The following is a 461,373-nucleotide window of genomic DNA, read 5'->3' on the forward strand; positions in this document are numbered from 1 at the left end:
CAACGTCTGGGGAACGAATTTTCCGATGTGGTACGACGAGGACAGCCGTTTTCGATTTGTCGTCTCCTTGAAGTCGAACGCGCAGATCGGAGCTGCCAAGCCATAAAAATACCGGCCTGCGACCCGCGGCGGCCGCTGGCTTCTGGAGGATGTGCCGATGAACGACGAGTGCTGGCTGGAAATGGATATTTATTGGTTTCAAGGCAGCCTGCTTGAGCAGAAGGTAGCGGAGCTGTTCGATCGGCTGACGCCGCTGTGGCAGCGCGAGCCTGCCGCCCGCAAGGGGCTGGCTATGTGCGCGGGCTGGCTGCTCGATTCCGTTCTCTACTGGAACGGCAAGCTGGACGATGTCATCCGGTGCTGCCAGCCGCCTCTTTACGAAGAGTGGACGTACGGGCGGCTTAAGTCTCTGCTCGACTGTCTGAAGAGCGAGGCGCGTAAACGGAATATCCACAACTTCCACACGGTATTGATGGTGATGGGCGTTCCCGATCAGGTGTTGGATGAAGAAAATACGTGCGGGGGCTGGCTCGGACGAACCGATAGCCGCAGCGATCGGCATCACTATTCGATCCGCGGCAACTGGTTTCCGGAGCATCCGGAAATAACGGATACGCAATTTGGCGCTTTCGATTTTGGTTTGGCCGTGAATGTGCCTTCGAATGAGGAGGTATGCCGCCGGCCAAACCCGGTTTTCGGCGACTACTTCGCCGACAAGCTTTGCGATCTGGCCGCACATATCGGATTGGACGGTCTGGTGTTTCGGGACCGGATTTTTACGCCGGCTTATGTGCGAGGCAGTCGGCGACGCTACCGAGGGCCGGAGGAGACCGATTATTGGACGGGGACATGGATTCGCCTGTTTCAGGAGATCAAACTGCAGCAGCCGGCATTTCTGGTTATCGGATACGACTCGGGTACGTCCTCGATGGAGGAATGGAGGTCGCACGGCTTCGATCTTGAACGGACGGCGCTAAGCGGATGCCTGGACCTGTGGATCTCGCAGACATGGGCTTCGGCATGGCAGGATTACTGGCCGATGCACAGCATGGGGTATACGTTCCAACTGACGAATGTGTTGGTCGATATGGCGATGCTGGCCCATACCCCGTGCAAGCATCTGATACTAATCGAGACGTTCGACGCCTGGGAGCCGTGGGATACGATTCATGAATTTCCCTCCAAGTTAGCCTGGGAAATATGGGCGTACAGCCACGCTTCGGTGCTCAAGCCCGGCGGTGAAGTAAAGCGCTCCGACGGCTGCTACATCTCGTGGATGAACCATGGATTCGAGCTGCTGCCCGAGACATCCGTGTCTTATTTGCGGACGACGATGGAGCGGAGCGCAGCCGATCTGGCGCGTCAACCCGTTCCCGGCGGGCCAAGTCTTGTTTATCACCGGGCGGGCCTCGAGGCACTGCTCCGGCAGCCGGCCGAGTACAGCCGCGGCGAAGAGATGGACGACTGGACCGCCCTGCTGCTGAAGTACGGCATGCCCGTCCTATCCATCACGCGAAGCGAGTGGCTGGCCGATATCGAGGCGGATGCTTTCTTGTTCCCTGCGCCCGCCAGCATCGACGACAAGCTGTCTTCTGCGCTGCTGACCAAGCTGAACGAGGGTACGCCCGTCCTGTTCACCGGCCAGGCGGGATTGCTGCCGAAGCCGCTGCGCTCCGCGCTCGGCATCGCCATCGCGGAGCGGCCGACGCACGCCGAGCTGCCGTCCGCCGGTTTGGTCGAGCAGCCGTTGTCCGCCAAGGTCGGCACGGCCGGGCTAGTGTTGAACCAGCGCTATCGCACGCTGGCCGAGAGCGCCGACTGGGACAGTCTGATCCGCGCGCTGGACGGTCCGATTTTTGCGAAGCATCGTACGCTGCCGTGCTGGATCTGGGAAACGCCGGAATGGGGCACCTTGCGGGAGATGCATCTGACCCATTTGTCGATTCAAAGCCCGCAAACCTATCAGGCCGTCGCGTTCGCGATCGGGGAGCAGGGCTTCGGACCGGAGCGGATCGGGTGGGGCAACCGGGATTGGCAGAAACCGATCGCGTTCCTGTTCTGGAGATATCCCGAAGAAGGGGAGATCGGCGTTCTGGTAGGCAACCTCGAGACGGGCGTCGTTGGAAGCTCTCAATTCGGCGTCGAAGGCGAGCTGCGCTGCTATCGGCCGGACACATGGACTTGCGCCGCGAGCAAGCCGTTTTCCCCCGGCATCCTCGAGCTGGGGCAGGCGTCATGGCGGGTTGCGCTGGCGGGACATAAAGCGGGATATTTTAGCATGGCACGACATTAATCTTATTCGTGTCAGCATGTCTATTCATCACATCCTCATGGCAGATCGCCCCTGCGCGGGCGGCTGCCCATGCCAATGTATGCAATCGCCACGCCGGTCCGTCGCCGGGATCGGCTGCGTCACACAGCCCGCACCCCCGCGGCTCACGCAACACGCAATAATAGCGCAAAACTGCGCTATCCTCATCCCCGCTTCCGCCCCAGCCACCGCCGCCCGCCCGCTCGCCGAAGTCCCGACTGCGCCACTTGCGGCGGAGCGGCTGTACGCCTTGCAAGTTAAGAAGACTGGCTAAAGTGAGAGGCCATATCTTTAGCATATTGCTTGGTGGAATCCAGAATGTTCTGGCTTAGCGCGGGATCGTTGACCGAACGGGCTAACAGTATGGCGCCTACCATGGCACTTACGATAGCCATACTCACTTGTTTGTTTCCTCCGACCATCTCCGCTATAAATGTAAAAAATCGGTTGATCTCCAATGTAAAAGCGTCTCTGATCTCATCGGAGGAACGGGCGATTTCGCTGGACAAAGTCGGGAGGATGCAGCTGATTTCCATTTGATCCCGATGCGTTGCGCTCAGGTAATAATCAATGACGGTGGCCAACTTTACATGATCCTTCTTGCGATTCGTTGCACCCTGCAAGAGGTTGATCGTCTCTTCGATGGCTTTCCGGCACGCCTCGGCGACGAGCTGATCCTTATTGGCAAAATGTGCGTAAAACCCGCCATGCGTTAAGCCGGCACCTTTCATAATTTGAGGTACGCTAACTTCTTTGATTCCTTTTTGCCGGAATTCGTTCGTTGCATTTTGAACGATCTTTTCGCGGATGATTAATTTATGAGCTTTGGAATAGGGCATGTCATTCCCTCCTGTAGATGAGGATTTTTCGATGTATAGGAAGCGGTTAAAATATGATATCCATAATACAAGATTATAGCCGTCATTTTCAGAATAGCAACAAGAACGCCGTTTTTATAAGCCTGGTTGACTGAATCTAAATATGATGATAATAATATATTACGATCATCATATATAAAGGACCGGGAGGTGTTTGGCTATGACCGATCACATGCAAACAGATACTTTAGTCATTGGTTCAGGCCCGGGAGGTTATGCAGCGGCCGTTAGATCCGCACAGCTTGGCATGAAAACGATCGTGGTCGAACGCGGTCCAATCGGCGGCGTGTGTACGAATGTGGGATGCATTCCCTCCAAAGCGTTAATCGCCGAGGCTCACCGCTACGACACGCACAAGACATGGCGTCGTTCGGGTTCCGTAGATGCATTTTTGGAGGCCCAGGCTTTTAAAGAAGCCATCGTCAACAAGCAAGCGGGCGGCGTGAAGTACCTGCTGCAAACTGCCGGGGCAACGATTGTAGAAGGAGAGGCGCGTTTTATCGATCAACACACGGTCATGATCAAGCGACCGGGAACGGAGCTGTCGGTATCTTTCAAGGATGCGATACTCGCGACGGGTTCTCGTCCGATTGAGTTGCAAGCCTTGCCCTTCGGTAATCGCATTTTATCTTCGACGGAAGCATTGTCGCTGGCCAACGTTCCTGCAAGCCTGATTGTGATCGGGGGCGGATATATAGGAGTTGAGCTCGGACAGATGTATGCCAAGTTCGGCAGCAAAGTTACGATTTTGGAGGGGGGACCGCAAGTTTTGCCCGGGTTTGAGGCAGATCTGGTCGCCCCTGTAATCAAGCATATGAGCGCAGATGGGATCACGATCGTAACCGAAGCGACTGCGGTTAGCGCGCAGCAAGATACGGATGGCATCACCCTCCATTATGTCAAAAATGACATTTCCCATTCGATCAGAGCGGAATATGCATTAGTAACTGTCGGAAGACGGCCCAACACCGATGACAGCCTGGGACTGGCGCGTATCGGTTTATATCCAACGAGTAGAGGGCTGATTAACACCGACAAACAATGCAGAACGGATATTCCGAACATCTTCGCGATCGGGGACATTACCGGCGGTCCTGCGCTTGCGCATAAAGCGTCTTACGAAGCTAAGGTTGCAGCCGAAGCTATCGGGGGTCTGCCAACGGTCGTTGATTATAAGGCAATCCCGCTTGTCGTATTTTCCGAACCGGAGTTGTCCAGCGTCGGTATGAGCGAGACGGCCTGCAAAGAAAAAAAGATGCCGACGGTCGTCGGAAGATCTTCATTCGGCATAAACGGAAGAGCATTGGCACTTCAATCCGTAGAAGGATTCGTCAAAATCGTCGCTCATTCGGAAACGGGGATCATCTTAGGCGCGCAAATCGTGGGAGCAGAAGCCTCGACGCTCATCTCGGAGCTTGGTCTTGCAATCGAGATGGGGGCGACGGTTGAAGATTTGGCGTTGACCATCCATCCGCATCCTACATTGGGCGAGGTGATGATGGAAGCTGCGCAGAACGCTGCGACCAAAATGATGAAAAGCAAAATACAAACTGTCTAAATTGTCTATTCACAGAGAAAAGAGAGTGGAGACCATGAACAAAAAATCGCTTATTTATTTTATAATCGCGATCTTGCTGGTTGCAGGAGGATCGCTTCTTGCCGTGAAAGGAAAGGATGCGGTCGGCAGGGCGGAGAGCCGTAAACAAGCCGTACTTGAAGCCGTGCCCAATACCATCGCTAACGACACTAATCACTTTTATGCGGACTTTTATATACAGGAAAGCCAAATTCAGAAGATAAAAGCCGGCAAACGCGTGAAGGTTCATTTTCCATATATCGAGCGCTCGGATGAGGTTGAAGGCGTTGTCGCTTCGATTGCATCAGCCCCCCAATTTGCCGCCTTGCGTATGACGCGCGAGAAAGGGCAAGCCGATTTAAGCATGTACGCCGTAAGAATTACGATAGACGCAAATGCTGAACTCCTTCCGGGCATGACGGCCGAGGTGGACCTTGATGAGATCGCTGATTGAAGAGTGGCGGTTTGTGCGCAGCAGCAAGTATGTTGCGATGATATTTATTGCGCCTCTCCTTGCAGCCGTCTTCTTTGGATTCATGTTCTCCAAAAACCAGATCAACCAATCGCCGGTCGTCGTCATCGACCAGGATCATAGTGCTTATTCCCGGCAACTGACTGCCAAGATCAATGCCTCTCAGTATATGAAAGTAACGAATGTATTTCCAAACCGGATCGATCCGGAAACCTTGTTGGCCAATGAGAAGGCTGTAGCGGTCATTGTGCTGCCCGCGCAGCTGGAGCTTCGAAAGCTGCAGGGGATGTCGTCTAACATCGGCATATTAATGGATAATTCGATGCCTACTGGGCTAATGGGCGTTCGCACCGCTATCCAGGAGATTGTATCGACAGAAAATATGTCTCTTTCGATGACACGGCTCGCTAATCAAGGCGTTGCGCCAGATAAGGCGAGCGGGTTGATCGCTCCGCTATCTCTTCAACAGCGCATGCTCTTTAATCCGACTACAAACGCCATTTATACAATGGTAATTGGGTTTGTGAATATTGTTGTCTTAATGATGACAACCAGTGCGGCGGGTGCTGTAGTGCCGCGCCTTCGTAAAGAAGGCAAGCTGTTTGCGGGCGGAGCTTCGCCTTTGCAGCTATGGCTGCGAAGCGTACCTTATTCTATTCTCACAACCATCTCGTTGCTGCTGAGCTATGGATTATTAAAACAAGTAGGGAATCTGCGCTTTGAAGCGGAGCCTTATCTTTTCTTCATCCCATTATTGCTTTATTCCTTTGCTATATGTATGGTGGGTATGCTGCTCGGCTATTCTGCCCAAGATCCGTCCAAAGTCGGTTCAAGGATGAGCGTGATCGTCTACCCGTCGTTCCTGGTTACGGGCATTCAGTTAACGCCGCTTGCATTGCCGCTGTTCTTCCAGTATACGGCCTGGCCTTTGCCCATGAACTGGCTGAACCGCATCTTGCGGGGGATGGCGTACCGAGGCGGAGCGTTCACTGCCTATGGCTTGGAGTTAGGCGCGCTGCTAATCATTATTGGCGCTGCGTCATTGCTTATTGGATGGCTCATGTTAAAGGAGAAACGCAAGGCTGCTCCACATCAAAAGGAACAGAATACCGAACGATTGATTATGGAGGCCTTTTAAAAAGGAGCTGCTCTCTTCTGACTAGACCACTCCGACTGGAGAACGGCATACTGATATTCATCGACCCATTTTCCTTTTGACATGTAATTTTGCAGCAGGTGTCCTTCGCGCCTCATGCCCATACGTTCCAGAACGCGGATGGATTTTTCGTTTCGCACATCCGTAAAAGCAGTGGCCTTGTGTTTCCCCAATATTCGAAAAATATAATGAAGTATGGCCCCGAGCGCCTCGTGAATGTATCCTTTCCCTTGATGCTCCGGGGCCAGCGTGAAGCCGATTTCCACAATTCTGGGTTCATCAAGCCGGGTATGAAGCGCGCAATCCCCAATCAATCGATCCGAATCGGCCAATGCAATGGCGAATTGAAACCAGGTACCCGGTTGGTCCGGCGTATGATGAATTTGCTCGCCAACAAACGATTCCGCGTCTTCGTAAGTGTAATTTTCCCAGGATTGAAACCGGGCAACCGTGGGATTCGCTCGGTATCGATAAAAAGCCTCCGTATCCTGCAAGCCGAATTGACGGATAACAAGACGATCCGTAACCGCATATACCTGTTTTGATTGTTCCATACGTTCACCTCTTTTTGAAATGTACTGCAAGGACAGTATCCTTGGCCAGAAACGAAAGGATCTTGTCCGTAAGCTGAATCAGCGTATGCCCGGCTTTCGGATCAACGTGAACATCGGCGTGGGGCAGCAAATGCCTGAGACGTTCGGCTGACTTCGCAGCATGCAGCATGATATCCTTCTGGCCAACGAATAACGAGGCAGGCATCGTCAAACGCTTTAATTCATCGTCGGCAAACAAAGGAATTTTGCCGCGTCTATTGAAATTTTCTCCGATGAGCTTCTGATATTGCATCATTTTTTCGGATACGGGCTGATCGCCATTTACCATGCGGATCAATCTGTTCTTTCCTTTATCTCCTAGAAACAAAAGCGGCAGCGCTCTAAATAAGAAGGACAGCTTCTGCGGGCCAACGCCTGAAGGGCTGATCAATACGAGTTTATCGACTCGATCGGGATAGCTCACCGAAAATTTAAGCGCCATCCATGCGCCGAACGAAATACCGATAAGGGATGCTTTTTCTATGCCGAGGCCTTGAAAAAGGTCAAACAGCCATTCCGCATAAGCAGGGCCGTTTAGAGGATATTGCTGCTCCGCACTTCTGCCGGGCTCACCCGGAATATCGACGGCATAAACGCGATAAGAACGCGAATACGCAGCCGTATCGCCGATCCACATGGCGGCGTTCATGGCGGAGCCGTGAAGCAGAATTAGCGGCGGAGCTTTGACATCGCCACTGGCAATGATATGCGTATTTCCCAAACGCGTCTCAATGTTTATTTTCTCGTGGGGCACAGGCCAACGTTCGATCATTGCGTCATAAAATTGCAGAATTGCTCCTTGGCCTTTTTGGGATTTGAATGCCGACTTTGTTTTCATTTACTCATCCCCTCTTCAGCTCTTGTCGGATTTCCCGAACCCAATTCAACTCATGCCGATACGACGAGACGATATTGTCGTCGATTCGCTCCCACAAGTAGATTTCCCGAGTCGTTCGATTCGGAGCGAACAAGCCTCTGCGTTTTTTTTCTTGCAGTAAAAGGATTTGCATGTTGAGCTCGTTTTCGTATGCCAAGAGAAGGTTGTCCAATTCCTCAGGACTTAGCAGGTCGGCCCAAGCCAATTGGGTCAGGAAGCTCTTCTTCAATTCAGGCAGCTCGGGGGGAGTAAGCGCCCAGCTCTTCAACTCAGCCTCTCCCTTGTCGGTGATGGTATAGATTTTTTTGGACGGCGAGCTTTCTTGATGCTGAACCTCGTGCGTGACAAGGCCTTGTTCGAGGAGTTGAACTAGCGATTTGTAGATTTGATTATTGTTTCCCGACCAGTACATGACGGTCGATTCCTCGATAATTTTTTTGAGATCGTAGCCGGTTGATGGCTGGCAGCTTAAAATTCCCAGTATAGCTAATTTGATGGACATGGAATACACCTCGCCTCTTCAGCAACATATGTTAAGAGTAACATATGTTACTGAGGAAAGTCGAATGATATTTGATAGGCACTTGCGTGGCTGCGGGAGCCAGTCGCCACAAAACCCGACATTCATGAATGTCGGGTGAAAGTCGCGTTGTAATTGAGTTATTCAATCACCATAATAGAATACGAACAAATCTGTGACGCTGATAGGGGATCGATCTGATGATCATCAGGGAAGCAAGTATGACAGACTATCCACGATTGAGACAAATTTATTTGGACGCCCGACGTGAAAGTTTCCATTGGGCTCATGCTGATGAGATGACGCTTGATGATTTTGACCGGGATACATCGGAAGAACAAATTGTACTGGCGGAGGAGAACGCCCAAGTTCTCGGATTCGCCTCCTTATATGTGCCTAACCGCTTTATTCACAATTTGTTTGTCCACCCGACTGCTTCCGGCAAAGGTGTTGGCGGTCTGCTGCTCAAAAGCGCTGTGGCCGAGCTTGGAACACCAGTCACGTTAAAATGCGTCTCCGAGAATCATAAAGCGCTCCGTTTCTATAAGAATCGGGGCTGGAAAGCCGTCGTGGAGGAAGGAGAGCCTGGTGCTAAATATTGGGTTCTTGTTTATGAATGAACCAGGAAGAACCGAGAGATCAAGACTGCGGACGAGCCGTTCGCTCAATGGCATCGGAAATGACCAGGTACAGTTGATGCGGAATGTCGTGTCCCATGCCGTCAATCAGCATGAACTCGGCGCCCGGAATGGCAGAAGCCGTGTCCTCGCCGCACGCCGGGACGAACAAGGGATCGTCCGCGCCATGAATGACAAGAGTCGGTGCTTTTATGGTCGCCAGCCGCGGACGACGATCGCCGGAGACCGCTATCGCAGCGATTTGTCGTCCGACACTGCCTGGATCGTAGGCACGCCGGGCTTCCTCCAGAACAAGGGCCCGATAAGCGTCCTCTTCGAACGGATAACCCGTGCCGGCAATGCGTTTGGCAAAAGAGAGGCTGTGTGCCAAAAAGCCGGCTTCATCCTCAAAGGGGTTCGGCGCCGGTGTCGTCATCATCGCCATGACCTCGGGAGAAGCTTGCGGAAGGGCGGGATTACCGGAGCTGGACATGATGGAGGTGAGGGATAGAACCCGTTCAGGGTACTCGCTTGCCGCAATCTGGGCGATCATGCCTCCCATTGACCTGCCAACGATATGGGCCCGGTCGATGGAAAGGGCGTCGAGCAGTCCGATCGCGTCGTTTGCCATGTCATCGAGCGTGTAAGGAATGTCCGGTCGCTGTCCCGACATGAGCGCAGTCGCCAATGCGGCAAAATCCATCGTCCGATAGTGGCTAAAATGCGTTGAACAGCCTACGTCGCGATTGTCAAAGCGGATCACTCGGAACCCCCGCGCCGCCAATCCTTCGCAAAACGGAACCGTCCAGCGGATCATCTGGGTTCCAAGCCCGGCGATCAGGAGGATAGCCTCGTCAGTTTCATAACCGAAATGGTCATAGGCCAGCTCGACGCCGTTCACTTTCACAATGTTCATGGTCATATTCTCCTCTCCGGAAAGGCATGGGCGGATAATTTCTTGATATGATTTCGGATATCAGGCGCCCAATCTTCGATAAAGCGGTTAAAACGATCCCCATCACCGGCATACAGTGCGCGCAAAGCTTCTTCGTAATGAAGGAAGTCCCCGGCCATCGCTGTCATAAAGTTATAGGTTGCTTCTTGTGACTCTCGGATGGTACTCCGCTGTTCTCCTGAGCGGCGAGCTTCATCAATCAGCTTGCGTAAGGTTACCGACGCCCCGCCAGGTTGGCTCTTGAGCCATTCCCATTGCCGAGGCAATAACGTAACTTCGCCGGATACAACACCCAGCTTGGGGCGGCCGACCCGCCGTGTCGTCTGGGCATTCACTTCCGTATCGGATGAGCGGCTAAATTGTTCTTCCAATCGTTGAAGCACATCATCTATTTTCCCGCGAAAATCGACATCGATCGGCTTCCCCGTGGAATCGTCGAATATAAGCAGCTGTGTGCGTTCACTGTCACTTAGAGCAGCCTTCACTGTAGTAACGACGTGCTGCAACGAACCGCTGGCGACGATCCCCTCGCCCGAAAATGCTGTGCAGGTTAATTGTGTTAGGGCATGATTCATGCGGATCTCCTTTCTGCTCATCTGAATTATACCCGGGTAAAAATAAAAAATCAATCAGCGCATTTTGGATTGAAAAAATTCAATGAGCCTCTCCGACAACTTCTGCTGGGCCTTGCTGATAAATCGGTCTGTATAGTACGTCAGCTCCAGGTGGCGAATGGGCGCAGGCTCGGAGATGGGGATGGATACGATATCTGGCCAATCCACATGTTGTTGAAGCAAGTCTCTCGGCTGTATAGTGACGCCAACGCCGGCGGAAACTAATTGCAGCAAGGAGGAGGCCGAGTCCACCTCCATGACAGTCGGCAATTCAAAGCCTTGTTTTCTGCATGCTTCATCCACCAAATCCCGACCCAAATAGCCCTTCGGGTACATCACAAGCGAATGCTGCTTGAGCTCCTCCAGAGCGATCTCATCCCTCTTGGCCAGCTCACTTGCCGTATGGACAAACAAGTAGTAGGGCTCGCTTCCCAGATGGACTTGAACCAGTCTTTTATCGACGGGACTACGAAGTCCAATGCCTAAATCGACTTTATGAGCAAGCACCTCATCCCTTACAAAGATCGTCGAGAAAACTTGAAGCTGGGTGTCGGGATATTGGGTCTTGAATTCGACGAAGAGCGGAACTAACCGGAAATCGAGATCCGAAGGCAATACCGCTAGCCGAACTGTGCCTCGTTTCTCGGATATAAGTTCTTTAATCGCATTTTTCGCATCCGTTTCGGCTTGCAGCATTTTTATTCCGTATTGATGCAGCAGCTTGCCCGCCTCCGTTACGATCACTTTTTTGCCGATGCGATCGAAGAGCGGGATACCGAAATCTGCTTCAAGCAGGCGAATTTGCTGGCTTAACGTAGGCTGAGAAATGCCGAGAGCCTCGGCGGCCTTTGTAAAATGAAGATGCTCAAATACAGCCATAAAATACATTATATTTCGAGTATCCACATTTTTACCTTCTTTTCGATAGTATTTAACTATCATAATAATATTATTTATTGAATTGATCAATGATTGCCAGGGGTCTATACTCATCCTTACTTAGCAGCAGGGGGGATGAGCAGCGATGAAAAAACGATTTTATTTATTCGCTTTATGTATGGCGGCCCTGAATTTACGACCCATTATTACGTCGGCGGCCGTCTTGCTCGGTACGATCCAATCCCAGTTGGGGATGAACGCTTTGACAGCGAGTCTTCTTACCACATTGCCCGTTTTGTGCATGGGGATATTTTCTCCGGTCGCGACAGTTATAAGCCATCGGATCGGACTGGAACGTACCGTCTTTTTCTCGCTCATTCTCATTACTTTAGCAACGGTACTGCGGGGAAGCGACAGTTCTGTCCTGATGCTGCTCGTTACTGCTCTTGCAGGAGGAATCGGTATCAGCTTGGCCGGGCCGATGCTTTCCAGTTTTATTAAGAAGTATTTCCCGGAGAGACCTGACATCGTCAGCGTTTATTCGATATCGATGACGGTAGGCGCTGCATTGGCTTCGGGCTTCACCATTCCGATATACACGCGCAGCGGACATAACTTGCCATTCGCCTTGTCCTGCTGGGCCATTCCAGGTTTGCTCGCGCTTATGGCTTGGCTTGCCTTGGTTCGACGCAAGCATCATCCATCGAACGCAACCACGCGTCAGAGACTCCCGATCGCGAACAAAAAAGCGATTCAACTGACTGTTTTTTTCGGTTTAATGGCCAGCATGTTTTACTCGATTACAGCATGGATCTCGCCGATCGCCCGCAGCTTCGGATACAGCCCGGCAAGTTCCGCGATGTTTCTTACTATTTTCACCATGATCCAGATTCCGATTGCATGGATTGTTCCGCATGTCGTTAAACGTTCCGGAAAACCCAAATTGCTGCTTGTCTTATGCAGCTTGTCGGAGCTTATAGGCGTGGGCATGCTGCTGCTGCAGTTTCCGATGCTTCCGGCGGTCCTTTTTCTAGGGATCGGGGCGGGCGGATTGTTCCCACTGGCGCTGATGCTCCCGATTAGCGAGACCAGGACGGCGGAGGAAGCTGGGACTTGGTCGGCCATGTCGCAGATGGGCGGTTATGTGATGGGGGCTTGCGGTCCGCTTTTGATGGGCTGGATCTATGATCAGAGCGGTAGCTTCACATCTTCGATTTTCGCGATGCTCCTTATCGTTATGGCGATGATCGCCGTGCAGGTATGGATGACCGTGGGCAGCAAAGAAGCGGAAGGACGGGGGCGTCGGTGAAGCCTTTCGCCGCTGCCTCAAGATCATCGATTTCCTGTGCGGTCAGCGCGATTTCGGCGGCTTTACATCTTCTGCTAATCGTCAAACCGGGTGTTTATGAAGCTTGTTTTAATGACTGTTTCGGTCAAAGATATTGAAGTACACTACAAGTAGGAGCGATTCAAGTGTTACCTTTCGTGAACAGCGATCTCTCGAGAAGGAGAATAAAAATGGCAGAGATTCTTTTATTGCACCACGTCATGGGGCTGACAAAGGGAATTCACGCTTTCGCCGACAAGCTCAGAGCGGCGGGGCACACGGTTCATGTTCCTGACTTTTTCGACGGTCATTTGTTTGCCGCGATGGAGGATGGCATGGCGTATGTCAATAAGATCGGCTTCGAAGAGATCGCCGAGCGGGGGATAAGGGCGGCCCATGCGCTTCCGCGTGAGATCGTCTACGCGGGTTTTTCGCTCGGCGTGGTTGCAGCCCAGAAGCTCGCCCAGACTCGCGAAGGCGCTCGTGGTGCATTGCTGTTTCACGCTTGCGTTCCGCCCTCGGCGTTCGGATCTCCCTGGCCGGCGGGACTGCCGGCGCAGATTCACGGCATGGACGCAGATCCGTATTTGGTGGATGAGGGCGATATTGAGGCAGCGCGCGAGCTCGTGGCAACGGCCGATCTTGCCGAGCTTTTCCTGTACCCGGGGGATCAACATTTGTTCGCAGACAGCAGTTTGCCGTCCTTTAACGTAGACGCGACGACGCTGGCCTTGCAGCGTGTACTCGAATTCCTTGGGCATTTGGATGCTTAAGATAGAGGCAAATGAAGGAGCCGATGTGTGCTTGATCCAATTGACGAACCGCCAGGCACGGCAGTTTCTGCTATTGAAGCACGGACTATTAGGCGAATACCGTTTTATCGGAAAGCAGGGCGTATTGGATTTTGTGCGGCAAGCCGGCTGTATTCAATACGATCCCATCGATGTTTGCGGAAAAAACGCCGAGCTGGTGCTGCAGTCGCGAATCAACGGATTTACCAAGAATATGCTTGCCGAGCTCCTGTATCAAGAGCGATTGCTTGTCGATTATCCCGACAAAAATCTGGCCATTATCCCTGTCGAGGACTGGCCGTATTTTGAACGTTACAGGCAGGCCGCACGGCAGCATGCCGAGCGCTATCCCGACATGGAAGCGTTGATGGAGCAAGTTCGCGCACACATTCGATTTCACGGCCCGCTAAGTTCCGACGATCTTAAATTGGACGGGAATTTCGCTTGGCGATCGGCCATTCACTGGAGCAGCGGAAGCAATCCATCCCGGTCGGTGCTGGAGCAGATGTACTCGACGGGCGAATTGATTCTCCATCACAAAAAAGGAACGCGCAAATATTACGATATTGCCGGAAAGTACATAACGCCGGATCTGCTGAATGCGCCAGAGCCGCTGGAGGACGAGCTTGAGCATCATAAGTGGCGAGTACTGCGTCGAATCGGCGCCGTTGGCCTGTTATGGAATCGCGCATCCGATGCCTGGTTAAACATATGGGGATTAAAAGCGGAGCACCGCAACGAGGTTTTCCGTCAGCTTTTGCACGAAGCTCGCATTGTTGCCGTTGCCGTGGAACGAATGAAAGATACGCTTTATTGCCGAGCGGAAGACTTGCCGCTTCTTGAAGCCGTTCTGCAGAATCCAGCGCCGAAATGGCGCTGCGAGCTGATTGCCCCGCTAGATTCTTTCATGTGGGACAGAAAATTGATTAACGAATGGTTTGGATTCGATTATACCTGGGAGATTTACACGCCAGCAATCAAACGGAAATTCGGCTATTACGTATTGCCTCTCCTATACGGAGAAAGCTTCATCGGCCGGGCCGAAATCATCGCGGAGCGAAAAACCGGGACGCTTGTTGTCAAAAACATCTGGTACGAAAAAGACGTAAAGCCAACCAAGCAATTGCGAACAGCCTTGAACGAGTGCTTTCAACGTTTTGCGCTGTTTAACGAATGCGGGACGATTGCTGATTGAAAAGTGTTTATATCATTCAACATTATTTGTCCAAATAGCTCAAAAATGAGCTATTCTCGCATGCTCAGCCTTCAGTCGGCAGCCACCGGCTCGCGACCGATGCAAGAATAGCGCAGAAATGCGCTATTTTTGCATGCAAATACTTCAGTTGATCGCCACTGGCTCGCGTCATGCTCAGCATAGCGCAAATTTGCGCTATTCTCGCTTGCTTGAAGTTCAGTCGACCGCCCACTACTCGCTTCATGCCCGGAATAGCGCAGATATGCGCTATTCTCGCATGCATGGAAGTCACTTTTTACCAAAAGAAATTTACGCAGGAAGAAGCTCGTTGTACACACTTAAACGGTCCGTCATTGCCTGCTGCTGAAACGTCTAATCGCTTCCTCCGTCACAGGCGCGAAGAGGTTGATCAGGTTGCCGTCGGGATCGCGAAGCAGCGCGGCACGGTTCCCCCAAGGCATCGTAGTCGGCTCCTTAACCCAGTCGTCGACAAGCGGCTTCAAGCGCTCGTACTCGGCATCGACATCGTCGACGCGGAGCTCGATGATGACGGAGCGGTTGGCGGCCGCCGCTGCAGAGCCGGCGCCGAACAGCGGCACCGTCTGGGAGTGACCGATCGCCAACGTGCACGAGGGCATAACGAGCTCGGCAAAGACGGGTGCGGGGCGTTCGGCCGAAACCCCCGTCATTTTCTCGTAGAACGCCACAAGGCGATCCACGTCGTCGGTAATGATGCGTACAGAAGCAAAATTCATGAGCAATCATCCTTTCTTGAATGAAATACTTCGCATATATCTCCAAAGCGCTTTGCGTTTGCCTGTTCCGATCATACAAAAACGCCACTGACGACATTATGTCAGTGACGTTTTATGAACTCCATACCGGCCGTGCGTTGTTAGGGTACGATCGGGAGCGGAATATCGATCGCGAGCAGGCAGCCGACATCGCCGTTCGCGGATACGGCGAACGCGCCGCCGTGGCGGTCCACGCGCTCCTTCATCGCAGTCAGGCCGAAGCCGAACGGACCGGCTTCGTACGGTCGCCCGTCGCTCGCCAGACGGAAGCGGAGCTGAGCATCGGAGGCGCCCAATCGGAAGGCGAACGAGCGGCTTCCGCCATGACGAATTCCGTTCGTCAACCCCTCCTGCAGCGCGCGGTACAGCGTTGCGCCGAGCGCTTCGTCCAGCGCGGGCAGCGGCTCGATCGTGTAATCGATGGTAACGCCGGTCAGCTCTTCCGTCCGGCGAAGCAAACTATGCAGCGCAGGAAGCAGCGCTTCCTGCTCGTCGGCCGTCTTCAGCATGCGCACCGTGCGCCGGATCTCGTCGAGACCTTCCCGCACCGACTCGCGGGCGACATCCAGCTTGCCGGCAGCCCGCTGCGGGTCGCCGTCGAACAGCAGCTTCGCCGCTTCGATCTGGATCATCGCGGCCGTCAGCGTGTGGCCGACCTGGTCGTGCATGTCATGCGCGATCCGATTGCGCTCCTCCAGCACGGACACTTCCGCAAGCGCCTGCGCCGTCTCATGCACGGAGTCGATCAGCTGCCGGTTGGCATGCTCCAGCTCGGCCGTACGCTCCTTCACGAGCCGCTCGAGCGAACCCGTCAGCCGCGACAGCTGCAGGTGAACGCGCACGCGGGCAAGCATGTCGTCGAAGACGACGGGCTTCACCAGATAATCGTTGGCGCCTGCGTCGAATCCGGCCGCAATGTCGGCCGGACTGCCGGTGGCGGTCAGCAGCAGGATCGGCAGCGCCCCGGCGTCGTAAGACAGGCGCAGGGTCCGGCACAAGTCGTAGCCGTTCATGATCGGCATCATGACGTCGGCGATGACCATATCGGGCTTGCCGTTCGCGGCGATCCACACCAGCGCCTCCCGACCGTCGGCCGCCGGTACGGTTTGCATCCCTTGCAGCGACAGCAGATTGATCAGGACCTGGCGGTTAATGGCATCGTCGTCGACGATCAGCGCGACGGCTGCCGCCAGGTCGGCGTTCGGAGCGTTAGGGGACGGTACGGAAACCGGAGCGGGCGCAATCGGTTCGTCGTCAAGGGCGTCATGCGCCGATTCTGCTTCGGCGATCGCGACCGTTGCCGCTGTCTCGGCGATCGCGGCTATCGCAGCTGCCTTTGCAGCTTCGGCTGTCACTGTTTCTCCCGCCACAGCCGCCGCTACTGCTTCTTCCGCCGCCGCTGCCGCCTCGCCGCGCTCCGCGATCGGCAGCGTAAACGTGAACACGCTGCCCTTGCCGGGCTCGGAAACGCAGGAAAGCAAGCCCCCGTGGAGCTCGACGAGCTTCCGCGCTAGCGGCAGGCCGAGTCCGGCGCCGCGCAAGCCGGCTTCGCCCTGCTCGAACGGCTCGAACAGCCGCGGCAGCTCCTGCGGATCGATGCCGACGCCCGTGTCGGCGACCGATACGTGCAGCTCCCTGCCGACCGGCTTGGCCGTCACGCGAATGACGCCGGCATCGGTATACTTGATCGCATTGCCCATCAGGTTAAACAGCACCTGCTGAATGCGGTTCTCGTCGGCGAATACGAGCGGCGCATCGTCCGCAATGTCGACCGATACGCGCAGCCCCTTATCCCGGGCAAGCGGGGCCACGAGCGCGGCGACGACGCCGGTCAGCGGCGCCAGGGCTATCGGTTCGCGCTGCAGCCGCAGATCGCCGTGCTTGAGCTTGGAGATGTCGAGAATATCGTCGACCATGTGCGAGAGCCGCTTGCCGCTGACGGCGATCATCTGCAGCTGGTCGGCAATCGGCTCGCCGACAGGGCCGGCCGCGCCGCGCGCGAGCGTATCCGCGATGCCGATAATGCCGTTCAGCGGCGTACGCAGCTCGTGCGACGTGTTCGCGAGAAAGTCGTCCTTCAGCTTGTCGAGCTCCGTCAGCCGGGTGCTCTTGCGTTCTAGCTCTTCGGCGTGACGCTCGGCTTGCGCGTACACCGCCCGCACCCTTTCCCGCAGCACCATCCCCATGCAGAACAGCAGCACGAAGAAGGCGTGCATGAACCGGCTTTGCTCGAAAATAAGACGGTCCAGCCACCACCACCAGATGCCCGCGGCCGAGAGACAGTAGACGGCCAGCACGGGACCGAGCGCGGAGAAGCCGGCCAGGTACCAGAGCGATTCCGCGCTCCGCTGCCTGCGGTAATGGGCGACGGAATGCCCAAGCACAATCGCGATGATCGGAATCATGAGCAGGAAAAAAGCCGTGTTCGTCGCCGGGTAGGCAGGCGGAGCGAAGACGGCGGCGCCGACCGTGACGAGAAAAATCGGCGGCATGGCCTGCCACAGCCGACGAACGATTTTCCGGTAACCCGGACCGAAAACGGATTCGTAGAACAGAAGAAAGCACATGACGCCAAGCGGCACGAACGCATTCAAATAGTAGGGATACAGGTACGTATCCGCGAACAGCTGCAGAATGGGATACGCCCGACCGACGCACAGCGACGAGATGTAGAGGGCGAACAAGGCGAAATAAAGGTAGCTGCGGTCTCGGCGGGAAAAGAAAAAAACGAGCGCGCCCGCGCCGATCAACACAGAGACGAAGCCGAGCGCGATCAAATAAGCGTAATCTCCGAACAACGCGGCAAGCTGATCGGCATAGCTGCGAATATAAACGCCGCCTGCGCCTGCATATTCATTGTCTTTGTATACGCGGATATATAAGGTGCGATCGGCCGACGGGTCGAGCGGCAACGAGGCGCGCCCCAGGCTGGACCCGGGCACGATGCGGCGCTCGTACGGCTCGCGCATGCCGCGTTCCAGAATGACGGAGCCCCCCAGATAAACCTCGTAATGCAGCATCCCCTGCACGAACAAATTGGGGTCGCGCCACCGGTTGTCCGGGAGCTCGAGCGCATACCAGAAGTACCCGGTCGTCTTGCGGCCGCGGTATTCCTGCCATACGTCCTTGGCGCTGCGCCAAGGCGCTTCTTCAAGCCGGTCGCCCGGCAGGTCGCCGACGTATGCGCGGAGCTTGTCCTGCGCGCCGACGGAATAAACGTTGGCGTAAGAAGGCGTGACGCGGTGGTCGAGGACCGCGAACGGCACGAGCGGCACGATCGTGATCGCCAGCACGATCAGCATGACGATATACGGTTTGGTCTTCGACAACAACATGGAACTCTCCATTCCGGCTCGTGGGTATTCGGCTGCGCCGTAGCACCATCATCGCCGCTTCTTTCGGCGCGTGACCAGTGACGGCGGTCATTGTTGAAGTCATGATTTGCGTGCAGGCTTGCGGCGGTCTGTTCCCGGCGTCAATTCTCTCCCGACGTCGATCCGCGACCAGTCTTCGATCCGCTTCCGGCTCTCAATCCGCGTCCCGGCCTTCCGGCTCCTCTTCCCGCATGAGACCCTGCAGCAGCAGCAGCGCCTTGGCACGGTCGTTCGTGCCGATTTTCTGGTAGATGACGCTGACGTAATTTTTAACCGTTCCTTCGCTCATGAACAGAAATTCCGCCATTTCCCGGTTGCTGCGGCCCTCGAGCATGAGCAGGATGACCTTTTTCTCGCGGTCGGTAAAACGGATCATTTCCTGGCGAAGCCGCTTCGGATCGAGCACGTCGGCAGGCGCCTTCGACAGGAAGGCGAGCCGCGAAGCAAGCTTCGCGGCCACGGAGGCGGGCAGCATCAGCTGGCCCTTGACCGCGTCCCGGATGGACTCGACGATCTTGAGCGCGGGCAGGTCCTTCAGCATATAGCCGCAGGCGCCGTTCGCCAGCGCATCGACGATATACTCGTCCTCGGCGAAGGTCGTCAGGATCAGCACGGCGGTGTCGGGGTGCTCCCGCTTGATCGTTTTGGTGCTCTCGATGCCGTCCCGAAGGGGCATCCGAATATCCATCAGCACAAGGTCGGGGCGCAGCTCGCGGACAAGCTCGCAAGCCTGCTCGCCGTTCTCGGCCGCGCCGACCACTTGCATATCTTTTTGCAAATCGATGATCGTCTGCAGACCGTCCCGCATCAGCGTCTGATCGTCGGCGATGACTACGCGAATCATTAGAAAAGAACAACCTCCGCCTCCACGTTCGATGTTCCTATTATACCGCTGCGGGCCCAGATGCGGAGAGATTTTGACAAATTTCGTCATCATGACGCCGGTAACTGGTCATTCGTATCCCGAACCCTACAATTAAGCGTGGAGGAATAGAAGGCCGGAGGAGCAAGCGGCATTCTAGTTCATCGACGTTTGATAGCGCGGAGGGGAAAAAACAAAGATGAGACGCAAGATGAACATGCCGTTGCGAGACGAGACGGCGCGCCGCCTGATGCGCGAATTCGTCCTCTCGTTCGCGAAGGGCGGCCGTCTTCTCGGGGGATGGCGCCATCGAATCGCATTGACGGCCGTCGCGTGGATAGCTGCGGCGGCGATCGCGTCGACTGCGCATGCGGCGGACGAGCAGCCCAAGCTTACGGCAGTCTCGGTGCAGGTGACGGCCGGCGACGTTGGCGTCGTCTACCAGTCGTACGCGAACCGGTATGTCGTAGGACCGAACGGCTGGATGGAATGGAAGATTACGGTGAAAGAAAAGCTGGCAGGATTCACCGAAGGCGCGTTATACGATTTCGATAAAGAGAGCGCACTGAACTGGTGGGAGCACAAGATTGCAGTCATTAAGAAGCAGGAAGGCGACCATACGCTTGTGTTCCGTTTCGATCCGGGGACTTCCAGTCCGAGCGGGCCGCTCACGTTAGACCGCAAGCTGGCGCTCGACGGCCAATACGGCTCGGTCAAGTACTATGCCATCAATCCGGACAACGGACAGACGGTCATCAAGTCGACGACCGCCATCGACCTGTCGGGCGTCGGCGGCATGGCCGCGGTTCAGTTCAAGCGCGAATATCCGACGCTGACGATCACGCCGAATCCAAGCGATCTTCAGCGCGGCGGCCAGCCGCCAAGCGGCTTGTCCGTCGACCGGATCATCGTCGACGTGAAGGACGCCGTGCTCGATCCGCAAGACTTCGAGTTCAAGTACAGGCTGAGCGCCGGCATGTACAGCAAGTCGGTCGACTGGACGACGATGGCGGAGCGCAACTATATTCCGGTGCCGCCCGAAGCGCGCGGCAAGTCGGCGGATTTGGCGATCGAGGTGCGGGACCGCGGCGGCAACTGGAGGCCCTACACCCTCTTTTATCCCGGACCCGGCGGGTTCGTCGAATCCCGGGTCACGATGAATCCCTTCTATGTCATCGGCGGGGGCTCCGGCGATGCGGGGGGGCGATACCTCGGCATGCTGGGCGACGGCGGCTCCGATCCGATGATGCGAGCGGACGTCCTGCGCACGGCGGTCGCGGATTTCAAATTTTTGCGGCAAACGTACGAGATGCCGAGAAACGCGTATACCTGGCTCGCTGCGTTTGTGTACAGCACGGGGCAGAAGTCGGTGAACGGCTACAAGGGCTATGCCGACGTCGATCTGACGGCGAGCGGCTACTTGTGGAGTACCAGTTCCAACCTGCCGGTGGACAACCTGCCGGTCAAGCCATTCTCGGACACCTATCGCGCCGTCGAGACCAACCCGCTGAACGGGCGCCAGTATGAAGGATACTGGGCTGTCATGCCATCCACGGATACGGCGTCTCTGGGCGAAGGGACGTACTATTTGTACGTCAAAACCGTCGACGCCGTCACGGGCGGCTTCATGTGGCAGCAGGTGTATTACGACGCGGATCGCTTCCTGACCGACAAAAACGCGACCAATCCCACGCCGGTCAAGCTAATGAAGGATACGACGCCGCTTACGATCGACTTTGCGGACCAGCCGCTCGCCCGCGGCGATTACGTCATCGAAGCCGATGTCGCCGACAACACGGGACTGGGCGCCGTACAGTACATGGTCAGCGAATTCGACTTCTGCGCCCGCAGTCCGGGCGCATGCGAGTCGATGGGCGCCAAGTGGACGGACGTGCCCTTGGCCGCGGGCGGCAAGACGGCGCATGCGGGCATCGACACGACGCCGCTTTTCAGGGACGGCTCGGGCTTCAGGTCGAGCTTCCGTCTGTACGTCTACGTCAGGGGCGTCGAGCAGCGGCACAAGCAGCCGCCATACGACAAAGATCCGTTCGCGGCCGGCAACAAAGCCAATATCGTCGCTGCCGCATCCTCCTACTACGTGATCCGCGGCGACGACACGCTGGAATTGAAGGCGACCTACGTCGATCGGATCGATGCGCAGGGACGGCTGGCTTCGGCGCCGGAGCACAGACTGCGGCTCTATACGCATGCGGCGGGCTTGCTGGCGGCCGAAGGCGACGTGCGCTATCGGATCGAGAAGGCCGACGGCGCCGTCGTTCAGGATTGGAAGAACGTGCCGAGCGGACAGGAGATCGTGCTTAACGGCGCGGACGGCGAATATTTGCTGCGCGCGCAGGCGCTCGATGCGGAAGGAACGGCAGCAGGCGACCCGTACGCGCAGGCCTACGTAATCGGACCCGCGTCGTCCGCCACGACCGTATCGGCGAGCTTCAGCACGACGGAGATGACCAACCAGGACGTGATGCTGACGCTGACGACCGGCGTGCCGGCGAAAATCCTGAACTGGGACGGGGTCGACCCGAATGCCGCGGACACGTCGCATACGCTTGCGATCAAGGAAGCGACGCCGTTTGGCTCGCCGCTTTCGATTCAGATTCAGCCGGACGGCGGAGAGACGGAGACGATCCGGGTGTCCGTCGGTCAGATCGACAAGACCGGCTTTGGCCCTCTGGCCGGAGGCGGGGCGGTCATCTATTCGACCAGCCAGCCGACCGCGGGCGAAGTGACGGCCTATCTGTACGTGGGCAAGCGGGTCAAGCCGGGCGTCGGCGACGGCATCACTTATCGGAACGGCTGGCTGTCCTATACGTTCGCGTCGAACGGCGAGCACGTGTTTGAGGTCGAGGACCTGGCCGGAAGCGCGCTTCGAGGCTATGTGAACGAAGGCAACTGCAAGGCGGCCGTGACGTGGATCGACAGTACCGCGCCCGCCGTATCCGTCTCCTACAGCACGACGGCGCTGACCAATAAGCCGGTGACGGCGACCGTGCAGCTGCCGGGCGGATTCGCGGTGATCAACAACGGGGGAAGCGCGTCCTATACTTTTGCGGATAACGGCGAGTTCGTCTTTCTCGTCAAGGACGGCAACGGCGTCATCCGCGAGTATAAGGCTACCGTTGCCAATATCGACAAGGAACCGCCGGTACTTGCACTTAATGGACCGCTGACTTATCCGGTCTATCAGGGATTGCCGTTCTTGTTCGACGAGCCCGGCTTTACGGCCGTCGACAATCGGGACGGCGACGTATCCGCGAAGGTCGGCGTATCCAGCCAGGTCGACGTGTACAAAGGCGGCTACTACGAGATCGTCTATACCGTCTCCGACAGTGCGGGCAACACCGCGCGCGGGGTACGGGGCGTGTCGGTCATGGAAATGAACGGGATCAGCATGTTCGTGAACGGCATCCGTCTGCGCGGCGACGTCGCGGTGTCGCGAGGGACGCTGCGCTTCGACATCGCCGGCCAGGAAAGCGACGAGATGGTGTTCAAGTATCTTCCCGGCAAGCATGCGGCGGGCGCCTTCAAGCGCGGCGGCACGCCGATCGACGGCCGGACGCTTACGCTTAACGAAGCGGGCTGGTACACCTTTTACGTCCAGGACCGCGAACGGCGGACCTTCGTCGGACAGATCAATGTGCAGTAGGAAAAGGGAGAGAACGGGTCAATGCGCATGCGATTGATAAAAACGGCTGCCGCGGCAATCGCGGTCGCGGTGGCGGTCTCGGGCCTGGCGCCCGGGTGGGCGCTGGCGGCCGGACGGCCTCAGCTTTCGGACGATGTGCTCCGCATCAGCGTGAACGAGCAGAACGGGCGGATCGGCGTAGGAACGACCGGCGGCGATCCGGTTCGTGCCGGAGACGAGGATCAGCCGCTCGTCTACAATCCGGAGACGCCGGAGACGTCGTTTACGAGCTTCCGGATCGACGGCGAGGAAGCGATCTACGGACATGATTACGGCCCGGCATCCGCGCCGTACGGCTACTTCGTGCAAGTGCCCGCCGTCGAAGGCGACCGGATCGTGTCGGTGTGGCGATACAGGGGCGTCGACATCCGCCAGACGGTCGAGCTCGTGCCGCAGACCGACAAGACGCTGCCCGCGGGCAATGCCAAGCTGTCGTACCGGGTGGACAACAAGTCCGGCAAGAGCGTCAAGCTCGGGACGCGGATTCTGCTCGACGTCACGGCCGGAGACAACGACGGACCGCTGCTGATGGCGCCGGGCGAGTTGTCCCCGGTCATCGGCGAACGCGAATTCGGTCCCGCCGACGTGCCGCTGTACTGGCAGGCGATGGACGATATCGACGATCCGTCGGTCATCGCTTACGGCACCCTGTACGGCTTCGGCGAGAAGAAGCCGTCGCGCGTCATTTTCGGTCACTGGAACGGACTGTCGGCGACCAAATGGAAATACGACTGGAGCCAGTGGACCGATTATACGGCGGACGGGGGGCTGTACGGAACGGCGGACAGCGCGGTTGCCGTCTACTGGGACGAAGCCGCCCTGGCCGGCGGCGCGTCCGCTTCGTTCTCGACCTTGATCGGAATGGGCGAGATGAAGCAGCGGCAGACGCTGCTCGACAATATGGCGGTCACCGTCTCGGCGCCGCAGAAGGTGACGGCGGAGGCCGGCGGCCAGGCGTCGTTCGAGCTGTCCGCCGAGCTGGCCAACAACCTGCCCAAGTCGGTCGCCCAAAGCGACGTGCGCGTCGAGATCGTATATCCGGGCAGCGCTGCGTTGACCGGAGGCAGCCAGAGCGTTACTTATGTCCCGGAGGTGGCCAAGGGCGAGCGGCTTTCCTTCCGCTGGCGGTTCGTTGCGACCGGCGCCGACGCGGTCAACGTCTATGCCTTCAAGGTGCGCATCACGGTAGGCGATCCCGCCGCGCCCGGCGTGAAGATGCGGGAGGAGACGGCGCATATCGTCGTGCTGAACGACTTCCGGCAGCCGCCGGATATCCAGTTCACGGCCGTCGCGCCGAACCGCATGTACGAGAAGGAAACGTTCCGCAAGGCGGTTATCTACGGCAGCAACCTGAACTTTCTCAAGGACGCCCCGGACCGCTGGCACGTCTATATCCAGGCGGCCAGCGGCGTGCGGACAAACATTGAATCCAAGTACGTGACCGTCGACAGCGACAGTCAGCTGTCCGTGATGCTGCCGCAGCTGCAGCTCGGTTCTTACGGCATCGGCGTGGAGCACGATCTGAGCAAAGGCATGTACCGTCCCGACACGATCCGCATTACCGACGACATCTCGGTCATGAAGCGCGGGTACGGCACGCTCCTGATCACGAAGAAGGATCTGCTCAAAACGCGTACGGACATCGGCGGGCAGTATACGCAGCGGACGAACAAGATTTACTATGCCAAAGGCGGCGCGCTGCCTCCCGTCCCGGCGGGCGAGGAGGAAGTGCTCCGCATCCAGGGCAACATTCAGGATATGGGCGACGGCACGTATTCCGTCGTGCCCCAGCCGTCGCAGGCGGTAACGCTCGGCAACGTGCTGAAGCTGACCGTGTCCGAGTTCGAAGCGGACATGCCCGGCGAGATCGTCGTCAAGCCGGTCACGTACGAATACGAGGACAACGGTCTCGTCTACGACAGGGCGACGCAGGCGGTCGTCAGCGGCAACGACCAAAGCCGCATCTATCTGAAGCAACTCACCAATCTTCCGAATTCGCCGCTGATCTGGAAGAAGGCTTTTACCTTCAACGTCAACGATATGAAGATCAAAAATCCGAACGTGTTCGGATTCAGCGACGACGCCCAGGCGATCGTCGGACCGTACGTGCTCGGCATCAAGCAGGTGAAGGTCGTCTACGATCCGGACGCGAAGAAGTATGCGGCCGAATTCAAGGGCTCGCTCGACATTTTGTCGATCATGAAGACGCTGTACCGCTTTTTCGGGGCCAGCGACAACGCCGCGCTAAGCAAGCTGCTGTATGCGGAGGTGGCGGTCGATCAATTCCGCGTGTACGAGGACGGACAGATCAAGTTCGCGCTGGAAGCGGGCGTAGGACTGCCGCAGATGAAGATCGGGCCGTTCGTCACGATGGACAGCCTGAAGCCCAGCCAGACCGGCGGGGTCGAGGGACGGCTGCGCATCGATTCGATCCAGAATCTGTACAGCATATACGCCAAGCTGAGTCTGCCGAACCTGGAGTCCGTTCCGACCGGATCGGGCGGCAGCTTCAACCGCAGCTCGCGGATTCAGGGAAAGTTCGGCATCTTTACCGTGCCGACGCCGGAGGGCGGAGTCGTCGTGTTCCCGGACGAATTCATGGCCGAGTACGCGGATAACGCCGGGTTCATCAACATCCCGAACATTCCGCTTACGATCAATCAGCTCGGCGGGGAGATCAAGGGCCTGCATACGATCCGCGACAGCATCGCCAAGGGCATCTATCCCGATTTTGGCGGGAGCTTCTGGTTCGGCGTGACCGATACGGTCTCGCCCGTCCTGCTCGGCAAGCGGGCGCTGAGCGCCTCCAACGTCAAGCTGTCCATCGGGGCGCGGGAAGCCTCATTAAGCGGAACGGCGAACCTGTACTTCTTCCCGATCGCCGACATGACGGGCAAGATCATGTTCTATCCGGTGTCCGGGGCGCTGGTCGGCGGGCGCATCAGCCTGCTCGACGTCCTCGTCGGCCAGGCATCGGTCGAGCTCAGCTACAACAACGAGTCATCGCAATTTTATTTTGGCGGCTACGTCCGGGGCTCCGTACAGCTTCCCCCGTACTCGCCGATCTTCCCCGGGCTGAAGCTCGCGGACGCGTCCGCGGCGCTCAACACGAACTTCGTGCAGGCGTACGCCAAGGCGCTGGGCACGATCCCGGTCGGCGTGCGCTACACGTGGAGCACGCAGCAATTGCAATTTTTCAATCCGGATCAAAAAGGCTTCTCGGCGGTGTCGGCCCTGTCGGCGCTGTCGGCTGAAGGCGAGGCCGATCCCGAACGGCTGGCGATCGGCACCAATCTGAAGCAGCTTCCGGTCAAGAAGGCATCCGGCGCCGTGCGGTCGCTGGCCGCAAAGACGGTGACGACGTTCGAATCCGCCGGCGGCGAAGCGCTGCTCGTGCAAGCGAAGTACGCGAGAGGCAGCGACATCGAATTGACGCTCGCCGATCCGGACGGCGTCGAGATGCCGCTGGTCGAAGACGGCGACGGCGCGAACGTGTACCGGAGCGAATACACCGATCCGGACACGGGAGCCGTGCAGAGCTATATCGCGATTACGGTGCCCGCCGAGCGGAGCAAAGCCGGCACGTGGACGCTGACAAGCAGCATGCCGGCGACGTTCGAAGCGTTCGACGCCGCGCCGACGCCGGAGATCGGCACGATTCGTGCGGAGCAGGACGGCGGCCAGGCGGCGATCGATCTCGCGTTGACCCGGAAGCCTGCGGACGGGCGTACCAAGGTCGACCTGTATTTGCAAAGCGTCGATGCCGCGACGCCGTTCCTCTCGCGGATCGCTGCGGACGAGACGCTGGCGGACGAGGAAGCGACGATCCGTCCGGCGCTGCCGGACGGCATTGCGAGCGGCTCCTACAAGATTGTCGCGGTGCTGAAGCAGTACGACGCCGGCGGCGCGCTTTTGCAGAACAGCTTCCGCGATTCCGCGCCCTTCGCCGTCGCGAATCCGAAGGTGCCGACCGCGCCGGACAACGTAACGGCCAAGGCGATCGGCCGCGGCGCGCTGAAGGTCGAATGGGACGCGTCGGCAGGCGACCATGTGGCCGGTTACTATATCTTCACGGTGGACGGGGAAGGCAAGCCGGCGGACGGCTCCAACTGGACGTTCGTGCCCTATGAGGAAGGAACGGATCGTTATGCGGCGGAGATCCGGGGCTGGTCGCCCGAGACGTACCGCATCGTCGTGCAGGCGGTAAGCGAAGCGCCCGGCGGCACGGCGGACGATCCTTACGCCGGGTACCCGGCTGCGGACTGGGCATTCGTCGACGATCCGCTTAAGTTGGGGCAGTATACCGCCGCCTGGGCACCCATCGCGGGCATATCGGAGTATGTCGTCCGGCTCACGGCCGCGAACGGCGAGTCGTATGCGATTCCGTATTACGGCGAGCCCAACGCCGGCGACGAGAGCAACGGCGACTATTATCAGACGACGCTGTACGGACTGCCTGCGGGCCGATCGTTCAACGTTACGGTAAACGGTATGATCGAACGGGATCCGGGGGCCAAAGAAGTGCAGGCGGTCGACGCCGGCGCCGGCAAGAAGCGGATCAGCTGGGACAAGGTCGAAGCGGACGGCGTGCGTTCGTATACGATCTATGGAAAGCCGGCGGACGACAAAGCGCCTGTCGTGCTCTTCGAGTACCCGGTACCGTCCTCCGGTCAGCCGGAACGGTATGCGGACATCGAGGTCGACGGCTTCGCCGCAGGCGCGGATTACGATATCTCGGTTATCGCCAATGTGGCCGAAGAGCGGCCGGCGCGCTATTTCGGCGCGTGGTCGTCGCCTGTCGAGCTGAAGCTGCCGGTGCCCGATCCGCCCGTGTTCGACCTCAGGGTGCAGCCGGCGGATCCGGCCGGCGGCGTCGTGCGGATGGACCGGGATGCGGACGGCTTGCCGTATTTCCGCAGCAGCACGGGAGACGTGACGCTCGGCTTTACGAGCGACGAGGCGGTCCGGACGGAGGTTCGGGTGAACCCGTCCATGTACGATCCCTCCGCCGAGCCTGACGTGTACAAGGGTGCGGCGTGGACGACGAATGTCGTGCTGAAGGAAGGCACGAACGAGATCGAGGTCGTCGTTTACGACGACGACGGCGACGCCGAAGAGAAGACGTACCGGGTCGTCGTGAAGGAAAACGGTCCCATGCTGGCGGTGGACGATCCGGCGTTCCCGGACGGCCAGGTTGAGCTGACGGGCCAGACCGATATCGGCGCCGCCGTGACGGTGAACGGCTACCCGGCAGAGGTGGACGACGCGGGACGCTTCACTTACCGGCTTCCGCTGCCGGAAGAGCAGGCTTTCGACGTCGAGATCGTGGCATCCGATGCGTTCGGCCAGAATAACGCGTACGTCCAGCGGATCGTCAATCCGCAGGTCGGGCGCATCGAGAAGGTCGTCATCGGCATGCAGCGCGAGATGAGCTCGGCCTCCAGCCAGTCGCTTCGTCTATACGCCTACGACGGCGACGGCCATGCGGTCCGGCTGCCGAACGACGAGGTCGAATGGAGCGTTCTCTCGGGCGAGCAGTACGCGGAGATCGCCGGCAGCGAACTGAAGGGACTGCGGCAAGGACAGGCGGTCGTGTCGGCCAGCTATCGGGTGAACGAGCAGTATGCATGGACGGATTATGGCGTCTTCGACATCGATCAGCGCAGCCTTGTCGCGATGACCGATCTGGATGCGGTGACAGCCGATCTCGGCACGCTTGCCGTTGGTTACGCAGTGGATGAAGGGCCTACCGGCGTGACGAAAAGCGTCGCCCTGCCGGCCGCAAGCGCGAACGGGACGACGATCGAATGGTCGTCGGACGATCCGCAGGTCATCGACGCGGAGACGGGCAAGGTGAGCCGGCCGACGTTCGAAGCGGGCGATGCCGCCGTGACGCTGACGGCGACCGTCAGCAAGGGAATCGTCAAGCAAACGAAAACGTTTCTTGTCAATGTGTTGAAGCTGCCGGAGCCGGGCGGACATATGACCGATCTGCAAGCGGTCATGGCCGATCTCGGCGCGCTTGCCGTCGGCTATGCCGAGGGCGATGGACCGACCGGTACGACGAAGAACGTCTCGCTGCCGACCGCGAGCGCGAACGGCACGACGATCGTCTGGTCGTCCGACGCGCCGCAGATCATCGACGCGGCGACCGGACAGGTGAACCGGCCGGCGTTCGAAGCGGGCGATGCCGCCGTGACGCTGACGGCGACCGTCACGAAGGGCGTCGTCGAGCAAACGAAGACATTTCTTGTCAACGTGTTGAAGCTCGCGGAGGCGGGCGGCAATAACGGCGGCGAGATGACCGATCAGGAGGCGGTGACGGCCGATCTCGGGTCGCTTGCCATCGTATATGCGGGGGGCGACGGGCCGGCTAGCGTGACGAAGGACATCGTGCTGCCGACCGCGAGCGCGAACGGCACGACGATCGTCTGGTCGTCCGACAAGCCGCAGGTCGTCGAGGCGGCGACCGGGAAGGTGAACCGGCCCGCGTTCGAAGCGGGCGACGCCGCCGTGACGCTGACGGCGACCGTCACCAAGGGCATCGTCGAGCAAACAAGGACATTTTCCGTTAAAGTGTTGAAGCTTGCGGAATCGGGTGGCAATAACGGCGGCCAGATGACCGATCTGGAGGCGGTGACGGCCGACCTCGGTTCGCTTGGCATCCTGTATGCAGGGGGCGACGGGCCGGCCGGCGTAACGAAGGACGTCGTGCTGCCGACCGCAAGCGCGAACGGCACGACGATCGTCTGGTCGTCCGACAAGCCGCAGGTTATCGGCGCCGCGACCGGTAAGGTGACCCGTCCGGCGTTCGAAGCGGGCGATGTCTCCGTAACGCTGACGGCGACCGTAACCAAGGGCGCCGTCAAGAAGACGAAGGCGTTTGTCGTCAACGTATTGAAGCTCGCGGAGACGGGCGGCAATAACGGCGGCGAAATGACCGATCTGGAGGCAGTGACGGCCGATCTCGGTTCGCTTGTCGTCGGTTATGCGGGAGGCGACGGGCCGGACGGCGCGACAAAGAACGTCGTGCTGCCGTCCGCGGGCGCGAACGGCACGACGATCGTCTGGTCGTCGGACAAGCCGCAGATCGTCGACGCGGCGACCGGGAAGGTGAGTCGTCCGGCGTTCGAAGCGGGCGACGCCGCCGTAACGCTGACGGCGACCGTCGCGAAGGGCGCCGTGAAGAAGACGAAGACGTTTGTTGTCAACGTGTTGAAGCTCGCGGCGTCGGGCGGCAATAACGGCGGTACCGGCCAGCCTGCCCAGCCGGCCGAGGAAGCCGGCTGGCGCATCGATCCGGCCGTCGGAGGCACGATCTCCGGATCGGGCGCTTCGATTCGCTTCCCGGCAGGCGTCTTCCCCGCGGCGTTCCGCATCAATATCGCGGCGCTGCCGGAGGAGTCCGGCAGCCAGCTGCCCGATGCGTCGCGCCGCGTAAGCCGCGTGTACGACATCACGAAGTCGGCGTCAGGCATGTTTTTAAAGCCGGTCACGATCACGCTGCCGTTCGACAGCGTACGGCTGGACCCGAAGGCCGACACGGTCGCCGTCTATTGGCTCAACGAGGTGACCGGCGAGTGGGTGCCGTTAAACAACGCATCGATCGACAGGGAGCGCGGCACGGTCAGCGGCGAAACGATTCATTTTACCAAGTTTGCCGTACTGACTGCTCCGGGACAGCTTCCTTCCGGAGATCCGCTGCCCGCACTCGGCGATATATCGGGCCACTGGGCGGAGGCGAGCATTCTGAGCATGGTCGGCCAAGGCTATGTCAAAGGCTATCCGGACGGCACGTTCCGGCCGAACGCCAAGGTGACGCGGGCGGAGTTCGTACAGTTGATCGTCCGCGCTTTCGGGATAGCGGAAGCCGACGCGTCGGCAGGCGCCTTCCGCGATGCGGCGGATCATTGGGCGCGCGGCGCGATCGCCGCGGCCCGGGCGGCCGGCATCGTCGACGGCTATGAGAACGGCACTTTCCGGCCGAACGAAGCGATCACGCGCGAGCAGATGGCGGTCATGATGGCGCGGGCGCTGAAGCTTCGGCCGGCAGCGGCCGGCGGCAAGGGCACCGTCTTCGCCGATCGCGCGGACATCTCCGCTTGGGCGAAGGCATCGGTTCTGGCCGCGGCGGAGAACGGCTTGTTCGTGGGCGATCAGGCCGGCGCGTTCCGTCCGCATGCCTACGCGACGAGAGCCGAGACGGTCGAGGCGCTGAGGCGCGCTGTCGATCTGCGCCAATCATAACGATACACGCACTCGGACGGGCCCCCTCGCTGCCAAGCGGGGAGGCTCGTCGTTTCATACCCTTATCGTTTTAGAGGAGTTACCGCATGAAGCCGCTCAAGGAGCTTGTATTTGAGGATGAATCAGCGATCGTCACGATCAAACAATGGATTTATAAATCTGACAATCGCAATGGAGCGGTTCTTCTTCCCGCTCTCAAAGAACAAGGCGAAAAGGAGCTGTTTCGGCTCCAGGTAACGACGAAGTCGGCGCTTGGCGCGGTCGCCTACTCAACTGGCGGTATTTTACTTCAACACGGATGGCTGCGGGTTTTGGGCTCCGGTCATCCTCATTTAACGAGATCGGTTACATCATGGACGGACGATTGCAAGCTGGATAACGCTTTATTGGTGGCAGACGATGTAATCGGCGGTTTTTTTGCTTTAAACGGCGGATGCTTTGATGGAGGGGAAGGGGAGATTTTTTACCTTGCTCCCGACACGCTGGACTGGGAATGCCTGGGGATAAGGTATGCCGACTTTTTGAATTGGTGCTGTACGGGGGATTTATCGGGATTCTACGAACCTTGCCGATGGCGGCGCTGGGAGACTCTTATTCCTCGGCTGGACGGGAATCAAGGCATTTCTGTTTATCCTTATCTTTGGACAAGCGAAGCGAAGAAAAGAGGAGTCGAAAGGTGTTCGAAAAAAGCGGTGCCAATGGAGGAACTCTGGAGACTTGCGTTGTATTTTAGAGAGAGGTTAGACCGGGGATAGTGTTCGCAAATCGAGGAAATAAACAGCCTGCAGGCACAATCCTGCAGGCTGTTCGGCTATGGCATGCGTTCTATTCCTGTCGTTGTTATTCGGGGATGACGCCCAGCAGAATTCTTCCCCGTCCGTGTCTGGCTTCGCTTTTCTCCAGTGCTTTATCCGCTTGGCTTAATGGGAATATGGCATCTATTTCGGCTTTAATGGTACCTTCGGCAATTAACTCCGTTAAGCTTTCCAAGTCCTCGCGGGTAGGCCATTCGGTGTTGAATTTAGCTGTAACGCCATGCTTCCGGGCGTTCTCCTGGGATGGATCTTGCGTCAACGAGACGAAGATTCCGCCTTTTTTCAGAACGGACCAGGACCTCGCCTCCGTCTCCCCGCCAACCGAATCGACGACCAGATCTACTTCGCCGGCGACGTCTTCAAAATTTGTCGTCGTATAGTCGAAGACTTGATCCGCGCCCAACGTCTTGACAAAGTCCAGGTTAGAGGTTGAAGCCGTGGCGATGACGGTCGCTCCCTTCCACTTGGCCAGCTGTACGGCAAACTGTCCGACGCCGCCCGCAGCCGCATGCAGGAGAACGGTTTGACCGGCTTGGAGTTCGCCTTCGGTGAACAGCGCCTTCCAGGCCGCTTCGGCGCCTGCTTTAATCGTCGCCGCGTCTTCGAAGGCGAGGCGATCGGGCACTTTTACCAACTCCAGGGCTTTAGCGACGCCGTATTCCGCATAAGCGCCTCTGATCGTACCGAAAACGCGATCGCCGGGCGCGAACGCCGTTACGTCCGGTCCTGTCGCTTCAACCACCCCCGAAGCGTAAAAACCGGGGGTGTAGGGCATGGTTACCGGAAAAACCTGTTGAAGCCAGCCGTTGCGAATTTTGAAGTCGAGCGGAATGACTGCTGCATACACGATGCGAACGAGCGCTTCGTCAGCCGCAGGTTGGGGGCGATCGATCGTTTGTATTTTTGAAACATCCGGACCGCCATACGCATGAACCTGAATCGCTTGCATGGTCTTGTCAGACATTTTTATCTCTCCTTTGATATTCATCGTTTTGATTGATTCGAATCAACTTTCGAGTACGGCGGTAATCTTTTTGGCCAAAGCGACGAACTGCGCCTTTTCTTCATCGTTCAGATTTTCAATCGTGATCTCTTCCATCTTGCTCCAGGCCTCGTTGACTCTGGATTCGACTTCGCGACCTGCCTGGGTGAGCGATACGAGCGTCACTCGTTTGTCTTCCGCCGAGCGGCTGCAGGAGACGAGCCCCGCATCTTCCAGGCGCCGAACGGACTTCGCGATGGTCGAATGATCAAGGCGCAGCGATCTCGAGAGACTATTCTGCGATTGGCTGTCCCGCTGCCATAGCTGCATCAGTACGAGCTCCTGCCCGGGATATAAGCCTGCTTCCCGAAGCAGCTGTCCCGCAACGCGGTGATGGGAACGAGCCAGGCTGAAAATCGAAAAGCTAACGGGAAATCGGGTGACGGCACTGATTTCATTCTCAGCAGCTCCATCGTTGTCGCTGATTTTCAATTCGGTTATTCCTCCCTAATATGTGGTCGTCAACATATATCCTGAAACTAAGATAACATTCAGATATGTTGCCGTCAACATAAGTTCAAAATAAACCTTAGCAAGCTGTTCGTCTGAACATAATCTGTTAAAGTATGGTTATAAGCACCTTTCGATTGGGGGGAGAACGGCCGTGAGGTTAAACCATCTTAATCTAACCGTTAGCGACGTGAAAGCAACTGCGGAATTTTTGGTTCGTTACTTTGATTTGCAGATCGGAACGACCCGCGGAAGCGGCTTTGCCGTGCTGTTTGACGACAGCGGGTTCGTGCTTACGTTGATGAAAGGCAAGCAAGTCGCCTATCCCGAAACTTTTCATATCGGCTTTATTCAAGCCAGCGAGGAGCGGGTGAACGAGATCAACCAAAGGTTGAGAGAGGATGGATTTGACGTGAATCCCCCGGAACGCTCTCATGCTTGGACGTTCTACGTCAAAGCGCCTGGCGGATTCCTGGTCGAGGTTCTTCATTGATCGTCCATTTCCAAGTACCTGTTTTTAGTGAGTAAAGTCCCATTTCGATAAGAAATCCGTAAACAAGCCTCACACAAGCATGGGCCTCTTTTTGCGATAGGGGCTTTTTTTGTGCTGTAAATCATAAGGGAACATAGTGTGCGTTAGGTATAAAGACATGAAATCAAGTCGCCCTTCAAAATGGCGCTTGAAAATTAAAAATTATATGTTATATTAACTAACATAACTGTTTAAATTTCGATCATGCCTGTCAGCTTATCTGCTTCATCCAACAACATACACAATTGTTTTCTAGGGTTCCGCGGCTGCATGTACCGCCGGTCTGGTCCGAGAGAAGACGCACGGCACAGCGGCCGTGTCCACGGAGGGATAAAAGCCCGGGAGGATATGTTACATATCTTCCTGCGGCTTTTATTTTTTTGTTTTTTGAGACAGGAAAGGGGAGCTAAGGGATGAAACAAGAGGTTACGCTTCGCCAATCGCTGACGCTGGTTCAGGTCGTCGCGCTGGGCTTGGCCTGGATGACGCCGATGATTTACTTTTCCGTATTCGGCATCGCTTACGACGCGTCAAAAGGGATGATCACCGAGGCTTACTCGTTGTCGGTCGTGGCCATTTTTTTCACGGCATACAGCTACAGCGTCATGGCGAAAGTTTTCCCGGGCTCCGGCTCGTCTTACACGTACGTGAAAAAATCGATGCATCCGATTCCGGGGTTTACGGTCGGTTGGGCGATCCTGCTGGATTATCTGTTCTCGCCGATCATCGCCTGCCTCACGTTCGGCATCTACCTGCACGCCCAGTTCCCGGCCGTTCCGGCCTTTGTCTGGATCATTCTGCTCAACATCGTGCTGGCAGTCGTCAACATCGCGGGCATCCAGTTTTCCGCAAGTCTCAGCAAGCTGTTCGTCTTGTTCCAGATCATCTTCATCGCGCTGTTCTGCGCTTACTTGATCAAGGGCTTCCATGGCTTCGAGGGGGTCGCCCAGCCCTTCGCGAACCTTGATGTGGGCTTGCCGACGATTCTCGCGGGGGCCTCGATCATCTGCTTCTCCTTCCTTGGCTTCGATACGGTGTCGACGTTGGCGGAGGAGACGATTCAACCCAAGAAAACGATCCCCAGGGCGATTATGCTCATCATTCTGATCGCAAGCGTGCTCTACGTGGTCACTTCTTACCTCATTCAAATCTCGTATCCGCACCTGACGTTCGTCAACCTGGATTCGGCCGGCTTCGAGCTGATGAAAATGGCCGGCGGCGCGACGCTCGGCGCGATTTTCACCACCGTCCTGATCTTCGCGATCTTTACGCAAGGGCTGACGTCGGTGACGAGCGTCTCCCGGCTGCTGTACGTGCTCGGGCGCGATTCTATCCTGCCTAAAGGTTTCTTCGGCAAGCTTCATCCGAAGTACCGGACGCCGGTGAACAATATCGTGCTGGTCAGCATCGTCTCGCTGCTGGCGCTGGTGATCAGCCTCGATATGGCCGTGAAGTTCGTCAGTTTCGGCGCGTTGACCTCGTTTGCCTTTGTCAACCTATCTGTCATCGCAGAGTGCTATATCAAGCGCAGGCAGCGGTCTTTGAAGCAGACGTTCCAGTACTTGGTCTTCCCGCTGGCCGGCGCCTCGTTCATCGTGTGGCTGATCACGCTGCTCGACGCGAATGCGCTGACGCTCGGCTGCATCTGGCTCGCGGCCGGCTTGGCGTATTATCTGTTCCGCACCAGAAAGTCGCGCTCGTTCAGCGCTTCGGCGAACCTGTTCGATGGGGCGCCTGCCGCGATCAAAAGCGAATAAATATTTTTAATGTTATGTATATTGACATCGAACGACGATCGGACTTATACTAACCGCATGTTAGAGAACGTGACAATAGAATCCAGGTTCTTGCAAGCAGCACACCGTCAAGAACGAAAATGCAGTCTAGGGTTCCGTTGATGCATCTCGCATCAGGCCTGGTCCAAGAGACGGCGTAGGGAAGCGCGGCAACGCAGATCGAACGGATCGGCGCCGCGGACCTAAGACACGGAAGGATAAAAGCCTGGGAGATGACGCTCCCGGGCTTTTTGTCGTTCGGAAGACGCATCGCTAACCATTGAATCCATCGAATCCATCGGGAAAGAGAGTTGAACAGGATGTTAAACACCGTTATCGGCGCAGGGGGAAAATGGTCGGGCCGCATCGGGCGCGGCAAGCTGCTTCGCTTCACGGCACTCGAGGCGGGGGCGAACGTGTCGCTGATGCTGTTCCACGCGCACGATCTGACCGAGCGCTACAACATGCCGGATACGTTAAAGGCCCAATATACGGCGCATCTGACGACGGGGCACACGCTGATGAGCGACAACGGCCGGGTGCTCGCCGGCATCGTGCACGACGAGCTCGGCTGGCATGACCCGATCGGCGGCTATACGACAAGGTCGCTCACCGATGACCGATACGGCCGCACGACTTACCAGGACCTTCGCAACGACTGGCTGCGCAGCGGCCAGGAAAACTTCGCGGTCGAGCTGACGCGCCACGGACTGGGCATGCGGGACATGATGCCGGTCGTCAACCTGTTTTCCAAAGTGTACTGCGACGAGAACGGCGCGATGCATTACGTGCAGGACCACTGTCCGGCGGGATCGTCGGTGACGCTCCGCTCGGAGATGGATGTCATCCTGGCGCTGTCGAATACGCCGAACCCGCTTGATCGGCGCCAGTCGTACCCAGCCGTCCCCGTCAGGCTTGAAGTGACGCAAGCAGAGCCGGTTCGCGGGGACGACGTCTGCGTCAACCACCGCGACGAGAACCGCCGCGCTTACGAAAATACATGGGCCTATTATTCGCTTATCTAATCGAGCCAACGGGAGGGAAAAAAGATGGGTGCATATCACCGAGTCGAGAGTACGCGCAAGCCCGAGCAGGCCGTTTATGACGACATCATTTTGGCCGGAGACGGATGGATGCGCGATCTGGAGTCCGGTCAGGTGCTGCGGATCGTCGATCTGGAGGGCAACCAGGCCGCCGACACGCTTTTCTACGATGCGGACCGTCCGGAGGATCATTATGCGGCGGCTGCGACGATCGCCAGGCAGGGCAATATCTACCTAACGACGGGATCGGTCCTGGTAGCGGAGTCCGGGAAGGAACTGCTCACGATCGTCGCCGACACCTGCGGCAGGCACGATACGTTAGGGGGCTCCTGCTCCGCGCAGAGCAATACGGTCCGCTATGCGCACGAGAAGGAACACATGCATAATTGCCGCGACACTTTTATGCTCCAGCTTGCCAAGCGAGGCGGAGACTATGGCAAGCGGGATCTGGCGCCGAACATCAATTTTTTCATGAACGTGCCCGTCACGTCGCAAGGCGGCTTGAAGTTCGACGACGGCGTATCGTCGCCGGGGGCTTACGTGGAGCTGCAGTCCCACGGCCGGACGACGGTGCTGATCAGCAACTGCCCGCAGCTGAACAATCCGTGCAATGCCTACAATCCGACGCCGATCCGCATCCTGATCTGGAACGAATAGCGACAAGCGATCATCACGAGCCTTGAGGGGAAAAAGGAGAGGAACGCCATGTTCACCAAAGTACTGATCGCCAACCGGGGCGCGATCGCCGTCCGAATCGAGCGCACGCTGCGCAAGCTGGGAATCGCGTCCGTCGCCGTCTATACGACGGCCGATCAAGATAGCCTGCACGTCGATCTCGCCGACGAAGCGGTGCTGATCGGAGACGGTCCGGCCAAGGAAAGCTACCTGAACGCGGAGCTCATCCTTCGCATCGCGAAGGAGCGCGGCGTCGACGCGATCCATCCGGGCTACGGCTTCCTGAGCGAAAATGCGGACTTCGCCCGGGCTTGCGAGGAGAACGGCATCGTCTTCATCGGACCTTCCCCGGCGCAGATGGAAGCGTTCGGGCTCAAGCACTCGGCCCGCGAGCTCGCGTCGAAGGCGCAGGTGCCGCTTCTGCCGGGCACGCCGCTCATCACGGAGCCGGACGAAGCGATCGCGCATGCGGATGCGATCGGCTATCCCGTTATCCTGAAAAGCACCGCCGGCGGCGGCGGCATCGGCATGCGCGTATGCGCGGACGAAGAAGCGCTGCGCGACGCGTTCGACAGCGTGCGGCGCCTGGCGGAGACGAACTTCAAGAACGGCGGCGTGTTCCTGGAAAAGTATATCGCCAAGGCGCGCCATGTGGAGGTTCAAATCTTCGGCAACCGGTTCGGCGAAGTCGTCGCGCTCGGCGAGCGCGATTGCTCCGTGCAGCGCCGCAACCAGAAGGTCGTCGAAGAGAGTCCGGCGCCCGGCTTCCCGGCCGACGTCAGAGCCGAGATGCTCGCCAGCGCGCGGCGGCTGGCGGCCGAAGCCGGCTACCGGAGCGCGGGCACGGTCGAATTCCTGTACGATCCGGCCGGCCTTCGTTTTTATTTCCTCGAGGTCAACACGCGGCTTCAAGTCGAGCACGGCGTTACCGAAGAAGTGCTGGGCATCGATCTCGTCGAGTGGATGATCCGCGAGGCGGCCGACGAGCTGCGGGATTTGGAGACGCTGTTCGGGCAGCCTGCCGGACACAGCATTCAAGCGCGCGTCTACGCCGAAGACTGCCTGCAGCAGTTCCGTCCGAGCGCGGGACAGCTCGATCAGGTGCGTTTGTCCGAACATGCGCGCAATGAGACGTGGGTGCGCGACGGCATCACGGTCACGACGCTGTACGACCCGATGCTTGCCAAGGTCATCGTGCGCGGGACGGACCGCGCGGACGCGATCGCGAAGCTGAAGCGGGCGCTGTCGGAGACGCGCTTCTACGGCATCACGACGAACCTGCAGTACGTCGAGGCGCTGCTGGGCGAACCGGCTTTTGCCGACGGCGACGTGTTCACGCAGCTGCTCGGCGACTTCGCCCCGGGCGAGTCGGCGATCGAGGTGCTGGACGGCGGCGTGCAGACGACCGTGCAGGATTGGCCGGGCCGCGTGGGCTACTGGGATGTCGGCGTGCCGCCTTGCGGACCGATGGATCCGCTCGCCTTCCGCACGGGCAATGCGCTCCTCGGCAATTCCGAGGACGCAAGCGGCCTGGAGCTGACGCTGCGCGGCGGCGCTTATAAGTTCCGCGAAGCGATGTGGCTGTGCGTCGCCGGCGCGGACATGAAGCCGGCGCTGGACGACGCGCCGATCCCGATGTACGAGCCGGTGCGGGCGGAACGCGGCCAGGTACTGTCCTTCGGCGAAGCGGGCGAGGGCTTGCGCGCCTACCTGCTCGTCGCCGGCGGCTTCGATATGCCGCTGACGCTGGGCAGCGCGTCGACCTTCACGCTCGGCGGCTTCGGCGGGCACGGCGGCCGCGCGCTGCGGGCCGGCGACGTGCTGAACGTGCGCCGGGAAGGCAAGGCGCAACTGCCGCAAGGCAGGCTGCCCGAAGCGTACCGCCCCGCGATCGCGCGGGAATGGACGATCGGCGTTATCCCCGGTCCGCACTGCACGGAGGAATTCCTGAAGCCGGAATATTTGCAGCAGCTCGCGGCGACGCGCTTCGAGGTCCACTTCAACAGCTCCCGCACGGGCGTCCGGCTCGTCGGTCCGGCGCCGCTCTGGGCGCGCGAGGACGGGGGAGAGGCCGGATTGCATCCGTCCAACATTCACGACAACGCCTATGCGATCGGGACCCTCGACTTGACCGGCGACATGCCGATTCTGCTCGGTCCGGACGGACCGAGCCTCGGCGGCTTCGTCTGCCCGGTGACGACCGCGTCGGCGGAATTCTGGAAGCTCGGCCAGCTGCATGCCGGAGACGCCGTCCGCTTCCGGCTCGTCACGCTGGAGCAGGCGGAGGAGATGCGGCGCATTCAGGAAGCGCAGCTGCAGGCGATCGCGGAAGGCGGCCGCGAGGAGCTGCCGGTCGCGACATTGCCGGAAGAAGCTGTCGCCTTCGCGCCGGAATATCCGATCCTGCACAGCGCATCCGAAGGCCGGACCTTCAAGATCGCGATTCGCTGCAGCGGGGACGAGAACCTGCTGGTCGAATACGGCTCGCTCGAGCTCGATCTGCTGCTGCGCTTCCAGGTGCATGCGCTGATCGAAGCGATCCGGGCGGAGGACGACTTGCCTGTGCTCGATCTGACGCCGGGCGTCCGCTCCGTGCAGGTGCGCATCGATCCGAAGCGCACGACGGTTAGCCGAGTCGCCCGTCAGCTGCTCGAGCTGGACGCCGGGCTGCCGCCGCTCGCTTCGATTCAGGTGCCGTCCCGCATCGTCCGTCTGCCGCTGTCCTGGGACGATCCGGCGACGCAGCTCGCGATCGATCGCTACCAGCAGAACGTGCGCCCCGACGCCCCGTGGTGTCCGAGCAACCTGGAGTTCATCCGCAGGGTGAACGGACTCGCCGGCATCGACGACGTGCAGCGCATCGTGTTCGACGCCAGCTATCTCGTACTCGGTCTCGGCGACGTATACCTTGGCGCGCCGCTCGCCACGCCGCTCGATCCGCGGCACAGGCTGGTGACGACCAAGTACAATCCGGCCCGCACCTGGACGCCGGAAAACGCCGTCGGCATCGGCGGCGCCTACATGTGCGTCTACGGCATGGAGGGACCGGGCGGCTACCAGTTCGTCGGCCGCACGATCCAGATGTGGAACAAGCTGCGCACGACGGCCAGCTTCGTGTCCGGCAAGCCTTGGCTGCTCCGGTTTTTCGACCAGATCCAGTTCTATCCGGTCAGCGCCGAGGAGCTACTCGTCCTGCGGGAGGACTTCCTCCGCGGCCGCTTCGAGGCGGACATTACGGAGACGACGTTCGATCTGGGCGAGTATTTGGAGTTTCTTTCTTCTATAGAAGAGAGCGCCGGGCAGTTCCGCGCGCGGCAGCAGCAGGCGTTCCGCGAAGAACGCGAGGACTGGAATGCGCGGGGGCTGTCGGAATACGTGTCGGAGCAGGAGCCGAGCAAGGCCGCAAGCGACGACGAGCTGCCGGAGGCGGTGGACGCGGTCCGCTGCTCGATGCCGGGCAGCATGTGGAAGGTGCAGGTCGCGCCGGGAGAGCGGGTGCGCAAGGGCGACACGCTGTTCATCGTCGAATCGATGAAGATGGAGTTTTCCCAGAACGCGCCGTATGACGGCATCATTCATTCGGTTCACGTGAAGCCGGGGGATACGGTGCATGCCGGTCAGCTGGTCGTGGGCATCGCCAAGTCGGAGGAGAAGGAGCTGGCGGCCGTATGAGCGAGACAGCGTTCGAATTCGAGGAGCAGCTGACGGTGGAATGGTTAAAAAAGCAGTACGCGAGCGGCCGGCTGACGCCGCGCGACGTGGCGGCCGAGATCGTCCGGCGTGCCGAAGCGGATCGGGACATGAACATCTGGATCAGTCCGCCGACGCTGGCTGCGATCGAGCCCTACCTTGCGCGGCTCGACGAGCTGGATCCGAAGCAGGCGCCATTATGGGGCATTCCGTTCGCCGTCAAGGACAACATCGACGTGGCGAACGTGCCGACGACGGCCGGCTGCCCCGACTATGCGTATGTGCCGTCTGCGCATGCGACGGTCGTGCGGCGGTTGATCGAGTCGGGCGCGATTCCGGTCGGCAAGACGAACCTCGACCAGTTCGCCACCGGGCTGGTCGGCATGCGCAGCCCGTACGGCGAGGCGCGCAACGCGCTGCGTCCGGAGCTGATCAGCGGCGGCTCGAGCTCCGGCTCGGCGGTCGCGGTGGCCCGGGGCCAGGCGGCTTTTGCGCTGGGCACCGATACGGCCGGTTCTGGCCGCGTGCCCGCGGCGCTCAACGGGCTCGTCGGCTGGAAGCCGAGCGTCGGCGCCTGGCCGGTCGCGGGGATGGTGCCGGCCTGCGAGAGCCTGGACTGCATCACGGTTTTCGCGCATCGGCTGGACGAAGCCGACCTGGTCGACCGGACCGCTCGCGGCCTGGCGCCGGAAGATCCCTGGTCGAAGGACATTCCGCGCCGTACGGGCTCGGCGCGAAGTCTTCCTGCCAAGGTCTATCTCCCGAGCGAACAGCCGGCGTTCTACGGTCCGTTCGCAGAAGGCTATCGCCTCGCCTGGGAGCGCGCGAAGGCGCAGCTTGAGCGGCTCGGCATCGCGGTGGAATACGTGAACATGGCGTTGTTCGAAGAAGCCGCGGCGCTTCTGTACGAAGGGCCGTGGGTAGCCGAACGGTGGGCCGCGCTCGGCGAATTCGTCGAGACGCATCCGGGCAGCGCGTTCCCCGTAACGGAGCGGATCCTGCGGACGGGCGCCGATCCGGCGCACCATGCCGCCGGCTTGTTCAAGGCGCAGCATCGGCTGCAGGGCTTGAAGCGGCAGGCGCAGCAGCTGCTTGAGGGCGGCGCGCTCGTCATGCCGACGGCAGGCGGGACCTGGACGCGCGAGGAGGCGAGGCAGGATCCGATCGCGTCGAATCGCGCGATGGGCCTTTACACCAACCACTGCAATCTGCTCGATCTGTGCGCCATAGCCGTTCCGGCCGGGCTCGCAGGCGAAAAGCTGCCGTTCGGCATTACGCTGTTCGCCCTGTCCGGGCAAGAGGATCTGCTCGTCGGGCTTGCGGAACGCTATGGCCTCGCGCAAGGGCAGGCAAAGCCGGAATTCAAACCGGAAATGGAAACAGAAACGGAAACGCCGACGGAGCCAAAGGCCGAGCCGAATCCCGTGCCGAATCCCGAGCCAAAGCCCACGCCACAGGCCGAGTCGAATCCCGAGCCGAAAGCCGAGCCAAAGCCCACGCCCAAGGCCGAGCCGAATCCCGTGCCGAATCCCGAGCCGAATTCCGAGCCCGCGACGCTTGTCGCCGTCTGCGGCCTGCACATGCGAGGCTTCCCGCTGGAGGCGCAGATGAATGCGCACGGCGCGACGTTTATCCGCGAGGCGCATACGGCCGCCAAGTACAAGCTGGTTCGGCTGCACACGCAGCCGGCCAAGCCGGGCCTCTTGAAGCAAACCGTCGGCGGCGTCGCCATCGCGCTCGAGCTCTGGGCGATGCCGCTGGCCCGTTTCGGGTCCTTCGCCACGGCCATACCGGCGCCGCTCGGAATCGGCAAGGTGGAGTTGGCTGACGGAACGGAGGTACCCGGCTTCATCTGCGAGGGCTGGGCGGAGCGAGAGGCCGAGGATATTACCGCATTCGGGGGCTGGCGGGCGGCGATGGCGACACCCGCGACAGTCGAGTAGCTTCGACGCACCGACAGCAACGCGCCGACAGCAACGCACCGACAGCAACGCACCGACACAACATTAATTGCAGTCATAAAAAAACCTCCATAGGAGAGCGGCCGCTTATCCGGCGCTCTTTCCTATGGAGGTTTTTGGCATTTATTCGTATGGAACGGCATGCTGGCCGTTCGGATGGGAGCGATAGTTGTCAAAAGGCAGTTATTTTCGCGCGGCACTCGCAAGGTGAGCAAATTAGTTGCTAAAAGGATGTTAATACCCTGAATAATGGGCAGAAACGCCCTTCTCGAAGGAATTAAATGCCTTCTGACACTTATTTACGCTGGCGCGGATCGACGAGGGGAAATAGCTGCTTTTTGACAACTGTTCGATTGGCGGCGGCAGAATCACCGTACGTGCGGCGTTGCCGGTTCCACGTCGGCGGCAGATTCACCGTACGTGCGGCGTTGCCGGTTCCACATCGGCGGCAGATTCACCGTACGTGCGCCGTTGCCAGTTCCACGGCGGCGGCAGATTCACCGTACGTGCGCCGTTGCCTTTTCAGCGCCGGCGGCAGATTCACCGTACGTGCGCCGTTGCCAGTTCCACGTCGGCGGCAGATTCACCGTACGTTCGGCGTTGTCGGTTCCACGTCGGCGGCAGATTCACCTTACGTGCGGCGTTGCCGGTTCCACATCGGCGGCAGATTCACCGTACGTGCGGCGTTGCCGGTTCCACGTCGGCGGCAGAATCGTGACTTCATTTTAAATAGAAGAAACGATATTGGATCCGAGGCAAACGGCGCGGCCGGTATCCCGGTCTCGCCGCTTTTTGCGTTTTTTGCCCGCGTCTGTCACAAATTGTTGTCGGAATCCGCGCCCGATTGTGGTAGGATGGACTGGCCTTCAAATTGAGGCAAATACAGACACAGATAAAGATCGGGATTAGGAGATTGCAATCGTATGTCCACCAAGAATAACTCGCATGTCGTCAGACAAGCGCTTTTGCTCGGCCTGTTTTCGACGCTCGGTCCGTTTACGATCGATATGTACCTGCCGGCGTTTCCGCAAATCGTCGAACAGTTCGGCACCACCGCTTCGCTGGTGCAGCTCAGCCTCACCGCCTGCCTGCTCGGACTCGGCATCGGCCAGCTCGTCATGGGCTCGCTCAGCGACGTCCACGGCCGGCGCAATCCGCTGCTCGTCTCGATGGCCGTCTACGTCGTCGCCTCGCTGGGCTGCGCATTTTCGCCCCATATCGGCGTGCTGATCGCCTGTCGGTTCGTGCAGGGCTTTGCGGCATCGGCGGGCATCGTCATCTCCCGCGCGATCGCGCGCGACCTGTACGAAGGCCATGAGCTCACCCGGTTTTTCTCGCTACTGCTGCTGGTCGGCAATCTGGGACCGCTCGTGGCGCCGGTCGCCGGCAGCGGCATCCTGTCGTTTTCCTCCTGGGTCGGCGTGTTCGTCGCGCTGTCGCTGCTCGGCATCTACTTGTGGATCATGACCAAGTGGCGCCTGAAGGAGACGCTGCCGATGGAGCGGCGCAGTCCGAGCAACTTCAAGCAGCAGCTACGAAACTACGGCACGCTCCTGCGCGACCGCCAGTTCGTCGGCTACATGCTGGCGCAGGGCATCATGATCGCGGGCGTGTTCGCTTACGTCTCGGGAACGCCGTTCATTTACCAGAATATATACGGCGCTTCGCCGACCCTGTTCGCGCTGTTGTTCGGCTCGAACGGCATCAGCCTGATCATCGGCTCGCAGATCGTGGGACGGGCGTCGCATCGGATCTCCGAACGCGCCTTCCTGCTTTTCGGCCTGTGGATGGCCATGATTGCGAGCGTCGCCGTCCTGATCGTAGCTTACGTTCACGGTCCGTTGTTCACGCTCGTCATTCCGCTGTTCGTGTTCGTCGCGTCCATCGGCATGACGTCCACGGCGGCCTTCCCGCTCGCCATGGAGGGCCAGGCGAATATGGCGGGCAGCGCCGCCGCGCTTCTCGGCGTCATTCCGTTCCTGCTCGGCGCGGTCGTGTCGCCGCTCGTCGGCATTGCGGGCGAGGATACTGCCGTGCCGCTCGGCGTCATCATCCTGGCGACAAGCGCGGTCGCGATGCTCGCTTACTTGCTGCTGGTGAACCGAGGACAAGCAGCCGAGCAAGGTTGAGCTCCGAGAGGTCAGCCCGACAGGCTTCTTGGCGAATTAAAATTTTGGAGGTAATCGCATGTCCGTCAGCCCGAAGCTTCAGCAATTGTTAACCGACAATGGCGTCTCGTTTACGGCTCTGGATGTCTTTAACCAGGAATTCGATAAAGGACGAATGATGTCCCGTCGTTATGACGCCGATCAAGTGGACGCGTTTTTGGACAAGGTCGTGAAGGATTACGAGCGGTTGTACAAGCTGCTCGGCGACATGGAGGTCGAAGTCGAGGCGTTCCGCGAGTCGATCACGAACAAGGCGGAGATGTCGGTCGAGCATCTGCACGTCCGGTTGAGAAAGATCGAGCACTATTTGCAGAACAAGCGGTAAGAGAGAATCGTACAAAAATGAAATCGTCCCATAAGGTGCCGATCGTTCATAAAACTGCACATTGTTGAGTTGTTTTGCCCGATTGCCGCGCTTACCATGAGGCTACATTCCGATGAGGAAGGAAGTTTGTCATGGAAAACGCAAGCAAACAAGCTGAAGCGGCCTCAGAGATGCGGCAGCCCGGGGGGCTGAATGAGACAGCGCCCGCCTGGCCCGCCGAGCTGATGGCGAACGCCAATCTTCCGTTCCGCCCGGCGGACGCGCTCGTGACGACGCAGAACCCGCCCGACTTCGATTGGCCCTTCGTTCCCGGCGCCGACCGGTACCGGCTCGAGCTCGCGCGCAATGCCGCCATGGACGGCGGCGCAATCGAAGCCGCAGAGCCGGCGATCAACTTTTACAACTTTGCCCAAGCGCTAGATGAAGGCATCTGGTTTTGGCGCGTGCGGTTTCATACGCCCGAGGCCGGCTGGTCCGCCTGGAGCGAAGTTCGCAGATTCCGCATCGCGGAAGGAAGCGTAGCGTTCCCCGTGCCGCCGATCGACGAGCTGCTCGCGCGCATGGAGACCGGCCACCCGCGGGTCTGGACGAACCCGCGCGAGCTCGAGGCTTTTCGCGAGCGGCGGCTGCACGGGGTCGCAAAAACCGTTTTCGAAAACGTCCGCGAGTCGGTGCTCGCGCGTCTTGGCGATCCGCTGCCGCCGGACCCGACCTTTCCGTACATGGACAGATCCATCTCCAGCGTATCGCCGGAATGGGTCAAGGCGCTGCAGGACCTGCGCAAATACGCCGACACCGCGCTCGACCATTTGCTCCAGGCCGCCTTCGTCTATCTGATCACGGGAGACCGCGAGATCGGCGAGCACGCCAAGGCGCATCTGCTGAACTTTGCTTCCTGGGATCCGGAGGCCGCGACGCGGTTCGATATCAACGACCAGGTGCACCGCGCGGTCGCTTACCGATCCACGATCGCCTACGACTGGCTTTACGACCTGCTGTCTCCGGAGGAGCGGCAGGCCGTACAGGATATGGTCCGCACGCGCATCGCCGTGCTGATCGAGCATTATCTGGACCGCCAGCCGATCTATCAGTATCCGTTCGACTCCCACGGGTGGACGATCGCAGGCTATATCGGGCTGATGGGCACGATCATGCTGCACGACATTCCGGAAGCGGAGGCGTGGGTCCGCCGCGCCGTGCCCGCGTTTATTAATCTGCTCCCGCCTTGGGGCGGGGAGGACGGCTCCTGGTCGCAGGGCACCGGCTACTGGCAGTGGTCGTCCGGCTCCAATAAGGAGCTGATGGACGTGCTGCTGAGCGCGGGCGCCATAGACGCGTATGCCAAAGCCTTTTCGCGGCACGAGGGTCTGTACCCGATCTACATGTTCCCGCACGGCAGCCCGACCGGCGTATTCGGCAACGACAGCCACTACCTGCCGGATTGGCCCAGCATCAGCCTGCTGAACCGGCTGGCGCAGGTGTACGGCGATCCGCGCATGCAGTGGGCGGCGGAGGCGATCGGCGAGCGGACGGTATCGGGGCTGCAGGATTATTTCTACGGCGACGAAGGCATCGCGCCGAGGCCGCCGGCGGACCTGCCGAAGGCCAAGTGGTTCCCGACAACGGGCCTTGTCGCCATGCACAGCGATCTGGCCGATCCCGAGCGCATCTCGCTCTACTTCAAGTCCAGCCCATACGGCAGCTATAGCCACAGCCAGGCCGACCAGAACGGCTTTATTATCCATGCCTTCGGCGAGACGCTGGCGCTCAAGAGCGGGTATTACGATTATTACAACAGCGTGCATCACCGCGGCTACACCAAGCGGACGTATTCCGCGAACGCGATCACGTTTGACGGCCGGCAGGGCCAGCCGATCGACGACTTCGACGCCAAAGGCCGAATGCTCGGCTTCGCGACGCACCCTGCCTTCGACGCGGCGACGGGCGATGCAGTCGCGGCCTACAGGGGCGGCGAGCTTGCCCGCGCGCTCCGGCATATCGTCTACATAAAGCCTTCTGTGTTCGTCGTCATCGACGACTTGGCCGCATCGGATCCGGACGGCGTTTCCTTCGAGTGGAATTTGCACGCCGACGAGCGCCTGACGCTAGAATCCGACGGCGGCGGGGCGACCATCGAGAAGGACAAGGTCGGGCTGCAGGTACGTCTGCATGGCGCGGATTCGTTGGGCGGCAAAGCTTCGATCGAGAAGCGGTTCCTCGATCCCGATGGAAATGAGGCGACGCCGGTCGCATGGGCGGCCGGCAAGTCGCAGGTGCATGCGACGTTCGCGATGCCGAAGAAGGATGCCGCGGTGCTGGTCGCGTCGCTGGCGCCGTACCGGCTGGACGGCGGCGCGCCGGAGGCGATCGCGTCGACCGAGCGAGACGGGTACCTCCGGCTGTCGTTCGCGGGCGGCGCCGTGCTCTTCGTTCGTACGGCGGCAGAGGGTCCGGTCGACACCGGGGCCGACGGGTATCGCTTCGACGGCGCGGCTCTCGCGGCCTGCGGCGCCTCGTTGCTGCTCGTGCATGGCACGCGGGTCGAGCGCGACGGGGACGTCGTCTTCGAGAGCGACGTGCCGGCGACGGCCGCCTGGGGCGAGGGACGTCTGTCGGCGTCCGTCTCGGGCGACGCCGCGCTCTCGCTGGCGGTGCCGGGCGAGGCCATCCTTCGCGACGGCAGCACCGGACGCGAGGTACCGGCGGATGGCGATCCGGCTGCACGACTTGGAAGCCAAGGCGTGCACTGGACGGCGGCGTCCGGGCGGCTCTCGCTCCGGCTGGAGCAGGGCCAGCACGCCTTCCGGCTGGACGACGCGCCGCTGCCGGGACCGATCGCGCCCGTGACGCTGCCGACCGAGATCGACGGCGCGTCCGGCGAGACGGCGCTCGAGGCCTGGCGCGACGTCGACGGCGACCGCCTTGCCTGGGGCCGGCTCGTGCTCGAGGCCGGCGATTACGAGGTGCTTGAGGCGCCGGCAGGCTTTGCGTTTGCGCGGCACGGCCGCATCCGCAGCGGTTCGCTAGGCTCCCGCGAGCCCGTACTGCTCCGCGGCGAGCCCGGCCTGCTCAAGCTGCGGCGGATCGACGCCACGCATTCATCGCCATAACATTCGCACAACTGTCGCATCGACGATCCGGATCGGGCGACAGAAGCGCCGGGAAGCTTAGGGGCTCGACATCCCTAAGCTTCTTTTTATGACTTGTTCGCTAAAAAAAATAGTTGCAATAGCATTCTATATCGCATATGATGCAATTAGTTGCAATAGCATCCTATTTAAAGGGGAGATGGCGTTGAACGAGCAAGAGCTGAAGGCAGGCGAGGGCGCCGCCGAATCGCACGGACAGTATATTTCGGCCATTTATCGTCACATGCAGGTCGCAATCGCCGCCGAACTGGCGCCATACCGCATCGGGAGCGGCCAGTACATTTTTTTGATGGCGATCGCGTCCGGGCGGTCCGTTACCCAGAAGGCGCTGAGCGAGCGGCTGCTCGTGGACAAGACGACGACGGCGAAGGCCATTGCCAAGCTCGAAGCGGAAGGCTACGTGCGCAGGGAACCCGATCCCGCCGACCACCGGTATCAGCTGCTCGATCTGACGGAAGCGGGACGGCAGGTCGTGCCCAAGGTCAGGGAAGCGCTGGCCCGCGTGAAGGCGCGGACGCGGAAGGGGATTTCGGAAGAAGCCTACGATGAATTGCTGCAATCCCTGAAGATCGTGCTCCGCAATTTAACCGAACAGGAGGAGAGGCCCGAATGATCGCGACCCCATTTATCGCAGTGGACAACTGCAAGGACGAGATTCAGTACTATCAGAAGGTTTTCGGCGGCGAAATCGAGATTTTGCGGAAGCAGGGGGATACGGTGTTAAACGCGGACCTGCATGCGGCGGGCGCGACCCTGAAGTTTGCCGACACCCAGGCGGCGAAGCCGGCGCAGAAAGGCGACTATGTAAGGGTATTTCTCAATATCGAGACAGAGGATGCTTTTCGAGGCATCTACGACAAGTTGGGGGACGGCGGCACGGTCCATACGGCAATATACGAAGCGCCGTTCAACGGCCTGCTTGCGATCGTGAACGACCGGAACGGCGTGTGCTGGGTGCTGTCTTATTATCGCGATTGAATATCGTGCAAAGGGATCAACGAAGCGACCGCGAACAGCAGCTGCTCCGGGCCGAAAGGCTTGGCGGTGCCCACCGATAGATAGGTGTCGCCGCGCCGCAGGTACCAGTCGGCGGTGCCTGCGGTCTCGATCCAATAGGCCGGGCCGTCCTTCAGTACGATCTTCCTGACGCGAGTCGCGCCGGACTCAGGCCGTAGGTCGCGCTTGGACTGCCGGATGAAGAAGTGCGGGTAGCTGATGCTCAGAACGTCCTTGTCTTCGATGGAGATCCGCAGTCCGTAGTCGGTCGCGATCCCTTTGGCGGCCGCGTACGGCTCGGCGAGCCCGATGTCCCGAGCAGCGTCTTTGATGTCGTTAAGCTCCTGCTTCTCATAGGGAATGCTTACGAACGTATCTGAGGTGTATTCCTCCATCGTATATTCGGCGAACCGCGAGACACGCTCCGGCGAAAACCAATACAGACGCACCGAATCCTCGCTTCCGTCGGTCGCTTCGATCGCGAGCTCGGGGCTAATGGCGACAGATTCAGCCCCTAGCGCGGCGTTCAGGTCGCAGGTCTCGGCATGGCGGCCGTTCCAGCGATAGAGACGAGTCGACATCGGCAGCCCGCCGGTCGCCGCGATTTCCGGTTTCCCGTCAAAGTCCAGATCGACCTCTCGAACGAGGCCCTCTTCGATCGCCAGCAGCGGCTCGGGGACGCCATTTCTGATCCCTACGTATAGCGCGATCGTCGCGGATGCGCCTGTGCTGCCGGTCAGCTTCACCGTTTCGCCGTTTCCTCCGAACAAACCTGTCGCCTTCTCGACCGTTACGTTTTCCTTTTTATCATAGAGATAACCCGCGATCCGCCCCAGCCCGAACACGTCGCCGTCCATCGAAATGGCCGCATACAGCGACTCGGTATCGCCTTCCTTGGCGTACACGACGATCGATCGTCCATTTTCCCCGGGAACCGGATAGGTCCGGATCGTCCGCGTGCCGGTTGCCGGCCACTTGGCGAAGCGCTCTGCGGGCGGGGGCGGCGGTACCTGCTCCCAGCGCAGCGATGCGTGTTCGGGGTCCGCGTCGGGCGCGGGAGCGGGCGGTGTGGGGGGAGCCGTCGAAGCGGTCGACGCGCTTGGCGCGATTGAAGCGGGAGCCGCCGTCGGGACGGCTTCTTCAGTTGGCGCCTTCGTCGTATTCGTCGCCGTCGCCGCCACGGTCGCAGAGAAGCTCGCAGAGCCTGCCGGCTCCGGTGCCGCGCCGCAGCCCGCGAATGCGAGCGCAGTCGCCGCAGCTAACGCCAATGTCGCTATTTTCCGATCGATCGCCATTTCTCCCATCGCCTCCGCTCAGCTGTATATTAATTGGACGGTATGCCGGGACAAAAGGTTAACGGCGTTGAGATTTGAGGCCGGCAAGTTTTCAAAGACAGCAATTCGAAAGAAACGCGGGAAGCATGGTTATGATACCTTGGATGGGGAAGCTCAAATGAATGGGGACGGTGGCGCAGTATGGGAGCATTGAAGCCGTATATTCAGTCGGAAGACGCCAGAGCGCAGGCCGATTTTTACCTGCAGGCGCTGGGCGGCAAGCTGATGTCCGTGAGCACGCACGGCGAGCTGATGGGCGCGGAGAATGAATTCAAGGACAAGGTCATGCATATGTGCATCGCCGTTGCAGGGGAGAACTACGTATTTCTGGCGGATGCGATCGAGCCGGTCGGCTCCGGCTCGGCCGTCGCGCTGTCGATCGGCTACGCGGCGCAGGACGAAGCGCGCGAGGCTTTCGGCAAGTTAGCCGAGGGCGGTCAGATCAGGCATCCGATCGAGACGCAGCCTTTCGGCCTGTATTTTGGCGAGCTGACGGACAAGTTCGGCATCCGATGGATGATTACCGCAGGGTAGATAAACGGAAGGGTTTGACTATACGGCGAGGGAGCGGTGGGTGAATTGATTAACCGAGTAGGACAGATTATGGTGTACGTCGACGATCTGGACAAGGCGCGGAATTTCTGGACGGAAAAAGCGGGATTCCGCGTCGCGAACGAGGAAAACAACGGCGAGGGCATGCGGTGGATCGAGATCGCGCCGGCGGACGGGGCGGAGACGAACATCGTGCTGCACGACAGGGCTTTCGTCGCCAAAATGTCGCCCGAGCTCAACCTCGGCACGCCTTCCCTCATGTTTTTCACGAGCGAATTGGACAAGCTGTATGCCGACTACAAAAGCAAGGAAGTCAAGGTCGGAGACCTTGTCGAACTGCCCTTCGGCCGCGTGTTCAACTTCGCCGACGACGAGGACAACTACTTCGCCGTGATGGAGAAGAAGTAAGAGGAAACGATTGACTGCCTATGAATGCGGAGACCGCCTGACCGATGGGGCGGTTTTTGGCATTTGCGCGAGTATGACGGTAAAACGGAAACTTTGATCAATCAAGCCCTTGTTGCGCGATAGAGGGCCGGGCTCGGTATAAGTGAATGTCTTGAGGCGATTGCACTTTGCCGGGCTGCGCCGATAAGCGCAAAAAGGAGCTAACGCGGCCTTCAAGGCGCCTTGGCTGCTCCGATAAGCGCAAAAAGGAGCTATCGCAGCCTTTCAAGCCGCCTTGGCTGCGCCGATAAGCGCAAAAAGGAGCTATCGCAGCCTTTCTAGGCGCCTTGGCTGCGCCGATAAGTGCAAAAAGGAGCTATCGCGGCCTTTCTAGGCGCCTTGGCTGCGCCGATAAGCGCAAAAAGGAGCTATCGCAGCCTTTCAAGCCGCCTTGGCTGCGCCGATAAGCGCAAAAAGGAGCTATCGCAGCCTTCGAGGCGCCTTGGCTGCGCCGATAAGCGCAAAAAGGAGCTATCGCAGCCTTTCTAGGCGCCTTGGCTGCGCCGATAAGTGCAAAAAGGAGATATCGCAGCCTTTCTAGGCGCCTTGGCTGCGCCGATAAGCGCAAAAAGGAGCTATCGCAGCCTTCAAACCACTCGGTACATTACCGATACCACTGAAAACCGATACCACTGAAAATCAAACTTCTGCTGCTATTGGAGGGCGGCATCCCGCCACCGTTAGCCGGAAAAACCGGGCTGCCTTGTCGTCGCGGTCTGGGGCGGATCCTAGTTTGTCCCGAACACCCCCGCGATGATATGCTAGACATATATCTACTCAACAGAGGAGCGATAATACGATGTATCAATCGATCGAACAAGTCGTGAACGACTGGAACCAGGAAGCCGCGCTGACGCTTAAGGTATTTGAAGCGATGAACGACGCTTCGCTGAAGCAGGCCGTATCCGAGACGCGTCACAGAACGCTTGGCGATATCGCCTGGCATGTGGCCAGCGCGCCCGTCGGCATTCTCGGCAGCGCCGGGCTTCAGATCGCCGGACCGGATTTTAAGAAGCCCGTGCCTGCGAGCGCCGTGGAGATCGCGGACGCTTACCGCAGCATGAGCGTCGCCGTGGCCGACGCGATCAAGGCGCAGTGGACGGACGCGCGTCTGGCCGAGAGCTTGCTTCTGTTCGGCGCGATGAACATGACCTATACCGGCGTTGTCACCCTGGTGGTCCGCCATCAGATCCACCACCGCGGACAGATGACCATCCTCATGCGTCAGGCGGATGCCGTTCCTCCGGGCGTATACGGTCCGAACGAGGAAGAAGGCGCCGCGATCAAAGCCGCACGGGGCCAGTAAATAACGCAGCCGATCGAAATGACGGAGACCTCGCCGGAGGCTCCGTTTTTTACTGCCGTACGTTTGCCGATCGTGCGTATGAATGCAGCTTTGGTCAGTCTCTGCCACCTTTGCCAATGCGAGGGAGCGGGGCGATTCGGTTTTAACGAACACACGGCCATGTTACAATAAAGGGATGTGAAAGCGTTTATATACGCTACGTTCAGAACCGATCGCCGCATTCGAAAGGGGCGCACCACTTGCAGCAAAGCTGGTTTCGACGACTGCTGTTGTCCTACTTCCCCATTTTCCTGATCACCATCACGATCATCGTGTTTCTCTCATTTTTGATGGTCAACGAGATTTCCCGCAAAGAAACCGCCAAGGCGGATGCCGTCTCCACCCGATTCATTATGGAAAACCTGGAGCGGTCCGTTAACGATATCGAGATGAGCGTGCTCAAGGAAATGGAGACGAACGCAAGCTACTCCACGTATCTGAACCGGTCTTCCGAGGACGACCAGTCGCTGATCTATACGCTGGCGCCTCGCCTTCGCGCGCTTAACGAGAACAGTGAGCTGGTCCAATCCGTCTACCTTTACCGGGAAGCCGACAAGACGGTGCTGACGGAGAGGGGGCGGAGCGATTTGTCCCTTTTCCCGGACCGCGCCTTTATTCAGGAAGCGCTGCAAAAGCCGGCGTATCGCGGCTGGTCCAAGGTGCGCAGCCTGCAGGAGGTTGGCAGCACGACGCCGACGCGGGTCATCTCTATGTACAAGCACCTGCCGCTGCCGTTCGGCAGCCAGGGCTTGCTCGTCATCAACGTGAGCATGTATCCGCTTGAGCAGGTCGTAAACGCAATGACGAACGCCAGCATCTCGTTCATGATCATTAATGACGATTCGGGCAACCTAATTTATGAAGCGCACAAGGCCGAAGGCGTCCGCGGCTCCTCATCCGGCGGCAAGGTGCTGACGACGCTCCATTCGGACCGGCTGGGCTGGGCGTTCGAGAGCGGCATCCGTACGGGCCAGCTGTACGCGTGGGTATCGGTCATCTCCTACGTATGGATCGCGATCGGCATCCTCACGGTGCTGCTCGCCATCGTTTATATCGTGTACATTACGCGCAAAAACTATCGGCCGATCCAGTTGGTCATGAACCGCCTGCAGACGATCCAGCTGCGCAACGATGCGCCGCCGTCCAAAAAGGACGAGCTGGCGATGATCGACAACGCCTTGACCAGCCTGATCTCCCGGTCCATGGATTACGAGAAGCAGTATCACGAGAACCTGGTCCTGCAGCGCAGCCAGTTGTTCGTCGATCTGATCGGCGGTCAACAGCTCGGGGCGGACATTGACGAGAAAATGCGCAAGCTGAGCCCGCTGCCTCCCGTCTCGGAGACGGACCGCTACGCGGTCATGCTCGCCGAGATCGACGAGTATGCCGGCTTCCAGCGCGTATATTCGGTCAAGGATCAGAACGTGCTCAAGTTCGCGCTGATGAACGTATTCCAGGAGCTCGCCGCGGGCGAGAACCTGCACAGCTGGGCCGAGTGGATCGGCGGCGACCGCGTCGCCGTTCTGATCGCCCTTCCCGAAGGAGAAGCGGGCAAGACGACGGAGGATCTGCGGGCGATCGCGGATCAATGCCGCGACTGGGTCGAGGACAAGCTGCGCATCTCGCTCAGCTTCGGGATCGGGCTCGCCGTCGGACGGATTGCGGATGTCGAGCATTCGTTCCGCGCGGCAACCGAGGCGCTTCGTCACAAGCTGTCGCTCGGACAGGGCACGATTTTGTTCGGCGAAGAGATGTCGAGCGGCGATCTGAGTCCGGTGCTGCCGTACCTCGGGACGATTGCGGAGCTGGTCAAAGATTTCCGGCTGAACAACGAGGCGTGGCGGGACGGTCTGCAGGACATGTTCGAGCGCTTCCGCAAGGACAAGCTCAAGGACGACGGCATCCGCTCGCTGCTGCAGACGATGCTGCGGATGCTGGGGCACGAGCTGGACGCCTTCTCCGACGAGCTGCGATCCCGGTTTTCCGGAGACAAGGGAGAAGGCTGGCAGCGCATTTTGGACGAGGCCCGATCGCTTGAAGAGCTGGAGACCCGGATCGGCGAATTTTTGAGCGAGGCCTATCGCTCCTACGTCGTCGTCAGCAAGACGAATACGTACCGCGCGATGATAGGCGAAATGAAGAGTTATATCGAGGAGCATTTTTCCGATCCCGATCTTTCTCTTAAGCACTTGAGCGACCGCTTCCAGATCTCCGGGAAGTACGCGAGCTATTTGTTCAAAATGGAGTTCGATATGAAGTTCGTCGACTTTCTCGTGCATCTGCGGATGGAACGCGCGGAGAAGCTGCTGCTCGAGACGAAGCTGCCGATCCAGGATATCGCCCTGCAGATCGGATATGCGAACTCGATCACGTTCGGCCGCGTCTTCAAGCGGACCTACGGCGTCGCTCCCGGCGATTACCGCAAGCTGAAGCTGCGCTCGCCGTCGGAATAGCCGCGAACCCGCGGTGCGACAAGGAATAATGGCTGCAGTTCCGTTAAAGTTTAGTTCGGGAATTCGGTTTATTCCGTTCGATTTTGGCTACGAAATGGGTGCGATCGTCCGCTTTGGGGCGCACTCGTTTCGTTTTTTTAATTCGGAAGCGTCGGATCGACGCGATGCCGTATACGGAAACGAATGACGGTCCGGACGGTAAAAACGAGGCGGCAGGCGGGATGGCGCGGACGATCGGAATTCGGTTTAGTTCGGGAAAACCGTCGGGTATTCCATGAGCCTCGCCGAAAAATCGCCGTATTCTGGCCGCTGAGCGCTTCAGGGACAGCATCGGAATTTAGTTTATTGTCCCTTTGTCCGAAGTGAAGGCATACTGGGGACATCCCGATCGAAGCGCTTTCAAGTGGCGGAGCACGCAGCGTTAAACAGGCGGCTCCCAGGCGGCGGCGAAATGGGCGAACCTATTCATAAGATAAGGGGTTGTGACAATGGCACCAAAGATGACGAAGGCAGCAAGCCTGTCGCTGGCAGCCGTACTCGCAAGCATGAGCCTGCTGAGCGCATGTTCATCCAATTCCAATTCGAATTCGAACGCAGGAAACGCCGGCAGCGACGGAGGATCGGCTTCGGCCGGCACCGCATCCTCGCCTGCCGCTTCCGGCAAGCAAGTCACCCTCAAGGTCGAACTGTTCGACCGCGGCAACTCGCCTAGCCCATACACGATTACCGACAGCTACCTGACGAAGTACATCCAAGACAACTTCGGCACGCCTAACAATATTAAGATGGAGTTCGTGCCAGTGCCCCGCTCCGAAGAGATCAAGAAGCTGAACGTGCTGATGGCGAGCGGCAGCGACGTGCCGGATATCGTCTTCACCTACGACTCCGCGACCTTCAACCGGTACGCTCAGCAGGGGGGCCTGACCGATCTGTCGGACCTCCTAAACCAGTACGGCTCGAACTTGAAAACGTTCCTCGGGGACGATGCGCTCGCCTACGGCGTCTATGACGGCAAGCAGCTCGCGATTCCCGGCAAGCGTTCGATCCTCGGCAAGTATTCGTCGTTCATCCGCACGGACTGGCTGGACGCGCTCGGCATGAAGGCGCCGACGACAACGCAGGAGCTTTACGACACGCTGGTCGCGTTCAAACAGAAGGACCCGGGCAAGACGGGCGGCAAGGTGATCCCTTACGGCATGTCGATCGAGCCGGCGCAGTACGATCCGCTCATCTGGTCGTTCATTCAGCCGATGACGGACGAACAGCGCTTTACGCTGACGCAGAAGCTTGGCTCCAACGAGTATCCGACGCTGCTGCCGGGCTTCAAGGACGCGCTTCAGTTCTATAACAAGCTTTACAACGAAGGGCTGATCAGCAAGGACTTCGGTCTCGACAAGGACAAGAAGCAGATGACGCAGGACATCCAGAACGGCCTGGTCGGATTCCTGACCGAAGATTATCCGAACCTTTACTACGCGGACGGCACGTACGAGAATCTGCTCAAGACGGTGCCGACGGCGAAGCTCGATCCGATCGACGCGTTCACCAATTCCGAAGGCAAGCACGCGAAGCCGGCATACGCGCCGAACGGCATGTATATCATGATTCCCAAGTCGAGCGAGCATGCGGCCGAAGCGGTCAAGTATCTGGACTGGATGGCGCAGAAGGACAATATGCTCGCGCTGCAAAACGGCGTAGAAGGCGAGAACTACGAGATGAAGGACGGCATTCCGATCGTGAAGACGGACGCGCCGCAGGACATTATCGACCGCATCTACAACTATGGCGACATCGTCATCCTCGCGAACGGCAAATTCACGGGCGACGAAGAGAAAGACAAGCAAGCGTTCGCGGCAGGCTTCCCGCCGGCGTACCAGGAAAATCTCCGCAAAGCGCTGGACATCTCGGTCACCGATACGTTTGCGCCGCTCCTCATCGATCGTCCGATCGAGGCGGAAGCCAAGTACGGCACGGCGCTGCAGGATAAATACGAAGAGTTCATCGTCAAGGCCGCCACGGCCAAGCCGGCCAATTTCGAGAGCGCGTACGAATCCGCGCTGAAGGATTACATGCAGAGCGGCGGTCAAGCGATTCTCGACGAACGCACGAAGCTCTACCAAGAGAAGAAGTAAGTTTAAGTTTCAGGCACGAGACAAACAAGGGAGAAGCGGCGGCCCTGCAGGGCCGCCCTTAACTTCCAGCCTCAGGAGAGGAGACCGGCAATCATGAGAGGAACCGTTTACTTTCGCCGTTATTGGCAGCTATACGCTCTGCTAGTCCTGCCTCTCGCCTATTTCGTCATCTTCAAATACGGTCCCATGTGGGGCGTGCAGATCGCGTTCAAGGACTTTAACTTCTTTCAAGGCATCATGGGCAGCGAATGGATCGGACTGGATGCGTTCCGCGAGGTGTTCCATTCTCACGATTTCTTCAAAACGCTCCGCAATACGCTCATGCTGAACATCCTGGACCTGATCGTATCCTTTCCGGCGCCGCTGATCCTCGCGATCATGCTGTTCGAGGTCAAGTTCCAATGGTTCAAGCGGCTGTCCCAAACGATATTGTACATTCCCCACTTTATCTCCTGGGTTATCATAGGCGGCATCGTGTATCAGGTGTTCGGCACGCAATCCGGACTCGTCAACAACTTCCTCGCCTCGCTAGGCTTCGGCCCGGTGCCGTTCCTGTCGGACAAACATTATTGGCTGTTCACGTACCTTGCGACAGGCGTGTGGCAGAGCGCAGGCTGGGGCACGATTCTGTATTTGGCCGCCCTCACCGGCATCAACCGCGACTTGTTCGAAGCGGCCGAAGTGGACGGCGCCGGACGGCTCAAGCGGATCTGGCATATCACGCTGCCAGGCCTCAAGACGACGATCGCCACCCTGCTCATCATCAATCTCGGCAATATGATCGCGATCGGCTTCGACCGCCCGTTCGTCATCGGCAACAAGATGGTCATGGATTATTCCGACGTGCTCAGCACCTACGTGTACCGCACGGGCCTGGAGTCCGGTCAGTATACGCTGGCGACGGTCGTCGGGCTGTTCCAGGCGGTCGTCGGACTGGTATTCGTTCTCGGCGCCAACTACGCGTCCAAGAAGCTGACCGACGAAGGGATTCTATAAGCTATCTACCGAAAGGAGCGGGCTACCGTGACCGAGCGTACGTCCAACCGCATCTTCGATACCGTCAACGTCATTCTCCTTACGATTTTTGTCCTTATCTGCCTGGCGCCTTTCTTTCACATCGTCGCGATCTCACTCAGCTCCACCCGCGCAGTCGTATCGGGCGCCGTCACGCTGCTGCCGATCGATCTGGATCTAAAAGCGTACCGCAGCGTCTTGTCGGATATGTCGATGGTCCATTCGCTTGGCTTTACCGTCTTTCTGACCGCGCTGACTACCGTGTTTTGCATGATCATGACGGTCGCGGCCGCTTACCCCCTGACGCATACCAAGCTGAAGGGCCGCAAGGTGTTCATGTTCATTATCGTCGTCACGATGTTCTTCAGCGGCGGGATCATCCCGGAGTACATCCTGGTTCAGAATTTGCATCTGCTTAATACGGTGTGGGCGCTCGTTTTGCCGGGTTTGATTAGCCCATTTTATCTGATTATTCTGATTTCATTCTTTAATGGAATCCCGAACAGCCTGGTCGAGGCTGCCGAGATCGACGGCGCGACCCAGTTCGGCACCCTCTTTAAGATCATCCTCCCGCTCTCGCTGCCGGTCATCGCGACGCTCAGCCTGTTCTATGCCGTCGGTCGCTGGAACGGCTTCCAGGATTCGCTCCTCTATATCACCAAGACCGAACTCTATCCGCTGCAGCTGAAGCTGTACCAGCTGGTGCAAAACAGCATGATCTCGGACGTGACGCGGAATGAAGGGCCTGGCGTCCTCCACTCGACGCCCGAGAGCCTGAAGGCGGCGAGCGTCGTGTTCGCCACCGTGCCGATTCTGCTCGTCTATCCATGGCTGCAGCGTTACTTCGTCAGCGGCGTCATGCTGGGAGCGGTCAAGGGATGAGCGGCTTGGACAAGGCAGCGGACCTTGCAGGGGATAAAGCCGGCTACTCGTTCTCGACCTGCTGGAACATCAAGCGCCATACGCGCGGCAGCGAGATGATCGAGGAGATCCGCAGCCTCGGCTTCCGGCAGGTCGAGTTGAATTACAACGTCACCGAAGAACTCCTGGCAACGATCGAGCCGATGATCGAGCGCGGCGAGATCGGCGTGTCGAGCGTGCACAATACGTTCCCGCACGTGGCGGACCCGGATTATGGCACCGACTCGGTGCTGCTCGGCTTCGAAGATGCGGAGAGACGCGGACGGGCAATCGAGCTGCTCGTCCGGTCGGCTGAGTACGCGCATCGCTATGGGGCGAAAGCCGTCGTCGTCCACCCGGGCGAAGTGCCTTTCCCCTACGATATCAGCCGTAGTCTCCAGGAAATCTATCGGGAGCAAGGACCGGACGCGGAGGCGTACCGGATCCTGTGGGAAGAGATGCTGGAGCGGCGCCAAGCGCTGGCCGGCGGGTATCTCGCGCGCATCCGCGACAGTCTGGAGCAGGCGTCCGAGACGCTCGCCGCGAGAGGCTACGATCTGATCCTCGGCATCGAGACGCGCTCGCGCTGCAATCAGATCCCGACGCTCGCCGAAGCCAGATGGATCATCGATCAATTGAAGGGCTCGCCTGTGAAATTGTGGTTCGACATCGGGCACGGGATGATGATGGAGCGGATGGGGCTGTACGACAACGCAGCCGAGCTGCCGGGCTTGATCGACGACATCGGCGGGCTCCACATCCACGAGACGATCGGGCTGTCCGATCATTGGTGTCCGTACGTCCACAGCGGCGACGACGAGACGTTCGACCTGTACCTCGAGGCGATCGACCGCGTCCCGCTCAAGGTATACGAGCTTAAAGCGGCCTGCGAGCCCGAGGCGATTCACCGCAGTCATGCGATACTGCAGCAAAAGCTGTCGGCGCGAAAGAAAGCGTTCGATTCGGAGCCGGCAGCGAATGGAGGGATTCGAGCGTGAACAGGGCGTACCGGAACGTATTCGAGATTAACGACAAATGGGTGCTGGAGGGCATGGACCGCCAGGATCTGGATGAAAACAGCCGAAGCTACGGCGGCATCGTGAGCGCCGAGTACGGCCTGGCCTCGCCGAATCACTCCACAGGGACGCCGACGACGATGGCCATCTGGGCGGCTTCGCTATGCCAGCCTGGCTCGCCCTTTTACAGAGACGCGGAGCTCGCAGGCAGATTCGCCCTCGCCGCCCGCTATATGCTGGGCGCGCAGCACGAGGACGGCACGATCTCGCCGGGCTGGACCAACTTCCACTCGCCGCCGGATACGGCGTTCGTCGTCGTCGGCTACGCGCAGGTTTACCAGCTGCTTGCGCAGGACGACTGGGCGCCGCTCCGCGAGGCGGCTTCCGACGTTCGCCTGTTCCTCGAGCGGACGATCCCGGCGCTCGTTACGGGCGGCGTCCACACGCCGAATCACCGCTGGGTCGTCAGCGCTGCGCTCGGCTTTCTGCATGAGCTGTTCGGCACCCCGGAGACGGTGCGCCGGGCGGAGCAGTGGATTGCCGAGGGCATGGATATCACGCCGGACGGCGAATGGACCGAACGCAGCAACGGCATCTACAACGCCGTGAGCGACATCATGCTCGTCCACGCCGCCCGTCTGCTCGGAAAGCCCGAGCTGCTCGCGCCCGTCCGCGCCAATTTGCGCATGATGCTTTATCTCGTTCATCCGAACGGCGACGTCGTGACCGATTACTCCGGCCGCCAGGATTTCGGGCATAAGCACGACCTGTCCTCCTATTTTCTGCCCTACGCCATGATGGCGCGTCTCGACGGAGATGCCGAGTTCCAGGCGGCCGCCGACCTCGCCTACGGACAGCTGCGTCATCCGGGCAGCTGCCCGACGAACGCTGCGGTCCGGCTGCTGCTGGATCCGTCGCTGCAGGAGCAGGCGGTTCAGCCGGCCGCGCTGCCGACCGATTACCGCAAGCTGCTGCATGCGGACTTCCCGCGCCAGCAATACCTGGTGGCGATGGAAGGCGCGGGGCATAACGGCCGCATCTATCACAGCCGCCTGCACCCCGACTTCGGCGCAGCCGTCGCCCGGGTGCGCAACGGGGACGAGAGCGTCACGATCAGCGCGGAGACGCCTTCCTTCTTCGCGTTGCGGCACGGCGCCGCGCGGCTGCTCGGCGTTCAGGTAGCCACCTATTTCGCGCCGGGCTTCGTCCCGATGAACAGCCTGATCGAAGCGGAGGGCGGATACCGGCTTGCCGGCGAGCAGCTCAAAGGCTACTACGGCCCGGTGGCGGCCGGGCGCCTGCCGGCGACGGCGGGCGAAGCGACCAGCCCTTGGTACCTGCTGCCGCACCATTTGCGCGAGGAGACGCACGTACAGCGGCTTCGCGTCGAAGTCGACGTGCTGGAGACGGCCGACGGTTGGGAGCTCGTCATCCGTTCCGGCGAACCCGAGGACGCGATGGCGCAGATCTCCGTCATTCTGGCCGCGGACGGCGAGCTGACCGGCGGCGAGCTGGCGCCTGCGGGCGAGGGCAAGCAGTTCTGGAAGTCCGGCACGCTGCGGTACGAAGCGGGCGGGGGCGTGCTTGAACTGGAAGGCGGCGCCTTCGCGCACACGGCCGGGTTCGTGCGCGAGGCGAACCTGCCGACCGACTGCCAAACGCTGCTGCTGAACGTCGTCGCGCCGTTCGAGACGCGGATCCGCATCCGGACCGTGCCGCGCGCGGAGGGTTGACCGCGACTTGCGTGATTGCCACTTGCCTGATTGCCACTTGCTTGATTGGGATCTGCTTGATTGCGACTTGCCTTAACCCTTTAGCCATTTTGTCATTTTAAGCCTGGAGTGATCATCCATGACCGATTATATCGAACGGCGCGAGAGCATCGGCTACTGGCTGGGCGAGGATGCCGCCGGCATCCTCGGCGCGGTGGCCGGGCGCTACCTGGGCGCCAATCCCGAGATTCCCTTCGCGCTGCGCGCGTTCTCGGCGGACGGCATTCTCCAGACCGAAGAAGGCTATTACGACTTCGACATGGGCCGGCGGCTGCCGGACGCCAGGCACGGTGAGGTCGCTTATGCGTGCGGACTCGCATGGAGCGACGACGAGCGCTCGCTGGACGCGGGGATCATGCCCGCGAGCCCGGTCCGCTTTTACTTGAACGGTACGCTGCTGTACCGTTCCGGCGCGGTCGACGAGATGAAGCCGGACGCCAAGGCGATCGTCCCGCTCCTGCTGCGCAAGGGCTGGAATACGCTCCTGCTCGAAATGCGCAGGACGGAAGCGGGCTTCGGCTGCCGCTTCGGCGCGGAGGAAGGCAAGGTACGCATCCTGCAGGTGCTGGCGCCGTTCGCCGAGCGCCGCGAGACTGCGGGCTGGGCGTATTCCGAAGCGCTTCCGGCCGCCGCATATGGCGAAGGGCTCGGGTTCCCCGATTTCGGCGGCGAGGAAGCGGATACGGGCATCGCCTGGCTGCCGGCGCGCGAGTGGCCGGCGGAAGCGGCGGCCAGGCCGAACTTCGAGCGCATCTTCGGCGTGCCGGAAGGCGCGGCTGCGGGCTATGCCTGGAGCAAGCTGCCGCCGGCGGTGCGAGGCGTGAGCAGCATCTGGCGAGGCTGGGCGCACGGCCCGCTCACCGTCTGGCTCGACGGGCAGCCGGTCATCGAGCTGACCGGGGCTGGCGCATTCGAACACGATCTGCCGTTGGCGTTCAAGGACGGCCATGTGCTGGTCCGCGCGGAGACGGGCGAGCAAGGCTGGGGCTTTGAGCTCGCGGTGTCCGCGGCGGAGTCGGGCGCACCGGTGAGCTTCGAGCTGCCGGCGCCGGTTCACGGGGCGGACTTAGCTGGCGGCTGGCTTTACGCGGGACCGCTGCCGGCCGATCATCGCGAGGTGCCTGCTGCCGTGCAGTCGGTCAAGCGGCTGTTTAAGCTGGCCGACGGTGCGGCTGCAGCCGGGGCTGGTGCTTTTGCAGGCGCGAACGGCATGACCGGCTGGGCGCTGAACGGTCCGGGCCTCAGGCTGCGGCCGTATTACGAGAACGCAATGCTGAGCAACCGCTGGACGGCGGGCGCAGCGACCAACTTCGGCCGCTGGGACTACCCGCTCGGCGTGACGATGTACGGCCTGCTGCAGACGGCCCGCGAACTCGGACGTCCGGAGATCGCGGACTATGCCCGCGCCCATATCGACAGCTGCACCGATTGGTACGAATATTCCCTCTGGGACAAGGCCGCTTACGGCTTTCCTTCGATCAATCACCAGCTTGTGCTCGTGAAGATGCTGGACAACTGCGGCTCGTTCGGCTCGGCGATGCTCGAGGCGTATCCGTCCGAAGGCAACGCGGATTGCCTGGCGATCGCGAACGTCATCGCGGACTTTATCGCGAACCGGCTGGAGCGGCGAGACGACGGCGCGTATTACCGTCTATGCGTCGGCGAATACGCCGCCGATACGATGTGGGCGGACGACCTGTACATGAGCGCGCCTTTTCTGAGCCGTTATGCGGGCATTACCGGGGACCGGCGTTATCTGGACGACGCGGCGAGCCAGTTCTTGCATTACCGGCGCTACCTGTACATGGAAGACCGGGGCGTCATGAGCCATGTGTACGACTTCAAATACGGCAAGGCGACGCGCATTCCGTGGGGCAGAGGCAACGGCTGGACGCTGTTCTCGCTGTCGGAGCTGCTGGAGCGGCTGCCTTTGGCCCACGAGGACCGGCCGGCGCTGCTCGCGTTTTTCCGCGAGCTGTGCGCGGGGATCGCGGCGCAGCAGGGCGAGTCCGGCCTGTGGCGGCAGGTGCTGACCGATCCGGACGCGTACGAGGAGGCCTCCTGCACGGCGATGTTCGCCTACGCCTTCGCGCGCGGCGTCCGGTTCGGATGGCTGGACGATTCCATCCGCTTCTCGGAAGCCGCGCTGCGCGGCTGGCGGGGACTCGCTTCGAAGGCGATCGACCGCAACGGCAACGTGCACGGCGTTTGCAGCGGCTCGCGTTATTCGTTTACCGAGGACTACTACAAATACGATCTGCTCACCGTCGTCAACGACAACCATGGCACAGGCATTATGATGCTGGCGGGCGTGGAGATCTGCCGACTTGAAGCGTTCCTGCGCGAGCGGGATTCGTCCAAGACGCGGAGGGCCGTGCAGGCGCCGGGCGGCGTTTGATCGACAATCCCCGGACAGACCCCGGCAAAAGACGGCAAGAGACTGGCGAGCGGCCGAGAGGAGAGAGCGAATTGACCCTACGATTAACGATGGCCCAGGCGCTGCTGAAGTTTCTGGACAACCAATATATATCGGTAGACGGCGCAGAGACCAAGTTCGTGCAAGGCGTGATGGGCATCTTCGGCCACGGCAACGTGACCGGCATCGGCGAGGCGCTTGAGCGCAGCGCGGGCGAGCTTGTCTATGTGCAGGGCAAAAACGAGCAGGGCATGGTTCACGCAGCCGCCGCCTATGCGAAGCAGAAAAACCGCCGGCAGATCTGGGCGTGCACGTCGTCCATCGGCCCGGGCGCGCTGAACATGGTGACGGCCGCGGCGACAGCGACCGTCAACCGGATCCCGGTGCTGCTGCTGCCCGGCGACAACTTCGCCGGCCGTCAGCCCGATCCGGTGCTGCAGCAGCTGGAGGTGGCGTCCGACTACAACGTCTCCGCGGCGGACGCCTTCAAACCGGTCAGTCGCTATTGGGACCGGATCGCCCGGCCCGAGCAGCTCATGGCGGCGGCGCTCCAGGCGATGCGCGTGCTGACCGATCCCGCCGAGACGGGCGCGGTGACGCTGGCGCTGCCGCAGGACGTGCAGGCCGAAGCGTACGACTATCCGGACGCGTTTTTTGTGAAAAGGGTGCATGTCGTCGACCGCCGTCCGCCTTCGGCTGCCGCAGTAGAGCGGGCTGCGGCGCTGATCGCGGCCGCCAAGCGGCCGCTGATCATCGCTGGCGGAGGCGTGCTGTACGCGGACGCGACGGCCGAGCTGGCCGCGTTCGCAGAGCGCTTCGGCATCCCCGTGGCGGAGACGCAGGCGGGTAACAGCGCGCTGCCTTGGGATCACCCGCTCAACCTGGGCGCGATCGGCGTCACCGGCTCGCTGGCGGCCAACCGGGTCGCGGCCGATGCCGATCTCGTCATCGGCATCGGCACGCGGTACTCGGACTTCACGACCGCGTCGAAGCGGGCGTTCAGAGGCGAAGGCGTGAAGTTCGTGAACCTGAACGTGCAGGCCGCGGATGCGGCGAAGCTGGAAGGGACCGCGCTCGTCGCGGACGCGAAGGCGGGGCTGTCCGACTTGCAAGCTTCATTGGATGCGGCAGGCTACCGCAGCGCTTACGTCGAGAACGAGCTCGCGGCCTTGAAGGCAGAATGGGACCGCGAGGTCGACCGTCTCTTCGCGGCGCAACATCCGGACGGGCTGTCCCAGACGAGGGCGCTCGGCGTTATCCAGGACACGCTCGATCCGTCGTCGGTGGTCGTATGCGCGGCGGGCAGTCTGCCCGGGGACCTGCATCGCCTATGGCGTCCCGCGCAGCCCAAGACGTACCACATGGAATACGGCTTTTCCTGCATGGGCTACGAGGTGGCGGGCGCGTTCGGCGCCGCGCTGGCCGAGCCATCGCGCGAAGTGTACGCGTTCGTGGGCGACGGCAGCTACCTGATGATGCATTCGGAGCTGGTCACGAGCCTGCAGGAAGGCCGCAAGATTACGATCCTTCTTTTCGACAACCATGGCTTCCAATGCATTCACAACCTGCAGCGCGCGAACGGCAGCGACGGCTTCGGCAATGAATTCCGCTACCGCAGCGCCGATACGGGCCGTTTGACGGGCGCGACGCTCCCGATCGACTTCGCGGCGCATGCCCGCAGCCTTGGCGCGGTCGCATATACCGCGAGGACGCCCGAGGAACTGCGCGAAGCGCTGACGCGCGCCAAGCGGGAGACGACGACCACGCTGATCGAGATTCCGGTCGTGCCCGGCACGAACACGGACGGCTACGAATCCTGGTGGCGCGTCGAGGTGCCGGAGGTGTCCGTCTCGGCCAAGGTCGGCGCGGCGCAGCGGGAGATGGCCGCGAGGACCGCGGAAGCGAAGCCATACTAATAACGACGCCTTATTAATATAGAGGAAGAGGTGAGCCGCATGGCCGATCGGCCGTTCAAACTAGGCATCCACCCGATCAACTGGGTGGGCGAAGACGTGTCTGAGCACGGCGCGGACACGACGTTCGAGATCATCGTGGACGATATCGCATCCCTCGGCCTGACCGGGACGGAGATGGGACGCAAGTTTCCGAAGGATCCGGCCGTGCTGAAGCGGGAGCTCGATGCCCGCGGCATCCGGCTCGTCTCCCAATGGAAGTCCGTGCTGTTCTCCGATCCGGCTTACCTCGATCGGGAGCTCGAAGATTACCGCCGCCACGCGGCGTTTCTGGCCGAGTTCGGCAGCACGGTCATCAGCACGGCGGAGGTCGGAGGCTCCCTGCACTTCGATCCCCGGCGCTCCGCGAACGAGAAGACGGTGCTGCGGCTGGACGAAGCGGGCTGGGACAATCTCGCGAAGGGACTCAACGCGGCCGGAGAGATTGCGCGGAGCTTCGGCATGAAGCTGGCGTACCACCATCACGGCGGCACGGTCGTCGAGCGGCCGGAAGAGATCGACGAGCTGCTCCGCCGGACCGACCCTGCGCTTGTCCACCTGCTGTACGATACGGGTCACGCCTTTTACGGCGGTTCCGATCCGCTGGCGCTGCTGCGCAAGCATTACGACAGAGTCGCCTATATCCACCTGAAAGATATTCGGCCGAGGGTGCTCGCCGAAGCTCGGACGGAAGACGCCGACTTCGTCACCTGCATCCGCAAGGGCGTGTTTACTGTCCCCGGCGACGGCTGCATCGACTTCGAGCCGATCGTGCGCGAGCTGCGGGCGCGCGGCTACGACGGCTGGGCGATGCTGGAGGGCGAGCAGGACCCGACGCTCCACCAGCCCCGCGAATACGCGCACAGGGCGATCGTGTACCTCGACGCGATCCTGGACCGGGTTCAAGGGACTGCCGACACAAAGGAGGCTTAACAGCGATGGGGATCATCGAGTTTAACGCGGCGAAAAAGGTGGATTTCGCGGCCATCGGCCGCCTGTGCATCGACCTCAACGCCAACGAGATCAACCGGCCGATGGAGGAAACGATCACGTTCACCAAGTACGTAGGCGGCTCTCCGGCCAATATTTGCATCGGCATGTCTCGCCTCGGCCTCGCCACCGGCTTCATCGGCAAGGTAGCGAACGACCAGATGGGCCGTTTTATCACGCAGTATCTCGTCAAAGAAGGCATCAGCGCGTCGAGCGTGTCGATCGACCGCACGGGCGCGACGACGGGGCTTGCGTTCACCGAGATCAAGAGCCCGACCGATTGCAGCATCCTGATGTACCGCGACAACGCCGCCGATCTGCTGCTGGCGCCGGACGAAGTGAGCGAAGCGCTTGTCGCGGACGCCAAGATGCTGCTGATCTCCGGGACGGCGCTCGCGGCCAGCCCGTCGCGGGAAGCGGTGTTCCTCGCGCTCGACTACGCGAAGCGCCACGGCGCCGTCATCGCGTTCGATCTCGACTACCGGCCCTATACGTGGCGCTCGGAGCAAGAGACGGCCGTCTATTATAACCTCGCCGCAGAGAAATGCGATATCATCCTCGGCACGCGCGAGGAGTTCGACATGATGGAGCGCTTCGAACGCAATCCGGACCGCGACGACCGCGTCACGGCATCCAAGTGGTTCGCGTACAGCGCGCAGCTTGTCGTTATCAAGCATGGCAAGGAAGGCTCCGTCGCCTATACGAAGGACGGGGCCTCGCACACGGCCCGCAGCTTCCCGGCCAAGGTCGTCAATACTTTCGGCGCCGGCGACTCGTACGCGGCGGGCTTCCTGTATGGTCTGCTGCAGGGGTGGGAGGTCGAGCGCTGCATGGAATTCGGTAGCGCCGCGGCCTGCATCGTCATCTCCAGCCACAGCTGCTCGGACGCGATGCCGACGACAGGCGCCGTCCACGACTATATCGAGCGCTGCAACCGCGGCGAGATTACGGCAAACAGCTAATTTACTAGAACCTATCAGATGGACATAGGAAAGGGGCAATCACGCCATGACGAATCGGATCGACGCCGCGGTGGAGACGCTGAGCAACCGGATCGGAGGCAAGCAGGTGCCGTCCGCCTCCGGGAAGGTAGAGCCGGTGTACAATCCGGCCACCGAAGAGGTGATCGCTTACGTCCCGCTGTCGAGCAAAGCGGACGTGGACGCGGCTGTTCAAGCGGCCGCGGAAGCGGGACGCGCATGGGCGAAGACGGCGGTGCCGCGCCGCGCCCGGATCCTGTTCAAATACCAGCAGCTGCTCGTCGAACGCTGGGAAGAGCTGGCGAGGCTCATCACGCTTGAAAACGGCAAGAGCTATGCCGAAGCCTATGGCGAGGTGCAGCGCGGCATCGAATGCGTAGAGTTCGCCGCCGGCGCGCCTTCGCTCATGATGGGCAAGCAGCTGCCCGACATCGCCACGAATCTCGAATCGGGCATGTACCGCTACCCGGTCGGCGTGGCGGCGGGCATTACGCCGTTTAATTTCCCGATGATGGTGCCTTGCTGGATGTTCCCGCTCGCGATCGCCTGCGGCAACGCGTTCGTGCTCAAACCGTCCGAGCGCACGCCGCTCCTGGCGCAGCGTCTCGCCGAGCTGTTCGACGAAGCCGGGCTGCCGCCCGGCGTGCTGAACATCGTGCACGGCGCGCATGACGCGGTCAACGGCATCCTCGAGCATCCCGGCATCGCGGCCGTCTCGTTCGTCGGCTCGCAGCCGGTCGCCGAGTACGTGTACAAGACCGCTTCGGCGCACGGCAAGCGCGTCCAGGCGCTGGCCGGCGCCAAAAACCATAGCATCGTCATGCCGGACGCCGATCTCGATGCGGCGGTCACCCAGATCGTCGCCGCCGCCTTCGGCTCCGCGGGCGAGCGCTGCATGGCCTGCTCCGTCGTCGTGGCGGTCGGCGACATCGGCGACGCGCTGGTGGAGAAGCTGAAGCAGGCTGCAGACGCGATCTCAATTGGCAACGGCCTGGAGGAGGGCGTCTTCCTCGGCCCGGTTATCCGCGATTCGCACAAGGCCCGCACGCTTGGCTATATCGAAGCCGGCGAGCGGGAGGGCGCGAAGCTCGTGCGCGACGGACGCCGGGATGCGGCTTCGGATGGCAAGGGCTACTTCGTCGGGCCGACGATTTTCGACGACGTCGCCTGCGAGATGAAGATCTGGAAGGACGAGATTTTCGCGCCGGTGCTGTCCGTCATGCGCGCAGCTACGCTAAGCGAGGCGATCGAGATCGCCAACCGCTCCGAATTCGCGAACGGGGCCTGCCTGTTCACGGACAGCGGCAGCGCCGTGCGCCAATTCCGCGAGACGATCGACGCCGGCATGCTCGGCATCAATCTGGGCGTGCCCGCGCCGATGGCGTTTTTCCCGTTCTCGGGCTGGAAGAAGTCGTTCTACGGCGATCTCCACGCGAACGGCACGGACGGCGTCGAGTTCTATACGCGCAAAAAAATGGTGACGGCGCGGTGGTAAGCCGCTGCGCGACCGGAATTCGAGCCTGAGTCCGAGCCATATGCCTGGTTCAGAGCGCGAAGCTGCGAATGCAGCCTTCCGGACGACGACACCAAAACGGTCTTACGCGGAATCAACAGGGAGGAACCTACGTTGAGCAACAATTCGAAAACGATCGGAATCGGCGTCATCGGCGCCGGCCGGATCGGCAAGATCCATGCGGACAATCTGCTGCGCATGCCCGGCGTCACGGTCGCGGGGATCGCGGACCCGTTCGCGGGCCAGGCGCTCGAGGCTTGGGCCGCGGAGCGCGGAATCGCCCGGGTGACGTCCGACGCGGGCGAGCTTCTGACGGATTCCGCCATTGAAGCAGTCGTCATCTGTTCGCCGACCGACACCCACGTCCCGCTGATCGTGGCAGCCGCCGCGAACGGCAAGGCGATTTTCTGCGAAAAACCGATCAGCATGAGCGTCGAAGGCACGCGCGAAGCGCTGCGCGCAGTCGCTGCGGCGGGCGTCAGTTTGCAGATCGGCTTCAACCGGCGGTTCGACCATAACTTCCGGCGCGTGAAGGAGATCGTGGGCGAGGGACGCGTCGGCGAACCTCATCTGATCAAGATCACCTCCCGCGATCCGAGCCCGCCGCCGATCGAGTACGTCAAAGTTTCCGGCGGGCTGTTCATGGACATGGCGATCCACGACTTCGACATCGCCCGCTTCCTCTCGGGCAGCGAGGTGGAGGAAGTATTCGCGCAGGGCGCGGTGCTGGTCGATCCGTCCATCGGCGAGGCCGGCGATATCGACACGGCGATCACGACGCTGAAGTTCGCGAACGGCGCGCTGGGCGTTATCGACAACAGCCGCAAGGCCGTCTACGGCTACGATCAGCGGGTCGAGGTGTTCGGCTCGGGCGGCAGCGTGTCGATCGCCAACGACTACCCGAACACGGCGGTCGTGAGCGGAGCGGATGCCATTACGCGGGATAAGCCGCTGCACTTTTTCCTCGAGCGGTATACGGAAGCGTACCGTGACGAGATGCGGCAGTTCGTCGACAGCGTGCGTTCCGGTCGGCCCGTGCCGGTGAGCGGGCAAGACGGTCTGCAGGCGGAGCTGATTGCCCTGGCGGCGAAGCGTTCGCTCGAGACGGGACGCCCGGTCAAGCTTGCGGAGCTCGCCGAGGCCGCCGTCGATTCTGCTGCCGTTCCGGCTGTCTAGGCCTAGGAGAGGAGAAGAACGCATGGGGATGTCCGAATTGATCGTTCCTTCGCGCGCCGTCCCCGACGAGCGGGGCTGCGCGCTGTCCGTCACGCCGGAGAGCGCCGGATGGACATATGTCGGCTTCGAGGTGTTCCGGCTCGCGGCCGGGGACAAGCTCGGTCGGGAGACCGGCGGCCAAGAGGCGGCGCTTGTGCTGCTGTCCGGCCGCGCGGACGTGAGCGCCGGCGGACAGACGTGGCAGGACGTCGGCAAGCGCATGAGCGTATTCGAAAAGACGCCGCCTTACACCGTCTACGTGCCGTCGGGGAACCAGTGGGACCTGGAGGCGTTGACCGACGTTGAGCTGGCGGTGTGTCTGGCGCCCGGCCGCGGCAGCCATCCGGCGCGGCTGATCGCGCCGGACGATGTCGGCGTGGAGCACCGGGGGAGCGGCAGCATGTCGCGCCTCGTGCACAACATTCTTCCGGAGAGCGAACCGGCGGATAGCCTGCTCGTCGTCGAAGTGTTCACGCCTGCCGGACACTGGTCCAGCTATCCGCCGCACAAGCACGACCAAGACGACCTGCCGAACGAGTCGCTGCTCGAGGAAACCTATTACTTCCGCGTGGAGCCCGAGCAGGGCTTCGCGGTGCAGCGCGTCTACACCGACGACCGCTCGCTCGACGAGACGCTCGCGGTCAAAGACCGCGAAGCGGTCCTCGTGCCCCGCGGCTATCACCCCGTATCCGCGCCGCCGGGCTACGACGTCTATTACCTGAACGTCATGGCCGGCCCGACGCGTACGTGGCGTTTCCACAACGACCCCGACCACGCATGGCTGATGCGCTAACGCACATAAACACATTCAACTCCCAGACCGAAACCGCGCCGCCCCGGCGCGGTTTCTTTTTTTGCTGAAGCAGCATAAGTACCTCTCCCTCATGAGCATAATCGCAAACTGCGCCGGAGGGCGACAGGCTGGAGCGAGGCGATAAGTGTTAAAAAGCATTTAATTTCGTTCATTTTCAATATGCGGGTCCATTAAGTGTTAAAAAGCAGTTAATCTCTCTCGTTTTGCTCGGTTGCGGCGTTCTGGGAGCCATTAACTGCTCTTCAACACTTATTTCTGTATGAACGGGCAAGTCTTGCCGAAATAAATGCTTTTTAGCAGCTATCTCGGCGGGGGAGGGGGGGATTTGCCAGGAATCCGCGGAATCGGAGTTGGTATGCCAGGAATCCGCGGAATCGGAGTTGATTAGCCAAGCATCCGCGGGATCGGATTGCTGCGATCATCTCCTTGGTGACGGCCAGCTTCCTTTCCGCCAGTCCTGCCTCCAGCGCGTTATCCTTCATCAACGTCCTTTATCAAATCTCCGTCCTTTATCGAATCATCGTCCTTCATCGAATCTTCGTCCTTAGGCCATTTAGTATATTTTGTATCCTAACCTTTACACAGATTTGTTTTTTCGGACATACTGCTCGAACATTTCGGCTTTAAATTAATAGCTGTGGGATCGTTCCCATACAAAGGCATTTAAAAGAGGGAGTCCTGTCATGCTGATCGATATCCGAGCGAACGCGACCCCTGAAGATTCCCGTACGCATGTCCGCTTCCCTTTTAAGCTGGACGAGCCGGCGTGCGCGGTCGGCATTCATTTTGAATATTCGCCTAAATGTTTGGACGACGACAGCAGGGCGCGCGAATTGCTGGAACAGAGCTTTGAAAAATACGTCCTGCCCGAGCAGCTGGCACTCGCCAAGGAGAGGCTCGATCGGCATCTGCCGCTCAAAAATCTCATCACGTTATCGGTGGACGATCCGGCCGGCTACCGCGGCGCCTGCCATCGCCATGATCCGGTCCAGTCCTTATGGATCTCCGAGCACGACGCTTCCCCGGGCTTGATGAAGGGCAAGATCGCGGCGGGGGAATGGACGATCACGCTTAGCGTGCATGCCGTCGTCACCGAGCGCTGCGCCTACCGTCTGCAAGTATGGGCGGCGGACGAGGTAGAGAAGGGGGAGCAGCCATGAGATGGACAGCATGCGAGTTGCACGCCCATACGCTTCATAGTGACGGGAAAATGACGTTGCTGGAGCTCGCGTCGGCGGCGGCCAAGCTTGGCTTCGAGTGCGTGGCGCTCACCGATCACAATACGATGTCGGGCTTGGCGGACAAGGAAGCGGCGGAGCGGCAGGCGGGGATCGCGATATTGCCCGGCATGGAGTGGACGACGTTCCACGGACACATGGTCACCGTCGGCCTGGCGGAATACGTCGATTGGCGGGAAGCGAATACCGGCAATATCCACGATGGCGTGTCCGCCGTTCATGCGCGCGGAGGCGTCGCCGGGCTTGCGCATCCGTTCCGCATCGGAAGTCCGGCATGCACGGGCTGTTACTGGGAGTACGAGATGGAGGACTGGAACGACTTCGACTATATCGAAGCCTGGTCGGGCACGTTCGCGCCGATCAAGACGGACAATGCGCGCGCGTTCTCGCTGTGGACGGACAAGCTGAACGAGGGCTATCGCCTGGCGGCCACGTCCGGACGCGATTGGCACGACGCTGCGGAGACGGAAGAGCCGATCTCGGTCACCTATCTCCGCCTTGAAGACGAGTCGAGACCGATCGGCGAAGAGGCGGCAGAGGCGCTGCGCCGGGGCCGGGTGTCGGTAACGATCGGTCCGCTGGTCACGCTGGAGGCCCAGACGCCCGCCGCCTCCTACCGGATCGGAGATGTCATCCCGGTCGGCGAACGCACGGTGACCGCACGCATCGGCATTGATTTTTCCGTCCGCCAGGGACTGTGGACCCTTGCCGATCCCGCATGCCGCATACGCTTGTCCAGCAATAAGGGTGTGTTGGAGGAGAGCGCGGTTCAGGCAACGGAGGGAACGCAAGAGGCGCGCATAACCGTGCAAACGGAAGGCTTGTCGTGGATGCGGGCCGAATTGTGGGGGATCGTGCGCGGCGTGACCACGATGATCGCTTTTACCAACGCCATTTATTTCGATTAGGAGCAGACCGACGATGAACGATTTTCCACTGATCACCGCGCATACCGGATGCATGGGCACGCCCGACAATTCCGTCGAATCTGCCCGGGCGGGTCTGTCTCTCGGCGCGGACATTATCGAAGACGACATCCGGGTCACCCGCGACGGCGTCCTCGTGCTGAGTCATGACGATCGCATCGTGCTGGCCGACGGCCGGATCGCAAGCTTGTCCCGATTGACGCTTCAAGAGCTGAACGAAGGGTTGGCGGCGCCGATCGTCCGGCTCGAGACGGTCATCGATCTGCTGGTCGGCGGCGGCGGTCAAGCCAGAATGAATCTGGATCTCAAGACGGACGATTGCGTCGAGCCCGTCATGGCCCTCATACGGGAGCGGGACATTGCCGACCGGGTGCTGCTGACAGGCTGCGAATACGGCAGAGCCGTTCGGGCGAACGATCTGGACGGCGGTATCGCGAAGCTCCTGAACGTCGATATCGGCAGCTTCCGGACGTCCGTCTATGCCGAAGCCGCCAGGACGGCCTGCGAGGAAGCGCTGCAAGCCGGCTGCTTCGGCCTCAACGTTCCCTATCAGCTGGCGCTGCCGGAGCTGCTGGAACTCGCTTTCGATCGCGGACTGTCGGTATTCGTCTGGACCGTCGGCGAAGCGCGGGAGATGAGGAAGTACGCGGAGCTGGGCGTTCGGTCCATCACGACGCGGGATGTCGCGACGCTGCTGCGCGTAAAACAAGGCTGGCACGAAGAGGGGATAAGCGGGGATGACCTATAACATCAAGGAAATCGCTTCGCTGGCCGGCGTGTCCAAGTCGACGGCTTCCAGAGTCATATCCGGCAACGGGTATGCGAGTCCCGAAGCCAGGGCGCGCGTGCTCGAAGTCGTCGAGCAATTGCAGTACAAGCCGAACGCGGTGGCGAGGGCGATGGTCGCCAAGCGGACGAACAACATCGGCGTGATCGTGTTCCGAGAGCAACAGCCGATCGTCTCTCATCCGCTGTACGGCAAGCTGATCGACGCGATCCTCGAAGCGGCCGAAGGGCTGGGCTACTCGGTGCTGCTCAAGACCGACCGGGAGATGTCGGTTCGCTCGGCGGATCACATGCTGGAGCGGCGCGTCGACGGCCTCATTCTGATCAGCAGGCTGCGCAAAAACGTCGTCGATCACGTCAAAAAGTACAACCTTCCTTACCTGATGGTGAACGGCTCGACCGACGATCCGGACGTCATCCACCTCGTCAGCAACGACGAGGAGGGCGGTGCCAAGGCGGCCGCTTACTTGCATGGGCTTGGGCACCGGCGGTTTTTCGTCATCGCGGGACCCCAGGAGCATCGAAGCCACCATCTCCGGCTGGAGGGGTTCAAGCAAGGGCTGCAGCGGCTCGGCGTCCCGGCGTCGGACCTGACCGTCGTCCTGTCCCCGGAGTCGAACCTCGAGCAGGGTGCCCGGCTTATGGCGGAGCACTTCGAGACTTTCATCGGCGGCGGCTATACCGTGCTTTTCACCACGAACGACATGCTGGCGCTCGGCGCCATGAAGGTGCTGCTGCAGCGATCGGTCCGCGTCCCGGAACAAGCGGCGGTGATGGGCTTCGACGACATCGACTTCGCGGCGGCTTACTCGCCGGCGCTGACGACGGTCAAGGTAGACACGAACCGGATGGGGCACGACGCCGTCGCTTTGCTCGACCGTCTCATTCATCAAGAAGAGGTCCTGTCTAAAAAGAACGAATTCGCCAGCGAAATTCTGATTCGCGAGTCCACTTGAGAAAGGAGGAGCGAGCCTAGTGGGATGGTACTTTAAAGCCATCGGCAAACGAAGAATCATCGAGTTTATTTTACTGACGATTTTTGCCGTGTTTTTCGCGGGGCCCTTGCTGAATCTGGTAGTACTGGCCTTCAGCGGCCAATGGACGTACCCCGATCTGCTGCCCCATCAATGGTCCTTTAAATGGTGGAGGTTCGTGTTCGAACAGGACGACGTCGCGAAGTCGATCGGGCTGTCCTTCCTGATCGCGACGATCGTCACCGCGCTGTCCATCGTTCTCTGCATTCCGGCAGCCTACGCGTTCGCCCGTATTCGTTTCCCTTTCAAAAGAGTGTTTTTGTTTTCCTTCCTGCTGACGCACGCCTTTCCGAAAATGGGCCTCTACGTGTCGATCGCCGTGCTGTTCTACAAAGTGGGACTCATGAACACGATGCTCGGGGTCGTTCTCGTGCACATGATCAACGTCCTCATGTTCATGACCTGGATTCCGACCGCGGCCTTCCGCAACATTCAAGCCGCCCAGGAGGAATCGGCCCGGGACGTCGGCGCGACGCCGCTTCGTGTATTCCGGAGCATCACGCTGCCGATGGCGATGCCGGGCATCATGGTCGCCTCCGTATTCACGTTCCTCAACTCGCTCGACGAAGCGCAAGGGACGTTCCTGGTCGGCATTCCCGACATCAAGACGATGCCGATCATCATGTATTCGATCATATCGGACTTTCCGAGCAGCGCCGGCGCGGTATTTTCGATCATCCTGACGGCGCCGACCATCATTCTGCTCGTGGCCGCCCAGCGGCTCATCAGCGCGGACGTGATGGCCAGCGGATTCCAAGTGAAATAACGAGATGGAGGGGATCGACGAGATGAGCGTCCAACTGGCCGTCCGCGGCCTGACCAAACGCTACAAGACGGGCGAGGGCGTCACCGGCATTAACCTCGAAGTGAACAAAGGCGAGCTCGTGACGCTGCTCGGACCTTCCGGCTGCGGCAAAACGACCGTGCTCCGCGGCATCGGAGGATTCCTCGAGCCGGATGCGGGAGAGATCCTGATCGAGGGCAAGAGCGTAACCAAGCTGCCGCCGGAGAAGCGCCCGACCTCGATGGTGTTCCAAAGCTACAATTTATGGCCCCATATGTCCGTCTTCGATAACCTGGCGTTCGGACTCAAGATTCGCGGCATGCCCAAAGCCGACATCAAGAGCGCCGTCTCGGACGCGCTGCGGCTCGTGCGGCTGCCGGGCGCGGAGAAGAAATATCCGACGCAGCTGTCCGGCGGCCAGCAGCAGCGCGTCGCGCTCGCCCGGTCGCTGCTGCTGAAGCCGGCCGTGCTGCTCCTGGACGAGCCTTTCTCGGCGCTGGATGCCAAGCTGAGGCACGAGATGCGCGAAGAGCTTCGGGACATCCAGACGCAGACGGGCCTCACGATGGTGTTCGTCACCCACGACCAGGAAGAAGCGCTCTCCCTGTCCGACCGGATCATCGTGATGAATCACGGGCATATCGAGCAGATCGCGCCGCCGCAGCGCATATACAACGAGCCGGAGACGCTGTACGTCGCGCAATTTATCGGGAAAATGAACTTTTTGGAGGGGGTGGTGGACGGGGAGCGGATACGGGTCGGCGAGCTGTCTTGGCCGAACGCGAAGCGTCTCTCGGGGAAGGTAAAGGTGGCCGTCAGACCGGAAGACGTCGGCTTGACCGCGAGCTCGAATCATCAGGACGAACAGGGGCAAGCATTGCCGGGGAAAATCAAACAAATCATGATTCTCGGACACTACGCGGAAGTATCGGTCGACATGGGCCAGCACGGCACGCTCAAGGCCTTTCAATCCAAGGAAGCCATCGAGCGGCTGCGAACGGGAGAAAGCGTGCGCGTTTCCTTGGCTTCCATGATCGCTTATCCAAACGATTGACTCAATCTGAGGAGGATGATTATCCATGGTTCGTTTGAAAAAAAGCTTGACGGCGCTGTCTGCGCTGACGTTAACGGTTGCGGCATTATCGGCTTGCGGCGGCAAAAACGACGCGAATGCGAACTCCGCCGCCTCCGACTCGTCCTCTAACTCTCCATCCAGTTCTGCGTCCAGCTCTCCTTCCGCCCCTTCCTCGTCCGCAGAGCCCGTCCAATTTTCCTTCTATTTTACCGGCTCGCAAAACGTCAAAGACCTGTGGGACACGCTCATCCCGATGTTCGAAAAGCAGAACGACAAGGTCAAAGTCAAAGAAGTGTATATCCCGTCCGGCGCCGGCGCCGAGCCGACCTACGACCGGATCCTGGCGGCGAAGAAAGCGGGCAAAGGCTCGGGAGACATCGATCTGTACGAGGACGGCATTAACGTCGTGTCGCAAGGAACGAAGGACGACGTATGGGCGCCGCTCGACACGAGCGGCATTCCGAACCTCGCCAATATCGATCCGAAGACGATGGCCGACGTATCCAACATGGCGGTTCCTTACCGTTCCTCCGCCGTCGTGCTCGCCTATGACAGCTCCAAAGTGTCCGCTCCGCCGAAGACGTTAAGCGAGCTGCTGGACTGGATCAAGCAAAACCCGGGCAAATTTGCGTACAACGATCCGTCTACCGGCGGCTCCGGCAGCTCCTTCGTCACGACCGTGCTGTACGACGGTTTGCCGGAGGACGATATTCACGACAGCGATCCCGCCGTCATGGCCAAGTGGGACGCGGGCTTCAGCAAGCTCAAGGACCTGAACAAATTCGTGTACGGCAAAGGCATTTACCCGAAGAAAAACCAGGGCACGCTCGACCTGCTGGCGAACGGCGAAGTGGAGATCATCCCGGCCTGGTCCGATATGGTACTTCAGCAGCTCGGCGAGAAACTTCTGCCCGACACGGTGAAGATGCAGCAAATTACGCCGGGCTTCAACGGCGGCCCGACCTACCTGATGGTCAACAAGCTGTCGGACAAGCAGGACGCCGTCAATCAATTCCTGGACTTCGTGCTGTCCCCGGAGGCGCAAGAAGTGATCGTGACCAAGATGAACGGGTTCCCGGGCATCGAGCTCTCCAACATGTCCCAAGCGATGCAGGATAAGTTCAAAGGCGTATCGGAAGGCTTTCGGACGTTTAATATCGGAGATCTCGGCACGGAAATCAACAAACGCTGGCAGAGCGACGTAGCGGCACAATGAGGAAGGAAGTCAAACAAGCGATCGGGGGGCTGATCATGGTCAGCCCTTCCTTCGTTCTGCTGCTCGTCATCGTCGTCATTCCGATCGTTCAATCGTTCGTCACGAGTCTGAGCAACGGCGAAGGCGGGTACGATCTGAGCCGTTATCAATTTTTGTTCACCGACAAGGGGATGCGCGCGAACATCTTCTTCACCCTCAAGGTGACGGTCGTCTCTTGCGCGCTGGTGCTGCTCGTCAGCTATTCGCTCGCGCTGTATATGCGGTTCAGCTCGGGGAAGCTGGTCGACTGGATCCGCAAGACGTATATGATCCCGTTGTTCATTCCGGGCGTGATCGCCACGTACGGGCTGATGAACCTGCTGGGCAACCACGGCTGGCTGGCCCGGCTGCTGCTGCCGCTCGGCATCGCGCTGCCTCGTCTCATTTTCGACGAGAAAGGCATCGTCATCGCGAACATCTGGTTCAACATCCCGTTCGCCACGATGCTTCTGAGCTCTGCGCTGACGGGAATCCCCGCCTCGATCATCGAGAGCGCCCGCGACACGGGGGCAGGCAAGCTGCGCATTTTCCTGCGGTTCATTTTCCCCTTGTCCTACAAGACGTTCCTCGTCGCGCTGACCTTCGTATTCATGGGCGTCATCGGCTCCTTCACCGCGCCGTTCCTGCTCGGACCGAACGCGCCGCAAATGCTCGGCGTATCCATGCAGCAGGTATTCGGCGTCTTCCAGGAACGCGAGCAGGCGGCGGCCATGGCCTTCTTCACCTTTTTGCTCTGCTCGGTGCTGGGTTACTTCTACATTCGCTCGATGGCCGGCGAAGAAGTCGCGAACCGTTGAACTCCCCTTCGGGGGAGTTTTTACGATGTGGGTCCGTCGCTTCGCATCGCCTGCTTCGGGATCACGACCCGCATGCACGTTCCCCGGCCAATCTCGCTTTCGATCAGCAGTCCGTATTCGGCGCCGAACATGAGCTTGATTCGTTCGTCCACATTCTTCAAGCCGTAGCCGGCGGTAGGCTTGGTCAGCAATTCGCTCAGCGGGCGCGGTTCGATCCCGGGCCCGTTGTCGCCAACGCTGAATTCAATTGTGTCCTCGCCGACGCGCAGGCTGATTTCCAGCAAGCCTTTGCCGTCGGTCTTTTTGTTAATGCCGTGCTTGACCGCGTTTTCGACGAGCGGCTGCAGAATCAGATTGATGGCGCCATACTCGTAGCCACTCTCGTCCAAGTCGCAGACAACGTCGAAGCGGTGGCCGCTGGTCATGAGCACGATGTCCACGTAGGACTTCATGTTCTCGATCTCGTCGCGCACGGAGATCATATTATCCCCGCGATTAAGCGCCGTCCGGTAAAATTTGGATAGGCTCGTGACCATCCGGCTGAGCTCGAGGTCGTCGCTTTTCACGGCTTTCCAGTTGATGAAGCTGAGCGTGTTGTAAAGGAAATGCGGCGTAATCTGCGACTTCAAGGCGCTCAGCTCGGCTTCCTTCTGCTTGATCTTATTTTTGTAGCCTTCGTTGATCAGCTCGTTGATCCGCTGCAGCATATTGCCGAACCTTCGCGTCAGCTCGCCGATCTCGTCCATCGACGTGCTCTTGATTCTCAGCTCGAGCTCTCCTTCTTCGACGCGCCGCATCCAGTTGTTCAGCTTGTAAATCTGCCGGATCATCGATTTGGCGAACACCGCGATGATGACGATCAGGATGAGCAGGCAAAGTCCCGCGACGATAAGCGTAGCCCGGACGATGCTGCCCGAATGCTGGGCCAGGTTGCGATAGGGAACGAGGCAATACAGCAGCCAGTCGGTCGCGGCAACGGGCTGCTTGATCAGGATCATATCGGTTCCGCCGATTTTCAGATGGCCCTCGGGTCTATCGACGATGCCGGCGAGCGTGCGCGTCATCTGTTCGTCCATGGTCTGATTGGCGTAGACCGTCGCTCCCGAGGCATCCACGAGGAACACCCACTGGTCCTTCATCGCGTCGGGCAGACTTGCGAACAAATTGCGATTGTTGACGCGGATGTAGAGGACATTGTCGTCGCCGGCGCTTCCTGCCGCGCCGTCCGCATTGCTGGTCGGGCGCAGCTTCGGGAAGCGGCTCGCGAGGAACAGCTGGTTCGGGTCGTGGAACCACTGCGGCCGATTGCCGTTCCGCAGCGCCGCATACCACGGCATGTCTTCGATGCGTTCGATCCGATTGATGTAGTCGCCGTACTCGGGCATCTGATTCTCGGTGTAGATAGTGAGCTGCAGCGTGTCCTTGTTCAAGTTAAGCAGCATGTTCAAATACGGGTTCAGAAACTCCGTCAAGTCATCGTACAAATTGAACAGGTCCAGATAACGTTTGGACAGAATCTTTTGAATGATATCGTTGTAAAGCACCAGGCTGGCCATCGTTTCGTACCGGTCCATGTTGGCGCGGATGCTTTCCGCGAAGATGCCCGCGCTGCTGCGGAAGTCGCCCATCGCCTGGTCGTTCAGGAAATGCTTCGACTGATTATAGGAATACGTCCCGAGAAACAAAATGGGGATCAAGCTGATAAACAAGTAGGATAGCACTAGCTTCTGCCTGAACCTCAGCCGATTGATCGCATGCCGGATTGCGGCGATCATGCCCGGCCTTCCTCTCGGATTTGCGTGGGCGTTTTGCCGAAATAGTTTTTGAGCAGCGAGCAAAAATACGGATAGTTGGCATAGCCCACTTCGGCGCCGATCTCGACGATTTTGCGGTTGGTTTCTTGCAGCAGCTTTCTGGCCTTCTCCAGCCGGTGCATCGTCAAATACTTGATCAGGCTCACGCCGGTCTGCTTGGCGAACAAGTGGCTTAAGTAGCTCGGCGTCAGAAAGACGCGTTCGGCGATCGTGTCGACCGACAAGTCGGTATGATATTCCCGCTCGATGATCTGAATGACCTCGTCCACGACTTTATGATTCGCTTCCGGTGGGACCGCTTGATCCGATCGGGCGCCGCATTCTCTGAACAGGTCGAGCATCAACTGCCGCAGCTCCTTCAGCGCGGCCGTGCGGAAGATCGCTTCGAGCGTGTCCCGAAAGTAGTCCGAGTCTCCTTTTCGTTTCGTTTGAAGGAGGGGCCGGATAATTTCGGAGCAGATGTATTTGACGTAGATCACCGAGAAATGCCCGCCGTTCTTCAAATCGTCGAACAGCTTGACGAAGCGGACCTGCGCGACGTCCCACTCCTTGCGCGACAAGCACTGGGAAATATCCGCAATCGCCCGCTCCGCAATCGCTGACGATTGCAGCTGTGGCAGGGCGGATTCGGTGAACAAGACGAAGCCTTCTTCGTAGAAAAACTTGCTTTCGAGCATGGACTCCAACTTGCGATATTCGGCCCGCATCTGCGCGAAGTCATAGAACGATCCGCTGCATACGATGCTCAGCTCCTTGCCGTAATGCCCTTTGAACCAGCGCACCAAATCCCCGCACATCCGCTCCAGCGAACGCTCCGTCTCTCCGGCGCGCGCTTCCAGGAGAACGAGCGCCTGATACTCGTTCAAGACGATGACGGCACCTTCGCCGTTCAGCCGCTCGCCCAGAAGCGCTTCGAATCCGGCGTCGACCGTATCGAAAAACCGCAGGCGCGTATCCAGCATCAAGAAGCGGTACGAGCGATCCTCGGAAACGCCGGGGCCGGCGAACAAACGGTTCAACCGCAGCAGCTCGCCTTGGGCGTCTTCCCCGGACAAAGTCCCGTTTTCCCCTTCGCCCATGAGATCGGCAAGCAGCGTGCTCTTCTCCGACTGAATGCCGCGCCGGTATACCTGCTGCAGCCGGGATTGCCGTTCCGATTCCCGCTTTTCCTCCGCGCACAGCGCGATCGCTTTTTGAAGCGTCTCCATGAAGCTCTCGACTTCGACGGGCTTCAGCACGTATTGAACGGCCTTCAGGTCGATCGCTTGCTGCGCGTATTCGAATTGTCCGTAGGCGCTCAAGATGACGATTTTAACGTTCGGCTGCAGATCCCGCGCATGACGCGCCAGCTGGAGACCGTCCATCCCGGTCATCCGGATGTCGGTCAGCAGAATATCGACGTCATGCGCTTGCATATGCGCAAGCGCTTGTTCGCCGCTCTCCGCTTCGGCGATAGACAGATCCAGACCGAACTTGCGAATGAGATAGACGACGCCGTCGCGCTCGAAGGGCTCATCGTCGACGATCAGGATGCGGAACATGGCCAGCCTTCTTTCCGTTGCAGGTTAGCGTAAGCGCTTTAATCGATTATTGCTTACCTGAAGAAATGGCGTCAAGCGCTATGAGGCATCCTCGGCCAACAACGAAAAAAACTGAAATGAATCGAAGAAATGAGAACGATACAAAGACATTCCGGCTTGCTAAGATTACTCATGCAAGGCACAAACACAGGTGCAAGGCACAAGCACAGGGCGTTCGGCAAGCGCTGGAAAGGAAGCGAGCGATGCAGGCAACCGCAACGGAATCCGCCGTCCAGACCCGGTCGAGCGGTCGGGCGAAGGGACGGTTCAACAAGTTCAAGCAATATCGGATGTTGTTTTTAATGCTCGTCCCCGGCTTTATCTTCTTGCTGGTATTCAATTACGTGCCGATGTACGGGCTGGTGCTCGCCTTCAAGGATTTCCGCATAACCTCGGGCATTTTGGACAGTCCCTGGGTCGGCACGAAGTACTTTCACAAAGTGTTCGACGATCCGCACTTCTATGTCGTACTCAAAAATACGATTTTGATCAGCGTCTACAAGCTCATCTTCGGTTTCCCGGCGCCGATCGCGTTCGCGCTGCTGCTTAACGAGATGAGACGACCGCTTTTCCGCAAATGGGTGCAGACGGTATCGTACTTGCCGCATTTTATTTCCTGGATCGTGCTTGCGGGCATCTTCACGACGCTGTTCTCGCTCGACGGACCCGTCAATGCCCTTGTCAAGGCGTTCGGTCATGCGCCGGTCGTATTTATGGCCGACGAGCGTTACTTCAGAAGCATCCTGGTCGGCACTTCGGTTTTTCAAAGCTTCGGCTGGAGCTCGATTATTTTTCTGGCGGCGATCGCAGGGGTCGATCCGCAGCTTCACGAGGCGGCGATCATGGACGGGGCCGGCCGCTTCAGGCGCATGATTCAGATTACGCTGCCGATGCTGGCGCCCGTCATCTCCATCATGCTCATTCTCTCGATGGGAACGATTCTGGATGCCGGCTTCGATCAGATCTTTAATATGTACAACTCGCAGGTGTACGGCGTTGCCGACGTCATCGACACCTACGTGTACCGGCTGGGGCTCATTAATGCCGATTACAGCTATTCCACGGCGGTCGGCATGTTCAAATCGGTAGTGGCGTTAATCCTGCTGCTAAGCGTCAATCGTCTGGTCAAAGCCGTCGGAGGCAACGATCACACGCTTTGGTAGACCAACGTATGAGAAGAGGTGAGTAGATGGTTTACCGTAAAACGCGGCTCGGCATGGCTGCGGATCTATGCTTGTATGCGTCGATGACGCTGCTCATGCTGCTCACGCTTTATCCGTTTTGGACGCAGCTGGTTACCTCGTTGGAAACAGGCGCTTCCGTCTATTCGACCCGCCTGATGTTCGTTCCGGAGCATGTCTCATTCGAGGCTTATCGCCTGGCCTTTCACTTTACGCCGCTGTGGACGGGTTATCTCAATACGATCGTCAGAACCGTGCTTGGCGTGCTGTGCATGCTCGTCGTGACTTCCTTGACCGCCTATCCCTTGTCCAAGAAGGACTTGCCCTTCAATCGCGCCTTGACCGGCTTTCTGCTGCTGACGATGCTTTTTACCGGCGGCCTGATCCCGAATTACTTGTTGATTCGTGAGCTGCATCTGCTGAATTCGGTATGGGCGCTCGTGCTGCCCGGGACGCTAAGCGCTTTTAACGCGCTGGTCATGCGCAATTTCTTCCGTTCCATACCCGACAGCCTGGAGGAATCGGCGCGCGTGGACGGCGCGGGTTATTTGCGGATATACGTCTCGGTCATTCTGCCGCTGTCCGCGCCCGTGCTGGCGACGCTTGCTTTGTGGGTCGGCGTCGGTCACTGGAACGCGTGGTTCGACAGTCTGATTTATATGACCGACGGACACAAGCAGGTGCTTCAGGTCGTTCTGCGCAAGATTCTCATCGAAAACGATACGACGGATATGAACGCGATGATCCAGAAGATGAATACGCACAGCGAATATACGGACAGGCAGCTGCAGGCGGCGGTCGTCATGCTGTCGATCATACCGATGCTGGTCGTCTACCCGTTCGTGCAAAAGTATTTCGTCCAAGGGGTTATGGTAGGCGCTATAAAAGGCTGAGCCTTTTATATACAGATTCGAAAAACGACAATCGAGGGAGCGGTTCAGATGGATAAACAGAAGAAAAAAATCTCGTTGCTGCTGGGGGCGGTGCTGCTGGCGACGACGGTGACGGCATGCGGCAACGACAATGAGGGCAATGCCGCGGCATCGTCCGGCGCGTCTACGGCCTCGGCGTCTGCATCCGGCGAAAAAATGAAATTAATGGTTTGGAACTTCGACGCGGACAAGACGAATCTCGACGGGTATGCGATGAACGCGATTCGCGAGAAGTTCGGCGTCGATATCGGATTTTACAATTCGACGAACGACGCGGCGGCTATCAAGGAGAAGCTGCTGCTGCAGATCGCCTCGGGCGACATCCCGGATTGGTGGAAGGAAGTGCCGTTCGCCGACGCCGACAAGTTCGCCGATCAAGGGGCGGCGGCGGAGATTCCGATCGATATGCTGCAGCAGAACGCGCCGAAATATATGGCTTGGCTGGAGAAAAATCTGGGCGCCGATCCGATGCGGTTCGTCCGGCACGAGGACGGGAAGATCTATAATCTGCCGGTGCTGTGGACGCTCGCTTCCTCCTCCGAGATCATCGGCTATCGCCAGGACTGGCTGAAGAAGGTCGGCATCTCAAAGACGCCGGACACCGTCGAGGAGATGGAGGCGGCGCTCACCAAGTTCCGCAACGACGATCCGGACGGCAACGGGAAGAAGGACACCTACGGCATGACGGCCAGCGCCACGACGATCCAGACCATCTTCTCGTCCGTCTTCGGCGCGTACGGCGTATATCCGGGTGCCACCGTCGATGCGGACGGCAAGGCGGTGCGGGGCGAGATCGAGCCGGGCGCCAAGGAAGCGTTGACGACGTTGAACAAGTGGTTCAAGGCCGATTTGATCGATCCGGAATTTTTCGTCAACAAAGACTCCAATGTGGACGACAAAGTCATTTCCAGCAAAGTCGGCGTCGTGCAGCGGTCGTGGTGGGAATTCATCCAGCCCGAGGCGTTTTACGAGGGGAAATATTACGCCCAATTGCGCAAAAACGTGCCGGAGGCGGACTGGGCGCTGTCCAGCGGTCCGAAGGGACCGGGCGACAGCTTCGGCATCACGCAGGGCAATCCGATGCTCGGAACGGGCATCCAGTTCGGCAAGCAGCTCGAGAAGGATCCCGCAAAGATGGCTGCTTATCTGAAAATGTTCGACGCGACCTCCTTCGATCTCGACCTGTATACGAAAATCCACTACGGAGAAAAAGGCAAGACTTTCGAGATCAAGAGCGACGGCACCTACGCCTACATCCCGCCTTACGACACGGACGAGGCGCGCACGAAGTTCGGCATCGGCAACTATTATCACGCGCCGGCCAGCTTCAACGATTACGACTTCCAGGCGCCGTTCATGACGCGGGGCGACCTGATGCCGGTCAAGGAAGCGGCCGCGAGCAAAGGGATCGGCAAGTACGACTTCATGACGCCGCTGGCCAAGCCGGCTTACGACGAGTTCCAGGACGCGCTGACGCAGCTTACGATCAAGAGCTTTATCGACTTCATCACCGGCCGCAGGCCGATTAGCGAATTCGACAAGTATGTAGCGGATTGGAAAAAGGCCGGAGGCGACAAGGTGTTGGCCGAAGCGCAGGCGACTTTGGACCAGCTCAATAAGAAATAAGAGGGAGCGGATGTCCGTGTCGTCCAATCGAAAGAACGTTAACGCAGCGCGCGTCGAAATATCGGGCTTGCCCCGCAAGAAGGGCGCGCTGCAAGCCAGGGTCCTTCCGCCGGAGCGGGAATCCGACCGGCACGAGGGGCACGAGGGGCCATCCTACCGTTGGCTCACTTCGGATGCCAAGGACGGGATTTATACGCCCATAGCCGGCGCGTACTACGATGTTCTGCCGCTCTCCGCGGCCGCAGTCGGCCGATATGTCTGTTGCGAGGCTGCGCTTGTTAGCGGAGATGAGCGTCTCGTCTTGGCCAGCGACACGATCGGACCCATTGCCGATGCGGAAGGAAATCCGAATACGGATTGGCTGCATGACGCCCGATATGGCATCTCGCACCATTTACTGGCGGAGTTCATGAACCGGGTGGCGCCGAACGACGGCGAGAAATGGCAGGACGTGGAGAGCTGGAACGAGGTGATCGACGGCTTCGACGTCGATCGTTATGTGGAGCAGGTCGTAGAGAGCGGAGCCGGCTTTGTCATCCTGACCCTCGGCCAGAACAGCGGCTACTTGCTCTCGCCCAACGCAACCTACGATCGCATCGCCGGCCTGCAGCCCGGCGAACGCGCCTCGATACGCGATCTGCCGCTTGAGATCGCCGACGCCCTGGCGCCTCACGGCATTAAGCTGATCCTATATGTGCCGGCCAATCCGCCGAGCAAGGCGCATCTGGAAGAAGGGGATAACGCGATCAACCGGGCATTCGGTTATCCGGTGGAGGTCGCGCCCTCCCAGGAGACGCAGGCCAAGTGGCAGGCGGTCATCCGCGAATGGTCGGACCGGTACGGGGAAAAGCTGGCGGGCTGGTGGTTCGACGGCATGTGGTTCCAGGAGGCATACGACGATCTGGCGCAGCCATACAACTGGTACAGTCTGGCCGGCGCCGCAAAGTCGGGCAACCCGTCGCGCATCGTGGCCTTTAACGGCGGCATCTTCCGAGACCGGCTCGTCAATTCGCCGCTGGAGGACTATACGGCGGGAGAGACCAACGAGATCGGTCCATTGCCTCCGATCGGGCGCTGGGCGGACGAACGGGAAGGCGTTCAGTGGTTCCATTGGACGTTCCTGGGGCGGTTCGTCACGGATCTGGCGGGCTGGGGCAATACGGGACTGAACTGGCCGACCGGCGAGTTGGCGGATTGGGTCAAGTCCGCCATCGAACTGCAGGGGGTCATCGCGTTGGACGTTCACGTCAACCGGTTCGGCCGTCTCGATCCGCAGCAACTGGAGCAACTGCAAGCCATTAAGCAAGCTATCCGCTAAGGGGGGGTTCAAGCATGACGACGCGTCAAAGACCGTTTAGACGTTCTAATCGTACGTACTCGCTGGTTCTGGCTTTACTGGTTGTTCTGGCACTCATCCCGCCTCACCGCGCGCAGGCCCAGACGTACAATGCCAACACGGATTGGTTCATGCAGGGGAAATTCGGGCTGTTCGTTCAGTGGCTGTACGGCGGCGGGGATATTACGGGCGATTGGAACACGCTGGTCAACAACTTTGACGTCGATTATTTTGCGAAGCAAGTGAGCGAGACCGGGGCGAAGTACGTCATTTTTACGCTCGGGCAGAACAGCGGTTACTTCGCTTCGCCCAATGCGACTTATGACAGTCTTGTCGGGCGCACTGCTTCTACATCAAAGATGTCGACGCGGGATTTGCCGGAAGACCTGTACGACGCGCTGAATCCTTACGGCATCAAGCTGATGCTTTACTTGCCCGCCCGCTCGCCTTCGGACGACCCGGACGCGGTCGCGGCGCTCGGCGATCCGACGCCGATCTACGACCATCTGGCGCCGCAAGCCTTCCAGGCCAAGTGGGAGAGCGTCGTTCAGGAATGGTCGGACCGTTACGGCGCGAAGGTGGCGGGCTGGTGGTTCGACGGGACTTACAATAACGGCGCCATGTACGGCAAACCGGATATTTCGCAAGCCTATACGGATTACACCGCCGCGCACAACTTTCAGACCTTTGCAGCCGCCGCCAAGCACGGCAATGCCGATGCGATCGTCTCCTTCGATCCGGGTCTGTCGGTAGAAGCGCCGATGACCACGCATGCGGATTATATTACAGGCGAGCAAAACCTGCTCCAATACGTGCCTTCCCAATACAACGCGGCGCCTTATTCCAGATGGATCGGCGGGGTCCAGTGGAGCGAGACGGCCTATCAGGGCTACGATTGGGCGCGCAACGGCTTCAAGTATTCGACGCTGGATTTAACCAACTATTTTTCGACGGTGACCAATCAGAGCGGCGTCATCTCCATCGGACCGAACGTGAGCAAGGAAGGTCATATCAATTCTCCGCAATATGCGCAGCTGGTCAACATGCATAACGCGATCGCGGGCGTAGGGCCAGGCGTGACCGTTGTCGAAGACAACGACGCCGGCATCTCCTATTCCGGAACCTGGCTGACCAGCGTGCCGTCGGGGACGGGATATTCGGGGAACAACGGTCACTTTACGACGACCGCGGGCAGCTACTCGGAATATACGTTTAACGGCACCAACGTGGTCTGGTCCGGCGTCAAAGGTCCCGATCACGGCACGGCGGACGTGTATATCGACGGCGCGCTGGACAATTCGGTCGATTTGTACGCGGCCCATCGCTTCGTCAATACGGAGATTTACTCCAAGGTGGGTCTGACAAACGGCCCGCATACGATCAAGATCGTCGCTCGGAGCGACAAAAACAGCGCTTCGACGGGCACCTACGTAGAAGTGGATCGCTTCAATATTACGACGGGGACGCCGACGGTCATCGACGATACGGCCAGCGGGTTTACCTACGCCGGCACGTGGCTGACCAGCGTACCTTCGGGAACCGGTTATTGGAACAATACGGGCCATTTCTCGACGACAAGCGGAAGCTACGCGCAATATGTGTTTAACGGCGCCAGCATCGAATGGTACGGCGCCATCGGTCCGGATCACGGCAAAGCCGACGTGTATATCGACGGCACGCTCGATCAGACCGTCGATCTCTACAATGCCAACCGGTATATCGATGATCAAATTTACGTTAAACGCGGGCTCTCGAACGGGTCGCATACGATCCAGATCGTCGCACGCAGCGACAAGAACGCGGCTTCGACCGACTATTACGTGGAAGTCGATCGGCTGAACAGCTCGAAGGGCACGCCGATCGTCACCTGGGACGACAGCAACTCGCAGCTGGCTTATTCCGGTACGTGGAGCACAGGGATCTCGACCGGCACCGGCTATTATCGCGATACCGGCCATCACACGACGGCAGCCGGCGCGTATATGCAGGCCAGCTTCACGGGAACGAGCGTGGAATGGCGCGGCAAGACGGACGCCGACCACGGGATGGCCGACGTGTATATCGACGGCGTGCTGGACCAGACGGTCGATCTGTACAGCGAAGAACGCTTCACCGACGTGGCCGTCTACCGCAAGCAAGGCCTGACGACCGGCACGCATACGATCAAAGTGGTGGCCAAGAACAGTAAAAACGTGAGATCGACGAATTATTATGTAGAAGTGGATGCCTTGTCGTTCCAGTAGACAGAAGAAGCCAGTAATTACAGCCCTTGGCAGCTCCGAATGGAGCGACCAAGGGCTGTTTGCGGCGCGGTTGCTTCAAATCGGCGTGCAGGCGGGGGATGGGCGCGGTGACGATGCAGGGGCAGGTGGCGGTGTAGGTGCAGGGGGTGGGGAATGGCGCGGTGACGATGCAGGGGCAGGTGACGATGCAGGGGCAGGCGATAAAAGTGCAAGTGCGAGTAAAGTGCAAGTGCGAGTAAAGTGCAAGTGCGAGTAAAGTGCAAGTGCGAGTAAAGTGCAAGTGCGAGTAAAGTGCAAGTGCGAGTAAAGTGCAAGTGCGAGTAAAGTGCATGTGCGAGTAAAGTGCATGTGCGAGTAAAGTGCAGGTGTGAGTAAAGTGCGGGTGTGCAGGTTCAGGTACAGGTGACGGTGCAAGCGGAAGTCTGGCGGCAATACCTGCAAAAGTGCATCTATTTTCGCCCAAACGCCCCGGTATGCGTCCGATACCTGCAAAAATGCAGTTATTTCCGCTCGCTTGGCGCCAAACGAGCTCAGCCGGAGAAAATAACTGCACATTCGCAGGTATTTTCTCGGACTCCGTTTCCCTCCCATGATTAACTGCATATTTGGTTACTACTTAGGTCAACCGAAAGTAAAAGTGCCGCGGAGTGCGGCTGAAAGGGAGGAGAGTACAGGGAGTTGTTGCTTGAGAAGCGTGGAAATGAAGCCGCGTACGCGCGCAAAAACCTTTGCACCTTGCTCTGTGCGAAAGCAGCCTGAAACCTTATCTTTAACTTTCACCATGCGAATATCGCGTTCGGCTTGGTTATTGTCAAAGGGCGCCTTGGCATCATAAAGAAAGCGGAGAATGGCGTCCTTGTAACTCAGGAACCGCTGTCCCAAATTCGCCGCTTTGCTTTTCGTTTTTCGGCCTCTCGGGCCGGTTTTGGGGCGAACGGGGTCTTTAGACCATTCCAGTTCACCTTGTTTTAGAATTTCGTCGTACTGTTGCTGCATCTGCTGGATGTGTTCCTGTCTCAAAGGCTCACCTCGTTTTCGGTGGTCCGAAGCTGTCTTCCAGCTTTCCTGCAGCAACGTTTTCATCCGCGTCGACCAGGTATGCTTGTCATGCTCGCTTATCCCCTGGCATTCACGAAGCAGATGGGCGCAGCAGAGCGAGTGGGAGAAGGAGAATTCATCTTTAAAGTAAGCGCCGTAGCTGTCATGCATCACCGTTCCCGTGTAAGTAGACAAGATTTCTCCTGCTTTCATGCCCACACTTCCGCGGCTGGGATGAACGGTAAATAGCGTGTAATCGGCAGTGGAGGCAGTATGTAGCCAGTGCTCGTGATCTTGGACACGAAGGCCCGTTTCGTCGCAATGCAGATGGTCGCTTTTCAGCAGCGCCTCGCGCGCATGTTGCTCAGCCGGTGCTAGTCGGTGATGCATGACTTTAAGGTACGACAAGAGTGTGGCATCGCTCGGACGGTAACGGGTTAAATCGGCAAAGAGCTGCCCAATACGCGCAAGCGGAATCATTTGAAACGCGCTCAAATACGCAGTCCAGGCTGCAAACCCGTCGCCGTATTGTGTGGCAGCATTCACGCCCTCAGGAAATAGGGCGCGCTGCGTACACCTGCAATGCGGACAACGCTTTTTCTCTGAGCGATACTCGGTGACCACTACGCGTGGCGCAGGCAGGTCAAAAACCTGACGTCTCTCGTAGTCCAAAGGCGGCACGGCTTCGAGCGACGCCTGACAAGCGCCACAGACGGATAGGGTTTGATGAACGACGTGATCCGGCGCTTCAGAAAATAGCAGCGTATGTCCGTCATGGCCCTTTGGCGCTCCCTTTTTTCCGCCGGGTTGCCGCGAGTTGGTCGGTTTGCGGAAACCATCACTTGAAGGCGGTTTGCTGCTATTGCGGGAGTTTTGGCCAAGCTGACGTTCGAGGTCTTTGATTCGGTTTTCAAGCTTCTCAATTTTAGCGGTATACTGCTCGATTGTAGCGGTAAACTGATCGACCAGCGATGTAATGAACGCCTCGATGGTCTCAGGATCGCTATGGCTGATCTGCTTGATGAGTTTCTTATCTATCATTCGGTTACCCCGTTTCTGAACGTATAGGTATAATCTTTTACACCTATATCCAGAAAACTAAAAGGGTGGACCTAAGTAGTAACCATATTTGCATCTATCTTGCGCGGCCCGCCATCGCAACCCTAGCAAAAACGGCTTATTGCGGCTATTCTCCGTTGCCCGTCCCAACGCCACCCGCCCCAACGCTGCGGATCCCATCGCCGCCCGCCCCGACTGCCGCCGCTTCGCGAAGCTCCTGCACGTCCTGCATCGGCGGCCGTCCGTACAGGCGGGCGTACTCCCGGCTGAATTGAGACGGGCTCTCGTAGCCTACGCGAAAAGCCGCCTCGGCCGCCGGCAAGGCTTCCGACAGCATCAGGCGCTTCGCTTCCTGCAGACGCACCGTCTTCTGATATTGCAGCGGGCTCATGGCTGTGACGCGCTTGAAGTGCTTGTGGAACGCCGACACGCTCATGTTGACGGCGTCCGCCAGCTCTTCGACGCGAATCGGACGCTCGTATTGCCGGTTGATCAATCGGACAGACTGGGCGATGAGATGCGATTGGCTGCCGACCGTCGCGAACGAGCGAAGGAGCGGTCCTTGTTCACCTTGGAGCAGGCGGTACACCATCTCGCGGATGACGAGGGGAGCGAGCGCCGGGATGTCCTCCGGCGCATCGAGCAGCTCGATCAGCCGACAGGCGGCTTCGAGCAGGGCGGGGGACATGCGGCTCACGGTAATGCCGCGGACCGGCTCCGAAGAGACGAGCTCGGGACGCCGGATCTCGCCGGCGACGTCCAGAATGACATCGGCATCGAAGCACAGCTTCAGGCTTAAATAGGGAATCTCGGGCGAAGCCTCGACGATTTTGCCGAAGATCGGCAGCTCGACGGAAGTCACCAGGTAGGTCATCGGGTCGTAAGTATAGGTACCGTCCGCCACGGCAGCCGTTTTGGCGCCCTGCGCCACGATGCAGATCGAGGGCTTGTAGACGGACTCCAGCGGTTCGGACGTTCTAATAGCGTGCAGCAGCGTTAAATCCGGTATGGCAGTTCGATGCGTGCCGCTTCTCGGAGCATGGCGCAGAATGGCGTTCGCCAATCGCTGACTGGCCTGCTTCAGGCGCGAAGTTTCATTCATCGGTCGACGTCTCCTTCCCGCGCGCTTCACGTTTTTTTTATCATACCCGGTCCGAAGAGAAATAGGCAAGGATCGAATACATCTGTTCTACCCGGCGGCGGTCAACCTTTTCTATAATGAGTTCATCAGGTCGGACGCGGACAGCGGCGACCGTTCAACCAAAAGGAGAGATTCGATATGGAATTGCAGGGAAAAGTCGCGATCGTCACAGGGGCTTCGAGAGGAATCGGGCGGCAGATCGCCATCCAACTGGCAGGCTCCGGCGCGAAGGTGATCGTCAATTATGCTTCGAATCCGGGCAAGGCGGACGAAGTCGTAGCGACGATCAAGCAAGCCGGCGGCGAAGCGTTCGCCATCGGCGCCGACGTTAGCAAAGTAAGCGACGTCGAAGCGCTGTTCGAGCAGACGCTCGGGCAATACGGCCGCGTTGACATCGTCGTCAACAATGCCGGCATCATGGATAACGCGGCGATCGCGGAAGTGACGGAGGCGGCGTTCGACCGTCAATTCGCCATCAACGTAAAAGGAACATACTTCGCTTGCCAGCAAGCGATGAAGCATATGTCGCCGGGCGGATCGATCATCAACTTCTCGACCTCCGTAGCGGGCGCGATGCTGCCGACGTACAGCGTCTATGCGGCGACCAAGGGCGCCGTCGAGCAATTGACCCGCCAACTGGCCAAGGAATTCGGTCCCAAGGACATCACGATCAACTGCATCGCGCCGGGACAGGTGTCGACCGAACTGTTTCTCACCGGGAAGTCGGAAGAGCTGGTCGAATCGTTCCGTCGGATGAACGCCTTCGGACGCCTGGGAGAGCCGGAGGACATCGCGAACGCGGTGGAGCTGCTCGTGGGAGGCAAAGGCCGCTGGATCACCGGGCAAACCCTTCGCGTGAACGGCGGCTTCAATTGATTTTCCGGTAAAATTCGTTTACCCGCAGGCAAGCGTGAAGTATGCTTACAGCATAATCGCGTATTTTGTCGAACGAAGAGGCGGGGTCGGATGCACGAAAGATGGATGCCCGGAAGATGGATGGGGAAGCTGGCCCCGTTGTTGATCTTGTTGATGCTGGCAGCCGCTGCGGCATCGCTTCCGCAGCGCGCGTTCGCGGCGGGAGACGCCGGATCGCAGCAGCCGCAACCGAAAACGCAGTCGCAATCCCAGCCGCACGCGGCGGATGGCGCTTTGCAGATCGACGAGGCTGCCGAAGCCGGCGGGCAGAAGATCGCGCTTGACGGCGAGTGGGAATTTTACTGGAACAAGCTCCTCGAACCGCAGGACCTTCAATCAAGCCGCGTTCAGCCGTCCTACCGGACGGTTCCTTCCTCATGGGATACGCACGGATACGGCACCTACCGACTACAGCTGCGCGTGCCCGCATCCGACGTGGGCCAGGGCAAGGCGCTCTTCATCCGTTCCGTCGGCAGCGCTTACCGGCTCTGGATCGACGGCGCGGAGATGGAGGGGCTGGGCAAGGTGGGGACCGCGCTGGGCGAAGAGCGTCCGCAGGCGCATATCAACATGGTCTTTTTCCAGCCTCGCGACCGGACGGTGGAGATCGTCATGCAGGTGTCCAACTATTCGTTCCGCGAAGGCGGGATTAACCGGGACATCGTGTACGGCGATACGGCCGCGCTCATTCCGTTCGTCCTCAAGGAACTGCTGATCGATATTTGCGTCATCGGCGGCTTTCTGATGATCGGCGTTTATCATCTGATCCTCTTCGCCATGCGCAGGAGAGACCAAGCGACGCTGTGGGTCGGTCTGCTGGCGTTGGCCGTGTCGCTGCGGACGCTGTTTATCAACGGCTACGTGTCTACGCAGCTGCTCGGCATCGAGAGCTGGGAGCTGCTCGTCAAGCTCGAATATATGAGCGAGATCGGCGGCCTCGTCGCCTGCATCTTCCTGATGAAGCGGCTGTACCCGCAGGAGACCGGGCGATGGATGTTGAGAATCTCGCTCACCGTCACGCTCGCACTGGCGCTGTTCGTGGCGCTGACGCCGGCCCGCGTCTACACGGAGACGATGCTCCTTCAGACCGTCGTCAAGGCGGCCGTGCTGCTTTATTTTTTGTTTTATGTCGGCGTAAGGGCGTATCTGCGAAAAAGAGAAGGCGCGCTCATCCATCTCGTTGCGCTTGGCGTCATCGTCGCGGCATCGATGAACGACATGCTGTATTATCTGCGGCTGGCCGATACGCCGGAGCTGCTCGGCTACAGCGTCATTCCTTTTATTATGGCGCAGGCAATCATCGTATCGTACCGCTATACGCAGCTGTCGACGCGCAACAACGCGCTGCTGGCGGAGATGAACCGGCTGAACGCGGAGCTGGAACACAAGGTGGCGCTGCGTACACGCAGCCTTCGCGAGGCGAACGATACCCGGACGAAGATGCTGCTTAATATCGCGCACGATCTGGGCACGCCGCTTGTCGGCATACAGACGTATTTGCAATTAATGCTGCGGGGGAAAGCCGGGACGAATCGGGAGGTGCTGATGCAGCAACTGCTCGATCATACCGGGTATATGAAACGCCTGGTCGACGATCTGTTCGAGCTGTCCAAGCTGGAATCGGGCGGACAGGCATTCCAATTCGAGCCGGTCGTCATGGGACCCTGGCTGGAAGCGGCGTATCGCAAGCTCGAGTCCGATCTGCGTCACGCGGGTATGACGCTGCGCCGGGGCAAGTGGCACATGGCGGCGGAGAACGGCGAAGATGCGGTCGCCGCGATCGATCCGGGCCGCATCGCGCAGGCGCTGCAAAATTATATCGACAACGCGGTCAAGTTCAGCAGAGGCTTCGGCGAGGCGATCGAGCTCGAGGCATACGTCCGCCCGGATCCGACGCATTCGCGAGGCATCCTTGTCATCGCCGTTCGCGATTACGGCACGGGCATTCCGGAGGAGATGCGGCCGCATGTATTCCGCCGTTTTTTCACGCAGCGGGAAAACAATGAGGGCGGCAGCGGTCTGGGGCTGGCGATCGTAAAGGAAATCGTCGAGCGGCATGGTGGCGCGGTCGGCGTCGAGAGCAAGAGGGGGGCGGGAAGCACGTTCAGCATCGCGCTGCCGCTCTTGGCCGGCACTGAGGCGGAGCGCTCGCTTCAGGTACCCGAATCAAAGCCATGAATATATTCGTTCAACAGCCGGGCGGCATCGTACCGGCTGTTCGCGTTTAATTTGTCGTAAATGACGGTGAGTTTGTTCTTTACCGTGCCTTCGGTGAGGGAGAGCCTGACCGCGATTTCCTTGTTGGACAGCTTGAGCATCAGAAGCGAGATCATCTGCCGTTCCTTGTGCGTGAACAGGGTATCGTGCGTCATGAACCTGTCCATCATCTGTTGCTGCCGCGCGGACTGCGAATTGTTGACGGCGTAGCGGGCGACCTTGGCCGCGACCTCCGCCGGCAGGACGAACGCATCGTTAGCGGCATCGCGAATCGTCCGGATCAGCTTGTCGATATCGAGACTTTTGAGCAAGTACCCGTTCGCCCCGCTGGCCAAGCCTTCGAATATATATTCCTCTTCGTTAAACGTCGTCAAGATGATGATCTTCACCCGGTCGTCTTGCTTGCGAATCTCCTTGATGCAGGCAATCCCATCCATCTTGGGCATCTGCACGTCCATGAGGATGATGTCGGGCCGAAGCCGCTCCCAACTTTCAAGTGCCTCCAGGCCGTTCGCGGCAGTTCCTACGACGTTCAGATCCTCCTCGCTGTCGATGGCCAGCTGCAGGCCTCCCCGCATCAACGCATTGTCTTCCACGATCAGCACGTTCCATGTTTTTGTCATCACGATGTAGGTCCTTTCCGCTTCACGGGTTGCGCAGGAAGAAGTGACTAAACGTCATTGCTGCAGTGTCTTTCCGTTACTAGGCGTAGTCTATCGTATCTATTATACTTCATATCGTTTCATACAACTTGGTTAATTATGTCGAAAGCGGCGGCTGAGGCAAGCGCTTACCGTTGCGCCGCCAACCGATAGGGGGAGATTCGATTGAAAATGGTGTATATCAGAAAACGAGCCGCAATCGCGGGCGCGTTGGCATTGCTCATCGTTCTGATGACCTTCCGGATGCCGACAGCCCTGGCCGAATCCTGGAGCTTCATCGACGGCAACGGCACCACAGGACTCAACTTCGATACGACAAAAAGCGCATCGACGCCGAGGATGGTTGATCTTAACGGAACGCTATACTCCGTATGGTCGGAGTCGATCGGTTCTACCAGCCAGATCCGGGTCAAGAAATACGACGATGCGACGGGCACATGGGTCGTCGCGGACGGCGGCGCATCAATAAACCAAAACAGTGCCAAGAATGCGATCAATCCCTGGTTGACGGTATACAACAATGAGCTGTATGCCGCATGGGAAGAGCAGTACTCGCCTTATTGGCAGCTTCGCGTCAAGAAGCTGAGCGGCTCGTCCTGGGTATCCGTCGACGGCAACGGCGTGGAAGGCCTGAATATCGGCGCGAATTCCAATGCGAGAAACGCCAGACTGATCGGTTATAACAATGAGCTTTATGTGGTATGGGACGAAGCGGGCGGAGACGGCATTAATAAGCTCCGGGTCAAAAAGTACGGAGGCAGCGGCTCTTCATGGAGCATTGTCGACGGCGGCGCGGGTCTTAATTTTTCCGCTTCGCGGTCTGCCCAGAATGCCAAGCCGAAAGTGTGGAACGGCAAGCTATACGTGACATGGGGAGAATCCGACGGCGTCGCCACTCAGGTCCGGGTCAAGGCGTACAACGGTACGAGCTGGAGCTGGGCGGACGGAGGCGGGGTTCAAGGTTTAAATGTCGATAAGTCCCAGGGGGTCACAAATACGGGTCTCGAGGCCTACGGCGAAGGCGCAGGCGACTTGTATTTGGTATGGTCGGAGTCGGTCAATTATATCAGCAAGATCCGAATCAAGAAATATAACGGCACGTCCTGGACTTTCGCGGAGGGCGACGCGTCCGCTGAGGGCATTAACCAAAAGGCTAGCGATTCAGGCAGCTTGGCGTACCTCTACGCTTTCGACGGCAAGCTTTATGCGATATGGCAAGAAGGAAACACCGCCAAAATTCGCGTCAAAAGCTTTGACGGCACGTCTTGGACTTCGGTTGACGGCAACGGTGCGCAGGGGCTGAACAAGTCGTCGACAAGGGCTGCCCTGTTTGGCTACCTTGCCAGCCATTCAGAGGCATCGGGGAGCTCATTGTATGCCGCGTTTGTGGAGACGGACGGCACCGCCAATCAGGTGCGGGTCGTTAAGATGGGGCCGTCCAACGCGGCGCCGACGGCGAGCGCGGTGAGCATCGGCGGGACGCTGAAGGTCGGCAACATGTTGACCGGTACGTACACGTACGGGGATGCCGAGAGCGACGCGGAAGGCGCGACGACGTTCAAGTGGTATACGGCCAGCGACGCGGCGGGCACGGGCAAGACGGCGATCGCCGGCGCGACGACGTCGACGCTTGCGCTGACGAGCGCGGAGGCTGGCAAATATATCGTCTTCGAAGTGACGCCGGTCGCGGCAGCAGGTACGGCTTCCGGCACGCCGGTCTCGTACACGAGCGCGGCGGCGGTCGTCGACAACTCGGCGCCGACGGCGAGCGCGGTAAGCTTCGGCGGCACGCTCAAGGTCGGCAATACGCTGACCGGCGCGTACACGTACGGGGATGCGGAGAGCGACGCGGAAGGCGCGACGACGTTCAAGTGGTATACGGCCAGCGACGCGGCAGGCACGGGCAAGACGGCGATCGCCGGCGCGACGACGTCGACGCTTGCGCTGACGAGCGCGCAGGCCGGCAAATATATCGTCTTCGAAGTGACGCCGGTCGCGGCAGCAGGTACGGCTTCCGGCACGCCGGTCTCGTACACGAGCGCGGCGGCGGTCGTCGACAACGCGGCGCCGACGGCAAGCGCGGTGAGCTTCGGCGGCACGCTGAAGGTCGGCAACACGCTGACCGGCACGTACATTTATGCGGATGCCGAGAGCGATGCGGAAGGCGCAACGACGTTCAAGTGGTATACGGCCAGTGATGCGGCGGGCACGGGCAAGACGGCGATCGCCGGCGCGACGACGTCCACGCTGGCGCTGACGAGCGCGCAGGTCGGCAAATATATTATTTTCGAAGTGACGCCGGTCGCGGCGGCGGGTACGACATCCGGCACGCCGGTCACTTATACGAGTTCGTCTGCGGTCGTCGACAACGCGGCGCCGACGGCAAGCGCGGTAAGCTTCGGCGGCACGCTCAAGGTCGGCCATACGCTGACGGGAGCGTACACGTACGGGGATGCCGAGAGCGACGCGGAAGGCGAGACGACGTTCAAGTGGTATACGGCTAGCGACGCGGCGGGTACGGGCAAGACGGCCATCGCGGGCGAGTCGACGTCCACTTTGGCGCTGACAAGCGCGCAGGTCGGCAAGTATATTATTTTCGAAGTGACGCCGGTCGCGGCGGCGGGTACGACATCCGGCACGCCGGTCACGTTTACGAGCACTTCTGCGGTCGTTGCGAACGCAGCGCCGGTTGTGAGCAACGTCCATATCGCCGGCGGCATTAAATTAGGCCAGATTCTGACCGGTTCATATTCCTATACGGACTTGGAAGGCGATGCAGAAGGATTGCCCGTTTTCAAATGGTACACGGCTGACGATACCGGCGGCTCGAACAAGACGGTCATCGCCGGCGCGACCGGCATTACGCTGGAGCTCAAGGCGGCGCAATACGGCAAATACGTAAGCTTCGAGGTCACGCCTGCCGCGTCGGCCGGCACGACGCCGGGAACGCCTGTCGAGAGCGAAGCCCTCGGGCCGGTCGGCGTCAATAAGGGCGACGCCAACGGCGACGGCATCATCTCGCCCGCCGATGCGCTTTTGGTCACCAAGTACGTATCCGGCAAGGCGGCGCTGACCGACGAGCAGAAGCTCATGCTGGACATGGACGGCGACGGCGACGTCGACGCGAACGATGCCATGCTTATTCTAAACATTTATAACGGCAAGGGGGCGTAAGGATCGATGAATATTAAGTTCGTGACCGCGAAACGATCCGCCTATCGCCGACTGGCCGCGCTGGCAGTGGCTCTATGCTTAATTTTCGGCCTGCTGCCAGTCGCCCAGGCGGAACCGATGCAGCGTTTTAAAGCCGAGATTGCCGATGGCTCAGGCATCGGCGGCCAGTCGGTCGCCGTCTCGGTCTACCTCGAACCCGGACTCTTTGCCGATTACGACGATGCCTTTTGGGCTTACTCGCTGAATCTGACCTACGATACGGATGTGCTGACGCTGTCGGCTCCCGTAGTCGATGAAGCGGCTGCGCTGCAGTTCGAAGCGGATACGTCGACGGCGGGGACAGTCGATATCGAAGCGAATACGTTCGGCGATCTCGGCTTCGTCTTCGAGAGGCAGAAGGTCGCTACATTGTACTTTACGGTTAACAAGGACGCGGCGCCGGGCAGTACTGCCGTCTCTCTGACGTCCGCATCCTACACGATTGAAGCGGATCCGGTCGATATCGAGTCACTGACATCCGGTACGGTTAGCGTAATGAACGACGCGCCGACAGCAGGGAGTGTAGCAATCGACGGCACGCCGTCGGTCGGCCAGACGTTGACGGGCAAGTACGCCTATGCGGATCGGGAAGGCAATGCCGAAGGCGTCTCGACGTACCAATGGTACGCGGCGTCCGATGCAGCCGGCGCGGACAAGACCGCGATCGCAGGCGCGAATGCGACTACGCTGGAGACGACGGCAGCGCTGGCGGGCAAATATGTATTTTTTGAGGTGACGCCGGTCGCGACGGGCGGAGCGACTGTGGGTGCTGCTGCGCTTAGCGAGGCGGAGGGACCCGTTGAGGCAATCCGGGAGACGGCTGCAGTGACGATCGGTCAAGCATCCGGTCTGCCGGGAGCAACCGTCGAGGTGCCGGTAACGCTGACTGCAGCCTCGGCGGATGTCGGCTCGTACGGCATGAAGCTCGCGTTCGACCCGGCTGCGCTTGAGGTGACGGGCATTGCCGGACCCGGCGGCGAGCTGTTTGACAGCGGCTTTGACAATGAAGCGGGCTGGCTGAGAGCGGCATGGGCCGATATCGGCGGCGGCGACGGCGCGCTCAAAGCGGGAGACAAGTTGTTCACGGTGACGTTCAAGATCAAGACGGGCGCGGCATACGGCAGTTATGCGTTGAAGGTCGCCGACGAGGCGGATCTGCGGCAGTTCACGGTCACGGACGCCGAAGCTTACGAGACGGCCAAGACGCTGGCCGCGGGCAGCGTCGCGGTTTACGCGCCGTCGACGGCGCAGCCGGACAAGGAGATCATCACGGTCGACGTGAAGGATGGCGGCGCTACGAACGGCGGCGCGGTCGCCAAGGCGCAGATCGAGCGTACGAAAAAAGCGGACGGCACGAAGAGCGACAAGGTCGTGCTGACGGCGGACCAGGCGAAGCAGACGGTGGCGAGCATCGTGGCCGCAGGGTCGAAGATGGCGAACATCATCATTCCGGATACGAAAGACGAAGTATCCGACTTGAACGTGACCGTGCCGAAGGATGCGGGCCAGCTGATCCGGGACGCGAAAATCGGTCTCGGCATCGTGACCGACAACGTGAAGGTACAGATTCCGTCGGCGTCGCTGCAGGACTTCACGGACGAGCTGTACTTCCGGTTCGTGCCGATCAAGAGCGAGGCGGGCAAGCAAGAAGTCAAGGCGCGCGCCGAGCAGGATGCGGCCGTGAAGGCGGCGGCAGGTGAGCTTGGCGTCACGGTCGTGGGCCGTCCGATGATGATCGAGACGAATCTGCAGAACCGCGAAGTGACGCTGATCATGCCGCTCAAGGACGCGGCGCTCAGCGAGACGGAGCTGGCGAACCTGGGCATCTATGTCGAGCACAGCGATGGAACGAAGGAGCTGCTGCACGGCAAGCCCGTGGCGTACGAAGACGGCATGCGGGGCATGGAGTTCAAGATGAGCAAGTTCAGCACGTTCACGCTCGTGAAGACGGCGGGCGATGTGCACGAAGCTTATGTGCAAGGCTATGCGGACGGCACGTTCCGTCCGGAGCGGACGATCACGCGGGCGGAGATCGCGGCGATTCTGTCGCGTACGGTGAAGCTGCCGGCTGCGGCAGCCGACATCGCTTACGGCGACGTGGCGAGCGGCTACTGGGCAAAAAGCGCGATCTCGTCGGTGACGAAGATGGGACTGATGAAGGGCTACGCGGACGGCACGTTCGGCGCGGAGAAGCCGATCACGCGCGCCGAGCTGGCGAGCTTGGCGGCGAAACTGCTGGATGGCGCCGCGACGGGCGATGTAGCTGCCGGAGCAGGCTTCGCGGACACCGCCGGCACGTGGGCGGAAGCGGCGATCAAGCAGGTGCAAAGCGCCGGCATCATCAAGGGCTATGAAGACGGCAGCTTCCGTCCGAACAAGCCCGTGACGCGTGCCGAGGCGGTCGCGATCGTGAACAAGCTGCTCGGACGCGACGGTTCATCCGCGCAGGCGGCAGGCAAGACATGGAGAGACGTTCCCGGCACGCACTGGGCATACGGCGACATCCTCGAGGCGTCGGTAACGCATCGCTACACAACGAGTAGCGAAGGCTACGAGCAGTGGAGCATAAAATAGCAAAAAAAGGAAATCCTCGTCCACGAGGGTTTCCTTTTTTTTCCGCGGTCGCAATCGGTGCATCCCTTGACAAGGAATTGGCGGATATGGAAAGTGAGTTCGCTTGCAGATACCCCTATGACCGCCCTGTTACCCGGTTGATTTTTCATACCCTTAACGAATTCCCGGATTGCGCCTCGAAATAGCCGAAGACGACCTCGCGAAAATCGAGCGCTGCCTGCGACAGGTAACGGCTCTTATGCCACAGCAAAGCGATCTCCCGCGTCAATCCGGCATCCTCCAGATGAAGATACCGGACATTTTCCTGCGGGTACTTTGCCGTACTGGGCATGAAAGCCACGCCGATCTCAGCCTCGACAAGGGCGCTCAGCCTTGCGGGCTCGTTTCCCTCGTACACGTACCGGGGGACGAATCCGGCAGCCTCGCAGACGACATCCAGCAAATCGCGCGTGCCGTAGCCCTTTTTTACGCCGACAAACCATTCGTCCCTAAGCTCGCCCAGCGATACGCTGTCTCGATCCGCCAGCCGATGTCCCTTCGGAACCGCCAGCACGAAAGGATCGACGAACACGACCTGGCAGTGAATGTCCTCCTCCTCGACGGGAGGCGAAGTGATACAGAAGTCGACCTCTCCGCGACGAAGCAGCGCGATCATTTCTGTCAGGTTCGCCATTTGCGCATGAAAATGAACGGAAGGCCGCTTTTTCCGAAACTCTCTCAATATGCCGGGCAGCGTGCTCGCGGTCGTCATCGCCAATTTGAGCGTGCCTTCTTTTAATTCGGACAGATCGCCGAGCTCCTGCTTCCCTTGCTCCAATTCGAACAAAGCCCGTTCCGCGCGGCGCAGAAACCGGCTGCCGAACGCGTTCAACCGCAGCTGCCTCCCCGTTCGGTCGAACAGCGGCACGCCGAGGCTCTCCTCCAGGCGCTGAATCGTCTTGCTGAGCGACGATTGGGTCACGTGCAGGCTCCGCGCGGCCTCGGTCATATGCTCCAGGCGGGCAACCGCGATAAAATACTGCAGCTGTAGAAGCTCCATGCGATCCCTCGATTCATTCCCTATTGTCAATGATAGTATAGCTTAAAATGCGTTGGAGTAAATGGAAGGCGTTAAGTAAGATGGCTGTAGACGGTTTTTGAGGGGGAAGCAAAAATGGATGTCCGCAGCAGAAAGCTGTTGATCGCGGTCGGATTGGGCATTTTGTTAAATCCGTTAAATTCTTCGATGATCGCCGTGGCGATCCCGCGGCTGCAGCATGCTTACAAGCTCGATTACACGGCCGTTTCCTGGGTTGTCTTTTCTTTTTATTTGGCGAGCGCGATCGCTCAGCCCGTCATGGGCAAAGCCAGCGATCTGTTCGGCCGCAAAAAAATCTTTCTGGCGGGTCTCGTCGTATCCTTCGTCTCCTCCATGCTCGCCCCGCTGTCGCCGAGCTTCGGATGGTTGGTCGCGGCGCGCGTCGCGCAGTCGATCGGAACGAGCATGATGATCGCGGTGGGCATGGCGATCGTAAGAATTCACGTGACGGAAAAGCAGGCGACGGCACTGTCCGTCCTGTCGATGTTTCTGTCCGGAGCGGCGGCGATCGGTCCTTTTGCGGGGGGCGTCTTGCTGGATCGTTGGGACTGGCATGCGCTCTTTATCGTCAATATTCCGTTCGTGGCGGCGAGCTTTCTGTTGGCGCGGCATGCGATTCCCGAGGACGGTCCGGCGGCAGAGTCAGGTAAGCTGTCTATGCGAAAATGGGCGGCGAGGATCGATGCGATCGGGATCCTGCTTTTTACGGCTGGACTGCTGGGTTTGCTCGTAGGTTTGCTGTCGATCAAGTCATCCGGTCATGCTTCGTTCCGGAACGTCGCTATCGGGTCGATCGGGCTTGTGTCACTGGCCGTTTTTGCGAGGCACGAGTTGAGAACGCCGTCGCCGTTTATCCCGCTGCGCACCTTTGCCAAGTACCCGGCCATGACTTGGGTCAATGTGCAGTTCATGCTCGTCAACCTGCTCTTTTATGCGCTCTTCTTCGGTATTCCTTCTTATTTGCAAACGGTTCGTCATGTCGGCGAGTTCCACACGGGCCTTCTGATGCTGATTCTTGGCGTGTGCTCGCTCGTCGCTTCTCCGTTCGCTGGCAAATGGATTGACCGGTCGGGACCGAGGCCTGCACTGATTACGGCCGCTATGCTTATGTTGCTGGGCTCCCTGTGGCTTGTTATGCTGGGCGAATCTACGCCGGTAATCGGCGTGGGCCTGGCGTTGGCAGCGTTCGGGATCGGCAACGGGCTGAACGCCGTCGGCATGCAGGCGGCCTTGTTCAGAAGCTCGCCCAAAGAAATTGCCGGCGTTGCCTCCGGTCTCTTCCTTACATCGCGATACCTCGGGACGATACTCTCTTCGCTGCTGACGGGCATGATCATGGGCGGGACGTTCAGCTTTGCCGGATTTCGGCTGCTTGGCGTCTTCCTCGCGGCAATCGCGCTGGTGCTGGTCTTAATGAACTTGCGGCGCAGCGCGTCCGCGCCGGCGGCGGTCGTCCGGGATTAGCCGGTTAGTAGGCGGGGAAGAATGGTCGTCGGCGCGGCTGCTTCGCAGATGCACAATATATGTGCACGGTGACGCAGGCGGGCGAGAAAGTCGGCGCGGCTGCTTCGTAGATGCACAATATATGTGCACGGTGACGCAGGCGGGCGAGAAAGTCGGCGCGGCTGCTTCGTAGATGCACAATATATGTGCCCGGTGACGCAGGCGGGCGAGAAAGTCGGCGCGGCGACACCGCAGATGCACAATATATGTGCACGGTGACGCAGGCGGGCGAGAAAGTCGGCGCGGCTGCTTCGCAGATGCACAATATATGTGCACGGTGACGCAGGCGGGCGAGAAAGTCGGCGCGGCTGCTTCGTAGATGCACATTATATGTGCACGGTGACGCAGGTCAGCGAGAATATCGGCGCGACGACTTCGCAGATGCACAATATATGTGCATGGTGACGCAGGCGGGCGAGAAAGTCGGCGCGGCGACTCCGCAGATGCACAGTATATGTGCACGGTGACGCAGGCGGGCGAGAAAGTCGGCGCGGCGACACCGCAGATGCACAATATATGCACTAGCCTTGCATAAACCCTTACATCCAACCAGCTCAAGTTGTAAAATGTATGAAAAATACGAATGATGTATATTTTTACATTCGCGATTTTGCTCGACAATGCGAAAAGATTGAGCTCTACTTAGATGTAGACGTGAGTATCCATTTTCAGGAATTTATGTCTTCTTTCGCGGCTTCCGTTTTTTTGGATTCGGATTTCTTTCTTTAATCCATCCAACGCGGCTTTCAGGGGGCGAGTCGCGCGTAGTTGGTTTGCTCGCTCGCTGTCGTCCCCGAGAATGACGGCTTGCTTCACGGTTCATCTCTTCACATAGCTCAGTCCATGCCCGCATCAAGTATGCGTTTACAGCCTGCAGCACTTTCCAAGTTCGCTGACGCCAACCTTGCTCTTCTTGGAGCTTTAGGAGGAGCAAGCTGCAGATCAAGGCGAGAAACAACTGGTTCCAAATCCCCTGCACCTTGGTGCTGTACAGCTTCGTCAACTTCAGATGTTGCTTCATCCATTTGAAGTACAACTCGATCCACCAGCGACGGCGGTAAATATCCGCGATCTCCTCGGCCGTCAGATCGAAACGCGTGGTGGCCAGACGATAACGGCGCGCTTTGTCGTCGAGAAACTCAACCACCCGCAAAGCACCTTTCATACGCTTGGACCCGCGGCCGAGCCGAACGATGGCGTCTAGAAGGATCGGTGATGCATGAGGAACTTCCCTTTGTTCCAGCAGGGTTATGCTCATGTTATGGTTGATGCGCATCACGAAACGTACGTTGTCATGGACCCATTGGTCCATCGTCTCATACTTCACGTAGCCACGATCCATGACGTAGGTGAGATCGGGATCGGTGACCATCGATACGGCCACTTCCCGGTCGTCATAATTGCGCGTCGATGGAATCATATGATCCGGATAGACCTCGTCGGGCGAAGCCGCTACGATTCGCAGGTGCATTTTTACACTGCTGTCGAACACGGAAAGCTTGGCGAAATCGTGTACCGAGTAAGGAACGTGAATCGACGTCGAATCAATGATGCCGAGCTTCCCAATCTTCTTGGAAATACCGCTTTTAGGCTCGACCGGACACTGGCGCTCCACGACCAACTGCGCGAAAAGTGTCTCAAAGAATTCCGTCGGAATCTCATTAAACTTACGACTGAGTTGAGAAGCGCTAATTTGCTTTAAATCCAGCGCCTGCTGCAAATAAGGGTTGGCACGCACTTGCATGGAAATCGCGTCGTAAGAGGGCCATTTGGCCATAACCGCAATCGCGAGCAGCCCCATCGTCTTGGCGACAGTAAGCTTTTTAGCACCGTGGTCGAAAAAGGAACACTTATGATCCATATCAAATGGAAGCAAAGAAAACAATTGCGATATGACGGTATTTTGAGTTATGATATCCACGCTGATCTCCTAAGCTAAAGGGATGTGTGGATACACGTCGACCCCTTTAGATTAGGAGATTTTTCTATGTTTGTCCTTGAAGATAAGTAGAATACTTCAAAATATAGTAAGTTTAGTAGAGCAAAATATACATGTGAGGTTTAATGCAAGGCTAGTGCAATAAATGTGCACGGTGACGCAGGCGGGCGAGAAAGTCGGCGCGGCGACTCCGCAGATGCACAGTATATGTGCACGGTGACGCAGGTCAGCGAGAAAGTCGGCGCGGCGACTCCGCAGATGCACAATAAATGTGCACGGTGACGCAGGCGGGCGAGAAAGTCGACGCCGCTGCTTCGCAGATGCACCATATATGTGCACGGTGACGCAGGTCAGCGAGAAAGTCGGCGCGGCGACTCCGCAGATGCACAATAAATGTGCACGGTGACGCAGGCGGGCGAGAAAGTCGGCGCAGCGACGTTGATCCTCTTCATGTCGGGCTACGGCGTTACGGACGTCATTAATGCGGTATTCGACACCTATCGGACGGAGATCGGCATCCAGGTGCTGATCGCCCTGTTCAGCTCCGGTGCGGGTCAGCTCATCAAGGATGGGGCAAGTACAAGTTCGTGATCGAGAAGATCTTTACGATCATCAGCAAAAACGTAAAGAATTGATCGGCTGAACGAACGGAGAAAAAATCGGGATTTCGTTAAGTTAAAACCGTCTCTCACTTATGGTTGCCAAGCGCATCCGTTGGGGGGGGACGGTTTTTTAGTCGTTCTGGGAGGGGGGAGCGAGAATCGCCGGCGTCTTTACAAAGGTCCTAAGAAACTTAGTACTGCTTCTCATATAAGCTTCTCGGTACAATCGAAGAAATCCGTTATGTGGGGTGAGAAGTTGAAGCAATTCCTGTCACCGTTTTTAAAAAACACGCTCATTTCTTTGCTTGCCACTGCATCCTACAGCTTTTTTCTTTCAGTATTCGTTTTGATTGTTACATACAGTCCAGGTCGTCATGAAACCGGTGAAATTATTTTTAGCTTTATCTTGGGCTTCGTTTTAGGTTTGCCGTTTTACGGTGCAGGTTTCTTATTGGTTGGAATCGTGCTCTCTATACTGATCGAGATAACCATTATAAAAAGAAAAATGAACTTTACAAGGAAAAGCAAAATAATAATCTTACTGCTTGCTTATGGGATCGGCAGCAGCCTTCTATTAAATATAACTCGGGTATTCGTATTCAAGTCAGAGTGGGTCTGGTTTTCCTCAAACGACTTCATAATCGGGGATTATTATTTAATCTCATCGTGGATATACAATAAAATGTTTGATTAAAGGATGCATCCAGAAAATGATGGAGAGGCGATCAAGACGCAAAGAACGGGGCTGTGGGAACAGCCCCGTTTTTGTGCCTCTAAACGTGAGTGACGCTCACCCTACACCGTCGTGCCCACCGGCGCGACCGACTTGCGCACGATCAGCTTATTCGGCGTGATGATCTTGCGGCGCTCCTGCTTGGGGTTGTCGATGATCGACGCGAGCAGGCGCGCGGCTTCCCTGCCCATAAGCTCCTCTTCCTGGCTGATGCAGGTCGGAGGGACGCTCGACAGCGCCGACAGCTCATAATTGTCGAAGAAGACGACCGACAGCTGCTCGGGCACCTGGATGCCGATCTCGCGGGCCGCCTCGATCACCGTCAAACCGACAGCAGCGTTGATGGCGAAGACGGCCGTCATGTCCGCATTCTGACGCAGGAAGGCTTGAATCTCCTCCTTGATCCCCGGATCCGCCTCGCCGTCCTTCAGCACGACGTTGATCCGCTCGCCGTCGAAGTGATGCAGGCGAAGCCGATGCTCGACGGGGATCTGGTGTTCGGCCAGCGCCTTTTCGTATCCGACCAGGCGGTCCTCGATGCTGGTCGTCCCCTGATAGGGCGTCGAGATGAAGCCGATCCGGTTATGGCCGTTCTCGATCAGATGCGCGGTCGCTTTGTGGGCGCCGTCCACGTTGTCCGAGCAGACGCAGTTCGTCTCGATCCCGCGTAGATAGCGGTCCACCACGACGAGCGGGAATTCGTTCAGCGTGAGCCGCAGAATCTCCTCGCTATAGGACTCTCCATCGACCGGGAAAACGATAATGCCTTTTACGCCGAGCTGAATGACCTCGCGCAGCACTTCTTTTTCGGTCTCCTGGGAATCGTCTGTCTTGCAGAAAAGCAGCCGGTAATTCAGCTTGGTCAGCTCGCTCTCGATGCCGCTGAGCAGCTGGGCGGTAAATGTGTTGCCCAGTCTCGGCATCAGGTAGGCGACGAGCCGTTTTTCCTCCGTCCGCGCAGGCTCGCCCTCCTGATATAGCTTGGGCTCTCCGGCCAGGTCGCGCGAGACAAACGAGCCTTTGCCCTGAATCCGATAGATCAGGTTATCCTCGATTAATTGCGCGAGCGCGTTTTTTACCGTGATCCGGCTAACGTTGAACTGCTCCGCGAACTCGTTTTCGGAAGGCAGCCTGTCTCCGGGCTTCCACACCTTGTCCGATATTTGCTTAAATACGTAATCTCGTATTTGCGTATATAACGGGACGCGCTGCACGCCTTTATTCATCCTTAACACTCCTAACCTTTTCTATGACAAATATATAACTTAAAGCCAGGGTTGTACAGTTACATTCCTTAATTTACAGGTTGGCATGAACATGATAATATTTTATTACAAGCTTGTTATAAAGTATACAAGTTAATTCATAAAATGAGGAAGACGGGAGGGCAGGGAGATGGAGAAAGCGACGGTACACATCATTTCGCATTCTCACTGGGACCGCGAATGGTACATGTCCTTCGAAAAGTTCCGGATGCGGCTCGTGAAGCTGATCGACGATGTGCTGGACTTGCTGGAGGCGGAAAATAACGGTTTCGCTTTTTTTCATCTCGACGGGCATGTGCTGCTCGTCGACGATTATCTCGAGATCCGCCCCGAACAGGAGGCGCGCCTTCGATCCGTGGTCCGGCAAGGCAAGCTGAGCATCGGTCCCTGGTATGTCCTGCAGGACGCATTTCTGACGAGCGGCGAGGCGCAGATCCGCAACATGCAGCTCGGCCTGGCGCGCGCCGAGGAGCTTGGCGGCGCGACCGAGATCGGCTACTTTCCCGATACGTTCGGCAACATCTCCCAATCCGCGCAGCTGCTGCAGGGCTTCGGAATCGGGCGCGCCGTGTTCGGCCGCGGAATCAATGCCATCGCCGAGAATAACGGCGTCCGCAACACGGACAGCTCGGGCTACCCGTCGGAGCTGTGGTGGGCGTCGCCCGACGGTTCTCGGGTGCTGTCCGTATTTCTCGCGAATTGGTACCACAACGGCATGGAGCTGCCGACCGACCCGCTGCGTGCCGCGGAGCGGGGAAGGCAGGCGCTGGACAACGTTGAGCGGTTCGCCTCGACGCCGCATCTGCTGCTCATGAACGGATGCGATCATCAGCCGGTACAGTCCGACGTCGGTCAGGCCATTGCGGCTCTGAACGAGGGATTGCCGGCGTACCGGTTCGTTCACAGCCGGTTCCAGGACTATTTCGACAAGCTGGAAGCGTGCGAGCCTCCGAATGCGACGGTGGCCGGAGAATTGATCGGCGAGCGGACCGACGGTTGGACTACGCTGGTGAACACCGCCTCCTCGCGGATGTACCTGAAGCAGTGGAATACGCGCGTCCAGGGCGAATTGGAGCGGTGGGCTGAGCCCTTTTCCACAATCGCCGGTCTGCTGGGAAAGGAATACCCGGCCGCTTTCTTGAAGCAAGCCTGGAAGCTGCTCCTCCAGAATCATCCGCACGACAGCATCTGCGGCTGCAGCGTCGATCCGGTCCACGAGGAGATGGTGACGCGCTTCATGAAGAGCGCGCAGATCGCGGAGGCATTGAGCTTCGAGGCGATGACTTATATCGCGGACCGCACGGATACGACTGCGTTCGCGGCTCAACAATCAGGGCAGCCGGCGGACGTTTACGCCACGGATACAAAAGCTCCCGGGACGCAACTAACAGGGCAGTCGGCCGATGCGTACCCGTTCGTCGTATTCAATCCGCTCGGCTGGACGCGGGACGAATGGACGACGGTCGACATCGACGCCCACGAAGAGCTTGAGCCAGATCGGTTCGCGTTGTTGGACCGTGACCGCGCCGAAGTCGCGTGCGCATGGGAGGACCTTGGCTGGATCAGCGGGTTTACGCTGCCGGACGATCGTTTTCGGATACCGTGGCGGAAAAGAAGATATCGGTTGACCTTCCTCGCAAGCGGAATCCCGGGAACGGGGCATGCGTCCTTTGCATGGGTGCGACGGAAGGACGCAGGCAGCGCGCCAATCGGCGACGGCGATGAAGCCGCATGCATCGTGGAACCGGATTCGGCGATTTTGGAAAACGCTTACCTGCGAATCGCGGCGGACGCCGGCGGCAAGTTGACACTGGAGGACAAGGCAACCGGCCAAGTGTACCGCGATCTTCTGGCGCTCGAGGACAGCGGGGATATCGGTAACGAATACCTGTATCGCGCAGCAGAGGGAGCCGTCCCGATCGTTACCGGGGTGGACCCGGTCCGGCTGGTGGATCGTTCGACCGCCGGATGCGCGCGCCTTGCCGTCTTGCACCGGCTCGACCTGCCGGCGGAGCGGGAGGGGAGCGGTCGTACGGCGCGTACGGTCAGTCAGGAGATCGAGGTCGCCGTCAGCCTTAAAACCGGTGCCAAGTACGCTGAGATCGTCGTCAGCCTGGACAATGCGGCCAAGGACCACCGGCTGCGCGCGCTGTTTCCGAGCGACGCGGATACGGCGTTCGTCCGCGCGGCTGCGCCGTTCGACGTCGTGAAGCGGTCGATCGCGCCATGGGAAGGCTGGCGCAATCCGTCGCGCAACGAGCGGATGCAGTCGTTCGTCGACGTGTCCGACGGCGTGCGGGGCTTGGCGATCGTCACGGAGGGGCTGCCCGAGTACGAGGCGCTGCGCGACGGCCGCGGCACGATCGCGCTGACGCTGCTCCGCTGCGTGGGCGAGCTCGGCGACTGGAACTACTTTCCCACGCCGGGCGCGCAGTGTCTCGGACCTTACAGCTGCCGCTTCGCCATCGTGCCCCATGGCGGCGATTACAGGGAGGTCGTCGGTGTCGCCCAGTCGTTCAATGCGCCGCTGCGCGCGGTACCGACCGGCGTTCATGGCGGCCCGCTGCCGTCGGCTCTGTCTTGGGCGAGCGTCGAATCGCCCGGCGGCGCCGTCGTGACGACTGCGCTCAAGCGTGCGGAGGATGCCGGCGGCGCGGTGCTCCGGCTGGTCAATCTTGGTGAGTCGGAGGAGAGGGTCACGGTGAAGGGACGCTTGTTCGACGTTGGATCGGAAGTCAGCGAGCGGATGCTGAATGAGCGAGTCGCGGCTGACGCGGTGCCGGTCGAAGCGGGTCCGATCGCCTTCGCGCTTGCGCCGAAAAAGATACTGACGCTAGGCATTAAAGACGCGCCAGCAATGTTAAAATAACCCTTTACAACATGTTGTTCTAAAAGTATAATCTCAATATACAAGCAACATATAAGTTTATAACAATATAACAAGTTAGTTGGATGAAAGTGAAGAGATGCAGAATGGGATTGCAGAATGGGATTGCAGATTGGGGATTGCAGATTGCAGTTTGAGGGGGGCAGTTGAGGGGGGGCAGTTGAGGGGGGGCAGTTGGGAGTTGAAGTTTTAGTCTGAGGGTTGAGATTCAAAGCCGACAATTGAAAGCGCTTCATGATAGCGGTTACGAGAAATAAACAACGAGGTGAAACGGATGGACGCAGGCCGGCAGCGCGGCAAAACGAAGGCGATCGCCTTCGAGCTCAACAAAAACGCGTTCTTGTACTTAATGGCCGTGCCAGGCCTGGTCGTATTGTTCTTCTTTAACTATCTTCCGATGGCGGGCGTGCTGATCGCCTTCAAAAACTTCGACTTTGGCAAAGGCATCTTCGGCAGCGAATGGACGAAGCCAATCTTCAACAACTTCAACTTTCTGTTTACGTCGGATACGACCTTCCGGGCGACGCGCAATACCATTCTGCTGAACCTGCTGTTCATTGCGAGCAGCACGGTCGTCGCGGTTGGGCTGGCGCTTTTGCTCAACGAGGTGAGGAAGAAGACGTTCAAGAAGCTCGTTCAGTCGTTTACGCTGCTGCCCTTCTTCGTCTCCTGGATCGTCGTCAGCGTGTTCGCTTACAGCATCTTCGCGTTCGATCAAGGCATGCTTAACCAGCTGCTGCAGTGGTTCGGCCTTTCCAAGGTCAACTGGTACAACACGCCGCAGGCGTGGCCGATCATTCTGACGCTGATCATGGTCTGGAAAAGCGCGGGCTACAACTCGATCCTGTACATCGCGACCTTGTCCGGCGTCGACACCAGCTATTACGAGGCTGCGGAGATCGACGGGGCAACGCGTTTCCAGCAGATGCGCTACATTAGCCTGCCGATGCTGAAGCCGACCATCATCATCCTGACGCTGCTGGCGATCGGACGAATCATGAACGCGGACTTCGGCATGTTCTACGGCATCATCGGCGACAATCCGAACCTGTACGCGACGACCGACGTGCTGGACACCTTTATTTTCCGCAATCTGCGCGTCCTTGGCGATGTCGGCATGGCGTCCGCGGCCAGCTTCTATCAATCGGTCATCGCCTTTATTCTCGTGCTCGCCTGCAATCGCTGGGCCAACAAATATCAGAACGGCTCCGGTCTGTTCTAGGAGGGAAGCACATGACAAGCAAGTTGGGCGCCATTCGCTATTCGGATCTGGTCATTTATGCGATCGTACTCGCGTTCTCGCTTCTGTGCCTGCTGCCGTTTCTGATGGTCATCGGAGGCTCCTTTACGGACGAACTCGAGATTCAGGCGCACGGCTACCAGCTGATCCCGGGCCAATTCAGCCTGGAGGCCTATCACATCTTGTTCGTGCAGTGGAAGGTGCTGGTGAACGGCTACAAGATCTCGACCATCGTGACGGTTATCGGGACGGCGGCGAGCGTGATGATCTGCGCGATGCTGGCTTATCCCATGTCGCTCCGGCGGGTGAAGTACAGAAGGTTTCTGTCGGTGTACGCGATGCTGACGCTGCTGTTCAGCGGCGGCATGGTTCCGTGGTATATCGTCTGCGTCAACTACCTGCATCTCAAAGACAGCATCGCCGCGCTTATCATTCCGTATCTGTGCAGCGCGTTTAACGTTTTCTTGATCCGCAACTACTTCCAATCGCTGCCGGAGGAGCTGTCCGAATCGGCCAAGATCGACGGGGCGGGGGAAGCGACGATCTTCTTCAAGATCGTGATGCGGCTGTCGACGCCGGTCATCGCGACCGTATCGCTGTTCATCGCGCTGACCTACTGGAACGACTGGTACCTCGGCGTCATGCTCATCGACAGCAGCGACCTGCAGCCGCTGCAGCTTCTGCTGCGGTCCATCGTTTCCAACATCATGTTCCTCAAGACGTCGGACGCGGCGGCCCGGATGCTGTCGGGCAGTCTGGTTCCTTCCGAAGGCATTAAGCTCGCGACCTGCGTCTTAACGATCGGCCCGATGGTCTTTTTGTATCCGTTCGTCCAGCGTTATTTTGTCAAAGGCATCATGATCGGCGCAGTCAAAGGCTGACTACTCTGGGGGTCAAAGCCCTTATGTAGAATATAGATGAAGGAGATTACGACGATGAAAAAAAGAAACGTTCGTCTGACCGGCGCGGTCCTGTCCGCGCTTATGCTGGGGGGCTCGCTGGCGGCATGCGGCAACAACAATAACGACAATGCCGCATCCTCGTCCGCGCCGCCTCAAGGTTCCGGCACATCCGCATCCGCTTCCGCATCGGACACCCCCGCTTCCTCGCCCGCCGCGGAGAAGCTCGATCCGGTCACGCTCAAGATTTATTTCGCCGGAGACAAGAGACCCGCCACTGACGAGGTATGGAAAGCCGTCGAAGAAAAAGTGAAGGATACGCTGAACGCCAAATTCGAAATCAACTTCATCCCTTTTAACGACTATGCGACCAAGATCAAGCTGCTCGCGACGTCCGGCGACGACTACGACCTCAACTTCGACGCCGACTGGCTAGCCTATCCGCAGATGGTCAACAACTATCTGGACATCAAGGACCTGCTCCCGAAGTTCGCGCCACACTATTACGAGCAGCTGCAGTCGCGCAACATGGTCGACTCCATCACGTCCGGCGGCAAGATCACGGCGATGCCCTGGACGCAAATCACGAACGACCACGCCTTCGTCTCGGTCGACTTCAAGAAGTCGGGCCTGGAAGGCAAAGTCGCCCAACCGGAGAACGGCTCCATCAAGACGGTCGAGGAGCTGGACGCCTTTCTGCAGGAAGCCAAGAAAGCCGCGCCGAACAGCCACATTCTGGAGTGGGACGGCGGCCTGACCTACAGCAAGATTCTCTCGATGCTCGCGCCTAAATACAACTACGCGGATCCCGTCGACGGCCTGTACGGTCTCACCTACAAGCTGGATGATCCGGCGATGAAGCTGGTCCCGGTCGAGCAGACCGACTGGTACAAGGAAGCGGTCACCTGGGCCAAGAAATGGGCCGACGAGGGCATCATTCCAACCGACCTCATGATCAATCGCGACGCGCACGCGGGCGAATCCAGCAATCTGAAGGTCGTCGGGTTCAACTCGAACGAATACATCAACTTCAACGACTTCCTGGGCAAGCCGGAGAACTTCTACTCCGAGTTGTACCCTGAGGGCAACTATCTGCGACGGTCGCCGCTGGCGAACATGATGGCGATCAACAAAAACGCCAAAAACCCGGAACGAGCGCTCATGTTCATGGACATGATGGCCACCGACCAGAGCTTGTACGACATGGTGCTGTTCGGTATCGAAGGCAAGACGTATGTCAAAAACGGCGACACCTTCGTTTATCCGGAGGGCATGACGGCCGAGACCTCGAACTACATGGACTGGCAGGGACAATGGGGCTTCTGGCGCGACAACCTGGTGCGTCCGACCCAATCCAGAACGGCCGAAGGCTGGAAGGCGATCGCCGACTTCACGAACCAGCCGAACAGTCTCGTCTCCGGCCTCACGGGCTTCTTCCCGGTGACGGACGCGATCAAAAACGAGATCGCCAAGCGCACCGCGCTCACGACCGAAGCGGGCAAGCCGCTCATGTACGGCATTGTCAAAGACGCGGATAAAGCGCTCGCGGACTATATCGAAAAGCAGAAGAAGGCGGGTACGGACAAGATCGTAGCCGAGATCCAGAAGCAAGCGGACGCCTTCCTGGCCGCGAAAAAATAAGGCTTATCGCAATTCCACGTATCGGGCTGCCGGAGGCGGGCGCGTCTCCGGCAGCTGCTTGACCTATGCCTGTACCCTATTCGTAAAGGTGGTCAATGAAGTGGGAAAAATTCGAAGCGGCTGGAAGAAGTATGCGTGGAGCGCGGCGCTCTCGCTGGGCTTGGGAGCGTTTTGGTTCGCGGCAGGTCCGTCGGGCAGCGCTTATGCGGCCGGGGACGTGACCTATCAAGCCGAAAACGGCGTCATCGGCGGCACCGCGTCCGTCACGGCGGACAGCAACGCGTCGGCGGGCTACAAGGTCGGCAACCTGAACGACGTCGGCTCGTACGTGCAGCTGAATAATGTAAGCGTAGCCAACGCGGGCACTTACACCATTACGATTCGTTACTCCAACGGTTACCCGGATACCCGAACCAAGAGCCTGTACGTGAACGGCGTCGACGTTGCGACGGTGAGCTTCCCTGCGACCGGCAACTGGAACATTTACGCCACGGTTACGGCAAGCGTCTCGCTGAACGAAGGCAGCAACACGATCAAGATCCAGCGCGACAGCGCGGACAGTCCGGCCAGCGATATCGACAGCATTTACGTGCCGGGCGCGACGTCGGCCTGGACGATCGTGAACAATTACGGACCGTACTATTACATCAACTACTACTCCCCTGGGGGGACGATCGTTTACGACGGCGGGGCGACGGGCTATTACAACAACGACGTCCAATTCTCCGAGACGACGAACGATGCGATCGAGTTTACGTTCCACGGCACGGGCGTCCGCTGGATCGGCGCCAAGAACAACAACCACGGAAAGGCGAACGTATCTATCGACGGCGGGGTGCCGATCTCCGTCGATACGTATGGACCGGTCTGGGAAAAGCAGCTGATTCTGTACGAACAACGTGGCCTGCCGGAAGGCGTCCACACGCTGAGAGTCGCCGTCAGCGGCACCAAAAACGCGGCGTCCACGGGGAACGCGATCGATTGGGACGCCTTCGAGACGATCCAGTCGGGCACCAAGTACGAGGCCGAGAGCGGCACGGTCGGCGGCGGCGCTGCGACCGTCGCGGACACTTACGCGTCCGGCGGCTCCAAGGTCGGCACGCTGAACAGCGACGGCGCTTATGTGCAGTTCGGCAGCGTGAACACCCCGTCAACTACGGGCGCGGGCTACTACGACGTGACGATCCGCTACTCCAACGGCTACCCCGATACGCGTACCAAGAGTTTGTACGTCAACGGGACGAAGGTCATGGGCGTCGCTTTCCCCGCGACGGGCAATTGGAACATCTATAAGGAAGCCAAAGTCGCGGTCCATCTGAACGCAGGCTCGAACACGATCAAGATCCAGAAGGATAGCGCCGATGCGGGCGGCACCGACATCGACCGGATCTACGTGGCGACGACGCCGCGCAAGACGAAGGTCGTCACGCCGACCTACGCGACGGAGGACGTCGTCATCTCCGACTTCGACGTCACCGACTACGGCGCGGACAAGACCGGCGCGGCCGACGCGACCGCAGCCGTGCAGAAGGCGCTCGACGATTGCTTCGTCATGGGCGGCGGCACGGTATGGATGCCGTCGGGCACGTACAAGATCAGCTCCACGCTTAAGGTGTACTCGTTCTGCTCCATTCGCGGCGACTGGCGCGACCCGGACAGCGGCACGGGCAGCTACGGTACGGTCATCTCGGCGAACGTATCGAGCGATATCGGCGAGCTGATCCGTCTGCAAGGCACGAACGCCGGCGTCGTCGGACTCACGTTCTACTATCCGAACCAAAACCACTCGAACCCGATCGTCCCGATCAATCTGGGCTATGTCATCCGCGCCGACCAGGACGCGGCATCCGTTCACAATGTGACTTTCCTGAATGCTTATAAGGGAATTCTGGTCGGCGCGGTGCACGGCTTCGATACGTTCGAGAACATCAAAGGAACGGCCCTCAATGTGGGACTTGAGCTGCGCGAGACGGCGGCGGTCGATTCCACCCAGAAGATCACGTTCAGCAATGCCTACTGGGCGAACGCAGGCAGCACTTACAACGCTCCCGCCAAGAGCGTGATCGACACCTATACGCGCGCGAACGGAACGGCGTTCCTGTTCTCCGATAACGACGCGGCCCAGCATTACAAGCTGAAGGCTTCGGACTATAAATACGGGATCCGGGACGTGGACGGACCGCGCGACGGATCGTGGGCCTCGAACTTTGCGCTGCTGGACCTTCAGAATACCGATTATGCGCTGAAAATGGAGTCGGGCTTCCGCAAAAACGCCGTGCTGGGCAGTACGCTCTCCGGAAGCGTGAATTCGATCAACTTCAGCCGAATCAATACGTACGCGGAGCTATTCGCGTCGAACAACACGCTGACGGGCGCGACGACGGGCACGGGGCTCACTGTCACGTCGCCGACCCCGCCACCGCCGGCAGCCTATACCGAGGGCACGCCGAGCAAAACGACGAGCACGACGCTCTATGACGTGACCAAAGCGCCTTATTATGCGCCGTACGTCAAGGCATCGCGCGGCAATCTGCCGACCGTGGACGCCACGTCGGCCATCCAGGCCGCGCTGAACGCGGCCGGCACGGCGGGCGGCGGCATCGTGTACCTGCCGCCGGGCTGGTACAAGGTGAGCACGCACCTGACGGTGCCGGCGAACGTCGAGCTGCGCGGCGCGAGCTCCACCGCGATCGAAGCCCGGGCGACCGGCGAAGGCACGGCGCTGCTCGCCTACGAGGGCGAGGGCACGGCGACGCCGACGACGGACACCGCCTTCATCACGCTGAACGGCAACAAGTCGGGCCTTCGCGGTCTGCGCGTCTTTTATCCGAACAACCCGATGAACACGTCGACGAACATCAAGAAGTTCCCGTATACGGTGCGGATCAACAATGCGGACGACGTCTATGTCGTCAACGTCGAGTTCGAGAACGGCTCCTACGGCCTCGACATCACGAATGGCAGCGACCGTCACTTCGTCAAGCGGCTGTTCGGCTTCTGCGCCGAAAACTTCGTACGGGTCGGCACGAGCACGGAAGGGTGGATCGAGCAAATGCACGATCTCAACCCGACGTCCATGGACGGCGAGGCGGAGCGCTACGGCATCGCCGGATTCTTCAACAACTGGGCGGGCACCGACAACTTCTCGGCCATCCGCGACAGCTACATGTGGCTGCATACGCAGTGGATTATCGTCAACGGCGCTTCGAACGAACACTTGCTGAACATCGGCGGCTGCGGCGTCAAGAACGGCGTCGTCGTCAATTCCGGCACCGTCGAGATCTGGAACCTCGTGACCGACCAGCTGTCTAGGGACGACTATGCCGTCGTTGCGGCCAGCGGCTCGAGCGTTAAGGTCATGAACTCGGCGGTCGTGTTCGGCCAGAATACGACCGGCGCCGGCATCGCGGCGAGCTACAACCCGACGCGCCACCTGGAAGGCCAGCCTTAAGCGTCAAGCCTGCAGCGACTGCAGTCGACGCTAGCGTTCGCACCCGTCCGGATTTTTTAAGGCCGGGTGCGACTCTATTTTATTGAAGAGAGGAATCATGCCCGATGAACGATACCGTCCTGAACAAACGAACGCTCACGAACGCTCCCGCCAGTCCCTTCCTGCCCAAGCCGAAAAGCAACGCGCTTTTGTGGGGCGGCAGCGCCGGCTGGTCCGGCTGGACGCCGGCCGGCGGCTGGCGCCTGGCCGTACGAGCCGACGGCGATGACGCCGAGCCGGGGGCCGAGGTCTGGGAGAAGGTCGCCGGCGCTTCAGAGAGCCTGCGTTCGCCGACATTCACGATCGAGAGCGAGCAGCTCCGGCTGCGGATCGCCGGCTACGACGTTCTGAACCACGCATCCGCCGAAGGCGGCTGCTTCCTGCGGCTGGCGGAAAGCGGAGAGGTCGTTCAGGAAGCGGCGGCGCCGCTGAAGGACGCGTTCGCCGTCCGGGAATGGTTCGTCCGCCATCTGAAGGGCAAGCAGGTCTATCTGGAGGTCAAGGGCAGCAAGTCCTTCGCAGGCGAGGGACTCGCGCTCTCCCGGGTCGAGGAGGTCCGGCTTCACGGGACGGAAACGCAGGACGTCTACTACTGTCTGGAAGCGCCGGCTGCGAATTCGGGCATTTGGGGCCTAACCGACATCGACTACGAAGGAAACAAGACGGACAGGCACCTGTCCTCTTGTCTTGCGGGCGACGACGGCGTCGGCATCATCCAATCGCCCTCGTTTGTCATCGGCGCCCCGACGCTCCGCTTAAAACTGCGCGGCTACTATCAGCGCTACCAGGTCAACAAAAACCGGATCGAGCTCGTGGACGCCGCGACCGGGGACATCCTGCGCACCGTCTACCCGCCCAATACGAATCCGCCGGCCTGGAGCGAGACCGACGTGTCGGACCTGACGGGACGAACGACGTTCATCCGGGTCGTGGACTGCGACAACGGTCCGCATACGGCATGGATCGGCGTCGACGCGATCGACGCGGGCGAAGCGTTCCGGGTGGACTTCGGCGCGGAAGGCGGCGACGTCCTGGCCGGATGGCAGGTCGTCGCCGAGCCGCCGAGATATACGGAGCTGTACGGCGTGCCGTTCGTGGCGGGCGCGAGTACGCTGTTCGCGAGCCGCAAGCCGTATTCGCTGCCCGTTGGCATTGCCGCGAGGCACTTGCTCATCGCCGGGATGAAGGTAAGCGAGCGCAATAGCTATTCGCCGGAAGACAAGCAGGTAACGGTCGGGCAGAGCCTGGGCTCCTTGCGGGTGTGCTATAAGGACGGCGAGATCGGCGTGTACCCGATCGTCATCGGCGAGAGCGCTTGGTGGGGGGAGAAGTTCGTCAAGTACCCCGAACCGTTCGTCTCCTTTACCGAAGTCCGGCGCACGCTGCAGGAGTCGCTTCGCATCTACCCGGCGCAGCCGACGCCGACGCATCAGTACGTCGCTTCGATCAATCCCGCGGCCAAGCCGATCGCGCGGATCGAATACGCGCCGGAGCCCGGCTCGGGTCTCACGCCCGTCGTGACCGGCATCACCGTCGTCCCGCTTCGCGAGGGCGAATGTCCGGAGGGCGGTCTTCTCGCAAGAAGCACCGGCCTGTCGGCAGCGCTGACGGAGAGCATCGAGCGCCGTCCCCTTCGCCTCGCGGGCGTCGACGAGGAAGCTTCGCTCGCGCGCATTCGTCGGCTTCAGGACTATATGTACGTGACCGACGACAACTTCCCGAAGCGGTTTCCGCTGGATATCCCGATCGGCTACAAGGGACCGGAGGTTCGCTTCACAGGCGGCCGGGAAACCGACTTTTTCACCAATGCGTTCTATCACAACGTACTGGATATGGCGGCAAAGGTCGACGACAAAGGCGTGTATCACACCTCTTCGGCCGGCGCGCTCTCCTATGGATACGACGGCATCGGCGGCACCTTCTCGATGGACTTCAAGCTGTATCCGAACCAGGAGCATCCCGGCATGTACTACGACGAAGCCTGGTCGCGGGACATCGGCCGCACGCTCATGGAGATGATCGCCTTCGGCTTCGTGGACCAGGCGGTCGCCTGCGCGGACTGGTGCCTCAAGATGGCCCGCGTATGGGAGGAGGACGAGTCGCTCACGGTGAACGGCTATCGTCTGCCGCGCCACATTCACCGCATCCTGCAGTTCCCGCGCACCGAGATCGGCACCGGCTGCTTCGAGAACGACGGGCACGGACTGACGTCGCTCTTCATCTATCAACTGTGGAAGCGTCTGCCCGAGCGGGAAGCCTGGCTGCGCCCGAGATGGGAGGACGTCAAGGGGCTGGGCGACTGGATCATCTGGCAGTTCGAGCATCCCGAGGTGTCCAAGGCAACGGACGTGCTGTGGTCGGACAGCGAAGGTTCGGGCTACCCGATCTCGGTCGGGCACTCGATCTTCTGCGATCTGCCGTGCATCGAGGCGCTGCATGGCTTGGCGGAGATGGCCGCGTCCATCGGCGAATCCGAATCCGCCCGCGTCTGGGAAGAGACGGCGGTACGGCTGAAGCTCGCCAGCGAACGGTTCTATATCGTGGACGATGCGGAAAAGGGGCGGGTCTGGACCGACCAATACCGCGGCTTCGGCCGGGGCAGTCTGCTCGGCCCGCTGCTGCTGCCGACGGATACGAAGGGACTGTTTCCGGAAAATACGTATCCGGAGTGGTACGCGCTGAACGAGAAGGAATATGCCGTCAACAAGGAGCAGTTCGTCCCGTGGGCGATGGGCTACAACGCGGCCTTCACGACGCAGGCTTCCCTGCTGCTCGACCGCACGGCGGACGCGTCCGAATTCATGAAGCTGAACGCCAAGCTCATCTACGGTCCGGTCTACCGCCAGTACATCGTGCCCGAGATCGGCGGCGCCGTGAACAGGGCCAAGAAGATCTATTCGCGCTTCGGTGATCTGGGCAACGCAGTACAGCAGGCGGAGATTCTCAAGGCGCTCAAGATCATCATCGGCGTCGACGACAGCCGGCAGCCCGAGCTCGGCCTCATCTCGCGGCTCCCGCAGGGCTGGGACGGCGTGTGGGTCCGCGACTATCCGTTCCTGATCGAGGACGGGGCCCGCCGCTTGACGGCGAAGCTGGAATATTCGTTAAAGCTGGCGACGGACGGCGCGCAGATTCGCGTGCAGTCAAGCGACGAGCTGCCTGCGGTGAAGCTGCGCGTCGGGCCGTTCGAGCTGAAGCATCTGGACGCGGCACCTACGGTGCTCGCGGACGGCGAGCGGCTGGAGGCCGCGGTCGAGCGCAGCGGCGATGCCGCATGGGTGCGGTTCAACGTGCCGGCCGGCAAGCCAGGGTTTTCGGCCAGCGTTCAATTTTGAGCGGGGACGGTCGAGCAGGAAGGATCGCCGGGGAAATTTTCGGTCGGCCAATCGCCGGGAAGCTTCGAAGCAGGAGGAGCGCGTAAATGAAGTACGACTTGAAGGATCTCAAGTGGGAGCTCAAAGGCTTTTATCCCTACGTGCCGCTGCTGGCCAACAGCGTGGAGACCGGGGAAGCCATGAAGGGCGTGACGGCTTGGATGCCTGCCGTCGTCCCCGGCGGCGTACAGCACGATCTGTACAGAGCGGGCTACATTCAGCATCCGCACCGGGATCTGAACAGTCTGTCCTGCGAATGGGTGGAGCACCGGTGGTGGATGTACCGGACCTCCTTCCCGCGCCCGGCGTATCTGGGCCGCAAGGTCGAGCTCGTCTGCAAGGGATTGGACTACAAAGCCCATGTTTACTTGAACAATGTGCCGCTCGGCGAGCATGAAGGGATGTTCGTTCCGGCCGTCTTCGATATTACGGACATCGCGCTGGCACATGAGACCCTGGAGCTTCGCATCCTGTTCGAGCATGCGCCTCTGGAGCAGTCGCAGATCGGGCGGACGTCGCTGACGCATACCCAGAAGAGCCGGTTCGGGTACAAATGGGATTTTTCCGCGCGGCTCGTGTCGCTCGGCATTTGGGACGACGTGTACCTGCGCGTCCACGAAGAGCTGTCGCTCGGCGAAGCGCACATTCGCACGGATGTCTCGGAAGACGGCACTGGCGTCGTTGGCTTGAAGATGCGGGTCGAGGGTGCGGTGCAGGAGGCCGATACGCTGATGGGGGTTGCTTTGTCGGAGGATTATGCCGCGGAAGCGGTGCTGACCGATCCGGACGGCCGCGAGATCGGGACGCAGCGGATAGTCATCGGTCCGGACCGGGCGGAGGCCGACTTTTCTTTTCGCGTGGAACGGCCCCGGCTCTGGTATCCAAACGGGCACGGAGCGCAGCCGCTGTACGGGCTTGAAGTGCGCCTGCTGAACGGGGATGCGCTGCTGGATGCGCGCGCGTTCAAGCCCGGCATCCGCAAGCTCGGCTACATGCTTAACGAGGAGAGTCCCGCGTCCGCGCTGCCGTATACGTTCGTAATGAACGGCGAGAAGGTGTACGTCAAAGGCGTGAACTTGACGCCGCTCGATATGCTGTACGGCACCGTGACGCCCGAGCGCTACGAATGGACGGTGCTCCTCATGAAGCGCGCCGGCGTCAACATGGTTCGCGTGTGGGGCGGCGGCGTGATCGAGAAAAACGTGTTCTACGAGCTGTGCGACCGTCACGGCATCCTCGTCTGGCAGGAGTTCGTCCAGTCCGGCTCGGGGATGGACTCGGTGCCGCCAGAGGATCCGAAGTATCTCGCGCTGCTGGCCGATGCAGCCGAGGCCGCGATCAAGGACCGGCGCAACTACGTATCGCTGACGGTCTGGAGCGGCGGCAACGAGCTGAAGGAAGCCCCGAACCGGCCTTGCGGCTACGACAACGGCAATCTTGCGCAGCTCCAGGCGCTCGTTCGGGCGCACGATCCGGACCGGATGTTCCTCCCGACGTCCGCTTCCGGTCCGCAGGAAATGCTGTCGCTGGACGAGGGGCAGAACCATGACGTTCACGGCGGCTGGAAGTACAGGGGACATCCCGAGCATTACGAATTTTACGGGCAGTCGGACAGCTTGTTCCACAGCGAGTTCGGGGTCGACGGACTGTGCGCCGTGAAGAGCATGCGCAAGTTTTTGAGCCCGGCTCATGTCCGGGTGTCCGATATGGACGAGAGTCTCGTCTGGCGCCACCATGGCGATTGGTGGGACACGCGGGAGCGGGATGCCTGGTTTTTCGGCGAGCCGGCGGGCATCGACGCATTCATCCGCGGCAGCCAGTGGATCCAGGCGGAGGGCCTGCGGTTCATCGTCGAGGCCAACCGGCGCCGGCAGTTCCGCAACAGCGGCAGCATCGTCTGGCAGTTCAACGAGCCTTGGCCCAACGTCGGCTGCACGTCGCTGACGGACTATTACGGCGAATCCAAGATGGCGTACTACTGGATCGGGCAGGCGTTTGCCAGGGTGCATGTGTCTCTCGATTATCGCCGGCTCATCTATCCGGTGGGGGATACGTTTCAGGCGGAGCTGTTCGCGGAAAGTGGAAAGAGCGGATCGCGCGACGGCGACGAGGCGGAGGTCGAGGCGCTGACGACGGCGGGCAGACGGCTGTGGCACGGAAGATTTCGGGCGGAGCCCGGCGCCGCCATGCAGAAGGTAGGCGCGCTCGCGTTCGAGATCACGTCCGATTTCACGGCGCTGTTTGTCGTACGTCTTCGTTTGCTGCGAGAGGGACGGACGCTGCATGAGAACGTCTACTATTTTTCCACGCAGGCCGAGACATGCTACCGGCCGGCGCTAGGCCTTGGCGCGCACGGCTTCCGCTTCGAGGCGGAAGGCGAGTGGGAGGAAGCGGGCGAAGAATGGAAGACCGAGTCTCTCGAATTGTTCAAGCGGACGTACCTGCTCGCGAACGAAGGCGACGAAGCGATCCTTCACGCGCATGCAGAGGAACTGACGGACCGGTATTGGACGATGGCGGACGAAGGCTTCGTCACGCTTTTCCCCGGCGAACGGAAACGAGTGACGGTCTACTGCGCGAACCGGCGCCTCGGCGGGCTGGGCACGGAGGCCGATGAAAGCGACGGCGAGGAGCGAGCCGGGCTGCCGGAAATCCGGTTCACTCATTTTAATGAACAAGATTCGCAGGAAGAAAGGAAGATTTCCAAATGACCGACCTGGCTAAAATCCGGGAAACGCACGAGCGGGGCAAAGGCATCTTCAGGCTCGCCCCCGTATTCGTACCGCGCCGTTTCGCGCAGGCGGGCAAGCGGCTGCGGCTCCATCCCGACGACTATTACGCTTATGGGGCCGCACGCGGCTCCATTAAAGAAAGATGGTTTTCCTCGGTCATTCCCGCGATGAACGGGCCGCTGGCGAAGCCGGACGAGGGCATGAGCTACGTGGCTGCGAACGACGACGCGAGCGACAAATTTTTGTTCCGAGACGCGGTCGAAGCGCTCGGGCCCCAAGTCATCGGCGAGGCGCTGCATGCCAAGTACGGCACGTGGCCGATGTATTCCAAGTTTTTCGATTATGAGACGCCGCTGTTCCACCATCTGCACCTGGACGAAGCTTCCGCCCAGCTGGTCGGCCGGATGGGCAAGCCCGAAGCGTACTATTTTCCGCCGCAGCTCAACAATCATCCGGGCGTCTTCCCCGTCACGTACTTCGGGTACGACCCGGACACGACGATCGAGCAGGTGCGCGAGCGCCTGCTTCAATTCGAAGCGGGCGACAACCGGATCACCGAGCTGTCCCGGGCTTACCGGCTCGAGCTTGGCACCGGCTGGTATACGCCGCCGGGCGTCGTGCACGCGCCGGGCTCGTATCTGACGTACGAGCCGCAGTGGAACAGCGACGTCAATTCCGTCCACGAGAACGTCGTGTGGGGCGAGGTGTATCCGTACGAATTTCTGACGGAAAACTGCCCGGAGCCGAAAAAGCGCGATATCGACTACATCCTCGGGCTGATGGACTGGGAAAAAAACGTGGACCCGCATTACAAGAAAAACTACTTCCGCCCGCCGATCGCGTGCGCGCATTCGGACGAACGCCATACGGAGAAGTGGATCACGTACGGCAACGAATACTTCGGCGCCAAGGAGCTTACCGTGCAGCCGGGCCATACCGTCGTCGTGAAGGACCCCGCGGCTTATGGTACGATACTGGTGCAAGGCCACGGCACATTCGGCGTTCACGACGCCGAAGCCGCCGTCATGCTGCGGTTCGGGCAGATGAGCGGCGACGAGTTTTTCGTCGGCGAAGATGCGGCGCGGGAGGGCGTCACGATCGTCAATCGGAGCAAGTGGGAGCCGATGGTGTTCCTGAAGCACTTTGGACCGAACCATCCGGAGATGCCCTGATTCGGGCACCCGCGACATAAAGGAGAGTAAGACACGATGTCCCGACAAGCCTATGAACTGAAGAACGAGAAGATCCGCGAAGCGTTCGAGGTACTGAAGAAGAACGATCCCAAGCGGCTCGAGCGGCGCTTGAACCTGTCCTGGAGCAACTGGGGCTTCGGCATGGAATCGCTTGCGGACACGGCCGAGCGGCTGCAGCGGGCAGGCATCGGCTTCATCGAGCTGCACGGCAACCACTATGGTCCGGATCTCGGTTACCGCAAGGCGGAAACGCTGGACATTTTGAGCGCGCACGGCATCAAGGTCGCGGGCATTTGCGGCATGTTTTCCGCGGACAACGATCTGTCCAGCAACCGCGCCTTCCAGCGCCAGGCCGCCCTCGACTACCTGAAGCGGGAGATCCAGTTCGCGGCTGCGGTCGGCGGCTCCTACATCCTCGTCGTGCCGGGCGCTGTCGGCAGGCCGACGCCTTACGACGCGATGGAGCTTGCGCGCAGCGCCGAGACGCTCCGGCTCGTCGCCGACCTGTTCGTCTCGCACGGCGTAAAGGCGGCCATCGAGCCGATTCGCTCCGCCGAGACGAGCTACGTCCATACGATCGCCGACGCCGAAGCTTATATTCAGTCCGTTAATCATCCCGGCGTGCAGCATATTAATGCGGACGTCTACCATATGCAGTCCGAAGAGTCGCACATTGGCGAGGCGCTGCTGGCGGCCGGCGACCGGCTGCTTAATCTGCATATGGCCGACAGCAACCGCGGCGCGCTCGGCGACGGCTCGCTGGACGTGGATACCGTCATCATGGCGCTGTACCTGCTCGGCTTCAACCGCGACGGCCGCTACGTCACGCCGGAGCCGCTAGGTCCGGGCGGCGACCCGTACCCGGCGATGTACGGCAAGCCGGACAAGGCTCTGCTGGACCGCATGGTCCAGCAGACGGCCGCCTACTTCCGCGAGCGGGAGGAAGTGCTGTTGGGACGGTAGGCAGCCGTAGCTTGGAGCGCCGTTGCGCGGAAAAACCGTGCAACTCGGCCGGATCAGTCGCGTGAGAGCGCCGTTGTACGGAAAAGCCGTGTAACTCGGTCGGATCAGTCGCGTGAGAGCGGCGTTGTACGGAAAAACCGTGAAACTCGGTCGGATCAGTCGCGTGAGAGCGGCGTTGTACGGAAAAACCGTGCAACTCGGCCGGATCAGGCACGTGGGAGCGGCGTTGTACGGAAAAACCGTGTAACTCAACCCCTCTTTGGCCAAACAACCGGCGTGCGCCAGCGGGATATCTGCCAGCCTTAAAGAAAAGACCGGAAGCGGCGAGGGGCGTGAGTCCCTGCAGCCGTTTCCGGTCTCTTTTGGTTTTCCTCGCGATCAGCCTTTCGTCGTCGCGATCCGAATGACGTTCCAGGAAGCGCGGCCGAGTACGGCTTGCACGCGTCCGGCATCGATCTTGGATTCGCCGCCGGTGCGAGGGACGACCCGGTTCGGATTGTTGTTGGTGTTGGTGGCCCTCAGATCGTCGCTCTCCAGCACGATGTGCTCCAGCAGACGCGTTTCGCAGAAGCTGCGGACGTCGACATCGAGCGCCATCGATTCTTCCAGGTGACGGTTCACTGCAAAAATCGTCAGCAGGCCCTGTTCCTCGTCGAACACGCTGACCGATTCCAGGTAAGGAACGTCGGTGAAGTCTTTGGCGTCGTACTTCGGTGAATCGACGACCGATTGCAGAACCGTGCCTCTGCCGTAATTCGAAGCGTGAAGGAACGGATAGTACGTCGTCTGCAGCCAGAGCGAGCCGCCCGTCTCCGTCATGATCGGCGCGATCGTATTGATCAGCTGGGCGAGGCAGCCCATCTTCACCCGGTCGGCGTGCTTCAGCATCGTGATCAGGTAGCATCCGACAGCGAGCGCGTCTTCGAAGGTGTACGCGTCCTCGAACTCCGGCGGCGCGATCTGCCAGCGTTCGCTCGCGCGGCTTGTGCCGATCGAATGCCAGACGTTCCACTCGTCGAGCGACAGCATGATTTTTTTCTTGCTTCGCTTTTTCGCCTGGACGTAATCGGCAATCGAAGCTACGCCCCCGATGAACTGGTCGAGATCGAGCGAGCTGGCCAGGAAGTTGGCCGTGTCTCCCGCGTTATTGTTGTAATAGGCGTGCAGCGAAAGATAGTCGACCTGATCGTACGCGAGATCGAGGACGGTCGCTTCCCACTCGGCAAACGTCGGCATGCCTCTGGAGGAGCTGCCGCAGGCGACGAGCTCGATCGACGGATCGACCCAGCGCATCACTTTGCCCGTCTCGTTGGCAATACGTCCATACTCGACCGCGGTTTTCGCGCCGATCTGCCAGGGGCCGTCCATCTCGTTGCCCAGACACCACGTCTTGAAGCGATGGGGCTCGCGATAGCCGTGGGCGATGCGCAAGTCGCTGTAATAAGAGCCTGAAGGATGGTTGCAATATTCGACGAGATTTCTGGCGTCGTCGGGCCCTCGCGTGCCGAGGTTGACGGCCATCATCACTTCCGTGCCGGCCAGCTTGGCCCAATCCGCGAATTCGTTCGTACCGACGGCGTTCGTCTCGGTCGTCCACCAGGCGAGTTCGAGCTTGCGCTTGCGCTCCGACTTGGGGCCGACGCCGTCTTCCCAGTTGTAGCCGGACACGAAGTTGCCGCCCGGGTAGCGCACGATCGGAACCTGAAGCGCGCGGATCGCCTCCAGCGCGTCTCGGCGGAAGCCGTTCTCGTCCGCGGTCGGGTGCCCGGGCTCGTAGATGCCCCCGTAAACGGCGCGCCCCAGGTGCTCGATAAAGGAACCGTACATCCGGGGATCCACGACGGATACGGCGAAGTGCTTGTCGATCAGCATATGAGAGCGGATTGTCATGTGATTGACCTCCTTAAGGATTAAGGTAAAACTAAATTCAATAATCTTGAAAACCTATATTATTCGTAACATAATAGAAAATGACAGACAATCTTTTATTACAGAATTCACTTAAAACAAAATCCTGATCGGATGGTGAGCGCGTGCTGATCTCTACCGATTCAAAAGCGCTTCGCATCTACGAGGCACTGGCCAGCGAGGTGCGATTAAAGATCATCGATAAGCTGTACGAGCGGGAACGTCACGTGAAGGAGTTGGCGGAGGAGCTGTTCCTGAGCAACGCGGTCGTCAGCGGACACATTCGCAAGCTCGAAGAGGCCGGTATCGTCGGCAGCAGAATGAAGCGGATGGACGGTGGGACCTACAAGCTTTGTTACGTAAAAACGGAGTTCATGCAGATCAAACTGTCCCCGGATGCCCCGGCCTCATTGAACTGTCACGAGCTGTCGCTGCCGATTGGCCAGTATACCGATTACGAGGCTTGGCCGACCTGCGGCATCGCGACGACGGAGAAGGTCATCGGCCAGTTCGACAATCCGATCTGCTTCATGGATCCGGAGCGGGTGAACGCGGGCATCCTGTGGATGGCCAAGGGGTGGGTCGAGTACAAGCTGCCGAACTATTTGTACAAAGACCAGCGGCTGCGCGAGATCGAGATCTCGCTCGAGATCGGTTCGGAGGCGCCGCGCGTGAACGAGAATTGGCCCTCGGACATCCGCTTCGATCTGGGCGGAAAAACCGTAGGGGTATGGACGAGTCCCGGCGACTTCGGCGATCGGCGGGGACGGTTGACGCCGGAGTGGTGGCATTCGGACGTCAATCAATATGGTTTGATGAAGGTGCTTCGCATCAAGGAGAAGGGCACCTACGTCGACGGTCAGAAAATATCGGGCGTCGGCCTGCGCGATATCGAGACGGACGCGATGAACTGGACACTGCGGATCGCCGCGGAGGATACAGGGCGGGGCCGGGGCGGTCTCACGCTCTACGGCAAGGGCTTCGGCAACTACGATCAGGACATTGTCGTGCGGAGCTATTACGAGTAAGGGCGAGCGTTAACATTTGATGAGACCAGGCGGCGACGCCTCGGTCTTTTTTTGTGGTTTGGCCGGTTCGGAGCGGGGGGAGCGATACATTTGGCGGGTGGCACGGCGAGGACCAGATCGCGATGCAAAGGTGGGACAGACGTTACGGACCGTAGGGGCGTTATTTTAGCGCATGAAGCGAATATTGACGTACTTGCGGACTGTGGTTCTGTTATCTCTCCCGAATCGGGCGGGAAAGACCGGTTTTGAGCGAAATAGCGTCCGCAGTGTCCGGTGAGCCTCCGATGTCGTCAATGCGGGCGCAAATAGCGGATCCTGGGTCCGGTGGGCTGGGCAAATCCGTGCGACAGCGGGTTTTAAGTACATCAGTATGTCCAAGTGCGGAGCAGCAATCCCTCTTAAAAATAAGGAATCAAACTAAAAAATGACGCGCTTCTGGCGGCGGCCGGCGGCCCTTACAATGAAAAATGTAAGCGGCTAACAAGCTGCAAGATCATGAGGGGGAGTCAAATATGAAGTCATTGAAATCCCAAGTCGCCGGCGTCGCCGTAGCGTCGCTGTTCACCGTCGCGCTCGCCGCGTGCGGCAGCAATAACAATAATACGGCATCGCCTTCCGCCGCGAGCTCGTCCGCCGCCAGCCCGTCGGCGTCCGCATCCGCGGCGGCCAGTCCGTCCGCAAGTACGCCGAGCGCCGATCCGGTCACGCTCACCATGCTCGTCTCCGGCTCCAAGGCCGCCGACGGCGCCGACTTCGAGCTCGACACGCTGCCCAAGCTCGTCAAAGAAAAATTCCCGAACGTCACGCTCGAAGTCCAGAAGCTGCCCGACGAGCAGTATTACACGTCGGTCAAGACGAAGCTGGCGGCAGGCGAAGGCCCGGACATCTTCCTCGTCTTCCCGAACATGGCGAACATGGGCGCGATCGAGGTGGCGAAGGCCGGCTACGCGGCCGACCTGTCCGGCCTCAGCTTCTGGAACAACGTGAGCAAGGCCGCCATGAACGACATGAGCTACGAAGGCAAGCCGTACGCGGTCGCCAAGGGGATGGACATCCTCGGCACTTATTACAACAAGGATCTGTTCGCGAAGGCCGGCATCACGGAGGTGCCGAAGGATTGGGACAGCTTCCTGGCCGCATCCGAAAAGCTCAAGGCTTCCGGCGTTACGCCGATCGTCATGGGCGACAAGGACCCGTGGGTCGTGCAGTTCGGCATGTACCAGCTCGCCGCCAACACGGTCTACCCGTCCGATCCGGACTTCGACAAGAAGCTGCAAACCGGCGAGACGCAGTTGACCGACGCCAAGTGGGTCGAGACGGTCAACCAGTACAAGACGCTGTACGACAAAGGCTATGTGTCCAAAAACTCGCTCGGCATGGCCAGCGCGCAGGCGATGCAGCAGTTCGTCGACGGCAAGGCGGCCATGATCTTCACGGGCACTTGGGACCTGCCGGGCGTCACCGCCAAGGGCGCGGCCGACTTCGAGCGCGGCTTCTTCTCCCTCCCGGGCAACAAGGCGGGCGAGCCGGTATACGCATCCGCGGCAACGGCGGCAGGCTACGCGCTGAACGCCAAGTCCAAGCACCTCGACGTCGCCAAGCAAATTTTCGAATATCTGTACGACGGCCAATCGCCGCTCTTCCAGGCGTGGGTGGAGTCGAACCCGTCCATCAGCGTATTTAACGGCGTGACGCTCAAGAACGACATCTTCAAGGATGTGCTGACCGAGATTCAGAGCACGGGCCACGCGTTCTACTTCTCGAATCAAATGTGGCCGGCGGGCGTCAGCGACGTCATGCAGTCCAAGTTCGGCGAGATCATCGGGGGCAAGAAGACGACGGCCGAAGACGTCACCAAGGCGATGCAGGACAAGTACAAAGAACTTTATAAAGGCTGATCGCCAGCGAGATCAAGGGGGAGCGAGATTCCCCCTTGATGCAATTCACGCCGAAAGGAAAGAAGCATCATGAATAGTGCCGTGATGAAAAAAACGATGTTTTGGTTCGTGCTCCCGGCCCTCCTTTTTTACTGCTTGTTCTGGGTATTCCCGATCCTCAAGCTGTTCCAGTACAGCATCACCGACTACAACGGCTACGTCCAGAAGTTCAACTACGTCGGCGCGGGCAACTTCAAGACGCTGTTCCACGAGGAGATCCTCGGTTTGTCCGTCCGCAATACGCTCATTTACACGTTCGTCACCGTCATCCTGGGCAACATTGTCGCGCTTGCGATAGCGTTCCTGCTGAATGCGAATATTCGAGCTAAAGGTCTGTATCGTTCGGCATTTTACATTCCGACGCTGTTCAGCGCGATCGTCGTCGGCTTCATCTGGAGCTACGTGTACATGCCGGACGAAGGGCTGATTGCCTCTTTTCTCCATAAGATCGGATTGAACGGGATCGATACGAACTTCCTCGGCAGCTACGACAAGGCGCTTTACTCCATTATCGCGGTAGATATTTGGAAAAACATCGGCACGAGCACGATCATCTTCCTGGCGGGCCTGCAGACGGTACCGATGGATTTGATCGAAGCGGGGAAAATCGACGGCGCCGGACGCTGGAAGCTCGTGCGCTTTATCAAGATTCCGCTGCTCGCGACGTCCGTCACGATCAACGTCACGCTCAGCGTCATCAACGGGCTGAAGGCATTCGACTATCCGTTCGTCATGACCAACGGGGGCCCGGGCACGTCGACCAACACGCTGATCTACGCGATGTACAAAATGGCGTTCACCGACCAGCTGTTCGGCAAGGCGTCGGCGCTCGGCATCATCTCGTTCGCGCTCATCATCGTCATCACTGCCGCCTTCGTCTTCACGCTGAACAGAAGGGAGATATCCGCATGACCTCCGCGCCCGCCGTCAAGCGCTCGTTCACCCATATCGCGCTGCTCGCGCTCGTCTTTCTCAACCTGGTGCCGCTCATCATCGTGCTGTCCAGCTCGCTGCGGTCGCCGAAGAACATGACCGACCCGCTGAACTGGTTCAACGAATTCACGTTCGCGAGCTTCCGCTCGGCCTTCACGCGCATGCACTTCCCGACCGCGCTGTGGAACAGCGTCGTGCTGACCGGCGTCTCGGTCGTCTTCGTCGTCCTGCTGGCCGCGATGGCCGCCTACCCGATGGCGCGCATCCGCAGCCGGACGAGCAAGTTCCTGTACATCTTCTTCCTGTCCGGCCTCGTCGTGCCCGGCCAGATGGTGCTCATCCCGATCATTCAGATGATCAAATCATTCGGCATCCCGATGAACCAATACACGCCGATCCTCATGTTCATCACGTGCAGCCTGCCGTTTTCCACGTTTCTGTACACCGGCTTCATCCGCAGCGGTGTGCCCGAAGAACTGGAGGAGGCGGCCCATATCGACGGCGCGGGCATGTTCCGCAGATACTGGCAGATCGTGTTCCCGCTGCTGCTGCCCGTGACCGTCTCGGTCGTCATTACGCAAGGCGTTTGGATCTGGAACGACTACTTCTTCAACATGGTGTTTATCACGAAAACGTTGGCGGCGCCGCTTCCGGTCGCCATGCTCGGCTTCCTCGGCGACCAGCAGAACCCCGCGCAGTGGAACGTGCTGTTCGCGGCCTGCATTCTGTGCGCGCTGCCGCTGCTGCTCGCGTTCCTCGCGCTGCAGAAGTACTTCGTCGGCGGCATGACCGTCGGCGCGGTGAAGGGCTGAACGCGGCGGACCTTTGAGGGGCCGCCTCCTCCGGTTCGCTATGCCTGCGGCCGGATATCGGATATGATGAGAAGACTCCGGGCGGAGTCTTTTTGCCGTCTGTCACTTCCACAGAATGAAGGATTAGCCGATGATAATCGATTGGTGCCGAATGATGCCGCGCGCGGCGCGGGCAGCGCTGCTCTCCGCTTGGACGGCGACGGCGCTGACAGGCTGTGCGAACACGAAGGCGGATACGGCCGCAACGCCGCCGCTTCCCGAGACGGTCCCTGTCCTTTATATGACTGCCGGCAATCCGAGCTCGGGCAGCACGAGCGTCATCCGCGAGCTTGCGGCGGAATACGCCAAGACGCACCCGGACTTCAAGTTCCGGATCGAGAGCGTGCAGAACAACGATTTGTCGCAAAAAGTGCAGCTGCTCGCCGCAAGCAACGACCTGCCGGCCATGTTCAGCTACCAGTCCGGCGAGCCGCTCCTGGACCTGATTCGCAGCGGCGCCGTTCTTGAGCTGCAGGGCACGTTCGAGCAGCTCGGCATTGCCGGCCAGCTCAATCCGGTCGCCGTCGATTTGCTGAAGCGGATGACCGACGGCATGGGGCTGTACGCGCTGCCGCTGGAGCTTAATATCGAGGGCTTCTGGTACAACAAGACGCTGTTCGCCCGTTATCATCTGGATGAGCCGCGGACCTGGGACGATATGCTGCGGGCGGCCGACGTGTTCAAAAACGCGGGGATTCAGCCGTTTGCCGTCGCTGGGAAGGACAAGTGGCCGATCACCCGCCTGATCAACGCTTACGCCATCCGCAAGCTGGGCGCTGATGCAATGGAACGGGTTTACCGCGGCGAATTGAAACTGACCGACCCTGGTTTCGTCGAAGCCGCCGGAACCGTGAAGCAAATGGCGCAGGCAGGATACTTCGGGCAGGATCCCAATACGGTGGACATCGGCTCGGCCATGCGAGCGTTCACGCAGGGACGCGCCGCCATGATCTATACGGGCAGCTGGTCGATTCGCGACCTGAACAAAACCGTCGAAGGACGGATCCCGCCCGAAGCGATCGGCTTCTTCAGCATCCCGCTCGCGGCGGAAGGCTTGGGCGCGCTGGACGAATATCCGATGAATGCGGGACTCACCACGTCCTTCTCAAGCGAGGCATACGACGACGAGCTGGGCGATTTTATGAAGTATGCGTTCGCGCGGTATGGGCAGCGGTCGATGGACGAGCTGGGCCTGATTACGGGCTTCAAGGCCGATACGACCGGAGCTGGCGTGCCGCCCCTTACCCGTATGGTGCAAAGCAAGCTGGACGGCGCCGCGAGGACTGCGCTCTGGTTTGAGGCGCGCTTCGATACGCTTGCCCAGATGACGGCATGGAACGGCGCCCAGCTGCTGATTCAGGATCCAAGCTATACCCCGGCTTTCTATATGAGCGAGCTTCAGGCGGCGCTGGACGGCCATTCCGGCTGATCCGGCTTGCAGTTGCCGCGAGATGCATTCCGTTTCCCTGCGGCAAGGCGTATTCCGTCTCCCTTCGGGGAGGCGGAATTTTTTTGTCTTAAAAATGAGGACTAAAACCAAAATATGGCGCACTTATGACGCGCGAAGCAACCGCTTACAATGAAACATGACATCGGCGATCCTGCGCCGGCACGGGGGAGTGATGGAGGGCGGGCGAGGGGCCCGAATGCGGCGGGCAGGAGACGATCGATCCATAATTAGAGAAACGGCAGGTGTGCAAATGAACAAGACAATCGTCCGCACGGGCAAAAAAAGCGTATCCGCGCTGCTGGCCGGCGTGCTGTCGGCGGGACTTGCGCTCGGCGCGCATGCGCCGGCGGTTTCGGCGGCGGAGCCGGGAGGCGCCATCTCCTTTAAAACGCAGACGGGCGGCATATTCGACGGCATGCCGCTGTTCGACGGCAATCCGACCCATCTCGACGCCTTCGTTGACCAGTACTACGATTACATCGGGCTCGAAGGAGCGGCGCTGTACGCAACGGGCATCCGGGACAATTATACGTTCGTCATGGACGGCGCGGACAACAACGGTCACAAGGGAAAGACGGTTCCCGGCGGGCTCGCGGCGGCCGACAACGTGTACGGCGTATCCACGGACTTTCCCGCGCTCGTCGGTCTGGGCCAGACCTGGAACAAAGCGCTCGTCTCGCAGGTCGGCAAGGTCATGGGCAGCGAGAAAATCAGCCAGCTGAACGTCAAGCAAGGAACGGCCAACATCCATAACGGCTCCAACACGTCGCGTTCGATCGCCTTCACCGCGCTCTCCGACGTTCGCGTCAATCCGCTCAACGGCCGGACGCCCGAAGGCTATGGCGAAGATCCTTACCTGTCGGCGACGCTGATCGACAATATGGCTGCGGGCCTTGCCGGCACCGACCAGGAAGCGAGCCAGGACGGGTTCTGGCAGCGCGCGGTCGTCGGCACCAAGCACTTTTCCTTGTACAACGCGGAGTGGTTCCGCCAGACGTCGAGCACGAACGCCGGCGCGCGGGCCATCTACGAATATCAGATTCCGTCGGCGTTCAAGGGGCTGGAGTCGGGTTCGGTAGCCGGCGTCATGACGTCCTTCGGCCGTACGAACGGCGTTCCGAACATCATCTCGCCATACATGATTCTGGGCAGCCAGCTCGCCCGCTACGGGATGTACTCTTCGCCGGACTTTAACGGCGAGAATCATCTGTTCAACACGAGCTTCAGCAACGGGTTCGACACCCAATACACGCTCGATCGCAAGCACGCGCTCGCGCTGATGGTCCTGGCGCATTCGGAGTCCGTACGCGCTTCGGGCACGGACAAGACGGACGTCGTCACCCTGGCGAACGCGGTCAAGGAAGGCTTGTACGGCATCACGCTTCAGGACGTGGAGGAAGCCGGCCGTCCGATCGTGAACCAGCTCGCCCGCCTGGGCATTTTTAACGAAGTCGACGCCAGCGGCGTGCCGATCAACTATCCGTTCGCCGGCCAGGCGAAGGACGTGGCCGCTACGCTGACCAGCTTCAGTACGCCGGCGCATCAAGAGGTGGCATTGCAAGCCGCGCGCGAATCCGTCGTTCTGCTGAAGAACACGGACGAAGCGCTCCCGCTGGCCAAGAGCAAGAAGGCCGCCGTCGTCGGCGCTTACGCCGACATGCGGATGCGTCCGGGCTACGCCGCGGCGACGCCGACGACGCTCGCGAATGCCGGCAAAACGCCGCTGTATTCGATCCTGAATACGATCGGCGCGGACAACGTGAAGTTCTCGACCGGCAGCGCGGTCGTCGCGCTGAAGTCGGCCGCGAACGGCAATTATGTCACGGCAGGCACGGGCGCGGGCTCTCAATTGAACGCGAGCTTCCCAGGCGCGGCGAACGCGCTGACCGATGCGCAGCTGTTCGAATACTACGACTGGGGCCAGAACGCAGCCAGCTTGAAGTCCAAGGCCAACGGCCTTTGGGTGACGGCGCCTACGACGAACAGCGCGAGCGTGGGCAACACGGCCACCGCCAACCTGCTGCTGACCAATCCGGACTGGACGACGCTGGCCTCTACGGGCAACAACAGCACCGTGCCGGCCAAGCTCCGCTTCGAATCGAACGGCGGAAGCTCCGTATCGATCGTCTCGGGCGGCCTGGCGATTCAAACGGGCTTGTTCAGCGGACGCCTGCTGACGGCCGGCGCCGATGGCTCGGTGTCGACAGCCGCTTCGACGATCGGCACGATCGCGAACTTCAATGCGCGGGACAATAGCGCGAAGTTCGACAAGACGGTCGTGCAGGAAGCGGGCATGGGCGCCGATATCGCGGCGATGGCGAACACGCAGGACTACGCGCTCGTATTCGTCGGCGCGCATCCGAACAACAGCGGCGGCGAAGGCTCCGATCGCGCCGACCTGTACCTGGGCGCCGACGATTACAAAATCGCGCACAATGTCGCGGCGGCGTTCGCGGCCAAAAACAAGAAGACGGTCGTCGTGCTCCTCGCGAGCTCGCCGGTCATCATGGAAGAGATCCAGAAGGATCCGAACGTATCGGCCGTTATCACGCAGCCATACTCCGGCGAGTTCGACGCGCAAGGCCTGACGGACGTTCTGTTCGGCGACTACGCGCCGACCGGCCGCCTGTCGGCGACCTGGTACGCGGATATGTCCGCGCTGCCGGCGATCGACAAATATTCGATTCCGGAAGGCAATACGGCGATCTCGGGCGTCGACCAGCTCGATCCCCGTTTCGTGTCGGACATGTTTAACGCCGATCCGGTCGAAGCCAAGCTCACTTATATGTTTACGAATGCGCCGATTACTTACGAATTCGGCTATGGCCTTTCCTACGGCGACTTCACGTACAAGGAATTCACCGCGCCGAGCGCCGCGGTGGCGAATCAGAAGTTTAACGTGTCCGTCGAGCTTACCAACGAAGGCTCGATCACGACCTCCGAGGTCGTGCAGCTGTACGCGCGGAAAAACGGTTCCGCCTACGGCGAAGAAGTGCCCGCCAAGAAGCTGGTGGCCTATGACAAGGTCGAGCTGACCCAGGGCGAGCACAAGATCGTCACGCTCAGCGTCGATCCGAAGGACCTGGCGATCTGGGACGTCAACAAGGGCGATTATATCGTCGAAGACGGCGCTTATACGTTCATGATCGGACGTTCCTCCAAGGACATTCGGTCGACCAAGGACGTTACGATCTCCGGCGACTCGCTCGCGACGCTGGATGCCAAGACGGCATTTAACGTATTCGACCATGCGTACGATTCTTATGCGGTCGCGTACCGCGAAGCTTCGAAGGAGCGTACGGTCGAGAGTCTGCGCGACGACAAGATCGCGGGCGAATACTACGCGGTCATGTCCAAGGGTTCGGGATCCTGGGTCGCGCTGCCGAAGGCGGACTTCACGGGCGCCAAGAAAATCGAAGCGTACGTCGGCACGAACGGAGCGGGCGGCAATATTACGCTGCGCGCGGACTCGCCGACGGCCGAGCCGTTCGCGACGATCGCGGTGCCGGTCACGGGTAAGACGACCTATGTCATGCCGACGGCTGCCGATCAGACGGTTAACGAGCTGGGCTATACGAAAGTCGAGGCCGCCGTGGCAGCGGCGCCTGCGGGCGCGCATACCGTGTACGTCGTATTCGAAGCCGCCGATCTGCGCATCGACTCGCTGCAGGTGACGCAGACGGCCGTGAACATCGCGAAGCCGCTGGACGGCGCGGCGCTTCCAGCCGCGAAGCCGGGCGTGGCGTACGAGCAGACGCTGGCGCTCGAAGCGAGCGGCGGTACCGCGCCTTATGCGTGGAGCGTGACCGGACTGCCCGAAGGGCTGAGCTTCGACGCCGCGACGGGCAAGATCACGGGCACCGTTTCGGACGGCGCAGTAGATAACAGTCCGTATACGGTGACGATCTCGGCGACGGATGCGAACGACGAGACGGTATCGGTTACGAATACGCTGGCCATCGGCGACGTGCTGGGCATCGGCTCGCAGGAAGGCGGAGCTGTACCTGCGGCCAAGGTTGGCGCGGCCTACAGCGTGCAGCTGGCGGCTTATGGCGGCACGGAGCCTTACACCTGGACGGTGACGGGATTGCCGGAAGGCCTTGCGTTGGATGCGGCAGCACAGAAGATTAGCGGCGTTCCGGCTGCGGGCACGGATGTCGACAGCCCGTACGAGGTTGTCATTCGCGTGACGGATTCCGCCAATGTTTCCCGGGAAATGACGGCTTCTCTGACGGTCTCGCCGTCGGATCCGGTCGATCCGGGTACGGAGGAACTGGAGATTGTAGCGCCGGTTGCGGGAAGTGCGATCGTATCTGGCAATGAAGGCAGCGCGTACGATCAGTTGCTGACGCTGACGGCCACGGGCGGCACGGAGCCGTACGTATGGAGCATTAGCGGATTGCCGACGGGACTGACGTTCGATCCGGCGACCTTGCGGATCACGGGTACGCCGTCGAGCAGCGGTACATTCCCGTTGACGATCACGGCGACGGATGCGGAAGAACGCACGGCAACGGTGGCGGCAAGTCTCACGATCGCGCCGATCTATGTACCGCCATACGTCCCGCCGGTGACGACGCCGAACACGGGAACTGGAACGGAAACGCCTTCGGCAGACGGCACGCTAAAGGTATCGGACGCGATGTTGACGGTTGGCGACACGGGAGCGTCCGTGACGCTGCCAGCAGGCACGAAGACTGCGCAGCTGTCGGCGAGCCTGCTCGGCAAGGCGGAAGGCAAGAGCCTGGAGCTGAAGGCGGGCGACCTGTCGCTCACGCTTCCGGCAACCGTATTGAAGCAACTTGCGGCCGCAATTCCAGCGGATCGCCTTGGCGATGCGCAGGTGCAAGTATCGTTTAAGGCAGTTGACGCGACCGCGGCTGCGCAGGCAGTGGGCGGATCGACCGACGCGACGAACGTGCGCCTTGCAGGTGACGTTATCGAGTTCACGCTGACCGTCGTCGTTGGCGACGCGAACACGGCCGTGACGACGTTCGACGCGCCGATCACGCTGACGCTGAAGGCGCCTGGCGTCACAAATCCGAAGCTCGGCGGCATCTTCTATCTGACGGGCAACGGACAGCGCCAGTATGTCGACAGCAAGTACGTGGATGGCGCTTATGTGGCGCAACTCCAGCACTTTAGCAAGTACGCGGTACTTGAAGTGAACAAGAACTTCGCCGACGTTCCGGCTTCGCACTGGGCGATCGACGTGATCAAGGAACTGGCGGCCAAGCAAATCGTCGGCGGTACGAGCGAGACGACGTTCGAGCCGGGCCGCACGATCACGCGCGCCGAGTTCACGCAGCTGCTGGCAGGCGCGCTGAAGCTGACGGACGAAGGCACGCAGTCCTTCGCCGACGTATCGGCTGGCGTCTGGTACGCGAAGCCGATCGCGCTGGCGGCGGAAGCCGGCATCGTGACGGGCCGCGGCGACGGCAAGTTCGACCCGAGCGGCGCGATCACCCGCCAGGAGATGGCGACGATGATCGTGAAGGCGTACCGCTATCTGCACGGCAGCGCGGCAGCGGCCGGCGCAGGCGCGAGCTTCGCCGACGCGGACCGCATCGCGGCCTGGGCGGCGCCGTACGTGGCCGAAGCCTCGTCGCTCGGCCTGCTGTCGGGCCGGGGTGCAGGGCAGTTCGCGCCGCAAGGCGTGACGACCCGCGCCGAAGCCGCGCAGTCGGTGTACAATTTGCTGCAGAAGTAACAGTGAGAGCAAGAAACGCCAAGCCCGCGGGCTTGGCGTTTTTTCTGTGCAGCGGCGGGAGGTGTCGAGACATCGAGGGCATCAAGGGCATGAGGGCATTGGGAGCGTTTGGGACACCGATGGCACCGGTAGCGTCGGAGGAGATAGTGGTTAAAAGGCATCTATTTCCGCGTTATAATCGCAAAACGAGCAAATTAGTTGCTGAAAAGCAGTTAATGCCCTGAATTATGGGCGGAAACGCCCCCCTCGCAGGAATTAACTGCCTTCTGACACTTATTTACTTTGGCGCGGATCGATGGGGAAAATTAGTGGCCTTTCAGCAATTATCTGAACGGCGGTATTAGCCGATAGGCGGCGGGTGAGAAGCAAGGTGCGATGGTTGTACCAGCTAGGAAGCAGATGGTTTAACGCGACGGTCACGCCACAGCGAGGGATAACGGATTGCGAGTCGGCGCGGTTATGGGCGGCAAGCATCGTGCAAGTTCGCTGCAAGGAGCGCGAATACCGCGGGCTTGACCTTTCAACTGCGCAGTGGCGGGGGCCATAGTAGACGGCGGAGGTGTGAGACAATAGTGGTTAAAAGGCATCTATTTCCGCGTTGTAATCGCATAATGAGCAAATTAGTTGTTGAAAGGCAGTTAATGTCCTCCGAAGATGGGGAGAAACGCTACTTGCGCGGGAATTAACTGCCTTCTGACAACTATTTACTTGGGTGCGGGACCGTGAGCGGAAATAACTGCTTTTCAACAACTAATCGATGGGAATACGGGTGGACGGCCAACCGGCGTCGGCGGGTGGTTTGGCGAATCTGCGACGGGCGGCGAGTATGAATGGTCAACCAGCGGCGACAGGTGGCTGGGGAATCTACGACGGGCGGCTGGTACGAATGGGCCAACCAGCGTAGGCAGGTGGTTTGGCGAATCCAGGATAGCCCGGCTAATCCGCCTCCTAAAAAACGCGGAGTCTTCCCAAAAAATCCGTACCTTAATATTGCTGGCCCGATTGGTTAGAATGAAAGGAAACGGGTCGTGCCGCCGCACCGTCGTACGCTATTCGCTAAAAGCGCGGCATATCGGGCCGATCCCATGTTTGTTTCCGCTTACAACAAGCCCGCGACGCCCGTAAAGGATGCTTGCCATGATAACGAGACTCCGCCGCTTTTTGCTCAAGCTCAGGCCGCCGCGAATCCGCAGCCGATTTCTGGCTACCATGATCCTGGTGTCGCTGCCGCCGCTGTTCGTGCTGGGCTACGTCTCCCTGAACATTTCCAAGGACATGCTCGTGCAAAACCATATACAGGCCAACGCGGACCACCTCAAGACGTCCAGCGAGGTCGCCGATCTGCTCATGCGCAACATCATCAACATGAATCGCATTATCCTGTCCAACGACCAGCTCCGGCAGGAGCTGTATCGAAGCGGCGCTGCGAAGGCGGACGGGCAGGGCGTCATCGACGTCCGCACGGCCAACCTGCTGCAAAATATCGTCGTGTCGAACCTGTTCGACATCCAGAACATCGACTCGATCTGCCTGTTCGACCGCAACTTCCGGTCCGTCTGCTACGGACGCTCGGAGCAGGCGGGCAAGTACGGCTCCGAGGAAACGCGCGGCCTGATCGAACGCACGGACTGGTACGCGCAGGCCGAGCAGGCCAAGGGCAAGGAAGTGTTTTTCGGCTACAACGTGCTCGAGGAATCGCCCTACGGCAATGCGTTTTCCAGCGTCAAGCTGCTGCGCGATCCGAACCGGCTGAGCGGGGACAAGATCGGCCTGCTCGTCATTAACATCCGCAAGTCGATTTTCGAGCAGACGGTCAACGAGAGCGACGAGAGCGGGTTTCTTGTGCTCGATACGCGGGAGACGAATCCGGTCGTCGTCTACGACCTGCGTCCCGAGCTCACGGCCGGCGTCGGTATCGGCGGCAGCCTGGACGCGACGTTCGCGAACATGCGCAAGGCCGGCTACCTGTACAGCCAATACCGGAACGCGACGAGCGGCTGGATGTTCGTCCACTTCGTCGAGGCCAAGACGCTGCTTCAACAATCCCAGCGCATCACGCTGACGACGGGACTGCTGGCCGCGCTGATGGCCGGCATCGCGCTCGCGGTATCTTATTTTGTGTCGGGTACGATCACCAAGCCGCTGCTGCAGCTGAAAAAAATGATCGGCGACTGGGCCAAGGGCCATTCGGCCGCCGATGCGGGCGAGGCGTTTCTCGCGGACGAGGTCGGCGTCATCGGGCAGACGTTCCAGCGGGTAACGGCGGACTATCAGGTGCTGAGCGAGCGGCTGCTGCAGGCGCAGCTCAAGGAGCGGGAAGCGGAGCTGCGCTCGCTGCAGGCGCAGATCAAGCCGCATTTTTTATACAATACGCTCGATTCGATCTACTGGATGTCGATGCTCGAGGAGAAGCACGATATTGCCCAGATGGCGCTGTCGCTGTCCGAGAGCTTCAAGCTAAGCCTCAACAAAGGCAGGGAGACGATCCCGGTTTACAAGGAGCTCAAGCATATCGAGCACTACATGATCATTCAGAATCTGCGCTATGACAATCGTTTCAAGTACGAGCAAGAGGTCGATTCGGACATCATGAGCTACGAGATCATGAAGCTGATGCTGCAGCCGCTCGTCGAGAACGCCATCTATCACGGCCTCGAGCCCAAAGTCGGCGAAGGTACGGTGCGGTTGACCGGGAGAATGGACGGGGAATTCCTGTCGTTCACGGTGACCGACGACGGCGTCGGCATGGCGGATGTCCGGAAAACGGAGGAAGGTTACGGCATGCGCAACGTGCGGGAACGTCTGGAAATTTACTACGGGCCGACGAGCTCGTTTACGATCCGCAGCCGGCCGGGCGAAGGCACGTCGATCGAGCTGCGCTTTCCGCACAAGTTATACAAGGAGGAGTAGACATGCTGAAGGCGGTCGTGTTCGACGACGAATTCATCGTGCTGAAAGGGCTGGAGCGGCTCATCGACTGGCGCGAGCACGGCGTCGAGCTGGCGGGGACGGCCAAGGACGGGCTATCCGCGCTGGAGATGTTCAGGACGCTGCGGCCCGATATCGTCATGACCGACATTCGCATGCCGGGCATGGACGGGCTTCAGCTGATCGAACACATCCAGGAGGAAGCGCCGGATACGATGTGCATCGTGTTCAGCGGCTACAACGAGTTCGATTACGTCAAGCGCGCGATCAAGCTCGGCGTCGTCGACTACCTGGAGAAGCCGATCACGATCTCGAAGATCCGGGAAGGCATCGAGAAGGCGGTTGCGCGCATCGGAGAGCGAAGCGAGATGTCGAGCCTGAAACGGAGATGGCAGGAGGGGCTGCTGGAAAAGGCGACGCTCGATCTGCTCCTCTATGGAAGCGATGCCGAAGACGCATGGAGGGTGCAGTTCGGTCCGGAAGCGGAGGACGTACAGGGCGTCACGGTCGTCGCCAGCGCGGATTCGGCGTTCGAGCTGCCGGAGGGGCCTGGCTTTCGCGTCGTCCCGGTGCGGAACGGCGCCGAATATTTGCATGCCGTATTCCATCTGGGGGAGATCGGCAGCGATTGGACCGGCACCCTGCAGGCGTGGGATCGCACGGCAGTGGGCTCCGGGACGACGCACGCCGATGTCGGCGAAGCTGCCGCCGGCTACCGCGAGGCGCTCCGGGCGCTTCGCTACGGCAAATATCTCGAGGGTACCGGCTGGACCCGGTACGAAGACTTGGGCGACGGCCATTCGCCGGCGCCCGAATTGTCCGATCTGGAGGAAGGCATCCTCTTCGACCTGCGTCTCGGGGATAAGGACAGCCTGATGCTGAAGCTGGACGATTATCTGGCGTCGTTCAAGCAGGGAAAGGTCGATCCGGAGATCGCCGAGCTCGAGCTGCTCAAACTGCTGCTTCATGCGGTCGAAGCCGCCAAAGAAACGGGTGGCGACGCCTCCGAGCTCGATCGCGCAGGCGAGCCGCCGCAGCTCGCGCTGCGCAAGCTCGAAACGCGGTCGGCGCAGGCCGCCTGGCTGCGGGCGGAGATCGAGCGGATCGCGGACTGGATGCGCGGCGTGCGGCAGCGGACGAAGCATTCGGCGGTGGAAAAGGCGCTCGCCTACATGGAGCTCCATTACGGCAGAGACCTGACCCAGCAGGAGGTCGCGGCCCATGTCGAGATGAACGCCGCTTATTTCAGCCTGCTTTTCAAGGAACAGATGGGCCTCTCTTATATCAAATATTTGACCAAGCTGCGCATGGAAAAGGCGAAGACGCTATTGGAGGAAGGCATTCCGACCCAGGAAATCAGCGAGCGAGTGGGATATTATCATGCCCGTCACTTTGCCGAGGTGTTCAAAAAGCAGACCGGCATGACGCCCGGACAATACCGGTCTACCGGGAGAGGGCGATGATCGGCATGCGGCAAAAGGGACGGTGCGGCTTGTTCCGGCGGACGGCGCTCCGCCTCGCGCTTCCCGCGCTCTCCGTGCTGCTGGCGTCCTGCGGCGGCGCCCCGACGCCTACGCTCGTACCTGCGGACGATACGACGACGATTCTCTACCTTTCCTCCAACAAAGAAAACGAAGGCAGCTCCAGGATCATCAGCGAGCTTGCCAGGGAATATCAGAACGCGCATCCATCGGTCCGGTACAAGTTCGAGAATGTCTCGGAGAGCGACCTGAACCAGCGCGTGCAGCTGCTCGCGGCGAGCAACGATCTGCCCGTGCTGTTCAGCTATCAATCGGGCAAGCCGCTGCTCGATCTCATTGACAGCAACGCTGCGCTCGACCTGGAGCGGACGTTCGCGGCGCTCGGCATGGCAGACAGCCTTAACCCCGCGGCCGTCGAGCTGCTCAAGGCGTACGCGGAAGGGAAGGGGCTGTACGCGCTGCCGCTCGAGATGAACATCGAAGGCTTCTGGTATAACAAGGCGCTATTCGCAAAATACGGCCTGCAGGAGCCTCGAACCTGGGACGATATGCTGGCGGCGGCGGAAACGTTCAAGCGCGAGGGCATCCAGCCGTTCGCCGTGGCCGGCAAGGAGAAGTGGCCGATCACGCGGCTGATCAACGCCTACGCGATCCGCAAGCTCGGCGTCGGCGCGATGGAAAAGGTGGACAAAGGGGAACTGTCGCTCGCGGATCCTGGCTTCGTCGAGGCGGCGGACGTCGTGCAGCGGATGGGGCTCCAAGGATACTTCGGCTCTCGCGTGAACACGATCGACATGGGCACGTCGGTCAACCTTTTTCTGCAGGGCAAGGCCGCTATGTTCTATATGGGCAGCTGGCAGCTGCGTGCCTTTAACGACCGGACGCAGAACAAGATCGGGGCGGACAACGTCGGTTTTTTCAGCATCCCGCTCGTGCGGGACGGCTTGGGCTCGCTCGACGAATATCCGGTGAACGCCGGCCTGACCACTTCTTTCTCCAAATCCGCTTATACACCCGAGGTCGGCGACTGGATGAGGTTCGTGTTCGAGCGTTACGGGGACCGCGCCATGTCGGAGCTCGGCATGGTAACCGGATTTAACGTGAAGGACGTACCCGAGGACGCGCCGCCGCTCACGAGAATGGTGCAGAGCAAGATCGGCGAGGTGAAAAAGGGCGCGCTGTGGTTCGAGGCCCGCTTCAGCACCAAAGCGCAGCTGCTGGCCTGGGACAACGCGCAGCTGCTCGTCACGAGCGCGGGTTATTCGCCTAAGGAATATCTGGGCGAGCTGCAGCGGCAACTGGGGGCCGATCGCGCGGCGGAGGGACGGTAGGAGACGGATTGCGAGGGAGCGCGAAGGGATGGCGGATCGATGAACCGGCAGACCGGCGGACGGATGGACCCCAGGATCACCGGATCGCCGGATCGCCGAATCGCCGGTTCGCTGAAGCCGGCACATCGCGACGGAATCGGATCATTTTATGCGGGATTCGGTTCTATGGCGGAGATGGGCGGGTTTGCTAGAGTAAGAGACAGATGCGAAAAGAGAGAGGTGCTTAAGGATGGCGGATACGATAAAGATGCAAACCGGGCAGGTCGCGATCGTGCGCAACGAAGCGTTCGTCGGGAAGGCGGAGGCGCTGAAGCCCGTTTTGCTCGAAGAGGCGCTCAAGGCTGCGCGCATCGTCGAGGTCGTAGCGGACGCTCAGGCCATGCACGGCTGGCGGGCGCGTGAGGCGGCGCCTGCCGAAGCGTTGCAGGAGAGGGAATATAAAAAGGGAGACGCCGTCGTACTGGACTTCGGCGACCACCGGGTCGGCTACGTTTCTTTCGATGTCCGCCCGGTCGGCAGTCCGCCCGATGCGCCGCTGAAGCTGAGGCTGACTTTCGGTGAGATGCCGGTGGAGATGGCGGAGCCGTTCTCCTCGTACAACGGCTGGATTAGCAGCTCCTGGCTGCAGGAGGAAATCCTGCTCGTCGACGTGCTGCCGGCTCGGATCTCGCTGCCGCGAAGATACAGCTTCCGTTATCTGAAGCTGGAGGTGCTGGATACGTCCCAGAAATACCGCGTCGCATTTAGCGACGTGACGGTCCGTACCGTCACGTCGGCCGACACGTCCGCTGTGATCGAGCTGTCGCATCCCGATCCCGTAATCCGCGAGATCGACCGCGTGAGCGTCAAGACGCTGCAGGACTGCATGCAGGACGTGTTCGAGGACGGTCCCAAGCGGGACCGCAGGCTCTGGCTGGGCGATCTGAGGCTGCAGGCGCTGGCGAACTACGAGACGTTCCGGAGCGACGATCTGGTCAAACGCTGTCTTTACCTGTTCGCGGCCGTGCCTGACGAGTTGGGCCGGGTGACGGCGAACCTGTTCATCGAGCCTTCTCTGATCGCCGACGACACGTATCTGTACGACTACTCGCTTTTTTTCGCCGCAACTTTGCACGATTATGCGGAGGCCACGGGAGACGAGGAGACGATGCGCGAGCTGTGGCCGCTTGCGCGTCGACAGGTAGAGCTTGGCCTCGAGCGGCTGGATGAAACGGGCGTGGTGCGGGACGAGGAGTCCTGGTGGGCGTTCATCGACTGGCACGAGTCGCTCAACAAGCAGGCGCCTGCGCAGGGCGTGCTAATTTATACGCTGAAGCGCGCGATCGCCATGGCCGAGCGGCTGGGCTGCGAATCGGCGACCGAGCTGACGGCGCGGCTCGCCGAGGTCGAAGCCGCGACGCTGGCGCGGCTGTGGGACTCGGAGCTCGGCTTCTTCATAAGCGGCGCGGACCGGCAGGTGTCTTGGGCGTCGCAGGCCTGGCTGGCGCTGGCGGAGGTGCTGCCACCCGAGGACAACCAGGCGCTCATGCTGCGGCTGCTCGCCGAGTCGCCGGACATCGGCCCGACCACGCCGTACATGTACCATCATGTCGTCGAGGCGCTGCTCCTGACGGGCTGCCGTGACGAGGCGGTCGCGATGCTCAAGCAATACTGGGGCGGCATGCTCGAGGACGGCGCGGACACGTTCTGGGAGCTGTACGATCCGCAGGACAAGAGCTTCTCGCCATACGGCAGCCACCTCATAAACAGCTACTGTCACGCGTGGAGCTGCACGCCGACCTATCTGATACGCAAGTTCGGGCTGTAGGGTCGAAGAGCTTATTTTTAACGTTTGAACAGTATCCCCTGCGATCAGGACCGTGTTAAAAGCATCTATTTTACGTTTTAACAGTATCCCCTTTGATCAGGACCATCTTCAAAACCAGCGACTGAGCGTCCTTCCTGATCGAGGGGGATATCGTTAAAATGCAGCGAAGAAAGATTTGGGGAGTTCAGAATGTGCATGCGAAAATGAGAAAAAGCGCCGATCCCGCCGGGCATCGGTGCTTTTTTATGTCTGGGACCGTCTGTATGCGCTCGGCGTCCTGCCGAACCGCGATTTGAAATTTGCGGTAAAAGAAGCCGTGGCTCTCATACCGCACTGCCGCGCGATCTCTGCGGCGTCGAGCGCGGTCGTCTGCAGAGCTTGGCGGCCCGATTGAGGCGATAGGTTTGCACAAGCTCGCCGAACGTGCAGCCGGTATGGTGGTTCAGCTGGCGTCCGAGTTAATCGGGCGAGTAGCCGTACCGCGCCGCGCGCTCCCCGGTACCCGGCGTCTGCTCGGGATCGCGTTGCAATGTCCTCGCCGCGTACGCGCATCAGCTCCAGAAATAGCAGTGGCACTTAGTGATGCAGCATGCCCAGTGCGTATTTGTCCCGTTGTAATACTCGCGCAGCATGTTCACGATGATCGTCCGCAGACGGTCGCGCTCCGACGTGCGAAACACGATGAAGCGTTCATGCGTCCGGTGATCCGACAACTCGCGGCCGATGAACCGTTCCACAACACGCCGCCGCGCAGGCGCTGGCCGTAAAACGCGGATAGCGCTTCGTCGCCCGGCTCGACGGTTCGATGCGCCTCTTAGCCGCGCAGCAGCTCGTCGAGCTGGCGTTCATCCATCGTCAATGCTCCTTAAGATCGTTTCGCGTCTCCGTTACGCGATGCCGCCTCGCAAGTTTATGCTTCACACCTCTAAGTTCGCTTCCATTATGCGATATCATCGCACAACTTGCGCACGCGCGCCAGATTTCGCCGCCGTAATACGAAAGACGTGGCTTGTACTTCTTGAACAAGGAGCATAGGATAAAGTAGATTCCGCACGCAGCTGCAAGAGTTTGCAAAAATCCAATTTCACCGATAAGGACGTGAATAAAATGGCATTTCCCGTTGCTTTGCAACCGTTTACGATTCGTGACGAGCTCGATCGCGATTACTTCGGCGCCTTCGAGCGCGTCGCGCAGATCGGCTATGCCGCAGTCGAAGTCGGCCCGCCGCCCGCGGGAATCGAAGTCGCCGATATGAAAGCGCGGTTTGATCGGCTGGGCCTGAAGGTGATCGGCGCCCATGCCGGACTCGGGCAGCTGACGGACGGACTGGACGGGTTCGACGATTTCTTGAAGCTGTTCGACGCCAAGTACGCCATCCTGTCGCATCGCTTCGAAACGCGCGAGGCGGTGCTCGAGAGCGCCGCGCTTTTCAACCGGATCGGGGAAGCTTGCCGGGCGCGCGGGCTGCAATTTCTGTACCATAACCACGACTGGGAGTTCGTACGGTTCGGCGAAGAGACGGCGCTCGACCTGCTTCTCCGAGAGACTGATCCGGAGCTTGTGAAAATGGAGCTGGACGTCTATTGGGCTCAAAAGGGCGGCGTCGATCCGGCTGCGTATTTGCGCGGCCTTCGCGGGCGCTGTCCGCTGCTGCACGTCAAGGACATGGAGCCGGGCGAGGAGCGGTTCTTCGCGGAAGTGGGAGAGGGCATCCTCGACTTCGGCGATATTTTGAAGGCGGCCGAGGAAGCGGGAACCGAGTGGCTCGTGGTCGAGCAAGATCATTGCCGCAGGCCCGTCTTTGAATGCATCGAGACGAGCTACCGCAATCTGCAGCGGATGGGCGCCGTTCGTACTTGAGCTGGCTGGCCGGCCTGCTGGCAGCCATTGACGAGACGAAGGAAGCGAGAAGGAGGAGAAGACGAGATGTTTCCATTTAAAGCGGCGTTGAATGCATCGACGCTTTTTCCATTTGAGCTTGAGGTGCCGGAGCAGATTGCCGTCGCGGCCCGGGCGGGATATGAGGGCATCGAGCTGTGGGTGCCGCAGATCAAATCTTATCTTGCCGGCGGCGGAACGATCGCCGCGCTGAGATCGTGTCTGGAAGAGAGCGGCCTCGCGTTCCCGAACGCGATCGCCTTCTTTAGGTGGGCGGACGAGGTCGAGACCGAACGGGAAGCGGCCTTTGAGCAGGCGGAGCGAGAAATGCAGCTGCTGTCCGAGCTGGGCTGCGGCGCGGTGGCCGCGCCGCCGTTCGGTGAGGTCGGGCGCGTATCCGCGGATGAGCTGGCCGCGAGGTTCGCGCGCCTCGTCGAGCTGGGGCGAAGCATCGGCATCGAGCCGTACCTGGAGTTCTGGGGACGGGCGCCGAAGCTGTCGAGGCTGGACGAAGCCCGCGACATCCTCCGCCGGAGCGGCGTGTCGGATGGCAAGCTGCTGCTCGACCCGTTCCATATGTACACGGGCGGGAGCGCGATCGCGGAGCTTGGCGCGCTGACGGGCGCCGAGATCGGCATTTGCCACGCCAACGACTACCCGGCCTCGCCCGGCGTAGAATCGATCGGCGACGGGGACCGCGTGTTCCCGGGCGAGGGCATCGCGCCATTGCATGACGCAGCGAAAATTTTGCATCGGGTCGGGTACGACGGCTACTTGTCTCTGGAGCTGTTTGTCGCCGATTTCGGCGGGCTGACCGCCGACGAAGCGGCAAGCAAGGGGCTGCAAGCGATGAGGGAAGCGTTCGACGTCGAATCCGGAATGTGAGTGGATGGGGCTAGGAGTCCACTTGACAGAATTAACTGGTAATACCGTGTAACTCCCCGCGAACCCAGCCAACGTCGTCGAATTGGTTTCCAATTGGGGGAGAACTCGACGGTCCGTCCAGCATTCGCCGATGACACGTTAAGAGGCGGTCGATTGGACGTTAGCTGTTCGAGGATAACGGCGTTCAGGTGCCCGAGACCTGGGACGAGCTTTTACAGTCGGCCGAAGATCTCCATTAGGCGGGGGGTCAACCCTTTGCCGTGGCAGGCTCCCGGAAGTGGACGCTTACCCGGCTGATCAACGGGTACGTCGTGCGCAAATACGGCTTCGACGCCATGGCTCGTGTGAGCCGAGGCGAGCTCAGCCTGACCAATCCGGGATTTCTCGAGGCGGCGGATGTCGTCCGGCGCATGGCGCTGCAGGGCTACTTCGGCGAACACGTGAACACGGCCGATCTGGACGAAGCGATTGCGACATTCCTGCAGGGCCGGGCCGCGATCAACTGCTCGTATCGAGCGCGAACTAAACGCCGGACTGTACATGGCGGATCTGCAGGTGGCGCTGGACAAGCAATCACGGAGCGAGAGATAAGCGGGAAGGCGGCCGGATACCGGTCGCCTTTTGTTATGAAGCTCGTGCAGCTGGTTATTTTTACATCTTATTGAAACTTTTCATAAGGAGCGGTCGTCATGCATGATATGGAAAATCAATCATGGAAGGATGATACCGTGACAATCCCATTCGGCAGACCTGTTTTATTGTTTACGTTGGTATTCGTGCTCTTCGGCGCTTTTGTTCGACCGATATACGCGGACACGCCGCACTCGTCATACCAGGGGATGAACTGGACTTCCCCCGATACGACCGCTACCGTCAAGCCGAAATGGACTGTCGCGATCGATAGCCCCAAAGACTTAAACACAATTAATGCCGGCACGATTGCGTCCGGGGAAGGCAAAGTATTTGTCTTCCAGCATGGCCGCTTGCTCGCGCTAAATGCGAAGACAGGCAAGACGTTATGGGCTTACGGCTCTAAAATGATCTCTCCTATAGCTTACCGCGACGGGGTCGTATACGCGATTTCTGAAGAAGGGGTCTTACATGCGATCCAAGCCATAAACGGAAAGAAGAAATGGGCGACGGCCAGCCGAACGTCAGGAATCGCAAGGCTACTCGTCAACGGAGACAAAGTTTACGTTTACAACGGCCATATCCGCGCGTTTGATGCCAAATCCGGAACGTTACTGTGGACAGACCATTTTCCCAACGCATATAGTGACCAAGACATTCAGTTCGCTGCAGGGAAAGTACTGGTAAGTACTTCTTTTTCAGGCGCTTATACCTATCAGACGCTTCTCGCATTCAATGAGAGCAACGGTCAGCTTGCCTGGGAAGCACCAAACGCGAGCGCGCCGTTATATATACAGGGAAATCAAATCATAGTCCAGCGCACCTCAAACTTGCTGGATCAACTTGAGAAGACCACTTTAGACACGATCGACACGTTGTCCGGAAAGATTGTCAAAACGGTCGAATACGAGGAAAACGGCCAAGCCTGGATCGATTCCGGACATGTATATATTTTTGCAGCCGGGGTCGTCTATGCCTACCCGTTGAATGCGGTTCCCGATCAAGTAGCGAGGGATTCTTACCGGTCGGACAGCGCTTATAAAAATTTCTGGGCCGGGGGTCCGGACGCGGGCAGAATTTTATTTACCGACGGAGATCAAATAACGGGCTCAAAGCTTGTCAACAAGTCAGTCGTGTACTACGGATCCGCGGGTACTCAGGGTACTTCGATCGCCCGATTCGACACGTTCGGCAACGGCCTATACGTCGCTTACTCGGATGGGCGGCTGGAAGCTAAAGATTTGATTACGGCTAAGCGCGTATTTGTCATTCAAACCAAGGGGAGAGTCTTCGGTCCGACGCTGCGTGAAGACGGCATGATCATCGTCCAATCCCAAGGAAGCGTCAATGCCGTGTCCGAACCGGCACTTTTAAAGGCCAAGTAACAGTGATTATTCAGCGTATAGCAAGAAAATCATATCGTAAAAACCTAGTCGATGGGAAAGCACAAAAGATAAGCGACGACAAACCTTTTACCTTCACATCCTGGGCAACAAAGAAATCAGTGTTGAATGAAATGGGCATTGAATCCCCTCGTTGCCGAACGGAAGTAATGATAGAAACTCTGAAAACCCTGCGGAGTGGAGCTGATCCTATGATAAATTCAGCTGAAGAATTTGTTCGGCTTCGCGAGAGTGCAATCCAAAGTGAATATCTTAGAGCTGCTTGGGCTGAAGCCACCTTGGAAGTGTGGGTGGAGATTATTGAAAAGTATCCGGAAATGAAGTTTTTGGTAGCGCAGAATAAGACCATCCCCCTTGAAATTATGGAGATTCTTTCTGACGATCCTTCAGAACGCGTGAGGGGAATGATTGCTTCGAAGAACAGGCTACCGGAGCATCTTCAGATTAAAATGGCAAAAGACAGTCATCCATCGGTCAGAGAAAGAATCATTTACAACAAAAGGACGCAAGCAGTAGTTTTGCAGTTACTTGTTCATGATGAAGATGAGTCGATCCGGGAAAAAGCCAGAAATCGATTAGCTCAACTTTGAGCTTTCATATGCTATCGGAGAACGTTAGTTTCTTGTACAAAGCTAATAGAGCATGTGCTATACATCGTATTTTTAGCATGCGTCTCAATAGGCCCATTTTTATACTACCAGAAAAGGTGGCGGTACATTGAGCAATTTTACAATAACGTCGTTTGCCCCGTACTCATTAAACTACTTGGTCTATATACAAAATTCGTTTCTAAGTAGTAAAGGTGAACCAAATAAATTTCCATCGACTAAAAGGAATTGGGGACTTCTTGAGGAGCAGTATTTTTGTGATGTCTTTAAAGATGTATGGTCCGAGATGGTAGGAAGATTATCTCAGAACCATTTGTCCGATCATAATAGAATTATAGAAACGGAACGCGAATTATTTCAACGATTATTCAATCAAGAAGGGCAAGGAAGAAAAGGATTTGAAGAAAGCAAGAATTCGTTTTACGCTTGGTTTTCAAGCTTTGCTGGACAAATAACTATTGAGAGAGCATCCGATCACATGATGTATTACGACATAGATATTTACAATAAATTGTCAAGGGAAATGAACTTCAGCAGGATTTCTAACCCTGAACTTCTTATAAGCCTAATCTACGATGATTGCAGCTTGGGAAGCCGTGGAAGTTATTATTGGCATTCGGTTATCTCACTTCGAGATCTTTATATGGACGGAAAATCCTTAGTTCCCAAAATTGCAGATCAGTGGAACAATAATGTTGGAAGACAGTAAACGTTTTATTGCAGACTGAGCGGAGCGCAGTAATATGCGTTCTGGCCGGGTGCGTTTGCGCCGCAATTTTTCACCCATGTAGGCAGTTACGTTAAGTAGCATTTTGTGAAACAATGCAACCTACATATTTGACTTTACGTCTCCTATTAAAATGGAAAATCGAGGGAGTGTGCCCCGATTGAAAATCATTGTTTTGTTTGCATTTTTTTGTCTTGCGTTGCTGGTTGGCTGCGATAATGAAACACTCGAGCAGAATAATGTTAATCCTATTGCGTACATTAATTCGTTTGGTTGGCATGTTGAGGGTGAAATGGATAAAGTGATGCTTGAAACCAAAAACACTGATCCAAGCATCGCAGCTATTGTTAATTTGAAGCCGTATGTGAATGACGAAATTTATATTACAACCTACTTGCTGAGAGAAAAGCACAAAAGCGGAAAGAAACTATACGCTCATATTTACCAAGTAAATGAAAAAATTATTGGTGGTAACGGGCATATAGAGACTTGGGAGCCAGGCGTTTTCTCTTTGAGGGATAAGGAGAGGTTAACCAGCGAAGGAACAATCATTGAATAACGCAGCAACGCGCTTCAGGCCATTTAGCGATATCTCAAACGCGGATATTCCGGACCGAGCAGCCGCTATTCACGGAAAAAGGGGGCTGCAGCGTACAGGGAACGATGAATAATGAACGCTGAGTCCGCAGAAAAGAATAAAGGGGAGATTTCGGAAAAATAGCGGATCCTGGGTCCAAACAGAACCCTCCCATCCATCCTCGTGTGCTCGCCTCCAACCATGTTCCTTTTTCAACCCTTTACAGCCCCTGCGGTCATGACCGCGACGATCTTTTTATTGAAGAAAATGAACAGGACGAGCGGCGGAATGGAGATCAGGATGATATCGGCGAACAGCAGGTTCCACGACGTGTTGTGCAGGCTCGTGAAGTTGTAGAGCGTGAGCTGAATCGTAGCGTTGCGCGCGCCGGGGAAGAAGTAGAGCGGGTTTACGAAGTCATTGTAGATGCCGACGACGGATAGGACGACCACGGTGGAGGTAACCGGCGCAGGCGCGAGCTTCGCCGACACGGACCGCATCGCGGCCTGGGCGGCGCCGTACGTGGCCGAAGCCTCGTCGCTCGGCCTGCTATCCGGCCGGAGCGCGGGACAGTTCGCGCCGCAAGGCGTAACGACCCGCGCCGAAGCCGCGCAGTCGGTGTACAATTTGCTGCAAAAGTAACAGCATGCGCAAGTAACATCGTTAATGAACGCCAAGCCCGCGGACTTGGCGTTTTTTCTACGCAGAGGCGGAAGGTAGTGAGAGACGGCAGGGGCGGGACGTGGCATAGGCGGGGACTTGGAAGAGGCGGTGGAGCTGGAGGCAGAGGTAGAGGTAGAGGTAGAGGTAGAGGTAGAGGTAGAGGTAGAGGTAGAGGTAGAGGTAGAGGTAGAGGTAGAGGTAGAGGTAGAGGTAGAGGTAGAGGTAGAGGTAGAGGTAGAGGTAGAGGTAGAGGTGGAAGTGACGGAGTTGGCGTAGGCGATCGTAGGGAGACGATAGTTGTTAAAAGGCGGCTAATTCCGCGTTGTAATCGCAAAACGAGCAAATTAGTTGCTAGAAGGCAGTTAATTCCCTGAATTATGGGCGGAAACGCCCCTCTCGCAGGAATTAACTGCCTTCTGACACTTATTTACGCAGGCACGATTCGATGAGTGGAGATAAATGCTTTTGAGCAACTAATCGATCGGCGGCGGTATAAGCCCCCTCAGACGCGAGCCAGCTTGAGCAGCCAGGAGGAGGTGCGGTCCAGCGTCCGCGCATTCCGCGCGCTATTGCGGACGGAGATGTTCAGGAAGATCCGAACGGCGTCGCCGGTCCTGTTGTTGAAAAGCACCTTGTTCGGCGTCAAATCGCCAGCCCCGCCCCTGGCGGTAAACGTACCCGTCGAAGGCAACGCCTCGATTTTAAATACGAACGCATCGTTGGACAACAGGAAATTCAAGCTTTTCAGCACCAGCTTTTTTCCTTTTGGCACGTCGATCACGATCGTCTGCACGTCGATGCTCTTTCCGGCACCAAGCGAGATGGACGATTTTCCGCCGACGATTCCGTTTAATTGAAGCACGGCTGCACCTCCGGATGGAATATACGACAGCATATTCGATGCGCGATGGACAAGTTTGGACGTTTGTCCGAATCGGCGAGCGGAGCGGACGCATGCCGCGGCATCCGATGACAATTGGTCGCGCTTGCAGGCATGCAAGCGAACAATGTTCATGTCAGTATACTTGACGTCGGTCTGCGGCCTAGTATATTTGGATGTAATTCACACAGGGAGGTCATTCAAATGATCAGGTTGGTACATGCCAAACGCTCGACCTTGCTGATGCTTCTGACGATTGTCTTCTTCGTACTGCTGGCAAGCGGCTGCGGCGAATCGTCCAACGGGTCCCCGTCTTCGGCGAGCGCGTCCGCGAGCGTAGCGGCCGCCTCGGCGCCGGACGCTTCTCCCGCGGACGCGGAAGGCGGGAACAAAAAGCCGCGCGTCGCATTCGTGTATTTAGGCGTGGCGGGAGACGGCGGCTGGACGTACCAGCACGACGCCGGCGTCAAATACATGGAGCAAGAACTCGGCATCAAGGCGGACATCGTCGAGAACGTGCCGGATACCGCCGACTCGGAGCGGGTGTTCACGGAGCTCGCGCAAAATCACGACATTATTTTCGGAACGAGCTACGGCTATATGGACGCGATGTATAACGTGGCTCAAAAATACCCCGACGTCATCTTCATGCACTGCTCGGGCTACAAGACGCTGCCCAATATGGGGACCTACCTCGGCAGGGAATGGGAATCGAGCTACCTGGTCGGCATGGCCGCGGGCAAGATGACCAAAACCGGACATCTGGGCTATGTCGGCGCGTTTCCCATTCCCGAAGTAATCTACACGATCAACGCTTTTGCGCTTGGCGCGCAGAGCGTGAACCCCGACGCGAAGGTGGATGTGGTGTGGAGCAATACCTGGTTCGATCCGACGATCGAGCGCCAAGCGGCGGATAGCTTGCTGGACAAAGGCGTCGACGTGCTGGCCGCTTACCAGGACTCGCCTGCAAGCCTGCAGGCCGCGGCCGAGCGGGGCGCCTTCGGCGTAGGCAACGATTCGGACATGGGCAAATACGCGCCGGACCATTACATTTCGAATAACGTCTGGAACTGGGGCCCTTACTACGCGAAGGTTGTCCGCTCGGTCATGGAAGGCACGTGGAAAAGCGAGGCCTACATGGGCGACATGAAGGACGGCCTCGTCAATCTGGCGCCGCTGGGCGCCAAGGTGCCGCAGGACGTGAAGGATCTGGTCGAGAAGACGAAGGCCGGCATTTTGGACGGAAGCGTGCAGGTGTTCAAGGGGCCGATCTACGACCAGTCCGGCAAGCTGCGGGCCGAGAACGGAGCGACAATGACGCTGGAACAAATCCTGGCGCAAGATTGGCTCGCGAAAGGCGTTAACGGAACCGTATCGTAGAAGGAGGCGAATGAATTGCATCAACCGGATCCCGCTTTGACCAAGGAATGGCTGCCGGCGCTCTCGTCCGACCGGCTGGGCGCCGAGCCGCTATCGGTAGAACTGCTCGGCGTAAAGCTCGCGATCGTACGGTTGGGGGGCAAGGTGCGCGCCTTCCGCGACCTGTGCATTCACCGCGGCGTACCGCTCTCCATGGGACGCGTCGAGGGGGAGCGCCTGATCTGCGCTTATCACGGATGGTCGTACGACGGCTGCGGCGCATGCGTGCGAATTCCGGCCCAGGCGGCGAACAAAGCGATCCCGGAAAAAGCCAAGGCCCAGGTATTCGCGTGCGCCGAGCAATCCGGCTTGATCTGGGTCTGCCTGGGCGAGCCGTCCGGCGCCCCGCCGACGGCATCGCTCGGCGAATTCGACTCGCCCGCTTATCGCCGCGTGCATTGCGATCCTTATCTCTTGCAGGCGGCGGGGCCGCGGATCGTCGAGAACTTCCTGGACGTTTCCCATCTGATGTTCGTCCACGAGGGGCTGCTCGGCGATCCCGAGGCGGCGGAGATCGGGGAGCACCGGGTCCATCGGACGCCGGAAGGACTCGCGAGCGACGAGATCGCGGTGTACCAGCCCGACGGGGACGGCACCGGGCAAGGTCTCGTTAACCGGTACGTATACAAAGTGCTGGGACCGCTCACTGCTTGGCTGGAGAAACGCGATTCCGCCAACCCTGGCCACGTGTTCGGGCTGCTGCTGACGGTGACGCCGCATTCGGAGCGGCACAGCACGGCGTTTGCGGTCATCTACCGCAACTACGAACTGGACACGCCGGACGAAGTCTTCTCTTCCTTCCAGGACCGGCTGATCGAGCAGGATCGCGCGATTGTCGAGGCCCAGAAGCCCGAGCTGCTGCCGTTGGATCTGCAAGCGGAGCTGCACCTGGTGTCGGACCGCATCAGCATCGCGTACCGGCAGTGGCTGCGCGAGCTCGGCGTCTCCTTCGGTACGGCGTGACGCGCGCCTAGGCTTAGAACTGTCAGCTTCGGCTGCCGGTTCTTTTTCGTGCTTGCAACGGATCGTTGATCGGGCTTGCCGTCAGACCGCGGTTGACCCCGCCAGTTTAAACCGTTACGGTATAACGTAGAAGCATGACCTTATGCCGTTGGAGATGATCCCATGTTCTTGCGCAGTCTGACGGTGACCGGCGGGGCGGATCGCAAGGGTTACCCGTTCGACATACCGGCGATACGTGGGCTTGCGTCGCTGGCGTTCGAGTCCAACGTGACCTTTTTCGTCGGAGAAAACGGGTCGGGCAAGTCGACGCTTCTGGAAGCGATCGCCTACCAATGCGGATTTAACGAGGCGGGCGGCGGAAGGAACAATACGTACGAGGTCGACGCAGCCGGCTCGGTGCTCGGGGACGCGATCCGGCTGTCCTGGATGCCCAAGGTGACGAACGGCTTTTTTCTCCGCGCCGAAACGTTCTATCACTTCGCTTCGCATCTGGACACGTTGCCCGAGAGTCTGGGCGCCTACGGCGGACGGTCGCTGCACCGGCAGTCGCATGGCGAAGCGTTTTTGTCATTGTTCAAGCACAGGTTCGGCAAGAGAGCGATCTATTTGCTGGACGAGCCCGAGGCCGCGCTTTCTCCGGCCAGGCAGCTGGCGCTCATGCGCATCGTCAAGGATCTGGAGAAGGATGCGCAGTTTATCGTCGCGACACATTCGCCGATCCTGCTCGGCTATCCGGGGGCGCGCATCCTGAGCTTCGACGAGACGCCGATCCGGGAGATCCGGTACGAGGACACGCTGCACTATATCGTGACCAAGCGGTTTTTGGAAAATCGGCACAAAGTGCTGGACGAGCTGTTCGACGACGGGGAGGAAGATTGATAGGGAGAGGAGAGGCAGGGCATGTCGTACGAGGTTCATGACCAGCTTCGCATCACCGTATTGAACGTGACGAAGGTCCAGTACAAATCCAGGATCATTTTCGACTACGTCCAATCCTGTTATACCGTCTCTTATATTCAAAAGGGTGAGGTCATCACGACGCTCGAGGACAAGGAGTTCGTGGCGAAGACGGGCGATGTAATGATTCACCGGCCGCACAAGCCGTTTAACGTGATCTCCCAGACCGACGGCGTGCACTATCTGTTCAACGTCGATATCAAGGTCAAGGGGGAGCAAGATTTCTTTGACGTTTTCCCGCTCGGCAAGGTAGTCAAGGTGCGCGATCCCGGCCTGTACGAAAAAAAGTTCGACGAGCTTCGAAGCTTATGGCTGCAGGAGGACGACGACTTCCGCACCGTGCAAACCGGTTTTCTCGCCTTCTTCCTGCTGCACGAGATTCTGGAGAGCACGAAGCTCGGGGAGCGGCGGTCCTCGCGGGACCCGATCATCACCGACCGCTTCAACAACGCGCTCCATTATATCGAGAACGGGCTTGAAGAAGACATTTCCCGCGAAGAGCTCGCCCAGATCTATCATATGAACCCGGTCTATTTCAGCCGGGCGTTCCAGAAAATCTACGGAATCACGCCAATGAAGATGTTGAAGAAGATGCGGCTGCAAAAGGCCAGGCAGATGCTCGAAAATACGGAACATACGATCGATCATATCGCCCAGCAAAGCGGTCATTACGACGCGGCGCACTTCAGCCGGGCGTTCCAGAAGGCGTTCGGGCAATCGCCGACCGATTATCGCAAAAGTATCAAAATTACAAGAAGAAGCATCGTCCCTACATGGTTCGATTACCAAATATAAATTAACATAAACTTCAAGAACACCTGCTGTAAGCGTCCGCAAACGCTGAGAGCAAGGGAATCTTGAAGTTTTTTGTTCTGCGGATCCAACCAAATCAGAGGGGGATTATCGTTGAGAATGAAATGGAAGCACGCAGGATCGCTCGTGTCTGCAGCACTAATCGTACAAGTGATGACAGCTTGCTCGGGGTCCTCGAACAACGGGACGAGCAGCGACTCGGCAAGCTCGCCGTCCGCATCCGCCGGCGCGTCCGCCAGCCCTTCTTCCTCGTCCTCGGCCGCGGCGCCGTCCTCGCCGACCGGCGAAAAGGTCACGCTTCGGGTCATGGACTGGGCCGACAGCGAGAAGGCTTACCGCGAACAATTCATCAAAGACTTCGAAGCGAAATACCCGAACATCAAGATCGAATACACGCTGCTGACGGTCGACCAGTTTCAGAATACGATCCTGACCGCCATCAAATCGGGCGACGCGCCCGACCTGTTCCCGATCCCCGCGACGATGAAGCTGAGCACAGCGGTGAAGGAAGGCTGGTACCAGCCGCTCGACGCCTATCTCGACGATGCGTTCAAAAGCAGCTTCGTGGACGGTGCGTTCACCGAAGGCACGACGATGCTCGACGGCAAGATCTATTCGATCCCCGCGCTCGCCGGCGTGCCCAGCACGCTCGTCTTTTACAACAAAAAGCTGTTTCAGGAAGCCGGTCTTGATGCGAACAGCCCGCCCAAGACATATAGCGAATTCCGCGAAGCCGCGAAGAAGATCACGGCGGCCGGCAAAGGCAAGTATTACGGCATCATCGAAGGCGGCAAGCAGATCGGCCGCTGGAAGCTCGCAGCGACCGAATGGTCGGCGCTCGCCGGCAGCGGCTTCGCCTCCGAATCGCCGGTCAGCCTGAAGGACGGACTGGCCTCCTACGACTCCAAGGCGATGCTGGGCGTGTTCGACCTGTTCAAGGGATTGAAGCAGGACGGCAGTTACCACCCGAAGACGATGAGCCTCTCCGCACCGGAAGCCCGCGCCCTGTTCGCCGAAGGACAGGCCGGCTTCATCGTCCAGGGCGAATGGAATGTCGGCACCTGGACGAAAAACAATCCCGATCTCGACTTCGGGGTCATGGCGCCGCCCGTGCCGGACGAAGGACAGGCCGGTTATCTGCCGCGTTCGACCTATGCGCCTTGGATCGGCCTGTCTGCTTCCACCAAGCACCCGAAGGAAGCGGCGATCTATCTGAAGGAATACTTCAGCAAGGACTACCAATCGGTCCTCGTCCAGAACGGCGACCGATTCTCCATCCTGAAGGACGTGAACGAGTCGTCCGCGGAGATTCCGCAGTTCAAGCAGTACTACGAGATCGTGCAGCAGTACGCCCGTCTCGTGCCGAGCGTCGCTGTGCGCAACCCCGAAGCGTCGGCCGTCATGGCGAGCTTTAAGGACCCGAAGCCGGGCCTGGGCGATATCCTCCAGGGCGTCGTCGCCGGCTCGCTCAAGGATCCGGCCGCGCCGCTCAAGCAGCTGTCGGGCCAGATCGACAAGGCGCTGGATGCGGCGATCGACCAGGCCAAGGCAGGCGGCGCGAAGGTCGAGCGCAGCGACTTCGCCTTCTCCAGCTGGAGCCCGGATAAGGATTTTTCCGCAGAAGACTATCAAGCGCTGAAGTGAGGACCCCTCAGCCGATGTGGAGGACAACATGGGACGGACCGGAGAGACCAAGAAGTCGCGCCTGAAGGTTCAAGCCTGGTGCTGGCTGTTTCTAACGCCCACGCTGCTGTTATTCCTGGCTTTTCAAGCCTGGCCGATCGTGGCCGGCGTGTATTACGCCATGCTGGACTGGTCGGGTCTGACGTCGGACGCGACTTTCGTGGGAGCGGACAACTTCGTTAACGTGGCGAACGATTATTACTTCTGGAACGCGTTCAAGAACAGCTTCAAGTTCATGCTCGGCGTCGTGCCGCTTCACCTGATCGTCCCGCTTATTCTGGCCGTCATCTTGAACCGTCCGGGGCTTCGGGGCGCGAGCTTCTATCGCACCTTGATCTTTCTGCCCGTCGTCACGACGACGTCGATCGTCGGGATCATCATGGTGTTCATCTGGGGCAGCGACGGCGCGGTGAACGGCGCGCTGCGCGGCATCGGCCTGCTCGACGAGCCGATCGACTGGCTCGGCGATCCGAGCTGGTCGATGTTCACGGTCGTCATCGTGTCGGTATGGAAAAACCTCGGCATCAACATGGTGTACTGGCTGGCCGGGCTGCAGAGCATCCCGAAGGAGCTCTACGAGGCGGCGGAGATGGACGGCGCGCGCGGCTCCAAGTTATTTTTCCGCATCACCGTGCCGCTGCTTCTGCCCATCGGGGCGGTCATCCTGCTGCTGAACGTCGTCAACTCGCTCAAGGCGTTCGACCTGATCAAGACGATGACGAACGGCGGGCCGTTTTTCGCCACCGACGTCGTGTCGACTTACATTTACCGCTATGCGTTCTCCAGCGAGATGGGGCTGCCGCAGCTCGGATACGCCGCCGCCGCGGGCATCTTCTTCGCCGTCACCATCTGCGTGCTGGCCGTCGCGCAAAACGTGATCACCAAGCGGATAAAGGGGCGTTCCTCGCTATGAGACAGCTGAGAAAATCGCTATTTCACGTCTTCATGGTCGCGTTCTGCTTCGTCTGGATTTACCCGTTCTTGTGGATGCTGTCGGCCGCCTTCAAGACGGACGGCGAGTTTTTCTCGAATGGCCTTAAGCTGATTCCGGACCGCTTCAAGCTGGATAACTTCAAGCGCGCCTGGGAAGGGGCGAACTTCGACACCTACTTTCTGAACAGCGTCGTCATCTCCGCGAGCACGATCGTTCTGGTTCTCTTCGCGACGGCGACCTGCGGCTACATCATGGGCAGGCATTCGTTCCGCGGCAAAAAGATCGTGTTCGCGCTTCTCGTGGCCAGCATGTTCGTGCCGATGGAGTTCGCGATCATTCCGATCTTCGATCTGATTAAAAATCTCGGCCTTATGAACAATCTGTTCGGCGTGATCCTGGCGGAAGCGGGCGGCAATCACATCATTTTCATTCTGCTGTTCGCCACGTTCTTCCGCGAGATCCCGAACGAGCTGGAGGAAGCCGCCGTCGTGGACGGCAGCGGGTTTTTCCGGACGTTCGCGCAGATCATGCTGCCGCTGGCCAAGCCGGTCGTCGGGAGCGTGACGATCATGCAGTTCATCTGGTCGTGGAATTCGTTCATGCTGCCGCTCATCCTGACGCTCAGCAAGCCCGATCTGCGTCCGCTCGCCGTCGGTCTCTATGCGCTCCAGGGCGAGAACGTCGTAGACTGGACCGGCATCGCGGCGGGCGGCGCGATCGCGATCCTTCCAATCGTCGTCATCTTCCTGCTGCTCCAGCGCTTCTTCGTAGACGGGGTCGCCGGAGCGGTCAAAGGCTAAATCCAGCAAAGGCAGGTACCGCATAATGAGAATTTTGTATCTCGATCTGGACTCTCTTCGTCCCGATCACTTAGGCTGCTACGGCTATCATCGTGACACGTCGCCGAACATAGACGCGCTGGCCCGGGAAGGCGTGCGCTTCACGAATTACTACTGCTCGGACGCGCCGTGCCTGCCGTCGCGCTCGGCTCTGATGTCCGGCCGGTTCGGCATCCACAACGGCATCGTCGGACACGGCGGCACCGCTGCGGACATGCGGCGCGACGGTCCGGGCCGAGAATTCAACGACCGGCTGGCCATGGAGAGCCTTCCTGCCGTGCTGCGTCAGGCGGCTATGAAGACGGCGTCCATCAGCACGTTCTCCGAGCGGCACTCGGCGTGGACGTTCAACGCCGGCTTCAACGAAGTTTTTAACGTAGGCGCCAAGGGTCAGGAGTCGGCCGAGCAGGTGCTGCCGGTCGCGCTCAAGTGGCTGGAGGACAACGGGGCGGAGGACGACTGGTTCCTGCACCTGAACTTCTGGGATCCGCATACGCCGTATCGCGCGCCGGCGCACTACGGCAGCCCGTTCGCGGGCGATCCGTTGCCCGACTGGCTGACCGAGGACGTATTCGTGCGCCATCTGGCGAAGAAGGGCCAGCATAGCATCGACGATATGAACGCGCTCGCCAAGTCGCACTACTACCGGCATCCGCGGCACGGCAAGCCGATCGAGAAGCGGGAAGACCTGCGGGAGATCCTCGACAACTACGACGCCGCGATCCGCTACATGGACGAGCACGTCGGCAGGGTGCTGGCGAAGCTCGACAGCCTCGGCGTGCTGAAGGATACGGCTATTCTGATCAGCGCGGATCACGGGGAAAACATGGGCGAGCTCGGCATCTACTCCGAGCACGGGACCGCGGACCAAGCGACTTGCCGCATTCCGATGATCGTCCGCTGGCCGGGCGGCACGCGGGGCGCCGTCAACGAGGGGCTGCATTATCATCTGGACCTGGGACCGACGCTGGCCGGCCTCCTCGGCATCCCGGGCGCGCCGTCTTGGGACGGAGAGAGCTATGCGGACGCGGTGCTGCAGGGCGATTCCCCGGGGCGCGAGTTCCTCGTCGTCTCGCAGTGCGCGCACGTATGCCAGCGCAGCGTCCGTTTCGGGAACTGGCTGTACATCCGCACCTATCACGACGGCCATCACGGCTTCCCGCGGGAGATGCTGTTCGATCTTAAAAACGATCCGTTCGAGCAGCATGATCTTGCCGGAGAGCGCCGCGATATCTGCAAAGAGGCCGTGTATCTGCTGAACGAATGGCACGACGGCATGATGGCCTCGATGCCGCACGACACGGACCCGCTGTGGACGGTCATGCGCGAGGGCGGGCCGTATCATGCGAAGGATTATGCACGTTAACAATCGATTAGAGCCTCCCGGGCGATCGGGAGGCTCTTCGGTTCTGCCGGAACGCCGTATCACAATACCGGGCTGCCGGGATGGGATGAACGGCCGCTTCTTCAGCGAACAGGCAGGATAGAAGAGTCTCCTTAGCGGATATTGGTTTTGTTTTAGACCAAAACGCAGGGGATCCCGTGATGAACCTGAGGCGATGCAACGCCTTCAGCGCGCAACAGCTCTGACATGCTGCTTTATTTTTTGCTGCGCATCTTGGTTAATTCCACTTTCGCCGTTCGCATCCAGGGGTGAATAATAGATTTGCAAGCGATTGCAGACCTCGCGGGAGGAGGCGCACGGCAGCGTTAATTGGCAGCGGAAGGCGGCGGGGGCAAGGTATACTACTGCGGGAGGAAGGAACGAATAATGGGCGTGATTAACAGTCGGTCCATGGAGAAGAACGATCTCGGTTGTATTGGCTACGGTCTTGATCTTCGGCGGGGTCGGCGGCTGGATCGGACAAGAGCGGGCGCACGCGTCGCCTGCGCAAACGACGGTAGATCTGAACGGGGCATTCAACGAGGATGCCTTCAGCTTCGACGCGAACCGTGCGGACGGCAACTTCGACGGTTCGGGTTACACCTATGCGGCGGACAACCGCAAGGCGGCGTTCGTGTACGAGTGGACGAACTATCGCCTCGGCTCCTTCGCCGCCGGCAAGAATAATTCAGTCAAGGCGACCGGGCAGACGCTGACGATCCCTGCTGGCAAGTATGCCTCTATTCGCATACTGGGCGCTTCGACGAACGGGGACAAGACAGGCACGTTCAGAATCCGGTACAGCGACTCGACGTACGCCGACGTGAGCGTCACGATGAAGGATTGGAGCACGGCCTCGCCGTCCGGGCACGTCGTGCAGAAGACGCCCCATCGACACAATGGCTCCGGCGATGCGAATCTGACGAACTAGAGCGGAAAGGCGGTTGATATGCCCGGTTCCAGCACGACGGCGGGCACGCAGTTCGTTCAGTACGCGGCGGGCGGCGGCGACAACCAAAAGCTGATGCTCGTTCAAGTCGTTTAAAGATCGGCCGTCGATAGCCGACGTTATGAAGAGAGGCCCATCCGACAGGGACGCGGCCTCTTTTCGTTTTTTTTGTTCCATTTCCACGGCAACTCAGCACGGCTTGCGCAAGATTAAGCCCCACCGCCAGTCAAGGCCGCGGGCACGGCAGAATGCCTCGACCTCACCCATGTCGGGGATGCCGTCCTGCGAGCCGTGCCGCGTTACTTTAAGCGCGCTGACGATGGTAGCGAACCGGGCGGCGTCCGCCAAGCGCCGTCCCTTTGCCAATGCGTAAGCCAGCGCTCCTGCGAAGGTATCTCCCGCTCCGACCGTGTCGACGGCTTCGACGGGGACGGCCGGGATATGTTCATGGGCGCCGTCTTGATAAACCAGGGAGCCCCGGCGTCCCATTTTGACGATCGACTTGGCGATTCCGAACTGCCGGTGCAAATATAGGGCAGCTTCGACGGCCGTATCGACGCTGCGCACGTCAATCTGCGTCAGGATCTTCGTCTCCTGTTGGTTCGGGACGATGATATCCGCATAGGGCAGGGCGGCCAGGTCGATCCCGCCGGCAGGCGCAGGATCGAGGATCACGGTCGCGCCGTGCCGCTTCGCCGCGCGCATCGCATGAATCGTTACCGCCGCCGGAACTTCCATTTGCACGAGCAAAATCTTGCATCTGCCCATGTATTCACCGCAGGCGTCGATATCCTCGACCGACAGGCTGTCGTTGGCTCCCCGATGGACAATAATCGTATTTTCGCCGGAGGCATCGATCGTGATCTGCGCGGTTCCGCTTCGCGTCTCGCTTGTCTTTCGCGTGCAAGCCGTAAGAACGCCGTTGCCGCGCAGCCGATCGATCAACGCATGGCCGAACGCATCCTCGCCGACGCAGCCGATGAAGCAGGTTTCCATGCCCAGCTTCGCGACGGTTGTCGCCTGATTGGCGCCCTTGCCGCCGGGGGAGAAGCGCAGACCGGAGCCGAACACCGTCTCTCCGCGCTCGGGATATCGCTCCGTCGACAACACGATATCCATCATGACGCTTCCCGCTACGACGATTGTCATCGCTTCATCCCTCCGTTCCGAACGCTCTCGCTTGCCGAACGATCTGATTCACTTGGTCGACGGCTTGCGCAAGAGGCCGATCAGGCAGGAATAGGCTTGACGTACCGCATACGAGCATATCGGCGCCTTGACGGATGACTTCCGGGATGATGGCATGGCTAATGTTGCCGTCTACCTCGATCCTGATATCGCGATTGAGGCGGCTGAGCTTCGCCTTCAGATCGCCGATCTTGCCGAGCGTGCTCGGTATGAACCGTTGTCCGGCGAATCCGGGGTTGACCGTCATCATGCACACGTAATCGAGCGCATCTCCTACATAGTCCAACGCGCAGAGCGGGGTGGACGGATTCAGCGCCACGCCCGCTTTGGCGCCGGAGCCGCGGATCTGCTGCAGCGCCCGTTCCAAATGCACCTTGGATTCCGCGTGGACCGAGATCATGTCCGCTCCCGCTTCGGCGATCGCTCCGATGAACCGTTCGGGCTCGTCGATCATCAGATGCACGTCGAAGGGCTTGTCCGTATGCGGACGCAGCGCCCGGATGAGATCGGGGCCAAGCGCGATATTGGGCACGAAGCTGCCGTCCATAATATCGAAGTGATAGAAGTCGACGCCTGCGCGATCCAACTCCTGAACGTTCTCCGTCAAGCGGCCGAGATCGGCGCACATGACGGACGGTCCGATCGTAACCATTCGCATTCTCTCCTTATAGACCCGTATGATCTTTGCGCCTTGCGCAATAATCAAACTATATAAACGGAGAGCCGCGTACGGAATGAACATATCCATCGATCCGCTTGCACAAAACGTAGGGTATCCGGTGGCGATATCAGGGATTTGTTCCATATAAATAAGAGGTTTGTTCCATCTGCCCGATCCGCAAATCGATTAGAATAGGGTTACTACGGTCGAACATGAAAGAAGGTATACCGGATGGGCATCAAGAGGCTGTACGATAGAATCAAACCGAAGAGGCTGGGATCGAAGCTCTTCTTGTCGCTGCTGGTCGTGATCATCGCGCCGCTGACCGGCATGTACCTGTATTTGTTCAACCAGTTCGAGAAGGCGCTGCAGGACAAGATCGTCGCGCAAAGCGCCAAAGGTCTGGATCAAGCGCAGCAGTCGACCGAAGACCTCATGAGCCTGGTTTATAAAACGCTGGTGATGGTACAGAACGATACGACGATCCAAAACGTGCTGACGATGCCCGAGCGCTACACCGTGCTCGAGCGGGTGCACGATACCGAACAGGTGCTGAAAAACATCGACAACAGCATTTTTCTATTCAATTCGCAGATCGTGTATTACACGCTTCTTGATTTTCACGGTCATGTATACGCTTCCTATCAGCCGGAGGAGAGCCTGGACTACAACGCAATCAAGAAAAAGTACTGGGCGGAGCTCTTGAGCGTGGAGCGACCTTATAAATGGATCGCGAACGACGCCAATTATGTGTCGCGCAACATATCCGGCAGCGAGCATCTGCTGACCTTGAGCACGATCATGCGGAATTCCGGGAATACGCCGTTCGGTATGGCGAGGATCAGCATCGATTACGATATTTGGTTCAAATCGTTCATCCGCAGCGACAAGGAGCATCAATACTATATCGTCTCAGGAACGGGCGCGCTCGTATCGGCCTTCAACAGCGAGCTTGCGCTGGACCCGCAGGTGCTCGCCCGCTTTCGGGAGACGGCGGACAAGGGCGGGTTCTACTTCGACAAGCGCTCGGATTCGTTAATCAACTACCGCAGCATCCCCCAGCTGGATTGGTACTTCGTCGACGTTGTCCCCCGCAAAGTGCTGTTCCACGAGACCTCGCAGCTGCGCATCGAGTTTTTCGGCATCTTTCTAGCCTTTGTCGCGCTGTTCGTCGTCATGAACATGCTGATCTCGTACAAGTTCACCAAGCCCTTGACGGTGCTGGAGAAAAAAATGAGCGGCATCGCCAATCAGAACCTCAAAATCACGATTGACGAGAGCAAATATACAGGAGAAATTCTCCAGGTCATACGGTCGTTCAACAAAATGACGACGGATTTGAACGCGATGGTCAGACTGCTCAAAGACGAGCAAAAGCAGAAGGAATGGGTCCATTTTCAGATGCTTCTGTCGCAGATCAATCCCCACTTTTTGCTGAACACGCTGAATACGATCAAATGGCTCGCCATCCGACAGGGAGACAAGGACATCCCCGATATATGCGTGTCGCTCGGCAATATCCTGGAGACCAGTCTGCACGCGGAGACCGAATTAATCCATCTTAAGGATGAGATCAAGCTCATCGAAGATTATTTGCTCATCCATGAACTGCGGTACAATGACCAGCTCGACGTGGACTACGAATTCGGCTCCGCGATGGAGTATGCGCTCGTCCCGAAGCTGAGCATCCAGCCTTTGGTCGAGAACGCGATCATCCACGGAATCGTACCGCTTAAGGCCAAGGGCTATATTCTCATCCGCGTTTTCACCCAAAACAAGCTGCTGTATATCGATATCGAGGACAGCGGCGTAGGATTCCGGCAGCAGAGCAAGCAGCAGAAGGATCGCAGCCGCAAGGGCATCGGCCTGCAGAACCTGCGGGACAGGCTCCAGATTCTGTTCAAGGAGGACGGCAAGCTGGAGGTCATCCCGCTCGAGCAAGGGTCGCTGGTGCGCATGCAATTGCCATACCTGCTATCAAGACCTTATGAAAAGGGCTGACGACGATGTGGAAAGTACTGCTCGTGGAAGATGAATTGTTCGTAAGAGAGTCGATCAAGATGACCGTTAAATGGGAGGAGCATGGCTTCACCGTAGCGGGAGAAGCGAACGACGGCGAAGAGGCGCTGCAGATGCTGAAGTCCATGCCGTACGATCTGGTCATTACGGACATCAAGATGCCGATCATGGACGGGGTCGAATTGCTGAAGCAGGCGAGAGCGCTGGATATGAAATGCAAGTTCGTCATGCTGAGCTGCCTGAACGAATTCGAATACGTGCGGCAAGCGCTGGAATACGGGGCTTCGAACTACATTCTGAAGCTCTCCATGAGCATTTCCAGCTTGGTCGATTCGCTGTCGAAGATCAAGGGAGAGCTTGAGCAGCAGTCCCAATATGCCGATCAGAAGGTGAATTTGTTTTACGGGCAAATATGGCGCCGGATAACCGAACCGGAGCAGGACGAGCAGGAGCACGACGAGCAGGCGGAGAAGGAAAAGCCGCCGGCGGCGATCGCCGGGCTCCGGGAGCTGACGCTCACCCTGGCGACGGTCATCCGCGGCGGTGAGCGCTGGGCTGCCGGCGACCACAAGCGCGTATTGTCCTTCCTCGACTTCCGCTTCGCCGAGGCGGTGCATCAATATCATGGCTACGGACTGACGACCGTCTTCGTCTGGCACCGACCCGGATCGCAGCCCGTGGACGAAGCGGCGGCGCCGAGCGCCGGCTACGCGATCGTCTATGCGACGGACGTCCCTTATTCGCAGCTGGAGGCGCAGTGGAGAAGAATCATTCAGCAGTCGTGGCTCGCCTGGTACGAAGGCGCAGCGGGCGCCCTCTCCGCGGATCGGATCGAGCCGCGGGAGTCCGCGCCGTATTTTTCCTGGAGGAAAAAGAGAGAGCTCGTGTCCAGCTTCGAGAAGCTGGACGAACAAAAATGCGACGCGCTCATCGACGAGATCTGGCGGGAGATGCAAAGGAGCTGTCTGTCGCCGGTGCACGTGAAGAAGATCGCGGCGGACATCGATTATACGCTGTATTCGATGATTCAGAAGGGCGGCAGCCATCCGAGCGCGATCCATGACGCGCGCACGCACGAAGAGCTGAAGCAGGCGATCCGCTCGAGGCTGCGCCACTACCTGGATCAATACCAGCAGACGCGGCCGGCGATCCTAACGGATCACCCGGAGGTGAACAAAGTGATCGCGTATATCAACGATCGCTACGACACGGATATATCGGTCAAAAGCATGGCTGCGATGATCGCGATGGACGAGAACTACTTCAGCACGCTCTTCAAGGCGAAGACCAAGGAGAGCTTGATCGCTTATGTGCACCGGGTGCGAATGGATAAGGCGATGTTCTACCTGACGCAGACCGATCTGACGATCAACCAGATCTCGGAGCAGATAGGCTATCGCAATATCAACTATTTCAACCGCGTCTTTAAACGAATCACCGGGGCTACGCCTTCCCAATACCGGGAATGACGAGAGAGCTCCCGCAGATCCATGGATTTGTGCAACACGATCATAGGATATGTTCATTCCTGCCGGCCTCCGATCCTCGCTAAGATAGACACCGTAAGCTAAAAACAGATGGAGGTTCAGACGCAGATGAAGAGATTCGGCAAAGCATCCCTATCCCTCGCCCTTGCGGCGGCCGTCTTGTCCGCGTGTTCGGGAAACAACAACGACAGTCAGGGCTCCGGCAATACGGCAGGCTCGTCGGGAGCGTCGAAAGGTTCCTCGGGCGAAGTCGTCAACCTGACGTTCTGGGGCGGCGTTCCGGCGGAGTCCGGACCGCAGGAAATCGTGGATACCTGGAACAAGGAGCATCCGAATATCCAGGTGAATTACGTGCGCTACGTCAACGACGACAGCGGCAATCTGAAGCTGGATACGGCGCTGGTCTCCGGACAAAGCGTGGATATCTTCGCGAACTACACGAAGCCGCTGCTCGTGAAGCGCGTATCCGCCGGCTCGGCACTCGATCTGAGCGCCTTCAAGGACTACGATATCGACGACAAGATGGGCGCGGGCGCCAAAGAATGGGCGATCGAAGACAAGTACTTCGCCATGCCCACGAAGCGTAACATGCACTTCGTATGGCTGAACAAGGATGCGCTGGACGAGGCGGGCCTGCCCGTACCTACGGACTGGACGCTGGCGGACGTCGAGCGGTACGCCAAGGCGCTGAAGACGGACAGCCGGTGGGGCTACGCGGAGTTCCCGTTCTGGCGCGACATCGTGACGTTCGACGGCTCGCTCGCGGTGCAGGGCTACGTCAAGGCGGACGGCACGTCGAACTTGGGCGCCCCGGTCGTCGGGCAGGCGTTGCAGCTCGAATACGACATGATGCACACGTCCAAGGTAAGTCCGCCGGTCAGCCTGATCGAGTCGACCAAGATGAACATGAACGCGGAATTCCTGGGCGGCAAGCTGGCCATCTTCACCGCGGGCGAGTGGATCTTCCGCGACGCCAACAATACCAAGGATTACCCGCGCGAGTTCACGATCGCCTTCGCCCCGCTGCCGCGCGTGGCCGAGGGACAGGACGACTTCCGCTATCTGGGCGGCTTAGGCGACGCGATCTCCATCAATGCCCGGTCCGAACACCAAGAAGAGGCATGGGCGTTCCTGAAGTGGTACGCGGACGGCGGCATGCTGCCCCAAGCGTCGGGAGGCCGGATCCCGGCGTCCAAGGATGCGGACCAGAGCAAGGCGCTCGAGCTGCTGCTAGGCGATAACAAGGACAAGTACGACACGGAATCGCTGCAGCGCATCCTGGCTAACGAGCGTCCGACCTTCCAGGTCACGCTGCCTCAAGAGGTCATCGATATCCGGCGCGAAGAGTTCGACAAGTACTATATCAAGGCCCAGTCGCTGGAGCAGACGCTCGCCAACGTCGTCAAACGGCATAATGAATACCTAAAGAGGCAATAACGCGGAATTATAGGGGCCGGGAGCACGGGGATTGTGTTCCCGTTCCGTAGGGAGAGCTGAAACATGAAATTGAACTGGATGAGACGACAGCAGCTGATCGGGTATTTATTCATCGCTCCGAACATGATAGGCGTCGTACTATTCATTCTTATGCCCGCGCTGTTTTCAATCTTTCTCGCTTTTACGAATTGGGAGTTTCCGGCGCTTCATGCCGACTTCGTAGGGATCGCGAACTTCGAGCGCCTGCTTCAAGACGTCTCGTTCTATCATGCCTTGCAAAATACGTTGATCTTTCTCGGATCCGTCCCCATATCGGTCTGCCTGGCTTTTTTGGCCGCGCTCGTACTGAACAAAAGCGTATTTTTGAAAAACGCGCTGCGGACGATGTTCTTTCTGCCGTATATCACGACCGGCGTAGCGATCGCCTTCGTGTGGATGCTGATTTTCCAGCCGATCGACGGACCGATCAATCAGCTGCTCAAGGGAATGGGAATCGAGCATCCGCCGGAATGGCTGGCCTCTACTTCGTCCGCGATGTTCGCGTTCGACATCATCTGGATCTGGTTTTTGCTGGGCTACAATATCATTATTTATCTGGCGGCCCTTCAGGAGGTATCCGGCGAGCTGCTCGAGGCGTCCCGGATCGACGGAGCCCGCCGCTGGCATACAACGCGCTACATTTTATGGCCGCTGGTCAGTCCGACGACGCTCTTCCTGCTCATGACCGGCTTTATCGTGTCGATCAAGCAGATGGGCATTTTCCAGGCGATCACGAACGGCGGGCCCGGAGACAGCTCGACCGTGTTGTCCCTGCTCATCTACAAGACTGCTTTCCGCTACTACGACATGGGCTATGCCGCCGCCGTCTCCGTCTTTCTGCTGCTCGTCATCGTCGTCATTACGGCGATCCAATGGGCGGCGCAGCGCAAATGGGTTCACTATTCATGAAGGGAACGAACGTATGCCTACCGTGCGCAAGCTTTTAACTACCGTCGTCATGTTCGTTTTCGCGCTACTCATGATTTATCCGTTTTTGTGGATGATCAGCACATCTTTTAAGCAGCCCTTCGAGGTGTTCGAATATCCGTTCCAATGGATCTCCGACCATCCCACGCTTAAATATCACGAGAAGGTATGGACGGGCCCCGCCAGCTTTATCCACTATTATCTGAATTCTCTGAAAATATCGTCCATCAGCACGGTCGGAGCCGTGTTTCTGGCCGCGGTCGCCGCTTACGGTTTTTCGCGGATCGAATTCAAAGGCCGGGATACGCTTTTCCTGATCTATCTCGTCGCGATGATGATTCCGAACCAGATCATTTTCGTGCCGAAATTTATCCTGTTCAACGAGCTCGGCATCTACAACACGCATCTGGCCTTGATCCTGCCCGGCATATTTACCGTGCTTGGCGTGTTCATGCTCCGGCAGTTTTTCCTGGCGGTCCCGAAGGATATCTCGGAGTCGGCCATGCTTGACGGCGCTGGACACTTCGGCATCTTCCTGCGGATGATGCTCCCGATGGCGAAGCCGTCGCTCGCGACCTTGGCGATCATCGACTTCTCCTGGCACTGGAACGACTTCGAGAACGCGCTGGTCTTCCTGCTGGACGAGAAGCTGTACACGGTTCCGCTCGGTCTGCAGAACTTCGTCCTGGAAAACAGCGTGGACTACAACGGGATGATGGCGGCCGCGACGGCGGGGATGATCCCGATGATCGTCGTCTTCCTGCTCGGCCAGCGGTTCATCGTCGAAGGGCTGGCAAGCTCCGCCGTCAAAGGCTGATAGCGGCAAATTATAAATTCGCAAATTCGCGAGAGGGGAACATGCAATGAGATTCGAATCGATCAAATCGGACGTAACCGTAATCGGCGGAGGATTGTCCGGCGTATGTGCGGCCGTGGCGGCCGCGAGGAACGGCAAGTCCGTCGCATTGGTGCAGAACCGGCCGGTGCTGGGCGGCAACTCCAGCAGCGAGATCCGCGTGTGGGTCGTCGGCGCGACGGGACACGGCGTGAACCGGTATGCGCGGGAGACGGGCATCATGGGCGAGATGTTCCTCAAAAATCAATACGTCAATCCGGAAGGCAATCCGTATCTGTGGGACATGGTCGTGCTGGAGACGGTCCGTGCCGAGCCTAATATTAGGCTCTTCCTGAATACCGACGTGCACGAGATCGAAGCCAACGGTCCGGCGGACAGCCGCGAGATCGCGGCTGTGACGGGCTGGATGATGGGCTCCGAACGACGTATCCGGTTCGAAAGCCCCGTGTTCATGGATTGCACCGGCGACGGGCTGATCGGCTTCCTCGCGGGAGCGAAGTACCGGATCGGACGCGAGGCCCGTTCGGAATACGGGGAGAAGTGGGCGCCCGAAGAGGCGGACGGCCTCACGCTCGGCAGCACGCTGCTGTTTTACACCAAGGAAGCCGAACGCCCCGTCAAGTATATTCCCCCGAGCTTCGCCAAGGACATTACGAAAACGCCGATTCCGATGAAACGCGTGCTGAAGAGCGGCGATTCCGGCTGCCACTACTGGTGGATCGAGTGGGGCGGCGAGATCGATACGCTGCACGACAACGAACGGATCCGGGACGAACTGTGGTCGGTCATCTACGGCATCTGGGACTATATCAAAAACTCGGGCAACTTCGATGCGGAGCGCGCGACGCTGGAGTGGGTAGGCAGCGTGCCCGGCAAGCGGGAGTACCGGCGCTTCATCGGGGACTACGTCCTCACCCAGAACGATATCGAGGCCCAGACGACCTTCGACGACTGCGTCACCTTCGGGGGCTGGTCGATCGATCTGCATCACAAGGAAGGCATGTACGCCAATACGAACAAGTCGATGCATTATCAGAGCGACGGCATCTTCCAGGTGCCATACCGCACGATGTATTCGGTCAACGTGAACAACCTGCTGTTCGCCGGGCGGAATATCAGCGCGACGCACATCGCCTTCGGCGCCACCCGCGTCATGGGCACCTGCGCGACGATCGGCGAGGCGGCGGGAACCGCGGCCGCTTTGTGCGTCGAGCACGGGGTCACGCCGCGGGAGCTCTACCGCGATCATCTGAAGGAGCTTCAGCGTGCGTTGCTGTGGCAGGATGCCTCCGTCATCGGGCTTAAGCACGACGGCGCGGGAGATCTGGCCGCGCGCGCGAAGGCGACGGCATCGGGCCATGCGGAGACCATCCGCATCGAGTCGCCGGATGAGCCGTATCGGCTCGATTCGGACATCGGCATGCTGGTGCCGGCCGATCCCGGCATCGAGGGCATCGAGATCCTGCTCGACGCCGACCAAGCGACGACGTTGGAGGCGGAGCTCTGGACGACGGGACGGCCAGAGAACTACATCCCCGTCGAGCTCGTGGCGAAGGCGTCCGTGCCGGTGCATCCGGGTGAGCGTCAGTGGGTATCGATTCGCCTGCCTTGGCGTCCGGCCGAGACGCAGAATGCCTTCGTCGTCATCCGGGAGAACGCGGGCGTACGCCTGTATTTATCCCATAAGCCTTGGAGCGGCGTGCTGTCGTTCGTCCGGGAAAAGAGTCTGAACGCGGCGCGCGGACTGGAGGGGCTCGATCCGAACCAGCCGACCGTGCAGTGGAGCATGCGACGCTCGGTGCGCAAGCCCTTCTGCATGCGTCTGCTGGGGACGACGGGGGCTTATCTGCCTTCCAAGGCGACCGACGGCTATTTGAGACCGTACGGCGGTCCGCATATGTGGTCGGCCGACGCCGCCGGCGGGGAGGCTTGGCTGAGCCTCAAATGGGAGGAGCCGATCGAAGCCGGGGAAGTGCATCTGACGTTTAACGACGACGTGAACGAGGATCTGATCAATTTGCATCACCATCGGACGCCTTTCGAGGCGATCCCCGAGCTGGTGAAGCGATACCGGATCGAGATCCGGCGGGACGACCGGTGGGTCGTCGTCGCAGAGACGGACGACAACCGCCAGCGCAAGCGCGTGCATGCCTTCGCGCAGCCGCTTCGGACGGACGAGATGCGCATCGTATGCCTAGAGACCAACGGCCATTCGCAATTCGAGATCGCTGCGGTACAAATCCGATAGTTGGCAGAGGGGAGAGGCTGAGCAATGGACAACAAGACGATGAATGCGGCAGTCATGAAAGAAAAAGGCCGGATCGAGGTAGAGCGGATCGATCGGCCTTCGCCGGGTCCCGACGAAGCGCTGATTAAAGTCGCGTGCATCGGGATATGCGGTTCGGACATCCATTACTACGAGCACGGCCGTATCGGGCGATACGTCGTTGACGGTCCCTTGATCCTGGGGCACGAGGTTGCGGGGACGGTCGTCGAGATCGGCGAGCGTGTCGCCAACTTAAAGGTTGGCGACCGGGTGGCGATCGAGCCCGGCATCCCTTGCGGACGATGCGAATATTGCAAGGGCGGCAGGTACAATCTCTGCCCGGACGTGTTTTTTCTGGCGACGCCGCCCGACGACGGCGCTTGGGCGGACTACATCGCCATGCGCGCGGACGTGCTGTTCCCGCTGCCCGATTCGATGAGCTTCGAGGAAGGCGCGCTGCTCGAGCCGCTATCCGTGGGCTATCACGCGATGAACCGCGCAAACGTGAAGCCGAGCGACAGGCTATTCATCACGGGCCTCGGTCCGATCGGTCTGTTGGCCATCCAGGCGGCCAAGCTGTTCGGCGTCCGGGAGATTTACGCGAGCGACGTGGTCGCCTTCCGGCGGGAATACGCGCTGAAGCTGGGCGCGACTGCGGTCTTCGACCCGCTGTCCGATTCGATCGCGGCGGAGCTGGCCAATCGGACGGGCGGCGAGGGGGTCGACGTGATCGTCGAATCATCGGGCAACCACGGCTCCATCGCAAGTACGGTGAGCCTGGCGAAGCGGGGCGGCCGCATCGTGTTCGTCGGCTTGCCGCCCGAGAACGGGGTGTCGCTCAACGTCGACAAGATCATCGATTCGGAGCTGAACATTTACGGCGTATTCCGGTACGCGAACACCTACAAGGCGGCTATCCAGGCTTATGCGGGGAGCGGGCTCGACATCGCCGAAGTCATCACGCATTCATTCGGCTTGAAGGATATCAACGAAGCGCTGCACGCAGCCCGCACGCAGAAGGACAAGGCGATCAAGATCATGATTTATCCTGGAGCCGAACAGGAAGCGTGAATTCGCAGACGCGTTGTCGAATGAGCCGCCCCGGTAACCGGGCGGCTTTTCAATATTAGCCGCGGCACGGCATGCGCCATCATCGTTAAATTTAGCTACTGCGGTAATTTAAAAGGGAAGCACAACGACGCCGTTCACTCGGGAGGTAGTCACTTGATAAAACCTTCATCCTATTAATGACAACTTTTGTCGCCGGGTTCTTCCTAATGTTCATCGCCGTGCCGCTCGTCTGCATCGTCCAACCGCAAAGGGATAGCAGAATCCGGGCTGCCGAAAGGGGAAACTTGCGCTTTAAAAAGATTCGTCCGGACGATACGCAAAGCAACCATTATATCGTTTATACTTGGGGGAGCAGCGATTTCCCGCTAAACGACCTTGATATGCGAGGGCATTAAACCAGAATAGACCGTCCTTCAACCACGTCGACATCTTCGTCAGGCGCGCCCCGGATCTCCGGCATGAAAAGCTGAACGTGCACGTGATCGACTTCGACGCGCCGGAACGGTGGAAGCACTGTGGTGGAGGGCGATGTCTTGTTTTCGTGCCTTGGAACGACGCTCAAAGCGGCAGGGAGCAAAGAAGCGCAGTGGAAAATTGATTACGATACCAGTATCGATTTGCCAAGATCGCCAGCGACAACGGGGGGCGGCCGTTACGTATTGGTCTCTGCCGGCTTTGCTTCGCCGGATGCCCGCTTTTTCTATTCAAGGATGAAGGGCAAGTTGGAGGAAGCCGTTAAGGCGCTGCCGTTCGATAAGCTGACGATCTTCAATCCGCCCGTATTGATTCGGAAGAATAGCGATAGGGCGATGGAGGTGGCCGGCATGAAGGCGATCCGGTATCTGAATAAGCTCGGCGTGCTGCGCAGCCAGAAGCCGCTGCCGACGGAGACGCTGGCCCGCGCGATGGCGAATTCCGCCAAACGAACAGAAAACGGCGTCGTTGCGCTGGATGGGCAAGCGATCTGGGACGCCGCTGAATGCTACTAAAGCGGATTAAGGCCGTCATGAACGGCAAAACGAGTGAATGGAGAGGAAGGCTTTTATGAGAAAAATCAATTCGTTCGCGGAAGCGGAAAGCTTCGCAGGGGAAGGGATCGAGGCCATCCTGAATGCGTCGCTCGTGACCCCCGAAGCCGCGGGCATCGCATCCGCCGGCGATGATCGGGCGAAGGAGGCGTCCATTACCGCTTACGTCCGGGAAGGCCGGGAGACCTCGGCGCATTACGTGCTTGATTGCCGTTCCGCCGCGGGGCAGTCGTATTTGCTTTGCGTTCATGTAGGCAACGGCCCCTCGATACAGCATTTTAACGAGGACGATTGGCTTTCCTTTCAAGAAGCTTGCGAGGATGAAGAGATCGCCTTGGGTGGCAAGCCGGTGCTGGCCTATACCTTTAAAGGTTTGGTGAGGGTGCGATAATGACCGGATTCGCCATTTTGCTTGGGTTTAATTTGCTAGGATTGGTTGCGGAGCACGTACTGCATCTGCCGATTCCGGGCAATGTCATCGGCCTTATTCTGTTCACGGCCGCCTTGTTTCTGCGTATTGTCAAGCTGGAGTGGGTCGAGCGCTCCGCCGAGCTGCTGACGCGGCATATGATGCTGTTCTTCGTGCCGTATATCGTAGGTACGATCGCCTTCCTGCCAGTGCTGCGGGAGAACGGGCTCGCGATCGCCGTCAGTCTTGCGGGAAGCACCTTGATCGTCATGCTGGTCGCCGGGAGCGTCGCCGCCCGGGTCGGCCGCAAGGCGTCGCTGGCGCCCGAGTCCGAGCAGGGAAAGGCGAGTGCCGGCTTATGAACTTGCACGAGATCTATGCGCACCCGTTGTTCGGCGTGACGGTTACCGTCGGCGCTTACGTCATCGCCCTGAAGGTGCAGGGCAAGTGGAAGTCGATCCATCCGCTATTCGTCTGCTCGGGCGCGATCATCGCGCTGCTGCTTATGCTTGATATTCCCTATGACGACTATCGGGCCGGCGGCGATCTGATCACCTTTTTCCTGGGACCCGCGACCGTGGCGCTGGGCGTTCCGCTCTACAAGCAGCGGCACTTCCTGCGTCGATACTTCGCCGCGATCCTATCCGGGGTTACGATCGGATCGGTGAGCGGCATCGCCGGCGCCGGGCTGCTCGTCTGGCTGATGGGCGGGACGCGGGAGCTCATGGCGACCATGATGCCGAAGTCCGTCTCCAGCGCGATCTCGGTCGAGATCGCCCGCCAGGCCGGCGGCATTCCGGAGCTCGCCGCCGTGCTGACGGTCCTGACCGGGCTGCTCGGCAGCATGGTCGGCCCCGCGCTGCTGCGCCGGGCGGGCATCTCCGGCGATATGCCGATCGGCGTCGCCATCGGCACCTCCTCCCACGGCATCGGCACCGGCCGCGTGATCCGGGATTCCGAGCTGCAGGGCAGCGTCAGCGGCGTGTCCATGGCGCTGGCCGGCATCGTGACGTCGCTGCTGTTTATTCCGTTGTACGGAAGGTTCCATTAACGCGAGCGGCGAGAAATGCCGTGGCTGCGGGCGCCGCGGCATTTCTCGCCGCTCGGACGGCATCATCCTACGCCGCTAAACAGCCTTATCCCGGGGCCTTCAGACCGCCTCATCCCCGGACCGCGTATCGTTTGCATCCGCCCGGCGGCCCGTCAGCGTCAGCACGACCTTCGTCCCGCGTCCGGGCTCGCTCTCCAGCCGAACGCCGCAGGGCTCCCCGTACTTGAGCCACAGCCGGTTATGCACGTTGCGGACGCCGATATGCCCGCTCGCCTCCGCGTTCCTGCTCGCGAGCGACGCCGTCAAGAGCGCCAAGCGATCCGGCTCGATGCCGACGCCGTTGTCTTCGACGGCGATCTCGAGCCGGCCGTCCGCGTTTTCCGAGGCGCAGATGAGCAGGACGCCGCCTCGGCCGCGTGGCTCTAGCCCGTGTCCGAGGGCGTTCTCGACGATCGGCTGGACGATCATCCGCGGCACGGGGATGTCCTGCAGCTCCTCCGGGCAGACGAGCTTGAACGTCAGCCTGCCGGGGAACCGGCCCTGGTGGATCTTGACGCAGGCCTCCGCGATTTTCAGCTCGTCCGCCAGACTCACCTCGTCCTTGCCTTTGATGCTGTAGCGCAGCATCGAGCTGAGCGCCGTCGTCATCTCGAAGATGTCCTGGTTCCCCTTTACGATGGCGATGCCTTTGATCGAATCCAGCGTGTTGCTCAGGAAGTGAGGGTTGATCTGGCTCTGCAGGTAGGCGTATTCGGCCCTCTGTTTCTCCAGATCGACCTGGTACAGCTTCGACGTCGCGTCTACGAGCTGCCCGGTCAGGTCGTTGATGCGTCCCATCATCGTGTTGAATTCGCTCGAGATGACCTCGATCTCCGCATACCCCTTCAGGTCCACCTTGTCGTGGAGCACCTCCAGATTGCCGCCCTTCAGCCGCTTCATGAACCGCATAAGCCGGGTCAGCGGCCTTAAAATATTGACCATGAGCATTGCGTAAGGGATCGAGACGACCAGCAGCGTGACGGCGAGCAGCCAATAGCTGGTCTTGCGCAGCCGCTCGAGCTCCTTCATTAGGTTGTGGATCGGGACGGCCGTCACGATCTTGCCCGAGATCTCCGGCAGCGCGAACGTCTGGACGGCGTATTTCTTGCCGCCGATCTTCCGGACGGCCGCTTTGCCCGCTTCCGCCGCTTGGTTCTCATCGCCCTCGTCGCCGATCCCCATATTGTCGAGCATGCGCTCCCAATCGCCGCCGTTCGCGTAGATTACGCCTTTATCGTCCATCATGAAGAAGTTCGTGCCGGCCAGCCGAGGATAGCCTTCGAACGCCGAATGAATGGACTGGATGTCTAAGACGACCAGGATGTAACCGATCTTCTCGCCGTAGAACTGGGTGTCGCCCGAAGCGAAGATGTTCATGCCGAACAGCAGCTTGCCCTTGTCGAGCACCTTGTCCGGCGGGCTGTAGCCGCGGTAGTGCACGGTGCCGTCCCCGCCCGCCGTCGCCATCAGCTCCCGGATGCGCTGGGTTCTGCCCGCCAAGGACGTATAAGAGCCGGTGCGCCCGACCGCGACGATGTCGAGGATATCCTGGTTCGTATTGCGCGCGATGCTCATCAGGCTCTCGACCTTCTGCGACAGGTCGTACTGCTTGAGCTTGTCGGGCTCCAGCAGAAACTTCTGCAGGGTGGCGTCGTAGCCGAGGTTCATCATGAGCGCGGACACGTTGGCATAGTTGGCCGATACCCGCTGCTTGAGGATCGAGACGAGCTCCGTATTGTACTCGGTGTTCTGGCTGATGACCGTCGCGCTGGACTGCTGGTACACGCGTACGATGACGAAAGGGATGATGGCGACGATGAGCGCGCCGATCAGGAGCACCTGCGTCCGGATGGACAGCCTGCCGAATGCGTTCATGACCGCTCCCGGTATTGCGTCGGCGTCATTTTGCGGTATCGCTTGAAGATCCGGGTGAAGTAGAAATAATCGTGGAACCCGCACTTTTCCCCCACCTGATAGATGGACAGATCGGTATCCTCCAGCAGCTTGCAGGCGTATTCGATGCGCTGCCGCGAGATATGCTCCACGATCGTCTCGCCGACCTCGCGCTTGAACAACTGGCACAAATAATTCGGGCTCAAATAGAACTGCTCCGCCAGACTTTGGATCGAGAGCTCCTGGTTGAAGCGGTTGCGAATGTAGAGGACGATCTCCTTCACCTTTTTGTGGGAGATCCCGGCTTCCGCCGCTTCGACGCCTTCCTCGAACGAATCCAGCGTCATCGCCGTCAGGTCGTCCACCATCGCCTCCGCGGTGCCGTACCGGTAATAGAGCTGCTCGTAGCCTTCGAAAAAGCGACCGCTCGGCTTGGAGCCCTCCCGCGGGAACAGATACAGCACCGACGTATAGAGCACGTACGCTTCCTTGATCGTGAGGGCGCCGTCGCGGAATCCCGCCTTGGCCGAATCCATGGCCGCGATGAAGCCCAGCCGGTCCTTGCGCTCGAGCGTCTTGGCGATCTCCCGGAGCCGCTCTTCGATCGGGCGCTCGACGGCAGCGGCGGCCGCCGGGTAGACGCCGGGCCGGCCCGTGGCGAACATGCCGTAGGCCGCGAGCGAAGCGGCTTCGAGAGCGGCGTCCAGCTCCGCGACGTCCGAGAGGGACGGGCCGACGCCGACGCCGAATTCGACCGGCCGTCCGGCGCCGCCGATCCCCTGGAGGAAAGCCGCCTTTCGGCGCTCCTCCATTAAATAACCGTGCCGCCTGCTGCTCATGGGGAACGACAGGCAGACGATGCCCGGCACGGCGGGCGGCGTATGCCGGCCTTGCACCACGACGGGGACGAGTGGCGTCCCGACCGATACCGGCATGCCGCTCTTATCCAAGAGTCGGCTGATCCGATCCAGGTCGCCCGAGCAGATGGCTTCGTAGAGCGCGTACGAATGGGAGGTCGGCGCTTTCTTTTCGCTCGATTCGAGATGCTGCGCGATCCGCGAGAGCATCCCGTGAATCTCGTCGATCTCGAAGGGCTTCAGGCAGTAGCCGAAGGTGCCGTAGTTGATCGCCTTTTGCGCGTAGGCGAACTCCGCGTGTCCGCTAAGCACGACGAACAGCGTGTCCGGAGAGACGGCTTTGCCCCGCTGGATCAGCTCCAGGCCGTTCATCGCCGGCATCTTGATGTCGGTGAAGACCAGCGTCGGGCGCAGCGCCTCGATCAGCGCCAGCGCCGCCTGTCCGTCCTCGGCGTCCCCGATCACCTCGAAGCCGTACTTGGCCCAGTCCACCGCCGCTTTGATGCCCTCCACGATCCATGGTTCGTCGTCGGCGATTATCGCTGTATGCATGTTAGTCCTCCCGAATCGCTTTTTTGCTTTTTTGCTCGCTCCTGTTTAGGTTCATCCTATCGGCTCCCGCAGGGCGCGGGTATGGACGATCTTACGTTCGATATGTCCGATCCTCCGAACCTGCAGCACCCTGTGCCGTCACGTATGTAAAGTCCACATCTTCGGCGTGAATCCTCTATACTCGGCCGCTTTTGCGCTCCTTATAATTTAGCATATAAAACGCTTACTTGGCGCCAAAGACAACATGGAAGGCGGGGGAGAGGGTTGGCCGATCCGACGACGGCCCGGGCTCCGAGGCGGAGCTTGGGCAAGACGATATTGCAGTACAAGTACTTCTATCTCATGGTGCTGCCGATCCTGGTCTGGTACGCGCTCTTCAGCTACGGACCGATGTACGGCGTGACGCTGGCGTTCAAGACCTTTAACTACGGCAAGGGCATCCTGGGCAGTCCGTGGACGGGCTTGGACAATTTCAAGACGCTGCTGACCGATCCCGAGTTCCGCACGGCCTTTTTCAACACGATTGTCATCAGCGTCATGAAGCTGGTCATTCACTTTCCCATGCCGATCGTCCTGGCGATCGTGCTGTACGAATTTTCCCGCAACAAGGCCCGGCGGTTTTTCCAGACGATCCTCACGTTTCCGCACTTCATCTCCTGGGTCGTGCTCGCTGGCATCGTCATGAACATCCTGAGCAAGGACGGCATTTACAACCAAATCGCGATGCTGTTCGGGGCCGACCCGAGCTCGCCGCTCGTGGACGAGAGGGCGTTCAGGCCGATCCTGTACATCACCCACGTCTGGCGGGAGATCGGCTGGGATTCGATCATCTATCTGGCGGCGCTGGCGGGCATCAATCCCGAGCTGTTCGAGGCCGCGGAGGTGGACGGCGCCGGACGATTCCGCAGGCTGCTGAGCATCGCGTGGCCGGGCATCAAGAGCACCGTCTCCGTGCTGCTGATCCTTCACGTCGGGCAGATGCTGACGCAGGGAGCCAGCTTCGAGCAGATTTTTAACCTCTACAGCTCTCCGGTCTATTCCGTAGCGGACACGATCGACACGTACATCTACCGGACGTCCTTCACCGTCGGCGGAGACTTCGGCTATATGACCGCGGTCGGCGTCGTCAAGTCGGTCATCAGCCTCGTGCTGCTGTGGGCGGCCAATACGTTCGCCAAGCGGATGGGGGAGCAGGGGCTCTATTAACGAAGACAGCATAGGAGGATCGCCCATGAGCGCCAGCGCGGCCGCTGCGAAGAAAAAATGGAGTCCGTTCGATATCGGGGCGTTTATCGTCCTGGGGCTCCTAGCCGTCATTACTTTTTTTCCGTTCTACAACGTCCTGATCGTCTCGGTGGCCAAGTTCGAGGCGATCAGCAAGAGCGACTTCTACATTCTCCCGCTCTCGTTCGACCTGACCGCCTACAAGCTGCTGCTCGAGGACACGAAGTTCTGGACGTCGTTCCTGAACTCCGTTATCGTCACCGCCGCGGGCGTCGCGTTCAGCATGGCGATCTCCGTGGCGGGCGCGTATGCCTTGTCCAAGCGGGGCATGCCGGGGCGCAATGCGATGCTGAGCCTTATCCTGTTCACCATGTTTTTCAACGGCGGCCTGATTCCGTTTTACCTGATCGTCAAGGACCTCGGTCTCGTCAATAACCTGCTGGTCATGATCGTCCCGGCCGGACTCAATACGTTTTACCTGATTATCATGAAAAATTACTTCGGCGGTATCCCGGAGAGCCTGGAGGAATCGGCCAAGCTGGACGGGGCGAACGACCTGTACATTCTCTACAAGATCATCCTGCCGATCTCGGCGCCGTTCATGGCGACCTTCGCGCTCTTCTACGCGGTGGAGCGGTGGAACGAATGGTGGTACGCGCTCATCTTCATCAGCGACGCCTCGAAGGCCCCGCTGCAGATCTACCTGCGGGAAACGCTGATCACGTCCAACTCCATGCTGAGCCTGATGGCCCAAACGCTGGCGGAGCAGCGGCAGTCCGCCAAGGTGTACGCGCCGGCGCTGCAGATGGCCGCGATCGTCGTCTCCAGCCTGCCGATCATCGCCGTCTATCCGTTCCTGCAGAAGCACTTCGACAAGGGCATCATGGTCGGCTCCATCAAAGGATAGGACCAACAAAGGACAGGGATAAGAAATTTTTTAACCATATAAAAATTTTATCCTATAATCGTCAAAGGGAGGATTCATTCGCATGGTTAAAAAACTTACGGCAGTCGCGGCCGGTCTGGCGCTGTCCACGGCATTGCTCGCCGGCTGCGGAGGCAACGACAACAACGGCAACAATCAGGCCGCATCCCCCGCGGCATCGGGCTTCGCCGCGTCGCAAGGCGCTTCCGCCGCGGCGGACAATCCGTACAAGGATCCGATGGAGATCTCGGTCGCGTTCTGGGACGCGGACGCCGAGATCGCCAAGATCGCCAAGGACCCGATCGCGCAGGAAGTGCTCCAAAAATTCAATATTACGCTGAAGCCCGTCAACACGACATGGGACGACTACGCGCAAAAAATCCAGATGTGGGCGGCGTCGGACCAGCTGCCGGACATCTTCGCGATCGACGCGATCGGCACCCAGTATCAGCGCAAGTGGGTCGAGCAGGGCGTCGTCAAGGCGCTGCCGGACCTGGCCAAGTACCCGAACCTCGCCGAATACTTCGAGGCGCCGGACATCAAGGGACTGAGCGTGGACGGCAAATATTATACGGTGCCGCGGAGAATGTTCCCGAGCGTCGATTGGAGCGCGCTCGACCGCGTCGTGCTGTATCGCTGGGACTTGGCCCAAAAGGCCGGCATTACGAAGGAGCCTGAGACTTGGGACGAGTTCGAGGCGATGCTCGAAGCGATCACGAAGGCGGACCCGGAAGGCAAGCGCATCGCGGGCCTCACGACGACGCAGAACAAGCTGATCGGCGGCCTGTTCTGGCTGTACGGCAATCCCGTCGCCACGAGCGACGGCAGCGGCAGCGACTTCAAGTGGATCGAGGAGGACGGCAAGCTCGTGCCCGCGGTATTTTCCAAAAAGGCGCTGCCCGCGCTGCAGAACATGCGGGACATGTACGACAAGGGACTGATCGATCCGGACATCGCGCTCGCCAAGGGCTCCGATTCGTACGATAAATTCGTGTCCGGCAAGGCGGCGGCCCTGCTCAGCGGCGGCGGCTTCGTCAACTTCAACGGCGAGATCTACGAGAAGCGCTGGAAGACCGCATATCCGGATACGGACATCACGCAGAGCGTCAAGGTGCTGAAGCCGCTCGTCGGTCCCGACGGCGAGCGCGCGCACGCGGTCTTCAAGACGTATTGGTCGGAGAGCTACTTCAGCAGCAGGGTCGACGACAAGAAGATGGACCGCATCATGGCGCTGTACGACTATATCCTGTCGCCCGAAGGCAAGGACCTGCTGATCTACGGCAAAGAAGGCGTGGACTACAAGGTCGAAGGCGGCAAAAAGGTTATGATCGAAACGGCCTCGCTGAACGAAAAGTACCCGGCTCGCAATTTCCTGCGGCAGCTGGTCGCCTACGAGACGTCCGACAGCTACGACATGAACAATCCGCTCATCGCGAACGAGTCGATCCGCAAGGAAGCCGTCGATTATATCGATTGGGTGCTGAAAAACACGAAAGTGCCGGATTACGACATACGTTTGACCTATATGTCTACGCCGACCAAGGATAAGTTCTCCGTGCTCGATCAGGACGACCTGCTTAAGGTCATGCTGTCCAAGGAGCCGGTCGAGAAGGCCTGGAACGATATCCTGAAAAGCTACAAGGCGAAGGGCCTCGACAAGATGATCGAGGAAGTGAACGCGAAGGCGAAGGAAGAAGGCATTCAGTAACACCGTCTTTTATTCGCCGGGTCCTGCCGGACCCGGCACCCGATTTGAACAGCTTCCTGACAGCCGCTTGCGAGAGAGGGTCGTCCGGAAGCTGTTCGTCTTTAACGCGCACCGAATCCAAAGGAGGAATATTCATGAAAGCGCAATATTGGATGTACGGCCTCGTCATTCTTTTTGCTTGTCTCTTCGTGAACGGAACGGCGCATGCGGACAACAAGACGTATTACGTAGATGCGGCGGCGGGCAGCGACGGCAATACCGGACTGTCGCAGACGGCCGCCTGGAAGTCGCTGACCAAAGTAAACGCAACGACGTTCGGACCGGGTGACAAGATTCTGCTGAAGGCCGGGGGAACGTGGACCGGCACGCTGCAGCCGCAAGGCTCCGGGACCGCCAGCAGCCGGATCGTGATAGACCGGTACGGCACGGGCGCGGATCCGCGGATCGACGGCCAGGGCGCGAACGCGGTCATCCGGCTCTACAACCAGGAATATTGGAGCATCGGCCATCTCGAGATTACGAATCAGACCGCGACGCAGGGGACGACGGCCCGCAGCGGCGTGCTTGTCATCGGCGAAGACTATCAAGCGGGCGCCTCGAGCGATATCGTCAATGTCGCCGTGCTTCACGACATTCACCTGCACGACTTGTATATCCACGACGTCAACGGTCTGCACACAAAGACAGTGTACGGCAGCGCGGGCATCAACGTCGTCGTGCGGGCCAGGTCCGACGGCTCGCCGAACCGCGTCACCAAGTTCGATCAGGTGCTGATCGAGAACAACAAGGTCGAGCGCGTCACCCGCACCGGGATCATGATCAACTCCGAATGGTACGACCGCGACCAGCAGGGCGGGGTCCGCAACCCGAACCGGCCGTGGACGCCCGCGACCGGGGTGGTCATCCGGGGCAACGAAGTGCTTCACGTGAGCGGCGACGGCATCGTCCCGCACGTGTCGACGGGCGCGCTCGTCGAGCGCAACCGCGTCGACGGCTACAATGAGGCGCAGGTCGACTACAACGCCGGCATGTGGACGTACAACGGCGACTATACGGTCTTTCAGTACAACGAGGTGTCCGGCGGCAAGACGATTAAGGACGGCATGTCCTTCGACTTCGACAACGGCACGAAGGGACTCGTCTTCCAATACAATTACAGCCACGACAACGAGGGCGGCACGGTGCTCATCTGCCAGAACGAGACGGGCGGCTCGGTGACGGACGGCATCTTCCGTTACAATATCAGCCAGAACGACAAGTACCAGATGATCACGGTGTGCAGCGGGGCCAATTACGGCAATATGCAGTTTTACAACAACGTGTTCTACGTCGGATCCGGCATCGCGAATAATCTGCTGGTGAATCAAGGCGGCAACGGCGCCGCGACGTTCAAGAACAACATTTTCTACAATCTGGGCACGGGCGGCTATACGAAAAAAACAACCTGGACGTACGACAGCAACGTATTCTACGGCAACAATGTGCCGACGGCGAACGTTATTCCCGACGCCAACGCGATCACGTCCAATCCGCTGTTCGTCGGCCCGGGGAGCGGGACTGGGATCGATGCGCTGGACGGCTACAAGCTGCAGCCCGCCTCGCCGGCCATCGACCGCGGCATCGCCTTCGCGTCCAACGGAGGCAAGGACTTTTGGGGCAATGCGCTCTACGTTCAAAAGCCCGACCGCGGCGCGTTCGAGCATCCGGCGGTCGCGAACGCGGTGGCGGGTAAGACGCCGACCTCGGGCAGCTTCGTCAATAATGCCGCTTATGCGACGGACGGCGCGGCGGGGGACAAAAACTTGTACGCGGGACTGGATCAGGGATTGCAGTACCTGCAGATCGACCTGGGCGCGAGCTACGCCGTGAACCGCGTGAAGCTGTGGCGCTTCTACGACAACCGGATCTACCGGGACGTCATCGTTCAACTGTCGACGACGGCCGACTTCTCCTCGGGCGTGACGACGGTGTTTAACAACGACGCGAACAACAGCGCCGGCAAGGGCGCGGGCACGGACGCCGAGTATGCCGAGACGGCGGCGGGCAAGGAGATCGTCTTTAATCCCGTGACGGCAAGGTACGTGCGGATCTGGTCGAACGGCAGCAGCGTTAACGCGTGGAATCACTACGTGGAGACGCAGGTGTACGGCATTCCGCTCTAAGCGCGGGATTAAGAGGCATGATGCAAAAAAAAGCGGCAGTCCCGGACGCGTTTTAATCGTCTTGGGCTGCCGCTTTTTTGGTCCTGCGGTCGACTAAGGATCGCCGAGCGCGGACACCGATTCATCTACCAATTCGCCTGCCGCACGGGCAAGGGATCTTGGTCCCGGATCATGCGCTGCACGAGCAGCTCCATCATCCGGCGGCGGAGTTCGCGGCTGGCCGGGTCCTCGAACAGGTTGCGATTCTCGCCCGGATCTTCCTGCAGGTCGTACAGCTCGCCGTACGTCTCTCCGGCGAAGACGACGAGCTTATAGCGCGAAGTGCGCAGGCACTTGGTGCTAATGCCGCGGTCGTGGGCGTCATAGGCCGTCATGGCCGAGTCCCGGACGCCGGCCGAGCGCCCGCGGAGCGTCTCCATGAGCGATGCGCCCAGCAAGCCGGAGGCGCGTTCGAGCCCTGCGGCGTCGATCAGGGTCGGCACGATGTCGACGTGTTCCATCAGCGCGGATACGCGCTGTCCGGGAAGGATGCCCGGTCCGCGAACGATCATGGGGACGCGGTCGCGGAAACGAGGATCCTCCGGCTCGGAAGAGAAGCACGGTTTGCACTGCGGGCGAAAATGCATCTTTCCGATGCCGACCGTCCGATAGCCTGCCGCCTTCAGAAGGTCGGCCAGCGTGACTTCGTCTTCATTTAACGACAACCCGATATTCCACGCGCCGTGAACGTGCGGATACCGGCCGGTAAAGATCTACGCGCGGGAAGGCGTGCATACGGGGCTCGCGCAGTAGGCGCTCTCGACGACGGCGCCTTCGGCGGCCAGCGCGTCAAGCGACGGCGTGCGCACGGCCGGATTTTCGATTCCCAGCGCGTCCGCCCGCATCTGATCCGCGGTAATCAGCCAGATATGCGTCTTCTTTGCCATCCGATTTCCCTCCTCAGCGCGATCGCGCGATGCGGAATCCGCAGTTGCCGCCGGAGCTGTCCGGCGTGTTCGAGCTGCGCGCGGCGACGCGGTACCGGTTGCAGTAGGAACGGTGGCACAGATAAGAACCGCCCCGCATGGAGCGCTTGTCTGTCGGCTGGTCGAATCTTGGATTCGACGCGGCGGTAACCGCATGGTAGGCGGGCGTAAACCAATCCGCGCACCATTCCCACACGTTGCCCGCCATGTTGTAGAGGCCGTAGCCGTTGGGGGCGTACGCGTCGACGGGCGCGGTGCCCGCATAGCCGTCGCTCTCGCTGTTTTTCACCGGAAACTTGCCCTGCCAGATGTTGCAGCGGTGCTCCCCGCCTTCCTTCAGCAGATCCCCCCACGGATAAGTCTTGCGCGCAAGACCGCCTCTGGCGGCATACTCCCACTCGGCCTCGGTCGGCAGTCGTCCGCCGGCCCAGCTGCAGTAGGCGGCTGCGTCTTGCCAGGTGACGTGGACGACCGGATGGTCCATTCGTTCCCCGATGCCGGAGTCGGGCCCTTCGGGCTTGTCCCAGCGGGCGCCGTTCACGACGTACCACCAAGGCGTCGACTGCGGCACGTTGCTCACGCTTTGCCTGACGCTCTCGGAGACGAACAGATGAAAAACGTAGGACCAGCCGAAACGCTCCGCTTCGGTGACGTAGCCGGTAGCTGCCACGAACGCTTGGAATTGGGCATTGGAGACCGCATGGGCCGACAGGTAAAAGCCGTCCACCCGAACGTGACGCGGCGGGCCTTCGCCGTCTGCGGGAAATCCGTCGGCCGCGTCCGTACCCATGACGAACTCGCCGCCTGGGAGCAAAATCATTTGCGCATCAAGCTCGGGTCCCGGAGGCGTCCCGCGGCCAAGCGGGGCGATCGCTTCAGGCGGCGGCGCGACGGCTCCGGCCATGTCCGCTTGTACGGACGATCTGCGCGCGGCGCAGCAAGGGCTGACTTGCTCTTCCAATGTAGGTTCGCTCCATTCGGTAGGGGATTGAAGGATTCTCAAAAAAAGTCGGCTAGCCGTAAAGCGCGATGCCGACCAAGCCGGATAATAGGATGACGACGAACGGATGCTTGTGCAAATAGATGAGCGCGAACAGGGAGCCTACGAAAATAGCGAGCTGGCACCAAGTTTGCCAATCCGGCGTTGCCGTCAGCATGCCGGCATGCCGCGCGAACGATACGGCCGCATACGCAATCAGTCCGACGACGACGGCGCGCAGTCCGTAGAAGGCCGCCGCCACCCTGGGGTTATCGCGATATTTGAAAAAAAGCTTGCCCGCCGCCAGAATCAACGCAAACGAAGGCAGTACGACCGCCAGCGCCGCCATAGCCGCCCCAAGCCATCCGGCCTCTTGATAGCCGACCGCCACCGCGATGTTGGTGGCGATCGGACCGGGAGACATGCCCGCGACCGCTACGATGTCCGCGAGTTGTCCGGCAGCCATCCAGTGATGGCGGTTCAGGATCTCTTCCTGAATGAGCGGGATCATCGCGTACCCGCCTCCGAAGGAGACGAGCCCGACGAGGAAGAACATGGCGAACAGTTGGATCAGCATGTCTCAAACCTCATTTGCTCAAATTATATCATGTAATCGAAGACCGGCTCTTTTTCCTTGATCTTCGGGCCCTTGCCCGTCAACGCCCGGAATTGTACCAAGAGGATGCCTGCGGTTGCGCCCAGCGCGACGACCCATAGCGGATGGATGCCTGTAAAAAGCAGGAGCGCGGCCGCCGTGGCGAGCGCGCCGGATGCGAAGTCCACGATCGAAGATCGGGCGACTTTGATCGCCGCGAAGGCGATGAGCGCGGCGACCGTGGCACGTATAGCGGTAAAAGCCGCTTCGATTTTCGGATTGTCCTTGAATTGAACGTAAAAGATCGACAAGACGATCATGAGGGCGAAGGTAGGCAGACAGATGCCGAGCAGCGCCGCGATCGCGCCGGATACGCCGCCGATGCGATAGCCGATGAAGGCGGCCGAATTAGCCGCGACCGCGCCGGGCACCGTTCCCGATACCGCGAACAAATCGGCGATTTCCTCTTCGTGAAGCCACTGCTTTTTTTCGACGACCTCGCGTTCGATTGCCGGGATCAGCGCGTATCCGCCGCCGAACGTAAAAGGACTCATTTTCAAAAACACGAGGAAAAGCGAGAGATGGAGCTTTCTATTAGCGGTCATGGCTATGCCTCCCGTCTCCATCAGTATAACATCTTTATTCCAAAATGGAATTAAGTATTCAATATTAAGGCTATAATATCTTTTTATATGGAATAATAATTTTTACTTTAATTCATTTTGGCATTAAACCGACCGGAAGACCGTGGTATGGCTCGTGGTAGGGCGTTTCGATATAATAGAAGGAATAATGAGAGCCGAACGAACGAGTGAGGAAGTGCCCCGCCCATGAATCGCGCCAATCGAGTGCCCACGTCCAAGGAATTGATCTATCGCCATATCGCCGAGCAGGGCTTCGCTTCCAAGGCCGAGCTGTTGGATCGCTTCCGGATACCGAGCAGCACCCTTACGCGCACGCTTGAAGAGATGACCGCGGACCGGCTGATCCAAGCTTCGGGCCTTGGCCCGTCCAGCGGCGGCAGAAGGCCGATCGTGTACGAGACGAATCCGGCATTCGGTTACTTTTTCGGCCTGGAGATTTCCCGGTCCCATGCCTCGCTCGGCTTCTTCGACGTCCGCATGAACCCGATGTCGTTCACCCGCTGGCGCATGGACGAAGCGATGACGCCGGACAAGCTGATCGCGCATGCGGAGAAAACGATCAAGGCCATTTTGTTCGACCACAAGATCGAGCCAAGCCAGGTGAAGGGTTTCGGCATCGGCGCAGTCGGTCCGCTGGACCGCGAGCAAGGCGTCGTGCTTCGGCCGCTTCACTTCGCGGCGCCGGGCTGGCAGGACGTCCCGATCTGCCGAATGGCCGAGGAGGCGACCGGCTTCAATTCGCATCTCGAGAACGGCGCGAACGCGGCGCTCATGGGCGAGCGCTGGGCGCTGCGGCGTTCCAATCCTCAGCATATGCTGTACGTGCATGCCGGGATCGGGCTGCGGTCCGCGATGATGTCGAACGGCAGGATCGTTCACGGCTCGATCGATTTGGAAGGTGCCGTCGGACAGATGATTATCCAGGCGGACGGTACCCGGCTGCACGAGGGGGGCAACTTTGGCGCCCTGGAGGCGTACGCCTCCATTCAGGCGCTGGAAAAGCAGGCGCAAGCGCAGGCGAAGCTGGGGCGCGGAGGCTGGGCGGAGCAGCTGCGGCTCGCGCCGGAGCAGATCCGCTACGAAGACCTGCTGCAGGCGCTGAGGCAGGGGCATCCGGCCGCGCTCGAACTGTTCGACGGCGCGGCCGTGTATCTCGGCATCGGCCTCGCCAACATGATTAACATGTTCCACCCGGAGACCGTCATCCTGGGCGGATCGCTCATCTACTCGGATGAACGCTTTTACAAAACCGCCATCGAGACTGCCCGCCAGAACGTTTACTACTATCCGATGTACCAGCCGATCTTCACCAAAGGCGAGCTGCGCGAGGACGCGGTCGCCACCGGCGCCGCGCTCATGATGTGGAGAAGCATGGAGATTTAAAATGGCGCAACAAAAACCGCGAAGACGGCAGGAGCGTATACCCTGCGCGTATTTTGTCAGGAAAAAACGACGGTTCCTGAAATGAAAAAGGCCCGCTCCCCGGATATTCCGGAAAGCGGGTCTTCGCGCATCACGAAGGGTAGTGAATGAGCGTAATATAGGTAGTGACCTGGTCGGTGTTGTTCCGGTAGGCGTGCGGCTGGTCCGCGGGGAAGCGCACGGCGTTGCCCGCGCCGACCGCGTACGTCTCGCCGCCGACCTCGACGTCGAGCGAGCCGTCCGTCACGACGATATACTCCTCGACCTCTTCGTTGTGCGGCTCGGATTCGTGGCTGCAGCCCGGATCCATGCTGACCGCGTAGATCTCGAAGCCTTTGCGCTGGTCGTAGGGGAACATCGGGAACGAGCGGTAAGCGCCGTCTTCCTCCAGGAAAGGCTCGATCTCGCCAATGTCGACGACCGTGACTTCCGCTTTGGTCTCTTCAATGAGCGACGTAAACGAAATTTTTAAGCCGTTGACGATTTTCCACAGCACGGAGATCGTCGGATTGGAGTCGCCCCGTTCGATCTGGCCGATCATCGCCTTGCTGACGCCCGTCAGCTCGGCCACCTGATCCAGGCTGAGGCCGCGCGATTTGCGCACGGCTTGCAGGTTCTTGCCGACTTTCTTATGAATCGCGTCCATCGTATCCACCCAAGCCTCGTTATTTTCTCTCCATTATACCGGACGCTAGGCGGATATAAACCCCATAATAAATCCGTTGTACAATATATAATACAATTGTATAATATATTGTACATAGCGAGTTTAACTCGATGCGAGGGTGATGACAATGCGGGAGAAAACGATGCTCGGGCTGGTGAAAACGGAACGGGGGCCTGGTGCGGCACTTTTGGAGGTGCCGGTGCCCGTCCCGGGGCCGGAGGATATACTGGTCCGAGTGAAAGCGTCTTCCATCTGCGGCACGGATCTGCATATTTACAACTGGGACGCCTGGGCCGAGAGCGCCGTCGTGACGCCGAACGTCTTCGGGCACGAATTCGCGGGCGTCGTCGAAGCCGTCGGCGAGCGGGTGACCAACGTCAAGGTCGGAGACCGCGTGTCCGGCGAAGGACACATCGTGTGCGGCCACTGCAAGGCCTGCCGGACGGGGAACGGGCATGTATGCGCCAACACACGCAGCTTCGGCATCTCGGCGCCGGGCTGCTTCGCCAAGTATGCGGTGCTGCCCGCAGGCAACGTCATTCACAACCGTCCCGAGATGCCGTTCGAGCTGGCGTGCTTGCAGGATCCGCTGGGCAACGCCGTGCAGACGGTCCTCGCCGGCAACATCGTCGGCAGGTCCGTCGCCGTCATCGGCACAGGCGCCATCGGCTTGATGGCGATCGCGGTGGCGCGCGCATGCGGCGCCGGCAAGATCATCGCCGTCGACGTCCGCGCCAACCGCCTGGAGATGGCGAGACAGATGGGCGCCGACGCGCTCGTCAACAGCGCGCAGACGCCGATGGCCGAAGCGATTCGCGAGCTCACCGGCGGCGAAGGCGCCGAGGTCGTGCTCGAGATGTCGGGCCACCCGGCGGCCATCCGCGGCGGGTTCGAGGCGGCTGCGAACGCGGGCCGCATCTCGCTGCTCGGCATCCCGACGGACGACGTGCCGATCGACCTGGCGCGTCACCTGATTTTCAAAGGCATTAGCGTTCACGGCATTACCGGCCGCCGCATGTACGAGACATGGTACCAAATGAAAGGGCTGCTCGATTCGGGGGCGCTGCGGCTGGACGGACTGGTCACGCATACGTTCACGCTGGACCGCTACGAAGAGGCGTTCGAGCTGGTGAAGTCGGGCAATTGCGGCAAGGTCGTATTTACGCACAGTTAATCATAGAAACGAACGATAGGGAAGGAGTCGACAGATGACGATGGCAAACCTGGACTTTTTATCGAAGGAGCTCGAGCAGCTCCGGGCTGACGGCAGATACCGAAAATTGACGGAATGGGAGGGCGGATCGGGCAGCTGGATGACGCTCGGCGAACGCCGGGTGCTGCAGATGTCCTCCAACAACTACCTGGGCCTGACCGCGCATCCGGAGCTGAAGCGCGCAGCGATCGAAGCGATTGAAAAATACGGCGTCGGCAGCGGCTCCGTACGTACGATCGCCGGCACGCTCGACATTCACGGAGAGCTCGAGCGCGAGCTGGCCGCGTTCAAGGGCACGGAGGCGACGCTCGTTTTCCAATCCGGATTTACGACGAATCAGGGCATCCTCGGGTCGATCCTGGGTCCCGACGACGTCGTTATCAGCGACGAGCTCAACCATGCCAGCATCATCGACGGCATCCGGCTGACCAAGGCAAGCCGCAAGGTTTTCGCGCACAAAGACCTCGATCAGCTGGAGCAAGCGCTGAAGGAGAGCGCTTCCTACCGCGCGCGCGTAGTGGTCACCGACGGCGTGTTCAGCATGGACGGCGACATCGCGCCGCTGCCGGCCATCGTCGAGCTCGCCGAGCGGTACGATGCTATCGTATACGTCGACGACGCGCATGCAAGCGGCGTGCTTGGACGCAACGGCAAAGGCTCGACCGACCACTTCGACCTGCACGGCCGCGTGCACATCCAGGTCGGTACGCTGTCCAAGGCGATCGGCGTCTCGGGCGGATATATGGCGGGCTCCGCGCTGCTCAAGGATTACTTGATCCACAAAGCGCGCTCGTTTCTGTTCAGCACATCGCAGACGCCTGCCGTCGCGGCATCGTGCCTGGCGGCCGTTCGCGTGCTGGGGCGCAGTCCGGAGCTGATCGAGCGGCTGTGGAGCAACGCAAATTATTGCAGGGAGAAGCTGCGCGCGCTCGGCTTTGACTGCGGCATGAGCGAGACGCCGATCATCCCGATCATCGTCGGATCGCCGGCGGACACGATGCGCTTCTCCGACGCGCTGCTCGCCGAAGGCGTCTATGCGCAGGGCATCGTCTACCCGACCGTCGCGATGGACAAGGGTCGAGTCAGGCTGATCGTGACGGCTTCCCATACGCGGGAGGATCTGGATTTTGCCTTGGATGTGCTGGCCCGCACGGGAAGGATCGCCGGTCTGATCTGACCGGGAGGACGGATGCTATCAGGCGTGCGGATGCTATCAAGGCGTGCGGCTGCCGGCATTCCGCGATCATGCCGCGGTTCTCGGTCGAATAGGTTAGATCGTATCCATTCGATCGAAGGGGGGATGAGGTTGGAATATCGGAGATTGGGCGCTTCCGGACTCAAGGTAAGCGAGATCAGCCTGGGAAGCTGGCTCACCTACGGCGGCTACGTCGGCAAGGAAGCGGCGCGGCAAACCATACTTAAGGCGTACGAATCGGGCGTCAATTTTTTCGATACCGCCAACGTCTACATGCGCGGAGAAGCGGAACGCGCGGTCGGCGAGGCGCTGTCGCAGCTCCCGAGATCTACTTATGTGCTGGCTACGAAGGTGAGAGGTCCGATGGGCGATCTGCCCAACCAGCAGGGCTTGTCGCGCAAGCATATTATGGAGGCGTGCGATGCCTCGCTGAAGCGGCTCGGAACCGAATATATCGATCTTTATTACTGCCATTATCCCGATGCCGATACGCCGAAGGAAGAGACTTACCGGGCGATGGACGATTTAGTGAGGCAGGGCAAGGTGCTGTACGTGGGCTTCAGCAACATGTCGGCTTCGGACATCGCGCAGGCCGTCGGTATCGTCGAACGGCAAGGCCTGCATCCAGTCGTGGCTAACCAGCCTCTTTACAATATGTTCGCGCCGGGGATCGAGGATGAGATTATACCGCTCTGCGATCGCCACGGCATCGGGCAGGTCGTCTATTCTCCGCTTGCGCAAGGCGTATTGGCCGGACGTTTCGAGTCCGTTACCGATCTGTCGGGCTCCGCGCGTGCAGCCGACGCGAGCGGCGGCGAGGCCGTCCGGTCGTGGCTTAAGGAAGAATACGTCGTCCGCGCGCGGTTATTGCAGGAGATGGCCTCCGACTTCGGTCTGTCGCTGTCCCAGCTGGCGCTCGCCTGGACGCTTCGCCATCCGCAGGTGGCGAGCGCCATCGTCGGCGCCAGCAGGCCCGAGCAGATCGAAGAGAACGTCCGCGCCTCAGGCGTCCGGCTCGCCGGCGCGCAGTGGGCGGAGTTCGAATCCGCAGTGGGCCGAACGCCCGCTTCCGTATGACGAAAAAGCCCTTGTCGTTCCGGCTTCAGCCGGCGGACGAGGGCTTTTCGGCAATCGGATGCGTTCGCTTTCTTCGCGCTTTGCCTTTTACAATTGATATACTGGACATAGCGACTTAGCCAAAAACGAGGGACGTGCAGCGATTGAAGGAGAACAAATACGACGACCGCGGTTTTTTTGAAAATTACAGCCGGATGCCGAGATCCATCGGCGGTTTGGAGGCGGCAGGAGAGTGGACGGAGCTTCGTTCGATGCTGCCGGAGCTGGCGGGCAAGCGCGTGCTGGACCTCGGCTGTGGCTACGGCTGGCACTGCAGATACGCGCGCGAGCAGGGGGCGCGGTCCGTCATCGGCGTCGATCTGTCGGAAAAGATGCTGGCGCGGGCGCGAGAGATGACTGCCGATCCTGCAATTTCATATGTGCGCAGCGGTATCGAGGATTTTGAATTTACGGAAGGCGCGTTCGACGTCGTACTTAGCTCGCTTGCGCTCCACTATGTGGCGGAATTCGGCGGGATCTGCCGGGATGTGCATCGCAGCCTGTCGGCGGGTGGCGCCTTCGTGTTCACCGTCGAGCATCCGGCATATACGGCAGTTGAGGCACAGGATTGGCATTATGGTCCGGAAGGGGAAAAGCTGCACTGGCCGCTCGACCGCTACCACGAGGAAGGGCAGCGGCTGACGAGATTTCTGGGACATGACGTCGTCAAGTACCACCGGACCGTCGCCGGTTATCTGAATCCTCTGATCGAAGCGGGCTTCCGCGTGGATCGATTGTCCGAGCTCAAGCCGACGCCCGACTTGCTGGCGCAGCACCCGGCTTGGGCGGACGAGGTGCGACGCCCGATGTTCCTGCTGGTCGCGGCGACCGCGCCATCAGACGCTTAAGATTAAAGCGTAAGGTCATAGCGCTAGTTAACGCTATTTATGATAAAGGGTCGGGCGGCTGGCGCCTGCTTGACTAACCGGCCGGTCCCCGATGCGGACAGCGATGCCCTGCGAGTTGGCTTCGGCGCCATTTTCCGCGACTTCTTTCTCGCCAGGACTCAGCGCTTCCTTCACCGAGTGCGCGATCGTGTGCAGCACGTCGCCTACCTCGTGCGTCGTCTCGAGGAGCGGATCGACGGTATTGATGCGTCCCTTAACGTCCTTAACGGTACGGTTAACGGTATGAATTAATGCCGTCGCCTCGTGCGTGGCCTGGAGGGCGGATTTCTTCACGTCGACCAGCGTGCGGTTGGCTTCGTCAAGGGTCGCCATCGTCTTCTTCATCGTCTTGACGGCGTAGAGGACGAAGACGGACAGAGAGACGGAAGCCAGCGCCGCGCTTTTGCCTCGCATTTGTCACACCTCCCGGGATTCGTGGGGAATGACGAATTCCTTCACGGGTGTCTGCACGTCGCCATCCTTGGCGCTAATGTAGACGCGCATCTCGTCGGCAGGCTCGGGCGCGGCATCCGGCAGCGGAGGCTGCTCCAACGAGACGGCGGTAGAGCGCGGCTCTATGGCGCCGAAAGCCTGGAAAATGCTCTCCACATGCGACCGGTTCTCGGCCCCGGTCTTCACGATGACGAGCAGATGATCCTGCTCGACCAATGTCTTGTAAATCTCGGCCTCGCGGTCCGGAATGCCGAGTCCGACGAGTCCGCCGATGAGCGTGCCCGTGCTTCCACCGACGGCTGCGCCGGCGATGACGGTCGCGATCGGTCCGGCCGCGAGCAGCGGGCCGAGACCCGGAATGAACAGCAGACCGGCCGTAGCGAGGAGTCCTGCGGTTCCACCGAGAAAGGCGCCCGCTACGCCGCCCGTAACCATGCCTTCCGCGCTGTTCGTGCCGGTGACCGTATCCACGTGATGGACAGCTTCGCGTTTATGGCTGACGACGGAGATATCATCCTTGTTCCAGCCTGCCGCTTTCAACGCTTCGATCGCGCCAATGACGTCTTGTTCATTTCTAAACGTTCCAACGACTGGTGTAAGCATCGCAATCGCCTCCGTGCTGATTTTTTTTCGCTGGGCGCGCCAGCTGAATACTGATTCTTCACCACGTTGGAATTGGAAATAACAGGGTGGACAAGCAGTGGGCGAACTTTATTTTCGGAGGCTTGTCCGTTGGCGGGGTTGTCTCCATGGCTTCGGAGAGGTGGTGATTCGCCTGCATTAGAAAGTCGAAGAGTCGCGCCTCCAGCATGCGCCGGGACACCGTTACGCACTTGGGATAGCCCAATTTTGCGCTATACGTGGAAATTTCGATAGTGAGGAAGAGAGGACCGAAGTCTCGTGAGCGAGCATAGCCCAATATTGCGCTATACGTGGGCATCTCGATTGGATGGACGAGTGGGCCGAGGTCTAGCGATCGAGAATAGCTCAATTTTGCGCTATATGTGGGAATCTCGATTGGATAGACGAGTGGACCGAAGTCTCGCGATCGAGAATAGCCCAATTTTGCGCTATACGTGGGAATCTCGATTGGATGGACGAGTGGGCCGAGGTCTCGCGAGCGAGCATAGCCCAATATTGCGCTATACGTGGGCATCTCGATTGGATGGACGAGTGGACCGAGGTCTCGCGATCGAGAATAGCCCAATTTTAAATTTTGCGCTATACGTGGGCATCTCGATTGGATGGACGAGTGGACCGAGGTCTCGCGATCGAGAATAGCCCAATATTGAGCTATTCGTGGGAATCTCGATTGGGAGGACGAGTGGACCGAGGTCTCGCGATCGAGAATAGCCCAATTTTGAGCTATACGTGGGAATCTCGATTGGGTGGAAGAGTGGACCGAGGTCTTGCGATCGAGAATAGCCCAATATTGAGCTATTCGTGGGAATCTCGATTGGATGGGAGAGGTAGCCGAGGCCATGCGAGTGCGGCTGTCTCAAAGGTTATATCGGCTCGAGAAAGGCCCTCTTTTGCGTTTACAAAAAAAAGAAACCTTTCTTTGGTAAAATGGCGGTACCACCCGACCATATACCCAAAGAACGATTTCTTTTTACACGCTATGTGGCATGAAAACTAGCTTTCTTTCGGCTTCCGGCCGCGCCTGCTCGATTGCTTGGGCGCGCTCGGCCCGCTTGGCGCATCCTCGGGAGGAGCCTGAACCTCCATTTCGGTTGCCGCTTGCTTCCTCGCACCTCTCGGTCTGCCGGCAGTCTTCGGCGTTCCAGTCGTCGCTTTCGCGGCAGCCTGCGCCGGTTTTTCACCAGCAACAGCTTCTCCACCGCCATTTGCCTGCTGGTCAGCCGCCTTCCTGTGCGCCCTGGCAGGCTTGCCGTCGCCAGCTTCTCCACCGCCATCTGCCTGCTGGACATCCGCCTTCCTGCGCGTCCTGACCGGCTTGCCGTCGCCAGCTTCTCCATCGCCATTGGCCTGCGGGACAGCCGCCTTCCTGCGCCCCCTCGTCGGCTTGTTCTCCGCAGCCGCTTCGAGGCTGACATTCAAGGCATTGCCGGCCGCCGCCTTCCTGCGGCCTCTCGCCGGCTTGGCGGCAGCGTCCGCATCATCATCCGCCGGCTTGCCGTCGGCGGCCTCCTCGCGCACCTGCTTCCGCTCGCTATCGTCCCCGCCAACAGCAGGCTCGCTATCGTCCCCGCCAACAGCAGGCTCGCTATCCGAGCTGCCTTCGCCAGCCTTCGCAAGTGCTTCATCCGCCGCTTCTCCGGCATTCTGCGCCGCATCTTCGCGAACCTCCCCGGCTTCCCCGGTCTCATCCTCGTCCGCCGATTTTTGCCGTTCGTCCCCGGTGCGGTTCCTGGCTTCCTTGCGCTTGGCGGCTGCCAGCTTGGCACGCGTCTCCGCATCCAGGTCCAAATCTCCGAAACGCTCGATATCGATCTGCGGATAAGCGAGGTCCAGCGACTCGAACGCCTCCGTAATGATTTTCAGCACGCGATAATCGCGGTACCAGCGTTTGTCCGCCGGAACGATATACCACGGGTTGCGCTTCGTGCCGGTCGCTTCGAAGACGTCTTCGTAGGCGCGGACGTACTCGTCCCAATGCTTCCGTTCCTTGAGGTCGTTCGGATCGAATTTCCACAGCTTCTCGGGACGGGTCAACCGATCTTGCAGCTTCTCGAGCTGGAACTCCTTGGAGATATGAAGGAAAATCTTGATGACCAGCACGCCGCTGTCCGCGAGCAGCTTTTCGAAATTTTTAATATGTTCGAGACGGCGCTCCGTCTCTTTCTTGTCGATGATGCCGTGTACGCGGGTGATCAGCACTTCTTCGTAATAAGAGCGGTTGAAGGAGGCGATGTATCCCTTTTGCGGGATCAGCTTGTGGGTTCGCCACAGGAAATCGTGGGAGGCTTCCTCCGCGGTCGGCGTCTTGAAGCTCTCTGCGCGGTAGCCTTGCGGATTGAGCGCGGACAGTACCTTTTTCACCGTGCCGTCCTTGCCGCTGCAGTCCATCCCCTGAAACACGATCAGCACGCCGTTCGATCGGCTTGCATACAGCTTTTCCTGCGCTTCCTGCAGTCTGTCGCGAAGATCCTCGATCTCCGCTTCCACCTGTTCTTTGCTCTCGATATCGCCCGTATCGCGGGGATCGAAGTCCTTTAGGGAAACGTGACGCTTGCGATCAAGCCTGGTGCGGTCGGCCATGCGCTCTCCTCCGATTCTCGCTCTCGATTGTGGGTCTGACCGGGTGCTAGTATCTAAGATTATATCACTCCTCCGGGCAAAATTATAAACGTTGATCGCGCAGGCTTGGGCTGTGACAAACAGGAAGCGCGTGTTATGATTTGGCTAAAAACGGAACCTGGCGTCATCTGCCGCATATCCAAAATTTTTTTGATGGCGGTGTCGATTCGGCAATTTGGCGTTCGTCGTGTATATGAAAGCGAAAGAGTGGCGGTCGAAAAAGGCTGCGGTCCCTATTCCAAAGGAGGAACAAACATGCGATTCATGATGATCGTCAAAGGTACGACGGATTCGGAAGCGGGCGTCATGCCGAGCGAGGAACTGGTGGCGGCGATGCAGCGGTACAACGAGGAGCTAGCCAAGGCAGGCGTCCTGGTAGCGGCAGACGGGCTTCACCCTACCTCGGGGGGCATTCGAATTTCTTATCCCGAGCCGGGCGGCAAACCCAAGATTACGGACGGACCGTTCACCGAAGCGAAGGAGATTATCGCCGGGTTTACGATGATCGAGGTGAAGTCCAAGGAAGAAGCGGTCGAGTGGGCGCTGCGGATGCCGGATCCGCACGGGTACGGGCAAGGCCAGATCGAGCTTCGCCAGATCTTCGACATGACGGACTTGACGCAGGATCCGGAAATGCTGGCCAAGGAGCAGGCGCTGCGCGAGCGGCTTGAAGGGCCTCGCCGGACATGAGCGACCGGGCCGCGCATCGCGCGATCGACGCCGTCTGGCGCATCGAATCGGCCAAGCTGATCGCGCGCCTGGCGACGATGGTGCGCGATGTCGGCCTTGCGGAGGACCTGGCGCAGGACGCGCTCTTGATCGCGCTCGAACGGTGGCCGGAGACGGGCATTCCGGACAACCCGGGGGCGTGGCTCATGACGACGGCGAAGCGCCGGGCGATCGATTTGCTGCGGCGCAATAAGCTGCGCGACCGAAAATACGAGGAGTACGGCCGCGCCAGCCCGTTGTATACCGAGGACGATGTGGAAAAGGAGTCGGGCGAGATCGGAGACGAGCTGCTGCGCCTCATCTTCGCGACCTGTCATCCGTCGCTGTCGCAGGAAGCTCGGGTCGCGCTGACCTTGCGGCTATTGGGCGGTCTCACGACGGACGAGATCGCGCACGCGTATCTCGTCCCCGAGCCGACTGTCGCGCAGCGGATCGTCAGGGCGAAGAAGACGCTCGGGGCGGCGCGCGTAAAGCTGGATGTGCCTGAGGGAGCGGAGCTGGAGGAGCGCATCTCGTCGGTGCTCGAGGTCGTCTATCTCATGTACAACGAGGGATACTCGGCCACCGCGGGCGGGAGCTGGATCCGGGCGCCGCTCTGCCAGGAGGCGCTGCGTCTCGGCCGGATGCTGGCGGAGGTTGCGCCGCGGGAACCCGAGGTGCACGGCCTCGTCGCCCTGATGGAGATTCAGTCGTCGCGCTTCAAGACGCGCATAGGGCTGTCCGGCGAGCCGATCCTGCTCATGGACCAGAACCGCGCGTTGTGGGACCATCTTCTGATCCGCCGCGGACTGGCGGCGCTCGAGCGCGCGCGCAGCCTGGGACGACCGCTCGGACCATACGCGCTGCAGGCCGCGATCGCCGCCTGCCATGCGCAGGCGCCTACGCCCGGCGATACCGACTGGGCCAGGATCGCGGCGCTCTACGAAGCGCTCTCGCGGGCGGCGCCTTCGCCGGTCGTCGAGCTCAACCGCGCCGTCGCGATCGCCATGGCGTTCGGATCTGCGATCGGGCTGCAGATCGTAGACCGACTGGCGGACGAGCCTGCTTTAAAGGGCTACTACTTGCTGCCGAGCGTACGCGGGGATCTGCTCGCGAAGCTCGGACGCATGGAGGAGGCGCGTGCGGCTTTCGAGCGGGCTGCCTCCATGACGCAGAACTTGCCGGAGCAAGCGCTCATGCGCCGGCGCGCGGCAGAATGCGCGGAACGTCGTGGCGAAGACACGAACGGAGTACCGGGAGCGCGCGTTTGACGTTGATCGATTCGGGCGAAGAGTCGGCGAAAAAGAGAAGCGGGGAATGAAATTTGACGAAAAGCCACTTGAACCAGGCGGCCTATGCCGTATCCAAAGACGGAACGCGGATCGCTTACGATACGATCGGCCAAGGGCCGGCGGTAATTTTGGCCGGGGGCGCGTTCAGCTACAGGAAGTTTCCGGGCTTGCAGAAGCTGGCTCGCCTCCTCGCCTCGGACTTTACGGTCGTCAATTATGACAGGCGAGGCAGAGGGGACAGCGGGGATCAGAAAACATACGCGATTCAGCGGGAGATCGAAGATCTCGAGGCTGTCATCGGGGCACACGGAGGCGTTGCGCATGTATGGGGGCTATCCTCGGGCGCGGCATTGGCGCTTGCGGCTGCAGCGAGCGGCGTCGGCATCGCAAAGCTTGCGCTTTACGAGCCTCCGTATCTAGCAGGGGGAACGGGTCCGGTCTCGCCGGCGGAACAGCGGTCGCAGCTTGAACGGCTGATCTCCGAGGGGCGCCGGGACGAAGCGGTCAAGTACTTCTTGCGCTTGATGGGCGCACCTGGATTTGCGGTAACGATGATGCGGCTGATGCCTTTTTGGCCGCGGCTTCGGGCCGTCGCGCACACGCTCCCTTACGATGCGGCGATCATGGGCGATTATTCGCTGCCTGCGGCCCGGCTCGCTTCGATCGGTTCGCCGGTGCTGGCGGTCGGCGGCGCCAAGAGCCCGGCTGCGCTTCGGGAGGCGGTGCGGCAGGTCGGCCTGGCCGTGCCGCATGGCGAGTCCCGCCTGCTCCCGGGTCAAAATCACAATGTATCTATGGACGCGCTCGCGCCGGTGCTGAAGTCGTTTTTCCTCGCTTGAGTTCGCTTGAGCTTGATCGATACAAACAAGGAGGGATGCCGCATGCGATTCATGATCCTGATCAAGGCGAACGCGCGCTTCGAAGCCGGGATCGAGCCGGCGGACGACCGGGTCGCCGCGTTCGCGGCCTACAGCCGGGAGATGAAGAAGGCGGGCGTTCTGATCGAGTCTGCGACCCTGCTGCCGAGCGCCGAAGGGCTCCGGCTGGCCTATCCCGAGAAGGGCGGTCTGCCGGCGATGACGGCCGGGCCGTTCGACGGCTCGGAGGGGCAGGTCGCAGGCTACATGCTGCTTGAAGCCGAATCGGACCGGGAGGCATACGCATGGGCGGCAGGGATGCCCGATCCTTATGGATTCGGGGAGGGCGGGATCGAGCTGCGCCGGCTCCGGGAGACGGCCGGGCCGCCGGTCGCCGGCGGTTCGAGTCCGATCGAGGCCGACCTGCGCGATCAGCTTGGCGCCTTAAGAGGCTTGCAAGCATAACGCAAACTTTTGCATGAATAAACGCAGCTTAAAAGGAGCTAAAAACATGAACCCTGAGATCACGCAATTCATCGCCGACCTCAAAGAACCCTGGCAAGCCGAGCGCTGCCAGGCGCTGCGGGAGCTAACCTTGCAGGCGATTCCGGACGCGCTCGAGCGCATGCAGTACAAAAAGCCGCATTACTTAAAAAACGGCAAGTATGCCGCCGTCATCTCGACGTCCAAGGACGCGGTGAGCTACACTATTTTTAACGCCGAGGGCATCGCGTTTCCCGAAGGCGCCTGGAGCGGACCGCCCGAGCGCAAGACGATCAAGATCGGGAAGAAGCAGGAAGTCGACAAGGAAGAAGTGGCGGATTTGCTCAAGCAAGCTTCGGCTTCGCTGTAAACGGCGGCGGCTATTGATCGTTGACAGCTCTTCCATTTTTGGACATAATCGAATTAATGAATGAAACGGGGAAGCGCCCCGTCAGAGCCGAACACGAACCGTGTCGCTTTGACGGGGCTTTTCTGTCAGGAGGACATGATGGATAAAAAGAAACGACCGGAGGATCGGGTCGGCGAGCAGCAGGTTACCTACGACATTTATGCCGCGTTGCCGGACGACGGCCTGCGCTACGAAGTGCTGGACGGCTCGCTGGAGCTGATGTCGCCGGGACCGAACACCCCGCATCAGATTTTGAGTTTTAACTTACAATCGACGCTGGCCGGCAGTTGCAAACCCGAATATCTCATTTTATATGCGCCGCTTGATGTCATTCTCAGTCCTACGAACGTAGTACAGCCCGACCTGATCTTCATTCATCCGGAACGCGCCAACATTGTAACCAAGCGAGGCATCGAAGGGCCGCCGGACCTTGTCGTCGAGATTTTGTCGCCCGGCTCGCGTCATCGGGACCGGGTCCGCAAGCTGCGAATTTACGAACGGCATGGCGTGCCGGAGTATTGGATCCTGGATCCTGTCGCCCAGACCCTGGAGCAGCATTTGCTGTCGGGCGAGCGCTACGAATTGAACTGCGTTTACGAAGGCGAAGACACGGTAACATCGGACAGGCTGCCTTGCGTATCGTTTACGGTCGCCGGACTGTTCGACGATCCGACCCTGCAGCGTCTCCTGTCCTCGAACTGAGTCGCCGGGATTGCATACAGAAGAGAAGACAGCTCGCGGCCTGTTCGGCCCGGTCGAGCTGTCTTTTTTATAAAAGACTGATTTCGATTTTTTATAGATCGACATTCGATTTTACATTTCGGATATCAGCGGAAAATACAGGCTTAATAAAGCGAATCTAGTATATGTTTGTATACTACATTTAGGAGGGGAACTATGAAACTTCGAGAAAAGAAAGTATTCAAGGCTACGATGGCCGGTACGATCACGGCTGCCCTGCTGACCGTAAGTGCCGTCACCGCTCAAACGCAGGACCGCGCGGACGCCGCATCCCCTCGCACCCAGAATGTGATCCTTTTCGTAGGAGACGGCATGGGCACCGCACAGCGCGATGCCATCCGCCTGGCCACCGTCGGCGAGAAAGGCAAGCTGGCGATGGACGCTATGCCTTATGTCGGACTGATTCATACGAGCTCCACGGTGCCGGTCACCGACTCGGCTGCCTCGGCGACCGCCTATGCCAGCGGCGTTAAGACTTACAATGGCGCGATCGGCATGGACGCCAATAAAAAGTCGGTCAAGACGATCATGGAATACGCGAAGGATAAAGGCAAGTCGACAGGCGTGGTCACGACCAGCCAGGTCACCGACGCTACCGGCGCCGCATTTGGCGCTCACGTCGAGGACCGTTCCAAGCAGAGCGATATCGCGCTGCAATATTTGACCAAGAGCAAGCTCGACGTCATTCTTGGCGGCGGGGAGGACTTCTGGTACCCGGCGGGCAATCCGGGCAAGTTCCAGGACGAGCCGGCGGAAGATCCTTCGGAAAAGAGCAAGGGCACGCAAGGAAATCTGGTAGACAAAGCCAAGTCGCTTGGATACAGCTACGTTTCCACCAAAGCGGACCTGCAAAAGGCGAAGGGCGGCAAGCTGCTCGGCCTGTTCTCCAATGAAGAGATGTTCCAGCAGAAGCCGGAGGGCGAAGGCGATATTTACAACCCGGTCGTCTCTCTGCCCGAGATGACCAAAAAAGCGATCGATACGCTGTCCACCAACAAAAAAGGCTTCTTCCTGATGGTCGAAGAAGAAGGGACGGACGAGTTCGCGCACCAGAACAATGCCAAAATGACGATCAAGTCCGGCCAGCAGCTTGACCAGGCCGTCCAGGTCGCCAAGGACTTCGCCAAGAAGCATCCGGATACGCTCGTGCTTGTGCTCGCCGACCATGAGACCGGCGGCTTCTCGATCGAGGAAGTCAACGCGGACGACGAATCCGGCGACGGCATCTCCAAGGAAGACGGACCGTTCCAGATCGTAGGCTCCGACCACAACTTCGTCGTTGACTGGACGACCTCGGGCCACACGGCTGTCGATATTCCGCTCACGGCTATGGGCCGCAACGCCGAGCTGTTCAGCGGCATCTACGAGAACACCGAGGTATTCACGAAGCTCCTGCAGGCGCTGGGGATTAAGGGCAAGTAAGCTTTGTGTTTGCCGGCGCCGGCCGATTGAAATCGCGCCGAGAGACGCCTATCGGCGGCTGGTGCGACCTTGAGCTAGCCGAGATAGCGTCCGAAAGCGCCTATCGGTGGCTGGTGCGAGCGAGAGTGTGTCGAGATAGCGCCCGAAAGCGCCTATCGGCGGCAGGTGCGAGCGAGAGTGTGTCGAGATAGCGCCCGAAAGCGCCTATCGGCGGCTGGTGCGACCTTGAGCTAGCCGAGATAGCGCCCGAAAGCGCCTATCGGCGCCTGGTGCGAGCCGAGCGTGTGTCGAGATAGCGCCTGAAAGCGCCTATCGGCGGCGAGCGGTGCCCGTCTCGCTAGTGAAACTAAAAGAGACTCTGTCTCCCGGAACACTGGGAAACGGAGTCTCTTTAAAAATGCCAAAAAGTATAAAATAACAGGTTTGTTTCAAAAAAACGCTTGGCCCCGCCGCAGATCCGATTCTACATCGAAGAAGTCAGCCAGGGCGCTATTAATCATCGGCAGGCCTTGCTTTCTTCCTCGGGACCGATTCGCGGACATATAAGCGCGCTTGCGGGGTACCGGAGCTTGTCGAAGGTTGAGCGGAGAGAAAAACATGCATTTGTACATGTATTTTTTTCCGTTACGCTACACTTGAGCAAACACATGCAAATATGCAGGTAAATTCAAAGCGCAAGCCGGAAATCCGACTGGTGGAGGAAACTAAATGCACATTTGCATGTATCCTGTCCAAAAGGGTCGACATCGGCAAAATTAGATGTATATTTGCAGGCATTTCGGCGAGAGAGCGACGCGGGCGACGACAGGCGAAGTCGGTGGCCTCCTCGGCGAGTCGGCTGTAACGCAGCTCGCGGACCGGCCGCGCAAGCAGCGCCTTGTCGAGCAAGAAACGGTGCACTGCCCCGCTTTTTCGAGCAAAAATGCACTGCCCCGCCTTGTTTGCTAGACTGCAACCTAAGGCACGTTTTATACGCAAAGTGGACACGCTCCTATTCGGATGGAGGGTGTTTTTTATTTTTCCCAATAATATGTGATTCATTTATTCTGATATGGGGCGTGTTAATTAATTTTTATTTATTTTAATGCTGCTTATTGCAATATTAATGACGCATATATATAATTATGACACACAATAAAATTATAAGGCGGCATAATTACAAACCGCCGGGAGGAGAAGCAACATGTCGAATGCGACGAACGCCTTACAGGGAACCGCTCCGGCACTTGAACTGGGTATGGTCATCTGCAAGCACTGTCAGCAGCTCATGTATACGATTCCGACCAACGGTGTGAAAAAAATATACGGCGTGTGCGGGCAGGAAGGCTGCTTGGAGACGGTCGAGGCGAGCGAGGGCGAAGATTGATGAATGTGCAATCCTGGGTTTATTCCTTTGAAGAAGGCCATGCCGGCATGCGGACGCTACTGGGCGGGAAAGGCGCCAATCTGGCGGAGATGACGCGTGTGGGACTTCCGGTGCCTCCCGGCTTCACGATAACGACCGATGCGTGTCGGGCTTTTTTCCGGGCAGGCAATCGAATCTCGGGCGAACTGCAGCTGCAGATGAGGGAAGCCGTGACGCGGCTGGAGGAGAAGAAGGGTCAGCGGCTCGGCGATGCCGCCGACCCGCTGCTCGTCTCCGTCCGGTCGGGGTCGGTCGACTCGATGCCCGGGATGATGGATACGATCCTCAATCTGGGATTGAACGACGAGACCGTGAAGGGGCTGGCCGCGGGCACGGGCAACGCCCGCTTCGCCTACGATTGTTACAGGCGGCTGATCCAGATGTTCGGCCAGGTGGTGCTCGGCATCGAATCCATCCGCTTCGAGCGGCTGCTGCGCCGCTTGAAGCGGGAGCTTGGCGTCGAGCAGGATCAAGAGGTGTCGGCCGAAGGCTGGATGCAGTTGATCGGGGAGTACAAGGATTGTGTCAAGGCGTTCTCCGGCATCGACTTTCCCCAGGACGTGCACGAACAGCTGACGCTCGCGACCGAAGCCGTGTTCAAGTCCTGGCACAATCAGCGGGCGCAGGTCTACCGCAAGATCAACCGCATTCCCGACGAACAGGGCACGGCGGTTAACGTACAGAGCATGGTGTTCGGGAATAAAGGGGATGACTGCGGCACCGGCGTCGTGTTCACGCGCAATCCGTCTACCGGCGAGCGGGCGCTGTTCGGCGAGTACCTGACGAACGCGCAGGGCGAGGACGTCGTCGCCGGCGTGCGCACGCCGCAGTCGATCGCGACTTTGAAGGATGTCATGCCGCGGGTATACGACGAGCTGTCCGAGCTGTGCGGACGCCTGGAGCTGCATTACGCGGATATGCAGGACATCGAGTTCACGGTGGAGCGCGGCGAGCTCTACGTGCTGCAGACGCGGGGCGGCAAGCGCAACGCCCAGGCCGCGCTGCGGATCGCCGTGGATCTCGCGGCCGAAGGCGTCGTCTCGCGCGAGGAAGCGCTGATGCGGATCGAGGTGTCCCATCTGGAGCAGCTGCTGCACCGCGGTATCGACGAGCAAGCGGCGGGAGACGCGATCGCGTCCGGCCTGCCCGCGTCTCCGGGCGCGGCCGTCGGCATGGCCGTCTTCGACGCGGATACGGCCGCAACGTGGGCGCAGGCTGGCAAGCCCGTCATTCTCGTGCGGGCCGAGACGACGCCGGAGGATATCCACGGCGTGCTCGCCGCGGAGGGCGTGCTCACGAGCCGAGGCGGCATGACCAGCCATGCGGCGGTCGTGGCGAGAGGCATGGGCAAGCCGTGCGTGTGCGGCTGCGAGGAGATGCGGATCGATCCGACGCTGCGGGAGGCGACGGCAGGCGGAAGGACGATCGCGGAGGGAGATTGGCTGACGCTCGACGGCACCAGCGGCAGCGTCTACGCCGGTCAGATTCCGCTCAAGGAGGCGGCGGTTACGGACGAACTGCAGCAGGTGCTGAGCTGGGCGGATGACGTCCGCCGCCTGCGCGTTTACGCGAATGCGGATACGCCGGCGGACGCCGGGATCGCGCGTGGCTTCGGCGCGGAGGGCATCGGGCTGTGCCGGACGGAGCATATGTTTTTTGCGCCGGAACGGCTGACGGTCATGCAGGCGATGATCATGGCGGATTCGCGCGAAGAACGGCTGGCTGCGCTTGCGCTGCTGCTGCCGATGCAGCAGGCCGACTTTGAGGGGCTGTTCCGGGAGATGGACGGATTGCCCGTCACGATTCGGCTGCTCGACCCGCCGCTGCACGAGTTTTTGCCGAATGCGGGAGAGCTGCAGCAGAAGCTGCGGGCGGCCGGGACCGAGGAGGAGCAGGAGCAACTGAGGCGGATGATTCGCAAGGTTCAAGCCCTGCACGAAGCGAACCCGATGCTCGGACAGCGGGGCTGCCGGCTGGGCATCGTATACCCGGAAATCTACGATATGCAGGCCGAGGCCGTATTCCGGGCGGCTGCAGCCTGCATCGGCGGGGGAATTTCCGTACATCCGGAGATAATGATCCCGCTGGTCGGCGACGCAAGCGAGCTGAGCCTGCTGCGCGAACGGGTCGAACGTGCCGCGGATCGCGTGCTCGGCGAGGCGGGCAAGAGCGCTTGCGGCTTTAAGGTCGGCACGATGATCGAGGTGCCTCGCGCCGCGTTGACGGCCGATCGCATCGCGGCCCATGCGGACTTCTTCTCTTTCGGCACGAACGACTTGACGCAGATGACCTACGGCTACAGCAGGGACGACGCGGAGGGCGGCTTCATGGCGCATTATCTGGAGCAGAAGCTGCTCCCGCACAACCCGTTCCAGGTGCTGGACCCGGACGGCGTCGGGCAGTTGATCGAACTGGCTGCGACGAAGGGACGCTCGCGCAAGCCGGGCCTGAAAACGGGGATATGCGGCGAGCATGGCGGGGACAAGGATTCGATCGCGTTTTGCCATCGCGCGGGACTCGATTATGTCAGCTGCTCGCCGTACCGTATCCCGATGGCGCGGATCGCGGCCGCCCAGGCGGCGATCGAGAACGCGGTCGAAGACAAAAAGAGCCCGACCGTTCAGGCGATCTAATTATATATATTGAAGAGGGCAGGCAACCTGGCTGAAAAGAAGAGCCTTCGCGATCCGGCGCCGATGCGCGACAGGGGTGTGATCGGGACGCGGATCGGTTACAATGGGGGAAAAGAGTCGTCCAGCCTGGAGGTTGCCATGCTCGAACTATCAACGCGCCAGCTCGAGATCGTCGATCTGGTTCGCAAGCGCGCGCCGATCACCGGCGAGCAGATCGCGGAGGCGCTTGGCGTCACCCGTCCTTCCATACGGTCGGACCTCGGCTTGCTGGCGATGCTGGGCTACATCGACGCCAAGCCCAAGGTCGGCTACTTTCCGGCCGCGGCGTCCGGCGACGCGGGAGCAGCCGGGCAAAATGCCGTCCTGCAGATGCGCGTGAAGGAAGTGATGGGCGTACCCGTCGTCCTCCGCGAGACGGCGACCGTCGGCGATGCCGTCGTCTCGCTTTTCCTCGAAAACGTGGGCAGCCTGATCGTCGTGGACGCGGCGGGTTCGCTGAGCGGCATCGTATCCCGCAAGGACCTGCTGAAGGTTGCCGTCGGCAACTCGCATGCGGACGCCGTCATCCTGGGCATGGTGATGACCCGTTATCCCAACATCGTCACCGCAGCGCCGGAGGATACGATTCTCGACGCGATGCGCAAGATGATCCAGCACGAGGTGGACGGCCTTCCTGTCGTTCAAGCGCATCCGCACGGCGGGGCGCCGGCCGCGGAAGTCGTGGGCCGGATCACCAAGACGACCATCCTCAAGCTGATCTACGAGGCGGCGGTCTCCAGGGAGATTCCCTGAAGCAACGGCCGCTGCCGGGGCGGTCCATGCCGGAATGAATCGGCAAGAGCAAGAGGCGGTTTCGACGTCGCGAGCGCGGCGCGGACCGGCCTCTTTTTTTCGGCGTTATCAGCAATTTAGTTTGCAGCGGAATTTGTTGCAGAAACAGGCGGTCCTGATCGAAGGGGATATCGTTCAAACGTCGAAGACGATGCTTTTCGTAGACGATTACAGGGGCCGAAGCGAAGCGCCAGCTATTCTGAAATCGCGGATTGCGTGCGGTTATAATACGTGTTATATTCTCGGTGAGGTGCGACTATGACAGGCAAAAGCAAGACGCCGAATACCGGTAAGCGAACAACGAGTTTTGACGTGGCCAAAGCCGCGGGCGTGTCCCGAAGCCTTGTGTCCGCCGTCATCAACGGCACGCCGGGCATCGGCGTCGGTCCCGAGACAAGAGCGAAGGTGCTCAAGGCGATCAAGGATCTGAATTACCAGGTCGACGCGCAGGCGAGAGCGATGAAAACCGGGCTTAGCCGGTGCGTGGCCGCATTCGGCGACATGAAAAATCCGCTGTTCCTTCAGCTGCTCGAAGGCATGCAGAAGGCTTGCGCGGAACGCGGCTATCACGTGCTCATCAGCGGGCAGAGCGAGGACGACCAAGACCGGCTGGACATGCTCGATCTGTACCGCCAGCGCCGAATCGACGGCATCGTGACGCTCGACGATACGGATTACGAGAGCGCGGCGTGGATCGAGCGCGTCCGCGAGTCCGGGGTCCCGTACGTTTCCGTCGAGGGCTACGCGGGGACGGATGGCGTCGCTTCCGTGCTCGCGGACTATCGCGAGAGCATTCGCGAGGCGCTGGATTACATGGGCGGCACGGCGGCACGTTACCCTGTTTACCTCGAAGCCTACGAGGACCGGCCCGAGCGGAACTGGGCGGAACGCGACCGTAAGGCCGCATACGAATCCTGGTGCGGAGCGCGGGGCTGGACGCCCGTCGTTCATCGCTTTCACGTGGGCGACGAAGCGTGGCTCGGCCGGTATTTGGATGAGAGGGCTGCCGCCGAAAGGGGACTTCCTCCAATTTTGATTAATTGGTCGGTTGGCGCTGTCCCGCTATACAGAGCGGCTTGGAGGCGAGGCGTCCGCATCGGAGAAGAGCTCGTCCTCATGGCCGGAGACAACACGCGCAGGAGCAACGCGTACATGAGTCCATCCCTCGCTTCGGTGGAGATCCCTTATGCCAGCATGGGGGAAGAGGCGGTGCGCCTGCTGCTGGAGCCGTCGGAGGACGAGCGCGCTTCCAAGCGCTGGCTGCGGGCTTCAATTCGTCCGGGAGACAGCGTCCCACAGGGTTCAGGCGGTTAACCCCGCTTTTTTTCGTAGGATGATAACACGTGTCATAACCATTGGAGGAGGACTTCATTAATGTTTTGGATCGTGGAGAAGCTTCAGAAAAGAATCGAGGAATTGGCCTCGTACCGTTATCGTCATGCGCTGGCACTCGAAGAATGGGAGATGCGGGAGGACGAGGCGGGCGCCAATGGCGTGCACCGTCCGCCTGAGATGACGGGCGAGCTTCGGATGCGCAAGGGAGATCGCTGGGTGGGATACGACCGTTATGTCTGGCTGCGGCGTACGGTACGCGTACCTGAGGAATGGAAGGATAGCGAAGTCGTCGGTGTGTTCGACTTCGGCCTGACCGGGCCTGGCAACAACTCGGCGTTCGAGTCGTTGCTGTATTTGAACGGCCGTCCTTTTCAAGGCGTCGACACCAACCATCAGGAGGTCTTTCTTCCGGCGGAGCTCGCCGGCAGCGAGATCGAGCTCGTCTTCCGTCTGTGGTCGGGACTCGAAGGCGGCGGAGGGCCTCGCGATCAGGAGCATCAGTTCAAGCGCGCCGAGCTTGCCGTGCTGGACGCGGCCGCCGACGATCTGTACTTCACCGGGCGCGCGGCGCTTGAGACGGGCAAGATACTCGAAGAATCGAACCCGTCCAAGCATGACCTGCTGACCGCCGCGGACAGGGCCTTTAAGCTAGTCGACTGGTCGCGGCCGGGCTCGGAAGCGTTTTACGCCTCGGTGGGTCTGGCGGCGGATGCGCTTCGCACGGCCGTGTCCGAGCTCGAGAAAAGCCACCCGGTTACCGTACGCGCCATCGGGCACACCCATATCGACGTCGCCTGGCTTTGGCAGCTCAAGCATACGCGCGAGAAGTCGGCGCGTTCCTTTTCCACCGTGCTGAGGCTGATGGAGAAATATCCGGAGTACGTCTTCCTCCAGACGCAGCCCCAGCTGTATGCTTATCTGAAAAAGGACTATCCCGAGATCTACGAGCAAATTCGCGAGCGGGTCAAGGAAGGGCGCTGGGAGGCCGGCGGCGCCATGTGGCTCGAGGCGGACTGTAACCTGACGAGCGGCGAGTCGCTCGTGCGGCAGATTTTGCACGGCACGCGGTTTTTCCGCGACGAGTTCGGCGTCGAGTGCGACTATCTGTGGCTGCCCGACGTGTTCGGCTACAGCTGGGCGCTGCCTCAGATTTTACGCAAATCCGGCATCAAGACGTTTATGACGACCAAGATCAGCTGGAGCCAGTACAACCGGATGCCGCACGACACGTTCAAATGGCGGGGCATCGACGGTTCGGAAATATTGACGCACTTTATCACGACGCCGGAAGTCGCGGAAGCGAACGTCTGGTGGTATACCTACAACGGCCTGATCGAACCATTTTCCGTCAAGGGGATCTGGGACACGTACCGCGACAAGGATATAAACCGCGAGCTGCTGCTGTCGTACGGCTACGGGGACGGGGGCGGGGGCGTAAACCGGCATATGCTGGAAATGCGGCGGCGGCTAGACGAGATGCCCGGCTTGCCCAAGATCGTGCCCGGGCGTGCGGGAGACTTTTTCGACAAGCTTCACGAGACGGTGGACAGCACGGACCGGTATGTCCATACGTGGGACGGGGAGCTGTATCTGGAGTACCACCGCGGGACGTATACGAGTCAAGCCTACAATAAGAGAATGAACCGTAAGCTGGAACTGATGTACCGCGAAGCGGAATGGCTGCATTCATTAAGCGCGGCTGCGGGCGGCGATTGGGCGGCTTATCCGAAGGAGGACCTGCACGAGGGCTGGACGACGATCTTGCGCAACCAGTTCCACGATATCATCCCGGGCTCGTCCATCGGCGCGGTCTATGAAGATGCGAGGGCGGAGTATGCCGAAGCGGAGCGCTTGGGCAGGAAGGCGATCGAGGCTGCGACGGAGCGGTTGGCCGGGCAGTCGGACAGCGCTGTCGTCAGCGTGTATAATAGCGCCGCGTTCGATCGGACCGAGCTGATCGAGATTCCCGCGCAGACAGGCGCCGGCTCGAAGGGAGCCTGGCTGAACGAGGCCGGCTGGCCGCTTCGGTCGGAATACACCGGCAGCCAGTGGCTCGTGCTGGCGGAAAACGTGCCGGCGACGGGCGCGGCGACGCTGCGCTTCGATCCTTCCGCGGAGGGGCTTGCTGCGGTCAAGGCGTTCGAATGGGCGGAGGCGGACAGCGTACTTCGGACGCCTTATTATGAGCTGGCATTCGACGAGGCCGGCCGGCTGATCCGCCTGTACGACCGCGGTTTGTCGCGCGAGGTGCTGCCCCGTGGAGCGCGGGCCAACGAGCTGCAGGTATTCGAGGACAAGCCGAAAATGTTCGAAGCGTGGGACATCGACGTGTTCTATCAGGAAAAGCAGCGCGAACTGACGGATCTGCGCAAGCTCGAGCTCGTCGAATGCGGCGCGCTGCGCGCGGTTTTGCGATTGGAGTGGGCGTACGGGGCATCCGTCATCGAGCAGCGCCTTATCGTCTATGCGCACGATCGGCGGATCGACTTCGTCACGCGCGCGGACTGGCGGGAGCGCCAGCAGCTGCTCAAGGTCGCGTTCCCCGTAGAGATTCGCGCCACGGAGGCGACCTACGACATCCAATTCGGCAACGTGAAGCGACCGACGCATTGGAACACGAGCTGGGACCACGCCCGGTTCGAGACCGTCGGCCATCAGTGGGTCGACCTGTCCGAGCGCGGCTACGGCGTCAGCCTGCTGAACGATTGCAAGTACGGCCATGACATTAAAGACAACGTCATCCGCCTGTCGCTCATCAAATCCGCGATCGATCCCGATCCGAATGCCGACCAGGGAGAGCATCTGTTCACGTATTCGCTTTATCCGCACGCGGGGGATTGGGCTGCCGGCGGAACGGCGACGGCGGCCTGGGCGCTCAACAATCCGCTGCTGACGGTTCCGGGCGCGAGCGCGTTCGCGGGCAAGTCGTTGCTGCGCGCGGAAGGAGAGCATATCGCCTTCGACGCGATCAAAAAAGCAGAGGACGAGGACGCGCTGATCGTCCGTCTGCACGAATATGCGGGTGGGCGTGGCGTCGCGACGCTAACGCCGGGCTGCGAGATCGCCTCCTGGCAGGAGTGCGACCTGCTGGAGCGTCCGATCGGCGAGCTTCACGCCGGCGACGAGCCGCTGCAGTTCGCGCTGGCGCCATATGAGATCAAGACGTTTTTGATTCGGCTGCGGTAAAGTGCTTCGCGGTCGATAGGATCTATCGATCGATTCGGTCACGGATCCGCCTGCGAGGAGAGGCAATGGGCCTGGAGCGTTCGGGTTGATCGCAAGTCCTGCAACAGGAGAGGCGATGGGCCTGGAGCGCCCGAACCCGAATCTACAACCTTTCGTCGCGCAGGCGGGAGCTAACGATATCGACCGCAAAGACAGCGCTTCGGGGCGATCGTGCCTTCGAAGCGCTTTTTTGGCGTCTAACCATTGGCTTGTACATAATTCCAAGGCTGTAGTGGCATACCATATTTCGCAAGCCCGATTTGTCGGTATGTCGATTAACGGATATAATAGGATGGCTGCCGACGAATTAGGCTAATATTCGACAATATTTTCATTGAGAACCCCCTTGCAAATCCAAGTAACCCGATGTACTATTGATTAACTGTTACAAAAACAGATACAGAGATACAGTGGAGGGTGAAACTATGCTTAACCGCAATAAAAAACGCTTTACCGGCATCGTCGTCCTTGCGCTGCTCACCATGCTCGCAAGCGCGTGCTCCGGCAACAACAACGCGAACAACGCTTCTCCTAGCGCCTCGGGCACTGCGTCCGCCAGCGCCTCGGCATCCGGCTCGCAGCCGGCGGCGAGCGGCGAAGCCAATGACGGCGGCAGCCTGATCGTCGCAGTCGCATCCGACCCGGTCGTGCTGAACCCGAACTACGCGGGCGACCGCGTCAGCCTGACGATCGACCAAGCGCTCTACGCGCCGCTGTTTCAAGTGAACAACGGCAAGAAGACGTTCTACCTGGCAGACAGCCTCGATCTGTCCGAGGACAAGCTTACTTATACGCTGAAGCTGAAGAGCGGCCTCACTTGGCATGACGGCCAGCCGCTGACGGCGGACGACGTCGTGTTCACGATCGACAAGATCCTCGACGAGTCCCAGAACAGCTTCCTGCGCGGCAACTTCATCATCGGCGGGAAGCCGGTCCAGGCGGTGAAGGTCGACGACACGACGGTACAGCTCAAGCTGCCGCAAGTCGCGCCGGGCTTCGAAGCGACGCTCGTACAGGTGTCCCCGATTCCGAAGCACATCTTCGAGAACGAAGCCAACATCGAGAAGAGCGAAAAGAACAAACAACCCGTCGGTTCCGGCGCGTTTAAGTTCAAAGAGTACAAGACCGGAGAATACTTGACGCTCGAGCGCTTCGACGGCTACTTCGGCGGCAAGCCGCACCTTGATTCGATCACATACCGCATCGCGAAGGATACGAACGCCGCGAACCTCGCGCTTCAAAACGGCGAGCTTAACGTCAAGTACCTCGATCCGCAGGACGTCTCCACGATCGAAGCGACGGGCAACTTCGACATTCAAGCTTACAGCGAAGGCCGCCTGGCTTACATGATGTTCAACCACAACAGCGCGACGGGCGCCCTGAAGAAAAAGGAAGTCCGCGAAGCGATCGGTTATGCGCTGAACCGCGAAGAGCTGATCCAGGTCGCTTACGCTTCCGCCGATTACGCCGATCCGGCTCATTCGTTCCTGACGCCGGACGTGCTGTACCAGACGAACGACGTACCGACTTACGACAACGACGTCGCCAAGGCAAAGGAACTGCTGAAGACGGCCGGCGTGAGCAACCTGAAGCTGCGCTTCATCGTGACAAGCGGCAACAAGGTGCAGGAAGCGATCTCCCTGTACGTGCAGCAGAAGCTGAAGGACGTCGGCATCACCGTCGAGCTGAGCAGCATGGACGCCTCGGCGTTCGTCGCGAAGTTCACCGATCCGAAGGCTACGGACTTCGACCTGGTCGTCTCCGGCTACATCATGGGCTTCGATCCCGATGCGTACAGCATGCTGTTTACGTCCGAGGGTTCGTCCAACTACTCGCACTACAGCAATCCCGAGGTCGACGAACTGTTCAAGCAAGGCGCCGGCGAAGGCGATGCCGCCAAGCGCGAGGAGATCTACAAGAAAGCCCAGACGATCGTCGCGGAAGACGCGGCCATCTATCCGATCGCTTATACCAAGACGATCGTCGCCATCGACAAGCGTTACGGCGGTCTCGACCAAGCCGTGCTGAAGCCGGTTGTCATTTTCGAAGATCCGTCCAAGCTTTACCTCAAATAAGCGCTGTTGAATACCGGGCGTTCAAGAAAATAAGCTGGTTCGCCAGCTTATTTTTTTGTACGTCCATCCCGGGGAGCGTACCGAATGAGACAACTCTTAATTAGAAGGCTCTTGCAGACGATACCGCTGCTGATATTCGTCTCGATCGTCTGCTTCGCGATGATCAAGCTGGCGCCGGGCGATCCGGTGCTGTCGTTCGTCACGCCGAACATGCATGCCGAGGACATCGAGCGCATCCGACACAATCTCGGCTTGGACAAGCCGGCCTATATCCAGTACTTTTTGTGGATCAAGGAAGCGGTGACCGGCAATCTCGGCTACTCGCTCGTCAACCACCAGCCGGTCATGGATCAGATCCTGGACCGCTTGCCCGCCACGGCCGGGCTGATGGGCGCCGCGCTGGCGCTCGCCGTGCTGCTGGCGATCCCGCTCGGTCTGCTGGCCGGCGCGAATCGTGGCCGCTGGATCGACAAGCTCGTCAACCTGGTCGCCTACGTCGGAATCTCGGTTCCGCTGTTTTGGCTCGCCATTTTGCTGATTTATTACTTCTCCATCCATCTGCACTGGCTGCCGAGCATGGGTATGCGCACGATCGGCGTCAACACCGCCGCCGACGTGCTGAAGCACGGCATCATGCCCTGCGTCGTGCTGGCATTCAGCTTCCTGGCGGTCTACGTCCGGTACATCCGTTCCAGCACGATCGGACAGCTGCGCGAGGATTACGTGCAGATTCAATACGCGTACGGCTCGACCAAGCGCATCGTGCTGCTGCGCCACGTGTTGAAGCACGTGCTGCTGCCGATCATCACGCTGCTCGGCATGTCGATGGGCGAGCTGGTCGCGGGCGCCATCGTGACGGAAACGGTGTTCTCCTGGCCGGGCATCGGATCTCTCGGCATGACGGCGGTTCGGGGGATGGATTATCCCGTCATCATGGGCATTACGCTGTTCTCCTCCATCATGCTCATCCTGGGCAATCTGGCCGCGGATCTGCTGTACGGCGTAGCGGACCCGAGAATCAATTCGAAGAGGTGAACACATGAACCGGAGCAAATGGCGAAGCGTCGCGGAGGAGCTGCGGTCGAGCGCGTTCGGCATCGCAGGCATCGTTATTCTGATCTTATTCACGGTCGCGGCCGCGCTGGCCTTCCTGTCCCCGCACGATCCCAACGCGCTGAATGCCCTCGAGCGCCTGAAGCCTCCGAGCGGCGCGCATTGGTTCGGAACGGACGACTACGGGCGCGACTACTTTACGAGGGCGCTGTACGGGGGCCGCGTCTCGCTGACGGTCGGCTTCTCGTCAATGATCCTCGCGACGGGGATCGGCGTGGTCGTGGGCGTCGTGAGCGGCTACTTCGGCGGATGGATCGACAACCTGCTCATGCGGCTGGTCGAAGTCATCATGTCGATTCCGTCCTTTCTTATCCTGCTGCTGCTGAGCGTATTCCTGAAGCCCAGCGTCGGCAATCTGATCATCATCATCTCGCTCCTCATGTGGATGAACATCTCGCGGATCGTCCGGGCGGAGACGATGTCGCTCAAGGAGCGGGAGTACGTGCTGTATGCGCGTGCGTCGGGTCAAGGCACGTTCGGCATCGTCCGGAGACACATCCTGCCCAATCTGATGCCGGTCGTCATCGTCGGGGCGACGAACAACATCGCCTCCGCGATCATGATGGAGTCGTCGCTCAGCTTTCTCGGCTTCGGCGTCCAGGCGCCGAACGCGACATGGGGCAGCATGCTGAACAACGCCCAGGGCCTGATCGCGCAGGCGCCTTATCTGGCGTTGTTTCCGGGCTTGTTCATCCTCCTCACGGTGCTCAGCTTTAACGTGCTGGGAGACATTCTGCGCGTCGGCTTCGAGCCGAAGCTGGTGAAGCGGTAAAAGACTCAGATTCGCGCCGCTCAGCGGAAGCTGTGTCCGCTCGATACGGCAGCTGAGGTTCGATGCAGCGAAGAAGAGGGAAGGCAAGGCATCATCCAATGTTAAAGGAGGGAACGGGGCATGACGGAACGGCTGCTAGAAATGGAGGATCTCCGCGTGTCGTTCTACTCCCGGAGCGGGGAGAACCAGGCAGTGCGGGGCGTGAGCCTTCACGTCGACGCCGGCGAGACGGTCGGGATCGTCGGCGAGTCCGGCAGCGGCAAAAGCGTGACGGCGAAGGCGGCGCTCGGCCTGATCGGTCCGCCGGGCCGCGTGATCGGCGGCGACATCCGCTACCGCGGCGAGAGTCTGCTGGGCTGGTCGGACAGCCGCTGGCGCAAGCTTCGGGGCAATCGGATCGCGATGGTGTTCCAGGATCCGATGACGGCGCTCAATCCGGTGAAAAAGATCGGCGCGCAGATGGTCGAAGTCATCCGCAGGCATCGCGGACTCGGCAAAGAAGCTGCGAGACTGGAGGCGGCAGCCAAGCTGCGCGAGGTCGGCATCAGCGAGCCGGAGCGCCGGCTGGAGCAATATCCGCACGAGTTCAGCGGCGGCATGCGGCAGCGGGTCATGATCGCGATGGCGCTCTCGTGCGAGCCGGAGCTGCTGCTCGCCGACGAGCCGACGACGGCGCTCGACGTGACGATCCAGGCGCAAATCCTCGATCTGTTGAAGGATATCAAGGCGAAGTCGAACATGGGCATCGTGCTGATCACGCACGACCTCGGCGTCGTCGCCCAAGTGTGCACGCGGGTCGTCGTCATGTACGGCGGCATGGTCATGGAGGAAGGGACCGTGGAGGACATCTTCTACCGTCCGGGCCATCCGTACACGCAAGGGCTGCTGAAGTCGGTGCCCAAGCGCGGCGGCGGTACGCGCGAGCGGCTCGTGCCGATCGAAGGCACGCCGCCGGATTTGCTGGATCCGCCGCCTGGCTGTCCGTTCATCGAGCGCTGTCCGCACGCCTTCGCGAAGTGCGTGGAGCGGCCGCCGCTGTTCGAGCTGGGCGACGGACACCGGGCGTTGTGTTGGCTGCACGACGCGGAGCATGCCGCGGCGGGCGGCGATTCAAGCGGGAACAAGCCGAATGCGGGTGCGTCTGCAAGCAATGACAGTGCCGACGGCGCCCGCGGGGACGGTCTTGCGGAGAGCGGCGTCGGCGAGCACGCAGGGAGGGATTCGGATGGATAATACGGCCAAGACGCTGGTAGACGTCCGGGGTCTCAAAAAGCATTTTGCCAAAGAAAAGGATGTCTGGGGCAGAACGACGCAGGTGCTGAAGGCGGTCGACGGCGTGAGCTTCGGCATTCGCAAAGGCGAGACGTTCGGCCTCGTGGGCGAGTCGGGCAGCGGCAAGTCGACGGTCGGGCGCTGTTTGCTGCGGCTGTACGACTATACCGAAGGCGAAGTTTTGTACGACGGACAACCGCTGTCCGGACTGGACGACAAAGCGCTGAGGCCTTTTCGGCGGCGAATCCAAAGCATTTTCCAGGATCCGTACTCGTCGCTGAATCCCGGAATGAGCGTGCTCGAGCTGATCGGCGAGCCGATGGACATTCACGGCGTGCATGCCGGCGGCGCCAGCAAGGAAGCGGTCGCGGACCTGCTCGTCAAGGTGGGGCTTAAGCCGGAGCATCTAACCCGTTATCCGCACGAGTTCAGCGGCGGGCAGCGGCAGCGGCTGTCGATCGCAAGAGCGCTCTCGGTTCGGCCCGAGTTCGTCGTCTGCGACGAGCCGATCTCGGCGCTTGACGTGTCTGTGCAGGCGCAGGTCGTGAACATGCTCGAGGACCTGCAAGCCGAGTTCGGTCTGACGTATCTGTTCATCGCGCACGACCTGTCGATGGTCCGCCACATCTCCGACCGGATCGGCGTCATGTACGGCGGACGTCTCGTCGAAGTGGCGGACAGCGACGAGCTGTACGACAATCCGCTGCACCCTTACACGCAGGCGCTGCTGTCGGCGATCCCGGTGCCGGACCCGGGGGCCGCGGCCAAGCGGATCGCCTGGGACCGCACAGCGTGGACCGGCGAGGGAGCGCCGCTTCGCGAGGTAGGGCCGGGGCATTTCGCCGCAATTCCGTGAATCGCGGGGACGCCGGGCGCAGGCAGGCAACGGCCGCCGGCGCAAGCGAGGAAAGCGCGGCTGCAGCCCAAGATAAGCAAAGAATGCGAATCGTTATGTTAAAAGGAGCGGGTGAGCATGAGCACAACAAGTCAAGCGAAGCTGTCCCAGTGGGACGCTCTGTTGGTGGAGTCGCTGAAGTCGCGGGGATGGTCGAACGAGGAATTAATCGCGCGAGTCCGCTCCGGCGAGCTGCCGGTCGACGAGAGTCCGTTTCAGTTTAAATACGAGGCGCTCTCGGCGTTTGCTGCGGAAGAGCCCGAGACGTTCGAAGCGGCTGTTACGCACGGATACCAGATCAAGTACAACACGGTGCGGGGCATTCATAGCTGGATTCGCGTCGCGCTCGGCCTGCAGCCGGAGCTTCTGCTCGAAGCGGGGGCGGAGGCGGTCCGTGCCACGTTGAAGCCGAACGAGAAGGAGCGCCTGGCCTCCGTACTGTCTTTTGGCTGGCAGGTTCGCGAGGAAGAGGAGAAGTCGGCGGAGGCTTCCGGCGAAGGCCGCAGCGTCTACCTGATCGAACCGATTCAGAGATAATAACATTGACAGATTATCCAGCCCTGTCCATAATGGAGACAAGAATGAACGCGGGGAAGCGCCCCGTCAGAGCCGAACACGTCATGTGTCGCTTTGACGGGGCTTTTTTGCTAAAGGGAGGACGTTTGCCATGGATAAAAAAAAGGAATGGGAAGCCGCAATCCGAGAAAAGCGCGTGACGTACGATATTTACGCGGAGCTGCCGGAGGACGGACAGCGTTACGAGGTGCTGGACGGAGCGCTCGAACTGATGTCGGGTCCTTCGCTCGTGCATCAGATGCTGGGCGGCACATTGCATCTCATCGCGCAGAGTTGCAGTTCGGAGTATTTTATTCTGCTTGCGCCGCTAGATGTCATTTTAAGCCCTAGGAACGTCACGCAGCCGGACGTCATTTTCATTCATCGGGGCCGTACGGACATCATGACGATGCGCGGCATCGAAGGCGCGCCTGATCTCGTCGTGGAGGTGCTGTCGCCAGGTTCCAGACATAGGGACAAGGTGCGTAAGCTGGACATCTACGGGAAGCACGGTGTGCAGGAGTACTGGATTCTCGATCCGGTGGCCCGAACGCTGGAGCGTTATGAGCAGGAGGGCAGCCGTCTCACGCTGACCGAGCTGTTCGAGGGAGAGGATCGCGTCATTTCGGACAAGCTGCCGTGCATCTCGTTCGCCTTGAGCGAATTGTTCGCGGAGGAGCAGATCGGACGTTTGCTCGCGGGCGGCTGAAGCCGAGCGACACGCGTTTCTGGCCGGCATGGTCAGCTGAACAAGACGTTTGACATGCTCATTCATGCGCTTATATATTAAGGCGGTAAAGGAATAAAGCCGGCCAACGGCTCAGAGGAGAGATCGAGCGCGTGAGCATTCAATTCAAGTATTTTCCGGGAGGACGTAGCAAGGCGGTTACATTCAGCTTCGACGACGGCAGGACGCAGGACCGCAGGCTGGTCGATACGATGAACCGCTATGGCCTCAAGGGGACGTTTCACCTTAACTCAGGCAAGCTGGGCCAGAAAGAATACATCGATGCCGGCGAACTCTCCGGGTTGTACGCGGGGCACGAGGTGTCGGCGCATACGATCAGCCATCCGTTCCTGGACTTGTTCCCGACCGATGCGCTGGCCGGGGAAATCTGGGCGGACCGCCAGGCGCTCGAGCGCTTGACGGGGTACCCCGTTCGCGGCATGAGCTATCCGTTCGGCACGTACGACGACCGGGTCGTCGCGACGCTGCCCGCGTTCGGCATCGAATACGCCCGCACGACCAAGAGTCACGGCGGCTTCGAGCTGCCCGCGGATTTTCTGCGCTGGCATCCGACCTGTCACCACAAGCAGATGGTCGAACGTACGGAGGAGTTCCTGAGTCACCGCGACCGATTCGGCAGAATGACGCTGCTCTACATATGGGGTCACAGCTATGAGTTCGATTCGGACGACAACTGGCATCTCGTCGATGCCGTCGGCGAGCTGCTCGCCGGCGCGGATGACGTGTGGAAGGCGACGAACGCCGAGATCGTCGCCTACAAGCAGGCGCTCGACCGCTTGCGTTTTTCCGCGGATTGCACGATCGTGCACAATCCGTCCGCGCTCGAGGTATGGATCGCAGCCGACGGAGAGGCCGTCCCGGTCGGTCCGGGCGAGCTGAAGCGTTTGTAGGCGCAGTCACCCTGGTTTCTGCGCCCCGCGCGTATCCGCGGCAAAAAGCAGAGACCGCGAGGTCCCTGCTTTGCACCGGCAATCGCTCGTCACGCCGGATTCAGAATCCGGTCGTTCGAGTAGACGCATACCGCATAATAGACGAAGTACACGACGATGTACGCGCCCATCGACAGCAGGATCGGGATCGTGAAGTTCATGCCCACGAGTCCGGCAGTGAATACCTTCATGATCACATAGCCATGAGCGGTGCCAACCGCGAGCGGCAGGACGAAGACGAACAGCGTCTGCCAGGCGATCGTCCGCCGCAGCTCCCGGCGGCTGACGCCGAGCTTGCGCAGCACCGCGTACCGCCCTATGTCCGCGTGCGCTTCCGTCATTTGCTTGAAGTAGATCATGCTGCCCGTAGCCGCGAGGAAGACGAGCCCGAGGAAGCCGACGATGAATAGAAACAGCCCCGACTCTTCCTGCGTACGTTTGTATTCCTCGTAGAACGTGCTCAGGCGCGCCTCGTCGCGGCCGGCAGCCATCGCGCTTAGCCGGTCGGCGGTCGCGCCCGCCTTCTCTTGGCCTTCGACGCTATAGACCTCGAATACCGTAGGTGCTGCCGCCTTCGCGAGCTCGGCCCACGTCCCGTCGTCGACGACCACGAACAAGTCCGGGAACCGCCAGCTCAGCACGCGGCCTTCCAGCAAATCGACGAACGGCAGCGTCTGCTTTTCGTCTCCAATGCGAAGCTCGAGCGACTGGCCCTCATACTCCGCATACGTCTGATCGTCCAGCATCGGCCGGATCGCCGCCGCTTCCCCCGAGGCCAGACGGACCGTCTCATGCCGTCCGAGCGCTTCGGATGCCTCGTTATAGGCGCTGGCGGACAATACCGATACTGTCTTGCCCGGCTCTGCGTACGAATAGTAGTGAATCGGGATGTCGCGCAGGTTGGTCAAGTCCGCGTCCAATTCAACGACGGGAATCGATAGATGCGCGGCGACCGGGTGGTCCTTGTCCGCGTCGATGACGTTCCGAACGGCATCGTCGAACGCGGGACCGGCGGACGCATGCTCGTAGCTGAACGGACGGCTCTCGGCGGTGCTGCGCTCCGCGAAGTAGTATTGGATGTATACGATGCTGAAAATGCCGAGGGTGATGCCGCTCAGCAGCGCGATCATCGAAAAGGTGCGGACATGGCCGCGCACGCGGAACAGCAGCTGGGATACCCCGATCATGGCGGTGCCCCGGTAATAGCGGGCTTTGTTCCTGCGGCAGGCGGCGAGCAGCGCCGGCACGGCCGCGCGGAACAGCAGCCAGGTGCCGAGCAGGATGCAGACCAGGGCGATGCCCATATTCAGTGCGAACTGCTCCGTGGTATGTATCTCCTGAAGCGCCGCGATGTAGCCCGCCGCGATCAGCAGCGCGGCAGCGAGCGCAGCCACGACCGAGACGCGCGGCGCGGACTCTCCCTTTTTGTCCGCCCTGAACAGCTCGATCAGCGAGAACTTGTAGATGAGCCGATAGCTGTAGAGCGAGGTCGCCAGGACGATAAGCGCGAACACGGCGATCGTGTTCGCCGCCGCTTCGAGCGAGAGTCCGAAGCCGACGGACGTCGTCGCGTCCGTGCCAAGCAGCCGGACCAGAATCATGCCGAACAGCTTGGACAGCAGCGTGCCGAGGCCGATGCCAGCGGCCAACACGACGGCGCCCAGGATCAGATTTTCGTAGAGCAGCATTTGTCCGATCGTTTTGCGCCGAACGCCGAGCAGCGCGTACAGCCCGATTTCCTTTTTGCGGTTGCGCGTGAAGAAGGCGTTGGAGTAGCCGATGAATACGGCTGCGAACAAGGCCAGCACGACCGACGAGCCCATGAATACCGTGCGGAGGTTTTGCGAGGAAGCCATCCCGGCCTCGATGTCTTTGCTGTACTGAAGGCTGACGAACGTATAATAAATGACGACGCTGACCAGCATCGAGACAAAATAAATTGCGTAGTTCCGGGCGTTGCCTCTCATGTTTTTCTTGGCCAATTCCCATGGCGTCATGGCGAGCCTCTCCTTTCCGCGACCGGGCGGCGAATCATCCGACGACCGGCGCGCCGCTGCCGAGGACCGACAGCACGTCCATGATTTTTTTAAAAAATAGCGGCCGCGCCGTCTCGCCTCTGCCGACCTCGGTGAAGACACTGCCGTCCTTGATGAACAGCACGCGGGAGCAATAGCTGGCGGCGAACGGATCGTGCGTGACCATGAGGATGGTCGCGCGCTCGCGCATGTTCAGCTCCTGCAGGCACTCTAGCAGGTCCGTGGCGGACTTCGAATCGAGCGCGCCGGTAGGTTCGTCGGCCAGCACGAGGCTTGGCTTCGCCACGATCGCGCGGGAGGCGGCCGTGCGCTGCTTTTGCCCGCCGGAGATCTGGTACGGGTACTTGTCGAGAATGTCCCGGATGCCGAAGCGCTCGGCGATCTCAAGCGCGCGGCGCTCGAGCTCCCCGAGGTCGGCGCGCGCCAGCGCCAGCGGCAGGACGATGTTCTCCCGGACCGTCAACGTATCGAGCAAATTGAAGTCCTGGAAAATGAATCCGAGCCGGTCCCTGCGGAATGCCGACATGCGGGCCTCGTCCATATTCAGAATGCTGACGCCGTCGACCTCGATCTCGCCCGAGGTCGGTCTATCAATCGTCGACAGCAGGTTCAGCAGGGTCGACTTGCCCGAGCCGGACGGCCCCATGATGCCGACGAACTCGCCTTCCGCGACGGTCAGGTCGATATGCTGCAGCGCAGTGAACAGATTGCCTCTAGCGCCGTAAGTCTTTTGCACGTTTCTCGCTTCCACGATCGGTTTCATCTACTATTCCTCCATCCCGGCCTTCAAGCGTATCCGGCCTGCGATACTTATTGTACAGGATCCCTTATACGTTCAACCGAACAGCCGGGGCGCCCAACCTAACAAAATTGTCACATAGGGCGTGTTGCGCGGGGCCGGCGGGGATGGTATGAATGACTCATGCGAAAAGGCGAGCGGCCTGAGGAGGCATGGGTATGAGCATGAAAATCATGATCGTCGAGGACGATACCACGATCCGGGAGCTGATCGCGGAAGCGCTCGGCAAGTGGGGCTTCGAGACCTGTCTCGCGGAAGACTTCGGCCAGGTGCTGGCGGCATTCGTCCGGGAGTCGCCGCATCTGGTGCTGATGGACATCAACTTGCCCTCGTTCGACGGCTTCTACTGGTGCGGCCGAATCCGGGAGATATCGAAGGTGCCCATCCTTTTTCTCTCTTCTAGGGACACGCCGATGGACATGGTCATGTCCATGAACATGGGCGGAGACGACTTCGTGCAGAAGCCGTTTCATATGGACGTGCTCGTGGCGAAGATCCAGGCCCTGCTGAGGCGGACGTATACCTATCTCGATGCGCCCGCCAGCGTCATCGAGCATGACGGCGTCATGCTCGACCTCAAGGACGGGACGGTCGTGCGGGGCGACAGCCGGGCGGAGCTGACCAAGACCGAATTCGCGATCCTGAGCCTCCTCATGCGGAACAAGGGCGCTATCGTCAGCCGCACGAAGATCATGCGCGCGCTCTGGGAAGACGAGAGCTTCGTGGACGAGAACACGCTGACCGTCAACATCGGACGGCTGCGGCGGAAGCTGGCGGAGCTCGGCCGGGAGGATTTCATCGCGACGCGCAAAGGACAGGGGTACATCGTGCCATGACATTCGCCGATTATGCCAGAGACAAAGCGCCGTTTTTTGCGTTCGCGGCAGGCCTGACGGCATTCGTCGCCTTGATGATGTCGGTCAGCAGCGTCGATTCGGGCACCATTCTGTATACGGTTTCCGCCTGCGTCGTATTTACGATCGTATATGCGTGCGCGGGTTATATGTACCGGAGAGGGTTCTACCGGGAGATTGAGCTGAGTATGGACGCCAGGGACGTCAAGGTCGACCATCTGCCGAAGCCGCAGACGCGGGGGCAAGCCCGGCTGCTGGCCTTCGTCCGGCGTCGCCAGGACGAGCACGAGGAACGGCTGAGCAGTCTGCGGGCCGAGATTCGCGAGCATCAGGACTTCGTCATGTCCTGGATTCACGAGGTGAAGCTGCCGATCGCAGCCGTGCGGCTGCTCCTTGAGCGGGAAGAGGCGCTGTCCGAGCCGCTCGCGGACAAGCTGGAGGACGAGGTCGCCAAGATCGACAGCTACGTAGAGCAGGCGTTGTATTTTTCGCGCATCGATTCCTTTTCCAGAGACTACTTCATCGCCGAGCTGCCGCTGCAGACGGTCGTCAAGGCGAGCGTGCGCAAATACGCCAAGCTGTTCATCAACAAACGGATCGCCTTCGAGATTCAGGAGGGGGAGCTCCGCGCGCACAGCGACGGCAAGTGGCTTGCCTTTATCGTCGAGCAGATCATGGCGAACGCGCTGAAGTATACGCCGGAGCAGGGCCGGATCGCGGCGGGCTGGGAGGAGGACGCGGCGGAGAAGCGGCTGTGGATCGAAGATAACGGGATCGGGATTCCACCGGAAGAGCTGGGCCGCGTCTTCGACAAAGGCTTCACGGGGACGAACGGCCGAAGTCACGCCAAGTCCACGGGGCTTGGCCTCTACCTGGCGCGGCAGATGGCGCTCAAGCTCGGGCATCGGCTTTCCGTCCGTTCCGAGCCGGGCGCGGGCACGCGGCTTACGATTCATTTTCCGAAATTCAGATCGTACATGGATGTAGGTCGCCACTGAGACAAACTTGCCCTTGCGCAAGGACGCGAATAGGCGTTTACTAGGTGGAGGAAGTGCGAGGCATCTAGAGGAGGAGGATCGGCACCGTGAACCAACATACTGATATCGTCGCATTCGTCCGGCAGGGGGCGGAGGCGAGAGGCATTCGACTGTCCGAAGTCGCGTTTCCGGACGAGATCGTCCTGGCGCCGGGCGCGGCCGCGCGACTGCCGGTTTACCTGAAGGGAAAGGGCCATCGTCGCGTGCTGCTGGTCGGCGATCCGATCACGATGGCTGCGGCGAAAGGAGACGGGCTGGCCGAGGCGCTCCGCGGGCTGGGGATCGTCGCCGAGACGACGCTCGTGAAGCCGAACGCTGCGGGCGACGTCGTGGCGGACGAGGCATCGGTCGTGCAAACGCTGCTGGATATCCAAAAGCACGGAGCGGACGTCGCCGTAGCGATCGGCGCGGGCACGCTGCACGATATCGTACGGTACGCGGCATTTTCGGCGGGACTGCCCTTCGTCTCTGTGCCAACGGCGCCGTCCGTCGACGGCTTCACCTCGAAGGGTGCGCCGCTCCTCATTCGTGGCGACAAGATCACCGTGGCGGCGATCGGGCCGTCGGCGATCTTTGCCGATACGGACGTTTTGTCGCGGGCGCCTGCCTTGATGGTAGCGGCCGGGTTTGGAGACATGCTCGGCAAATACACGTCCCTGTTCGACTGGAAGGTCGGGCATGCAATCGGCGAAGAGGACTATGATTCGTATGTCGCAGCGCTCACGGCCGGCGCGCTCGCGGAATGCGTCGCGAACGTCGAAGCAATCGGCGAGCGGACGCCGGAGGGGATCGAGACGCTGATGCGCGCACTAATCGTGTCGGGCCTCGCGATGCTGATCTTCGGTCAGTCCCATTCCGCATCCGGCGCCGAGCACCATTTATCGCATTATTGGGAAATGGAGCTGCTGCGGACGGGGCGGCGGCAAGTGCTCCACGGAGCGAAGGTGGGAGCGGCATGCGCCGTCATTGCCGAGCATTACCGTCATTGGCTGGGCCTGGCCGCAGCGGATGACGCCTTTGAGGCTGCTGCTGCGCTAAACGCTCGGCTGGGCGACCGGCTGCCTGAGATTGCCGCTTGGCTCGGCGAGATCCCGACCGCATCGCGGATTCGCGAGCTGCTGCAGATCGCCGGCGGACCCGACTTGCCGGAGGCGCTCGGCATCGGTGCCGAGCTTGTCGCCCGTTCGCTTCGCGAAGCCGATGAGATCCGCCCGGGACGCAAGACGCTGCTGCGTTTCATCAACGGCAGATCATAAAAAGGCTCGTTCCAACGTCGCATACAGGCGTAGGAGCGGCCTTTTTTTCATGGATTGGCCTTCAATGCCCCGCGAACCGGCCGCCGCGCCGCGAGTAACGCTCACCGACGCAACTTTGCCCGCAAACCCGCTGCCGCTCTGCCCTCCAGTCTCCTCACTCCCCGAGGTATGTACGAACGTATTGCCGAGGCGATACCCCTTCCGCCTGCTTAAACGCTTTGCTGAACGCATACACGCTCCCGTACCCGACCTCCTCCGCGATCGAGGTCAGCGAACGCCGCCCGTAGATCATGAAGCCCTTCGCCTTCTCGATCCGCTGCCGGATCTGGTATTGCTGCGGCGACAACCCGAACTTTTCCTTAAACAACCGCGAGAAGTGGAACACGCTCAGGCAGGCCAGCTTGGACAGCTCCTCCAGACTGACCGTCCGGTTGTAATGCTCAATAATAAAGCTGACGGCTTGCTCCAGCGTTTTCTCGTGCAAGCTTAAGTGCGCCTTGTGCTGCGCTTCCAGCCCGGTCAGCAAGAGGTGAAGTACATGCAGAACGAGCGATTTTTGCAAGATGATAAACGCTTCGTCTCTCCGGTCTGAGGCGTGGATCAGCCTCATCAGCAGCCGAAGGATCTCTCCATGACCGCCGATGCGGATGATATCGGGCATGCCAAGTACGCTTCCCAGGTGATCGGGTCGGACGAGCCGAAGTTCGGCCTCTGAGCATTCCGCGCGCGTCTTGAAGTTGACGGGGACATCCGCGAACGATGCATCGTCCATGACGTCGAAGTGGATATGCGGCATCCAGCATTCGCCCGAAGAGCCGACAAATTCGTGCTCGACGCCAGGCTTCAGCAGCAGAATGTCGCCGGGGATGAGCGTGTGCATCCGATCCTCGATTCGCAGCCGCAGCTCGCCTTTTTCTAAATAGAGCAATTCGTAGTCGAAAATCATGCGCGGCTTGAGCTTCATGCCGACGGCGCGATGGTTCCAGGCACGGCGAACGTTGGGAGACATCTGTCTCAGCAGCTCGCGCACGGTGTCGGGTGAAGCAGTCATGATTTTTCCTCCTCGATTAAAAAGCAAGATCGGTTAAATAATCACAATCCGCAATAAGGAACATTTCCCGATGGTTTGCTAAAATCATTGCTGCAAGCGCATTCACATTTAGCAATCTTTATTATAATCCCGCACGTCGATCCAGGCTACGGCTTGCGCGTGTCGATTGAGAAGGAGCTGGCTGAATTGAGCGGATTTAACGGACTGAACCTGGGGTTGGGCAATCTGGCGAGGCTGTCGGACGCAAAGACGAGATCGATCAGCGCCGAGAACTTTACGGGCGGCAAAGGACAGGGGGCCATGGCGGCGGAAGGGACGGGCGCTAATTGCGCGCGCGAGCTCGGCGTCGGCTGGAAGGTGTCGCCTTCCGTAGAAATCGAGCCGAATGAGACCTTCGTCATGGGCGAGATCGAAGGGCCCGGGGCTATCCAGCATATTTGGATGACAAACGCGCCGCACCAGTGGCGCAACATGATTTTGCGCTTCTATTGGGACGGCGAGGCGTCGCCTTCGGTCGAGGTGCCGATGTGCGACTTTTTCTGCAATGGCTGGCAGGAGCGCGCGGACGTCAATTCGCTGCCGATCGCCGTCAATCCGGCGGGCGGCTTCAACAGCTACTGGCAGATGCCTTTTCGCCGATCCGCACGCATCACGATGGAGAACCGCAATCCGGAAAAGGCCGTGCTCTACTACCAAATCGACTATACGCTAACCGAGGTGCCGGAGGACGCGGCATACTTCCATGCGCAATGGCGGCGCAGCAGCCCGGTCGCATACCAGGACGTGCACACAATCCTGGACGGAGTCCGCGGTAAAGGCCACTACGTCGGCGTCTACTTGGCGTGGCAGGTGAACAACACGGGCTGGTGGGGCGAAGGCGAGATCAAGTTCTATATGGATGGGGACAAGGAGCACCCGACGATCTGCGGCACGGGGACCGAGGATTACTTCGGCGGCGCCTGGAATTGGGAGCAGCCGCAGGGGACATATCGGACGTATTCGACCGCGTACATGGGCATGCACCAGGTCATCAAGCCTGACGGATTGTACCGCAGCCAGCAGCGCTTCGGCATGTACAGGTGGCATGTGATGGATCCGATCCGCTTCGACAGCGACTTGCGGGTGACGATCCAGGACCTGGGCTGGCGCTCGGGCGGCCGGTATTTGCCGCAGCAGAGCGATATCGCGTCGACAGCGTTCTGGTACCAGTCCGAACCGCACGCGCCGCACCCGACGCTGCCGGACAACGATGCGCGGGAGGTCATCTAGCGGAATGCAGGAAGCGCGGGGGGGCGGGGAACGGAGGACGGATTGGTTCTATATTTTAAGCGCTGCCGGGCTCCGTTACGCGGGGACCCGCATGCAGACGATGAAATAGCGATGTGCCAACGTCTTTTTCGGGCGGAAGCGGTGGTTCGGCGCGAAATAGTAGCCTGCAGCGCGAATAACGATATGCGGTGCGTCTTATTCGAGCGAACCCAAAGAGCGGCACGCCGTCCAACCGGATCCGGAATCCGGCGGACGGCGTGCCGCTCTTGACGTTACAGCGCCGGCGCCGCTCCGCCGTCGATGTTGACAGAGGTGCCCGATACGTAAGAGGCCGCGCCGGATACGAGGAACGCAATCACACGCGCAGCCTCTTCGGTGTCGCCGATACGGCCGAGCGGGATGCCGTGCTTCGGATCGCGCGCGTACTGCTCCCACGGCACCTCCGGCGCTTCGCGCTGCCACTTGGCCTCGATCTGGCTGCTGCGGATGAGCCCGATGCAGACGGTGTTGACGCGGATGCCGTCGGCAGCCAGATCGCGGCTGAGCGCCTTTGTCAGCGCGAGACCCGCAGCGCGGCTGACCGAGGTCGGCAGCGAGGAAGGGCCCGGCGTCTTGGCGAAGGCGGCGGTGACGTTGACGATGGCGCCCGTACCGCTGCGCTTCAAATATGGCAGCGCAGACTGCGTGAAGCGGATGGCGCCGAACAGCTTCAGATCCAGATCGTCCCGCCAGACGGCGGGCTCGACCTTTTCGAATGGCGCCGCGTTCGACGTCCCCGCGTTGTTGACCAGAATATCGATGCCGCCGAAGCGCTCCGCCGCCTTGACGACCGTATATTCCACGTCGCTGTCGCTCGTTACGTCGGCGACGATCGCCAGCGGCTCATGCCCCGTTTTTTCCTTGATGAGCGCTTCCGCCTTTTCCAGCTCTTCCGCCCCGCGGGCGACGATGACGACGTTCGCGCCCTCCTCCGCCAGCAGCAGGGCCGTATGCAGCCCGATCCCCTTGCTCCCGCCCGTAATAATCGCGGTCTTGCCTCGCAGTCCCAAGTCCATAATCGTACCTCCTCGTTAGCTATGCACTTGCGCTTGTCCCGCGTTGCCGTCCGACTTCTGTTCGAGCGCCGTCCGCAGCACCTTTTCCACCTTGGACAAATGCAGCCCGATCCGCTCCGAAGCCCGTTCTGAGTCCCGCGTCTCGATTGCCTCGTAGATACCGCGATGCTCCTCCAGCAGCCTGGAAGCCTCGGCCTGCTCCTGATAAAACCACAGCTCCCGCGTCCGCCCGATCGTCTCGGACAGCCGCTGCGAGATCGAATCCATCAGTTGGTTCAGCACGGGATTGCCCGAGGCTGCCGCTATCGCTTGATGAAACGCGAGATCTGCGCGTTCCCCGCCCTCGGCATCGTCCTCCCGGAGCGCCCGCTCCATCCGCGCCAAAATCTCGCGCAGCCTCGCAAGGTCGTCCTCGCCCCGCTTTAATGCCGCCAACTCGGCCGTCCCGCGCTCGAGTATTTTGCGTACCTCCAAAATCTCCATCACCGCTTCCGCGCCTTGGGAGAGATCGAAGAGAGAGCCCGTCGCCTCGCCGGGAAGCGACTTGGCCACATACGTCCCGCCGCCGTGCCGCACGTCCAGCCAGCCCATCGCTTTAAGCGCGCTAATCGCCTCCCGGATGGTCGAGCGGCCAACGCCGTAGGCTTCGGCAAGCTTTTCGAGAGAAGGCAGCTTCTGTCCGGGCACGAGCTCTCCGCGTTCCAGCTGCTGACGAATATGGCGCGAGACGATTTCATGTCCTTTTTGCGTCTCGATCTTGGTCGGTCGCATGTCCAGCGCTCCTTGCGTGTTCGATATCGTCGGACGGCGCTTATGGCCGTTGATAAGTATTAGCATAAATGATTTACCGGAAAAAGTCTTGGCGAGAGAGAGAGCGGCCGCGAGGGCGCGGGAACGGGAGGAGGTTCAACAGCTGTCTGCAAGCGGTCTTGACTGCGTTGAAGACGCAGTCCGCGGGAGGCGCAAGGAAGAAGCCGCGGCAAATCGCCGCGGCTCCCGAAACCATTATGAATTCTTTTTTTCCTCGGCGGACTTATGGTTCGTAAACGTCTCCTCGACCGAATCGACCATTTCCTCCACCGCTTCGCTCACCATGTCCGTCGCCATCAAATCTTCGTTGCCCTGCGGCGTCGGGGACGAGGCTTCGGTATAGGATTCGACGTCTCCGTCTTTGCGAATCATGGGAATCCCTCCTTTGGCATCATATCTATGATTACCCAGACCAGGCGCCCCATACCCATCCGGACACTTGCCGCAGAAAAAGGGATTTACGAAAAGGGAACAAACCGTTACAATAAAAGTCATCAGATGACCTGAACAATTAGGGGTGAAACGTAACATGGCGGAAAAGGCGCTTGCGTCCAAACTGCGTGCCATTGTCGGCGATCGTTACTATAGAGAGGATATGGAGGCCCGCGTCGCGCATTCTTACGATGGAACGCCGATGCTGCAGGCGCTTCCCGACGGCGTCGTCTATCCGGCTTCGACCGCAGAAGTCGCTGCTGTCATGAAGGTTCTGGCCGAGCACCGCGTGCCGCTGGTCAGCAGGGGCTCCGGATCGAACCTGTGCGGCGGCACGGTTCCGCTGGAGGGCGGCATCGTTATGGTCATGCACCGGATGAACCGCATTCTCGAGGTCGATCTCGAAAATCTGACGGCGACCGTGCAGCCGGGTCTCATCACGGCCGAGTTCATCGCGCACATCGAGTCGCTCGGGCTGTTCTATCCGCCGGATCCGAGCAGCATGCGCATCTCGACGATCGGAGGCAACATCGCGGAGTGCTCGGGCGGCTTGCGGGGGCTCAAGTACGGCACGACCAAGGACTACGTCATCGGCCTTGAAGCCGTGCTCGCGAGCGGCGAGATCATCCGCACGGGCGGCAAGCTGATGAAGGACGTGGCCGGCTACGACCTGACCAAGCTGCTGGTCGGCTCTGAGGGCACGCTGGCGATCATCACCGAGGCGACGCTGAAGCTCGTCCCGCCGCCGCGCGCCAAGAAGACGATGCTGGCGATGTACCGCGACCTGTACGGCGCGGCGCGCACCGTCTCGCGCATTATCGAGGCGCGGATCATTCCGGCGACGCTCGAGTTCATGGACAATCCGACGATCCGCGTCGTCGACGACTTCGCGAAGCTCGGCCTGCCGCTCGACATGGAGGCGATCCTTCTCATCGAGCAGGACGGCGATCCCGAAGCGGTGGAGCGGGACATCGCACTGATCGAGGAGATCTGCATCGCGGAGCGCGCCGACAGGGTGCAGGTGGCAGCCGACCGCGAGGAGGCGGAGCGGCTGCTGACCGCAAGGCGGAGCGCGTTCACCGCGCTCGCGCGGCTGCGTCCGACGACGATTCTCGAGGACGCGACCGTGCCGCGCTCGAAGATCGCGGACATGGTGCTGCGCATCAATGAGATCGCGCGCAAGTACAATGTTACGATCGCCACGTTCGGCCACGCCGGCGACGGCAACCTGCACCCGACGGCGACGACGGACGCGCGCGACCACGACGAGGTGCACCGGGTCGAGCAGGCATTCGCCGAAATTTTCGAAGCGTCCATCGAGCTCGGCGGCACGATAACGGGCGAGCACGGCGTCGGCATCGTCAAGGCGCCATATCTCGAGTGGAAGGTCGGGTCCGCGGGCCTCGACATGATGAAGGGCATCAAGCAGGCGTTCGATCCGCACAGGCTGCTTAACCCCGGCAAGCTGTTCGCCAAGGAGACGAGAAAAAGGGTGGTGCTGCAGCATGAGTAGTCAGACCTTCGGCAAGCCCGACATCGAGCATTCGAACCCGCTCGCGCGCACGATGCTGAAGAAGCTCGATTACGACCAGCTTACCAACTGCATGCGCTGCGGCTTCTGCCTGCCGGCTTGTCCGACCTTCCGCGAGACGGGCGTCGAGCCCGAATCGCCTCGCGGCCGGATCGCGCTCATGAAGGCCGTCGTAGACGGCGTAATGGAGCCCGACCAGGCGTTCGAGGACCAGATGAACCACTGTCTCGGCTGCCGCGCGTGCGAGCCGGTCTGCCCGGCCGACGTCAAGTACGGCCAACTGATCGAGCAGACGCGCGACGCCATCGAGGACCATGCCAAGCACGGCGCGATCGTGAGCGGGACGCGCAAGCTGTTTTTCCGCGGCGTATTCCCGCACCAGAACCGGATGAAGCTGCTGGGCCGGTCGCTCCGGCTGTACCAGAAGTCCGGTCTGCAAAAGGTTGCGCGCGGCACGGGCATCATGAAGCTGTTCCCCGCCCATATGCGGGAGATGGAGCAGATCTTGCCGGAAGCGGCGTCCCAGGGCGTCGTCGAGCGGATCGGCGAGCGCTACCCGGCCAAGGGTCAGCGGATCGCGACGGTCGCCTTGTTCAGAGGCTGCATTATGGACGTCCTGTTCGCCGACACCAACGTCAACACGGTGAAGCTGCTGTCCGAAGCGGGGTTCGACGTGGTTATCCCCAAGACGCAGGGCTGCTGCGGCGCGCTTCACGCGCATAGCGGAGAGATGGATCAGGCACGTGAGCTGGCTCGCGTCAACGTCAAAGCGTTCAAGGATGCCGGCGTCGACTATATCGTCAGCAATGCGGGCGGCTGCGGCGCCCTGCTCGTCGAGTACGATCACCTGCTGCACGAGGACGAGTCCTGGGCGGAAGACGCAGCCTGGTTCGCGAAGCGGGTCGTCGACATTAGCACCATCTTGGTGGATAAGGGTCGCGTGCCTGCCTTTGCTGAAGAGGCGGCTGAAGGCGCGGTGCCGGAGGCAGTCGCGGAGACAGGAGCTGCGGCAACGATCACGTATCAGGATTCCTGTCACCTGCGCAATGTCATGAAGGGCTCCACCGCGCCGCGCAAGCTCATGAAGTCGGTAAAGGGCGCGCACTTCTGCGAAATGCGGGATTCCGATCGCTGCTGCGGATCTGCGGGCATCTACAATGTCACGCAGCCCGAGATGGCCGGCCAGATTCTCGAGCACAAGATGGAGCATGCCAACGCCACGGAGGCGCAGTACTTGCTGACGAGCAATCCCGGCTGCCTGCTGCAGATGAAGCTGGGCATCGACAAGCACGGCCGCGGCGGTGACATGAAGGCGATGCATATCGTGGATTACTTGTACGAGCGGATCGCACGTCCCGGCGACGAGGCGTAATTAAATTTCGACGAATCGAATGCGGCGCGTGCGCACGGGCGGTCGAGCCTATATAATGATAGTTAAACAGTCTAGGAGGTTCGCCCCTTGAGGAAGTATAACTTCATCCGCCCGGTGCTGCTCATCGTGACCGCGCTGCTCGTCAGAAGCCTGGTCACCAACGTCTGCTTGATGCTGGGCATGGAGCCCGATCCGGCCAGCAGCGTAGGCTTCATGGCCATGATCGTCGCCGCCTTCATTATTTTCTCCCGCATGAACAAGCGCCGCCGCAAGCCTTCGGACAAGTGAAGGCGATCCGACAAGCAAGCGTTTTTTTATCGAATAGATCCGTATAGGCTTAGAAAGGCTGTCCCGTCATGTCGCGGCATGATCAGGACGGTCTTTTTTGTCATTTTTGCCATTAAAGAAAAGTATAAAAATGCGCAAGACCAGGCCAATCGATGAGCCGGTAATTGCAAGGAGAGAAGAGTCGGTGCTTTCCATCCTGACGCGGGCGGCGGCGATTCGCGGACAAGCAGGCGCGCTAGCGGCGTGCGGCGCTTTTCGGATGTTTCGCGGGGCTAAAAACCTGCATTTATACATGTATTTTCTACCGACCAACGACACTTGATGAATACCTGCAAATATGCAGGTAAATTCAATGCTTAAGCCCGAAATCTGACTGATAGAGGAAAATACCTGCGTTTTTGCATGTATTCGTGTCAAAAGGATAGGCATCGGCGGAAATAGATGCATATTTGCAGGCATTGCGGCGAAAGAATGACGCGGGCCACGATACGTGGGCCACGAATATGCGGGCCACGAATATGCGGGCCACGATATGCGGGCCACGAATATGCGGGCCACGATATGCGGGCCACGATACTCGGGCTAAGAATATGCAGGTCCCGTTGTAACGGCTGTCGGATGGCCATTAATAGGCGTTTCGGATGTCCGTTAAACATAAAAGAGAAGTCAGGGTGTTCTACCCCTGCTTGATCTAAAAATGTTAAAAACGAAAAAAACATTTCTTTTTAATAATTTAATAGTAGCGACGCAGTGTTAATTATGATAAATTAATGTTACAAAATAACATTGTCTAATAGAGGAGATGCGGAAATGTCCAACAAGTATCGTTTGAACCGGATGTTCAGCGCCCAAGGAAAGTGTTTTGACGTCGCGATCGATCACGGCTTTTTTAACGAGCATACGTTTCTGGCGGGTATCGAGGAGATGGACGCCGCCGTCCGCACGATCGTCGAGGCAGGTCCCGACTGCGTGCAGCTCAGCACCGGTCAGGCGCGCCGCCTGCAGTCGGTTCCGGGCAAGAAGCCGGGTCTCGTCCTGCGCACGGATGCAGCCAACATTTATGGCAGCGTTCTGCCGCGCTTCCTGTTCAGCGAGCTGATCGCGAACGCGATCGAGGAGGCTGTTCGTCTGGACGCCGTCGCCGTGTGCGTCAACCTGCTGATGCTGCCGGAGCAGCCTGAGCTGCATCATCAGTGCGTGCGCAACGTGACCGCGCTGAAGGTCGAGTGCGAGCGCTACGGCATGCCGCTCATGGTCGAGCCGCTCGTCATGCTGCCAAACGAAGCGAAGGGCGGCTATATGGTCGACGGCGATCTGAAAAAGATTATGCCGCTCGTCCGTCAGGCGGTCGAGCTGGGCGCCGACGTCATTAAAGCAGATCCGTGCGACGACGTGTCGGAATATCACCGGGTCATCGAGATCGCTTCCGGCGTTCCGGTTCTCGTCCGCGGCGGCGGCCGCGCCAGCGACGAAGAGATCGTCGCCCGCACCGTCGAGCTGATGAACCAGGGCGCTGCCGGCATCGTCTACGGCCGCAACGTCATCCAGCATCCGAACCCGGCCGGCATGACGTCCGCGCTCATGGCGATCGTGCACCAAGGCGCGTCCGCGGACGAAGCGCTCTCGATTTTGAAGGGAGGCCAGGCCTAATGGCGAAGGACAAACGCATTATCCGCTTCGGCGTTATCGGCTGCGGCCTCATGGGCAAGGAGTTCGCCAGCGCCGCCGCCCGGTGGTGCCATCTGACGGACGTCGGCTTCGAGCCGCGTATCGTCGCGGTGTGCGACGCCAATCCGGCAGCGACGGAATGGTTCGTCGACAACGTGCCGAGCGTCGTCCATTCGTACAGCGATTATCATGAGCTGCTCGCCAATCCCGACGTAGACGCCGTCTACTGCGCCGTGCCTCATAATCTTCATCAGCAAATTTACGTCGATATCATCCGTTCCGGCAAGCATCTGCTCGGCGAGAAGCCGTTCGGCATCGACCGCGAAGCCAACGCCGCGGTTACCGAGGCGCTCGCCCAGCATCCCGAAGTCATCGTACGTTGCTCGTCGGAATTTCCGTTTTACCCTGGCGCGCAGCAGATCGTAAAATGGGTGAAAGAGGGCCGTTTCGGCCGGATCATCGAGGTGGAGGCGGGCTTCTGGCATTCGAGCGACCTCGATCCGACCAAGCCGATCAACTGGAAGCGCCGCATCGCCACCAACGGCGAATACGGCTGCATGGGCGACCTCGGCATGCACGTGCTGCATCTGCCGCTTCGCTTCGGCTGGAAGCCGAAGAGCGTACGCGCGCTGCTGTCGAAAATCGTGCCGGAGCGTCCGGACGGCAAGGGCGGCATGGTGCCGTGCGAAACGTGGGACAACGCTATTCTTGCTTGCGACGTCGAGACGGACGGCCAGCAGTTCCCGATGGTGCTGTCCACCAAGCGCATCGCGCCGGGACATGCCAACACCTGGTTTATCCGCATTCAGGGGACGGAATTCTCGGCCGAATTCACGACCAAAAATCCGAAGCAGGTCGCTTCGCTCCCCTACGAGCCCGGCGCCGCGCAAGCTTGGCACGTCGTCGACGCGCCTTACAAATCGGCCTACGGGACGATTACGGGCGGCATTTTTGAATTCGGATTTTCCGATTCGATCCTGCAAATGTGGGCGGCCTTCTGCGACGAACTGGTCAGCCGCGACGGGATGAGCCAGCCGTTCCGCTGCGCGACGCCCGAAGAGGCGTCCGCCAGCCATCGCGTCTTCACCGCAGCGCTCGAGTCGGAACGCACGGGCAACACGATCGCGATCGATTGGGAGGAATAAACGTGACCGACCGCGCAGCGGACATCGTCGTCGCCGGACATATCTGTCTGGATATCATACCGGCGCTGCCCTCGCATCCAGAAGGCTTAAGCCAGCTCCTGGCGCCGGGCAAGCTGGTCGAGATCGGACCGGCCAGTCTGTCGACGGGCGGCGCCGTGGCGAACACGGGGCTTGCCCTGCGGCGGCTCGGCTTCGGCGCGCGTCTCATGGGGAAGATCGGAGACGACGCCTTCGGGCGCTCGATCAAGGAATGCCTCGACGCCTACGGCGCAGGCGCGAGCGACGGCATGATCGTGTCGGCGGGCGAGAGCAGCTCCTACACGATCGTCATCAGCCCGCCGGGGATCGATCGCCTGTTCCTGCACGCGACGGGAACCAACGATACGTTCGCCGCCTCGGATGTATCTTCGGAAGCGCTTGCCGGCATTCGCTTGTTTCACTTCGGCTACCCGCCGCTCATGCGCGGGATGTACGAGAGGGGCGGCGAAGAGCTTGAACGCCTGCTAAAGTCGGCTAAAGCGGCCGGCGCGACGGTATCGCTCGACATGGCGAGGCCCGATCCGGCGTCAGACTCCGGGCGCGCGGACTGGCCCGCGATTCTTGCCAGGGCGCTGCCGCATGTCGACGTGTTCCTGCCGAGCCTGGAGGAGATTCTGTTCATGCTCCGGCCGGATACGTACGAGGAGCTGTCCGCTCGCAGCGGCGGCGAAGAGCTGCTCGGCCTGGCTGACGGCGCGCTGCTGTCTTCGCTTGGAGCGGAGCTGCTGGCCCTTGGCGTCGCGGTGGCCGGCATCAAGCTTGGCGAGCATGGGCTGTACGTCCGCACGACAGCGGATGCCGCGCGTTTTGCGGCGATGGGCGCCTGCGCGCCGGGGGCGGAAGCGATCGGCGATTGGCTGGGGCGGGAGCTCTTGGCGCCGTGCTTCGCGGTCGAAGTCGAAGGCACGACAGGCGCCGGCGACTGCACGATCGCGGGGCTGCTCGGCGGGCTCGCGAGCGGCTTGACGCTTGAGCGCTCGCTGCTTAGCGCCGTAGGCACGGGCGCTTGCAACGTCGAGCGCGCCGATGCCGTCAGCGGAATCCCGCGCTGGGAAGAGCTTCAGCGCCGCATCGACGCCGGCTGGCGCCAGCGGACGCCGGTCCTGGCGCTGCCGGGCTGGGCGCAGCTTGCGGAGAGCGGGCTGTGGAGCGGCGGGCGTTAGATGTGGCAGAAGGCGTGTAGAGTACGCGGACTCTGTTGGAAGATCAGGCGCAAAAGCGCTTATCGTGGGGTGACGTAGGCCTGATCTGGTCGAGATAAGTCCCAAATGCGCTTATCGGTGAGTGACGTGGGCCTGATCTGATCGAGATAAGGCGCAAAAGCGCTTATCGGCCGGCGCCTGCAGCCTGATTTGATCGAGATCAGGCGCAAAAGCGCTTATCGGCCTGCGCCTGCAGCCTAATCTGACCGAGTTAAGGTGTAAATGAGCGTATCGACTGAGAGATGCGCGGTTTCACCGCGCAACTGGCGCACGCAGCCCGCGGATTGCCCAAGTTACGCGATCTCACCCCACAACTGGCGCACGCAGCCTATTTCTAAATTCTGCAACCGTAATGTAAACAAACAAACATTCCAATGAGGAGCGATTCCGATGAGCATCAGACGCAGCGAGATTCGCGAGGCGCAGCGGCGCACCGACGAATTGTTTCGCGAGGCAGGCATCGTGCTGACGGAGGAGGAGCGCGGCGGCATCGAAGTGGCGGGCTTCGGCCTCGGCGAGCTGGAGACGGAAGGACTCGAGCTCGTTACTTACGTCAATACGGACCGTTATTGCGCCAAGGAGCTGGCGTTGTTCCCTTATCAGACTTGCCCGGAGCATCTGCACCCCGACATCGACGGCCAGACGGGCAAAATGGAGACGTTTCGCTGCCGCTGGGGTCTCGTCTACTTGTATGTAGAGGGCGAGCCGGTCTCTGACGTAAAGGCGCGTATCCCGGAGCGGAGCGCCGCACACTACACCGTTCGGCATGAGATCGTGCTGACTCCAGGCGAGCAGTATACGATACCGCCGAATACGAAGCACTGGTTCCAGGGCGGTCCGGAAGGCGCGATCGTGTCGGAGTTTTCCAGCACGAGCCGGGACGAGTTCGACATTTTTACCGATCCGGCCGTCGTCCGCATCCCGCCGATCGTCGAAGATTAAGAGAGAAGGCTTGCCGGCGAAAGAGTGACCGGGCGGTTAGCGTCGCTGCGAGAACAAGAGGAAGCGGAGGCGGTTGGATGAGGCTGTACGGCAAGGATTGGACGCGCCGCGAGCTCGAAGCGCGCGTCGGGCGCATGAGCCAGATCGGCGGTGTGCGGCGCATGACGCTGTCGGAAGGCAAGGAAGCGGGCGTCGAGCTGATCCGCGTGACGACCGGCGCGGGGTTGACGCTGGATATCGTGCCGTCCAAGGGATTGGACCTTTCGCGCGCGGAACTGTGGGGCGCGCCGCTGTCCTGGCAGTCCGCGGCAGGAGACGCGCATCCGGCCTATTACGACGCATCCGGCACGGGCTGGCTGCGGACAGCCTCGGGCGGCTTGCTCATGACGTGCGGCCTGACCCATGCCGGCTCGCCCTCGGAGACGCCCGGCGGACCGCAAGGTCTGCACGGCCGCGCGCATCATACGCCCGCTTCGCAGGTAGTCGCGCGCGAGGAGTGGGAAGGCGACGAGCTCGTCTGGAGCGTTGAGGGCACGATCGAGGAAAATGCGCTGTTCGGCGCGAATCTCAGGCTTCGTCGGCGAATCTCGGGCAAACTCGGCGTCAATGAGATTCATATCGAAGACCGCGTAGAGAACCTGGGCTTCGCCCCGTCGTCTCATATGATGCTGTACCACTTCAATTTCGGATTTCCGCTGCTGGACGAACGTGCCTCTATTATTTTGCCGCCCGCCGTCGCTTCGGAGCGAGGCGGCAAGGGGAACGTAGCCGATTGCACGCGCTGGGATCGGCCCGATCCGGCTGCCAGAGAACGCGTCTTCTATCACGAACTGCACGACCGCATAAACATGGCGGAAGCATGCGTGCACCAACCCGCTTTCCCAGCGGGACCCGGAGCAGCGGCCGTATCGGTCAAGCTGCGTTGGTCCGCGGACACGCTGCCCCGGCTCGTGCAGTGGCGCATGCCGGGCGCAGGTGCGCACGTGCTGGGCCTCGAACCGGCCAACTGCCGCGTCGAAGGCTACGAGGCGGAGGTCCGCGAAGGCGGGCCGGCCATGCTCGCGCCGGGTGCAGGGGTGACGCACAGGCTGGAGTTGAAAATAGCGGCGGAACAAGCGATGATAGAGAAATAACGAGCGGACGCGCACGGCGGACGGGAGGAGCGGCGGCAGATGATCCACAATCAGGCGGACTGGAACGCGAGGCAGCGCCAGATCCATGAACAGATCGCGCAGAGCGGGGAGGTCCGCATCTCGGAGCTGAGCGAGCGGTACGGCGTGACCGAGATGACGATCCGGCGGGATCTGGAGAAGCTTGAGGAGGGCGGGAGCGTCAGGCGCACGTTCGGCGGGGCGATCTACGTCTACCGGGACGTCGCGCTGCAGGATCGTACCGGCCTGTATATGGACGAAAAGGTGCGGATCGGCAGGCAAGCGGCTTCCCTGATCGCGCCCGGCGAGTCCGTGTTCCTGGACGGCGGTACGACGACGCTGCAGATCGCGCGGGCGCTGAGGGCCGGCCAGCAGATCACGGTCGTGACCAACGCGCTGAATATCGCGGCCGAGCTCGCGTCCAAGCAGATACCGACGATTATGACCGGCGGCATGCTGCTCGAATCCACGCATTCGCTTGTCGGCCCGATCGCCGCGCAGAGCTTGTCCGGCATGGCGTTCGACCGCGCTTTCCTCGGGGCGACGGGACTGAGCGAAGCGCACGGCTTCAGCAATTCCAATCTGTACGAGGCCGAGATCAAGCGGATCGCCGTCCGCCAGGCGCGGGAGACGACGGTCGTGCTCGATCGCACGAAGTTCGGCGCGCGGGTGCTCGTATCCTTCGCCGGGCTCGCGGACGTGAAGCGCATCGTCACCGACCTTCCGCCGGACGGGGAGCTCGCGCGTGCCTGCGCGGAGGCCGAGGTTCGGATCGAAGTGGCCGAGTAGGCCCCTTTTCTCACCCTCGTCCTCGCTCTGGCCGGCATTTTAGCAATCTAGAAGAAATAAGCGCCTTCGTGTCGTGGTAGAATAACGTTAAGGTCCGATTTGGACAAAAACGATACCATGAGGTGACGACGATGGCTTTTCAAATTTCACAAACCTTCCTCAACCTGCCGGTCAAGGATCTGAAGCGCTCCATCGCCTTTTTCGAGGCGCTCGGCTTCGCGTTCAACCCGCAATTCACCGATGAAAATGCCGCCTGTCTGATCCTCAGCGACACGGCGTACGCCATGCTGCTGACCGAGCCGTACTTCAAGACGTTCATCAAAAAGGACATCTCCGACGCGACGAAAACGACGGAGTTCATCATGGCCGTCTCCGTGAGCAGCAAGGAAGAAGTGCAGGAGCTTGTCCGCAAGGCGCTGGCGTCCGGCGGCTCGGTCTCGAACGATCCGCAGGATCACGGCTTCATGTATACCGAGAGCTTCCAGGATCCGGACGGCCATCTGTGGGAAGTCTTCCATATGGATCCGACGTACGTGCACGAAGGCTAAGAAGACGTATTGTAAGGAGGGTGTTCTACGTCCCGGCGGACGAAGGACATCCTCTTTTTCATGCGAAAAAAGCCCGCCGGGAACGGTTGGCCCGGGCGGACTTCGGACGCTGGCGCTTTAACCTTGCTGCTGCTGCTGCTGCTGTTGCTGCTGCTCCGTAGACACTTGCCACTCGACGCCGTACTTGTCCTGCAGCACGCCGAACAAGGCGCCCCAGAATTGCTGCTTGAGCGGGTCTTGGACATTGCCGCCGGCAGACAGCTTGTCGAACGCCGCATGGGCTTCTTCAGGGGTATCGAACAGCAGGCTCAGCGCCGTGCCGTTGCCCCGTACGATTTGCCGGCTCGGGCTGTCGGACATGAGGATCGTGATGCCGCCCGCCACCAGGTGCAGATGCATGATCTTCTCCTTCAGCGCTTCGGGCGTGCCCGGCACGTCGCCGAACGTCATGACGGACAGCAGCTCGCCGCCCAGCGCATCTACGTAGAACTGGGCTTGCGACCTCGCGTCTTCGGAAAAAATATAGGGAACCAATCTTGCCATGTTTATCCGCCTCCTGTTTTCATCATGCGTCTGCCGCTCCTCTTTTATTCTATCACCGCGCGCGCCGCCGATTTCTTTTCGATTGCTCTTTTGCGCGCTATGAGGGACAATGTTCCTGTTGTCCGTCGGACATGTGATCGCATCGTACGGAGGTTTAGGCACATTGATCAAGCGCGCTTCGAAAATAAGCATGAACGAAATATGGCTGCTGTCGATCGTATTCGGCGGCTTTCTGGTGTTCGGATTGTCGGAGAACGTTAAAGGTCCCGCCATCCCGCGGATGCAGCTGGACTTCGGCTTAAACGAGGGGCAGCTCGGCCTGATGCTCGCGCTCAACTCGCTCGGCTATCTGGTCGCCTGCAGCTTCACTTCTTTTCTCGCCGACAGAGTCGGCATCAAGGCAACCAGCATCGCGGCTTTCGTGTCGATGGCGGCGGGGGGCGTGCTGATCGGCATTTCGAACGGCTTTCAGGCGCTGACCGCCTCGTACTTCTTTATGTACATCGGCAACGGCATGCTGGAGATCGCGCTCGCCATCCTTGCTGCGCGTATCTTTGTCAAAAATACGGGCTTCTTGATGAACTTAGCGCACTTTTTCTACGGCTTGAGCTCGATCGTCGCGCCGATCGCGGCCGCTTCGATGATGGGCTGGAGGTTGCCTGGCGGCGATGCTGCCTTGGGATGGCGGGGCATGTATGTCATCGTGCTGATGTTGTCGCTGCTGCCGGTCATTCCGGCGCTCCTCGGACGACTTCCGGTCGAGCCGGCGCACGACGAGGCGGAGGAACGTATCTCCTACAGCAAGCTGATGCGAGATCCCGTCGCTTGGCTGATCGTGCTCGTGCTTACCTCGGGCGTCATCTCTGAGCTGTCGATCGGGAGCTGGCTGGCGAACTTTTTGGAAAAAGCATATGACTGGAGCCCGACCGACGCGTCCGGCATGCTGTCGGCCTTTTTCCTTTGCTTCACGCTCGCGCGGCTGCTGATCGGTCCGCTAACCGATCGTTTCGGCTACACGTTGTCCATCATGGTCCTGTCGCTGAGCTCAGGCATTTGCAGCATCGCGGCGTTGTTCGCGGGCGAGAGCGGCGCGATGCTGTTCGCCCTGGCCGGCGTCGGCATCGCGCCGATCTATCCGACCGTGATGGCGCTGCTCGCCAAACGTTATCCCCGTGGCACGGGAACGGCGATTACCTTTACCGTCACGCTCATGGGTATCGGCAGCGTGCTTGGCAATCTCGCGATCGGCGGCCTGATCGAAGGGGTGCGCAACCTGTATGCCGGCAGAGGGGAGCGCGCGAGCCAAGTGCTCGGCCTGCAGGCTGGCTATGGGTTCATTGGCGCGATGGCGCTGCTGTGCACCGCCGCTTGCCTCGTGCTTTATTTTTATTTGCGCAAAAGAGGGGAAAGGTATTAAGCCGCCATGGACCATATTAGTATCGGCATGCTCATGCTGGTCGTTGTCGGCGGTTTTGCGGCCGCCTTCGTCGACGCGGTCGTGGGCGGGGGCGGCCTGATCTCCTTGCCCGTGCTGCTGACGGCCGGCCTGCCGCCAGCGGCGGCGCTCGGCACCAACAAGCTGGCCGGCACGCTGTCTTCGCTCACGAGCACGCTGTCCTTTTTCGCCTCGGGTCATGTCGACGTCCGTGCCGTGCGGGGGTTAATTCCATTGTCCTTGCTTGGCGCCGCAGCCGGCACGCTGACGCTTCGGCATGTACCGTCCGGATTTCTGAAGCCGATGGTCGTCGTCATGCTGACGGTCATTGCCGTATACACACTGCTGCGCCGGGAATGGGGCGAGCGGGCTTCTTTTGTACGCTTCACCGCAAGCACCGCCTGGCTGACGGGGATCGCCGCTTTTGCGCTAGGCTTTTACGATGGCTTCTTCGGTCCCGGCACCGGCTCTTTCCTCATTTTCGCCTTTTTGCTGCTTGGCTGCGACTTCGTGAAGGCAGCCGGCAACGCCAAGGCGCTCAACTTTGCCAGCAACCTCGCGAGCCTCGCGACCTTCCTCGTTCTCGGCTCCGTCCACTATGCGGTCGGCCTGCTCATGGGCGCGGCGATGATCGCCGGCTCCTGGATCGGCTCGCGCTTCGCCATCCGCCGCGGCCGTGCATACATCAAACCGCTATTTCTCGTCGTATGCGCTTTGCTGATCGGCAAGCAGTTGCTGGATTTGCTGTAGGCGAAGCAGTTCTCTCCGAGCTTCAAGACGCTTTACGCCGCTGTGGCGCATGTTCCGCTGACCTCGTCCCTCGGGGCATGCAAGCATGCCCCTGGCCGATATCCCGTCTTTAACGGCTCGCCTTGCCCATCCCTTTCACTTCCGGACACAGCGTCCGCTATTTCTGTAATTCGCGCGAATGGCTCATGCTTGTAGACAGAGGATTCGCTATGCCTTTCATAACTACCGGGATTCGACTCGGCAAAGCCGATTAGCGGACTACCAGTCCGCTAAGCCGTCAACACACTACATATTTGAAAAATAGCGGTTCCTGTGTCCGCGGCTGACAATAACGACACGAGGCATCGCTATCCGGTGGGATCTTGGTTGGTTTTACGAAATAACGACGTAAGTCTCGCACAATAACGATGGACGAAATCATTATCCGAACGACATGCAGACTCACTCTACCCAACCCGGCAACCGCGACTCGCCTGGCAGCGTCAACGACAGCTCGCCTTCCGCCTGACCGCCGGATTCGCCTGAGGTCGTGCTTCGCCAGCCCAGGATTTCTTTTCCTGCATCGCTTAGACGTCCCGAGGACAGGAGGTTTGTCGTGAGATGGTCCGTGCTGGACCAGAAAAGGTAGCTGCCGTTCATTTCCGGGGCTGTGCCCCTTTGGTCCGTTACCTTCATCTCCCACAGCAGTTCGAGCGTATCCTTCTCTCCGACGGGAATATGCGCCTGCCACTTCACGATCCAGCCGTCCTCGGTCAGTTCGGCATAGGATGCTTGATCTCCGCTCACCACGATAAAACGGTCGGAACGGCCCTCGGGGAACAGGTAAGTGACGTTGTAGCCTTCGCGCTCGTGCGTGTAAGGCAGCAAATCTACGGCATAGTGAGTGAGCTCTGGCGAGAGCGACATTGTGCGGCGTCTGGCTTCAGCCAGGTCGCCGTCGCGAAGCATCGCAAGCTGCGATGCATCCAGCGGAGCGAGGATCCGCACATTCTCATCGTCCACGGACACCCGGTAGCCGAACTGCTCCGCCAGAAAACGGAGCGGGACATACACTCTGCCTTTTACGATATGTACGGGACTGTCCAGCTTAAGGCCGCCCATATGCGCCGGATTACCGCTTGCAACTGCGGTGCTGCTGCCAACGGTGAGCCGAACGCTCTCGTTCCATTTGCCGAACGTTGCCGTTTTATCCGCCGCGTTCCATGACAACCGCAGGGCGAGCGGTCCCGCGACGGCGCTAAGCGGTACCAGCGTTCTGCCTTTCTCGACGATGGGGGAATCGGTTGCCAAGACCAGTTTGCCCTTCACGTATATGTGAGCGGGGGCTGCGGCGATTGCGGCGTCGGCGGCAGACAGCGCACTTGCGACCAAGGCGATGCAGACAATCTGCTTCAACATGCGGACACGCTCCTCTCTGACCGTATAGACGACGGCCAAGGCGAATAGTTGCTGTCCCATGCAAACTGCTGCCTGAAGCAATGTAGGTCATGCCGTCAAATGCTTCATCACCATGTCTTCCATGTCGTCGAGTATTCTCCGATATTCATTATCGTCTCCATCGAGGAGGAAGCTCAGCGCCAAACCGTCCCGGACGGCCCAGAACAGATAGGCGGCCGAAGATTCGTCCAGATCGGCGCGGAATTCGCCGGCCTGCTTGCCGGACGTCAGGATCCGGTTCAGCAGATTCAGCGCCTTATTGAGGTATGCGCGGTTCGAGGCGATTAGTTCGGGACGGCGCGAGGCATAGGTCGTGAACTCCAGGTGAAACGTCAGCCATTTGCGAAGCTCGTCCAGCGGCTGCCGGCGGAAGCGCTCGAACATATGCCGGAGCATTGCCTTGGCGCTCGAGGTCTCGACATACAGCGTGTTGAGCGACTCGATCATATCGTCCATTCGGGCATGCGCCAACTGAATGTAAATCTCCTCTTTACTAGTGAAGTAACCGTAGAGCGTGCCTTTGCTGATGCGGAGATGACGCGCGATGTCGTCGGTCGTCGTCGCCTGAAATCCTTTGTCCAAGAAGCAGCGCAGCGCGCCGGCGAGAAGGGAGGCCCGCTTCTCTTCCTTGTACGCTTCCGTCACTTTGGGCGACATCGCGAACTCTCCTTTCCCAGTGCCGAAGGTGCTGTTTTACCGGGTTCTAAGCTATGGGTTGAATATACCGTGATGCGAAGGCATGCGCAATAGCTTGGGAAAATGATGGGGGCTGGGGCTTGGCAGCTCTATGGCAATGTGCTATTCTGATGCTGACCTACTCAAAGTTATGAACATGCGCGTGAAGCATACGCCGCTTACTCCCATAGGGAGCGAGCGGCTTTTTTGTGTTTTTAGACTTATAAGAAGGGGCAGGTTTATGGCTAAAAAAGAGAAACGCTACAGCGCGGGTCAGACGGCAAATTCTATCGTAACCGAGTTTGTCGAAGCGCAGAGGAAGACGGCGAAGGGACAGCGTCTGGAGATGCTGCAGCGGGATCTGAGCGGCACGATCAAACTGTTGACCGATCTTCTGCTGCCGGTGTTCGGGTCGCTCGAGGGGTTTCAACTGGAGTACGAGATCGTGGGGGCGAATGGCTTCAAAATATATGCGGACGTGTATTATGAACCGCTGGGGCTGGTGTTCGAGTGTGACGGTTATGTGGTGCACGCCGAGCTTATTACGAGGGACCGCTTTTCGCTTGAGCGAATGCGGATGCGGACGTTCACGCTTGGCGGCTATGCGTATTTCCCGTTTAGCTGGGACGAATTGGACAAGAAACCCGAGATGTGCAGACGAGCGGTGTATGAGGTGTTGGGCAAGCGCGGTCGAGGGGGCAGCGGATTGCAGAGATTGGACGTTTATGAGCGGGAGTTGCTCAGGGTAGCGGCTAATTCAAAAATGTTTACGCCTAAGCATGTTCGAGACTGGCTGGATATAAAGCATAGAAAAGCACGCGAGCTGATTCAGAGTATGAAGCAATCTCAACTTATTGTGCGTGTTGGGGGCAGCGAGCACAGGGACTATGGCTATGCGATCGGGGAGAAGGGGAAGGAATTGTTAAGTCGGCGTTAGCCCGAGCATTGTTGGACAAGATAGTGTCCAAAAGCGCTTATCGGCGGCGCGCGAGGGGTCTTGGGAGCGGAGTAGTGTCCAAAAGCGCTTATCGGCGGCGCGCGAGGGGTCTTGGGAGCGGAGATAGTGTCCAAAAGCGCTTATCGGCGGCGCGCGAGGGGTCTTGGGAGCGGAGATAGTGTCCAAAAGCGCTTATCGACGGCGCGCGAGGGGTCTTGGGAGCGGATAGTGTCCAAAAGCGCTTATCGGCGGCGCACGAGGGGTCCTGGGAGCGGAGATAGTGTCCAAAAGGCTTATCGGCACGGTTGGAGCGGTCGGAGCTAAGAGCTGGCCGAAAAAGCCATCCAACTGGAGCAGTTAGGGCTTTGTAAGCAGCAAGTTACTTGAAATAACCGGTTGCGGCCTGCTATGGTGAGGGAGTCGTATGGTTTTGCTGCGAGCAATAATGCGAGCGATAATTGGAAGAGAGGTTGATGACGGAATGAAGTTGATCGCGCTGGTAGGCAGTCTGCGCAGGGAGTCCGTGAATCTGAAGCTGGCGTTGACCCTGCAGGAGAGATACCGCGGCAAGTTTGAGCTGGATATCGCGAACATCGGCACGCTGCCGTTTTTCGATCAGGACGAGGAGGAGAATCCGCCGGAGTCGGTACGGAAGCTGAGCGGGCAGGTCGCCGCCGCGGACGGCGTGCTGATTCTGACGCCGGAGTACAACTGGTCGGTGCCGGGCGTGCTCAAGAACGCGCTGGACTGGCTGTCGCGCGGAGATAAGGTGCTGATCGGCAAGCCCGTGCTCGCAGCCGGCGCAAGTCCCGGCATGTACGGCACGCTGCGGGGCCAGCTTCATCTGCGAGAGATTCTATCAAGCCCGGGCATCCAGGCGGCGATGCTGCCTCCGGCCGGCAACGAGATCGCCGTCGCGCAGGCGCCGCAGAAATTCGGCGAAGGCGGCGCCCGCCTGACGGACGAGCGGACATTGACTCATATTGATGTCGTCGTCGATCGCTTTTTAGAGCTGATCAGACATCGTTGATTCGCCATGATTTTGCATAAGGCCCGAATGTCCGCAGCGGCGGCATCCGGGTCTCTTTCTTGTTTGGGATGGCCGGGCAGGGGGTAAAAGCGACTATCTTCTATGTTTTGCCGCCCCTTGAGGCGGTGCCGTCTGGCTGCAGCCGGCCATTCCATCAAGTTAAAGCGAAAGGGAGATCGACGCATGGGCAAAATTTTGATTGTCGGGGGCCAAATGGAAAACAAGGGCGCCCAGGCGATGACGTTCACCGTCGTAAACGAAATCAAGATGCGATATCCGGATAAAGAGCTCGTGCTCGTCTGTCCGGACGAGGACCGCAATTACGCGTTTCAACTGGTGAAGATGGGGAAAAAAATGAAGATCGAGCTGCTGGGCGGCGTGTACACGCTGATCGGTAAGCTGATCCCGAACGACGAGCGCGTCAGCGTCACCAAGGCACAGATGAAGGAAATCCTGAAAGAAACCGATCTCATCGTCGACATCAGCGGCTTCGCCCTCTCCTCGCAGTTCAGCATCCGCCATACGATCAATTATTTGGCGAATATTCGGCTCGCCCGGCAGAACAAGATCCCGATGGTGCTGCTGTCCCAGTCGTTCGGCCCGTTCGAGTACACCGGCATTTACAAATTCGTCATTCCGCCGATGATCAAAAAATACATTCGCTATCCGAAATACATCTACGCACGCGAGCAAGAAGGCGCCGATTTTCTCGGTAAATATACGTCCGGCAATCTGCGCAGATCCGTGGACATCGTGCTGCAGGGCTCGAACCCGTACAATCTGTCTCACCTGTTCCGCGACGGCAACTACATAAAAGGCGAGCCGCTTGCGATCAAGCCGAATGCGGTCGGCATCGTGCCGAATGTCAAGACGATGAAGTACGGCACGCGCCAATCGATGCTGGCGATGTACGAGCGCATGACGCAGCATCTGCTGGATCGCGGCAAAAACGTCTATCTGTTCCGCCACTCCACGGAGGATCTGATCATTTGCCAGGAGATCAAACGCAGATTCCCGCACGACGAACGCGTGGTGCTGCTGGAGGAGGAGTACGACTGCATCGCGATTCACGACGTGCTCGTGCAATTCGAATTTCTCGTCGCGTCCCGTTATCATTCGATCGTGCACGCGTACAAGAACGGCATACCGGTCGTGGCGCTCGGCTGGGCGACCAAATACCGCGAGCTGCTGGGGCGGTTCGGACAAGGCGATTATGTGTTCGACGTGCGTGACAGCGCGCATATCGAAGCCAACATGATCGCGAAGCTCGACGCCATGATCGATAATCGCGATGTCGAAGCCGTCAAGATCGACGATACGCTCAGAGATATTCACCGGGAAAGCATTTTTGCCGAAGCTTTTGCGTTGTAAGCGATAGGTAGAAGGTGTAGATTGGCGTAAAAAGCAGCAGGCCAGGACTATGAAAACATAGTTCTTGTACTGCTGCTTATCTTTCGTTACCTCATCTGTTCGGACCGTACTAAGCGATCGGCGTCCCGTTAGGCAGTTGAACCTCGGGCCGCAAGAGAACGACATCTCCCTTCTCGGGTACGCCGCCAAGCACCAGCACTTCCGATTTGAATCCGGCAATGCGCCGGGGAGGAAAGTTGACGATTGCGATCACTTGTTTGCCGACAACCTCCTCGGCCGCGTATCGCTTCGTAATTTGCGCGCTGGACGATTTAATTCCGATCTCCGGTCCGAAATCGATTCGAAGCTTGATCGCGGGAACCTTCGCCTCTCCAAAAAACGCGGCTTCCATAATCGTCCCCACACGAATATCCAGTGCCGCAAAATCATCGATCGATGCCAATTTTTCTGCCTCCCCATTGAAGCTTAGACCAACGCTCACGCTCTTTGAGCAGCAGGCGTGTAGAATACGTCGCTATGCATATGCCGAACGTCGCCCCAGTTGGCGGGATTCGTCGTATCCGGCATATGGCGTTCCATGATGGCTTGGTACAGGGCCGTTTTTTGTTCTAAGTGGGCGATGTGCCTCTTGGCTTCTTCAAGCCGCGCGCGCGCCGCTTCTTTATGCTCCGTCATGAGCGCCGCGCGCTGTGGGATCGTCGAGTCCCCTTCGAGGCACAGTTCGACGTACGTTTTAATGACCTCAATCGGCATCCCGGATTGCTTGAGGCATTTAATGCCATGCAGCCAATTGACAGCTTCTTCGTCGAACATCCGCGTGTTGTTTTTATCGCGCCGCACGCTCGGCACCAGCCCCTTGTCCGTGTAAAAACGCACGGCATGCTCGGTAAGTCCCGTTATATTGGCGGCTTCTTTGACCGTATGCATTCGCAATCCTCCCTTAAAAATAATTTTACGATACGGCTTGCCTTCGTGTAACACGAAGGCTTTAAGCTTACTGTAACGCAAATCGGCCGTCCGCGGAATACCGCGCAGCAGGGAGGACTCCCCGGCTACGCGCCGGTTGCCGTTACACATCTGAGCAATGGGAGGAAATACCATGCAAACCGTAACGTTAAACAACGGCATAAAAATGCCGATCATCGGCTTTGGCGTCTACCAGATTCCCGATGCGGAACAATGCGAAAACGCGGTGTACGAAGCGCTGATGACCGGTTACCGCTTGATCGATACCGCGGCCGGTTACGTGAACGAGGAAGCGGTCGGCCGCGCCATCAAGCGCAGCGGCGTGCCGCGCGAGGAACTGTTCGTCACGACCAAGCTCTGGATTCAGGATGCCGGCTACGAGAGCGCCAAGCTGGCGTTTGCGAAGTCGCTTAAGAAGCTTCAGCTCGACTATCTCGATCTGTATCTCATTCACCAGCCGTTCGGCGATTACTACGGGGCTTGGCGCGCGATGGAAGAACTCTATCGGGAAGGCAAGATCAGGGCGATCGGCGTCAGCAACTTCCTGCCCGACCGGCTGATGGATCTCATCGTGCACAACGAGATCGTTCCCGCCGTCAACCAGGTCGAGACGCATCCGTTTTACCAGCAGCATGCGAGCGGCGCGTTTATGAAAGAGCAGGGCGTGCAGCATCAGTCGTGGGCGCCGTTCGCCGAAGGACTGGGCGGCATGTTCGGCAACAAAACGCTGGCCTCGATCGCGGCCAAACACGGCAAGTCCGTCGCCCAGGTCGTGCTGCGCTGGCTCGTTCAGCGACAAGTCGTCGTCATTCCGAAGTCGGTGCGAAAAGAGCGGATCGTCGAAAACTTCGACATCTTCGATTTTGAACTGGACGCGGACGATCTCAAGCGAATTACCGCCCTCGATACGCGGGAGACGCTGTTCCTGTCCTATCACGACCCGAAGTTTGCCAAGATGCTGGGGACTTTGCGGATCGAGCTGTAAGCCTAAATCACCAGGCGTTTTTCGCCGAATGCCAAATGTTGAAGAAAGGACAGGCGGGATGCCTGTCCTTTCTAAAGTTGGCTACAGGCCTGTGAACTAACTCCAAGTCTGATCCAGCTTATCCGAATAAAATAATATGGCTTTCTTATAGCTTTGGATGCCTTCGTCCGTACTCGTTTCGGCTAGCTGCTTCAATAAAACGGCCATCGCATCCCTAAATTCACCCCGGTTGTACAGGACCATCGCGTGGAAGACTTGGTACTCTCGCCGATCGGGATATTCTTGAATGGCCTTCACAAAGAGCGATTGGGCTTCATCGTACATCCCCAAGGTTCTATAGGTACTTCCAAGCCCTAACAAGGCGCCTTTTCTTTCTTCCTCCGTTAAGCCAAGCTGTAGCGCTTTTTTGTAAAAAGGGACTGCCTCGCGTTCTATTCCGAGAGCGTCATGAATCCATGCGCATTGATACCAGACAGAGGCATCCGAAGGCCGTTCTTGCAGCAGTTCAAGGATGACCGAACGCGCTTCTTCCAATTTTCCGGATTCTCTTAATTGAATGGCGGCTGTTAATCGATCCATATTTAATCCTCGCGTTCTTCATGGTTTTTTAAATTGTACTATTTTTTCTGCGATTTTGTTTGGCGTGAGCCGGCAGTAAATGTAAAAGAACCGATCGGCCTATGCCGATCGGTTGTTTGCGCCTGGTATACAAGCGCCGCAAACGTTGATTATTTCAGCTCCAGCTCGACGACCGTCCCGCGCGCATCCGGTAGCGGGTAGGTGTAGTGCACCGGAGTCGCAAAGTTGAAGAAGGCGTCGGCTTCGAACAGCGCCGCATTCCAGGGGCGGGTTACCGGCAGCTCCGAGCCGTCCGCGAGCAGCCGCGCGCGCTTGATGCGACCGGCGAGCCCGGCCAGATTGATCGCGCCTACGCTCTCCTCGAAGACGTGTGCGTACAGGGTGTTCCCCTTTTGCGTATAGCGTCCCCAGTCGGGCTTGGGCAGCTCCGCCTGTCCGCAGCCGTAGATGCTGTCGCCGTTCAGCGCCATCCAGTCGCCTACCTCGGCCAGGATGTCCAGCGATTGCTTGGGGATGCGCCCGCGGGCATCGGGACCTACGTTGAGCAGCAGGTTGCCGTTTTTGCTGACGCATTCCACCAGCTTGCGGATGACGATGGCGGGGGACTTGTAGTTCGTATCCGACGCGACGTATCCCCAGTTGTTGTTCAGCGTCACGCAGGCTTCCCAAGGGATCGGCTGTCCGTCTTCGTCGGTAACGCCGGACGGCGGGATGATCTGCTCCGGCGATGCGAAGTCGCCCGCATATGCAAGCGGCGCCTTCGTGTAGATGCTGCCGCCTCCCTCGCCGCCTGCCTCCAGGCGGTTGTCGATCACGATGTGCGGCTGAAGCGCCCGCATCATGGCGATCAGCTCCGAGGCGCGCCATTTCTCGCCCTGCATGACGTCGTAGGAAAAGTCGAACCACATCAGGTCTAGCTTGCCGTAGTTCGTCAGCAGCTCGCGAACCTGCCCGTGCATATAGTCGAGGTAGCTGCCGAACGTCGATGGATCGCGCTTGTACGCTTCATTGTCGCGCATCGGGTGATAGAGATCGCCGTGCGCGGGGAAGTCTTCATGATGCCAGTCGATCAGTGAGTAATAGAGTCCGACCTTGAGCCCCTCCGCGCGGAACGCCTCCAGGAATTCCGCCACGAGATCTCGCCCGGCCTTCGTTTTCGTCGATTTGTAATCCGTCAGCTTGCTGTCGAACAGGCAGAAGCCGTCGTGATGCTTGGCCGTCAGCACCGCGTACTTCATGCCGGCTTGACGGGCGGCGCGCGCCCAGGCACGCGGATCGTAGTCTACGGGATCGAACTCGTCGAAATAAGCCTGGTATTCCTCCACCGAAGTGCGTTCCACGTTGCGGACCCATTCGCCCCGCGCCGGAATCGCGTACAGCCCCCAATGGATAAACATGCCGAACCGGTCCTGCAAAAACCAGCGCGTCCGCTCCTGGCGGTCCAGCCATTCCTGATTATGTGCCATCGTCGCGACTTCCTCCGTTATAATAGGGATAGGCTCTCTGCCTTGCCAGCCCAGTGTATCAGCATCGGGCGGAAGATGGGAGGGACGCGGTTAAGGCTTGCGGGTATCAAATTAACCTCGTTCGAGAACGCTGCCATTCTTATGTGAACGCGGGGGAAAAACGATGGGCGACGGAACGGCCGGGATCGGCGCGCTTGACGATATATTGCCTCAGCTCCGAATCGACGTGATCGAGGCGCATTATTCGCAATGCAGTCCCGTTTGGCGGGAGATCGATTACGTGCCTGCCCACAACAAGCTGTATTACATATGCGAAGGCGAGGGCTGGCTGCGCATCGGCGACAAGGAATTCCGCCCGGAGCCGGGGGAGCTGGTCGTGATGCCGGCCAACGTGCTTCAGTCGTTTTCGGCGATCGAAGGACGAAGGCCTTTTCTAAAATATTGGTGCCACTTCAACGCGGATATCGGAGATGCGGGATTGTTTTCGTGGCTTGACGTGCCGTACCGGATGACGGTGCACGCCGAACTGCGGGAGGAAGTCGGCCGCAAGTTCGAAGCGCTCGTCGCGTGCGCGGCCGAACGGGGGATCGGGGCAAGGCTGCGGGAAAAAGCGTATTTGCTGGAGCTGCTGGCACCGGTCGTAGAGCGGGCCGCGCTCAGCCGAGCCGGCGGAACCGCGCAGGATGCGGAGCGGATCATGCTGATCACGCGTTACGTCGAGACGCATCTGGCGGACGAGCTGACGCTGGAAGGTCTGGCCGATCACCTGCATTTGCACCCCAACTATCTGGTCAAATACTTCAACCGGCGCTTCGGCATGCCGCCGATCCGTTACGTGAACCGCAAGCGCATGGAGCGGGCCCGCCTGCTGCTCCGGACGACGGACCGCAGCATCAAGGAGATTGCCGCGGCAGTCGGGTATCCGGACACGAACCACTTCGCCAAGGCGTTCCGCCGCGAGACGAGCGCGAGCCCTTCGGCGTACCGGTCGGGGGGCGGGAGAACTGGCGAAGGTTAGGCGGCGGGATCGGGCTGTCGACGCACGCTGCACGAGCATTCGACCGAAGACTTGGTCGGCGCGGCCCGTTTATCAGTTATAAGGAAAGCTTCGGGTTTCAAAAGTTAAACGAAGCACTGCTTCGCGAAGCAGGCATCGCTCCGCGCTACGTCTGCCTGGTTAACGAGCCTCAAGATGTCAGAGCGTTCATGGTCCCATTTTTGCAGACGAGTCGTCCGAACTTTTCTAAATAATCGAGAAATCTTCTAAATATCCAGATCTTCGCTACTGTCCGCGGTCGCTTTTTGCGCCGCGGCTTTTTTTTATTTCCAAGCAGCAGATAAGCCGTTTGTCCTAGTCTGTTCAGGTTTTGTTGAGTGTTATTTTAGGTTTTGTTTATTCCTGTGTGATAGAATCGGCCTAGTTTATGCGGGCTTTCCTTGTTTATTGGGAGATGCTGTCGAATTATAGCTTTCTATCATACACGAGATATGCGTCTGAAGAGGAGGAACAAACGTGCGAAAGATAAACCGGCCGATCGCTTACATCCTGATTTTTCTGCTGATGACGACCTCCCTGCCTGAATGGTTCGGGAGCAACGGCAAAGCCTATGCCGCCGGCGGGGACATGATCGTAACGGCCGTCGGCACGGGAACGTCCGGCAGTTCGGGAGACGGAAGCCCGGCGACGGATGCGGAAGTGAATTTTGCTAAAAATGTCGCAATTGACGGCAGCGGCAATTTGTATATATCCGAATTTTTCGGATCCAGGGTTCGAAAGGTCGATCGATCGACCGGAATGATCTCCACGGTGGCCGGAGACGGGAATTTCGGGTTCGGGGGAGACGGGGGCTCGGCCGAGTATGCGAGCTTGTTTGCGCCAGAGGCAATCGCGTTTGACAGCGGCGGTAATCTGTATATCGCGGACTCGGGCAACCATCGGATTCGCAAAGTAGATACGGACGGGAATATCTCCACGGTAGCCGGCAACGGAAATGACGGGAACTCGGGCGACGGCGGCGCGGCGACGGATGCCGAGTTATCCGCTCCGGTCGGGCTTGCGATCGATGGCAACGATAATTTATATATCGCGGATTCGTCGAATAACCGGGTCCGGAAAGTAGATCGTCTGTCGGGAAAAATCTCTACGGTGGCGGGCAAGGGGACCTATGGCGTTTCCGGCTATTCGGGAGACGGGGGGGCGGCGACGGATGCCGAGTTATCCGGTCCGCTCGGATTGGCCATTGACAGCTACGGCAATCTGTATATCGCAGACTCGAACAATAACGTCATTCGAAAGGTCGATCTGTCGGGCAACATCAGTACGGTGGCCGGCGTAGCCGGAAATTCCGGATTTTCGCCGGACGGAAGTCCGGCGGAGACGTCCTCCTTGGGCGTCCCGGTAGGATTGGCATTCGACAGCGGCGGGAATCTGTATGTTGCGGTTTTTAACGACAGCAGGATTCGGAAGATCGATACGTCGGGGCGCCTCGCCACGATTGCGGGAAACGGCCAAAAGACGTATTCGGGAGACGGAGGATTGCCGACATCGGCTGCTTTGAATTCCGCTACGGGGGTAGCGGTCGACAGCAGCGGTACGGTGTACATTGCGGATGCGGGCAATAACCGGATTCGGAAGATTGTGCCATCCAACAATGCGAACCTGAGCGGGCTGTCGCTGTCCGGCGGAGGCGCCGGTTTGAGTCCGGCGTTTTCCGCGAGCACGACGAACTATACGGCTACCGTAGCGAACGCTGTCAGCAGCGTTAACTTGACGCCGACGGCGAGCGACAACTCCGCGACGGTGACCGTCGGCGGAACGCCGGTAACGAGCGGTTCGGCTTCCGGCGCGATCGGCTTGCATGTGGGCAGCAACCCGATTCCGGTCGTGGTCACGGCGAACGACGGCTCGACGAAGACTTATACCGTGACGGTGACGCGGGCGCCTGGCAAGATTATCACGGTAGCGGGCACCGGAACGGACGGCTATTCGGGGGATGGCGGCTTGGCGACGTTGGCCGAGCTGTCGGAGCCGAGCGCATTGGCGCTCGATCATCAAGGGAATCTGTATTTCGTGGACGACTTCAAAAGAGTCCGGAAAGTGGATAAAACGACGCTGAAGATTATCACGGTAGCGGGTACGGGGACGTCCGGCTATTCGGGCGACGGAGATCTGGCGACAGCGGCCCAGCTGAAATTGCCGGATGCCATCGTTTTCGACAGCCATGACAATATGTATATCGGAGATAACTACGGCGTCGTTCGAAAGGTGGATGCGTCGGGCTATATCAGCACAGTCGCGGGCAATATGTCCGGCATGGATCAGGGAGACGGCTTCCCGGCGACGTCGGCCCGGCTCCGCAGCGTGTTGGCGCTGGCTGTCGACAGCCACGATAATCTGTATATCGCGGATCAAGCCGACAACAAAATCCGGAAAGTGGATGCGTCGACGGGGATCATCAGCACGGCGGCGGGAGACGGCACGCAAGGCTTTTCGGGAGACGGCGACTTGGCCACGAACGCTCAGATCGCTCGTCCGGAAGGGATTGCGGTCGACAGCGACGATAATTTGTATATATCGGATTCGCTTAACAACCGTATTCGCAAAGTGAATGCATCAGGCTACATCAGCACTGTGGCCGGCGGCGGCATTGAGGGAGACGGGGCGCTCGCGACTTTGGCTTACCTGAGTTATCCGACGCAATTGTCCGTGGACGCCGGCGGCAATCTTTACATAGCGGACTCCGATGAAAGCCGGATTCGCCAAGTCGATACGTCGGGGTTCATCACCACCGTGGCGGGTACGGGGACGGCCGGCTATTCGGGAGAAGGCGGAGACGCGACGTCGGCCAAGCTGAATCAGCCGTATGGAACGGCTGTCGACAGCAGCGGCTATCTGTACATCGCGGATGGGGGCAATCATCGGATTCGGAGAGTGGGTCCCCCCTCCCATGATACGAATCTGAGCGGCTTGCACTTGTCTAGCGGCAGCCTGAGTCCGACCTTTACGACCGGTACGGCAAGCTACGCGGCAAGCGTAAGCAACGGCGTGAGCAGCATCACGGTCATGCCGACCGCGCGCGACAGCGGTGCGACAGTAACGGTCAACGGCACGCCTGTGGCGAGCGGCTCGGCTTCGAGCGCTATCAGCCTGAGCGTGGGAAGCAACGATCCGATCGAGATCGAGGTGACGGCACAGGACGGGACGACGATTCAAACGTATACGGTAACGGTGACGCGAGCGCCAAGCTTGAGCACGAATGCGAGCTTGAGCGGTTTGAGCTTGTCTAGCGGCAGCCTGAGTCCGGCGTTTGCACCGGGCACGACGAGCTACACGGCAAGCGTGGCGAACGGCGTGGACAGCATCACGATGACGCCGACGGCGAGCGACAGCGCAGCGACGGTGAAGGTTGACGGCACGCCTGTGGCGAGCGGCTCGGCTTCGAGCGCTATCAACCTGAGCGTGGGAAGCAACGATCCGATCGAGGTCGAGGTGACGGCACAGGACGGGACGACGATTCAAATGTATACGGTGACGGTGACGCGAGCGCCGAGCCTGAGTACGAATGCGAGCTTGAGCGGCTTGAGCTTGTCGAGCGTCAGCCTGAGTCCGGCATTTGCGCCGGGCACGACGAGCTACACGGCAAGCGTGGCGAACGGCGTGGACAGCATCACGGTGACGCCGACGGCGAGCGACAGCGGTGCGACAGTAACGGTCAACGGCACGCCTGTGGCGAGCGGCTCGGCATCCGGCGCAATCCCGTTGAGCGTGGGCGGCAACCCGATTGCGGTTAAGGTAACGGCAGAGGACGGAACGGCGACGAATACGTACGCCGTGACGGTAACCAGGGCAAGCACCAATGAAACGCCGCAAGCAGCCGTGGACACGCCGCCTCCAATCGACGACACGCCGTCCGCATCCCGGGGACCGATTCTCAATGAAAAAATCTCGAATGTGGCGAAGGTAAAAGAAACGCTGCTAGCTGCGCTAAATCAGGCCGCGCCCCAACCATTGGCGGATGTTCGGGCGGACAGCTGGAGCGCGCAAGCGATTCAAGTCGCTCAGCAGCTCGGCATTGTCCGGGGAAGATCGGACGGCGGCTTCCACGGGAGCGACCCGATTACGCGCGCAGAGTTCGTCGCGATGGTGGCGAACGCGCTGTACCTCGGCTCGGCGACAAGTGGTTCGGGCTCGATCTATTCCGATACGAAGGGCCACTGGGCTGAACCGGCCATCGATGCGCTGACGGCCGCCGGCGTTGTCGAAGGCGTAGGCAACGGCGCTTTTAAGCCGAACCAGCAGATTTCCCGTGCCGAAATATCGGCCATCCTGGCACGGCTGATGGTTCTCGATCAGACGACCGAAGAGATTAATTTCCCGGATACGACCTACAGCTGGGCCCGCGCGTATATCGAGCAAATGGCGGGCGCCGATATTGTCAAAGGCTTGGACGACGGCAAGTTCTATCCGGGCGCCGCCGCGACGCGAGAGCAGGCGGTAACGATGATTCTTCGGATGCTGACCGTGAGCCGCAACATCGATCTGAAGCTCATAGACTTATAGACAACCATTTAAAAACGGCTTTTTTGACAACGGCGCGCGTCTATAACCTTTTATAGATGCGCTTTTGTCACTTTTGCACATCATCGTCCTAGTTATTTTTTAGGAGGTTCCCATGAAACGATTGCAGCTTTATATGAGGACAAGTTTGGCTTCCAAGCTGGTATCGATGATTTTATCCATTGCAATCGTATTTACAATGCTCCCCGTCGCGGCATCCGCGGAGGATACGGTTGCCGCGGCCGACATCTCGATCGGGACGGCGGCCCCGTTTAACGGCGCGGCGATCGCCGATGGCGCGATTACGTTCGGCGGCGGAACGGTGACGTCCGTACAATGGTCCGCGAACGGCGGCGCCTATGCCGCAGCTGGCGGCTTCTTTGCGCAAAGCTCGAATTATCAGACGCGTTATGTGCTGACGGCGAATTCGAGTCATGTATTCGATCCTGCAGCAGGCGCTTATCAGCAGGGCGGGGCGCGAGACTTGACGGGGAGCATCGCCAACCTGGGCTCGGGGACGTTCACCGCAACCGTAAGTCAGGCGTTCACGCTGAACGATACGCTGACGATCACGGTCACATGGCCGAACGCAACGATTGAGCCGGCCGATATCTCGATCGGCACGGTCGCTCCTGTGACTGGCGCGGCAATCGAGGACGGCACAAATACGTTCGCTCATGCTACCGCCGTCGTCACCTGGTCCGCCAACGGCACCAGCTTCAATCCGGCGAGCGGCACGTTTGCGCCCGGCACGGATTATTTCACCAAGTACGAGATTACGGCAGACGCAGGGTACGCGTTCGACACCACCAGCCGTATTTACAACGACGGGGCGAAGTCTTTGGCGAGCCGCATCGCCAATCTCGGCACGAGCTTCCTGGCGGGAGCGAACGTTTCAACGAAGGGGCGCGCGGGCGACACCTTGACCGTCGTCGTGATGTGGAACACGACGGCGACGGCATCGGGGCAGACCATCATCGGGGCCGGCGACATTCAGATCGGCACCGCCGCTCCGGCACCTTCGGCGCTCGCGACGGACGGCACGAATGTATTCAATCATGCAACGGTCGATTATATAGAATGGAATCAGGAAAGTCCCTTTAAGTATCTGAACGCTGGCGAACCATTCGTTTCCGGGATGGTTTATAAGACATCGTACGTCCTCGTCCCGGCGAACGGCTACACCTTCGACACGCCTAATGTCTACAACAAGGGCCAAGCCAGAGACTTGTCGAGCCGGATTCCGAACCTTGGCACGGGCACGTTCAACGTAATCGGCACCGTCGATTATATGTATATTGATGTGACCTGGCCGCAAACCGGACTGATCGTCCCTTCCGATCTCTCGATCGGCACGGTTGCGCCCGTACCGAAAGCGAGCATGGCGGATGGCGCAAATACGTTCGGTCACGCCGCCGCCACGGTCAAGTGGTCCGCCGACAACGGCGCGACCTTCGATACGGCAAGCGGGACCTTCGCCTACGAAACGACCTATAAGACGCAATACGTCATCGCGGCATCATCCGGGTACTTTTTCGACACCGCCGCCGGCGCGTACGAGGCGGGCGGCGCAAAGGCATTGACGAGCCGCATCGCCAATCTCGGCTCGGGCGCCTATACCGCGGTCGTTTCCGGCGCATCGCACGACACGCTGACGATTACGGTTACTTGGCCGAAGACGGCCTCCGCGCCGCAGACGACCGTCGCCGCGCACGGGCTGTCGATCGGCACGGCTGCGCCGACAACGGGAGAAAATGTCGCGGACGGCACGAATACGTTCGCGCATGCAAGCGCAAGCGTGACATGGTCTGCCAATAATGGCGGGAGCTATGCGCCGGCAAGCGGCACGTTCGCGCCAGGAAGGGCTTATAAATCGAAGTACGTGCTTACTGCGGACGCGGGCTATATTTTCGACCCGACGGCGGGTGCTTACAATGGGATTGCCGTCGCGAATATAGGCGCCGGGACGTTCACGGCCGTCGTATCGACGACGAGCACGGCGAATGACACGCTGACGATTACGGTAACCTGGCCGGCGACGGCCTTCGCGGCGATCGCTGCGTCCGATCTCTCCATCGGGACAAGCGCGCCGGCGACAGGCGAGAATATCGCGGACGGCACGAATGCATTTGCGCATGCCACCGCCAATGTCAGCTGGTCGGCGAACGGCGGAATGAATTATTCGGCGGCCGGCGGCGTTTTCACTCCGAATACGGTCTATCGAACCAAGTATGTGTTGACTGCGGCGAGCGGCTATGAATTCAGCCCGGCGGCGAATGCCTATAACGCCATCGCCGTTGCGAACCTCGGCACGGGAGAATTCAGCGCCAATGTGTCGACGGTGGGGGCGGCGAACGATACATTGACGATCGTGGTGACCTGGCCGGTCACCGGTGCGGCCACGATCGCGGCTGCGGACCTCTCTATCGGCACGGCCGCGCCGGTGACGGGCGCTGCGCAGGCGAACGGGACGAATTCGTTTGCGCACGGCTCGGCGGTCGTGACCTGGTCGGGAGACGGCGGCGCAAATTACGCGGCTGCCGGCGGCACGTTCGCGCCGATCACGGGCTACAAGACGAAATACGTGATGACCGCTTCGGCGGGTTACATGTTTGATTCAACGGCGGGCGCCTACAACAAGAACGGCGCGAGAGATCTCGCGAGCCGAATCGCCAATCTTGGTACGGGCACGTTCGCCGCGACCGTGTCGACGACAGACGCCGCTAACGATACGTTGACGCTGGTCGTCTCGTGGCCGGCGACGAACGCCATCGCAATTGCACCTGCGGATATTGCGATCGGCACGACCGCGCCGGTGACGGGCGCCCCGCAAGCGAACGGCAGCAGCACTTTCCGGCATGCGACGGCGAGCGTAGCCTGGTCCGCGGATAACGGCGGAACCTATCAGCCGGCGAGCGGGTCGTTCGCGATCGGAACGAGCTACAAGACCAAGTATGTGCTTACCGCTGCATCGGGGTATCGATTCGATGGGACGGCAGGCGCTTACGATTCAATCGTCGTTGCCAATCTGGGCACGGGCACCTTTACCGCCCAGGCGACGACGACAAGCGTGTCGAACGATACGCTGACGATCGTCGTCTCCTGGCCAGCGACGGCGGTCGCCGATACGGTCAAGGTAGTCTCGGCCAACAGCAGCGACTTTCAAACGTATTCGGGCAGCACGCTGATTCCTGCAGAAGGATTGACCGTCGCCGCAGAAGACGATTACAGCATTACGCTGGTGAACCGTTCCATCGATACGACGGAAGCATCCGCGCCGCTGACCGCCGCCATGGTATACAATGTCGTTGCCGTCGACGCGCAAGGCAACAATGTGTTAAAAAGCTTTCAAGCGGTCTCGACCGGCGTTGCCGAGCATCATCCATGGAGCTTGAAATTGACCATCGTCAAAAATGCTTCTTCGGCGGCCAGAACGATTAAGGTGACCGTCGTGAGCGCGTCCGCTCAGCGAGTCGATATCCGCAACCTGATCGGCTTCGCGAGTCCGACGATCGAACACGTGGATCCGTCGGGCTTGCGAAAAACATTCCCTTATGAATACGGCAACTACTATTACTTCATTCAGGGCGATCAATTGTTGATGAAAACGTCGTCCAGCGGATTGATCCCGGCCGGCGTCCAGCTCGTAGGCAAGAATACGTCCAAAACGTCGCCCGTGACGAATACCTTGTTCGATACGACGAATTATCAGTTCCGCTATACCTTCACGATGCCGAACGAGCCCGTCTTCTTGTCGGTTACCTCTACGGACGGCAAAGCTGCGCATGACATCCTGGTGAAGTCTACGATTCCCGGCGCCGTATCGCCGTCGTTGTCCGGAGGTTCGACCTTCGTACAGGCGACCGGAGGGAAGCCGGCGACGGATCATTCGGGCGACATCGTCACCGTCGATCCGGGCAGCTATAATACCCGAATTTACAAGGTTAAGGGCATCGAAGTCAGATCCGAGCTGCTGAACGTGACATTGCCGGTTACGGCGAACGGCAACGGCACCTATTCGTTCGTGATGCCGTTTACCGACGCGATCGTCACCGTGCTCGTCGACCGGGTCGTGTCCAACCCGCTTGTCGTGGAGATTACGAACAACAGCAGCGCGCAGGTGATTCTGAATCTCGAGGATTATTATCCGGGCGATACGATCAACTTGCAGATTGCGAACACGGATCCGACGAGATATGTGACCAACGTCCAAGTCAAACGCTCGCTCGGTGCAAGTCTGCAACTGGTCAAGCAGGGGAAACCGGCCGATCCTTACGCTTCGAAAATGGAATTCAGCATGATGCCCTATCCGGCGAATGCGCAGCTGTCTGCGAGCGGGTCCTTGCATGTGATCGTCCAGTTTGCCGAGGTCACGATTCCTATCACGACGAACAGCGCCGCGCTGTTCTCGAATTATCCGGCCCAGGTGAACATGAACCAGGCGATTACGTTCTCCTTCGCGCCGCCGAACGATCCGAGCAATATCTACACGCCGGAGATCAAGCTGCGCGATGCGCTTAATCCGGACGTGACGTCCGTCTATACCTGTACCTTCGTGAGATCCGATCCCCAGGACCAGACGAAGAGCGTATATACATGCCCGGCCGTCACGAAAAGCCGCGTCGCTTCCGTCGAATTGTTGTACGATTCTGTGAACGTGGAAGGCACGACGGCCGGAGCGGCCAAGCTGCGGAATATCTCGTCCATCGCGCCTAACTCCAAGCTGGCGGGCGTCTTCAAATCCATCGTCGTGTACGGAACGAATATGGGCGGCAAAGGCCAGCTGTATATCGGCACGTCGCCTGATCCGACGGTGCCGGCTACCGTGACTGACGTGACGTCCAATTCATTGGTCATCCTCGTGCCTGCCAATATGCTGTCCAGCAGCATGGACGTTACGTATTACGTAGCCAGCAACGGCGTGCAGCGCTCCGTCACGATCGCATCGGCACAATCCTTGAGCCACACCAAGTTCGGCAATATGGCGATTGTATCCGACGCGCAATTCAAGCATTCGGTTCTAGTTGCGGAGAGCGAGAAGGAGCTGAATCAACAGCTCGGCAACCGCAAAGCGCTTATCACCATGAAGGGCAGCTTCACGGTGAATGCGAACGTGCCGGGCGAATATAACTTCGGCGGCACGACGATCGTCAACGGCGGGTTGACGACTTATCTGCCGACCGCGCAGAGTAAGCTTCGCGTTCGCGACGATGCCGACGGCAATGTCGCGATCACGATGGACGACGTCAACCTGGTAGCAGGCTCGTTCAGCATCCTGGCGACGTCGGACGGCTCGATCGAGCTTGAAAAAGGCATCGAGTACGTGGATGAATACGCGAAGGACCCGGAAGGAGACTGGCTGGACGACGGCAAGCAGAACGTTGAGCTTGCCATCCGCAATCAGAACAGGCTTACCGTGCTGGGCAGCGGGATGCAGGCAGGAATTACGGGGGCGACGCTGCTCGGCAACGCCGTCATGTTCGAAGGCAAGGTATACTTCGGCATGGCGCTGCCCGGCAGCAGCAACGTGGGCTTCGGTCTTACGATCGATCGCCTTCAATATGGGATGAACGGCCAGGGAAGCCTGGATTTCCAAGGGGTCAAGGCGGACGGTTCCTTTACCCCCGGGAACGACATGTCCAAGAAGCTGCTGGGCGGCTTCGGCATCGGCGCGACGGCCGAAGGCTCGATCGATACGTTCGAGCAAAAATACGGGGTTGCCTTCGACATCGACGCGAAGCTGGCGAACTTCGCGGCGAGCATGAGCTTAAAGAAAAACGGCGCGAACGGACAATTTATCCCCGACACGATCAAGATCGTCGTCGGCTTAACCAACGGCATTCCGGTTACGCCGATGGTGCCGATCGCGAAGCTGACGCGCATTGGAGGCGGGGTCTCGGGTCTGGCGGACACGATGACCGGCAATTACAAAGGCGTTGCTCCAATCATGATCACGATCAACGGCGATCTTGAAGTAGGCAGCCTCGTCGCGGGGGAGGGACTGCTCGAATTCAATGACGTAGAGCTTGCGATCGGACCTTCCGGAATCACGCTGTCCGGCAACCCGACGCTGCTCAAGATGGAGCTTTTCGACAAATTCCAGGCGGGAATCTACATCACGAACACGTCGGTATCGTATCAAATGAATATCGCCGCCAACATTTTGAAAAACTTCTCGGTCATTCTGGCGGGCGGCAATGCCAACCTGACCTATTACAGCAACAACGGCTTTAACTTGAACGGGCAATTGTACGGTCGCCTCCAGATTCCGAAGATTGATGTCGGCGTTTTCGACATCGGTCCGTATACGTTGGCGAACCAAACGGTCGGCTTGAGCAACTCCAATGCTTACGCGGCCTTCAGCATTCTCGGTTTCGGCCTCAAGGTGAACTACGCGTTCGGAAGCGGCTCTGTCAGCGTAGGGCGAAGGAGCATCGGCGCGGAATCGACCGGACAGACTTTCTACGATGAGGACGGCCATGCGGTGGGGCAGTTGAATGCCTTCTCCAACGTGAGCGTGGTCGCTTCAAGCGGTTCGGCCGGTTTGTTCAGAGGCGTTGCCCTTGCGCCGTCGATCGCGACGGATGAAGCGGGTACCGTCCATACGGTGACGTTCCCCGACGGCCTGACGGACGATTATGCCGTACTCGTCAACGCCGATCCCGAGGATATCGGCATCCTCGATCCGGAAGGCAATCCGTACGGTTTGACTTATGCGGGCACCCTGAGCGACGGCACGCCATTCTACGACGATCCGAATGCGAATGCCGCGATCGTGTCCGAGCATACGATCATGATTCGTCTTGGCGCGCAGACGGGCGATTGGACGATCTCGTCGAGCCAATCGTTCGACAGCTCCATTATTGCCATTGCGCCGGTGCCGAAGCTTGCGAGCGCAGCGTACGACGCAGGAACCGGGGCGGCAAGCTGGGATTTGACCGGACTCGATACAGACGCCGAGAACTATCGCGTCGAAGTCCGTTTGTCCGCGGACAATGGCGACAACCCGGCGGATACGGGCGCAGGCGTACTCATCCATGAGATCGATATAGATCCTGAGCAAGTGACGGACCGTGCAATTAGCGGCAGCTACGTATTTACGGCGGAAGACTTGCGTTACCTGCAAAGCGGTACGTATTATCCGAGAATTACGCTGGTCGGGACGCCGAACGCGGATACGTCCAGAACGATTCCGTATGCGAGCTTGAACGCGAAGCAGCCGATGAACGTCGTCAACCCGCTTGCGCCTGGCGCGATAAGCGCGGTCACGGGTTCGGCGGGCGGCGGCGGCACGATCCATGCGGCATGGAGCGGCGTCGCTGGCGCGGACGGTTATCTGGTGCGTCTTCTCGATGCGGACGGCAATGCGGTGATGTCGCCGATCTCTTATACGGACGAGCTTGACGGCGACGACAACCCGACGGGCAACCAGGTCGCGCACGCCGGCAGGCCGATCGAGTATCAGATCTCGGCGGACGATGCGGTGAACGGCGAGTTTAAACTTGATTTTGGCGGGATGGAATCCGGCAGCAGCTACAAGCTTGCGGTGACGCCGTTTGCCGTCGCGGATGAAGCGGGCTCGTCCTACATCTACGGCACTACGACGACGACGGACGTTGTCCAAGTGCCGCTGGTCAAGATGCCGGTCCTGCATGTGGCGTCGAGCCTCGGCGCGATCGCAAGCGATTCGGTGCTGGGCAATGTCCTTTCGGTGAACGGCGACTTCGAACTGAATGTTGCGACTGCTTATGTCAGCGCCGAAGACGGACAATCCCGGGATCTGGACGCTAAGTTCTCAGTCTGGCAGAGCGACGGGACGCTGGATGAAGCGACGAATTTGCCGAACTATACGCGCATCTACGCGAGCGACGATTATGAAAATCATATCGCGGTACCGGTCTCCGTTGACGGAGATGCGGGCTCGAGTTTGATTCGCATCGTAGCCGAGAACGATCAGGGCGACGTATCCGAGTACGGTCTGGCCGTGCACTACAGCAGTCTCCCGCCGGCCTTGTTCGTCAGTACGGAGCCGGATGGGTCGATTGCGGCCGACTCGGCGGGCAAATACGAGATTCACGGCAGCACCGTGCCGTATGCGACCGTAATGGACAGTCAGGGCAATCGCGTAACGGCAAACGAAGCGGGTCGCTTCAGCATTGCCGGTACGTTAGGCGCCGGCACGCAAGCTTATAGCACGATAACGGCAATCGACGCTTTGGGCAACGTTGCGCAGGATGACGTCACTGTCGTGAAGGCGAATCCGGGCACGGACCCAGGTACGGATCCAGGTACGGACTCAGGTACGGACCCAGGCACGGACCCAGGCACGGACCCGGGTACGAATCCAGGTACAGATCCAGGTACAGATCCAGGTACAGATCCAGGTACGAATCCAGGCACGGATCCGGGGACAGATCCGGGCACAGACCCTGGAACGGATACGGGAACGAATCCGGGAACGGATCCAGGGACTAATCCAGGCACTCAACCTGGTACCGACCCAGGTACCAATCCAGGAACGAACCCGAATACGCCGCAGACGGGCGGCGGCCAGACGGAGCCGGGGCAATCCGGAGGACAAACCGACGGCGGGACGGATAGCGGAACGCCTGCAGGCTCTTCATTTAGGGATGTGCACGCACAGACGCCTTGGGCCGAGGCGGCTATTGAGCGAGCGTACAAGCTGGGCATCGTATCAGGCAGATCGCCCGAAGCTTTCGCTCCGAAAAGCGATATGCGAAGAGATGAAGCGATCGTGATGCTCGCAAGAGCCAGGCACTTGCCCCTGGGCGTTCAGGCAGATCTGGACGCTGCAGCCGCCTACTTCGACGATTGGAACGGACTGGCCGAGTGGAGCAAGCCCTATATTGCTGCCGCTTTTGCCAACGGACTGGTGACCGGTACCGTTCGCAACGGCAAGCATTATATCAACGGTGACTCTCCCATTACGAGAGCGGAAGTTGCGGTAATGCTGCAAAATGCGTATCGGCTCGCTGCGGATGCGAGCAACCGCAAGTCATTCGGAGACGCGATTCCTTCATGGGCGGTAGATAGCGTAAACGCACTCGCGTCCCGGGGCGTAATCAACGGCTATCCCGATTCAACGTTCATGGCCGGATCCCATGCGACGCGTGCAGAGTTCGTGGTCATGCTCATGGGGCTGATCGACAAGCAATAAGCGAGCGGTATCCGATTTGGTTGTGTAATCCAGCTGTAAGGCCGCATGGAGCGAAACGCTCCATACGGCTTTTTTAAGACGATTAATGGACGATAGCGGGACGCTTGCTTGCGATGGAATAAGGATGTGGGACATCGTTATGTGACTGGAAAGGCGTGTTTGCGGTGGAATAAGGACGTGGGGCATCGTTATGCGACTAGAATGGCGTGTTTGCGGTGGAATAAGAATGTGGGACATCGTTATTTTGCCGGAGTGTTGTGCGGGGGGGGGGGGAGCGTTGCACGGCTTAATGCAAAAGAGGAACGTCAGGAGCTCGCTCCCGACGTTCCTCTTTTTAAATGCGCTTGACCACTTCGGCTCTTGCAGTCCGGCAAGCGCTGAGATGGCCTTCGAGACGGCCGATCAGGTCGTCGAGCCCGTCCCGCAGCGCCTCCGGGTCGACGGAGGTGGCCGCCTGCAATTCAGCCGCCAGTGTGTCCGGCGCAGGCAGCGCCGCGAGCAATTCGCGCAGCGTGGCCATCGTTCGCGCACCGGCTGCAGCTGCCGCCATTGCCGCTACGGCCGCAGCAGAATCGGTCTGACCGAGCGCCGCCGCTCCCGGCTGCGTCGCCGCAGCGGCTGCCGGCGACGTTGCGGCGACGGCATGCGCGGCCGCGCTCTCCGCACCGGCGGTCGCATGCGGCTGGGCGCCTTCGGCTCCAGCCGCGCCTTTGGCCTCCGCCTTTTTCCGCTGCGCCTCTTCGGGCTCCGCTTCCTCGCGCTCGGCCTCGGCCTCCGCTTTGCGACGCTCCGCGTCCGCGGCCGCGCGTGCGCGTTCTTTGCGGCTCGCCTCGTACGCGGACCAAGTGTCCAAGAGCCCTGGACCGTCCTTGTACAGCAGCTGGCTCTTCGTGCGCTCCGAGATCGACGCGTCTTTGAACAGCTTGGCGATCCGCTTTACGTCGATAACGGGCATCTCGTCCTTCGCCATCGTAAGCGCGAGAGGATCGCGGTATTCCATCGGCAGATCCTTGAGCGGGAGCAGCTGGTCCTCGGTCAACGTGCCCTTGCGGATGTCGGTGCCGCTGACGACGAGCTTCTTGACCGCGGGCCCGAACTTCAGCAGCTCGCACTTGTTCTTGATATAAGACTCCGGCTTGCCGAGCTTGGCAGCCAGAAACTTCACCGAACTAGCGAACTTGGGGTCGTTCAGCAGCTTGTCGAACGCCTCGCCTTCCTCGATCGGCGTGAAGCCTTCGCGCGTCAGATTCTCGGCAACTTGCTCGAGGTAGATCTCCGTCTCGTCCGTCGATTCCGACACGATGGCGGGGATCGTATCGCGGCCAAGCTTGGAGCAAGCGAGGTACCGGCGATTGCCGTAAATGATCTTGTAGCGTCCGCCTTCGGCCTTGCGCACCTTGATCGGGGACAGCAGGCCGATCTCGTCGATACTGTTCACCAGCTCCTGCAGCGATTCCTCGCCGAACCGGTAGCGGGGCTGATCCTTGTCTTCGTCGATCAGATTCATGGGCAATTCGATAATTTGCATGCGGCATAATCTCCTGTACGAATAATGGACGCCGCGCGGACGCCATCTGCTTATCTATCTATTATAGTACAGGTTGTATCGGATAGGAACGCACGCTCCCCATTGTCTTGACGATCAATTCCTTCCTGCGAAAAAAAGAAGCCGCGAACGCCGAAGCGTCGCAGCCTCTTTTCGAAACAATGCCTTTACGGTGCGGCGATGTGTTCGACGCCCTGCGCGTCAACCGTGAACGTATGGTTGGTCGCGGCTTCTTCAACTTCGCTGTATGCCCAGTGGGTAGCAGGCACGTCCGTGAAGGTGACTGCCGTCGCCCCGCTCAGCGGGCCGCGGTCGAACAGACGGTTCAGCACCTTGACGGCTTCCGCGCGCGTCAGCTTCTGATCCGGCTTGAACGTCTGGCCGGCGTAGCCGGTCATAATTCCCGCAGCCGAGACGGAAGAGATGGCGTCCGCAGCCCAGTGGTCGGCGGCTACGTCGCCATAGCCTGCGGTGCTTCCCGGAACCGGGGTGATCTGCGCAGCAGTAGGTCCCTTCTGGAGCCAACGCGCGGCGATCGTTGCCATCTGTGCCCGTGTCACGGCGCCTTCCGGATCGAACATATCCTCCGTAATGCCGCCCATAATGCCTGTTGCCTTGGCTTTCAGAATTTCGTTAATCGCCCAGTGTCCGGACCGCACGTCCGAGTCTGCCGCGGTGCCCGTCGTAACCGTTGTGTCCGGCAGGTTACGCGCGAGCATGGCGGCCATCTGGGCGCGGGTCACGGTTGCCTCCGGACGGAAGTCCGTGCCGAATCCGTTGATATAAGGCGTATGCACAGTCGGCGTTTGGGTGCCGTTCAAGCCGTCCATGTAGACGAGCGCAAAGGTACTGAATTTTTGAACGGTGAACTGAATGCCCGTCACATTGTTGACCGTGACGACCTTGCCTTGCAGCAGTTCCTTCGTGCCGTCGCTGTGCTCTGCATAGATGCCAAGGTGGTTCAAGATGCGGTTGCGTTCGGTCGAATCGGCAGGAAGTCCGCTCTTGAGCGGCAGGAAGAGCGTCGCTTCTCTGCTTTGGAGATTCGTTTCGATCTCCATCGGACGACCATAAATTTTAATAGACTCGTTCTTTACAAATTCCTGAACGGCCTTTTCCTGCTTGGCTCTTGTCTCGACCTGTACACGTCCTTCCTCGGTCTTGACCGGCACGAGTCGGAAATACAGATCCTGGCCGAAACCGGAGAGTGAAGCGACGGGTACGGTGATGACGCCGTCGCCGGTCGACAGCTCCAGGTTCATCTTCCCGTCGTTAAGCTGTGTCAAGGCTGCTTGCGGAATGTTCACCCTAACTTCCGATACCTTGTCTCCAGAGTCGGGGAGGACGATGCGGACCGTGGTGCCGTTTTGCGCCTTGGCTTTGTCCACGGCTTCCTTGGAGATGTCGGACGACAGCGTCACGGTGTCCGTTACCTTGCCGGACGCATCCGTCGTACGCGTCACCGGCGTGCGGGCCAGGCCGCTGCCGTTGCTGCCTTGTACGTCGACGTAAACCGTTTCCGTGGTGGTGCTGCTCGGCGGGCTGTACGGTACGTTAAAAGAGACGCTGGTCGTCGGGCTCGCCGCCCTCACGCCGCTCGCCTTGACGCGAACGAGGACGGTGACATAGTTGGAGAAGACCGGCGCATTTTCGGGATCATAGCTCTTCCAGGTCGTGCCGTTGTCGGTCGAGTACTCCATCGTCGCATCGGCGCCGACAAGCTTGTCCGCATTGTCGTCGGCCGTGACCGAAGGCGCGGCCGGCGTGAAGAACTGATCGAAGGTCGACTGGATGGCAGCAAGATCGGCATAGCCGCCTTCGGGGCGCTTGTTCAGCATCCAGTCGCTGAGTTCCGCCATTGTTTCGTCTTCCGGGTTCAGATTACCCAATTTTGAAAGGTCGAGCTCCCAAGCTTCGATATCGATTTTCGGGTAAGCTTGCTTGAAGCTCTCGTATGTCATCTGGACTTGCTGGAACAAAACCCCAAGCGAAGTAGACATCATTTCCGGCGTAGTCACGCTGTTAATGGCCACTTGTGGATAGGTCGCAAAGGAGCCCAGCAGGAAATAGATCAGGCTGCCGGTTCCTATGCCTTCGCCATTTCCAGTTTCTTCTTCGTTATCGACCGGTTGTTCGTTCACCGCAGTCGCGAGCGTAATATAGAGGGAGTATTTGTAAATATATTTTTCGACCGGCGTCAGCGCGGAATAGGCTTCGCTCATCTTGGCGATCATTTCGGCGCCTTCGTAATCAGAGAAAACCGTTCCGAACTCGGCGAACTTGGCGAACGCGTCGTCGACCGCTTTACCGATCGTCGGGAGGCTCTGGTCTTTCAGCAAGACAACCGGAATCGCGGCCAGATCCGAGACATACTGGATTTGGGCCAAGCTGCTGTACGAGAAGCGGTTGCTTGGGTTCGGACTGCCGCTTCCGCTGTCATTTCCGAAGAGGCTCATGAAGGTCGCGGCCCAGGAGCGCTTGGCTGTGTCGCTCCATCCATTGAAGCCCCCGGGCAGCCGCAGGCCGAGATCTTCGTCGATCAGCGCGGACAGCAAGCCCTCGACGTCATCGTTCTCGATGGCTTGGTTCACGGCGCGAAGCGTCAAGAAGTCGTCGATGACGGACTGAATGTCGGCGACGCTCGCATAGCCGGCTTCGGGGCGCCGATCGAGCATTTGTTGGGCTAGCGCCAACCAATTTCGTATCGTCGGCTCGTCGGCTTCCAGATCAGTTCCCAATACAGTTTGGGCTTTGCTGAGGTCAATACCGATATCTGCCAACGGAATATCCTCATACTCCTCTTTAAGGCCGGAGATGTTTTCCGCATAATATAGCAGCCCCATTAGAACTTCAAACATTTGTTCAGCGGTCTGCGGCTGGCTAAAGCTCGGCGCCTGACCCTCAGGATGGAAAACGATCATTGCAATAACGAGAGGGGTATTATTTCCCTGAACGGTGCTCATGACATATTGATTTTGAATAAAAGTGTCGAAGATTTGACGGTCGGCGGGAGACAGCGCGGCGATTTGGTCAATCGTTTCTTTGTACATGTCAATGTCCGGGGAATTCGGGAAGAGCGTTTTGAGGTCGGACGACAACGCGAGTAATTGCTTGATCTTCCCGCTAATGATGTCTATGCTGACGCCATCTCGCGAGGCATACAAAACGCCGATCATGTTCAGCATATATTGCACTTGCGCCAAGCTCTCATAACCGTTATCTTGCGAGGGTTGGATGAACCCTTTAAGAAACTGAGAGACATCCGTTTTGTCTTGCAAGGTCCAATCGGCGAAGCCAGCCGGCAGCGTAAGGTTGGCGTCCGGATCTGTAAGCGCTGACATTAATGCTTCGGCATCGTTGTCATTCAGCGCTTCGTTAATTTGCTCAAGCGGCGTAATTGTCTCTGCGCTTGCGCGACTTGAGAAACTCCATCCGCCCAGCAAAGGTTGAAGCAGGAGCAGGAAGGCGAGCAGCATCGCGACCATTCGCAAGGTTTTAAGTTTCATCTCTCAGTTCCCTTCTCTAGTTGGATTTTTTAATCTCATAAAACGTTAAACGCTAGAAAAAGTTGTTAAACATCTAAAATAGAACAACAATAGATGAGATTTTTCTCAAATTGACAAAACCGGGCAGCACAAAAAGAGTTCCGCCCGCAAGCAGAACCCTGAAATTTACGTTCACATTTTTTCCTTCGGCTTGCCCTTGCTTTGCATCTCGGCCAGCAGCGCGTCCAGCCTGTCGAGTCGCGCTTCCCACGACGTGCGGAACGCAGAGAGCCACTCGTCTATTTCCTGAAGCGGCTCCTGACGAAGCTTGTACATGCGCTTGTTGGCCGCAGGCTGCGACTCGACCAGCCCCGCGTCGCTCAGCACGCGCAGATGCTTGGACGCTTGGGGCTGTCCCATCGCCAGCCGTTCGGCGATATCGCCCACCGAGAGCGGCCCTTCCCGCAGCAGCTCCACCATGCCGAGGCGATGGGGCTCCGCAAGCGCGCCGAAAGTCGCCGTATTCATAAACGAAACCTCCTAAACCGCTGCTATTGCCGTGTTGTCCAAAACCGATCAACCGCGCTTCATCGTCGGCAGCACTTCTTGCTCAAGCGTGTCCAGCGTCATTGCGGTACCTTCGCTCATGCCCATCTTGAGCGTCGCATGAAGCGCTTCTTCCGTAGGGAGGCTGAAGCTCAAGGTGAGCGTCGTCCGTCCATTCCCCGCATCCGCAAAATCCACGGTAACCTCCTGCTTCGGAATGACGTCGGTCGGATTCGCCTGCTCGTCCGCGAAGGTGATGGCGTACGATACCCGCTCGACCGGTCGAATCTCCTCGTAGATTCCAAGCACCCACTGCGTTTGACCTTCGGGCGAGCGCATGCAGTAGTGCCATTTGCCGCCCGGCCTGAGGTCGATCCGGCATACTGGAATCGTATAAGGCTTGGGCGCCCACCACTTCGACAGCAGCTCGGGGTTCACGAACGCCTCGTACACCAGTTCCTTCGGCGCGTCGAATGCGCGCTCTATGACGAACGTCCGTCCCTCGATACGCGTAGCCGGTTGACTTGTCTCAGATTGAGTCATGAGTTTTACCTCCCGCAATTTGATGTCTTTAATATATCCAAATGGATATATACATGTCAAGATATATTCAGGACGTCTATGTTACCTTCAATCCGGACCTTATGACTCGGGTCTTGCGAAGTCATGACCGGCATGACAAAAGCGATGACGGCTGTTCACTAGTGGGATCGGTCGCTAAAACTTACGCTAGATCTTAGAAGCATAGAGAATACGGAGGTATCGTGATGAAGCTCATACGTATGGAACAGCTGCACTTGATGCTGAGAATGGTAGTCGTGCTGGCCCTGATGCTCGGCAGCGTACTGCCTGGGGGGATACCGCAGTCGGCGATGGCCGAGGACACGCCCGAGGAAACAACGTCACCGCCCGAGGATGTAAGAAATCTTGACTGGAGCCTGATCGATTACAATCGCGTGCAGCTGCAATGGGAGAAGCCTTTGCTGCCCGACGGCACGGGAGAAGACCCGAATATCGAGAAATACGAGATATACGAAGCGGGGTCCGATGCGGTGTTCGAAGAAACGCAGGATACGCATGTCGTCATCGGCGACTTGGCTCCCAAGCGAATTTACAACTTCATCGTCAAGGCCGTAAATGCGGAAGGCGAACGATCCTCGGGCGAAAGGACGTATCCGGGCACGTCTCCGCAATACTCGGCCGAATTGGCGTCGGCCTCCATCGGAGGCGACGACGACCGCATGCTGGCCTTAAGCGCGGATGGCTCAACGCTGCTGCTGGCAAGCGGCGCGGGCTCCTCAATCTATGAGTACAAGACGGCGACGGGCGTTCTGCGCGCGCTCCCCTTGACAGAAGACGGGGAACCGCTTAACGAATCCATCAACGGGCTGTCCGTCAGCGGAGACGGTTCTGCGATCGTTTTTGCCACGGCTTCCGATAATTTGAAAGGAATTCCGCAGCCGGGCGGAGATAAAACCGTTTACGCATACGATGTCCACACCGACAAACTGCAAGCCGTCAGCCAGCCGGGTGCGAGAAGTACCGATCCTTCGATCAGCGCTGACGGCAAGCGTATCGTCTACGTCGAAGATTCCCAGATCTATCTTTACGAGAAGCAGTCGAATACGCGTATTCTTGTGAGCGCCAATACGGAGTCGTTGCCGAGCGACGATTTCAACTACCGTCCCGTGATCAGCGCCGACGGCAAGTTTATCGCCTATTATTCGACCGCTTCAGATCTCGCTGGCGTTCCAGCGGATGGCCCGACGCAGTCCCTGATCGTATACGACGCAGAAGCGCATGCCGTAGACAGCTATTCGCAGGAGGCGAGCAGCTATAATCAGCTCGCGATCAGCGAAGACGGATCCAGAATTGCCTTTATAGCGCGTTACAGCGGCTTTGCGAAGCCCCATGTCTTCGATAGGATTACGGGAGAAACCAAATATCTCAACAACGATCGCCCCCAATCGGAAGATAAAAACAAATCGTATTCGGGCATCTCCATCAGCGGGGACGGACGTACGGTGGCGGCGGACCTTCTGCACCACGACAAGGCACCGGGCCAAGCGAGTGCCTTCGGCGAACGCTTCGATCTGGCCGAAAATCAGGACGGAGGAATCGTCGTCGCGAAGGCTTCGCAAACGTTCAATCCCGCGTACACGACCGCGCGCAATACGCTCGATCGCGATGGAAAGCGTCTGTACTTGCTGAACGTGTCAACGCTATACGTCGAGTGCAGCGAGGCGTGCGGCTCCGGCGGCCCAGGGGGCGGCGTCCAGACCTTGTCCTGGAGCGTGCCGGGCGACGCTTGGGCAGGCAATGAGCTGAGGCAGGGAACGACATTAAATCTGCAGGCAACCGGTCAGCCGAGCCTTGCGCTGGAGGCAATCGTCGACTACAGCATGCTGTCCGAGTCGGGGCCGCCCGAGAAGGAGCAGGCGCTCGTCCAGCTGACCGAGGATCCGCAAGCCGCGGGCGTCTACCGCGGACAGTGGCAGCCGCCTGCGGGAACGAGCGCCGTCGACAAGCTGTCCGCCAGGGAAAAGAACGCGGGAGATACGGTCTCCGCGCCGGGGACGCCTATTCGGATCGCGGGCACGCTTCGCGTAACGCTCTCCGGGACGGAAGCGCTGCCTGAAGCGATGACGCTGACGGCTACGCATGAGGGCAAAGCCCCCGTATCGACGGAGATTCGGCCGGGCGCGCAGACGTACGACCTCCCGCTCGCTACGGGAACGGCCTATGCCGTCAAGTTGTTGGCGAAGCCCGAGGAAGGAGAAGAGATTGTGCTCGCTTCGGCCTCCGGCGTCCAGGTGACGGGGGGCGCCGTGACGCCGCTTGCGCTAACGCCGACGCTTCCGGCCACGTTGCGGGTTAAGGTCGAGCTATTTGGCGAGCCTACGCAAGAACTTAAGGTCGTATTCAAGCAGGACGGCAGCGACGAGACGTTCGCCGAGGTCAAGCCGGACGAGAACGGGATCGCGATGCTCCCGGGAAGTCATACGGCGGGAGAAGCGTTCAAAGTATCGATCGCCGTTCCGGCCGGTTATGTCGCGGACGCGGAGCAGCGTATCGTGCTGCGGCTCGGTGCGAACGCAATGCGCCTCACCGTTAAAAAAGAAGACGCGGCCGTACAGGATCTCTTCATGATCTACGAGCGACTATTATCTGGAGGAACTTTCGAATCATTGCCGGTGCAGGACAGCGACGCGATGCTCGTCGTGCAATCGGACGCCGGCCAGCAATTGGCCGCAGACGTCAACTATTTATTCTGGGAAAACGGGAATGACGGAGAGCCGGTCAAGCGGACTGCGCGCATCACGCTCTCCGAACAGGAAGGAACCGGGAGATACGAGGGCAGCTTTCGGATCATTGCCGGCGTATCCAGAATCGAATCGGCTCGCGTCATCTACAACGGTCATGCCGTCGACCGGGACTATGCGATCGGGAAAAATGTCGCCGGCAGAATGATTTTCCGGATGCCTGAGCCTGCAAACCCGCTTGAAGGCTGGGAGTCCGCCGCTGCGGGAAGCTGGCTGAAAGTCGCCTACTTCAAGGACAGATACATGAATTATTCCGCGAACGCCATTCTCGGAGATGACTTGACGCTAACGTTCGACGTCCCGTTCCCGGGTATCGAATATGCTGCGACGCTGATGCCCAAGAACGGCTCGGCGCTCTCCATTCTGCAATTTACAGCCAAACAAACTGGTTATGGACGGAGCGACGTAATAGAGATTCCTGCAGCTTACCATGTCGCGCTGGCAGCCGATCTTCGCTTCGAAGACGGCGCGGAGGGTGGCGCGAAGTACTGGCTGACGGACCCGGCCGGCGCTGTCGTAAGCGAAGGAACCGCTTGGATCGGCCGGGACAGCACGCTTAGACTGCCGCTCAAGCTGTCCTCGGGCGGAACCTACCGGCTGAAGGTGTTGTCGAACGATCCCGCGTATCAACCTGCCGAGCAGCCGATCGTGATCGATCGCATTAACGTAAATGCGAGCGTGACCTTGCAACCGAAGCCGCTCGGGAAGCTAGAGGGCGTCGTAAAGGGCAAGGACGGCAAGGCAGCGGCAGACGCCCAGATCGTCGCCGAGCTGCTCGACGATGGCAAGAGCAAGCTTTTCTACACGAAGACGAATGCTTCCGGCTCTTACTCGCTGCAGCTGCCGCAAGGTCAGATTCTGATTCGAGCAATCGCGGGATCGTCCGTTCAGGGCTATCAGAGCCAGCAGGAAACGGTCCGGATAGCTGCGGGCCAGACAGCGCAAAAGGCGCTACAAATCCTGGATTATGCCGATGTGGGCGTGAAGCTGTACACGCTGCAGCCGGGCGGCACCTGGCAGGGGCCCATAGCGATCGACGCATTGGTCGCAGGCACCTACAAATTAGGATCCGATCGGATCATCCAGTCGCTGCAATCCCGCATGAACCTGCGTGCGCTGCCCGGTGAGACGGTCCAGATCTGTGCGGACGGCCGCGATCTAAGATTGTCGGCCGAGTGCAAGTCGGTCGTAATCGGCGAAGACGGCAAGGCCGAAGTCGAGCTCCGTCTTAAAAACGAATCCTCCAAAGCCGCGGTCCGACTGCTCGGCAAGGACGGACAGCCGCTAACCAGCGCCTTCGTCGAACTGTTCGACAGCGAAGGTGATTATATACCTAACATTAACTACAATCTTGCGCCAGACGAGGAGCGAGGCATCTTGGCGCTGCAGGGCTCGGGCAGCTATAAAGCGACCTTCTACGCGAACGGCGGCTTTGCGGAAATTTCGTTCAGCACCTCGCAAGGCGAGACGACCGACCTTGGGGTGGTAGCGCTGCAGCCTTACGGCGCGTTCGCGAGCGGCAAGGTCAAGCAGGCCGTGACCGTATCCGATACGAAGGTGGCGCCCGGCAGCACGACGACGCTGCGCGTTCTCTATCAGAATTACTATGCGCAGTCGTTCGCCGCCGAGGATGCGGAGATCGTCGTCGCGCTGCCGGCCGGCGCCGAGCCTGTCGAAGGTACGGCTGTCGTAGCCGGCAAGGCGGCTTCCTACAAGATGGACGGCCGGAATCTGATTTTGCCGGTGGGAACGGTCGCCGACGACAAGCAGCAAAGCGCGCAAATTAAACTTCGGTTCGATGAAGCGGTTGGCGACGCGCCAGCGCTCCAGGCTTCCATCCGTTACAAGGTGAAGGGCGAGCCAACGAGCGAGCTGCTGGGAATGGCCGTGCTGTCCAAGGTGCGTGTCTCGCTCAGGGCGCCGTCGCTGACGGTCAAGCGCCAGCTGTCGCTCGGCGGTTCGGCGCCGGCGGGCGCCTCCGTGACGATCTATGACGGCAGGGATCCGATCGGCACCGCAATGGCCAACAAAGACGGTTTATGGTGGGCTGACGCGACGCTGACCGGGAGCGACGGCGTCTATATGGAGCATAGACTAAGCGTTGAGGCCGTCGAAGGTGCAGGGGCGCGAGTCTCCGGCGAAGAAGCCGTCGTCGTCTACGATCCGAACGATCCAGGTCTGGTATCGATGACGATTTTGTCGAATCACAAGGAAGTAACCTTTAACGTTGAAGGCGGCGTCGCGGTATTTCCGCTCTCCGTCGTTACCAACGCGCCGATCGCCTACCGCCTGAATTTCAGGGATCCGGAGCGGGTGTACGACGTTCGCGTGCAGAACGGAGATACGCTGTCGCAGGCGGCGAAAGGGGCCGACGGCGTATACCGGGGCGTGATGCCCTTCTCGAAGAGCTTCGGTCAAGTGTGGATCGACTACCGGACGAAGGCAGATTCCGTCGAGCTGGCCGCCCGGCCGGCGATCGCCGAGGAAGAGCTGCGGAGCTCGCTGCCGGCGGCGCTAAGGGACTTCGCCATGCCGCAAGTGACCAATGCGGGAGAAGAGACGCCCGGCGGCGAGCGATTGCCGGAAGGCGCATTCGAAGCCGAGGTCGAGCTGGCGGAGGGCGTCACATCCACGATTCGAGGAACGTTCGAATCGGTCGCCTATACGGCAAGCGACAAGGATTTAGCGTGGCAGTCGAGCACCGGTCTTCCCGTTTACAGGTTCAAGGAAAGCCACAGCGAGACCAAGGACGGATCGCTGCAGACCTCTATCAGCTTTGTTATTCCGTCATCCGCTTCGGCTTCGGCCCGCGGCATTCAGGGCGCCTCGGTCGGCGGCATCGCGATCACGCTGAGCGGGCTGATCAAGTTCGGGGAAGCGGGTTTCAAGGGTTGGTCGGCGGCCAAAGCGGGGCAGGATACGCTGGCGAACTACCGGCGCGCCCAGGATCTGCTGAAGGCGGCCGAGGCAATATGCGAGCCCGAGGCCAGAGAATATTACACGGGATTCGCCAAAGAAGTGGTCTTCGAGGTTAACGCCCACTTTACGGTGTCCAACATGCTGAAGGTCGTCAAAAACTTCGGCAAGATCGATAAAGGACCCGGCGTGCTGTTCAGCGCCGCGAGCGAGTATGCTTCCATGACGTTCAAGGAAGTCGAAAACAACGATATGGACGAACTCGAAGAACATATTAAAAAGTATACGTGCAAGCTGAAGCCTTATCCGCCGACGGATCGCAAGGATCCGCCTGCGGCATCGCCCAAGTACATCTGGGATCCGAGCGGTTACGTGTACGAAGGCATGCCGTCCAATCGCGTAGAAGGAGCGACCGCTACGGTCATGGAGCTGGTCGGCGACGTATGGACTGTATGGGACAGCGAGTGGTACGGACAAGAGAATCCGCAGTCGACCGACCGGGAGGGCCGGTACGGATGGGACGTACCTGAGGGCAAGTGGAAGGTTCGCTACGAGAAGGATGGCTACGAGACGGCATACAGCGATGCGCTGGACGTACCGCCGCCGCAGCTCGAGGTCAACGTGCCGATCGTTTCCTATGCAGCCCCCGAGGTTCAAGCGGTGCATCCGGCCCCTGGCGGCGCGGGCGTGACCGTTTACTTTACCAAACCGGTGAACGTCGACACGCTCGAAGGCGCGTTCGCGCTGAAGGATTCGGGGGCTGCGAATATCGATGGAACGATCGAGGCCAAAGATATATATACGAGCAAAGACGGACTGTCGCTCGCAATGGCGGCGGAATTCGTTCCCGGGACCGCGCTTCGGATCGGGGAAGGCTATACCTTGACGGTGCGCGGCACGGTGCAGAGCTATGCGCGCGTCCCGATTGGCGAAGACTGGGAAGCGACATTTACGGTGGAAGCCTCGGACTCGACGCCGCCGGCGGATGTCTCGGCGCTCGCAGGCGGAATGACGGACGAAGGCGTCGTGCTGACATGGCGCGATCCGTCCGACAAGGATCTTGCAGCCGTGAACATTTACTGGAAAAAAGCTGCGGACGCAGCGTACGGCTACCCTGTCACGGTGTCCGCCGGAACGATGTGGGGAGCCGTGCCCGGATTGGACGCGTCTTCCGCCTATGAATTCAAGGCCGCTGCCGTTGACGAAGCGGGTAATGAAGCGCGCGGCGTTGCATTCAACTGGACGCCGCAGAGCGTTGCGGACTTAACGGCGCCCATGCCGATCTCCGAATTGGCGGCAAAGGCGCAAGGAGACAGTGCGATTCGCATGACTTGGACAGATTCGTCTTCCGTCGATCTGGCGAAGCTGCGTATCGAATGGCGAATCTCCGGTTCAGAAGACAAATACGCGACGGCCGAAGTGGAGAAGGGCAAGGGCGAGTTTACGGCCAATGGTCTGAAGCCGCTCACCGAATACGAGCTCCGCGTATTCGCGGTCGATGCTTCGGGGAATGAATCCAAGCCCGTCGGCGTGTCGGCCTCGACCGGCGCGTCCGGTCAGAGCGGGGGACCAAGCGGATCGGGAGGCGGCGGTCAGACGGATCCGAACGAGGAGACCGGCGATCTCGGAGAAGCCGGCGCGAGCCTGAGCTTCTTCGGCGGCAAGCTCAAGCTGCAGCTGCCGGGCAGCGGCGGTGCGGCCGGCGCAGCTAAAAAGGTGACGGTATCGAAGGCGCAGAATTCGCCGGCACCGGCGGACACCCATCTTCGGCTGCTGTCGGACGTCTATGCCTGGAAGCTTGAAGCGAGTAGCCAGTTGTCCGCCGTCGCCAAGCTGACGATCGCATACGATTCGGCGAAGCTGGATGGCGGCGATATTCGCAAGCTGGGGCTGTACCGTCAAGATGCTGCCGACAAGACGCGGTGGACCTATGTTGGCGGCGTCGTGGACGGCGCGGCCGGCACGGTGGAGGCGGAGTCGACGGAGCCCGGCGCCTATGCGGTGCTCGTCGCCGAGTATACGTTCGGCGATCTGGCCAATCACTGGAGTCGCGGCGATGTCGAGGTGCTGGCGGCGCGCGGGATCGTGACCGGGGATCCGGACGGCTCGTTCCGTCCGAACGGGAAGCTGACGCGGGCGGAGTTCGTGAAGCTGCTGCTGCCGCTATTCGCGGACGCAGAAGCAGACCGCGCATCCTCCGCACCGTTTACCGACGTGCCGCAAGAAGCCTGGTACGCCGAAGCCGTAGAGAAAGCGGCGGCGGCAGGCATTGTGCAGGGCGCGGACGGCAAGTTCAGGCCGACCGATCCGGTCACGCGCGAAGAGATGGCCGTAATGCTGTATCGGGCGCTCGGGATCGTCACGGACGATCTGGATCCCGAGAAGCTGCTGAGCGTATTTAATGACGGCGCTAAAGTGTCGGGCTGGGCGAGGATGCAGGTTGCCTATGCCGTCAAGGCAGGGCTGCTCAAGGGCAGCGGCGGCAGGCTGCATCCGGGCGCGACCGCCACCCGGGCCGAGGCGGCAACCGTGCTGCTCCGCGTCCTGGAAGCGCAAGGAAAGATCATGAAAAAAGAATAGAACGCCGGTTCTAATATGGAAATCGCTTCTCCGTCGCGCACATGACGAAGGAGCGATTTTTTTGGTTGCTATGACTCGGCTTTGCGAAGTCATGACCTGCATGACAAAAGCGATGACGGCTGTTCACTAGTGGAAACGACGACTAAAACTTACGCTAGAAATAGCCATTATTGAAAATAAGGAGAATGATCCGACATGATCGCAGCATCAGCTCAAAGAACGATACACAATCCGCAGATCGGTGACGTCGTTACCTTTCTGACGACGACCCAGGAATCGGGCGGCGCTTACGAGTGGGTAGAGGTCCGCCTTCAACCCGGAGGCGGCACGCCCTTGCACTACCATACGACGTTCGAGGAGGAGTTCGAAGCGCTGGACGGCAGGCTGTCGCTTGACTGCGACGGCAGGACGCTGCTGCTGACGCCTGGCCAGAAGGCAGTGGCGCCTCTGGGCTCGAAGCATCGCTTTTACAACCAGGAGAAGACAGAGATCGTGTTCCGCGTGAAGGTGCTTCCGGCTCGCAGCTTCGAGAAGTTTCTGCGCATGCAGTACGGTCTCGCCCGCGATGGCAGGACAGGCGCGAACAGCATGCCGAAGAGCATGCTTGAGCTGGCAGTAGTCATCCGCATGGGCGAGAGCTACCTGATCGGTCCGCCGGTCTGGCTGCAGAAGGGCATGTTCGGACTGCTGTACCGGATTGCGCGGTGGCGCGGCGTGGAGCGGAGGCTGCTTGCTCTCTATTGCACGGAGACGGCGGGAAAAGAAGGCGCCGGCGAGCGGTATGCCGGGATCTCCTGACGATCCGATTATCCGCGAGGAGAAGGTGAATGAATATCGATTGGATCATGCAGGGAGCCCCGGCCGCTATCGGCCGGGGCTCTTCGCACAAAAAAACGCGAAGCCCATTAGGACGATGCGCCCGGATTTGGTAAAATAAGCGGACAATCACGATTCCAAGGAGAACCTCATGAAACTCGGCTTCGATATCGACGACACGCTGATCAACCTGCGCGAGCACGCCTTTCATCTATACAACCGGAGGTTGGGCACGCAGGTCGATATCGCGCGCATGCGCGAGCTGAACTGCATCCCCATTCACGAGGCGTTCGGCCTGATCGCGGAAGAAGGCAAGCGGATGTGGGGCGAGCTGCGCGAGGAAATTTACTTCAGCGATTGCCCGGCTTATCCCGACGCGGTAGAAGCGCTGCAGACGCTGGACCGGCAGGGGCACGAGATTTATTACATTACCGCCCGGGCGCAGGGACATTGCGACAAGACGCTTGAATGGCTGACCGCGGCGGGATTCCCGGTGCGTCCGGGCAGATTCTTCTGCGGCATGGGCGACGCGGAAAAGGTTCATGTCATCCGCGACCTCGCGCTCGATTATTATTTCGACGATAAGCCCGCTGTCATCGATACCTTAGCCGCGCTGGCGATGAAGGTATACATCCGCGATCAGCCGTATAACCGGCATTTGGACGCGCCCCGTATTCATTCATGGGGCGAACTGCTGAGCTTGTTGAATATTTCTCCGCTTGAATGACGGGCGTTGGGGGCCGATACCAGCCGCAGAAACAGCGCTTGGGAGGCTTATATGTCGGCTAGCTGGCGTATTGCGTTTTTGTAAAAAGATAGCCCGTATGCGCCTGCCGGCGTACACGGGCCTCTTGCTGTACAGTTTTAGTGCTGTGCCGCGTAAGCCTCGGCTTCTGCTTCGGCGGCCGGATCCATTCGCTCGCGGCTCATAAGTAACGCGGCGGCAAGCGCCAGCACGGCCGGGATCAGGCTCCACATAAAGGTGGCCGAGATCGAGGACGACAGCCCGTCGGTGACCTTTGCCAGCAGGTCGTGCGGAATGTGCGAGCGCGCAGCGGGCTCCATGAGCGCATGCGGGTCGCTTAGGTTGAGCCCGCCGAGCGCGTCGGGTCCGGTATTTCCGCCAGCGCCTCCGTTCGCTGCGGCGCCGCCTAAGGAGCCGGCCCCGTTGTCGCCGGCCGTCGCAGCCGTGCCGTCTGCGGTCGCGCTTCCGCCGAGCGTGCCTCCGCCGAGCGCTTCCGACAGCTTGCGGGCCATGGCGTGGCTCTGGATGATGCCGAACACCGTGATGCCGAGCGTCATCCCCAGCGAGCGCAGGAAGTTCAGCGTCGAGCTGGCGGAGCCGCGCTTGTTGGCGGGCAGGGCGTGGATGGCGGCGTTGCCCAGCACGGAGAAGGTCGCGCCGACGCCGAGCCCGACGAGCACCATGTAGACCGTGACGATCCAGCGCGGCGTATCCGACGTCAGCGTCGTCAGCAGCGCGATGCCGGCGACGAGAATGACGACGTTAGGAATAAGGATCGTACGGTAGGACAGCTTGCTCAGCAGGCTGCCGCCGAGCGTCGCGGTTACGACGGTACCCAGCATCATCGGCAGCAGGACCATGCCCGAATTCGTTGCCGATCCGCCGAGTACGCCTTGCATATAGATGGGAATGTAAACCGACGCGGTAATGAACGCGGCGCCGCTCAGCATGGCGAGCGCATTGCTCGTCGCGTACAGTCTGCTGCGGAACATCGCAAACGAGATGATCGGCTCTACGGCGCGCCGCTCCGCCCATACGAACAGCAGCGCGAGCGCGGCGGCTCCTGCGAACAAACCGATAATTTCCGCGGAGTCCCAGGCGAACGTCTTGCCGCCGAGCTCCATGGCGAACACGAGACAGACGATCGTGCCGACGAGCGAGGCGGCGCCGGTCCAATCGATCACCTGGCGGTCGTGCTGCGCCGACTCTTTGTAGAAGAAGGCGATCATCGCGAACGCGATCAGTCCGAGCGGCAGATTGATATAGAAGATCCAGTTCCACCCGATATGATCCGTGATATAGGCGCCGAGCAGCGGCCCGAAGATGCTGGAGAGGCCGAATACCGCGCCGAACAGGCCGCCCAGCTTGCCCCGGCTCTCCGGCGGCACGGCGTCGAACATGATGGTAAAGGCAATCGGCACCAGCGCGCCCGCCCCGATCCCCTGCACGGCCCGGTACAGGCTGAGCTGCAGGATCGAATCGGCCGTGCCGCAGAGGGCCGAGCCGACCATGAAGCAGATGACGCCGAAGACGAAGAATCGCTTGCGCCCGTACATATCCGAAAGTTTGCCGAAGATCGGCATGCCCGCCATTTCCGCGACCATGTAGGCCGACGTTACCCACACGAATTTGTCGAGACCGCCGAGTTCCCCGATGATGGAGCCCATGGCCGTCGCGGTGATGGAGTTGTCCATCGAGGCCATCAGGATGGAGAGCAGGAGGCCTGCGATCACGATGCCGGTGTTTTGCGTTGTTCGTACCACTCGAATCATTCCTTTGCGCTGATTTGGTTCTGCATCGTCTTGCTGTCTGTATTCATTGTATGGGAGCGTCCATGACAACAGTCTGTCAGTATTCGCGAGATTTCCGTTTACGCAGGGGCGATTTTGTTAGATGATAAGAGGAATGGTTTCGAAATAGACAGATTACAGGATGGGGAGCGAGCATGAGCTACAAAATCGTGTTTTTCGATATCGACGGAACGTTGGTGGACGAGGAAAAACGCATTCCCGAGGATACGCGTCTCGCCATCGCCGAGCTGAAGGCGAGCGGGATCGAGCCGGTCATCGCGACCGGGCGCGCGCCGTACTTTTTCAAGTGGCTGCTGGAGGAGCTCGACATCGAGTCGTTCGTCAGCCTGAACGGCGGCTATGTCGTGTATAAGGGCAAGGAGCTGTACGAGCGGCGGATTCCGATCGGCGATCTGGAAAAGCTTGTCGAGCTGTCGGGACGCGCGGGGCATCCGCTCGTATTCGAGGGCAAAGCGGCCTACCATACGAACCATGAGAACGACGAAGGCGTCTGGAAAGCCGTCGATTCGCTCCGCGTGGAGCGACCCGGATTCAATGCCGATTTTTGGCGGGGAGAGGGCATTTATCAAGTGTTCCTTCACTGCACGGAAGGCGAGGAAGCGGCATATTTGCCGGAGCTGCCGGGGCTGCGGTTCATCCGCTGGCATCCGAACGCGCTGGACGTGCTGCCGCATACCGGCTCCAAAGCCGAGGGCATCCAGGCCATGCTGGACGCGCTCGGCATTCCGGCCGAAGAAGCGATCGCCTTCGGGGACGGCCTGAACGACAAGGAGATGCTGGCGCTCGTCGGTCTCGGCATCGCGATGGGCAACAGCCATCCGGAGCTGCTGGCGCATGCGGACTATGTGACGGCGCGCGCGGACGAGGGCGGCATCCGTCAGGGGCTGGTCTATGCGAAATGCATTCCGGACGGGAAGGGGGCCACGGTATGAGTTTGGAAGTGAATTTTTGCTCGTCGTGCGGGTCCGCGATGGAGACGCGCGACGTCGACGGCACGCCGCGACGTGCGTGTACCGCATGCAGCTTCGTGCATTGGGGCAACTACAGCATCGGCGTAGGTGCGCTTGTGGAGCGGGAGGGCAAGATTCTGCTCGTGCGCAGGGCGCAGGAGCCGGGCAAAGGGTACTGGACGAACCCGGGCGGATACGCGGAGCAGCTGGAGCAAATTAACGAGACGGTGCGGCGCGAGGTGCTGGAGGAGACGGGCATCGATGCAGTCGTGACGGGCGTCGCTGCGCTGCGGGACCAGCCGAGAGTCGTGCACAATCTGTACGTCGCCTTCACGATGGCATACGTCGGCGGCGAGCCGGTGCCGGACGGCGTGGAGGTGGATGCGGCGGGATTTTACGGGCTGGAGGAGCTCGAGACGATGAACGTGGCGCCGTTCACGCGCTGGCTCGTCGACGTCGCGATGAAGCGCGACGGATCCGCAGGCCTCGCCGTCGACGAAGCGCCGATCGTGCCGCTGCCGGGGTACGGGTTGTTTCGCATTTAAGCGGCGGCCGGAGAGAGAGATGCCGCTGTTGCTCGCCGGATTGAGGCTTGGCAGGCATAAGGAACCGATGGGCCGTTACTGTATTCGCTGAAAGATGGTCTCTCGCAGAATAACGATGTGCGGCATCGTTAATCGGGTGAAACCAGGTTACTCTTGCGGAATAACGATGTGCGGCATCGTTAATCGGATGAAACTCAGACACTCTCACGGAATAACGATGAGCGGCATCGTTAATCGAGTGAAACCAGGTTACTCTCGCGGAATAACGATGAGCGGCATCGTTAATCGGACGGAATTTCTGCGATTCTAGTCAATAAGTTACCTTTTGCCGCTATCGCGTCGCCGGAGTGGGGTCCACGCAGCCATAAGGAACTTTTGTGCCGTTATTGCTTGCCGGAGTGGGGTCCACGCAGCCATAAGGAACTTTTGTGCCGTTATTACTTGCCGGAGTGGGGTCCACGCAGCCATAAGGAACTTTTGTGCCGTTATTGCTTGCCGGAGTGGGGTCCACGCAGCCATAAGGAACTTTTGTGCCGTTATTGCTTGCCGGAGTGGGGTCCACGCAGCCATAAGGAACTTTTGTGCCGCTATTGCTCGCCGGAGTGGGGGTTCACGCAGCCATTAGGAACTTTTATGCCGCTATTGCTCGCGAGAGTGGGGGGGCCGCGCAGCCATAAGGAACTTTGTGCAGCTATTGCTCGCCGGAGTGAGGGCCGCGCAGCCATAAGGAACTTTTTTGCCGCTATCGCGTCCCCGGAGTGGGGCTTCATCAAAAAAAGCAGCATCGGGGTCGCCGTTTCAGACGCCCGAGCTGCTTTTTTGAATTGCAATGTGTGTTATGACGGGCGCCAAGCCTGCTGCTCCCCGTCTTTTTCCGTGTACAAAATGAGCGTCGGCGCAAGCTTCAGGATGACGTAGTCGGGATCATGCGGGCCGTCGAGCCACTTCTCGAAGTAGCCTTTCCACACGTCCGACTTCAGCTCCTCGTCCGTCGAGATCGCGACCTCGCCCTGCACTTCGACGATCTCGCCCGGCCACAGCCGGCCCTCAAGGCCGAGCAGCAGGGACGCCTTCGGATTGGCTTTGAGCTCGTCGACTTTGTGCGTGTCGCGGTGCGTCGCGAGCAGGATCGTCAGTCCGTCGTTGAACACCCTCATATAACGCAGCGAAGGCTGGCCGTCATGGACGGTCGCGAACGCTCCGAATTTATATTTTCCGATTGCTTCTGTCAGCTTCTTCTCCAGATCGCTCATGCAGATCAGCTCCCATCTGTTTGGTCTCGTTTATCGTACCCGGATCTTGGAGTCGCCAACCATCGGCGGCCGGCCCTATGTGCAGCCATGTTATCGTCGATGGCCATGTTGAAGGGGCGACGGCTTATTAGTGTTCTTCCGATGGCGGGGCGCAAGACGCGCGCTCGATAAACGCGCCATAAATGGACAGCTTGGTCGGATTGCCGCCATAGTCGATCTTGCGGATCAAAAAGTCGACGGCCTCGTAGCCGAGCTGCTCGCGCTGTACTTGGACCGTCGTGAGCGGAGGCCTCGTACGGGCGGCTTCTTCGATGTCGTCGAAGGCTGCAACGGACAGCGAGCCGGGGATCTGTACGCCCATCGCGGTCAGCATCTCGATCAGATTGACGGCGATGCGGTCGTTGGCGCAAAACCAAGCCGTCGGATAGCCGCTCAGCCCATCCAGCCAGGCCTGCACCTCGGATGGCTGCGAATGAAGCGTCGCGAGCGGGGCCTCGCCGGTCAGGCAGTATTCCTCGGGGATGGCGAGCCCGGCCTCGCTCATCGCCTGGCAAAAACCGAGCCAGCGCTCCATAAAACTGCGGGTCATGCCGATCGCGCCTATAAATCCGATCTCGCGGTGACCGAGACCGATCAGGTACGACACGATGCGGTAAGCCTCGGTCGTATTGGCGGTAACGACGGCGTCGAGCTTCAGCGTGTCGTAGTCGTGGTCGACGATGACGAGCGGCGCGCCGAGCTCCAGCAGATGGCGGACGTAGGCTTCTCGGAAGACCCCGATTAGCAGCAAGCCTTCGAACACGGCCAGATGCCATTCTTCCGGCAGCAGTAACGCCTCCTCCATTCGCTCCGTGATCTCGCACAGTACCGCCGTGCTCCCGGTTTCCTTTGCCCGCCTGTCGATTGCCCAATAGATTTCCCTATAGAAGCCTTGGTCATGCCGGATATACTTCGGAATAAGGACGAGCAGGTTGCGGGTTCGCCGTCCCTCCTTGTCCGTACGCGCCCGGTAGCCGAGCCGGTTCGCCGTTTCGAATATGCGGTCGCGCAGCGATTCGCTCACACCAGGTTTGCCGCTCAGGGCAAGCGATACGGCGTTTTTGGAGACGCCGAGCGCGTCCGCGATCTGTTGCATGGATACTTTGCCGCTCATCGTCGTTTAACCTCGAATCTGATGGGATGCTGTCGCTTTACACATTGAAGTTTGTCAAGCGGTTTGTCAATTGATGCGCGCAAGGCAATGCTCTATGATGTGTGCGAAGGAAGACATACGGACGAGGAACGGGGCGGTACGAGAGATGAAGGAATGGCTGCTGAACGGCGAGACGTGGGAAGTTAAAGGCTATTGGCCATGGGTGCCGCTGAAGGTGAGCAGCATGGAGATCGGCCAGGAGCTGCTGGGCGTGACGGACTGGATGCCTGCGACGGTGCCGGGCGGCGTGCATGCGGACCTGCTGCGCGCGGGACTGATCGAGGACCCGTGGTCCGGCTTGAACAGCTGGAAATGCGAATGGGTGGAAAACCGGTGGTGGGTGTACCGCGCTACCTTCGCTTGCCCCGAGCCGGGGAGCGGCCGGACGGAGCTCGTGTTCAAGGGGCTCGATTACGAGGCGCAGGTGTTCGTGGACGGCAAGCTGCTCGGCGAGCACGAAGGCATGTACCACGAGGTCGTATTCGACGTGACCGAGGCGGCGCGCACGCAGGAGCGGATGGAAGTGACCGTCATGTTCAAGCACGCGCCGGACGAGATGTCGCAGATCGGGCTGACCTCGCGGACATATACGCAAAAAAGCAGGTTCAACTATAAATGGGACTTTTCCACGCGGCTAGTCAATATCGGCATCTGGGACGACGTGCTGCTGCGTGTGCACGAAGCCTGGACGCTCGACGACGTCTCGGTGACGACGGACGCGGATCCTGAAGCCGGAACGGGCGAGATTTTCGTATCGGCTGCGGCTCGCGGATTTGCGATAGCGGATGATGCCGGAGCCATTGGAAATGGTGCTGAAGTCATTGCGGGCGACGCGCAAGCGCTGACGTTGCGGGTCGACGTGACCGATCCCGATGGCGTTAATGTCGCGCACAGCGAGTCTCCGATCGGAACGGACGGCCGAACGGGGGAGCTGCGTATCCCGATCGAGCAGGCGCGCCTGTGGCAGCCGAACGGTTACGGCGAGCAGCCGTTGTACGGCGTGCGGCTGACGCTTTTGGCGGGCGGCGACGTCATGGATACGCGCGAGCTCAAGACGGGCATTCGTTCGCTGTCTTATGCGCAAAACGAGGAGAGTCCGGCGGAGGCGCTGCCTTATACGTTTGTCGTGAACGGCAAGCGCATCTACGTCCGAGGCGTCAACATGACGCCGCTCGATCATCTGTACGGCAACGTGACGCCGGAGCAATACGAATACTACGTGCTGCTCATGAAACGCGCGGGCGTCAACATGGTGCGCGTGTGGGGCGGCGGCATTATCGAAAAAGAGTCCTTTTACGACCTGTGCGACCGCCACGGCCTCCTCGTATGGCAGGAGTTCGTCCAGTCGAGCTCGGGCATCGACAACATTCCGTCGAAGCGGCCGGCGTTCCTCGAGCTGATCGCGCTGACGGCGGTGAGCGCCTTGAAGGCGAAGCGCAATCACGTTTCGCTGACCGTCTGGAGCGGCGGCAACGAGCTGATGAGCGAGCCGAACGTGCCTTCGACCTACGAAGACGCGAACCTGGCGATGCTGAAAAAGCTTGTAGAAACGCATGATCCGCGGCGGCTTTTCCTGCCGACGTCGGCATCGGGGCCGGTGCAGTACATCACGCCTGAGAAGGGCATCAGCCACGATGTGCATGGACATTGGAAGTACCAGGGCAATCCGGGTCACTACGAGCTGTATTCGGACGTGGACAATCTGTTCCACAGCGAATTCGGCGTCGACGGCGTGAGCGCGGTCAAGAGCTTGAAGAAGTTTCTGCCGGCGTCCGAGCTGCGACCGGTCTCGATGAACGACAGCCTCGTCTGGCGTCATCACGGCGAATGGTGGGACACGTACGATCGCGACATCGAGCTGTTCGGCGAGGATGTCGGGGCCGGGATCGGTCTCTTCAGCCGCGCGAGCCAGTGGATTCAGGCGGAAGGGCTGCGATTCGTGCTGGAGGCGAACCGGCGTCGTCAGTTCAAAAACAGTGGCAGCGTCATCTGGCAGCTGAACGAGCCGTACCCGAACGCTTCGAGCACGAGTCTCGTCGATTACTATGGCGAAAGTAAAATGGCTTATTATTGGACGCGCCGGGCGTACAGCCCGTATTTTGCTTCCGCGGCCTACAAGCGGCTGAACTTTAGGAGCGGGGAAACGTTCGAGGCGAGACTGTTCGCGGGCGCTCATGCGGAGACGGAAGGGTTGACGGTTCGCAGCCGGTTGCTCGGTATGGACGGCGAATTGCTGCATGAGCAGTCGGACGCCGTGAGCGTCGACGGCGAGCATACGGCGCATGCGGGCGACCTGCACACGCTCGTAACGGAAGCCTTCGGGTCGTTGTTCCTGCTGCGGCTCGAGCTCCTCGATCCGGCGGGCGCGGTACTGCATGCGAACGATTATTTCTTCTCGACGCTGGAGCGTGACGTCTATGCGCCTGCGTTGACTAGCGGCGACGGGGGGCGCCTGACGGCAACGGCGCTCGGCGATTGGGCGGCTGAAGACACGACGGCTGCCGGCGAGACGATTGCCGCGCAAGGGGACGATGCGAAGGCGAACGACGCGAAGGCGAACGATGCGAGGGCGAACGATGTGTTGAGGCGGCTAGAAGCCGTTACGCGGCGCTTCAGGCTGACCAACGACGGCGATCATGCTGCGCTGCACGTGCATGCGGAGGAGTCGACGAACGGCTGGTGGATGGCGGCCGACGACCTCTACTTCACCCTGCTGCCCGGCGAGAGCCGCGAGTTGACCGTTACCTGCTGGCGCAAGCGCGCGGGCGGATTTTTGGCAGGGGACGTAGGAGCGGCTGCGGATGCGCTGCCGGAGCTGGGGTTCAGGAGCTTTTAATGCGCTCGCCAGCTCGAATTGTGCGGAAAAACCGTGTAACTCGGGCAAGAGTAGGCTCGCCAGCTCGAATTGCACGGAAAAATCGTGTAACTCGGGCGCTGCTTGGCTCTCCGTCTCGAGTTGCGCGAAAAAACCGTGCAACTCGGCCAAAGCTCGGCTCGCCGGCTCGAACTACGCGGAAATCCCGAGCAAGCGCATCGCATCGAATCTCATCGCATCGAATCTCATCCATCTCACCGCTCCCCCTCGTCTCGCAGTTTCTCATAGGAAGAACGGTACGCACGGGGCGCAAGCCCCGTTATTTTTTTGAACACGTCCAGGAAGTAGCCCCGATCTTGATAGCCCACCGCCTCTCCAACCTCCTGAACGGAGAGCCGCGTATGCCGCAGCAGCTCGCAACTCCGTTCGATTCGCAGCCGCTGGACATATTGGTTGAAGGTAAGTCCGGTCGCTTTGGCAAACAGCCGGTAAAAATGCCGCTCGCTCAACCCGGCCGCTTCAGCCGCCTGCGCAGCCGTGATTGGCGAGGCGAGGGAAGCGCGAATGAAGGAGAGCGCATCCTCCATGCCGCCCGCACGCTCCGCGTGGGTGCCGTCTCGCTCATCGGCAAGCCTGCGCTCAATTTCCGTAAGCAGCACGATGAACAATGCGAAGATACGCGATTGATAACCTGTCCGGCGCCCCGCGAATTCCGAATAAGCGGCTGAAAAAAACGTTTCGAAGGCGCCCGTCCGGTCCTGCATCTTCCGCCAGCCGCCATCTCCAGGAGCGAGGTCCAAGCAAGACAAAGCTCCGCCTAGTCGATCGAGCCCGGGAAATCCGCGCAGCGCTTCGGCCATACGCTCGGATTCGAAGATAAAGTTGTAAACCACAAGCGGTTTGCCGGCGTTCGTCGAGCTCGGGCGAAAGACATGCGAGGCGCCGAGCGGCAGCGTGAACAAGTCCCCCCGGCGGACGCGCAGCCGCTCTTCGCCGATATATTGATGCCCTTCACCTTCGCCGACGTAGCTGATCTCCGTGAATTCGTGGGCGTGATAGCCCAGCTCGTACGACTCGGAAACGCGATTGATGTAGAACGGCAGCTCTCCGTCGAAAAAGATATGGGAAGGCGTCACTTCAACTCTCTGTTTAATCATTGCATGGCCACCCTTCTCTATGAACATACCGCGTTTCGGTGGGTCCAATCTCCTCTCGTAACGCAGGCGATCACGCCTTCCGTGCCCGTCTAGCCCCGGGGATCCGGGCCAGCAGCCGCCTGTTTCCCATGATGGCAGAATACACCCGCTTGATGGCAGTATCAACCCTTTTCTTGCGCGGACGCACAGCTACAATTGAGGATATGAAGAGATTCGGCCGCAGGCCGGGAATGGAGGCAGGAAGATGACAGGAAGGAATTGGAACGCTTCGTGGATTTGGGGAGGAGAAGAGGAGAGTCCGCGCAACGAGTGGCGGTGTTTCCGGGGGAGCTTTGACGCGCCAGAGTCGGTCGAGGGACCGGTTACGCTCCATATTACGGCGGATTCGCGCTACGTGCTGTTCGTGAACGGCGAGCAGGTCGGACGAGGCCCCGTGCGCTCCTGGCCTAAGGAACAGTTTTTCGACTCGTACGATATCGGCGGCAAACTGCGCCCTGGTGTCAACAACACGATTGCGGTGCTGGTGCTGCATTTCGGCGTGTCCAATTTTTATTACTTGCGCGGACGCGGCGGGCTGATCGCCGAGATTGAAGCCGACGGCCGCACGCTCGCGGCGACGGATGCCGGCTGGCGGACAGAGCGTCTGGGCGGGCAGCGGTCCAACTCCCCGCGGATGGCCTGTCAGCAAGCCTTTGGAGAAGTCATCGATGCGCGCGAGCTGGCAGAGGACTGGCATACGCCGGCGTTCGATGACGGCAGCTGGGCTCAAGCGCAATCGATCGGTTCCGCAGGCATGGCACCATGGACGTCTCTTGTCCCGCGCGACATTCCTTTTTTGACGGAAGAAAAGCTGTATCCGGTCTCGATCCAATCGCTCAGCCGGGTGAAAGCGCCCAAGTACGCGGCCGCGCTAGATTTGCGCAATCAGATGGTGCCCGAGAGCGTCAACCACGCTAACCCGATCTCCTACTGCGGATTTGTGGCGACGGTCCTCACGCTCGAGACAAGCGGAGTCGTCACGCTCGGATTCCCGGTCGGCGTAAGGGGGAAAGGCGTATGGGTCGATGGCGTCCTGCAGGCCGAGTGGACGGGCGTCCAGCCGGAGCGATATTATCAATTGAATCTGGCGGCTGGCGAGCATCTGGTCGTTTTCGACGTCACGGGCTCGGACCACGGCGGCAGCTATCATTTCGCAATAGACAGCGAATCGGCGTTCACGCTGCGCTCGCCTTCCGGCGACAACGGCGTGCCGCTGGCTACGATCGGAACGTTCGACCAGTCCGAGTATATCGACCACCGTCCCGGCAGACGGATGCAGGCGGATCATCCGGACTATAATGCGCTGCCGGAAGCCGCTCCCTCGGCCGTTGCGCTTGAGGCGTTCGCTTCCTGGATCAAGCCTTTCGAGCCTTCGCTGTATACGGAAGAAGATGTGTTCGGCTCGAACGTATGGCGGACGCTCGCAGAACGCAGGGCGGTGCCTAGACCCGTTTTGAATGCGATTCTGCCGGTTCCCGAGCCGGGCATCCTGCCTGTTTTTGAAAACGGGGATTGCGAGCTCGTCATCGATCTTGGCGTGGAGCGCTCCGGGTTTATCGGCTTCGAAATCGAAGCGCCGGCTGGCACGATCATCGACGCCTATGGCGTGGAGTACATGCGCGAAGGCTACGTCCAGCACACGTACGGTCTCGATAATACGTTCCGTTACGTCTGCCGCGAAGGCAGACAGTCATACGTTTCTCCCGTGCGGCGCGGGTTTCGGTACCTTTTCTTCACCGTCAGGGGCAATCGTGCGCCGGTGAAGCTACACGAGATCTATATCCGCCAGAGCACGTATCCGGTTGCTGACCAAGGGCGCTTCCGCAGCTCCGATTCGCTGCTGAACGAGGCGTGGGAGATCAGCAGGCATACGACCCGGCTGTGCATGGAGGATACGTTCGTCGACTGCCCGGCTTACGAGCAAGTATTCTGGGTGGGCGACAGCCGCAACGAAGCGCTGGTGAACTACTACGTGTTCGGAGCGACCGAGATCGTGGAACGCTGCCTCAATCTCGTGCCGGGGTCGGCAGACGAGACGCCGCTTTATCTCGACCAAGTGCCGAGCGCCTGGAGCAGCGTCATCCCGAACTGGACCTTCTTCTGGATTCTCGCCTGTCAGGAATACGCCGCGCACACGGGGAAAGACGACTTCGCCGCCCGCATTTGGCCTGCGGTGAAGCTGACGCTGACGAATTATTTGGAGCACATCGACGATAGCGGACTGCTGAATATGGCGGGCTGGAACCTGCTCGACTGGGCGCCGATCGACCAACCGAACGAGGGCATCGTCACGCACCAGAACCTGTTCCTCGTCAAGGCGCTTCGGGATTCGCGGGCGCTTGCCGCCGCGGCCGGCGCTGCAGAAGAAGCCGACGCGTTCGCGGAGCGCGCCGATCGTCTGGCAGAGGCGATCAACGCGGCATTGTGGGACGAGGAAAAGCGCGCCTATATCGACTGCATCCATGCGGACGGACGCCGCTCCGACATTTACAGCATGCAGACGCAGGTCGTCGCCTATCTCTGCGGGGTTGCGCAGGACGACCGCCTTGCCGTCATCGAAGGCTATCTCGTATCTCCGCCGCCTGCGTTCGTGCAGATCGGAAGCCCGTTCATGTCGTTTTTCTACTACGAGGCGCTCGAGAAGGCCGGCCGTCAAAAGCTGCTGCTGGACGACATCCGGCACAATTACGGCCAGATGCTGCGATACGACGCGACGACCTGCTGGGAGATGTATCCGAATTTTGCGGAAAACCGGAGCAATCCGGACATGCTGACCCGCAGCCATTGTCATGCATGGTCGGCGGCGCCGGGATACTTTCTGGGCTCGAGCATTCTCGGCGTCAAGCGGGGCGCGAAAGGGTGGCAGTCCGTCGAAATCGCGCCGCAGCCTTGCGATCTGACCTGGGCGGAAGGCGTCGTGCCGCTGCCGCAGGGCGGGCATATCGCCGTCAGCTGGGAGGTCGTGTCCGCGGGCAAGCTGAAGCTGCGGATCGAGGCGCCGGAGGACGTAGAGGTGAACGTTACGCTGCCCGAGGGAATGGAAGGCGACGTCACGCAGGTTTCTTATTTGAGTTAAGAAGCGCATCGGCTTGGGAAAACGGCGTATCGCCGCGTCACGCCCGCCCGGCCGGGCCGCATACGTTGGTTGTCGACGACGGACCGCCGGAACGAATGGCGAATTGAATTAAACTGTATTTTACCAGAATGCGCCACGATTAGGACTTGCCTGTGATATACTGAGTCGATCTCAAGACTCAGCAGAAGGATGGAACCGCCAGATGAGTTTTCGCCATACAGGCAAGAAAGTGGCCGCAATTGTGCTCGCTGCCGGCATGCTGCTGCCGGCCGCGGGATTAGATACGTCAACAGCCGCATCTGTCATATCCGCGACATCGGCCGTATCGTCGGCGAAGGCCGTTGCCATATATGTGAACGGACAGCCGCTCACGGCTGCCGTACCGCCGATTGTCGTCTCGGGAATTGCCTATGCGGAGCTGCAGCCGCTGCTTAAATCGCTCGGGTTTGCGGTCACCGTAAATCGAAACCAGATCGTGGCCAGATCGAAGGCTTTGGACTGGCGCTTCGACGCCTCGACCCTGGTTGGCAAGATCAACGGCCAGTATACGGAGTTTAAGTCTGCGATCTGGAAGAAGGACGGCCGGATTTATCTATCGCTTCGCACGGTCGCGGACGTGCTGGGCGCGGATCTGACGGCGACCTCCGGCCGCTATGAGCTTAAGACGTCACAGCCGGAGGCGCGCTTCCTGCAGGCGGTCGCAACCCGCAACCGGACCAAGGCCGCCGCGATCGTACGCAGCGGCATGAGTCTGGATTCTCCGGCATTTGCGATCAAGCCGATGCAGGCAGCCGTTGCCGCCGATGATAAAGCCATGGTCGGTTACCTGATTCAGCGGCAGGGACGCGCCAGGTTGAACGAAATCTATGCAGGAGGCGATACGCCGCTGCTGATCGCGATTCGCAACCGGTTAACGGACATGGTTTCTTATTTGATTGCGCAGGGTGCCGACCGCAATATGGCCGCTCCCAATCAAGCGTATCCGTTGTTCGCCGCAATCGATACGGGCAGCGAGGATGTCGTGCGAGCGCTGCTCGCGACATCGCCGGACCAGAATATTCTGAATCTCAAAGGGAGGACGCCTCTTCAGGAATCGCTGCTCGAAGACCGGATGGGAATTGCGCTGCTGCTGGCGCAGTCCGGCGCAAATCTGTTCGCGCCGGTGACGGCGGGAACCCGGGATGTATTCGATTATTTGAACGGGAAGCCGGCGTACGCTTCGTATGCGGCTTCCTTCGCGCAAGTGACGAACAAGACCATTCCCATGAGCGCTGGCAGCTCGGGCGCTTTGATACTTCCGTTCGGCGCAGGCATGGACGTCAAGGTCAAAAGTGCAATCGTGCTGGATCGACAACTCGTCGCCCGGATCACGGTGGAGAGCGCAGCGGCGAACCGGCTGACGGTCGTTCTCCCTTTTCGGGCGGACAAGATCTATCGTTCAAACGAGAAGGAGCAGCCTCTTTTTATTCCGATGGTTAACGTACCGCCGGAGACCTGCGTTCCCGTAGATGATCGGACTTTGGCGGAGTGCAACGCGAAAATGCAAATTTATCGCGATAAAGTCGCTGCGGCGGAAGCGGATAGGAAACGCAAGCAAGAGGAAGCGAAGAAGTCTAATATCAAGCCTTCGTCCACGAGCCCGGCCTTGGAAGCCGTGCCTCAACAGCAAGACGGTACGGCAACGCTAGTTCCCCTGACGGGCGCAAATGCCGAGTACTGGATCTACTTGCCGATCGACGGACGAAGTCAGGCCGATATGAAGCTGTCCTTGGCGGTTGACGGGCAGGTTCGCGCGAACTATACGATCCGTTACGACGCGAGCCAGCGGACGCCTCCCGCGAATGTGCCGAAGGGCATGGAAGACGCTTAAATAACTGAAAGGCTCTCCTCGCGGTACGCAAATGTACCGGCGGGGAGAGCCTTTTTCAACGTTCGACATCTGCATAATCTGTCTCGCCCTCAATCCCTTTGCCTCGTGCATCGCCGTCGCTCCTCGCCTCGCCCCCGCGCCTCGCCGTCCGCACCGCGCGCACGACGTACTCGCTCATGTCGAAGTGCAGGGGCGCAGGCCGCCCGCGCAAGGAATTCGCCGCAAGAAGAATATGCCGATCGGTCTCGCTCATATCATTGTAAATGCCCGTGATCCAGACGTCCTCGAAGCCTGTCCGATCGAGCCAAGCTTACAGCTCCGGCGACGTCACGACGGTGTCGTTGTTCAGCAGCAGAATTTCCGACCCAAAACCCGGATTGTCGTCGTTCTGCACGAACCGAACGTCTTCCTGTTCGCGGAGCCACTCCTGCGAGCCGTCGGTCGAGCCGTTGTCGACGACGATCAGCTCGTAGGTGCCGGCTCTGTATGTCTGCGAATGCTGTCGATGCATTTCTGCGTATACGCCAGTTTGTTGAATGTGGCAAAGACGATGCTGGTCGGCATGCGCCGTCTCTCCCATCGCTCATGACCATGTTCACCATGTCTACGACGACGGGGGCCGAAAGATACCTATTTTTAAAAGGAACGAGGGATCGCGATGAGGCGCGCGACCGAGGACGGTACGCAAAAAATTCAAAGGATGTACGCGGAGAATCCGGACGGTTACTATGGGGGCGCCAATCTCCATCTGTACAAGCATGTGCGGGACGAATGGCGCGAAGTGCTCGACGTCGGCTGCTCGGAGGGCGGGCTCGGCGCGCTCATCCGGGGCAAGGGCATTCGGGTAAGCGGCATCGAGGCGTATCCGGATGCGGCGAATGCCGCGCGGAAAAAGCTCGACCACGTGTTGTCCGGCGATATCGCGTCGCTCGACCTGCCGTATGAAGCGGGGCAGTTCGACTGCATCGTGTTCGGGGACGTGCTGGAGCATCTCTCCGATCCCTCGGCCGTGCTGCGTAAGGTGAGGCCTTATCTGAACGCGAGCGGCGCGATTCTTGCGAGTCTGCCGAACTTGGCGCATATCAGCGTGCTCGGACCGCTGCTCGCCGGCAGCTTTTCCTATGAAGACCGCAGGCTGCTGGATAAAACGCAGCGCTTTTTTACGATCGGGGAAATCGTGCGGATGTTCGTGGAATGCGGTTACGCGGTCACGATGGTCGAGCGGGTGGAAGTCCGGATGGACGCCTACGCGCCGCTGCTGGCCGACCTCGTAGGGGTGTGCGCGAAGCATAGGATCGGCGGCTTTCTGGAGCGAGAGGCAACCGCCTATCAATACGTTGTCCTGGCTGTACCGATCCAGGCTTCGGCCTGAGCGGAGAGGAGCGGGCATGATCGAAACGCAAATCTTCCTGTTCGTCGTCCGCGTGAATGAATTCCTCGCGAAATGTTCATCCTCGTCTACTTTAAGCGGATCGGTTTAAACGTACCGCGGTTAGCCGACACTGCTTAACACTCTGCATCCACGTCAGCCTTCGGGGAGAGACTTGTTTTGCCTTTGTTCGGAAATCGTACGCATCTGCTGTCCGGCAAGCCCAAGCGAGGCAAACGCGCGCCGGCGGGTTATTCCGGAACCGACGCCGGCCGCAAAGACGAATCGCCGGTCCGCAAATCGCTGAACGGGCGGCTGGACGAGCTGCTCGCAGAGATCACCCGGGTGCTGGGCACGGATACGACGCTGTCGATTCGCCGCTTCCGCATCTTCGGTTCGTTTCCGGCGGCCATGCTCTTTTTTCCCAATATGCTGGATCAGGCCGCTTTAAACGAAACGATTCTGAAGCCTGCGATGAGCGCCCCTCCCGGATTGGACACGGCGGAATGGACTGCCCCGCAGCTGCTGGAACGGCTGGCGAACGAAGCGCTGTGGCATACCGCCTGCAGCGAGACGCAGGACTTCGACGCGTTGATCCAAGGCCTGCTTCGAGGGGATACGATCCTGGCCGCCGACGGCTCGAATAGCGCGCTTGTTATCGGTACCCGGCAGATCGACAAACGCGGCATCGACCAGCCCGGCACGGAACAAGTCATCCGGGGTCCCCGCGAAGGTTTCGTCGAGCCGCTCGGTCCGAATCTCGCGCTTATCCGCTATCGCCTGCAGTCCGCCGAGCTTCGGATGAGGCAGATGACGATCGGACGCAAGACGCATTCCAAGGTCGTGATTTGCTACATGGACGGGTTGACGGACCCTGCGCTGCTGGCGGAGGTCGAGCGCCGGATCGGCGCGATCGATATTGACGGGATCCTCGATTCGGGTTATCTGGAGCAGTTCATCGAGGACAACCAATGGTCGCCGTTTCCCCAAGTCCAATACACCGAGCGGCCGGACAAAGTCGTAGCCAATTTGCTGGAAGGCAGAATTGCGATTCTGGTCGACGGATCGCCGCTGGCGCTGATCGTGCCGACCGTGTTCAACCAGTTCTACCAGGCGGTGGAGGACTACACCGAACGGTTCCTGCAGATGAGCGCGATCCGGATGGCGAGACTTGTGGCGCTGGTGTTTTCGCTCGTCTTTCCATCAATCTATGTCTCCGTCATCTCGTTTAATCCCGAGCTGATCCCCACCGAATTCGCCGTCGCGGTCGCCGGGGGCCGGGCGGGCGTCCCGTGGCCGGCGGTCGTCGAGGTGCTGATCATCGAGATCTCGATGGAGGTGCTGCGGGAAGCGACGATCCGCCTGCCACAGCAGGTCGGCGGCGCGCTGTCCATCGTTGGCGTGCTCGTCATCGGCCAGGCCGCCGTAGCGGCCGGGTTCGCCAGCCCGATTACGGTCGTCATCATCGCCCTGACGACGATCGGCTCCTTTGCGACCCCGGCTTATAACGCGGCGCTGGCGCTCCGCCTGCTGCGATTCCCGCTAATCATCATCGCGGGTATTTTCGGACTGTACGGCGTCATGATCGGATTGATCCTGATCGCCAACCATTTGCTGTCGCTCAAGTCGTTCGGCGTGCCTTATTTGAGTCCGCTGGTGCCGGTCAACGCCGAGGGGATGAAGGATGTGCTGATCCGCGGGCCGCTCTGGTGGATGAAGCGACGCCCCGCGTTTCTGAAGCCCAAAGATCCCGTCCGCGTCGGACCGGAGATGACCGAGCCGCCCGAGAAGAGCGGCGAGGAAAGCGGCGCATCTACCCCATCAACCGCAAAGGAATGACAGCCATGACGAAGGCAACGCGGGACATTACCGCTACGCAGGCTTCGGCCGTTTTGGTCAGCACCATCATCGGCGTCGGCGTGTTGCCCTTGCCGCTGTTCGCGGTTCGGGCGGCGGATACCGGGGGTCCGCTGGTGACGCTGCTGGCGTGCGTCCTCGCCTTGATCGGACTGATATTCATTGCCGTGCTGGGCATGCGTTTTCCCGATCAGACGATCATTCAGTACAGCGAGAGGCTGATCGGCAAGTGGCCGGCGCGCGCGCTCAGTGCTTGCGTCATTCTCTTCTTTGCGCTGCTCACTTCGCTCACCGCCAGAGAATTCGGCGAGGTCGTCGTCACGTCGGTCTTGAAGCAGACGCCCGTCGAAGTGACCGTCATCGTCATGCTGATGCTTGCGGCGATATCCGCGCGCAATACGCTGTCGACCTTCGTATATATCCATCTCTTCTATGTTCCGCTGCTGCTCGTGCCCGTGCTGATGATCGTCGCGCTGTCGCTCAAGAACGCGGAGCCTCTCAATCTTCAGCCCGTCTGGGGCAACAAGCCCGCAGGCATGCTCGGAGGAATCGTGACGATCGCCGCGCTCTTCCAGGGCTCTTTTGTCATGACGATCGTCATTCCCGCCATGCGCAAGCCGGCGAAGGCGCTCGCGGTCAGCTTCTACTCCATTCTGATCGCAGGCGGCTTGTATGTCGTCATCGTCATCGCCGTCATCGGCGTCTTCGGCGCGGAGGAAATCAGGCAGCTGCTGTGGCCGACTTTGGAGCTGGCGAAGGCGACTTCCTTGCCCGCCAACGTACTGGAGCGGCTGGACGGCGCTTTTTTGGCGGTGTGGGTCACGGCCGTCTTTACGACGCTGCTCTCCAGCTACTATTTGACCAGCCAATCCCTCACGCAGCTGCTTCGCCTGCAGGAGCCGCGCATTTTTACTTTTTTCCTGCTCCCCTTTGTATTCGTGATTGCGATGGTACCGACGAATATTGTCAGAATGTACGAGGATGTCCTGTACGTCGGACGAATCGGTCTTGCGCTGACGATCGTATACCCGGCTATGCTGCTGCTTATCGCCATTTTGCGCAAGAAAAGAGGGAATGCCCTTGAGCGTTAACGGGCTTAATCCATGGAGGCGGATCGCCCGCCTGGCTGCCCGGCTTGTCCCTCTGCTGGCGGCGACGACGCTTATGTGCGGGTGCTGGGACAGAACCGAAATTGAAGACCGGGCCATCGTGCTGGGCATCTCGATCGACAAGGCGCCGCCGGAAGACGAGAGCGAGGAGGAAGCGATCACTCATTATGTGAGGGGCCTCGGTCCTCCGGCTTCGGACCTGATCCGCGTAGGCGTGCAGATTGCGCTGCCGGGGCGTATTCCGCTGGGACCCGGGGAGAGCGGAGGCGGAGGCGGGGGCAACGATCCGCAGAAAACCGTGTGGGTTCTCGACGTCGTCGGCCATTCCGTCAACGATGCGCTTATGAACCTGCAGCAGGAGCTGTCCGCCAAGCTCTTTTTCGGTCATTTGCGCGTCATCGTCGTGTCGGAGGAGATGGCCCGGTTCGGCCTGGAGAACGTCGACGACTACTTTCACCGCAATTCGGAGGTGCGGCGCATGGCCTGGATGATGGTGGCCAAAGGAGAGGCGCTGTCGCTCATGAAGGCTTCGCCAAAGCTGGAACGGGTGCCTTCCTTATACCTGATGACGACATTGGACGAAGGCATTCGCATGGGGAAATTTCCGCAGGATTACATCGGCCTCTTCTGGAGCCGCAAGTCGAAGCTGGGACAGGAAGGCTTCCTGCCTTACGTCGAATTGAAAAAAAACCAGACGCTGCAGATACAGGGACTGGCGCTGTTTCAGAACAGCCGGATGGTCGGCGCGACGATGCCGCTCGATATCGCGGTGTATATGGCGCTCAAAGGCAATAATCCAGGCGGGTACAGTGCCTTCGTGAAGCTAAGGAATACGGAGGTAATGACGCACGTCACGCACCGTCAGGCCAAAACGTCATTCGAAATTCGCGACGGCAAGCCTTATTTTAAATTCAAGGTCGCCTTCGAGCTCAATCTGGAGGAGAAAATCAATAACGAACTGAATATCCAGGACCCTGCTGTAATCCACGAGATCGAGGAGAGTCAGAAGAAGGGCGCTACGAAGCTAATCGAGTCGTTCATCGGAAAGACGCAGTCGCTAGGTTCGGACGTGCTGGGGCTCGGGGAATACGTAAGAGCCAAAGCGCCGGCTTACTGGAACCGGAACGTGGGCACCAAGGAACGTTGGCAGCGCATGTATAAAGACATCGCTTACGAAATCGACATCGACATGAAAATCCGCCGCATCGGCATGAAGGCCGAATAATCGTTAAGGACAGGAGGGCGGCGCTGCATGCCGATTATTGTCCAGGGCGTCAACTATTTCGCATTTTCGATTCCGATCTGGTTCCTGGGCGGCGCGCTGGTTCTTTGGGTGGATTTACGCCGCTGCAAGGCGGCCGGGCAGCGGAAGGACGAGAAATTCGCCCGGTTCGCAGGCTGGCTGAATATCGCGCTGGGCGTCTGCTTTTTGGTCCGGGAGTGGGTGACTTGAAGGCGGGGAACGAAAGGGGACGATGAAGGTGGCGGCGAGCGGTAGCGGGCGGTATCGCCATCGCCGATAATCGCCAAGTTGATAATCGCCAACACCGATAATCGCCATCGATAACATTCATCCTGCGCCGCCGCCGGATTCGCTACAATCAAGTTCATACTTCCGAACGAAGAGGGGCGAACTTGAATGACGAATACGATGACAGTGCGCGAGGCAGAAGCGAGGCTGCGCGGATGGATCCGGGAGCTGCCGCCGCTTCTTGCGGACAGGTCCGAGGCGCAATTGAAGACGCGTCCAGGGCCGGACAAGTGGTCCCAGCTCGAGATCCTGGGGCATTTGTGCGACTCGGCGCTGCACAACCTGATGCGGTTCGTGCGCATCCGGATCGAGCCGCAGCCCTTGCCGCTGACGCCTTACGCCCAGGACGATTGGGTGAGCGGACAGCGTTATCAGGCGGCTTCTTACGACCATGTGCTAAGCCTGTGGCTCGCGCTGAATTCGCGTATTGCCGACGTGTGGTCGGGGCTGCCGCAAGGCGCGAGCGAATGGACGTTTGCGCTTCCGGACGGAACGACGGTCTCGCTCGAACATTGGGCGGACGACTACGTGCTGCACCTGGAGCATCACCTGAAGGCGATGAATATGGAGTGAGCTGGGACGCAGGAGATGAAATTGCAAAAAAACGTTACGGATTAACCGATCGTTTAATCGTTAATCGTTTGTTCAAAAATGGAACGTAATCCCTATCTACAACGCTGCGCCGATCCGTTATGATAGAAGCTTACTATCGCAGAATCGTGGTGCAGCTCGCTTGAACAGACTTCGCGGATTTTTGGCCTCCTATCACCCCATTGTATTTTCGCTGCTGTTCGGTCATATGATCGCGCGCATCGCCACCTCTATGAGCATGCCGTTTCTCGCGCTGTATCTGGCCGCGCATACGGATATGGGGCCGGGCGGGATCGGCTTTATCGTCGGCGCGGGGGCGCTGGCCGCCACATTCGGCGGCTTTCTCGGCGGCGCGCTATCCGACCGGTACAGCCGCCGCCTGGTCATGTTCACCTCGCTGTTCGTATGGAGCGGCGTGTTCGTCGGCTTCGCGTTGACCGATTCTCCGCTCGTCCTGCTGCTGCTCAGCCTGATGAACGGCTTGTGCCGCTCCTGGTTCGAGCCGGTGTCCCAGGTGCTCATGGCCGACCTCACGCCAAAGGACCGCCGGATGAAGGTATTCTCCATGCGCTACCTGATGGCCAACGTCGGCGTTGCGATCGGTCCGGTGCTCGGCGTCTGGCTCGGTCTGGGCAACGGCGGGCTCGCTTTTATCATCACGGGCGCGATTTATTTCGTTTACGCAGTCACGCTCTATATCATGATGATCGGCTTCGGCATCAAGGATATCGAGGGCGGCAAGCAGGCGGGAAAAGCATCGATCGCGGACGCCGGGCGCGTCATCATGCGGGACGCCGCGCTCCAACTGTTCCTGCTGGGCGGGATCGTCGTCGGCATCGGCTACAGCCAGCTGTTCGGCAACATGGCGCCGCACCTGGACCGGGTGTTCGGCCACGGAGACCGCATGTTCGGCTACCTGCTGACGATCAACGCGGTCACCGTCATCGCGCTTCAGCTTCCCCTCGGATGGCTGGCGAACAAGCGTCCGCCGCTGTTCGCGCTGCATGCGGGCAACCTGTTTTTCGCGCTCGGTCTCGCCGGCATCGGTTATGCAGAAACGTTTGCGCTGCAGGTCGTCGCGATGATCTTATTCACCGTGGGCGAGATCCTGAACTACCCCGCCGCCACCATGCTGCTGGACAAGCTGGCGCCGGAGAATCTGCGAGGCGCTTACTACGGCGCGCAGACCTTCACCAATCTCGGCCAATTCATCGGCCCCTGGGCAGGCGGCTGGCTCCTCGGCGAATACGGGGGCCGGACGATGTTCGCGTTGATGGCGGCCGTTGTGCTGCTGGCCTCGCTCATCTATTGGGCGGGCAGCCGCGGCGATCGCCGCGCAGCCGCCGCGACGGGCAAGAGAAGCGCGGTATAGCGGGAAGACACTCCGCGTGCTATTCCCGGCGAATCGTGATAAAATGCAGGCCAAGCGCGACTAGACCAGCGAAACTTGGAGGTGTCTTGCCTTGACAGCGACACGAACATTTGCCTTTATCGGTTCCTATGCGGATGCGGACGGGCCCGGCTTGTATGCCTGCGCTTACGACGGGCGCACCGGCGAGCTGACGCTGCTCGACCAGGCGGAGGGGCTGCAGAACCCGACCTTCCTCGCCGTAAACGAACAAAGTCAGACGATCTACTCGCTCACGGAGGTCAAAGACGCCGAGGGCACGCGCCGGGGCGCGGCCGCAACGTTTCGCTTCGACACAGCCGAGGGTCGGCTGCAGCGGTTGGACGAAGCGCAGACGATCCCCGCGACCGCTTGCCACATTGCGCTTGACCGGACGAACAGTCTCATCCTGACAGCGAGCTATCATGGCGGCTTGTTCGGTGTATCGGACGCTCAGGACGACGGTCATATCGGTCCTACGCTCGAGATTCACCGGCACGAAGGCGCGAGCGCGCTGCCCGTCCAGAGCCAGGCGCGGGTTCACTCGGTTATCGTCGACCGCGACAACCGTTTTGCAGCCGTTTCCGATCTGGGACTGGACAAGGTGTTCCTGTACAAGCTCGATCTGCCCAGCCGCAGTCTGACGCGCCATAGCGAGACCGACGTCGCTCCGGGCTCGGGACCGCGCCACTTCGTTTTCCACCCGCAGCTTCCTTTCGGATACGGCATCAACGAATTGAACAGCACGCTTACCGTTTACGCTTACGATGCGGAAGCCGGGAAGCTGGAGGTCGTGCAGACGATCTCTACGCTGCCCGATTCGTTCGAGGGCGACAACGCCTGCGCGGATATTCACCTGTCCCCGGACGGCAAGTTCCTGTACGGCTCCAACCGCGGCCACGACAGCCTCATCGTCTGTCGCATCGATCCGGACAACGGCTTGCTCGAGCCGGTCGAATACGCGCCGACGCTCGGCGGACATCCGCGCAACTTCGCGGTCTCGCCGGACGGCCGGTTCGTGCTCGTCGCCAACCGCGACGGCAACCACATCGTGACCTTCAGCCGCGATGCCGACACGGGCAAGCTGGTGCCTACGGGCAGCGAGCTGCGCGTGTCCAAGCCGGTGTGCGTGAGGTTCGCGTCGTTCTAAACAAAAAAAGTCCGTGATGCGCCAGTTGGCGGTCGCGGACTTTTTTTCTTGTAAACAAAGAACGGGTCATTCTTGGTCGTCTTCATAGCTAACCGTCAATACAGGGAGCGGATATAGTCCCGAAGTCTTCGGAGCTACGTCAGTGCGCGTGCGAAGCGTTCTCTTCTTCATGCTCAGCCAGATTTGACTGGCAATATAAATCGAAGAGTACATGCCTACGAGCAAACCGATCGTCAGCGCCAAGGAGAACAGCCTGATCGATTCGCTGCCCCAGAAAAGCAGAGCGACCGCTGCGAACAGTACGGCAACTACAGTATTTATCGAACGCGTCAGTGTCTGGTTTATACTGCGATTCACGATCGTCTTCAAGTCTTCGTAGGTGCGCGATCTGGAAAAACGGAGATTCTCGCGTATGCGATCAAAGATAACCACCGTGTCGTTAATGGAGTATCCGATAATCGTTAGTACGGCAGCGATAAACGGCAGGTTGACCTCAAGCCTGAACAGCGAGAAAACGCTGACGACAAAGAACGCGTCGTGCAGCAGAGCGACGATGGCCGCCAGCGCGAATCGCCATTCAAAACGAACGCATACGTACAGTAAAATACCGAGGCTAGCGAGCAGGACGGCATACACGGCTTGCCTGGCCAGTTCCCGTGCGATCGCGGGATCGACCGTGTTTTCTTCTTTGCTGATATCGTCTCCGTACTTTACGGCAAATGCTTGAATGATCTTGGCGGAGTCTTTGCCGTCGGGGTCCAGCACATGGTCGAACCGAAGCGAGATCCGGTTCTGTTGATTGCCGCCGATCGACAGGACGGAAGGCGAGAAGCCGGCACCCCTAACGATCTGCGCTGCCGTCTCCTGATCGATCGAATCGTTTAGCGTAATATCCAGGGATGTTCCGGCTTTGAAGTCGACGCCATAATTCAAATGTTGGACGAGCAAACTTCCAATGCCCAGCACCGTAACGATAATTGAGGCAAGGAAAAAGGTTTTGCGTCTCGCGACAAAATCGAAAGTTCGATGCGTGGACGGCAGCGCGACTGCCTCGGCTTTGTCGATAATGTGTTCGGGCTTGACGCCAAAGCCGCGCGTGCCGCGAACCCAGTTCGAGCGAAGCAACAAGCTCATCAGCCATTGAGAGAAGTACATATTCGTCAATACGCTCAGGATGATGCTTAAAATAAGCGTTATCGCGAAGCCTTTGATCGCGCCCGAGCCGAGCGAGAAAAGTACAAAGCCGGCAATGAGCGTCGTCACGTTGGCATCCATAACGGTCCTGAAGGACCGCTTGGAACCGGCTTTTAGCGCCGATTGGGGGCTTTTGCCGGTACGAAGCTCTTCCTTGAACCGTTCGTACTGAATGATATTCGCGTCTACCGCCATCCCGATTCCAAGCACGAAGGCGGCGATCCCAGGCAGCGTGAGCGTGGCGCTCATCAAGTTCATGACCAGCAGAAGGAGCCAGGTATAAGTAATCAGCGTAATGCTGGCAATGAGGCCTGGCAGGCGATAGAGCGCAAGCATAAACAGCAGGATCAGCGCCGAGCCCGCCACGCCGGCTTGGAGCGTCTGATTCAGGGATTGCTGGCCGAGCGAGGCACCCACGGATTGGCTGAATTTCTCCGTCAGTTTGAGAGGCAATGCGCCCATGTTAATAATGTCGACGATTTCTTTGGCTTCGTCATACGTAAAATGTCCGGTAATTCGGCAGATTCCGTTCGACATGACCGCTTGAATGACCGGATCGGTAAGCATTCTGTCGTCTAAATTGATAAAGATTTGCCGACCGAGCAATCGAGTCGACAAATCCTCGAGCTTTCCCTTGTCTTTTACTTTAACCTGGACGTTGGGGTTGCGCATTTCGTCGTAGACGACCTCCGCGCCGCCTTCTACAAAATCGGTACCAACCAACTCAACGCTGCCGTCGGGACCTGACACGGTCAGTTCTGCAGGCTTCTTTAGCATTTCCCGAACCTTCTCCTCGTCGGAAACGCCTGCGATCCGTACCCTGATCCGGTTCGTACCCTCCGTCCAAATCTCCGGTTCGGCAATGCCGAACGCATTCACGCGCTTCTCAAGGCTGTTAGCGGTCTGACGAAGATTTTCCTTGGTAATGGAGCCGCCGGGCTGCACAGGATTGGCTTCATACAACACTTCAAAGCCACCTTTTAAATCGAGACCTAGCCGCACACGATCGACAATATTCGGGAATGTGGCAGTTACAATCGTCAATGTAAAAGCGACGGTAAGCAAGAAGGCGACGACTCTTTTGATGATAATCAAGCCTAAGGGCTCCTCTCGGGCTGAATGAATGCTAACAATATAGCACAAGTCCGAATCTGAAAAAAATAAATGAAATAAATGGAAATTCATTGAGAATCTTTTCAGACGCTCCTGCTAGAGTGACATTTAGCGACAATTTTTGATAAAAACAGTTTTTCCTAGATGTGAGCGAGGCCGGCCTATTTCTTTCGCGGCGAAGTCCAAATCTACCATCATTGCGCAAAGGAGTTTGAAACGTGAAGGATAAGAAACGTATCGTCATGACCGGTATTAGCGTCGCCATGATGCTAACGTACGCGGGACAAGCGGCGGCGGCCGCCAAGGACTTTTTTACCGACATTAAGAATGTGCCTTGGGCGGAGCGCCAGATCAGCAAGATGAATCTCCTGAACGTTATCGAAGGACGCGGCAACGAGCAATTCGCACCGCAGGACAACGTAACAAAGCAGGAAGCGCTAATCATGACGATCCGCCTGATGGATGCCGAGGATCAACTGGAGAAGGGCGTCACCGGGTATTCGGCGGACACTTGGGCGCAATCGTATGTCAAGCTCGGTCTTAAGCTGGGATTGATCGATGAGGCTGAGTTGGGTTCCAACGGCAATTCGGTTTGGGGGCGCGAATCGTCCAAGCGGGAATGGGTGACTCGACTGGTGGTCAAAGCCATCCAGCAAGTTACCGAGATTAAGGACCTTGCAGGCGACTCCTCTTTCTTCAGTGACGGCTATAAGATTACGCCCGATCTGCTTGGCTATGTAAATATCGCTTCGGAGCTTAAGATTGTCGAAGGGTTCCCTGATAACACGTTTAAACCGCTGGATCTGGTCACTCGTGCCCAAATGGCGAAAATACTCACTTCGACGCTTCCCTATATGCTTAGCGGCAATGAGGAAAACGCGCAGTCGCAGCGCGTAACGTACGGCGTCGTGGCTTCCGTAAGCGGCGGCAAAATCGAGGTTAACATCGGCGGCAGCGTAAAAACGTTCGATCTGTCCGATCAAACGCTGGTTTACGGAAAAAATTCCAACAGCGCATTGGACACGTCCGCGCTGCAGGTCGGTCTTCCGGTCTCGATCGTTACGGACGGCAACACGGCGGCCAAGATGATTGAAGTTACGGATAAGGCGTTCAGCATGCAAGATATTATTGCGCAGCTGGAGAAGCTCGCTCAGAAGGGCGCTACCGGCACTACAGGGACTGCTGGCGCTACGGGGCCGACCGGGAATACCGGTGCTACCGGCGCTACTGGGCCGTCGGGTGGAAATGGGGGACCTGGTTCGACAGGTGCAACAGGCCCTGCTGGACCGGCAGGTCCGACTGGCGATGCGGGTGCAACAGGCCCTGCCGGAGCTTCAGGTCCGACTGGCGATACGGGTGCAACAGGCCCAACTGGAGCGACAGGTCCGACTGGCAATGCGGGTGCAACAGGCCCAACTGGAGTGACAGGTCCGACTGGCGAAACGGGTGCGACAGGCCCGACTGGAGCGACAGGTCCGACTGGCGAAACAGGTGCGACAGGCCCAACTGGAGCGACAGGTCCGACTGGCGATACGGGTGCGACAGGCCCAACCGGAGCGACAGGTCCGACTGGCGATACAGGTGCGACAGGCCCTACAGGTGCAACAGGCCCTACAGGTCCGACGGGCGCAACTGGCTCATCCGGAGGCACGGCTGCGTTTGCTTATGCAGGCAACAGTGGCGGAACAGTGTCGATCTTATTGGGTGGATCGGATATTACATTGAACAGCGACCAACAGTTGTCCGGATTCTCGATCGATGGATCTAACACGATTCTTTTCGCAAGCGTCGGCGGACGGTATTTGGTCGAGTACGACATTAATTTTACTTCAGCACAAATGGTTTTTACACGCGTATTGATTAATGGAGCTCAGGTCAATGCCAGCAGAATTGAACCTACCGCGTCACGTGATCACTATCATAATATGTTTATAGTCGATATTCCGGCTGGTGCAACCATTGAACTGCAATTATACGGAATGGTCGGCATGGCCAACCTGACTCAGGGCGACGGAGCCTCTATCAACTTAGTCTACCTGTCTTCTTAGGCACCGCCTCCACCCTGATCGTGCATTTGAATTAGCGGCTTGAAATTCAACCAATCAGCCCATGCCGGACTTGTCCAGCGTGGGTGTTTTCTTTTGACAAGGACGATGAATTTTGGATACTGGCGCTAAGCGATCATACTGGCAGTTAGGAGACTGGGAATGAAGACAAGCATCGTGATTCTGGCACAGCATCCGTCCTTGTTCGAGGACTGTCTGGCTGCTATTCATAAACATACGCCAGAGGCGTGTGAGCTTATTGTCGTGAACGACGGGGCGTCTTTCGAAATATTCAGTCTCATTGAGAGGTACTCGGATACTCCGATAAAGACCATAGCGACAACGGAACGTCGTGGCGTCGCTGCCGGCTACAATCTGGGCGCTTCGGCAGCGAGCGGCGAGCGTATCGTGCTTATACGCGACTCCGTCACCGTGGGACCGAACTGGTTTTCCGTTTTGTCCGCGTGTCTGAATGCGCATCCCGACGCAATGATGGCCGGGCCGCTCAGCAGCGGGATCAGCGGGCAGCAGAATGCGCGCATTGCTGCGGAGATCTTAAACAAACTGACGCCCGAGGCGAGGACCGAAGCGCTCGCTGCAAACGGGAAGTCGCAAAGCGTGAGCAGGCTACTTCATCTGTTATTATTGGTTCGCAAAGACCTATTCGACGAGCTGGGCGGATTCGACGAGCGGTTCGCGTTGGAGTCTTACGAAGACGACGATCTGTGCTATAGGGCGCTTCTAGCGGGTTACCGCTTGTTCATTGCGAATAATTGTTATGTTCGTTATACGCCGCCCCCGACGCTTTTTCCGGAAGACCCGGATTGGTTCGCCAGGCAATTGGGGCATAATCGGCAAGCCGGCATCGAGAAGTGGGGTTCCGATCTGACGGAGCTATTATATCAATGGAAGCGGTCTGTGAAGGTCAGTCTATGCATGATCGTTAAGAACGAGGAGGAAACGCTGGAGCGCTGTCTATCTAGCGTAGCGGACCTTGTAGACGAGATTGTGATTGTAGACACCGGCTCGACAGACAGGACGAAAAATATCGCCGGCAAGTTCGACGCTCGCATTTTCGATTTTCAATGGGTGAACGATTTTTCCAAAGCGCGCAATTACGCTTTTAGTCAGGCTACCCAAGAATACCTTTTATGGCTCGATGCCGACGATATTCTGCTTCCGGCGGACAGGGAGAAGTTTAAGACGCTTGTATCCGCGCTGCCCGTCCATGTAGACGTCGTCTCTATGCATTACCATCTGAGCAGAGACGAATACGGCAATGTCACCAGCAGCCTGCGGAGAAACCGGCTCTTGCGAAGGAGCATGGGCTACCGGTGGGTTGGAGCGGTGCACGAGTACGTAGAGGTTCACGGGTCGACGCTGAATAGAGATATCGCAGTCACGCATGACCGGGTACACACCAATTCGTCCCGCAACCTGCATATTTATGAAGGCAAAATGGCTGCCGGAGAGACGTTCAGCCCCAGGGATACGTACTACTTTGCCAACGAGCTTTACGAACATGGGCAATGGGAGAGGGCGGCGGAGCAGTACGAGAAGCTCCTCGCGTTCGAGCATGTCTGGATCGAGGACCGGATCGGGGCATGCGGCAAAGCTTCCGAATGCTATCACCAGCTGGGGCGCAATCATGAGGCCAAGCTCAAAGCGCTTCAGTCGTTTGCCTACGCGCTTCCGAGAGCGGAGAATTGCTGCAGGCTCGGCATGTTCCATCTCTCGGAAAATGCATACCGGGAGGCGGCATGGTGGTACAGGCTGGCCTCGGAACTGGAGATGCCGACGGATTCAAGCGCGCTGCTTCAGCATGCCTGCTGGACGTGGCTTCCGCATATCCAGCTTTGCGTTTGCCACGACCGCATGGGCGAGTATGCGCTCGCTTATGAGGAAAACGAGTTGGCGGCGCAATATATTCCGAACGACAGCCGAATCGGGGCCAACCGATCTTACTTGAAGAGTCGATTGGAGCAAACAAAGTAAGCCATATGGAGGTCTTCATTACAATGAGCAGGCCGCGGTTAACATTATCTATGGTCGTTCGAAACGAAAGCGGGGAATACCTGATGCGAGTCTTCTCGCAACATCGGAGCTATATCGACGACGGCGGTTATCGTAGACGACGGAAGTACGGACAATACCGTGTAGCTCTGTCTGCGGGCATTTGCGGGGATTCCTGTCCGAACGATCCGTAATGACGAGCTCAAGTTCGGCAACGAGATCGCGCTGCGCAAGCAGCAGCTCCGATGATTCAGCGTCAATATTATCATCAGTGAAATAAAACGCGCTCTGACTGGGAGGCCAATTTAGCTCCTGCAGCGATTCTAAAAAATAACATAGAATGACCGACGTCTGCCTAATCGGGCTACCGATGAGAATGTTGGGTCAGGACATCAGGATCCGCTCCATGTTTTTGTTATAATACGGTTTCATCGATTCGAATGACCCTTCAGACGGTCGAAGCGCTTATGCGCTTCTAACGGGTCGTCCGATCCGGACTCTTCTGAAATGCTGCCGTTTTTAACGGCTCGCCACAAAGCTGGAAAAATTGGAGTTTCGGACGGCTTCCGGAAGTACTCCTATCTGTTGAACTTGATGCGTTCGTGTTCCAAAGTCTGGAACAACCATATTTTACAATGGTTTTTCTTTGATCTCCAATGAATATTACATAGATGCTATAATCGGAACTATGAATACGACGACGAACCACGAACGATTTTTCGAACGCAAGCGGCGGGAGGCCGGCGTCCAACTGAATGAGGTCCAGAAGCAGGCGGTCCTTCATACCGAGGGGCCGCTTCTTCTGCTGGCGTCGCCCGGTTCGGGCAAGACGACGACGCTGATGATGCGGACAGGGTACCTGATCGCGGAAAAGGGGGTCAACCCGGCCCGGATCAAAGCGGTGACCTTCAGCCGGGCTTCGGCGCGGGATATGGCGGAGCGGTTTGCGGCGCTGTTCCCCGAGCTCGCCGGCGCCAAGGTCGGCTTTTCGACGATCCACAGCTTCGCCTTCGAGGTGGTGCGCGCATACTACCTGGCGCGGGGCGAAGCCTATCAGCTCATCGAGGGCGAGATCGAGCAGGAGGCAGAGGACGAGCTGCGGGCAGCGGATCTGCCGGTGCTGCACAAGAAGCCGATTCTTCGCCAGCTGTACCGGACGATGACGGGCGGCGGCAGCCTGACCGAGGACCAGATGGAGGACCTGACGACCTATATCAGCTATATCAAAAATAAAATGCTGCCCGAGGACCGTTGGAGCGAGGCGAAATGCGAGCTGAAGGACGCGGACAAGCTGCTGCGCGCCTACGAGCGCTATAAGCGCGAGGGGACCGATCGGCTGCTGCTGGATTTTGACGATATGCTGACGGTCTGCCACCTCGCGCTGTCCGAGGACCCGCGGCTGCTCCGCCGTTATCAGCACAGATACGATTACCTCTTGACCGACGAGAGCCAGGACACCTCGCTCGTCCAGTTCGGCATCGTCGGCTTGCTGGCCGCCTCGCATGGCAACCTTTGCGTCGTCGCAGACGACGATCAGAGCATCTACGGCTGGCGCGGGGCGGAACCCGGCTATCTGCTCGATTTCAAGTCCCATTATCCGGCGGCCGAGGTGCTCAAGATGGAGCGCAACTACCGATCGGCGCCCGAGATCGTGGAGACGGCTGCGCGCTTCATCCGGCGCAACAAGAACCGTTACGACAAGGCGATGTACACGAAAAATCCGTCCGGCGGCCGCGTCTCCCTGCGCATGCTGGCCGACTACAAGGCTCAGGCGAAGTACGTGACAGCGGCGCTGACGGGAACTCCTGCAGGCTCGCCTTCGGGCACGACCGCCGTGCTGTACCGCAACCATACGTCCGCCCTCGTCCTCGTCAACGCGCTCGACCGCGCGGGCATTCCGTTTAATCTGAAGGACGGGGATAAGCGCTTCTTTTCGCACTGGGTGGTCGAGGACGTGCTGAACTTCATGCGGATGGCGTACACGGACCGCAGGCCCGAGCTGCTGGAGAAGATTTATCCGAAGCTGGCGGGCTACATCACGCGGGAGCAGATGGGCGCGCTGCTGCGCATCGGAGGCTCTGCGGCTTCTGTCTTCGACACGCTGATCGAGCGAGTGCCGCTCAAAGAGTACCAGGTCAAGCAGCTCAAAGAGAACAAGGATACGTTCGGACGGATGCAGGCGATGAACGCGCGGCAGGCGATCCGCACGATCCGCTACAACCTCGGCTACGAGCGGGCGATCGAGCGGCTGTGCGAACGATTCGGCTTTCGGCAGGAGATGCTGCTCGGCGTGTTGAACACGCTCGAGGACATTGCCGACGGCCTGGATTCGATGACGGACTTCGCCGAGCGGCTGAAGTACCTCGAGACCCTGCTGCGCAGCGCCAAGTCGCGCAGTCGCGACCCGGAGGCTGTCACGCTGTCGACGTTCCATAGCGCGAAGGGACTCGAGTTCGATCGCGTATATATGATCGATCTCGCGGAAGGCGTCATTCCTTCGAACGAGGATATCAAGAAGTATGACAAGGGCGATGCGGCCGATATGGAGGAAGCCGTGCGCCTGTTCTATGTCGGCATGACGCGGGCGAAGCGGCACCTGGAGCTCATCGTCTACCAGAAGAAAGACGGGGCCGCGATCAAGGAGTCGCGCTTTATGACGGCGGTACGCAGCTTCGGCGCGGATGCGAGCGAAGCCGGAGGCGCGCGGACTTCGGCAGGCCAGACGCGCTTGGGCAGCGATGGACGGGCCGGGTACGCTGGACGAACGGGACCAGCGGGAGCGGTGGGCGCAACGCGCACATCGTCGCGGCCTGCCGGCGTCGGCGTCCCGGGCCGGCTTGCGCTGACGGCGGTTCCCCTGGCGACCGCATGGCAGGGCGAGCTGCCCGCGTACTTGAAGCCCGGGGCGCGCGTCTCGCACCGGACGTTCGGCTCCGGCGTCATCTTGTCGGCGGACGCGGAGGCGATTCGCGTGTCGTTCGCCGAGGGAGACAAAAAACTGCTTACGCAGGTGTGCATGGAGCTGGGGCTGCTGAAGCCGGAAAAGCAGCGGGTCACGTGACGCGGTGCAATGACGGGCGTGACCGGAGTCACGCATTTCGGTGACCGCTCGGACGACAGCTGTGACTGATGTCGGCGGCGGTGTGGGCTATGATAGGGGAAGCAGACGAGAAGGAGGACTTCGCGTGTCCCGTTATTCGACCAAACCCCTCTCCGAGAGACTGGGGCTCAGGCCCTACCAAAGACTTTATTTTGAAGGCGCGCCGCTGATCTATTTAGACTCGCTCGGTCCGTCGCCCGCGGGCATACGGTTTCTGGATACGCCGGCAGGGCCGATCGACTTTATTCATTTGTTCGTCAGGACGCAGGCCGAGCTGGAAGGCCGAATTCCTCTGCTGGCCGAGCAGCTGTCGTCCAGAGGCATGCTCTGGGTGTCCTGGCTGAAGAGCCGGGCGCTGCTCCATAACGGCATCGACGATAAAGATGTCGCGAGGGTCGGCGCCGCATGCGGCTTGTCCGACGTCAAAACCTGCGAGATCGACGAGACGTGGACGGGACGCAAGCTCGTTTTTCGGAAAAAAGGGCGTCCCCGGTCGAACGGTTATGCAGGCGTAACTTACGCCGCAGCGATCGGTCGGCTAGATCGGAGGGAGTTTTCGGTCGTGTCCGCGGGAATTCGATGATTCACCGCACTTACGCTACCGGACAAGAGAGCCCATACGCTGGGCTCCTTTTCGCGTTGCTCGGCTGAGCAGGCTGTGAAAATGCAGGCAGAGATGATGCGCTTCGTTGAACTCGGCGTTCGGTTCAGAGTAAAATGGACATAGCGCAGCTATAGCAGATACATAGGAGGAACATTTTTTCATGCGTATAGGAGCAATCGAAGCGGGCGGCACCAAGTTCGTCTGCGGCATCGGCAATGAGAGCGGAACGATCGAAGACCGGGTGAGTTTCCCTACGGAGCATCCGGAGAAGACGCTTGCGCAGGTTTTCGAATACTTTAAAGGCAAGGCAGTGGAGTCCATCGGCATAGGCTCCTTCGGTCCGATCAATATCGACGAGGCGAGTCCGGCTTACGGCTATGTGACGACGACGCCCAAGCCGGGATGGTCCGGTTATCCGTTTCTCCCGGCGATGAAGCAGCAGTTCGACGTGCCGCTGGGCTGGGACACGGACGTCAACGCGGCCGCGCTTGGCGAGGCGACCTGGGGCGCGGCGGCCGGTCTCGACAGCTGCGTCTACTATACGATCGGCACGGGCGTCGGCGTCGGCGTTTACGCCGAGGGCAAGCTGGTGCACGGGCTCGTGCATCCGGAAGGCGGGCACGTGCTCGTGCGGCGCCATCCGGAGGACAAATACGAAGGCTTCTGCCCGTATCACGGAGATTGCCTCGAAGGGCTCGCGGCGGGTCCCGCGCTTCAAGGCCGGTGGAAGGTGCCGGGCAGCGAACTGCCGCCGGATCATCCTGCCTGGGCGATGGAGGCTTACTACATCGGCCAAGCCGTAGCGAACGCGGTGCTGATGCTGTCGCCCAAGCGCGTCATTCTCGGCGGCGGCGTCATGCATCAGCCGCAGCTGTTCCCGCTCGTGCGCGCGGAGGTGCTGAAGGCGCTGAACGGCTATGTGCATTCCGACGCGCTGGCGGCGGGCATCGACGGCTACATCGTGTCGCCGGGCCTTGGCGATAACGCCGGGCTGTCCGGGGCGCTGGCGCTGGGCTTGCGGGCGCTGGACCGCTAAGGGCCGGCGGATGGACACGTCGCCCAGGCCAAGCGTAGGGACGCAGCCGGACAAGCCTGCAGGCCTGTCCGGCATGGGCCAGGAAGCCGCTGGACCGACGGCTGTGCGAGCTGACAATGATTGGACGGCCGAGCGTCCTGAGGGACGCCGCGGCAGGCGGATCCTGCGGGTCGGCGTCGTATTGCTCGTCTTTGCGGCAGCGCTTGCTCTGCTGGCATTCCTCATGCTGCGCACGGGCGACGGCCGATCAGGGTTGCAGGCGAAGCCGGTTCCCCATCCGCCCTCGCTTTACGATTACGGCACGGCCGCGGCCGCTAACGGCATGACGCTCCACTATCTGAAGACGGCGCCCTCCAACGTGACGCTTACGGTCGTGCGCGACAATGTCGCGATCGCACCCTATTACGGGATCAACGGGGGGTTCTTCTATGACAGCTCGCTGCTCAGCATGGCGATCGTCGACGGGATGCCCGTTGCGGGAGACGGCAGCGCGACCGGCGGTTTCGGATCGGGTGCGGAAAATGTGAAGTACGCCCGAGGAACGCTGGTGTGGGACCGCGAGTCGGAGCGGCACAGCGTACAGGTTGCGAGCAATGCGGCTGAGTTAAACGTGGCGAACCACGCCCGCTATTGGGCGCAGGGCGGAATCTCGATGAGCCTGGGCCGCGACGCGTCGTGGCACGACCAGGCGGTTGCCGAGCATGCGCCGTTCATGGACGAGCCCAGGCTGCGAACCGGCGCCGTATACGACGACGAAGGAAGCCTTTACCTCGTCGTCAGCGAGAACCGGGGGACGCTGGCCGATTTTCGCGCCGCGATCCTGGAGGTGCTCGGCGGCCAGGGACGTCCCGCGCTCGCGGACGGCATCTTCCTCGACGGAGACGGCTCCTCGCAGCTTCGCAGCCGCGAAGCTTCTCTCAGGGGAGACCTTCGGCCCGTGGTTCAGATGATTTCGCTGCTCGATTAAGGGGCTGTCCCACTTCGCATCGATTATAGGAGGTTCATATGTCGGAATCTTATGCACCGCTGTTCGTCGGATCGTACCAATCGGCGGATCGACAAGGTATTCATATCTTGCGGTTCGATACTGAGTCCGGCTCCCTGTCCAAGCTAGGCGGCGTCGCCGGCATCGACAATCCTTCGTTCCTTGCCTACCATTCGGAGACGAGCGTGCTGTACGCGGTCAGCGAGACCGATCCGGACGGTGGAGTCGTTGCCTATGCGTACGATGCGGCTACGCATGTGCTGACCGAGATCAACCGGCAGCCCTCGCAGGGCGGCGCGCCTTGCCATCTGGCGATCGATCCAACGGGAGCATGGCTTTCGTTGGTCAACTATACGGGCGGCAACATCAGCCTCTACCCGATCGGAGAGCGCGGAGCGCTGGGAGAGCCGGTTCAGTCGGTTGCCCACCAAGGCAGCAGCATCAATGCCGAACGCCAGGAAGGTCCGCATCCGCATTCAATCTATGCAGTGCCTGGCACATCCTATTTCCTGGTCAGCGATCTCGGGACGGACAAAATCTACGCATACCGTCTAGACGCGGCAGCCGGTCGACTTGAGGCCGTGCGCGAGACGAGCGTGACGCCGGGCGCCGGTCCGCGCCATCTCGCATTGCATCCGACCCGCCCGTACGTCTATCTGATCGACGAATTATTGAGCCGGATCGTCGTATTCCGACTAAATGCCGACGAAGGATCGCTTGAGCCGCTGCAAACGGTATCCGCGCTCCCGGAGGATTACGGCGGGGAGAGCTACTGCGCCGAGGTTGCGGTTTCGGCTGACGGCCGGTACGTATACGGCTCCAACCGCGGCCACGACAGCATCGTCTCCTTCCGCGTCGGAGAAGACGGCTGCCTGTCGCTGATCGGCCACACGCCGAGCGGCGGCCATTTCCCGCGCCACTTTCTGTTGCTCCCCGATGGCCGCTGGCTGCTCACCGCCAACCAGAACGGCGACAACATCGTCGTTATGCGCATCGACGAAGATGGCTTTCCGCAGCATGCGGGCAGCGAATACAGCATGATTAAGCCGGTTTGCGTACGTCTGGGTTGATTGGGCTTCAGGCGACATGAAAAAAGGGCAACTTCGAGGGCAAGCCTTCGAAGCTGCCCTTTTGTGTTTTACGTTAAAAGACGCCTTACCCCGCCCGCCCAGGGGCCTTTGTCGCCATTTACGCTCAAACTGCCCGTGCTGTATACAATCGGCCAGTGCCGCTGTCACCATGACTTCGTCATGACCGTCATATGACTTGGGATGATAGACCTATGACACGGCAGCATCAGTCATGCATTGGTCATTGCTTTGCCTGCGGCTATATCCGGTCAGCGGGGCGTCTGCTAGAATCAGGGGAGAACGGTTGCGTAAAACGGATACACATTCGGCGCGCAACGATAGAACGGGGGCATACAACATGGTCCGAATCGTCATCGCGGACGATCAGCGGCTGATGCGCGAGGGGTTGCAGACGATCCTGCAGCTGGAGGACGATATGGATGTCGTCTGCACGGCGGAGAACGGGCGGGAAGCCTACGAGGCGGCAGGCATTTATAGGCCCCATATCGTTCTCATGGACATCAAGATGCCCGTTATGGACGGCATCGAGGCGATGAAGCTGATCAAGCGCGAATATCCGAAGACGATCGTGCTTATTCTGACGACGTTCGCGGAGGATAAATATATCGTTGCCGCGATGGCGGGCGGCGCGGACGGATTTCTGCTCAAGGACATCGCGGCGGAACGCGTCGTCCTGACGGTGCGGGAGGCGATGGAAGGCGAGCTGCTTCTGCCTCCGGTCATCGCCGCGAAGCTGGCGTCCAGACTGACGGCCACCGATACGTACGACTTCGACGAGACGAAGCTGCACAAGATGGGCCTGTTTTTTACCGAGCGCGAGCGCAAGATCATTCTCCTCCTGATCGAGGGTTATTCGAACAAGCAGATTGCCGTTACGCTTTTCATGAGCGAAGGTACCGTGCGCAACTACGTCAGCGTTATCTACGGCAAGATCGGAACCAACGACCGGCGAGCGGCCGTCGGGATCATGAAGGAGCTGCTGCAGAGTGAATACCGTTAAGGCGCCTCTACCTTTTCTGTGGAGAAGTTTGGTTTTGATCGCCATATGCCTGATGACGGTGCTGCTGCCGGCGAGTCTCAAAGGGCCGCACGGCGAGGCCGGCGGCGAATATTTAATCACATACCTCGGCAAGTGGAAGGTATTATGGGGCGAGCGGAAAGAGGACAGCACCGACCGTTGGCTGCCGTTTGACGACAAGGCAAAGGAACGGCTGAAAACGTATCGGGGCGTATTTTGGCTGGAAAAAGAGATGCCCAAGCTCGAGACTGCCGATCCCAATCTGCTGCTGCTGTATGGCAAGTCTTTTGAAGTGTATGAGAACGACCGGCTCCTGCTTCGGTACAATATGGACCATCCGGATCCGTATTTGAATCCCTATTTGACCTATCAAGTCGTCAAGCTGACGCCTGGCAACCAGCCTCGCGAACTGGCGCTTAAAATGGTCTGGGATCGGCATGCGATGCCGCAAAACTGGAACGTAATCGGAAATCGTTATTTGATTGACCGTCTAACCGTGCAAAACGACTGGGTGCCCGCTCTGTTCTCAATCATATTCGCGAGCGCTTCCGCCGCGGCATTTATGATATTCGTCCGAAGACGGCAGGAGCGTCTGTATCTTTGGTTTGCGTTGATTACCGGGTGCGCTGGCATTGGATTTTTTTCCATGCTTGTGTCCGTGCGCCTGTTTTTGGATTTGCCGGTAACGCATCTGCAATATTTCCGCGATCTTTTATTTCCGCTCGCCATGTTCGGATTAATCGGCTTTATTGGCAATGTGCTTCACGGCCGTTACCGGAGATTTTACCGATGGATGGGAGCGGCGGTATTGGGGTATACGGCCGTCGCCGCCGTGTCTTCGCTTGTTTCTCCTTATTTTTATAGCAAGTTGACCTTAGAATGGGCCATTCTCCCGTTTTCAGTTGTTTTTATTCTGATGAGCTACACGGTATTGCGAAGCAGAGCCTCGCTCGTGCTGCGAAGCAGCGAGGAATTCAAGTGGCTGCTTCTCGGCTACGGCGTTCTTATACTTGGCGCTTGCTTGCATTTAATTAATCTTTCGGCTGATACCTTATTCGGAATCGATCTGGAACGCATCATGCCGTTGTGGACATTTCTTCTGGTTCTTTACGGACTTCAGCTTAGCCTGCTGATCTTCGCAGGCTGCCTGGGGATGATCGTTCTCGGCCGTTTTTCGGAAGTATATCGGTCCTTGCAGCACAATGCGGCGGAGCTGGAGACGGCGAACCGGGAACTGGGGACATTGTCGAGATTAAAGGATGATTTTCTGAGCCATACTTCCCATGAACTGCGTACGCCGCTGCACGGCATCGCAGGCTTGGCGGATGCCTTGTTGGACGGTGCTGCAGGTCCGGTCGGCGGCGAGATGCAACGTAATTTGCAGCTCATCCGGACCAGCGCGGATCGTCTGCTGAACCTGGTCAACGATATTCTGGACATGGACCGGCTTAGACACGGGGATATCAAATTGAAGCTGGCGGAAGTCGATGCGCTGGGCGCGTGCGAGACCGTTGCTGCTGCGCTGGCCCCGCTCGCGAAGCGCAAAGGGCTGGAGCTCTTGGTGGAGAGAGCCGATGTCGAAACGGGCGGCAAGCGGCTGACCGTCATTGCAGATTCGGCCAGGCTCGAACAAATCTTGTACAATCTGATCGGCAACGCCATTCGATACACGGAATCTGGGCAGGTCCTGGTGTCTGCTGTGCGTGAAGAGGAGGGCATCCGAATCGTCATAGCTGACAGTGGTTCGGGCATTTCGCCGGAGCGTCTGGAGATGCTGTTCGAGCCGTTCGGGGCCGCAGCGTCTGATTATGGGGGCGGAATGGGGCTCGGCCTTCCGATCACCAACCGCCTGGTCCGGCTGCACGGCGGCGAGCTCGCGCTTCATTCGGAGCTCGGTAAAGGAACGACGGCTTCGTTCATACTGCCAGCCGCACCCGGACGCGAGGCGGCAGCAGAGACCGGCTTCGTCGGCAACGGTCCACGAAGATATGAAGACGAAGGAGCGGAAGTCACCGCACCAACGGAAAGGAACGGCACGGGCAAGGCCGGCGATGAAGGATCCCAGGCGGAACCGGTGTTCCCGGTGCTGCCATCGGACCTAGGGAGCTACGGGAAGCTGCATGCGGGCGAGTGGCCGGTGAGTTCAACGGCGAGTGAAGAGCGCCGTCCATTGATTCTGATTGCGGACGATCAACCGGTTAATCTGGAGGTGCTGAGGCACTATCTGCGTCGAAGCGGCTATCGGCTGGTAGAGACGGCAAATGGTGCTGAAGCGGCTGCCTGGCTGGAACACAACGGGAAGCCGGACCTGATGCTGCTGGACGTCATGATGCCCGGCAAGACCGGCTACGAAGTGTGCCGTCTCGCGCGCGAGCGGTGGTCGGCCAGCGAGCTGCCGATCATCCTGCTGTCCGCGCAGAACAGGTTGGACCGACTGACGCTCGGCTTCGATTCAGGCGCGAACGATTACCTGACCAAGCCGTTCTCCCAAGGCGAACTGCTCGCGAGAGTGGATATACAGCTCAAGCTGGCTCAATTCCATCTCTCGCTCGAGGAGCTCGTGCGCAGGCGGACCGAGGAGCTCGAAGAAGCGAACCGCCATCTGGCCGGATCGGTCAAAGAGACGGCGGAGGCGTTGGCCGAAGTGTCGGTGCTCGAAGAGCGCAGTCGGATCGCGCACGACATGCACGATCTGGTCGGACATTCGCTGACGGCGGCGATCGTGCAGATCGAAGCGGCCAAAAAGCTCTCGGACCGCGATCTGCCTCGTTCCGTGGAGCGAATGAACGCAGCCGGCGAGATGATCCGCAAAGGCTTGAACGACGTCAGACGAACGGTACGGATGCTGAAGGACGACGAAGCGGGCTTCGATCTGCAGGAGGCGCTGCGGGAGCTGATCCGGGACAGCACGGGCCAGGCGGATGTTTTGTTCGAGTATCGGCCCGACCCGCTGCCGCCGATGGGGGCGCTCGCACAGAAGGTCGTCTACCACGCCTTGATGGAAGGCATTACAAACGGTCTGCGCCATGGACGGTGCGGTCGCTTCCGCTTCATTCTAGCGGAAGAGGGCAACTGGGTGAGATTCGAGCTCGTAAGCGACGGCGAGCCTTATGGAGCCTCCAAGCCAGGCTTCGGGCTCAGCGCCATGATGGAACGCGTCCACCTGCTTGGCGGCACAGTAACGATCGGCGAGGCCGATCCGGGCGTCGGCTGCAGGCTGGTTATCATGCTGCCCCTGGAAGAAACCACCGCAAGGCGGCCGGATCTACCTGCATGAATAAGCCAAGACCGGCGGCCCGAATCAAGCAAGCCAATAAGGCGGGCTCACGTAACTATTTAATTACGCGAGTCCGCTTTTTGCGTGGGGGAAATTCCAGTAAATGGAGTAATGTATTGAAAGGAAAACCTCTTCTGCCCGTTTTAACAATATCCCCTTCGTTCAGGAAAGATAAGAACCAGACATTATATCGCCGTGGGCAACGAATTTAGACAAACAGTAGCATGGATTCCTTTTGATCAGGAAGGTTAGGTACGTGGGGCAACGAAGATATACAAACAGGAACTTGGATCCCCTTTGGTCAGGAAGGTTAGGTATGAGGGGCAGCGTAGATATACAAAGAGGAATACGAATGACCTTGATCAGGGGAAGTTGACATCTGAAGGCGGCGTAGATAACGAACAGGAAATTGATCCCCTTCGCTCAGGGTCGTACGTAGAGGGGGCAGCATAGCTAAATTGAAAAAGAGCTTGGATCTTCTCGATAAGGGAAGATAGGTCTTTGCATCCCCCTCAACCGGAAAAGATCAACAGAGATGCCAGCTAACTTAAAACTGGCAGCCCAAAGAGGAGCATTCCTACTATCCGGTATGGCGCTGGCTTCGTGCTTGGCGTCTGAACGCCCAGGGGATCGGTCTGGTGCCAGAGCGAGTGCCGACCAGTCGACGATAGGTAATGGTCTCGGTTCTGCCACAGCAGGAGATAAGCTCAGCCATCATGTCGTTGCGGCAAAGGAGACGGCGGAAGCAGAACTCGTTAAGGTAGGCCTGCAGATGCTTGGGGCCGATCCCGCCGAATGTCCATGTCAGCCAGCGTACGGCCTCGCGCCAGGCGACATGCAGCGCGGTTGGGCCGCGATGACCGCGAGCCAGCCGTTCCGTACGATGCTGCCCCGTCGGCGACGTGCTTCTGTACAAACCGTTCCACTGTCTCCTCGCAGTCCGCGCTATGCCTGGTCGCATCGTCGCCTTCCGGGCCGTCGACCGCTTTCATTTTCAAATGAACGATATCTCCTACGCCATTGACAGAGGCGCCGACTACGATCGGCTGCGGCTTGAGCGCTTCCTGCATCAGAAGGCTGCCGATATAGCGATGGTATTCATAACCATAATACTCGTCCAACAGCTGCAGATCGCCGTCCAACGGCCGTTCGAGATCCCATACGCCGATCGCATGTCGGAGCTTATGGTTCATGAGCCAGGCTGTCTTATAAGTAACGCGAATCAGCTCTGCAAGCCGACGGGCGCTGATTCCAAGCTGCATCAAAAACATGGCCTGAAACCACTTCATCAGCGGCGTGCGCGAGCCTTCGAGCGCCGTGCCGGCCGTAAGAGAGGTCTGATGCGCACAGGAACGGCACTCAAACAGGGGGCGCTGGCGGCACGTTAATTGATAATATTGCGTATGCTCGCAACGGGGACAACGGAAGCCATCCGGCCACTTGGCGGCAAACAGGGCATGCTCGCAATCTTCCTGACAGAAGTCGGGCATGGCGTCCTGAATCGGGTAGCGGCTGGGCATAACGATCCCTCCATTAAGAACGTTTGTTCTCATTTTAACAGAATGTGGATGGAAATGCGACAACTTTTTTCTGAGAAAATAGAGGAAAACTGGCGGCGCTGTGCGGGACTGAGGGAGCGGGATACGGCATTCTACACGTTCCTGATTGAAGGGGATATTGTTAAAACGGACGGAGATACATATGTATAGGTGGGGTCTGTATAATTATGGAAAACCGATATGTTAGGCCTATGAATCCCGGTAAAAAAAGGCGGGGCGGTCGCAAATTAAACCGTCCCGCCCGTACTGCCCCTGTTCATTGCGCCGGCGTCGGCGAGGGCACGCGATCTGTCGCTGCGACGTCCGCCTCGGTTGAATCCGTTTGTCCGCTCGTATCGTTCGTATCGTTCGTATCGTTCGTATCGACCGACGGGGCGGCTCCGACGGCGCCTGCAGCGGTGCCGTGGAGAATGACCGGCCGACTGAGCTCGGCTCGAAGCTCCTCCAGCTGGCCCAACTCCCGGCGAAGCCGCTGCAATTCGGATTCGCGCTGCCGGATCTGCAGCACGACGGCCTTGATGCGCTCCTCCAGCTCGCGTATATCCTCGGACTCGACGATCGCAGCCTCGAGGTCGCAGCCGAACTGATCGGCCGCCCACAGATCCGCGGCGATGCGCCCCTCCGCCAGGTAATGCTCCTTGTACAGATCGAATATCGCGTTAATGGCTCTGCGGCTGTCCCATCCGAGAATCCGCACGCCGCTCTTGGCATGCTCGGCCGCCATCGCCAAGTGAAATTCCTTCAGCGGTCCCCGCGCGGCCTCCGCTTTGTCGAGAAGGGCCGCAAAAGCGGGATAAATTAATCTGAACAGTTCGGCCGCTTCCTGAAGATCGAGCTCTTCCGTGCCGGCAGCTTCCGTCATGTCATCCCAACCTTTATACTCGAATTCTTCCTATCCTACCAAAGAACGGGCGCAGTTTCGAGTTTCTCAGGAAAAGTTAATCTGAAAAGGGCTGCCGGCCCCGAAAATGCCACCAATTGTGCGACGGTTGACTGGGAAAGCTACGGACGGATCGTTACCCGCGTGCCGATAGGTACGATCTGAGAGAGCGCGAGAACGTCTTCATTGTACATGCGGATGCAGCCGTGCGATACGTAATGGCCGATCGATGCGGGATCATTCGTGCCGTGAATGCCGTAATGGGGCTTGGACAGTCCCATCCAGAACGCGCCGAACGGTCCGCCGGGCTGCGCCTGCTTGTTGACGATGCGGTACTCGCCCGTCGGCGTCTGCGTCACCATCCGGCCGATGCCGACCGGGTAGCCGTTCACGACCGTATCTTCTTGCAGCAAGTAGAGCATGCGGTCCGACAGATCGACGATAATCCGGTATGCCATACGGATCCCTCCCGTTCTATGGTCAGCTTATGCGAAAGATGGTACCGCGTTCGCGTCTTGCGCGCTAAGCATGCTTCCGATAAGCTTGGCTTCAAGGACTGACGACGGAGAAGGGGATACGGCATGCTGAAACGAACGAGCCTGCGCATGCGGCTGACCGTATTGATGATCTGCCTGACGGCGCTGCCTGTCGTCACGGTCACATGGCTGGCGGCGAACAACACGCGAAGCTCGGTGGAAAAGGAAATCGTCGGCGCCGATACTTCGCGCATGCTGTGGGCGGATCAGTACATGAACGAGCTGATCGAACAGATCGACATTCTCTTCTACACGCTTCAGATCGATCAGGAGCTGATGCGAGGACTCGGCGACATCGATAATCCTGATCCCGTCGTCCAGTATAAGACGCAGGAGCTGCTGCGGGACAAGCTGACTTCGGCGTTTCACGCCAATTCGCGGAAGATCGACGATTTGACGCTATACATGCAGGCCTATCGGAAAGCGTTTACAGTCAACTATACGACCAGCGGACTGATTCGAACATTCGATATAAGCGCCAATGCGCCCTGGGCGCGAATCTCCCGCGGGCCGGTCAATATGTACTTCAAGCAGACGCCGGACGGCACGTACGCCTATCACGGCATCAACCGGTTCGAGGATCGCGCCTTAATCGGCGGCATATCCGTCCGCATCGATCGGGAGGTATGGCAGGAGGTCGGCCGGATCCTGCGTTCGGAGCCAGATAGCCTGGTGTACGTGCTGAACGACGAAGGCGAGCTGCTGTCGGGTTCCTCCGAGCTGCCGGACGACGCCCGGCTGGCGGAAGTGCTCAGAGGTCCGGCGCCGGCGTTCGCGGCATTGGAATTCCGGCGGACGGACCGCTACTTCGTGTTCGAGAAAAGGATCGGGGACGGGCAGCTCGCGGTGATCAAGGCTGTCCCGATCTCGTCGGTCAGCCGCAGCGCGCGGCCGACGATCGAGGCGGGCATCTGGACGGGCGCGCTGTTCGCGGCGGCGTCCGCATTGCTCTCGGTCCTCGTCTCGCTCGGCATCAGCCGCCCGATCGTCCGGCTCGCCCGGATGATGCGGACGACGCCCGTTCAGAGCTTCGAGTCGATGTCCGTCAGCAGCCGGGACGAGATCGGTCTGCTCGAACGCGGCTACAACTCGATGATGGAGCGGATCAGGCAGCTGATCGAAGACGAGTACGAGCGGGAGATCGAGGTGAAGGACGCGCAGCTGTTGGCGCTTCAGGCGCAGATCAATCCGCATTTTCTGAACAATACGCTCCATATGATCGGCGGCATGGCGCTCAAGAAGAAGGCACCCGAGATTTATGAGGTTACGCGGGTCATCGGGGATCTGCTGCGCTATGCGATCGGCTCCGAGGATCGGACCGTGCCGATCGCGGACGAACTGACCCATACCCGCAACTACTTGTTCATTCAGGAGCGGAGGTTTGCGGGCCGCTGCACGATCTCGCTGGAGACGGACCCGGAAGCGCTCGAAGGCCGGCTGCCGAAGTTTACGCTGCAGCCGATCGTCGAGAACGCCTTCGAGCACGGGCTTCAGCGCAAGACCGGCAGTTGGCGGCTGACGATCCGTATCGGGCGCATCGGCGGACGGATTGTCATGCTCGTTCAGGACGAGGGGGCAGGCATGCACGCGAACGATCTGCGCCGCATCAGAGCGGAGCTGCGCGCCGGCGGTACCAGGCGCCTGGGCGCAGGCGCTGGAGGAAGCGGAGGCGCAGGCGGAAGCGGAGGCGCTGGTGGAAGCGGAGGCGCGGCGCCGGATTCTGCGCCCGCAGGCGAACCGAGGCGAGGCCGCGGCATCGGGCTGCGCAACGTCGATGCCAGGCTCAAGCTGCAGTTCGGCGGGCGCTATGGGCTCCGCGTCTGGAGCAGCGCGGGCCAGGGAACGCTGGTAGCGATCGTCGCGCCGGCGGCTAACGAAGGAGGATACGGGAATGACGTATAGCGTGCTGATCGTCGACGATGAGCCGTGGTCGCGCGAGATCGTGAAGGACCTCGCGGATTGGGAAGGGCTGGGACTGACGGTCGCCGGCGAAGCCGAGGACGGAGAAGAAGGGCTGCGCCGCATCGGGGAGCTCGGGCCGGATATCGTCGTGACCGATATGCGGATGCCGGGCCTGTCCGGGACGGAGTTGCTCAACGAGCTTGGGGCGCGTTTTCCGGCGGCCAAGATCGTCGTTATGAGCGGCTATGACGACTTCGCGTATTTGAAGCAGGCGATCCGTTCGAAGGCGGTGGATTACTTGCTGAAGCCGCTCGATCCGGCTGAACTGAATGCTGCGCTGGCAGCCTGCGTCCGGGAGCTGGATGCGGCGCCGACCGCATTAACGATGACCGTGCCAAGCACGGGAAACGCAGCTCTTTCAGGCGCCGCATCGGACGAGCCTGCGCCGGAGAGCGGCGCGCCGTCGGGCGTGTGGAGGCTGCCGGCTGCGTTCGCCGATGCGGCCGTGCTGGAACGCTATGCGCTGGAAAAGCGCCGTATCCAAGCCAGCCTGCAGGAGCTGGATCGGGCGGGCATCGCGGCGGCTTATGCCGCGCTCGGCAGATACTTGGCGCGAGCGCTGTCGCAAGAGGAGCTGCAGGGGCTGCCTGCCCGGATGGCGCAGGATGCGCTGGCGCTGCTGGAGACGTTCTCATCCGAGCAAGGGATCGACATCGTTCCGATCTGGGGCGGGATCGAGGGGCGCCTCGGCCCGGGCTCCTCGCCGGAGGAAGCGGCAATGGCGCTGGCGGAGCGGCTCGGGGAAGCCGCCGATGCGGCCGCGAAGGCGATTCGCGGCCGTGCCCGGCTCGACCTGGACGAGATTCGCGCCCACATTGACGCGCATTTCGCCGGGGAGCTGACGCTGGAGTCGCTGTCGCACCGCTTTTTCGTCAGCAAGGAGCATCTCAGCCGCGCCTTCAAAGCGCATGTCGGCACGGGCGTTACCGACTACATTACGATGCGGCGCATGGTGTATGCGGAGGCGCTGCTGCGCGAAGGCAAGGTCTCGATCAAGCAGGCGGCCAAGCTTGCCGGCTACGAGGACCTGGCTTATTTCTACAGAGTGTTCAAGAAACGCTTCGGCATCTCGCCCGGCGAGCTGAGGAGCGGAGAATAGGAGGAGGATTCGCCTGGTATCCGTTTCATATTATCCGTTTCATATCAATATCGTCCAATAAGGAAAGCTAATTTTCTCGAATGTTTCCGCTTTCAATTCTCTCTATACTGAGCTTGCAGTCATTCGATAGAGGGGGTAACACCAGATGAAAAAAGCGCTATACGCCGCGTCCTCGATGACGCTCGCGGCTGCCATGCTGGCCGGCTGCGGCGGCAACGGCAACGACAATGCCTCTCCATCCGTCGCGCCGTCCGGCTCGGCGTCCGCCTCCGCCACAGCATCCGACTCGGGCGCCCAGGCTTCGCCGTCCGCGTCCGCGCAGGAACCGGCCCGCAAGGTCGAGCTCAAGGTTTTTATGAGCCTGCCGCGATTCAAAGACCAGTTCGACAAGTACTTCGAGCAATTCAAAGCCAAGGAGCTTGCGGACAAAAACGTCGACGTCACGATCAAGCTTGAGATGCCGAACTCCGATCAGGCCGGGCAGATTCTCAAGACTCGCCTTTCCTCCAACGACGCGCCCGATCTGTTCACGCTGCATGCGATTGCGGATATCCCGACCTTTTACAAAGCCGGATATTTAAGCGATTTATCCGACCAGCCGTATGTACCGAAGGTGTACGAGAGCGTGCGCAAGACGGTGACGTACGACGGCAAGGTGGTCGCGCTGCCGCTCGAAAGCCTGTCGTGGGGCTACCTGTACAATAAGAAAATGTTCGCCGACCTCGGCATTGCTCCGCCCCAAACGCTCGACGAAATGAAGGCCGCCGTGGAGAAAATCAAGACGACAAAAGCGGCGCCGTTCGAGCTGAGCTTCCAGGAGTCGTGGATTCCGCAGCTCATGATGGCCTTGTCGCTTGGCGGCATCGTGACCGCGGAGCATCCGGACTGGATCGAGAAGATGAACAAGGGCGAAGCGTCCTACGCCGACGTACAGGACGTATTCAACATTATCGACCTGATTATGGCGAACGGTACGGCAAAGCCGTTCGAGGTCGGCAGCGCCGCCGGCTCGACGGACTTCGCGAACGGCAAAGCCGCGATGTGGGTCATGGGACCGTGGCAGGCCGAGACGATCCTGAAGGCGAATCCCGACATGGAATTCGGCGTCGCGCCGCTGCCGGTAAGCAACGATCCGGCCGGCACGATGATCAACCTGGCTACCTCCACCTCGCTCGCCGTGTCGCCGACGAGCAAGAACAAGGACGTCGCGCTCGATCTGCTGAACTACATGCTCGACGACAACGATTCCTCCGCCCTGTTCGAGGAGCTGAAGTTCAACCCCGTCGCGGAAATGCACAAGTACGATACGTTCCCGTGGATTACCGAGGCGAGCTCGTACGTCGCCCAGGGCAAAGCTTACCTCGACCTGTCGCTGCCAAACGGCGTGACCGACGAGACCGCGAAGCTGCTGCAGAGCTACTACGCCAAGAGCGTGACCAAGGAGCAGATCATCAAGACGCTGGACCGCACATGGGCGAACGCCGTCAAGAACAGCAAGTGATCCCTTCCGGCTCCGTCCCGCGGCTTCGTCCGCGGCGCGGGGCCGGATCGGCTTCGCAGGCGAAGGAGGGATCTACGAGATGATCGACAGGCTCAGACTCAAACGGCACGGCATATTGCTGGCGTTCGTGCTCCCGGCGCTGCTGTTCTACGCGACATTTCTGCTCGCGCCGGCATTCGGCGGCATCTGGTACAGCCTGACCGACTGGAACGGCCTGAACCCGCTCTACGCGTTCGTCGGGCTGGACAATTACGCCGAGGCGCTGACGGAGGACCCGTCGTTCGGGCATGCCGTCTTTTTTACGCTCAAATACGTGCTCTTCATGGTCGTGCTGCAAAACGCGCTGGCCATTCTGGTCGCCGTGCTGATCGAATCGCGCGCGAAGACCAAAGCTGTTTTTCGCACCATTTTCTTCATGCCCAACATGCTCAGCATGATCATCGGCGGCTTCATGTGGATGTTCGTGTTCACGCGCGTGCTGCCGGAGCTGGCGATGCGCACCGGCCTGACCTTCCTCGACCGCTCGTGGATCGGCGACCCGTCTTTTTCCTTTTACGCGATTCTGATCGTCTCGCTGTGGGGCGGCGTCGGCTATCTGATGGTCATCTACATCGCCGCGCTGCAGGGCGTGCCGTCCTCGCTTAAGGAGGCCGCGGCCATCGATGGCGCCGGCGTCTGGCACACGTTCCGATACATCACGCTGCCGATGATTTACCCGGCGCTCACGATCGGCATTTTCCTCACGCTGAATTCGTCGTTCAAGGTGTTCGACGCGGTCTTCGCGCTGACGGGCGGCGGCCCGGGGCGAGAGACGCAGGTCATCGCGCTCAATATCTTCGAGGAGGCGTTCGGCTTCAGCAACCGGTACGGCTACGCAAGCGCGAAGGCAATGATCCTGTTCCTCATCGTGCTCGTCATCACGATCGTCCAGCTGCGGCTAATGAAGCGGCGGGAGGTGGAGGCATGAGCGCCCAGGGTCATGGCATTCGCTCGGAAGCAGGGCACGGGGCTTCTCGCGGCATTGGCACGACGCGGACCGGCAAGCGGCACGGCCGAAGCCTCCTGCCCGGCCTGCTTGCCCTGCTGATGCTGATCGTAGGCGCGGCTTTCACGCTGCTGCCCATTTACATGGGCGTGCTGAATTCGGTGAAGACGGAGGGCGAGATGCTAAACGGCATCCTCTCCTGGCCGCGGCACTTCGCTTGGAGCAACTACGCGGACGCCTACCGGAAAATTGACTTTTTGCGCAGCTTGGGCAATACGGCGGCCGTGACCGCGGTCGGGCTCGCGGGCATCGTGCTGTTCGCCGCGATGGCGGGCTACAAGCTGTCGCGTACGCCGGGCAAACTGAGCGGCTTTCTGTTCAGCTTGTTCGTGCTGTCCATGCTGATCCCTTTCCATTCCATCATGATCACGCTCGTTCGCATCGCCAAAAACCTGGCGGTCCAGGGCTCGACCGTCGGCCTCGGGCTCATCTATATCGGCCTCGGCGTGTCGATGGCGATCTTTCTCTACCATGGCTTCGTCAAGTCGATCCCGCGCGATCTCGACGAAGCGGCGGTCATCGACGGCTGCGGCGAGTTTCGGCTGTTTTTCTCCGTGATCCTGCCGCTGCTGCTGCCCGTCACCGCGACCGTCGCGATCCTGAACGCACTGTGGATGTGGAACGACTTTTTGCTGCCGCTGCTCATGCTCACCGACGCTTCGAGCTATACGCTGCTGCTGTCGACGAACATGCTGTTCGGCCAGTACGGCAACAACGACTGGTCCGCGATTCTGGCCTCGCTCGTGCTGGCGCTGCTGCCGGTCGTCGTGCTGTATTTGCTGCTTCAAAAATACATTCTGAACGGAATTGCGGACGGAGCGATTAAAGGATGAGCGAAAACATAACGGAAAATGCTTTGCGTGGCGGCGTAGGCGATGTGTACGGCTACGTGCGAGCGGACGGCAAAGTATTGCGCAACGGCCGCGGCGAGGAGATCCTCCTGCGCGGCGTCGGATTCGGCAGTTGGCTGCTGCCGGAGGGCTATATGTGGCGCTTCCCGGATGGGGGCGACCGCCCGCGGCGGATCGAGCGGATGATCCGCGAGCTGGTCGGCGAGGAGAAGGCGGCGCGCTTCTGGGCACTGTATTACGACCGGTATGTCGCCGAAGCCGATATCGCGCGGATCGCGGCGGAGGGCTTCAACTCCGTGCGGGTGCCGCTTCTGGCGCGCACGCTGCTGGAGGAAGGCGAGCCGGTACGGTTCAAGCCGGACATGATCGCGCGCATCGACCGGGTCGTTCGCTGGTGCGAGCAATACGGTCTCTATGTCATTCTGGACCTGCACGGCGCGCCGGGCGGGCAGACGGGCACGAATATCGACGATTCGGAGCGCGATCTGCCGGAGCTGTTCCTGGACGCGGCGAACCGCGTGCGCACGGTGACGCTGTGGCGCCTGCTGGCGGAGCGGTATCGCGACGAATGGATCGTCGCCGGCTACGATCTGCTGAACGAGCCGCTGCCGGAATGGTTTGCGGCGCACAACGACAGCGTGATGCCGTTCTACGAGGAGGTTATCGCCGCCATCCGAGAAGTGGACGACCGGCATATGATCATCCTTGAGGGCGTCCACTGGGCGACCGACTGGTCGATTTTCGACGCGCTTCCGGACGACAACGTGCTGCTGCAGTTTCACAAGTACTGGAACGCGCCGGACACCGCCAGCATCCAGGTCTATCTCGAGCATCGCGAGCGGCTGAATGCGCCGCTGTTCATGGGCGAGGGCGGCGAGAACAACAAGGACTGGTACGCGGGGGCCTTCCGTCTTTTCGAGGATCACGATATCTCATGGAACTTCTGGACGTGGAAAAAGATGGACACCGGCAACTCGCCCTGCTCGATTCGACGCCCCGAGGGCTGGGACCTGCTCGTACGGTATTTGGAAGGCGGCGATAAGCCGGCACCTGATGATGCGGAGCGCATTCTGTGGGCGTATCTCGACAATCTGCCGATCGAGCGCTGCGACTACGAGCCTGCCGTCGTGCGTTCGCTGTTCTTGCGCGCGCCGGTTCGCATACCTGCCGTTTTCTACGGGTACGAGGGGGAGGGCAAGAGCTTCGGCTTGGCGCGCAGCCTGACGGAAAGGGATACGATATCGCAGCCCGCATTCGGCTCCGGCGCGCAGGTCGAAGGTTTCCGCGCCGAAGACGGCACGGATATCCGCTTTGTCGTCCCGGGACGGACGGCGCCGAACTTCCAGCATGGCGGCGGTGAGGAATGGCGGGAGGACGAGTGGATGTACGTGACGCTCAGGCCCGGCGAATGGCTGGCTTACGGCTGCGAGGCAGCGGCCCCACGAGGGACTGCTGTCGGCAGCGCAACCGGAAAAAGCGCGATCCGTCTGCGCGTGCAGAGCGAAGGCGGCGGCAAGCTGCACGTCTCCGATGGGCGCGACGCATCTGCGACGACCGTTGAGTGGGCGGAGGACGGCTGGCACACGGTAACTGCGAAGCTCGAGCGTGCCGGGCTTCCGGGTGACGCCGTCCGGCATATGGTGATCAAGGCTGCCGATCGCCCGATAGGCGTCGCGTGGCTTGAGTTGTTGGATTAAATGGCAGGCTGTCGTTTCTCTTCCGAGAGGCGGCGGCTTTTTTGATTGAAGGCAGAATTGAGTGGCGGGCCGAGATTCATTACAATAGAGGCAGAGAAGCGTTCGCTGTCTGAGAGGCGAGACGAGACTGGGAGGCGTGAGGATGAGCACAGCTCCGACGAAGCAGCAATGGAAGGAACTGTACGAAGCTGCGGAGCGTTACAAAGAGGCAGGTATCTGGAGATGGCTGTCCAACGGCCACCTGTTCGGCGTCCGGGATCCGGCGTCGGGCGAGATCGGCTACTGCTGCGTTTTCGGCAACGGCGGCGAGATGTTCGGCCTTGCCGTATACATGGGCGCCGAGGGGCTGCGGACGATCGTGGATATGCTCGCGGGCGAACTGGACGAGGATCCGATATTCAGCCAGCACTGCCTGCTGTTCTCGCTGGACGACAGAGCGGAGCTCGATCCCGCGGAGTACAAACGCATCAAGCAGCTGGGACTTAGCTATCGCGGCAAAAAAAGCTGGCCGACGTTCCGGCTGCACGAGCCTGGCTATATGCCCTGGCCGGAGCTGACGTCGGCGCAGGTCGTCTATTTTGCGCAAGCCCTGGAGCAGGCCGTGCTTGTCGGACAGGCGTTCCAACACAATCCCGACGGGCTGATCGACGGGGATAAGGACGTGTATTTGATTCGGGAAACGCGTCCTTCGGCGGAGGGCGAGCGCGAATGGTACGACGCATGGCTGGCGCCGGAGGCGCCGCAATCGGAGGAAAGGCGGCCTGCTGCAGCCGTGCCGCTGAATGAGCTCCGAATCGCCAAGGCTCTCAAGGGAGTCAGAACCAGAGGAGGCGTCTGGGAAGCCGACAGCTTCTACATGGCGATGCCGATTCAGGAGGAAGAGCGGCCCTTTTACCCGAAGATGACGCTCATTGTGGATCAATCGACGGGCCAGATCCTGAAGTTTGCGCTGAGCAAGGGCGTAGAAGCAGCCGCCGCGGCAGCTGAAAATCTGTTGACGCTGGTCGAAGAGCAGCGGATGCTTCCGCAGGAGCTGTGGGTAGGCAGCGAGGCTGCGGGTGATGCGCTGCTGCCGCTCGCCGAAGCGCTGAAGCTGGAGCTGTTATGGTCTCCCGAGCTGCCCGCTTTGTCCGAGGCGCGCGCGGCGATGGAGCAGCGATTCGGTTAGACTGTCGGAGCAAACGAAGGCCGTCTCCCCTATAACGGGAAACGGCCTGTTTTCCTATTCGGGAAACTTGCGCTCGGACGACGAATCATCCTTACTGTCCGGTTTGTTCGCTTCGTCCCGGTTCTCGATGCCGAGATCCTCGACCGGGATCGCATCGACGTTGCGTTCGCTCAGGAAGCTGTCGAAGAGGCTTTCCTTGTCCGTCGGATACTGCTCGGGATGATCGCGTTCCGTTTGGGCGCCGGCGCCGGGCTTGTCCAAGTCCGGCGGCCGCTCGAATTCGTTCATGCGAATCTCCTCCTTTGCGTATGCCGACTTTTCCCCTTCAAGGGAGCGATTGAAACAAGCGGGCCTTCAAGCCCGCAAGCCTTTGTTGTCTGTTTCGCCCGATTGTCGCGAACGGGCACGCCTCGCCGCTACAGCCGCTCCAGCGGCTTCTTGGCCGGGCCGTTCACCACTTCGCCGGAGAAGGTGAACCGCGAGCCGTGGCAGGGGCAGTCCCACGTGCGGTCGCCCGCGTTCCACTCCGTCTCGCACCCCATATGCGTACAGGTCGTGTCGACGACGTGCAGCTTGCCCTCATGGTCGCGGTAGGCGCCGCATCTGCGGCCGCGGATGCGCACGGCCGCGCCTTCGTCGAGTCCGAGTTCCTCGGGGTCTTTCTTGAGCCACTCCAGCTTTCCCTTTACGAAGTGGTAGGCGACATCGGCCGTCTCCTTCACAAGCGTCCCCATGTCCGGATCCGCTTGGAAGCGAGACGGTCCGAACAACTCCGCGTAAGGATTATCGCGGTCGAGCAGCAGGTCTGCCAGCAGCCGCCCTGCGACCGCGCTCGACGTCATTCCCCATTTGCGGTAACCGGTCGCGACGAGCAGATTGGGCGTGCCCTCCCGGGCGAGACCGATATACGGTATCTTGTCGAGCGTTACGAGATCGTGCGTAGACCACCGGTAGCGTATCTCATCCACGCCGAACGCATCCTCCGCGAACCGCTTCAGCGCTTCATAGTGTTCGATCGTGCATTCGCCCTGCCCGGTCTTGTGCGATTCGCCGCCGATCAGCAGCAGCTTTTCGCCGTTGTAGGTAACCTCGCGTATCGAGCGCTTCGGCTCGTTCGCCGTGATGTACATGCCGCCCGGATAATCGTAAGGAGATTTGATCGCGATAACGTACGAGCTCTCGGCATGCAGCCGCGCGAAATAGAAGCCGTTGTCGAAGAACGGGAAATGCGAGCAGGCCGCGACCGAATCGCAGGTCACCGTATTGCCGTCCTTCGTCGTGACCTTGGCCGGTTCTCCGTCGTGGAACTTGTCCATCGTCGTTTCTTCGAAAATTTCGCCGCCCAGCCGCACGATTTCATTGGCCAGAAAAGCGGCGTACGGCGTCGGATGAAACCGGGCCTGCCGCTTCATCGATAGCGCCGCGGTTGCGCCGAACGGCAGCGTCAGCGTATCGTAGCGTTCGCCGGGAATACCGAGCTGCTGGTAGGCCGCGTATTCCTTCTCGATCTTGTGGAGTCCTTCCTCGCGCGTCGCGTAGACGACGGCATCTTCGTCGACGAAGTCGCAATCGATGCCATGTTCGGCGACCAGGCTGCGCATGAACGCGAGCGCGCCTGCGTTGGCCTCGTAATATAATCTTGCTTTCTCCTCGCCGAAATGGGCGATTAACTCGTCGTAAATGAGATCGTGCTGAGCCGTGATTTTAGCGGTCGTATAGCCCGTCGTGCCGCTGAGCAGCCTGTCTGCCGTCAACAGAGCGACGCGGCGGCCTTCCTTGGCGAGCAGATAAGCGGTCGTGAGGCCGGTAATGCCGCCGCCGACGACGGCGAACTCGGTCTCGAGATCGCGCGTGAGCTTCGGGAAGGCGGGAAGCTCCGCCGTCCGGCGCCAATAGGATTCGGGATATTCGGGCAGCTGCATGGCAATTTCCTCCTCGCATGGACGTGTTATCCTCATCATTCCTTTTTACACGCAAAAAGATACGATGCCCCAATGCAATCGCACATAAGCTGAAAGGAGGAGAGGGAGAGGGGGCGGGTTGGATGGCCATTCGGCCGAAGGCACTGGTGAAGGGAGATACGGTGGGCGTCGTCACGCTCGGGAGTCCGCTTGCGCGGGAGACGATCGACGCAAGGGTTCGTTATTTGACTCAAATGGGTCTGAACGTCGTCGTCGGGCGCCACGTGTACGATGAAGACGGCTACCTGGCAGGGACGGACGAGGAGCGGGCGTCGGATCTGATGTCGATGTTCGCGGACGACCGGATCAGGCTGATCCTGCCGACGCGCGGGGGCGTCGGGGTGGAGGGGATTCTGCCTTATCTGGATTACGACTACATCCGCGCGCATCCCAAGATCGTGTCCGGTTACAGCGATATTACGGTGCTGCTCAATACGCTCGCTCAGCTGGCAGAGCTTGTCGCGCTGCACAGTCTGCTGCTTATCGACTTCAAGCCGGAAACGCCGGCATATAACTTCGAGCAGTTTTACGCGGCAACCTCGTCGCTTATCGTTCCAAGGCCCATCGCGAATCCGCCCGGCATGCCGATTCTGCCGCTTGTATCCGGCGTCGTCTCGGGACCGCTTGCGGGCGGCAATCTGACGTCGCTCACGGGCTCGCTTGGCACGCCGTACGAGATCGACACCCGTGGCAAAATATTGCTGCTCGAGGAGACGCACGAGCCGGTAAACACCGTCTACCGCTACGTCGAGCAATTGAAGCTTGCGGGCAAGCTCGACGACTGCGCGGGCATCGTGATGGGCGGCTGTCACGAATGTCCGGACGCGTACGGCCGGACCTATGCCGACCTCATTCGCGATGTGCTCATGCCGCTGGGCAAGCCGCTGATCGCCGGATTTGCGAGCGGACACGACATCTACAAGGCAGCCGTGCCGATCGGCGCCCGAGCGCGTCTCGATGCTGGGGCCGGGACGCTGACGCTGCTCGAGCCGGCTGTGTCCGTGTAGCATTGTGCACGAAGAGAGCCGGCACCCGAGGGGGTGCCGGCTCCTTAGCGTTATTTTAAAAGAAAGTGCTAGTTTGTCTTAAAGAAGAATCAAGGAATGAACTGCTGCACAATGCGCACGATCTTGCCGTCGACCACCGTGATGTAATAGGGGAAATTCCCCATCAGTTCCTGATTTTCCCTGCTGAACAGCGAGCGAAGCTTCGCGATGCTGATCGGCTCGTTTTCCACGATATCCGCGTCGTCCCAGCTGCCGGAACGGTTGTAAATCTGCATCAGCACCTGTACGTCGGCTGCGACGGGAAGCGTGTACGTCTTCTTTTCCTCATTCAGAATGTAGTATCCGTCCGGCGCCTGGTCCATGCCGGCATCCGGCTCCTGCTGACGGAATACCCGGTCGGCCTCCGCGCCTTGCAGGAACTGAATATAGTCGACGGTCACATAAGTGACGCCGTCCATCGAAGTGATCTTGCTAATATAAGCGGGATACGAGGGGGCCGATGCATGATTGATCGCTTCGATGCCATTTTCCTCTGCGACGGCAGTCTCCTGCTTGTCGCTCACGCCCGACACGCTGAGCGGAATCAGGCAGATACCCAACAATACGACACACAGCAACAGTTTGCGCATCGGTTCAGCCCCTCTCTCCGGTTAAATACAGGTGTTATGTATCAATATTATTTAGACAATTAGTAGACGTTTTAAACAGGCGTTTTGTTGCCGGGAAAAAGAGGCTCTAGGGCTTATATTTTTGGAAATATTTCCGGGGAAATTCGACAGGGGCACAAACATGCGCTTAAAAAAAGCCAGGTCTGCGCCTGGGCTTATGTCGAGCCAAGTCCGGACATGCGTCTGTTCTGGGCAGAACGGCTCTGGTGCTATATTTCAAATGAAAAATATACGCATGGGTTTATTTCGCCATACTTATTCCTCTGACGACGATCGGTTATTTGACTGCAATGCAAATCGAGCTCTTTATTCTGCTCCTGATGTGGGCGCCGGGACTGTCCTCCATTTTCACCCGTTTGCTGCTGCGCGAAGGCCTAGCGGATATCTCCCTGCGGATCAAGGGACCGCAGATTCGGAAAACGTTGCCTTTTATACTACTGTTTCCGGTAGCGATAGGGATTGTTGCTTATGGGATAGCCTGGGCCGCTGGTCTGGTTCAGTTCGTCACGCCGGACTCGTTTATTAAGGCTTCGCCTATTGTTACGTTTGCAGCGCTGCTCGTCATGCAAATGGTTGTCGGAACGCTAGTGGGTCTGATCGGCAGCGCGGGGGAGGAGCTTGGCTGGCGGGGCTATATGCTTACCCGGCTGATCGACGCGCGCGTTCCTTATCCGATGCTGACCAGCGGGATCATCTGGGGGCTGTGGCATCTGCCCGTGATTTTAGCCGGCAATTATTATTCCGGCCCCTATCCGGCGCTTTCCGTTCTACTATTTATGATCACGATCACTTCCTTCAGCTTTATCATCGGGGGACTGCGTCTGGCAACCGGAAGCGTATGGCCTGCCATCTTTTTGCATGCGTCATGGAACGCCGTGATTCAAGACGTTTTCGACGCTTCTTCAGGCGGGAAGAATGCGTTGTTGTGGACCGGGGAATCCGGGATTTTAGTGGCGCTCGCGTTGCTCGCGGCGGCGTGGATTGTTTCGAGGAGAGCGGTGGACGCAGAGCGGATGCAGAGGAAGGGACAGCTACGGGCGTAGGAAAAACGGTCAAAAACGCTTAACCAGGAGATGAGCGCGTAAGTGGAAATGAAGGAACTCGAGAGATTGTTTAATGAACGTTTTCCCCATTGGAAAGTTTACTATGATCAAAGTGGCATAGCGACTTGGGTCAGCATGAATGACGGTAACTATTACTTTGAAATTGAGATCGTACCCCATATGGGGGTAGGCGTTACCGATAGGCGAAATCTGGAGGAAATCGATTTTAGCGGTCACGATGAAGCTTTTCAATCGATTCGTGAAGCATTGGACTACATTGATCGAAAAGTCGCCAGTAATATGCAAGGTTCTCATTCGTCCTTGATTGGCTAAATGCCTTTCGAGGTTCTTTTTTGGGGGGCTTGAAGAAATGGGAGGATTGGATTTGTTAAATACAATGAAGCAGCTCATCGCTTCTTATCCTTTAGAAGAGATTTACTGGTCAGGCGTAGTCGATCCTTGTGAGGATGGTTTTATTGAATTTACGGGACTGGGCGGCTATCTCTTCCTCGAATTTGACAAACGCCTCGTTAAAATACAACAAGTCGAACAATATTCCAGGCTTCGCATTACGGAGGCTGCGGATTTTACTTTGGATCTTGATCTTGCGGGAATGGAGTCGGCCAAAGCTCGGATTAGTGCCTTAATATTCGATAATCCCCTTCACCGTAATGGAGTGAGGCGCTTTTTCTGGATCCCGGCTACTTGACGATTAATATCGGCGGTCCGGCAGTAGAACGTGCATGGAGAAGCGGTATCGAGGATATCGGACGTTTGTCTTCAATAGTGATTGAGGTTTAAGGAATACTTATAACGCTCCCTACGACGAATTCGGATGCATAGCGTCCATACTCGCCGTCAGGGGTTTCTTTTTGTTTTCTTAATCGCCCATCGGTTTCGCCATTGCATGATCTCGATTTCGAATAAATTCCTTTCTCCCGGAAAATGCTAAGCAAATGCTGGAAACTGCGGAAGGAGTACCTTTTGTGGAAGCAAATACCCTGGCTTTGCCGGTCACTCCGGACGAGGACTGCGATTGCCCGGAGACGCTGCGGCTGGAGCCAAGACTGTATTGGTTCAAATCTCGGTTTGCCGGCTGCTCCGATGTAGTGTTTTATAGCTTTGCCTTAGGCGGCGGCGTTGATGGCGCGCTGATTTACGTGCGCGAGATGTTCGATTATCGCGATGTAGAGGAGCATTTGCTAAAACCGCTGATGGCCTCTAACGGGGAGTGGGAAGGCGATATCGCTCGGTTGTTCTCGGAGCGTCGGGTTCCGATGGCAGGCTGCAAGGTACTAACCGATCCGGCCGAGAGCGTTAATTGGATTGTCGAGGGCTTCGGGGTGCTGCTCCTCGAGGGGAACCTCCAGATGCTGGGGCTTCCGTTTTCAAAGTTCGAGAAAAGAGCGCCGGAGGAAGCGCCGAACGAATCGGTCATACGCGGTCCGCGAGAAGCCTTCGTTGAAAGTCTGGATACGAACCTGACGCTGCTGCGGCGCCGTATTCGCAGCAGTCACCTCAAAACGGAACAGCTCCTGCTCGGACGCAACACGCGGACCTCCGTCGTCATCGTTTATCTGAATCATGTATGCCCGCCTGCTCTAGTGCAAGAAATGAAGAGAAGAATCTCCTGCATCGATATCGACGGCATCCTGGGCTCGAACTATATTGAGGAAGCCATCGAGGACAGTCCGTCTTCACCGTTCCCTCAACTGCAATATACGGAACGCCCCGATACCGTTTCTGCATCCATATTGGAAGGCAGGATAGCCGTGATCGTGGACAATACGCCGATTGCGCTGCTGGCGCCTGTCAACTTTTTTATGATGCTGCAATCCGCCGAGGACTACTACCAGCCTTTTATCGCGGCGTCGTGGATTCGCTGGATTCGTTTCGCTTTTTTGATCACTTCGCTGCTGCTGCCTTCCTTCTATATCGCAATTACGACGTTTCATCCGGAAATGATCCCCTTCGATCTGCTGATCTCGGTCTCCTCCTCGCGGGAGGTTGTTCCCTTCCCGGCGCTGATGGAGGCCTTGATGATGGAGGTGGCGTTCGAGGCGCTGCGCGAGGCGTCGGTCCGCATCCCCAAGTCCATCGGTCAGGCCGTATCCATCATCGGCGCCCTCATTATCGGCACGGCGGCGGTACAGGCAGGGATCGTGTCTGCAGCCATGGTTATTATCGTTTCGCTGACGGGCATTGCGTCGTTTATTATTCCGAATTTTGATCTGGGCCTTTCCTTTCGGCTGCTTCGCTTTCCGATGATGCTGCTCGCAGGCGCATTAGGCATTTTTGGAATCGCATGCGGCCTGATCATTATTTATGTCCATATGCTTAATCTGGAATCGTTCGGCATGCCGTATCTGTCTCCGTTGGCGCCTCAAGTTACGAATGCCCTCAAGGATACGTTCATACGGGCGCCGTGGTGGAAAATGCGAAAAAGACCGCCGACGGCGGACGGCGCAAACCGGTTCAGACAGTCTGCAGGAGCTCGCGCCTGGGCCGAGAGCAAGGGGGAGGGAGAGGATTGAAGATTCTTCTCCTGCTATGGAAGATGACCACGCTTTGCGCCGTAATCATTTTGCTTGCAGGCTGTTGGTCGGCGACTGAGTTGAAAAATCGCGCGTTTGTGAGCGTCATGATCGTAGATTTAATAAATGACGAGGTTGAGCTTACACTCGGCATACCGCTGACGAATCGTCTTATTCCGGGACAAACGGGGGGGACAGGCGGCGATGGGAGCCAGCGGCCCGTCGCTTATGTCACCCGCAGCGGCGGTACCATCGAGGAGGCGCTGCAAAAAATTCAGGGGGATATTCCCCGCAAAGTCGCTTTCGGTCAAACGCACAGCATTATTATGGGAAGCCGCTTCGCGCAGAAGGGAGTCGGTCCGCTGTTGGAGTTTGTCTCACGCAACCCGTTTTTGAAGCTGAATACGAATTTGTTTTTGGTTGAAGGCTCCGCACGAACGAAAGTCGCCGAGACGCCGGCTACTTTTGAACGATTTTTCGTTTCGGTATTGAACGGTTACATCCGCAACCATCAAATTTTAAGCACGACGGTCAAGGATTTGATGTTCTCCAAGGCGAACGGCGGAGACGGGCTCATCCCCATTTTGAGATTCGAGATGAAGGAGCCCTCCCTCAAAGCGGATACGTCCGCTAATGTAGGCACGGCGGGGGCGGCGATTCTGCGCGAAGGAAAAATGGTGGCCCCGACATTGTCTCCCGAGGAGACTTCCTCGGCGCGCGCGGCCCTGGGGCAGTTGAAGCAGTACATCTACAGCGTGCAGTCGCCTACTGACGGCAAGGAAATGGGGTTTTATACCACTTCGCTGACAACAAAGATCAGGCCGTTCAAAACCAAGGACGGACTGGGCATCACCATTCGCTCGTATTCGAATGCGGGCGTGATCGCTTCGGATTCCGACATCGATCTGAGCAAGCAGGAAAATGTCGAGCGGTTGGAAAAAGAGATCAAAAAATCTGCGGATTCGACGATAGCGTCCGTAATCGCCAGAACCCAAGGGGCCGGAGCGGATGTATTTAACTTCGGACGCTATATCTCCGTACAATACCCGAAGGACTGGGACAAGCTCAAGGGCGAATGGAGAGCGTACTATAAAAATCGTCTGCGCATCCGGATTGAATCTGTCATCTCGCTGAAGCAGGTCGGCTCTTCCACGGATTCCTTCCGCAGCGGATTCATCGACCGCGGACAAACGGGAGGAGAAAAGAACGGAGGGAATGAAGCATGGAACTTCAATCCGTAACACAGAGTCAGTTGTTCAAGCTTTTTGCGCTGCATTTGTTCTCTACGATGGTAGCCTTCATGCTGGGGATTATGCTGCAGTCGAGCGGCTATAACGCTCCGCTCGGCGTTTTGTCCGGGGCTCTGCTCGGGCTGGCGTTCGCTTACTTTGCCTTCAAGTTGGGTTTGCGCCGCCCCGACCGCTTTTTTATCGAGTACGGACAAGAGATCGTCGGACGGTGGCTTCACTATCCTTTGCTGCTTTTCATCGCATTGTCCAATCTGTTGATTGCGATTATTAATTTTTGGGAGCTGCAGGACGTGATGATCCAGTTTTATCTGATCAGCACGCCGCCCTGGGCGGTCGCCGCTCTCTGTGGGCTCTGCGTAGCGTATACCGTCCGTTTTGGCGTCAAATCGGTTTTTAGGGCGGCGGAGGGGCTGTTTTTTATCAGCCTGCTTTCGTTTTTGTTGATTCCGTTCATGGTTAGCGAAAATTTTAATTGGTTCTCCGTACGGGGAATCGCAACTTATTTTAACGTGCGGGAGGCGTGGCCGTCCGCTTATTATACGTCTTCCGTCTTCGGAGAGATGTCTTTCGCGCTGCTTATTTTTCCTTACCTGTCTTCGCCGGGCAAGACGTTTCGGTCGCTCACGGTTTCAATGTCGGTTGCCGCGGCCGTCGTGCTGCTTCATATCGTTCCGCTGCTGCTTATATTCGGCCCCGAGCTAAGCTCCAATGTTAATTACCCCGAGTTGGAACTGCTGCGATTTATGCGAAGCGGTTCCTTTCTGGAGACGCTGGACCCTGCGCTGATTGCTTTATGGCTAATCAGCCTTTTCGTTAAGCTCGGATTTATCGTTTTTGTCATTTCTCTCATATTGGCGCGTTCTTTCCGCTTGAAGGATACGAAGCCATTTGTGTTTCCGATCACCGTGTTCATTGCGGTCTGCTCGCTTGTGATCGTCAAGTCCAATGTCCAGTTCAGGAGCATGATGGGCGGCGGCATACTAACCGTGTTTTGGCTCTCCGAGCTGATCCCGGTTGTTTACTACGTCGTCGACACCTTTCGTCGTTCATGGAGCAAGGGGGAGGAGGCGGCGTCCGAGTGATCGCGATTCTTGTCGCTTATGCGTCCGTTGCCCTCGCCGAGTGGCGATATCTTCGCCGCAACAAGCGGAGGAAGAGCACGCTTTTTTTCGTATTTGGGACCCTTTCGTTTTTGCTATTATTGAGCGAATTTTTATTCGCGATCAAGGAGCGGTTCCAAATTGCCGTCTGGATCGAAGCGATATTCGGGCCGCTAGAGCGTGGTCTGCTTGGGCAAGGCTAGCGGGGCAAGTCGGCGTACTGGGGCTCTTCGATGGTTTGCAGGTGTTTGCCGGTCCCCAAAGCTGCATATATACATGTATTTTTGCCGACCGACGATATCTGATGAAATACCTGCAAATGTGCAGGCAAATGGAGTGCGCAAGCCGGAAATTCTGTTCATGGCATAAAATAAATGCGCTTTTGCGCTTTTGCATCTATTCCGTTTAAAAGCGCCGACATTGGCTGAAATAGATGTATATTTATATTTGCAGGTAATGCTGCATTTAGTCTTTATCGACTTCAATTTCATATAGCCGGACTAGATCGGAAGCTTTGTATTTATGTATGCTATGATTCACTTATCGAACAAAGGATATGGAGGGGCTAAAATGGAGCGAATTAGCCGCCCGTTACGAACAGCTTGCCCGTAAAACAGAGCGATTAACTGCTGAAATCGAAACCTGCGAAGCCTATTTGAAAGCAATGCTGGACTTTACATACAAGCATGGCGCAAAATATCCGATGGCGACAGTCGATGAGATCGTAAAGGCGGTGCATGCGGTGGAAAGCGATCGCCGGCAGCATCTGCTCAACGTCCGGTTTGAAAAATCGCCGCTAACCGCTTGTCTGAACGGCGGTGAGAAAACAGATTCACGCAAGCCGTTGCTGTAAAAGTGGCTCAACGGATCGCACTTAAAGGAGGCAGCATTCATGGCAACGGTTCAACCTTTCGGCGGTAAACGTCCGGAGATTCACGAGTCGGTATTTTTGGCCGCGGGCAGCGCCGTGACAGGGGACGTCAAGATCGGCAAGGACACGAGCATTTGGTACAATGCCGTGATTCGGGGAGACGTCGCGCCTACCGTCATTGGCGAGCGGACGAGCATACAGGATAATTCGACGCTGCATCAAAGTCCGGGCAAGCCGCTGATTATTGAAGACGAAGTCATCGTCGGACACAATGCGGTGCTGCACAGCTGTATCGTCAGGCGCGGCGCGATGGTGGGAATGGGAGCGATCGTGCTCGACGGCGCGGAAATCGGTGAAGGCGCGATGGTCGGCGCAGGCGCGTTGGTGCCTCCGGGCAAGAAGATACCGCCACGCACGCTGGTCGTCGGTTCGCCGGCCAAGCCGATGCGCGAGCTGAACGAGGCGGACGAGACGGATATGCGGCGGATCGTGAGGGAGTACGTGGAGAAAGGGCGTTTGTATAAAAATCAGCATCATTAGCATGTAAAGTATTTGAGGTGATTTATATTATTAAAATTCACACCTCTGCAAGCGATTCGCCGATTATTATCGATGCGGATTCGCTTGTTGGGGTATCTCTTGATGGATTTGACTTACATCGAGCGAATCTGAGGAATTTTGAAATGACGAAAAGCAGCTTAAGAAAGGCAAGTTTAAGGAACGCAGACTTAGCTCATTCTCTTTTAGAGAAAGCAGACCTTTCCGAGGCTTCGTTAGTTCTGTGTACATTGGATGGCGCGATCTTAACTTATGCTAACTTATCGAATGCGCTCTGTTACCACACGTCATTTATAAATTCAAATTTAAGTGGCTCAATATTAAATGGTGCTCAATTCAATCACGCGAATTTCGAAGGCGCTTCTTTATTGGGTGCTAATTTAAAAGGCTGCTCTGGGCTAGATGAAGCTAATCTAAAAGGAGCGCTCTTTGACAACGAGACGATATGGCCGGATGGATACCAACCAGAAAAACACGATGCAGTTCGAAAGAACCAGTAACGAACATTTTAACCTCTAAATAACGATATATCAACGGCATCTGAATTCTCTAGAATCAATAGTAAGCCGATAGGGGACCCTATCGGCTGTTCGAATTGCTTGTGATCTAACTAAATTTGTATACGCCTTAAACTCCGAAGTTTATATCACACTAACGAATAATAGATCATCGTTTTACCCTTATTTCGAACCTATACTTGAGAGAAGAAGGAGGTGGACCGCACGCTCGGCAAGACAGTCGATTTGACGCCTTTTACCTTGGGGAGGGACTTCATGATGTTCAAAAAAGCGGCTCGGCGTTCGGTAATCCTTTGTCTGGCGATCGCGCTTGCGAGCGCGGCGACGAGTTTACCGAATCGTCAAATGAAAGCGCATGCAGCGGATGCGTACGACGATCTGCGAGCCAAGTATGTGGAAATGCTGACGGGCGGTTCGTCGTACGACACGTCGGACCCCGATGTGGCGGCGCGCATCGCGGAGATTACGGCTACGGCTTCGGACGCGCAAACGAAAATGTACAGGACACCGACGCGCAATCGCCTCTGGCCGGACGCGGCGCTGGGCAGCGATTCGGCGGGCATTACGTTCACGTACCGCCACGTCCGCGATATGGCGTTGGCGTATCGAACGGAAGGCTCGTCGCTTGAGGGGGATCCCGCTTTGAAGGCCGACATTCTGGACGCGCTGGACTGGATGAACGCCAATCAGTTTTACGTCGGGAAATCGAAGTATCAGAACTGGTGGCATTGGGAAATCGGCGGTCCGGTGGCGCTGAACGACGTGGTCGCGCTGATGTACGACGAGCTGTCGGCCGCGCAAATCGCCGATAATATGGCGGCCATTAACTATATGCAGCCGAGCGTGGCCATGACGGGCGCGAACCGGATGTGGGAGGTTCAAGTCATCGCGCTCGAGGGCATGAACGCCAAGGACGGCGCCAAGATTACGGCGGCCCTCGACGGGATCGACGCCTTGCTGCCTTACGTGCTCAAGGGCGACGGCTATTACGCCGACGGGTCTTTTATCCAGCACACCCATTTTGCATACACCGGCGGCTATGGCGCGAGTCTGATTTCTTCGCTTGCCGACATCCTGTATTTGTTCGCCGGCTCTTCATGGTCCTACGACGATCCGAACATGGGCAACGTCTACCAATGGATCTACGATTCATACGAGCCGCTGATTTACAAAGGCAATCTGATGGACATGGTGCGGGGCAGGGAGATCTCGCGGTGGAGAAGCCAGGATAACGCGGCGAGCGCTCCGATTATCTCCGCGATCGTCCGTCTGTCCGATATTGCGCCGGCTCCGCATGGCGCAAGCTTCAAGAGCATGGTCAAATATTGGCTGCAGGAGGATCCGGAGAATGATTATTTGAAAAGCGTCTCCATCGATCTGGTCCTGGAGGCGAAGGAGATGCTAAGCGCTTCCGCCGTTGTCTCCCGAGGCGAGCTGGTCGAGTATCGGCAGTTCGCGGGCATGGACCGTGCCTTGGCGCTCAGGCCCGGATACGGATTCGGCATCAGTATGTCCTCCGACCGCATCGGCAATTATGAATGGTCGAACGCGGACAACAACAAGGGTTATCATACGGGCGATGGCATGACCTACTTATATACGTCCGATCTTGCGCAATTCAACGACAACTTCTGGCCGACGGTGAACAGCTTCCGGCTGCCGGGCACGACCGTCCTCAAGGATCACGCGCAAGACGCCAATACGAAGCCCCCGAGCAGTTGGGCGGGCGGTACGGATATGCTGGGCCTATACGGGACAAGCGGCATGGAGTACGTCGCCGCCAAGGATCGGGGCACGACGACCGCGCGTACGCTGACGGCTAAAAAATCGTGGTTCATGTTCGACGATGAGATCGTGGCGCTGGGAGCGGGCATTACGAGCGCGGACGGCATCGCGACCGAGACGATCGTCGAAAACCGCAAGCTGAATGCCGCCGGGAACAACGCGCTGACGGTCGACGGGACGACGCAGTCTTCTTCCCTCGGATGGTCGGATACGCTGGTTGACACCGATTATATCCATCTCGCCGGTAATGTTCCGGGCTCGGACGTCGGCTACTACTTCCCTGGCGGAACGACCGTCAAGGCGCTTCGCGAAGCCAGAACGGGCAATTGGAAGCAACTGAGCGGAGCGGCCGGGTGGTCGGATACGCCTTATACGCGCAATTACTTGACGCTGTGGCTGGATCACGGCATCAGCCCGACCAACGGCAGCTACGCGTATGTGCTGCTCCCGAACAAGACGAGCGCGCAGGTCGGCAGCTACGCCGCGTCGCCCGACATTGCGATTCTGGAAAATTCGGCATCCGCGCAGGCCGTCAAGGAAAACGGACTGAACATAACGGGCATTAACTTCTGGACAGACGCGCCCAAGACGGCCGGACTGGTGACCTCGTACGCCAAGGCTTCCGTCATGACCCGGGAGACAGCGAGCGAGCTCGAGGTCTCGGTGTCCGATCCGACGCAGGACAATGCGGGCATGCTGTACTTCGAGGTCGCCAAGAATGCCAAGGATCTGATCTCGAAGGACGGCGAGGTAACGATCCTACAGTACAGCCCGACGATCAAGTTTAAGGTGAACGTGAACAAGGCGGCGGGCAAATCGTTCAAGGTCAAGTTCAGCCTTGCGGGGACGCAGGCTCCGAATCCCGCGCCGATCCCCGTCCCGGCGGCGTACGAGGCCGAGACGCTGCCGATCCAGAGCATGACCGACGGCGTCACGGTTTACAATGACAACAATGCGAGCGGCGCCAAGAAGCTTGGCCTCATCAACAACGCCGTCGGCGACTATACGGAGTTCAGCCTGGACGTGCCGGAGGCGGGCGTATACGGCGTATTCGCGCGGATCGGCAAAGCGACCTCCAACGGCATCTATCAGCTATCCATCAACGGCGTAGATCAAGGCGCGGAATGGGATGGTTATTGGACGACGTCGGAGCTGTACCGCGATCTGTCGCTGGGGACTTACAGCTTCGATCATCCGGGCAGCTACCTGTTCCGATTGACCGTCAAAGGCAAAAATCCCAGCGCCGCGCAGTACCGGCTTATGCTCGACAAATTCACGTTGACGTAAATCGACGGGACGAGGCGCGATCTTTGCGCTTCGTCCCGTTTGCGTGATTTGCCGGCATGCGCCGCCGAAGGCGAGTCTGCCTGATAGGTTGCAGGCGCCTTAAGGCTGGTACAGCCTGACCGCATCGCCGAGCGGTCTCAGCGCCATTCTGTTCTTGTACATGTGAATGACGATCTGAAAGTCGACGTTCGTAATGCCTGGAAGCACGTACAGCTTCGTCTTCAAATAACCTTCCATCTCGACCTGGTCGATGAACTGGCCGTACATATGCAGCTTGCTCGGGCCGCTGAGTTGGTACAAAAGCGTAACCGGCGGATGATCCATAATGGCCCCGGCGAGCTTCTCAAGCTCTCTCGGCTCGACGCTGATCTCGAAAAACGCGGTGAGGTAGAAGCCGGCCGGCTCCGGATTGACCGCAAGCGTGAAGCGCTCGATTACGCCGTTATCCACTAGCGACTGCAGCCGCAGCTGGACTGCGACGCGCGTCAAGCCGACCTCCTTGCCGATGTCGGTGTAGGACATTCTGGCGTTATCGTTCAGTAGATCGATGATTTTGCGGTCGACGGAATCTAAAGTTACGTAAGGACGATCGTGCAGCGTTTTTATTTGCATTCCGCAAGCTCCTCACTTGAATGATGGGGAAGATCCGCCGTTATTGCAGCGAAGCCTTCGGTTTTGCGATGCGCTTCTTGCGAATCGTAAAATAGGGCGAAGGAAGGTTGCATAATTGTGTAATGTTTTATGACTTAAATCTGACTCGAATTGATTGACGTATATTTAAAAGTACTCTTATAATGATTTTATTCTTTCTGAAAGCAATAATAAAGAGAAAAAATTATCGGATTGTAAGGGGGGGCGGCTTTCTATTTCGAAATCCAGGCCATTGTGGAATGAAATATGACATACGTTTTCGAAAATGGGAGGCATTCGCATGAAGAAGATCCTGACATTAATCGTAATCGTTTTTTCCGTCTTTTCCGTCCTGACAGCCTGCGGAGGCAAGGCGAGCGACAATACTGCCGCGGGTGCGGCTACAGCGACGGCGGGCGCTTCGACTTCGGCTGGCGCCGCGGCTTCGTCGTCCGGCTCGCCGTCCGAAACGACAGGCGGGAAGAAATTGAAAGTTGCATTCGTCTACGCGACGCCGATCGGGGAGACAGGCTGGAACTACGAGATGGACAGAGGCAGATTGGCGCTGGAAAAAGAACTCGGCGTGGAGACGATGGCGATGGACAACGTCGCGGAGTCCGACGCGGGGCGGGTATTCGAGGATCTGGCGCAGAAGTACGACGTCATCTTCGGTACGACCTTCGGGTATATGGATGCGATGAATGCGGCTGCCGAGAAGCATCCGGACGTCAAGTTCCTGCACGCAACGGGCTACAAGACACTGCCTAACCTTGGCGTATACGCCGGACGCGAATATCAAAGCAACTACCTCGTCGGCATGGCGGCGGGCATGGTGTCCAAGAACGGCAAGCTCGGCTACGTCGGGACGTTCCCGATCCCCGAGGTCATCTCGGCGATCAATGCGTTCGCGCTCGGCGCGCAGAGCGTGAATCCGAACGCTCAAGTGTCCGTCGTGTGGAGCAACACGTGGTTCGATCCGACGACCGAGAAGCAGGCCGCGGACTCGCTGTTGGATACGGGCGTCGACGTTCTGGCAGCTTACCATGACGCGCCGACGATTTTGCAGGCATCCGCGGAGCGCGGCGTATGGGGCAGCGGCAAGGACTCCGACATGAGCAAGTACGCGCCGGACACTTATTTAACCAACTTCGTGTGGAATTGGACGCCGTACTTCGTGGAGACCGTCCGGGCGATCCAGGATGGAACCTGGCAGGCCGGGGCTTATTATGGCGGCATGAAGGAAGGCGTGACCGATATTGCGCCGCTGGGCAAAAACGTGCCGCAGGACGTGAAGGACGCCGTGGAGGCGAAAAAGCAGGAGATACTGGCGGGAGCGTTCGACGTCTTCGCGGGCCCGATCAAGGATCAAGTCGGCACGGAGCGCGCCGCGAAAGGCAAGGCCCTGACCGATGAGGAGATTCTGGCAATGAATTGGTTCGTGCAGGGTATCCAGGGCAAAATCGAAAGCTGAACGGGAGGCGAACGAGATGTCGGAGCATGACAAGGTGCTGATGCGGCAGTGGCATCCCGTCGCCTACGCGCACGAGATCGGCGAAAAGCCTGTCTCGCGGGTGCTCATGGGGGAGCGGCTCGTCGTATTCCGCACTTCCTCCGGGATACACGCCTGGAAGGATCTGTGCATCCATCGCGGCGCCGCACTCTCGCTCGGGTGCGTGAAGGACGATACGCTCGTCTGTCCGTACCACGGCTGGCGCTACGACGGGACGGGGGGCTGCGTGCTGATTCCGCAGCAGCCGCCGGAGCAAGCGATTACGAAGCAGGCGCGCACGATCGTATACGAATGCAGGGAAGAGAAGGAAGTTGTCTGGGTACGGCTCGGATCCGATTCGCAGGCTGCGGATCTGCCGCCTTTTCCCGAATGGGACGATCCGGCATACAAGACTGTTTTCTGTGGTCCCTATCCGCTTCGAGCCTCGGCGCCTCGCGTCATCGAAAACTTCCTCGACGTGGGCCATCTGGCTTTTCTCCACGAAGGACATCTGGGGGATTCGGCTTATCCCGAGATCGCGGATTACCGCGTCGAAATCTCCGAGGCCGGTATCCGCTCCTCCGAGATCGACATCTATCAGCCGGACCCCGACAGTACCGGCAAGTCGGGCATTGCGCGATACGTCTACGAGGTGCTGGGTCCGACGGCCGCCCGCCTCAGCAAGACGGATCCGCTGACCGGCCATGTCTTTTCCATTCTGTTCGCGGTCAGTCCGATCGCGCAGACGGAATCCGTGGTCTTCGTCGCGCTGGCGCGCAATTATGCTTTCGAGCTGCCGGACGCGCAGTTCGCCGACTTCCAGACTTTCATCCTGCAGCAGGACCAGGCCGTGCTGGAGAGTCAGCGCCCGGAGCTGCTGCCCCTGGACCTGCAAGCGGAGCTGCATCTGAAGGCCGATCGGCTGAGCATCGCCTATCGCAAATGGCTGCGCGAGCGCGGCGTCGTCTGGGGGACGGCTTGAAGAACCGGTCCTGAAGTGCGCGGCCGGATTCCGCGTCAGCGGTAGGGATGTCATTGTCGCATTGAAGCGTGAGCGGGTCGCAACGAAAAAACAGGACGAAGCGGAAATTCGGGCTTCGTCCTGTTCGCGCAGCTGACTGCCGATCAACTTCGAGCTTTATACATACGCCGTCATGCCTTTGTTTTTAAGCAGCACGACGATGTCCTTCACGTCCTGGGCGCGGTCCTTGGCGCAGATCAGCAGCGCGTCCTTGGTGTCGGCGATGATGAGGCCTTCGATGCCGATGGTAGCGATCAGCCTCTCGTCCCCGTAGACGATGGAATCGCGCGTCTGGATGCCCAGATGCTCCGCCTTGACGATGTTGCCGTTTTCGTCCGGCGGGATGATGGCGCCGAGCGCGTCCCAGCTGCCGATATCGTTCCAGCCAAAATTGCCCGGGATGACGGCCACGTCGACGCTGCGCTCCAGTATGCCGTAGTCGATCGAGGTACTTTGAAGAGTGGGGTAGACCGCTTGGATCAAGGCCGTGCGCCGCTCCGGGTCTTCGCATGCCGCGAAGGGCAGCATCGCGTTGTGCAATCGGGGTAGATAGCGCTTGAAATTATCGATGATGACCGAAGTTTTCCAGACGAATATGCCGCTGTTCCACAGATAATTGCCTGAGTTTAAATAGCCTTGGGCAACCGCGAAGCTGGGCTTCTCGACGAATTCAGATACTTCGTACACGCGACAGGGCTCGGTTCGAAGCGTATCCGAAGCATGGGAGATATACCCGTAGCCCGTGGACGGGAAGGTCGGCTTGATCCCGATCGTAATCATCTTGTCCGTCTCTTCCGCGACCGTGCACGCTTCGGTTAGCGTCTTCTTGAATTCGTCCACGTCCGTAATATGGTGATCGGAAGGGGAGACGACCATCAGGGAATCGCCGAATTGCCGGTCGATATGCATGGCTGCGAATAGGATGCTGGCTGCCGTATTGCGCGCGACGGGTTCGACGAGCACGTTGCCGGCCGGCACGCTCAAATGCATGATGCTTTCCAACTGGACGGCTTGCGACGAATTCGTCACGATGATCGTGTTCTCCAGCGGCATGACGTGCTTGAACCGGTCGATCGTGTCGTTCAGCATGATATCGTTGCCGCTCAGGTTGATCAATTGCTTGGGCATCTCTTGGCGGGACAGCGGCCAGAAGCGAGTCCCCCCGCCTCCGGCCAGAATCGTCGCGAACCTATGCATGATGGATCACCGAGTGTGCGATGCAGTAGGAGACGATATTTTCCGAGCCTTGATTAAGATTCAGCCCGCTGGCGTGAATGCCGTCGTAGCAGCCGCCCGTCTGCGGGTCGATCAGGGACAGTCCAGCGGAATTTCGACCGTGGAACCAGTCCAGGCACATTTGGGCGCGATCCAGATAAGCGGGGGTGCCGAGCATGATGTACGCTTCGTACAGGGCAAGCAGCGTCTCGCAGGCTTCGATCGGCTGCTCGTCGTACGGCGCCGCCGACTCGCCGCGAACGAGCCAGCCATCGCTGCCGACAGGCTTGAAGTAGCCTTCCTTCGAGAAGGTAAGCGACGTCAGGAATGCGAGGCTCGCCTTCGCGGTATACCGCAGATCGGCCCTGCCGCTCAGGCGTGCCGCCTTGAGCAGCGCCCATGGCAGCATCGCGTTGCCGTAGGTGACGCTGTCCTCGAACCATTGCCATTCCGCCGTCGCATACTGCTCGAATTGCGCCAGCAGGCGATCGGCCATCCGCTCGATCAGCTCGCGAATCTCCCTGTGCGGCAGGAAGGACGCAGCTTCCTCGCTCGTGTCAGTATTAGCATAAGGGAATGCATAGCGGAGAGAATCCTTGGTCTCGAGCATATAGGCAAGCCCGACGAGCGCGTAGGCAATCGCTCGAGGGGAACGTAGCTCGGCGATGCGCGGGAGCGCCCGGTCGATCATGAATCTGCACGTGTTTTGCATATTGTCCGGTACGGTCGGCTCGGAAAGCGTGAAGCCGAGCGCCCATATGCAGCGCCCGAGGCAGTCCTCCGACCCGACCGACTCGGCGAAGCTGCGGTTGTAGTTCATAAAGTTGCGAAAGCTGCCGTCCTCGTTTTGCGCATGGTGGATAAAAGATAGGTAGGTGCCTGCCAGGCGGAGCCAGTCTTCGCCCGGATGGTTGCGGTGCAGAATAACGGCTGCGATGAGCGCACGTCCGTTGTCGTCCGAAGTGTAGCCGTGGCCGCGGTCGGGCACGCCGAACTTCGTATGCTGGAAGATGCCTGTATCGTCCGTCAGGCTGCGCAGATATTCCGCACGGAGTGGCTTAACATGGGTTAGTTCCATTTAGACCACGCTCCCTTGGACGGGATAGGACGAGCCGACGACATCGCGGATGAGCGCGGCATATTCCTTGGCAATCTGGTCCCACATCATCCGCCGCCCCAGCTCTGCCGTCTTTCGCTCCATTTGCAGCTTCTTATCCGGATGGTCCAGTATGTCCAGCAGCTGCGTCTCCAGCGATTTGGCGTCGCGGAAGTCCGCGAGCAGCCCCCGGCCGTCCCCCAGCATCTCCGTCGCATAGCGATACGGGGTCGATACGATGACCCGTCCGTAGCCGACGCCGTAAGCGAGCGTGCCGCTGACCGCTTGCTCGCGGCCCAGATAGGGCGTCATATAAATATCCGACAGCACAAGCGAATGAACGACCTCCTCTTGCGTCAGCAGCTTGTCGACGAAGCGGACATGTTCGTTCAGACCCAACCGGTCCACTTGATCGGCGAGCTGCCGGCGGTATACCTCGCCGACCTCCTGCTTGACGACCGGATGCGTCTTGCCCCATACGACGTACAGCGCGTCCGGATGGCGGGACGCGACGCCGCTCATCGCCTCGATGGCGTATTCGATTCCTTTGCCCGGACTCAGGAAGCCGAACGTGGATACGATCTGCCTTCCGGCGTAGCCGTACCGGCTTTTGAGCGTATCCCGCGATTCGGCGGACAGACGAGGCACGCCGTGGTGATGCATGCGGATCTTGTCTGCGGGAATGCCGTATATATGATGAAGGTCGGCCACCGTGCTCTGCGCCATCGTGACCGAGCGATCGCTCCACTCGCCCAGCAGGGAGACGATGCGGAGCTGAGCGGGGTTCGGCGCGGTCAGCACGGTATGGAAGATGACGATGAACGGAATCGTCAACCGCTTCGCGAGCTCCAGCACGTATTCTCCGCACTCGCCGCCATAGATGCCGAACTCATGCTGGATGACGAGCAGGTCGATATCCGACCGATTGAGTTCGTAAGCGATGCGGGCGTATTCGCTTTTATTTTCTTGTTCGAAGCTCCTCGCGACGTCTTTGCCGTACGCATAGACGGCATTGTTATTGACCGCAATGACGCGCGGCGGACTAAAGTCGCCAAGCATTCCGAGTTCGTGCGCAAGGTCGTGGGTGAAGGTCGCCAGGCCGCATTCCCGCGGAAGATAAGTACCCAGAAAAGCCACGTTTATTATTTTGTTCGTTTCATTTTTCAAACAATTACCTCCTGAATTAATAATTTATTCCAAAAAATAAACAACAAAAAAAGAAATAAAGATGGCCTTCATTTCTCGACAAAAACGAAATATAAAATTGGGGGAAAGGGGTTCAGGGGAGTGGTTGATTTTCCACGAGCGGCATGATAATATAAAATATTTTGGAAAAATGTTCTCCTATCAACAATAGCACTGGAAAGTGCATCTGTCAATTTTCGGACGCCGCAGCACCGTCGACATGACATTTGTCACGTCGCGTCATGACGCTTGTGACTTATAGCGCTTTCCCCCTGCGTTTACAATGAATATAACGTCGCGGCATTCCTGTCCGTCGGACGTTCACCGAGGGGGAATTGTGCATATGAAACAAGCAAACGAAATCGCCGAGCTCAAAAAAAGCATGCTTCCTTTCGAAAAAACGGACGCGAAGTCCAGCATCCGGCAGCTGATTAACACGCTGGGACCGCTGCTTCTGCTGTGGTACGCCGGCTATGCCAGTCTCTCCATATCTTATTGGCTCGCCCTTCCGATCCTGATCGTCGCATCGGGTTTCGTCATACGCACCTTTATCTTGTTCCACGACTGCTGTCACGGCTCGTTTTTTAAAAGCAAGCGGGCGAACGACATCCTGGGCACGCTGCTGGGCGTGCTGACGCTGGTACCGTACCGGCAGTGGAAAAACAGCCATGCGAAGCATCACGCCACTAGCGGCAACCTCGACAAAAGAGGGGACGGCGACATCTGGATCCTCACCGTGGAAGAATATGCGGCGGCTCCTCTGTGGAAGCGCCTGGCGTACCGTTTTTACCGCAATCCGGTCGTCATGTTCGGGCTCGGCCCGGTCTTCGTCTTCATGCTGCAATATCGCTTTAATGCGAAAGGCGCGCGGCGCAAGGAACGCCTGAACACCTATCTGACCAACGTACTCATCGTCTCGCTTTATGCGGGCATGATCTGGGCGATCGGTTGGGAAGCATTCGTCCTCGTGCAGGGCCCGATCTTCTTCGTCTCAGGATTGCTCGGCATCTGGCTCTTCTATGTGCAGCATCAGTTCGAGGATTCTTACTTTGAAAACGATCCGGATTGGAGCTACGTGCAAGCGGCCGTCGAAGGCAGCTCGTATTACAAGCTTCCCCGCGTCCTACAATGGATCACGGGCAGCATCGGGTTTCATCATGTGCATCACCTGAATCCCAAGGTGCCCAACTACAATCTCGAAAAGGCGCATCTGGCCACGCCGCCGCTCCAGCGGGCCGCCACGCTTACGCTCTCGACGAGCCTGGAATCGTTGCGGTTCCGCCTGTGGGACGAGGAGAACAAGACGTTCGTCGGCTATCGCAAGATCAAGCGGCCGGCCGTCGGCCTGCATGCTTCCGGCACCGTATTGAAGAATCCGGCCGCGGGTAAATAGTTTTTGCATCCGGCCGGTTTAGGCTACAATGAGAGGACGACGAGAAAGAAGAGAGGAGCGGAGTCCGTGCAAAAGTGGTATCACATTTTCCAGCGGAGCACGGGTCTCAGCCCGTATATATGGGTCGTCTTTTACATCCTCCCTTTTTATTTCGTGTTCCGTTCCTCAACGATGTACCACGCGCTGATCGGCATTTTTATGATCGTCGCGTTTTTTGTTTGTTATTTGTTATCGTTCAGTTCGAAGGGTTGGCTCGTTTATTTTTGGACCTCCGTGCAAATTTTGTTTTCGATCGCGATGACGATGATGTTCGGATACGTCTATTTTTCCATTTTTACGGCCTTCTTTATCGGCAACATGCAGCGGAAGGCCGGCTTTATTACGTTGTACACGGTCCATCTGGCGATGACGCTGCTGTCGGTCTACGTCGGCTACATGCACGCCAACTCGGTGCTGATCGAGCAGGCGCCCTTCGTGTTCGTCTGCCTCATCGCTGTGACGCTGCTGCCGGTCACGACCTATAACCGCAACAAAAGCGAGCTTCTGCAGGGGGAGCTCAACGACGCGAACAAGCGGATCTCCGAGCTCGTGAAGCTGGAGGAGCGTCAGCGCATCGCGCGCGACCTGCACGACACGCTCGGGCAGAAGCTCGCCCTGATCGGGCTCAAGAGCGATCTGGTCGCCAAGCTGATCCGCAAAAACCCGGACCGGGCGGAAGCCGAGATCGACGACGTCCGGCATACGGCCCGCAACGTGCTCAAGGAGCTGCGGGAACTGGTGACGCAGATGCGCGGTACGCATGTCGAGGACGAGATTTATCGCCTGCGGCAGATTCTCGTGGCGGCGGACATCGAGTTCACGCTGACGGGCGATCCGAAGCTGGCGAACACCTCGCTGCTCAACGAGAACGTGGCGTGCATGTGCCTTAAGGAAGCCGTGACGAATATCGTCAAGCACAGCGGGGCTACCGCCTGCGCCATCGAGATCGAGCAGACCGCGGCCGAGCTGCGCATTCGGGTGCGGGACAATGGCGTAGGCCTGGGCACCGGCGCATCCTTTCATAGAGGAAACGGGCTTCGGGGAATGAAGGAAAGGCTTGAATTCGTGAACGGGTCTCTGGAGATCGCGTCGCGGGAAGGTACGGAGATCGTCGTCAAGGTGCCGAACATCTTGATTCAGGCAAAAGGGGAGGCGCAGCCATGATTCGAATCGTCATCGCCGAAGACCAGCGGCTGCTGCTCGGCGCGTTGGCGTCGGTACTCGATCTCGAGGAGGACATGGAGGTGGTCGGCAAGGCGGAGAACGGCGTGGAAGCGCTGCGGCTCGTCAAGCTCTATCAGCCGGACCTGTGCATTATGGACATCGAGATGCCGCTCAAGAGCGGATTGGACGCAGCCGAAGAGATAAGGGGGTCCGGATGCAAGGTCGTCATCCTGACGACCTTCGCCCGGGCAGGCTACTTCGAGCGCGCAGTGAAGGCGGGCGTGCACGGCTATCTGCTCAAGGACAGCCCGAGCGACGAGCTGGCCGATTCGCTGCGGACGATCATGTCCGGCCGCCGGATCTACGCCGCCGAGCTGGTCGACGAGGCGTACAACGAGGAAAACCCGCTCACGGAGCGGGAAAAGGAAGTCATCGGATTGATGGCGGACGGCAAAAATACGAAGGAAATCGCGAGCGAGCTGTTTCTGTCGAACGGAACCGTACGCAACTATATATCGGTTATCCTCGACAAGCTCGACGTCAGCAACCGGATCGAGGCCATCAAGCGTTTCAGGGAGAAGGGATGGTTCAAATAATCTCGCCGCGCCTCGCGGGGAGCGCCGAGATTCCTCCGGTGATATAATGAGAATTATTATCATTGATATTGGAGGATGAGCTTCATGTTGAGTACTCAGCTCTTCGGCGTCTTAATGAAAGGCGGGGCGCATTCGTTCTGCCTTCCTGTGTCGCTGATCGATCTGGCCGATCCCTGCGACGACGAACGCCTGCCTCTCGCTCCAGGGTCCGCAAGAATCGTCTTGGTGTGGGGCGGAAGCGGGCAACTGCGAATGGGGGTGCAAGGATACGAGCCGACACGCGGCTTCGCGATGGTCGCGCGCACGACCGGGCCGCTTATCGTCGCGAGGCCGGGCACGCTGCGAGGCGTCGTAATCGAATATATGCGATTCGGGCAGGATGGTATGTCCGCAGCGGCCGGCGGTCTGCCCGACGGATGCTTGAAGCGATGTTCTGCGGGCATTCTGCGGCTCGGCGCGGAGCTGCTCGCAGCCTGGCAGGAGCCGGACTCGACAGAGCCGTACCAAGTTCAATTGCTGTTCAGCCGGTTGCTGATCGAGCTGCGGCGGGAGATGGAGCGCCAGTACGGCCAGGCCACAGGCTGGCTGCAGGAGTTGACCGCATTCATTCGGGAGCATTACGGGGAAGAAATGTCCAGGGAGCAACTGGCCGCGGATGCAGGGGTTTCGCCGGAGCACTTTTCCCGCGCTTTCCGCAAATACACGGGGAAGACATTTAACGAATATTTGACGCTGTATCGGATCCGGGGCGCCCAACGGCGGCTGCTGACAGAGCCGGCGGATTTAAATACGATCGCGGACAAAGTCGGATACAAGGAAGGCTTATATTTCAGCCGCAAGTTCAAGTCGGTCGTCGGCATGTCGCCGACCGTATACCGAAGACAGCGCAAGCGCGTCGTTGCGCTGAACTGGAACCATACGGCGACCTTGCTGGCACTGGACAGCATGCCCGAGCTGGGGGTCTATATGCCCTGGATCAAGCGGAGATACGCCCCTGTCGGCGCATCTCTAAATCCGTTTGCCCATACGGCAGAGAGCTTGTACGAAGCGGTCGCCGATGTTCGCCCGGACGTCATCATTCATTATGGCGAGGCTTCTGAAAATGCAAGCCTCGTCCCGTTAGCACCCGTCATCGGTCTATCGTTCAGGTCGATGAGCTGGCGCGAGCAGTTCAGGGCCGTCGCCGAAGCGGTGAATAAGTCCCGGCAGGCGGAGGGATGGCTCGCGCGTTATGAGGCGCAGATCGGGCAGATCCGGATGGCGATGGACAAGCGGCACGGACGCCGGGGTACGGCGATCGTCTGGGAGTTGGCGGGGGAGCTGGCTTTCGGCTGCGGGGAGTGTTTTGGCCGAGCGGCGCATATTCTGTACGGAGATCTGGGATTCAGGCCGCCTGCCGGGCTTCGAGAGCGTCTGGCGCGGGGTTATGTGGAGGCGCGGATCGAAGCGATTCCCGAATATGCCGCCGATTATGTTTTTATTACGGGAATGCCGGCCAGTCCCCATGCACGGCGGCGTCTGCGGCGTCTGTTCCGCTCTGAGACATGGCTCGCGATGGAGGCGGTGCGCAATGGCCGTGCGTATATGCTGACAGACACAGAGGTGTGCTACGGCTTCGATCCGCTCTCCACGCAGGAGCAATTGAAAATGCTGACGGATTGTTTGCTTCCAGGTCACAATTTTGAATGAGGGCACATCACTTTTAGACGTGGCCGGAATAGGGGATGTCCTGTATAGTTATCGAGAATGATTATCAATATCTATTAGGGGGACTACCACGTTGCCAGCCCGCATCTTCTCGTTCCGTCCGTTTTCACTCGTCATGCTCGTTTCTTTTGTGCTTTTCATCGCCGCAGGCTGCGGCAATGCCGGCGAAACCGCGACCGGCTCGCCCGCTGCGGCTGCTTCCGGGTCTTCGGCCGTCGCGCAGGCATTACCCGCCGAGCCGAGCTCATCCGCCGAACCGGCGTACCGGACGGTGGAGACGATTAAAGGAGAGATCCGCTTTCCTGCTAATCCGCAGCGCATCATCGCCGAGGAATATTTGGGCAGCCTGATCGCGCTCGATATTATTCCAGTCGGTGCGCCAGGGCTGACGCTGAAAAATTTTTATTATAAGGAGGCGCTCGCCGGCGTCGTCGATACGGGAGAGTACGGAAAGCTGAACGCAGAGCGCATATCGAGCCTTGACCCGGAGCTGATCATCACCGGCAGCGCCGAGAGCTACGAAGTACTCAGCAAGATCGCGCCGACGCTCCTCGTGCCCTACGGGGACCTGAAGGATGCTCACGAGGAGCTGACTTTCTTCGGCAAGGCGCTCGGCAAGGAGAAGGAGGCGCAGGCATGGCTGGCCGAGTATGATCGACGAATTGCCGAAGCCAAGGCCAAAGTAGATGCTGCAATCGGGAGCGATGCGAGCTTTTCCATCCTCGAACGGACGGACAAGGCTGTATGGGCTTACGGGGACAACTTCGGACGCGGCGGGCAGGCCGTATACCAGGCGCTTAGCCGCCAGCCTCCCAAAGCGATCGCGACTTCGTTGATGGAAAAGCAGTGGGTGGAAATATCCGCCGAGGCGCTGAACCAATATGCGGGAGACTACTTAATCGTGACGGCGAACAATCGCACGGTCGAGGATTTCAGAAAGGATTCGATCTGGGGTAGTCTGCCTGCCGTAAAAAACAACCGGCTTTATGTCTGGCCGGAAGCGCGTTCCTGGTATTACGATCCGATCGCGGTACTCGCGCAAACGGAAGAACTGGCCAAGTGGTTGACGGAATTGCCGGTGCAAGCCTCCTGAGCCGTACGAAAGCGCGGGGATCGCCAGAATGCCTCTCTGCTGCCTGGCGGCCGGAACTTGCGTTCCCCTCCTATTAGGAGCCAAAGCCTCGGACCCTTATAAGCGGGGTCCGGGGTTTTGGCTCCTTTTTCGCGCAGATTCGTTATTGCTCCTCGCTTTCGACCACCGCATCCCGGATCTGCTCGAACGTAAGCGGCGTATAGTCCCAGTGCTCGACGCAGGCGTTAAAGTAATTTTTACCCTCGTACTTCTGGCCGTGGATGTGCCCGTGAACGTTGACGTAAGGCATATGCTTGTTCATGTACATCGGCTCGTGCGAGAGGAAGAAGAAATCTTTGTAGATAATCGGATATTCGCTTACCTGCTCGAACCCGGCCTCCAGCCACCAACTCCGCGACCGGCCACGGTCATGGTTGCCCAGGATGAGCGTCTTGTTGCCGTTCAGCCGGGATACGATCCCCCGCGTCCGCTCCAGATTCAAAAACGAAAAATCCCCCAGGTGAAAGACCGCGTCATCCTTGCTGACGACCGTATTCCACCGATCGATCATGACCTTCGTCATCTCCTCGGCATCCGCGAAGGGTCTGGACTCGAAGTCGATAATGTTGCGATGTCCGAAGTGATGATCGGATATAAAAAACGTTTTGGCCATTGGAAGACCCTCCCCTGCCTCGAAGTTTTAGCGCGTTTTCCGCCTCTCGTCCGTTAGCCGCTCGCCGATCCATTCCCGAATTGCAGCCAGCACCGGCTCGCGTTCCAACTCGTTGTGCAGCTCATGCTTGTAGCCGTGCCACTCCCTGTAATCGCAGAGAGGACCGGCCCGCTCCGCGAACTGCCTGCTGGCCGCGATCGAAGTGACCCGATCGTCGTCCCCGTGCATGAGGAGAATCGGCGCGCTTAACTTCTCGGCGTGCTTGATCGCCCACAGTCCCGCGCGCTGCACGCTGAAAAAGAAGCGTACCGTGATGTGGCCGTGGCCGAGCGGATCGTCGCGATAGCGCTCGGCCATCGCGGGATCGGTCGTCAGATGGTCGACTTTCATCGGCCGCGTGTTCGTAAAGCCCGGATAGAACCGCTCGACCAGCCGGCCGATGACGACCTGCGCCTGCGGCGGCGCGAACGCCAGCCTGAACCACGGGCTGCTGATGACCGCGCCGGCGACGTTCGGCTTGCGCCGCAGCAGATAGTTCAGCGCGACATTGCCGCCCATGCTGTGCCCATACAAAATGACGGGCACGTCCGGATAGCGGCGCGCCGCCTCCTCGAACAGCTGGTCCACGCCCTCGAGCAGTCCCTCGTAGCTGGGCGTATGGCCGCGCTTGCCGGTCGTTCGGCCGTGTCCGCGCTGATCGAAGCCGATCGCAGCGTAGCCGGCCTCGTTCAGAATGGACGCGACATGGTGGTAGCGTCCCATATGCTCGCCCATGCCGTGCACGATCAGCACGACGGCCGATGGCGCGGCCGAGGAGGCGCGTTCGTTTTCGCCGCCGACTGTCCATTCGCCGGCCGCCATGACGGTTCCGTCGGACAACGTCCATGAGAAGGGTTGATAGGCCACGGGGATAACTCCTTCGCTCGATAGTCGCCGATGCATTTCTTCTATTATATGCCGACGCATGCCTGGGAAGAAAGCGGCCAGGGAGTCGTGCGGGATTGCGTCCAACGTCGACTCGCCCGCCCGCGTGGAAGCGGGGATGCGGCCGAATGGCGCAAAATTGCGCTATGATCGCATGCTCAGCCGCTGTCGACCGCCCGCCACTACCAAGGTGAGCCCGAATAGCGCAAAATTGCGCTATGATCGCATGCTCAGCCGCTATCGACTCGCCGCCACTACCGGGATGCGCCCGAATAGCACAAAATTGCGCTATGATCGCATGCTCAGCCGCTATCGACTCGCCGCCACTAACGGGATGCGCCGGAATAGCGCAAAATTGCGCTATGATCGCATGCTCAGCCGCTATCGACTCGCCGCCACTAACGGGATGCGCCGGAATAGCGCAAAATTGCGCTATCCTCATACGCATGACATGCCTCCTTGCGCAGGTTCTACAAGTCGATAGCCGGAAAAGCAAGAAGCCGCCCCCGGTCATTTTCATGACTTTTGGGGCAGCTTCTTCCGAAGGGGGCTTGCATTAAAAGATCTGCTTAAGATTCCGCGTTCGAAGGGGCGGTCGATTCACCGTCCAAGCGATCGGCTTCGCCGGCTGCTGTTCCGGACTCCAGGGCGTTCGCCGGCTGTGCGATCAGGGATGCGCCGCCCGAAAACAGCGCCGAGATCTCCGTCGCCGACAGCGCCCGCGAGTAGATGTGGAAATCGTCGATCGCGCCGTTCAGATAAGGATCGGCGTATTGGGACTTGCCGATATAGTTCAGATTCGTGCTGCCGAGGCTTGACGGCTTCAGCGTCATGGAGGTATTCGTGGCCACCTGCACGCCGTCCACATACAACCGGGCCGTCGTGCCGGACAAAGTAACGGCGACATGCTTCCAGGTCCCGGTCGCGAGCGGCGTCGAAGCTGTCATCGTCTGCTCGCTGCCGTTGCCCGAGGTCGTGATCGCGAACCGCAATCCGCCCGTGCCGCCGGACTGTGGAGCGAGGAACATATAGTTGTTCGTCCCTGTTCCGAAGTCGAAGATGCGCGCCCAGTCGCTGTTGGCGATCACCTTGACCCAAGTCGAGATCGTGAAATCGTTAAGCGAGCTTACGATGCCGGAGGGCAGGCTGGCATAGGCGTTCGTGCCGTTCAGCGCGAGGCCGTTGCCGGCTTTGCCGGCTACCCAAGAGGTGCCGCCGGACAGCGTGGCATGTTTGCCGTTGCTAGAGCCGTCGGTCGCCGTCGTGCCGGATGTCTGGTTCATGTTGTAGGAGGCGATGATCTCGGGCTGAACGGGCGGCGTGCCGGCCTGCAGCTTGATGTCGTAGGTTGCAGCCGTGCCGATGCTGAGCGAGACGGTGGTCGTCTGTCCGTTCGCGGCCGTGACGCTGCCGACGACGGCGTTGTTCACGAGTACGTTGTACGAGCCGGCGGCCAATCCCGTGAAGGCGACTTTTGTCGTGTGCGCCGTGCCGCTCGTCACGTTTTGAAGCGTGAAGTTGACGTAGTTTTTCGCTTGGGCGACGGTCGCCGCCGTATATTTGTCGCGCTCGAGCGTCATGCCGAGCTTTTCGGTGATGAGGTTCAGCCGCTGTCCGACGCCGTCCTTAGGCGTGATGACGTAATTGCCGCCGGTAAGCGCAACGTCGGCGCCATAGCCGTACAGGCCGAAGATGGGATCGACGGCGATGTCGGCGCTCAGGATCTTGATCGCGCCGAACAGGCCTAGATCGGCTTCGCCGGACATGCCGCGCCAGCCGTTGAACAGCGGTCCGCCGTCCAGACCGAGCGCGCCTGCGTTGCCTTTGGTCATCTGGTACGTCCAGGACACGGCGCCGATGTTGGCCGGATCGGAGCTGATCTGGCCGGAGTTGATCGCGCTGACGTTGGCGATCTTCGCTGCGTACGTGAGCCGCTGCTCGACCTCTGGGCTCGTCGAGCCGGTGCGTACCCAATCGTCCATCGCGTAGCCTGCCAGCGAGACGGTGTACTGGAAGTTCCACCAGGGCTCTCCAGTGATCGTGACCGGTACAGAGTAGAGGTACCACAGCGGCATCTGGCCGCGCGTGGCCCGCGTTTTCGTATTGATCTTGCTCTTGATCGTGCTGTTGTTGTTCATCTTGGCCAGGGTGTAGACGGCTTCCTCGCCCGTGTTATCGTAGTTGTACTCGGAGCCGTACGGATAGGCGGCGCCGCTGAAGTTGTTGTACTTGGTCGCCATCTTGGCGATGATGTCGTTCGCCTGCGTCGTGTAGCCTTCGTCCTGCAGCGCCTTGATGATCTCTGGCGTCGTCAGCTCGCCCATCAGGCCGGTGTTCCAGTTGTAGGCGACCGGACCATCGTATAACGCCTTCATGATATTGTAGGCGCGGAGCAGGTAGGTCGTCCGCGGCTGGATATAGGTGACCAGTCCGGGATACAGCTTGGCGATCTTATACATGCTGAAGTAGGTATTGTAAATGTGAGGGTAGGCATAGCCGCGATAAGTCGGCGTCGTGTTGGGCGAGGCCATCAGGAAGTCGGGCACGAGATAGTCGATGTGGTGGCCGTTCATCAGATTGGTCCATATCGCCGTCTCCAAATACTGATCGAGGGACGTGACCTCCGAAGCGACTGGCGTCTGCACGTTTTTCTCGGCGAGGAATTGCCCGTGGGTCAGGCCCCAGTCGTCGCCCCAGCCCCAGTAGCCCGTGAAGTTGTTGCGCTTGGCTTTGGTCTGCATCATCCAGTCGTCGTACACTTTGTCCTTGATCGTGCCGGGAGCGTTCCACTGCTGATTGTTCACCATGAAGGTCGCGTGGCGCTGCAAGGCAAGGTCGATCGGTTCGATCGCATAGAACTGCAGGACCGTCTTCTCGCCGCTGCCGTACGTCACGGTGATATTGTTCGGTCCGAGCTTGCTCATCGAGAGCGAGTAGAGCTTGTGGTCGGTGCCGGTCGTGCCGAGCGAGGCGATCGTCGTCTGCGAAGGGGCGTCCGAAGTCACGGAGGCAATCGTCTTGGACGTATGGAGATCGAATTTCGCCGTCTGGTTGGTGGGGACAATCATGCCGGGGACGACGTTGACGTCGATAAGTCCTTCGCTGTACAGCCGGTCCTTGACGCCTTGTTCGCCGTTCGCCTTGAAAAACTTGAAGGCGTACGTCTTGCTTGCGCCCGGCGCGAGCGTCAAGCTTGTATTGGTCAGGTAGCCGCGGTTCGTGCTCTTGATGACGTTGGAATGGATGTAGAAAACGGTCAGGCCCTCCGGCCATCCGCCCTGATCCGCCGCCCAGGTGCTGCCCGGGTGCTCCTCGGTCCGCCAGTTGTCCATGTACTCGAATCCGGCGCCGGTCGTCGCGTCGGGGACCATCAGGAGCGACGGTCCGATACCGCTCGGACGCTGCGCGGTGATGTAGGAGTTGTTGTTGCCGACGAACGAATGCGTGACGACGCGGGTCTCGTAGATCTCTTCATTGTTGCCGCCGGACCAGAATTCATTGAACGGTAGCGGCAGTCCGAAGTCGCCGATCTCCAGCGTCTGCGTGCTGGTGTTCGTGACCGTGATCTGCCAGCGCAGATAGTCGCTCGCAAGGGAGTAGGATTGGTCCACCTTGAAGTTGCGGATGCCTTCTGCATTGGCGGAGTTCTGGTAGGTAACGTTGACCGTGCTGCCGGACTGGCTTTGCGTCCGCGCATCCGCCGATTTGCTCGTCCAGGCCTTGGTCCAGGCCCCGCTGCCTAGCCGGTAGGTGAACATCAGCTCGCCCAGCCATTGATGATCGGACGTATTCTGGTTGGGAGCGTTGGTGCCGTTCATCACATAGTTCGTGGCGAACGAGTCGCCGGCAATCGTCAGACTGCTGATTTCGCCATTCGTGCCGGTCGTGACGTTGAAGCTGCCGCTGCTTAGCGTGTAGGCTGAAGCATCCTTGGGGGAAACCAGCCATACTGCAGCTGCTGCCGCCAGGATCGCCGAGTAGTAGAGCGCCTTTCTGCGTGGCTTTAACCCGGACTCGATCATTATCTTATTCCTCCTTAGTGTGAGGCTCGATGCACAGGACCATCTCTCTCGACTCCGCTCCCGAGAATGCGCCAAGCTTGCCTGGACATCACCGCCCTTTTTTTGCATAGTTTTAAATAAATCTAAAACTGTTTTTCGATTACATCATATTTCCAGTCAAACGAATTGTCAATCCAATGATGTAAGCGTTATATAAACTATTTTTTGGATATTTTCCTTGCTTTTCTTATGGATTTGGCTAAAATTAAGTTGCAGAAAGTTTTAAACTATTTTTAATTTGTTTAAATTAAATGCGAAGCGGAGGTTCGGAAATCCGGAGGGGAAAGGATAAGGGGGCATCTGAAAGAAAACCCCGCTCGATGGGCCAAGTGCAACAATTGGCCTATCCGGCAGGGCGGAGGCAGACGGACTGTCGTTATTCTTCCAGATACAGCACGCGGATCAGAATGTCGTGATCGTAATTTCCGAAGTTGCGGCCGAACACGGTCAGCCCTTTTTTATTCGCCGATTCCGGATCGACCTCGATCCGGAACATCAGATCGCTCTTGTAGTCCAGATCGAGCTCGGGCAACGTCAATTGGCCGATCCGGTAACCGTCGATGAAGCTGCCCTCGTCGTTGATGCGGACGATCTTGAGCAAGCCGTATTGATTGCAGTTCTGCGGCCACCAATCGGGATTGTAAGTGCCGCGCACGTCGCCGAAGTCGCCCGGACAAGTCCAGGTGCCAAGCTTCATGCCGTTCAGGGAGAAGGTGATATCCGACGGCCAATTCTCGGAGGTGCCGGGCGCCTCCGAGCCGATCTCCATCATGAACTGGAGTTCCTTGAAGCTCTGGGTCGGCTTCAAATAGTTGGGAACCCGGTATTCGAGGAAGCCTTCGGTGAGCCATACGATGCCGGCGTCCACGCGGCTCGGATCGGCGAAGTAACGCGGATCGTCGAACGTGCCGATCAGGCTGTCCTTGGTTGCCAGTCCGCAAGTAGGGACGGCAGCATAGTTGCTGTAGTGGCCGACCCGCAGCTCCGTTTCGTAGAAGTTGTCCTCCTCTTTTCCCCGCAGCTCCACCAGCAGCTTGTCCTCGTTCAGATGGCACATCTTTTGCAGCCCGTGCTTGCCCACGTTCGTGACGATGTGAATGAGCCCGCTCTCCTCCAGCTTTTTGATATGCATCGTGATGGCCCCGTTGGTCAAGTTGAGCTTCTGCGCCAAGTCGTTCAGATTCAGGTTATGGTGCTTGACCAGCAGGTCGAGGATCTGGATGCGGATCTCGGAGCTAAGCGCCTTGAATATATTTATTCCCGATTTGAGTTCCTTGATATGGATCATGAACGGCGTTCTCCTCTGCTTGCGGATAGTCGTCCGGCGAAGACGCGTTTTGGCATTTTTCTAATTATATTTCATCTATGGGGTCAAATAAATGTTTAAAACAATGATTCTGTTTGAAGCGAAGGAAGGCGTGGCGGAAAAGGCCGCAGGACAATAAAAATTCAGTCGATTAAGCGAAAGTGGGCGATACTTTAATTTTAAATAAATTTATAACACTTTTTCGGAAAGCGCATTCAATCTTATTGACAGGGAGAATTATACAAAATATTATAAAAATATAAATTGTTTTAAATAGTTTTAAAATAAATAGAATAAAAGAGCTGAACATGAGGGAGAGAGCGTATTGGATGCAAAGCAAAGCAAGCTGATACTCGATAAGGATTATATCGCGGGAGAGGTCGACAACAGGCTGTTCGGTTCCTTTGTCGAGCACCTGGGCAGGGCCGTATACGGCGGTATTTACGAGCCGGGGCATCCTGAAGCCGACGAGAGCGGATTCCGTCGGGACGTGGCGGCGCTTGTCCGCGAGCTGCGCGTTCCGCTGCTTCGGTATCCCGGGGGCAACTTCTTGTCCGGCTACAATTGGGAGGACGGGGTAGGTCCCGCCGCGGAGCGGCCCCGCAGGCTCGATCTGGCCTGGCGCACGGTCGAGCCGAACGCTGTCGGTACGAACGAATTCGCAGTCTGGGCGAATTCGGTCGGCGCCGAGGTGAACATGGCCGTCAATCTGGGAACGAGAGGCGTCGATGCGGCACGCAGCCTGGTCGAGTATTGCAATCATCCTTCCGGCACGTACTGGAGCGACCTGCGCATCGCTCACGGTTATCCGGAGCCGCATGGCTTCAAGACATGGTGTCTGGGCAACGAGATGGACGGTTCCTGGCAGATCGGACGCAAAACGGCGGCGGAATACGGCAGGCTGGCGTCCGAGACGGCGAAGGCGATGAAGTGGGTGGACGACTCGATCGAGCTGGTCGTCTGCGGCAGTTCGGCCCGCAAAATGGCGACCTACGCCGAATGGGAGGCGACCGTGCTCGATCACACGTACGACGAGGTCGACTATTTGTCGCTCCATACGTACTACGGCAATCTGGACGGCGATACGGGCAACTACTTGGCCGCCTCGCTGGACATGGACGCCTTTATCCGCGAGGTGACGGCGATCTGCGATTATATCAAAGCCAAGAAGCGGAGCAAAAAAACGATGCGGCTGTCGTTCGACGAGTGGAACGTCTGGTTCCATTCGAACGATGCGGACGCCAAGCAGCGGCCCTGGCAGACGGCGCCGCCGCTGCTCGAGGACGTCTATACGCACGAGGACGCGCTTCTCGTAGGCAGCATGCTGATCACCCTGCTGCGCCACGCGGACCGGGTGAAAATCGCTTGCCTGGCCCAGCTAGTCAACGTCATTGCGCCGATTATGACCGAGACGGGCGGAGCCGCCTGGCGGCAGACGATCTTTTATCCGTTCATGCAGGCTTCGCTGTACGGTCGCGGCGTATCCTTGCATCCGCTGATCGAGTCGCCCAAGTACGACAGCAAAGACTATACGGACGTGCCCTACCTGGATGTCGCGGCCGTATACGACGAGGCGGCGGGAGAGCTCGCGGTGTTTCTCGTCAACAAGGATCAGCGGGAGCCGATGCGGCTGGCGGCGGATATTCGCAGCTTTGGCGACCTTGCGGTCATCGAGCATCAGACGCTGGAGAGCGACGATCCGAAGGCGACCAACACGGCGCGCGAGCCTTACCGCGTCGTTCCTCATGGCCGCGGGGACGCCATAGTAGACGGCGGACGGCTCGCGGCCACGCTCGGTCCGCTGTCCTGGCACATGATCCGGCTGCGTCTGGCGCACGGCGAGACGCAGACGTCGGCGTGATACCCGGCGCGAAGGCTGACGGCGAAGCACGAGGGAATACGGCCTATCCCGCTATCCCGCCCTGGAGACTTCGGCCTGTCCCTCGGTTAACCGGGGGACCGACGGGCGCTCGCCGCGTTGCTTGACCAAGCGCATCCATGCGTAGGTCAGCGCCGCGCATTGCGCCAGCGTGAGGAAGGATATCAAGATCTCCTGCAGTACGCCAGGGTTCGCATGGGTCCGTCCGAGCGCGAGCAGGTCGAGCTTGATCAACAGCGTATGGCCGAAAAAAGTCACGAGGCTGAATCGGTTGAGCAGCCGATGATGCCGCCTGACCGCATCCCAGCGTATGCGCACGATGCCGTAGAACATCAATACCGAAGCCGGCAGCGTCGAAAAGGCCAGTCTGTAATCGTCGCTCCAGTCTGCCGTTCTCCATAGAAAGGCGGTCTCCGCGGCGGCTAGGAGGCCGGTGAGCGCGAGCAGCGGACGGACCGGCAGCCTTTTGAACGCTTCCTCATGCCGTGCCAGCAGCACGCCCGCGCCGACGAAGACGAGTCCGAAGCCGCCGTAGTTGACGAGCGCCTTCGCCGCCATCCGCGCGCCTTCAGACCCGAACAGCTCGGGCCAGGCCGATCTGACCGGTCCGCTCGGCGTGCCGGCGAGGCACTGCGCTGCCGCGAGCGCCAGCGCCGCGAGCCCGATCAACTGCCGCTCGCGTCCGCCCGATACGAGCGCATACGATACGAGAATACCGAAGATCAGCGGCGGGATGAACCAAAGCTGCTGGTAAGCGCCCTCGACGAAGATCCGGAGCGCGACTCTTTTTCCCAATGCCAGCAGTCCGCTCGCGCTCGTATCGCCGTGCAGGATCGCGCCCGCGATCTGACGTCCCGTGTTGAGCAGGCACAACAGCCCGTACACGATCGCAATCCGAGATACATACTTCCGCACATACGCGCCCGCATCGGCGGCATGCATCCAGCCTTGATAAGCGAGAAAGCCTGCGATCAGGTAAAAACCCGGCACGACGGTGCCAAACGACAGGCCGGCAAAAGACAGTTGGCGGTTGTCCATCGTCGACATGATCGGAAGGAACAGCTCGTGGGAAAAAACGACGAGTATGCAGCCAAGCACCTTGAACAGCGTGATGCCGGGATAATAGCTACGCATTGCGCCTGCTCTCCGCGGGTTCCCCGAGCTGGGCGAGCGCCAGTCCGCGCACGTCTGCCACCGCGATTTTGCCAGTCGGGGACATGGGCAGATACGGCACGTATAGAATGTGTGCGGGAATCTTGAAGGCGGACAGCATGCCGGCGAGGTCGTGCCTGATTTTCTCGGTGATGAGCGTGGCGTCGCGGCGGGGGACGATGCAGGCGCACACCTGCTCTCCGTATTTGTCGTCGGGCACGCCTACGACAAACGCCGCTTCGACGCCGGGAAGCTTGAGCAGCGCATGTTCGATCTCGACGGGCGAGATCTTTTCCCCGCCGCGGGAGATGATGCGCTTGATACGGCCGGTAACGATCAGATGGCCGCTCGCGTCCAGGTAACCGAGATCGCCGGAGCGGAACCAGCCGTCTGCAGAAGGTCCTGCGTCTTCGGCATCCGACTGTCCGGCATAACGCATGACCCGGTGGCTCCGGATGCGGATCTCGCCTTGTTCCCCGGCCGGCAGCCGGGCGCCGGTCTCGGCGTCCACGATCGCCACCTCTACGTTTTTATCCACCTTGCCGGCCAGACTGTATTCGCACGACATGAACTGCTGCAGTCCGATGAACCCGCTCACCAGCTTCGATTGCATGAACAGGCCATACAGCGGCGACAGCACCGGATGGGGTTTGCGGTCCGTAATGCAGACACCGTTGGCGACCGCGCCCGCCTCGGTCGAGCCGTAGCTGACCATGAAAAAGTAGATATGCAGCTCCCGCGCGATGCGATCGAGCACGCGGCGGTCGACGGCGGAAGACGTGAATACGAGCCCGAGCAGGCTGCGCAGGTCGTGCTTGTCCCTCGCTTCGGAGGAGAGCATCTGCTCGATCATGAACGGGGTGCCGATCAGAACGCGGCATTTGAAGCGTTCGATGAAGGCGAGCGCGCTGTTCGGACTGTAGTGGCTGAGCATGACGATGCGGATCGAGCAGGCCTTCAAGGCAGTGAAGATCGTACCGAACCCGCCCATATGGTAGAGGGGCAGCAGACTCATGACGGACAGCTTGCGCGTCAGCCGGTCCGTCAGCCGAATCAGCAAGGCCGAGGCCGGGCCTGTGCGTTTGGGAGATCGGGCGGCAGTCATAAAGGACGCTGTGGAGCGGAGTACGCCCTTGGGTTTGCCGGAGGTGCCGGATGTATAAAGGAGGACGAGCGGGTCGCGGAGGTCGCGCCCGGCGGCGGCATTTCCGAATGCTTGCGGTCCGACCTTGGCCGCTTCTTCGGCCAGCTCCGCGTAGGCGCGGAAAGGCGCGCGGACCTCCGCCCGCTCCGCGAGCACGAACAGATGACGCGGCACCGGGCATTCGGCATGATGGCCTTGCGCGCCTCCCGTCTCCGCGAGCAGCTCGGCGACCATGGTCACGTACGATTGTCGCTGGCCCTCTTTGTCCAACAACAAGGCAGCCGGCTTGCAGTCCGCGAGGAGCGCGCGCAGCTCTTCTTTTTTGCTGTATGTATTAAGGGGGACCGCGACGGCCCCGATGCAGGCTGAAGCGAAGATAAGAAGGACGAGTTCTATTCGTCCCTGCATGAGCAAGGCGACTCTGTCTCCGGGGCGTATGCCGAGCGAGAGCATGCCCTCGGACAACCTTCGGACTTCCTCCCAGATCGTCCGCCAGTCGTAATGCTGATCGAAGCCGGGGAAGCTGAATGCGATGTCGTTCGGCGATCGTCTGGCGCGGTTTCGCAGAAGTTCGGGAACCGTGTCGCGCGGCGCCGTCCATGCCCTGTCCTTCATAGGGCGTCCTCCTCTATGATTTTGATACAATTAGTATACATAACGTTACAATTTGTTGATATAGGAAAAATGCCGATACGCCGCTATCCGACGGAATCTCCGTCAAACGGCGCAATAACGACAAAAAGCCTGAAGCGGCCGTCCGGGAAACGGTCCTGCTCCGGCTTTTAGCGGACTGGCTGTCGGTCAGGCTGGCGCGGTGCGTCCGCGCAGGGAGGAAGGGGAGACGCCGCAATAGCTCTTGAACAGTCGGCTGAAATAATAGATATCGCTGAAGCCGTGCTCGAGCGCGATCTCCGACACCGTCTTGTTCGTATAGCGCAGGTCCTGGGCGCAGCGGCCGATTCGCACGAAGTTCACGTAATCGGTGACCGAGCGGCTGGTAAGCTCCTTGAAGACGCGGCTGAAATGATAACGGCTCATGCCCGCGATGCCGGCCAGCGTCTCCACGTCAAGCCGCTTGGCATAGTTATCTTCGATATACTGCAGCACCGGCTCGATCCGAGTCAGCCGTCTGATGCGGGAAGCCAACTCGCCTTGCGGCATGCTCTCGGCGACATGTCCGCGGAGCATGACCGCGAGCAGCCGGAACAGACACGATTTAACCGAGAGCTCGTAAGCGACATCTTTTTTTTGAAACTCGGCGATCAGTTCGTCGAGACTGTCCTTGATGGCGGCATCGCCGGCGATCAGGTTCGCGAAGCGGATGCGGGACCGGACGATCGGCGTAATAAACTTCGTCTCGGCCGAGTCGATCCGATGGCTGTGCAGCAGGTCGGGATCGAAGATGACCGCATAATAAAACAAATGATCCGAAAGGCTCACGCCATGATGAAGATCGGCACAGTTGACGACGATCAAGTCTCCGGGACCGACGTCAAAGCTGTCGGCGTTGCAGGAAATGCGCGCCCGGCCTTCGACGATATATAGAAACTCCATATGCTCGTGCCAATGAGAAGGAAAAGCGGTGGTCCCGATCCGCTCGATGCGGCATTGATGGATCTTGAGCGGAAATTGGGGATCGGGCATATCCATGGGCTCCAGCAGCGCGGGATTGCGGTCCATGCGGCGGCACCTCCATATCGCACAATATTACAAATTGCCAGCATAGCTATTCATGGCTGGTCTGCTCTATTCATTTTATAGTACAGGTAGACAAATGAGTAGAGGGAGGCAATACCTGTGAAAAAGCTGGGCATCGGCGTTATCGGCACGGGTTCGATCTCTGAATCGCACTTGAATGCATACGCGGCCAACAAGAACGCAACGATCGTCGCGGTCTGCGACCTGAACAGAGAGCGCGCGGACAAGGCGGCGGAGAAATACGGCGCTTCGAGCGTCTACACGAACTATCATGACCTGCTGGCGAATCCGGAAGTGGAAGCCGTCAGCGTTTGCACATGGAACCATACGCACGCGGAGATCGCGATCGCCGCGGTCAAGGCGGGCAAGCACGTGCTCGTGGAAAAGCCGCTCAGCATGACGGTGGAAGAAGCCGAAGCCGTACGCGACGCGGTTCGGTCGAGCGACCGTATACTGCAAGTGGGCTTCGTCCGCCGCTACGACGCAAACGCTCAACTGGCCAAGCGCTTCACGGAGCAAGGCGAATTCGGCGAGCTTTATTATGCAAAAGCGTCCCTGATCCGACGTCTGGGCAATCCGGGCGGCTGGTTCGCTGACAAGGACCGTTCGGGCGGCGGTCCGCTGATCGATATCGGCGTGCACGTCATCGACTTGTCCTGGTATCTGATGGGCCGTCCGAAGGTGAAGTCGGTCAGCGGCAACGTATACAACAAGCTCGGCAACCGCTCGAACGTCAAGGGTCTGTCCTTCTACCAGGCGGCCGACTACGACGCTTCGCGCAATACGGTCGAGGATCTGGCGAACGCGCTCATCCGGTTCGAGAACGGCGCGTCCCTGCTCGTCGAAGTCAGCTACGCGCTGCATGCCAAGAGCGACGAGTCCGCGGTCAGGCTGTACGGCACCAAGGGCGGCTTCGAGATCGATCCGGAGCTGACGATCGTCTCGGAGCGGCATGACACGATCCTGAACGTGACCCCGCAGGTCGACAGCCTGAAGTTCAACTTCCAGCAAGCGTTCCAGTCGGAAATCGACAGCTTTATCGCTTCGGCGACTTCCGGCACGGAGCCGCTGAGCCCGGTCGAGGACGGTCTGACGATGATGCGGATTCTGCGCGCGATCTATGAGTCGGCTGAGCTGGGCAAAGAGATTGAGCTGTAATTTAAGACGCAAGGGGTATAAAGGAGTGAACGGGAATGAAGCTGGGACTCAGCACATATAGCTTGTACCGCGCGATCGAATCGGGCGAGTTGACGGTGACGGGCGCGATCGACTGGATCGCGGAGCAGGGCTGCGAGCACGTCGAGATCGTACCGATCGGCTTCGATATCCGGACGCCGGGATTGATTGAAGAGATCGTGGCCCGTGCTGCTGCTGCGGGGCTCGAGATTTCCAACTACGCGGTTGGGGCGAATTTTGCGGTCGAAGACGAAGAGGCGTACGAAGCGGAGATCGAACGCGTCAAGGGCGAAGTCGACATCGCGCTCGCGCTCGGCGTCAAGAAGATGCGGCACGACGTCGCCTCGCGCCAAGGCGCATCGGTCGGACAATTCTGGCGCGAGCTGCCGAGATTGGCGGATGCTTGCCGCCGCATCGCGGAGTACGCGGCATCGGTCGGCGTCGTGACCAGCGTGGAAAATCACGGCTACTACATGCAGTCCAGCGAGCGGGTGCTGGGATTGCTGGCGGAGACGAATCATCCGAACTTCCGCCTTACCCTCGACATCGGCAATTACATGTGCCTGGACGAGGATCCGGCGGCGGCTGTCAAGCGGTCGATCGGCGAGGCGTCTATCGTGCACTTGAAGGATTTCTACCTGCGGCGCGGCGACCGAGATCCCGGCGAGGGCTGGTTTAAGACGGCGGCCGGCAATTACCTGCGGGGCTCGATTTTCGGCCAGGGCGACATCGACGTGCGCGAGGTGCTGCGCGCAGTGAAGGCTTCCGGCTACGACGGCTATCTGTCGCTGGAGTTCGAGGGCATGGAAGAGTGCAAGCAGGGCTCGCGCATCGGGCTGGCTAACGCGCGGCGCATCTGGTCGGAAGTGTAAGTTGGAAATGCAGGTTAAAGGATAAGCCGGGTAAAGGCAACTTGAAAGAGGAAGGGGACAAAAACGTATGGTGCAAATCGCGAATCCGATCGGCGTCATCGTCGACAGCTTCCGGGTGGGCGTGCGCGACGGACTGCTGAAGGCGAAGGAGATCGGCGCCGAGGGCGTACAGATCTACGCTGTGGAAGGCGAGATGGATCCGGACAAGCTGGATGCGGCGGCTAGAGCGGAACTGCGCGCATACGTAGATTCGCTGGGCCTGCGGATCTCCGCGCTCGTCGGGGATCTCGCGGGACACGGCTTCCAGGACCGTCGCGAGAACGGCTGGAAGGTCGAGAAGTCCAAGCGGATTCTCGATCTGGCGCTCGACCTCGGCACGAACGTGGTCACGACGCATATCGGCATCGTGCCCGAGGACGAGTCAAGCGACGTGTACGCCGCGATGCACGATGCGGTCGAGGAACTCGGCCGTTACGCGAGCGAGCGTGGCGCCTTTTTCGCGATCGAGACCGGCCCCGAGACTTCGGCGCGTCTGAAGGGCTTCCTCGACAAGATGAGCACGAAGGGCGTGTCGGTCAATTTCGATCCGGCCAACATGGTCATGGTGACGGGCGACGATCCGGTGCAAGGCGTCTACAATCTTCGCGATTATATCGTGCACACGCACGCCAAGGACGGCATCCGGCTGCAGGAGACGGATCCCCGCAATATTTACGGCGCGCTCGGCTACGAGGCGATGTCGCACGAAAAGCTGGCGGAGCAGGGCGAGTCCGGCGAATACTACCGCGAGCTGCCGCTCGGCGAGGGCGGCGTGGATTGGCCCGCTTACCTGCAGGCGCTGCAGGATATCGGCTACGAGGGCTTCCTGACGATCGAGCGCGAGGTCGGCGAGAGTCCGGAGCGGGATATTAAGCTGGCCGTCGATTTTCTTCGCGGGTTCAGGTAATCGGAAGGGAAGTTGCCGCGGTCGTGCCGCGATGGTAAGATGATCGCATAGATGCGATACGGACGCAAAGCATGCGCCGCTCGGCTCCTACGGGAGCCCGGGCGGCGTTTTTGCGTTCGGGCGAGGAGGCGCGGAGGTTGAAGCTGGATCACGATCAGTTGTTCAAGACGCTCATTCGAACGTTTTTCAAGGAATTCATGGAGCTGTTTTTTCCCGACGTCGCGAAGGAAATCGATTTTTCGCATACGGTGTTTCTGTCGGAGGAGGTCGCGACAGACTTGGCGGGCGGCCGGAAAGGGCGCGTGGATTTGCTGATCGAGACTAGGCTAAGGGGCGAGGAGACGCTAATCATCATCCACATTGAACCGCAATCCTATTATGAGCCGGCATTCGCGGAGCGGATGTTTTTGTACGCATCGAAGCTGTACGAGACGCACCGCAGGCGCATCTTGCCGATCGCGGTGTTCAGCCACGGGCGCAAGCGTGCCGAGCCGGACCGGTTCGGCTGGTCGTTTCCGTTCCTTGACGTCATGCGCTTCCGTTATCTGCGGCTGCAGCTCAAACATCGCAACTGGCGGGAGTTCGTTGGGTCTGCCAATCCCGTCGCTGCTGCGCTGCTCAGCAGTTTGGGCTATAATAAAAGCGAATCGCTGCAGGTCAAGCTGGCATTTTTGCGGATGCTGATCCGGTTGGAGCTCGATCCGGCGCGGATGGAGCTGTTGGCCGTCTTTTTTGAATCGTACATCAGGCTCGGTCCGGACGAGGAAGAGCTGTTGAAACTTGAAGTCGACCGAATGAAGCAAGGGGAGGCGAGTCAAGTGGCCAAGATCATGGAATGGGAAAACAGCTGGTGGAAGCAGGGCAGGGCGGACGGCCGGGAAGAAGGTCGTGAAGCAGGGATGGCCGAGAGCCAGCGCACTATCGCCGTCCGTATGCTCGGCAAAGGAATGGCGCCGGAGCTCATCCAGGATCTGACCGGCTTGCCGATCGACGAGATCGAACGGCTACGCGCCGAGACTAGATAAGAAGCGGAAGATAAGCTGTCCAGCCGACATGGCGCATGCTTGGGCGCCTTGCCGGCTTTTCGTGTGGTTGCCTGCTGTGGAGAAGGCGATGGGCCGGAAACGTTGGGCGCGAGCATGATCGCCTTCTGTAGGGAAGGCAATGGGGCGAAAACGCGGCATGCGAGCATGATCGCCTTCTGTAGAGAAGGCGATGGGGCGAAAACGCGGCATGCGAGCATGATCGCCTTCTGTAGAGAAGGCGATGGGCCGGAAACGTTGGGCGCGAGCATGATCGCCTTCTGTAGAGAAGGCAATGGGGCGAAAACGCGGCATGCGAGCATGATCGCCTTCTGTAGAGAAGGCGATGGGGCGAAAACGCGGCGTGCGAACGTGATCGCCTTCTGTAGAGAAGGCGATTGGCCGTAAACGCGGCGTGCGAACGTGATCGCAGGCTGTAGAGAAGGCGATGGACCTGAAACTTGGGCCGCAAGCGCGGTGCGCGAGCATAATCGCCTTCTGGGCTCGCGAACGCGGACGGCGGTTGCGATATCGGGGTAATAGGAGATAATAAGAGAATCGACAGGGTTCGCATAGATGGGAGAGTCGGAATGGGCGCAAGCGCAGAGCAGCCGATCATCCGCTTCGAGCGGGTGACCAAAAGTTACGATGACGGGGAGACCGTCCTGAAGGAAGTGAGCTTCGAGATTCGGCGCGGGCAGTTCTATACGCTGCTCGGGCCGTCGGGCTGCGGCAAAACGACGATTTTGCGGTTGATCGCGGGGTTTCAGGAACCGTCGTCGGGCGAGATTTATTTTGACGGGAAAGTGATCAACCGCGTACCCGCCAACGAGCGCCAGGTGAATACGGTGTTCCAGGACTACGCGCTGTTCCCGCATCTCGATGTGTTCGAGAACGTCGCCTTCGGCCTGCGGATCAAGCGCATGAAGCAGGCGGACGTCGAGAACAAGGTGCTTGAGGCGCTGCGCTTCGTCAACCTGAAGGGCTACGAGAAGCGGCAGATCACCGAGCTGTCCGGCGGCCAGCGGCAGCGGGTGGCGATCGCGCGGGCGATCGTGAACGAGCCGCAGGTGCTGCTGCTGGACGAGCCGCTGTCGGCGCTCGACCTCAAACTGCGCACAGAGATGCAGTACGAGCTGCGCGAGCTGCAGCGACGGCTTGGCATTACGTTCATCTTCGTCACGCACGACCAGGAGGAAGCGCTGGCGATGTCGGACGAGATCTTCGTCATGAAGGAAGGCACGATCCAGCAGAGCGGCACGCCGACGGACATTTACGATGAGCCGATCAACCGCTTCGTGGCCGACTTTATCGGGGAGTCGAATATCGTGGCGGGGCAGATGGTCCGCGACTACGAGGTCCGCTTCGCGGGGCATACGTTCGAGTGCGTGGACGGCGGCTTCCGGCCGGACGAGCCTGTCGAGATCGTCATCCGTCCCGAGGATCTGGAGATTACGCCGCCCGAATCGGGCAAGCTGGTCGTGAAGGTCGATTCGCAGCTGTTCCGCGGGGTACACTACGAGATCATCGGCTACGACGACGCGGGCAACGAGTGGATGGTGCATTCGACGAAGCGAGCGACGGTTGGGGAAAGGGTCGGACTCGGCTTCGATCCGGAGGCGATTCATGTCATGCGCTTCGGCGAGACCGAGGAAGAGTTCGACCGGCGGCTGCTCGCGTACGAGGAGAGCGCCAATGAACGCTAAGCGCAACGTCTACCTGGCGCCATATCTGGCCTGGATGGCGCTGTTCATCGTCATTCCGATCGCTCTTATTGTCTACGATTCCTTCTTCGACATCGATGGTGGCTTCACGTTCGGCAACTACGAGAAGTTTCTGACGCCGATCTATCTGAAAATGACGGTCAGCTCGATCTGGTACGCCTTCTTGATTACCGTGTTCTCACTGCTGATCGCCTACCCGGCCGCATACGCGCTGACCAAGATGAAGCACAAGCAGCTGTGGCTGCTGCTGCTCATCCTGCCGAGCTGGGTCAATCTGCTGCTAAAGGTGTACGCTTTCCTCGGCATCTTCGGCACGTACGGCTTCGTCAACGGCGCGCTCGAGGCGCTCGGGATCGGCCGCCAACAGATTCTGTTCACCGACTTCAGCTTCGTGTTCGTATCGGTGTACATTTTTATCCCGTTCATGATCCTGCCGGTCTATAATGCGCTCGAGGACCTGAATCCTTCGCTCGTATTCGCGGCGCGGGATCTCGGGGCCTCCGGCTGGACGACGTTCCGCAAGGTCGTCTTCCCGCTCACGCTTGACGGCGTCAAGGCGGGCTGCCAAGCTGTGTTCATCCCTGCGCTGTCGCTGTTCATGATCACGCGGCTCGTGGCGGGCAACCGGGTCATCACGCTCGGCACCGCGATCGAGCAGCACTTTCTGGTCACGCAGGACTGGGGAATGGGCGCGGCCATCGCGGTGTTCCTGATCATCGCCATGGTCGTCATCATGCTGCTCACGGGGACCGGCCAGGCAGGAAGGGTGAGACGATGAGGGCGGCAAGACGCTGGCAGTCGGCTTATTTGATCGTCGTGTTCGCGGTTTTGTACGCGCCGATCGCTTACATGATCTTTTACTCGTTCAACAGCGGCGGCACGATGCATGGCTTTGAGGGCTTCACGCTTGAATATTACGGCGAAGTATTTCAGGACGCGCGCCTGCTCATCATCGTGCTGAACACGGTCGTCATCGCGCTGCTGTCGTCGACCATTTCGACGATTCTCGGCGTGATCGGGGCGCTCGCCATCATGCGGACGCGAACGAGGCGTTCGCGCAATGCGCTGCTATCGATGAACAATGTGCTGATCGTCAGTCCGGACGTCATCATCGGCGCGTCGCTGCTCGTCATGTTCACGATGGCCGGCATCCGGCTCGGCTTCACGTCCGTGCTGCTGTCGCACATCGCGTTCAGCGTGCCGATCGTCGTGCTCATGGTGCTGCCCAAGCTGCAGGAGATGAGCCCAACGCTTATCGATGCGGCGCGCGATCTGGGCGCGAGCGGCTGGCAGGTGCTGTCGCGGGTCATCGTGCCGTTTATCAAGCCGGGCATTTTTGCCGGATTTTTCATGGCGCTGACATACTCGCTCGACGACTTCGCCGTCACCTTTTTCGTCACCGGCAACGGCTTCTCCACGCTGTCCGTCGAGATCTACTCGCGCGCGCGGCAGGGCGTCTCTCTGTCGATCAACGCACTGTCGGCGCTTATCTTCCTGTTCACGCTGCTCATCGTGCTCGGCTACTACGTGCTGAACCGGCGCAGCGCGAAGCGACTCGGAACGGGGGTGCCGCGATGAACAGCCTGGTCCGGACATTCATCGCCGTCCTCGTCATCGCGGGCGGCCTGCTCATCGCTATCAACAGGCTCAATTCCTCGCAGGGCTACTCGGGCGCGGATACGCTCACCGTATACAACTGGGGCGATTACATCGATCCCGACCTGCTGGACAAGTTCAAGCAAGAGACCGGTATCAAGGTCATCTACCAGACGTTCGACTCGAACGAGGCGATGATGACCAAGATCGAGCAGGGCGGCACGACGTTCGACATCGCGGTCCCGTCCGACTATGCGATCGGCAAGATGCGCGAGGAAAACCTGCTGCTGCCGATCGACCATGCCAAGCTGCCAAACCTTGCGAATATAGACGCCCGTTTCCTGAACCAGTCGTTCGACCCGGGCAACGTTTACTCGATCCCCTACTTCTGGGGAACGGTCGGCATCGTATACAACCCCGAGCTGGTCGGCGACCTGAAGTTCGACAGCTGGGACGATCTGTGGGATCCGTCGCTGCGCAACAACATCCTGCTCGTCGACAGCGCGCGCGAGGTCATCGGGATGGGACTCAACAGCCTCGGCTATTCGCTTAACGATACGAATGAAGCGCATTTGCAGGAGGCGCTCGCCAAGCTCAAGAAGCTGACGCCGAACGTCAAGGCGCTCGTCGGGGACGAGATCAAGATGCTGCTGGCGGGCGAAGAGGCCGCTGTCGGCCTTGTCTGGTCCGGGGACGCCTCGGAGATCATGGACGAGAACGACAAGCTCGACTACGTCATTCCGAAGGACGGCTCGAACCTTTGGTTCGACAACATGGTCGTTCCGAAGACGGCCCGCAACCTGGACGGCGCGCTCAAGTTCATGAACTTCATGCTCGAGCCGGAAAACGCGGCGCAAAACGCCGAGTACGTCGGCTACGCGACTCCCAACGCCAAGGCGATTCCGGTCCTGCCGGCCGAGATCGCGGAGGACAAGCGCTTCTATCCGGAGCCCGCGTTGACGGATAAGCTTGAAGTATACGATAATTTGGGCAAGCGGATGCTCGCGCACTACAACGAGCTGTTCCTCGAATTTAAAATGCACAAAAAGTAAATCATTGCGTATAAGAAGCGTAGCATACGCGGAAGGAGCGATGGGGAAATGAGCCAAACATTTGAAAAAGCGACGTTCGCAGGAGGCTGCTTCTGGTGCATGGTGACGCCGTTCGACGAGCTGCCGGGCATTAACGGGATCGTATCCGGCTATACGGGCGGTCATGTGCCGAATCCGACCTACGAGCAGGTTTGCTCGGAAACGACGGGACATCAGGAGGCCGTGCAAATCACGTTCGATCCGGACCTGTTCCCGTATCGCAAGCTGCTCGGCATCTACTGGCAATCCGTGGACCCGACGGACGGCGGCGGCCAGTTTTTCGATCGCGGGGAGTCGTATCGCCCGGTCATCTTCTACCATAACGAGGAGCAGCGGCAAGCCGCCGAGGAGACGAAGGCGGAGCTGGACGCCAGCGGACGCTTCGACAAGCCGATCGCGGTGACGATCGAGCCTGCCTCCGAATTTTACCCGGCCGAAGACTATCATCAGGATTATCATAAGAAAAACCCGCTTCGCTACAAAATGTACCGCAAAGGCTCCGGGCGCGACGCCTATATCAAGCGGCACTGGAACACGGACAAGGATAAGGAAGCGCTGCGCTCGCGGCTCACGCCGCTGCAGTTCGAGGTGACGCAGAACAACGCGACGGAGCATCCGTTCCGCAACGAATTCTGGGACAATCACCGCGAAGGGCTGTACGTGGATATCGTATCCGGCGTACCGCTGTTCAGTTCGAAGGATAAGTTCGATTCCGGCTGCGGCTGGCCGAGCTTCGCGAAGCCGCTCGAATCGGGCGGCGTCCGCGAGGAAGAGGATCTCACGCACGGCATGGTCCGCACGGAGGTGCGCAGCCGCGAGGCCGATTCGCATCTCGGCCACGTGTTCAACGACGGTCCGCGCGAGCTCGGCGGCCTGCGCTATTGCATTAACTCCGCCGCGCTGCGCTTCATTCCCGTCGAGGACCTCGAGCAAGAGGGATACGGACGGTACAAGAGCCTGTTCGGCCAGGCTTAACCCGCCGCGTCTTTTATCGGACCGTTAAGCAGTTTTCGCTGCCTAACGGTTCTTTGTTTAGAAAATCTTTATAAATGCTTCAGCTTTACCAAATGTTTGACCGACTGGTTTTTTCTATACTGAATGGAAAACGGAAAAAGGGGGGGACCGGATGAACGCCGCTCAGATTCTGATCGCAGACGACGACCGGGAGATCGCGGACCTGATCGCCATCTATCTGCTGAACGAAGGCTACCGCGTGCTGAAGGCGGCGGACGGCCGCCAGGCCCTGTCGCTGATCCGGTCGGAATCGGTCCAGCTCGTCATCCTCGACGTGATGATGCCCGAGATGGACGGGCTCGAGGTGTGCCGCGCGGTGCGCGCCGACGATGCGGTGCCGATCTTGATGCTTAGCGCCAAGGCAGAGGATATGGACAAGATCATGGGGCTGATGACCGGTGCGGACGATTATATGGTCAAGCCGTTCAACCCGCTGGAGCTCGTCGCCCGGGTCAAGTCGCTGCTTCGCCGTACGTTCGGACTGAACGCCAGGCTGCGGCACAACCGCGAGGAGGACGACATCCAGATTCAGTCGCTGCGGATTAACAAGAAGACGCACACCGTCATGGCGGAGGACAAGCATATTAACCTGACCTCGACGGAGTTCGATATTTTGCATTTGCTGGCGAGCCATCCCGGGCAGGTGTTCAGCGCCGAGTCGATCTTCGAGGCGGTATGGAAGGACAAGTATCTGGAATCGAACAACACCGTCATGGTGCACATCAGCAACCTGCGGGACAAGCTGGAGCACGCGCTGGACGGCGCCAAGCCGATCCAGACGGTGTGGGGAGTTGGTTATAAAATTGAACCCTAATCCGCTGCTCGGCCTGCGATTTAAGCTGCTGATCCTGGTCGCGTTCAGTCTCGGGTTCGCGGGCGGTACTGCGATGCTGTTGTACGTCCTTGCCGTCCAATTCGATATTACGATTCTGAATGCGCTGGCATGGTGGTTTTACGAACGCTTTGGCAGGTCGATCACGCTCGCGCTCGCGATTCTCGGGCTGTTTATCGTCTATTTGTTCGTCTTCAGCCATGGCACCATCCGTTATCTGCTGCGGATCACGCAAGGGGTGGGCGAGATCGCCGAAGGAAAATTCGACAGCCGCATCCCCGTCCGGACGGGCGACGAGCTCGGCGTACTGGCGGATCGCATCAATCGCATGAGCGAGCAGCTTAAACGCGCTATCGAGGAAGAGCGGCGGACGGAGCGTGCCAAGACGGAACTCGTCACGAACGTCTCCCACGATCTTCGCACGCCGCTTACCTCGATCGTCGGCTATTTGGGACTGATCGAGCAGGACCGCTATCGCGACGAGGTCGAGCTGCGCCATTACACGGGCATCGCGTACGACAAGGCGCTCCGGCTGCAAGGATTGATCAGCGACCTGTTCGAATATACTCGCACGAGCGCCGGGCTGCCGCTTCGGCTCTCCCCGCTCAATCTGGTCGAGATGCTGGGGCAGCTGGCCGTCCAGTTCCGGCTTCAATTCGAGCAGGCGGGCGTCGAAGGCGTAACGATGCTCGCGGAGAAGGAGCTGATCGTGTCGGCGGACGGCGACAAGCTGGTGCGTGTGTTCGAAAATCTCGTCGACAACGCCATTCGGTACAGCAAGGAAGGCGGTAGAATCGAAATCAAGGCGCGGCGAGAAGGGACGGAGGCGGTGGCGGAGATCGTGAATTACGGCGAGCCCCTGCCGGCCTCGGCGATCCCGCTGCTGTTCGACCGATTCTACCGGATGGAGCAATCCCGTTCTCGACATACCGGCGGATCGGGCCTCGGGCTTGCCATCGCCAAAAATATCGTCGAGCTGCACGGCGGCAAGATCGCGGTCAGGAGCAGCGAGGCGGGCACGGTGTTCCAGGTGCGGCTGCCGCTCGCGACATAGTTTATCTTAACGATTTTTGCTGGAAGCGCCGGATCGATGCCGATCCGGTTTTTTGACGTCCGTTTTCTCCGAATTTCGATTTGCGCCGGTTTATTTTCGGCCTTTTGCTCCTATTCCTTCCCGGCATGCACAGAATTGAACGAATCGACGCAATTTGAAGTATACATAACCGCGCTGGGACGCTAGATTTAGGCTGCGGCGGTCGTGCAAATCGCATTGCGACGAGCGTTTCCGAACGCGAAGCGCGCAGCGAAAGTTGCTGGCCGCGAAGCACGCAGCATCGGTTCAGTTAAAGGAGTGCGCAGGATGAAGAAACTGAAAGTCGGAATTATCGGCGTGGGCGAGATCGCGCAAATCATTCATTTGCCGATTCTGCAATCGCTGCCGGAGCTCTACGAGATCGTCGCCTTGTGCGACATCTCTCAGCGGCTGTTGAACGTAATGGGGGAGAAGTACGGCGTCAAAAACTTATATGCAAACGCTGCGGATATGCTCGACCGGACCGCCATGGACGCTGTATTCGTGCTGAATAACATGGAGTACCACACCGAATGCGCGATTGCGGCGCTCCAAAGAAATATTCATGTATTCGTAGAAAAGCCGATGTGCGTGACTGAAGCGGAGGCCCGCGACATTATTCAGGCCCGCGACGCTTCGCAAGCGCAGGTGATGGTCGGCTACATGCGCAGATTCGCGCCGGCTTACCTGCGTGCGCTGGAGGAAGTGCGGGAGCTTGGGCCGATCAACTATGCGCGGGTCCGCGACATGATCGGGCCCAACGCGTACTTTACCGGCCAGTCCGGCACCCATGTGTACCGGTTCGACGATATCCCGGCCGAAGCGGCTAGGGACCGCAAGGAGCGAAACGCAAGATTGATGAAGGAAGCGATCGGCGAAGCCTCCGGCGAAGAATACGCCGCTTACGGTCTGCTGCTTGGTTTAAACAGCCACGATATATCCGCGATGCGGGAGATGCTCGGCATGCCCCTGCGCGTGAAGGCGGCCGCGTCCCGGCAAGGCGGCAGATTCAAAAACGCCATTCTGGAATACGACGGCTACGATGTCATGTTCGAGACCGGCGTCGACGGGCAGGGACGTTTCGATGCCCATATCGAGGTGTTCGGCGAGCAAAGATCGATTCTCGTTCAGTACGATACGCCCTACCTGCGTCAATTGCCGACGACGCTTCGGATCCGGGATACGATCGGGCATGCGCTGCAAGAGACGGTCATTCGTCCGACCTATAAGGACGCGTATACATGCGAGCTGGAACATTTCTATGAGGTGGCGGCCAACGGTTTGTCTCCCAAGACGACGCCGGAGGACTATGTACAGGATCTGGCGATTATCAAAATGATCATGGATGCGGTCAGGCGGGGGGCGTAGCAATGGTGCCGACAGGACGACCGGAAACGAAAAAGGCTCTCCGGCGGGTCACGCTGGAAATGAGTTTAAAGCCGTTTACGAGCATGGCGCTGCCTGCAATCGAAGCGGTATGCGAAGAAGCGATCCGGCAATGGCTGCCGCTGATCGGTATGGCGGACGGCTGCTCGATGCTGCTGTGGGTGGCCGACGGCAGCGAGATTCTGGAATGGGACGGCAACGGGGAGCGCGAGATCGAGTGGGGGCGTTATATCGGCTTTGCGAACGAGGATCGGTTCGGGCATATCCAACCGAACGATCCCCGCATCGCCAAGCTTTACCGTCCCGACGCCTGCGAGATTACGTACGATAACCTGCGTACGATCGTCGCGGCATTCAAGCGAATCGCCCGCGACCGGTTCGGCGTCACGATGGAAGTGGGCGCCACGTTCGATGCGGGTCCCGAATTCGCCTATTCCGACTTTAAGTATACGCGGCATCCGGAGATCAACCGGGCGAAGCTGGGAGGCAAAGAGGTCGCGCTGAAGGCCGATTATACGGTCGTCTGCACATGGTCTGAGCTTTGCGGGGATTCGGTCGCCTATGCGGCCTATCCGGACGGCATTCCCGAGGGCACCCCGTTCGGCGAATTTCTCGGACGCCAGTGCGCCAGCTTCCTCCCCGCGCTCGGCTTCGATTATATTTGGTTTTCGAACGGCTTCGGCTTCTCCTATTTTCCTTGGACGTATCTTGGCGCGAACTACGACGGCACCTCGATGCCGACGGCGGACTACCGGGAGCTGGCGGACCAGACCCTGTCGTTCTGGGAACATTTCAAACGGGAATGTCCCAGCTACCGCACGGAGGTGCGCGGGACGAACTTCGGAACGGGAATGGATCTGGCCAAGGATTTCATTCCGCTGCAGGAGATGTACCGCAGAAAATATATCGAGCTGCCGCCTCCGAACTCGCCTTGGGGCGCGCTCAACTTCGACTTTGGCCTGGAGATCGCGTCCTATATGTCACGCATTGCGGTATTGCCAGGCGAGACCTACCCTTATCGCTTCTATCCGAACGATCCTTGGTTCTGGCAGAACCCCTGGTGGGATCTGTACGACCGGGAGCCGCACGATATTTATTGCCCGCTGTCGGTCGCACGGATGAATGGTGACGGCGAGCTTGAGAATCCGGGCATTATCGAGCTGCTGACGATCGACACGGAGAAAGGCGAATTGAACGCGGATTGTCCGGCGGAGGTCATTCCCCACCTGCGCAGGGCGATCAAGGACTTTCCCGACCAAGCCGGCATTCTGACCTGGCTATATCCGTTCAGCGAGTACCATGCCGCCGTTGAAAAGTCGGAGGAAGCCGCCAAGTCGATCTTCTTCGAGGAATGGTTCGTGCGCAACGCGGTGAACGAGGGGCTGCCGCTCAATACGGTGCTCAGCACGGACGACTTCGCGGCGATGCAAGGGGGAGCGCAGGGCAAGCTGCGGGATACGATCCTATGGACGCCGGCGTCCTGGCTGACGGGGGCGAATGCCGCAAGGCTTGCGGCTTTTGTCCGGGAAGGCGGAAGGGCGATTGTCTACGGCAGTGCCCTGGATCCGGAGCTGCAGCAGATGCTGAACCTCCGGCAGGATGAAGGGCTTCAGGGAGAGCTTCAGCTCTCCAGTACGCTGCCGCAGGACCGATTGTCCGAGGCTTCCGCTTCCTCCGCCGTCTTCCTGCACGATCCGCTGATCGGCGGAGGCGCGCTGAGCGAAGTGCTGGACCATGCGGACGATCCCGGCACGAAGGTATGCGCGACGGGCAGCCAAGGCGATCGGGTGCGCGTGTTGGCACTGACGCGGGAGCTGCCGGCATGGAACGGCGGCAAGATCGGATGGGTTCGCGGTTCCTTGCCGTTCGAATCGGGCGCCGTATCCCATCTGCCGAACCGACAGCCCGAGCGGTTCAAGGACCTCTCGGTTCTCGCCCGCCGGCTGCTTGCCGAGTTCGGGTACGAGCTGCAGCAGGTCAAGCAGGCCGAAGCGGATAAGCCGCCCCTCCTTTTCGTGACGCGCAGCGACAACGGATTTTTGTTTACGGGCTGCCGTCAGGATACGTCCGTGACCCTTCGTCTGCGCTTCCCCGAAGGGGTGCCCGCGATTATCGGCCAGACGACGAGGGCGGGCGAAGATGCCGCTCCGTATGCGCCGGACAGGACCTTCCACGACGAATGTCGCGTCTTCGTCAAGCAGCGTGAGACGACCTCCGTCTCCTGCCGGGAGCTCGCGCCCGGACCGACGCCGAGGAAGAGCTCGGAGCGGATGCTCTTCGTCGCAGGTCTGCGGGATGCAGAGGTGACGATTTATCCGCCGCTGGCAAGCCTGCATGCGGGTCGCGTAGAAGTGCGTGGCGAGACTGCGTATCTGGATCTTGCGGACTGCATACGGGGCGATCGACTCGTGTTGACCGATATCAGCGGCGCGATCGAGATCACATGGTAGAGCCGATAGAAACGATAGAAATGTCAGAGAAGGGGGAAATCGGGTGAAGCACAAGTTTGCGGTGCAGCTGTACACGCTGCGCGAGGCATGCGAGCGGGATTTTCCCGGGACGCTCCGGACGCTCGGCCGGATGGGCTGGGCCGGCGTCGAAACGGCCGGTTTGCACGGCCATGCGGCAGCGGAGATCGCGGAGGTGCTGAGAGAAGCGGGACTGAAAACGGCGGGCATGCATATTTCCGTCGAGCGTCTGCGCGCAGAGCCGGACAGCGTCAAAGCGGAGGCGAGAGCGCTCGGCACCAACCGATTGATTTGCCCGTCCGTGCCGCATGAATGGCGCAACGAGCAGGGCTATATCCGACTGCGCGAGGAATTGAACGCGGCGGCGCGCGAGCTGCGGGGCGAGGGGTTCACGGTCGCTTTTCACAACCACGCCTTCGAATTCGAGACGCGCGTCGGCACGACGGATGCTCTGTCTTATCTGCTCGAGCCTGCGCCCGACAACGCCATATTGGCCGAGATTGATGTATACTGGGTGAGCAAAGCCGGAAAAGACCCGGCGGCATTCGTGGCGCCGTATCGCGGCCGCATGCCGACGATGCACCTGAAGGACATGACCGCCGACGAACGCAGCACGTACGCCGAGATCGGAACGGGCGTGATCGACTTCGAGCCCTTGCTTGTATGGGGGGAGCGCAGCGGCGTGGAATGGTATGTCGTCGAGCAGGATATCTGCGAGGGAGACGCGCTGGAAAGCGTTCGGATCAGCCTGGACAACCTGCATGCGCTGGCCGACAGACTGGGCGTCTAGACCGTTATATTAGATCAAAAGCAAGGGGCTGGCGGATGCCGGTCCTCTTCGGCATTTGGCACGCAAGGCAGCGAAGACTACCACCCCTGCCTCGAAGAAGGAGAGGAGATTCCCGCATGAAGCGATTCGGGGCCAAGGCTTACTATATCAAAATGCTTCTATGGATCAGCGTGGCGATTCTGCTCATCGTCGTCGTGCTGTCCGCCGTCGTCTACATCAACGCCCAGAAGCTGCTCGTCAAAAACGAATACGCTTCCAACCAGAAAATACTGTACCAAGTCAAATACAATATGGAATTCATGGATCAGACGATAGCGAGCCTGTGCCAGTCGCTTTATCTGAACAGCGACGTAGCCGCGGTCATGTACGCCAGACAGGAGAATATGGTCGAGGTGGCCAACAGGCTGAACAAAGTCACCAGCTCCGTCACCTCGGCCAATCCGTATATTCATTCGCTCACGATCTATAACCGGAATCTGGATCAGACGTACAATGCGGGCAGACCTTTGTTTTTTGAAGACCAGCTGCTGGGCGAACTGTACGATTCGGACCGGCTGCTTCCCAAGATGAAGCCGATTTTCCGCAACATTCAGAAGCTCGTGAACGGGAAGACCGAGCCTGAGTACGTATTCTCCTATATGATGTACGAGACATCGGCGAGCGATCAGAAGCCGGACGGCGTCATCGTGGTCAATGTCCGGTCCGAATGGCTGCTCGACAACATCGGCGAGATCAACATGATCGACAAGCGCAAGGGCGACAATATATTCATTATGGACCAGGCCGGCGAGTACCTGGACGACGGTACGGGCGACCGGGAGATCATGAAGTGGCTGAAAAGCGACTTTTCGGCCTACCAAGCCGCGCATCCCGAGGCCGATTCGGAAGGTTTTTTTCAGCGCAAGCACGGGGGCAAGCCGTATTTGATCACGTATTCGAACGTCGACGGCGCCGGTATGACGCTGCTCAAGACGCAGCCTGTCCTGGAAGTGTATCAATCGATCGACCGGCTCCGGACCAGCATTCTGCTCATTACGCTAATCGCTTTGCTGCTCGCTTTCGTCGTTTCCATCCTGATTTCCCGGACGATTTACCGGCCGATCGGCAATCTGGTGAACGCGGTGAAGCAGAACAGGCCGGGCAGATCGGTCGAGGCCGAGGGCGAGGTCGGCGACGAGATTTCTTATTTGAGCACCGTTTATCGGCAGTCCATGGAGGAGCTGAATCTTTTCTACAAGGAAAAAGATCAGTACAAGGATGTCATGAAGCATTATTGGCTGAGCCGGCTGCTGGCCGAGCGTTTTTCCATCCCGGAGCCCGAGCTGGCATCGTTGTTCAGAGAGATGAGAATTTCTTTGCCGCCCTTCGGCGCGTATGCGGTCTGTTTGATGAAGATCGACAACTACAAGGAATTCCAGCAGCGCTTCTCCGCGCGGGACAAGGAAACGATCCGGTTCGCCCTGATCAATATCGCCTCCGAGATCGTGGCCGGCAAGTATGCGAACGAAGGCATCGACATGAAGGAAGATCATGTCCTGCTGATCGTCAGCGTACCGGAGACGGGAACGGCCTGGCAAGACGGACTCGCGGCGCTGATCGCCGAGGCGCAGGACAATTTCTCCCGTTTTTTCAAGACGACCTTCACCGCGTCGATCAGCGGCAAAGCCGAGGCGCTCAGCGGATTGCACGCGCAGTACACGCAAGCGATGGACCAGTCGATGTACCGTTTGCAGCTGGGCCATGGCGCCGTCATCACGCAGGAACGCCTCCGGGGATGCGCCGACAACAAAAAAACGGGCTACTCCAAGGAATTGGAGGAATGGCTGATGGAGACGATCAAGTCGGGCAACGTCGCCGCGATGCGGGACGTGCTCTCGAACCTGTTCGAGGAGATGGCGGCGCTCAATTACCATAACGCCCTGATTTCGATCCTCCGTCTCGCGGATGCCGTAATCGAAGGATTGGACAGGGCCAAGGTCGCGGCGGCGCCTTCCCTGCAAAAGGCTTCGATCGGCAGGCATATCCTGGAGAAGGAGACGATGGCCGAGATCGAGCGTATCGTCTGGGGCGGCTTGCAGGATTCGTTCAACAAGGATCCGTCCGAGGAGACCGAAGCGCTCAACTACTTTGTCGTGGATGCCGTGACGGAATACGTTCACCGCAATTATCAGGATCCGTCCTTGAGCCTGTCCTCGATCGCATCGATGATGAAGATCTCCTCGCGAAGCTTGAGCAAGATCTACAAGGAAGCGACGCAGCTGTCGATCGCGGATCTGATCAACGGCGTGCGACTGACCAAAGCGGCGGAGCTGCTCATTCAGGAAGACTTGAGCGTCTACGAGATCGTGCAGAAGGTCGGCATTACGAACGAGACGTATTTTTTCAGCCTGTTCAAGAAGAAATACAAGATGACGCCGAAGGAATACGCGCTGCAGCGCAATGCGAACCAGATCAACTAGCGTTGTCCCTGCCGTCGTCGTAGGACCGCGGAGTCATTCGGAGTCCCGCTGAACAAGTCCGCTTGAAAAGCAAGGTACAGTCCCTGGGGAAGCTCAGGGACCGTACCTTTTTTGTGCATGGCATTATCCGACAAGATGTTTATTTTGGGAGGACCAGAAAGGATGAATTTGGGAGGAAGTATGCGGAAAGTTAAATGCGCTTTCGGCTTGCCCGGCTTTATGGAGGGGGCGGGATAAAAACCTGCATCTGTACATGTATTTTCTAACGGCTCGCGCCACCCCAAGAAATGCCTGCAAATGCGCAGGTATATTCAAAAAAAAAGCCAAAAATCCGGTTAGCGGTAAGAAATAACTGCGTTTTAGCATCTATCGCATACAAATGGGGCGAAAATGGCGAAAAAAGATGTATATTTGCAGGCATTGCCGCGAAAGAATGACGCCGGCAGCGATACGCTGGTTCGTGGGAACGGAAGTCGGACGAGTCAGCGGTAGTCGTTCCGCGCGCGGTTCTATTGCGACCACAGCACCTCCGCGACCGCAGCACCTCCGTGACCACAGCACCTCCGTGACCATAACACCTCCGCGCCCACAGCACCTCCGCGCCCGCTGCACCTACGCGCCCACAGCACCTCCGCGCCCACAGTATCTCCGCGACCTCCGCGACCGCAGCACCTCCGCGACCACAGCACCTTCGCCACCTCCGTGACCATAACACCTCCGCGATCACCATCTTGCACCGCCTTCCTTTAACTTGCGGCTTCGGGAATACGCATATTGCTCCGATCAAACGCTCCGTTGCGGCTTTTTATAGGAAAATACCGTTTTTAAAATATACATTCCCGCCTTCCGCGCCTTAAAGTTGGCTTATCACGACAAGCAATGCGAAAAGGAAGTGCGGTCACATGATCAGGACGATCAAAAGAAACTTCGGATTATCGATGTTGGCGCTGCCGGGATTTCTGCTCATTATTCTTTTTAACTACGTGCCGCTATACGGTATGCTGCTGCCTTTTAAGAGCTATCGCTACAATCTGGGCATCTGGAACAGCCCCTGGGTTGGCTTCGACAACTTCGGCTTCCTGTTCAACGGGGATGTGCTCTTCCGGGTGCTGAGAAATACGCTCCTCTACAATATGACCTTTATCGTGCTGGGCACCACGCTGTCCGTGACGATCGCGCTGCTGCTGTACGAGCTGAGCCGCAGATTCGTCAAAGCCTATCAGACCATCCTGTTTATCCCTTACTTTATTTCCTGGGTTGTGGCAGGCTTTGCCTTCCGCTCGCTGTTCGATATGGATTACGGCGTCATCAACCGCGTGCTGGTATCCCTGGGCGAAGAACCGATCCTCTGGTACAGCGACCCCAAGTATTGGCCTTACATTCTAGTGGCGGCCGCCGTATGGAAGGGGCTCGGATACGGTTCGGTTATCTACTACGCCGCCCTAATGGGCATCGATTCGGAGTATTACGACGCTGCCAAGATCGATGGGGCGAGCAAGTTCAGGCAGGCGATCTCGATCTCGGTGCCGATGATCAAGCCGATCGTCATCATGATGGTCATCCTGCAGATCGGCAGCATCTGCTACAGCGATTTCGGGCTGTTCTACAACGTGACGCTCAATTCGTCCCTGCTCTACAAGACGACGGATGTCATCGATACGTTCGTCTACCGGTCGCTGATCGACATGGGCGACATCGGAATGGCATCGGCAGCGGGCTTTTTCCAATCGATCGTCGGCTTCTGCCTCGTGCTCACGACCAATTACATCGTCAAAAAAATCAATCCGGAAAATTCTCTTTTTTAAGGAGTGCAGCCATGAACGGTTCCGTAACGGCCCTCAAGCGGAGTCAACCGACCGCCGGGAAAATGTTCATTCATCTCGTCTTTATCCTGTTGTGCGTGGCCAGCCTGTTTCCGTTTCTCGTCATCATCGGCACGTCGTTTCAGAGCGAGAACGACATCGTCAAATTTGGTTACTCGGTCATTCCGAAAAACTTTACGTTCGACGCCTACCGCGTCATCCTGCACGAGCCCAAGGTGCTGTTCCAGTCTTACTTCGTCACGATCGCGACGACCGTCATCGGCTCCCTGGTCGGGATGTGGGTGACGACGACTTACGCTTACGCGATATCCCGCAAGGACTATCGTTTCCGATCGTTTCTCGCCTTCTTCATCTTTTTTACGATGCTCTTCCACGGCGGGATGGTTCCTTCGTACATTCTGATGGTCAAGTGGCTGGGGTTAAAGAACAACATTCTCGCGCTCATCCTGCCCTATCTGATCAGCGGCTGGTTCGTGCTGCTGATGAAAGGCTTCCTCCAGACGATCCCGGAGGCGGTCATCGAATCGGCGAAGATCGACGGCGCCGGCGAACTGCGCATCTTCGCGCAGATCGTCATCCCGATCTCCAAGCCGGCCTTGGCGACACTGGGCTTGTTCTTCGCCCTTCAATATTGGAACGACTGGTGGCTGACGCTGCTTTACGTCGAGCACGACAACCTGATGAAGCTGCAATACTTGCTCATTCGCGTGCTGAAAAACATGGAGTACCTGAATTCGGCTGAAGCCATTCAATACGGACTGGTCAAACCGGGCATGCTCGTGCCCTCCTTAAGCGCCAGAATGGCCATGTGTATTTTGGCGGCCGGTCCGATGCTGCTCGTGTTCCCGCTCTTTCAGAAATATTTCGTACAGGGCTTGACGGTAGGCTCGGTCAAAGGGTGATAATTACAGCCGTGAGTCTTTTGAGCTTACGGCTGCTGATTATAAATGTAAGGCATATACAAGGGAGGCAATCCGAGTGAGTCCGACAATGGGGAAGAAGGCAAGATGGCTTGGAACGGGTACGTCCGCCATGCTGGCGGCGGCCATGATCGTAAGCGGTTGCAGCAGTTCGAAGGAAGAGGGCTCTTCGAGTCCGTCCGCAAGCTCCGGCGCCAGTGAGAGCGCGAGTCCAAGCGCCAGCCCGAGCGCCAGCGCGCCCGCTTCGCAGCCGGCGGATACCGGAGGCGATACCAAAGACTTCGTCAAGCTCAGCTGGTACATGCCGAAGCCGATCGACAATATGAAGGATCAAGCCGCCGTCGAAGCGGAAGCGAACAAGGTCATCAAGGAAAAGCTGAACGCGGAGCTGCATCTCAATCTGATCGACAATGCCGGCTGGGAAGACAAGATGAAGCTGATCTCCGCGGCGGGCGAGCCTTACGACATCGTATTTTCCACGTTTTCCTCCAATCGCATTAGCGACAATGTCCAAAAGGGCGCTTTCCTGCCCCTGGATGAGCTGCTGCAAAAGTACGGCCAAAACATTCTGGCGAAGGTGGACCAACGCGCCTGGAAGGCGGTTACGTATAAAGGGAAGATCATGGCCATTCCCGCGCAGACGCCGTACGCGCCAGCCGGCGCGCACGTTTTCAAGAAGGATATGGTGGAGAAGTACAAATTCGACTATAAGAGCGTCAAGAGCATCAAGGACCTGGAGCCGTTCCTGGCCGAGATCAAGAAAAACGAGCCGAACATGATTCCGCTCCTGGCCACGGCCAACGGTACCGCGGCGGGCGTCAGCTTGTACGACTATACGACGATCACGCCGGGCATCTCCTATAGCGAGAAGGACGGAAAGATTGTCAAGATTTTGGGCGTGCCCGAGAATAAGGAGAACTATAAGACGATCAACGACTTTTACAAAAAAGGCTATATCGCCAAGGATGCGGCCATCAAGACGGACTATCTGGCCGAAGCCAAGTCGGGCAAGTACGCGGTCATGCGCGATTCGGGCGGCTATACGGAGGACGGATCGAAGTCGACGGCGACTTACGGCTTCCCGACGGTAGAGACGCTGGCCGGCTACCCGACGATCTCGACCAACTCGATGACTTCCGCCGCGACGGCGATCAGCGCCACCTCCAAGAACCCCGAGCGGGCGATGATGCTGCTCAACGAGATCTGGGGCGACAAGTACCTGCTGAATACGCTGGCCTACGGCGTCGAGGGCAAAAACTATACAGTCAAGTCCGGCACGGTGAAGGATGACAATCCGACGATCGAAGCGACGACCGGCGCGGATCAGACTTGGGCGATCTGGCACAACTGGCTCGGCCCGCTGTGGGATCAATGGGATTCGAACTGGAACTCCACCGCAGCGCTTCAGGAGATGAAGAAAAACAACGACAACGGCAAGGCGTCGGGTATCCTCGGCTTCATCTTCAATCCGGAGCCCGTCAAGACGGAGATCGCTCAGGTGAGCGCCATCCAGAAGGAATCGAATCCGATTTTGACGACCGGCTCGATGCCGGACTTCGAGAGCTACTATACCGATCTTCAGAAACGATTGGATGCGGCGGGCATGGACAAGATCATGGCCGAAGCGCAAAAGCAGTTCGATGCGTGGAAGGCGGAAAACAGCTAAGCGAAAACGGTTCGGCAAGGCGGCCCAGCTTGGAGAAAGTCGGGCCGCTTTTTATGAATAAGCGTCTGCCTCCACTAACCATGCAAAGGGGAATCTTCATTTATGCGCTCAATGAAGAACGGCTGGACCGCTTTTTGTGCGATTGCGTTTGTATGCGTTTTCTTTTTGGCGGCCGCGCCGCGCTCCGCCTCGGCCGACAGCGCGCCGGCGGGAGCCGGATATTTGGTGGACGAAGACTTTGCGTTTCTGTCCAATCTGGTGCCGGGGGAGAGCCAGCCGTCCGGCTGGGACATCCGCGCCGCGGGCGGCGCGCTGACGAGCATTTATAACAACACGTTAAAAATCAGCGATGCCAGTACGAAGCTCCCTGTATCGATGAGCCGCAAGTTCGTGGCCCAGAGCGAAGGGACGCTGACGATGGAATTTCGATTCAAGCCGTTTAGCGTCATTAATGGCTTGCATTGGCAGCTGCTCGGCGGCGATACGCCCGGCGTCAGCATCGCGACCAGCGCGAGCGGGAGCAATCTCGTGCTGGAGACGTCGGGAGGCGCCGCGGTGACCTTGCAGGCGTATTCGGCGAACCAGGAATACGGCATCAAGGTCATTGCGGATCTGTCCGCGCAAAAGGCGGACGTGTACGTCAACGGCATCCTGCGGGCGAGCGCCCAAAATTTCGCGAACGCGGTGTCCGCGCTGAACCGCTTCCAGTTGACGACGGGCGTCGCTTCGACGGGCGACTTCTTCTTTACGCCGCTTCATATCTATAAAGGCTACGCCGTCAACGAAAGGCTGCTGTCGGTGACCCCTGAATCGGGTAACTTGCCGCAGGATTGGACGGCCGCCCTTAACGGAGGCACGATCCAGGTCGCCCAGATGCTCAGCGCCCCGAAGCCGGACGTCAACAGCCTGAAGATCGATGCGTCCGCCTCGACCGGCAGCATGACGCTTGGGAAGAGCTTTGCCGCGATCTCGGGTGATCTGACCGCGGAATACAAGATTTTCATCCCGGTAAAGACCGACGGTCTCACGGCCGAATTGAGAAGCGGCAGTACGACGGCGCTCAAGCTGTTCAGCTCCAACGGGAACCTGGTTTACGAGGACACGACCGGACAGCCCGTAAAGCTTTACGACGACTACAAGGCTAACTTGTGGTACCGCCTTAAAGTGGTCCTGAAGCCGGGTACGCACAAGGCCGACCTCTACGTCAACGGCAAGCTGCAAAAAGCGAACGTCGATATCGCTTCCGGGATCGCTTCCGTCGACGGGATCCGGTTCTCCACCTCCGCCGCGAACAAGGGCTTGATGTGGCTCGACGATATCCTTGTGTCTGCGAATACGCCGGAGCCTGCGGACTATGTGCCCGCGCCGGCAGTCGCGAGCACAGGCAGCACGTTCGTCGGCGTGCAGAGCTGCCCGATGTGGCGGGAGGGGCATCATCTGGGCTGGGACGTGATCAATCCGTTCCCGGACCGGACGCCGTATCTGGGCTTCTACGACGAAGGCAATCGGGAGACGGCGGACTGGGAGATCAAGTGGATGCTCGAGCACGGCATCGACTTCCAGATGTCCTGCTGGTTCAGGCCGATCGGGGGAGAAGGCGCGCCGATCAAGGATTCCTACCTGTCCGATGCGCTGGACGACGGCTATTTCAATGCCAAGTACAGCAATCTGGCCCATTTTGCCATCATGTGGGAGAACCTGAACTCGGCGGCGAAGGACATCGCCGATTTCCGCGACAATCTGGTTCCCTACTGGATCGAATATTATTTCAAGGACCCCCGGTATTTGAAGGTTGACGGCAAGCCCGTGTTCACCATCTATAACTACGATCAATTCGTCAAGCTGGCAGGCGGCGACAGCACAAAAGCGAAGGCGTTGATGGATATTCTGCGAAGCGCGGCGCGCGATGCCGGCGTCGGCGAGCTAACCATCCTGAACGTATATAACGGCACGAATGCCCAGGATCTGCAGAATCGCAAGGATGCGGGCTTCGACGGCGTCTACGCCTATTCGTGGGGCTCCTTCGGCGGGCATCCCGATTTTCAGAAGCTCAAGCTGACGCTGGAAAACAACGCCGGCGTGATGGACGTCATTCCGGGCCTCAGCATGGGCAGAGACGATACCGCCTGGGGGCTGAGCTCTGGGTATTATGCGACTCCGGCCGAATTCAAGTCGCTGGCGCAGTGGACGAAGGACACCTATATTCCGTCGCTGTCGGCGGGCAATCTGGGCAAGAAGCTCATCATGCTGGACAACTGGAACGAATTCGGGGAAGGCCATTTCATCATGCCGGCAGGGCTCGCGGGCTTCGGCTACGTGGATGCGATCCGCGATGTGTTCTCAGGCGTCAGCACCCATACGGATGCCGTGCCGACCGCAACGCAGAAGGCGCGAATCAACGTGCTGTATCCGGAAGGGCGCGTCGTGCAAAACCGCACCCTGACGCCTCCGGCGATATCGAGCAATTCGGTCGCCTCGTGGGAGTTCAACACGCCGGGCGACAGCGAAGGCTGGAGCGTGCTGAAGCAGATCGACGCGGTGAGCGTCGCGGGCGGCACCTTCACCGGCACCACCAATAACACCGACCCGGGCATCATCTCGGCGGACCATCTGGGGATTAAGGCGGAGGACGCGCCTTATCTCAAGATCCGGATGAAGAACAGCGCCAACGATATCGACGGCCGCGTATTTTTCACGACGGAGCTGGACGGCGACTGGAACGAGACAAAAGCGATGGGCTTCTTCGTAATCCCGCAAGACAACGGGTACACGGATTATTACGTGGAAATGTGGCGGAACAAGAGCTGGACCGGCAATATCCGGCAGATCCGGATCGATCCGATCTCGGCGATCGGCACGATCAGCATCGACTACATCCGGGCCGTCGCCGACGATTCGACGGCCATCAAGCTGTACATCGACGGCAAACGGAAAAACTTCAGCCAGCCGGCGCTCGTGCAGGACGGCGTCGTCATGGTGCCGATCAAGGACATCTGGCTACAGCTCGGCGTCAGGTCCGAATGGGACGCGGCGAATCAGAAGTTTATCGCGGTCAAGGGTGGCAGCGTCTACGAATTAACGGTCGGCAGTACGACGGCGCTCAAGGACAATCAGTCCATCACGCTCGAACACGCGCCGGTGAAGCTGGCCAACGGAACGGTGCTCGCGCCGCTCTCGTACCTCAAGCAAGCCTTCGGGGCGACCTTGAAGTGGGATGCGGCCGCGCAGAAAATCCAGATCTATCCGGCAGGCGTCGTCTGGGACTTTGAATTCGGAGACGGTTGGACGGCGAACGGGAGCATCGCCGGCGGGCAGGCGATGGGCGGCCGATTCAGCGGTACGTCCCTCGGCGTATCCGGCGGTGTAGAACCATCGGTCGAATCGCCGGATCAGTTGGGGCTGGACGCGTCCACGATCAAGCGGGTTCGCGTGCAGCTCGGCAACCAGACGACTGGCTCGCAGGCGAAGCTCTATTATACGACGGATGCCGATCCCGTATGGAATGCGGCCAAGTCGTTCTCGACCTATATCCTGCCAAGCGATTCGACTCTCCGCGAGTACGTGTTCGATACGACTTCCGCGGCCGCCTGGACAGGGACGATCAAGCAAATCCGGGTCGTGCCTACGCTGTCGGCCGGCAGCTTCAGCATCGATTCCGTGCAGCTGGATACGGCAACCTCGCTGCCGACGCTGGGCGCCAACCTTGTCGCGGATCCCGGCATGGAAGGGAGCACGATTCAGGCGCGCGTACAGAACGGCGCGCTGGGACTGGACGTCACGCAATCCCACAGCGGCCATCAGTCGCTCAAGGTCGTCAAGGACAATCGTTACGGCAGCGCTTCCTTCCCGATCGCCGTCACGCAAGGCCAAGAGTACCATTATTCGGTCTGGGCGAAGCTCGCGAAGGCGCCGACGCTCACCGAACCGCTGCGTCTTTGCTTGCAGTATACGGTTGACGGCAATATCAAGCAGATGATTATTTACACCAGTGCCGGGCTCTCCGCCGATCAATGGACGCAGCTGCAGGGCAACTACACGATCGCGGAGACCAGTCCCATTTCCAATGTGCTGCTTTACTTTTATACGGAGATCGACGGCACCAATCACGACTACTATCTCGACGATGTCGAAGCGAGGCTCGTGACCTACTCGTCCAGTCCGGCATGGACCTATGCGACGGGACTGAGTATCAACCCGACGACGACGATGAACATGGGCGAGACGAAGACGCTCGTTCCGACGTTCCAGCCCTCGAGCAGCGTCAATAACCAAGCGCTGATCTGGAACTCCGACAATCCGGACGTGGCCGTCGTAGACATTAGCGGCACGGTGTTCGCGAAGAACGCGGGCATTGCGCATATTACGGCAACAGCCATCGACGGCGGATTCACGGCGACGACGGCGGTGACGGTGGCGCTCGGTTCCGGGCAGCCCGCCGGCGCGGTGCTGGGAAGCAATCTCATTCTCAACCCCGACATGGAGGGCGCCGCGATTCCTTCGTCTTATTACGGCTCCAGCGCCAGCGTGGCCTTGACGACGTCGGAGCATCGCCTGGGGGCGCAGTCTTTGCAGGTGACGAAGCTGAACGACAACAAATACGCGTCGTTCTTCATGCCCACATCGATCGAGCAGGGAAAGACGTATTATTATTCGGCCTGGGCGAAACTGGCTGCAGCACCCGCACAGCCTGCGCTGTTCCGGATCTGCCTGCAATACAAGCTGGACGGCGTCGCGCAGCAGAAAATTTTGTTCACCAGCGCGCCGCTGCTCAGAGGAGGCTGGACGCAGGCATCGGGTTTCTACAAGATCGAGGAGACGGGGACGGTCACTGATGTCCGGGTGTTCCTGTATACGGAGCAGAGCGGTCCGGTGCAAACCTTCTACGTCGACGATATAGAGGTTCGTCCGGTCATAGCAGACAGTACCCCGCCGGTCACGACGGTCGCGCTGAATCCGTCGCCGCCGGACGGTCCGGGCGGCGCTTATAACGGCCCGGTTACGCTGACGCTTGCGGCATCGGACAGCGTGTCCAGCGTCGCGCAGACTGTGTACAGCGTCGATAACGGGACGACTTGGACCCCGTACACGGCGCCGCTGGCGTTCGGCAAACAGGGCTCGTATACGGTTCTTTACAAGTCGACCGACCTGGCGGGCAATGCCGAGACGCAGCAGAGCGTAAGCTTCAGCCTGGCCGCGACGGTGACCACGGTCTCCCTGCAGGATAGCGCGGGACAGCCGCTGAGCGGCGGCACGGTCAAGTATTACGACGGCAGCTGGAAGGACTTGGGGACGACGGACGCCTCGGGGCAGGCGACGAAGGCGCTGCCGGAGCGGAGCTATATTTTCTCCGTGACCTATCTAGGCACGACCAAGCAGTTAACGCAAAATACGGCGACAGGTCCCGCGTCCGTCGTCTTCCAGACGGTAAAAGCGAAGGTGCAGCTCAAGGACAGTCAGGGCAATCCGCTGAACGGCGCCGTCGCGAAGGTATATGCCGGAGGCAGCTGGCAGACGATCGGCACGACTGCGGGCGGCGAAACGACGAAGGAGCTCCTGCCGGGCACGTATACGTTCGGCATTACCTATGACGGCGTGTACAAGGAAAAGAGCCAGAACGTCGGCGACGATCCGGCCGTGGTATTCCAGACGGCGAGCGTTCTTATCCAACTGAAGGATGCCGGCGGCAACCCGGTGAACGGCGGCACGGCCAAGGTGTATGCGGGAGGCAGCTGGCGGACGATCGGCAGCACGGCGGGCGGCGAGATCCGCGTGGAGCTGCTGCCCGGCTCCTACACTTTCGGCATGACGTACGGAACGGCGCTCGCGAACATCGTGAAGGATATCGGGACGGATCCGACCGTCGTGTTCCAACTGCCTTAATGTTATAAGAACGCAAGAGGATGCTCCCGCCGGACCCTGGCCATGCGCGTCGGTCCGCGTCGGTGAGCATCCTCTTTTGGGGAGGAAGATTGCAAATGAGAAGATCGATAGAGTTGACAGGCGCTTGGCAGCTGAAAGGCGAAGGCATAGACCCTTCGGGAAAGGAAGCGAGTGTCGCGATCGATGCGCAGATTCCCGGTCATGTGCACCAGGATCTGCTCGCGGCGGGCCTGATCGCGGATCCGGGTTACCGCAAGCAGGCGGACGATTGCCAGTGGGTGGAGCATTGGCGGTGGACGTACAGCCGGACGTTCGAGCTTGAGCGATTGGAGCCGGGACGTCCCCTGCTGGAATTCGAAGGGCTGGATACGTACGCGGAGATCGAGTTGAACGGCATCCGGCTCGCCCGGACCGACAACATGTTCGTCCGCTACCGCTTCGACGTGTCGGGGCTGCTGCAGGAGGGCACGAACGAGCTCGTGGTGAGGTTCCGGACGGTCGCGGAAGGGCTTGCGGGCAAGTCGTACGCCGGTCTCGGCGCAGCCTTCACGAACGAGCGGCTGTTCGTCAGGCGCATGCAATGCACTTTCGGCTGGGACTGGGTAGGGCGCCTCGTCAGCTACGGCATATGGCGGCCCGTCCGTCTCGTGTTCGAAGACGTGGCGGCGATCAAGGACCTTTTCGTGTACACGAAGGCTGTGGACACGCGAGGCGCGTCCCTTGCAGTAGCGGTCGAGACGAGCATCCGCGCCGAAGAGCCGCTGCGGCTGTCGCTTGCGATTGAGGGTCCGTCCGGCGGTATCGTCTGGCAGGCCGAGCGCCGGCTGAACGGCGGCAAGCTGGAGCTGACGGCCGATCTGACGGAGCCGGAGCTGTGGTGGCCGGCAGGATACGGCGGCCAGCCGCTGTATACGCTCGTCGCAAAGCTGTACGACAAGTCGGGATTGCTCGATGAGCGTTCTCGCGCGTTCGGCATCCGGACGGTGCGCATCGAGCAGCTCGCGGACCGGGCGGGAAGTGCAGAGGCGCGGATGACCGAAAAGATTCGCTCGCAAGTCATGATAGGGGATACGAACGCCGACAATCCGGACGGTATGGCCTGGGAGGCGAACGGCGACCGCCCCGGCAGCGGTTTCCGTCTGCTGGTCAACGGCGTTCCCGTCTTTTGCAAGGGAGCGAACTGGGTGCCTTGCGATCCCTTCCCGTCGCGCGTACCGGATTCGCGCTACGAGCACCTGCTCCGGCTCGCCCGCGATGCCGGCATGACGATGCTCCGCTGTTGGGGCGGCGGCATCTACGAGCCGGAGCCGTTCTGGGATTGGTGCGACCGGCTCGGCATCGTCGTCGTTCAGGACTTCATGATGGCATGCGGGACGTACCCTGAGTCGGACCGGGAGTGGACGGCATCGCTGACCGCCGAGGTCGAGGGCGCGATTCGCGCGCTGCGGAATCACCCCAGTCTCGTCTGGTGGAACGGGGACAACGAGAACGGCATGTTCGCAGGCGAGGAAGACCCGGGTTATCCGGGGCGGGGCATCGCCGAGCGGATCACGGGCAGGCTGTGCGCGGATCTGGATCCGTCCAGGCCGTTTCAACCCACGAGCCCTTACGGCGGCAGCACCAACAATTCGTTTACGATCGGCACTGCGCACTATACGGGGGCGCTGTTTGAGATGTTCGATGTTTTCCGCAATACGGATTTGCGCCACTACCGCTCCTACTTTGCCGGCCTGTTAAGTCGATTCTGTCCGGAGTTTCCGATGTTCGGCACGCCGGAGGTTCATACGCTGCAGCGGATGATGAACGACGAGGATCTAGCCGATCCGTCGTACGACATGATCGAATACCACACGAAGAATCACCCGGGTCTGAAGGACTTCTCGCTCTTCCGTGCGCTCGCGACGCTGGCCGACAAGCTTACCCCGCCCGCCGCGTCGACGCCCGACCAGATCCGCCGCATGTCGTTCGTCCAGCACGAGCTTACCCGGCTGACCGTGGAGGCTTACAGGCGCAACCGGCATTATGCGGGCGGTCTCCTGTTCTGGATGTACAACGATTGCTGGCCGGCGAGCGGCTGGAGCCTGGTGGATTACTACGGGTACCCGAAGGGCGGGTATTACGGCTTCAAACAGGCGGCGCGGCCGGTAATCGCTTCGATCGAAAAAGACGCGGCAACCGGGACGTACGATTGTTGGGTGTGCAGCGACAAGCCCGAAGAGATCCGGGGAACGGGGACGCTGCGCGCGCTGAAGCTTGACAGCTCCGCCGAAGACGCCGAGGTCTGGTCCAGGACGTTCGACTTTGCGGTGGAAGCGGGCGTTTCGGCTGTAGCAGCCGGGATTCCGGCAGAAGAGCTGGACGCTTTGCTGGATCATCGTCATGTGCTGGTCATGGATATCGCCGGTGAATTCGGCAGCGATCGCTGCATCTATTTCGCGGGACTTCCGGCGGAGATGAAGCTCGCGCCATCGGGCTTGCGGATCGAATCCCGCGCGGGCGGGCCTGAAGCCGGCAGCGTGACCGTCGCGGCGGACCGCTATGCCAAAGCCGTTCATTTACATGGCGCATACGTCTTTTCGGACAATTACTTCGACCTGCTGCCAGGGGAGCGCAAAACGATCGAATACCGCAGCTTGGAGGCTGCAGTATATGCCGGTGAGCAGGGAGACGAAGAGCCGGCGATCGAGCTGATCGCCTGGAACTGATTTTTACCCGAAACACCCAAGCTCTCGCTAAAAGAGACGAGCTACCGTGTACGATTGCGCGATAGTATTAGTGCCGGGTCGATGCCGATCCGGCTACTTTGGCGCGAGGACGCCAGACGGTCCGAATCGTTCGAAGGGAAGGGAGGCGGACGGCGACGGCCGCGAGCGCGACGGACAGCAAGCAGACGGCGACGAAGTGAACAAGGCTGTTGCCGATCAGCCACGGCTGCAGCCCCGTCGTCTTGGCGGCGCCCCGCACGAGCACGATGGCGAGCGGATGCAGCACGTAGATCCACGCCCGTCCCTCCCGCAGCGTCCGGTTCGCCGGTCCTTTGTAAGGGAGCGCCAGCAGCAGCAGAAAATAGGCGGCCGGTACCGCGAAAATATACATGCTGTCTTGCCGGGGGATGCCGCCTTCGCGCAGCCAGAGCGCCTCCGCCAGCATTGCGGACAGCGAGACGAGAAAAAGCACGGCATGCAAGGCCGGACGGCTCGGACGCTGCTTCTCGCTTCGGGCAACGAACGCGCCGAGCGCCAGATAGACTGGCGCGAAGAACAGCCCGTTGCGCGTATAGTCGAAGACGTGGAACATTGCGCTATACCATCCCGTCAGGACGCCGCTGCCCGCGATCAAGCCGTAGTAGCTGTCGCCGAGCAGTCCGACGGCGTACAGTAAGAAGGCGACGATCATGACGGCGGCCGGCTTCAGCGCGCGGTACAGTCCGTGCAGCATGGCGATGCCGATCATCAGCGCAGGCAAGTACCAGAGGTGGTAGAAGGTACCGTCGAACACCAGATCCCGCAGCAAGTCAAGCGTGCCGAACTTGGGGGAGGAGAAGTAGCCATTGTATACGTTGAGCGGCACATAGAGCAGAATGGCGATGGCATACAGTTTGGCGATGCTGCCGAGATAGCGCAGAAGATGGCGACGGTCGGCTAGCGGGTCGCCCGTCAGCTTGCGAAAGTAGAAGAAGCCGGAGGTCATGAAAAAGATCGGCACGGCGATTCTCGTGAGCGCGCCGTCGATCAAAAAGTCGGCGGACGGACCGAAGCGGGCGAGCGGACCCGTATGGTTGGCGATGACGAGCAGGGCGGCTATGAATTTGAGCCAGGACAGGCCGAGATAATCCGTTTTAGCCGTTTTAGCCGGTCTGGCGAGTTTAGCCGACAAAGGACCGCCGCCTTTTGCCGGTTGAAGCCGTCACGATAATGCCGCCCGCGTTGTCGCCGGACAGGCGGTAATAATCGCAGGCCGGGATCGGCACGTCCGCAGAAGCGCCCGGGCCGACGGGTACATAATAGATCTCGACGCGCTCGCGTTCCTCCTCCGCCAACAGCCGCTCGCCGTCGAACGCGAAGGAGCGCAGCCGCTCGACGTATTCCTCGAGGCACAGATTCTCTTGCTCCATGATCTCGGCGTGCGGGGTTCCGACGTAGCGGAAATGCCACGGCTCGCAGGCGATGCCGGTGACGGCTTCCTTGCCCGCGCGATAGCGCTGGACGAAGCCGAACTGCGCGGCGAGCCGTTTGAAGTCGAGACAGACGCCGCTGTCCGGAAAATCGGGCGCGATGAAGTCGAGCTCGCCGCCGCCCGCCAGCCCGACGTCGATGGCAAGGCCCGTCTGATGCTCGCTGCAGCCGGGCAGGGCGACATAGGCGGCCGTATACCGAGGTCCGTTTTCCCGCAGCGACGATTCATAAATTTCGGTCTGTTCGTCGGCCGACCGATACCCGCTCACGGCCACGATGTCGGACGCCCCGCCGCAAGCTGCGAGCAGCTCCGCCAAACGAGAGAGCGCCGTCGCTTCCAGCAGCATGCCCGGCGAGCGCGCGCGCATCGCGGGATAATCGTCCAGCGCCGACAGCCTGTCCGCCGGGAACGGCTCCCGCACGGGATGCGTCTGGTTGACCAGGATGAGATGTCCCTCATGGATGGCGGATGGAGCGACGCGGATCGTGCGAAGCGTGCTCAGATCACGGTCGGCTCCCGCCGCTGCGGTTGAAAATAGGCGTTGTCCCATGCGTATTCAGCCTCCTTCTTTGAATTCGCGTAAACCTTGGCCAAGCGGTCCGTCAGCGACGTCGTGATCTCCTGGGCCGCGCCGTCGATATGGGCGGCCAGCTCGGCGAACGTGACGCGCTCGCCGCCCTGGCGTCCGATCAGCGTCACACGGTCTCCCGGCGCGCAGGGACCGGGCAGCCGAAGCATCAGCTGATCCATGGAGATTCGGCCGACGATCACGGCGCGCTGTCCGCGCACGAGGACAGGGGCGCCTCGCATCCGCTGCGACCAGCCGTCCGCGTAGCCGATCGGCGCGGTGCCGATCCATTCGTCGGACTCGGCGCGGTAGGCGTTGTCGTACCCGATATACTCGCCCTGCCGAACGCGCTTGATTTGCATCAGCGTGCTGTGCAGGCTAAGCGCAGGCTTAAGCGGCACGGGCGGCGTCAGCCGGGACGGATAAAAGCCGTACATGGCGGCGCCGATCCGCACCATGTCGAGCGCAAGACCCGGGAACCGCAGGGCGGCGACGCTGCCGGCGCAGTGGTAGTGCCGAACGGCGATGCCGCTCGCCTTGCATCGCGTCATCAGCTCCGCGAACCGGCGGGCCTGCCGCTTCAGGTAGGCCGTGTCAGCTTGTCCAGCGGTCGCAAAGTGCGTATAGAAGCCGTCGACGTCGATATCCGGCGCGGCGAGCCACGGGACGAGCGCATCCCATTCCGCCTCCGTTCGGAAGCCGATCCGGCCAAGCCCGGTGTCGGCTTTGACGTGCACGCGCAGCTTGCGTCCGGCAAGCGTTGGCGAACGCCTCCGCAGCTCCCGGAACCAGTCCGCGCCGGTGACCGTCAGCGTCAGATCCCGTTCCATCGCCAGGTCGACCTGGTCCGGCCGGATCGGCGTCAGAATCAGGATCGGGAGCCGTACGCCTCCCGCCCGCAGCCGCAGCGCCTCCTCGAGAAAAGCCACGGCCAAATAATCCGCTCCCGCCTGCCTTGCCGCTTCGGCCGCTTCCAGATCGCCGTGGCCGTAGCCGTTCGCCTTGACGACGGCCATCAGCTTGACGCCCGCGGGCAGCGTGCCTCGAACGGCGCGCAGATTGTCCGCGATCCGCCGGGGATCAATCTCCGCCCAAGTCTCCCTTAACATGGGGCCAGCCTCTCATAACTGAGCGACTGCCTGGCTTCGTGACGGGTGAACGCGTAGTCGATCAGCCGCTCGATCAGCTTGGCGTACGTCGTACCGTCCGTTTTTTCCCACATGACCGGATACATGCTGGCGGACGTGAAGCCGGGCAGCGCGTTGATCTCGTTCAAGTACAGCAGCCCGTCCCGGTCCAGGAAAAAGTCCACCCGGGCGAGACCCTCGCAGCCAAGCGTCCGGTACGCCTGCAGGGCGAGTGCCCGGACTTGTCCGATCAGCGCTTCGCCGATCTCGGCCGGAATGGACATTTGCAGCCGCGGATCGGAATATTTCGACGCAAAGTCGAAGAAGCGGTTGTCGTGTATGAACTCGCCCGGCAGCGAAGCGATCGGCTCCTCATTGCCCATGACGGCGACCTGAATCTCCCGTCCGGGAAGCTCCCGCTCGACGACCAGCTTGGCGTCGTACTGCAACGCCTCCGCGATGCCGGCCGTCAGTTCGCCGCGGTTCTCGCAGCGGTTGATGCCGATGCTCGAGCCAAGCGATGCCGGCTTGACATAGCAAGGGTAGCCGATCGTATCCTCCAGCCACGCGATGCAGCCCCGCTCGTCCGCCAGCCATTGTTCGCGTAGGACGGCGCGGTGTTCGACCTGCCGAATGCCGGCTTGCGCCAGCGTCAGCTTCGACATCGCCTTGTCCAGCGTCAGCGCCGCGGCGAGTACGCCGTTTCCCACGTAAGGCACGTTCAGCATCTCCAGCAGCCCCTGGAGCGTCCCGTCCTCCCCGTTGGAGCCGTGGATGAGCGGCAGGACGACCTTTTTGCCGGGCAGCGCCAGCTTGCGAAGCAGAATATCGCCGATGGAGGCGGCTTCGCTGTCGTGCGCCGGCTCGGCGACGAGTCGCTCCGCCGCTTCGGCGCCTGCGAGACCTTGCGCGTCCGGCGCGCACCAGCGTCCGTCCCTCGCGATATAGATGGGATGCAGCTCGAATTTGGATTCGTCGACCGCGCCGAGGACGGTGCGGGCGGTTTTGAGTGAGATGTCGTGCTCGACGGATTTGCCGCCGTACACGACGTACAATTTGGTTTTCATCGTTCGGGTTACCTCCGGTTCGCGATTTGTCTTCGTTGATTACAAGATAACCGCTAACTTTTAAAAAGGTTGAAACGAAAGTTTAAGGATTGCTTAAGATTGTTTGAATACGGGGGCAGGGGCGGCGAATACGGGTGCGAGCGCAGCACGAAGAAACCCGTCGGAGAGTAAGCCCTACGGGTCCCTTCTATAGTAGCGATGGCTTTAGCCTTGCAGGGTCGCCTTGCCGCTGGAGCGATCCCAATTCGCCCGAATGCCGAAGACGCTGCAGATATAGTCAAGTGGAAATTGAGTCGAATCGGCCGCCCAGCGGAGTGAGGGCACGTCCCGGACAAGTTTTCCGTCGACGTATGCCTCAACCGGATCCGAGGCTCTGATCGAGAGCGTCTTGCCTTGGCGCGAGAACGTCCACGTCGTGTAGGTCGCGTTGTAATGTTTCGGATCCGGCTTGGATACGGACGATCGGACCTCGAAGCCAAGCGCCTTAAACACGCTCGTGTAGGGCATCCCGCGACGGTGCCGTCGCTTCGCATTGCGAGGCCGTGTTCCGATCCGCCCGCGACGGATACAGAGATCGGGAGACGCTCTGCAGCGGCAGTCGAAGTCAAGGTCATTTGATCCGCAGCGTACGCCGTTTGCGTCATTGGAACTGTCGGCATTCGCTGTCGGCGTCGCTCGGTCTCTTCGCGGTTGACCTTCGTTGGATTCGTTGCGCATGCAAGCTGTATAATAGGGAGGTGGCCGCGTCTTGAAGCATTCAAGCCGCCCCGAATTCAATCGCTATCGGAGGTTTGCCGCTCCATGAACAATTTTGAATTGTACAACCCCACGAAGCTGGTGTTCGGCAAGGATACGGTCTCGAAGCTGGGATCGCTGGTCGAGCCTTACGGGAAAAAAATTCTGCTCGTCTACGGCGGCGGCAGCATCAAAAAGTCGGGGCTATACGACCGCGTGCTGTCCGAGCTCGCGGCGATCGGCGCGACCGTGCATGAGCTGCCGGGCGTCGAGCCCAATCCGCGCCTGTCCACGGTACATAAAGGCGTCGATATCGTCCGCGCCGAAGGGATCGAATTCATCCTCGCCGTCGGCGGCGGCAGCGTCATCGACGCGGCCAAGGCGGTGGCGGCGGGCGCGAAGTACGCGGGCGATCCGTGGGACTTCACGATCGGCAAGGCCAGGATCGAGGACGCGCTGCCGCTCGGCACGGTGCTGACGCTGGCGGCGACGGGCTCCGAGATGAACGGCAATGCCGTCATCTCCAATTGGGAGACCAAGCAGAAGCGCGGTTTGGGGAGCAAGCTGGTCTATCCTCGTTTCTCCATTCTGGATCCGCAGCTGACCTACTCGGTGCCGCGGGACCAGACCGTGAACGGCATCGTGGATATCATGTCGCACGTGTTCGAGCAGTACTTCACGCTGACCGACGGCGTGCCGCTTCAATCCCGCTTCGCGGAGTCCGTTCTGCTGACGGTCATCGAGAACGGCGAGAAGGCGCTCGCCAACGGCGAAGACTACGAGGCGCGCGCGAACCTGCTGCTGGCAGGCACTTATGCGCTGAACGGCACATTGCCTAACGGTGTCGTCACCGACTGGGCGACCCACGGCATCGAGCACGAGGTCAGCGCCATTTACGACATCGCGCACGGCGCGGGTCTCGCGATCATTTTCCCGAACTGGATGAAGTACGTGTACGATGCCAAGCCCGAGCGATTCGCCCAGTTCGCCGAGCGCGTATGGGGCATCGATCCGGCCGGCAAGTCGTCGGAGGAGCTCGCGCTCGCCGGCATTCAGGCGACCCGCGACTACTTCACGCGCATCGGCGCGCCGGCTACGCTCGGCGAGCTCGGCATCGGCGCCGAACAGCTGGATCGCATGGCGGACGAAGCGGTGCAGTTCGGACCGATCGGCTCCTTCAAGAAGCTCGAGAAGGCGGACGTGAAACGAATTCTCGAGATGAGTCTGTAGGAGGCTTCGGCATGGCGTTGAAGTGGGACGGACATACGCATACGAAATTTTGTTATCATGGCAGTCCGGCGGAATCGGAGGCCTACCTGGACCGGGCGATCGAGCTGGGCTTCGCCAGATACACGCTGAGCGAGCATCCGCCGCTGCCGGACCGGTACGTGGACGATCCGAAGCTGATGGCGGAGCTCGCAATGCCCGAGCGCGAGCTGCCTGAGTATATGGCATACGCAGCCGCTGTCAAAGCGCGCTACGCCGATCGCATCGAGGTTGCCGTCGGCCTCGAGATGGACTACCTGCCCGGCATGACGGACTATTCCGACCGGCTGATCGCGCCTTGGCTCGGCGAGCTGGAGGACATCGTCGTGTCCGTGCATTATTTGCCGGGCAAGGGCGGCATGCGCTGCATCGACTTCACGCCGACGGACTTCGCGGACGCGTTCCTGGACCACTACGGCTCCATGGATGCGGTAGCGGAAGCCTATTACGATGCGGTAGAAGGGGCGATCGCCTGGGCATCGACGCTGCCCGGATCGATTCGCAGGCGCATCGGCCACGTCAACCTGATCCGCAAGTTCCAGCGCGAGCTGCCGCCGATGAACGCGGAGCGGGCGCGGGCGCGGCTTGAGGCGCTGCTGCCCAAGCTGAAGGCTGCTGGTGTCGGTCTGGACGTGAACGTTTCGGGCTTCCGCAAGCCCACCTGCGGCGAGGCGTACGTGCCGGAGTGGCTCATCGACCGCTGCATCGCCGAGGGCATCGAGCTGGTGTACGGTTCGGATACGCACAAGCCGGCTGAGGTCGGCGCCGATTGGGATTGGTTCGAGCGGGCGATCGCTCAGGGCGGCGCACGTTGAGAAAGCTGGGAAACAGAAGAAGACGCGAATCCACTGGATCGCGTCTTTTTTCATATCGTACACTCCGCCTCGCAGCGAGATTTCACGCCATTACTCGATCCCACTTCATTAGCACGGTCTGCCTTCTTGCAAATAAGTGTTCAAAATGGCGTCGCAGTTCGAATAAGACGCTGGCTGATCGCAACTCCGTTGGACAATATTCGATAGGGGGTTCGCCAATCCTTTTCTTTCCGTAATGTGTTTTTCAAACCATTTGTAAACTATGTGTAAAGTATAATGACGTACAATGATAAACTTTGTCCTGTTTCGCCATTCTCTTATTTACAAGTGAAAGGTATATAAACTATATTGAAGAAAGGAAAACATATGTAACATTTTGGTTTTTACATTTGTTCACACCTTGGCTTGTTTGCTTAAGCATCTGATCAGCGATGTCGGCTGATGGCTGAAAGGGGCGCTGCGATGACCGCAACGAATCGTAAATAAACCGTTACCCGATGGCTTTTGGCGAGGCGCTCGGATAACGGTTCGTCGACCCGCACTTGGACAGGGTTTATTTCCTGTTGCGCGCAAAGTCTTTTTTAATTTACCGGATGAAGGAATTTATTTCAAGTTGATCCCCGCGAACGATGGCAACTAATCGTAATATTTCAGGAGGTCTCCCATGACCAATCGCATCAGATATACGAAAAAGTGGCCGGCAGCCGCGATGGCCCTAATCATGCTGTTCTCGCTGCTTGTTCAAATGGTTGGCGTTCAGCCGGCCGCGGCCGCAGGCCCTGCTAAAATTGCCGCATGGAACTGGAGTTTTGCATCCGGCTCGCCCAAAGCGTCTTCTTTTGAAGCGACCTCCGGCACACTGGCCAGTGGGGCCGTTCTCCAGTTAAGCGGAGGTAGGCAGGCTACGCCGAGTTCGGCAACGCTTTACACCGATGGTTGGTCTTCCCCGACGCTGGGTTATTGGGAAGCCTCCGTCCAAACGTTGGGCTATTCAGGTATCTCAGTATCGTCCAAGCAGTACGGGACAAATACCGGACCGCGCGATTTTAAGCTCCAATACAGCGTGAACGGCGGAGAATTCAAGGACGCTTCGGAAGTTTACGCCGTTACCAGTTCCCTGCCTTCTGAAGCTAGGGAAGTGGTTCTGCCCGCCGAGGCAGACAATCAGTCTGATCTGAAGATTCGCTGGGTAAACGCAACAAGCGTATCCGTGAACGGCGGAACCGTCGCGCAATCGAATGGCAACGGCAGAATTGCCGACATCGTCGTCTCCGGCACCCCGATCTCGGGCGGCGGCGAAACGCCGGTCGAAACGACGGCCGCGCCTATTGCCGGCAAGCTCTCGCTCGCTGAAGATCTGCAGACACTCTCCGGCGCAGCGGGCGCTGTGTCCGTGAATGCTTCGGTATACGTATACTCCGACGCCACTACGCTGATCGATTCGACGGTGGCCGACGGCAGCGGCGCATTCAGCATGACGGTGAACAATTCGTCGGGCAAGACGTCGCTGCTCGTATCCGCCGTTGAAGCAGGCAAAGCGGAGAGCGCCAAGGTTAGCGTTTCTGCTCCTGTTACGACAACTCCCGTTTCCTCCAAGATTACTTATAAAGATTACAAGACCGTGACGGGACTTCCGGGTGCCGTATCCGCCGGCGCATCTGTCTACGCGCTCCTGGCCGACGGCACGACGGCAGTCGGCGACACGACGGCCGCTTCGGACGGTTCTTTCGGACTGACATTTTCTCCCGTACTTACTGCGGAGAAGCTGACGATCGTCGCCAAGTCCGCGGGCAAGCTGCTCAGTGCGGCCATAACGGTCAACCGCACCAGCTCGACTTCGACCCTGGTTAATGCCGGCGATGTCGTGTTCAGCCAGGTTATGGTGAACGGCGGTGGGGCGGGTATTTTCAAAAATCGTTTCTTCGAGCTTTATAACCGCACCGACAGCGACATCGACCTCTCCGGTTGGGTCGTAGCTTACTCCTCTTCCGGCACCTCGAGCTTCTCGGCGACCAGCAATCAGATGCCGATCAGCGGCGTGATCAAGGCGCATAGCTATTTCCTTGTAATGGGCTCGACTTCGACCAGCGCTACGGCGCCGGCGCTGCCGGTTGCTGCAGACTCCGATGCCACTTCGGGGACGACCCTCAACACTTCCGGCGCCAGCTCGGCGGGCACGGGCGGCGTCATCGGCCTGATCCAGAAGAGCGGCGTCGCGGTCACGACCCCGACGGACGCCAACCTGGTCGACCTGCTCGCCTACGCCAACGCGGACTCGGTCTTCGCGGGCAAGACGATGTACTGGGGCGCGCCGTTCATTGCGACGGATATCGCAAACGGCGTCATCATCCGCAAGTCGGCGGCATGTACGGACCCGCGCGCGGCGTTTGGCATCGCAGGCGTTTGCTACACCAAGGACGCTTCCAAAGACTTCACGACGTGGGTGCCTAAGGCTGCGGCCAATCCGGCCGAGATTGTCGTAAAGAACAGCGCCTATAAAGGCCAGCCTGCAGCGGATAAAATCGTCTTCAACGGCACGACCGGGTTGGCGGGAGCGGCAGGCGCAGTTGTAGCCGGCTCCACCGTTCGCGCATATACGTTAAGCGGCGGCGTTCTCTCTTCCGCGGGCAGCACGACTGCAGGCGCGGACGGCGCCTTCAGCCTGTCCGTCACGAATCCGGGCGGCGAGAAAAGCGTTTATGTCACGCACGCTTATGCCGGCACCGAGAGCGTCTATACGCGGGTCAACGCTGCGGGCTACACGCCTGACCCGCTGACGATCGCCGACGCGAAGATCGTCGACAGCCGCGGACTCCCGGTGCATACGGGCGAGCACGCCGAGTTGACGGGCGTCGTCACGGTGGGCAACGGCGTGCTCGGCGCCTCTCCGACGCATTACTACATCCAGGACGAAGAGGGTGCAGTAAACGTGATCGGCGCAGCCGCTCCCGCCGCGCCGGTCGCGCTCGGCACGAAGGTCAAGGTGACCGGCACGATCGCGTTCGCCGGCGGCGCGACGCAGCTGCTAGCCGACAGCGCCGCAGCGCTCGGGGCCGACGTTCTCCCGGCGCCGGTCTCAGTCGACGCGGCGAAGATCAATGCCGCCACGACGGCCGAGCCACTTGAAGGCAAGCTGATCTCGTTTAAAGGCAAAGTCACGAACATCCCGATCTCTGATTCCGACGTCAGCCTGACCGTGACAGATGCGGCGGGCAATACGGCGGTCGTACAGCTTCTCAAGTCGACGGGCATTTCCGCGGCTGCCGCCGTCGCGCTGAACGAGACCTTCACGTTCACGGGCATTTTGGCACAGTCGGATCTGGTGTCGCCGTACGACAGCGGCTACAAGCTGCTGCCGCGTAGCATTGCGGACATCAAGGGCGAGCTGCAGCTGGCGTATACGCCACCCGCCAAGCTTTACACGGGGATGGACCTGTCCTTCGACGCGATGGCCAAGTTCGCTGACGCCGTTACCCTTTTCTACAAGGGCGCCGAGGGCGACGCTTATACGTCCGTGCCTCTGACGACGGCCGACCAACTGAGCTACAACGGCAAGATCACGCAAGCGAACGTGCCGCAGTCGGGCAAGCTGTACTTCTACGTCAAGGCGGTATCCGGCGCCGACAGCGTCACTTCCGGATCGGCGGCAGAGCCTTACGTCGTCGATATAGTCGAGGACCTCGACGGACCTGCGGTCACGAACCTGAAGCCGGCCGAAGGCGATAGGATCGAGACCCAGCATCCCGTTATCTCGGCTACGCTGTCCGATCCGAACGGCATCGCGACCGGTACCGTCAGCCTGAAGATCGATGGAACGGATTATACGTCTTCGGCGGTCGTTAACCCCGGCAGCGTCGAGCTGACGCTGACTTCGGCGCAGGACCTGGCGATCGGTGATCACGAGGTCGCGATTGCGGTCAAGGACAATCTCGGCAATACCACGGTAAAAAAGTGGACCTTCACCATCGAGGCGCGGTTCACCGGCGGCAATCATTATTACGGCACGACGCACAATCATACGAATATTTCCCATGATGCCGCGGGCACGCCGCAGCAGGCGCTGGACGATGCCAAGTACTACGGCTACGACTGGTTCGCCTTCTCCGACCACTCGCACGACATCGACGCTTCGATCCGCGGCACGGACGCGGATACGGCCTCGCACGGCGGCATGCCGGAGCGCAAGGGCGGCTCCGACTGGGCGCTGACGAAGCAGATCTCGGCGGATAACACGAAGGACGGAGAATTCGTCGTTTTCCCGGCGTTCGAGATGACTTCGACGACTTGGGGACACTCCAACGTATTCGGCACGGAGAACTTCATCGACCGGATACAGGACGGCGGCAAGTATCAAAATTTGAGCCAATATTACGCTTGGGTGCTGACGTACGACGACGTCGTTGCGCAGTTCAACCATGCGAACGCGCCGACGGGCGCATTCAACAGCTTCCTGCCTTACGATAAAAAAGTGGACAAGCTGTTCACCATGTTCGAAGTGGGCAACGGTTCGGGCAAGTACTCCTACACAAACATGGAAGACATCTACTTCAGCGCGCTCGACAAGGGCTGGCATATCGCGCCGACCTACGGCGAGGACAATCATGATGCGACCTGGGGCAAAACGAAGCGGCGCACGGTTATCGTCGCGAAGGATCTGACGATGGACTCGCTCATGGATGCCATGAAAAAAATGCGCGTGTACATGACGGAGGACCCGAATGCCAAACTGGACGCGACCGCGAACGGCTGGTATATGGGTTCGACCGTGGACAGCAAGACGCTGTCGTTCGACATCTCGGGCAGCGACGACGTGCAGGAAGACAAATCGGACCCGCATTACGCGTATATGACGACGGCGACCAACGACAATGTCGCCAAGGTCGACCTGATCACCAACGGCGGCACCATCGCCGAAACTTACAAGCCGTCCTCGGCCTCGACTTCGTTTAACTGGAAGCCGACCGTGACGGTGGCTGGCGGACAGCAATGGTTTATCGTGCGCGTGACGCAAGCGGACGGCGATCAGATCTACTCGGCGCCGTTCTGGTCCGAAGAAGTGCCGATCGCCGTCAAAGTAAGCAGCGTAGAAGCAGCTGACGGCGCGATCGTCGGCGGCAATTCAGCCACGCTGAACGCGATCCTCAGCAATCAGGGCACGGAGGACGTCTCGGGGATTACGGCGACGTTCTATGTGGACAAGCAGGATGCCGAGCATCTCATCGGCACGGCTTCGATCGAGGCGCTCGCGAGCAGCCAGTCCGCGACGGCAAGCGTCGTGTGGGCAACGCCGCCGGTCGGCGAGCACAAGTTGATTGTCACGCTGAAGACGGCGGATCAGGAGCTAAGCACCTACGAGAAAGCCTTGTCCATCAAGGCTCCGCTCGGGAAAACCATTTTAATCGACGCTTCCAAAAACAATGAAAACACGACGAAGGATACGGGCACGTACAAGGACAACTTGAAATCCTTCACCAAGCAGATGAGGCTTGAAGGCTATACCGTCGCTGAAAATGCGAACGCAATTACGAGCGCGGCGCTCGGCGGCGTATCGATTCTCTACATTTCGCATCCGTCCTCGGCTTACGGATCGTCGGAGATCGACGCAATCAAAGCGTTCGTCGAAGCCGGCGGCTCGCTCTGGCTCGCGGACAAGAGTAATTTCAGCGGCTCAAACCAAAACCTCAACCCGCTCTTGTCGGCGATCGGCTCGTCGATTCTGATCAACAACGACGGTATCGCGGACGAAACGGCGTACGGCAACTTCTGGGGCACGCCGCTCACCTCCAACTATTCCGTGCGCCTGCACCCGGCGCCTGTAGCCAGCTACGTGACCGACTTCGTGTCGACGCTGGAGTATTACAGCGGCTCGAGCTTGGCCAAAAATGACGGCGCAGGCAACAAGGTTCCGCTCGCGGGCAGCGATACCGTCACGATTTTGGCGCGAGGCAACGACTCGACGTTCCAAATCTCGGCGCAGATGAAGTCCGATACGGCGACTTACAACGTGTCGACCTCGCCGGCACCGGCGAATCTGACCGGCGGCGCCGTCATCCCGGCCGTCGCGAGCGAGCAGCTCGGGGCCGGACGTATCATCGTTTCGGGCATGAACGTATTTAACGACAAGCAGATGGACGAGAGCTATAACGATAAAGGAAACAACGAGCTCGCCATGAACGCGATGAACTGGCTTGCTCACCGCGAGACGATCGTCACTGCGATCGGCGATGCGCGCAAGCTTGCCGAAGGCTCGGAAGTCGTCGTCCAAGGCACCGTAACCAGCGCGGCAGGCGTATTCTTTGACGCCTTCTATCTGGAGGACGCGACCGGCGGCATCATGGCGTTTAATGAGGTTCCGGAAAATGCGCTGAAGCTTGGAGACGTCGTTCGGGTATACGGTCACGTCAAAGTGTTCGAGAACAATCTCGAGCTCGAATTTGACGGCTTCGAAAAGAGCGTCGTCAAGGTGAGCGCAGGCGCGCCGAAGGAGCCAACCCAGGTGTCGACGGCGGCTTCAGTATCTTCGGATAACCAGGGACGATTGGTAAAAGTGACAGGTGCGGTAACGGAAATTCCGGACAACACCTCTTACGTCATCGACGACGGATCGGGACCGGTGCTCGTGTTCGCAGACGGTTATATCATCAATCAAAGCGGACCGCTCCCGGTTCTGCAGATCGGCGATAAGCTCGAAGCGGTCGGCATGTCCGGCGGGTATTCCGGCGGCCTGCGGATTCGCGTGCGGAATACGACGGAGCTTAAAAAGGTGGACGCGACGGCGGCGGAGATCGCGGCCGACATCACAAGCATCGAGGCACCTGAAAAGGATGCGACGCAGCTCGTGCTGCCGACGGTGCCAAGCGGATTTACGGTCGCGATCAAGAGCAGCGACTCTGCGGTCATCGGCACGGACGGCAAAATCGTGCCGCCAGCTGCCGAGACGACGGTGAAACTGATCTTGACGGTCACGCGCACGTCGGATGCGACGACAGCGGACACGGGCGAGATCAGCGTGATCGTGCCGGCGAAGAGCGAGGAGCCGCCGGTCGAAAAGACGGCGGCGGAAATCGCAGCCGGTATCACCAGCATTACGGCGCCGGTGAAGGACGCGACGCAGCTCGTGCTACCGATGGTGCCGAGCGGATTTACGGTCGCGATTAAGAACAGCGACTCCGCGGTCATCGGCACGGACGGCAAAATCGTGCCGCCAGCAGCGGAGACGACGGTGAAGCTGATTCTGACGGTCACACGCACGTCGGATGCAACGACAGCGGACACGGGCGAGATCAGCGTGGTTGTGCCGGCGAAGACGGAAACTTCGTCGACGCCTCCGCCATCGACATCGACTCCGCCGCCGTCGTCATCGACGCCGACACCATCGCCAACGCCGACACCGACGCCAGCCGGTACGGTAACGATTTCGAAAGACAGCATCAAGCTGGACAGCGGCCGGGCAAGCGTGGAACTGGCTGCAGGCACGACCGATGTCAAGCTGAACGCCGACGCACTGGCGGCGATCGGGAATAGCGCGCTTGTACTGAACAAAGGTGGCTTGTCGGTGCAACTGCCATCCGTCTTGCTGACGCAGCTCCTGGCTCAACTGCCGGCTGGCGCGCGCGCGGATGCGAGCATTGAGCTGCAAATGATCCCTGTCAGCGCGTTCGATACGGAAGCGACGATCGGGAAAAACGCTCAAAACGGCAGAAGCACGATCAGGCTAGCGGGAGAAGCGTACGAATTCAGCTTAAAAGCAAACGGTTCTGACGGCACGACGACGACGATGAGTCAATTCAGTACGCCGATTACGCTCAGCCTAGCAGCGAATGGCGCCACGGATCCGGGTTTTACGGGCGTGTACTACATCAGCGACGATGGCAAGCTGGAGTATGTCGGAGGTACGATCGCGAACGGCGTATGGACCGTCAATGTCCGTCACTTCAGCAAATACGCGGTGCTGGAGGTCAAGCGTTCATTCGCCGACGTGACCGCTACGTTCTGGGCGTCCCGCGCGATCGCTTCGCTCGCGGCCAAGCAGATCGTCTCCGGCGTGACGGATACGACGTTCGAACCGGGCCGCACCGTCACCCGGGCCGAGTTCACCAAGCTGCTCGTCGAGACGCTCGGGCTGACGGAACCAGGCGCGATTTCCTTTAAGGACGTCGCTTCGAATGCCTGGTACGCCCAATATGTCGCGATCGCAGTGAATGCCGGTCTCGTATCCGGCAAAAGCGCGGACATTTTTGACCCGAAGCGACGCATCACGCGCGAAGAAATGGCCGTGATGCTCGTGAAGGCTTACAAGACGCTCCACGCGAGTGCAGCAACATCTGGCGTTGCAGCAGCCGTATTCTCCGACGACGGCAGCATCGCCCCATGGGCGAAGGCCGACGTCGATACGGCAACCGCGCTTGGCTTGCTCAAGGGACGCGCTGCCGGCACGTTTGCGCCGAAAGGCACGGCAACGCGCGCGGAAGCCGCGCAAGCAATCTTTAATCTGATCGAAATGAAATAAAACATGCGCTTCGGGACCGGACGCCACGCGACGTGGCGTCCTGCTCCGGGCCGTACGAACTTCGAACAATAGGTTCATAGAGGCATGCAGCGCTATGAACCTATTTTTGGACGTTGGTAAGACGTACGAAGAACCGACGCCGAGGAGGCCCCAAACAGATGAGCAAACGAAGAGCAGGCCGGAGAAGCGCCTGGATCGCCGCGATCGCCTTGTTCGCTATGCTGCCGTTCGGCGGCGCAGCCTCCGCGCATGCCTACAGCGCGGGCTATTCGACGCTGACGATCGCGAAGTCGGAGATCCGGCTGGAATATGCCATCGACGAGCTGTCCGTGATCGAGTGGGCCGGCGGAGACGCGAATGACGACAAGATGCTCGATCAGGCGGAGTTCGAGGCGGTGAAGGATTCCTTTGCAGCCATACTGGAGAAGCATCTCGCGCTCAAGACCGGCGGCACCGAGCTGCCATGGTCGAGCATTGAAAACTATCGGCTAGAACGGAAAGGGGATGCGTCCGACGTCATTCTGGATCTCATATACCCCGCGTTGTCCGAAGACGGCACCATCTCGCTGTCGGACAAGCTGTACGTCGACGACCAGAAAACGAATTACGTCGACCTGCTGACGGTTAACTACGGATCGAGCCAGAGTACCGCGGCGCTGTCGGGCAAGGACCGAACCTGGTCTCTTCGAATGACGGACGAGGAGTATGCGTCGCTTCCCGCGGACCTGCAGCAGCAGACAACGCAAAGCGCCGAACAGGCGGAACCGGATTCTGCCGCAAATGCCCCGGTGCCGGAGGAAGGCGCAGCAGCCCATGGCACGGGCACCGCAACGTCGGGCTGGTTCAGCTTTTTCAAGCTGGGGATGAATCATATTTTAGGCGGATACGATCATCTCCTCTTCCTGTTCTCGCTCATCATCGCCCGGCAAACCTTCAAGCAGTATGCGGCCATGATTACGGCCTTCACCGTTGCGCACAGCATTACGCTCACGCTGACGGTGCTCGGATGGATCTCCGTGCCGGGCAGCATCGTTGAGCCGCTGATCGCGCTCAGCATCTGCTATGTGGCCGTCGACAATATGCTCCGCGCCAATGTGCGCTACCGCTGGGTGCTGACTTTTCTTTTCGGCTTGGTTCACGGCATGGGATTTGCGGACATTCTCGTCGAAATGAATTTGCCGCGAGCCAGCCTCGGCGTCGATCTGGCAAGCTTCAATCTCGGTATCGAAGCGGTGCAACTGGGCCTGATCGCCATCTGTCTGCCGCTGCTATACGCGCTGCATCGGTACAGACACGAAAAAAGAATCGTTTACGCGGCGTCGAGTCTGGCGCTGCTGCTCGGCGGCATCTGGCTGTTCGAGCGTACGTTCGGTTGATCGACGAATCGCGTTAGGAGGAGAACCCGCTTGAATGTAACGACAGCCGCAGCACGCAAACTGTGAGCATGGCAGAATCGCATGACTTTATGAGGTGAACGAATGATCCTATATATAGGATGCTACTTGTTTATCGTGCTATCTTCCGCTTGGGCGATCCGGACCTCCTGCAACGGCAATAAGCTGGGGTGGTTGACGGCTGCGCTGGCCGGCGCGATCTCGGGCTGCCTCGCCATATTGGCGCTGGACGGCGGTTGTAGAATTGAACGCGGCCAGCTTTAATCCGCTTCATATCGACTTTCAGCCGGATGTCATGATCAAGCTCGTCGTCTCGGTAAGCGACGGCGTTGCTGCGTCCGGCCTCGATTTCGAGTGCGAGCGCTTGGCCTGCGGGCTTCTTTGCATAAAGGAGACAACGTTTTTCTGCTGAATAAACCGAAGCCGGGCACCTTCGATTTCCATGCGGGAAGTCACGACGGAACGTTTGCCGTAGGGGACGGAGCCTACGAGCCTGGCACCGTCGGTTGAACTGAACACCGGGAATGGATTATGATGGTTCCAAATCCCGGACGGAGTGTTGCGCATGAATCCAGAGACAGGCGGCGACCGACTGGCCCGCATGATCGATACGGCGAAGATGTATTACGAACTGAATTACAGCCAGCAGGAGATTGCCGAGCGGCTAGGGATCTCGCGGCCGACTGTGTCCCGCTTTCTTCAGCAGGCGAAGGACGAAGGCTACGTCCGCATTCAGATCGTCGACCCGCGCGAGAGCAACGACTCGCTCGCTTGCGGGCTGGAGCGCAAGTTCAAGCTGCGCAAGGCGGTTATCGTGCCCGTGCCTCAATACGAAGACAACGTCGTTAAAAAGTACATCGGCGAAGCGGCCGCCGCATACTTGCACGAAACGCTGGAGGACGGCGACACGATTGGCGTGACCTGGGGCACGACGCTCTACGAGGTGGCTTGCCGCCTGCGGGACCGGCAGCTCAAGGACGTGCGGGTTGTGCAGCTTAACGGCGGCGTCAGCCATTCGGAGACGAACACGTATGCTTACGAGATCGTCCAGCTGTTCGGCAAAGCCTTTCACACGGTACCGTATTTCATCCATCTGCCCGCCATCGTCGACCATGCGATCGTGCGTCACACGATCGAGGCGGACCGGCACATCGGCAGAATACTGGAGCTCGGCCGGCGCGCGAACGTAGCCGTGATCACCGTCGGTTCGCCGACCGACGATTCGGTGCTGATCAAGGCGAACTATTTTACGGAAAACGACCTGGCGTTGATCAAGGAGCGAGGCGCCGGCGACCTGTGCTCTCGTTACATCGATCGCGAAGGCAAGCTCTGCTCGGAGGAGTTGAACCAGCGGACGATCGGGATCGAACTCGACGATCTGAGGCACAAGGAGCGCTCGGTGCTCGTTGCGGGCGGGCGCAAGAAGGCCGAGGGCATTTACGGCGCTTTGCGAGGCGAATACGCCAATGTGCTGATTACGGATCAGTATACGGCCCAATACTTGTTGGAGAGATAATAGGAAGGAGATGGACTGACATGACGACGAATGCGACAAACGGGACAAACCCTTCTTCCGAATCGCTGGCCGCCTATATTGACCATACCGCGCTCAAGCCGGAAACAAGCCGCGACGATATCGTTCGACTGTGCGAGGAAGCGAAGCAGCACCGGTTCGCGACTGTCTGCGTAAACCCGTATTGGGTTAAGACGGCGGCTGGCCTGCTTGCCGGATCCGGCGTAGGGACCACGACGGTGATTGGCTTCCCGCTGGGAGCGACCAGCACCTTTGCGAAAGTGGCGGAAGCCCGGGACGCGATCGCCGCGGGCGCGAACGAGATCGACATGGTGCTCAATGTCGGCGCGCTGAAGTCCGGGCTATACGAGGATGTTCAAAAAGACATCGCGCGCGTAGCCGAGGCTTGCGAAGACGCGGCGGTGCTTAAGGTCATTCTTGAGACGGGCCTGCTGTCCGATGAGGAAAAGGTAAAAGCATGCGAGCTCTGCGTCGCCGCCGGCGCGGACTTCGTCAAGACGTCGACGGGCTTTGGACCGGGCGGCGCGACGGCGGACGATATCGCCTTGATGCGGCGCACCGTAGGACCGGATCTCGGCGTGAAGGCGTCCGGCGGCGTTCGCGATGCCGCGACCGCGCGCGCGATGATCGCGGCCGGCGCCACGCGCATCGGCGCGAGCGCCAGCGTTGCGATCGTATCCGGCGGCAAGGGCGAAGGATACTGAGATTGCGGCTAACGGGCAGGCTTCGATTCGCAGAGCGTTAGGATAAGACACGGAATCACCGTCTTGCGGCGGATGAATTCCGTGTTTTTTGTTTCCTTTTTTTCCTCTTGAATGGTAATAATAAATAAGAACACCAGTTCTATTTCTGGAAGGATTGCTGCATCCGTGTGTTCGATTTAAGTCGGAATAGGGGATGGACGGAATGCGGCAAACAGTTATACTGAGAGAAGACAAGGAAATTTATTCGCCTCGGACCTATGTAGATTTAAAGGCGGATTTTGCGTTTAAACGCATGTTCGGACAGCCGGACGGCGAAGCTGTGTTGGTTGCCTTCCTGAATGCTCTGCTGGGCGTGGCGAATACGGAGACGAAAATTACGTCGGCGAGCATTTTGAACACGGATCTTGAGCGGGAGCACGAAGGGGACAAAAAGGCTGTACTTGATCTTTTGGCACGGAAGGATCGGGGCGACTTAACCCACGTCGAGATACAAGTAACGGGCAGTCCGCATCTGGGTAGGCGGCAGCTCTATTACTGGAGCCGGATCTATGCTAAGCAGATGGAAAAAGGAAGGCCATATTCAGATTTGCGCCGCACAATATCCATTCTTATTTCGAATGTGGACGTGCTGCCTCAGACCGAGCGATATCACAGCGTGTTCGGACTTTACGAAAAACAGGAGCATTTCCCGCTCACCGACGTAATTGAGCTGCATGTCATCGAACTGCAGAAGCTGCTTCGACGGGCTGCGAAAAGCGAAGCGGATCCGTGGACCGAACCGGAGATACGATGGCTGCTGCTGCTTGGTGCAGTGCAGGGCGGGGAAGTGCAATCGAAGCTGATGGAAAAACTGGAGGCGATCGCGATGAGCGGGGATTTGGAGCTGCTGGAGGCGTTCGGGCGATGGGAGGACATGAGCCGCGACCCGAAGGTATGGGCCAAGTACGAGATGTGGCACAAGGCGATGATGGACGATGCGGCCTACAAGGCGGAGATGGAACAGTTGTTGACAGCACAGGCGCGGTGGGAGTCGGAAACCAAGAGCCTGAAGTCGGAAACCGAGAGCCTGAAGTCAGAAAAGGAACAGATGCATGCCCGGCTGCTGGAATCGGGTCGGACGCTGCTGCTTAACGGCATGGATGCAACCGAAGTTGCGCGCCTGACAGGCTTGTCGCCGGAAGAGCTGGAAGCCTAATTTGTTAGGATCGTTTGTTATAGCGTCATTCGACAGGCTGCTGAAGCAAGGCAGCCTTTTTGCTGTGTTGCGCCAGCGGCTATTTCTCTGTTTCAACCTATACCCCGTTGTCGGACCCAGGATCCGCTATTTATCGGACTTATCCACTTACTCGATACCCAACGGACCGTACGACCGCTAACTAGCTCAAAACAACCGCCAATGCCCCGTTTTATCTCAAATAGCGTCGCCTCAGTCCGCAATGATTGCCATCTGCCCGCATCCGATGCAAATAGAGGCTTCTCGGTCCGTCCAAAACGGGAATCACTAATATACGGATTCATTGCCTGCCCCAACCTCCCCGTTCAAACATAGACGTCCAGCCCAGCCTGCATATACAATGGCATCAGGCCGCTTTCGTGTGCGTTATTACGCAAATCGTGCGTCGTCCCACGGACATTCCGCAAACGCATACACGGGGACGAGGCCGATCCGCCATACTGGAGGAGCCGATAGACGACGGGGGGGCCCGCATTGAAGCTTCATCTAACGAATCCGCTGACGAGAATGAAGGTCAAGCAGCAGCTGATTCTGTTGTTTCTGCTGCTGGTCAGTCCCGTGTTCGCGCTGAACTGGTACGCCAACGCGAGAGCCGAGGACATTCTGAAGCAGCATGTGACGAGCGCGTATGCGGAGCTGAACAAGCAGAACCTCGCGCTCATGAACCGTGACATGGACACGGTCAGCCGTGTCATGACGACGCTCATCCAGCATTCGCTCATTCAATCGCTGAACCCGATGAGCGGTGAGACCGCCGACCGGGTACGGCAGTACGCGGATGCCGATAAGCTGCTTTCCTCCTATTCGATGGGAATGAACGGTGGCGAAGCCGTCTATTATTACTTGTACGCCTACGATCCGAACAACCGGTACGAATTCGCGCCGACACCTTCTTCGAAGTTCAAGGCAGTGGGCGGCGTATACTTTTATAACGATAAGCAGAAGCCCGAATGGATCGACGAAATTCTGAGCAAACGGGGCAAAGGCTACCTTCGCATCATGAACGATCTGGGCTCTTCCTCCAGACCGGATACGCTTGCTTACGTGCGCGCCGTATACAGTACGAGCCAGGGCAATCAGGTCGTGGGCGTGCTGGTCGCCACGAACATCAACCGCAAGCTGGTCGAGTCGATGCGGACGGTCTCGCTGCCCGACAAGGGCGAGATTTACCTGACCGATTACGAAAACAGAGTGCTGGCGTCTTCGGTCGGCCCTATCGGAGATCGACTCTCGCTGCCGGCGGAGATGGAAGCGGGGGACGACTTCGAGGGTCAGTCCAACGTCATTACGGACGGTTATATTTACGTGCAGAGCTATCAATATCTCGCCCAGCAGAAGCTCATTTACAAGATTCCGACGCGCTCGCTGCTCCAGCAGCAGAACGAGCTGAAGTTCGTCATCCAGCTGATCTCCATCGTCTACTTCGTCTTTTGCATCGTCGTGATGGCGTATTTCTGGCGTTCTCTTCTGACGCCGCTTCAGCGTCTCGCCGTATTCACGCGGTCGTACGTGCCGGGGAAAAAGGTGCCCGAGCAGGCGGCGATCGATCGCAACGACGAGGTGGGGGTGCTCATGCACTCGGTTTACGGGATGGCAGGAAGGCTCAACTCGCTCATCGAGGACCGTTACCTGCTGGAGATCAAGCAGAAGGAGTCGCAGCTGCAGCTGCTCTACCAGCAGATCAATCCGCACCTGCTTTACAATACGCTAGAGAGCATTTACTGGAAAAGCACGCTTGAGGGGCAATCCGAGTCCGGCGAGATGATCAAGGAGCTGGCGCAATTGATGCGGATCGGGCTGAGCCGCGGACGCGACCTGATCACGCTCGAGGAGGAGCTGGCGCACGCGAAGGCGTATACGAGCCTGCAGCAGAAACGCTACGAGTACGGTTTTTCCGTAGCCTGGGAGATCGACGAGCGGACGCTAGCCAATCCGATCCCGAAAATCGTCATTCAGCCGTTGATCGAAAACGCAATTCTCCATGGTGTGCGTTATATGGGCGAGGATGGAGAAATCAGGGTCATTGCGAGGCTGACCGAAGATCGCGTGGAGATCAGCGTCGAAGACAACGGCTACAAGGAAACCGACTACGAGGCGATCGGACGTATGCTCGAAGATAAAGAGGGGATCGAGGGAGCGGGCTACGGTATCCGCAATGTGCAGCAGCGCATTCGCTTGCAGTTCGGCGCCGACTACGGCTTGACTTACAGGCCCCGCAAGGGCGGGGGGACGGTCGCACGCATCGTGCTGCCGGTCCAGCACGAACAATAAAGGGGGACTCATGATGTACAACATATTGATCGTCGACGACGAACCGCTCATCTGCAAAGGTCTCGGCAACCTGCTGCAATCGTCGGGATTGAACATCAAGGAAATTTTCACGGCGGGCAGCGGTCACGAGGCGCTCGATTATTTGCGGATGGAAGATATCGATCTTCTGGTCACGGACATCCAGATGGGCGCAATGAACGGCATCGAGCTCATGCACCAGGCCAAGATCATCAAGCCTTGGGTGCAGGCGATCGTCATTTCCGCGCACGAGACGTTTCAGTATGCGCAGCTCGCGATCAAGCTGGGCGCCAAGGATTACATCATCAAGCCGATTAAAAGCGAGCAATTCCTCGACTCCGTGCGCGAGGTGCTGCTTCATATGGATAAGCCGGCGCCGGCGGAGAACGATTTGCTGTCCCAGCTGCGCGAGCATTTTCGGATGGATACGCCGGCGCAGCCGCGCACGGATCGCCTGAACGCCGTCTTGTCGGGCGTCGCCGATATGCCCGAAGAAGCGGAGCTGGCCGCGCTGGAGCTCACGGGTCCCTATTTCGCCGTCATCAAGGTCAAGCTTGATCCCGACCACGAGCAATCCGGCCACCGCTACGGCGAGGGCGACGAAGCGCTGCTTCAATATGCCGCGCTGAACATTGTGAACGAGCTGCTGGGCAAAGATTGGCGCTATGACGCCTTTTATACGCCCGGACTAGAGGTCACCGTGCTGATCCAATGGGACGATGAGAGCTTCGGCGACTCCAGCGTCGACAAGATCAACCAGCTCGAGCTGATCGGACGCAGCCTGCAACATAACATTTTCAAGTATCTGAATCTGCCCTGCGTCGTCGGCATCAGCCAGATTCTCAAGGGAGCCGCCTTCCTGCCGGCGCTCGGCGAACAGGCCCGCAAGGCGATTTTGTGGAATCGCGAGCACAAGGACCATCATGTGTTTTACTATGGGGACTTCAAGTGGAGCCTGTTCGGCAAGGAGCCGACCGAGGAAGAGTGGACGGAGCAGAACAATCAGATCGTGGAAAAGGCAATGGCCTACATTCAGCAAAATTTTGCGCAAAAAGGTCTGACGCTTCATGAGGTGGCACAGCGGAATCACGTCAGTCCGAACTATTTAAGCTACCTGTTCAAGAAAAATACCGGCTTCAACCTGTGGGAGTATGTCATCAAGCTCCGTATGGAGGAGAGCAAGCGCCTGCTGCAGCAGACCGATCTGCGCCGCTACGAGATCGCCGAGCGGGTAGGCTACGAATCGCCGGAACATTTTAGCAAAATATTCAAGAAATACTACGGAATCTCGCCGAGCGAGCTGAAGAAGTAAGATCACTCACGATCCGAATAGATACGCACATATTCAGCGGGGGGCCCTTTTTCTAAAATAAGGAGGAGGCACACAAAGAAAGAGGGAGACCGTATGAATCAGACAACCGCCGTAGCCAGTCCGCTTGGCGCGGAAGCGACCAAGTCACGGGGCCGATGGAGGAAGCACTTCTGGGGCTATGCCTTCGTGCTGCCGGCCGTCGTGATTTTCCTGCTGTTCCTGTGGCTGCCGATCGTCAAGGGGATCGTGTTCAGCTTCTACCACATCGACTTCGTGAAGGGCAATTCCTACGTCGGACTCGACAATTACAAGCTGATCTTCAAGGACCCGGACGTCGGGACCGCCGTGAAGAACACCTTGTACTATATGTTTTTGTGTATCGTCATCGGATTTTGGGTGCCGATCCTGTTCGCCATCTCGATCTCCGAGCTGAGGCGCTTTCAGGGTTTCGCGCGGATCGCGGCCTATCTGCCTTACGTCGTGCCGGTCGTCGTGCTTTACGGTCTGTGGCGCTGGCTGTACGATCCGGTCGGCCCGTTCAACGCGGCGCTCGAAAAGGTGGGCATCGAACCGATCAGCTTCATGACCGACAAGAGCTGGTCGATGATCTCGATCGTCATCATGGAGACATGGCAGCAGTTCGGATCCGCGATGCTCATCTACCTCGCTGCCATCCTAAGCATTCCCCGCGACTGGTACGAGGCTGCCGAGATCGACGGGGCCGGCGTCTGGCGACGCATCTGGCACATCACGCTGCCGGCGATCCGCAATCAGATCGGCCTGCTGCTCCTGCTGCAGCTGATCGGCACCTCCCAGGGCTACCAATCGCAGCTCGCCATGCTCGACGGAGGCCCGAACAACGCCACGCTGACCTATGCGCTCTATATCGTCAAGTATGCGTTCAACAGCTTTAATTACGGCGTCGCTTCCGCCCTCGGGGTGCTCATGTTCCTCGTTCTCGGCGTGCTGGCCGTCATCCAGCACCGGCTGTCAGCCAGAGGAGGGAATGCGGCATGAAAAACGCGGAACGCGGCATCGTTTCCAGTTACGATATGAAGAAGCCGCTGAACAAAGCGGTATACATCCTGATGTGCGTCGTCGTCGCCGTCATGTGCGTCAGCATGCTGTATCCGATCGCGACCGCCTTGTTCAACGGGCTCAAGGCCAATGTCGAAGTGAACTCCTTTCCGCCGCACTTCCTGCCGCAGGAATGGCATTTCGACAATTACAAGAAGGGCTGGGGCTTTATCGACCTCCCGCTATATTTGAGGAATACGATGCTGATCTTCGTCGGCAATATGGTCGTCACCGTCGTCGTCATCGGGTTCGCGGCGTTCAGCCTGTCGCGGCTGGATTGGCCGTACCGCAAGGCTGTCTACTATTTTTTCCTGGCGACGCTGTTCATCCCGCCGACGACGTATATCATCCCTAACTTCATCAACCTGCGCGATTTGCATCTGATGAACACATTCTGGGCGTTCTGGCTGCCGGCCGGGGCCAATGCGTTTTACCTGCTGCTGCTTAAGAGCTTCTTCGACGGCATCAACCAGGAGCTGTTCGAGGCGTTCCGCGTCGACGGCGCATCCGAGCCGCGCGTCTTCTGGCAGCTCGCCTTCCCGCTGTCCGTGCCGATTTTTGCGACGCTGGCCATTTTCGTCTTCGCCACGTCCTGGAACGACTGGTTCTGGCCGAGCATGGTCATGGGCGGAGAGCATTACCCGCTCGCGACCGCGATCAAGAAGTTCGTCATCGACGCGCGTCGGCTCGACCTCAATATCCGCTTCGCCATCCTGACGATGATCATGATCCCGCCGATCGTAATCTTCCTGGTGTTCCAGCGCTTCATCGTGCGAGGTCTGCATCTGGGCGGGGTCAAAGGCTAACGGGGCAACGAGTCGAAAAGTATGTGTTTATACGGAAAGTGTGCGGTTCTACGGTTCCGCAATGTGCGATATTACGCACCTCGCCGGATCGTAAACCTGCACACGATCGAAGTAGGAATGCACATCGCCCTGATGCAAACGCCTCCATTATGATGAGCGTGTAACCATTTTATACCTATCGAAAAGGGGAGTTACCATGCGCAAGACTTCAATAACCCTGGCCACGCTGGCCGCCTCGGCACTGCTGCTGTCCGCTTGCGGCGGCAATAACAACAACAATGCTTCGAGTTCCTCGTCCGCCGCGCCGGCTTCGTCCTCGGCCGCGCCTTCCACGGAAGCCAGCGGCAGCCCGAGCGCCGCGCCCGCCGATGACCTTACGCAAAAGAAAGTGACGATCAGCATCTACTACCCGACGCCGGACCTCGTGGAGAAGCGCGCGCTCGAAGACGACAAGATCAAGCGTTTCAACGAAGTTTATCCGAACGTCACGATCGTCAAGAGCGACTGGCAGTACAACCCCAACGAGATCGGCATGAAGATGGGCGCTGGCGAAGCGCCGACCCTGTTCAACACGTACGCCACCGAAGGCAAGTTCCTCGCCGAAAAAGGCTGGGCGGCCGACATTACGGACCTGTTCAACGCCTACCAATATAAGGACCAGATGAACCCGATCCTCCAGGATCAATTCATTCTCGGCGACAAAGTATACGGCATCGCGCAGCAGGGCTACGTGACCGGCACCGTCGTCAACAAGAAGCTGCTTGATGACAAGGGCGTGGCCGTACCGTCCTACGACTGGACGTGGGACGACATGCTGAAGACGGCGCAGGGCGTCGCCGATCCGGGCAAGGGCATCGCGGGCATCGCGCCGATGGGCAAGGGCAACGAGGCCGGCTGGAACTGGACCAACTTCCTGTTCGAAGCGGGCGGCGAGATCCAGAACGTCGCGGACGGCAAGGTTACTTCGGCGTTCAATAGCGACGCAGGCGTTAAAGCGATGGACTTCTACAACAAGCTGGCATGGGAAGCCAAGGCGATTCCGAAGGATTGGGCGCTCGGATGGGGCGATGCCGTAGGCGCATTCGCGCAAGGACGCACGGCCATGGTCATCGCAGGTCCGGACGGTCCCGTCGACCAGGCGTTGAATCAAGGCGGCATGAAGCCGGAGGATGTGCTCGTGTACCCGATGCCGGCAGCCCAAGCAGGCGGCAAGCACACCGGCGTACTCGGCGGCGACTTCCTCGTCATCAACCCGAACGCCACCAAGGATGAGCAGGCGATCGCGTTCCAATACGCCGTGTTCGACTACTTCTCCGACAAAGGCCTCGCTTCCGTCGAAGAGAACATCCAGGCGCGCAAGAAGGACAACAAGTACTTCATTCCGCCGGTCATCCAGTACTTCAAGGACGACTCCGAATACGGCAAAAAGGTCCGCGACGTCTACGCCAAGTACGACAACGTCTACCAATACAACGCGGATTCCCAGGCGCTGCTCGACGGCAAGCCGGAAGCGCAGTACAACACGCAGGACTACTACGCCACGATGACCAACGTCATCCAGGAAGTGTTCTCCAAGAAGGGCACCGATGTCAAAGCTCAGCTTGACGCCGCTGCCAAGACGATGCAATCCAAGTTCTACGACGCCATCAAGCCTGAATAATTCGTTGAAAGAAGCGCCGTGCGGGCTCTGGCTCGCGCGGCGTTTTCTTATGTAGCTACTCAAGAGACGGCTCACCGTGTGTTGCGGAAGTAATCCCGGTTGGAAATAAATGAACGAGCTCAGGCCGACGGTCTGCCGCCGAAGTCTCGGTCAGGAACAAACGAACCCGCCCACCTTGTCTTCCGCCACCGAAGTCTCGGTCAGGAACAAGCTAGCCATTTTGCGCCGTAGTACCGCCTTTGATGTTCTGGTTTAGGAACAAACTAGCTAACTAGCATCGGCGCTCCGCCATCAAAGTCTCAGTCAGGAACAAACTAGCCATCTTGCGCCGTAGTACCGCCTTTGAAGTCCTGAATAGGAACAAACTAGCTAACTCGTGCCGACAAACTGCCGCCGAAGTCTCGATCAGGAACAAACGAACCCGCCCACCTTGTCTTCCGCCACCGAAGTCTTGGTTAGGAACAAACTAGCTAACTAGCATCGGCGCTCCGCCGTCAAAGTCTCAGTCAGGAACAAACTAGCTAACTCACACCGGCGGTCTGCCGCCGAGGTCTCGGTTAGGAACAAAAACCTTCTATGACGTCGCTCCCCCTCCAATTCTGGTCACATCTGATTTCTATACAGTCTCGGCAGCACAGCGTAACTTGTTATCCGTCCGCTTGGCGATCGGTTTGATTTAACGAATCCTTTGGCGTCAAGCGCTTGCAATCCTATGAAGGCAGCTTGATGGCCTATTTTGAGCGCGGACATGACCTCTCTGATTTTAATTGTATTTCTCTGCTTGCCGCACCAATGCAGAATGGCACGTTCATGCAGGCTGATCTCCGCAGAGGTTGCTCCCAAGTTGCCGTATCCCCAAGCCGCCATCGCAACTAGTAGCGTTTGCTGGCAACGTTTAGGTTTCTCCAACATATCGTCTCTACTAAAACGTAGTATGTGCCAGCCGTCGATGAGGAGGAGATTTTGCCGTTCCAGATTATCCGCGAATCGATATCGGTTAACATCTCTTAAATGAGTTCCGAAAGCGTCCGACTCCACGAACATCCCCCTATATGCGCCAGGCGGTATGTAAGCATTGTCAACGAATCGAATGACTCCATTATAGTCAGCCACTTCGTATTCGGGATGGATATAATTGAGATTGCCCACGGCTGGCCACCATACATTCTTAAGCGCCAACTTTTCATTGTATCTGTCGACGTCCTTCAATCTCCTTTTTCTCTCGCCTTTGCTGCTACGAATCGCCTTTGCCAGCATTTCTTGATACGCGGCCTCGAACAAGCGGTCTGCCATCATTAATTCCTCCCTCGGTAACAAAATAAAAAAGCCGCCCGTCCGAATGACTTCGGAGCAGACGGCCTGTGCTTCAGGCTGACATTTGATTGCTTATGTTATTAACATATATGAATTTTCCCAAATACACAAGAGACAGGAATTTCAGCCCAGGCTTGAGTGAGGGAGTTCCTGACCGAGACTTCTGCGGCAGAATGGCGCGGAAAATAGTCGAGTTAGTTTCTAGCCGAGACTTCTGCGACTGAGAGGCGTGGAGAGCGGCTGGTTAGTTCCTGACCGAGACTTCTGTGGCAGAATGGTGCGGTAAATAGTCGAGTTAGTTTCTAACTGAGACTACGGCGGCAGAAAGAAGGTAAGCATGTTCACTCGCTCAATTCCGTAATCCTGCGCATACATTGCGTAGCCCCGCTTATTACGCTCCCGCACGGCGTTTGCTAAGATGGAGCAATCTTAATAGGCAGAGGGGTTACGGCGCATGTTGACTAGCGAAGAGATTCATCCCGATCATCAAGGTCCGGGCAAGGACCCGTATAAGCACTCGCTCAGCCGGATCGGTAACCTGACCGGCGCCGCACGGTTGGAAGACGGAGCCGTTATTCTTTACGGCGACAACGCGAATCTGGCGGTCGTCCCCGTGGCGCCGGGCATTTTAAGACTCAAAGTCTTTTTCGGCGAAAACGCTCCCGATCTCGGTACGACGCCCGCCATCTTGCCGCTAGCCGGACCTGGAGACAGCGTGTTGACCGAAGACGAGGAAGCTTACACGATCGCTTCGCCGGGCCTGCGGGCGGTCGCCGTCAAGTCTCCTTTCGGCGTCAAGGTCTATGACGACCGCGGCGGGCTGCTGGCCAACCTGTTCGGCATCGAATGGAACGAGAAGCGGGCGCAGACGGCGCTGCTGGCGATGGACGATCAATCTCACTTTTACGGGCTCGGCGAGAAGACGGGCTTTCTCGATAAAAAAGGCGAGCGCTACGAAATGTGGAACAGCGACGTATACGCGCCGCATGTGCCGGATATCGAGGCGCTGTACCAGTCCATCCCGTGGAGCATTCATTTCCGTTACGGCGCTCCTGCTTACGGCGCGTTGCTGGACAACCCGGGCCGGACCGCATTCGATATGCGCACCCGCGCGGACCGCTATCAGATCTCGGCGGAGAAAGGCGCGCTGGATCTCTACATCGTCCAGGGACCGACGCTCAAGGATATCGTCCGCAACCTCACGGCGCTCACCGGGCGCATGCCGCTGCCGCCGAAGTGGTCGATCGGCTATCAGCAGTCCCGCTACAGCTATATGAGCCAGGATGAAGTGCTGCAGGTGGCGCGGACCTTCAGGAAAAAGAAGATTCCTTGCGACGTGCTGTACCTGGACATTCATTATATGGACGAGTACCGCGTGTTCACCTGGGATCCCGTGGCGTTCCCGCGTCCGCTGGAGATGATGCGCGAGCTTGAGGCGCTTGGCTTCAACCTGGTTCCGATCGTCGATCCGGGGGTGAAAAAGGACCCCTCGTATCCCGTCTATCGGCAGGGCGTCCACAACGGGTACTTTTGCCGCAAGCTCGAGGGCGAGATCTTCATTGGTCCGGTGTGGCCGGGTCCGAGCGCGTTTCCGGACTTTACGGACGACGGCGCAGCAGCTTGGTGGGGGGATCTTCACGTTCATTACGCGAGCCACGGCATCAAAGGCATCTGGAACGATATGAACGAACCGTCCGTCTTCAACGATTCCAAGACGATGGACCTTGATGTCGTTCACGCCAACAATGGCGATCCCAGGACGCACGGCGAGCTGCACAATTTGTACGGCATGCTGATGTCGAAGGCGACGCAGGAAGGCATGAAGCGTCACCTGAACGGCGAGCGGCCCTTTGTTCTGACGCGTGCGGGCTATGCGGGCATCCAGCGATATGCGACCGTATGGACGGGCGACAACCGGGCTTATTGGGAGCATCTAGCGATGAGCATTCCGATGGTGCTTAATCTGGGCTTGTCGGGCGTCGCGTTCGCGGGACCGGATATCGGCGGCTTCTCGCATCATACGACGGGCGAGCTGCTGGCGCGATGGACGCAGGTTGGCGCGTTCACTCCATTCTGCCGCAATCACAGCGCCATCGATACGATCCGGCAAGAACCGTGGCTGTTCGGGGAAAAGGTGGAAGACATCTGCCGCAGCTATATCGGTCTGCGATATCGGCTCATGCCGACGCTGTATTCGTTGTTCTACGAGGCGTCCGAATCGGGACTCCCGATCGTGCGGCCGCTGCTCATGGAATATCCGGACGATGCGAACGTATATAACCTGTGCGATCAGTTCCTTTTCGGTCCAGACCTGCTGATCGCACCCATCTTGCGTCCCGGCACGTTCTCGCGTGCCGTCTACTTGCCGGCAGGCATCTGGTTCGATTACTGGACGGGCGAGCGTCACGAAGGCGGCCGTTGGATCTTGGCTCATGCGCCACTCGAGACGATGCCGATGTACATCCGCGCGGGCGGGATCCTTGCCGAGCAGCCGCTCGCGATGTATGCGGACGACGCAGCCGCGCAGTCAGAGCCGCTCGCGCTGACCGTATTTGCGGGAGAAGACGGTCGATTCCGTCTATATGAAGACGATGGCAGGACATACGCCTATGAGCAAGGGTCGTATCGGCTTCGCGAATTCAGCTGGTCGGAGCAAAAAGGCGCTGGCACGCTGCGCTGCGAGCTGGCGCACGACGGCTTGCCGCACGACCGCGAGGCGGAGGAGGCGGGCTCGGCTGTCGCCAAGCAGACGCTTCGGATTGTCGTACGGCAGATGCCTTCGGCGCCTGCGCAGGCGATCTCCTCTGGCGCTTCGCTGCGCGAATGGACATACGACATCGAATCCCGGCAGCTTCGCGCTGTCGTCGAAGACGTGGCGGGCAGCTTCGAGCTGCGGTTTTTCTAAAAAAATACGACTTCGCACAAAGCATTCGGCGGCACGTTCGCTCGATCACACAAATAAACGTTCATGAACAGGCGGTCTACGGCACTTCAGCCGGAGACCGTTTTCCGTATGTTCGGGGCTTACCCGGCATGCAGCAATAGCATTTAATAAATATAATATATAATATATTTTATTGAACAACTCATTATCATTATATATAATACATAATTATCACACTGAATGATGAAGGAGGATTGCCATGAAGGCTTTAGTTTGGACCGCAGCGGAACAAATGGCATGGGAGGAGAGGGAGCTTCCCGTTCCTCATGCGCATGAAGTCCTCGCACGCGTGGAGGCAGTAGGCATTTGCGGCTCGGAGATTGAAGGTTTCCTCGGCCATAACAGTCTTCGCAAGCCCCCATTAATTATGGGGCATGAGTTCTGCGGCGTGGTTGAACAAGTAGGAAGCCAAGCGGACGAAGCGCTGATCGGCAAAAAAATCGTGGCGAATCCGTTGCTCTTCTGCGGGATTTGCGCCCGGTGCCGCAAAGGTGCGACTCATTTGTGCGACAACCGGAAGATTATCGGCATCCACCGTTCCGGCGCGTTTGCGGAACGAGTGATCGTTCCCGCCGCGTCGGTCGTCGAAGTGCCCGATTCGATGAGCGCGCATCGCGCGGCGCTCGCGGAGCCGCTCGCTTGCTCGCTTCGCGCGACCCGCAGGGCGATGGAGCGCCATCTCGTCCCGCATGTCGTCGTATTCGGCGCCGGCGGCATCGGTTTGCTTAGCGCGATGACGGCTTCCCTCCTGGGAGCGGCGAAGGTGATGGTGGTCGATACCAACCCGGATCGGCTCGCGATGTGCCGGAGGATTGGCATCCAAGAGACGGTCAACGCTCGCGAGGACAAGCTGGAAGAGAAGGCGAAGCTTGCGTTCGGTTCGAAAGGGGTCGATGTCGTCATCGACGCCGCAGGCTTTCAACCGTCCAGGGAAGCGGCGATTCGGCTGCTCAATCCCGGCGGAAACTTGATGAATATCGGGCTTGGAATCGATGAGACGATACTGCCGATCAATTATGCCATCCGCCATGAAATCGAGATTCTGGGCTCGTTCTGTTACTCGCGCCAGGATTTTCAGGATGCGGTGGATTTATTGGCCGCCGGAAAAATAACGGAGGCGGGTTGGACGGAGACTCGTTCGCTTTCCGAAGGGTTCCAAGCGTTTAAACAATTAGTTGCAGGGCAAGTCACCAGCGGAAAGATCCTTTTAATTCCGCAGTAAGCCCAGGTCCTTCGTTTTGACAGCATCCCCGTCTCGCTTGACGTCATTGTTATTCGCTATTCTTGAGCAAAGGATCGGATACTGTGAAACGGACAAAGACGGTATTAATTATTAAAGAAGAAGCGTGGGAAAGCCATCTGGCCGAACAAAGTCTATGCAAGGACGGCTGGCGCACGATCGCCGTGAACTGGGGACCGCATGGTATGCGCTTATTCGAAGACGAGCCGCCGGATCTTGCCATTCTCAAACTAAAGGCGGATTCGGCATGCGCGGAAAATTTGTGCCAGAAAATCAGGGAACGCTCCCATGTTCCGATTATCGTTGTCCTGCCGCTCAGGTCCGACGCAAGCGCGCTCAGCGTCCTGTACCAAGGCGCCGACGCCTACCTGCTGTCCCCCGTTAACTCTGACGAGCTCGTCGCCAAGGCGCACGCGGCTTACCGACGTTCCGCGATTTACATGAATCAAGTTTCGCATTACGCAAGTTATGGTCGCGGCCGGCTGGTGATCGACTATCGAAAGTCGAACGTGGGGATCGATGGTCGGCAAGTGATGCTGACCAACACGGAGTATGCGCTGCTGACGACGATCTGCGAGGGCATGAACCGGATATTGACGCGCTCCGAGTTGATGCGCCACATTCTCGGTTATCGGATCGAAGTGGATACCCGATCGATTGATGTGCATATTAAAAATATTCGCAGAAAATTGGAAGCGAATCCAAGGGAACCTGAGATCGTGCTGACCGTAAGAGGCAGGGGATATAAATTAGGCCTGTCGAAAGACGATGTTAACGAAAGCGCGGTATAAGGACAACAGAGAACCCTTCAGGCATTTGCCTGAAGGGCTCTTTGGCGTGGAACCGCCGGCTATTCGGCTGCCCGCTATTCGGCGAGGAAGCTGACGCCGTTTAACGACAGATAGTCGTTGCCGCCTCTCATGAACAGCACTTGGCCCGTCGCGAGAACTTGAATCTCGCCGATTTGCGCGACGCCGCCTTCGAGCGTGCTTACGATGAATTTACGGGCCTTTGCAGGGCGGTAGCCTTCCGGGAGCTGGAAGATGACGCTGCCCACGGTTGCGCTGCCGTCCTTGATCAAGCCGTCCAAACTGACTTTACCGTTCATGTCGCGGCTGAAAGAGGCTTGCCCGAAATCGGTTGGGTCGTAATCCGTCCAACCGTTCGACAGCGTCGCCGGCTTCTCTACGCCTAACGTCGTAACGCCGTCGTCATCGATCGCGTCCGCGCGGGGGATAAATCCGGTGCTGCCCAGGAACTGGTTGTCGTAACCGATCTCCGTGAGCGTAGCCTCGGGCTCCAGCTTGATCGTGCCTATCGTGCCGGTGGCCAACGTGTTGCCGCTTATTTTCGTGCTGACGGCATTGCCGATTTTAATCGCATAATCCACATGTCCCGCATATCCCCAGCCGTTTACGTTGTTGCCTACGATCTGAGAGAACACGACGGGATTGACTTCGCCGTCCAAGGAGATGGCGGCTTGATGCGCGCTGGTGTGCGGCACGTTTTGTTCGATCTGGTTGTACAAAATTTTGACCTGGTTGCCTTCCGTCACGCGAATGGCACCGCCGGCAGCCGTTATATTGTTGAATGCGACGACGACTTTTGCGGCGCCGACCACCTGGCTTAATTCGACGCCGATGTTGTCCCCGGTAATCGTGTTACCCAGGATGTTGATCGAATCGCCTGCGTTCAGCAGCGATAACCCGCCGTAGAAGACGTTATTCTCGAAGGAAGAGGTGAACAAGCTCGGGTCGCCTTTGGGGTTGGTCAGCTTGACGGCGTTGCCGCCCAGTTGCCAGAAGTAATTGTTCTGCAGAAGCAGCTTGGACATGAATTGCGGATAGGTGGAGATGTCGATATTCAGCGCGTGTCGGGCAGGTTTGCTGCCTTCCTGAGGAATAATGTTAATGGAGTCGATGCCGAATTGCCAGCCGATGCCAAGCTCCGGAGAAATTCGGATGACATCGGTCGTATTCGGAACGGTGGCCGCAACGACCAGGCGGCTAAAAAATCCGTCTCCCAAAATATGAATGGGGCGCTTAATGAGGAGCAGCTCGGTTCCGGTGCCATTGATCAGGTAGTCGCCGCCGGGAATGTACACGGTGCCGCCCTTTACGCCGGCCGCCGTGATCGCGTCTTGAATCGCTTGTCGGTCGTTCGTCGTTCCGTCGCCCTTCGCCCCGTAATCCATGACGTTAAAAAACGTTCGGGCCGCATCCTTCTTCTTTTTCTCCGCCTCCTTGCCTGTGCTGGCGCTAGCGGAAACCCCGAATAGTGAGACGGCAAGACAAACGGCGAGTGCGGCAAAGCTCCATCTTCGTAATGCTTTCATCGTCCAACTTCCTTTCATTAGGGGATTGTGTCTTTCCGAAGTCAACGATAGCACAGCCAATATGAAGAGAATGTAAAGATAAGCCGATGGAAGAAGGGGAGTTAACAACGTTGTAAATGTGATATAATATATAATGTAAAATTTATATTGTAGAGAGCGGGACACGAATGAACAATATAACCAAGCAGTCCTTTTTGGAAAAGAAGAGCATGAGCCAAGATTTAGCTACGCTCATTAAGCAGCAAATTCTGAACGGAGAACTTAATCCGGGAGACAGAATCGTCGAAACGAAGGTCGCCAAGGAACTGGGAATCAGCCAAACGCCGGTTCGCGAAGCCGTTCGATTGCTATCGGGAGAGGGAATCATCAACATTGTCCCGAACCGGGGACCGATTGTGAAGGACATGGAAGAAAAAGATATTTTTGAAATTTATTCGCTGCGCGCTTCCCTGGAGGGCTTGGCGATGCGGCTGACGACGTTAAACGCGACCAAGGAACAGCTTCAGCTTCTCGTGCAACTTTACGCGGAGATGGGCGAAAAGCTCAAAGATCCTGAAGTAGACTCGCTGCTTAAAGAATCGTTGAACCTTCACCAGAGCATCATTCAGTTCTCGCGTCATTCCAGGCTGATTCAAATTTACGATTCGATTTCTTTCCAAATCGAGCTGGCCAACCGAATCATCGGCATGAAGTCGACGAAGCAGAAGGAATACGACGAGCATAAAGAGCTGATCGACGCGCTTCAAAAAGGCGATCCCGACGAGGCGGAAAAGGTCATGAGAAGGCATATCCACCGGTCATTCAAAGAGTGCATCCAAACGCTGCAGAACAACGGATCCGCGGATCGTACGAGCATTTTGGAATTGTGGCCTGAAGAGAAAATGGATATATAAGTGGTTATTCGTAGCGGCAGGGCTTTTGGCTTGCCGCTTCGGCGTTTTTCGCGTTTTTGTAATCGATACCAAAGAAACGGGAGATTTCGTTGAATCGGTTGACAAATACATATTAAATATTATATATAATTTATTATATTTTAAATTTAACGAATGGGGGATGTTGGGTCAGAGGGACGCTTTAATAGGAGATGAGCGTACCAAGAGAGATTTTCCGATGAAAGCCATGCCATTCAAATGCGTTAATTACGAGGAGGATGTCCATGAAACGGTTCGGTACTATGATAACGCTATCATCCATGCTCGCAATCTCCGCCCTGCTGCCTGCCTGCAGCAACAACGCGCCGTCGAACGAGGCGAGCAAGTCGTCATCCGCAAGCACAGGCTCTAGCGAGAGCTCGGCGACCGCAACTGCAAGCAATGCTTCGAGCGAAACGGCTCCGACCGGCTTGCCGGCCAAGTTCGATCCCCCGGTAGAGATGAGCTATGTCAGCTATCAGTTCGCCACGCTGAAATACGATAAAGGCGACGACGTGAACAACAACAACTGGACGCGCATGCTGAAGGACGAATACGGCATCGTCGCCAAAAACGTCTGGGAAGTCCCCTACGCCCAATATCCTCAAAAAACGGATTTGATGATCGCATCGGGCGATATTCCGGATTTCTTCCTCGCCAGCCCGACCCAACTCAAACAGCTGTACGAAGCCGACATGATCGAGGATTTGACCGACGTTTACAATAAATACGCGCCGGAGCTGGTGCGCAAGGTGCAAGATGCCGCAGGCGAATACCCGAGAAAGGCTGCGACGATCGACGGCAAGTTGATGGGCATCCCGTTTACGGGCGTTCTGCGCGAGAGCGTGAACGGTCTTTGGGTACGCATGGACTGGATCAAGAAGCTTGGCCTGCCCGAACCCAAGACGCTCGAAGACTTCTTGACGATCGCCGACGCCTTCGCCAACAAGGACCCCGACGGCAACAACAAGAAGGACACGATCGGCCTGGGACTCGATAAGGATCTGGCCATGACGGCTCCTTTTATGAACATGCTGCACGCCTACAAATCGATCTGGACGAAAGACGCGGACGGCAAGCTGGTGTACAGCAGTACGCAGCCCGCAATGAAAGAAGCGCTTGTTAAGCTGCACGACTTGTACGCGAAAGGCATTTTGGATAAGGAATTCGTGGTCAAGGACGTAACGAAGCTGTTCGAGGACGTAACCGCCAACAAGGTCGGCATGTTCTACTCGGCCGGCACGGCGGGCGCGTATCCGCTGCAAGGCAGCAAGGATAACGACCCCAACGTGGAGTGGAAGATGTTCCCGCTGCCGGCATACGACGACGAGCCGGGCAAATTCCAGACGGAGCTAGATATTTTCCACGGATTCTGGGTCGTGAAGAAGGGCTTCAAGCATCCGGAAGCGTTGCTGCGAATCCAGGAGCAATGGCTGGCGAACTTCTACTTCAACAACAGCGACGAGACGCATCAGAAGTTCGTGAGCAACGCGGACAACGATACGATCTGGATGGAATCTCCGGCCAAGCTGTATATGCCGACCCGGAACCGGGACTTCTATCTGCTCGTCAACGACGTCTTGTCGGGCAAGGCGGATAAATCCACGGTGCCTCCTGGCGTAAGAGATATTTTAGGCATGATCGAGAAGTACAAAGCCGGCGACAACCAGTTCTGGGGCCAAAATCTGATTTACGGCGAAGGCGGCTCCATGGGCGTGGCGGATCACTATATCAATGAAAATCTTTACGTTCAAAACGAGTTCATCGCCGCGCCTCTGCAGGTCATGGTGGACAAAGGCGTCAACCTGACCAAGCTGGAGCTGGACGCATTCACGAAGATCATCACCGGCAACGAACCGATCGAGTCTTTCGACAAGTTCGTGACGAATTGGAAGAAGCAAGGCGGAGACGACGTCACAAAAGCGATTAACGAATGGTATACGGCTAACCAATAGCGCGACAGCGCGACGAAATGCCAGAGGAGTAAAGTGTTCTCTTCTGGCATTTTACGAACGGGGCGAAACGAGGGATCGCAATGCTGAAAAAATCATGGAAACGCGAGCTGCCGCTTCACCTCCTGCTGCTGCCGGCAGCAGCGATCGTCTTTATTTTCAACTATATTCCGATGGCCGGCATCCTGATGGCTTTCGAACGGTATATTCCGACGAAAGGCATATGGGGCTCCAAATGGGTGGGCTTCGATAACTTCAGCTATATTTTTTCGCTGCCGGATACGTACACCGTGCTGTGGAATACCCTTTTCATCGCCTGCATGAAAATTGTCGTCGGGCAAGTGACGCCGATCGCCGTTGCCCTGCTGCTGAACGAGATGCGTTCGGCATTGATCAAGCGCGGCGTACAAACGCTCATCTATTTGCCTCACTTCCTGTCCTGGACGATATTGGGCGGCATTATGATTGACATTTTGTCCCCATCGTCCGGGATCGTCAATCAAATGCTGACCGCGATCGGCGGCAAGCCGATTTTTTTCCTGGGGGACAATAACTGGTTTCCGTTCACGATCGTGATCTCCAACGAATGGAAGGAATTCGGCTTCAGTACGATCGTTTACCTGGCCGCGCTGACCGGCATTTCTCCCGCCCTGTACGAGGCCGCCGTCATGGACGGCGCGGGCAGATGGCGACAGACCTGGCATATTACGCTGCCGGGAATGAGACCCGTCATTATTCTGCTGGTAACGCTCAGCCTTGGACAAGTGTTAAACGCCGGCTTCGAGCAAATCTTCGTCCTGTACAGTCCGCAGGTGTACGAGAGCGGCGATATCATCGACACGATGGTGTACAGAATGGGGATGCTGAGCGCGCAGTACGGCCCGGCTACCGCGATCGGCCTGATGAAGTCCTTCGTTTCGTTAATTCTCATATCCGTTGCGTATTTCCTGGCCTACAGGCTGGCCAATTATCGAATATTTTAGCTGACGAGGAGGTGAGCTCTTGGTAAAAGAATCGCTTGGCCGCAAGCTGTTTCTGGGCTTCGACTATACGTTCATGATCTTGCTGTCCCTGCTCTGCATGTTCCCGCTGGTTCACGTGCTGGCCGTATCGTTCAGCTCCAATGCCGCATCGTCCGCGGGGCTGGTCACGTTGTGGCCCATCGGCTTCAATTTCAAATCCTATGAATTCGTCATGCAAAACGCCGAGTTTTTGCGATCTCTTGGCGTCTCCGTTCAGCGCGTGCTGCTCGGAAGCCTCATTCAAATGCTGCTGATCGTCATTACGGCCTATCCGTTGTCCATGGAGGCCTCCAGATTCCGTTTTCGTACCGCGTATGCCTGGTATTTTCTCGTTACGATATTGTTCGGCGGCGGGCTGATTCCCACCTATATGGTCATCAAGGATCTGGGCATGCTGGATACCCTTTGGGCGCTCATCGTTCCATCGTCGGTGCCGGTATTCAGCGTCGTGCTCCTGCTTAACTTCTACAGAGGGCTCCCGCGAGAACTGGAAGAAGCCGCATTCATCGACGGCGCCAGCCTGCTGCGTACGTTGTTCAGCATTATCCTTCCGCTTTCTCTGCCAGCGATCGCTACGCTTCTGTTGTTCTCGATGGTCGGCCACTGGAATGCCTGGTTCGACGGACTGCTCTATATGAACCGGCCGGAAAATTATCCGCTGCAGAGCTACCTGCAGACGCTTATTATCAATAACGACTTCAAGGCGACGACGGCGGAGGAACTGCAAATGCTGAAATCGATCTCGAACCGCTCCGTTAAAGCCGCTCAAATATTTCTTGGCGCGCTCCCGATTTTGCTCGTTTACCCGTTTCTGCAAAAGTATTTCATGAAAGGCATCGTTCTTGGCAGCGTGAAGGAATGACGAACGGTTGAACAAATAAGCAGCTCGGAGGTAGGGAAATGGCAGCTCTGGATTCGAAAATCGGCATCATCAATCCGCTTGAAAACGGAGGCGACTGCTTCGGGCCGGTCCTGCATTACGGATTGGACGTCTGTCAATTGGTCAGCTGGGACATGAGCCAGGCGACGGAAGCGATAGCGGACACCGTCAAGGCGGCTGCCGGCAAGGCGGGCGTGCGCATCGCCGCCATGTGGGCGGGCGTACCCGGACCGCAAGTGTGGAATTTCGTGGAGGGCCCCCTTACCCTGGGCATCGTGCCGCAAGCCTACAGAGCGGAAAGAGTCGCCGCGCTTAAGCAATGGGCCGACTTCGCGGCCCGGATCGGGGCGCCGGCGATCATCACGCACTGCGGCTTCATACCGGAAAACATGACGGATCCCGAATATCCGGCCGTCGTCGAGGCGATCCGTGAAGTCGCGTTATATTGCTTGGATCTGGGACTCGAATTCTGGCTCGAGACGGGTCAGGAGACGCCGGTCGTCCTGTTGAGAACGATCGAACGCGTCGGAACGGGCAATCTCGGCCTCAACTTCGACCCGGCCAACCTGATTATGTACGGCAAGGGCAATCCGATCGATGCGCTGGATACGGTGGGCGATTACGTACGCAACATTCACGTGAAGGACGGATTGTATCCGGTCAGCGGCGACCATCTTGGCGCGGAGGTGCGTCCGGGACTCGGCAAGGTGAGATTTCCGGCGTTCGTCCGCAAGCTGACGGAGCGGGGATTTGCCGGCGATTGGATCATCGAGCGGGAAATTCATGGGGAACAGCAGGAGCAGGACATCCGCAGTACGATTACCGATCTGATTCGGTGGGCGCAAACAGCGGATTCGAATCGCGGCGAATGAGGGGGAAGACGGCATGTTAAAGGTAGGACTTATCGGCATCGGTTTTATCGGAAGGGCGCATCTCGACCAGTATTTGCGGCTTGAGCAGGAGGATTATCCCATCCGCGTTACGGCCATTTGCGATACGGATCCCAAGAAATTCGAAGGCGAATTTACCGAGGGCAATATCGGGGTGGGCAACGCCGATTACGATTTTTCCAAATACCGTTTATATACGAATCTGGACGACATGCTCGCCTCTGAATCGTTCGATTACGTGGACATCGCGCTGCCGACGTTTTTGCATGACGCGGTCGCGATTCAGGTGCTGAAGAAGGGATTTAACGTCCTCTGCGAAAAACCGATGGCGCTCGATTCCAAGCGCTGCAAAGCGATGCTCGAGGCGGCGGGGAGAAGCGGCAAGCATTTGATGATCGGCCAATGTCTTCGCTTCTGGCCGGCTTACGAATACTTGAAGGATTGCGTAGACAAGAGCGTGTGGGGCGCTGTCAGGTCTGCGCGCTTCTATAGGGGCAGCAGCGCGCCGGTCTGGTCGAACCAGAACTGGCTGCTGGACGAATCGCGAAGCGGCGGGGCATTGGTCGATTTTCACGTGCATGATGCGGACATGATCCGGTGGCTGTTCGG

The 461,373-nt window shown here is 59.3% G+C and carries 337 protein-coding genes, 2 pseudogenes and 2 riboswitches (2 of these 341 only partly in view); of the genes and pseudogenes, 253 read left to right on the forward strand and 86 right to left on the reverse strand.

What is annotated here, in order from left to right:
- Positions 1–106: the 3' portion of a DUF5054 domain-containing protein gene (locus KB449_RS01955; protein WP_282906750.1), read on the forward strand. The gene continues 2,054 nt to the left of window position 1, outside the view; only the last 106 of its 2,160 coding nucleotides appear in the window; its start codon lies off the left edge, out of view; it ends in the stop codon at positions 104–106.
- Between the two features lie 51 nt (positions 107–157).
- Positions 158–2,293 carry a hypothetical protein gene (locus KB449_RS01960; RefSeq protein ID WP_282906751.1) on the forward strand — a complete coding sequence of 712 codons (2,136 nt, stop codon included), beginning with the start codon at positions 158–160 and terminating at the stop codon, positions 2,291–2,293.
- 275 nt (positions 2,294–2,568) lie between these two features.
- On the opposite strand, the gene KB449_RS01965 is transcribed toward KB449_RS01960, so the two are convergent.
- On the reverse strand, positions 2,569–3,150 hold the full coding sequence (locus KB449_RS01965; RefSeq protein WP_282906752.1) for a TetR/AcrR family transcriptional regulator: 582 nt from the start codon (positions 3,148–3,150) through the stop codon (positions 2,569–2,571).
- A 199-nt stretch (positions 3,151–3,349) separates the two neighbouring features.
- Between KB449_RS01965 and lpdA the strand changes: the two genes are divergently transcribed.
- From lpdA to KB449_RS01980, 3 genes are read left to right on the forward strand one after another with little or no spacing between them, the layout of a single operon-like run.
- Positions 3,350–4,747, forward strand: a complete 1,398-nt coding sequence (gene lpdA, locus KB449_RS01970; RefSeq protein WP_282906753.1) for a dihydrolipoyl dehydrogenase — start codon at positions 3,350–3,352, stop codon at positions 4,745–4,747.
- 34 nt (positions 4,748–4,781) lie between these two features.
- Positions 4,782–5,219, forward strand: a complete 438-nt coding sequence (locus tag KB449_RS01975) for an HlyD family secretion protein (protein ID WP_282906754.1) — start codon at positions 4,782–4,784, stop codon at positions 5,217–5,219.
- Positions 5,203–6,375, forward strand: coding sequence for an ABC transporter permease (locus tag KB449_RS01980; RefSeq protein WP_282906755.1), 1,173 nt, complete (start codon positions 5,203–5,205; stop codon positions 6,373–6,375). The genes KB449_RS01975 and KB449_RS01980 overlap by 17 nt, the downstream gene beginning before the upstream one ends.
- Here the strand turns inward: KB449_RS01980 and KB449_RS01985 are convergent.
- Genes KB449_RS01985 through KB449_RS01995 form a run of 3 tightly spaced genes read right to left on the reverse strand, consistent with a single transcriptional unit; the run spans position 6,372 to position 8,365 of the window.
- Positions 6,372–6,947 carry a GNAT family N-acetyltransferase gene (locus KB449_RS01985; protein ID WP_282906756.1) on the reverse strand — a complete coding sequence of 192 codons (576 nt, stop codon included), beginning with the start codon at positions 6,945–6,947 and terminating at the stop codon, positions 6,372–6,374. The genes KB449_RS01980 and KB449_RS01985 overlap by 4 nt on opposite strands.
- A gap of 4 nt (positions 6,948–6,951) precedes the next feature.
- Entirely contained in the window at positions 6,952–7,824 is an 873-nt protein-coding gene (locus tag KB449_RS01990) for an alpha/beta fold hydrolase (protein WP_282906757.1), read from the reverse strand.
- A 4-nt stretch (positions 7,825–7,828) separates the two neighbouring features.
- Positions 7,829–8,365, reverse strand: coding sequence for a PadR family transcriptional regulator (locus KB449_RS01995; protein WP_282906758.1), 537 nt, complete (start codon positions 8,363–8,365; stop codon positions 7,829–7,831).
- 218 nt (positions 8,366–8,583) lie between these two features.
- Between KB449_RS01995 and KB449_RS02000 the strand changes: the two genes are divergently transcribed.
- Positions 8,584–9,003, forward strand: coding sequence for a GNAT family N-acetyltransferase (locus KB449_RS02000; protein WP_282906759.1), 420 nt, complete (start codon positions 8,584–8,586; stop codon positions 9,001–9,003).
- A gap of 19 nt (positions 9,004–9,022) precedes the next feature.
- Here KB449_RS02000 and KB449_RS02005 read toward each other — a convergent pair whose 3' ends face one another.
- Genes KB449_RS02005 through KB449_RS02015 form a run of 3 tightly spaced genes read right to left on the reverse strand, consistent with a single transcriptional unit; the run spans position 9,023 to position 11,475 of the window.
- On the reverse strand, positions 9,023–9,916 hold the full coding sequence (locus KB449_RS02005; protein ID WP_282906760.1) for an alpha/beta fold hydrolase: 894 nt from the start codon (positions 9,914–9,916) through the stop codon (positions 9,023–9,025).
- A 2-nt stretch (positions 9,917–9,918) separates the two neighbouring features.
- Positions 9,919–10,530, reverse strand: a complete 612-nt coding sequence (locus tag KB449_RS02010; RefSeq protein WP_282906761.1) for a DUF2239 family protein — start codon at positions 10,528–10,530, stop codon at positions 9,919–9,921.
- A 54-nt stretch (positions 10,531–10,584) separates the two neighbouring features.
- Positions 10,585–11,475, reverse strand: a complete 891-nt coding sequence (locus KB449_RS02015; protein WP_282906762.1) for a LysR family transcriptional regulator — start codon at positions 11,473–11,475, stop codon at positions 10,585–10,587.
- A 118-nt stretch (positions 11,476–11,593) separates the two neighbouring features.
- On the opposite strand from KB449_RS02015, the gene KB449_RS02020 reads away from it, so the two are divergent.
- The 3 genes from KB449_RS02020 to KB449_RS02030 all read left to right on the forward strand — a co-directional run bounded on the left by KB449_RS02020 (position 11,594) and on the right by KB449_RS02030 (position 14,761).
- Positions 11,594–12,757, forward strand: coding sequence for an MFS transporter (locus KB449_RS02020; protein WP_282906763.1), 1,164 nt, complete (start codon positions 11,594–11,596; stop codon positions 12,755–12,757).
- 209 nt (positions 12,758–12,966) lie between these two features.
- The gene (locus KB449_RS02025; protein ID WP_282906764.1) at positions 12,967–13,548 is read left to right on the forward strand and encodes a dienelactone hydrolase family protein; all 582 of its coding nucleotides are present in this window, start codon (positions 12,967–12,969) and stop codon (positions 13,546–13,548) included.
- A gap of 31 nt (positions 13,549–13,579) precedes the next feature.
- Positions 13,580–14,761: a winged helix-turn-helix domain-containing protein gene (locus tag KB449_RS02030; RefSeq protein WP_286672180.1), complete on the forward strand. Its 1,182-nt coding sequence runs from the start codon at positions 13,580–13,582 to the stop codon at positions 14,759–14,761.
- 350 nt (positions 14,762–15,111) lie between these two features.
- On the opposite strand, the gene KB449_RS02035 is transcribed toward KB449_RS02030, so the two are convergent.
- The 3 genes from KB449_RS02035 to KB449_RS02045 all read right to left on the reverse strand — a co-directional run bounded on the left by KB449_RS02035 (position 15,112) and on the right by KB449_RS02045 (position 19,773).
- Positions 15,112–15,516, reverse strand: coding sequence for a VOC family protein (locus tag KB449_RS02035; protein ID WP_282906765.1), 405 nt, complete (start codon positions 15,514–15,516; stop codon positions 15,112–15,114).
- Positions 15,517–15,656: 140 nt separating this feature from the next.
- Complete coding sequence (locus tag KB449_RS02040; RefSeq protein ID WP_282906766.1) at positions 15,657–18,884, reverse strand: ATP-binding protein; 3,228 nt, start codon at positions 18,882–18,884, stop codon at positions 15,657–15,659.
- A gap of 199 nt (positions 18,885–19,083) precedes the next feature.
- Positions 19,084–19,773 carry a response regulator transcription factor gene (locus tag KB449_RS02045; protein WP_282906767.1) on the reverse strand — a complete coding sequence of 230 codons (690 nt, stop codon included), beginning with the start codon at positions 19,771–19,773 and terminating at the stop codon, positions 19,084–19,086.
- Positions 19,774–19,990: 217 nt separating this feature from the next.
- Between KB449_RS02045 and KB449_RS02050 the strand changes: the two genes are divergently transcribed.
- The 3 genes from KB449_RS02050 to KB449_RS02060 all read left to right on the forward strand — a co-directional run bounded on the left by KB449_RS02050 (position 19,991) and on the right by KB449_RS02060 (position 32,496).
- Positions 19,991–23,455, forward strand: coding sequence for an immunoglobulin-like domain-containing protein (locus KB449_RS02050; protein WP_282906768.1), 3,465 nt, complete (start codon positions 19,991–19,993; stop codon positions 23,453–23,455).
- A 21-nt stretch (positions 23,456–23,476) separates the two neighbouring features.
- Entirely contained in the window at positions 23,477–31,741 is an 8,265-nt protein-coding gene (locus KB449_RS02055) for an immunoglobulin-like domain-containing protein (protein ID WP_282906769.1), read from the forward strand.
- An 86-nt stretch (positions 31,742–31,827) separates the two neighbouring features.
- Positions 31,828–32,496: a DUF2625 family protein gene (locus tag KB449_RS02060; protein WP_282906770.1), complete on the forward strand. Its 669-nt coding sequence runs from the start codon at positions 31,828–31,830 to the stop codon at positions 32,494–32,496.
- An 85-nt stretch (positions 32,497–32,581) separates the two neighbouring features.
- Here KB449_RS02060 and KB449_RS02065 read toward each other — a convergent pair whose 3' ends face one another.
- Positions 32,582–33,520: an NADP-dependent oxidoreductase gene (locus KB449_RS02065; protein WP_282906771.1), complete on the reverse strand. Its 939-nt coding sequence runs from the start codon at positions 33,518–33,520 to the stop codon at positions 32,582–32,584.
- Positions 33,521–33,562: 42 nt separating this feature from the next.
- A complete protein-coding gene (locus KB449_RS02070) occupies positions 33,563–34,030 on the reverse strand; it encodes a MarR family winged helix-turn-helix transcriptional regulator (protein WP_282906772.1) in 468 nt (155 codons plus the stop codon).
- 172 nt (positions 34,031–34,202) lie between these two features.
- Between KB449_RS02070 and KB449_RS02075 the strand changes: the two genes are divergently transcribed.
- The 11 genes from KB449_RS02075 to KB449_RS02125 all read left to right on the forward strand — a co-directional run bounded on the left by KB449_RS02075 (position 34,203) and on the right by KB449_RS02125 (position 50,344).
- A complete protein-coding gene (locus tag KB449_RS02075) occupies positions 34,203–34,541 on the forward strand; it encodes a VOC family protein (RefSeq protein ID WP_282906773.1) in 339 nt (112 codons plus the stop codon).
- Positions 34,542–34,821: 280 nt separating this feature from the next.
- A riboswitch (guanidine-I (ykkC/yxkD leader) is annotated at positions 34,822–34,927 on the forward strand.
- A 66-nt stretch (positions 34,928–34,993) separates the two neighbouring features.
- The gene (locus tag KB449_RS02080) at positions 34,994–36,337 is read left to right on the forward strand and encodes an APC family permease (protein ID WP_282906774.1); all 1,344 of its coding nucleotides are present in this window, start codon (positions 34,994–34,996) and stop codon (positions 36,335–36,337) included.
- Positions 36,338–36,452: 115 nt separating this feature from the next.
- Positions 36,453–36,590: riboswitch (guanidine-I (ykkC/yxkD leader) on the forward strand.
- 85 nt (positions 36,591–36,675) lie between these two features.
- Entirely contained in the window at positions 36,676–37,380 is a 705-nt protein-coding gene (locus KB449_RS02085) for an urea amidolyase associated protein UAAP1 (protein WP_282906775.1), read from the forward strand.
- Positions 37,381–37,404: 24 nt separating this feature from the next.
- The gene (locus KB449_RS02090) at positions 37,405–38,055 is read left to right on the forward strand and encodes an urea amidolyase associated protein UAAP2 (protein ID WP_282906776.1); all 651 of its coding nucleotides are present in this window, start codon (positions 37,405–37,407) and stop codon (positions 38,053–38,055) included.
- Positions 38,056–38,103: 48 nt separating this feature from the next.
- Positions 38,104–41,745, forward strand: coding sequence for an urea carboxylase (gene uca / locus KB449_RS02095; RefSeq protein WP_282906777.1), 3,642 nt, complete (start codon positions 38,104–38,106; stop codon positions 41,743–41,745).
- Positions 41,742–43,706: an allophanate hydrolase gene (locus KB449_RS02100; protein WP_282906778.1), complete on the forward strand. Its 1,965-nt coding sequence runs from the start codon at positions 41,742–41,744 to the stop codon at positions 43,704–43,706. The genes uca and KB449_RS02100 overlap by 4 nt, the downstream gene beginning before the upstream one ends.
- A 941-nt stretch (positions 43,707–44,647) precedes the next feature.
- Positions 44,648–45,853 carry a multidrug effflux MFS transporter gene (locus KB449_RS02105; protein WP_282906779.1) on the forward strand — a complete coding sequence of 402 codons (1,206 nt, stop codon included), beginning with the start codon at positions 44,648–44,650 and terminating at the stop codon, positions 45,851–45,853.
- Positions 45,854–45,911: 58 nt separating this feature from the next.
- Positions 45,912–46,217 (forward strand): DivIVA domain-containing protein, encoded by a 306-nt coding sequence (locus KB449_RS02110; RefSeq protein WP_282906780.1) that lies wholly within the window; start codon positions 45,912–45,914, stop codon positions 46,215–46,217.
- 131 nt (positions 46,218–46,348) lie between these two features.
- A complete protein-coding gene (locus tag KB449_RS02115; RefSeq protein ID WP_282906781.1) occupies positions 46,349–49,327 on the forward strand; it encodes a DUF4962 domain-containing protein in 2,979 nt (992 codons plus the stop codon).
- A 184-nt stretch (positions 49,328–49,511) separates the two neighbouring features.
- On the forward strand, positions 49,512–49,979 hold the full coding sequence (locus KB449_RS02120; RefSeq protein ID WP_282906782.1) for a MarR family winged helix-turn-helix transcriptional regulator: 468 nt from the start codon (positions 49,512–49,514) through the stop codon (positions 49,977–49,979).
- Positions 49,976–50,344: a VOC family protein gene (locus tag KB449_RS02125; protein ID WP_282906783.1), complete on the forward strand. Its 369-nt coding sequence runs from the start codon at positions 49,976–49,978 to the stop codon at positions 50,342–50,344. Before KB449_RS02120 ends, KB449_RS02125 begins: the two co-directional genes overlap by 4 nt.
- On the opposite strand, the gene KB449_RS02130 is transcribed toward KB449_RS02125, so the two are convergent.
- On the reverse strand, positions 50,332–51,657 hold the full coding sequence (locus tag KB449_RS02130) for a hypothetical protein (protein WP_282906784.1): 1,326 nt from the start codon (positions 51,655–51,657) through the stop codon (positions 50,332–50,334). The two genes, KB449_RS02125 and KB449_RS02130, sit on opposite strands and share 13 nt — an antisense overlap.
- 180 nt (positions 51,658–51,837) lie before the next feature.
- Here KB449_RS02130 and KB449_RS02135 point away from each other — a divergent pair, with 180 nt between their 5' ends.
- The 24 genes from KB449_RS02135 to KB449_RS02250 all read left to right on the forward strand — a co-directional run bounded on the left by KB449_RS02135 (position 51,838) and on the right by KB449_RS02250 (position 81,102).
- The gene (locus KB449_RS02135; protein WP_282906785.1) at positions 51,838–52,230 is read left to right on the forward strand and encodes a VOC family protein; all 393 of its coding nucleotides are present in this window, start codon (positions 51,838–51,840) and stop codon (positions 52,228–52,230) included.
- 45 nt (positions 52,231–52,275) lie between these two features.
- Positions 52,276–52,656 carry a VOC family protein gene (locus KB449_RS02140; RefSeq protein WP_282906786.1) on the forward strand — a complete coding sequence of 127 codons (381 nt, stop codon included), beginning with the start codon at positions 52,276–52,278 and terminating at the stop codon, positions 52,654–52,656.
- An 838-nt stretch (positions 52,657–53,494) separates the two neighbouring features.
- The gene (locus KB449_RS02145; protein ID WP_282906787.1) at positions 53,495–54,001 is read left to right on the forward strand and encodes a DinB family protein; all 507 of its coding nucleotides are present in this window, start codon (positions 53,495–53,497) and stop codon (positions 53,999–54,001) included.
- A gap of 239 nt (positions 54,002–54,240) precedes the next feature.
- A complete protein-coding gene (locus KB449_RS02150; RefSeq protein ID WP_282906788.1) occupies positions 54,241–56,493 on the forward strand; it encodes a helix-turn-helix domain-containing protein in 2,253 nt (750 codons plus the stop codon).
- A 488-nt stretch (positions 56,494–56,981) separates the two neighbouring features.
- Positions 56,982–58,625: an extracellular solute-binding protein gene (locus KB449_RS02155; RefSeq protein ID WP_282906789.1), complete on the forward strand. Its 1,644-nt coding sequence runs from the start codon at positions 56,982–56,984 to the stop codon at positions 58,623–58,625.
- A 93-nt stretch (positions 58,626–58,718) separates the two neighbouring features.
- Positions 58,719–59,621 carry an ABC transporter permease gene (locus KB449_RS02160; protein WP_282906790.1) on the forward strand — a complete coding sequence of 301 codons (903 nt, stop codon included), beginning with the start codon at positions 58,719–58,721 and terminating at the stop codon, positions 59,619–59,621.
- Between the two features lie 27 nt (positions 59,622–59,648).
- On the forward strand, positions 59,649–60,521 hold the full coding sequence (locus KB449_RS02165; RefSeq protein WP_282906791.1) for a carbohydrate ABC transporter permease: 873 nt from the start codon (positions 59,649–59,651) through the stop codon (positions 60,519–60,521).
- Positions 60,518–61,537 (forward strand): sugar phosphate isomerase/epimerase family protein, encoded by a 1,020-nt coding sequence (locus KB449_RS02170; RefSeq protein WP_282906792.1) that lies wholly within the window; start codon positions 60,518–60,520, stop codon positions 61,535–61,537. Before KB449_RS02165 ends, KB449_RS02170 begins: the two co-directional genes overlap by 4 nt.
- Positions 61,534–63,288: a hypothetical protein gene (locus tag KB449_RS02175; RefSeq protein WP_350356207.1), complete on the forward strand. Its 1,755-nt coding sequence runs from the start codon at positions 61,534–61,536 to the stop codon at positions 63,286–63,288. The genes KB449_RS02170 and KB449_RS02175 overlap by 4 nt, the downstream gene beginning before the upstream one ends.
- Before the next feature lie 118 nt (positions 63,289–63,406).
- Positions 63,407–65,725 (forward strand): glycoside hydrolase family 88/105 protein, encoded by a 2,319-nt coding sequence (locus KB449_RS02180; protein WP_282906793.1) that lies wholly within the window; start codon positions 63,407–63,409, stop codon positions 65,723–65,725.
- Positions 65,726–65,814: 89 nt separating this feature from the next.
- The gene (gene iolD, locus KB449_RS02185) at positions 65,815–67,659 is read left to right on the forward strand and encodes a 3D-(3,5/4)-trihydroxycyclohexane-1,2-dione acylhydrolase (decyclizing) (protein WP_282912713.1); all 1,845 of its coding nucleotides are present in this window, start codon (positions 65,815–65,817) and stop codon (positions 67,657–67,659) included.
- A 39-nt stretch (positions 67,660–67,698) separates the two neighbouring features.
- On the forward strand, positions 67,699–68,628 hold the full coding sequence (gene iolE / locus KB449_RS02190) for a myo-inosose-2 dehydratase (protein WP_282906794.1): 930 nt from the start codon (positions 67,699–67,701) through the stop codon (positions 68,626–68,628).
- A gap of 5 nt (positions 68,629–68,633) precedes the next feature.
- Positions 68,634–69,647, forward strand: coding sequence for a 5-dehydro-2-deoxygluconokinase (iolC, locus tag KB449_RS02195; protein ID WP_282906795.1), 1,014 nt, complete (start codon positions 68,634–68,636; stop codon positions 69,645–69,647).
- A gap of 46 nt (positions 69,648–69,693) precedes the next feature.
- Complete coding sequence (locus KB449_RS02200) at positions 69,694–71,160, forward strand: CoA-acylating methylmalonate-semialdehyde dehydrogenase (protein ID WP_282906796.1); 1,467 nt, start codon at positions 69,694–69,696, stop codon at positions 71,158–71,160.
- Positions 71,161–71,292: 132 nt separating this feature from the next.
- Positions 71,293–72,354, forward strand: a complete 1,062-nt coding sequence (gene iolG / locus KB449_RS02205) for an inositol 2-dehydrogenase (protein ID WP_282906797.1) — start codon at positions 71,293–71,295, stop codon at positions 72,352–72,354.
- A 28-nt stretch (positions 72,355–72,382) separates the two neighbouring features.
- Positions 72,383–73,186: a 5-deoxy-glucuronate isomerase gene (gene iolB / locus KB449_RS02210; RefSeq protein WP_282912714.1), complete on the forward strand. Its 804-nt coding sequence runs from the start codon at positions 72,383–72,385 to the stop codon at positions 73,184–73,186.
- A gap of 704 nt (positions 73,187–73,890) precedes the next feature.
- Positions 73,891–74,367, forward strand: a complete 477-nt coding sequence (locus KB449_RS02215; RefSeq protein WP_282906798.1) for a hypothetical protein — start codon at positions 73,891–73,893, stop codon at positions 74,365–74,367.
- Positions 74,364–75,353 carry a CehA/McbA family metallohydrolase gene (locus tag KB449_RS02220; RefSeq protein ID WP_282906799.1) on the forward strand — a complete coding sequence of 330 codons (990 nt, stop codon included), beginning with the start codon at positions 74,364–74,366 and terminating at the stop codon, positions 75,351–75,353. Before KB449_RS02215 ends, KB449_RS02220 begins: the two co-directional genes overlap by 4 nt.
- Positions 75,354–75,366: 13 nt before the next feature.
- Complete coding sequence (locus KB449_RS02225) at positions 75,367–76,119, forward strand: glycerophosphodiester phosphodiesterase (RefSeq protein ID WP_282906800.1); 753 nt, start codon at positions 75,367–75,369, stop codon at positions 76,117–76,119.
- Positions 76,109–77,113 carry a LacI family DNA-binding transcriptional regulator gene (locus tag KB449_RS02230; protein ID WP_282906801.1) on the forward strand — a complete coding sequence of 335 codons (1,005 nt, stop codon included), beginning with the start codon at positions 76,109–76,111 and terminating at the stop codon, positions 77,111–77,113. The genes KB449_RS02225 and KB449_RS02230 overlap by 11 nt, the downstream gene beginning before the upstream one ends.
- Before the next feature lie 19 nt (positions 77,114–77,132).
- Positions 77,133–77,957: an ABC transporter permease gene (locus KB449_RS02235; protein WP_282906802.1), complete on the forward strand. Its 825-nt coding sequence runs from the start codon at positions 77,133–77,135 to the stop codon at positions 77,955–77,957.
- A 22-nt stretch (positions 77,958–77,979) separates the two neighbouring features.
- Positions 77,980–79,029 carry an ABC transporter ATP-binding protein gene (locus tag KB449_RS02240; RefSeq protein ID WP_282906803.1) on the forward strand — a complete coding sequence of 350 codons (1,050 nt, stop codon included), beginning with the start codon at positions 77,980–77,982 and terminating at the stop codon, positions 79,027–79,029.
- A gap of 25 nt (positions 79,030–79,054) precedes the next feature.
- Positions 79,055–80,266, forward strand: a complete 1,212-nt coding sequence (locus tag KB449_RS02245) for an extracellular solute-binding protein (protein WP_282906804.1) — start codon at positions 79,055–79,057, stop codon at positions 80,264–80,266.
- Positions 80,263–81,102, forward strand: coding sequence for an ABC transporter permease (locus tag KB449_RS02250; RefSeq protein ID WP_282906805.1), 840 nt, complete (start codon positions 80,263–80,265; stop codon positions 81,100–81,102). Before KB449_RS02245 ends, KB449_RS02250 begins: the two co-directional genes overlap by 4 nt.
- Positions 81,103–81,122: 20 nt before the next feature.
- Here the strand turns inward: KB449_RS02250 and KB449_RS02255 are convergent, their stop codons facing one another.
- Positions 81,123–82,877 carry a sensor histidine kinase gene (locus tag KB449_RS02255; RefSeq protein WP_282906806.1) on the reverse strand — a complete coding sequence of 585 codons (1,755 nt, stop codon included), beginning with the start codon at positions 82,875–82,877 and terminating at the stop codon, positions 81,123–81,125.
- Positions 82,874–84,457: a response regulator gene (locus KB449_RS02260; protein WP_282906807.1), complete on the reverse strand. Its 1,584-nt coding sequence runs from the start codon at positions 84,455–84,457 to the stop codon at positions 82,874–82,876. Before KB449_RS02260 ends, KB449_RS02255 begins: the two co-directional genes overlap by 4 nt.
- Positions 84,458–84,699: 242 nt before the next feature.
- On the opposite strand from KB449_RS02260, the gene KB449_RS02265 reads away from it, so the two are divergent.
- From KB449_RS02265 to KB449_RS02285, 5 genes are read left to right on the forward strand one after another with little or no spacing between them, the layout of a single operon-like run.
- Positions 84,700–85,659 carry an ABC transporter permease gene (locus tag KB449_RS02265; protein WP_282906808.1) on the forward strand — a complete coding sequence of 320 codons (960 nt, stop codon included), beginning with the start codon at positions 84,700–84,702 and terminating at the stop codon, positions 85,657–85,659.
- Positions 85,660–85,685: 26 nt separating this feature from the next.
- Positions 85,686–86,570 carry a carbohydrate ABC transporter permease gene (locus tag KB449_RS02270; protein ID WP_282906809.1) on the forward strand — a complete coding sequence of 295 codons (885 nt, stop codon included), beginning with the start codon at positions 85,686–85,688 and terminating at the stop codon, positions 86,568–86,570.
- Between the two features lie 48 nt (positions 86,571–86,618).
- Positions 86,619–88,235: a type 2 periplasmic-binding domain-containing protein gene (locus KB449_RS02275; protein WP_282906810.1), complete on the forward strand. Its 1,617-nt coding sequence runs from the start codon at positions 86,619–86,621 to the stop codon at positions 88,233–88,235.
- Positions 88,236–88,251: 16 nt separating this feature from the next.
- Complete coding sequence (locus tag KB449_RS02280) at positions 88,252–89,553, forward strand: alpha-L-fucosidase (protein ID WP_282906811.1); 1,302 nt, start codon at positions 88,252–88,254, stop codon at positions 89,551–89,553.
- Between the two features lie 14 nt (positions 89,554–89,567).
- Entirely contained in the window at positions 89,568–91,814 is a 2,247-nt protein-coding gene (locus KB449_RS02285; RefSeq protein ID WP_282906812.1) for an alpha-L-fucosidase, read from the forward strand.
- Between the two features lie 621 nt (positions 91,815–92,435).
- Here KB449_RS02285 and tnpC read toward each other — a convergent pair.
- The gene (gene tnpC, locus KB449_RS02290) at positions 92,436–93,893 is read right to left on the reverse strand and encodes an IS66 family transposase (RefSeq protein WP_282906813.1); all 1,458 of its coding nucleotides are present in this window, start codon (positions 93,891–93,893) and stop codon (positions 92,436–92,438) included.
- 145 nt (positions 93,894–94,038) lie between these two features.
- On the reverse strand, positions 94,039–95,013 hold the full coding sequence (locus KB449_RS02295; RefSeq protein ID WP_282906814.1) for an AraC family transcriptional regulator: 975 nt from the start codon (positions 95,011–95,013) through the stop codon (positions 94,039–94,041).
- A 177-nt stretch (positions 95,014–95,190) separates the two neighbouring features.
- On the opposite strand from KB449_RS02295, the gene KB449_RS02300 reads away from it, so the two are divergent.
- Both KB449_RS02300 and KB449_RS02305 read left to right on the forward strand, forming a co-directional pair.
- A complete protein-coding gene (locus KB449_RS02300; RefSeq protein WP_282906815.1) occupies positions 95,191–95,928 on the forward strand; it encodes an SDR family oxidoreductase in 738 nt (245 codons plus the stop codon).
- Between the two features lie 90 nt (positions 95,929–96,018).
- On the forward strand, positions 96,019–98,145 hold the full coding sequence (locus tag KB449_RS02305; protein ID WP_282906816.1) for a sensor histidine kinase: 2,127 nt from the start codon (positions 96,019–96,021) through the stop codon (positions 98,143–98,145).
- On the opposite strand, the gene KB449_RS02310 is transcribed toward KB449_RS02305, so the two are convergent.
- On the reverse strand, positions 98,121–98,807 hold the full coding sequence (locus tag KB449_RS02310) for a response regulator transcription factor (protein WP_282906817.1): 687 nt from the start codon (positions 98,805–98,807) through the stop codon (positions 98,121–98,123). The two genes, KB449_RS02305 and KB449_RS02310, sit on opposite strands and share 25 nt — an antisense overlap.
- Positions 98,808–99,017: 210 nt before the next feature.
- Here KB449_RS02310 and KB449_RS02315 point away from each other — a divergent pair, with 210 nt between their 5' ends.
- Both KB449_RS02315 and KB449_RS02320 read left to right on the forward strand, forming a co-directional pair.
- Complete coding sequence (locus KB449_RS02315) at positions 99,018–102,020, forward strand: dockerin type I domain-containing protein (RefSeq protein ID WP_282912715.1); 3,003 nt, start codon at positions 99,018–99,020, stop codon at positions 102,018–102,020.
- A gap of 6 nt (positions 102,021–102,026) precedes the next feature.
- Entirely contained in the window at positions 102,027–104,633 is a 2,607-nt protein-coding gene (locus KB449_RS02320) for an S-layer homology domain-containing protein (protein ID WP_282906818.1), read from the forward strand.
- Positions 104,634–104,778: 145 nt separating this feature from the next.
- On the opposite strand, the gene KB449_RS02325 is transcribed toward KB449_RS02320, so the two are convergent.
- Complete coding sequence (locus KB449_RS02325) at positions 104,779–105,672, reverse strand: LysR family transcriptional regulator (RefSeq protein ID WP_282906819.1); 894 nt, start codon at positions 105,670–105,672, stop codon at positions 104,779–104,781.
- Positions 105,673–105,786: 114 nt separating this feature from the next.
- Between KB449_RS02325 and KB449_RS02330 the strand changes: the two genes are divergently transcribed.
- Positions 105,787–107,175 (forward strand): MFS transporter, encoded by a 1,389-nt coding sequence (locus KB449_RS02330; protein ID WP_282906820.1) that lies wholly within the window; start codon positions 105,787–105,789, stop codon positions 107,173–107,175.
- A gap of 715 nt (positions 107,176–107,890) precedes the next feature.
- Here KB449_RS02330 and KB449_RS02335 read toward each other — a convergent pair.
- A complete protein-coding gene (locus KB449_RS02335) occupies positions 107,891–109,135 on the reverse strand; it encodes an IS4 family transposase (protein WP_282906821.1) in 1,245 nt (414 codons plus the stop codon).
- A 411-nt stretch (positions 109,136–109,546) separates the two neighbouring features.
- Here KB449_RS02335 and KB449_RS02340 point away from each other — a divergent pair, with 411 nt between their 5' ends.
- Positions 109,547–109,744, forward strand: a complete 198-nt coding sequence (locus KB449_RS02340; protein ID WP_282906822.1) for a hypothetical protein — start codon at positions 109,547–109,549, stop codon at positions 109,742–109,744.
- 806 nt (positions 109,745–110,550) lie between these two features.
- On the opposite strand, the gene KB449_RS02345 is transcribed toward KB449_RS02340, so the two are convergent.
- Complete coding sequence (locus KB449_RS02345; RefSeq protein WP_282906823.1) at positions 110,551–111,714, reverse strand: GntR family transcriptional regulator; 1,164 nt, start codon at positions 111,712–111,714, stop codon at positions 110,551–110,553.
- A 169-nt stretch (positions 111,715–111,883) separates the two neighbouring features.
- On the opposite strand from KB449_RS02345, the gene KB449_RS02350 reads away from it, so the two are divergent.
- From KB449_RS02350 to KB449_RS02390, 9 genes are all read left to right on the forward strand, one after another.
- Positions 111,884–114,622, forward strand: a complete 2,739-nt coding sequence (locus KB449_RS02350; protein ID WP_282906824.1) for an alpha-mannosidase — start codon at positions 111,884–111,886, stop codon at positions 114,620–114,622.
- Positions 114,623–114,914: 292 nt separating this feature from the next.
- Positions 114,915–115,862, forward strand: a complete 948-nt coding sequence (locus tag KB449_RS02355; RefSeq protein WP_282906825.1) for an ABC transporter permease — start codon at positions 114,915–114,917, stop codon at positions 115,860–115,862.
- A gap of 11 nt (positions 115,863–115,873) precedes the next feature.
- Entirely contained in the window at positions 115,874–116,761 is an 888-nt protein-coding gene (locus tag KB449_RS02360) for a carbohydrate ABC transporter permease (RefSeq protein WP_282906826.1), read from the forward strand.
- A 54-nt stretch (positions 116,762–116,815) separates the two neighbouring features.
- Positions 116,816–118,420 (forward strand): ABC transporter substrate-binding protein, encoded by a 1,605-nt coding sequence (locus KB449_RS02365; protein WP_282906827.1) that lies wholly within the window; start codon positions 116,816–116,818, stop codon positions 118,418–118,420.
- A 100-nt stretch (positions 118,421–118,520) separates the two neighbouring features.
- A complete protein-coding gene (locus KB449_RS02370) occupies positions 118,521–121,871 on the forward strand; it encodes a CBM35 domain-containing protein (protein WP_282906828.1) in 3,351 nt (1,116 codons plus the stop codon).
- 104 nt (positions 121,872–121,975) lie between these two features.
- Positions 121,976–125,245, forward strand: coding sequence for a hypothetical protein (locus KB449_RS02375; RefSeq protein ID WP_282906829.1), 3,270 nt, complete (start codon positions 121,976–121,978; stop codon positions 125,243–125,245).
- Positions 125,246–125,331: 86 nt separating this feature from the next.
- On the forward strand, positions 125,332–127,995 hold the full coding sequence (locus KB449_RS02380) for a glycoside hydrolase family 2 protein (RefSeq protein ID WP_282906830.1): 2,664 nt from the start codon (positions 125,332–125,334) through the stop codon (positions 127,993–127,995).
- Positions 127,992–129,188, forward strand: coding sequence for a cupin domain-containing protein (locus KB449_RS02385; RefSeq protein WP_282906831.1), 1,197 nt, complete (start codon positions 127,992–127,994; stop codon positions 129,186–129,188). The genes KB449_RS02380 and KB449_RS02385 overlap by 4 nt, the downstream gene beginning before the upstream one ends.
- 36 nt (positions 129,189–129,224) lie before the next feature.
- Positions 129,225–130,172 (forward strand): sugar phosphate isomerase/epimerase family protein, encoded by a 948-nt coding sequence (locus tag KB449_RS02390; RefSeq protein ID WP_282906832.1) that lies wholly within the window; start codon positions 129,225–129,227, stop codon positions 130,170–130,172.
- 378 nt (positions 130,173–130,550) lie between these two features.
- Here the strand turns inward: KB449_RS02390 and arfA (KB449_RS02395) are convergent, their stop codons facing one another.
- Positions 130,551–132,062, reverse strand: coding sequence for an arabinosylfuranosidase ArfA (gene arfA / locus KB449_RS02395; protein ID WP_282906833.1), 1,512 nt, complete (start codon positions 132,060–132,062; stop codon positions 130,551–130,553).
- A 143-nt stretch (positions 132,063–132,205) separates the two neighbouring features.
- Here arfA (KB449_RS02395) and KB449_RS02400 point away from each other — a divergent pair, with 143 nt between their 5' ends.
- The 10 genes from KB449_RS02400 (at position 132,206) to KB449_RS02445 (ending at position 151,536) form a co-directional block, all read left to right on the forward strand.
- The gene (locus KB449_RS02400) at positions 132,206–133,108 is read left to right on the forward strand and encodes an ArsR/SmtB family transcription factor (protein WP_282906834.1); all 903 of its coding nucleotides are present in this window, start codon (positions 132,206–132,208) and stop codon (positions 133,106–133,108) included.
- A 512-nt stretch (positions 133,109–133,620) separates the two neighbouring features.
- Complete coding sequence (locus KB449_RS02405) at positions 133,621–135,006, forward strand: ABC transporter substrate-binding protein (protein ID WP_282906835.1); 1,386 nt, start codon at positions 133,621–133,623, stop codon at positions 135,004–135,006.
- A gap of 69 nt (positions 135,007–135,075) precedes the next feature.
- The gene (locus tag KB449_RS02410; protein ID WP_282906836.1) at positions 135,076–135,957 is read left to right on the forward strand and encodes a carbohydrate ABC transporter permease; all 882 of its coding nucleotides are present in this window, start codon (positions 135,076–135,078) and stop codon (positions 135,955–135,957) included.
- The gene (locus KB449_RS02415) at positions 135,954–136,790 is read left to right on the forward strand and encodes a carbohydrate ABC transporter permease (RefSeq protein ID WP_282906837.1); all 837 of its coding nucleotides are present in this window, start codon (positions 135,954–135,956) and stop codon (positions 136,788–136,790) included. Before KB449_RS02410 ends, KB449_RS02415 begins: the two co-directional genes overlap by 4 nt.
- 130 nt (positions 136,791–136,920) lie before the next feature.
- Complete coding sequence (locus tag KB449_RS02420; protein WP_282906838.1) at positions 136,921–138,258, forward strand: ABC transporter substrate-binding protein; 1,338 nt, start codon at positions 136,921–136,923, stop codon at positions 138,256–138,258.
- A gap of 271 nt (positions 138,259–138,529) precedes the next feature.
- Positions 138,530–143,989 (forward strand): S-layer homology domain-containing protein, encoded by a 5,460-nt coding sequence (locus tag KB449_RS02425; protein ID WP_282906839.1) that lies wholly within the window; start codon positions 138,530–138,532, stop codon positions 143,987–143,989.
- A 1,137-nt stretch (positions 143,990–145,126) separates the two neighbouring features.
- Positions 145,127–146,899 (forward strand): sensor histidine kinase, encoded by a 1,773-nt coding sequence (locus tag KB449_RS02430; RefSeq protein WP_282906840.1) that lies wholly within the window; start codon positions 145,127–145,129, stop codon positions 146,897–146,899.
- 2 nt (positions 146,900–146,901) lie between these two features.
- Complete coding sequence (locus KB449_RS02435) at positions 146,902–148,380, forward strand: response regulator transcription factor (protein ID WP_282906841.1); 1,479 nt, start codon at positions 146,902–146,904, stop codon at positions 148,378–148,380.
- The gene (locus tag KB449_RS02440) at positions 148,377–149,729 is read left to right on the forward strand and encodes an ABC transporter substrate-binding protein (RefSeq protein WP_282906842.1); all 1,353 of its coding nucleotides are present in this window, start codon (positions 148,377–148,379) and stop codon (positions 149,727–149,729) included. The genes KB449_RS02435 and KB449_RS02440 overlap by 4 nt, the downstream gene beginning before the upstream one ends.
- Positions 149,730–149,958: 229 nt before the next feature.
- Complete coding sequence (locus KB449_RS02445; protein ID WP_282906843.1) at positions 149,959–151,536, forward strand: alpha-L-rhamnosidase-related protein; 1,578 nt, start codon at positions 149,959–149,961, stop codon at positions 151,534–151,536.
- Positions 151,537–152,087: 551 nt separating this feature from the next.
- Here the strand turns inward: KB449_RS02445 and KB449_RS02450 are convergent.
- Entirely contained in the window at positions 152,088–152,273 is a 186-nt protein-coding gene (locus KB449_RS02450) for a hypothetical protein (RefSeq protein ID WP_282906844.1), read from the reverse strand.
- 370 nt (positions 152,274–152,643) lie between these two features.
- On the opposite strand from KB449_RS02450, the gene KB449_RS02455 reads away from it, so the two are divergent.
- From KB449_RS02455 to KB449_RS02485, 7 genes are all read left to right on the forward strand, one after another.
- Positions 152,644–153,396, forward strand: a complete 753-nt coding sequence (locus KB449_RS02455) for a sugar phosphate isomerase/epimerase family protein (protein ID WP_282906845.1) — start codon at positions 152,644–152,646, stop codon at positions 153,394–153,396.
- Positions 153,397–153,462: 66 nt separating this feature from the next.
- A complete protein-coding gene (locus KB449_RS02460; protein WP_282906846.1) occupies positions 153,463–154,299 on the forward strand; it encodes a sugar phosphate isomerase/epimerase family protein in 837 nt (278 codons plus the stop codon).
- A gap of 260 nt (positions 154,300–154,559) precedes the next feature.
- Positions 154,560–154,964, forward strand: a complete 405-nt coding sequence (locus tag KB449_RS02465) for a hypothetical protein (RefSeq protein ID WP_282906847.1) — start codon at positions 154,560–154,562, stop codon at positions 154,962–154,964.
- A 24-nt stretch (positions 154,965–154,988) separates the two neighbouring features.
- On the forward strand, positions 154,989–156,314 hold the full coding sequence (locus KB449_RS02470) for a PQQ-binding-like beta-propeller repeat protein (protein ID WP_282906848.1): 1,326 nt from the start codon (positions 154,989–154,991) through the stop codon (positions 156,312–156,314).
- A gap of 2 nt (positions 156,315–156,316) precedes the next feature.
- Positions 156,317–156,922 (forward strand): hypothetical protein, encoded by a 606-nt coding sequence (locus KB449_RS02475; protein WP_282906849.1) that lies wholly within the window; start codon positions 156,317–156,319, stop codon positions 156,920–156,922.
- Positions 156,923–157,049: 127 nt separating this feature from the next.
- The gene (locus KB449_RS02480; RefSeq protein WP_282906850.1) at positions 157,050–157,649 is read left to right on the forward strand and encodes a hypothetical protein; all 600 of its coding nucleotides are present in this window, start codon (positions 157,050–157,052) and stop codon (positions 157,647–157,649) included.
- Positions 157,650–157,827: 178 nt separating this feature from the next.
- On the forward strand, positions 157,828–158,226 hold the full coding sequence (locus tag KB449_RS02485) for a hypothetical protein (RefSeq protein WP_282906851.1): 399 nt from the start codon (positions 157,828–157,830) through the stop codon (positions 158,224–158,226).
- Positions 158,227–158,456: 230 nt separating this feature from the next.
- Here KB449_RS02485 and KB449_RS02490 read toward each other — a convergent pair.
- Positions 158,457–158,711: pseudogene (locus KB449_RS02490) on the reverse strand (carbohydrate ABC transporter permease); the annotation flags it as partial.
- On the opposite strand from KB449_RS02490, the gene KB449_RS02495 reads away from it, so the two are divergent.
- Positions 158,671–158,886, forward strand: a complete 216-nt coding sequence (locus tag KB449_RS02495) for an S-layer homology domain-containing protein (RefSeq protein WP_282906852.1) — start codon at positions 158,671–158,673, stop codon at positions 158,884–158,886. The pseudogene KB449_RS02490 and the gene KB449_RS02495 sit on opposite strands and share 41 nt — an antisense overlap.
- A gap of 117 nt (positions 158,887–159,003) precedes the next feature.
- Positions 159,004–159,183 carry a hypothetical protein gene (locus KB449_RS02500; protein ID WP_282906853.1) on the forward strand — a complete coding sequence of 60 codons (180 nt, stop codon included), beginning with the start codon at positions 159,004–159,006 and terminating at the stop codon, positions 159,181–159,183.
- Positions 159,184–159,409: 226 nt separating this feature from the next.
- On the opposite strand, the gene KB449_RS02505 is transcribed toward KB449_RS02500, so the two are convergent.
- A complete protein-coding gene (locus KB449_RS02505) occupies positions 159,410–159,769 on the reverse strand; it encodes a hypothetical protein (RefSeq protein WP_282906854.1) in 360 nt (119 codons plus the stop codon).
- 222 nt (positions 159,770–159,991) lie between these two features.
- On the opposite strand from KB449_RS02505, the gene KB449_RS02510 reads away from it, so the two are divergent.
- The 9 genes from KB449_RS02510 (at position 159,992) to KB449_RS02550 (ending at position 169,710) form a co-directional block, all read left to right on the forward strand.
- On the forward strand, positions 159,992–161,167 hold the full coding sequence (locus KB449_RS02510) for a BMP family ABC transporter substrate-binding protein (protein WP_282906855.1): 1,176 nt from the start codon (positions 159,992–159,994) through the stop codon (positions 161,165–161,167).
- Positions 161,168–161,182: 15 nt separating this feature from the next.
- Positions 161,183–162,169 (forward strand): aromatic ring-hydroxylating dioxygenase subunit alpha, encoded by a 987-nt coding sequence (locus tag KB449_RS02515; RefSeq protein ID WP_282906856.1) that lies wholly within the window; start codon positions 161,183–161,185, stop codon positions 162,167–162,169.
- Between the two features lie 162 nt (positions 162,170–162,331).
- Positions 162,332–163,048, forward strand: coding sequence for an AAA family ATPase (locus tag KB449_RS02520; protein WP_282906857.1), 717 nt, complete (start codon positions 162,332–162,334; stop codon positions 163,046–163,048).
- A 21-nt stretch (positions 163,049–163,069) separates the two neighbouring features.
- The gene (locus KB449_RS02525; RefSeq protein WP_282906858.1) at positions 163,070–163,921 is read left to right on the forward strand and encodes a helix-turn-helix domain-containing protein; all 852 of its coding nucleotides are present in this window, start codon (positions 163,070–163,072) and stop codon (positions 163,919–163,921) included.
- 117 nt (positions 163,922–164,038) lie between these two features.
- Positions 164,039–165,583, forward strand: a complete 1,545-nt coding sequence (locus KB449_RS02530; protein ID WP_282912716.1) for an ABC transporter substrate-binding protein — start codon at positions 164,039–164,041, stop codon at positions 165,581–165,583.
- A gap of 28 nt (positions 165,584–165,611) precedes the next feature.
- Positions 165,612–166,535 carry a carbohydrate ABC transporter permease gene (locus KB449_RS02535; RefSeq protein ID WP_282906859.1) on the forward strand — a complete coding sequence of 308 codons (924 nt, stop codon included), beginning with the start codon at positions 165,612–165,614 and terminating at the stop codon, positions 166,533–166,535.
- Complete coding sequence (locus tag KB449_RS02540; RefSeq protein WP_282906860.1) at positions 166,532–167,356, forward strand: carbohydrate ABC transporter permease; 825 nt, start codon at positions 166,532–166,534, stop codon at positions 167,354–167,356. Before KB449_RS02535 ends, KB449_RS02540 begins: the two co-directional genes overlap by 4 nt.
- A 25-nt stretch (positions 167,357–167,381) precedes the next feature.
- The gene (locus KB449_RS02545; RefSeq protein WP_282906861.1) at positions 167,382–168,761 is read left to right on the forward strand and encodes a sulfatase family protein; all 1,380 of its coding nucleotides are present in this window, start codon (positions 167,382–167,384) and stop codon (positions 168,759–168,761) included.
- 454 nt (positions 168,762–169,215) lie between these two features.
- A complete protein-coding gene (locus KB449_RS02550) occupies positions 169,216–169,710 on the forward strand; it encodes a hypothetical protein (RefSeq protein WP_282906862.1) in 495 nt (164 codons plus the stop codon).
- Positions 169,711–169,917: 207 nt separating this feature from the next.
- Here the strand turns inward: KB449_RS02550 and rbsK are convergent, their stop codons facing one another.
- The gene (gene rbsK, locus KB449_RS02555; RefSeq protein ID WP_282906863.1) at positions 169,918–170,877 is read right to left on the reverse strand and encodes a ribokinase; all 960 of its coding nucleotides are present in this window, start codon (positions 170,875–170,877) and stop codon (positions 169,918–169,920) included.
- 4 nt (positions 170,878–170,881) lie between these two features.
- Complete coding sequence (gene rpe, locus KB449_RS02560; protein WP_282906864.1) at positions 170,882–171,568, reverse strand: ribulose-phosphate 3-epimerase; 687 nt, start codon at positions 171,566–171,568, stop codon at positions 170,882–170,884.
- Positions 171,569–171,808: 240 nt separating this feature from the next.
- Between rpe and KB449_RS02565 the strand changes: the two genes are divergently transcribed.
- The 11 genes from KB449_RS02565 (at position 171,809) to KB449_RS02615 (ending at position 184,167) form a co-directional block, all read left to right on the forward strand.
- Positions 171,809–173,578 carry a sensor histidine kinase gene (locus tag KB449_RS02565; protein ID WP_282906865.1) on the forward strand — a complete coding sequence of 590 codons (1,770 nt, stop codon included), beginning with the start codon at positions 171,809–171,811 and terminating at the stop codon, positions 173,576–173,578.
- Positions 173,579–173,583: 5 nt separating this feature from the next.
- A complete protein-coding gene (locus tag KB449_RS02570; RefSeq protein ID WP_282906866.1) occupies positions 173,584–175,065 on the forward strand; it encodes a response regulator in 1,482 nt (493 codons plus the stop codon).
- Between the two features lie 126 nt (positions 175,066–175,191).
- Complete coding sequence (locus tag KB449_RS02575; protein ID WP_282906867.1) at positions 175,192–176,520, forward strand: ABC transporter substrate-binding protein; 1,329 nt, start codon at positions 175,192–175,194, stop codon at positions 176,518–176,520.
- Between the two features lie 63 nt (positions 176,521–176,583).
- Positions 176,584–177,468 carry a carbohydrate ABC transporter permease gene (locus KB449_RS02580; protein ID WP_282906868.1) on the forward strand — a complete coding sequence of 295 codons (885 nt, stop codon included), beginning with the start codon at positions 176,584–176,586 and terminating at the stop codon, positions 177,466–177,468.
- A gap of 13 nt (positions 177,469–177,481) precedes the next feature.
- Positions 177,482–178,303 carry a carbohydrate ABC transporter permease gene (locus KB449_RS02585; RefSeq protein WP_282906869.1) on the forward strand — a complete coding sequence of 274 codons (822 nt, stop codon included), beginning with the start codon at positions 177,482–177,484 and terminating at the stop codon, positions 178,301–178,303.
- 46 nt (positions 178,304–178,349) lie between these two features.
- Positions 178,350–180,590, forward strand: coding sequence for an FAD-dependent oxidoreductase (locus tag KB449_RS02590; RefSeq protein ID WP_282906870.1), 2,241 nt, complete (start codon positions 178,350–178,352; stop codon positions 180,588–180,590).
- Positions 180,591–180,614: 24 nt separating this feature from the next.
- Positions 180,615–181,679 (forward strand): NAD(P)-dependent alcohol dehydrogenase, encoded by a 1,065-nt coding sequence (locus KB449_RS02595; protein ID WP_282906871.1) that lies wholly within the window; start codon positions 180,615–180,617, stop codon positions 181,677–181,679.
- A gap of 533 nt (positions 181,680–182,212) precedes the next feature.
- A complete protein-coding gene (locus tag KB449_RS02600) occupies positions 182,213–182,668 on the forward strand; it encodes a Rossmann-fold NAD(P)-binding domain-containing protein (protein ID WP_282906872.1) in 456 nt (151 codons plus the stop codon).
- Positions 182,669–182,723: 55 nt separating this feature from the next.
- Positions 182,724–183,098, forward strand: a complete 375-nt coding sequence (locus KB449_RS02605; protein ID WP_282906873.1) for a hypothetical protein — start codon at positions 182,724–182,726, stop codon at positions 183,096–183,098.
- On the forward strand, positions 183,098–183,478 hold the full coding sequence (locus KB449_RS02610) for a CidA/LrgA family protein (RefSeq protein ID WP_282906874.1): 381 nt from the start codon (positions 183,098–183,100) through the stop codon (positions 183,476–183,478). Before KB449_RS02605 ends, KB449_RS02610 begins: the two co-directional genes overlap by 1 nt.
- Complete coding sequence (locus KB449_RS02615) at positions 183,475–184,167, forward strand: LrgB family protein (RefSeq protein WP_282906875.1); 693 nt, start codon at positions 183,475–183,477, stop codon at positions 184,165–184,167. Before KB449_RS02610 ends, KB449_RS02615 begins: the two co-directional genes overlap by 4 nt.
- A 99-nt stretch (positions 184,168–184,266) precedes the next feature.
- On the opposite strand, the gene KB449_RS02620 is transcribed toward KB449_RS02615, so the two are convergent.
- Positions 184,267–186,081, reverse strand: a complete 1,815-nt coding sequence (locus KB449_RS02620) for a sensor histidine kinase (RefSeq protein ID WP_282906876.1) — start codon at positions 186,079–186,081, stop codon at positions 184,267–184,269.
- The gene (locus KB449_RS02625; RefSeq protein ID WP_282906877.1) at positions 186,078–187,508 is read right to left on the reverse strand and encodes a response regulator transcription factor; all 1,431 of its coding nucleotides are present in this window, start codon (positions 187,506–187,508) and stop codon (positions 186,078–186,080) included. Before KB449_RS02625 ends, KB449_RS02620 begins: the two co-directional genes overlap by 4 nt.
- A gap of 264 nt (positions 187,509–187,772) precedes the next feature.
- Here KB449_RS02625 and KB449_RS02630 point away from each other — a divergent pair, with 264 nt between their 5' ends.
- From KB449_RS02630 to KB449_RS02645, 4 genes are all read left to right on the forward strand, one after another.
- Positions 187,773–188,714, forward strand: coding sequence for an ABC transporter permease (locus KB449_RS02630; RefSeq protein WP_282906878.1), 942 nt, complete (start codon positions 187,773–187,775; stop codon positions 188,712–188,714).
- A 25-nt stretch (positions 188,715–188,739) separates the two neighbouring features.
- Positions 188,740–189,639, forward strand: coding sequence for a carbohydrate ABC transporter permease (locus KB449_RS02635; RefSeq protein WP_282906879.1), 900 nt, complete (start codon positions 188,740–188,742; stop codon positions 189,637–189,639).
- A gap of 82 nt (positions 189,640–189,721) precedes the next feature.
- Positions 189,722–191,365, forward strand: a complete 1,644-nt coding sequence (locus KB449_RS02640) for an extracellular solute-binding protein (RefSeq protein WP_282906880.1) — start codon at positions 189,722–189,724, stop codon at positions 191,363–191,365.
- A gap of 134 nt (positions 191,366–191,499) precedes the next feature.
- Positions 191,500–193,527, forward strand: a complete 2,028-nt coding sequence (locus KB449_RS02645; protein WP_282906881.1) for a right-handed parallel beta-helix repeat-containing protein — start codon at positions 191,500–191,502, stop codon at positions 193,525–193,527.
- A gap of 125 nt (positions 193,528–193,652) precedes the next feature.
- Here the strand turns inward: KB449_RS02645 and KB449_RS02650 are convergent, their stop codons facing one another.
- From KB449_RS02650 to KB449_RS02670, 5 genes and pseudogenes are all read right to left on the reverse strand, one after another.
- On the reverse strand, positions 193,653–194,153 hold the full coding sequence (locus KB449_RS02650; RefSeq protein WP_350356265.1) for a sulfatase family protein: 501 nt from the start codon (positions 194,151–194,153) through the stop codon (positions 193,653–193,655).
- Positions 194,154–194,453: pseudogene (locus KB449_RS02655) on the reverse strand (sulfatase-like hydrolase/transferase); the annotation flags it as partial. It abuts the gene before it with no gap.
- Positions 194,454–194,466: 13 nt separating this feature from the next.
- Entirely contained in the window at positions 194,467–195,396 is a 930-nt protein-coding gene (locus tag KB449_RS02660) for a formylglycine-generating enzyme family protein (protein ID WP_488192481.1), read from the reverse strand.
- Positions 195,397–195,505: 109 nt separating this feature from the next.
- Positions 195,506–196,048, reverse strand: a complete 543-nt coding sequence (locus KB449_RS02665; RefSeq protein ID WP_282906882.1) for a chromate transporter — start codon at positions 196,046–196,048, stop codon at positions 195,506–195,508.
- 23 nt (positions 196,049–196,071) lie between these two features.
- Positions 196,072–196,671, reverse strand: coding sequence for a chromate transporter (locus tag KB449_RS02670; RefSeq protein ID WP_282906883.1), 600 nt, complete (start codon positions 196,669–196,671; stop codon positions 196,072–196,074).
- A gap of 225 nt (positions 196,672–196,896) precedes the next feature.
- Here KB449_RS02670 and KB449_RS02675 point away from each other — a divergent pair, with 225 nt between their 5' ends.
- Positions 196,897–198,093: an ROK family protein gene (locus KB449_RS02675; protein ID WP_282906884.1), complete on the forward strand. Its 1,197-nt coding sequence runs from the start codon at positions 196,897–196,899 to the stop codon at positions 198,091–198,093.
- Positions 198,094–198,223: 130 nt separating this feature from the next.
- On the opposite strand, the gene KB449_RS02680 is transcribed toward KB449_RS02675, so the two are convergent.
- Positions 198,224–198,778 carry a helix-turn-helix domain-containing protein gene (locus tag KB449_RS02680; RefSeq protein WP_282912719.1) on the reverse strand — a complete coding sequence of 185 codons (555 nt, stop codon included), beginning with the start codon at positions 198,776–198,778 and terminating at the stop codon, positions 198,224–198,226.
- 148 nt (positions 198,779–198,926) lie between these two features.
- Here KB449_RS02680 and tdh point away from each other — a divergent pair, with 148 nt between their 5' ends.
- The 4 genes from tdh (at position 198,927) to KB449_RS02700 (ending at position 203,171) form a co-directional block, all read left to right on the forward strand.
- Positions 198,927–199,973: an L-threonine 3-dehydrogenase gene (tdh, locus tag KB449_RS02685; protein WP_282906885.1), complete on the forward strand. Its 1,047-nt coding sequence runs from the start codon at positions 198,927–198,929 to the stop codon at positions 199,971–199,973.
- Positions 199,974–200,013: 40 nt separating this feature from the next.
- Positions 200,014–201,189, forward strand: a complete 1,176-nt coding sequence (locus KB449_RS02690) for a glycine C-acetyltransferase (RefSeq protein WP_282912720.1) — start codon at positions 200,014–200,016, stop codon at positions 201,187–201,189.
- 129 nt (positions 201,190–201,318) lie between these two features.
- Complete coding sequence (locus KB449_RS02695) at positions 201,319–202,284, forward strand: aldo/keto reductase family protein (RefSeq protein ID WP_282906886.1); 966 nt, start codon at positions 201,319–201,321, stop codon at positions 202,282–202,284.
- 143 nt (positions 202,285–202,427) lie between these two features.
- Positions 202,428–203,171 carry a class I SAM-dependent methyltransferase gene (locus KB449_RS02700; protein ID WP_282906887.1) on the forward strand — a complete coding sequence of 248 codons (744 nt, stop codon included), beginning with the start codon at positions 202,428–202,430 and terminating at the stop codon, positions 203,169–203,171.
- A gap of 33 nt (positions 203,172–203,204) precedes the next feature.
- Here KB449_RS02700 and KB449_RS02705 read toward each other — a convergent pair whose 3' ends face one another.
- The 3 genes from KB449_RS02705 to KB449_RS02715 all read right to left on the reverse strand — a co-directional run bounded on the left by KB449_RS02705 (position 203,205) and on the right by KB449_RS02715 (position 206,885).
- On the reverse strand, positions 203,205–203,624 hold the full coding sequence (locus KB449_RS02705; protein ID WP_282906888.1) for a DUF948 domain-containing protein: 420 nt from the start codon (positions 203,622–203,624) through the stop codon (positions 203,205–203,207).
- Positions 203,625–203,627: 3 nt separating this feature from the next.
- The gene (locus tag KB449_RS02710) at positions 203,628–204,266 is read right to left on the reverse strand and encodes a general stress protein (RefSeq protein ID WP_282906889.1); all 639 of its coding nucleotides are present in this window, start codon (positions 204,264–204,266) and stop codon (positions 203,628–203,630) included.
- Positions 204,267–205,298: 1,032 nt separating this feature from the next.
- Positions 205,299–206,885, reverse strand: coding sequence for a PPK2 family polyphosphate kinase (locus KB449_RS02715; RefSeq protein WP_282906890.1), 1,587 nt, complete (start codon positions 206,883–206,885; stop codon positions 205,299–205,301).
- Between the two features lie 294 nt (positions 206,886–207,179).
- Here KB449_RS02715 and KB449_RS02720 point away from each other — a divergent pair, with 294 nt between their 5' ends.
- The 20 genes from KB449_RS02720 to KB449_RS02815 all read left to right on the forward strand — a co-directional run bounded on the left by KB449_RS02720 (position 207,180) and on the right by KB449_RS02815 (position 230,585).
- Positions 207,180–207,614, forward strand: a complete 435-nt coding sequence (locus KB449_RS02720) for a YciI family protein (RefSeq protein WP_282906891.1) — start codon at positions 207,180–207,182, stop codon at positions 207,612–207,614.
- Positions 207,611–208,903, forward strand: coding sequence for an RNA polymerase sigma factor (locus tag KB449_RS02725; RefSeq protein WP_282906892.1), 1,293 nt, complete (start codon positions 207,611–207,613; stop codon positions 208,901–208,903). The genes KB449_RS02720 and KB449_RS02725 overlap by 4 nt, the downstream gene beginning before the upstream one ends.
- Positions 208,904–208,956: 53 nt before the next feature.
- Positions 208,957–209,763 carry an alpha/beta fold hydrolase gene (locus KB449_RS02730; RefSeq protein WP_282906893.1) on the forward strand — a complete coding sequence of 269 codons (807 nt, stop codon included), beginning with the start codon at positions 208,957–208,959 and terminating at the stop codon, positions 209,761–209,763.
- Positions 209,764–209,805: 42 nt separating this feature from the next.
- Positions 209,806–210,246: a YciI family protein gene (locus KB449_RS02735; RefSeq protein WP_282906894.1), complete on the forward strand. Its 441-nt coding sequence runs from the start codon at positions 209,806–209,808 to the stop codon at positions 210,244–210,246.
- A 46-nt stretch (positions 210,247–210,292) separates the two neighbouring features.
- Positions 210,293–210,634, forward strand: coding sequence for a DUF1801 domain-containing protein (locus tag KB449_RS02740; protein ID WP_282906895.1), 342 nt, complete (start codon positions 210,293–210,295; stop codon positions 210,632–210,634).
- Positions 210,635–210,772: 138 nt separating this feature from the next.
- On the forward strand, positions 210,773–211,375 hold the full coding sequence (locus tag KB449_RS02745; RefSeq protein ID WP_282906896.1) for a Uma2 family endonuclease: 603 nt from the start codon (positions 210,773–210,775) through the stop codon (positions 211,373–211,375).
- 195 nt (positions 211,376–211,570) lie between these two features.
- On the forward strand, positions 211,571–212,836 hold the full coding sequence (locus KB449_RS02750; RefSeq protein WP_282906897.1) for an alkaline phosphatase: 1,266 nt from the start codon (positions 211,571–211,573) through the stop codon (positions 212,834–212,836).
- 1,183 nt (positions 212,837–214,019) lie between these two features.
- Positions 214,020–214,202 (forward strand): GapA-binding peptide SR1P, encoded by a 183-nt coding sequence (locus KB449_RS02755; protein WP_277538730.1) that lies wholly within the window; start codon positions 214,020–214,022, stop codon positions 214,200–214,202.
- Entirely contained in the window at positions 214,202–216,874 is a 2,673-nt protein-coding gene (ppdK, locus tag KB449_RS02760) for a pyruvate, phosphate dikinase (RefSeq protein ID WP_282906898.1), read from the forward strand. The genes KB449_RS02755 and ppdK overlap by 1 nt, the downstream gene beginning before the upstream one ends.
- 138 nt (positions 216,875–217,012) lie before the next feature.
- Entirely contained in the window at positions 217,013–217,666 is a 654-nt protein-coding gene (locus KB449_RS02765; protein ID WP_282906899.1) for a helix-turn-helix transcriptional regulator, read from the forward strand.
- A 297-nt stretch (positions 217,667–217,963) separates the two neighbouring features.
- Positions 217,964–219,019 (forward strand): LacI family DNA-binding transcriptional regulator, encoded by a 1,056-nt coding sequence (locus tag KB449_RS02770; RefSeq protein WP_282906900.1) that lies wholly within the window; start codon positions 217,964–217,966, stop codon positions 219,017–219,019.
- 60 nt (positions 219,020–219,079) lie between these two features.
- Positions 219,080–222,226, forward strand: a complete 3,147-nt coding sequence (locus tag KB449_RS02775; protein ID WP_282906901.1) for an alpha-mannosidase — start codon at positions 219,080–219,082, stop codon at positions 222,224–222,226.
- A 464-nt stretch (positions 222,227–222,690) separates the two neighbouring features.
- The gene (locus KB449_RS02780; protein ID WP_282906902.1) at positions 222,691–224,340 is read left to right on the forward strand and encodes an ABC transporter substrate-binding protein; all 1,650 of its coding nucleotides are present in this window, start codon (positions 222,691–222,693) and stop codon (positions 224,338–224,340) included.
- 84 nt (positions 224,341–224,424) lie between these two features.
- Complete coding sequence (locus KB449_RS02785; protein ID WP_282906903.1) at positions 224,425–225,375, forward strand: ABC transporter permease; 951 nt, start codon at positions 224,425–224,427, stop codon at positions 225,373–225,375.
- Positions 225,376–225,379: 4 nt separating this feature from the next.
- On the forward strand, positions 225,380–226,225 hold the full coding sequence (locus KB449_RS02790; protein WP_282906904.1) for an ABC transporter permease: 846 nt from the start codon (positions 225,380–225,382) through the stop codon (positions 226,223–226,225).
- Positions 226,226–226,345: 120 nt separating this feature from the next.
- Positions 226,346–227,458 carry an ABC transporter ATP-binding protein gene (locus KB449_RS02795; protein WP_282906905.1) on the forward strand — a complete coding sequence of 371 codons (1,113 nt, stop codon included), beginning with the start codon at positions 226,346–226,348 and terminating at the stop codon, positions 227,456–227,458.
- On the forward strand, positions 227,451–228,353 hold the full coding sequence (locus KB449_RS02800; RefSeq protein ID WP_282906906.1) for an ABC transporter ATP-binding protein: 903 nt from the start codon (positions 227,451–227,453) through the stop codon (positions 228,351–228,353). The genes KB449_RS02795 and KB449_RS02800 overlap by 8 nt, the downstream gene beginning before the upstream one ends.
- Positions 228,354–228,470: 117 nt before the next feature.
- A complete protein-coding gene (locus tag KB449_RS02805; RefSeq protein WP_282906907.1) occupies positions 228,471–228,929 on the forward strand; it encodes a hypothetical protein in 459 nt (152 codons plus the stop codon).
- Positions 228,930–229,059: 130 nt separating this feature from the next.
- Positions 229,060–229,656, forward strand: a complete 597-nt coding sequence (locus tag KB449_RS02810) for a Uma2 family endonuclease (RefSeq protein WP_282906908.1) — start codon at positions 229,060–229,062, stop codon at positions 229,654–229,656.
- A gap of 122 nt (positions 229,657–229,778) precedes the next feature.
- Positions 229,779–230,585, forward strand: a complete 807-nt coding sequence (locus KB449_RS02815; RefSeq protein WP_282912721.1) for a polysaccharide deacetylase family protein — start codon at positions 229,779–229,781, stop codon at positions 230,583–230,585.
- Between the two features lie 89 nt (positions 230,586–230,674).
- On the opposite strand, the gene KB449_RS02820 is transcribed toward KB449_RS02815, so the two are convergent.
- Together KB449_RS02820 and KB449_RS02825 are read right to left on the reverse strand one after the other, a co-directional pair.
- The gene (locus KB449_RS02820) at positions 230,675–232,621 is read right to left on the reverse strand and encodes an ABC transporter permease (protein ID WP_282906909.1); all 1,947 of its coding nucleotides are present in this window, start codon (positions 232,619–232,621) and stop codon (positions 230,675–230,677) included.
- 34 nt (positions 232,622–232,655) lie between these two features.
- Complete coding sequence (locus tag KB449_RS02825; protein WP_282906910.1) at positions 232,656–233,423, reverse strand: ABC transporter ATP-binding protein; 768 nt, start codon at positions 233,421–233,423, stop codon at positions 232,656–232,658.
- 200 nt (positions 233,424–233,623) lie between these two features.
- On the opposite strand from KB449_RS02825, the gene KB449_RS02830 reads away from it, so the two are divergent.
- From KB449_RS02830 to KB449_RS02840, 3 genes are all read left to right on the forward strand, one after another.
- On the forward strand, positions 233,624–234,295 hold the full coding sequence (locus tag KB449_RS02830) for a response regulator transcription factor (protein WP_282912722.1): 672 nt from the start codon (positions 233,624–233,626) through the stop codon (positions 234,293–234,295).
- On the forward strand, positions 234,292–235,311 hold the full coding sequence (locus KB449_RS02835) for a sensor histidine kinase (RefSeq protein ID WP_282906911.1): 1,020 nt from the start codon (positions 234,292–234,294) through the stop codon (positions 235,309–235,311). The genes KB449_RS02830 and KB449_RS02835 overlap by 4 nt, the downstream gene beginning before the upstream one ends.
- Before the next feature lie 86 nt (positions 235,312–235,397).
- Entirely contained in the window at positions 235,398–236,606 is a 1,209-nt protein-coding gene (locus KB449_RS02840; protein ID WP_282906912.1) for a sn-glycerol-1-phosphate dehydrogenase, read from the forward strand.
- 154 nt (positions 236,607–236,760) lie between these two features.
- On the opposite strand, the gene KB449_RS02845 is transcribed toward KB449_RS02840, so the two are convergent.
- Positions 236,761–237,657, reverse strand: a complete 897-nt coding sequence (locus tag KB449_RS02845) for an AraC family transcriptional regulator (protein ID WP_282906913.1) — start codon at positions 237,655–237,657, stop codon at positions 236,761–236,763.
- Positions 237,658–237,843: 186 nt separating this feature from the next.
- On the opposite strand from KB449_RS02845, the gene KB449_RS02850 reads away from it, so the two are divergent.
- Positions 237,844–238,926 (forward strand): glycoside hydrolase family 172 protein, encoded by a 1,083-nt coding sequence (locus KB449_RS02850; RefSeq protein WP_282906914.1) that lies wholly within the window; start codon positions 237,844–237,846, stop codon positions 238,924–238,926.
- A gap of 272 nt (positions 238,927–239,198) precedes the next feature.
- On the opposite strand, the gene KB449_RS02855 is transcribed toward KB449_RS02850, so the two are convergent.
- From KB449_RS02855 to KB449_RS02865, 3 genes are all read right to left on the reverse strand, one after another.
- The gene (locus KB449_RS02855) at positions 239,199–239,981 is read right to left on the reverse strand and encodes an SDR family NAD(P)-dependent oxidoreductase (protein WP_282906915.1); all 783 of its coding nucleotides are present in this window, start codon (positions 239,979–239,981) and stop codon (positions 239,199–239,201) included.
- 15 nt (positions 239,982–239,996) lie between these two features.
- Positions 239,997–240,752: a FadR/GntR family transcriptional regulator gene (locus KB449_RS02860; RefSeq protein ID WP_282906916.1), complete on the reverse strand. Its 756-nt coding sequence runs from the start codon at positions 240,750–240,752 to the stop codon at positions 239,997–239,999.
- A gap of 234 nt (positions 240,753–240,986) precedes the next feature.
- Complete coding sequence (locus KB449_RS02865; protein ID WP_282906917.1) at positions 240,987–241,163, reverse strand: hypothetical protein; 177 nt, start codon at positions 241,161–241,163, stop codon at positions 240,987–240,989.
- A gap of 157 nt (positions 241,164–241,320) precedes the next feature.
- Here KB449_RS02865 and KB449_RS02870 point away from each other — a divergent pair, with 157 nt between their 5' ends.
- The 11 genes from KB449_RS02870 (at position 241,321) to KB449_RS02920 (ending at position 251,898) form a co-directional block, all read left to right on the forward strand.
- Entirely contained in the window at positions 241,321–242,736 is a 1,416-nt protein-coding gene (locus tag KB449_RS02870; RefSeq protein WP_282906918.1) for an FAD-linked oxidase C-terminal domain-containing protein, read from the forward strand.
- The gene (locus tag KB449_RS02875) at positions 242,729–244,126 is read left to right on the forward strand and encodes a (Fe-S)-binding protein (RefSeq protein ID WP_282906919.1); all 1,398 of its coding nucleotides are present in this window, start codon (positions 242,729–242,731) and stop codon (positions 244,124–244,126) included. Before KB449_RS02870 ends, KB449_RS02875 begins: the two co-directional genes overlap by 8 nt.
- An 87-nt stretch (positions 244,127–244,213) precedes the next feature.
- Positions 244,214–244,414, forward strand: coding sequence for a hypothetical protein (locus KB449_RS02880; RefSeq protein WP_282906920.1), 201 nt, complete (start codon positions 244,214–244,216; stop codon positions 244,412–244,414).
- A gap of 97 nt (positions 244,415–244,511) precedes the next feature.
- The gene (locus KB449_RS02885) at positions 244,512–244,736 is read left to right on the forward strand and encodes a hypothetical protein (protein ID WP_282906921.1); all 225 of its coding nucleotides are present in this window, start codon (positions 244,512–244,514) and stop codon (positions 244,734–244,736) included.
- A 488-nt stretch (positions 244,737–245,224) separates the two neighbouring features.
- Positions 245,225–246,064 carry a class I fructose-bisphosphate aldolase gene (locus tag KB449_RS02890; protein WP_282906922.1) on the forward strand — a complete coding sequence of 280 codons (840 nt, stop codon included), beginning with the start codon at positions 245,225–245,227 and terminating at the stop codon, positions 246,062–246,064.
- Complete coding sequence (locus KB449_RS02895) at positions 246,064–247,227, forward strand: Gfo/Idh/MocA family protein (RefSeq protein ID WP_282906923.1); 1,164 nt, start codon at positions 246,064–246,066, stop codon at positions 247,225–247,227. Before KB449_RS02890 ends, KB449_RS02895 begins: the two co-directional genes overlap by 1 nt.
- A 2-nt stretch (positions 247,228–247,229) precedes the next feature.
- The gene (locus tag KB449_RS02900) at positions 247,230–248,429 is read left to right on the forward strand and encodes a carbohydrate kinase family protein (protein ID WP_282906924.1); all 1,200 of its coding nucleotides are present in this window, start codon (positions 247,230–247,232) and stop codon (positions 248,427–248,429) included.
- A gap of 429 nt (positions 248,430–248,858) precedes the next feature.
- Complete coding sequence (locus tag KB449_RS02905; RefSeq protein WP_282906925.1) at positions 248,859–249,410, forward strand: D-lyxose/D-mannose family sugar isomerase; 552 nt, start codon at positions 248,859–248,861, stop codon at positions 249,408–249,410.
- Between the two features lie 77 nt (positions 249,411–249,487).
- Positions 249,488–250,543 (forward strand): aldose 1-epimerase family protein, encoded by a 1,056-nt coding sequence (locus KB449_RS02910; RefSeq protein WP_282906926.1) that lies wholly within the window; start codon positions 249,488–249,490, stop codon positions 250,541–250,543.
- A gap of 39 nt (positions 250,544–250,582) precedes the next feature.
- A complete protein-coding gene (locus KB449_RS02915; RefSeq protein ID WP_282906927.1) occupies positions 250,583–251,350 on the forward strand; it encodes a DeoR/GlpR family DNA-binding transcription regulator in 768 nt (255 codons plus the stop codon).
- Between the two features lie 131 nt (positions 251,351–251,481).
- Positions 251,482–251,898, forward strand: coding sequence for a VOC family protein (locus KB449_RS02920; protein WP_282906928.1), 417 nt, complete (start codon positions 251,482–251,484; stop codon positions 251,896–251,898).
- Between the two features lie 117 nt (positions 251,899–252,015).
- On the opposite strand, the gene KB449_RS02925 is transcribed toward KB449_RS02920, so the two are convergent.
- Positions 252,016–252,441, reverse strand: a complete 426-nt coding sequence (locus tag KB449_RS02925) for a VOC family protein (protein WP_282906929.1) — start codon at positions 252,439–252,441, stop codon at positions 252,016–252,018.
- Positions 252,442–252,631: 190 nt separating this feature from the next.
- Between KB449_RS02925 and KB449_RS02930 the strand changes: the two genes are divergently transcribed.
- Both KB449_RS02930 and KB449_RS02935 read left to right on the forward strand, forming a co-directional pair.
- The gene (locus KB449_RS02930) at positions 252,632–253,858 is read left to right on the forward strand and encodes an MFS transporter (protein WP_282912723.1); all 1,227 of its coding nucleotides are present in this window, start codon (positions 252,632–252,634) and stop codon (positions 253,856–253,858) included.
- A gap of 6 nt (positions 253,859–253,864) precedes the next feature.
- Complete coding sequence (locus tag KB449_RS02935) at positions 253,865–254,626, forward strand: TSUP family transporter (protein ID WP_282906930.1); 762 nt, start codon at positions 253,865–253,867, stop codon at positions 254,624–254,626.
- Between the two features lie 441 nt (positions 254,627–255,067).
- On the opposite strand, the gene KB449_RS02940 is transcribed toward KB449_RS02935, so the two are convergent.
- Together KB449_RS02940 and KB449_RS02945 are read right to left on the reverse strand one after the other, a co-directional pair.
- Positions 255,068–256,084 carry a copper amine oxidase N-terminal domain-containing protein gene (locus KB449_RS02940; RefSeq protein ID WP_282906931.1) on the reverse strand — a complete coding sequence of 339 codons (1,017 nt, stop codon included), beginning with the start codon at positions 256,082–256,084 and terminating at the stop codon, positions 255,068–255,070.
- A 27-nt stretch (positions 256,085–256,111) separates the two neighbouring features.
- On the reverse strand, positions 256,112–256,720 hold the full coding sequence (locus KB449_RS02945) for a TetR/AcrR family transcriptional regulator (RefSeq protein WP_282906932.1): 609 nt from the start codon (positions 256,718–256,720) through the stop codon (positions 256,112–256,114).
- A 259-nt stretch (positions 256,721–256,979) separates the two neighbouring features.
- Here KB449_RS02945 and KB449_RS02950 point away from each other — a divergent pair, with 259 nt between their 5' ends.
- The 3 genes from KB449_RS02950 (at position 256,980) to KB449_RS02960 (ending at position 260,076) form a co-directional block, all read left to right on the forward strand.
- The gene (locus KB449_RS02950) at positions 256,980–257,675 is read left to right on the forward strand and encodes a hypothetical protein (RefSeq protein WP_282906933.1); all 696 of its coding nucleotides are present in this window, start codon (positions 256,980–256,982) and stop codon (positions 257,673–257,675) included.
- A 481-nt stretch (positions 257,676–258,156) separates the two neighbouring features.
- A complete protein-coding gene (locus KB449_RS02955; RefSeq protein ID WP_282906934.1) occupies positions 258,157–258,705 on the forward strand; it encodes an NADPH-dependent FMN reductase in 549 nt (182 codons plus the stop codon).
- Between the two features lie 183 nt (positions 258,706–258,888).
- Positions 258,889–260,076: a polysaccharide pyruvyl transferase family protein gene (locus tag KB449_RS02960; RefSeq protein WP_282906935.1), complete on the forward strand. Its 1,188-nt coding sequence runs from the start codon at positions 258,889–258,891 to the stop codon at positions 260,074–260,076.
- Between the two features lie 109 nt (positions 260,077–260,185).
- Here KB449_RS02960 and csaA read toward each other — a convergent pair whose 3' ends face one another.
- Positions 260,186–260,518, reverse strand: a complete 333-nt coding sequence (gene csaA, locus KB449_RS02965) for a chaperone CsaA (protein WP_282906936.1) — start codon at positions 260,516–260,518, stop codon at positions 260,186–260,188.
- Positions 260,519–260,553: 35 nt separating this feature from the next.
- The gene (locus KB449_RS02970) at positions 260,554–261,003 is read right to left on the reverse strand and encodes a MerR family transcriptional regulator (protein WP_282906937.1); all 450 of its coding nucleotides are present in this window, start codon (positions 261,001–261,003) and stop codon (positions 260,554–260,556) included.
- A gap of 172 nt (positions 261,004–261,175) precedes the next feature.
- Between KB449_RS02970 and KB449_RS02975 the strand changes: the two genes are divergently transcribed.
- Positions 261,176–262,027 (forward strand): aldo/keto reductase, encoded by an 852-nt coding sequence (locus KB449_RS02975; RefSeq protein WP_282906938.1) that lies wholly within the window; start codon positions 261,176–261,178, stop codon positions 262,025–262,027.
- A 96-nt stretch (positions 262,028–262,123) separates the two neighbouring features.
- On the opposite strand, the gene KB449_RS02980 is transcribed toward KB449_RS02975, so the two are convergent.
- Complete coding sequence (locus KB449_RS02980; RefSeq protein WP_282906939.1) at positions 262,124–262,606, reverse strand: tetratricopeptide repeat protein; 483 nt, start codon at positions 262,604–262,606, stop codon at positions 262,124–262,126.
- Positions 262,607–262,755: 149 nt separating this feature from the next.
- Positions 262,756–264,072, reverse strand: coding sequence for an alpha-L-fucosidase (locus KB449_RS02985; RefSeq protein ID WP_282906940.1), 1,317 nt, complete (start codon positions 264,070–264,072; stop codon positions 262,756–262,758).
- A gap of 163 nt (positions 264,073–264,235) precedes the next feature.
- Here KB449_RS02985 and KB449_RS02990 point away from each other — a divergent pair, with 163 nt between their 5' ends.
- The 3 genes from KB449_RS02990 to KB449_RS03000 all read left to right on the forward strand — a co-directional run bounded on the left by KB449_RS02990 (position 264,236) and on the right by KB449_RS03000 (position 278,807).
- Positions 264,236–265,090, forward strand: a complete 855-nt coding sequence (locus KB449_RS02990; protein ID WP_282906941.1) for an AraC family transcriptional regulator — start codon at positions 264,236–264,238, stop codon at positions 265,088–265,090.
- A gap of 495 nt (positions 265,091–265,585) precedes the next feature.
- The gene (locus KB449_RS02995; RefSeq protein WP_282906942.1) at positions 265,586–269,632 is read left to right on the forward strand and encodes a cadherin-like beta sandwich domain-containing protein; all 4,047 of its coding nucleotides are present in this window, start codon (positions 265,586–265,588) and stop codon (positions 269,630–269,632) included.
- Between the two features lie 112 nt (positions 269,633–269,744).
- Positions 269,745–278,807, forward strand: coding sequence for an S-layer homology domain-containing protein (locus tag KB449_RS03000; RefSeq protein WP_282906943.1), 9,063 nt, complete (start codon positions 269,745–269,747; stop codon positions 278,805–278,807).
- Positions 278,808–279,141: 334 nt separating this feature from the next.
- Here the strand turns inward: KB449_RS03000 and KB449_RS03005 are convergent, their stop codons facing one another.
- The 4 genes from KB449_RS03005 to KB449_RS03020 form a co-directional block, all read right to left on the reverse strand.
- Positions 279,142–280,335: a ParB/RepB/Spo0J family partition protein gene (locus KB449_RS03005; protein WP_282906944.1), complete on the reverse strand. Its 1,194-nt coding sequence runs from the start codon at positions 280,333–280,335 to the stop codon at positions 279,142–279,144.
- 185 nt (positions 280,336–280,520) lie between these two features.
- Positions 280,521–283,859 (reverse strand): DUF4073 domain-containing protein, encoded by a 3,339-nt coding sequence (locus KB449_RS03010; RefSeq protein WP_282906945.1) that lies wholly within the window; start codon positions 283,857–283,859, stop codon positions 280,521–280,523.
- A gap of 171 nt (positions 283,860–284,030) precedes the next feature.
- Positions 284,031–284,366, reverse strand: a complete 336-nt coding sequence (locus KB449_RS03015) for an ArsR/SmtB family transcription factor (protein ID WP_282906946.1) — start codon at positions 284,364–284,366, stop codon at positions 284,031–284,033.
- 48 nt (positions 284,367–284,414) lie between these two features.
- On the reverse strand, positions 284,415–284,927 hold the full coding sequence (locus KB449_RS03020) for an SRPBCC family protein (protein WP_282906947.1): 513 nt from the start codon (positions 284,925–284,927) through the stop codon (positions 284,415–284,417).
- Positions 284,928–285,151: 224 nt separating this feature from the next.
- Here KB449_RS03020 and KB449_RS03025 point away from each other — a divergent pair, with 224 nt between their 5' ends.
- The 3 genes from KB449_RS03025 (at position 285,152) to KB449_RS03035 (ending at position 294,746) form a co-directional block, all read left to right on the forward strand.
- A complete protein-coding gene (locus KB449_RS03025) occupies positions 285,152–293,203 on the forward strand; it encodes an S-layer homology domain-containing protein (protein ID WP_282906948.1) in 8,052 nt (2,683 codons plus the stop codon).
- 195 nt (positions 293,204–293,398) lie between these two features.
- Complete coding sequence (locus KB449_RS03030) at positions 293,399–294,001, forward strand: cupin domain-containing protein (protein WP_282906949.1); 603 nt, start codon at positions 293,399–293,401, stop codon at positions 293,999–294,001.
- Positions 294,002–294,170: 169 nt separating this feature from the next.
- Positions 294,171–294,746 (forward strand): 5' nucleotidase, NT5C type, encoded by a 576-nt coding sequence (locus KB449_RS03035; RefSeq protein WP_282906950.1) that lies wholly within the window; start codon positions 294,171–294,173, stop codon positions 294,744–294,746.
- Positions 294,747–294,883: 137 nt separating this feature from the next.
- On the opposite strand, the gene KB449_RS03040 is transcribed toward KB449_RS03035, so the two are convergent.
- On the reverse strand, positions 294,884–296,536 hold the full coding sequence (locus KB449_RS03040) for an MDR family MFS transporter (protein WP_434082482.1): 1,653 nt from the start codon (positions 296,534–296,536) through the stop codon (positions 294,884–294,886).
- A 173-nt stretch (positions 296,537–296,709) separates the two neighbouring features.
- Between KB449_RS03040 and KB449_RS03045 the strand changes: the two genes are divergently transcribed.
- Positions 296,710–297,507, forward strand: coding sequence for a Cof-type HAD-IIB family hydrolase (locus KB449_RS03045; RefSeq protein WP_282906952.1), 798 nt, complete (start codon positions 296,710–296,712; stop codon positions 297,505–297,507).
- Between the two features lie 2 nt (positions 297,508–297,509).
- Positions 297,510–298,070 (forward strand): NUDIX hydrolase, encoded by a 561-nt coding sequence (locus KB449_RS03050; RefSeq protein WP_282912724.1) that lies wholly within the window; start codon positions 297,510–297,512, stop codon positions 298,068–298,070.
- An 836-nt stretch (positions 298,071–298,906) separates the two neighbouring features.
- Here KB449_RS03050 and KB449_RS03055 read toward each other — a convergent pair.
- Together KB449_RS03055 and KB449_RS03060 are read right to left on the reverse strand one after the other, a co-directional pair.
- Positions 298,907–299,323, reverse strand: coding sequence for a pyridoxamine 5'-phosphate oxidase family protein (locus KB449_RS03055; RefSeq protein WP_282906953.1), 417 nt, complete (start codon positions 299,321–299,323; stop codon positions 298,907–298,909).
- A 127-nt stretch (positions 299,324–299,450) separates the two neighbouring features.
- Positions 299,451–300,476 (reverse strand): LacI family DNA-binding transcriptional regulator, encoded by a 1,026-nt coding sequence (locus KB449_RS03060; RefSeq protein ID WP_282906954.1) that lies wholly within the window; start codon positions 300,474–300,476, stop codon positions 299,451–299,453.
- 145 nt (positions 300,477–300,621) lie between these two features.
- On the opposite strand from KB449_RS03060, the gene KB449_RS03065 reads away from it, so the two are divergent.
- Positions 300,622–303,351 (forward strand): glycoside hydrolase family 2 protein, encoded by a 2,730-nt coding sequence (locus KB449_RS03065; protein WP_282906955.1) that lies wholly within the window; start codon positions 300,622–300,624, stop codon positions 303,349–303,351.
- Between the two features lie 233 nt (positions 303,352–303,584).
- On the opposite strand, the gene KB449_RS03070 is transcribed toward KB449_RS03065, so the two are convergent.
- On the reverse strand, positions 303,585–304,487 hold the full coding sequence (locus KB449_RS03070; protein ID WP_282906956.1) for an AraC family transcriptional regulator: 903 nt from the start codon (positions 304,485–304,487) through the stop codon (positions 303,585–303,587).
- A 244-nt stretch (positions 304,488–304,731) separates the two neighbouring features.
- On the opposite strand from KB449_RS03070, the gene KB449_RS03075 reads away from it, so the two are divergent.
- Together KB449_RS03075 and KB449_RS03080 are read left to right on the forward strand one after the other, a co-directional pair.
- Positions 304,732–307,602 (forward strand): family 78 glycoside hydrolase catalytic domain, encoded by a 2,871-nt coding sequence (locus tag KB449_RS03075; protein ID WP_282906957.1) that lies wholly within the window; start codon positions 304,732–304,734, stop codon positions 307,600–307,602.
- A gap of 202 nt (positions 307,603–307,804) precedes the next feature.
- On the forward strand, positions 307,805–309,472 hold the full coding sequence (locus tag KB449_RS03080) for an ankyrin repeat domain-containing protein (protein WP_282906958.1): 1,668 nt from the start codon (positions 307,805–307,807) through the stop codon (positions 309,470–309,472).
- Positions 309,473–309,527: 55 nt separating this feature from the next.
- Here the strand turns inward: KB449_RS03080 and KB449_RS03085 are convergent, their stop codons facing one another.
- Positions 309,528–309,725, reverse strand: a complete 198-nt coding sequence (locus KB449_RS03085; protein WP_282906959.1) for a hypothetical protein — start codon at positions 309,723–309,725, stop codon at positions 309,528–309,530.
- Between the two features lie 57 nt (positions 309,726–309,782).
- Positions 309,783–309,983 carry a glycosyltransferase gene (locus KB449_RS03090; RefSeq protein ID WP_282906960.1) on the reverse strand — a complete coding sequence of 67 codons (201 nt, stop codon included), beginning with the start codon at positions 309,981–309,983 and terminating at the stop codon, positions 309,783–309,785.
- Positions 309,984–310,130: 147 nt separating this feature from the next.
- Between KB449_RS03090 and KB449_RS03095 the strand changes: the two genes are divergently transcribed.
- The 8 genes from KB449_RS03095 to KB449_RS03130 all read left to right on the forward strand — a co-directional run bounded on the left by KB449_RS03095 (position 310,131) and on the right by KB449_RS03130 (position 318,466).
- Positions 310,131–310,844 carry a class I SAM-dependent methyltransferase gene (locus tag KB449_RS03095; RefSeq protein WP_282906961.1) on the forward strand — a complete coding sequence of 238 codons (714 nt, stop codon included), beginning with the start codon at positions 310,131–310,133 and terminating at the stop codon, positions 310,842–310,844.
- A 300-nt stretch (positions 310,845–311,144) separates the two neighbouring features.
- Complete coding sequence (locus KB449_RS03100; protein WP_282912725.1) at positions 311,145–312,680, forward strand: spore germination protein; 1,536 nt, start codon at positions 311,145–311,147, stop codon at positions 312,678–312,680.
- 5 nt (positions 312,681–312,685) lie between these two features.
- Complete coding sequence (locus KB449_RS03105; protein WP_282906962.1) at positions 312,686–313,789, forward strand: GerAB/ArcD/ProY family transporter; 1,104 nt, start codon at positions 312,686–312,688, stop codon at positions 313,787–313,789.
- Entirely contained in the window at positions 313,779–315,032 is a 1,254-nt protein-coding gene (locus KB449_RS03110) for a Ger(x)C family spore germination protein (RefSeq protein ID WP_282906963.1), read from the forward strand. The genes KB449_RS03105 and KB449_RS03110 overlap by 11 nt, the downstream gene beginning before the upstream one ends.
- A 27-nt stretch (positions 315,033–315,059) precedes the next feature.
- Positions 315,060–315,260, forward strand: coding sequence for a CLC_0170 family protein (locus KB449_RS03115; RefSeq protein ID WP_282906964.1), 201 nt, complete (start codon positions 315,060–315,062; stop codon positions 315,258–315,260).
- Between the two features lie 186 nt (positions 315,261–315,446).
- The gene (locus tag KB449_RS03120) at positions 315,447–315,911 is read left to right on the forward strand and encodes a DinB family protein (protein WP_282906965.1); all 465 of its coding nucleotides are present in this window, start codon (positions 315,447–315,449) and stop codon (positions 315,909–315,911) included.
- A 160-nt stretch (positions 315,912–316,071) separates the two neighbouring features.
- Positions 316,072–317,301 (forward strand): MDR family MFS transporter, encoded by a 1,230-nt coding sequence (locus KB449_RS03125; RefSeq protein WP_282906966.1) that lies wholly within the window; start codon positions 316,072–316,074, stop codon positions 317,299–317,301.
- Positions 317,302–317,392: 91 nt separating this feature from the next.
- On the forward strand, positions 317,393–318,466 hold the full coding sequence (locus tag KB449_RS03130) for a lactonase family protein (protein WP_282906967.1): 1,074 nt from the start codon (positions 317,393–317,395) through the stop codon (positions 318,464–318,466).
- A 66-nt stretch (positions 318,467–318,532) separates the two neighbouring features.
- On the opposite strand, the gene secD is transcribed toward KB449_RS03130, so the two are convergent.
- Positions 318,533–320,755 carry a protein translocase subunit SecD gene (secD, locus tag KB449_RS03135; RefSeq protein WP_282906968.1) on the reverse strand — a complete coding sequence of 741 codons (2,223 nt, stop codon included), beginning with the start codon at positions 320,753–320,755 and terminating at the stop codon, positions 318,533–318,535.
- 236 nt (positions 320,756–320,991) lie between these two features.
- Between secD and KB449_RS03140 the strand changes: the two genes are divergently transcribed.
- The 9 genes from KB449_RS03140 (at position 320,992) to KB449_RS03180 (ending at position 335,942) form a co-directional block, all read left to right on the forward strand.
- Complete coding sequence (locus KB449_RS03140) at positions 320,992–322,821, forward strand: BclA C-terminal domain-containing protein (protein WP_282906969.1); 1,830 nt, start codon at positions 320,992–320,994, stop codon at positions 322,819–322,821.
- 159 nt (positions 322,822–322,980) lie between these two features.
- Positions 322,981–324,813: a glycosyltransferase family 2 protein gene (locus KB449_RS03145; RefSeq protein WP_282906970.1), complete on the forward strand. Its 1,833-nt coding sequence runs from the start codon at positions 322,981–322,983 to the stop codon at positions 324,811–324,813.
- Positions 324,814–325,519: 706 nt separating this feature from the next.
- Positions 325,520–327,892, forward strand: a complete 2,373-nt coding sequence (locus KB449_RS03150) for an ATP-dependent helicase (RefSeq protein WP_282906971.1) — start codon at positions 325,520–325,522, stop codon at positions 327,890–327,892.
- 124 nt (positions 327,893–328,016) lie between these two features.
- Positions 328,017–328,514, forward strand: coding sequence for a hypothetical protein (locus tag KB449_RS03155; protein ID WP_282906972.1), 498 nt, complete (start codon positions 328,017–328,019; stop codon positions 328,512–328,514).
- Between the two features lie 181 nt (positions 328,515–328,695).
- Positions 328,696–329,571, forward strand: coding sequence for an ROK family protein (locus KB449_RS03160; protein ID WP_282906973.1), 876 nt, complete (start codon positions 328,696–328,698; stop codon positions 329,569–329,571).
- A 10-nt stretch (positions 329,572–329,581) separates the two neighbouring features.
- A complete protein-coding gene (locus KB449_RS03165; RefSeq protein WP_282906974.1) occupies positions 329,582–330,538 on the forward strand; it encodes a hypothetical protein in 957 nt (318 codons plus the stop codon).
- A 38-nt stretch (positions 330,539–330,576) separates the two neighbouring features.
- Positions 330,577–331,626: a lactonase family protein gene (locus tag KB449_RS03170; RefSeq protein WP_282906975.1), complete on the forward strand. Its 1,050-nt coding sequence runs from the start codon at positions 330,577–330,579 to the stop codon at positions 331,624–331,626.
- Between the two features lie 358 nt (positions 331,627–331,984).
- The gene (locus KB449_RS03175; RefSeq protein ID WP_282906976.1) at positions 331,985–332,647 is read left to right on the forward strand and encodes a response regulator transcription factor; all 663 of its coding nucleotides are present in this window, start codon (positions 331,985–331,987) and stop codon (positions 332,645–332,647) included.
- Between the two features lie 34 nt (positions 332,648–332,681).
- Entirely contained in the window at positions 332,682–335,942 is a 3,261-nt protein-coding gene (locus KB449_RS03180) for an ATP-binding protein (RefSeq protein ID WP_282906977.1), read from the forward strand.
- Positions 335,943–336,697: 755 nt separating this feature from the next.
- Here the strand turns inward: KB449_RS03180 and KB449_RS03185 are convergent.
- The 3 genes from KB449_RS03185 to KB449_RS03195 form a co-directional block, all read right to left on the reverse strand.
- Complete coding sequence (locus tag KB449_RS03185) at positions 336,698–337,462, reverse strand: transposase (protein ID WP_282906978.1); 765 nt, start codon at positions 337,460–337,462, stop codon at positions 336,698–336,700.
- A 295-nt stretch (positions 337,463–337,757) separates the two neighbouring features.
- Positions 337,758–338,363: a hypothetical protein gene (locus KB449_RS03190; protein WP_282906979.1), complete on the reverse strand. Its 606-nt coding sequence runs from the start codon at positions 338,361–338,363 to the stop codon at positions 337,758–337,760.
- Positions 338,364–338,503: 140 nt separating this feature from the next.
- Positions 338,504–338,839: a L,D-transpeptidase gene (locus KB449_RS03195; RefSeq protein WP_282906980.1), complete on the reverse strand. Its 336-nt coding sequence runs from the start codon at positions 338,837–338,839 to the stop codon at positions 338,504–338,506.
- Between the two features lie 123 nt (positions 338,840–338,962).
- On the opposite strand from KB449_RS03195, the gene KB449_RS03200 reads away from it, so the two are divergent.
- From KB449_RS03200 to KB449_RS03230, 7 genes are all read left to right on the forward strand, one after another.
- Complete coding sequence (locus KB449_RS03200; RefSeq protein WP_282906981.1) at positions 338,963–340,819, forward strand: sensor histidine kinase; 1,857 nt, start codon at positions 338,963–338,965, stop codon at positions 340,817–340,819.
- On the forward strand, positions 340,809–341,978 hold the full coding sequence (locus KB449_RS03205; RefSeq protein ID WP_282906982.1) for a response regulator transcription factor: 1,170 nt from the start codon (positions 340,809–340,811) through the stop codon (positions 341,976–341,978). Before KB449_RS03200 ends, KB449_RS03205 begins: the two co-directional genes overlap by 11 nt.
- Positions 341,979–342,123: 145 nt before the next feature.
- On the forward strand, positions 342,124–343,479 hold the full coding sequence (locus KB449_RS03210; protein ID WP_282906983.1) for an ABC transporter substrate-binding protein: 1,356 nt from the start codon (positions 342,124–342,126) through the stop codon (positions 343,477–343,479).
- 79 nt (positions 343,480–343,558) lie between these two features.
- The gene (locus tag KB449_RS03215; protein WP_282906984.1) at positions 343,559–344,446 is read left to right on the forward strand and encodes a carbohydrate ABC transporter permease; all 888 of its coding nucleotides are present in this window, start codon (positions 343,559–343,561) and stop codon (positions 344,444–344,446) included.
- A 119-nt stretch (positions 344,447–344,565) separates the two neighbouring features.
- Positions 344,566–345,357 carry a carbohydrate ABC transporter permease gene (locus KB449_RS03220; RefSeq protein ID WP_282912726.1) on the forward strand — a complete coding sequence of 264 codons (792 nt, stop codon included), beginning with the start codon at positions 344,566–344,568 and terminating at the stop codon, positions 345,355–345,357.
- Positions 345,354–347,072, forward strand: a complete 1,719-nt coding sequence (locus KB449_RS03225) for a glycoside hydrolase family 5 protein (RefSeq protein WP_282906985.1) — start codon at positions 345,354–345,356, stop codon at positions 347,070–347,072. Before KB449_RS03220 ends, KB449_RS03225 begins: the two co-directional genes overlap by 4 nt.
- A 142-nt stretch (positions 347,073–347,214) precedes the next feature.
- Complete coding sequence (locus KB449_RS03230; protein ID WP_282906986.1) at positions 347,215–348,240, forward strand: DUF7309 domain-containing protein; 1,026 nt, start codon at positions 347,215–347,217, stop codon at positions 348,238–348,240.
- Positions 348,241–348,294: 54 nt separating this feature from the next.
- Here the strand turns inward: KB449_RS03230 and KB449_RS03235 are convergent, their stop codons facing one another.
- The gene (locus KB449_RS03235) at positions 348,295–348,528 is read right to left on the reverse strand and encodes a hypothetical protein (RefSeq protein ID WP_282906987.1); all 234 of its coding nucleotides are present in this window, start codon (positions 348,526–348,528) and stop codon (positions 348,295–348,297) included.
- A 128-nt stretch (positions 348,529–348,656) separates the two neighbouring features.
- The gene (locus KB449_RS03240; protein WP_282906988.1) at positions 348,657–350,162 is read right to left on the reverse strand and encodes an FAD-dependent oxidoreductase; all 1,506 of its coding nucleotides are present in this window, start codon (positions 350,160–350,162) and stop codon (positions 348,657–348,659) included.
- A 122-nt stretch (positions 350,163–350,284) separates the two neighbouring features.
- Between KB449_RS03240 and KB449_RS03245 the strand changes: the two genes are divergently transcribed.
- The gene (locus KB449_RS03245; protein ID WP_282906989.1) at positions 350,285–351,208 is read left to right on the forward strand and encodes a S66 peptidase family protein; all 924 of its coding nucleotides are present in this window, start codon (positions 350,285–350,287) and stop codon (positions 351,206–351,208) included.
- An 89-nt stretch (positions 351,209–351,297) separates the two neighbouring features.
- On the opposite strand, the gene KB449_RS03250 is transcribed toward KB449_RS03245, so the two are convergent.
- Entirely contained in the window at positions 351,298–351,837 is a 540-nt protein-coding gene (locus KB449_RS03250) for a hypothetical protein (protein WP_282906990.1), read from the reverse strand.
- 329 nt (positions 351,838–352,166) lie between these two features.
- Here KB449_RS03250 and KB449_RS03255 point away from each other — a divergent pair, with 329 nt between their 5' ends.
- The 11 genes from KB449_RS03255 (at position 352,167) to KB449_RS03305 (ending at position 362,822) form a co-directional block, all read left to right on the forward strand.
- Positions 352,167–352,919 (forward strand): CPBP family intramembrane glutamic endopeptidase, encoded by a 753-nt coding sequence (locus KB449_RS03255; protein WP_282912727.1) that lies wholly within the window; start codon positions 352,167–352,169, stop codon positions 352,917–352,919.
- 42 nt (positions 352,920–352,961) lie between these two features.
- On the forward strand, positions 352,962–353,252 hold the full coding sequence (locus KB449_RS03260; protein WP_282906991.1) for a hypothetical protein: 291 nt from the start codon (positions 352,962–352,964) through the stop codon (positions 353,250–353,252).
- Between the two features lie 37 nt (positions 353,253–353,289).
- Complete coding sequence (locus tag KB449_RS03265) at positions 353,290–353,628, forward strand: hypothetical protein (protein ID WP_282906992.1); 339 nt, start codon at positions 353,290–353,292, stop codon at positions 353,626–353,628.
- Positions 353,629–353,905: 277 nt separating this feature from the next.
- Positions 353,906–355,453 carry a spore germination protein gene (locus KB449_RS03270; RefSeq protein WP_282906993.1) on the forward strand — a complete coding sequence of 516 codons (1,548 nt, stop codon included), beginning with the start codon at positions 353,906–353,908 and terminating at the stop codon, positions 355,451–355,453.
- Positions 355,450–356,694: a Ger(x)C family spore germination protein gene (locus tag KB449_RS03275; protein WP_282906994.1), complete on the forward strand. Its 1,245-nt coding sequence runs from the start codon at positions 355,450–355,452 to the stop codon at positions 356,692–356,694. The genes KB449_RS03270 and KB449_RS03275 overlap by 4 nt, the downstream gene beginning before the upstream one ends.
- On the forward strand, positions 356,676–357,785 hold the full coding sequence (locus KB449_RS03280) for a GerAB/ArcD/ProY family transporter (RefSeq protein ID WP_282906995.1): 1,110 nt from the start codon (positions 356,676–356,678) through the stop codon (positions 357,783–357,785). The genes KB449_RS03275 and KB449_RS03280 overlap by 19 nt, the downstream gene beginning before the upstream one ends.
- A complete protein-coding gene (locus KB449_RS03285) occupies positions 357,782–358,006 on the forward strand; it encodes a hypothetical protein (RefSeq protein WP_282906996.1) in 225 nt (74 codons plus the stop codon). Before KB449_RS03280 ends, KB449_RS03285 begins: the two co-directional genes overlap by 4 nt.
- A gap of 353 nt (positions 358,007–358,359) precedes the next feature.
- The gene (locus KB449_RS03290; protein WP_282906997.1) at positions 358,360–358,656 is read left to right on the forward strand and encodes a hypothetical protein; all 297 of its coding nucleotides are present in this window, start codon (positions 358,360–358,362) and stop codon (positions 358,654–358,656) included.
- A 39-nt stretch (positions 358,657–358,695) separates the two neighbouring features.
- Positions 358,696–359,214, forward strand: a complete 519-nt coding sequence (locus KB449_RS03295; RefSeq protein ID WP_282906998.1) for a gamma carbonic anhydrase — start codon at positions 358,696–358,698, stop codon at positions 359,212–359,214.
- A 17-nt stretch (positions 359,215–359,231) separates the two neighbouring features.
- On the forward strand, positions 359,232–359,732 hold the full coding sequence (locus KB449_RS03300) for a pentapeptide repeat-containing protein (RefSeq protein ID WP_282906999.1): 501 nt from the start codon (positions 359,232–359,234) through the stop codon (positions 359,730–359,732).
- 273 nt (positions 359,733–360,005) lie between these two features.
- Positions 360,006–362,822, forward strand: a complete 2,817-nt coding sequence (locus KB449_RS03305; RefSeq protein ID WP_282907000.1) for a polysaccharide lyase family 8 super-sandwich domain-containing protein — start codon at positions 360,006–360,008, stop codon at positions 362,820–362,822.
- A gap of 99 nt (positions 362,823–362,921) precedes the next feature.
- Here KB449_RS03305 and KB449_RS03310 read toward each other — a convergent pair whose 3' ends face one another.
- The gene (locus KB449_RS03310) at positions 362,922–363,434 is read right to left on the reverse strand and encodes an Lrp/AsnC family transcriptional regulator (RefSeq protein WP_282907001.1); all 513 of its coding nucleotides are present in this window, start codon (positions 363,432–363,434) and stop codon (positions 362,922–362,924) included.
- Between the two features lie 319 nt (positions 363,435–363,753).
- Between KB449_RS03310 and KB449_RS03315 the strand changes: the two genes are divergently transcribed.
- The gene (locus KB449_RS03315; protein ID WP_282907002.1) at positions 363,754–364,923 is read left to right on the forward strand and encodes a BMP family ABC transporter substrate-binding protein; all 1,170 of its coding nucleotides are present in this window, start codon (positions 363,754–363,756) and stop codon (positions 364,921–364,923) included.
- 16 nt (positions 364,924–364,939) lie between these two features.
- A complete protein-coding gene (locus tag KB449_RS03320; protein WP_282907003.1) occupies positions 364,940–365,923 on the forward strand; it encodes an aromatic ring-hydroxylating dioxygenase subunit alpha in 984 nt (327 codons plus the stop codon).
- A 156-nt stretch (positions 365,924–366,079) separates the two neighbouring features.
- Here the strand turns inward: KB449_RS03320 and KB449_RS03325 are convergent, their stop codons facing one another.
- The 3 genes from KB449_RS03325 to KB449_RS03335 are packed head-to-tail and all read right to left on the reverse strand — an operon-like array spanning position 366,080 to position 369,440.
- Entirely contained in the window at positions 366,080–367,159 is a 1,080-nt protein-coding gene (locus tag KB449_RS03325) for a mannose-1-phosphate guanylyltransferase (RefSeq protein WP_282907004.1), read from the reverse strand.
- On the reverse strand, positions 367,152–368,255 hold the full coding sequence (locus KB449_RS03330) for a glycosyltransferase (protein WP_282907005.1): 1,104 nt from the start codon (positions 368,253–368,255) through the stop codon (positions 367,152–367,154). The genes KB449_RS03325 and KB449_RS03330 overlap by 8 nt, the downstream gene beginning before the upstream one ends.
- Positions 368,256–369,440: a glycosyltransferase family 4 protein gene (locus tag KB449_RS03335; protein ID WP_282907006.1), complete on the reverse strand. Its 1,185-nt coding sequence runs from the start codon at positions 369,438–369,440 to the stop codon at positions 368,256–368,258. It lies immediately after the preceding gene.
- Between the two features lie 361 nt (positions 369,441–369,801).
- Here KB449_RS03335 and desA point away from each other — a divergent pair, with 361 nt between their 5' ends.
- From desA to KB449_RS03360, 5 genes are all read left to right on the forward strand, one after another.
- Positions 369,802–370,851, forward strand: coding sequence for a Delta(5) desaturase DesA (desA, locus tag KB449_RS03340; RefSeq protein WP_282907007.1), 1,050 nt, complete (start codon positions 369,802–369,804; stop codon positions 370,849–370,851).
- A gap of 66 nt (positions 370,852–370,917) precedes the next feature.
- Positions 370,918–372,054 carry a sensor histidine kinase gene (locus tag KB449_RS03345; protein ID WP_282907008.1) on the forward strand — a complete coding sequence of 379 codons (1,137 nt, stop codon included), beginning with the start codon at positions 370,918–370,920 and terminating at the stop codon, positions 372,052–372,054.
- Positions 372,051–372,650 carry a response regulator transcription factor gene (locus KB449_RS03350; protein WP_282907009.1) on the forward strand — a complete coding sequence of 200 codons (600 nt, stop codon included), beginning with the start codon at positions 372,051–372,053 and terminating at the stop codon, positions 372,648–372,650. The genes KB449_RS03345 and KB449_RS03350 overlap by 4 nt, the downstream gene beginning before the upstream one ends.
- Before the next feature lie 84 nt (positions 372,651–372,734).
- Positions 372,735–374,339, forward strand: a complete 1,605-nt coding sequence (locus KB449_RS03355; protein WP_282907010.1) for an AraC family transcriptional regulator — start codon at positions 372,735–372,737, stop codon at positions 374,337–374,339.
- A gap of 91 nt (positions 374,340–374,430) precedes the next feature.
- Positions 374,431–375,450, forward strand: a complete 1,020-nt coding sequence (locus KB449_RS03360) for an ABC transporter substrate-binding protein (protein WP_282907011.1) — start codon at positions 374,431–374,433, stop codon at positions 375,448–375,450.
- Between the two features lie 142 nt (positions 375,451–375,592).
- On the opposite strand, the gene KB449_RS03365 is transcribed toward KB449_RS03360, so the two are convergent.
- From KB449_RS03365 to KB449_RS03380, 4 genes are all read right to left on the reverse strand, one after another.
- Positions 375,593–376,102: a phosphoesterase gene (locus KB449_RS03365; RefSeq protein WP_282907012.1), complete on the reverse strand. Its 510-nt coding sequence runs from the start codon at positions 376,100–376,102 to the stop codon at positions 375,593–375,595.
- Between the two features lie 27 nt (positions 376,103–376,129).
- The gene (locus KB449_RS03370) at positions 376,130–377,008 is read right to left on the reverse strand and encodes an alpha/beta hydrolase (RefSeq protein ID WP_282907013.1); all 879 of its coding nucleotides are present in this window, start codon (positions 377,006–377,008) and stop codon (positions 376,130–376,132) included.
- A 587-nt stretch (positions 377,009–377,595) separates the two neighbouring features.
- Positions 377,596–381,048, reverse strand: a complete 3,453-nt coding sequence (locus KB449_RS03375; protein WP_282907014.1) for a DUF5695 domain-containing protein — start codon at positions 381,046–381,048, stop codon at positions 377,596–377,598.
- A gap of 415 nt (positions 381,049–381,463) precedes the next feature.
- Positions 381,464–382,375, reverse strand: coding sequence for an ArsR/SmtB family transcription factor (locus tag KB449_RS03380; RefSeq protein WP_282907015.1), 912 nt, complete (start codon positions 382,373–382,375; stop codon positions 381,464–381,466).
- Positions 382,376–382,718: 343 nt separating this feature from the next.
- Here KB449_RS03380 and arfA (KB449_RS03385) point away from each other — a divergent pair, with 343 nt between their 5' ends.
- Complete coding sequence (gene arfA, locus KB449_RS03385; RefSeq protein WP_282907016.1) at positions 382,719–384,254, forward strand: arabinosylfuranosidase ArfA; 1,536 nt, start codon at positions 382,719–382,721, stop codon at positions 384,252–384,254.
- Positions 384,255–384,305: 51 nt separating this feature from the next.
- Here arfA (KB449_RS03385) and KB449_RS03390 read toward each other — a convergent pair whose 3' ends face one another.
- The 3 genes from KB449_RS03390 to KB449_RS03400 form a co-directional block, all read right to left on the reverse strand.
- Positions 384,306–385,406, reverse strand: coding sequence for an acyltransferase family protein (locus KB449_RS03390; RefSeq protein WP_282907017.1), 1,101 nt, complete (start codon positions 385,404–385,406; stop codon positions 384,306–384,308).
- Positions 385,399–387,183 (reverse strand): class I adenylate-forming enzyme family protein, encoded by a 1,785-nt coding sequence (locus KB449_RS03395; RefSeq protein ID WP_282907018.1) that lies wholly within the window; start codon positions 387,181–387,183, stop codon positions 385,399–385,401. The genes KB449_RS03390 and KB449_RS03395 overlap by 8 nt, the downstream gene beginning before the upstream one ends.
- A gap of 186 nt (positions 387,184–387,369) precedes the next feature.
- Entirely contained in the window at positions 387,370–388,248 is an 879-nt protein-coding gene (locus KB449_RS03400) for a helix-turn-helix transcriptional regulator (RefSeq protein ID WP_282907019.1), read from the reverse strand.
- Between the two features lie 117 nt (positions 388,249–388,365).
- On the opposite strand from KB449_RS03400, the gene KB449_RS03405 reads away from it, so the two are divergent.
- The 20 genes from KB449_RS03405 to KB449_RS03500 all read left to right on the forward strand — a co-directional run bounded on the left by KB449_RS03405 (position 388,366) and on the right by KB449_RS03500 (position 419,708).
- Positions 388,366–389,424, forward strand: a complete 1,059-nt coding sequence (locus KB449_RS03405) for a Gfo/Idh/MocA family protein (protein ID WP_282907020.1) — start codon at positions 388,366–388,368, stop codon at positions 389,422–389,424.
- Between the two features lie 35 nt (positions 389,425–389,459).
- Positions 389,460–390,314, forward strand: a complete 855-nt coding sequence (locus KB449_RS03410; RefSeq protein ID WP_282907021.1) for a sugar phosphate isomerase/epimerase family protein — start codon at positions 389,460–389,462, stop codon at positions 390,312–390,314.
- A gap of 67 nt (positions 390,315–390,381) precedes the next feature.
- On the forward strand, positions 390,382–391,260 hold the full coding sequence (locus tag KB449_RS03415; RefSeq protein WP_282907022.1) for a sugar phosphate isomerase/epimerase family protein: 879 nt from the start codon (positions 390,382–390,384) through the stop codon (positions 391,258–391,260).
- 137 nt (positions 391,261–391,397) lie between these two features.
- Complete coding sequence (locus KB449_RS03420) at positions 391,398–392,285, forward strand: RpnC/YadD family protein (RefSeq protein ID WP_282907023.1); 888 nt, start codon at positions 391,398–391,400, stop codon at positions 392,283–392,285.
- 587 nt (positions 392,286–392,872) lie between these two features.
- The gene (locus tag KB449_RS03425) at positions 392,873–393,988 is read left to right on the forward strand and encodes an ABC transporter ATP-binding protein (protein WP_282907024.1); all 1,116 of its coding nucleotides are present in this window, start codon (positions 392,873–392,875) and stop codon (positions 393,986–393,988) included.
- Positions 393,978–394,784 (forward strand): ABC transporter permease, encoded by an 807-nt coding sequence (locus KB449_RS03430; protein WP_217591659.1) that lies wholly within the window; start codon positions 393,978–393,980, stop codon positions 394,782–394,784. The genes KB449_RS03425 and KB449_RS03430 overlap by 11 nt, the downstream gene beginning before the upstream one ends.
- Entirely contained in the window at positions 394,781–395,584 is an 804-nt protein-coding gene (locus KB449_RS03435) for an ABC transporter permease (protein WP_282907025.1), read from the forward strand. Before KB449_RS03430 ends, KB449_RS03435 begins: the two co-directional genes overlap by 4 nt.
- Positions 395,581–396,654, forward strand: a complete 1,074-nt coding sequence (locus KB449_RS03440) for an ABC transporter substrate-binding protein (protein WP_282907026.1) — start codon at positions 395,581–395,583, stop codon at positions 396,652–396,654. Before KB449_RS03435 ends, KB449_RS03440 begins: the two co-directional genes overlap by 4 nt.
- 48 nt (positions 396,655–396,702) lie before the next feature.
- Entirely contained in the window at positions 396,703–397,668 is a 966-nt protein-coding gene (gene msrB, locus KB449_RS03445) for a peptide-methionine (R)-S-oxide reductase MsrB (RefSeq protein ID WP_282907027.1), read from the forward strand.
- Between the two features lie 151 nt (positions 397,669–397,819).
- Positions 397,820–398,521 (forward strand): response regulator transcription factor, encoded by a 702-nt coding sequence (locus tag KB449_RS03450; RefSeq protein ID WP_282907028.1) that lies wholly within the window; start codon positions 397,820–397,822, stop codon positions 398,519–398,521.
- Positions 398,511–399,593 carry a sensor histidine kinase gene (locus KB449_RS03455; RefSeq protein ID WP_282907029.1) on the forward strand — a complete coding sequence of 361 codons (1,083 nt, stop codon included), beginning with the start codon at positions 398,511–398,513 and terminating at the stop codon, positions 399,591–399,593. Before KB449_RS03450 ends, KB449_RS03455 begins: the two co-directional genes overlap by 11 nt.
- A 306-nt stretch (positions 399,594–399,899) precedes the next feature.
- On the forward strand, positions 399,900–400,979 hold the full coding sequence (locus KB449_RS03460; protein ID WP_282907030.1) for a Gfo/Idh/MocA family protein: 1,080 nt from the start codon (positions 399,900–399,902) through the stop codon (positions 400,977–400,979).
- Between the two features lie 2 nt (positions 400,980–400,981).
- The gene (locus KB449_RS03465) at positions 400,982–403,447 is read left to right on the forward strand and encodes a hypothetical protein (RefSeq protein ID WP_282907031.1); all 2,466 of its coding nucleotides are present in this window, start codon (positions 400,982–400,984) and stop codon (positions 403,445–403,447) included.
- A gap of 43 nt (positions 403,448–403,490) precedes the next feature.
- Positions 403,491–404,255, forward strand: coding sequence for a sugar phosphate isomerase/epimerase family protein (locus KB449_RS03470; RefSeq protein WP_282907032.1), 765 nt, complete (start codon positions 403,491–403,493; stop codon positions 404,253–404,255).
- A 116-nt stretch (positions 404,256–404,371) separates the two neighbouring features.
- Entirely contained in the window at positions 404,372–406,714 is a 2,343-nt protein-coding gene (locus KB449_RS03475) for an AraC family transcriptional regulator (protein WP_282907033.1), read from the forward strand.
- A 902-nt stretch (positions 406,715–407,616) separates the two neighbouring features.
- Complete coding sequence (locus KB449_RS03480) at positions 407,617–408,519, forward strand: ABC transporter permease (RefSeq protein WP_282907034.1); 903 nt, start codon at positions 407,617–407,619, stop codon at positions 408,517–408,519.
- Between the two features lie 11 nt (positions 408,520–408,530).
- Positions 408,531–409,439: a carbohydrate ABC transporter permease gene (locus tag KB449_RS03485; protein ID WP_282907035.1), complete on the forward strand. Its 909-nt coding sequence runs from the start codon at positions 408,531–408,533 to the stop codon at positions 409,437–409,439.
- 76 nt (positions 409,440–409,515) lie between these two features.
- The gene (locus tag KB449_RS36400; protein ID WP_282907036.1) at positions 409,516–411,123 is read left to right on the forward strand and encodes an ABC transporter substrate-binding protein; all 1,608 of its coding nucleotides are present in this window, start codon (positions 409,516–409,518) and stop codon (positions 411,121–411,123) included.
- Between the two features lie 102 nt (positions 411,124–411,225).
- Complete coding sequence (locus tag KB449_RS03495) at positions 411,226–417,003, forward strand: stalk domain-containing protein (protein WP_282907037.1); 5,778 nt, start codon at positions 411,226–411,228, stop codon at positions 417,001–417,003.
- Positions 417,004–417,098: 95 nt separating this feature from the next.
- On the forward strand, positions 417,099–419,708 hold the full coding sequence (locus tag KB449_RS03500; RefSeq protein ID WP_282907038.1) for a beta-mannosidase: 2,610 nt from the start codon (positions 417,099–417,101) through the stop codon (positions 419,706–419,708).
- A 67-nt stretch (positions 419,709–419,775) separates the two neighbouring features.
- Here the strand turns inward: KB449_RS03500 and KB449_RS03505 are convergent, their stop codons facing one another.
- The 5 genes from KB449_RS03505 to KB449_RS03525 all read right to left on the reverse strand — a co-directional run bounded on the left by KB449_RS03505 (position 419,776) and on the right by KB449_RS03525 (position 424,433).
- Positions 419,776–420,879: an acyltransferase family protein gene (locus KB449_RS03505; protein ID WP_282907039.1), complete on the reverse strand. Its 1,104-nt coding sequence runs from the start codon at positions 420,877–420,879 to the stop codon at positions 419,776–419,778.
- Positions 420,869–421,729 carry a D-alanyl-D-alanine carboxypeptidase family protein gene (locus KB449_RS03510; RefSeq protein ID WP_282907040.1) on the reverse strand — a complete coding sequence of 287 codons (861 nt, stop codon included), beginning with the start codon at positions 421,727–421,729 and terminating at the stop codon, positions 420,869–420,871. Before KB449_RS03510 ends, KB449_RS03505 begins: the two co-directional genes overlap by 11 nt.
- A complete protein-coding gene (gene alr, locus KB449_RS03515) occupies positions 421,678–422,856 on the reverse strand; it encodes an alanine racemase (RefSeq protein ID WP_282907041.1) in 1,179 nt (392 codons plus the stop codon). The genes KB449_RS03510 and alr overlap by 52 nt, the downstream gene beginning before the upstream one ends.
- Positions 422,850–423,941 carry a D-alanine--D-alanine ligase family protein gene (locus tag KB449_RS03520; protein ID WP_282907042.1) on the reverse strand — a complete coding sequence of 364 codons (1,092 nt, stop codon included), beginning with the start codon at positions 423,939–423,941 and terminating at the stop codon, positions 422,850–422,852. Before KB449_RS03520 ends, alr begins: the two co-directional genes overlap by 7 nt.
- A 204-nt stretch (positions 423,942–424,145) precedes the next feature.
- Positions 424,146–424,433 carry a stalk domain-containing protein gene (locus tag KB449_RS03525; RefSeq protein WP_282907043.1) on the reverse strand — a complete coding sequence of 96 codons (288 nt, stop codon included), beginning with the start codon at positions 424,431–424,433 and terminating at the stop codon, positions 424,146–424,148.
- 309 nt (positions 424,434–424,742) lie between these two features.
- Between KB449_RS03525 and KB449_RS03530 the strand changes: the two genes are divergently transcribed.
- The 13 genes from KB449_RS03530 (at position 424,743) to KB449_RS03590 (ending at position 447,276) form a co-directional block, all read left to right on the forward strand.
- Positions 424,743–425,906: an iron-containing alcohol dehydrogenase gene (locus tag KB449_RS03530; RefSeq protein ID WP_282907044.1), complete on the forward strand. Its 1,164-nt coding sequence runs from the start codon at positions 424,743–424,745 to the stop codon at positions 425,904–425,906.
- Between the two features lie 11 nt (positions 425,907–425,917).
- Positions 425,918–426,757: a histidinol-phosphatase HisJ gene (gene hisJ, locus KB449_RS03535; protein ID WP_282907045.1), complete on the forward strand. Its 840-nt coding sequence runs from the start codon at positions 425,918–425,920 to the stop codon at positions 426,755–426,757.
- Between the two features lie 664 nt (positions 426,758–427,421).
- Complete coding sequence (locus tag KB449_RS03540; protein ID WP_282907046.1) at positions 427,422–435,266, forward strand: S-layer homology domain-containing protein; 7,845 nt, start codon at positions 427,422–427,424, stop codon at positions 435,264–435,266.
- Positions 435,267–435,424: 158 nt separating this feature from the next.
- Positions 435,425–436,642 (forward strand): HupE/UreJ family protein, encoded by a 1,218-nt coding sequence (locus KB449_RS03545; protein WP_282907047.1) that lies wholly within the window; start codon positions 435,425–435,427, stop codon positions 436,640–436,642.
- A 102-nt stretch (positions 436,643–436,744) separates the two neighbouring features.
- Entirely contained in the window at positions 436,745–436,924 is a 180-nt protein-coding gene (locus KB449_RS03550; RefSeq protein ID WP_282907048.1) for a hypothetical protein, read from the forward strand.
- A gap of 301 nt (positions 436,925–437,225) precedes the next feature.
- Complete coding sequence (deoR, locus tag KB449_RS03555) at positions 437,226–438,176, forward strand: DNA-binding transcriptional repressor DeoR (RefSeq protein WP_282907049.1); 951 nt, start codon at positions 437,226–437,228, stop codon at positions 438,174–438,176.
- A 20-nt stretch (positions 438,177–438,196) separates the two neighbouring features.
- Entirely contained in the window at positions 438,197–438,898 is a 702-nt protein-coding gene (deoC, locus tag KB449_RS03560; protein WP_282907050.1) for a deoxyribose-phosphate aldolase, read from the forward strand.
- Positions 438,899–439,100: 202 nt separating this feature from the next.
- Positions 439,101–440,093, forward strand: a complete 993-nt coding sequence (locus tag KB449_RS03565) for an Rpn family recombination-promoting nuclease/putative transposase (RefSeq protein WP_282907051.1) — start codon at positions 439,101–439,103, stop codon at positions 440,091–440,093.
- A gap of 513 nt (positions 440,094–440,606) precedes the next feature.
- Complete coding sequence (locus tag KB449_RS03570) at positions 440,607–442,403, forward strand: sensor histidine kinase (protein ID WP_282907052.1); 1,797 nt, start codon at positions 440,607–440,609, stop codon at positions 442,401–442,403.
- 13 nt (positions 442,404–442,416) lie between these two features.
- Positions 442,417–443,733 carry a response regulator gene (locus tag KB449_RS03575; protein WP_282907053.1) on the forward strand — a complete coding sequence of 439 codons (1,317 nt, stop codon included), beginning with the start codon at positions 442,417–442,419 and terminating at the stop codon, positions 443,731–443,733.
- 93 nt (positions 443,734–443,826) lie between these two features.
- On the forward strand, positions 443,827–444,750 hold the full coding sequence (locus tag KB449_RS03580) for a carbohydrate ABC transporter permease (protein WP_282907054.1): 924 nt from the start codon (positions 443,827–443,829) through the stop codon (positions 444,748–444,750).
- Positions 444,747–445,616, forward strand: coding sequence for a carbohydrate ABC transporter permease (locus tag KB449_RS03585; protein WP_282907055.1), 870 nt, complete (start codon positions 444,747–444,749; stop codon positions 445,614–445,616). Before KB449_RS03580 ends, KB449_RS03585 begins: the two co-directional genes overlap by 4 nt.
- A gap of 196 nt (positions 445,617–445,812) precedes the next feature.
- Complete coding sequence (locus KB449_RS03590; protein WP_282907056.1) at positions 445,813–447,276, forward strand: ABC transporter substrate-binding protein; 1,464 nt, start codon at positions 445,813–445,815, stop codon at positions 447,274–447,276.
- Between the two features lie 603 nt (positions 447,277–447,879).
- On the opposite strand, the gene KB449_RS03595 is transcribed toward KB449_RS03590, so the two are convergent.
- Complete coding sequence (locus KB449_RS03595) at positions 447,880–448,569, reverse strand: hypothetical protein (RefSeq protein WP_282907057.1); 690 nt, start codon at positions 448,567–448,569, stop codon at positions 447,880–447,882.
- 475 nt (positions 448,570–449,044) lie between these two features.
- Between KB449_RS03595 and KB449_RS03600 the strand changes: the two genes are divergently transcribed.
- The 3 genes from KB449_RS03600 (at position 449,045) to KB449_RS36405 (ending at position 453,565) form a co-directional block, all read left to right on the forward strand.
- A complete protein-coding gene (locus KB449_RS03600) occupies positions 449,045–451,495 on the forward strand; it encodes a glycoside hydrolase family 31 protein (protein ID WP_282907058.1) in 2,451 nt (816 codons plus the stop codon).
- 238 nt (positions 451,496–451,733) lie between these two features.
- Positions 451,734–452,756: a zinc-dependent alcohol dehydrogenase gene (locus KB449_RS03605; protein ID WP_282907059.1), complete on the forward strand. Its 1,023-nt coding sequence runs from the start codon at positions 451,734–451,736 to the stop codon at positions 452,754–452,756.
- 83 nt (positions 452,757–452,839) lie between these two features.
- Positions 452,840–453,565, forward strand: coding sequence for a winged helix-turn-helix domain-containing protein (locus tag KB449_RS36405; RefSeq protein ID WP_282907060.1), 726 nt, complete (start codon positions 452,840–452,842; stop codon positions 453,563–453,565).
- Positions 453,566–453,639: 74 nt separating this feature from the next.
- Here the strand turns inward: KB449_RS36405 and KB449_RS03615 are convergent, their stop codons facing one another.
- A complete protein-coding gene (locus KB449_RS03615) occupies positions 453,640–455,109 on the reverse strand; it encodes a glycosyl hydrolase family 28-related protein (protein WP_282907061.1) in 1,470 nt (489 codons plus the stop codon).
- Positions 455,110–455,318: 209 nt separating this feature from the next.
- Between KB449_RS03615 and KB449_RS03620 the strand changes: the two genes are divergently transcribed.
- The 6 genes from KB449_RS03620 to KB449_RS03645 all read left to right on the forward strand — a co-directional run.
- On the forward strand, positions 455,319–456,002 hold the full coding sequence (locus KB449_RS03620) for a GntR family transcriptional regulator (protein WP_282907062.1): 684 nt from the start codon (positions 455,319–455,321) through the stop codon (positions 456,000–456,002).
- 263 nt (positions 456,003–456,265) lie between these two features.
- Complete coding sequence (locus KB449_RS03625; protein ID WP_282907063.1) at positions 456,266–457,975, forward strand: extracellular solute-binding protein; 1,710 nt, start codon at positions 456,266–456,268, stop codon at positions 457,973–457,975.
- 80 nt (positions 457,976–458,055) lie between these two features.
- Entirely contained in the window at positions 458,056–458,955 is a 900-nt protein-coding gene (locus tag KB449_RS03630; protein WP_217591692.1) for an ABC transporter permease, read from the forward strand.
- A 73-nt stretch (positions 458,956–459,028) separates the two neighbouring features.
- Entirely contained in the window at positions 459,029–459,856 is an 828-nt protein-coding gene (locus KB449_RS03635) for a carbohydrate ABC transporter permease (RefSeq protein ID WP_434082546.1), read from the forward strand.
- A 38-nt stretch (positions 459,857–459,894) separates the two neighbouring features.
- On the forward strand, positions 459,895–460,746 hold the full coding sequence (locus tag KB449_RS03640; RefSeq protein ID WP_282907065.1) for a sugar phosphate isomerase/epimerase family protein: 852 nt from the start codon (positions 459,895–459,897) through the stop codon (positions 460,744–460,746).
- 13 nt (positions 460,747–460,759) lie between these two features.
- Positions 460,760–461,373 carry the 5' portion of a Gfo/Idh/MocA family protein gene (locus KB449_RS03645; RefSeq protein WP_282907066.1) on the forward strand. 412 nt of this gene lie beyond the right edge of the window, so 614 of the gene's 1,026 nt are visible here — the first part of the coding sequence; the start codon lies at positions 460,760–460,762; its stop codon lies beyond the right edge, outside the window.

The organism is Cohnella hashimotonis, from assembly GCF_030014955.1.
In the GTDB taxonomy this organism is placed as follows: Bacteria; Bacillota; Bacilli; order Paenibacillales; family Paenibacillaceae; genus Cohnella; species Cohnella hashimotonis.

Excerpts from the sequence above, each read along its gene's own strand:
- KB449_RS02920 (WP_282906928.1), top strand. The coding sequence starts at position 251,482 with ATGGCTTTTCAAATTTCACAAACCTTCCTCAACCTGCCGGTCAAGGAT.
- KB449_RS03635 (WP_434082546.1), top strand. The coding sequence starts at position 459,029 with ATGATCTTGCTGTCCCTGCTCTGCATGTTCCCGCTGGTTCACGTGCTG.
- KB449_RS02130 (WP_282906784.1), bottom strand. The coding sequence starts at position 51,657 with ATGGCGATCGATCGGAAAATAGCGACATTGGCGTTAGCTGCGGCGACT.
- KB449_RS03195 (WP_282906980.1), bottom strand. The coding sequence starts at position 338,839 with ATGGCATACCGGATTATCGTCGATCTGTCGGACCGCATGCTCTACTTG.
- KB449_RS02275 (WP_282906810.1), top strand. The coding sequence starts at position 86,619 with ATGGATAAACAGAAGAAAAAAATCTCGTTGCTGCTGGGGGCGGTGCTG.
- KB449_RS02405 (WP_282906835.1), top strand. The coding sequence starts at position 133,621 with ATGAAGTCATTGAAATCCCAAGTCGCCGGCGTCGCCGTAGCGTCGCTG.
- KB449_RS02625 (WP_282906877.1), bottom strand. The coding sequence starts at position 187,508 with ATGCATACAGCGATAATCGCCGACGACGAACCATGGATCGTGGAGGGC.
- KB449_RS03475 (WP_282907033.1), top strand. The coding sequence starts at position 404,372 with ATGAAGCGATTCGGGGCCAAGGCTTACTATATCAAAATGCTTCTATGG.
- KB449_RS02025 (WP_282906764.1), top strand. The coding sequence starts at position 12,967 with ATGGCAGAGATTCTTTTATTGCACCACGTCATGGGGCTGACAAAGGGA.
- KB449_RS03545 (WP_282907047.1), top strand. The coding sequence starts at position 435,425 with ATGAGCAAACGAAGAGCAGGCCGGAGAAGCGCCTGGATCGCCGCGATC.
- desA (WP_282907007.1), top strand. The coding sequence starts at position 369,802 with ATGAAACAAGCAAACGAAATCGCCGAGCTCAAAAAAAGCATGCTTCCT.
- KB449_RS02085 (WP_282906775.1), top strand. The coding sequence starts at position 36,676 with ATGTTAAACACCGTTATCGGCGCAGGGGGAAAATGGTCGGGCCGCATC.
- KB449_RS03440 (WP_282907026.1), top strand. The coding sequence starts at position 395,581 with ATGAACAGCCTGGTCCGGACATTCATCGCCGTCCTCGTCATCGCGGGC.
- KB449_RS03115 (WP_282906964.1), top strand. The coding sequence starts at position 315,060 with ATGCCGATTATTGTCCAGGGCGTCAACTATTTCGCATTTTCGATTCCG.
- KB449_RS03450 (WP_282907028.1), top strand. The coding sequence starts at position 397,820 with ATGAACGCCGCTCAGATTCTGATCGCAGACGACGACCGGGAGATCGCG.
- KB449_RS02690 (WP_282912720.1), top strand. The coding sequence starts at position 200,014 with ATGGCAAACCTGGACTTTTTATCGAAGGAGCTCGAGCAGCTCCGGGCT.
- KB449_RS02855 (WP_282906915.1), bottom strand. The coding sequence starts at position 239,981 with ATGGACTTGGGACTGCGAGGCAAGACCGCGATTATTACGGGCGGGAGC.
- KB449_RS03005 (WP_282906944.1), bottom strand. The coding sequence starts at position 280,335 with ATGCAAATTATCGAATTGCCCATGAATCTGATCGACGAAGACAAGGAT.
- KB449_RS02225 (WP_282906800.1), top strand. The coding sequence starts at position 75,367 with ATGAACGATTTTCCACTGATCACCGCGCATACCGGATGCATGGGCACG.
- KB449_RS01995 (WP_282906758.1), bottom strand. The coding sequence starts at position 8,365 with ATGTCCATCAAATTAGCTATACTGGGAATTTTAAGCTGCCAGCCATCA.
- KB449_RS02595 (WP_282906871.1), top strand. The coding sequence starts at position 180,615 with ATGGACAACAAGACGATGAATGCGGCAGTCATGAAAGAAAAAGGCCGG.
- KB449_RS03065 (WP_282906955.1), top strand. The coding sequence starts at position 300,622 with ATGAAGGAATGGCTGCTGAACGGCGAGACGTGGGAAGTTAAAGGCTAT.
- KB449_RS03460 (WP_282907030.1), top strand. The coding sequence starts at position 399,900 with ATGAAGAAACTGAAAGTCGGAATTATCGGCGTGGGCGAGATCGCGCAA.
- iolB (WP_282912714.1), top strand. The coding sequence starts at position 72,383 with ATGTCCGAATTGATCGTTCCTTCGCGCGCCGTCCCCGACGAGCGGGGC.
- KB449_RS03510 (WP_282907040.1), bottom strand. The coding sequence starts at position 421,729 with ATGGGACAACGCCTATTTTCAACCGCAGCGGCGGGAGCCGACCGTGAT.
- KB449_RS02180 (WP_282906793.1), top strand. The coding sequence starts at position 63,407 with ATGACCGATTATATCGAACGGCGCGAGAGCATCGGCTACTGGCTGGGC.
- KB449_RS02530 (WP_282912716.1), top strand. The coding sequence starts at position 164,039 with ATGAAATGGAAGCACGCAGGATCGCTCGTGTCTGCAGCACTAATCGTA.
- KB449_RS02565 (WP_282906865.1), top strand. The coding sequence starts at position 171,809 with ATGGGCATCAAGAGGCTGTACGATAGAATCAAACCGAAGAGGCTGGGA.
- KB449_RS02305 (WP_282906816.1), top strand. The coding sequence starts at position 96,019 with ATGCACGAAAGATGGATGCCCGGAAGATGGATGGGGAAGCTGGCCCCG.
- KB449_RS02240 (WP_282906803.1), top strand. The coding sequence starts at position 77,980 with ATGAGCGTCCAACTGGCCGTCCGCGGCCTGACCAAACGCTACAAGACG.
- KB449_RS02355 (WP_282906825.1), top strand. The coding sequence starts at position 114,915 with ATGGACGCAGGCCGGCAGCGCGGCAAAACGAAGGCGATCGCCTTCGAG.
- KB449_RS03205 (WP_282906982.1), top strand. The coding sequence starts at position 340,809 with ATGACGTATAGCGTGCTGATCGTCGACGATGAGCCGTGGTCGCGCGAG.
- KB449_RS02270 (WP_282906809.1), top strand. The coding sequence starts at position 85,686 with ATGGTTTACCGTAAAACGCGGCTCGGCATGGCTGCGGATCTATGCTTG.
- KB449_RS03030 (WP_282906949.1), top strand. The coding sequence starts at position 293,399 with ATGATCGCAGCATCAGCTCAAAGAACGATACACAATCCGCAGATCGGT.
- KB449_RS03295 (WP_282906998.1), top strand. The coding sequence starts at position 358,696 with ATGGCAACGGTTCAACCTTTCGGCGGTAAACGTCCGGAGATTCACGAG.
- KB449_RS03400 (WP_282907019.1), bottom strand. The coding sequence starts at position 388,248 with ATGGACCGCAATCCCGCGCTGCTGGAGCCCATGGATATGCCCGATCCC.
- KB449_RS02340 (WP_282906822.1), top strand. The coding sequence starts at position 109,547 with ATGTGCACGGTGACGCAGGCGGGCGAGAAAGTCGGCGCAGCGACGTTG.
- KB449_RS02835 (WP_282906911.1), top strand. The coding sequence starts at position 234,292 with ATGACATTCGCCGATTATGCCAGAGACAAAGCGCCGTTTTTTGCGTTC.
- KB449_RS03080 (WP_282906958.1), top strand. The coding sequence starts at position 307,805 with ATGAGTTTTCGCCATACAGGCAAGAAAGTGGCCGCAATTGTGCTCGCT.
- KB449_RS02100 (WP_282906778.1), top strand. The coding sequence starts at position 41,742 with ATGAGCGAGACAGCGTTCGAATTCGAGGAGCAGCTGACGGTGGAATGG.
- KB449_RS02705 (WP_282906888.1), bottom strand. The coding sequence starts at position 203,624 with ATGCGAGGCAAAAGCGCGGCGCTGGCTTCCGTCTCTCTGTCCGTCTTC.
- KB449_RS03245 (WP_282906989.1), top strand. The coding sequence starts at position 350,285 with ATGGCCATTCGGCCGAAGGCACTGGTGAAGGGAGATACGGTGGGCGTC.
- KB449_RS01985 (WP_282906756.1), bottom strand. The coding sequence starts at position 6,947 with ATGGAACAATCAAAACAGGTATATGCGGTTACGGATCGTCTTGTTATC.
- KB449_RS02535 (WP_282906859.1), top strand. The coding sequence starts at position 165,612 with ATGGGACGGACCGGAGAGACCAAGAAGTCGCGCCTGAAGGTTCAAGCC.
- KB449_RS02230 (WP_282906801.1), top strand. The coding sequence starts at position 76,109 with ATGACCTATAACATCAAGGAAATCGCTTCGCTGGCCGGCGTGTCCAAG.
- KB449_RS02325 (WP_282906819.1), bottom strand. The coding sequence starts at position 105,672 with ATGGAGCTTCTACAGCTGCAGTATTTTATCGCGGTTGCCCGCCTGGAG.
- KB449_RS03530 (WP_282907044.1), top strand. The coding sequence starts at position 424,743 with ATGAACAATTTTGAATTGTACAACCCCACGAAGCTGGTGTTCGGCAAG.
- KB449_RS02805 (WP_282906907.1), top strand. The coding sequence starts at position 228,471 with ATGAGCACAACAAGTCAAGCGAAGCTGTCCCAGTGGGACGCTCTGTTG.
- KB449_RS03160 (WP_282906973.1), top strand. The coding sequence starts at position 328,696 with ATGCGTATAGGAGCAATCGAAGCGGGCGGCACCAAGTTCGTCTGCGGC.
- KB449_RS02320 (WP_282906818.1), top strand. The coding sequence starts at position 102,027 with ATGAATATTAAGTTCGTGACCGCGAAACGATCCGCCTATCGCCGACTG.
- KB449_RS03165 (WP_282906974.1), top strand. The coding sequence starts at position 329,582 with ATGGACACGTCGCCCAGGCCAAGCGTAGGGACGCAGCCGGACAAGCCT.
- KB449_RS03430 (WP_217591659.1), top strand. The coding sequence starts at position 393,978 with ATGAACGCTAAGCGCAACGTCTACCTGGCGCCATATCTGGCCTGGATG.
- KB449_RS03320 (WP_282907003.1), top strand. The coding sequence starts at position 364,940 with ATGTCGGAGCATGACAAGGTGCTGATGCGGCAGTGGCATCCCGTCGCC.
- KB449_RS02615 (WP_282906875.1), top strand. The coding sequence starts at position 183,475 with ATGAACTTGCACGAGATCTATGCGCACCCGTTGTTCGGCGTGACGGTT.
- KB449_RS02675 (WP_282906884.1), top strand. The coding sequence starts at position 196,897 with ATGAATCGCGCCAATCGAGTGCCCACGTCCAAGGAATTGATCTATCGC.
- KB449_RS03090 (WP_282906960.1), bottom strand. The coding sequence starts at position 309,983 with ATGCATCGACAGCATTCGCAGACATACAGAGCCGGCACCTACGAGCTG.
- KB449_RS02950 (WP_282906933.1), top strand. The coding sequence starts at position 256,980 with ATGGCTAAAAAAGAGAAACGCTACAGCGCGGGTCAGACGGCAAATTCT.
- KB449_RS02420 (WP_282906838.1), top strand. The coding sequence starts at position 136,921 with ATGATAATCGATTGGTGCCGAATGATGCCGCGCGCGGCGCGGGCAGCG.
- KB449_RS03595 (WP_282907057.1), bottom strand. The coding sequence starts at position 448,569 with ATGGCAGACCGCTTGTTCGAGGCCGCGTATCAAGAAATGCTGGCAAAG.
- KB449_RS03120 (WP_282906965.1), top strand. The coding sequence starts at position 315,447 with ATGACGAATACGATGACAGTGCGCGAGGCAGAAGCGAGGCTGCGCGGA.
- KB449_RS03410 (WP_282907021.1), top strand. The coding sequence starts at position 389,460 with ATGAAGCTGGGACTCAGCACATATAGCTTGTACCGCGCGATCGAATCG.
- KB449_RS03575 (WP_282907053.1), top strand. The coding sequence starts at position 442,417 with ATGTACAACATATTGATCGTCGACGACGAACCGCTCATCTGCAAAGGT.
- KB449_RS03075 (WP_282906957.1), top strand. The coding sequence starts at position 304,732 with ATGACAGGAAGGAATTGGAACGCTTCGTGGATTTGGGGAGGAGAAGAG.
- KB449_RS02710 (WP_282906889.1), bottom strand. The coding sequence starts at position 204,266 with ATGCTTACACCAGTCGTTGGAACGTTTAGAAATGAACAAGACGTCATT.
- arfA (WP_282906833.1), bottom strand. The coding sequence starts at position 132,062 with ATGACAATCCGCTCTCATATGCTGATCGACAAGCACTTCGCCGTATCC.
- KB449_RS01960 (WP_282906751.1), top strand. The coding sequence starts at position 158 with ATGAACGACGAGTGCTGGCTGGAAATGGATATTTATTGGTTTCAAGGC.
- KB449_RS02540 (WP_282906860.1), top strand. The coding sequence starts at position 166,532 with ATGAGACAGCTGAGAAAATCGCTATTTCACGTCTTCATGGTCGCGTTC.
- KB449_RS02170 (WP_282906792.1), top strand. The coding sequence starts at position 60,518 with ATGAGCGGCTTGGACAAGGCAGCGGACCTTGCAGGGGATAAAGCCGGC.
- KB449_RS02910 (WP_282906926.1), top strand. The coding sequence starts at position 249,488 with ATGAGGCTGTACGGCAAGGATTGGACGCGCCGCGAGCTCGAAGCGCGC.
- KB449_RS02720 (WP_282906891.1), top strand. The coding sequence starts at position 207,180 with ATGCGATTCATGATGATCGTCAAAGGTACGACGGATTCGGAAGCGGGC.
- KB449_RS03590 (WP_282907056.1), top strand. The coding sequence starts at position 445,813 with ATGCGCAAGACTTCAATAACCCTGGCCACGCTGGCCGCCTCGGCACTG.
- hisJ (WP_282907045.1), top strand. The coding sequence starts at position 425,918 with ATGGCGTTGAAGTGGGACGGACATACGCATACGAAATTTTGTTATCAT.
- KB449_RS02295 (WP_282906814.1), bottom strand. The coding sequence starts at position 95,013 with ATGAATGAAACTTCGCGCCTGAAGCAGGCCAGTCAGCGATTGGCGAAC.
- KB449_RS02105 (WP_282906779.1), top strand. The coding sequence starts at position 44,648 with ATGTCCACCAAGAATAACTCGCATGTCGTCAGACAAGCGCTTTTGCTC.
- KB449_RS01980 (WP_282906755.1), top strand. The coding sequence starts at position 5,203 with ATGAGATCGCTGATTGAAGAGTGGCGGTTTGTGCGCAGCAGCAAGTAT.
- KB449_RS02955 (WP_282906934.1), top strand. The coding sequence starts at position 258,157 with ATGAAGTTGATCGCGCTGGTAGGCAGTCTGCGCAGGGAGTCCGTGAAT.
- KB449_RS02250 (WP_282906805.1), top strand. The coding sequence starts at position 80,263 with ATGAGGAAGGAAGTCAAACAAGCGATCGGGGGGCTGATCATGGTCAGC.
- KB449_RS02585 (WP_282906869.1), top strand. The coding sequence starts at position 177,482 with ATGCCTACCGTGCGCAAGCTTTTAACTACCGTCGTCATGTTCGTTTTC.
- KB449_RS02060 (WP_282906770.1), top strand. The coding sequence starts at position 31,828 with ATGAAGCCGCTCAAGGAGCTTGTATTTGAGGATGAATCAGCGATCGTC.
- KB449_RS03540 (WP_282907046.1), top strand. The coding sequence starts at position 427,422 with ATGACCAATCGCATCAGATATACGAAAAAGTGGCCGGCAGCCGCGATG.
- KB449_RS03255 (WP_282912727.1), top strand. The coding sequence starts at position 352,167 with ATGCAAATCGAGCTCTTTATTCTGCTCCTGATGTGGGCGCCGGGACTG.
- KB449_RS02750 (WP_282906897.1), top strand. The coding sequence starts at position 211,571 with ATGAAACTTCGAGAAAAGAAAGTATTCAAGGCTACGATGGCCGGTACG.
- KB449_RS02645 (WP_282906881.1), top strand. The coding sequence starts at position 191,500 with ATGAAAGCGCAATATTGGATGTACGGCCTCGTCATTCTTTTTGCTTGT.
- KB449_RS02375 (WP_282906829.1), top strand. The coding sequence starts at position 121,976 with ATGAACGATACCGTCCTGAACAAACGAACGCTCACGAACGCTCCCGCC.
- KB449_RS02345 (WP_282906823.1), bottom strand. The coding sequence starts at position 111,714 with ATGAATAAAGGCGTGCAGCGCGTCCCGTTATATACGCAAATACGAGAT.
- KB449_RS03520 (WP_282907042.1), bottom strand. The coding sequence starts at position 423,941 with ATGAAAACCAAATTGTACGTCGTGTACGGCGGCAAATCCGTCGAGCAC.
- KB449_RS02925 (WP_282906929.1), bottom strand. The coding sequence starts at position 252,441 with ATGGCAAGATTGGTTCCCTATATTTTTTCCGAAGACGCGAGGTCGCAA.
- KB449_RS02810 (WP_282906908.1), top strand. The coding sequence starts at position 229,060 with ATGGATAAAAAAAAGGAATGGGAAGCCGCAATCCGAGAAAAGCGCGTG.
- KB449_RS02755 (WP_277538730.1), top strand. The coding sequence starts at position 214,020 with ATGTCGAATGCGACGAACGCCTTACAGGGAACCGCTCCGGCACTTGAA.
- KB449_RS02665 (WP_282906882.1), bottom strand. The coding sequence starts at position 196,048 with ATGCTGATCCAACTGTTCGCCATGTTCTTCCTCGTCGGGCTCGTCTCC.
- KB449_RS02020 (WP_282906763.1), top strand. The coding sequence starts at position 11,594 with ATGAAAAAACGATTTTATTTATTCGCTTTATGTATGGCGGCCCTGAAT.
- KB449_RS02620 (WP_282906876.1), bottom strand. The coding sequence starts at position 186,081 with ATGAACGCATTCGGCAGGCTGTCCATCCGGACGCAGGTGCTCCTGATC.
- KB449_RS03390 (WP_282907017.1), bottom strand. The coding sequence starts at position 385,406 with ATGCGTAGCTATTATCCCGGCATCACGCTGTTCAAGGTGCTTGGCTGC.
- KB449_RS02115 (WP_282906781.1), top strand. The coding sequence starts at position 46,349 with ATGGAAAACGCAAGCAAACAAGCTGAAGCGGCCTCAGAGATGCGGCAG.
- KB449_RS02765 (WP_282906899.1), top strand. The coding sequence starts at position 217,013 with ATGCTCGAACTATCAACGCGCCAGCTCGAGATCGTCGATCTGGTTCGC.
- KB449_RS02200 (WP_282906796.1), top strand. The coding sequence starts at position 69,694 with ATGACGAATCGGATCGACGCCGCGGTGGAGACGCTGAGCAACCGGATC.
- KB449_RS02495 (WP_282906852.1), top strand. The coding sequence starts at position 158,671 with ATGCCGACGACGGATAGGACGACCACGGTGGAGGTAACCGGCGCAGGC.
- KB449_RS03580 (WP_282907054.1), top strand. The coding sequence starts at position 443,827 with ATGAATCAGACAACCGCCGTAGCCAGTCCGCTTGGCGCGGAAGCGACC.
- KB449_RS03640 (WP_282907065.1), top strand. The coding sequence starts at position 459,895 with ATGGCAGCTCTGGATTCGAAAATCGGCATCATCAATCCGCTTGAAAAC.
- KB449_RS03200 (WP_282906981.1), top strand. The coding sequence starts at position 338,963 with ATGCTGAAACGAACGAGCCTGCGCATGCGGCTGACCGTATTGATGATC.
- uca (WP_282906777.1), top strand. The coding sequence starts at position 38,104 with ATGTTCACCAAAGTACTGATCGCCAACCGGGGCGCGATCGCCGTCCGA.
- KB449_RS03015 (WP_282906946.1), bottom strand. The coding sequence starts at position 284,366 with ATGAATACGGCGACTTTCGGCGCGCTTGCGGAGCCCCATCGCCTCGGC.
- KB449_RS03145 (WP_282906970.1), top strand. The coding sequence starts at position 322,981 with ATGAAGACAAGCATCGTGATTCTGGCACAGCATCCGTCCTTGTTCGAG.
- rbsK (WP_282906863.1), bottom strand. The coding sequence starts at position 170,877 with ATGACAATCGTCGTAGCGGGAAGCGTCATGATGGATATCGTGTTGTCG.
- KB449_RS03220 (WP_282912726.1), top strand. The coding sequence starts at position 344,566 with ATGCTGATCGTAGGCGCGGCTTTCACGCTGCTGCCCATTTACATGGGC.
- KB449_RS03040 (WP_434082482.1), bottom strand. The coding sequence starts at position 296,536 with ATGATTCGAGTGGTACGAACAACGCAAAACACCGGCATCGTGATCGCA.
- KB449_RS03315 (WP_282907002.1), top strand. The coding sequence starts at position 363,754 with ATGAAGAAGATCCTGACATTAATCGTAATCGTTTTTTCCGTCTTTTCC.
- deoC (WP_282907050.1), top strand. The coding sequence starts at position 438,197 with ATGACGACGAATGCGACAAACGGGACAAACCCTTCTTCCGAATCGCTG.
- KB449_RS03000 (WP_282906943.1), top strand. The coding sequence starts at position 269,745 with ATGAAACGATTGCAGCTTTATATGAGGACAAGTTTGGCTTCCAAGCTG.
- KB449_RS02380 (WP_282906830.1), top strand. The coding sequence starts at position 125,332 with ATGAAGTACGACTTGAAGGATCTCAAGTGGGAGCTCAAAGGCTTTTAT.
- KB449_RS02005 (WP_282906760.1), bottom strand. The coding sequence starts at position 9,916 with ATGAACATTGTGAAAGTGAACGGCGTCGAGCTGGCCTATGACCATTTC.
- KB449_RS02865 (WP_282906917.1), bottom strand. The coding sequence starts at position 241,163 with ATGATTCGCAAAGACGGAGACGTCGAATCCTATACCGAAGCCTCGTCC.
- KB449_RS02800 (WP_282906906.1), top strand. The coding sequence starts at position 227,451 with ATGGATAATACGGCCAAGACGCTGGTAGACGTCCGGGGTCTCAAAAAG.
- KB449_RS02545 (WP_282906861.1), top strand. The coding sequence starts at position 167,382 with ATGAGAATTTTGTATCTCGATCTGGACTCTCTTCGTCCCGATCACTTA.
- KB449_RS03600 (WP_282907058.1), top strand. The coding sequence starts at position 449,045 with ATGTTGACTAGCGAAGAGATTCATCCCGATCATCAAGGTCCGGGCAAG.
- KB449_RS03480 (WP_282907034.1), top strand. The coding sequence starts at position 407,617 with ATGATCAGGACGATCAAAAGAAACTTCGGATTATCGATGTTGGCGCTG.
- KB449_RS02825 (WP_282906910.1), bottom strand. The coding sequence starts at position 233,423 with ATGAAACCGATCGTGGAAGCGAGAAACGTGCAAAAGACTTACGGCGCT.
- KB449_RS02425 (WP_282906839.1), top strand. The coding sequence starts at position 138,530 with ATGAACAAGACAATCGTCCGCACGGGCAAAAAAAGCGTATCCGCGCTG.
- KB449_RS03215 (WP_282906984.1), top strand. The coding sequence starts at position 343,559 with ATGATCGACAGGCTCAGACTCAAACGGCACGGCATATTGCTGGCGTTC.
- msrB (WP_282907027.1), top strand. The coding sequence starts at position 396,703 with ATGAGCCAAACATTTGAAAAAGCGACGTTCGCAGGAGGCTGCTTCTGG.
- KB449_RS02580 (WP_282906868.1), top strand. The coding sequence starts at position 176,584 with ATGAAATTGAACTGGATGAGACGACAGCAGCTGATCGGGTATTTATTC.
- KB449_RS02915 (WP_282906927.1), top strand. The coding sequence starts at position 250,583 with ATGATCCACAATCAGGCGGACTGGAACGCGAGGCAGCGCCAGATCCAT.
- KB449_RS03620 (WP_282907062.1), top strand. The coding sequence starts at position 455,319 with ATGAGCCAAGATTTAGCTACGCTCATTAAGCAGCAAATTCTGAACGGA.
- KB449_RS02745 (WP_282906896.1), top strand. The coding sequence starts at position 210,773 with ATGGATAAAAAGAAACGACCGGAGGATCGGGTCGGCGAGCAGCAGGTT.
- KB449_RS02265 (WP_282906808.1), top strand. The coding sequence starts at position 84,700 with ATGCAGGCAACCGCAACGGAATCCGCCGTCCAGACCCGGTCGAGCGGT.
- KB449_RS02985 (WP_282906940.1), bottom strand. The coding sequence starts at position 264,072 with ATGGCACATAATCAGGAATGGCTGGACCGCCAGGAGCGGACGCGCTGG.
- KB449_RS02970 (WP_282906937.1), bottom strand. The coding sequence starts at position 261,003 with ATGCATACGGTCAAAGAAGCCGCCAATATAACGGGACTTACCGAGCAT.
- KB449_RS02660 (WP_488192481.1), bottom strand. The coding sequence starts at position 195,396 with ATGGCCGGAGCCGTCGCGCCGCCGCCTGAAGCGATCGCCCCGCTTGGC.
- tnpC (WP_282906813.1), bottom strand. The coding sequence starts at position 93,893 with ATGATAGATAAGAAACTCATCAAGCAGATCAGCCATAGCGATCCTGAG.
- KB449_RS03615 (WP_282907061.1), bottom strand. The coding sequence starts at position 455,109 with ATGAAAGCATTACGAAGATGGAGCTTTGCCGCACTCGCCGTTTGTCTT.
- KB449_RS02680 (WP_282912719.1), bottom strand. The coding sequence starts at position 198,778 with ATGGACGCGATTCATAAGAAAGTCGGCAAGAACCTGCAAGCCGTGCGC.
- KB449_RS02435 (WP_282906841.1), top strand. The coding sequence starts at position 146,902 with ATGCTGAAGGCGGTCGTGTTCGACGACGAATTCATCGTGCTGAAAGGG.
- KB449_RS02605 (WP_282906873.1), top strand. The coding sequence starts at position 182,724 with ATGAGAAAAATCAATTCGTTCGCGGAAGCGGAAAGCTTCGCAGGGGAA.
- KB449_RS02360 (WP_282906826.1), top strand. The coding sequence starts at position 115,874 with ATGACAAGCAAGTTGGGCGCCATTCGCTATTCGGATCTGGTCATTTAT.
- KB449_RS03605 (WP_282907059.1), top strand. The coding sequence starts at position 451,734 with ATGAAGGCTTTAGTTTGGACCGCAGCGGAACAAATGGCATGGGAGGAG.
- KB449_RS03465 (WP_282907031.1), top strand. The coding sequence starts at position 400,982 with ATGGTGCCGACAGGACGACCGGAAACGAAAAAGGCTCTCCGGCGGGTC.
- KB449_RS02590 (WP_282906870.1), top strand. The coding sequence starts at position 178,350 with ATGAGATTCGAATCGATCAAATCGGACGTAACCGTAATCGGCGGAGGA.
- KB449_RS03045 (WP_282906952.1), top strand. The coding sequence starts at position 296,710 with ATGAGCTACAAAATCGTGTTTTTCGATATCGACGGAACGTTGGTGGAC.
- KB449_RS03325 (WP_282907004.1), bottom strand. The coding sequence starts at position 367,159 with ATGCATAGGTTCGCGACGATTCTGGCCGGAGGCGGGGGGACTCGCTTC.
- KB449_RS03365 (WP_282907012.1), bottom strand. The coding sequence starts at position 376,102 with ATGGCCAAAACGTTTTTTATATCCGATCATCACTTCGGACATCGCAAC.
- KB449_RS03350 (WP_282907009.1), top strand. The coding sequence starts at position 372,051 with ATGATTCGAATCGTCATCGCCGAAGACCAGCGGCTGCTGCTCGGCGCG.
- KB449_RS02860 (WP_282906916.1), bottom strand. The coding sequence starts at position 240,752 with ATGCGACCGACCAAGATCGAGACGCAAAAAGGACATGAAATCGTCTCG.
- KB449_RS02365 (WP_282906827.1), top strand. The coding sequence starts at position 116,816 with ATGAAAAAAAGAAACGTTCGTCTGACCGGCGCGGTCCTGTCCGCGCTT.
- KB449_RS03310 (WP_282907001.1), bottom strand. The coding sequence starts at position 363,434 with ATGCAAATAAAAACGCTGCACGATCGTCCTTACGTAACTTTAGATTCC.
- KB449_RS03415 (WP_282907022.1), top strand. The coding sequence starts at position 390,382 with ATGGTGCAAATCGCGAATCCGATCGGCGTCATCGTCGACAGCTTCCGG.
- KB449_RS02430 (WP_282906840.1), top strand. The coding sequence starts at position 145,127 with ATGATAACGAGACTCCGCCGCTTTTTGCTCAAGCTCAGGCCGCCGCGA.
- KB449_RS02610 (WP_282906874.1), top strand. The coding sequence starts at position 183,098 with ATGACCGGATTCGCCATTTTGCTTGGGTTTAATTTGCTAGGATTGGTT.
- deoR (WP_282907049.1), top strand. The coding sequence starts at position 437,226 with ATGAATCCAGAGACAGGCGGCGACCGACTGGCCCGCATGATCGATACG.
- KB449_RS02350 (WP_282906824.1), top strand. The coding sequence starts at position 111,884 with ATGGAGAAAGCGACGGTACACATCATTTCGCATTCTCACTGGGACCGC.
- KB449_RS02245 (WP_282906804.1), top strand. The coding sequence starts at position 79,055 with ATGGTTCGTTTGAAAAAAAGCTTGACGGCGCTGTCTGCGCTGACGTTA.
- KB449_RS03435 (WP_282907025.1), top strand. The coding sequence starts at position 394,781 with ATGAGGGCGGCAAGACGCTGGCAGTCGGCTTATTTGATCGTCGTGTTC.
- KB449_RS03175 (WP_282906976.1), top strand. The coding sequence starts at position 331,985 with ATGGTCCGAATCGTCATCGCGGACGATCAGCGGCTGATGCGCGAGGGG.
- KB449_RS03585 (WP_282907055.1), top strand. The coding sequence starts at position 444,747 with ATGAAAAACGCGGAACGCGGCATCGTTTCCAGTTACGATATGAAGAAG.
- KB449_RS02415 (WP_282906837.1), top strand. The coding sequence starts at position 135,954 with ATGACCTCCGCGCCCGCCGTCAAGCGCTCGTTCACCCATATCGCGCTG.
- KB449_RS02635 (WP_282906879.1), top strand. The coding sequence starts at position 188,740 with ATGAGCGCCAGCGCGGCCGCTGCGAAGAAAAAATGGAGTCCGTTCGAT.
- KB449_RS01990 (WP_282906757.1), bottom strand. The coding sequence starts at position 7,824 with ATGAAAACAAAGTCGGCATTCAAATCCCAAAAAGGCCAAGGAGCAATT.
- iolE (WP_282906794.1), top strand. The coding sequence starts at position 67,699 with ATGGCCGATCGGCCGTTCAAACTAGGCATCCACCCGATCAACTGGGTG.
- KB449_RS02510 (WP_282906855.1), top strand. The coding sequence starts at position 159,992 with ATGATCAGGTTGGTACATGCCAAACGCTCGACCTTGCTGATGCTTCTG.
- KB449_RS02410 (WP_282906836.1), top strand. The coding sequence starts at position 135,076 with ATGAATAGTGCCGTGATGAAAAAAACGATGTTTTGGTTCGTGCTCCCG.
- KB449_RS02215 (WP_282906798.1), top strand. The coding sequence starts at position 73,891 with ATGCTGATCGATATCCGAGCGAACGCGACCCCTGAAGATTCCCGTACG.
- KB449_RS02330 (WP_282906820.1), top strand. The coding sequence starts at position 105,787 with ATGGATGTCCGCAGCAGAAAGCTGTTGATCGCGGTCGGATTGGGCATT.
- KB449_RS02455 (WP_282906845.1), top strand. The coding sequence starts at position 152,644 with ATGGCATTTCCCGTTGCTTTGCAACCGTTTACGATTCGTGACGAGCTC.
- rpe (WP_282906864.1), bottom strand. The coding sequence starts at position 171,568 with ATGGTTACGATCGGACCGTCCGTCATGTGCGCCGATCTCGGCCGCTTG.
- KB449_RS02670 (WP_282906883.1), bottom strand. The coding sequence starts at position 196,671 with ATGACCGCTAATAGAAAGCTCCATCTCTCGCTTTTCCTCGTGTTTTTG.
- KB449_RS03020 (WP_282906947.1), bottom strand. The coding sequence starts at position 284,927 with ATGACTCAATCTGAGACAAGTCAACCGGCTACGCGTATCGAGGGACGG.
- KB449_RS03070 (WP_282906956.1), bottom strand. The coding sequence starts at position 304,487 with ATGATTAAACAGAGAGTTGAAGTGACGCCTTCCCATATCTTTTTCGAC.
- ppdK (WP_282906898.1), top strand. The coding sequence starts at position 214,202 with ATGAATGTGCAATCCTGGGTTTATTCCTTTGAAGAAGGCCATGCCGGC.
- KB449_RS02980 (WP_282906939.1), bottom strand. The coding sequence starts at position 262,606 with ATGGATCGATTAACAGCCGCCATTCAATTAAGAGAATCCGGAAAATTG.
- KB449_RS02110 (WP_282906780.1), top strand. The coding sequence starts at position 45,912 with ATGTCCGTCAGCCCGAAGCTTCAGCAATTGTTAACCGACAATGGCGTC.
- KB449_RS03495 (WP_282907037.1), top strand. The coding sequence starts at position 411,226 with ATGCGCTCAATGAAGAACGGCTGGACCGCTTTTTGTGCGATTGCGTTT.
- KB449_RS03565 (WP_282907051.1), top strand. The coding sequence starts at position 439,101 with ATGCGGCAAACAGTTATACTGAGAGAAGACAAGGAAATTTATTCGCCT.
- KB449_RS03485 (WP_282907035.1), top strand. The coding sequence starts at position 408,531 with ATGAACGGTTCCGTAACGGCCCTCAAGCGGAGTCAACCGACCGCCGGG.
- KB449_RS03085 (WP_282906959.1), bottom strand. The coding sequence starts at position 309,725 with ATGAGCGAGACCGATCGGCATATTCTTCTTGCGGCGAATTCCTTGCGC.
- KB449_RS03355 (WP_282907010.1), top strand. The coding sequence starts at position 372,735 with ATGTTGAGTACTCAGCTCTTCGGCGTCTTAATGAAAGGCGGGGCGCAT.
- KB449_RS02145 (WP_282906787.1), top strand. The coding sequence starts at position 53,495 with ATGTATCAATCGATCGAACAAGTCGTGAACGACTGGAACCAGGAAGCC.
- KB449_RS03305 (WP_282907000.1), top strand. The coding sequence starts at position 360,006 with ATGATGTTCAAAAAAGCGGCTCGGCGTTCGGTAATCCTTTGTCTGGCG.
- KB449_RS02935 (WP_282906930.1), top strand. The coding sequence starts at position 253,865 with ATGGACCATATTAGTATCGGCATGCTCATGCTGGTCGTTGTCGGCGGT.
- KB449_RS02990 (WP_282906941.1), top strand. The coding sequence starts at position 264,236 with ATGGGCGACGGAACGGCCGGGATCGGCGCGCTTGACGATATATTGCCT.
- KB449_RS02160 (WP_282906790.1), top strand. The coding sequence starts at position 58,719 with ATGAGAGGAACCGTTTACTTTCGCCGTTATTGGCAGCTATACGCTCTG.
- KB449_RS02055 (WP_282906769.1), top strand. The coding sequence starts at position 23,477 with ATGCGCATGCGATTGATAAAAACGGCTGCCGCGGCAATCGCGGTCGCG.
- KB449_RS03225 (WP_282906985.1), top strand. The coding sequence starts at position 345,354 with ATGAGCGAAAACATAACGGAAAATGCTTTGCGTGGCGGCGTAGGCGAT.
- KB449_RS02310 (WP_282906817.1), bottom strand. The coding sequence starts at position 98,807 with ATGACAAAAACATGGAACGTGCTGATCGTGGAAGACAATGCGTTGATG.
- KB449_RS03035 (WP_282906950.1), top strand. The coding sequence starts at position 294,171 with ATGAAACTCGGCTTCGATATCGACGACACGCTGATCAACCTGCGCGAG.
- KB449_RS02905 (WP_282906925.1), top strand. The coding sequence starts at position 248,859 with ATGAGCATCAGACGCAGCGAGATTCGCGAGGCGCAGCGGCGCACCGAC.
- KB449_RS02440 (WP_282906842.1), top strand. The coding sequence starts at position 148,377 with ATGATCGGCATGCGGCAAAAGGGACGGTGCGGCTTGTTCCGGCGGACG.
- KB449_RS02845 (WP_282906913.1), bottom strand. The coding sequence starts at position 237,657 with ATGACTGCTTCACCCGACACCGTGCGCGAGCTGCTGAGACAGATGTCT.
- KB449_RS03055 (WP_282906953.1), bottom strand. The coding sequence starts at position 299,323 with ATGAGCGATCTGGAGAAGAAGCTGACAGAAGCAATCGGAAAATATAAA.
- KB449_RS02785 (WP_282906903.1), top strand. The coding sequence starts at position 224,425 with ATGAGACAACTCTTAATTAGAAGGCTCTTGCAGACGATACCGCTGCTG.
- iolD (WP_282912713.1), top strand. The coding sequence starts at position 65,815 with ATGGCCCAGGCGCTGCTGAAGTTTCTGGACAACCAATATATATCGGTA.
- KB449_RS03280 (WP_282906995.1), top strand. The coding sequence starts at position 356,676 with ATGGAACTTCAATCCGTAACACAGAGTCAGTTGTTCAAGCTTTTTGCG.
- KB449_RS02460 (WP_282906846.1), top strand. The coding sequence starts at position 153,463 with ATGTTTCCATTTAAAGCGGCGTTGAATGCATCGACGCTTTTTCCATTT.
- KB449_RS03025 (WP_282906948.1), top strand. The coding sequence starts at position 285,152 with ATGAAGCTCATACGTATGGAACAGCTGCACTTGATGCTGAGAATGGTA.
- KB449_RS02525 (WP_282906858.1), top strand. The coding sequence starts at position 163,070 with ATGTCGTACGAGGTTCATGACCAGCTTCGCATCACCGTATTGAACGTG.
- KB449_RS02650 (WP_350356265.1), bottom strand. The coding sequence starts at position 194,153 with ATGCATTTTCGCCCGCAGTGCAAACCGTGCTTCTCTTCCGAGCCGGAG.
- KB449_RS03380 (WP_282907015.1), bottom strand. The coding sequence starts at position 382,375 with ATGATCCATATCAAGGAACTCAAATCGGGAATAAATATATTCAAGGCG.
- KB449_RS03190 (WP_282906979.1), bottom strand. The coding sequence starts at position 338,363 with ATGACGGAAGCTGCCGGCACGGAAGAGCTCGATCTTCAGGAAGCGGCC.
- alr (WP_282907041.1), bottom strand. The coding sequence starts at position 422,856 with ATGTTAAGGGAGACTTGGGCGGAGATTGATCCCCGGCGGATCGCGGAC.
- KB449_RS02890 (WP_282906922.1), top strand. The coding sequence starts at position 245,225 with ATGTCCAACAAGTATCGTTTGAACCGGATGTTCAGCGCCCAAGGAAAG.
- KB449_RS02725 (WP_282906892.1), top strand. The coding sequence starts at position 207,611 with ATGAGCGACCGGGCCGCGCATCGCGCGATCGACGCCGTCTGGCGCATC.
- KB449_RS03550 (WP_282907048.1), top strand. The coding sequence starts at position 436,745 with ATGATCCTATATATAGGATGCTACTTGTTTATCGTGCTATCTTCCGCT.
- KB449_RS03395 (WP_282907018.1), bottom strand. The coding sequence starts at position 387,183 with ATGAAGGACAGGGCATGGACGGCGCCGCGCGACACGGTTCCCGAACTT.
- KB449_RS02255 (WP_282906806.1), bottom strand. The coding sequence starts at position 82,877 with ATGATCGCCGCAATCCGGCATGCGATCAATCGGCTGAGGTTCAGGCAG.
- KB449_RS02080 (WP_282906774.1), top strand. The coding sequence starts at position 34,994 with ATGAAACAAGAGGTTACGCTTCGCCAATCGCTGACGCTGGTTCAGGTC.
- KB449_RS02875 (WP_282906919.1), top strand. The coding sequence starts at position 242,729 with ATGAGTAGTCAGACCTTCGGCAAGCCCGACATCGAGCATTCGAACCCG.
- iolC (WP_282906795.1), top strand. The coding sequence starts at position 68,634 with ATGGGGATCATCGAGTTTAACGCGGCGAAAAAGGTGGATTTCGCGGCC.
- KB449_RS02315 (WP_282912715.1), top strand. The coding sequence starts at position 99,018 with ATGGTGTATATCAGAAAACGAGCCGCAATCGCGGGCGCGTTGGCATTG.
- KB449_RS03425 (WP_282907024.1), top strand. The coding sequence starts at position 392,873 with ATGGGCGCAAGCGCAGAGCAGCCGATCATCCGCTTCGAGCGGGTGACC.
- KB449_RS02090 (WP_282906776.1), top strand. The coding sequence starts at position 37,405 with ATGGGTGCATATCACCGAGTCGAGAGTACGCGCAAGCCCGAGCAGGCC.
- KB449_RS02125 (WP_282906783.1), top strand. The coding sequence starts at position 49,976 with ATGATCGCGACCCCATTTATCGCAGTGGACAACTGCAAGGACGAGATT.
- KB449_RS03150 (WP_282906971.1), top strand. The coding sequence starts at position 325,520 with ATGAATACGACGACGAACCACGAACGATTTTTCGAACGCAAGCGGCGG.
- KB449_RS03060 (WP_282906954.1), bottom strand. The coding sequence starts at position 300,476 with ATGAGCGGCAAAGTATCCATGCAACAGATCGCGGACGCGCTCGGCGTC.
- KB449_RS02640 (WP_282906880.1), top strand. The coding sequence starts at position 189,722 with ATGGTTAAAAAACTTACGGCAGTCGCGGCCGGTCTGGCGCTGTCCACG.
- KB449_RS02135 (WP_282906785.1), top strand. The coding sequence starts at position 51,838 with ATGGGAGCATTGAAGCCGTATATTCAGTCGGAAGACGCCAGAGCGCAG.
- KB449_RS02735 (WP_282906894.1), top strand. The coding sequence starts at position 209,806 with ATGCGATTCATGATCCTGATCAAGGCGAACGCGCGCTTCGAAGCCGGG.
- KB449_RS03330 (WP_282907005.1), bottom strand. The coding sequence starts at position 368,255 with ATGGAACTAACCCATGTTAAGCCACTCCGTGCGGAATATCTGCGCAGC.
- KB449_RS02390 (WP_282906832.1), top strand. The coding sequence starts at position 129,225 with ATGTCCCGACAAGCCTATGAACTGAAGAACGAGAAGATCCGCGAAGCG.
- KB449_RS03095 (WP_282906961.1), top strand. The coding sequence starts at position 310,131 with ATGAGGCGCGCGACCGAGGACGGTACGCAAAAAATTCAAAGGATGTAC.
- KB449_RS02945 (WP_282906932.1), bottom strand. The coding sequence starts at position 256,720 with ATGTCGCCCAAAGTGACGGAAGCGTACAAGGAAGAGAAGCGGGCCTCC.
- KB449_RS02870 (WP_282906918.1), top strand. The coding sequence starts at position 241,321 with ATGGCGGAAAAGGCGCTTGCGTCCAAACTGCGTGCCATTGTCGGCGAT.
- KB449_RS02035 (WP_282906765.1), bottom strand. The coding sequence starts at position 15,516 with ATGAATTTTGCTTCTGTACGCATCATTACCGACGACGTGGATCGCCTT.
- KB449_RS02470 (WP_282906848.1), top strand. The coding sequence starts at position 154,989 with ATGCATGATATGGAAAATCAATCATGGAAGGATGATACCGTGACAATC.
- KB449_RS02960 (WP_282906935.1), top strand. The coding sequence starts at position 258,889 with ATGGGCAAAATTTTGATTGTCGGGGGCCAAATGGAAAACAAGGGCGCC.
- KB449_RS03010 (WP_282906945.1), bottom strand. The coding sequence starts at position 283,859 with ATGAAACTTAAAACCTTGCGAATGGTCGCGATGCTGCTCGCCTTCCTG.
- KB449_RS02520 (WP_282906857.1), top strand. The coding sequence starts at position 162,332 with ATGTTCTTGCGCAGTCTGACGGTGACCGGCGGGGCGGATCGCAAGGGT.
- KB449_RS02050 (WP_282906768.1), top strand. The coding sequence starts at position 19,991 with ATGAGACGCAAGATGAACATGCCGTTGCGAGACGAGACGGCGCGCCGC.
- KB449_RS02830 (WP_282912722.1), top strand. The coding sequence starts at position 233,624 with ATGAAAATCATGATCGTCGAGGACGATACCACGATCCGGGAGCTGATC.
- KB449_RS02780 (WP_282906902.1), top strand. The coding sequence starts at position 222,691 with ATGCTTAACCGCAATAAAAAACGCTTTACCGGCATCGTCGTCCTTGCG.
- KB449_RS03375 (WP_282907014.1), bottom strand. The coding sequence starts at position 381,048 with ATGATCGAGTCCGGGTTAAAGCCACGCAGAAAGGCGCTCTACTACTCG.
- lpdA (WP_282906753.1), top strand. The coding sequence starts at position 3,350 with ATGACCGATCACATGCAAACAGATACTTTAGTCATTGGTTCAGGCCCG.
- KB449_RS03265 (WP_282906992.1), top strand. The coding sequence starts at position 353,290 with ATGGGAGGATTGGATTTGTTAAATACAATGAAGCAGCTCATCGCTTCT.
- KB449_RS01975 (WP_282906754.1), top strand. The coding sequence starts at position 4,782 with ATGAACAAAAAATCGCTTATTTATTTTATAATCGCGATCTTGCTGGTT.
- KB449_RS03230 (WP_282906986.1), top strand. The coding sequence starts at position 347,215 with ATGAGCACAGCTCCGACGAAGCAGCAATGGAAGGAACTGTACGAAGCT.
- KB449_RS03250 (WP_282906990.1), bottom strand. The coding sequence starts at position 351,837 with ATGCGCAAACTGTTGCTGTGTGTCGTATTGTTGGGTATCTGCCTGATT.
- KB449_RS02790 (WP_282906904.1), top strand. The coding sequence starts at position 225,380 with ATGAACCGGAGCAAATGGCGAAGCGTCGCGGAGGAGCTGCGGTCGAGC.
- KB449_RS02000 (WP_282906759.1), top strand. The coding sequence starts at position 8,584 with ATGATCATCAGGGAAGCAAGTATGACAGACTATCCACGATTGAGACAA.
- KB449_RS02930 (WP_282912723.1), top strand. The coding sequence starts at position 252,632 with ATGAACGAAATATGGCTGCTGTCGATCGTATTCGGCGGCTTTCTGGTG.
- KB449_RS03170 (WP_282906975.1), top strand. The coding sequence starts at position 330,577 with ATGTCGGAATCTTATGCACCGCTGTTCGTCGGATCGTACCAATCGGCG.
- KB449_RS02895 (WP_282906923.1), top strand. The coding sequence starts at position 246,064 with ATGGCGAAGGACAAACGCATTATCCGCTTCGGCGTTATCGGCTGCGGC.
- KB449_RS03500 (WP_282907038.1), top strand. The coding sequence starts at position 417,099 with ATGAGAAGATCGATAGAGTTGACAGGCGCTTGGCAGCTGAAAGGCGAA.
- KB449_RS03105 (WP_282906962.1), top strand. The coding sequence starts at position 312,686 with ATGACGAAGGCAACGCGGGACATTACCGCTACGCAGGCTTCGGCCGTT.
- KB449_RS02445 (WP_282906843.1), top strand. The coding sequence starts at position 149,959 with ATGGCGGATACGATAAAGATGCAAACCGGGCAGGTCGCGATCGTGCGC.
- KB449_RS02770 (WP_282906900.1), top strand. The coding sequence starts at position 217,964 with ATGACAGGCAAAAGCAAGACGCCGAATACCGGTAAGCGAACAACGAGT.
- KB449_RS02010 (WP_282906761.1), bottom strand. The coding sequence starts at position 10,530 with ATGAATCATGCCCTAACACAATTAACCTGCACAGCATTTTCGGGCGAG.
- KB449_RS02220 (WP_282906799.1), top strand. The coding sequence starts at position 74,364 with ATGAGATGGACAGCATGCGAGTTGCACGCCCATACGCTTCATAGTGAC.
- KB449_RS01965 (WP_282906752.1), bottom strand. The coding sequence starts at position 3,150 with ATGCCCTATTCCAAAGCTCATAAATTAATCATCCGCGAAAAGATCGTT.
- KB449_RS03290 (WP_282906997.1), top strand. The coding sequence starts at position 358,360 with ATGGAGGGGCTAAAATGGAGCGAATTAGCCGCCCGTTACGAACAGCTT.
- KB449_RS02715 (WP_282906890.1), bottom strand. The coding sequence starts at position 206,885 with ATGGCCGACCGCACCAGGCTTGATCGCAAGCGTCACGTTTCCCTAAAG.
- KB449_RS02975 (WP_282906938.1), top strand. The coding sequence starts at position 261,176 with ATGCAAACCGTAACGTTAAACAACGGCATAAAAATGCCGATCATCGGC.
- KB449_RS02285 (WP_282906812.1), top strand. The coding sequence starts at position 89,568 with ATGACGACGCGTCAAAGACCGTTTAGACGTTCTAATCGTACGTACTCG.
- KB449_RS02260 (WP_282906807.1), bottom strand. The coding sequence starts at position 84,457 with ATGTTCCGCATCCTGATCGTCGACGATGAGCCCTTCGAGCGCGACGGC.
- KB449_RS03210 (WP_282906983.1), top strand. The coding sequence starts at position 342,124 with ATGAAAAAAGCGCTATACGCCGCGTCCTCGATGACGCTCGCGGCTGCC.
- KB449_RS02575 (WP_282906867.1), top strand. The coding sequence starts at position 175,192 with ATGAAGAGATTCGGCAAAGCATCCCTATCCCTCGCCCTTGCGGCGGCC.
- KB449_RS03625 (WP_282907063.1), top strand. The coding sequence starts at position 456,266 with ATGAAACGGTTCGGTACTATGATAACGCTATCATCCATGCTCGCAATC.
- KB449_RS03235 (WP_282906987.1), bottom strand. The coding sequence starts at position 348,528 with ATGAACGAATTCGAGCGGCCGCCGGACTTGGACAAGCCCGGCGCCGGC.
- KB449_RS03185 (WP_282906978.1), bottom strand. The coding sequence starts at position 337,462 with ATGCCCAGCCGCTACCCGATTCAGGACGCCATGCCCGACTTCTGTCAG.
- KB449_RS02775 (WP_282906901.1), top strand. The coding sequence starts at position 219,080 with ATGTTTTGGATCGTGGAGAAGCTTCAGAAAAGAATCGAGGAATTGGCC.
- tdh (WP_282906885.1), top strand. The coding sequence starts at position 198,927 with ATGCGGGAGAAAACGATGCTCGGGCTGGTGAAAACGGAACGGGGGCCT.
- KB449_RS02385 (WP_282906831.1), top strand. The coding sequence starts at position 127,992 with ATGACCGACCTGGCTAAAATCCGGGAAACGCACGAGCGGGGCAAAGGC.
- KB449_RS03240 (WP_282906988.1), bottom strand. The coding sequence starts at position 350,162 with ATGCAGCTGCCCGAATATCCCGAATCCTATTGGCGCCGGACGGCGGAG.
- KB449_RS02570 (WP_282906866.1), top strand. The coding sequence starts at position 173,584 with ATGTGGAAAGTACTGCTCGTGGAAGATGAATTGTTCGTAAGAGAGTCG.
- KB449_RS02300 (WP_282906815.1), top strand. The coding sequence starts at position 95,191 with ATGGAATTGCAGGGAAAAGTCGCGATCGTCACAGGGGCTTCGAGAGGA.
- KB449_RS02820 (WP_282906909.1), bottom strand. The coding sequence starts at position 232,621 with ATGACGCCATGGGAATTGGCCAAGAAAAACATGAGAGGCAACGCCCGG.
- KB449_RS02795 (WP_282906905.1), top strand. The coding sequence starts at position 226,346 with ATGACGGAACGGCTGCTAGAAATGGAGGATCTCCGCGTGTCGTTCTAC.
- KB449_RS02045 (WP_282906767.1), bottom strand. The coding sequence starts at position 19,773 with ATGATTCGCGTAGTCATCGCCGACGATCAGACGCTGATGCGGGACGGT.
- KB449_RS02940 (WP_282906931.1), bottom strand. The coding sequence starts at position 256,084 with ATGGGACAGCAACTATTCGCCTTGGCCGTCGTCTATACGGTCAGAGAG.
- KB449_RS02155 (WP_282906789.1), top strand. The coding sequence starts at position 56,982 with ATGGCACCAAAGATGACGAAGGCAGCAAGCCTGTCGCTGGCAGCCGTA.
- KB449_RS02740 (WP_282906895.1), top strand. The coding sequence starts at position 210,293 with ATGAACCCTGAGATCACGCAATTCATCGCCGACCTCAAAGAACCCTGG.
- KB449_RS02065 (WP_282906771.1), bottom strand. The coding sequence starts at position 33,520 with ATGTCTGACAAGACCATGCAAGCGATTCAGGTTCATGCGTATGGCGGT.
- KB449_RS03630 (WP_217591692.1), top strand. The coding sequence starts at position 458,056 with ATGCTGAAAAAATCATGGAAACGCGAGCTGCCGCTTCACCTCCTGCTG.